At 57.9% G+C, this 461,373-nt stretch carries 405 protein-coding genes, 1 tRNA gene, 1 other RNA gene, 1 pseudogene and 1 riboswitch (2 of these 409 running past the window's edge); of the genes and pseudogenes, 255 read left to right on the top strand and 153 right to left on the bottom strand.

Features of this window, described 5'->3' with window-relative positions; genetic code table 11:
- From ABVT35_RS16540 to ABVT35_RS16475, 14 genes are all read left to right on the top strand, one after another.
- Positions 1-317, top strand: partial view of an Lpg1974 family pore-forming outer membrane protein gene (locus ABVT35_RS16540; RefSeq protein ID WP_368467685.1) — the end only. 1,513 nt of this gene lie to the left of the window's left edge; 317 of the gene's 1,830 nt are visible here — the last part of the coding sequence; its start codon lies beyond the left edge, outside the window; its stop codon occupies positions 315-317.
- 205 nt (positions 318-522) lie between these two features.
- A complete protein-coding gene (locus tag ABVT35_RS16535; protein WP_368467684.1) occupies positions 523-1,890 on the top strand; it encodes a tryptophanase in 1,368 nt (455 codons plus the stop codon).
- Positions 1,891-2,216: 326 nt separating this feature from the next.
- On the top strand, positions 2,217-3,143 hold the full coding sequence (locus tag ABVT35_RS16530) for a D-alanine--D-alanine ligase (RefSeq protein WP_368467683.1): 927 nt from the start codon (positions 2,217-2,219) through the stop codon (positions 3,141-3,143).
- A gap of 71 nt (positions 3,144-3,214) precedes the next feature.
- Positions 3,215-4,066: a cell division protein FtsQ/DivIB gene (locus ABVT35_RS16525; RefSeq protein WP_368467682.1), complete on the top strand. Its 852-nt coding sequence runs from the start codon at positions 3,215-3,217 to the stop codon at positions 4,064-4,066.
- Positions 4,063-5,394: a cell division protein FtsA gene (ftsA, locus tag ABVT35_RS16520; RefSeq protein ID WP_368467681.1), complete on the top strand. Its 1,332-nt coding sequence runs from the start codon at positions 4,063-4,065 to the stop codon at positions 5,392-5,394. Before ABVT35_RS16525 ends, ftsA begins: the two co-directional genes overlap by 4 nt.
- Before the next feature lie 55 nt (positions 5,395-5,449).
- Complete coding sequence (ftsZ, locus tag ABVT35_RS16515) at positions 5,450-7,111, top strand: cell division protein FtsZ (RefSeq protein ID WP_368467680.1); 1,662 nt, start codon at positions 5,450-5,452, stop codon at positions 7,109-7,111.
- 339 nt (positions 7,112-7,450) lie between these two features.
- Positions 7,451-8,404 (top strand): UDP-3-O-acyl-N-acetylglucosamine deacetylase, encoded by a 954-nt coding sequence (lpxC, locus tag ABVT35_RS16510; RefSeq protein WP_368467679.1) that lies wholly within the window; start codon positions 7,451-7,453, stop codon positions 8,402-8,404.
- A gap of 385 nt (positions 8,405-8,789) precedes the next feature.
- Positions 8,790-9,623, top strand: a complete 834-nt coding sequence (locus ABVT35_RS16505) for an outer membrane protein assembly factor BamD (protein WP_368467678.1) — start codon at positions 8,790-8,792, stop codon at positions 9,621-9,623.
- A gap of 126 nt (positions 9,624-9,749) precedes the next feature.
- Positions 9,750-11,417, top strand: a complete 1,668-nt coding sequence (recN, locus tag ABVT35_RS16500) for a DNA repair protein RecN (protein WP_368467677.1) — start codon at positions 9,750-9,752, stop codon at positions 11,415-11,417.
- Positions 11,418-11,670: 253 nt separating this feature from the next.
- Positions 11,671-12,315, top strand: coding sequence for a cell wall hydrolase (locus ABVT35_RS16495; protein ID WP_368467676.1), 645 nt, complete (start codon positions 11,671-11,673; stop codon positions 12,313-12,315).
- A gap of 392 nt (positions 12,316-12,707) precedes the next feature.
- Entirely contained in the window at positions 12,708-15,374 is a 2,667-nt protein-coding gene (locus ABVT35_RS16490; protein ID WP_368467675.1) for an EAL domain-containing protein, read from the top strand.
- Positions 15,375-15,499: 125 nt separating this feature from the next.
- Complete coding sequence (gene ligA / locus ABVT35_RS16485) at positions 15,500-17,641, top strand: NAD-dependent DNA ligase LigA (RefSeq protein WP_368467674.1); 2,142 nt, start codon at positions 15,500-15,502, stop codon at positions 17,639-17,641.
- 144 nt (positions 17,642-17,785) lie between these two features.
- Positions 17,786-18,514, top strand: coding sequence for an AzlC family ABC transporter permease (locus tag ABVT35_RS16480; RefSeq protein ID WP_368467673.1), 729 nt, complete (start codon positions 17,786-17,788; stop codon positions 18,512-18,514).
- A 13-nt stretch (positions 18,515-18,527) separates the two neighbouring features.
- On the top strand, positions 18,528-18,827 hold the full coding sequence (locus ABVT35_RS16475; protein ID WP_368467908.1) for an AzlD family protein: 300 nt from the start codon (positions 18,528-18,530) through the stop codon (positions 18,825-18,827).
- Here the strand turns inward: ABVT35_RS16475 and ABVT35_RS16470 are convergent, their stop codons facing one another.
- On the bottom strand, positions 18,828-20,666 hold the full coding sequence (locus tag ABVT35_RS16470; protein WP_368467672.1) for an aminopeptidase P family protein: 1,839 nt from the start codon (positions 20,664-20,666) through the stop codon (positions 18,828-18,830). It lies immediately after the preceding gene.
- A 165-nt stretch (positions 20,667-20,831) separates the two neighbouring features.
- On the opposite strand from ABVT35_RS16470, the gene ABVT35_RS16465 reads away from it, so the two are divergent.
- Positions 20,832-21,005, top strand: a complete 174-nt coding sequence (locus ABVT35_RS16465; protein ID WP_368467671.1) for a hypothetical protein — start codon at positions 20,832-20,834, stop codon at positions 21,003-21,005.
- An 84-nt stretch (positions 21,006-21,089) separates the two neighbouring features.
- On the opposite strand, the gene ABVT35_RS16460 is transcribed toward ABVT35_RS16465, so the two are convergent.
- The 6 genes from ABVT35_RS16460 to ggt form a co-directional block, all read right to left on the bottom strand.
- On the bottom strand, positions 21,090-21,965 hold the full coding sequence (locus tag ABVT35_RS16460) for a 50S ribosomal protein L11 methyltransferase (protein WP_368467670.1): 876 nt from the start codon (positions 21,963-21,965) through the stop codon (positions 21,090-21,092).
- Complete coding sequence (locus tag ABVT35_RS16455) at positions 21,966-23,795, bottom strand: cation:proton antiporter (RefSeq protein WP_368467669.1); 1,830 nt, start codon at positions 23,793-23,795, stop codon at positions 21,966-21,968.
- Positions 23,796-23,886: 91 nt separating this feature from the next.
- Positions 23,887-24,486, bottom strand: coding sequence for an SCO family protein (locus tag ABVT35_RS16450; protein WP_368467668.1), 600 nt, complete (start codon positions 24,484-24,486; stop codon positions 23,887-23,889).
- Positions 24,487-24,606: 120 nt separating this feature from the next.
- Positions 24,607-24,765: a hypothetical protein gene (locus ABVT35_RS16445; RefSeq protein ID WP_368467918.1), complete on the bottom strand. Its 159-nt coding sequence runs from the start codon at positions 24,763-24,765 to the stop codon at positions 24,607-24,609.
- A 60-nt stretch (positions 24,766-24,825) separates the two neighbouring features.
- Positions 24,826-25,728 (bottom strand): DMT family transporter, encoded by a 903-nt coding sequence (locus ABVT35_RS16440; protein WP_368467667.1) that lies wholly within the window; start codon positions 25,726-25,728, stop codon positions 24,826-24,828.
- Between the two features lie 39 nt (positions 25,729-25,767).
- Positions 25,768-27,540 (bottom strand): gamma-glutamyltransferase, encoded by a 1,773-nt coding sequence (gene ggt, locus ABVT35_RS16435; RefSeq protein ID WP_368467666.1) that lies wholly within the window; start codon positions 27,538-27,540, stop codon positions 25,768-25,770.
- A 218-nt stretch (positions 27,541-27,758) separates the two neighbouring features.
- Here ggt and ABVT35_RS16430 point away from each other — a divergent pair, with 218 nt between their 5' ends.
- Positions 27,759-28,250 carry a CreA family protein gene (locus ABVT35_RS16430; protein ID WP_368467665.1) on the top strand — a complete coding sequence of 164 codons (492 nt, stop codon included), beginning with the start codon at positions 27,759-27,761 and terminating at the stop codon, positions 28,248-28,250.
- A 4-nt stretch (positions 28,251-28,254) separates the two neighbouring features.
- Here the strand turns inward: ABVT35_RS16430 and queF are convergent, their stop codons facing one another.
- The 10 genes from queF to ABVT35_RS16380 all read right to left on the bottom strand — a co-directional run bounded on the left by queF (position 28,255) and on the right by ABVT35_RS16380 (position 37,894).
- Positions 28,255-28,722, bottom strand: coding sequence for a preQ(1) synthase (gene queF / locus ABVT35_RS16425; protein WP_368467664.1), 468 nt, complete (start codon positions 28,720-28,722; stop codon positions 28,255-28,257).
- 27 nt (positions 28,723-28,749) lie between these two features.
- Positions 28,750-29,484 (bottom strand): 7-carboxy-7-deazaguanine synthase QueE, encoded by a 735-nt coding sequence (gene queE / locus ABVT35_RS16420; RefSeq protein ID WP_368467663.1) that lies wholly within the window; start codon positions 29,482-29,484, stop codon positions 28,750-28,752.
- Complete coding sequence (queD, locus tag ABVT35_RS16415) at positions 29,481-29,837, bottom strand: 6-carboxytetrahydropterin synthase QueD (RefSeq protein ID WP_368467907.1); 357 nt, start codon at positions 29,835-29,837, stop codon at positions 29,481-29,483. The genes queE and queD overlap by 4 nt, the downstream gene beginning before the upstream one ends.
- On the bottom strand, positions 29,837-30,547 hold the full coding sequence (queC, locus tag ABVT35_RS16410) for a 7-cyano-7-deazaguanine synthase QueC (RefSeq protein ID WP_368467662.1): 711 nt from the start codon (positions 30,545-30,547) through the stop codon (positions 29,837-29,839). Before queC ends, queD begins: the two co-directional genes overlap by 1 nt.
- 186 nt (positions 30,548-30,733) lie before the next feature.
- The gene (locus ABVT35_RS16405) at positions 30,734-31,243 is read right to left on the bottom strand and encodes a DUF1097 domain-containing protein (protein WP_368467661.1); all 510 of its coding nucleotides are present in this window, start codon (positions 31,241-31,243) and stop codon (positions 30,734-30,736) included.
- 165 nt (positions 31,244-31,408) lie between these two features.
- A complete protein-coding gene (locus tag ABVT35_RS16400; RefSeq protein ID WP_368467660.1) occupies positions 31,409-32,104 on the bottom strand; it encodes a hypothetical protein in 696 nt (231 codons plus the stop codon).
- A 5-nt stretch (positions 32,105-32,109) separates the two neighbouring features.
- Entirely contained in the window at positions 32,110-32,964 is an 855-nt protein-coding gene (locus tag ABVT35_RS16395; protein WP_368467659.1) for a hypothetical protein, read from the bottom strand.
- Between the two features lie 33 nt (positions 32,965-32,997).
- Entirely contained in the window at positions 32,998-34,974 is a 1,977-nt protein-coding gene (locus ABVT35_RS16390; protein ID WP_368467658.1) for a thiamine pyrophosphate-dependent enzyme, read from the bottom strand.
- 25 nt (positions 34,975-34,999) lie between these two features.
- Complete coding sequence (locus ABVT35_RS16385; RefSeq protein ID WP_368467657.1) at positions 35,000-36,610, bottom strand: glutamate synthase-related protein; 1,611 nt, start codon at positions 36,608-36,610, stop codon at positions 35,000-35,002.
- Between the two features lie 27 nt (positions 36,611-36,637).
- Complete coding sequence (locus ABVT35_RS16380; RefSeq protein WP_368467656.1) at positions 36,638-37,894, bottom strand: cation:proton antiporter; 1,257 nt, start codon at positions 37,892-37,894, stop codon at positions 36,638-36,640.
- A 165-nt stretch (positions 37,895-38,059) separates the two neighbouring features.
- On the opposite strand from ABVT35_RS16380, the gene ABVT35_RS16375 reads away from it, so the two are divergent.
- Both ABVT35_RS16375 and ABVT35_RS16370 read left to right on the top strand, forming a co-directional pair.
- A complete protein-coding gene (locus ABVT35_RS16375; RefSeq protein ID WP_368467655.1) occupies positions 38,060-38,677 on the top strand; it encodes an RNA polymerase sigma factor in 618 nt (205 codons plus the stop codon).
- Positions 38,674-38,979: an anti-sigma factor gene (locus tag ABVT35_RS16370; RefSeq protein WP_368467654.1), complete on the top strand. Its 306-nt coding sequence runs from the start codon at positions 38,674-38,676 to the stop codon at positions 38,977-38,979. The genes ABVT35_RS16375 and ABVT35_RS16370 overlap by 4 nt, the downstream gene beginning before the upstream one ends.
- Positions 38,980-38,992: 13 nt before the next feature.
- Here ABVT35_RS16370 and ABVT35_RS16365 read toward each other — a convergent pair whose 3' ends face one another.
- The 3 genes from ABVT35_RS16365 to ABVT35_RS16355 form a co-directional block, all read right to left on the bottom strand.
- A complete protein-coding gene (locus ABVT35_RS16365; protein ID WP_368467653.1) occupies positions 38,993-39,976 on the bottom strand; it encodes an NAD-dependent epimerase/dehydratase family protein in 984 nt (327 codons plus the stop codon).
- A 141-nt stretch (positions 39,977-40,117) separates the two neighbouring features.
- A complete protein-coding gene (locus ABVT35_RS16360) occupies positions 40,118-42,097 on the bottom strand; it encodes a bifunctional 2',3'-cyclic-nucleotide 2'-phosphodiesterase/3'-nucleotidase (protein WP_368467652.1) in 1,980 nt (659 codons plus the stop codon).
- A 190-nt stretch (positions 42,098-42,287) separates the two neighbouring features.
- Positions 42,288-44,768, bottom strand: a complete 2,481-nt coding sequence (locus ABVT35_RS16355; protein ID WP_368467651.1) for an ATP-dependent helicase — start codon at positions 44,766-44,768, stop codon at positions 42,288-42,290.
- A gap of 178 nt (positions 44,769-44,946) precedes the next feature.
- On the opposite strand from ABVT35_RS16355, the gene ABVT35_RS16350 reads away from it, so the two are divergent.
- On the top strand, positions 44,947-45,402 hold the full coding sequence (locus ABVT35_RS16350; RefSeq protein ID WP_368467650.1) for a MarR family winged helix-turn-helix transcriptional regulator: 456 nt from the start codon (positions 44,947-44,949) through the stop codon (positions 45,400-45,402).
- 15 nt (positions 45,403-45,417) lie between these two features.
- Here the strand turns inward: ABVT35_RS16350 and ABVT35_RS16345 are convergent, their stop codons facing one another.
- The 4 genes from ABVT35_RS16345 to ABVT35_RS16330 form a co-directional block, all read right to left on the bottom strand.
- Entirely contained in the window at positions 45,418-46,506 is a 1,089-nt protein-coding gene (locus ABVT35_RS16345; protein ID WP_368467649.1) for a serine/threonine protein kinase, read from the bottom strand.
- Positions 46,507-46,545: 39 nt separating this feature from the next.
- Entirely contained in the window at positions 46,546-46,962 is a 417-nt protein-coding gene (locus ABVT35_RS16340; RefSeq protein ID WP_368467648.1) for a nuclear transport factor 2 family protein, read from the bottom strand.
- A gap of 107 nt (positions 46,963-47,069) precedes the next feature.
- The gene (locus ABVT35_RS16335) at positions 47,070-48,707 is read right to left on the bottom strand and encodes a chloride channel protein (RefSeq protein WP_368467647.1); all 1,638 of its coding nucleotides are present in this window, start codon (positions 48,705-48,707) and stop codon (positions 47,070-47,072) included.
- Positions 48,708-48,719: 12 nt separating this feature from the next.
- Positions 48,720-49,199: a thioesterase family protein gene (locus tag ABVT35_RS16330; RefSeq protein WP_368467646.1), complete on the bottom strand. Its 480-nt coding sequence runs from the start codon at positions 49,197-49,199 to the stop codon at positions 48,720-48,722.
- 120 nt (positions 49,200-49,319) lie between these two features.
- Here ABVT35_RS16330 and ABVT35_RS16325 point away from each other — a divergent pair, with 120 nt between their 5' ends.
- Together ABVT35_RS16325 and ABVT35_RS16320 are read left to right on the top strand one after the other, a co-directional pair.
- Positions 49,320-50,732, top strand: coding sequence for an FAD-binding oxidoreductase (locus ABVT35_RS16325; protein WP_368467645.1), 1,413 nt, complete (start codon positions 49,320-49,322; stop codon positions 50,730-50,732).
- 173 nt (positions 50,733-50,905) lie between these two features.
- Positions 50,906-54,829, top strand: a complete 3,924-nt coding sequence (locus ABVT35_RS16320) for an AsmA family protein (RefSeq protein WP_368467644.1) — start codon at positions 50,906-50,908, stop codon at positions 54,827-54,829.
- A gap of 36 nt (positions 54,830-54,865) precedes the next feature.
- On the opposite strand, the gene ABVT35_RS16315 is transcribed toward ABVT35_RS16320, so the two are convergent.
- The 4 genes from ABVT35_RS16315 to ssrA form a co-directional block, all read right to left on the bottom strand.
- Positions 54,866-55,084, bottom strand: coding sequence for a ribbon-helix-helix domain-containing protein (locus tag ABVT35_RS16315; protein WP_368467643.1), 219 nt, complete (start codon positions 55,082-55,084; stop codon positions 54,866-54,868).
- Positions 55,081-55,293, bottom strand: a complete 213-nt coding sequence (locus ABVT35_RS16310) for a DUF4169 family protein (protein ID WP_368467642.1) — start codon at positions 55,291-55,293, stop codon at positions 55,081-55,083. Before ABVT35_RS16310 ends, ABVT35_RS16315 begins: the two co-directional genes overlap by 4 nt.
- Positions 55,294-55,860, bottom strand: coding sequence for an SspB family protein (locus ABVT35_RS16305; protein ID WP_368467641.1), 567 nt, complete (start codon positions 55,858-55,860; stop codon positions 55,294-55,296).
- Between the two features lie 92 nt (positions 55,861-55,952).
- Positions 55,953-56,323: a transfer-messenger RNA gene (ssrA, locus tag ABVT35_RS16300) on the bottom strand.
- Positions 56,324-56,499: 176 nt separating this feature from the next.
- On the opposite strand from ssrA, the gene ABVT35_RS16295 reads away from it, so the two are divergent.
- The 6 genes from ABVT35_RS16295 (at position 56,500) to ABVT35_RS16270 (ending at position 61,816) form a co-directional block, all read left to right on the top strand.
- Positions 56,500-57,294, top strand: coding sequence for a thymidylate synthase (locus ABVT35_RS16295; protein WP_368467640.1), 795 nt, complete (start codon positions 56,500-56,502; stop codon positions 57,292-57,294).
- A complete protein-coding gene (locus ABVT35_RS16290) occupies positions 57,291-57,827 on the top strand; it encodes a dihydrofolate reductase (protein ID WP_368467639.1) in 537 nt (178 codons plus the stop codon). Before ABVT35_RS16295 ends, ABVT35_RS16290 begins: the two co-directional genes overlap by 4 nt.
- 217 nt (positions 57,828-58,044) lie before the next feature.
- Entirely contained in the window at positions 58,045-59,127 is a 1,083-nt protein-coding gene (hflK, locus tag ABVT35_RS16285) for an FtsH protease activity modulator HflK (protein WP_368467638.1), read from the top strand.
- Positions 59,127-60,041: a protease modulator HflC gene (gene hflC / locus ABVT35_RS16280; RefSeq protein WP_368467637.1), complete on the top strand. Its 915-nt coding sequence runs from the start codon at positions 59,127-59,129 to the stop codon at positions 60,039-60,041. The genes hflK and hflC overlap by 1 nt, the downstream gene beginning before the upstream one ends.
- A gap of 12 nt (positions 60,042-60,053) precedes the next feature.
- Positions 60,054-60,239, top strand: a complete 186-nt coding sequence (locus ABVT35_RS16275; RefSeq protein ID WP_368467636.1) for a DUF2065 domain-containing protein — start codon at positions 60,054-60,056, stop codon at positions 60,237-60,239.
- A gap of 107 nt (positions 60,240-60,346) precedes the next feature.
- On the top strand, positions 60,347-61,816 hold the full coding sequence (locus ABVT35_RS16270) for a DegQ family serine endoprotease (protein WP_368467635.1): 1,470 nt from the start codon (positions 60,347-60,349) through the stop codon (positions 61,814-61,816).
- A gap of 43 nt (positions 61,817-61,859) precedes the next feature.
- Here the strand turns inward: ABVT35_RS16270 and ABVT35_RS16265 are convergent, their stop codons facing one another.
- Together ABVT35_RS16265 and serB are read right to left on the bottom strand one after the other, a co-directional pair.
- Entirely contained in the window at positions 61,860-62,420 is a 561-nt protein-coding gene (locus tag ABVT35_RS16265; protein ID WP_368467634.1) for a GNAT family N-acetyltransferase, read from the bottom strand.
- Complete coding sequence (serB, locus tag ABVT35_RS16260; protein ID WP_368467633.1) at positions 62,417-63,313, bottom strand: phosphoserine phosphatase SerB; 897 nt, start codon at positions 63,311-63,313, stop codon at positions 62,417-62,419. The genes ABVT35_RS16265 and serB overlap by 4 nt, the downstream gene beginning before the upstream one ends.
- 24 nt (positions 63,314-63,337) lie before the next feature.
- On the opposite strand from serB, the gene miaA reads away from it, so the two are divergent.
- A complete protein-coding gene (miaA, locus tag ABVT35_RS16255; protein WP_368467632.1) occupies positions 63,338-64,207 on the top strand; it encodes a tRNA (adenosine(37)-N6)-dimethylallyltransferase MiaA in 870 nt (289 codons plus the stop codon).
- 36 nt (positions 64,208-64,243) lie between these two features.
- Here miaA and ABVT35_RS16250 read toward each other — a convergent pair whose 3' ends face one another.
- Positions 64,244-66,190 carry an ATP-binding protein gene (locus ABVT35_RS16250; protein ID WP_368467631.1) on the bottom strand — a complete coding sequence of 649 codons (1,947 nt, stop codon included), beginning with the start codon at positions 66,188-66,190 and terminating at the stop codon, positions 64,244-64,246.
- Between the two features lie 410 nt (positions 66,191-66,600).
- On the opposite strand from ABVT35_RS16250, the gene ABVT35_RS16245 reads away from it, so the two are divergent.
- The 9 genes from ABVT35_RS16245 to ABVT35_RS16205 all read left to right on the top strand — a co-directional run bounded on the left by ABVT35_RS16245 (position 66,601) and on the right by ABVT35_RS16205 (position 74,392).
- Positions 66,601-68,379, top strand: coding sequence for an acetolactate synthase 3 large subunit (locus ABVT35_RS16245; RefSeq protein ID WP_368467630.1), 1,779 nt, complete (start codon positions 66,601-66,603; stop codon positions 68,377-68,379).
- A 41-nt stretch (positions 68,380-68,420) separates the two neighbouring features.
- On the top strand, positions 68,421-69,341 hold the full coding sequence (locus ABVT35_RS16240) for a DMT family transporter (RefSeq protein WP_368467629.1): 921 nt from the start codon (positions 68,421-68,423) through the stop codon (positions 69,339-69,341).
- Positions 69,338-69,910, top strand: a complete 573-nt coding sequence (gene ilvN, locus ABVT35_RS16235) for an acetolactate synthase small subunit (RefSeq protein WP_368467628.1) — start codon at positions 69,338-69,340, stop codon at positions 69,908-69,910. The genes ABVT35_RS16240 and ilvN overlap by 4 nt, the downstream gene beginning before the upstream one ends.
- 135 nt (positions 69,911-70,045) lie before the next feature.
- Positions 70,046-70,639 (top strand): LysE family translocator, encoded by a 594-nt coding sequence (locus tag ABVT35_RS16230; protein WP_368467627.1) that lies wholly within the window; start codon positions 70,046-70,048, stop codon positions 70,637-70,639.
- A 99-nt stretch (positions 70,640-70,738) separates the two neighbouring features.
- A complete protein-coding gene (nthA, locus tag ABVT35_RS16225; protein ID WP_368467626.1) occupies positions 70,739-71,344 on the top strand; it encodes a nitrile hydratase subunit alpha in 606 nt (201 codons plus the stop codon).
- Entirely contained in the window at positions 71,341-72,000 is a 660-nt protein-coding gene (gene nthB, locus ABVT35_RS16220; protein WP_368467625.1) for a nitrile hydratase subunit beta, read from the top strand. Before nthA ends, nthB begins: the two co-directional genes overlap by 4 nt.
- A complete protein-coding gene (locus ABVT35_RS16215) occupies positions 71,987-72,352 on the top strand; it encodes a nitrile hydratase accessory protein (protein WP_368467624.1) in 366 nt (121 codons plus the stop codon). The genes nthB and ABVT35_RS16215 overlap by 14 nt, the downstream gene beginning before the upstream one ends.
- Before the next feature lie 45 nt (positions 72,353-72,397).
- Positions 72,398-73,204: an acyl-CoA thioesterase gene (locus ABVT35_RS16210; RefSeq protein WP_368467623.1), complete on the top strand. Its 807-nt coding sequence runs from the start codon at positions 72,398-72,400 to the stop codon at positions 73,202-73,204.
- A gap of 60 nt (positions 73,205-73,264) precedes the next feature.
- Positions 73,265-74,392 carry an ATP-dependent RecD-like DNA helicase gene (locus ABVT35_RS16205; protein WP_368467622.1) on the top strand — a complete coding sequence of 376 codons (1,128 nt, stop codon included), beginning with the start codon at positions 73,265-73,267 and terminating at the stop codon, positions 74,390-74,392.
- 67 nt (positions 74,393-74,459) lie between these two features.
- Here ABVT35_RS16205 and ABVT35_RS16200 read toward each other — a convergent pair whose 3' ends face one another.
- On the bottom strand, positions 74,460-74,873 hold the full coding sequence (locus tag ABVT35_RS16200) for an STAS/SEC14 domain-containing protein (protein WP_368467621.1): 414 nt from the start codon (positions 74,871-74,873) through the stop codon (positions 74,460-74,462).
- Between the two features lie 175 nt (positions 74,874-75,048).
- On the opposite strand from ABVT35_RS16200, the gene ABVT35_RS16195 reads away from it, so the two are divergent.
- The 3 genes from ABVT35_RS16195 (at position 75,049) to ilvC (ending at position 77,667) form a co-directional block, all read left to right on the top strand.
- Positions 75,049-75,813: a pyridoxine 5'-phosphate synthase gene (locus ABVT35_RS16195; protein WP_368467620.1), complete on the top strand. Its 765-nt coding sequence runs from the start codon at positions 75,049-75,051 to the stop codon at positions 75,811-75,813.
- Positions 75,814-75,923: 110 nt separating this feature from the next.
- Positions 75,924-76,604 carry a TetR/AcrR family transcriptional regulator gene (locus ABVT35_RS16190; protein ID WP_368467619.1) on the top strand — a complete coding sequence of 227 codons (681 nt, stop codon included), beginning with the start codon at positions 75,924-75,926 and terminating at the stop codon, positions 76,602-76,604.
- A gap of 43 nt (positions 76,605-76,647) precedes the next feature.
- Positions 76,648-77,667, top strand: coding sequence for a ketol-acid reductoisomerase (gene ilvC / locus ABVT35_RS16185; RefSeq protein ID WP_368467618.1), 1,020 nt, complete (start codon positions 76,648-76,650; stop codon positions 77,665-77,667).
- Between the two features lie 69 nt (positions 77,668-77,736).
- On the opposite strand, the gene ABVT35_RS16180 is transcribed toward ilvC, so the two are convergent.
- Positions 77,737-78,192, bottom strand: a complete 456-nt coding sequence (locus tag ABVT35_RS16180; RefSeq protein ID WP_368467617.1) for a BA14K family protein — start codon at positions 78,190-78,192, stop codon at positions 77,737-77,739.
- Between the two features lie 171 nt (positions 78,193-78,363).
- On the opposite strand from ABVT35_RS16180, the gene ABVT35_RS16175 reads away from it, so the two are divergent.
- From ABVT35_RS16175 to ABVT35_RS16155, 5 genes are all read left to right on the top strand, one after another.
- Entirely contained in the window at positions 78,364-78,756 is a 393-nt protein-coding gene (locus tag ABVT35_RS16175) for a hypothetical protein (protein WP_368467616.1), read from the top strand.
- Positions 78,731-79,840: an endonuclease/exonuclease/phosphatase family protein gene (locus ABVT35_RS16170; RefSeq protein WP_368467615.1), complete on the top strand. Its 1,110-nt coding sequence runs from the start codon at positions 78,731-78,733 to the stop codon at positions 79,838-79,840. Before ABVT35_RS16175 ends, ABVT35_RS16170 begins: the two co-directional genes overlap by 26 nt.
- A 138-nt stretch (positions 79,841-79,978) precedes the next feature.
- A complete protein-coding gene (locus tag ABVT35_RS16165; protein WP_368467614.1) occupies positions 79,979-80,899 on the top strand; it encodes a PhzF family phenazine biosynthesis protein in 921 nt (306 codons plus the stop codon).
- Between the two features lie 99 nt (positions 80,900-80,998).
- Positions 80,999-81,074 (top strand) — tRNA-Lys (locus ABVT35_RS16160).
- A gap of 137 nt (positions 81,075-81,211) precedes the next feature.
- Entirely contained in the window at positions 81,212-81,832 is a 621-nt protein-coding gene (locus ABVT35_RS16155; protein WP_368467613.1) for a hypothetical protein, read from the top strand.
- A gap of 68 nt (positions 81,833-81,900) precedes the next feature.
- Here ABVT35_RS16155 and ABVT35_RS16150 read toward each other — a convergent pair whose 3' ends face one another.
- Positions 81,901-83,676, bottom strand: a complete 1,776-nt coding sequence (locus tag ABVT35_RS16150; protein WP_368467612.1) for an SLC13 family permease — start codon at positions 83,674-83,676, stop codon at positions 81,901-81,903.
- 298 nt (positions 83,677-83,974) lie between these two features.
- On the opposite strand from ABVT35_RS16150, the gene ABVT35_RS16145 reads away from it, so the two are divergent.
- Both ABVT35_RS16145 and ABVT35_RS16140 read left to right on the top strand, forming a co-directional pair.
- Complete coding sequence (locus ABVT35_RS16145) at positions 83,975-85,249, top strand: outer membrane protein (protein ID WP_368467611.1); 1,275 nt, start codon at positions 83,975-83,977, stop codon at positions 85,247-85,249.
- Positions 85,250-85,289: 40 nt separating this feature from the next.
- Positions 85,290-85,712 carry a hypothetical protein gene (locus tag ABVT35_RS16140; protein WP_368467610.1) on the top strand — a complete coding sequence of 141 codons (423 nt, stop codon included), beginning with the start codon at positions 85,290-85,292 and terminating at the stop codon, positions 85,710-85,712.
- A 184-nt stretch (positions 85,713-85,896) separates the two neighbouring features.
- Here ABVT35_RS16140 and ABVT35_RS16135 read toward each other — a convergent pair whose 3' ends face one another.
- The 11 genes from ABVT35_RS16135 to ABVT35_RS16085 all read right to left on the bottom strand — a co-directional run bounded on the left by ABVT35_RS16135 (position 85,897) and on the right by ABVT35_RS16085 (position 93,567).
- Complete coding sequence (locus tag ABVT35_RS16135) at positions 85,897-86,145, bottom strand: hypothetical protein (RefSeq protein ID WP_368467609.1); 249 nt, start codon at positions 86,143-86,145, stop codon at positions 85,897-85,899.
- A 193-nt stretch (positions 86,146-86,338) separates the two neighbouring features.
- Positions 86,339-86,587, bottom strand: coding sequence for a hypothetical protein (locus ABVT35_RS16130; RefSeq protein ID WP_368467608.1), 249 nt, complete (start codon positions 86,585-86,587; stop codon positions 86,339-86,341).
- A gap of 222 nt (positions 86,588-86,809) precedes the next feature.
- Positions 86,810-87,379 (bottom strand): invasion associated locus B family protein, encoded by a 570-nt coding sequence (locus tag ABVT35_RS16125; protein ID WP_368467607.1) that lies wholly within the window; start codon positions 87,377-87,379, stop codon positions 86,810-86,812.
- Positions 87,380-87,742: 363 nt separating this feature from the next.
- Positions 87,743-88,219, bottom strand: coding sequence for an SRPBCC family protein (locus tag ABVT35_RS16120; protein WP_368467606.1), 477 nt, complete (start codon positions 88,217-88,219; stop codon positions 87,743-87,745).
- Positions 88,212-88,517 carry an ArsR/SmtB family transcription factor gene (locus ABVT35_RS16115; protein WP_368467605.1) on the bottom strand — a complete coding sequence of 102 codons (306 nt, stop codon included), beginning with the start codon at positions 88,515-88,517 and terminating at the stop codon, positions 88,212-88,214. Before ABVT35_RS16115 ends, ABVT35_RS16120 begins: the two co-directional genes overlap by 8 nt.
- Before the next feature lie 55 nt (positions 88,518-88,572).
- Positions 88,573-89,658, bottom strand: coding sequence for a hypothetical protein (locus ABVT35_RS16110; RefSeq protein WP_368467604.1), 1,086 nt, complete (start codon positions 89,656-89,658; stop codon positions 88,573-88,575).
- 25 nt (positions 89,659-89,683) lie between these two features.
- Entirely contained in the window at positions 89,684-90,292 is a 609-nt protein-coding gene (locus tag ABVT35_RS16105; RefSeq protein ID WP_368467603.1) for a helix-turn-helix domain-containing protein, read from the bottom strand.
- A 34-nt stretch (positions 90,293-90,326) separates the two neighbouring features.
- Positions 90,327-91,298 carry an isopenicillin N synthase family dioxygenase gene (locus ABVT35_RS16100; protein WP_368467602.1) on the bottom strand — a complete coding sequence of 324 codons (972 nt, stop codon included), beginning with the start codon at positions 91,296-91,298 and terminating at the stop codon, positions 90,327-90,329.
- Positions 91,299-91,359: 61 nt separating this feature from the next.
- Positions 91,360-91,947, bottom strand: a complete 588-nt coding sequence (locus tag ABVT35_RS16095; protein WP_368467601.1) for a carboxymuconolactone decarboxylase family protein — start codon at positions 91,945-91,947, stop codon at positions 91,360-91,362.
- A gap of 44 nt (positions 91,948-91,991) precedes the next feature.
- Positions 91,992-92,759 (bottom strand): amino acid ABC transporter permease, encoded by a 768-nt coding sequence (locus ABVT35_RS16090; protein WP_368467600.1) that lies wholly within the window; start codon positions 92,757-92,759, stop codon positions 91,992-91,994.
- Between the two features lie 31 nt (positions 92,760-92,790).
- Positions 92,791-93,567: an amino acid ABC transporter ATP-binding protein gene (locus tag ABVT35_RS16085; RefSeq protein WP_368467599.1), complete on the bottom strand. Its 777-nt coding sequence runs from the start codon at positions 93,565-93,567 to the stop codon at positions 92,791-92,793.
- 256 nt (positions 93,568-93,823) lie between these two features.
- Here ABVT35_RS16085 and ABVT35_RS16080 point away from each other — a divergent pair, with 256 nt between their 5' ends.
- The 3 genes from ABVT35_RS16080 (at position 93,824) to ABVT35_RS16070 (ending at position 96,055) form a co-directional block, all read left to right on the top strand.
- Positions 93,824-94,600 (top strand): transporter substrate-binding domain-containing protein, encoded by a 777-nt coding sequence (locus ABVT35_RS16080; RefSeq protein ID WP_368467598.1) that lies wholly within the window; start codon positions 93,824-93,826, stop codon positions 94,598-94,600.
- 67 nt (positions 94,601-94,667) lie between these two features.
- The gene (locus tag ABVT35_RS16075) at positions 94,668-95,324 is read left to right on the top strand and encodes a glutathione S-transferase family protein (protein WP_368467597.1); all 657 of its coding nucleotides are present in this window, start codon (positions 94,668-94,670) and stop codon (positions 95,322-95,324) included.
- Positions 95,321-96,055 carry a creatininase family protein gene (locus ABVT35_RS16070; protein ID WP_368467596.1) on the top strand — a complete coding sequence of 245 codons (735 nt, stop codon included), beginning with the start codon at positions 95,321-95,323 and terminating at the stop codon, positions 96,053-96,055. Before ABVT35_RS16075 ends, ABVT35_RS16070 begins: the two co-directional genes overlap by 4 nt.
- Here the strand turns inward: ABVT35_RS16070 and ABVT35_RS16065 are convergent.
- On the bottom strand, positions 96,052-96,900 hold the full coding sequence (locus ABVT35_RS16065; RefSeq protein ID WP_368467595.1) for a dienelactone hydrolase family protein: 849 nt from the start codon (positions 96,898-96,900) through the stop codon (positions 96,052-96,054). The genes ABVT35_RS16070 and ABVT35_RS16065 overlap by 4 nt on opposite strands.
- Before the next feature lie 84 nt (positions 96,901-96,984).
- Entirely contained in the window at positions 96,985-97,662 is a 678-nt protein-coding gene (locus ABVT35_RS16060; protein WP_368467594.1) for a dienelactone hydrolase family protein, read from the bottom strand.
- Positions 97,663-98,353: 691 nt separating this feature from the next.
- Here ABVT35_RS16060 and ABVT35_RS16055 point away from each other — a divergent pair.
- The 7 genes from ABVT35_RS16055 to ABVT35_RS16025 all read left to right on the top strand — a co-directional run bounded on the left by ABVT35_RS16055 (position 98,354) and on the right by ABVT35_RS16025 (position 106,228).
- Positions 98,354-99,949, top strand: coding sequence for an ABC transporter substrate-binding protein (locus ABVT35_RS16055; RefSeq protein ID WP_368467593.1), 1,596 nt, complete (start codon positions 98,354-98,356; stop codon positions 99,947-99,949).
- A gap of 75 nt (positions 99,950-100,024) precedes the next feature.
- A complete protein-coding gene (locus ABVT35_RS16050; protein ID WP_368467592.1) occupies positions 100,025-101,038 on the top strand; it encodes an ABC transporter permease subunit in 1,014 nt (337 codons plus the stop codon).
- Position 101,039: 1 nt separating this feature from the next.
- Positions 101,040-101,954, top strand: a complete 915-nt coding sequence (locus ABVT35_RS16045) for an ABC transporter permease subunit (protein ID WP_368467591.1) — start codon at positions 101,040-101,042, stop codon at positions 101,952-101,954.
- Position 101,955: 1 nt separating this feature from the next.
- On the top strand, positions 101,956-102,957 hold the full coding sequence (locus ABVT35_RS16040) for an ABC transporter ATP-binding protein (protein ID WP_368467590.1): 1,002 nt from the start codon (positions 101,956-101,958) through the stop codon (positions 102,955-102,957).
- Positions 102,954-103,931 carry a dipeptide ABC transporter ATP-binding protein gene (locus ABVT35_RS16035; protein WP_368467589.1) on the top strand — a complete coding sequence of 326 codons (978 nt, stop codon included), beginning with the start codon at positions 102,954-102,956 and terminating at the stop codon, positions 103,929-103,931. Before ABVT35_RS16040 ends, ABVT35_RS16035 begins: the two co-directional genes overlap by 4 nt.
- 243 nt (positions 103,932-104,174) lie before the next feature.
- On the top strand, positions 104,175-104,618 hold the full coding sequence (locus ABVT35_RS16030) for a gluconate 2-dehydrogenase subunit 3 family protein (RefSeq protein ID WP_368467588.1): 444 nt from the start codon (positions 104,175-104,177) through the stop codon (positions 104,616-104,618).
- Positions 104,619-104,644: 26 nt separating this feature from the next.
- Positions 104,645-106,228 carry a GMC family oxidoreductase gene (locus ABVT35_RS16025; protein WP_368467587.1) on the top strand — a complete coding sequence of 528 codons (1,584 nt, stop codon included), beginning with the start codon at positions 104,645-104,647 and terminating at the stop codon, positions 106,226-106,228.
- Positions 106,229-106,258: 30 nt separating this feature from the next.
- Here ABVT35_RS16025 and ABVT35_RS16020 read toward each other — a convergent pair whose 3' ends face one another.
- Positions 106,259-107,389, bottom strand: coding sequence for an enolase C-terminal domain-like protein (locus ABVT35_RS16020; protein ID WP_368467586.1), 1,131 nt, complete (start codon positions 107,387-107,389; stop codon positions 106,259-106,261).
- Positions 107,390-107,790: 401 nt separating this feature from the next.
- Here ABVT35_RS16020 and ABVT35_RS16015 point away from each other — a divergent pair, with 401 nt between their 5' ends.
- The 19 genes from ABVT35_RS16015 (at position 107,791) to ABVT35_RS15925 (ending at position 134,408) form a co-directional block, all read left to right on the top strand.
- Entirely contained in the window at positions 107,791-109,776 is a 1,986-nt protein-coding gene (locus ABVT35_RS16015) for an AMP-binding protein (RefSeq protein WP_368467585.1), read from the top strand.
- A complete protein-coding gene (locus ABVT35_RS16010) occupies positions 109,773-110,597 on the top strand; it encodes an ABC transporter ATP-binding protein (RefSeq protein ID WP_368467584.1) in 825 nt (274 codons plus the stop codon). The genes ABVT35_RS16015 and ABVT35_RS16010 overlap by 4 nt, the downstream gene beginning before the upstream one ends.
- 30 nt (positions 110,598-110,627) lie before the next feature.
- Positions 110,628-111,659 carry a branched-chain amino acid ABC transporter permease gene (locus tag ABVT35_RS16005; RefSeq protein ID WP_368467583.1) on the top strand — a complete coding sequence of 344 codons (1,032 nt, stop codon included), beginning with the start codon at positions 110,628-110,630 and terminating at the stop codon, positions 111,657-111,659.
- Positions 111,660-111,664: 5 nt separating this feature from the next.
- Positions 111,665-112,741, top strand: a complete 1,077-nt coding sequence (locus tag ABVT35_RS16000) for a branched-chain amino acid ABC transporter permease (protein WP_368467582.1) — start codon at positions 111,665-111,667, stop codon at positions 112,739-112,741.
- A 70-nt stretch (positions 112,742-112,811) separates the two neighbouring features.
- Positions 112,812-114,101: an ABC transporter substrate-binding protein gene (locus ABVT35_RS15995; protein ID WP_368467581.1), complete on the top strand. Its 1,290-nt coding sequence runs from the start codon at positions 112,812-112,814 to the stop codon at positions 114,099-114,101.
- A gap of 63 nt (positions 114,102-114,164) precedes the next feature.
- Positions 114,165-115,007, top strand: coding sequence for an ABC transporter ATP-binding protein (locus tag ABVT35_RS15990; protein WP_368467580.1), 843 nt, complete (start codon positions 114,165-114,167; stop codon positions 115,005-115,007).
- 202 nt (positions 115,008-115,209) lie between these two features.
- A complete protein-coding gene (locus ABVT35_RS15985; protein WP_368467579.1) occupies positions 115,210-115,809 on the top strand; it encodes a TetR/AcrR family transcriptional regulator in 600 nt (199 codons plus the stop codon).
- A gap of 17 nt (positions 115,810-115,826) precedes the next feature.
- Positions 115,827-116,975 (top strand): isovaleryl-CoA dehydrogenase, encoded by a 1,149-nt coding sequence (locus ABVT35_RS15980; RefSeq protein ID WP_368467905.1) that lies wholly within the window; start codon positions 115,827-115,829, stop codon positions 116,973-116,975.
- Positions 116,976-117,006: 31 nt separating this feature from the next.
- Positions 117,007-118,614 carry a carboxyl transferase domain-containing protein gene (locus ABVT35_RS15975; RefSeq protein ID WP_368467578.1) on the top strand — a complete coding sequence of 536 codons (1,608 nt, stop codon included), beginning with the start codon at positions 117,007-117,009 and terminating at the stop codon, positions 118,612-118,614.
- Positions 118,615-118,630: 16 nt separating this feature from the next.
- A complete protein-coding gene (locus ABVT35_RS15970) occupies positions 118,631-120,634 on the top strand; it encodes an acetyl-CoA carboxylase biotin carboxylase subunit (RefSeq protein ID WP_368467577.1) in 2,004 nt (667 codons plus the stop codon).
- A 661-nt stretch (positions 120,635-121,295) separates the two neighbouring features.
- A complete protein-coding gene (locus ABVT35_RS15965) occupies positions 121,296-121,853 on the top strand; it encodes a DUF924 family protein (protein WP_368467576.1) in 558 nt (185 codons plus the stop codon).
- 98 nt (positions 121,854-121,951) lie between these two features.
- Positions 121,952-124,456 carry a mechanosensitive ion channel domain-containing protein gene (locus ABVT35_RS15960; RefSeq protein WP_368467575.1) on the top strand — a complete coding sequence of 835 codons (2,505 nt, stop codon included), beginning with the start codon at positions 121,952-121,954 and terminating at the stop codon, positions 124,454-124,456.
- A 110-nt stretch (positions 124,457-124,566) separates the two neighbouring features.
- On the top strand, positions 124,567-126,030 hold the full coding sequence (locus tag ABVT35_RS15955) for a UbiA family prenyltransferase (RefSeq protein ID WP_368467574.1): 1,464 nt from the start codon (positions 124,567-124,569) through the stop codon (positions 126,028-126,030).
- Entirely contained in the window at positions 126,027-127,361 is a 1,335-nt protein-coding gene (locus tag ABVT35_RS15950) for an FAD-binding protein (RefSeq protein ID WP_368467573.1), read from the top strand. The genes ABVT35_RS15955 and ABVT35_RS15950 overlap by 4 nt, the downstream gene beginning before the upstream one ends.
- 109 nt (positions 127,362-127,470) lie before the next feature.
- The gene (locus tag ABVT35_RS15945) at positions 127,471-127,905 is read left to right on the top strand and encodes an EamA family transporter (protein WP_368467572.1); all 435 of its coding nucleotides are present in this window, start codon (positions 127,471-127,473) and stop codon (positions 127,903-127,905) included.
- Entirely contained in the window at positions 127,902-128,921 is a 1,020-nt protein-coding gene (locus ABVT35_RS15940; protein ID WP_368467571.1) for an NAD-dependent epimerase/dehydratase family protein, read from the top strand. Before ABVT35_RS15945 ends, ABVT35_RS15940 begins: the two co-directional genes overlap by 4 nt.
- 9 nt (positions 128,922-128,930) lie before the next feature.
- Entirely contained in the window at positions 128,931-130,346 is a 1,416-nt protein-coding gene (locus ABVT35_RS15935) for an aspartate aminotransferase family protein (protein ID WP_368467570.1), read from the top strand.
- Between the two features lie 41 nt (positions 130,347-130,387).
- The gene (locus ABVT35_RS15930; protein ID WP_368467569.1) at positions 130,388-131,605 is read left to right on the top strand and encodes a hypothetical protein; all 1,218 of its coding nucleotides are present in this window, start codon (positions 130,388-130,390) and stop codon (positions 131,603-131,605) included.
- A gap of 292 nt (positions 131,606-131,897) precedes the next feature.
- Complete coding sequence (locus tag ABVT35_RS15925) at positions 131,898-134,408, top strand: FAD-dependent oxidoreductase (protein ID WP_368467904.1); 2,511 nt, start codon at positions 131,898-131,900, stop codon at positions 134,406-134,408.
- Positions 134,409-134,577: 169 nt separating this feature from the next.
- Here the strand turns inward: ABVT35_RS15925 and ABVT35_RS15920 are convergent, their stop codons facing one another.
- The 3 genes from ABVT35_RS15920 to ABVT35_RS15910 form a co-directional block, all read right to left on the bottom strand.
- Positions 134,578-135,024 carry a hypothetical protein gene (locus ABVT35_RS15920; RefSeq protein ID WP_368467568.1) on the bottom strand — a complete coding sequence of 149 codons (447 nt, stop codon included), beginning with the start codon at positions 135,022-135,024 and terminating at the stop codon, positions 134,578-134,580.
- Positions 135,025-135,184: 160 nt separating this feature from the next.
- On the bottom strand, positions 135,185-136,192 hold the full coding sequence (locus tag ABVT35_RS15915; RefSeq protein WP_368467567.1) for a GlxA family transcriptional regulator: 1,008 nt from the start codon (positions 136,190-136,192) through the stop codon (positions 135,185-135,187).
- A 305-nt stretch (positions 136,193-136,497) separates the two neighbouring features.
- Complete coding sequence (locus ABVT35_RS15910) at positions 136,498-136,764, bottom strand: DUF1127 domain-containing protein (protein WP_368467566.1); 267 nt, start codon at positions 136,762-136,764, stop codon at positions 136,498-136,500.
- A gap of 154 nt (positions 136,765-136,918) precedes the next feature.
- Between ABVT35_RS15910 and ABVT35_RS15905 the strand changes: the two genes are divergently transcribed.
- Positions 136,919-137,812, top strand: coding sequence for a LysR substrate-binding domain-containing protein (locus tag ABVT35_RS15905; RefSeq protein ID WP_368467565.1), 894 nt, complete (start codon positions 136,919-136,921; stop codon positions 137,810-137,812).
- Between the two features lie 28 nt (positions 137,813-137,840).
- On the opposite strand, the gene ABVT35_RS15900 is transcribed toward ABVT35_RS15905, so the two are convergent.
- From ABVT35_RS15900 to ABVT35_RS15860, 9 genes are all read right to left on the bottom strand, one after another.
- Positions 137,841-138,782: an OmpA family protein gene (locus ABVT35_RS15900; protein WP_368467564.1), complete on the bottom strand. Its 942-nt coding sequence runs from the start codon at positions 138,780-138,782 to the stop codon at positions 137,841-137,843.
- Between the two features lie 122 nt (positions 138,783-138,904).
- Positions 138,905-140,962, bottom strand: a complete 2,058-nt coding sequence (locus ABVT35_RS15895; protein ID WP_368467563.1) for an ASKHA domain-containing protein — start codon at positions 140,960-140,962, stop codon at positions 138,905-138,907.
- A 94-nt stretch (positions 140,963-141,056) separates the two neighbouring features.
- Positions 141,057-142,010, bottom strand: coding sequence for a methyltetrahydrofolate cobalamin methyltransferase (locus ABVT35_RS15890; protein WP_368467562.1), 954 nt, complete (start codon positions 142,008-142,010; stop codon positions 141,057-141,059).
- A 23-nt stretch (positions 142,011-142,033) separates the two neighbouring features.
- Positions 142,034-142,939: a methylenetetrahydrofolate reductase gene (locus tag ABVT35_RS15885; RefSeq protein WP_368467561.1), complete on the bottom strand. Its 906-nt coding sequence runs from the start codon at positions 142,937-142,939 to the stop codon at positions 142,034-142,036.
- A complete protein-coding gene (locus tag ABVT35_RS15880; RefSeq protein WP_368467560.1) occupies positions 142,908-143,240 on the bottom strand; it encodes a virulence factor in 333 nt (110 codons plus the stop codon). Before ABVT35_RS15880 ends, ABVT35_RS15885 begins: the two co-directional genes overlap by 32 nt.
- Positions 143,241-143,429: 189 nt before the next feature.
- Entirely contained in the window at positions 143,430-144,197 is a 768-nt protein-coding gene (locus tag ABVT35_RS15875) for a formyl transferase (protein ID WP_368467559.1), read from the bottom strand.
- Positions 144,198-144,286: 89 nt separating this feature from the next.
- A complete protein-coding gene (locus ABVT35_RS15870; RefSeq protein WP_368467558.1) occupies positions 144,287-144,931 on the bottom strand; it encodes an exopolysaccharide biosynthesis protein in 645 nt (214 codons plus the stop codon).
- A gap of 217 nt (positions 144,932-145,148) precedes the next feature.
- Positions 145,149-145,760: a DUF1638 domain-containing protein gene (locus ABVT35_RS15865; protein WP_368467557.1), complete on the bottom strand. Its 612-nt coding sequence runs from the start codon at positions 145,758-145,760 to the stop codon at positions 145,149-145,151.
- A 78-nt stretch (positions 145,761-145,838) separates the two neighbouring features.
- Positions 145,839-146,540 (bottom strand): corrinoid protein, encoded by a 702-nt coding sequence (locus ABVT35_RS15860; RefSeq protein WP_368467556.1) that lies wholly within the window; start codon positions 146,538-146,540, stop codon positions 145,839-145,841.
- 364 nt (positions 146,541-146,904) lie between these two features.
- Between ABVT35_RS15860 and ABVT35_RS15855 the strand changes: the two genes are divergently transcribed.
- Both ABVT35_RS15855 and ABVT35_RS15850 read left to right on the top strand, forming a co-directional pair.
- A complete protein-coding gene (locus ABVT35_RS15855) occupies positions 146,905-148,476 on the top strand; it encodes a trimethylamine methyltransferase family protein (protein WP_368467903.1) in 1,572 nt (523 codons plus the stop codon).
- An 83-nt stretch (positions 148,477-148,559) separates the two neighbouring features.
- Positions 148,560-149,264 carry a ferredoxin gene (locus ABVT35_RS15850; RefSeq protein WP_368467555.1) on the top strand — a complete coding sequence of 235 codons (705 nt, stop codon included), beginning with the start codon at positions 148,560-148,562 and terminating at the stop codon, positions 149,262-149,264.
- A 17-nt stretch (positions 149,265-149,281) separates the two neighbouring features.
- Here the strand turns inward: ABVT35_RS15850 and bmt are convergent, their stop codons facing one another.
- Both bmt and ABVT35_RS15840 read right to left on the bottom strand, forming a co-directional pair.
- Positions 149,282-150,310 (bottom strand): betaine--homocysteine S-methyltransferase, encoded by a 1,029-nt coding sequence (bmt, locus tag ABVT35_RS15845; protein WP_368467554.1) that lies wholly within the window; start codon positions 150,308-150,310, stop codon positions 149,282-149,284.
- A 154-nt stretch (positions 150,311-150,464) separates the two neighbouring features.
- Positions 150,465-151,472: a glycine betaine ABC transporter substrate-binding protein gene (locus tag ABVT35_RS15840; protein WP_368467553.1), complete on the bottom strand. Its 1,008-nt coding sequence runs from the start codon at positions 151,470-151,472 to the stop codon at positions 150,465-150,467.
- Between the two features lie 278 nt (positions 151,473-151,750).
- On the opposite strand from ABVT35_RS15840, the gene ABVT35_RS15835 reads away from it, so the two are divergent.
- The gene (locus tag ABVT35_RS15835; protein WP_368467552.1) at positions 151,751-153,427 is read left to right on the top strand and encodes an NAD(P)H-dependent oxidoreductase subunit E; all 1,677 of its coding nucleotides are present in this window, start codon (positions 151,751-151,753) and stop codon (positions 153,425-153,427) included.
- Positions 153,428-153,574: 147 nt separating this feature from the next.
- Entirely contained in the window at positions 153,575-156,364 is a 2,790-nt protein-coding gene (fdhF, locus tag ABVT35_RS15830) for a formate dehydrogenase subunit alpha (RefSeq protein ID WP_368467551.1), read from the top strand.
- 31 nt (positions 156,365-156,395) lie between these two features.
- On the opposite strand, the gene ABVT35_RS15825 is transcribed toward fdhF, so the two are convergent.
- A complete protein-coding gene (locus tag ABVT35_RS15825) occupies positions 156,396-157,007 on the bottom strand; it encodes a DUF922 domain-containing protein (RefSeq protein ID WP_368467550.1) in 612 nt (203 codons plus the stop codon).
- 269 nt (positions 157,008-157,276) lie between these two features.
- Here ABVT35_RS15825 and ABVT35_RS15820 point away from each other — a divergent pair, with 269 nt between their 5' ends.
- The 11 genes from ABVT35_RS15820 to cobO all read left to right on the top strand — a co-directional run bounded on the left by ABVT35_RS15820 (position 157,277) and on the right by cobO (position 170,983).
- Positions 157,277-158,431, top strand: a complete 1,155-nt coding sequence (locus ABVT35_RS15820; protein WP_368467902.1) for an isobutyryl-CoA dehydrogenase — start codon at positions 157,277-157,279, stop codon at positions 158,429-158,431.
- A 31-nt stretch (positions 158,432-158,462) separates the two neighbouring features.
- On the top strand, positions 158,463-159,350 hold the full coding sequence (mmsB, locus tag ABVT35_RS15815; protein ID WP_368467549.1) for a 3-hydroxyisobutyrate dehydrogenase: 888 nt from the start codon (positions 158,463-158,465) through the stop codon (positions 159,348-159,350).
- Between the two features lie 390 nt (positions 159,351-159,740).
- Complete coding sequence (locus ABVT35_RS15810) at positions 159,741-160,895, top strand: alpha/beta hydrolase (RefSeq protein WP_368467548.1); 1,155 nt, start codon at positions 159,741-159,743, stop codon at positions 160,893-160,895.
- 97 nt (positions 160,896-160,992) lie between these two features.
- Positions 160,993-162,441 carry a cobyric acid synthase gene (locus ABVT35_RS15805; RefSeq protein ID WP_368467547.1) on the top strand — a complete coding sequence of 483 codons (1,449 nt, stop codon included), beginning with the start codon at positions 160,993-160,995 and terminating at the stop codon, positions 162,439-162,441.
- A 295-nt stretch (positions 162,442-162,736) separates the two neighbouring features.
- Positions 162,737-163,522, top strand: coding sequence for a GGDEF domain-containing protein (locus tag ABVT35_RS15800; RefSeq protein WP_368467546.1), 786 nt, complete (start codon positions 162,737-162,739; stop codon positions 163,520-163,522).
- Positions 163,523-163,632: 110 nt separating this feature from the next.
- Positions 163,633-163,980, top strand: a riboswitch (cobalamin riboswitch).
- Positions 163,981-164,027: 47 nt separating this feature from the next.
- The gene (locus ABVT35_RS15795) at positions 164,028-164,207 is read left to right on the top strand and encodes a CbtB-domain containing protein (protein ID WP_368467545.1); all 180 of its coding nucleotides are present in this window, start codon (positions 164,028-164,030) and stop codon (positions 164,205-164,207) included.
- A 14-nt stretch (positions 164,208-164,221) separates the two neighbouring features.
- The gene (locus tag ABVT35_RS15790; RefSeq protein ID WP_368467544.1) at positions 164,222-164,977 is read left to right on the top strand and encodes a CbtA family protein; all 756 of its coding nucleotides are present in this window, start codon (positions 164,222-164,224) and stop codon (positions 164,975-164,977) included.
- The gene (cobU, locus tag ABVT35_RS15785) at positions 164,977-165,501 is read left to right on the top strand and encodes a bifunctional adenosylcobinamide kinase/adenosylcobinamide-phosphate guanylyltransferase (RefSeq protein ID WP_368467543.1); all 525 of its coding nucleotides are present in this window, start codon (positions 164,977-164,979) and stop codon (positions 165,499-165,501) included. The genes ABVT35_RS15790 and cobU overlap by 1 nt, the downstream gene beginning before the upstream one ends.
- A 7-nt stretch (positions 165,502-165,508) precedes the next feature.
- Positions 165,509-166,585, top strand: coding sequence for a cobalamin biosynthesis protein CobW (gene cobW, locus ABVT35_RS15780; RefSeq protein ID WP_368467542.1), 1,077 nt, complete (start codon positions 165,509-165,511; stop codon positions 166,583-166,585).
- An 8-nt stretch (positions 166,586-166,593) separates the two neighbouring features.
- Positions 166,594-170,352, top strand: a complete 3,759-nt coding sequence (gene cobN / locus ABVT35_RS15775) for a cobaltochelatase subunit CobN (protein ID WP_368467541.1) — start codon at positions 166,594-166,596, stop codon at positions 170,350-170,352.
- Positions 170,345-170,983, top strand: coding sequence for a cob(I)yrinic acid a,c-diamide adenosyltransferase (gene cobO, locus ABVT35_RS15770; RefSeq protein ID WP_368467540.1), 639 nt, complete (start codon positions 170,345-170,347; stop codon positions 170,981-170,983). Before cobN ends, cobO begins: the two co-directional genes overlap by 8 nt.
- A gap of 72 nt (positions 170,984-171,055) precedes the next feature.
- On the opposite strand, the gene ABVT35_RS15765 is transcribed toward cobO, so the two are convergent.
- Positions 171,056-172,288, bottom strand: a complete 1,233-nt coding sequence (locus ABVT35_RS15765; RefSeq protein WP_368467539.1) for an MFS transporter — start codon at positions 172,286-172,288, stop codon at positions 171,056-171,058.
- 239 nt (positions 172,289-172,527) lie between these two features.
- On the bottom strand, positions 172,528-173,022 hold the full coding sequence (locus ABVT35_RS15760; protein ID WP_368467538.1) for a GNAT family N-acetyltransferase: 495 nt from the start codon (positions 173,020-173,022) through the stop codon (positions 172,528-172,530).
- 435 nt (positions 173,023-173,457) lie between these two features.
- Between ABVT35_RS15760 and ABVT35_RS15755 the strand changes: the two genes are divergently transcribed.
- From ABVT35_RS15755 to cobM, 7 genes are read left to right on the top strand one after another with little or no spacing between them, the layout of a single operon-like run.
- Complete coding sequence (locus ABVT35_RS15755; protein ID WP_368467537.1) at positions 173,458-173,697, top strand: DUF6732 family protein; 240 nt, start codon at positions 173,458-173,460, stop codon at positions 173,695-173,697.
- Positions 173,694-174,818: a sirohydrochlorin chelatase gene (locus tag ABVT35_RS15750; protein WP_368467536.1), complete on the top strand. Its 1,125-nt coding sequence runs from the start codon at positions 173,694-173,696 to the stop codon at positions 174,816-174,818. The genes ABVT35_RS15755 and ABVT35_RS15750 overlap by 4 nt, the downstream gene beginning before the upstream one ends.
- Positions 174,819-174,822: 4 nt before the next feature.
- On the top strand, positions 174,823-175,461 hold the full coding sequence (locus ABVT35_RS15745; RefSeq protein WP_368467535.1) for a precorrin-8X methylmutase: 639 nt from the start codon (positions 174,823-174,825) through the stop codon (positions 175,459-175,461).
- Positions 175,458-176,714, top strand: a complete 1,257-nt coding sequence (gene cbiE / locus ABVT35_RS15740; protein ID WP_368467534.1) for a precorrin-6y C5,15-methyltransferase (decarboxylating) subunit CbiE — start codon at positions 175,458-175,460, stop codon at positions 176,712-176,714. Before ABVT35_RS15745 ends, cbiE begins: the two co-directional genes overlap by 4 nt.
- Complete coding sequence (cobI, locus tag ABVT35_RS15735; RefSeq protein ID WP_368467533.1) at positions 176,711-177,487, top strand: precorrin-2 C(20)-methyltransferase; 777 nt, start codon at positions 176,711-176,713, stop codon at positions 177,485-177,487. The genes cbiE and cobI overlap by 4 nt, the downstream gene beginning before the upstream one ends.
- 1 nt (position 177,488) lies before the next feature.
- Positions 177,489-179,333 (top strand): precorrin-3B C(17)-methyltransferase, encoded by a 1,845-nt coding sequence (gene cobJ / locus ABVT35_RS15730; RefSeq protein ID WP_368467532.1) that lies wholly within the window; start codon positions 177,489-177,491, stop codon positions 179,331-179,333.
- Positions 179,330-180,112, top strand: coding sequence for a precorrin-4 C(11)-methyltransferase (cobM, locus tag ABVT35_RS15725; RefSeq protein WP_368467531.1), 783 nt, complete (start codon positions 179,330-179,332; stop codon positions 180,110-180,112). The genes cobJ and cobM overlap by 4 nt, the downstream gene beginning before the upstream one ends.
- On the opposite strand, the gene ABVT35_RS15720 is transcribed toward cobM, so the two are convergent.
- Together ABVT35_RS15720 and ABVT35_RS15715 are read right to left on the bottom strand one after the other, a co-directional pair.
- A complete protein-coding gene (locus ABVT35_RS15720; protein WP_368467530.1) occupies positions 180,109-180,849 on the bottom strand; it encodes a cobalt-precorrin-6A reductase in 741 nt (246 codons plus the stop codon). The genes cobM and ABVT35_RS15720 overlap by 4 nt on opposite strands.
- Entirely contained in the window at positions 180,833-181,936 is a 1,104-nt protein-coding gene (locus ABVT35_RS15715; RefSeq protein WP_368467900.1) for a cobalt-precorrin-5B (C(1))-methyltransferase, read from the bottom strand. The genes ABVT35_RS15720 and ABVT35_RS15715 overlap by 17 nt, the downstream gene beginning before the upstream one ends.
- Positions 181,937-181,985: 49 nt before the next feature.
- Here ABVT35_RS15715 and cobA point away from each other — a divergent pair, with 49 nt between their 5' ends.
- The 4 genes from cobA to cbiB are packed head-to-tail and all read left to right on the top strand — an operon-like array spanning position 181,986 to position 186,104.
- Complete coding sequence (cobA, locus tag ABVT35_RS15710; protein ID WP_368467529.1) at positions 181,986-182,801, top strand: uroporphyrinogen-III C-methyltransferase; 816 nt, start codon at positions 181,986-181,988, stop codon at positions 182,799-182,801.
- Positions 182,798-184,102 (top strand): cobyrinate a,c-diamide synthase, encoded by a 1,305-nt coding sequence (locus ABVT35_RS15705; RefSeq protein WP_368467528.1) that lies wholly within the window; start codon positions 182,798-182,800, stop codon positions 184,100-184,102. Before cobA ends, ABVT35_RS15705 begins: the two co-directional genes overlap by 4 nt.
- A complete protein-coding gene (gene cobD / locus ABVT35_RS15700) occupies positions 184,099-185,127 on the top strand; it encodes a threonine-phosphate decarboxylase CobD (protein WP_368467527.1) in 1,029 nt (342 codons plus the stop codon). Before ABVT35_RS15705 ends, cobD begins: the two co-directional genes overlap by 4 nt.
- An 11-nt stretch (positions 185,128-185,138) precedes the next feature.
- Positions 185,139-186,104 carry an adenosylcobinamide-phosphate synthase CbiB gene (gene cbiB, locus ABVT35_RS15695; protein WP_368467526.1) on the top strand — a complete coding sequence of 322 codons (966 nt, stop codon included), beginning with the start codon at positions 185,139-185,141 and terminating at the stop codon, positions 186,102-186,104.
- Between the two features lie 215 nt (positions 186,105-186,319).
- Here the strand turns inward: cbiB and ABVT35_RS15690 are convergent, their stop codons facing one another.
- The 6 genes from ABVT35_RS15690 to ABVT35_RS15665 are packed head-to-tail and all read right to left on the bottom strand — an operon-like array spanning position 186,320 to position 191,698.
- Positions 186,320-187,258: a lipid A biosynthesis lauroyl acyltransferase gene (locus ABVT35_RS15690; protein ID WP_368467898.1), complete on the bottom strand. Its 939-nt coding sequence runs from the start codon at positions 187,256-187,258 to the stop codon at positions 186,320-186,322.
- A complete protein-coding gene (locus tag ABVT35_RS15685; protein ID WP_368467525.1) occupies positions 187,255-188,283 on the bottom strand; it encodes a zinc-binding dehydrogenase in 1,029 nt (342 codons plus the stop codon). The genes ABVT35_RS15690 and ABVT35_RS15685 overlap by 4 nt, the downstream gene beginning before the upstream one ends.
- Before the next feature lie 57 nt (positions 188,284-188,340).
- Complete coding sequence (locus ABVT35_RS15680; RefSeq protein ID WP_368467524.1) at positions 188,341-189,624, bottom strand: beta-ketoacyl-ACP synthase; 1,284 nt, start codon at positions 189,622-189,624, stop codon at positions 188,341-188,343.
- Positions 189,625-189,645: 21 nt separating this feature from the next.
- Positions 189,646-190,845: a beta-ketoacyl-ACP synthase gene (locus ABVT35_RS15675; RefSeq protein WP_368467523.1), complete on the bottom strand. Its 1,200-nt coding sequence runs from the start codon at positions 190,843-190,845 to the stop codon at positions 189,646-189,648.
- 13 nt (positions 190,846-190,858) lie between these two features.
- Positions 190,859-191,356: a 3-hydroxyacyl-ACP dehydratase FabZ family protein gene (locus ABVT35_RS15670; RefSeq protein ID WP_368467522.1), complete on the bottom strand. Its 498-nt coding sequence runs from the start codon at positions 191,354-191,356 to the stop codon at positions 190,859-190,861.
- 57 nt (positions 191,357-191,413) lie between these two features.
- Complete coding sequence (locus ABVT35_RS15665; RefSeq protein WP_368467521.1) at positions 191,414-191,698, bottom strand: acyl carrier protein; 285 nt, start codon at positions 191,696-191,698, stop codon at positions 191,414-191,416.
- A 203-nt stretch (positions 191,699-191,901) separates the two neighbouring features.
- Here ABVT35_RS15665 and ABVT35_RS15660 point away from each other — a divergent pair, with 203 nt between their 5' ends.
- From ABVT35_RS15660 to ABVT35_RS15640, 5 genes are all read left to right on the top strand, one after another.
- On the top strand, positions 191,902-193,038 hold the full coding sequence (locus ABVT35_RS15660) for an Mrp/NBP35 family ATP-binding protein (RefSeq protein ID WP_368467520.1): 1,137 nt from the start codon (positions 191,902-191,904) through the stop codon (positions 193,036-193,038).
- A gap of 233 nt (positions 193,039-193,271) precedes the next feature.
- Complete coding sequence (locus ABVT35_RS15655; protein WP_368467519.1) at positions 193,272-194,621, top strand: NAD(P)-dependent oxidoreductase; 1,350 nt, start codon at positions 193,272-193,274, stop codon at positions 194,619-194,621.
- Between the two features lie 15 nt (positions 194,622-194,636).
- Complete coding sequence (gene preA / locus ABVT35_RS15650) at positions 194,637-195,947, top strand: NAD-dependent dihydropyrimidine dehydrogenase subunit PreA (RefSeq protein WP_368467518.1); 1,311 nt, start codon at positions 194,637-194,639, stop codon at positions 195,945-195,947.
- A 147-nt stretch (positions 195,948-196,094) separates the two neighbouring features.
- Positions 196,095-197,030: a DMT family transporter gene (locus tag ABVT35_RS15645; protein WP_368467517.1), complete on the top strand. Its 936-nt coding sequence runs from the start codon at positions 196,095-196,097 to the stop codon at positions 197,028-197,030.
- Positions 197,031-197,308: 278 nt separating this feature from the next.
- Entirely contained in the window at positions 197,309-198,790 is a 1,482-nt protein-coding gene (locus tag ABVT35_RS15640) for a DUF2272 domain-containing protein (protein ID WP_368467516.1), read from the top strand.
- 253 nt (positions 198,791-199,043) lie between these two features.
- On the opposite strand, the gene ABVT35_RS15635 is transcribed toward ABVT35_RS15640, so the two are convergent.
- From ABVT35_RS15635 to ABVT35_RS15620, 4 genes are all read right to left on the bottom strand, one after another.
- Complete coding sequence (locus ABVT35_RS15635) at positions 199,044-199,619, bottom strand: cupin domain-containing protein (RefSeq protein ID WP_368467515.1); 576 nt, start codon at positions 199,617-199,619, stop codon at positions 199,044-199,046.
- Between the two features lie 9 nt (positions 199,620-199,628).
- Positions 199,629-201,521, bottom strand: coding sequence for a TRAP transporter permease (locus ABVT35_RS15630; protein WP_368467514.1), 1,893 nt, complete (start codon positions 201,519-201,521; stop codon positions 199,629-199,631).
- 67 nt (positions 201,522-201,588) lie between these two features.
- Positions 201,589-202,515 carry a TAXI family TRAP transporter solute-binding subunit gene (locus ABVT35_RS15625; RefSeq protein WP_368467513.1) on the bottom strand — a complete coding sequence of 309 codons (927 nt, stop codon included), beginning with the start codon at positions 202,513-202,515 and terminating at the stop codon, positions 201,589-201,591.
- Positions 202,516-202,792: 277 nt separating this feature from the next.
- Entirely contained in the window at positions 202,793-203,419 is a 627-nt protein-coding gene (locus ABVT35_RS15620; protein ID WP_368467512.1) for a TetR family transcriptional regulator C-terminal domain-containing protein, read from the bottom strand.
- Between the two features lie 235 nt (positions 203,420-203,654).
- Between ABVT35_RS15620 and ABVT35_RS15615 the strand changes: the two genes are divergently transcribed.
- From ABVT35_RS15615 to ABVT35_RS15585, 7 genes are read left to right on the top strand one after another with little or no spacing between them, the layout of a single operon-like run.
- Positions 203,655-204,977, top strand: coding sequence for an aspartate aminotransferase family protein (locus ABVT35_RS15615; RefSeq protein WP_368467511.1), 1,323 nt, complete (start codon positions 203,655-203,657; stop codon positions 204,975-204,977).
- A gap of 30 nt (positions 204,978-205,007) precedes the next feature.
- Positions 205,008-206,255: a Zn-dependent hydrolase gene (locus ABVT35_RS15610; RefSeq protein WP_368467510.1), complete on the top strand. Its 1,248-nt coding sequence runs from the start codon at positions 205,008-205,010 to the stop codon at positions 206,253-206,255.
- 45 nt (positions 206,256-206,300) lie between these two features.
- Positions 206,301-207,758: a dihydropyrimidinase gene (gene hydA / locus ABVT35_RS15605; protein WP_368467509.1), complete on the top strand. Its 1,458-nt coding sequence runs from the start codon at positions 206,301-206,303 to the stop codon at positions 207,756-207,758.
- A gap of 59 nt (positions 207,759-207,817) precedes the next feature.
- Positions 207,818-208,597 carry an ABC transporter ATP-binding protein gene (locus tag ABVT35_RS15600; protein ID WP_368467508.1) on the top strand — a complete coding sequence of 260 codons (780 nt, stop codon included), beginning with the start codon at positions 207,818-207,820 and terminating at the stop codon, positions 208,595-208,597.
- 36 nt (positions 208,598-208,633) lie between these two features.
- Positions 208,634-209,530: an ABC transporter permease gene (locus ABVT35_RS15595; RefSeq protein ID WP_368467507.1), complete on the top strand. Its 897-nt coding sequence runs from the start codon at positions 208,634-208,636 to the stop codon at positions 209,528-209,530.
- Entirely contained in the window at positions 209,527-210,387 is an 861-nt protein-coding gene (locus tag ABVT35_RS15590; RefSeq protein WP_368467506.1) for an ABC transporter permease, read from the top strand. Before ABVT35_RS15595 ends, ABVT35_RS15590 begins: the two co-directional genes overlap by 4 nt.
- Positions 210,388-210,427: 40 nt before the next feature.
- Complete coding sequence (locus ABVT35_RS15585; RefSeq protein WP_368467505.1) at positions 210,428-211,411, top strand: ABC transporter substrate-binding protein; 984 nt, start codon at positions 210,428-210,430, stop codon at positions 211,409-211,411.
- Between the two features lie 54 nt (positions 211,412-211,465).
- On the opposite strand, the gene ABVT35_RS15580 is transcribed toward ABVT35_RS15585, so the two are convergent.
- A complete protein-coding gene (locus tag ABVT35_RS15580) occupies positions 211,466-213,079 on the bottom strand; it encodes a GMC family oxidoreductase (RefSeq protein WP_368467504.1) in 1,614 nt (537 codons plus the stop codon).
- Between the two features lie 284 nt (positions 213,080-213,363).
- Between ABVT35_RS15580 and ABVT35_RS15575 the strand changes: the two genes are divergently transcribed.
- Positions 213,364-215,139, top strand: coding sequence for an alkyl sulfatase dimerization domain-containing protein (locus ABVT35_RS15575; RefSeq protein WP_368467503.1), 1,776 nt, complete (start codon positions 213,364-213,366; stop codon positions 215,137-215,139).
- On the opposite strand, the gene hemN is transcribed toward ABVT35_RS15575, so the two are convergent.
- Positions 215,136-216,488: an oxygen-independent coproporphyrinogen III oxidase gene (hemN, locus tag ABVT35_RS15570; protein ID WP_368467502.1), complete on the bottom strand. Its 1,353-nt coding sequence runs from the start codon at positions 216,486-216,488 to the stop codon at positions 215,136-215,138. The genes ABVT35_RS15575 and hemN overlap by 4 nt on opposite strands.
- 298 nt (positions 216,489-216,786) lie before the next feature.
- On the opposite strand from hemN, the gene ABVT35_RS15565 reads away from it, so the two are divergent.
- On the top strand, positions 216,787-217,515 hold the full coding sequence (locus ABVT35_RS15565; protein ID WP_368467501.1) for a Crp/Fnr family transcriptional regulator: 729 nt from the start codon (positions 216,787-216,789) through the stop codon (positions 217,513-217,515).
- Positions 217,516-217,533: 18 nt separating this feature from the next.
- On the opposite strand, the gene ABVT35_RS15560 is transcribed toward ABVT35_RS15565, so the two are convergent.
- Positions 217,534-218,058 carry a hemerythrin domain-containing protein gene (locus ABVT35_RS15560; protein WP_368467500.1) on the bottom strand — a complete coding sequence of 175 codons (525 nt, stop codon included), beginning with the start codon at positions 218,056-218,058 and terminating at the stop codon, positions 217,534-217,536.
- Between the two features lie 227 nt (positions 218,059-218,285).
- Here ABVT35_RS15560 and ccoN point away from each other — a divergent pair, with 227 nt between their 5' ends.
- From ccoN to ccoS, 8 genes and pseudogenes are all read left to right on the top strand, one after another.
- A complete protein-coding gene (ccoN, locus tag ABVT35_RS15555; RefSeq protein ID WP_368467499.1) occupies positions 218,286-219,908 on the top strand; it encodes a cytochrome-c oxidase, cbb3-type subunit I in 1,623 nt (540 codons plus the stop codon).
- A gap of 11 nt (positions 219,909-219,919) precedes the next feature.
- Positions 219,920-220,651, top strand: coding sequence for a cytochrome-c oxidase, cbb3-type subunit II (ccoO, locus tag ABVT35_RS15550; protein WP_368467498.1), 732 nt, complete (start codon positions 219,920-219,922; stop codon positions 220,649-220,651).
- Positions 220,652-220,662: 11 nt separating this feature from the next.
- Positions 220,663-220,839: a cbb3-type cytochrome c oxidase subunit 3 gene (locus ABVT35_RS15545; RefSeq protein ID WP_368467497.1), complete on the top strand. Its 177-nt coding sequence runs from the start codon at positions 220,663-220,665 to the stop codon at positions 220,837-220,839.
- Between the two features lie 3 nt (positions 220,840-220,842).
- Positions 220,843-221,706, top strand: coding sequence for a cytochrome-c oxidase, cbb3-type subunit III (gene ccoP / locus ABVT35_RS15540; protein WP_368467496.1), 864 nt, complete (start codon positions 220,843-220,845; stop codon positions 221,704-221,706).
- 227 nt (positions 221,707-221,933) lie between these two features.
- Positions 221,934-223,502 carry a cytochrome c oxidase accessory protein CcoG gene (gene ccoG / locus ABVT35_RS15535; RefSeq protein ID WP_368467495.1) on the top strand — a complete coding sequence of 523 codons (1,569 nt, stop codon included), beginning with the start codon at positions 221,934-221,936 and terminating at the stop codon, positions 223,500-223,502.
- On the top strand, positions 223,502-224,002 hold the full coding sequence (locus ABVT35_RS15530; protein WP_368467494.1) for a FixH family protein: 501 nt from the start codon (positions 223,502-223,504) through the stop codon (positions 224,000-224,002). Before ccoG ends, ABVT35_RS15530 begins: the two co-directional genes overlap by 1 nt.
- On the top strand, positions 224,002-226,320 hold the full coding sequence (locus tag ABVT35_RS15525; protein ID WP_368467493.1) for a cation-translocating P-type ATPase: 2,319 nt from the start codon (positions 224,002-224,004) through the stop codon (positions 226,318-226,320). The genes ABVT35_RS15530 and ABVT35_RS15525 overlap by 1 nt, the downstream gene beginning before the upstream one ends.
- A pseudogene (gene ccoS, locus ABVT35_RS15520) lies at positions 226,317-226,454 on the top strand (cbb3-type cytochrome oxidase assembly protein CcoS); the annotation flags it as partial. The gene ABVT35_RS15525 and the pseudogene ccoS, both read left to right, overlap by 4 nt.
- Positions 226,455-226,476: 22 nt before the next feature.
- On the opposite strand, the gene ABVT35_RS15515 reads toward ccoS, so the two are convergent.
- Both ABVT35_RS15515 and speB read right to left on the bottom strand, forming a co-directional pair.
- On the bottom strand, positions 226,477-227,304 hold the full coding sequence (locus ABVT35_RS15515) for an alpha/beta hydrolase (protein ID WP_368467492.1): 828 nt from the start codon (positions 227,302-227,304) through the stop codon (positions 226,477-226,479).
- An 86-nt stretch (positions 227,305-227,390) separates the two neighbouring features.
- Entirely contained in the window at positions 227,391-228,377 is a 987-nt protein-coding gene (speB, locus tag ABVT35_RS15510; protein ID WP_368467491.1) for an agmatinase, read from the bottom strand.
- Positions 228,378-228,631: 254 nt separating this feature from the next.
- Between speB and ABVT35_RS15505 the strand changes: the two genes are divergently transcribed.
- The 4 genes from ABVT35_RS15505 (at position 228,632) to ABVT35_RS15490 (ending at position 233,307) form a co-directional block, all read left to right on the top strand.
- Positions 228,632-228,868: an Lrp/AsnC ligand binding domain-containing protein gene (locus tag ABVT35_RS15505; RefSeq protein WP_368467896.1), complete on the top strand. Its 237-nt coding sequence runs from the start codon at positions 228,632-228,634 to the stop codon at positions 228,866-228,868.
- A 21-nt stretch (positions 228,869-228,889) separates the two neighbouring features.
- The gene (locus ABVT35_RS15500) at positions 228,890-230,047 is read left to right on the top strand and encodes an NAD(P)/FAD-dependent oxidoreductase (RefSeq protein WP_368467490.1); all 1,158 of its coding nucleotides are present in this window, start codon (positions 228,890-228,892) and stop codon (positions 230,045-230,047) included.
- Between the two features lie 141 nt (positions 230,048-230,188).
- The gene (locus tag ABVT35_RS15495) at positions 230,189-230,788 is read left to right on the top strand and encodes a helix-turn-helix domain-containing protein (RefSeq protein WP_368467489.1); all 600 of its coding nucleotides are present in this window, start codon (positions 230,189-230,191) and stop codon (positions 230,786-230,788) included.
- A gap of 83 nt (positions 230,789-230,871) precedes the next feature.
- Positions 230,872-233,307, top strand: a complete 2,436-nt coding sequence (locus ABVT35_RS15490) for an FAD-dependent oxidoreductase (protein WP_368467488.1) — start codon at positions 230,872-230,874, stop codon at positions 233,305-233,307.
- Between the two features lie 75 nt (positions 233,308-233,382).
- Here ABVT35_RS15490 and ABVT35_RS15485 read toward each other — a convergent pair whose 3' ends face one another.
- The 3 genes from ABVT35_RS15485 to ABVT35_RS15475 all read right to left on the bottom strand — a co-directional run bounded on the left by ABVT35_RS15485 (position 233,383) and on the right by ABVT35_RS15475 (position 236,190).
- Positions 233,383-234,249: an ABC transporter permease gene (locus tag ABVT35_RS15485; protein WP_368467487.1), complete on the bottom strand. Its 867-nt coding sequence runs from the start codon at positions 234,247-234,249 to the stop codon at positions 233,383-233,385.
- A 19-nt stretch (positions 234,250-234,268) separates the two neighbouring features.
- The gene (locus ABVT35_RS15480; RefSeq protein WP_368467894.1) at positions 234,269-235,036 is read right to left on the bottom strand and encodes a taurine ABC transporter ATP-binding protein; all 768 of its coding nucleotides are present in this window, start codon (positions 235,034-235,036) and stop codon (positions 234,269-234,271) included.
- A 212-nt stretch (positions 235,037-235,248) separates the two neighbouring features.
- Positions 235,249-236,190, bottom strand: coding sequence for an ABC transporter substrate-binding protein (locus ABVT35_RS15475; RefSeq protein ID WP_368467486.1), 942 nt, complete (start codon positions 236,188-236,190; stop codon positions 235,249-235,251).
- A 448-nt stretch (positions 236,191-236,638) separates the two neighbouring features.
- Between ABVT35_RS15475 and ABVT35_RS15470 the strand changes: the two genes are divergently transcribed.
- Together ABVT35_RS15470 and ABVT35_RS15465 are read left to right on the top strand one after the other, a co-directional pair.
- A complete protein-coding gene (locus ABVT35_RS15470; RefSeq protein ID WP_368467485.1) occupies positions 236,639-238,204 on the top strand; it encodes a trimethylamine methyltransferase family protein in 1,566 nt (521 codons plus the stop codon).
- 84 nt (positions 238,205-238,288) lie between these two features.
- Positions 238,289-239,194 carry a DUF4396 domain-containing protein gene (locus ABVT35_RS15465; protein ID WP_368467484.1) on the top strand — a complete coding sequence of 302 codons (906 nt, stop codon included), beginning with the start codon at positions 238,289-238,291 and terminating at the stop codon, positions 239,192-239,194.
- A gap of 42 nt (positions 239,195-239,236) precedes the next feature.
- On the opposite strand, the gene xsc is transcribed toward ABVT35_RS15465, so the two are convergent.
- Entirely contained in the window at positions 239,237-241,012 is a 1,776-nt protein-coding gene (gene xsc, locus ABVT35_RS15460) for a sulfoacetaldehyde acetyltransferase (protein WP_368467483.1), read from the bottom strand.
- A gap of 152 nt (positions 241,013-241,164) precedes the next feature.
- A complete protein-coding gene (locus tag ABVT35_RS15455; protein WP_368467482.1) occupies positions 241,165-242,643 on the bottom strand; it encodes a PLP-dependent aminotransferase family protein in 1,479 nt (492 codons plus the stop codon).
- Between the two features lie 339 nt (positions 242,644-242,982).
- Here ABVT35_RS15455 and ABVT35_RS15450 point away from each other — a divergent pair, with 339 nt between their 5' ends.
- The 14 genes from ABVT35_RS15450 (at position 242,983) to ABVT35_RS15385 (ending at position 257,912) form a co-directional block, all read left to right on the top strand.
- On the top strand, positions 242,983-243,906 hold the full coding sequence (locus tag ABVT35_RS15450; protein ID WP_368467481.1) for a bifunctional enoyl-CoA hydratase/phosphate acetyltransferase: 924 nt from the start codon (positions 242,983-242,985) through the stop codon (positions 243,904-243,906).
- A gap of 182 nt (positions 243,907-244,088) precedes the next feature.
- Positions 244,089-246,560 (top strand): FAD-dependent oxidoreductase, encoded by a 2,472-nt coding sequence (locus tag ABVT35_RS15445; protein WP_368467480.1) that lies wholly within the window; start codon positions 244,089-244,091, stop codon positions 246,558-246,560.
- 116 nt (positions 246,561-246,676) lie between these two features.
- Positions 246,677-247,816: an NAD(P)/FAD-dependent oxidoreductase gene (locus ABVT35_RS15440; protein WP_368467479.1), complete on the top strand. Its 1,140-nt coding sequence runs from the start codon at positions 246,677-246,679 to the stop codon at positions 247,814-247,816.
- A 244-nt stretch (positions 247,817-248,060) separates the two neighbouring features.
- The gene (locus ABVT35_RS15435) at positions 248,061-248,822 is read left to right on the top strand and encodes an SDR family NAD(P)-dependent oxidoreductase (protein ID WP_368467478.1); all 762 of its coding nucleotides are present in this window, start codon (positions 248,061-248,063) and stop codon (positions 248,820-248,822) included.
- Positions 248,819-249,292, top strand: a complete 474-nt coding sequence (locus ABVT35_RS15430; RefSeq protein WP_368467477.1) for a MarR family winged helix-turn-helix transcriptional regulator — start codon at positions 248,819-248,821, stop codon at positions 249,290-249,292. The genes ABVT35_RS15435 and ABVT35_RS15430 overlap by 4 nt, the downstream gene beginning before the upstream one ends.
- Entirely contained in the window at positions 249,289-250,101 is an 813-nt protein-coding gene (locus tag ABVT35_RS15425) for an enoyl-CoA hydratase family protein (RefSeq protein WP_368467476.1), read from the top strand. Before ABVT35_RS15430 ends, ABVT35_RS15425 begins: the two co-directional genes overlap by 4 nt.
- Positions 250,102-250,103: 2 nt before the next feature.
- On the top strand, positions 250,104-251,267 hold the full coding sequence (locus ABVT35_RS15420) for an acyl-CoA dehydrogenase family protein (protein ID WP_368467475.1): 1,164 nt from the start codon (positions 250,104-250,106) through the stop codon (positions 251,265-251,267).
- A gap of 2 nt (positions 251,268-251,269) precedes the next feature.
- Positions 251,270-252,904: an AMP-binding protein gene (locus tag ABVT35_RS15415; protein WP_368467474.1), complete on the top strand. Its 1,635-nt coding sequence runs from the start codon at positions 251,270-251,272 to the stop codon at positions 252,902-252,904.
- A 21-nt stretch (positions 252,905-252,925) separates the two neighbouring features.
- Positions 252,926-254,065: an ABC transporter substrate-binding protein gene (locus ABVT35_RS15410; RefSeq protein WP_368467473.1), complete on the top strand. Its 1,140-nt coding sequence runs from the start codon at positions 252,926-252,928 to the stop codon at positions 254,063-254,065.
- Positions 254,066-254,139: 74 nt separating this feature from the next.
- Complete coding sequence (locus ABVT35_RS15405) at positions 254,140-255,060, top strand: branched-chain amino acid ABC transporter permease (protein WP_368467472.1); 921 nt, start codon at positions 254,140-254,142, stop codon at positions 255,058-255,060.
- Between the two features lie 7 nt (positions 255,061-255,067).
- Positions 255,068-256,048 (top strand): branched-chain amino acid ABC transporter permease, encoded by a 981-nt coding sequence (locus tag ABVT35_RS15400; protein WP_368467471.1) that lies wholly within the window; start codon positions 255,068-255,070, stop codon positions 256,046-256,048.
- Positions 256,041-256,796, top strand: a complete 756-nt coding sequence (locus tag ABVT35_RS15395; protein ID WP_368467470.1) for an ABC transporter ATP-binding protein — start codon at positions 256,041-256,043, stop codon at positions 256,794-256,796. Before ABVT35_RS15400 ends, ABVT35_RS15395 begins: the two co-directional genes overlap by 8 nt.
- Positions 256,793-257,479 carry an ABC transporter ATP-binding protein gene (locus tag ABVT35_RS15390; protein WP_368467893.1) on the top strand — a complete coding sequence of 229 codons (687 nt, stop codon included), beginning with the start codon at positions 256,793-256,795 and terminating at the stop codon, positions 257,477-257,479. The genes ABVT35_RS15395 and ABVT35_RS15390 overlap by 4 nt, the downstream gene beginning before the upstream one ends.
- Before the next feature lie 37 nt (positions 257,480-257,516).
- Positions 257,517-257,912, top strand: coding sequence for a RidA family protein (locus ABVT35_RS15385; RefSeq protein WP_368467469.1), 396 nt, complete (start codon positions 257,517-257,519; stop codon positions 257,910-257,912).
- A gap of 21 nt (positions 257,913-257,933) precedes the next feature.
- On the opposite strand, the gene ABVT35_RS15380 is transcribed toward ABVT35_RS15385, so the two are convergent.
- The 9 genes from ABVT35_RS15380 to ABVT35_RS15340 all read right to left on the bottom strand — a co-directional run bounded on the left by ABVT35_RS15380 (position 257,934) and on the right by ABVT35_RS15340 (position 270,957).
- Positions 257,934-259,082, bottom strand: coding sequence for a BMP family ABC transporter substrate-binding protein (locus ABVT35_RS15380; RefSeq protein ID WP_368467468.1), 1,149 nt, complete (start codon positions 259,080-259,082; stop codon positions 257,934-257,936).
- A 3-nt stretch (positions 259,083-259,085) separates the two neighbouring features.
- Positions 259,086-262,328 (bottom strand): multicopper oxidase domain-containing protein, encoded by a 3,243-nt coding sequence (locus ABVT35_RS15375; RefSeq protein ID WP_368467467.1) that lies wholly within the window; start codon positions 262,326-262,328, stop codon positions 259,086-259,088.
- A gap of 72 nt (positions 262,329-262,400) precedes the next feature.
- Positions 262,401-262,781 (bottom strand): hypothetical protein, encoded by a 381-nt coding sequence (locus ABVT35_RS15370; RefSeq protein ID WP_368467466.1) that lies wholly within the window; start codon positions 262,779-262,781, stop codon positions 262,401-262,403.
- A gap of 18 nt (positions 262,782-262,799) precedes the next feature.
- Positions 262,800-263,972 carry a carbohydrate porin gene (locus ABVT35_RS15365; protein WP_368467465.1) on the bottom strand — a complete coding sequence of 391 codons (1,173 nt, stop codon included), beginning with the start codon at positions 263,970-263,972 and terminating at the stop codon, positions 262,800-262,802.
- 472 nt (positions 263,973-264,444) lie between these two features.
- Entirely contained in the window at positions 264,445-265,245 is an 801-nt protein-coding gene (gene iolB / locus ABVT35_RS15360) for a 5-deoxy-glucuronate isomerase (RefSeq protein ID WP_368467464.1), read from the bottom strand.
- A 19-nt stretch (positions 265,246-265,264) separates the two neighbouring features.
- Positions 265,265-266,161: a myo-inosose-2 dehydratase gene (gene iolE / locus ABVT35_RS15355; RefSeq protein ID WP_368467463.1), complete on the bottom strand. Its 897-nt coding sequence runs from the start codon at positions 266,159-266,161 to the stop codon at positions 265,265-265,267.
- 24 nt (positions 266,162-266,185) lie between these two features.
- Positions 266,186-268,027, bottom strand: a complete 1,842-nt coding sequence (gene iolD / locus ABVT35_RS15350) for a 3D-(3,5/4)-trihydroxycyclohexane-1,2-dione acylhydrolase (decyclizing) (protein ID WP_368467462.1) — start codon at positions 268,025-268,027, stop codon at positions 266,186-266,188.
- Positions 268,028-268,049: 22 nt separating this feature from the next.
- A complete protein-coding gene (gene iolC / locus ABVT35_RS15345; protein WP_368467461.1) occupies positions 268,050-269,990 on the bottom strand; it encodes a 5-dehydro-2-deoxygluconokinase in 1,941 nt (646 codons plus the stop codon).
- A gap of 118 nt (positions 269,991-270,108) precedes the next feature.
- Entirely contained in the window at positions 270,109-270,957 is an 849-nt protein-coding gene (locus ABVT35_RS15340; protein ID WP_368467460.1) for a MurR/RpiR family transcriptional regulator, read from the bottom strand.
- Positions 270,958-271,083: 126 nt separating this feature from the next.
- Here ABVT35_RS15340 and ABVT35_RS15335 point away from each other — a divergent pair, with 126 nt between their 5' ends.
- The 6 genes from ABVT35_RS15335 (at position 271,084) to ABVT35_RS15310 (ending at position 277,781) form a co-directional block, all read left to right on the top strand.
- Positions 271,084-272,196 carry a Gfo/Idh/MocA family protein gene (locus tag ABVT35_RS15335; protein ID WP_368467459.1) on the top strand — a complete coding sequence of 371 codons (1,113 nt, stop codon included), beginning with the start codon at positions 271,084-271,086 and terminating at the stop codon, positions 272,194-272,196.
- 634 nt (positions 272,197-272,830) lie between these two features.
- Positions 272,831-273,781, top strand: coding sequence for a sugar ABC transporter substrate-binding protein (locus ABVT35_RS15330; RefSeq protein WP_368467458.1), 951 nt, complete (start codon positions 272,831-272,833; stop codon positions 273,779-273,781).
- Positions 273,782-273,949: 168 nt separating this feature from the next.
- Entirely contained in the window at positions 273,950-275,089 is a 1,140-nt protein-coding gene (locus tag ABVT35_RS15325; protein WP_368467457.1) for an ABC transporter permease, read from the top strand.
- 1 nt (position 275,090) lies between these two features.
- A complete protein-coding gene (locus ABVT35_RS15320) occupies positions 275,091-275,870 on the top strand; it encodes an ATP-binding cassette domain-containing protein (RefSeq protein ID WP_368467456.1) in 780 nt (259 codons plus the stop codon).
- Positions 275,871-275,981: 111 nt separating this feature from the next.
- A complete protein-coding gene (gene iolG / locus ABVT35_RS15315; RefSeq protein ID WP_368467455.1) occupies positions 275,982-276,974 on the top strand; it encodes an inositol 2-dehydrogenase in 993 nt (330 codons plus the stop codon).
- 87 nt (positions 276,975-277,061) lie between these two features.
- A complete protein-coding gene (locus tag ABVT35_RS15310) occupies positions 277,062-277,781 on the top strand; it encodes an aspartate/glutamate racemase family protein (RefSeq protein WP_368467454.1) in 720 nt (239 codons plus the stop codon).
- Between the two features lie 9 nt (positions 277,782-277,790).
- On the opposite strand, the gene ABVT35_RS15305 is transcribed toward ABVT35_RS15310, so the two are convergent.
- The 6 genes from ABVT35_RS15305 to ABVT35_RS15280 form a co-directional block, all read right to left on the bottom strand.
- A complete protein-coding gene (locus ABVT35_RS15305; RefSeq protein WP_368467453.1) occupies positions 277,791-278,795 on the bottom strand; it encodes an ABC transporter ATP-binding protein in 1,005 nt (334 codons plus the stop codon).
- Between the two features lie 61 nt (positions 278,796-278,856).
- The gene (locus ABVT35_RS15300) at positions 278,857-279,918 is read right to left on the bottom strand and encodes a Gfo/Idh/MocA family protein (RefSeq protein WP_368467452.1); all 1,062 of its coding nucleotides are present in this window, start codon (positions 279,916-279,918) and stop codon (positions 278,857-278,859) included.
- Positions 279,915-280,754, bottom strand: coding sequence for a carbohydrate ABC transporter permease (locus ABVT35_RS15295; RefSeq protein ID WP_368467451.1), 840 nt, complete (start codon positions 280,752-280,754; stop codon positions 279,915-279,917). Before ABVT35_RS15295 ends, ABVT35_RS15300 begins: the two co-directional genes overlap by 4 nt.
- Positions 280,755-280,762: 8 nt before the next feature.
- Complete coding sequence (locus ABVT35_RS15290; RefSeq protein ID WP_368467450.1) at positions 280,763-281,692, bottom strand: carbohydrate ABC transporter permease; 930 nt, start codon at positions 281,690-281,692, stop codon at positions 280,763-280,765.
- A gap of 63 nt (positions 281,693-281,755) precedes the next feature.
- Positions 281,756-283,015: an ABC transporter substrate-binding protein gene (locus ABVT35_RS15285; protein WP_368467449.1), complete on the bottom strand. Its 1,260-nt coding sequence runs from the start codon at positions 283,013-283,015 to the stop codon at positions 281,756-281,758.
- A gap of 25 nt (positions 283,016-283,040) precedes the next feature.
- Entirely contained in the window at positions 283,041-283,964 is a 924-nt protein-coding gene (locus ABVT35_RS15280) for an N-acetylmuramic acid 6-phosphate etherase (protein WP_368467448.1), read from the bottom strand.
- 191 nt (positions 283,965-284,155) lie between these two features.
- On the opposite strand from ABVT35_RS15280, the gene ABVT35_RS15275 reads away from it, so the two are divergent.
- From ABVT35_RS15275 to nagA, 4 genes are read left to right on the top strand one after another with little or no spacing between them, the layout of a single operon-like run.
- Entirely contained in the window at positions 284,156-285,040 is an 885-nt protein-coding gene (locus tag ABVT35_RS15275; RefSeq protein ID WP_368467447.1) for a BadF/BadG/BcrA/BcrD ATPase family protein, read from the top strand.
- Complete coding sequence (locus ABVT35_RS15270; RefSeq protein ID WP_368467446.1) at positions 285,033-285,797, top strand: GntR family transcriptional regulator; 765 nt, start codon at positions 285,033-285,035, stop codon at positions 285,795-285,797. Before ABVT35_RS15275 ends, ABVT35_RS15270 begins: the two co-directional genes overlap by 8 nt.
- A gap of 28 nt (positions 285,798-285,825) precedes the next feature.
- A complete protein-coding gene (locus tag ABVT35_RS15265) occupies positions 285,826-286,836 on the top strand; it encodes an SIS domain-containing protein (RefSeq protein ID WP_368467892.1) in 1,011 nt (336 codons plus the stop codon).
- On the top strand, positions 286,833-287,996 hold the full coding sequence (gene nagA / locus ABVT35_RS15260) for an N-acetylglucosamine-6-phosphate deacetylase (RefSeq protein ID WP_368467445.1): 1,164 nt from the start codon (positions 286,833-286,835) through the stop codon (positions 287,994-287,996). The genes ABVT35_RS15265 and nagA overlap by 4 nt, the downstream gene beginning before the upstream one ends.
- An 11-nt stretch (positions 287,997-288,007) precedes the next feature.
- Here the strand turns inward: nagA and ABVT35_RS15255 are convergent, their stop codons facing one another.
- A complete protein-coding gene (locus tag ABVT35_RS15255) occupies positions 288,008-289,651 on the bottom strand; it encodes a right-handed parallel beta-helix repeat-containing protein (RefSeq protein WP_368467444.1) in 1,644 nt (547 codons plus the stop codon).
- 172 nt (positions 289,652-289,823) lie between these two features.
- Here ABVT35_RS15255 and ABVT35_RS15250 point away from each other — a divergent pair, with 172 nt between their 5' ends.
- Entirely contained in the window at positions 289,824-290,546 is a 723-nt protein-coding gene (locus ABVT35_RS15250) for a GntR family transcriptional regulator (protein WP_368467443.1), read from the top strand.
- Positions 290,547-290,903: 357 nt separating this feature from the next.
- On the opposite strand, the gene ABVT35_RS15245 is transcribed toward ABVT35_RS15250, so the two are convergent.
- Genes ABVT35_RS15245 through ABVT35_RS15235 form a run of 3 tightly spaced genes read right to left on the bottom strand, consistent with a single transcriptional unit; the run spans position 290,904 to position 295,214 of the window.
- Positions 290,904-292,553 (bottom strand): FG-GAP repeat domain-containing protein, encoded by a 1,650-nt coding sequence (locus tag ABVT35_RS15245; RefSeq protein ID WP_368467442.1) that lies wholly within the window; start codon positions 292,551-292,553, stop codon positions 290,904-290,906.
- Entirely contained in the window at positions 292,550-293,983 is a 1,434-nt protein-coding gene (locus tag ABVT35_RS15240; RefSeq protein ID WP_368467441.1) for a di-heme oxidoredictase family protein, read from the bottom strand. Before ABVT35_RS15240 ends, ABVT35_RS15245 begins: the two co-directional genes overlap by 4 nt.
- The gene (locus tag ABVT35_RS15235) at positions 293,973-295,214 is read right to left on the bottom strand and encodes an ROK family protein (protein ID WP_368467440.1); all 1,242 of its coding nucleotides are present in this window, start codon (positions 295,212-295,214) and stop codon (positions 293,973-293,975) included. Before ABVT35_RS15235 ends, ABVT35_RS15240 begins: the two co-directional genes overlap by 11 nt.
- Before the next feature lie 278 nt (positions 295,215-295,492).
- Between ABVT35_RS15235 and xylF the strand changes: the two genes are divergently transcribed.
- From xylF to ABVT35_RS15180, 11 genes are all read left to right on the top strand, one after another.
- On the top strand, positions 295,493-296,470 hold the full coding sequence (gene xylF, locus ABVT35_RS15230) for a D-xylose ABC transporter substrate-binding protein (RefSeq protein WP_368467891.1): 978 nt from the start codon (positions 295,493-295,495) through the stop codon (positions 296,468-296,470).
- A gap of 85 nt (positions 296,471-296,555) precedes the next feature.
- Positions 296,556-297,878: a sugar ABC transporter permease gene (locus ABVT35_RS15225; RefSeq protein WP_368467439.1), complete on the top strand. Its 1,323-nt coding sequence runs from the start codon at positions 296,556-296,558 to the stop codon at positions 297,876-297,878.
- A 16-nt stretch (positions 297,879-297,894) separates the two neighbouring features.
- On the top strand, positions 297,895-298,683 hold the full coding sequence (locus ABVT35_RS15220; protein ID WP_368467438.1) for an ATP-binding cassette domain-containing protein: 789 nt from the start codon (positions 297,895-297,897) through the stop codon (positions 298,681-298,683).
- A gap of 151 nt (positions 298,684-298,834) precedes the next feature.
- On the top strand, positions 298,835-300,283 hold the full coding sequence (gene xylB / locus ABVT35_RS15215) for a xylulokinase (protein ID WP_368467437.1): 1,449 nt from the start codon (positions 298,835-298,837) through the stop codon (positions 300,281-300,283).
- A complete protein-coding gene (gene xylA / locus ABVT35_RS15210) occupies positions 300,280-301,590 on the top strand; it encodes a xylose isomerase (RefSeq protein WP_368467436.1) in 1,311 nt (436 codons plus the stop codon). Before xylB ends, xylA begins: the two co-directional genes overlap by 4 nt.
- Before the next feature lie 119 nt (positions 301,591-301,709).
- Positions 301,710-302,705, top strand: coding sequence for an N-acetyltransferase DgcN (gene dgcN, locus ABVT35_RS15205; protein WP_368467435.1), 996 nt, complete (start codon positions 301,710-301,712; stop codon positions 302,703-302,705).
- Positions 302,706-302,709: 4 nt separating this feature from the next.
- Entirely contained in the window at positions 302,710-303,693 is a 984-nt protein-coding gene (dgcA, locus tag ABVT35_RS15200; RefSeq protein WP_368467434.1) for an N-acetyl-D-Glu racemase DgcA, read from the top strand.
- 2 nt (positions 303,694-303,695) lie between these two features.
- Positions 303,696-304,550, top strand: a complete 855-nt coding sequence (locus ABVT35_RS15195) for a D-amino-acid transaminase (RefSeq protein WP_368467433.1) — start codon at positions 303,696-303,698, stop codon at positions 304,548-304,550.
- A gap of 246 nt (positions 304,551-304,796) precedes the next feature.
- On the top strand, positions 304,797-305,984 hold the full coding sequence (locus ABVT35_RS15190) for an acyl-CoA dehydrogenase (protein WP_368467890.1): 1,188 nt from the start codon (positions 304,797-304,799) through the stop codon (positions 305,982-305,984).
- 10 nt (positions 305,985-305,994) lie between these two features.
- On the top strand, positions 305,995-308,211 hold the full coding sequence (locus tag ABVT35_RS15185) for a dehydrogenase E1 component subunit alpha/beta (protein ID WP_368467432.1): 2,217 nt from the start codon (positions 305,995-305,997) through the stop codon (positions 308,209-308,211).
- Complete coding sequence (locus ABVT35_RS15180) at positions 308,208-309,245, top strand: ACP S-malonyltransferase (protein ID WP_368467431.1); 1,038 nt, start codon at positions 308,208-308,210, stop codon at positions 309,243-309,245. The genes ABVT35_RS15185 and ABVT35_RS15180 overlap by 4 nt, the downstream gene beginning before the upstream one ends.
- Here ABVT35_RS15180 and ABVT35_RS15175 read toward each other — a convergent pair.
- Entirely contained in the window at positions 309,235-309,657 is a 423-nt protein-coding gene (locus ABVT35_RS15175) for an Lrp/AsnC family transcriptional regulator (protein WP_368467430.1), read from the bottom strand. The two genes, ABVT35_RS15180 and ABVT35_RS15175, sit on opposite strands and share 11 nt — an antisense overlap.
- Positions 309,658-309,801: 144 nt before the next feature.
- Here ABVT35_RS15175 and ABVT35_RS15170 point away from each other — a divergent pair, with 144 nt between their 5' ends.
- From ABVT35_RS15170 to ABVT35_RS15155, 4 genes are all read left to right on the top strand, one after another.
- Entirely contained in the window at positions 309,802-311,301 is a 1,500-nt protein-coding gene (locus ABVT35_RS15170; protein WP_368467429.1) for an aldehyde dehydrogenase family protein, read from the top strand.
- Between the two features lie 35 nt (positions 311,302-311,336).
- On the top strand, positions 311,337-312,401 hold the full coding sequence (locus ABVT35_RS15165) for a saccharopine dehydrogenase C-terminal domain-containing protein (protein ID WP_368467428.1): 1,065 nt from the start codon (positions 311,337-311,339) through the stop codon (positions 312,399-312,401).
- A gap of 34 nt (positions 312,402-312,435) precedes the next feature.
- Positions 312,436-313,341, top strand: coding sequence for a LysR family transcriptional regulator (locus ABVT35_RS15160; RefSeq protein WP_368467427.1), 906 nt, complete (start codon positions 312,436-312,438; stop codon positions 313,339-313,341).
- A 242-nt stretch (positions 313,342-313,583) separates the two neighbouring features.
- Entirely contained in the window at positions 313,584-314,252 is a 669-nt protein-coding gene (locus ABVT35_RS15155; protein ID WP_368467426.1) for a GDSL-type esterase/lipase family protein, read from the top strand.
- Between the two features lie 34 nt (positions 314,253-314,286).
- Here the strand turns inward: ABVT35_RS15155 and ABVT35_RS15150 are convergent, their stop codons facing one another.
- The 4 genes from ABVT35_RS15150 to iolD (ABVT35_RS15135) are packed head-to-tail and all read right to left on the bottom strand — an operon-like array spanning position 314,287 to position 318,857.
- Entirely contained in the window at positions 314,287-315,114 is an 828-nt protein-coding gene (locus tag ABVT35_RS15150; protein WP_368467425.1) for a class II fructose-bisphosphate aldolase, read from the bottom strand.
- Positions 315,111-315,953, bottom strand: coding sequence for a 5-deoxy-glucuronate isomerase (locus ABVT35_RS15145; protein ID WP_368467424.1), 843 nt, complete (start codon positions 315,951-315,953; stop codon positions 315,111-315,113). Before ABVT35_RS15145 ends, ABVT35_RS15150 begins: the two co-directional genes overlap by 4 nt.
- Positions 315,934-316,938, bottom strand: coding sequence for a 5-dehydro-2-deoxygluconokinase (gene iolC, locus ABVT35_RS15140; RefSeq protein ID WP_368467423.1), 1,005 nt, complete (start codon positions 316,936-316,938; stop codon positions 315,934-315,936). Before iolC (ABVT35_RS15140) ends, ABVT35_RS15145 begins: the two co-directional genes overlap by 20 nt.
- Before the next feature lie 32 nt (positions 316,939-316,970).
- Positions 316,971-318,857 (bottom strand): 3D-(3,5/4)-trihydroxycyclohexane-1,2-dione acylhydrolase (decyclizing), encoded by a 1,887-nt coding sequence (gene iolD, locus ABVT35_RS15135; RefSeq protein WP_368467422.1) that lies wholly within the window; start codon positions 318,855-318,857, stop codon positions 316,971-316,973.
- A gap of 125 nt (positions 318,858-318,982) precedes the next feature.
- Between iolD (ABVT35_RS15135) and ABVT35_RS15130 the strand changes: the two genes are divergently transcribed.
- From ABVT35_RS15130 to ABVT35_RS15120, 3 genes are read left to right on the top strand one after another with little or no spacing between them, the layout of a single operon-like run.
- Positions 318,983-320,101, top strand: a complete 1,119-nt coding sequence (locus ABVT35_RS15130; protein ID WP_368467421.1) for a Gfo/Idh/MocA family protein — start codon at positions 318,983-318,985, stop codon at positions 320,099-320,101.
- 37 nt (positions 320,102-320,138) lie between these two features.
- Positions 320,139-321,032: a sugar phosphate isomerase/epimerase family protein gene (locus ABVT35_RS15125; protein ID WP_368467420.1), complete on the top strand. Its 894-nt coding sequence runs from the start codon at positions 320,139-320,141 to the stop codon at positions 321,030-321,032.
- 8 nt (positions 321,033-321,040) lie between these two features.
- Positions 321,041-322,201 carry a Gfo/Idh/MocA family protein gene (locus ABVT35_RS15120; RefSeq protein WP_368467419.1) on the top strand — a complete coding sequence of 387 codons (1,161 nt, stop codon included), beginning with the start codon at positions 321,041-321,043 and terminating at the stop codon, positions 322,199-322,201.
- Between the two features lie 2 nt (positions 322,202-322,203).
- Here ABVT35_RS15120 and ABVT35_RS15115 read toward each other — a convergent pair whose 3' ends face one another.
- Entirely contained in the window at positions 322,204-323,208 is a 1,005-nt protein-coding gene (locus ABVT35_RS15115) for a LacI family DNA-binding transcriptional regulator (protein WP_368467418.1), read from the bottom strand.
- 516 nt (positions 323,209-323,724) lie between these two features.
- Here ABVT35_RS15115 and ABVT35_RS15110 point away from each other — a divergent pair.
- From ABVT35_RS15110 to ABVT35_RS15070, 9 genes are all read left to right on the top strand, one after another.
- The gene (locus ABVT35_RS15110) at positions 323,725-325,638 is read left to right on the top strand and encodes a LuxR C-terminal-related transcriptional regulator (protein WP_368467417.1); all 1,914 of its coding nucleotides are present in this window, start codon (positions 323,725-323,727) and stop codon (positions 325,636-325,638) included.
- Positions 325,639-325,811: 173 nt separating this feature from the next.
- Complete coding sequence (locus tag ABVT35_RS15105) at positions 325,812-326,840, top strand: ABC transporter permease (protein WP_368467889.1); 1,029 nt, start codon at positions 325,812-325,814, stop codon at positions 326,838-326,840.
- A complete protein-coding gene (locus tag ABVT35_RS15100; RefSeq protein WP_368467416.1) occupies positions 326,840-327,715 on the top strand; it encodes an ABC transporter permease in 876 nt (291 codons plus the stop codon). Before ABVT35_RS15105 ends, ABVT35_RS15100 begins: the two co-directional genes overlap by 1 nt.
- A gap of 3 nt (positions 327,716-327,718) precedes the next feature.
- Complete coding sequence (gene nikE, locus ABVT35_RS15095; RefSeq protein WP_368467415.1) at positions 327,719-329,398, top strand: nickel ABC transporter ATP-binding protein NikE; 1,680 nt, start codon at positions 327,719-327,721, stop codon at positions 329,396-329,398.
- Between the two features lie 29 nt (positions 329,399-329,427).
- Complete coding sequence (locus tag ABVT35_RS15090) at positions 329,428-330,999, top strand: hydantoinase/oxoprolinase N-terminal domain-containing protein (RefSeq protein ID WP_368467414.1); 1,572 nt, start codon at positions 329,428-329,430, stop codon at positions 330,997-330,999.
- Complete coding sequence (locus ABVT35_RS15085; RefSeq protein ID WP_368467413.1) at positions 330,980-332,119, top strand: DUF917 domain-containing protein; 1,140 nt, start codon at positions 330,980-330,982, stop codon at positions 332,117-332,119. The genes ABVT35_RS15090 and ABVT35_RS15085 overlap by 20 nt, the downstream gene beginning before the upstream one ends.
- Positions 332,116-333,204, top strand: a complete 1,089-nt coding sequence (locus ABVT35_RS15080; protein ID WP_368467412.1) for a DUF917 domain-containing protein — start codon at positions 332,116-332,118, stop codon at positions 333,202-333,204. The genes ABVT35_RS15085 and ABVT35_RS15080 overlap by 4 nt, the downstream gene beginning before the upstream one ends.
- 52 nt (positions 333,205-333,256) lie before the next feature.
- Positions 333,257-334,834, top strand: a complete 1,578-nt coding sequence (locus tag ABVT35_RS15075) for an ABC transporter substrate-binding protein (protein ID WP_368467411.1) — start codon at positions 333,257-333,259, stop codon at positions 334,832-334,834.
- A gap of 199 nt (positions 334,835-335,033) precedes the next feature.
- On the top strand, positions 335,034-335,498 hold the full coding sequence (locus ABVT35_RS15070) for a cupin domain-containing protein (protein WP_368467410.1): 465 nt from the start codon (positions 335,034-335,036) through the stop codon (positions 335,496-335,498).
- A 63-nt stretch (positions 335,499-335,561) separates the two neighbouring features.
- On the opposite strand, the gene pcaQ is transcribed toward ABVT35_RS15070, so the two are convergent.
- On the bottom strand, positions 335,562-336,482 hold the full coding sequence (pcaQ, locus tag ABVT35_RS15065) for a pca operon transcription factor PcaQ (RefSeq protein WP_368467409.1): 921 nt from the start codon (positions 336,480-336,482) through the stop codon (positions 335,562-335,564).
- Positions 336,483-336,674: 192 nt separating this feature from the next.
- Between pcaQ and pcaC the strand changes: the two genes are divergently transcribed.
- The 6 genes from pcaC to pcaF all read left to right on the top strand — a co-directional run bounded on the left by pcaC (position 336,675) and on the right by pcaF (position 341,588).
- Positions 336,675-337,094 carry a 4-carboxymuconolactone decarboxylase gene (gene pcaC, locus ABVT35_RS15060; protein WP_368467408.1) on the top strand — a complete coding sequence of 140 codons (420 nt, stop codon included), beginning with the start codon at positions 336,675-336,677 and terminating at the stop codon, positions 337,092-337,094.
- Complete coding sequence (gene pcaH, locus ABVT35_RS15055; protein ID WP_368467407.1) at positions 337,087-337,827, top strand: protocatechuate 3,4-dioxygenase subunit beta; 741 nt, start codon at positions 337,087-337,089, stop codon at positions 337,825-337,827. Before pcaC ends, pcaH begins: the two co-directional genes overlap by 8 nt.
- 286 nt (positions 337,828-338,113) lie before the next feature.
- Positions 338,114-338,728, top strand: coding sequence for a protocatechuate 3,4-dioxygenase subunit alpha (gene pcaG / locus ABVT35_RS15050; protein WP_368467406.1), 615 nt, complete (start codon positions 338,114-338,116; stop codon positions 338,726-338,728).
- 9 nt (positions 338,729-338,737) lie between these two features.
- Entirely contained in the window at positions 338,738-339,592 is an 855-nt protein-coding gene (locus ABVT35_RS15045; RefSeq protein ID WP_368467405.1) for a CoA transferase subunit A, read from the top strand.
- Positions 339,589-340,386: a CoA-transferase subunit beta gene (locus tag ABVT35_RS15040; RefSeq protein ID WP_368467404.1), complete on the top strand. Its 798-nt coding sequence runs from the start codon at positions 339,589-339,591 to the stop codon at positions 340,384-340,386. The genes ABVT35_RS15045 and ABVT35_RS15040 overlap by 4 nt, the downstream gene beginning before the upstream one ends.
- Positions 340,386-341,588 (top strand): 3-oxoadipyl-CoA thiolase, encoded by a 1,203-nt coding sequence (gene pcaF / locus ABVT35_RS15035; protein ID WP_368467403.1) that lies wholly within the window; start codon positions 340,386-340,388, stop codon positions 341,586-341,588. Before ABVT35_RS15040 ends, pcaF begins: the two co-directional genes overlap by 1 nt.
- A 61-nt stretch (positions 341,589-341,649) precedes the next feature.
- Here pcaF and ABVT35_RS15030 read toward each other — a convergent pair whose 3' ends face one another.
- Positions 341,650-342,537 carry a hypothetical protein gene (locus ABVT35_RS15030; RefSeq protein WP_368467402.1) on the bottom strand — a complete coding sequence of 296 codons (888 nt, stop codon included), beginning with the start codon at positions 342,535-342,537 and terminating at the stop codon, positions 341,650-341,652.
- A gap of 294 nt (positions 342,538-342,831) precedes the next feature.
- On the opposite strand from ABVT35_RS15030, the gene ABVT35_RS15025 reads away from it, so the two are divergent.
- The 6 genes from ABVT35_RS15025 (at position 342,832) to ABVT35_RS15000 (ending at position 348,991) form a co-directional block, all read left to right on the top strand.
- On the top strand, positions 342,832-343,719 hold the full coding sequence (locus ABVT35_RS15025) for an ATP-binding cassette domain-containing protein (protein WP_368467401.1): 888 nt from the start codon (positions 342,832-342,834) through the stop codon (positions 343,717-343,719).
- Positions 343,712-344,539, top strand: coding sequence for a metal ABC transporter permease (locus ABVT35_RS15020; RefSeq protein ID WP_368467400.1), 828 nt, complete (start codon positions 343,712-343,714; stop codon positions 344,537-344,539). The genes ABVT35_RS15025 and ABVT35_RS15020 overlap by 8 nt, the downstream gene beginning before the upstream one ends.
- Positions 344,536-344,952 (top strand): Fur family transcriptional regulator, encoded by a 417-nt coding sequence (locus ABVT35_RS15015; protein WP_368467399.1) that lies wholly within the window; start codon positions 344,536-344,538, stop codon positions 344,950-344,952. The genes ABVT35_RS15020 and ABVT35_RS15015 overlap by 4 nt, the downstream gene beginning before the upstream one ends.
- A 144-nt stretch (positions 344,953-345,096) precedes the next feature.
- A complete protein-coding gene (gene doeA, locus ABVT35_RS15010) occupies positions 345,097-346,275 on the top strand; it encodes an ectoine hydrolase DoeA (RefSeq protein WP_368467888.1) in 1,179 nt (392 codons plus the stop codon).
- A gap of 7 nt (positions 346,276-346,282) precedes the next feature.
- Entirely contained in the window at positions 346,283-347,446 is a 1,164-nt protein-coding gene (gene argE, locus ABVT35_RS15005; protein WP_368467398.1) for an acetylornithine deacetylase, read from the top strand.
- 162 nt (positions 347,447-347,608) lie between these two features.
- On the top strand, positions 347,609-348,991 hold the full coding sequence (locus ABVT35_RS15000) for an aspartate aminotransferase family protein (RefSeq protein WP_368467397.1): 1,383 nt from the start codon (positions 347,609-347,611) through the stop codon (positions 348,989-348,991).
- A gap of 25 nt (positions 348,992-349,016) precedes the next feature.
- Here ABVT35_RS15000 and cysQ read toward each other — a convergent pair whose 3' ends face one another.
- The 4 genes from cysQ to ABVT35_RS14980 form a co-directional block, all read right to left on the bottom strand.
- Complete coding sequence (gene cysQ / locus ABVT35_RS14995) at positions 349,017-349,784, bottom strand: 3'(2'),5'-bisphosphate nucleotidase CysQ (protein ID WP_368467396.1); 768 nt, start codon at positions 349,782-349,784, stop codon at positions 349,017-349,019.
- Positions 349,785-349,937: 153 nt separating this feature from the next.
- Entirely contained in the window at positions 349,938-351,086 is a 1,149-nt protein-coding gene (locus tag ABVT35_RS14990) for an acyl-CoA dehydrogenase family protein (protein WP_368467395.1), read from the bottom strand.
- Positions 351,087-351,236: 150 nt separating this feature from the next.
- Complete coding sequence (locus tag ABVT35_RS14985; protein ID WP_368467394.1) at positions 351,237-351,890, bottom strand: response regulator; 654 nt, start codon at positions 351,888-351,890, stop codon at positions 351,237-351,239.
- 28 nt (positions 351,891-351,918) lie between these two features.
- Complete coding sequence (locus tag ABVT35_RS14980; RefSeq protein WP_368467393.1) at positions 351,919-353,280, bottom strand: cache domain-containing protein; 1,362 nt, start codon at positions 353,278-353,280, stop codon at positions 351,919-351,921.
- 216 nt (positions 353,281-353,496) lie between these two features.
- On the opposite strand from ABVT35_RS14980, the gene ABVT35_RS14975 reads away from it, so the two are divergent.
- The 4 genes from ABVT35_RS14975 to ABVT35_RS14960 all read left to right on the top strand — a co-directional run bounded on the left by ABVT35_RS14975 (position 353,497) and on the right by ABVT35_RS14960 (position 359,983).
- On the top strand, positions 353,497-354,579 hold the full coding sequence (locus ABVT35_RS14975) for a TRAP transporter substrate-binding protein (RefSeq protein WP_368467392.1): 1,083 nt from the start codon (positions 353,497-353,499) through the stop codon (positions 354,577-354,579).
- A 218-nt stretch (positions 354,580-354,797) separates the two neighbouring features.
- Complete coding sequence (locus tag ABVT35_RS14970) at positions 354,798-355,790, top strand: TRAP transporter small permease subunit (RefSeq protein WP_368467391.1); 993 nt, start codon at positions 354,798-354,800, stop codon at positions 355,788-355,790.
- A gap of 13 nt (positions 355,791-355,803) precedes the next feature.
- Positions 355,804-358,461, top strand: a complete 2,658-nt coding sequence (locus ABVT35_RS14965) for a TRAP transporter large permease subunit (protein ID WP_368467390.1) — start codon at positions 355,804-355,806, stop codon at positions 358,459-358,461.
- A 178-nt stretch (positions 358,462-358,639) separates the two neighbouring features.
- The gene (locus ABVT35_RS14960) at positions 358,640-359,983 is read left to right on the top strand and encodes an FAD-dependent oxidoreductase (protein ID WP_368467389.1); all 1,344 of its coding nucleotides are present in this window, start codon (positions 358,640-358,642) and stop codon (positions 359,981-359,983) included.
- A gap of 9 nt (positions 359,984-359,992) precedes the next feature.
- On the opposite strand, the gene ABVT35_RS14955 is transcribed toward ABVT35_RS14960, so the two are convergent.
- A complete protein-coding gene (locus ABVT35_RS14955; RefSeq protein WP_368467388.1) occupies positions 359,993-361,411 on the bottom strand; it encodes a short-chain fatty acyl-CoA regulator family protein in 1,419 nt (472 codons plus the stop codon).
- A gap of 134 nt (positions 361,412-361,545) precedes the next feature.
- On the opposite strand from ABVT35_RS14955, the gene ABVT35_RS14950 reads away from it, so the two are divergent.
- The 8 genes from ABVT35_RS14950 to otnI all read left to right on the top strand — a co-directional run bounded on the left by ABVT35_RS14950 (position 361,546) and on the right by otnI (position 373,956).
- Positions 361,546-363,078, top strand: coding sequence for an acyl-CoA carboxylase subunit beta (locus ABVT35_RS14950; RefSeq protein ID WP_368467387.1), 1,533 nt, complete (start codon positions 361,546-361,548; stop codon positions 363,076-363,078).
- 11 nt (positions 363,079-363,089) lie between these two features.
- Positions 363,090-365,093: an acetyl-CoA carboxylase biotin carboxylase subunit gene (locus ABVT35_RS14945; RefSeq protein WP_368467386.1), complete on the top strand. Its 2,004-nt coding sequence runs from the start codon at positions 363,090-363,092 to the stop codon at positions 365,091-365,093.
- Positions 365,090-366,013 carry an aldo/keto reductase family oxidoreductase gene (locus ABVT35_RS14940; protein WP_368467385.1) on the top strand — a complete coding sequence of 308 codons (924 nt, stop codon included), beginning with the start codon at positions 365,090-365,092 and terminating at the stop codon, positions 366,011-366,013. Before ABVT35_RS14945 ends, ABVT35_RS14940 begins: the two co-directional genes overlap by 4 nt.
- Positions 366,014-366,023: 10 nt before the next feature.
- Entirely contained in the window at positions 366,024-368,159 is a 2,136-nt protein-coding gene (gene scpA / locus ABVT35_RS14935; RefSeq protein WP_368467384.1) for a methylmalonyl-CoA mutase, read from the top strand.
- 86 nt (positions 368,160-368,245) lie between these two features.
- Positions 368,246-369,121, top strand: a complete 876-nt coding sequence (gene mmsB, locus ABVT35_RS14930; RefSeq protein WP_368467383.1) for a 3-hydroxyisobutyrate dehydrogenase — start codon at positions 368,246-368,248, stop codon at positions 369,119-369,121.
- A gap of 129 nt (positions 369,122-369,250) precedes the next feature.
- Positions 369,251-371,422 carry a cation:dicarboxylase symporter family transporter gene (locus tag ABVT35_RS14925; protein WP_368467382.1) on the top strand — a complete coding sequence of 724 codons (2,172 nt, stop codon included), beginning with the start codon at positions 369,251-369,253 and terminating at the stop codon, positions 371,420-371,422.
- Between the two features lie 122 nt (positions 371,423-371,544).
- The gene (locus ABVT35_RS14920; RefSeq protein ID WP_368467381.1) at positions 371,545-373,113 is read left to right on the top strand and encodes a DUF427 domain-containing protein; all 1,569 of its coding nucleotides are present in this window, start codon (positions 371,545-371,547) and stop codon (positions 373,111-373,113) included.
- A gap of 75 nt (positions 373,114-373,188) precedes the next feature.
- Positions 373,189-373,956, top strand: a complete 768-nt coding sequence (gene otnI / locus ABVT35_RS14915; protein WP_368467380.1) for a 2-oxo-tetronate isomerase — start codon at positions 373,189-373,191, stop codon at positions 373,954-373,956.
- Here otnI and ABVT35_RS14910 read toward each other — a convergent pair.
- Entirely contained in the window at positions 373,953-374,921 is a 969-nt protein-coding gene (locus ABVT35_RS14910; protein ID WP_368467379.1) for a helix-turn-helix domain-containing protein, read from the bottom strand. The two genes, otnI and ABVT35_RS14910, sit on opposite strands and share 4 nt — an antisense overlap.
- 167 nt (positions 374,922-375,088) lie before the next feature.
- Between ABVT35_RS14910 and ABVT35_RS14905 the strand changes: the two genes are divergently transcribed.
- On the top strand, positions 375,089-376,117 hold the full coding sequence (locus tag ABVT35_RS14905; RefSeq protein WP_368467378.1) for a carbon-nitrogen hydrolase family protein: 1,029 nt from the start codon (positions 375,089-375,091) through the stop codon (positions 376,115-376,117).
- The gene (locus ABVT35_RS14900; RefSeq protein ID WP_368467377.1) at positions 376,104-377,150 is read left to right on the top strand and encodes a phenylacetaldoxime dehydratase family protein; all 1,047 of its coding nucleotides are present in this window, start codon (positions 376,104-376,106) and stop codon (positions 377,148-377,150) included. The genes ABVT35_RS14905 and ABVT35_RS14900 overlap by 14 nt, the downstream gene beginning before the upstream one ends.
- 60 nt (positions 377,151-377,210) lie before the next feature.
- On the opposite strand, the gene ABVT35_RS14895 is transcribed toward ABVT35_RS14900, so the two are convergent.
- The 10 genes from ABVT35_RS14895 to ABVT35_RS14850 form a co-directional block, all read right to left on the bottom strand.
- Positions 377,211-377,684 carry a cytidine/deoxycytidylate deaminase family protein gene (locus tag ABVT35_RS14895; RefSeq protein WP_368467376.1) on the bottom strand — a complete coding sequence of 158 codons (474 nt, stop codon included), beginning with the start codon at positions 377,682-377,684 and terminating at the stop codon, positions 377,211-377,213.
- A 1-nt stretch (position 377,685) separates the two neighbouring features.
- Positions 377,686-379,122: an aldehyde dehydrogenase family protein gene (locus ABVT35_RS14890; protein WP_368467375.1), complete on the bottom strand. Its 1,437-nt coding sequence runs from the start codon at positions 379,120-379,122 to the stop codon at positions 377,686-377,688.
- 34 nt (positions 379,123-379,156) lie between these two features.
- Entirely contained in the window at positions 379,157-380,035 is an 879-nt protein-coding gene (locus ABVT35_RS14885) for a dihydrodipicolinate synthase family protein (protein ID WP_368467374.1), read from the bottom strand.
- A gap of 1 nt (position 380,036) precedes the next feature.
- Positions 380,037-380,402: a ferredoxin family protein gene (locus tag ABVT35_RS14880; protein WP_368467373.1), complete on the bottom strand. Its 366-nt coding sequence runs from the start codon at positions 380,400-380,402 to the stop codon at positions 380,037-380,039.
- A gap of 9 nt (positions 380,403-380,411) precedes the next feature.
- On the bottom strand, positions 380,412-381,188 hold the full coding sequence (locus tag ABVT35_RS14875; protein ID WP_368467372.1) for an enoyl-CoA hydratase-related protein: 777 nt from the start codon (positions 381,186-381,188) through the stop codon (positions 380,412-380,414).
- Positions 381,185-382,360, bottom strand: a complete 1,176-nt coding sequence (locus ABVT35_RS14870; protein ID WP_368467371.1) for a CaiB/BaiF CoA transferase family protein — start codon at positions 382,358-382,360, stop codon at positions 381,185-381,187. The genes ABVT35_RS14875 and ABVT35_RS14870 overlap by 4 nt, the downstream gene beginning before the upstream one ends.
- Positions 382,361-382,371: 11 nt before the next feature.
- On the bottom strand, positions 382,372-383,736 hold the full coding sequence (locus ABVT35_RS14865; protein ID WP_368467370.1) for an FAD-dependent oxidoreductase: 1,365 nt from the start codon (positions 383,734-383,736) through the stop codon (positions 382,372-382,374).
- A 112-nt stretch (positions 383,737-383,848) separates the two neighbouring features.
- A complete protein-coding gene (locus ABVT35_RS14860) occupies positions 383,849-384,691 on the bottom strand; it encodes an ABC transporter permease (protein ID WP_368467369.1) in 843 nt (280 codons plus the stop codon).
- Positions 384,685-385,488: an ABC transporter ATP-binding protein gene (locus tag ABVT35_RS14855; protein ID WP_368467368.1), complete on the bottom strand. Its 804-nt coding sequence runs from the start codon at positions 385,486-385,488 to the stop codon at positions 384,685-384,687. The genes ABVT35_RS14860 and ABVT35_RS14855 overlap by 7 nt, the downstream gene beginning before the upstream one ends.
- Positions 385,489-385,493: 5 nt before the next feature.
- A complete protein-coding gene (locus ABVT35_RS14850; protein ID WP_368467887.1) occupies positions 385,494-386,450 on the bottom strand; it encodes an ABC transporter substrate-binding protein in 957 nt (318 codons plus the stop codon).
- Between the two features lie 253 nt (positions 386,451-386,703).
- On the opposite strand from ABVT35_RS14850, the gene ABVT35_RS14845 reads away from it, so the two are divergent.
- The 7 genes from ABVT35_RS14845 (at position 386,704) to ABVT35_RS14815 (ending at position 394,357) form a co-directional block, all read left to right on the top strand.
- A complete protein-coding gene (locus tag ABVT35_RS14845) occupies positions 386,704-387,609 on the top strand; it encodes a LysR family transcriptional regulator (RefSeq protein WP_368467367.1) in 906 nt (301 codons plus the stop codon).
- Positions 387,610-387,791: 182 nt separating this feature from the next.
- Positions 387,792-389,006 carry an ROK family protein gene (locus ABVT35_RS14840; RefSeq protein WP_368467366.1) on the top strand — a complete coding sequence of 405 codons (1,215 nt, stop codon included), beginning with the start codon at positions 387,792-387,794 and terminating at the stop codon, positions 389,004-389,006.
- Complete coding sequence (locus tag ABVT35_RS14835) at positions 389,003-390,262, top strand: M20 family metallopeptidase (RefSeq protein ID WP_368467365.1); 1,260 nt, start codon at positions 389,003-389,005, stop codon at positions 390,260-390,262. Before ABVT35_RS14840 ends, ABVT35_RS14835 begins: the two co-directional genes overlap by 4 nt.
- Positions 390,263-390,295: 33 nt before the next feature.
- Entirely contained in the window at positions 390,296-391,354 is a 1,059-nt protein-coding gene (locus ABVT35_RS14830; protein ID WP_368467364.1) for a substrate-binding domain-containing protein, read from the top strand.
- Between the two features lie 73 nt (positions 391,355-391,427).
- The gene (locus ABVT35_RS14825) at positions 391,428-392,381 is read left to right on the top strand and encodes an ABC transporter permease (RefSeq protein WP_368467363.1); all 954 of its coding nucleotides are present in this window, start codon (positions 391,428-391,430) and stop codon (positions 392,379-392,381) included.
- 10 nt (positions 392,382-392,391) lie between these two features.
- Positions 392,392-393,597 carry an alanine racemase gene (locus tag ABVT35_RS14820; protein ID WP_368467362.1) on the top strand — a complete coding sequence of 402 codons (1,206 nt, stop codon included), beginning with the start codon at positions 392,392-392,394 and terminating at the stop codon, positions 393,595-393,597.
- 13 nt (positions 393,598-393,610) lie between these two features.
- Positions 393,611-394,357 carry an ATP-binding cassette domain-containing protein gene (locus ABVT35_RS14815; protein WP_368467886.1) on the top strand — a complete coding sequence of 249 codons (747 nt, stop codon included), beginning with the start codon at positions 393,611-393,613 and terminating at the stop codon, positions 394,355-394,357.
- Here the strand turns inward: ABVT35_RS14815 and ABVT35_RS14810 are convergent.
- From ABVT35_RS14810 to ABVT35_RS14795, 4 genes are all read right to left on the bottom strand, one after another.
- Positions 394,354-395,115, bottom strand: a complete 762-nt coding sequence (locus tag ABVT35_RS14810; RefSeq protein WP_368467361.1) for an ABC transporter permease — start codon at positions 395,113-395,115, stop codon at positions 394,354-394,356. The two genes, ABVT35_RS14815 and ABVT35_RS14810, sit on opposite strands and share 4 nt — an antisense overlap.
- The gene (locus tag ABVT35_RS14805) at positions 395,112-396,092 is read right to left on the bottom strand and encodes an ABC transporter ATP-binding protein (RefSeq protein WP_368467360.1); all 981 of its coding nucleotides are present in this window, start codon (positions 396,090-396,092) and stop codon (positions 395,112-395,114) included. The genes ABVT35_RS14810 and ABVT35_RS14805 overlap by 4 nt, the downstream gene beginning before the upstream one ends.
- Positions 396,093-396,368: 276 nt before the next feature.
- The gene (locus ABVT35_RS14800) at positions 396,369-397,691 is read right to left on the bottom strand and encodes a hypothetical protein (protein WP_368467359.1); all 1,323 of its coding nucleotides are present in this window, start codon (positions 397,689-397,691) and stop codon (positions 396,369-396,371) included.
- Positions 397,692-399,407, bottom strand: a complete 1,716-nt coding sequence (locus ABVT35_RS14795; RefSeq protein WP_368467358.1) for an amino acid adenylation domain-containing protein — start codon at positions 399,405-399,407, stop codon at positions 397,692-397,694.
- 187 nt (positions 399,408-399,594) lie between these two features.
- Here ABVT35_RS14795 and ABVT35_RS14790 point away from each other — a divergent pair, with 187 nt between their 5' ends.
- Positions 399,595-400,428 carry a DUF6502 family protein gene (locus ABVT35_RS14790; RefSeq protein ID WP_368467357.1) on the top strand — a complete coding sequence of 278 codons (834 nt, stop codon included), beginning with the start codon at positions 399,595-399,597 and terminating at the stop codon, positions 400,426-400,428.
- Positions 400,428-401,381 (top strand): DUF5666 domain-containing protein, encoded by a 954-nt coding sequence (locus ABVT35_RS14785; RefSeq protein ID WP_368467356.1) that lies wholly within the window; start codon positions 400,428-400,430, stop codon positions 401,379-401,381. The genes ABVT35_RS14790 and ABVT35_RS14785 overlap by 1 nt, the downstream gene beginning before the upstream one ends.
- Positions 401,382-401,521: 140 nt before the next feature.
- Here ABVT35_RS14785 and ABVT35_RS14780 read toward each other — a convergent pair whose 3' ends face one another.
- Genes ABVT35_RS14780 through ABVT35_RS14760 form a run of 5 tightly spaced genes read right to left on the bottom strand, consistent with a single transcriptional unit; the run spans position 401,522 to position 408,299 of the window.
- A complete protein-coding gene (locus ABVT35_RS14780) occupies positions 401,522-403,198 on the bottom strand; it encodes a formate--tetrahydrofolate ligase (RefSeq protein ID WP_368467355.1) in 1,677 nt (558 codons plus the stop codon).
- 42 nt (positions 403,199-403,240) lie between these two features.
- Positions 403,241-403,810 (bottom strand): sarcosine oxidase subunit gamma, encoded by a 570-nt coding sequence (locus ABVT35_RS14775; RefSeq protein ID WP_368467354.1) that lies wholly within the window; start codon positions 403,808-403,810, stop codon positions 403,241-403,243.
- Positions 403,803-406,751, bottom strand: a complete 2,949-nt coding sequence (locus tag ABVT35_RS14770; RefSeq protein WP_368467353.1) for a sarcosine oxidase subunit alpha family protein — start codon at positions 406,749-406,751, stop codon at positions 403,803-403,805. The genes ABVT35_RS14775 and ABVT35_RS14770 overlap by 8 nt, the downstream gene beginning before the upstream one ends.
- Positions 406,748-407,035, bottom strand: a complete 288-nt coding sequence (locus ABVT35_RS14765; RefSeq protein WP_368467352.1) for a sarcosine oxidase subunit delta — start codon at positions 407,033-407,035, stop codon at positions 406,748-406,750. Before ABVT35_RS14765 ends, ABVT35_RS14770 begins: the two co-directional genes overlap by 4 nt.
- A 13-nt stretch (positions 407,036-407,048) precedes the next feature.
- Positions 407,049-408,299, bottom strand: a complete 1,251-nt coding sequence (locus tag ABVT35_RS14760) for a sarcosine oxidase subunit beta family protein (RefSeq protein ID WP_368467351.1) — start codon at positions 408,297-408,299, stop codon at positions 407,049-407,051.
- An 86-nt stretch (positions 408,300-408,385) separates the two neighbouring features.
- Between ABVT35_RS14760 and ABVT35_RS14755 the strand changes: the two genes are divergently transcribed.
- A complete protein-coding gene (locus tag ABVT35_RS14755) occupies positions 408,386-409,384 on the top strand; it encodes a GlxA family transcriptional regulator (protein ID WP_368467350.1) in 999 nt (332 codons plus the stop codon).
- Between the two features lie 31 nt (positions 409,385-409,415).
- Entirely contained in the window at positions 409,416-410,135 is a 720-nt protein-coding gene (locus ABVT35_RS14750; RefSeq protein WP_368467349.1) for a type 1 glutamine amidotransferase, read from the top strand.
- Positions 410,136-410,429: 294 nt separating this feature from the next.
- Here the strand turns inward: ABVT35_RS14750 and ABVT35_RS14745 are convergent, their stop codons facing one another.
- Entirely contained in the window at positions 410,430-411,176 is a 747-nt protein-coding gene (locus ABVT35_RS14745; RefSeq protein ID WP_368467348.1) for an SDR family oxidoreductase, read from the bottom strand.
- Positions 411,177-411,266: 90 nt separating this feature from the next.
- On the bottom strand, positions 411,267-411,965 hold the full coding sequence (locus ABVT35_RS14740; protein WP_368467347.1) for a cyclic nucleotide-binding domain-containing protein: 699 nt from the start codon (positions 411,963-411,965) through the stop codon (positions 411,267-411,269).
- 224 nt (positions 411,966-412,189) lie between these two features.
- On the opposite strand from ABVT35_RS14740, the gene ABVT35_RS14735 reads away from it, so the two are divergent.
- The 11 genes from ABVT35_RS14735 to ABVT35_RS14685 all read left to right on the top strand — a co-directional run bounded on the left by ABVT35_RS14735 (position 412,190) and on the right by ABVT35_RS14685 (position 426,035).
- Positions 412,190-413,554: a nitrate/nitrite transporter gene (locus ABVT35_RS14735; protein WP_368467346.1), complete on the top strand. Its 1,365-nt coding sequence runs from the start codon at positions 412,190-412,192 to the stop codon at positions 413,552-413,554.
- Between the two features lie 106 nt (positions 413,555-413,660).
- Positions 413,661-415,268: an antiporter gene (locus tag ABVT35_RS14730; protein ID WP_368467345.1), complete on the top strand. Its 1,608-nt coding sequence runs from the start codon at positions 413,661-413,663 to the stop codon at positions 415,266-415,268.
- 64 nt (positions 415,269-415,332) lie between these two features.
- A complete protein-coding gene (locus tag ABVT35_RS14725) occupies positions 415,333-419,091 on the top strand; it encodes a nitrate reductase subunit alpha (RefSeq protein ID WP_368467344.1) in 3,759 nt (1,252 codons plus the stop codon).
- Positions 419,088-420,626 carry a nitrate reductase subunit beta gene (gene narH / locus ABVT35_RS14720; protein WP_368467343.1) on the top strand — a complete coding sequence of 513 codons (1,539 nt, stop codon included), beginning with the start codon at positions 419,088-419,090 and terminating at the stop codon, positions 420,624-420,626. Before ABVT35_RS14725 ends, narH begins: the two co-directional genes overlap by 4 nt.
- Positions 420,626-421,339, top strand: coding sequence for a nitrate reductase molybdenum cofactor assembly chaperone (gene narJ, locus ABVT35_RS14715; protein WP_368467342.1), 714 nt, complete (start codon positions 420,626-420,628; stop codon positions 421,337-421,339). Before narH ends, narJ begins: the two co-directional genes overlap by 1 nt.
- A gap of 12 nt (positions 421,340-421,351) precedes the next feature.
- Complete coding sequence (gene narI, locus ABVT35_RS14710) at positions 421,352-422,071, top strand: respiratory nitrate reductase subunit gamma (RefSeq protein ID WP_368467341.1); 720 nt, start codon at positions 421,352-421,354, stop codon at positions 422,069-422,071.
- 97 nt (positions 422,072-422,168) lie between these two features.
- On the top strand, positions 422,169-422,987 hold the full coding sequence (locus ABVT35_RS14705; RefSeq protein WP_368467884.1) for a peptidylprolyl isomerase: 819 nt from the start codon (positions 422,169-422,171) through the stop codon (positions 422,985-422,987).
- Positions 422,988-422,999: 12 nt separating this feature from the next.
- Positions 423,000-423,581: a hemerythrin domain-containing protein gene (locus ABVT35_RS14700; protein WP_368467340.1), complete on the top strand. Its 582-nt coding sequence runs from the start codon at positions 423,000-423,002 to the stop codon at positions 423,579-423,581.
- Positions 423,571-424,188 carry a carbonic anhydrase gene (locus tag ABVT35_RS14695; protein WP_368467339.1) on the top strand — a complete coding sequence of 206 codons (618 nt, stop codon included), beginning with the start codon at positions 423,571-423,573 and terminating at the stop codon, positions 424,186-424,188. Before ABVT35_RS14700 ends, ABVT35_RS14695 begins: the two co-directional genes overlap by 11 nt.
- Entirely contained in the window at positions 424,181-425,461 is a 1,281-nt protein-coding gene (gene glp, locus ABVT35_RS14690) for a gephyrin-like molybdotransferase Glp (protein ID WP_368467338.1), read from the top strand. The genes ABVT35_RS14695 and glp overlap by 8 nt, the downstream gene beginning before the upstream one ends.
- 25 nt (positions 425,462-425,486) lie before the next feature.
- A complete protein-coding gene (locus ABVT35_RS14685; RefSeq protein ID WP_368467337.1) occupies positions 425,487-426,035 on the top strand; it encodes a DUF2478 domain-containing protein in 549 nt (182 codons plus the stop codon).
- Positions 426,036-426,060: 25 nt separating this feature from the next.
- Here ABVT35_RS14685 and ABVT35_RS14680 read toward each other — a convergent pair whose 3' ends face one another.
- Both ABVT35_RS14680 and ABVT35_RS14675 read right to left on the bottom strand, forming a co-directional pair.
- Positions 426,061-426,363: a hypothetical protein gene (locus ABVT35_RS14680; RefSeq protein ID WP_368467336.1), complete on the bottom strand. Its 303-nt coding sequence runs from the start codon at positions 426,361-426,363 to the stop codon at positions 426,061-426,063.
- An 80-nt stretch (positions 426,364-426,443) separates the two neighbouring features.
- Positions 426,444-427,388 carry an AraC family transcriptional regulator gene (locus ABVT35_RS14675; RefSeq protein WP_368467335.1) on the bottom strand — a complete coding sequence of 315 codons (945 nt, stop codon included), beginning with the start codon at positions 427,386-427,388 and terminating at the stop codon, positions 426,444-426,446.
- A gap of 108 nt (positions 427,389-427,496) precedes the next feature.
- Here ABVT35_RS14675 and ABVT35_RS14670 point away from each other — a divergent pair, with 108 nt between their 5' ends.
- Positions 427,497-428,102, top strand: a complete 606-nt coding sequence (locus ABVT35_RS14670) for a LysE family translocator (RefSeq protein ID WP_368467334.1) — start codon at positions 427,497-427,499, stop codon at positions 428,100-428,102.
- A gap of 16 nt (positions 428,103-428,118) precedes the next feature.
- On the opposite strand, the gene ABVT35_RS14665 is transcribed toward ABVT35_RS14670, so the two are convergent.
- From ABVT35_RS14665 to ABVT35_RS14640, 6 genes are all read right to left on the bottom strand, one after another.
- Positions 428,119-429,054 (bottom strand): TRAP transporter substrate-binding protein, encoded by a 936-nt coding sequence (locus ABVT35_RS14665; RefSeq protein ID WP_368467333.1) that lies wholly within the window; start codon positions 429,052-429,054, stop codon positions 428,119-428,121.
- A complete protein-coding gene (locus tag ABVT35_RS14660) occupies positions 429,054-430,184 on the bottom strand; it encodes a Gfo/Idh/MocA family protein (RefSeq protein WP_368467332.1) in 1,131 nt (376 codons plus the stop codon). The genes ABVT35_RS14665 and ABVT35_RS14660 overlap by 1 nt, the downstream gene beginning before the upstream one ends.
- Positions 430,177-431,673: a tripartite tricarboxylate transporter permease gene (locus ABVT35_RS14655; protein ID WP_368467331.1), complete on the bottom strand. Its 1,497-nt coding sequence runs from the start codon at positions 431,671-431,673 to the stop codon at positions 430,177-430,179. The genes ABVT35_RS14660 and ABVT35_RS14655 overlap by 8 nt, the downstream gene beginning before the upstream one ends.
- Before the next feature lie 3 nt (positions 431,674-431,676).
- Positions 431,677-432,228 carry a tripartite tricarboxylate transporter TctB family protein gene (locus ABVT35_RS14650; protein WP_368467330.1) on the bottom strand — a complete coding sequence of 184 codons (552 nt, stop codon included), beginning with the start codon at positions 432,226-432,228 and terminating at the stop codon, positions 431,677-431,679.
- A 69-nt stretch (positions 432,229-432,297) separates the two neighbouring features.
- The gene (locus ABVT35_RS14645; RefSeq protein WP_368467329.1) at positions 432,298-433,341 is read right to left on the bottom strand and encodes a Bug family tripartite tricarboxylate transporter substrate binding protein; all 1,044 of its coding nucleotides are present in this window, start codon (positions 433,339-433,341) and stop codon (positions 432,298-432,300) included.
- 121 nt (positions 433,342-433,462) lie between these two features.
- Complete coding sequence (locus ABVT35_RS14640) at positions 433,463-434,044, bottom strand: carboxymuconolactone decarboxylase family protein (protein ID WP_368467328.1); 582 nt, start codon at positions 434,042-434,044, stop codon at positions 433,463-433,465.
- A gap of 451 nt (positions 434,045-434,495) precedes the next feature.
- Between ABVT35_RS14640 and ABVT35_RS14635 the strand changes: the two genes are divergently transcribed.
- Positions 434,496-435,554: a Gfo/Idh/MocA family protein gene (locus tag ABVT35_RS14635; RefSeq protein WP_368467327.1), complete on the top strand. Its 1,059-nt coding sequence runs from the start codon at positions 434,496-434,498 to the stop codon at positions 435,552-435,554.
- Here the strand turns inward: ABVT35_RS14635 and ABVT35_RS14630 are convergent.
- Positions 435,551-436,474 (bottom strand): LysR family transcriptional regulator, encoded by a 924-nt coding sequence (locus tag ABVT35_RS14630; protein WP_368467326.1) that lies wholly within the window; start codon positions 436,472-436,474, stop codon positions 435,551-435,553. The genes ABVT35_RS14635 and ABVT35_RS14630 overlap by 4 nt on opposite strands.
- A gap of 196 nt (positions 436,475-436,670) precedes the next feature.
- On the opposite strand from ABVT35_RS14630, the gene ABVT35_RS14625 reads away from it, so the two are divergent.
- The 6 genes from ABVT35_RS14625 to ABVT35_RS14600 all read left to right on the top strand — a co-directional run bounded on the left by ABVT35_RS14625 (position 436,671) and on the right by ABVT35_RS14600 (position 442,361).
- Complete coding sequence (locus tag ABVT35_RS14625; protein ID WP_368467325.1) at positions 436,671-437,186, top strand: tripartite tricarboxylate transporter TctB family protein; 516 nt, start codon at positions 436,671-436,673, stop codon at positions 437,184-437,186.
- 40 nt (positions 437,187-437,226) lie between these two features.
- On the top strand, positions 437,227-438,762 hold the full coding sequence (locus ABVT35_RS14620) for a tripartite tricarboxylate transporter permease (protein WP_368467324.1): 1,536 nt from the start codon (positions 437,227-437,229) through the stop codon (positions 438,760-438,762).
- Between the two features lie 46 nt (positions 438,763-438,808).
- Positions 438,809-439,768, top strand: a complete 960-nt coding sequence (locus tag ABVT35_RS14615; protein WP_368467323.1) for a Bug family tripartite tricarboxylate transporter substrate binding protein — start codon at positions 438,809-438,811, stop codon at positions 439,766-439,768.
- 66 nt (positions 439,769-439,834) lie between these two features.
- Complete coding sequence (locus ABVT35_RS14610) at positions 439,835-440,320, top strand: OsmC family protein (protein WP_368467322.1); 486 nt, start codon at positions 439,835-439,837, stop codon at positions 440,318-440,320.
- A gap of 109 nt (positions 440,321-440,429) precedes the next feature.
- A complete protein-coding gene (locus ABVT35_RS14605) occupies positions 440,430-441,326 on the top strand; it encodes an AEC family transporter (RefSeq protein WP_368467321.1) in 897 nt (298 codons plus the stop codon).
- 81 nt (positions 441,327-441,407) lie between these two features.
- Positions 441,408-442,361 (top strand): LysR family transcriptional regulator, encoded by a 954-nt coding sequence (locus tag ABVT35_RS14600; RefSeq protein ID WP_368467320.1) that lies wholly within the window; start codon positions 441,408-441,410, stop codon positions 442,359-442,361.
- Between the two features lie 2 nt (positions 442,362-442,363).
- On the opposite strand, the gene ABVT35_RS14595 is transcribed toward ABVT35_RS14600, so the two are convergent.
- On the bottom strand, positions 442,364-443,167 hold the full coding sequence (locus ABVT35_RS14595; protein ID WP_368467319.1) for an alpha/beta fold hydrolase: 804 nt from the start codon (positions 443,165-443,167) through the stop codon (positions 442,364-442,366).
- Between the two features lies 1 nt (position 443,168).
- Positions 443,169-444,275 (bottom strand): LLM class flavin-dependent oxidoreductase, encoded by a 1,107-nt coding sequence (locus ABVT35_RS14590; RefSeq protein WP_368467318.1) that lies wholly within the window; start codon positions 444,273-444,275, stop codon positions 443,169-443,171.
- 225 nt (positions 444,276-444,500) lie between these two features.
- On the opposite strand from ABVT35_RS14590, the gene ABVT35_RS14585 reads away from it, so the two are divergent.
- Positions 444,501-445,010: a flavin reductase family protein gene (locus tag ABVT35_RS14585; protein WP_368467317.1), complete on the top strand. Its 510-nt coding sequence runs from the start codon at positions 444,501-444,503 to the stop codon at positions 445,008-445,010.
- 33 nt (positions 445,011-445,043) lie between these two features.
- A complete protein-coding gene (locus tag ABVT35_RS14580) occupies positions 445,044-446,057 on the top strand; it encodes a Gfo/Idh/MocA family protein (protein ID WP_368467316.1) in 1,014 nt (337 codons plus the stop codon).
- A gap of 167 nt (positions 446,058-446,224) precedes the next feature.
- Here ABVT35_RS14580 and ABVT35_RS14575 read toward each other — a convergent pair whose 3' ends face one another.
- On the bottom strand, positions 446,225-447,172 hold the full coding sequence (locus ABVT35_RS14575) for a LysR family transcriptional regulator (protein ID WP_368467315.1): 948 nt from the start codon (positions 447,170-447,172) through the stop codon (positions 446,225-446,227).
- A 118-nt stretch (positions 447,173-447,290) separates the two neighbouring features.
- Between ABVT35_RS14575 and ABVT35_RS14570 the strand changes: the two genes are divergently transcribed.
- The 14 genes from ABVT35_RS14570 to ABVT35_RS14505 form a co-directional block, all read left to right on the top strand.
- Positions 447,291-448,328, top strand: coding sequence for a class 1 fructose-bisphosphatase (locus ABVT35_RS14570; RefSeq protein ID WP_368467314.1), 1,038 nt, complete (start codon positions 447,291-447,293; stop codon positions 448,326-448,328).
- 16 nt (positions 448,329-448,344) lie between these two features.
- Positions 448,345-449,217, top strand: a complete 873-nt coding sequence (locus ABVT35_RS14565) for a phosphoribulokinase (RefSeq protein WP_368467313.1) — start codon at positions 448,345-448,347, stop codon at positions 449,215-449,217.
- A 9-nt stretch (positions 449,218-449,226) separates the two neighbouring features.
- Positions 449,227-451,230, top strand: a complete 2,004-nt coding sequence (gene tkt / locus ABVT35_RS14560) for a transketolase (protein WP_368467312.1) — start codon at positions 449,227-449,229, stop codon at positions 451,228-451,230.
- A 15-nt stretch (positions 451,231-451,245) separates the two neighbouring features.
- Positions 451,246-452,253, top strand: coding sequence for a type I glyceraldehyde-3-phosphate dehydrogenase (gene gap / locus ABVT35_RS14555; protein ID WP_368467311.1), 1,008 nt, complete (start codon positions 451,246-451,248; stop codon positions 452,251-452,253).
- Positions 452,253-453,467, top strand: a complete 1,215-nt coding sequence (gene pgk / locus ABVT35_RS14550) for a phosphoglycerate kinase (RefSeq protein ID WP_368467310.1) — start codon at positions 452,253-452,255, stop codon at positions 453,465-453,467. The genes gap and pgk overlap by 1 nt, the downstream gene beginning before the upstream one ends.
- Positions 453,468-453,469: 2 nt before the next feature.
- Positions 453,470-454,549 (top strand): class II fructose-bisphosphate aldolase, encoded by a 1,080-nt coding sequence (gene fba / locus ABVT35_RS14545; protein ID WP_368467309.1) that lies wholly within the window; start codon positions 453,470-453,472, stop codon positions 454,547-454,549.
- A gap of 27 nt (positions 454,550-454,576) precedes the next feature.
- Entirely contained in the window at positions 454,577-456,040 is a 1,464-nt protein-coding gene (locus ABVT35_RS14540) for a form I ribulose bisphosphate carboxylase large subunit (RefSeq protein WP_368467308.1), read from the top strand.
- A 22-nt stretch (positions 456,041-456,062) separates the two neighbouring features.
- Complete coding sequence (locus ABVT35_RS14535; protein WP_368467307.1) at positions 456,063-456,452, top strand: ribulose bisphosphate carboxylase small subunit; 390 nt, start codon at positions 456,063-456,065, stop codon at positions 456,450-456,452.
- Between the two features lie 9 nt (positions 456,453-456,461).
- Positions 456,462-457,376 (top strand): CbbX protein, encoded by a 915-nt coding sequence (cbbX, locus tag ABVT35_RS14530; RefSeq protein ID WP_368467306.1) that lies wholly within the window; start codon positions 456,462-456,464, stop codon positions 457,374-457,376.
- Position 457,377: 1 nt separating this feature from the next.
- Complete coding sequence (gene rpe / locus ABVT35_RS14525) at positions 457,378-458,064, top strand: ribulose-phosphate 3-epimerase (RefSeq protein ID WP_368467305.1); 687 nt, start codon at positions 457,378-457,380, stop codon at positions 458,062-458,064.
- A gap of 19 nt (positions 458,065-458,083) precedes the next feature.
- Positions 458,084-458,812 carry a phosphoglycolate phosphatase gene (gene gph / locus ABVT35_RS14520; protein WP_368467304.1) on the top strand — a complete coding sequence of 243 codons (729 nt, stop codon included), beginning with the start codon at positions 458,084-458,086 and terminating at the stop codon, positions 458,810-458,812.
- Positions 458,813-459,538, top strand: coding sequence for an HAD-IA family hydrolase (locus tag ABVT35_RS14515; protein WP_368467303.1), 726 nt, complete (start codon positions 458,813-458,815; stop codon positions 459,536-459,538).
- A 165-nt stretch (positions 459,539-459,703) separates the two neighbouring features.
- Positions 459,704-460,756, top strand: a complete 1,053-nt coding sequence (locus ABVT35_RS14510) for a Rieske 2Fe-2S domain-containing protein (RefSeq protein ID WP_368467302.1) — start codon at positions 459,704-459,706, stop codon at positions 460,754-460,756.
- A 2-nt stretch (positions 460,757-460,758) separates the two neighbouring features.
- Positions 460,759-461,373, top strand: the 5' portion of a protein-coding gene (locus tag ABVT35_RS14505) for a hypothetical protein (protein ID WP_368467301.1). Its footprint extends 231 nt past the window's final position; the window shows 615 of its 846 coding nt (coding positions 1-615); the start codon lies at positions 460,759-460,761; its stop codon lies off the right edge, out of view.

Here is a 461,373-nt window from a genome sequence, read left to right as displayed (position 1 = left end):
CAAGCGGCGATCAGGATGCGGATGATCCACCGATCAATTCAACCGACGTTCTTTCCTGGGATGTCACACTCGAGCACCAGTTGGTGGCGCTCTCTGGGGACAACACAGCGGCGTCCGTTTTCGTTTCCTATCAGGGGCTGCAGGTCAACGAAGACAGCACGTCCGGTGGCACCGACCGTGTGACCGATCAGGGTATATATGCGGGCCTGAAATTCCGTCTGGGTGCATCTGAAACCCTGTACGAACGGGAAATGAGCACAGCACCTGGACTTCCCAACGCGCACCGCTGGCTTGGAGCCGTGCCGGCCGTCGACTAGCAATGGTGCTGATTGCGATGCTCACCCGCACGGCACGGACAGTATTTGTCCGAAGTTGACAAAGCGAAGACCGGGAAATACACAAAACCGGCAATCTTATGGGCGCTGAGCGCGGTTGGCGAATGAGCCGACAACCGCAGCGCGAGGCTCCTGATGTGATTACCGATTGCCGCATTTATTCGGGGCCTTCTCAAGGAAAGCCCTGATGAAAACGATAATCGAACCCTTCCGCATCAAATCCGTTGAACCGATCCGCAGGACCACGCGCGAGGAGCGAAAGAAGCTGCTGCGCGACGTTCATTATAATCTGTTCGGTTTGCATTCAAACGACGTATTGATCGATCTTCTAACCGACAGCGGCACCGGCGCCATGAGTGCCGAGCAATGGGCAGCAATGATGCGCGGCGACGAAAGTTATGCGGGGTCACCCTCGTTTGAACGGTTCACCGCCGCAGTTCAGAACCTGATGCCGTTTGAGCACATCATACCGGTCCATCAGGGCCGCGCCGCCGAAGCGATTCTCTTTTCGATCATGGGCGGTGAGGGGCGCAATGTTCCAAACAACACGCATTTTGACACAACGCGCGGCAATATCGAGGCCAGCGGAGCATTGGCACATGATCTGGTGATTGAAGAAGGGGCAAACCCGACGTCCTCGCATCCCTTCAAGGGAAATATGGATCTGGCGCGACTGGAATCCTACCTGGCTGAACACGGCGACAGCGTGCCTTGCGTGATGATCACCATCACCAACAATGCGGGGGGCGGACAGCCCGTGAGCCTTGAGAACATTAAGGCCGTGGCCAGGATTTCGCGTGATTTTGGCAAGCCGTTTATCATTGACGGTTGCAGGTTTGCCGAAAACGCATGGTTCATCAAGCAGCGCGAGCCTGGCCAGAGTGACCGCTCGGTTTCAGACATTGTGCGCGATTGTTTTTCCTGCGCCGACGGCATGACCATGAGCGCCAAGAAAGACGGTTTTGCCAATATCGGCGGCTGGCTTGCCCTCAATGACAAGGACCTGGCCGCGCAGGCACGCGCACGGTTGATCCAAACGGAGGGGTTTCCGACCTATGGCGGTCTCGCCGGTCGCGATCTGGATGCGATTGCGCAAGGGCTCGCCGAAATCGTGGATGAGGATTATCTGCGCTACCGGATCCGCGTCAATGAATACATTGTTGACCGCCTGGATGCTGGTGGGGTCCCGGTGGTTAAACCGGCCGGAGGGCACGCCGTGTTTGTCGATGCGCGGCAGTGGCTTTCGCATATTCCTGCGCTTGCCTATCCCGGACAGGCGCTTGCCTGCCGTCTTTACGAGATCGCCGGCATCCGCAGCTGTGAAATCGGCAGCGTGATGTTTGGACGCCATCCGGACGGGCGTGAAATTCCTGCGGCAATGGAACTGGTGCGGCTTGCCATACCCAGGCGTACCTACACCCAGTCTCACATCGATTATCTTATTGAGGCCTTCGGCCTGCTGGCCGAGGAAAGGGAAACCCTGCAGGGTTTTCGGATCTCGTGGGAGCCGAAGCTGATGCGGCATTTTTCCTGCCGCTTCGAGCCTCTGGCTTGAGTGTGGATGACCGACATTATTCGATCCTGAGAGGAGCCGGCCGGCTGGTCTCATCTCTGCCGAATTTGCGTAAAGCAACAAATTAACCGGGTCATCCCGGTGCCGTTTGATCCTGTGCGCCGGGCCAAGTGAATTTGCGGGCGGCAGAAAACTTCACCCAAAAAATGCGCCATTTGTTCCGAATACGGTTGCGAATGGCGCAACACTCTGATTCTACTGGTCTTAGAGTTTCCGTATTTTGAGTCGATTTAGCTCGTACAGGCGTCTGCGAGCGGACTCGGACTCAATCTACCGCACAGGTGGCGGAAGCGGAAAAAGGGGCAGTGATGAAATACAAACATGTAGCGGTTCTTATGGGCGGCTTTTCGTCGGAGCGGCCCGTCAGCCTGTCATCCGGAAATGCTTGTGCGGACGCTTTGGAAGAAGTCGGGTACAGGGTAACCCGTGTAGATGTCGGCCGCGATGTCGCTTCGGTCCTTGATGAGCTGAAACCGGATGTGGCCTTCAATGCCCTTCACGGCCCCTATGGTGAAGACGGGACCATCCAGGGAATCCTCGAATATCTGGAAATTCCCTACACCCATTCGGGTGTCGCAGCCTCGGCGCTTGCCATGGACAAACAGCACGCCAAGCGGATCGCCGCCTCTGTCGGTATTCCCGTTGCAGACGAACGGGTCATGCACCGGCTGGAAATCGAACTCGTGCATCCGATGGATCCGCCCTATGTGGTCAAACCGGTCTCGGAGGGCTCCAGTTTCGGTGTGCTGATCGTTCACGAAGATCATCCGCATCCGCCTCAGAGTTTAGGATCCGATGAGTGGCCCTATGGCGACCGGGTGATGGTGGAGCGATTCGTTCACGGGCGTGAACTGACCTGTGCGGTGATGGGCGACCAAGCCCTTGGCGTCACGGAAATATTCCCAATCGGCCACAGTTTCTACGATTATGAATCAAAATATATTAAAGGCGGCTCAAAACACGAGTTCCCGGCGAGAATTTTACCAAATATTTACCAAAGAATACAGAAACTGTCCCTGATGGCGCACCAAGCTCTCGGGTGTCGCGGCGTAAGCCGTTCTGACTTTCGATATGACGACCGTTTTTCCGAAGACGGTGAACTGGTCTGGTTGGAGGTAAATACGCAGCCCGGCATGACTCCGACATCTCTGGTGCCAGAACTTGCAGAACTTGCCGGGTACAGTTTTGGCGAACTGCTTACCTGGATGGTGGAGGACGCTTCTTGCATGCGTTGAAGGACAGGTGGGTAGACAATCGGCGAACCGCCGCGAACCGCTTAGACGGCGGCGCGGCGGATTTTGGTCGCGTGCTGCCTCGTGTCCTGCGCCGTCCGGCACGTTTTTTCACCGCCCTTGTTGACGGTCGCATCGTCATTCCACCTCACACCGGTACGCTGGCAGCTGCCGCATTGTTTGCCATGACCGGTCTTTACGGCGTTATTGAAGGCGGACACCTCCGGGCCCTTGCCGAGAACACCACGTCGGTCGCGGGATTTGCCATCGAACGTGTCGATGTGGCCGGCAATATTGAAACCTCTCCCATCGACGTCGTCCAGCAGCTTGGTCTGGACGGTCATACATCGCTGATCACGCTGGACCTTGGCGAGGCGCGCAATGCCATCATGGCCTTGCCATGGGTCCTTGATGCCGACATCCGCAAGATCTATCCGGATGTCATTGACGTCAAACTCGCTGAACGGCGCGCCTTCGGTATCTGGCAGCACGGCCGGGAACTGTCACTGATCGAGCGTGACGGCAACATCATAGCGCCGCTTGCGAGCGACAAGTTTACACAGCTTCCCCTCTATGTAGGATTTGGTGCGGATACCAATGCCGAAGCGCTCAACATGGTTCTGGATCAATGGCCGGAGCTCAGAGAGCGTATCCGGGCGCACATCCGCGTTGCCGACAGGCGATGGGATATCCGTCTCGACAACGGCGTAACCGTGCGCCTGCCTGAGCACAATGCTGCCGCAGCTCTGGACAAGCTAAGGCGTATGGACGACGAAAAGGAGCTTCTTGACCGCGATATCGATACGGTTGACCTGCGTCTTTCGGACCGCATCACCATCGGTCTGACCGACGGAGCAGCGGAGCGCCGGGACAATGCCATCGAAGCGCGAGAGCGCATGCTGAAGAAACGGGGGCGCAATTCATGAGCGTCTTCCGTTCGCCATCATTTACAGTTCCGCATCTAAGGGCGCTGCCTGCAAAAAGGTCGAGCGTCGTTACCGTGCTTGACATCGGTTCAACCAAAGTCGTCTGCCTGATCGGCAAGCTTGAGCCGCGTGAAGAGACACGTCTTTTGCCCGGCCGTACGCATGATGTTGAAATCATTGGTGTTGGCCATCACAAATCACGAGGCATCAAGGCAGGCGTGATTGCCGACCTCGACGCGGTGGAGAGCTCGGTGCGCATGGCCGTTCACACCGCGGAAAAGCGCGCCGGCCTGACCGTCGAGTCACTCATCGTGAATATTTCCGCCGGGCGGCTTAGGAGCGACCTCTATGCTGCCGAGATCGATCTCGGCGGTCATGAGGTTGAACGTTCGGACCTGAAGAAGGTGCTGGCTGCCGCTGCATCGCAAATTAACAATCCGGACCGTTCGATCCTTCATTCCCTGCCGACCGGATACAGCCTTGACGGAGAGCGTTCCATCCGTGACCCGCTCGGCATGTATGGCGACCACCTTGGCGTGGACATGCATGTCTTGAGCGCCGAGCAGGCACCGCTGCGCAATCTCGAACTTTGCGTCAACCGCGCCCATCTGACCGTGGAGGCAATGGTCGCGACGCCCTATGCGAGCGGACTATCCGCCCTGGTCGATGACGAGGCGGAAATCGGCTGCGCCTGTATTGATATGGGTGGCGGCACGACTTCAATTTCCGTATTTGCGGAGGGACGGATGGTTCACGCCGATGCCATCGCGCTCGGCGGCCATCATGTGACCATGGACCTTGCACGTGGACTTTCCACACGGCTGGAAGATGCCGAACGGCTCAAGGTCGTTCACGGTTCGGCCCTGCCGATGACCGGCGACGATCACGACACCGTTTCGGTTCCGCCGATCGGCGACAGCGAAAGCGAGATGCCGGTGCAGATGCCGAAGGCACTGCTCGGGCGCATTGTCAGGGCGCGCATCGAAGAAACACTGGAAATGATCCGCGATCGCATACAGCGCTCCGGATACGGGCCACTTGTCGGACGGCGCATCGTGCTGACCGGAGGGGCAAGCCAGTTGACCGGCATTGCGGATGCAGCAAGGCGCATCCTTGCCCGCAATGTGCGCATTGGCCGTCCGCTCGGTGTTGCCGGTTTGCCGGCCGCAGCCAAGGGGCCGGCATTTTCGACAGCAGTCGGGCTGATGATCTACCCGCAGATCGCAGCACTTGAGAGCCATGGTGGTGCGCGGGCTGGCCGATACCGGGCTGTGGGCGGTGGCGGCCGCTTCGCCCGTGTCGGGCAGTGGTTAAAAGAGAGTTTTTGAGTTGGATTTGGCCGGCGCGGCAGGCGGCCTAGAGTTAAAAAGGGAACGAGGTGCCATGACTATCAATCTGCAGAAGCCGGATATTACCGAGCTCAAACCGCGGATCACCGTATTCGGTGTCGGCGGCGGTGGCGGCAACGCCGTCAACAACATGATCAATGCAGGGCTGGAGGGTGTCGACTTTGTCGTCGCCAATACGGATGCCCAGGCGCTGACGATGACGCGGGCAGATCGTGTTATCCAGATGGGGGTTGCAGTAACCGAAGGCCTTGGCGCCGGTTCACAGCCGGAAGTCGGATGCGCGGCGGCACGCGAGTGCATTGACGAGATCAACGATCATCTCAATGGCACCCATATGTGCTTCGTAACCGCCGGCATGGGCGGCGGAACCGGAACCGGAGCCGCACCCGTCGTCGCACAGGCAGCGCGTGAAAAGGGCATCCTGACCGTTGGTGTCGTCACGAAGCCGTTCCACTTCGAAGGCCAGCGCCGCATGCGCATAGCTGAGGATGGCATCACCGAACTGCAAAATGCCGTCGACACGCTGATCGTCATTCCGAACCAGAACCTCTTCCGCATAGCAAATGACAAGACCACATTTGCCGATGCGTTCGGCATGGCCGACCAGGTTCTTTATTCGGGTGTCGCCTGCATCACCGACCTGATGGTCAAGGAAGGTCTCATCAATCTGGACTTTGCCGACGTACGCTCGGTCATGCGCGAAATGGGCAAAGCCATGATGGGCACGGGCGAGGCCTCCGCCGAAGGCCGCGCGATGGCCGCCGCGGAGGCAGCGATCTCCAATCCGCTGCTCGATGAAACGTCGATGCGCGGTGCACAGGGTCTGCTCATCTCGATCACCGGCGGGCGTGACATGACGCTCTTCGAGGTCGACGAAGCGGCAACCCGCATCCGTGAAGAGGTGGACACGGACGCCAATATCATCCTTGGCGCGACGTTCGATGAAGACCTTGAAGGCATCATCCGCGTTTCGGTTGTCGCAACCGGTATCGACCGCGAAAGCGCCGGCGAGGAACCGGTGGCCCCTCAAGCCACCACAACGCCGAAGCCTGCCAGCCGTCCGGCTCAACCAGCTCAGCCGGCCCAACCGGCACAGTCGGCACCTGCTGCTACCGCCGCGGCCGATCCGGTCGAAAGTACCATCCAGCTGGCTGAAGCCGAGCTAGAGCAGGAACTCAGCATTGCTGTGCCGGAACAGGCTGCCGGCGAAGCCGAGGAGTTCCAGCCTCAAAGCAAGCTGTTTGCCCAGCAGGAGCAACCCAAACCAGCCGTGCAGAGCCGTGCCACACCTCAGCCCCTGGCACCGGCGACGCCTGCCGCCGAGCCCGCACCTGCACAGGCCATGCCTGAACCGGAAGCCGCACCGCAAATGCCGCGCATCGAAGACTTTCCGCCCGTGGTGCAGGCAGAAGTCGAGCACAAGCAGCGCCCAGCTGCAGTTGGCCAGGACGAGCGTGGTCCGATGGGCCTGTTGAAGCGCATTTCGCATAGTCTTGGACGAAGGGAAGATGAGGAAGATACCGGGGCTGAAGCGCCGGCACCCTCCCAGAGGCGCCAGCTTTCGGCGGAAGCGAGCATGTATGCACCGCGCAAGGGAAGTCTCGACAATCAAGGTCGGGCACAGCCCGCAGCACCGTCGCAAAGTGAAGAAGACCAGCTCGAAATACCTGCCTTCCTCCGCCGACAGGCAATGTAAGCGGCGAGACGAGGCGACTCACTTTGGTGATTCTCCGGGGCGATTCATAACGAATTGCCCCGGTAATTGTGGATGATGTTCGGGTTTCCGTGATGTTAACGGTTCATTAACGAATATTAATCAGGTTATCTTTCTGAAAATAAACGGTTTATTGGCCGTAACAAACCGTAAAAAACCGTGATTTGGTTTGTCCCGAGTCGACACGTATCTTTCCACAGTGGGGATTTAGTCGGGACTATAGGTAATCCGAAAATACTGAAAAGATACGCGGTTTTGCAATCGCGTATGAGCCGATGGAGTTTTCGAGATGACCTTGGCTGAAGGTATCAGGCTGATTGTATGAGTATTAACTATTTTGGCTATCAGACGACGGTTCTGAACGAAGCTACGCTCTCGGGGGTGGGAGTTCATAGCGGTTCAAAAGTGTCAGTCACATTCAAGCCGGCCGAGGCCGATAGCGGCATCGTTTTTCAACGAAAACTCGAAAATGGTGAAGTGCACCACATAAGGGCGGTTGCCTCGCAGGTTGCCGCAACGGATCTGTGTACCGTGCTTGGCGATGCAGGCGGGGCAAGTGTTGCGACCGTTGAACACCTCATGGCCGCCTTCTATGCCATGGAAATCGACAATATCATTGTCGAAATCGATGGCGCGGAAGTGCCGATCATGGATGGAAGTTCAATCGTCTTCATCGAGGCCCTGGACCGTGCCGGTGTTGATATTCTCAGCTCCAAAAGACGTTATGTGCGTGTCGTCAAACCGGTTCGCATCGAAGCCGGGGCGTCATGGGCCGAATTCGTGCCCTATGAGGGAACGCGTTTCGAGATCGATATCGACTTCGACTGCAAGCTGATCGGCCGCCAGTCCTGGAAAGGCGATATTACCGCGGACACCTTCCGTAAAGAGCTCGCCCGCGCCCGTACTTTTGGGTTCATGCGCGACGTGGAGTTTCTTTGGGCTTCCGGTCACGCACTCGGTTCGTCTCTTGAAAATTCGGTTGTCATCAGCGACGACGATTCCGTCATCAACCTTGAAGGCCTTCGCTTCGAAAACGAGTTCGTTCGCCATAAGACACTGGACGCTGTGGGCGACCTTGCCCTCGCGGGTGCCAAGTTTATCGGCTGCTACCGTTCCTATCGCGGCGGGCACAAGCTCAACTCCCTTGCACTCAAGGCTCTGTTGAACGATGCCAGCGCATACGACGTCGTGGAAACCTCGCAGCCGCGCGAGACCCCACGCGGGGGAGAACTGGTCGCTGTCAGCGGACCGATGTTCGCGCCCTGGACCCAGTAAACGCCGGTCGATCCATCAATAACAGGTATATCCGTCTACTCCTGTCTGCGGGTTTATTGCGGACGGAGGATGATTTCGCCATTGGTCTGGCGAACTGCCAGCGTTCATTGACCGGGCCCATATGCCGGGAACGCGTTTGAATGCCATAAAAATGTACCAATGGATGCGCATGACATTGCGGTCATCGTGTTTTTAACGCTATGACAACTGACGCGGTTCCGCATGCGGTCCGAGGTGCCGGCAATTTTCGAAAAACCGACTGTTGCGGTGCATAAATGTGGTATTCCATCGTGTGGAAAGATCCAGGGATAACGGTTCTGGCGACACGAATTTTGGGGTATAAGCCGAAATGTTGAATAGGGGACTGGTTCCAGTGAATAGATGCATGCGTGGCCTGCTGGTGGCCGCAACAATCGGCAGCATGACCGTCCTTGGTGCCTGTCAGGGTGATTCGGATATCGACATCAACGCATTGAGTGTCGAGACCGAGCCTGCCGATGTGCTGTACAATCAGGCACTCGCCAACATCAAGGCCGGAAAACTGCCGGAAGCCTCGCGCAAGTTTGAGGCCCTCGACAAGCAGCACCCCTATTCGGAATATGCGCGCAAAGCGATGGTGATGAATTCCTTCGCCAACTACCGCATGGGACGTTATGCCGAATCGATCAATTCGGCGCGCAGATATATCAGCCTCTATCCTAATTCCGAGGATACGGCTTACGCGTACTATCTGATCGGACTTTCCTATTACAAGCAGATACCGCAGGTCACCCGCGATCAGGGAACGGCGCGGCGGGCCATCGCTGCATTTTCAGAAATCATCCAGCGCTATCCGGATTCGGAATACGTTCCGGACTCAGAGGAAAAGATCAGGTTCGCGCGCGATCAGCTCGCCGGCAAGGAAATGCAGATCGGGCGGTACTACCAGGAACGCAAGGAATATGCGGCCGCGGTCAACCGGTTCCGGACCGTTGTCGAATCCTATCCCAAAACGCGTCAGGTGGAAGAGGCGCTGGCACGGCTGGTCGAGGTTTACTACGCCATGGGACTTGCCCCTGACGCACAGGCCGCCGCCGCCGTGCTGGGACACAACTTCCCAGACAGCCAATGGTACGCCGATTCCTACAAGCTTCTGGCGTCGGGTGGTCTCGAACCACGTGAGAACAGAGGTTCCTGGATTACACGGGCCGGAGCGCGCCTGATCGGCGCCGAGAGCTGAGCGGAGCAGGATTGGTCCGAATTGACGCACCTTATGGCGGAAAATAGTTATAATTGCTCAGTCAGAAACCAATGTCGCTTTGGTCAAATGATTCGGTTTGACCTCATCCCGCTCTAAGAGAGATCCATGCTGTCACACCTGTCGATCCGAGATATCGTTCTGATCGAACGGCTTGATCTCGGATTTGAACGGGGGCTGTCGGTCCTGACCGGTGAAACCGGCGCCGGAAAATCCATTCTCCTTGACAGCCTGTCGCTGGCCCTTGGCGCCCGTGGCGATGGCGGTCTCGTACGGCAGGGGGCACAACGCGGGCAGGTGACAGCTGTATTCGATGTGCCCATGGATCACCCGGTGTGGGCGCTGTTAAGTGAAAACGGCCTTGATGATGACGGCGATCTCATCTTGCGCCGCACTCAAAGTGCCGACGGGCGCACCAAAGTCTACATCAACGACCAGCCGGCCAGTGTTTCCCTAATGCGGCAGGTGGGGCAGTTGCTTGTGGAAATCCATGGCCAACACGACGACCGCGCCCTGGTGGAGCCGGATGCGCACAGACGGCTGCTGGACGCATTTGGCGGGCTGCAACGGGACGCCGCAAATGTCGCGGGACTGTTTGCGCATTGGCGAAAAGCAAGGAAAACGGCAGCAGAACATCGTGCGCGGGTCGAAGAGGCGGCCCGCGAAGCGGATTATCTGCGGGCGTCGGTGGAAGAACTGGAGCAACTTGGCCCCGTCGATGGTGAAGAGGAAGATCTTGCCGAGCAGCGGGCGCGGATGATGAAGGCAGAAAAAATAGCCGCCGACATCAATGAGACCAACGATATACTGTCAGGCCACGCATCCCCGGTTCCCGTGCTCAGTTCGCTGCTGCGCAAGCTGGAGCGCAAATCCGAGGAGGTTCCAGGGCTGCTCGACGATATCATAGCCGCTCTCGATGCGTCGGTTCATCAATTGTCCGATGCGCAGATGGCGACGGAGGCAGCCATCCGGGAAGCCGAGTTCGATCCGCGCGAGTTGGAAGATTGCGAGGAGAGGCTGTTTGCGCTGCGAGCGGCGTCGCGAAAATACTCCGTTCCGGTTTCCGAACTGCCGGCGCTTGCCGAGCGCATGGTCGGTGCGCTTGCGGAGCTTGATGCGGGCGAGGAAAAGATGGCGGAGCTGGATGCGCTTGTGGCCGAAGCGGAAGAGGCCTATGGCACTGCGGCATGGTCCCTGTCGGAACGTCGTCACGAAACAGCGGCTGTGCTTGCGGATGCGGTGATGGCGGAATTGCCGGCCTTAAAGCTCGAACGCGCTAAATTCATCGTCAATATCGAAAGCGATGCCGAACACGGCGGGGCTGACGGCATCGACCAGGTGGCGTTTCATGTTCAAACCAATCCCGGAACGCGGCCGGGTCCCATTCTCAAAGTTGCTTCCGGCGGTGAACTGTCGCGCTTTCTGCTTGCACTCAAGGTGGCCCTTGCAGACAGGGGATCTGCGCCGACACTGGTATTCGATGAAATCGACACCGGGGTCGGTGGTGCCGTCGCCGACGCCATCGGTCAGCGGCTGAAGCGGCTTTCAGGCAACGTGCAGGTTCTTTCCGTAACCCATGCGCCTCAGGTGGCGGCACGTGCGACGACCCATATGCTCATTGCCAAGGGGGCAGGCGGAGACGAAACCGTGACGACAAGGGTCAGCACCATGGACAATGACTCGCGCAAGGAAGAGATAGCGCGCATGCTCGCCGGTGCCTCGGTAACCGAGGAGGCACGGGCCGCAGCAGGCAGGTTGCTTTCCGAAAACCCGTAATATCAGACCTGTTTGTTCCACCGCTCTCCATGTCTCAAGTGAGGCTCTGCGGACCTTAGGAATTACCACTAAAACCGGATGTTCAACATGGCTGGGCAAGCAGCCGTGACGCGTCTCAAATTGTCCGCTAAGCGCTTGAAAACGGGTCTGTTATGGCAAACAGGCGGTTAACAAATCCGGTTCAATTGCAGCGTCTCATTTTCCGGAATCTTGATTTCACTACGGCACAATAAACCCAGTTGGGAGTGCCGTTGTGTTGAGAACTATTGGTTCGATATTTGCCTTGGTATTTTTGATGTCGGCGATGTTCAGTCCGGCAAACGCTTCACCTGTGTTCGCGTTTAAGTTCTCCATGGCTACACCCAGGCTCTTGACGCTGTCTGCCAGCAATCCCTCTGACACCGAAACCGGCATTGAAAGGTTTTGCCTCGCTCTTGCCATCTACCATGAAGCGCGCGGTGAGCCCTTCGCCGGGCAATTTGCCGTTGGCATTACCATATTGAACAGGGTGCGCTCGAACGCTTACCCAAACACTGTGTGCGGGGTGGTCTATCAAAACGCCGCAAAATTGAACCGATGCCAGTTTTCCTTTGCCTGCGATCGTCTCAGCGACCTTCCGGGAAACCCGGCGGTTTTTAAGCAGTCGCTGCAAGCTGCTGAATTTACGAGCAATATCAAATCCAGCCTGGACCATGATCTCGTGGCCGGCTCGCCCTATAAAATGCTGAACGTGATGACCCACTATCATCGCTATGATGTGAGACCCGTCTGGTCGAAGAAACTCGATCGCCTGGTGCAAATTGGTGATCATGTTTTCTTCAAGAGCAACCGGGTGGTCAAAAGATACCGTCCGGCAAGCGATGCAGTTCCGGTAATATTTGCGGCCATCAGCAAATAAGACAAATCACAAAAATGTCCTGACCGATCCACGGATCAAACACCATAGCTGAACATTCGCCTGTGCCGTCAGTTCTGAACCGGATAGCTGGTCACCACACAATGGACCGGTACCCAACCAAGCCGGCGGCCCTGTACTTGCGAGGCCGTAGACGGCTGCCTGGTGGTTCAGGCGGGTTCATCCGGGCGAGACCAGCATCGAACAAATCAAACAATCGCTGAATTTGGATCGGAACCCTCCACCAGAGACGAATGGCCCGACAGTAAAAAGAGTATCGGGCAAAGCAAAACATCGACTGAGTTCGGTATTCCTGCCGGTCGCTTTATCTTAAACAATTTCATTTATCGTCGTTGTTATTGGTGTGATTGAGTATTGAGTTTTCGGGTATAGTCATGCGTATCCCATTTACAGCCAGGCGAATGTCCGTCGTATCTGCACTGAAGCCGACGCGAATTTCCACCGCGATTGCGCTTGTTGTTATTTTGGGGTGCGGATATTTCGCAGACAGGCTCTACCAGCGTGCAATCGAACATGACCGGCGCACAGAGGTGCTGGGCGATGTGAATCTCATACGGGCAAAGCTCGAGGGAAACATCAACGGCAACATCCAACTGGTTCGCGGTCTGGTTTCAACGATCGCAACCGAGCCGCACATGACACAGGACCGGTTTGCCGACCTTGTCGGATCACTTATGAAAAACCGCTCTCAATTGCGCAATATCGCCGGCGCCCCGGATCTTGTAATTTCGCTCATGTATCCCTTGGAAGGAAACGAAAGGGCGATCGGCCTCGACTACCGACGCAGCCAGTCACAACGCGACGCTGCACTGAAAGCACGTGATCTCAATGAACTGATCCTTGCCGGACCCGTCAACCTGGTACAGGGCGGTCAGGGCTTCATCGGCCGCATACCGGTTTTTGTCGACGGTGCCGATGGCACCAGGACTTTCTGGGGCATCGTGTCCGCCGTCGTGGACGTGCAAAAGCTCTACCGCGACAGCGGCCTACTGGACGAAAACCTGCCGATTGACATTGCTATCTTCGGCAAGGATGGGATGGGTCTGCAAGGCGAACGGTTTTACGGTCCCGATTACATCAGAGGGTCTGATCCGGTTGAAGTCGAAATCTCGCTGCCCTGGGGATCGTGGACGCTCATGGCCACACCAAAGGGTGGATGGGCTCCTCCGGCTGCCGAAATCTGGTGGATGCGCCTAGCTATTCTGATCGCCAGTATCCTCATTCTGGTTCCGATCCTGATCACCGGCAGGCTGATCGAGGAACGTCAGCGCCATGCCACGGAAACCCGTAAACGCGAAGTTCAGCTGATGCGTCTGTCACGACGGCTGGAGTTGGCGCTCGATGCTTCCAAAGTGGGCGTGTGGGAACTGGATCTCGTTACAAATAAACTCGTTTGGGATGCCAGGATGAACGAGCTATACGGTTACGCCGACGATGACGGCGAGCGCGTATATGAGCATTGGCGCGATGCCTTGCATCCCGATGATATAGCGAAGGCGGAGCAGGAATTTCAGCGGGCAATTGACGCCAAGGGGCGATATTTTTCAACTTTCCGCGTAAGGCATTCCGATGGTGAAATCCGCAATATACGAGCCATTGGTGCCGTCTATGAGGACGCTGAGGGCGCGTCTCGGATAGTCGGCGTCAACTGGGATGTGACCGCGGACGTTTCGCTCAACGAGGATTTGCGTCGGGCCAAACAATTGTCCGATGCCCGCAACGCCGAGTTGGAGGTGGCCAAAGCCCATATCGAATACAATTCTCTGCATGATCCGCTGACCAGCCTTCCGAACAGGCGATATCTGGACAACGAGTTGACCAGGATCGGGAACGAAAATTCCGCAAATTCAGCGTTGCTGCACATCGATCTGGATCGTTTCAAACAGATCAATGACACACACGGGCACAGCGCTGGAGACGCGGTCCTGGTTCATGCCTCCAAAGTTCTGACATCAAACATTGCGGAAAATGATTTCGTCGCCCGTATAGGCGGAGATGAGTTCGTTATCTACTGCCGTACGCCTGAAAACGAGGAATATCCGATAGAGCTGGCCGAGCGGATTATCGACGAAATGAAGATTCCCATCTCCCATGACGGACACCAGTGCCGGGTCGGGGTCAGCGTGGGTGTCGCACACAACCATGAAAACCTGTTCAGTCCGCAACAGCTCCTGATCAATGCCGATATTGCGCTGTACCGGGCCAAGAATCTCGGGCGCAACCGCTATGAAGTTTTCACGCCGCTCCTGCAGATAGAAGCAATCCGCAACAAACGGATTGCAGACGAGATACTCTATGGCATCGAGCGCAACGAGTTCATTCCCTACTTTCAGCCGCAGTTCGATGCGCAAACGCTCGATCTGGTCGGCGTGGAGGCGCTGGTACGCTGGCATCACCCGACAGAGGGTGTTCTGGCGCCGGACTATTTCATGAAAATCGCCGAAGAACTGCACGTCATATCGCAGATCGACAGGTCTGTTTTGATGCAATCGACCCGCCTATTCGAGACCTGGAAGGCTGCCGGAATGACGCTCCCGAAGGTTTCGGTCAACGTATCGTCAAAACGATTGCACGACGAGGGCTTGATTGAGGAAATCAAGGGCATCGACTTCGAACCGGGAACCGTGTCGTTCGAGCTGGTGGAATCCATATTCCTCGACGACTGCAACGACATTGTGAAACGGAACATCGATCAGATTAAGAAACTGGGTATCGATATCGAGGTCGATGATTTTGGAACCGGTCACGCCTCGATCATCAGCCTCCTGCAACTGAAACCGCGCCGGTTGAAGATCGACCGGCAATTCGTCGCTCCGATCGTCAGTTCCACCGCCCGGCAGAATCTGGTCGCCTCTATCATCGATATCGGCCGGTCCTTCAATATCGAAGTGGTTGCCGAAGGTGTCGAGACGATGGAACATTCCAGTATCCTGCGTGACCTCGGATGCGATATTCTGCAAGGCTACGCATTTGCTCCCGCCATGCCTTCGGACGATCTGATCCGGATGCTGCTCGATCAACGCTGGACCCACGCATCCTGACATTCCTCGACGATTGCGCTCCACACCGACCACGTTGATCCGAGGAAGACAGAGGTAAATTTGCCCTGTCGGCGCCGCCGCCATTGCTCTAAAACTCTGATGTTGATGATTCACGGGTAGGGCATATGTCTGGCGAAACCATTGCTGTCGAGGAACTGAGCAAAGATCAGGCCGAACAGGAACTTGCGCGGCTCGCAGCCGAAATCAGCGAGCACAACCAGCATTATCACACCGACGATGCGCCGGTTATTTCGGACGCTGATTACGATGCGTTGAAAAAACGCAATATTGCCATTGAAGAACGGTTCCCGGATCTAAAACGTGCGGATTCGCCGACGGACCGGGTTGGCGGCGAAGTGCTCGACAAGTTCGAGAAGGTCACCCACCGGGTTGCCATGCTGTCGCTGGACAATGCGTTCTCCGATGAGGATGTGCAGGATTTCGCCGACCGTGTGCGCCGGTTTCTGAAACTATCCGCAGATGCGCCGCTCGCCTTTACCGCTGAACCCAAAATCGATGGTCTGTCGCTGGCCTTGCGTTATGAAAACGGCCGGCTTGTGACCGCCGCCACACGCGGCGATGGTGCTGTCGGTGAAAATGTCACGGCCAATGCAAGGACAATCCGGGACATACCGCACAAGTTGAACGGCGACGTGCCGGATGTGATCGAGGTGCGCGGCGAGGTCTATATGACCAAAGCAGATTTTGCGGACCTCAACCGGCGCCAGGAAGCCGAAGGCAAACAGACTTATGTCAATCCGCGCAATACAGCTGCCGGTTCGCTGCGCCAGCTTGATACGTCAATAACCGCCAGCCGGCCGCTGAAGTTCTTTGCCTATGCCTGGGGCGATACCAGCGGTCTGCCGGCGGACACACAGCTTGGCGTCGTCGATTGTTTCCGCGAATGGGGCTTTCCGGTCAATCCGCTGATGAAGCGTTTCGAGACTGTGGAAGAAATGATCGAGCATTACCACGTGATTGAGGCCGAGCGCTCCGGGCTTGCCTATGACATCGACGGTGTTGTTTACAAGGTTGACGATCTGGCGCTGCAATTGCGGCTAGGCTTTGTTTCGCGCAGTCCGCGCTGGGCCATTGCCCACAAGTTTCCCGCAGAAACTGCGACAACGGTCCTGAAGGACATCGAAATCCAGGTCGGCCGCACCGGTGCGCTCAGTCCCGTGGCGCGGCTGGAGCCGGTGACGGTCGGTGGCGTCGTCGTCTCTAACGCGACGCTGCACAATGAGGATTACATTGCCGGGATCGGCAGCGATGGCGAGCCGATACGGGAGGGGCGTGATCTTCGCATTGGCGACACCGTGACGATATATCGTGCGGGCGACGTCATCCCCAAGGTGATGGATGTCGATCTTTCGCTGCGGCCCGACGACAGCGAACCTTTTGTGTTTCCCGAAACCTGCCCGGCGTGCGGCAGCCCCGCAACCCGCGAGATTAACGAAAAGACCGGTCGGGTAGACTCTGTGCGCCGCTGCACCGGCGCGCTGATCTGCCCCGCGCAAGCGGTTGAAAAGCTGATACATTTTGTATCGCGTAACGCGTTTGACATTGACGGTTTCGGTGCAAAGCAGGTCGAGGTGTTCTATCGCGACGGGTTGGTCAAGAACCCGGCGGAGATTTTTACCCTGAAGGCCCGCGACGAAGCCAGTGCGCTGCAAAAGCTGAAAAACCGTGAAGGCTGGGGAGAACAGAGCGTTGCCAATCTTTTCGAGGCCATTGACGCTCGCCGAAATGTTGACCTCCATCGCTTTATCTATGCGCTTGGCATCCGGCATGTGGGTGAGGGCAATGCCAAAATCCTTGCGCGGGTCTACCATTCGGCCCGCGCGTTTGTGACCGCCATGGAGGCCGTCGGCGAGGAACAGGGCGAGGCCTGGAACGATCTCGTCAATATTGACGGTATCGGACCGACCGTGGCCCATGCTCTGGCGGAGTTTTTTGCCGAGCCGCACAACGCAGCGATCGTCGAAGAGCTGTTGACCCACGTGCAGCCGAATGACGCCGAGCAGGTCGCCACGGATACGGCGTTTTCGGGTAAAACCATTGTCTTTACAGGGTCGCTGGAGCGCATGTCCCGCGACGAGGCCAAGGCCATGGCTGAAAGGCTCGGCGCCAAAACCGCAGGGTCCGTTTCCAAAAAGACCGACCTTGTCGTTGCCGGCCCGGGCGCCGGATCGAAGCTTCGCAAGGCAGCGGAACTTGGTATTGAAGTCATCGACGAAGACGAGTGGTTTACACGCATCGGCGAATGATCAGTATTGTTGAACGATGGATCACATTTATTTGCGTGACAGGTCAGCAATGCTGACCTAACCTGAGGCCAATTCCGTCAAACTACCAAGCTTAAGTGTGCTTTCCTCAAATTTGCCGGCCCTGCCGGTCTGAAGAGGTTTTTCATGTTTTTGAAATTCGATGCCGATTTCCGCCAGGGTCTGCGCCACTCGGTGCCGATTGTGGTTGCGGCTGCGCCGTTCGGCACCTTGTTCGGTGCGCTGGCGGTCGAAAACGGCATGGACATTTATCAAGCCGTTTTCATGAGCGCCAGCATCTATGCCGGGGCCAGTCAGATGGTCGGTATCGACCTTTTTGGCACCAATGTCGCCCCCTGGATCATCGTGCTGTCGATCTTTGCGGTCAATTTCAGGCATATCCTCTATTCGGCGACGCTGGGGCCCAAGATCGCCAATTTCTCGGCACTGCAGAAGGCCATCGCATTTTTCTTCATGGTGGACCCTCAGTTTGCCGAAGCGGAAAATCGGCATGAGAGCGGATTTCGGGTCAGTTTCAACTGGTATATGGGCGTCGCTATTCCGGTCTATTCATGCTGGGTCCTGGAAGCGGCCGTGGGTGCGTATTTCGGAAAGCTGATCAAGGATCCTTACGCGTTCGGTGTCGATTTCATGCTGCCTATCTATTTTCTGGTGCTGGTCATGGGCTTCCGCAAACGCAGGAACTGGCTGCCGGTGGTCGTGACCAGTGGTCTTGCCTCGATCCTGGCCTATTACACGGTTGGTTCTCCCTGGCATGTCAGCCTGGGTGCGCTTGCCGGTGTGTTGCTTGCCGCTTTGATTACCGGCGGCGATCCGGTTGCAGAACCTGCAGAAGCCGATCCGGAGAGAGTGTGATATGCCGTTCGATATTTCAGACATCACCTGGATCATCATTGCTGGCGCGGTTGCAACCTATGCCACCCGCATCGGCGGGCATTTGGTGCTGTCACGGTTTCAGAGAATTCCACCCCGGCTGAACGCGGCGCTCAATGCGGTACCGGCAGCCGTTCTGACGACACTGGTCGCGCCTGCCGCCGTGTCAAACGGCCCGGCGGAAGCCATCACGCTGATTATTGCCGCCGTTGTTGCGCTGCGCCTCAATCTGGTGGCCGTGCTGGTTGTCGGTGCGATCGCCATCATAGCGTTGCGCGCTGCGGGGCTTGGCTAATCAATCAGAATTGATTGGCTCCGTTGCCGTCTCCAGCCAGTCCTTGTCCTCCTGCGTGTCGAGAAGGGGCGTGAGCACCCGGCGCACCCGCTCGTGGTAGTCGTTCAACCAGCCAAGCTCCGCATCGCTCAGCAGATCTGCCACAACGAGCCGCCGGTCGATCGGGCAATGGGTCAGTGTTTCAAAACCGAGCATCGGCTTGTCGCCACCCTCTATCTGTTCGGCTTCGCTGACGACAATCAGGTTTTCGATACGAATACCAAAGGCGCCTTCGCGATAATATCCCGGCTCGTTTGAAAGGATCATTCCCGGTTTCAGTTCCTGTAGGCTTCGGCGCGAAATACCTTGCGGGCCTTCGTGTACGGAAAGGTAGGATCCAACCCCATGACCCGTTCCGTGGGCGTAGTCCGCTCCCGCATTCCAAAGGGCCGAGCGGGCGACAGCGTCGATATCGACACCGCGCGTACCTTCGGGGAAACGCTGTATTGTCAGCGCAATCATTCCCTTGAGCACCAGGGTGAAGAAGCGTTTTTCTTCCGCACCCACCGTGCCGATTGCAACTGTGCGGGTTATGTCGGTTGTCCCGTCCTGATACTGACCACCGGAATCGACAAGATAGAGTTCACCGGGCTGCAGCGGGCGATTGGTTTTCGTATTGACGCGATAGTGGATCACCGCGCCGTTGGGGCCCGCACCGGAGATGGTTTCAAAGGAAATATCCTTGAGCGGCATCTGCAGGCGTTCGCCGGTGCTGCGACGGGCATTTTCCAGCGAACGCACGGCGCTTATCTCATCGATGGTGTCGGGCTCTTGGCTATCAAGCCAGGCGAGAAAGGAGACCATAGCGGCGCCGTCGCGCAGGTGAGCCGCACGGCTGCCTTCCAATTCAGCGGAATTCTTTTGTGCCCGCGGCAAACGCGCCGGGTCGGTCTGCTCCACCAGTTTGCCGCCGTTTTCAACGATCAGATCGCCGAGGCGTGCGGGGGCAAGGTTCGGGTCGATCATGATCGATCCGGCGTCCTGGCCAAGTTCGGTCAGCGTGGTTTTGAGTTCACCGGGTTCCTTAACCGCTGCCAGGGGCTTCAAATATGCCACGGTGTCCTTGTCGAGCTTGCGTTTGTCGATAAACAGCGCGTTTTCCCCCCCAGGCGAAAGGATAGCGAAGGCCAGCGGGTGAGGGGTATGAGGCACATCGTTGCCACGCAAATTGAAAATCCAGGCGACCGATGAGGGGTCGGTGATCAGACAGGCATCAGCCTTCCTGTCCGCAATCGCAGCTTCGATCGACGCCAGCTTGTCGGCGGCTGTGCGCCCTGCAAACTGCTCGGGTTGGATGGTGACTTTGCCAAGCGGTTCCGCCGGGCGATCATCCCATACGGCATCAATCGGATTTGCATCCAGCATAACGACCTTTGCACCGATTTCCGCCGCCACTTTTTCAAGGGCACGTACATCTGAAACAGTATGCAGCCATGGATCGATCCCCAAACGCAGGCCGGCACTGCCATTGTCCTTCAGCCATTTGCGGGGCGGGTTCTTGGTCAGGTCTTCGGGAGTGAAGACGTCGAGGTCGACCTGCTGGCGAACCTGCGCGGTGTAGCGTCCGTCAACAAAAACATGGGCGCTGTCCTCAAGGACGAGCGCGATTCCGGCTGAGCCGGTAAAGCCGGTCAGCCAGGCCAGCCGTGCCTCGCTATCGGGAACATATTCGCCCTGGAAACGGTCCGAGCGCGGCACCAGAAAACCATCTATGCCCAGCGCGTTGAAACCCGAGCGCAGCTTGGTGAGCCGCTGTTTGCCTTTTTCGGCCGATGCCGTGACCTCGAAACTCTGGAACATGAAAACCTTTCTCAATCAGTTTTTTTCGCATGCGCAGCAGCCCATTTCGCATATGCAGCAAATGCAAGGCTACCATGCGTGAAACCACCTAACTGACCATGTGGTCGAGGCGTATATATAGCCGCAACAGCTCCCTGGATAACAGGTTTCAAAAGGAAGATTTCAATGTCCAATTCGTTTTTCCGCAACGCTTTCGACCGGATTGCAGCAGCCCGCGAAAAGCAGGCACGTCGCTATGTCGGCAGTGTCTTGCTGTCGCTTGACGACGAAACGTTGAAGTCTCTCGGCCACAGCCGTGAAGAACTCAGCCGGAACGCACGGTCCCCGTACCCGTTCTGAGCATAAACAATACAATCGGTTCTCGGGTTCGCGCCCGAATTTGGCGGCGTCCTTCGGGGCGCCGTTTTTGTTTTCCGGTGGTGATCAGCGGGCAAGGTGAAGCGTTACCCAGCCGTCGCGCCAAAGGGTGCGGCGATGATAAAGGCCTTGCGTGTTGTAGGCCGCGAGCACCTTCATCCTTTGTTCCGCGAGGATGCCCGACAGGATGACCTGTCCGCCGGCGGCAAGGTTGCGGCTGACGGAAGGGGCGAGTTTCATCAGCGGCCTGGCAAGAATGTTGGCGATGATGAGATCAAAGGGGCCCGAGCGGGCAAATATGTCCGAATGAAATCCGGCGGCTGTCCTCAGCGTGATTTGCGATGCGCACCGGTTGATGCGGACATTTTCCCGCGCCACTTCAACGGCCACCGGATCGATATCCGTTGCCAGGATAAAAGCCTGAGTGAGCTTTGCTGCGGCGATCGCAAGCACACCGCTGCCGGTGCCCAGATCCAGTACGCTGTGAAATGCCCGTTGCCGGGTAATCCGGTCGATCATTTCGAGACAGCCTTCGGTCGTGCCGTGATGGCCGGTGCCGAAGGCACGGCCTGCGTCAATCTCGATGGCAAGGTCTCCGCTGCGAACCTCATCGCGATCATGCGATCCGTGAACCAGAAAACGTCCGGCCCGCACCGGCTGCAAACCTTCAAGCGAGTGCGCGACCCAGTCGATTTCCGGCAGTACTTCCACATCGATTGCAACGGCCGGAAGCGCGGGCTGCAGGCATGAGGCCATTGCCGCTTTCAAACGGCCTAGCTCGTCTTCCATCGCATAAAGCGATGCCTCCCAAACGTCGTTGTCTTCGTCGATTTCCATCGTTGCGATCGGATATCCGTCATCCTCGAAACCTGCGCTGAGCAAATCGAGTGCGGTTGCGCAGTCAGACTGGCTGGCGGTGATATAGAGGCGTATCTGTTTCACTTAATTGCTTTCGTCGGGCGCGTTCGCGCGTTTGGCCGCGCGTACCTCATTTCCTGCCGGTGCATAACACAATACCCGGTCCTCTGCAGAGGGCTCTCCGGCGGCGGTGGATGCGAAGACGATCTTTCCGGAGGGCCTTATCCAAAAAAGCACAATCGCCCCGTCGCTGCGGCTTTGCAGATAGGCGTCAAAGCCGAAATCTTCCGTCAATGTCGTGACCTGGAACGTCCAGCCGGCAATCTCGTTGGCCTGAAGCTGCCAGTACGAGATATCTTCATTGGCAAGGGGCCGCCCTCCGAGGGTGAAATTCAACGCGTGGCGTTCGGATTCAGATTTTGCCGGTGCGAGCTGAAAGACGTGAGAGCGTCCGAACTCCAGCCCGAAATCCGTGCATACCAGCGCGTTGTGGGCATCGTTGTCGCCCGCCGCGATGAGGTAGGAGAAGCGGTTGAAATCAATCGCGTGGTGCGCTTCCTCTGACAGGACCTCGCCGAAATAGACCGGGACATTGGCAAGTCTTGCGTCGGATATGTGGTTCCAGTTCCGGTCGGCGATCATGACCGGGATTTCCAGTTCCGAAAGCTTGCGGGCGAGCGCCGTTGCCCAGCGCGATCCGCCAACGATCAGGACACCGGGTTTCTGAGCCGATTTCAGATCGAGCGCTGCAGCCAGGGGACCGAGGGAAAAGCCATGCAGAATGATTGTCGCGACCACGACGGAAAAGGTCACAGCAACCATTTTATTGCCGTCGGCGACGCCGATATCGACAAGAGTCGCGCCAAAAAGGCCCGAAACAGCAACCGCAACGATGCCACGGGGCGCAATCCAGCCGGTCAACAGTCTTTCCTGCCAGGTGGCGCCCGAGCCGGCTGTTGCTACAAAGATCGCCAGTGGGCGGATGACAAAGAGCAGGCTGGCCACAAAGGCGACGGTGCGCCAGTCCAACGCCTGGATATCGGCAATCGTCAGCGACGCGGTCAGGAGAATGAAGACACCCGATACGAGAAGGATGGTTATGGTTTCCTTGAACCGGCGAATTTCGGACAGGCTTGCAAGACGGGTATTTGCAAGGGCTATGCCCATCACGGTGACTGTCAGAAGGCCGGCTTCCTCGAGGGCCAGATTGGTAACCGCATAGGCCACCAACAGGACAGACAGCAGCACCGGGACTTTCAGATATTCTGCGACATGACCCCGGATAAACAGCCATTGCAGAAATTTGGCTGCTGCCCAGCCGCCGCCAAGGGCGATCAGTAGTGCCAACGGCACTCTGATCGCCAGCTCGCTTGCATGATGGCCGCCATGCAGAATGAGCACCGTTTCAAAGGAAAGCACAGCCAGCAGCGCCCCTATCGGGTCGTTGACGATGGCTTCCCAACGCAGTATCGACGCCGGCCTCGATGACAACTGCGCCTGCCTGAGGAGCGGCATGATGACGGTTGGTCCAGTGACAACGAGAATGGCACCCAGGACAATGGCCGTTGTCCAGGAAAGCCCGGCAATGGAATGTGCCGCCATCGCTGTCATCAGCCACACCAGCGGCCCGCCGAACAGGATGATGCGCCTGACGGTCGTCGAGGTTTCGCGGATTTCCTTGAAATTGAGCGTCAGCCCGCCCTCGAAAAGGATAATGGCGACTGCGAGTGAGATAAGCGGACGGTATATTTCGCCAAAGTCCTTGGCCGGGTCGAGAAACCCGGTTGCAGGGCCCGCAAGGAAGCCGGCGGCAAGAAGCAAAACGATAGCCGGCAGCCGCAGTCGCCATGCCAGCCACTGGGCGCCGATACCGGCTGCGCAGACGATGGCTATCTTCAAGGCGATGTCGTGCATGTATTGCTGTATCCGCTTGTTTGTGGGTTACAGCTTTAGACGACGTTTGCCGGTTATGGAACCGGCCCGGGAGCTTGGCTGCTCCCTTCTGTTAGCCGCTGATCAGATTTTCCAGTTTCTTGACGGCCACATCGCTGTCTTCGCCGAAAGAAATCGTTCCTTTGAACTGGCCGCCATTGTGCAGCAGGAATACCGACGCGGTGTGATCCATAACATAGTCGCCATCCGGATCGTTTGTATCGGTCGGCACTTTCTTGAAATATACGTTGAAGCCCTTGGCCATCGCCCTGATTTTCGCCGGATCGCCGGAAATCCCGGTAATGCGGTCCGAGACGTTGGAGACGTATTGTCCCAGTATGTCGTAGCTGTCACGCTCCGGATCGACGGTAACGAAATAGGCGTTCATCTTGTCGCCGTTGGGGTCAACCTTGCGCAGCCAGCCATCCAGCTCGAACAATGTCGTCGGGCAGACGTCCGGACAATGGGTGAATCCGAAGAAGAGCGCTGTCGGCTTTTCGCGGAACGCGGCTTCGGTGATGGGCGCGCCGGTCTGGTCGACCAGCTCGAACGCAACACCGTAGGGCGCGCCGGCGACTTGTGTGTCGGACCGGGACCACTCAAAAGCAAGCCAGGCAAAAGCAAGGCCCAGTATTACGATGAGAACGATCAGGACTGTTCTGATGGCGGCCATATATGTCTCCGTGTACCGTTGCGCGGTTAACGCATATCGACCGATGTTTTCTAGTACCGGTATTAGGGGAAGTCACCGGGCCAATTTGACACATGACAAAATGTGATCACCTGAGGGACGCTAGAAGCACCATGCAAGGCCGGCCGACGCATAGGTCAGAAAGATTTCGGCGCCATGATTGAGCCAGCCGGCAAAGGCCGTGCCGGTGACCAGCGCGGCGGCGAGCACGGCAATGCCGGCAATTATCATGCGGTTCCAGTTTCCTGCCGAAATGTTCATGCGCTGATTATAGTGCGCAAAATTTGTGTGTCCAAGGCAGGCGCCCGGTCGTCAGCACAGTCAGGGCAGGGATTCCGCGGCCGGCTTGCGCGGCGATTGCGCCGGCGTCATGAGAATGGCGCCGATGACGAGGAGCAGGGCGATCCATTGCCCCGGGCCGATGGCTTCGGAGAAGGCCAGCCAGCCAATGAGAAAATTGGTCGGAAGTTCGATACTGCCTGCCATGGATGTCCGCGCCGCGCCGATAACGGGTGCAAAGGTGTTGTAGAGAACCTGCGGTATCAGTGCTGTCAGCGAGGCGATGCCGATAACAAGCCACCAGCCCTCGACATTATGGGGAACGACGTGCTCAAGGTCAGACAGGGCGACCAGAGGCAGCAGTCCGACAACCGCACCCAGCGAAAAACAGGCAATTCGTGCGAATGGCGGCAGCTCCCATAGTTTGTGTGCCAGAATATTGATGAAAAGGCCGAAGGTCAGAGGCGCCGTGAGCGCCATAAAGAGAGCCGGCAGATGATCAGCCGAAAACTCGGAGGGTGACAATCCGATCATGCCTGCTGAGATTATAAAGATTGAGGCAATGACGGCGCGCCTGGATGGTTTGTCCCGGAACCAGACCCAACCGATCAACAGCGTGAATACGGGATAGGTCGTGTAGATGACGCTGACACTTGCCACGGGCGCGACCTTGAGTGCCTCGGAGTAACCTATCCATCCGAAACCCACCAGAACACCGGCCAAAATACCCCATCCGATTGTCGACTTCCTGATGTTGGCATTCAACATCGACGGGAAGAAGATCAAAACGATCACGCCATACCGGTAGAATTCGATGGCGTAAGAAGCCATTCCGGCTTCCGTAAGACTGCGTGTAAAAAAGGGCATGGTCCCGAACCCGAGACCGGCAAGAACCACAAGGAGCGTTGCTTTCGTCGTGGTGGTTTCCAACGATCCGAAACGCATGACGCCCTTCATCAAATGGATCTTTCGCAGATCGCCATATTACCTGCCAAGGACCGTTCCCTCGCGCCTCGGGTCGGCACCGCCGACAAGACCGCCATCCGAAATGATGATGGCATGCAGTCCTGAGTTCAGATCGCGGATGTTGACCTTGTAGCCAAGCCCCTCCAGTGCTCCGGACAGCATTTCGGCATCGGTGCCTTTTTCAAGGTCATAGGTTCCGAACCGGTTGACGAGATGCGGCATGTTGATGGCCGACTGCACGTCCAGCCCCCAGTCAATATGGGCGATAATGGCCTGTGCGACATAGCCGATGATGCGGCTGCCACCGGGTGAGCCGACAGCCATATAGGGTTTGCCATCCTTCATGATGATCGTCGGTGACATGGATGAACGTGGACGTTTTCCGGGTTCAACCCTGTTGGCGATCGGAACGCCGTCCCGGTGTGTCCGGAAGGAAAAATCGGTGAGTTCGTTGTTGAGTAGAAAACCGTTGGTCATCAGGCGCGAGCCGAAGCCGTTTTCGATCGTCGTTGTCATCGAGACGACATTGCCATCCGCATCGACGATGGAAAAGTGACTGGTGGAGGGAAGTTCCAGGCTTTCGTCATCGGCCAAAAGCATAGCATGGTCCCAGGGCGGTGACCCCGGCTTGACCTCGTCGGGGCTCAGAACGGCACCGGGTTCGATGAGATGCGCCCGCTCGTCGAGATAGGCCCTGTCGAGCAGCCCGCGTGTCGGCATCGGGACAAAATCGCTGTCTGCCATGTAGCGGCCGCGATCGGCAAAGGCGAGCCGCGATGCATCGCCAATCAGCCGCCATGTATCTGCGCTTCCCGGGTTTTGTTTTGACATGTCGAACGGTTCGAGAATGCCGAGGATTTGACCAACCGTAAGTGCGCCGGATGAGGGCGGCCCCATGCCGCAAACATCGTAGCCGCGATAGGCAAGGCACACGGGCGGGCGCTCTTTGATCTGGTAATTTGCAAGATCCCCAAGGGACAGAACGCCCGGGTTGCCAAGATTTCCCGTCTTGACCGTCTCAACAATTTTTTCGGCGATCGGTCCGGCATAAAATGCGTCCGCACCGTTTTCGGCGATCAGTTTCAGGGTTTTGGCATAGGCCGGGTTTTCCAGCAGATGGCCCTGCGGATGCGGGGCACCGTCATCTTTGAGAAAATGCGCCCGGGTTTCCTCGTGAAGTCCAAGCCTTTCCGCGTCGGCGCTCAACTGCATGAACAGCCGGTCTGACAGTTCAAAGCCCTTTTCGGCAAGATCGATCGCCGGTTGAACGAGTATCGCCCAGTCCAGTTTGCCGTGCGCCCTGTGGGTTTCAAAAAGAAGCTTCAGTGTCCCGGGCGTGCCGACCGAGCGTCCGCCGACCACCGCATCGAAAAATTTCAGCGGCTCGCCGTTTTCGTTGAGAAACAATGTCGGTGTTGCTGCCTTTGGGGCCGTTTCACGCCCGTCATAGGTCGTCAGACGCCCACCGGCGTTGTCGTAGTAGACGAGAAAGGCACCGCCTCCAAGGCCCGAGGATTGTGGCTCCACCAGCCCCAGAACCAGTTGCACGGCAACCATCGCATCAATGGCATTTCCGCCGGCTGCAAGAATGTCGTGACCCGCCCTGGTGGCATGCGGATTGGCTGTTACGACCATGAAGTCGCTTGCGGTGACTGCCTGCCGCTCCGAAATGCCAGTCGCGATCTCGGGCGCCACGCTGTCCGCCGCATCCTGGCCGAAAACGCTTATTGAGACGGCCATGAATGCTGCTGCAAGGCCCAGTTTTATGCCGTTTTTCAGTTCTGCCTTCATGGGAGCCTCCTGTGCCCGTTATCCCTGCGCTGAATGCCAAGATGAGAAAATATGTATCGGTGGTTGTGTACCGTCCAGCCCTTATCGGTCGTTTTGAACGTGCATGTGTTCAAAACCCGACTGACAAGCCAAGCGTGACAGCATTTTCCGCCAGGCACTCGAAACCGGGCAGGGTGCATCCCTATATGAAAGCGGCACGAGCAATTAGGGAGCATGAAATGCGGTATCTGACGATTGGCGCGATGGCGGGACTGGCCATGGCTGTATTTGGTTCCGGCGCGAGCCGGGCCGATGAGGTGGGCGAAGTCGGCGTCGACTGGCTCGGCAATGATATCATCATCGAAGCAGTGGAAGACCCGGAGGTCTCGGGCGTTACTTGCCATGTCGCCTATTTCGAGCGCGGTCTCGTCGACCGCCTGCAGAAAGGCAACTGGTTCGAAGACCCGTCCAATTCGTCGATTGCCTGCCGCCAGACCGGGCCGGTCGTTGTCGGCGATATCGAATTGGATGAGGGCGGTGAGGAGATATTCAAGCAGCGCCGTTCGATCATCTGGAAAAAGCTGGTTATCAACCGTGTCTACGACAAGAAGAATGATACGCTGATCTATCTGGCGCATTCGCGCCAGGTGCAGGATGGTTCGGCAAAGATGTCGCTTTCGACCGTCCCGCTTTACGGTCAGGATGTGACCTGGACCGAGGGCAGGCCGTAAATTTCTAACCGCGCCCGCGATAGGGCGGCACGCCCTGATCAGGCACCCAGACATCCTGCGGAATGGGGCCCGTCTGATAGAAGATGTCGATCGGTATGCCGCCGCGCGGGTACCAGTATCCGCCGATGCGGAGCCACTGCGGTTCCAGCGTCTCGATGAGCCGCTTGGCGATGGAAACGGTGCAGTCTTCATGAAAGGCGCCGTGGTTGCGGAACGATCCGAGATAGAGCTTCAGGGATTTGCTTTCCACCAGCCACTGATCCGGAACATAGTCCAGTACGAGATGTGCAAAATCCGGCTGCCCGGTGATAGGGCAAAGCGAAGTGAATTCGGGAGCTGTGAACCTGACGCAATAGGCGGTTCCGGCCTGCGGGTTCGGGACGCGTTCCAGTTCGGCCTTGTCCGGGCTTTCGGGCAGGGTGGTTGCTCCGCCAAGCTGTGTGAGATTACCGTAGATTTCCTTGTCTGCCATTTGGGCCTCCATTTCCGGCCGAAGCCGTCAAACGCCTCTCTTGTTGCCCCAAAGGACAACATGCAATTGGGGTAGGACGCGGGCGTCGAACCACTGATCGCCCGAAACTCTTGAAATAAGCCAGTCGAGCCGGTTCAACAGGCCCTCCTGGTCGACGCTCTCCTGATCGTCATCGGCAGGCGGTGGTGTGTGGTTTCCTGGCTGCAGATAGACGGACAGGTCCGGATAACGCGCTGCGACCTTTCGTGCATAGGCATAGTCGGCATCATCGAACACGACAAATTTAAGCACGGTTTCAGCGTCACCGGCAGCTACAAGGCATGCGTCCAAAGACGGCCAGTCTGTGTCCATCCCGCTTGACGGCGGTTTCGGGCTCAGGACCAACATATCAAGATGGCCGAACCAGCGTTTTGAGACACTGCCTTGCGTTTCCACCGCAAACCGATAGCCATTGCCGCGCCCAAGCCGGATCAGACCCTCAAATGGCTGGATTGCGGGATTGCCTCCCGACAGCGTAACCATCAGCGGTTTGCCACCTGAAAGTTCCATGATTTTTGACCAAATATCCTCGGTCGTCATGGGAATCCAGCTGTCGCGGTGCTCGGGGTCGACGGCATGCAGCGTATCGCACCAGCTGCACCGGTAATCACAGCCGCCAGTGCGCACGAAAACCGTAGGCAAACCGATAAGCGCACCTTCACCTTGTATGGTGGGACCGAAAATCTCGCTGACGCGGATCGTGGGGGAGAGTTGGTCGCTCACGGCCTGTACTCAGCCCAGGTTTTGGCGGTTTCGCTGACGCGCACGGCTGAGGTCTCGGGCCACAGCTCCTTACACCAGTTGTATAGATGCATGGCCAGCTGTTCAGCCGTCACCCGTTCTTCACCCAGCACATCGTTCAGATGGCGGTGATCCAGTTCGTCGTCTATGTAGTTCTTCAACGGCGCCAGTTCGCGGTAGTCCCTAACAAATCCGTATTGATTGAGCTCCTCGCCGGACAGTTCGACCACGACCGCATAGTTGTGGCCGTGAAGCCTGTTGCACGGGTGGTCCTTCGGCAGGCTCTTGAGCTGATGGGATGCGGAGAAGTGAAACTCCTTGGATATCGTGAACATCATGCACCCGCCGTAGTTTTCGCGGCTGCTACTGCAAGGGTCCAGTAGTCCGGATCTTCATAATCCGTCGGATCGTCAATTCCGGCAAGATGGAAGGCTTCGCGACGCTCCACACAGGTTGCGCAGCGCCCGCAATGAAGGTCCCCGCCCTTGTAGCATGACCATGTATCTTCAAACGGAGTCTGATAACGGGCTCCGTCCTTGACGATTTCGGATTTCGGAACATGAACGTAAGGGGCATAAAGCCGGGCACGGGCGTAGCCGTCCAAGGCATGTTTCTGCATCATATCGAAAGCATTGATGAATTCGGGGCGGCAATCGGGGTAGATGAAATGATCGCCGCCGTGCACGGCGGTCGCCACGGCATCGGCCCGCTGCGCAGCGGCAATACCGAACGCCACTGTCAGCATGATGGCGTTGCGGTTTGGCACCACGGTGACTTTCATCGTTTCTTCGGCGTAGTGCCCGTCCGGAACATCAAGGTCATCCGTCAGGGCAGAACCCGTCAGATGCCGCCCTACGCTTGTCAGATCGATGACATGGTGCCTGACGTTCAGGCGCTCGGCACAGCGGGCGGCGAAGTCCAGCTCTTTGCGGTGCTTTTGTCCGTAGTCGAAGGATACAAGACCGGTGAGCGTATTCTCGAAGGAAACCTTTTGGGCGAGCGATACGGAGTCCAATCCGCCTGAGCAGATAACTATCGTTTTCAAAATACGTGTCCTTGTTTTAACCGGGTAGGCTGCGACCGGGATCTGTCTGTTCATCCAGACGGGGCAGCGTTTAGCAGCCTTTGGCTGAAAACAGAAGCGCGTTTTGAATTCGTTTATCGGCCATGAGCCAATATTCGGGTTGCCGGACAGGACAGGCCGCCGGTTCGGCGGCCCGGTAATTCGTGATTATTCCGCGGGCTGGCTCTTTGCCGTCATGACGCCGGCCAGCTTTTCCGAGACGATGCCGAAAATGCCGCCAAGGATCAGCGAGATGATCACGCAGGCAAGCGGATTGGCAAGGCTGCCCTCGGTCAGCGACGCGCCGCTCATGAGGCCATAGCCGGCGATGGCCGCATAACCGTAGACGGAAGCCGGAATGGCGCCCAGCGGCTCGAATTTGGCCGCAAGGACAAGCACGAACGCGGTAACCGCAACAACGATCGAAGCCCACAGGACGCCAGGCATGGCAACGCTGATCTTGGTGATCGCAAGCAACGCGACGAAGCCGACAAAGGCGCCCCAGATATTGGCGGCCAGCGATTTCTTCAATCCGTCGGTGCCGCCGCCGCAATGATAAAAGCTCGCCCAGGCGATAAAACCAACCCAGATCTGGATGGCTCCGACCGTTAAAAACAAATAGGTCGCGACGCCGCCCAACAGGCCGATTGAAACGGCCAGTGCCAGTATAAGATCCATTTTTTCCTCCCACTTTGAATCATAAAGAAATCCCGGTCGCGAGCGCCCGGGAAATCCCCTGATGATCTTCAGCGGCGGGAGGATCATTGGAACCGCGCCGTTTGTAATAGTCCGACGATGTGTTTCAGTTTTGAGGCAATTGCGTGCACCGAGCCGCAATCTCATTCATTTCGGCGGTCGTGCCGGTCCATTGCCGCCGAGTTCTGCAGCAGCAATCCCGTGGGCGGTCTCGTTGCCGCAGAGGATGAGGATGTCGCCGGGCCTGATTACCGTCTGTTTGTCCGCAGCATCGGTCTTCCAGGTTCCTGCCGGACGGATAGCGAGAATGTTCTGGCCGGGCAGGTTCACGTCGCTTACGGGTCTCGATTCCGCACCGAAATATTCGTGTTCGGCGATGCTGAGTTCGCTGCCCAATTGCAGGATGCGGTGATAGCCTGTACCGCCCAGCGAGGTCGTACGCAGCAATATATGGCCGATCAATGCGCACATGCCCCGATCCAGCGTCCTGTTGGTGAGCACCAGAAAGGTTATGCCGATTGCGGCAGCCATGATAGCGGCCTGTACGGCAATGTGCTGTGTGTCCGGACCGGTTCGCACAAACGCGACGATGAAGGTCGAGGCGATTGAGATCAAACCGAGGTTCCCGAGGACCATCAGCGCGATGACAATGCGCCGCCGGATCGGATAATTGACGATCATTTCGGCTTCATGCGTGGTGAACCCTGTCCCGGTCAGGGCTGAGACACATTGAAACCGGGCGATGTTTTCAGGCAATCCCGTCAACCGCATAGCAACGGCACCAATGCGCACCAGCGAGACCGACAGGGCCAGCAATATGGCGATGGTGAGTGCGGCTGCCATCTGGTTTAAGCCCCCAACGCGTCACGCCCGACGGCAAAGGCAACGTCGATAAACGTAGCCAGGCCGTCCTCTCGATCTTCCAATGTCAGGATTTCAGAGGCGGTTGCGACCGCACCGACAAATCCCGCCGTATGCCAGTGGCCGGGTGCCGGCAGAGACGGCAGTTTCGCAGCGTCAGGATGCGGCCAGGGATTGATGTAGAAATAAGGTTCCTGATAGTTGTTGTCGCCGGGCGACATGCCGACACCAATGCCGGGTGCGGTTTCCGAGCCGCCGGCATCGAGGCCGACATAGGTTGCGATGTCGAAATGGTGCGGCCAGCAATAAACCGGACCCGGGCCGGGAGAAACGGTCTCGTTTTTTGCGGCGAAGGTCAGCAATTGCCGGCTGGCAAGATCGTACCAGCGGCCAAGTGCCAGCAGGCCGGCATCGAGCCCATCCGTTTTGAATTTGGTGATTGCGATAACGTCTTTCGGCAGCTTGAACGGATGTTTCACGCCGGATGCCGGTTTAAGGCCGTGCTCGGCCAGACCCTCATCGAGCCATGCGATGCAGTCGGTTTCGGAAACACCATCGAGTTCCAGCATCTCGACCGTCTCACCGCCGCGGACAATCCACATGGCGAGCGGAGCTAGCGTTACCCTGACAAGGACAGGTCCATTGGACGATTCAATCGGATTGGTCTGAACGCCGCCATTGGTTGCATTCCAGTGAAGGGCCGTGTGGCTGTAGTCGGGTTTGGCTTCGAGATTGGCAAGCGCCGCAAGGGCTGCGATCTGGGCGGCGTTATGCGCCATTATCCTGGCATCCGCCAAAGCGTCCGGTGCTGTTTTGCCAAGAAGTTCGCTGGCTGAGAGCATAGTCATTCTCCTTGTTGCGGCGTGTTTTGTCGTTCAAACCAGCTCGGCGTCGGTGACGATTTCGACGAGTGCCGGTCCTTTGTAATCAAGCGCCTCTGTTATGGCGGTTTCAAGGGCGTCCGTTTCCGTCACTTTCGATCCGTGCCCGCCGCACAGGCGCGCGAATGCAGCGAATGAAGGATTGGTTAGCTGGGTTTCCCAGACCGGCCAGTGTCCTGCCTGTTGTTCCTTGGAGATTTTGCCGAGCTGGCCGTTATTGAGCAGGATATGGGTGATATCCATGCCGTATTTGACGGCTGTCGTGAATTCCATGGCATATTGTCCGAAGCCGCCATCGCCGGAAATCGAGATCACCTTGCGGCCCTTGAAGGCGTCGAGATCCTGTGTCGCGGCCCAGGCACCCATCGCGGCAGGAAAGCCGAAGCCGATCGAACCGAGGTAGCCGGACATCAGCACACGCTGTCCGCAGGTTTCGAAATAGCGGCCGAAGGAATAGGTGTTGTTGCCGACATCGACGGCAATGACCGCATCCGGCGGGCAGAGCTTCGTCAGCGCGTCGAAAACAGCGAAAGAGTGGATGCCGCGCCCCCTTTCTTCGGCAAGCCGCGATTTTTTCTCTTCGCGCCAAATGGTCCAGCGTTCGGCAAGCTCAGAAACCTGGTCGTCTGCGTCCTTCGATTTTTTCACCGTTTCCATCATGATCTTGCAGAATGCACCGATCTCGCCCCAAACCGGAAGAGTGACGCGATGGAACTTGCCGAGCTGCATGCGCTCGAAATCGACCTGGATAATACGTTTCGACGGTTCGATGCCCGTGTGGTTCGAAAATGACGTTCCCAGTGTGATCAGCAGATCGGACGTTGCGACGAACCAGCTTGCGATCGGGGTTCCCGATCGGCCGAGTACGCCGGCCGCATTGGGGTGTGTGTCGGCAATCAGGCCCTTGGCCTTGAAAGTGGTGAGCACCGGCGCGCCGATTTTTTCTGCAAATGCGATGACGGCATCGCGCGCTTCGACCGCGCCATGGCCGAGAATGATGATGGGACGCTTGGCTGAGGAGATCATCTCGCTTGCCGCCTCGGCGTCCGCATCGGAAGGTTTGATGGCGTTGTCGCCGAGCCGTCCCTTTGGGCTGCGCGCCTTGGCCTTGCTCGGTTGCGTCTGTATGTCGTCCGGAAAGATGAGATGGGCGACATCACGTTCGACAATGGCGTTCTTGCAGGCCAGCGACATCAGCTCGGTGTGTTTGGAGGTGGAGAGCACAGTCTGCGAGAAACGGGAAACAGCATCGAATGCGGATTTCAGGTCAATGTCCTGGAAGGCGCCGGGCCCGAAAACCTGGGTCTGCACCTGTCCGGTCAGCGCCAGCACTGGTGCCCGATCGACCTTTGCATCCCACATGCCCGTCAACAGATTGGTCGCGCCGGGGCCCGCAATGGTGATGCAAGCCGCCGGTTGGCCGGTCAGCTTGCCATAGGCAGAAGCCGCAAATGCCGCGGCACCCTCATGGCGAATGCCGTAATAGCTGAGTTTGCCGTCCTGCGCCGCCAGCCGGATGGAATCGGCAAGGCCGAGATTAGAATGGCCGACCATGCCAAAGACGCTTCTTATGCCCCAATTGACCATGGTTTCGGTCATCGCATCGGTTACCGTGCGCTCGCGTGGTGGTTCGGGTTCCAGACCGACAAAGACCTCCTCATCGCGAACTTCCACCTCATAGAGCGTCTGACCGGTATCCTTGTGTCCGCCGGGAGGCGCGCCCGTCAATGGATTGAAATCCCAGCCGTGCCACGGGCAGCGGATCCAGCACTCGCCCTCCACGCCGCGTTCGATGGAACCTTCGCCGAGCGGGCCGCCCTGGTGTGGACAGTGATTGTCCATTGCCGCCCAGTGACCGTCGAAATGCGAAAGGCATATCGAGATATTGCGTGCGGTCACGGTCTTAACCCGGCCTTCGGGAAGGTCTTTGACATGTCCCACACGAATCCATTCCAGGTTTTCCTTGCTCATTCACTCGCTCCCTTGGTTTTCAGGATCAGGCGACGCCGCCATAGGCAACGCCCGACAGCGATGCCATGTCTTTCTTCCAGGTGGTCAGGTCGTCGATATTGAATTTTGACAGGTGATCGTGGCCGCAGGCACGCGCCATCACCTGCATCAGTTCCACCGAGGCGGCGAAGAAATTCGTCAGCCGTTCGGCGGATTTCTCGACCACGATACGACTGACAAGGTGCGGCTTTTGCGTGGCGATCCCCACCGGACAGTTGTTCGTGTGGCAGGCCCGCATGGCGATACAGCCGATGGCTTGCATCGCGGCGTTGGACAATGCGACGGCGTCCGCGCCCATTGCCAGCGCCTTGATGAAGTCGGCCGGCTTTCTGAGGCCGCCGGTGATGACGAGCGTGATATCGGAACGGCCGCTCGCATCGAGATGACGCCGTGCGCGCGCCAGCGCCGGAATGGTGGGCACGGAGATATTGTCGCGGAAGATGATCGGTGCCGCACCTGTGCCGCCGCCGCGTCCGTCGAGTATGATGTAGTCGACACCGACCGCGAGCGCCGCGTCGATATCCTTTTCAATGTGTTGGGCTGACAGCTTGTAGCCGATCGGTATGCCGCCGGTGCGGCTGCGTACTTCCTCGGCAAAGTTCCTGATTTGGCCGATTTCCGTCCAATCGGGAAATCGGGGAGGGGATATGGCCGCTTCGCCTTCCTTGAGGCCGCGAACCGTGGCGATCTTTCCCTTGACCTTGGGGCCGGGCAGATGCCCGCCGGTGCCGGTCTTGGCGCCTTGGCCACCCTTGAAATGGAAAGCCTGGACCAGATCCAGCTTTTCCCACGCAAAGCCGAACCGCCCGGAGGCGAGCTCGTAGAAATAGCGGGAGTTTTCGGCCTGCTCCTCCGGCAGCATGCCGCCTTCGCCCGAGCAGATGCCCGTTCCGGCAAGCTCTGCGCCGCGCGCCAGTGCAACCTTTGCCGGCTCCGACAGGGCGCCGAAACTCATGTCCGAAACAAAAAGCGGGATGTCGAGTTTCAGAGGCTTTTGCGCGTTCGGCCCGATTGTCACATCCGTTCCAACCGGGTCTTCATCCAGCAGCGGCATGCGGTCGAGCTGTGCGGTCAGCAGCTGGATGTCGTCCCAGCCCGGCAGTTGGGCGCGCGGCACACCCATGGCTTCGACCTGGCCGTGGTGGCCGGTCCTCTTCAGCCCCGAACGCGCATAGCCCTGGATCAACCCGTTGAGCGGTTCTTCCTCGGTGCCGTGGCCAGTGTCCGCATAGGTGCCGAGATAGGCCTTGCGGTTGAAGGGCTGTGGATTTTCCCTGGCCCAGGCGCTGATCTCGTCTTCGTCGATAAAAATCCGGCCGTCTTCAACCCAGCTGGCGAATTTCGGCAATGCCTCTTCGTGGTTATATGCCGAAACGCCGGAATCCAGCCGGTAGTCCCAGTAGTGGACACCGCAAATGAGATTCCTGCCGCGTACGAAGCCGTCAGCCATCAGCGCGCCACGATGGAGGCACCGTCCGTAAAACACCGAGATTTCGTAGTCGAAGCGGACCACGACCAGATCGACGTCGGCGACAAGCGCATGTTTTGGTTTGCGGTCTTCAAGATCCTTCAATGCCATGATTGCCAGTTTTTTCATGTCGGTTCCCCGGATTGGTTGGAATGTTCAGGTTTCCTGGTGTTGTGTCTTCAAGGGTTTGGCGGAGGCCTCAACTGGTTCCATTTCCGCGCATTCACCCATCCCGGCGACTTTTCTTGCGTACCAGCGGGCGCCGGGTGCGGCGCTCAGGCCGTGCAGCAGCGCACTTATCCAAACCGCGTTAACGGCAAGGAGCAGCACGGGCTCCGCAAACACGTGGTCGATCCGGGAGACGACCAGAAGTGCGAACAGGGCGGTTGCCAGGCCTCGAGGGCCGAACCAACCGAAGAAAAGCCGGGTGACCGGTGATGCATCCGTGCCGACAAGCGATATCCAGATGGCGAGCGGGCGGGTGATGAAGAGGCTTAACAAGATGATCGCCAGCATGGACATGTCGAGATGCCGCACGGCCTCCGGCACAAGCGCAAGGCCAAGCAGGAAGAACGCGCCCCAAGTCAGCAATTGTCCTTCACTTTCAGTAAATTCGTAGATGAACTTGCAGCGGCCCTTGACCACGTTTCCGAAACTCAGGCCGGCAACGAACGCTGCAATGAAGCCATTTCCGTCGATCAGCGTTGCGGCAAGATAGGAGCCGCCCGCCAGGGCGATTGCTCCAACCCCTTCGAACGTGTCGGATGTCGTCATGTGCCTTTTTGCCCAGAGCAGAACCGTGCCACCGACAAGCCCGGCCACGGCTCCTGCAAGCGGGCCTAGCAGAATCTGCTTTGCGCCGAAGATCAGCCAGTCCGTATTGGACCGGTCCATGGCCTCGGCGGCGAGGCTTGCAAATAGCAGCACGGCCGGCAGCGCCAGCCCGTCATTAAGGCCGCTTTCGACCGTCAGCGCCCGTCTTGGACGCTCCGGAACATCCGGATTCGAAATGACTGCCTGACCGAGCGCCGCATCCGTCGGAGCAAGAATGGCCGCAACCAATGCAACGGCGAATATCGGCCAGCCCGAAAGGAACGGATAGGCAAAGGCGGTTCCCAAAAGCAGGGAGAGCGGCAGTCCGAACACCAGCATGCGAACCGGCCAGACATGGCGCTTGCGCAAGGTTGCGAGATCAATCTGCGCTGCATCCAGAAACAACAGAACGATAAGCGCCACTTCGGCAACGATATGCAAGGTTTCCTCAGCACCTCCCGGCGACATGAAACCGGTTTCCGCCATCAGAAAACCGAAGCCGATGAACAGCATTGGTGCGGTCAGCACCGTTGTCGAAAGGCGGTTGGCAAGCATCGAAAACGCCACGGTAAACATGGCAAGAAAGAGTAAGCCCATCATATCCCATCACGCTGTTTTTGTTCTGACGCTGCCGTTTGTTCCCTGCCGGTCGTGTGGCGCGCAGCCCTTGTGACTTCTTGTCAGATGCAGGGGGCCTGACTAAGGTTACAGCGCATTGCCGGAATTTCTAAATTCGAGTGGTCATGCACCGAACAGGATGTGCGGGTGGAAGCAGACAGCAGATCACAGGCCGCCAAGCTGGACGATGATGACGCCATAGCGGGTCTGATGGCCGGTGATGCGGGCTTGACGGAGCTGTTTGTCCGTCAGCATATAGGCTGGATGCTGGCGGTTGCCTCCAGGGTCGTCCGTGACGTTCACCATGCCGAAGATGCTGTCCAGAACGCCTTCTCAAAAGTGTTTAAAAACATTGGCAGCTTTAACCGCCAGTCGGCGCTGAAGACCTGGATGCACCGCATTGTGGTCAACGAATGCCTGATGTTGATGCGTAAGGTCGAACGGGCCGAAACGGTGCCGATTGACGATCTGCTGCCGGTTTTCGACGGGAATGGGTGCCGAATCGAGGATGCATGGGCGATTATGGAAACGCCGGAATCGCTTATTCTCAAGTCGGATATCCGTGAGCGGGTGAGCGAGAAAATTGACCTTTTGCCGGACAATTACCGTATCATTCTCGTGCTTCGCGACATCGAAGAACTGACAACGCAGGAAGTGGCGGAATTACTCGATATCAGCGAGGCGAATGTCAAGGTGCGACTGCATCGCGCACGCGCCGCCCTGAAGCGGTTGCTGGAGCCTTTGGTCAGAGGGCAGGGAATATGACCGAAACCAAACCAAGATTGATGCGCCGTATTCACGGCATGATGTTCAAGCTTCCGCTGATGATCACGTGCGAGGATTTTGAGGACTTTATCCTGGCCTATCTCGAGGACGAACTGAACGCGCGGCAGAAATTCGTCTTCGAGATGCATTTGAAGCTGTGCCGCGAATGCCGGGAGTATCTTGCCGCCTACAGGATATCGCTCGAACTTGCCAAACAGAGCGGCAAGGCCGATCCGGATGCACTGCCGGCGGAGGTTCCCGAAGATCTCGTGGCGGCCGTGATGGCTGCCAGGGACTGCTAATGAGGCAAGCCGGTCAGTCGACCGGGTAGGGGCCCTCGGTAAAGGTTTCCGCGTGATAGCCTTTCAAGCCGACAGTTCGCGCCATGGGGCCGAGAACCGGCTCGTTTTGCCTTAACCGTTGGAGAAGGTGCCGGTGATCGTATTTCGGCGTCCAGCCGAGTTCCATGCGGGCCTTGTCATTCACGTAGACACGGTCGATTTGCGGGAACATCGTCCAGCCGCGCCGGCCGTATTCGGAGGCGAGATCCGGTAATTTACGCCGCAGAACCTCCGGTGCATTATTTCGCAGGTCTGAAAGATCATCGCTGGAAAACGGCGTCGTGGCGCTGATGATGTAAAGACCGAAACCGGCAGACGGCGGCCGGTTCATGGCGGCTATGTGCGCCTCGGCGGCGTCCTCGATATCGACGCGACGAAACAGAAACTCGTTGGCTTTGGCGTTCTCGTCGGCAAAAGCTTCACGGATTTCCCGGCGGTCATCCTCTTCGGGAAAGAAACGCGACGTGCGCAGCACCGCAACCCGCAAGCCGTATTTGCGGGCAAAGAGCTGGCACATATTTTCGGCCGCCAGCTTGGTGATGCCGTAGATGTTCTTCGGGCTCGGCACGACGTCTTCAGTGATCCAAGCCGCCGGTTCGCCCGGCTGCGGCACCAGCGCATTGCCGAAGACACTTGTCGTGCTGGTGAAGACCATTGACCGTATGCCGGCTTCAACGGCTTCCTCGAGGAGGTTCAGCGTTCCTGTCACATTGGTGTCGATAAATTCCTGCCGGCCATGGGTGGCGACATGCGGCTTGTGCAGCGTCGCGGCGTGAATGATCGCATCGATATCCTGTAGCGCAGACTTCACCAGTGTGCGGTCTGCAATGGTGCCGACAATATCCGTGTGGGGCGAAGCATTGATATCCATGCCGACAACTGTTTTCCCACGGTCGCGCAAGAGGCGCACGATAGCCTCTCCAAGATGTCCTGAACTGCCGGTAACGAGGATAGTCATGGTGCTAGATCACAATGAGTGGAACGATTTTACTTGCGATTGTTTTATCCAAAACGGAGTGCGCTGTCGCCGTAATCTGCCCGCAAAAAAGGCACCGCTCAAGCGAGCGATGCCTCCTGTCTTTGGCGCTGATGTCGATACTCACATCGTGATGCGGTATTTGGCGAAGCCTTCGGCACCTTCGCCGGCGGCCTCGATATTGACGTCCCGCACGTCTTTCATGAAGGCCTTGGCCTTGGGGCCGGTCTCAAAAATGGCGGTTGCCCCTTCGACCGGTTTGAAGGTCCAGTTGCTGTCGGCGGACGGGTTGATCGTGCCCTGTTCGACGATGTAGCGCACGATGACGTCGCGGTTGGTGTCGGGTGCGACGAAAATCACAACTTCGTCGCTGATGTCGGGGAAATTGCCACCGCCTCCTGCACGATAGTTGTTGGTAGCGACAACAAATTTCTGATTTGGATCAATCGCTTGTCCGTTATACTTCAAGTCAACGATGCGATTGGCATTTGCATCGAGCAGGTTGCCCTTCGGATCGTATTTGGAGGGCTGGGTCAGGTCGATCCTGTAGGTAACGCCGTCGATGACGTCGAAATTATAGGACGGGAACTCGTTGTTGATGAGTGCCTGGTCTTTCTTACCCGGCTCGATTTGGTTGAAAATACCGGCGGAACGCTCCAGCCAGTCCTTGACCTGTGCTCCGGTGATGGCGACGGCCCGCACGGTGTTCGGGTATAGGTAAAGGTCGGAGACGTTCTTAATGGCAACGTCTCCCGGTGCAACGTCGGTGTAGTAGTCCGGGCCGCCACGGCCACCGGCCTTGAACGGGGCTGCAGCCGAGAGGATCGGCAGGCCTTCCCATTCGGTGCCCCTCATCATCTGGTCGATATACCAGGTCTGCGCCTGGCTGACGATCTGAACGGACGGATCGTCGGCGACGAGGGCAAAGTAGGAATGCAGCGGAGCCGACGTCTTGCCGACGGCGCGGCGTACATAGGCGAGCGTTTCATCGTGTTCCTTCTGGACCGTTGCCAGAACATCCTCTTCGCTTTCGACCACCGGAATGACCTTGCGGCCGTCGCGTTCGAAGATGGATGGGGCAGACGTGGTAAAGCCGGTGATTTTCCAACTGTTGCCGTCGCGCTCCAGCATCAGGTCGATAATGCCGAGATGCGAGCCCCAGAAACCGCCCATTGCGGCCGGTTTTCCAAACAAGGTGCCTTTTTCGGCGTCTACGCCCGGCAGATCGGCATATTTCGGACCGGGGAACACCAAATGGTGGTGTCCGGTGAACAGCGCATCGATGCCTTCGACATCGGCCAGATGCAATGAGGCGTTTTCCATGCCGTCCGAGCGGTCGTTGGCGTCGATACCGGAATGCGAGAGCGCGATGATGATATCGGCGCCTGCTTCTTTCATTTCCGGAACCCAGGCTTTTGCCGTATCGACGATGTCACGGGCATTGGCCTTGCCTTCGAGGTGGCGCCGGTCCCAGTTCATGATCTGCGGTGGAACGAAGCCGATCAGGCCGATGCGGATCGGGTGTTCGTTGCCTGCGCCGTCCTTGACCACCTTGTCGACGATCACATAGGGCTTCAGGAATAGCTCATCGTCGCGCGGATTGGCGGCCAGCGCGCCCTTGGTGACGTTGGCGGACACGACCGGGAAGTCCGCGCCGTCGATGGTCTTCATCAGGAAGTCGAGGCCGTAATTGAATTCGTGGTTGCCGAGTGTCGAAGCATCAAATCCAAGCACGTTCATTGCCTGGATGATCGGATGCATGTCGCCTTCCTTCATGCCGCGCTCGTAGGCGATGTAATCGCCCATCGGATTGCCCTGCAGGAAGTCGCCATTGTCGACGAGCAGCGAGTTGGTTGCTTCGTCGCGGAAGCTGCGGATGAGCTTTGCGGTACGGGCAAGGCCGACGGAATCGGACGGGCGGTCGCGGTAATAGTCATAGGGAAAGACATGGACATGCAGGTCCGTCGTCTCCATCAGGCGCAGATGGGCCTGGTTGCCGGACGCAAATGCCGAATAGGGGTGGAGAAGGGCGAGCGAGCCGATGGCGGCGGTGCCGGCCAGAAAATCGCGGCGGTTGAGCTTGTTATTAAATCGAATTGTCATTTTGTTGCTCCCTTGCTGCAATCCGGAAAGGACCGCGTGGAGCGGTGGTCAGACCGGATATGCCTTGATCATTGAAATGCCGAATAGGACAGCTTAGCCCCGAGGAGAATATGCGTCCACATTCTCTGCAAAATTGTGACAGAGTTGCGCGTTCGAAAAAGATGTTGTGGATTCGATTCCGCTTTTGCGGCTATTTCTTTGTTTTTTCTACGTAATTGTCGAGGACGCGTTTCTGGCCGGCCTTGTCGAAATCGATGGTCAGCTTGTTGCCGTCGATGGAGGCGACATTGCCGTTTCCGAATTTCATGTGGAAAACGCGGTCGCCAATCGCAAAAGCCGAAGGCTCGTCCGCGACGGATCTTGCAACGAGTTCGCCTTCGATCGTGCGGTTCTTGATCGAGGTGCGGCCGGCGCCATAGCCTGAATCTGTTTCGCCATAGCCGATGCGCTCGACGGAGTGGCCGGAGCGCGAACCCCAGTTCTGGCGTGTTGCCTCATTGCGGTTGGCCTGGGCCCGCCGCCAGCCGGGCGTATTGTAGCTGCCCGAGAAGGGTTCGGCCTCATCGAAACGCGACGCGCCGTAGCCGCCGCCGACGCTTGTTGCCCCATATCCGCCATAGGATGTTTCGGGCTCGGCGACGTCGGCATGCTCGGAAGGCAACTCGTCGAGGAAACGCGATGGAATTGTCGACTGCCAAAGCCCGTGGATGCGGCGGTTTGACACGAACCAGATATGGCAGTTGATCTTGGCCCGTGTCAGTCCGACATAGGCGAGCCTGCGTTCTTCCTCAAGGCCGGAGCGCCCGCCCTCGTCGAGGGCGCGCTGGTGCGGGAAGAGACCTTCTTCCCAGCCGGGCAAAAAGACGGTTTCGAATTCCAGACCCTTGGCCGAATGCAGCGTCATGAGGGAAACCGCATCGAGATCCTCATTCTGCTCCGCATCCATGACGAGGCTGACATGTTCGAGGAAGCCGCGCATGGATTCAAATTCCTCCATGGAGCGGATCAGTTCCTTCAGATTGTCGAGCCTGCCTGGCGCATCGGCCGAACGGTCATTCTGCCACATCGCCGTATAGCCGCTTTCGTCAAGGATCTGTTCGGCAAGCTCCGTGTGCGGGGTTGTTTCGAGCAGCGAGGACCAGCGATGGAAATTTTCAACCACATCGGTCAGCGATTTGCGCGGCCGCGGCTTCATCTCCTCGGTCATGACGAGATCGGAGGCGGCCTTCAGCAGTGGAATTTCCCGGGCGCGGGCATAATCGTGCAACTGGCGGACGGCAGCTTCGCCAAGGCCGCGCTTCGGGGTGTTGACGATGCGCTCGAAGGCAAGGTCGTCTGCCGGCTGGCAGACAACGCGGAAATAGGCCATGGCGTCGCGGATTTCGAGGCGCTCGTAAAAGCGCGGCCCGCCGATAACTCGGTAATTGAGGCCGAGGGTGACGAAACGGTCTTCGAATTCGCGCATCTGGAAAGAGGCGCGTACCAGTATCGCCATATCGTTGAGCTTGTGGTCGCGCCTTTGCAACTGCTCGATTTCCTCGCCGACGGCGCGGGCTTCCTCTTCCGAATCCCAGGCCGCGTGCACCATGACCTTGTCGTGCTCGTCGTCGGCCAGCTCTGTGAACAGTGTTTTTCCGAGCCGGCCCTCATTGTGAGAAATCAAATGGGATGCGGCGCCCAGAATATGGGCGGTGGAACGGTAGTTGCGTTCCAGCCGGATAACGACCGCGCCGGGGAAATCCTTTTCGAACCGCAGGATATTGTCGACTTCGGCGCCGCGCCAGCCATAGATGGACTGGTCGTCGTCGCCGACACAGCACACATTGTGCGAGCCCTGTGCGATCAGCCGCAGCCACAGATACTGCGCGGTGTTGGTGTCCTGGTACTCGTCGACAAGGATGTAGCGGAACTTCTGGTGATACTCCTTGAGAACGTCCGGGTGGTTCTTGAAGATGCGGATCGGATGGCACAGCAGATCGCCGAAATCGCAGGCGTTGAGTGTTTTCAGCCGGTTCTGGTACGCCTCGTAGAGCTCGCGTCCCTTGCCATTGGCAAAGGACCGTGCATCGCCTTCGGGAATATCGGCCGGGCCGTGCCCCTTGTTCTTCCAGCCGTCAATCATCATGGCGAACTGACGGGCCGGCCAGCGCTTGTCGTCGAGACCTTCGGCCTGAATGAGCTGTTTCAGAAGCCTTATCTGATCGTCCGTGTCCAGAATTGAAAAATCAGACCGAAGACCGACAAGCTCGGCGTGGCGGCGCAGCAGCTTGACGCCGATGGAATGGAATGTTCCGAGCCACGGCATGCCTTCCACGGCCCCGCCGACGAGAACGCCAATGCGCTCCTTCATTTCGCGGGCCGCCTTGTTGGTGAAGGTGACGGACAGGATCTGGCTCGGATAGGCCTTGCCGGTTGCAAGGATATGAGCAATTCGGGTGGTCAGGACGCGGGTCTTGCCTGTGCCAGCACCGGCCAGCACGAGAACTGGCCCGTCGACTGTCTCGACGGCGCGGGTCTGCTCGGGGTTAAGCCCATCGAGATAAGGGGCCGGACCGCTCTGACGGTTTCTCGCCACCATGGCGCGCGCAGCGATACCGCCGGTGGCGGGCGCTGAAGGCGCCTGGGAATCGCCATCGCCAAAAAACGGTATATCTTCATCCGGATTGACCATCCCTCTCAATGTAGTGATTCGGCGGTGAAAGGCCAGCAACCATTGCGTTGCGGGCGCAGTTTTGTTCCCGAATCGTTCAGCTGCACCGGCTCGTATATCGGCGGCCATAAAATAATCATGGATGCCCATTATTCGGTCGCGGGTTAAAATACGAGCAGGTCAGACAGCAGCAATGAGCATGAAGCAGCCTTCGTCCGGTGCCGACAGCACCGTTTTTCGGTTTTTCCTTGAAATTTCTGCAATTGCTCAGGCTTCAGACAAGTTGATAGACCGCGCGCTGCCGCATGAACTCAAGCGGGCGCATTTTCTCGTCCTCGACCATCTGGCGCGAGACGAGGCCAATCCGACGCTCCTTGAACTTGCCCGTGCCATGCAGGTTACAAAGGGCGCCATCACAAACACCATGCAGCGGCTTGAGGCACGCGGCTTTGTCACCGTCGTTCCCGATGAATATGACGGCCGGTCAAAAAGGGCCAAGCTCACCGGTCTTGGTCAGATTGTCAGGGACGATGCGCTGCGGGCGGTTGCCCCGGATATTCTCGAACTTGCAAAGACCATTTCGGCACCCGACATGATCGAGGCGCTGCCGCTGTTGGAGCGGATCCGAAAATATCTTGATGTCGATATCAAATAGGACCGTGGCGGCCCGTCATTTCTCAAAGCGCGAGATGCGGCGGTCAGTCCAGTTCAGGCGGCCATCAATGATTGGCCTTACTGTGGGCGCCAGATCTGGTTCCCGGGCGATCAGGTCATCCAGTTCGGTGATCTGGTTCATGGCAATCAGCCGCAAGACATCGTCGCGGACCTCTCCGTCCGGACGCCGCGGCAGCGATGTGACCGGTTGGGCGAGATCAATCTGTGCATCCTTGTCCCGGGTGCTCACGGCATCGTTGAGTTTGGAAAGGTCCAGGGCCTCTTCCCGCGTTTCGATGAAAGCATAAATGCCGACCCCCTTTCGCGGCAGCGGATAGAGCGCCAGGGCAGCCGATATGATTGCGGGATCGGCATCAAGCGCCTTGATGATCGCCGGGCCTTCTCGGTCGATCCGGTCGCCGGTGCCTTCGCCGTCGGACCAGGAAAATATGCCGCGCGTTATCAGATTGTAGATTTTCTTGCCCGTCGCCATCCAGATGCGTGACGGCAGCGATTTGCGTGCGAGGATGCGCTTTTCCATCGGCGTCATCAGGTTGGGTGCAAAGGCACGCTTCTGCTTGATGCAGTGGCGCAGATCTTCGTAAGCCATGACGCGGAACATCCGGCCCCTGCGGCGATGGCAGGATGCAAGCTGGAAATCGATGACTGCGGCCTTTCCGTCGGAAAGCATCAGCCAGTTCTGTGGCTTGGCCAGATCGTTGTGCGTTATTCCACGCCGGCGCATGTCGCGAAGCAGGCGTCGCGCATCCTTGTACCAGTCCCCGGTTTGCGGGCGGGCAAGGTGCAGCGGCGTGCCATCTGTCCAGGAGCGGAACAGGCCATCGGCATCGACCTCGATAATGTCGGGTGTGCCTTTAATACCGGCAACGGCCCTGAGTGCCCTGATTTCACGCTTTGCCAGAAACCAGGCGAGCGGGCGTGACCAAAGCGGAGAGGCGGTTACGATGCGGCGCGCGACCCGCGTATCCGGCCGGTCGGCAAAATGGCCGGCGCGTGTTTCGGAAAAAACGTCGCGCTTGAAAACCGTATCAGAAATAAATTCCGCCATCAGACCCTCTGTTGTCCCTCTCCGGGAGCAGGGCATGCTCTAAGCGATCATCAGGGACGGCGCAACGGGTGGCGCTCAAATATTGATGAGGTGCGGTTCGTTCTCGTCGATCACCTCCTTGACGAGCGCGGTATCGACATAGGCCCTGACGCCAACAATCATGCCGCTTTCATTGAATGCGACGATCCAGCAATAAATGTTGTTGAACGGCTTGCCGCTCTTGGCAACGGAAAGGGATTCCATCTCGACGATGGCGGTCGACCCTTCCAAGTATGTGTGGGTCACTTTCAGCCGCACACCCTGTTCAAGAATCTTGTCGAGCCGGCGGAAAGTCGCATTGAGAAACTCCTCCTTCGAGGTATAGGTGCCGGCCAGCGGGTGGGTACCCATGACCGTCCATTGGACATCCTCGGCGACCCGTTGAAAGAACTCGTCCGCGTGACCGGTTTCAAGATGTGCAAAAAGGTCGATGACATCGTCGCGCGTAATCATGATTGTCCTCCGATTTTCCACGGTGGTGCCGCATGTCTGTCAATCGTGCATTCTAGCAGATAAATAGGGCGGTATCGTCCGGTTTTCCGGAGAATTAGTGCCGGAATTCAGCAGTGTTCCTCTTCCGAAGCGTCAATCAGCCGCTTGTTGAAATAGGCAAGGGCTTTGACCTGTTCGGCCCAGCCGACAATTGTCTTTCCTTCCACCTCGTCAACCACCGGAAGAAGCGGATGCCCGCCTGAATCGAAAGTCCGAAGCGCCGTATCAAGCGTGTCGGTCGGATGCAGGCAGGGCGTTCCACCGTCCGCTTCATAGGTTTCGGGCGGCTCGTCCGGATCTACCGCCGTCATGAAATCCATGACCTTCGCATTGCTGACAACCGCGCGGTGCGGGCCGGCCTGTACAAAAAGTCCGCGCATTTCCAGTTGCCAGTGGAAATAGGAGTGACCGTGGATCGCCTGATTGATGCCGTGTGCGATGGCGACCGTCAAAAGAAGGGCGATGGATAAATCGTAGCCGCCTGTCAGTTCGAATACGATCAATGTGGTCGAGATCGGGGCGCCAAGAACGGCGCCTGCGACCGCGCCCATGCCGAGAATGGAGTAGAGCGCCTGGCTTGAGGCAAGTTCCGGGAAAACACTGGCGGCCATGATCCCGTATGCTCCACCGGTCATCGCCCCCAGATAGAGCGCCGGTGAAAAAACGCCGCCGCCAAATCTCGACGCCAATGTGATGGATGTCGCAAGCGTCTTTGCGACGATCAGCACAAGCATGAGAAAGAGCGGCAGGCGACCCTGAAGGGCAAGGTCGGTCGCCTCGTAGCCGACACCCAGTATCTGCGGCAGGAAAACCCCCATGCCGCCAACAGCAACTCCGCCGAGTACCGGCCTGAACCAGAGCGGCATGGTGACCTTGCGGGCGAGATAGTCTCCCGAAAACAGCGAGAACTGGAAGGCGATCGCAACGATTGCCGCGACCAGCCCCAATAGCGCGAAGCCGGGAAACTCCCAGTAGGAAGTGACGGAATAATCGGGAATCATGAAGGCGGCGACTTCACCGAACCAGCGGCGCGATATGATCGCCGCACCGCTTGAGGCAATCACGATTGGCACGAAGGAGCGCAGTGCAAAGTGGCCCAGTATGACCTCATGGGCAAACAGGACACCGGCAATCGGTGCATTAAAGCTCGCCGATATCGCTGCTGCGACACCGGCTCCCAGCAGGGTGCGCTTCGACCATTCAGGTAAGCCGGAGCGCCGCGCCGCGTGGTTGGCGAGCGTCGCACCCAGATGAATAACAGGCCCTTCACGTCCTGCACTGGCGCCCGAGCCCAGCGAAATCACCGTAATGACAGCTGAAAGAAGCCCGTCGCGCAGCCCCAGCTTCCTGCCGGTAACGGCACGGGCCTCGATGACATCGGCGACCGACAGGGTGCGCCGCTGGGGCATCAGCTTTTCAAGCATGATGCCGACGACAAGGCCGCCCAGTACGGGAGCCAGAAATATGTAGTACCACGGCGTGTTACGCGCCGCCGTTATAACCCGCTCGGTGCTGTCCTTGAGCCATAGCAGCTGAATTACCCCGATCATCTCGCGGAACAAAATGGCCGCTGCCGTTACCGCGATGCCGACGACTAGAGACAAAATCCACAGCCGTGGCTGATGTTCTCCCAGAAAACTCCGGATATTCGGCGCAACCCACTGGCGGATCTGGGTTGGCAGGTTGCGGATGAAATCGGGTAACATGGTTGTGGCCGCTCATTTTCGTTTGATTTTGATCTGGCGACCGGCACGTTCGGGATAGGCGAGGGCAGAATGAGCGGCGCGCATTTCCTTGACATGTGTGAACATGGGTTCGGGAATGGGCGCGACCTTCGGACCCGAGGCATCTATGTGGAGGTAGAGCGTTTCAGTTGTCGCGGCGACCCATCCGTCGACGTGGGTCAGTTCGCCGTAGACATGCAGACGTTTTTCGTCATGATCCAGCAAGTGAAACGAAGCGTGGACCCTGGCTCCCTGGTGCAGTTCCCGCAGGTAGCAAACATGCGTCTCGGCGACGTAAAAACTGAGACCGCGGCTTTTGACATAGTCCTCGGTCAGACCGATCGACGCAAATGCATGATCGGCGGCGCGATCGAAGAGTACGTTGTAAAAGGCCATGTTGAGATGACCGTTATAGTCGATCCATGCCTCTTCGATTTCAGCCTCCGGCGCGACGAACGGCGCTGCCTGAATCATTCCGATCTCCCTGATTTCGGTCCACAAACTGAAAACATGACTCTTTCAATCTGCAGCCACAAGAGGCATCCTGCCTGCAAACCATGAAAGAGATCTGAATTTAAAGGGAGAACCTGGTCGATGGGTTTGTCTGATGTCGTCACCGGTCCACGCAACGAGGAGGGCATTGCCGCCGCCGTCGGTGTTTTGAAGCAGCGATTTGGCGACCGGCTGAATACCGGCCATTCCATACGCGAGCAGCACGCCCACACCACCACCTATCTGCCCTCCCAGCTTCCCGACGCGGTCGTCTATCCGGAGACCGCCGATGAGGTGCGCGATATCGTCCGTGTCTGCGCCGATCACAAGGTGCCCATCATTCCCTTTGGGGCGGGAACATCACTGGAGGGGCATATAAATGCGCCCAATGGGGGCATCTGTATCGATACCGTCGGCATGAACAGGATCCTGAAGGTCAACGCCGAAGACTTGGATTGTGTTGTTGAACCGGGGGTTACGCGGGAAGATCTGAATGTCTATCTGCGCGACACCGGGCTGTTCTTTCCCATCGATCCGGGTGCCAACGCATCCATCGGCGGCATGACCTCGACACGGGCCTCCGGAACCAATGCGGTGCGTTATGGCACGATGAAGGACAATGTGCTTTCGATGACCGTGGTTACGGCGGACGGCCGGGAAATCACGACGGGAACGCGGGCGAGGAAATCTTCGGCGGGATACGATCTTACGAGGCTGTTTGTCGGGTCGGAAGGAACGCTGGGGGTCATAACATCTGTGACGCTCCGGCTCTTTGGAATTCCTCAGTCGATCACGGCAGGGGTTTGCCCGTTTCCCACCGTCGACGATGCGGTCAACGCGGTGATTATGACCATCCAGATGGGAATTCCTATAGCGCGGATAGAGCTGCTCGATACACTCATGATGAAAGCTACAAATGCCTATGCCGGATTGAATTATCCGGAAGGTCCGGCACTGTTTGTCGAGTTTCACGGCACTGACAATTACGCAGCGGAACAGGCTGAGCTTTTCGGCGAGATCGCTGCCGAATACGGCAGTAGCGAATTTATCTGGGCAACGGAGCAGGAAGAACGCAACAAGCTGTGGAAGGCGCGCCATGACGCCTATTGGGCAGGCATGCAGCTTCGTCCGGGTGCCGAAGGCGTCGCCACGGATGTCTGCGTGCCGATCTCACGGCTTGGCGAATGCATTATGGCCACCCAGGAAGACGCCGCCGAAGCCGGCATTATAGCACCGATTGTCGGTCATGTCGGCGACGGAAATTTCCATGTCGCGCTTTTGATCGACCGAGAAAGCGAGAAGGAAATAGCAGATGCCGAGGCGTTTATTGCGCGTCTCAACGAGCGGGCGCTGTCGATGGAAGGCACCTGCACCGGCGAACACGGCGTAGGGCAGGGCAAAAAAACAGCCCTCATTCACGAACTCGACGGGTGCATTGAGCCGATGCGGCAAATCAAGCGCGCGCTCGATCCTGACAACATCATGAATCCGGGAAAAATATTTTCATTGACGTGAGGCGCGGATGCCGACCGAATTGCCGTTGTTGCCATGAATTTGTCATGACGGCGCTGAATAAGCTGTGTAGTATGATTTATGCCTTTGCGCGCGGGATCGGACGTCTTCGGTTCCGCGGCTCTATTTCGATGGGCATGTTTTGCGTATTTGAGAGGTTCTGAACGCTGGTTCGATTGTTCGTTTTCTTCGGTGGTTTGCTGGTGTTGGCGCTTTTTGCAGCGCTGATCGGACCCTATTTTATCGACTGGTCAAGCTACCGGCAGGATTTCGAACGGGAAGCGGGCAGGATCCTCGGACAGAAGGTGCAGGTGCTGGGTGAGGCGGATGCGCGCCTGCTGCCGTTCCCGTCCGTCAGCTTCGACAATGTGGTCGTTGGCGAAGGTCAGGACGGCCGGCCGATGATGACCATCGACCGGTTTTCCATGGATGCGGAACTGGCGCCGTTTCTAAGTGGTGAAATCCGAATTTTTGACATGCGGATCGACAGTCCGCGCGGGACGCTGCGTCTTTCTCCAAAGGGTGAGCTGGATTGGGCTCTGCGCAATCAGAAAACCCTGCCGGGGCAGGCACTGACTTTAGAAAATATCACCGTAACCGGTGGGCAGGCACTGATCATAGACGATCAGAACGGCCGAGAGCACCGGGTGCGGGACCTCGACATGCGCATGTCCGCCAAATCCATTGCCGGGCCATGGCACATGGAGGGGACAGTTGAGGTTGATGGCTACAAGAGCGGATTTGAGCTGACGACCGGCACGCAGCTGGAGGAAAACAGGATCCGCCTCAAGGCACGGATCATGCCGGCGGCATTGCCGGTGTCGGTCGATCTTGAAGGCAATCTGCGCATTGAAAATCTCAAACCCCAATACAAGGGGACATTTGACGTTCGCGCGCTCGACCCGGTCACGGCACCAAAGGATAACGGCGCCAAGGGCAAACGAGGCCGCCGTCCTCTCTATGCAAGGGCGATCGGCGTATTCGAACTGAACAATGAGCGCTTGCGTGTCGAAGACTACCGGCTGGAGACCGGACCACAGAGCGATCCCTATATCATATCGGGAGAGGCGACATTCGACACCGGGCGCGAGCCCGAGTTCCTGCTTGTCGCCGATGGTCAGCAGTTAAACCTGAGCCGGATGGACGGCGGCCAGAGCGATGGGGGCGACGGTGAACAGGCCACGGAGTCTTTGTCGTTGGGGCAACGCCTGGCGAGTCTGCGGAGACTGATTGCCCTTGCGCCGGTTCCGCAAATGCCGGGCCGGGTTTCGGTCGCGCTTCCGGCAGTGCTTGCCGGCGATACAACCATCCGAGATGTTTTGATGGAGGCGCAGCCTGACGGCACCGCCTGGAAAATAAGCCGCATCGAAGCCAAACTGCCGGGCAGGACGCAATTTCTTGCTGCCGGACGGCTGGGTGTCGGCGCCGGCTTCGGTTTTACCGGGGAAGTCATCGTTGCCTCCAACCAGCCATCGGGATTTGCGTCCTGGCTGACCGACAGCGTCGATCCGGCCATCCGCCGGCTTGAAGCGGCCGGTCTTTCCGCGAAGGTGGATCTGTCGTCGCAATTGCAGCGTTTTGACGAGTTGGAAATTGCCGTCGGACCAGCCGTGCTGAAAGGTCGGCTTGAGCGGGTCGTGCCGATCCAGGGGCGACCGTCACTGTCTCTCGTACTGGATGGCGACGAGGTGGACGTGGATGCGTTGCGCGCCTTCACCGGCATCGTTGTGGGCGACAATCAGGAAAGCAGGCTGGCCGGCCACGATGTCAGCGCGCGTTTGAGCGCCGAACGGTTCCGCGCATCTGGTGTCATTGCAAACAACGCGGATCTGGCGTTGCGGCTCAAGGGCGGAACGCTGGATATCGACCGGCTGACCGTTGGCGATCTTGCGGGCGCGTCGATTTCCGGTGTTGGCCGTCTCGAAAACGTGTTCACCGGGCCGGTGGGTGATATTGACCTGAGCGTCATGACAGAGAGCAGCAGCCAATTGTTTGCGCTTATGTCAAATCTCGGCGGCGCACATCCGGTGCTCGATCATTTGCACGCCAATGCCGCGCTGTTTAATGAAACGACGATCGATGTCCAGACCCAGTTTGCGCCCGGGGCCGGAGACAATACCTCGTTGTCTTCAAGGGTCAGGGGCCGCACGGGTGGCAGCCGCTTCAATATTGTATTGGAGCGCTCCGATGCATTCGCGCCGCTCGACTCAGGCCAGTTGTCGGTCACCGCCGATATTAGCAGCAATGATCCGCGCAATCTCCTTGCCCAGTTGGGTGTCGACAGCCTGCCGGGGGATCTGTCGGGTGCTGCTGCCGTTGATCTGCGGCTGGAGGGTATTCCGTCAAAGGAGCTCGGATTTTCGTTTGGCTATGATGCGCCGGACATGAGCGTGTCGGCGCGCGGCACCGGTTGGCAGGACGAAAACCGCATGCTGCAAGGCAATTTCAAGCTCAATTTGTCCTCCGACGATCTGACGCCATATCTGGCGATGAACGGCATCAATATTGTCGATCCGGGGGATTCGCTACCGGTGAGTATCGAAGCGGATGTTCGCACGGATCCTCAGACCTTCAAACTGGACAAAATGACTGGCCGGGCCGGCGATGCCGGTTTTTCCGGCGATGTGGCCCTTGCCCGCGGTACGGAAATCGTCGACATCAGCGGCACTGTCGCTCTTTCCGATGTGGACCTGGCATCGCTTGCCGAGATGATGGTCGGCCCGGGAACGGTCGTGTCCGGAACATCGGCCTGGTCTTCGGCTGAATTTCTTCCGCCGCTGCAAAGCAATCTGGAGTTTGACCTTGACGTCAAGGCGCAGGCGGCCCGGCTGCATTTCGGACCGGATACCGGTCCGTGGTCGGGCAAGCTCGTTCTGAAGGACAACGAATTGCAGTTGCGTGAGCTGTCCGCTGACTGGCTGGGTGGTGTGGTGCAGGGCGCGCTTACGCTTGCGAACCGCGATGCATCAGCGCTGCTTTCGGGCCAGTTTCAGCTCAAGGATGCCAACTTGCAGCCGGTCATGTGGAAGCGTGACGGATTTCCCATTGCAACGGGAAATTTCAATCTGTCCGCCTCCTTTGAGGGCGCCGGTAAGAGTGTCCGCGATGTGGTCGGCTCACTGTCCGGTTCCGGCATTATAGAGGTCAGCGGCCTCGAACTTGAAGGGCTGGAAAACGAGTCCCTCACGCCGCTGCTGGCGGCAGCCGATGAGGACGGATTCGAGGTCAATGGCGACAATGTGAAACAGCTTACGGAACGCATCGTTTCGAGCGGCAACTACTTTGCCGATAATGTCAGTGTGCCGTTCACAATGGCGGCCGGGACACTGCGAATGCCGAACATCGTCATGACGGATGCAGGCGCAACGGTTCGCGGTGAAGCGCGTTTCGATTTGGTAGACGAGGCGGTCAACGCGCGTTTTGATGTGGAATTCGACCCTGAAGACAACGCATTGACCGGCGCTGCTCCGGCGTTGAGTGTTGCTTTTCTCGGCCCGGTCGGCGCACCGGACCGAATGCTGGACGTCGCCGAACTTGCGAATTTCCTTTCTTTGCGCGCTTTCGAGCGGGAGCGAAGGCGCGTTGAAATACTGCAGGCCGTGGTGCTTGAAAACCAGCGCATGCGGCGCGAGGCACTGCTTGCCAAGCAACAGGCGAGATCATACAGGCAGGCTTCGCTTGAGCGCAGGCGGCTGGAAGCCGAGCGTGCGGCCAATGAACGGGAACGTGTCGAGCAGGAGCGCATCGCCAGGCTGGAAGCCGAAGCAAAGGCGAAACGCGAAGCCGAGGCGGCGATAATAAAGGCACAGGAAGAGGAAAAGGCACGGCTGCTGGATGAAGCGCAGCTTCGGGCCGCTCAGGAGTTTGCCGACAGACTTGCGCGGGGAGAGGCTGCCCCACCTTCGCTGCAGGATGATTTCATCCGTCTGCTGGAAGATGCGGTTCGGCGTGCTGGTGAACAAGCCGGCGAACCGGGCGCAAGCGCAAATTCCGCCACGCCTGAAGCCCCCCGCAGGACACCGGTCCCCCGAGAACGCGGCGCACAAAATGAGCGAAGGCTGCCGGAGCTTCAGCTAAATTTCGATACGCTCAACAACTAGAACAAATCCCGATTGGCTTGAAGCATTGCGGATTTGCTAGAGGGCCTTTCCCGACTTCAGCCAGTCAAGGACGTAGAGGCGCGACGCCGACGAGAGGTTGTCGTCAGGAATTCTGTTTTCATCAATTTCGGTGATGAGAGCAGCGAGCGGCATTTCGCGATTCGCTGCAATGGCGCGCAATGCATCCCAGAACTCATCCTCCAGCGAGAAACTGGTGCGGTGGCCGCGAATTGTTATGGAGTGCTTGCGGATCATTTTGGCGGGCGTTTGCCAGCGCCATTGTCCGGTTTTTCAAGGCGCCCTTGCTCATGCGCCCTGTCTTGCTGTTCGTTGATTTTGCGGGTCTCGGATTTTTCAGCTCTTGTACGCCCGAAAGCAATCCGGTTTCTTTCAGCGGCGGCTTCCTTTTCCTGCCGTGCCTTGCGCTTTTTGAACTGGCGCAAATTTACCAGATCCGCGCCCACTCAGTTTTTCTTTCTGAATGCGTCCAGCGAAACGACATCTGCGCCGGATTTGTCGTCTTCCTTTACATCGTCTGATTTTTCTGCGGTTTCGGCGTCATCGGCCGGCTTCTTGTCAGCGGCTGCCGGTGCACTTTCCTCGGCGTCGCCGGTTTCGTCCTCAACCGAAATATATTCGGCGATCTCGCTGGGCAGTATGTCCTCATTGTCAGCCATCATTGTATCGAATTCGAGTTCGAAATTGACCGAGGGATCATAAAATCCGCGAATGGCCGCAAAGGGTATGTGCAGTTTTTCCGGTTTGTCCGAAAAGGAAAGGCCAATTTCGAAATAGCTGTCTGTTACCTTCAGGTCCCAGAATTGATGCTGGATGACGATTGTCATCTGCTCGGCGTATTTTTCTTTCAAATAGGCCGATATGCGAACGCCGGGTGCGTTGGTCAGAAATGTAATGAAAAAGTGGTGCTCCCCCGGCAGGCTACCGGTCGCAGCTACTTCGGTCAGTACCTTGCGGATGACGCCCCGCAGCGCCTCTTGCGCCAGAATATCGTATCTAATGTGATCCTGCACTTGCCAATTCCGCCTGTTGTTCCAGTACCGTGATACACATCCTCGTATTGTCCCTCAATATTCCGGATGAAATTATCCTTCATAAAACGGAAAGTGGAGGCTTCTGTTGCCAGGTGCCTCCGAACCCCGCCTGACCGTGCGACCGGTCAGGAGTTTAATTGAAGCTGTCGCACTGCATTAAGCAGCGAGACGTGCTTCCGCATAGTTGTCGTTTGCAACTATTGAAACGGCCCGATAACGGCGGAACCATGCCGAGCAAAAAGTTGATCTTTACGCCCTCGTCGATCCTGTGTCGCCCCCATCAAAACCGGCTCTTTCCAAGCATTTGGCAATCCAGCCGGTTTTGGTGGAGGCGCCGGGTACTGCCCCCGGGTCCGATGGGTTTATTGCATCTTCCGTTTATCGCCATAGCTGCCGAAGCAGCACCCTTGATATAAGGCTTTGAGAAGGGGTTGAAAAGAGTTTGTGAACACCCGGGCCAATACCGAGTTGATTTTGGTGTCTTTTTCGTAACAGGTGCTGCAGCGGCGTTAATCATTCCCAGTGGACGGCCGGTGCCGGGCAAGCCGAATATCTTTTGCCCATTTCATCACATCTGGCTTTAGAATGTTTCGGTGCGAATCGGTCGGAGAACAGCCAATGCAGCAGTATCACCAACTTTTAAGGCGCGTGCTTGAGACCGGCGTCGACCGCGGCGACCGCACCGGCACCGGCACGCGCTCGGTATTCGGTCATCAGATGCGGTTCGATCTTGCCGAAGGGTTTCCCGTGCTGACCACCAAGAAACTGCACCTGCGCTCCATTATCATCGAGTTGCTGTGGTTCCTCAGAGGTGAAACCAATATTGCCTGGCTGAAGGAGAATGGCGTTTCTATCTGGGACGAATGGGCAGACGCGCAAGGCGAACTCGGGCCGGTTTACGGTTATCAGTGGCGCTCGTGGCCAGGGCCTGACGGCAGGACCATCGACCAGATTACCGAGGTGGTCGAGGCGATAAAAACAAATCCAACGTCCCGGCGGCTGGTCGTTTCGGCCTGGAACCCGGCATTGATTGACGAGATGGCATTGCCGCCCTGCCACTGCCTGTTTCAGTTCTATGTGGCTGAGGGTCGGTTGTCCTGTCAGCTTTATCAGCGTTCAGCGGATATCTTCCTCGGTGTCCCGTTCAATATCGCATCCTATGCGCTGCTGACCATGATGATCGCACAGGTGGCGGGTCTTGAACCGGGTGATTTCGTGCTGACGCTCGGCGATGCGCATCTTTACTCGGACCATATCGAGAAGGCCGAACTGCAACTGACCCGCGACACAAGGCCGCTGCCGGTCATGCGCATAAATCCCGACGTCAGGGACATTTATTCCTTCTCCTATGAGGATTTTTCGCTCGAGGGATACGACCCCCATCCGCATATAGCTGCGAAGGTCTCGGTATGAATGAGCCGGAAAACGCGCAAGCAACAACGATAACGATCGTCGTCGCCATGGCACGAAACGGCATTATCGGCCGGGATGGCGACATGCCGTGGCATTTATCGACGGATCTGAAGCGTTTCAAGGCGATCACTTTGGGCAAGCCGGTGGTCATGGGCCGCAAGACTTTCCAGTCGATCGGCAGACCGTTGCCTGGCCGCAAAAACATCGTTGTTACGCGCGATGCCGCTTTTTCAGCGAACGGTATAGAAACATTCGCCACGCTCGACGACGCGGTAACTTTTGCACGGACCTGCGCCATAGCGGACGGGCTGCGGGAGATATGCATCCTCGGCGGCGGCGAGATATACCGGCAGATGTTGCCGCTGGCCGATTGCTTGCATGTAACCCATGTGGATTGTGAGCCGGACGGCGATACGGTCTTTCCGGAAATCGACGAGCGTATTTGGGAAAAAGAATCGGAAGAGCTGGTGCCGGCAGGAGAAAAAGACACTGCCGCAAGCCGATATGCGGTATATCGGCGCAAAGTACGGTAATTAACCAAGCTAATGCTCCGCGCCGCGTTGAAAGCGGGTCCGGGTATACCTATAACCCCAATTATGCCAATTTGCCCGCGCAGGAATATGCCTTGACCTTCACCTGTCGCGTGCATATCGATGCACCGGAATGAGGAAACAGCAAGGATCAGCTTAGTTAATCCGGGAGCATCCCCGATTTTTCAACCAATTGAGCTGACGAACCGATGAGGAATCTATGCCCTGGAGCAACCAAAATGGTAGTGGCGGAAACAACCAGGGTCCCTGGGGGCAGGGACCGCGTGGACCGCGCCGTACAGGCGGCGGTGGAACTCCACCTGATCTGGAAGAAATAATCCGCCGGAGCCAGGACCAGCTGAAGAACGCGCTTCCGGGCGGCGGTGGCGGCAGTCCGATCTTCATCGCAGTCATTCTCATCGGCCTGTTCCTGCTCTGGCTGTTTCAGGCGATTTATACGGTTCAGCCAGACCAACGCGGCGTCGTGCTTCTCTTTGGTAAGCCGAAGAATGAAGTTTCTCAGCCGGGTCTACATTTTCTGTGGTGGCCGGTCGAAAAGGTCGAGATGGTCAGTATCGTCGAACGGCAGATCAATATCGGCGGAAGCTCGGCCAGGGGCGCTACCCAGGGCCTGATGCTCTCGGGCGATCAGAACATCGTCGATGTTCAGTTCTCGCTTCTCTATTCGATCACCAATCCGCAGAATTATCTCTTCAACGTCGAGCAGCCGGAAGACACGCTTCGCCAGGTTGCCGAGAGCGCCATGCGTGAAGTTGTCGGCCGGCGTCCCGCCCAGGACATCTTCCGCGATAATCGTCAGGCAATCGCGGACAGTGTGAAGACAACCATCCAGACCACTATGGATAATTACGGAGCCGGTATATCGGTGAACACGGTTTCGATCGAGGATGCCGCTCCGCCGCGTGAAGTTGCCGACGCCTTCGATGAAGTGCAGCGTGCCGAGCAGGACGAAGACCGCTTTGTCGAAGAAGCCAACCAGTATTCCAACCAGAAGCTCGGTCAGGCCCGTGGTGAGGCGGCTAAGATCCGCGAAGAGGCGGCAGCCTACAAGGATCGGGTTGTGAACGAAGCCGAGGGTGAAGCACAGCGCTTCATCTCCATCTATGACGAATATTCCAAGGCGCCTGACGTGACGCGCAAGCGGCTGTTCCTCGAAACGATGGAAGACGTCTTCAAGTCATCCAACAAATTTATCATTGAGCAGAACCAGGGGTCGGGGGTCGTACCCTATCTGCCGCTGACCGAACTCAACAAGACAGCCACTCAGGGAGGATCGAACTAATGGGTAATCGTCTCCCTGCCATCGTCATTGCGGCCGTTGTTATTTTGGGCCTTGCCTATTCATCGTTCTTCGTTGTTCACGCCGGCCAACAGGCTATTGTGCTGAGATTTGGTGAGATCAGGTCGGTCAAAACCGAACCGGGTCTATATTTCAAGCTGCCGTTCAGCTTTATCGAGGCTGACAATGTGCAGATGGTTCAAAAACGTGCCATCCGTTTTGACCTGGATGATATCCGCGTTCAGGTATCGGGCGGCAAGTTCTACGAAGTGGACGCATTCGTCGTCTACAAGATCACCGATGCCGAGCGCTTCAGGGAAACCGTTTCGGGCGATGTCGTGGCAGCAGAACAGCGGCTGAGAACACGTCTCGATTCAGCCTTGCGGCGGGTCTACGGTCTGCGCGGCTTTGAAGCGGCGCTCTCCGATGCGCGTAATGCCATGATGGCGGAGGTTCGCGACCAGCTTCGCCCTGACGCCGAGTCGCTTGGCCTTACCATCGAGGATGTCCGCATTCGCAGAACCGACCTGACGAAGGAAGTCTCGCAGCAGACCTACGACCGAATGAAAGCAGAGCGTCTGGCTGAAGCCGAGCTGATCCGCGCGCGCGGACGTGAAGCGGGCCAGCGGATCCGGGCTATCGCCGACAGGCAGGTTATTGAGCTGGAATCGAAAGCACGACGCGATTCGGAAATCACCAAAGGTGAAGGTGATGCCGAGCGCAACCGTATCTTTGCCGATGCCTTTTCAAAGGACGAATCGTTTTTCGACTTCTACCGGTCAATGGAAGCATACAGGCAGTCGCTGACCGATTCGGATACGACAATGGTCATCACACCGAATTCGGAATTTTTCCGGTTCTTCCAGGATGCCGCCGGTACCGTTCCGGGAGGAACGTCGGCTGTCAATCCGCAGTGAGCCTGAAGCGCCATGAGTGATTTTCTTGTGGCCATCGGTTTGTTTTTTGTGATCGAGGGGCTGGTGTACGCGCTGGCCCCTTCGTTCGTCCGCAAGATGGCCGAGGAGCTTCCACTGATTTCGGACCGGCAGATGCGGACTTTTGGATTGGGCGCCGTGTGCCTGGGCGTATTTTTTGTCTGGATGATTCGAGGCTGACCGGCCATCACGTTAATTTTGCTCAAATTTGAGTGGACGGGGCTGAAATTGAACATATCTATGCGGAACAAAGTACCGCAGGAAATTAAATCGGGAGAGAGAACGACATGGCATTGAACACAATCCTCAAGCCGTTTCGCGCCATTGCCGTCGTAACGGCATTGGGAGTTGCAACCGTTCAGTTCGGTGTTGGAGGTGTTCAGACAGCGCAGGCTGCCCAGGGGCCGGAATCGGTTGCTGATCTCGCTGAACAGTTGCTCAATTCCGTGGTCAATATCTCGACGTCGCAACGGGTCAGCAACAATCGCCGCACGCCGCGCCCGAGAATTCCCGAAGGTTCGCCTTTCCAGGATTTTTTCGATGAGTTTTTCGGTGAACGTGATGGCGAACAACAGCCGCGCTCGCGTCGCGTCAATTCGCTTGGATCCGGCTTTGTTATCGACAAGGAAGGTATCATCGTCACCAACAACCACGTGATCGCGGAAGCCGATGATATCGAGGCTATCTTTGCCGACGGTTCGAAACTTTCGGCCGAAGTGGTGGGTGCAGACCCGAAAACCGATATCGCCGTCTTGAGGGTAAAGCCAGAAGAGCCGCTGTCGGCGGTGTCGTTCGGCAATTCCAATTCGCTGCGCATCGGTGACTGGGTGATGGCGATCGGCAACCCGTTCGGCCTTGGCGGTACGGTTACGACCGGCATCGTGTCGGCCCGCGGGCGCGACATCAATTCCGGTCCATACGACAATTTCATCCAGACCGATGCGGCCATCAACCGGGGCAACTCCGGTGGTCCGCTGTTCAACCAGGAAGGCGAGGTGATTGGCGTGAATACGGCGATCATCTCTCCGACGGGCGGCTCCATCGGCATTGGCTTTGCTGTGCCCTCTGACCTTGTCCAGTCCGTCGTCGAACAGCTGATCGAGTTCGGTGAAACACGGCGCGGTTGGCTTGGTGTGCGCATTCAGCCGGTTACGGATGAAATTGCCGAAAGCCTCGACATGGAGGAGGCCAAGGGTGCACTGGTTGCCGGTATCATCAAGGGTGGACCGGTGGACAACGGCTCTGTCCTGCCGGGCGACGTGATAATCAAATTCGACGGACAAGATGTCGAAGATATGCGTGACCTGCCGCGGATTGTCGCCGAAAGCCCCGTCGGCAAGGAAGTCGAAGTGGTCGTCATCCGCAAGGGCAAGGAAGAGACGATATCGGTCACACTCGGGCGGCTTGAAGACGGAGAGCAGCTTATCGCGCAGGCTCAGCAGGTTGACGAACCTGAAACAGCAACCGTGCTGGGCATGGAAATTGCCGGGCTCGACGCTGCGCTGCGGGAAAAGTACGAAATTGCCGAGGACGTCAGTGGTGTCGTCATCGTCAAGGTCGAAGAGGAATCAGCGGCTGCCGAAAAGCGGATCGTTGCCGGTGACGTTATCGTCGAGATCGCCCAGGAGGTGGTCAATACGCCAGAGGAAGTCAAGGAACGGGTCAAGAAGCTCAAGGATGACGGGCGGCGCAACGCTCTGCTCATGATCGCCAATAAAACGGGTGAGCTGCGTTTCATCACCGTTCCGATGCGCTGACGAACAACGCGATTCAAGGAAAAAGAGCGGCATGCGGGCCTGTTCAGCCGTGCCGCTTTTTCCATTGCTTTGCCGTGATGTAATAAAGCACGTGCCGCCGCAAATGCGGATATGTATCGGGCACGTGCGGGTGATCGAAATCCCGCGCCGGGTCATGCTGCATTCCGATCCGTTCCATCACGGCCGTTGAGCGCGTGTTGTCGTGGACGGCAAAGGAAACGATTTCTTCAAGGCCGCGCTGTTCGAAACCGAGTTTGAGCAAGCCTTCAGCGGCTTCCGTCGCATAACCTTTGCGCCATTCTGTGGCGGCCAGACGCCAGCCGATTTCGACTGTTCCCTTCGATAGGTGTGGCTCCAAATCGGTCCGGGCAAGGCCTGCGAAACCGATGGGTATTCCGTCCGCTTTTCTTTCGAGGGCAAAGAACCCAAAGCCGGTCTCGTCGATCCGAGCCCTTATTTTCTGCATCATCTCACGCGACTGTTGGCGGTCGCGCCGCATCGGAAAGAACGCCATTACCGTTTCATCTGAATTGATGTGGTAAAACAACTCTTCGTCGCTGTCCCGCCAATTCCGGACAATGAGCCGATCTGTTTGCGCTATCATTCCTCGACCCTGGCAAACTCTGTTTGTTGGTAGCCCTGGATATACAACAATGCGGTCAGATCGCCGTGATCGATGCGGATTTTTGCTTCGGCTGCAACGATTGGCTTGGCATGGAGCGCGACACCGCTGCCTGCAAGGTGAAGCATTCCCAGATCGTTGGCACCGTCGCCGACAGCCATCGCCTGATCGACGGTCAGGCCGTGTCTGGCGGTCAACTCGTTCAGCGCATCGACTTTCGACTGACGTCCGAGAACCGGCTCAACGATAGCACCGTTGAGTTTTCCGTCCTGATGCTGAAGCACGTTGGCACGGTGTTCATCAAATCCAAGGACTTCCGAGATCGGTCCGGTAAAAAGAGTAAAGCCGCCGGAGACGAGAGCGGTATAGGCTCCGTTCGCTTTCATGGTGGCAAGCGCCACTTTGCCGCCTGGGGTCAGCGTTATGCGGTTTTCAAGGACCTGGTCCACAACCGCCAGGTCCAGACCCTTGAGCAATGCCACACGCTCGCTCATTGCGGATTCGAATTCTATTTCGCCATTCATTGCCCGCTTGGTGATAGCCGCCACATGATCATAAACGCCGGCCTCTGCCGCCAGTTCGTCGACACATTCCTGCCTGATCATGGTTGAATCCATATCCGCTATCAGCAGACCTTTTTTGCGGCCGGACGCCTCCTGAATGACAACATCCACCGGTGCGCCGTCCAGCGCTTCGGTGATTGCCATTTGCGCATCGTCCTGCGTCATTCCATTCTTCAGCGCCAGATCGCAGGCAATATCCTGCGCCAGCCATACCGGCTCCCCGGAGGTCACGTTCTTTGCGGCACGGCTGGCCAGTGCACGTGAAAGGACAGGGTTTGACGGATCGGTTATAAGCGTGGCAACGAGTGGCATGGAGAACCTGACTGTGGAGATGCAATGAATGCAGTCCTGATAGCCGGGCCGACGGCGAGCGGCAAGTCCTCATTGGCAATGGAAATGGCCGATGCAACCGGTGGCGTCGTGATCAATGCTGATTCCATGCAGGTCTACGACGCGCTGCGTGTTCTGACTGCGCGCCCATCCGTTCAGGATATGCAGGCAATCGATCATTTTCTGTACGGTCATGTGCCAGCCGCGCGGGCCTATTCGGTCGGCAACTGGTTCCGAGACACCGAGACTCTTTTATGTGGGCCGGAACTGCGGGGCCGAACGCCGATCTTCGTTGGTGGAACGGGTCTTTATTTCAGAGCACTGACAGGTGGTCTTTCGCAGATGCCACCGATACCCGCGGCAATAAGGCAGCACTGGCGGCGGGCATTGGAAGAGGAGGGTGTCGAGGCACTGCATGCGCAATTGCGTAATAAAGATCCGGACATGGCCGACCGGTTGAAAATCAGGGACAGCCAGAGAATTGTACGGGCCCTGGAAGTGTTCGATGCATCAGGCAGGTCGATCAGCGCATTTCAGAATGAGGCGGGAAACGCCCTCGTCGATGTCGCCAAAGCGCGAAAGGTCGTCCTGATGCCGAACCGTATGCGATTGAGGGAGCGGATCAAGGAACGGTTCGAGATGATGATGGAAACCGGCGCAGTGGAGGAGGTCGGGCACCTGCTTGCACAGAACCTGTCACCGAAGCTTCCGGCCATGAAAGCCATCGGCGTGCGGGAGATCGCCGCCTATCTTGCCGGTGAAATGACGGTTGAGCAGGTTATCGAGCGTGCCGCCATTGCGACGCGCCAATACGCCAAGCGGCAGATGACGTGGTTCAGAAACCAACTGGGCGATGACTGGGAGTTCAGAAGCTAGATGCGGCTCGAACCGCATCCAGCTCCAATTCGTGGATTACTCTGAGTCCGGCTTTTTCAGCAAGGCTTCCCTGTGGGGTGACTTTTTGAGTAGCGACTCTCGTAGATCATTGGAATGAACCGATCCGAGGCCTGTGTTTTCTCCTGGCGCAGGGGCAGGCGCCGCGGCCGGTGCTTGCGCAGGCTCAGGCGCAGGCGCAGGGCGCGGTGCGGGCGGTGGTGCTGTTGCAGCTTCAGGCATGGCCGCCGGGCCGCTGATTGCTTTTTCAAGCTCTGTGAGGTCGGCCAAATCCGGCTGCAGTGACGCTGTCTTCGGAGGCATACCGGATGTGCCCAGCGGCGCTTCGGTGTGGCGCATGCTCTTGATGATGTGCTCGATATCCGGAATACCATTATTGGTGCGCATGTCCTGCCCACTCAGCCTATGGGTTTCCGTTTTCGGAAGCAGATGCTCTGGAATGCGCTCGAAGCACATGCGCATCGGGACCGGCACAGCCTCACCAAACGCAATTGCCTCACCGTTTCCGATCGACGACAGGAAGCTGATTGTCGAACTCGATGAGTTGGAAATAGCCGAGCGAATGATTTCCTGGTCACGGTCGTTGGCCAGCCGCATGGCAAAAACCGTTGAACACTGGGACAGGATCGTCGCATCGAGTTCGCCGGGCCTTTGGGTAATCACGCCCAGGCTCACGCCGTATTTACGGCCCTCCTTGGCGATGCGGGCGACAGCCTGACGTGTCGGAAAGAAGCCAAGACTTGGGTCAGAGGGGACATACCGGTGGGCTTCTTCACAAAGCACCAGAATGCGCATCTTGCCATTGCCGCCAAGCGCAATTTCGAATGCCATCCGGCAAAGCACGGAAGCCACGGCGTTGACAACTTCCGACGGAATTCCCGAAAGCTGGAACGACGTGATCGGCTTGCCGTCGCCGGGGATGCGGAAGATATCGCTGATAACTTCGGATATGTTGTCATTGATCGTGTTCGAGGAAAACATGAAGTAGAACCGCGGATCGTTGATCACCGATGTGATCCTGACCTTGAGATTGCGAAGGTGCGGTTTTTCCTCGCGGCCGTCGAGTTGACCGATACGCTCATCTATGAGCGCCAGCAGGTCGGCAACCCTATAGGGCACTGGCGTGTCGGATGTGATCGAAGACCGGTCCATCTTGCGGACCAGTGTCTTGCCGTCGGGTGCGCCCTTGAAACTCCGCTTTGCCTCCGCAATCAGGTCCCGCAGCATATCAACTTCTTCAGGAACGGCGGGCCTGCCGCGGAAAATGACTTCCGTGAACTCCTCCAGTCGGAACAGCCAGAATGGAAGATCGAGCGTGTCGGTTTCGATCAGATGAGCACGGGATTTGAACGCCGATGCAAATTCATTATGCGGATCGAGGATCAGAACCCGCAGGTCCGGGCAGACGTCGACGATACGGTTGACCACGAGCGAAACGGCGGTTGATTTACCGACGCCGGTGGTCCCGACAATCGCAAAGTGGCGGTCGAGCAGTGCGTCCGCCGAGATACTTGCAGCTATCTCCGAATTCTGCGTCAAATGCCCAACGGTGACTGGATTTGTACCCTTGACGGCGTAGATGGCATCAAGATCCTCAGTGCGGATCTGGTGCGCAACCGCTCCAAGTGTCGGGTAGTCGGAAATACCGGCGCTGAACTTGGCCCCCAGCCCGTCTTCACGGATTTCGCCAACAAGTTCGACCTCGAAGTGCATTGTGTTGGCGGAATCCTCGTTCCAGAATTCTTCCGGGCTGTGGACGCTGTAGACAAGCGCTACAATCCGGTTGTCGCCAACCCTGATTGAAATAAGCCGGCCGACAGAGAGTGCACCGGCGATCGGATTTTCGTCGATGAGGATGCGGGCGGCGATCGTTGCTCGTGCGCCATTGCACTTAACAACGTGGCCCAAGACACGGGTCGTATAGGAAACGTCCCTTCTTTCCTCGCTGGTCGTTAGATTTGTCATGCTGCCCCGTTTCATACAGTTGAGCTTCAAAGTGCCGCGATTGATCAGTACAATTCAAGCAGGTCATACTCTGATGCTTCGAGTTTAACGAATTTGCGTTAACAACCCGTTGTCGTGACGGTGATCTGTTCCAGTGGTAAATGGGCGGTATTTGCACGGCGAAGGAATAGGTCAAAAGCGCCATTGACGCGCCGGGGCTTTGCCGCTAACGTCCCGCGCATGATCAGGAATGGACTAATTGTGGTGATTAAGCGTATGGGCAGGATGGTGTAACCATCCGGCGGCAGCCACCCATGCGCTGAACGAGGCTCCGACAGGAGCCTTTTTTTATGGCCTGATGCGGATCGGGCCTTTAAGAGGGTTTTAACCGTATTGAAGGAACGCCAAAGAAGGCGAAACGGGACAGGACAATGACGGGCAGTAAAAAAGAAATGACGGGCGCTGAGATGGTTATCCAGGCGCTGAAGGATAATGGCGTTGAAGATGTTTTCGGATATCCGGGTGGTGCCGTCCTGCCGATTTACGACGAGTTGTTTCAACAGGAAGACATTGTCCACGTGCTTGTCAGACATGAGCAGGGCGCCGGCCACGCCGCTGAGGGCTATGCACGTTCCACCGGAAAGGTCGGTGTTGCGCTGGTGACATCCGGTCCGGGCGCGACCAATGTCGTCACCGCCTTGCAGGATGCGCTGATGGATTCAATTCCGATGGTGTGCATCTCGGGCCAGGTGCCGACGCCCCTGATCGGCTCCGACGCGTTCCAGGAGTGCGACACGGTCGGCATTACGCGCCCGTGCACAAAGCATAATTGGCTGGTCCGCAACATTGATGACCTGCCGGGTATCCTGCACGAGGCGTTCCGCATTGCAAAAACCGGGCGGCCCGGGCCGGTTGTTGTCGATATTCCGAAGGACGTTCAGTTTGCGACCGGCGAATATGTCCCGCCGTCTCCGGTTACGGAACTCAAAAGCTACCAGCCGAAAATTCAGGGCGATCTGGAATCCATCCGAGCCGCCGTCAAGTTGATGAGCGAGGCCAAGAAGCCGGTCATCTATTCCGGCGGCGGGGTCGTGAATGCCGGCCCCGAGGCAAGCCATCTGCTTCGCGAACTCGTGCAACTGACCGATTTTCCGATCACCTCCACACTGATGGGGCTCGGCGCCTATCCGGCCTCGGGAAAGAACTGGCTTGGCATGCTGGGCATGCATGGAACCTACGAAGCCAACATGACAATGCATGATTGTGACGTCATGGTCTGCATTGGCGCACGGTTCGACGACCGCATCACGGGACGTCTCGACGCGTTCTCACCGAATTCGAAGAAAATCCACATCGATATCGATCCTTCGTCAATCAACAAAAATGTCCATGTCGACATTCCGATCCTCGGAGACGCCGGTCATGTGCTGGAAGATATGGTCCGCCTTTGGCGTGCCTCGTCGGCCAAAACGGAAAGCAAGGCGCTTGAAGGCTGGTGGGCGCAAATCGACAAATGGCGTGCACGCAATTCGCTTGCCTATGCGCCGAACAAAGACGTCATCATGCCACAATATGCCATGCAGCGCCTCTACGAGCTGACCAAGGACCGCGATACCTACATCACGACGGAGGTCGGGCAGCACCAGATGTGGGCAGCACAGTTCTACGGCTTTGAAGAGCCGAACCGGTGGATGACTTCCGGCGGGCTTGGCACCATGGGCTATGGCCTTCCGGCAGCGCTGGGCGTGCAGATCGCCCATCCGGACGCGTTGGTCATCGACATTGCCGGCGATGCATCCGTTCAGATGACCATCCAGGAGATGTCGTCGGCCGTCCAGCATGACGCGCCGATCAAGATCTTTATCCTAAACAATCAGTATATGGGCATGGTGCGTCAGTGGCAGCAGCTGCTGCATGGAAACCGGCTGTCTCACTCCTACACAGAGGCAATGCCGGACTTCGTAAAGCTTGCGGAAGCCTATGGCTGTGTCGGCCTGCGCACCGACAAGCCGGGCGAACTCGACGATGCCATCAACGAGATGATCTCGGTCGACAAGCCGGTGATATTCGATTGCCGGGTCGCAAATCTTGCCAACTGTTTCCCGATGATCCCATCCGGCAAGGCGCATAATGAAATGCTGCTGCCGGACGAGGCAACGGATGAAGCTGTTGCAACGGCCATCGACAAAAAAGGCAAGGCGCTGGTCTAAGTATCTGGCCGGACAAGTGAACGGGATTGGCGGAACCAACCATGCATGACGATAATCATCCAGGATGGACCGATTACGGCATGCTTTGCCTGCTCGCGGTGATCTGGGGCGGCAGCTTCATGCTGTCGCGGGTGGCTGTTTCGGAGGTTCCACCAATCACGCTGACGGCTATTCGACAGGGTATCGCTATGGTGATCTTGGCAGCTGTGACCCTGCGGACGGGACAGAGGTTGCTGGCAAGCCGGACCGATCATGTGGTCATCATCATTTCCGCATTTTTCGGGATGGCACTGCCCTTCAGCCTGATCACATGGGGCCTTGGGGAGATCACCGCGGGCCTTGCCGCGATCCTCATGGGACTGATGCCGCTGATCACGATCATCCTCGCGCATTTCTTCACCGATGACGAGAAGATGAATGTGGCAAAAATCATTGGCGTGCTGCTGGGGATTGCAGGACTTGTCGTGTTGTTCTGGCCGGACATCGTGGCCGGCACCGATGATGATATCTGGCGGCAACTGGCCGTTATGGCGGCGGGTGTTTCCTACGCCGTCAATGCGCTGATAACCAAGCGTCTGCTGCACCTGAAACCGCAACCGATGTTCGCGGTCAATATCGGTTGGTCCTTCGTCATGCTTGCGCCGGCGGCTTTCCTGTTCGAGCCGATGATAGCGCAAAATCCATCAGTGACTGTTTGGATCAGCCTGATTATTCTCGGTGTTTTTCCATCAGCCGTGGCTTCGCTGATCATGTTCCGCATCATCGCCCGTCAAGGCGCATCGTTTTTCGGGCAGATCAATCTTCTGGTTCCCGTTGCCGGGGTCCTTTGGGGCGCAATCTTTCTTGACGAACGACTTTCGCTCAATGCGTTTGTCGCCCTTGCCATCATTTTGTCGGGCGTTGCCGTCGCACGCATGCGCTCGAAGCCGAAACTCAAGTCTATCGAGGAAAACGCCTCATGAATGCTCAGCATAAACCAACAGGCTCGGCCTACTTCATCGCCAAGGAAACCGAACAGCTTGAAACCAGAACCCTGTCGGTTCTGGTGGACAACGAACCGGGTGTCCTTGCCCGCGTGATCGGTCTTTTTTCCGGCCGCGGATACAACATCGAAAGCCTGACCGTTTCGGAAACCGAGCACGAAGCACACCTTTCAAGGATTACCATCGTCACCAACGGGACGCCGCATGTGCTGGAGCAGATCAAGCACCAGCTTGAACGGATCGTGCCGGTCCACCGGGTTGTCGACCTGTCGGTCCGCGCCCATGAAAAGGGTCACGAAAAACCGCTTGAAAGGGAGCTTGCCCTGATCAAGGTGAAAGGGCAGGGCGATCACCGCGTCGAAGCATTGCGCCTGGCTGATGCCTTCCGCGCCCAGGTGATCGACGCAAACACCGAGCATTTCATTTTTGAGATTACCGGCCGGGTCTCCAAGATCGAGCAGTTCATTTCCATCATGAGACCGCTCGGCCTGATCGAAGTCTGCCGAACCGGTGTTGCCGCCCTCAATCGTGGTCCCGAGGGTATGTAAGAAGCGGCTTAATCCAACATTTTTGCGCTGCAGAACCCGACTAAACCATGCTTCCGCCGTATGGGAGCCATGCGTTTGCAGGCTTGCTGTGTTTCCTGTTTTAGGTCAGCATTGCTGACCTGTTAGGAGGCGACTATGGCAATCGACACGTTTCTGGCACTGCTGGCATTTGCGCTCGTGTCCTCGATCACTCCGGGGCCGAACAATTTCATGCTGCTGGCCTCAGGTGCCAATTTCGGTTTCGTGCGGACCATTCCACATATGTTCGGCATTGCGGCCGGATTCGCCTCTCTGCTTCTGGGGGTCGGCTTCGGTCTCGGCGCCCTCTTGCAGGCCTGGCCTGCACTTCACATTGCGCTGAAAATAGCCGGTGGCAGTTACCTTATTTATCTCGCCTGGAAAATCTCCGGAAGCCGCAGCCTCGCCGAAGATGAGGCTGTATCCCGTCCGATAACACTGCTACAGGCCGCAGCCTTTCAATGGGTCAATCCAAAGGCGTGGATGATGGCACTGACGGCTATGGTTCTTTTTACCGATCCAACGGAGCCAGGACTTTCGGTTCTGCTGGTCGCCTTGGCTTTTGTTCTTGTGAATTTTCCAAGCGTATCGGTCTGGGCAGGATTCGGCACAGTTTTGCGCAGATATTTGTCCAATTCCCAAAGGCTGAAATGGTTCAATCTAACCATGGGGCTGCTGTTGGTTGCGACACTCATACCAATGATGCTTTAGAGCGAAATGGGGTTGGAATTAAGTACTTGATGGCGGAAAATCGCGATCAATTTTGCCGCTGGCGATTTACTTGCACGTAAGTTGCGGTAAAGTTCAACCATGACCAATTCCCATGATCACGACAATCACTATGACCCGATGACAGCGCGTGTGCGCGCGCTGGAGACTATATTGAACGAAAAGGGGCTGATTGATCCGGCCGCCATCGACGTGATTGTGGACACCTACCAAAACAAGGTGGGTCCGCAAAACGGTGCGCGGGTTGTTGCAAAAGCCTGGTGTGACGAGGTTTTTGCGGACTGGCTGCGCAAGGACGCAACGGCAGCAATCGCCTCTCTCGGTTTCACCGGCCGGCAGGGCGAACACATGCGGGCCGTGTTCAATACACCGGACACACACAACATGGTCGTATGCACCCTGTGTTCCTGTTATCCGTGGAGTGTCCTCGGCCTGCCGCCGGTCTGGTACAAGTCGCCTCCATACCGATCGCGTGCGGTGATGGATCCGCGCGGCGTTCTTGAGGAATTTGGCGTAACGCTCTCTAAAGACATCAATATTCGCGTCTGGGATTCAACGGCTGAACTGCGGTATCTGGTTGTTCCGATGCGCCCAGCGGGTACAGAAGATATGAGCGAGGATGAACTCGCCGCGCTGGTAACCCGCGATTCTATGATTGGAACGGGATTGGCGGAGGCGCCACAGTGAACGGACCTCACGATCTCGGTGGCCGGATGGGATTCGGCCCGATCGATCCCGAAGCGGACGAGCCGTATTTTCATGCCGAATGGGAAAAGCGGGCACTTGGCGTGACGCTTTGTTCGGGTTCGCTTGGACTGTGGAACATCGATGAAAGCCGGCATGCGCGCGAGTGTCTGCATCCGGCGGACTACTATTCGTCGAGCTATTATGAAATCTGGATCAAGGCGCTTGAAACGCTGCTTTTGCGCCATGGATGCATGACGCTGAAAGAGCTTGAAACCGGGCATGCGCAGGCAGCATCTCAGGTCAACAAAAAACCACTGCAGGCGGGCGATGTGCCGGCCGTTTTGGCAAAGGGCGGGCCCTGCGACCGCGAAGTATCGTCAGAAGCAGAATTTGCCGTCGGTGACCGGGTTCTGGTGCGAAACATCAACCCGTCCGGCCATACGCGAATACCCGGATATGCAAAAGGCAAGACCGGCACCGTTGAGGAAGCGGCGGGTGCCTTTGTGTTTCCGGATGACAATGCCCATGGCCGCGGCGAGAACCCGCAACATCTTTATCGCGTTGTTCTTGACGGCCACGAAATCTGGGGCGAGGGCGCCGATCCATCTTTGACCGTCTCCATCGATGCCTGGGAGAGTTATCTTGAGCGCGCCTGATGATGCCGGCGGCAGGAAATCCTTGCCCTCGGAGATAGAAAATCCCTCTCCCTTTTCGGAGCCCTGGCAGGCGCAGGCTTTCGCCATGGTTGTCGGCCTTCACGAAAAAGGTCTTTTTAGCTGGGGTGAATGGGCGGCTGCCCTTTCTGCCGAGCTGAAGCGCCCGGAGGCAGCCGCGGACGGCAGTGACTATTATGAATGCTGGCTGCGTGCGCTTGAAAACCTGCTTCTCAAGAAACAGGTTGCCGAAAAACAGCAGATTGAGGCTTTGACGGCGGCCTGGTCTAGGGCTGCGCATGCGACGCCGCACGGCAAACCGATACTTCTTCAAAACGATCCTGAATCCGTCTGAAGCCGCAAACGCCTTCAGCTACCTGCATTCCGTTCAAGGACAGACATGACTTTCACGCTTGATGAAACACTTGGCCTCGAGAGCCGCGGCGACAATGTTTTTGCCAGCCATACCGACAAGAAATACTGGAACCTGATCGGCCCCTATGGCGGCTGGATAGCGGCGCTGATGCTCAAGACCGTGCTGCACGATCTGGAAGACAAGCGTTTCGAGCCGGTCGCCTTTACGGTCGATTATATGAAGGCGCCGGCAGAGGGTGAACTGATCCTCAAACGTGCCTGTGACCGCGCGGGACGGACGGCTGCTTTCTGGCGCGTCGAACTGCAAATGCCGGACGGCACGCCGTGCGCGCGCGCCGCCCTTACGCTCGCACCGCATCGCGAAACGCTTGTCTTTTCGCAAACGGATATGCCTGAGGTGCCGGATGCGGCTTCCGTTGAGCCGTTCCAGACGGATATTCTGCCGGTCAAATGGGCACATCTTTACGAATCGAGAGTGATAAAGGGACCCATTGGTGAAATAACGCCGGATGCCCATTCGCTTGTGTGGGTGCGCGATGCCGACAAACGGCCTCTCGACCACATCTCGCTCACAGCCATCAGCGACAGTCCCTTTCCGCGGCTGTTCCTGGCAACGGGCCGCCCGTCCAACATATCGACCATCACAATGACGGTCTATTTTCACGCGCCTTCATCGGAGTTGAATGAAATCGGCAGCGATTTGATTCTGGCTGATGCGCGCTGCGAACGTTCCGTCGGCGGCTTCTACGACCAGCACACCAGCTTCTATTCTCCCGGCGGAGAGCTTGTGGCGGTATCACAGCAGATGGTGTGGTATGATCGCGAGCCCTGAACAATGGGCTGATTCTTATTCCCACTTGCCCCGCAGGGGCGAATCCTGCCAGTTGAGACGATGCAGTTTTCCAGTCAACAGGACGAAGCGCTCAAGGCCGTTTCAAAATGGCTGAAGCAGGGGCAGGGCCCGCTGTTTCGCCTGTTCGGCTACGCCGGAACCGGCAAGACCACCCTTGCCCGGCATTTTGCCGAGCAAGTCGATGGCGACGTGCAGTTTGCCGCTTTCACCGGCAAGGCGGCCCAGGTGCTGCGCAGCAAGGGTGCGAGCAACGCAAAAACCATCCATTCGCTGATCTACCGCCCGCGCGGCGAGGAAACGGTTGAAGACGAGGAGACCGGCAAAACCTCGATCGCACCGATGTTTTCCATCAACAGGCAAAGTCCCATCGCAAAGGCTTCGCTGGTCATCGTCGATGAATGCTCGATGGTCGATGAGGAACTCGGGCGGGATCTGATGAGTTTCGGCACGCCGATCCTGGTGCTGGGCGATCCCGGCCAGTTGCCGCCGATATCGGGCGGCGGCTTTTTCACCGAGCACGAGCCGGACTATCTTTTGACCGATATCCACCGGCAGGCCCGCGACAATCCCATCATCGATCTTGCCATGCGCGTACGCGAGGGCATCGATATCGGCTATGGCGACTGGGGAACGGCGCGGGTCATTACCAAATCGGACGTGACGACGGAGCTGGTGCTTGAGGCAGATCAGGTGCTTCTCGGCATCAACCGGACGCGGCGGCGCTACAATCAGCGCCTGCGGGAACTGAAAGGATTCGATGCCAAGTATCCGCAATCGGGCGACAAGCTCGTGTGCCTGCGCAATGACCCGGCCAAGGGGCTTTTGAACGGGTCGCTGTGGCAGGTCATGACCGCTTCACGCGAGACGGTCAAACCGGGCATAAATCTGCTGGTAACGCCGGAAGACGACGACATGAACCGGGGCGCTGCCAAGATCAAGCTGCTGAAAGCGGCCTTCGAAGCGCCGGATGCGGAAATTCCCTGGCAGACCAAGAAACGCTATGACGATTTCGACTATGGCTATGCGCTGACTGTGCACAAGGCACAGGGTTCGCAATGGGACAATATCGTTCTTTTCGACGAGAGCTATGCGTTCCGCGATACGCGCGAGCGGTGGCTTTATACGGCGATCACCCGCGCGGCGGAGCAATTGACCATCGTTCGCTGATGCGTTGACGATAGCAAAGGAGCCGGAATTGCCTCCGGCTCCTGGTGAAATATAGCGCTGCCTGGCGTCAGGCGGCTTCCTCGTCGCTGTCGATATTGCCGTAGATCCATCTCCATGCCTCGGCCTCGTCGTCCAGTTCGAAATGCCTCACTTCCATGCGGAATAGCGGAGCAAAGAACCTGATTGCATTTGCAATCCAGGCGGGGCCGCCGACCAGGGCATAGCGCCGCATGTGTCTGATAGCATGCAGCTTGCCGGCATAGGTTATGTCGGAAAACAACGCGCTCAAATCGAAACCGTCATACCGGCCCATGCGCACGAAAAGGTTGATCTTGTCATGTTTTTCGTAGGCCTTTTCAAGGATCTGATAGGCTTCCTCGATTTCCTGTTTGGAAATGTGACCGTTGATTTCGAAAGCGTATACGTCATCGCGTTCGGTCTTGAGCTGCGTGAATGCAGGATGTCTGAGTTTGTCGGTCATAACGGACCTCCAAAGTTTCTTGATCTCATGAAAATATGTAGGTACCAGTTGCGGCCGTTGCAATCGCAACGCGCTATTGGATTGGCCGTAAATATTTAAATTGGTTCGTGATTATGAAATGGTTGCGCTCTAATTTTGCTGATGCCCCAAGGAACACCGATCGGAATGCCCTGATATGACAGATGCCGCCGCTACCAAGCTATCGGTCAATCTCAATGCCATTGCCTTGCTGCGCAACAGGCGCGACCTGCCATGGCCGAGCGTAACAGGGCTTGGCGGCCAGGCGCTTGCCGCCGGAGCGCATGGCCTGACCGTGCACCCGCGGCCCGATCAGAGGCATATCCGATTTTCAGACCTGCCTGAAATCCGGGCGCTGATCGACGACCAATTTCCCAATGCCGAATTCAATATCGAGGGCTATCCGACCGAAGCCTTTCTTCAGCTTGTCGAAGCAAACCAGCCGGAACAGGTGACGCTGGTACCGGACGATCCGGTGCAGGCGACATCCGATCATGGCTGGGACTTTCGCCGCGACCACGATCTGTTGAAGCCGATCGTCACGCGGTTGAAGAAACAGGGGATGCGGATATCGCTGTTTGCCGATGGCGACGGCGATGCCGATACCATGAAGCTGGCAGCGGAAACCGGCGCCGACCGGGTTGAGTTTTACACCGGGCCCTATGGTGGCTGTTACGACAATCCGAAGGAAGAGGCAAAGCTGCTTGCGGCTTTGGGTGCAAGCGCGGAAGCGGCCGGCGAATACGGTCTCGGGATCAATGCCGGCCACGACCTCACGGTCGAGAACCTTCCAGCGCTGAAGAAACACATTCCGGGTCTCCTGGAAGTCTCCATCGGCCACGGTCTGACAGCGGACGCGCTGCAATACGGTATGACCGAAACCGTCAAACGCTTTCTGCGTGCCTGCGGAAACAGCGTCTAAGGGCGCTCAACACCCAGCTTTTCCAATCAACTATCGCTTGACCGGCGCCGCTGCTTGTCCTATTAGATGCCGAACCGTACCGTACGGTACGATTTTAGATGAGGACACAAGTGGATCAGGCAACGCTGTCAGAGGCTGAAACGGAAGGCTTCGAGACCTTCACGCCGCGCCAGAATGCCGTACTTGAAACGGCTCTGGGGCTGCTTGTCGAAGGCGGCGACCGTGCGCTGACGACAGCGCGTATCGCCCGCGCGGCGAATTGCTCCAAGGAAAGCCTCTATAAATGGTTCGGCGACCGGGACGGGCTGCTTGCGGCTGTGGTTGCCTATCAGGCAAGCAAGGTCCGTGCGCCTGAGACAGGGCAGTTGCCGGAAACGGCAGAGGCATTCCGCGATCATCTCTTCAGTTTTGCGCATGATCTGCTGAGCGTTCTGTCAGGCGATGTTTCCCTGGCCTTGAACCGTCTTGCGATCGGGCAGGCGCGCCGGGATGAGGCGCAGCTCGGCCGCCTGGTGCTGGAGCGCGGTCGCAAGAGAATCGGGCAGCGGGCAGGGGCTCTGCTTGAGGCCGGTCGCCGCAAGGGCTTTATTGAATATGAAGATCGGAACGCCGCATTTCGAACGCTTTACGGCCTGATCATCCGGGACTTCCACGTGCGGCAGTTGCTGGGTGACGTGCTTGATCCCGAAGAGCGGGATTTTGAAGCCCAGGCAGGCTCCGCCATCGAACAGTTTTTCAGGCTTTACGGGTCGGATGCGCATTCCGAACCGAAGACAACGCAAATCCGATGACAGGATTTCAGGCAAATTCGGACACTAAGGAAAGGAAACAACCATGCGTGTTTATTATGATCGGGATGCCGATCTCAATCTTATCAAGTCGAAGAAAGTCGCCATTATCGGTTATGGCAGCCAGGGACGCGCCCACGCGCTGAACCTTAAGGATTCCGGCGCACCAAATGTCGCCATCGCGCTTCGCGAAGGTTCCGCAACCGCCAAAAAGGCCGAAGCCGACGGTTTCGAGGTCAAGTCCGTTGCCGAAGCCGCCGCATGGGCCGACCTGATGATGATGGCAACGCCCGACGAGCTGCAGGCCGATATTTACCGCGATCACATTGCAGACAACATCCGCGACGGCGCGGCCATTGCTTTTGCCCACGGCCTGAATGTGCATTTCGGCCTCATCGAGCCGAAAGCCTCCGTCGATGTTTTGATGGTCGCACCGAAAGGTCCCGGCCACACCGTGCGCGGCGAATACCAGAAGGGCGGCGGCGTACCGTGCCTGATTGCTGTTCACCAGGATGCATCCGGCAATGCCCATGATCTTGGCCTTTCCTACGCATGCGGCGTGGGTGGCGGTCGTTCCGGCATCATCGAAACCAACTTCAAGGAAGAGTGCGAAACCGACCTTTTCGGCGAACAGGTGGTTCTGTGCGGCGGTCTGGTCGAACTGATCCGTGCCGGCTTCGAGACGCTGGTCGAGGCGGGCTACGCGCCGGAAATGGCTTATTTCGAGTGTCTTCACGAGGTCAAGCTGATTGTCGACCTGATCTATGAGGGCGGCATTGCCAACATGAACTACTCGATCTCCAACACGGCCGAATGGGGCGAGTATGTTTCCGGTCCGCGCATCATCACCGACGAGACCAAGGCAGAGATGAAGCGGGTCCTCAACGACATCCAGACCGGCAAGTTCACCTCCGAATGGATGCAGGAGTACCGCGCCGGTGCAGCCCGCTTCAAGGGCATCCGCCGTAACAACGACGCACACCAGATCGAAGAGGTCGGTGAGAAACTGCGCGGCATGATGCCGTGGATCAAGTCGAATGCACTGGTCGACAAGGAACGCAACTAGTTCGTGCTTTATTGCAAATGCTGTGACAATCAAAAAGGCGGCTTTCGGGCCGCCTTTTTCCATGTTCGTTCAATAATAGGGCGACCTGCAGGCTTTGCGCGGGCCGTGATAGGGCTGGAACGTGTTGTCGTAAGCCCTGTAGGACCGGTACTTGCTGAAGCAGTAATTGTAGTGGGACCGCCTGTATGTCGTCTTGTAGCGCGGTCCCGGCCGGTAATAGGGCAGACGTCCGTAGTAGCGTCCATAATAGCTTGGCCCGTAGCGGCGTTTGGGATAGTAGCCGCGGTTGCCGTAGTAGGGACCGTTGCAATAGGCGTTGTAGCAGCGGTAGCCGTAGCCGCGATATCCTCTGTTTGAGCTGACGATCCCGCCAACGATGAGACCCGTCACGAGGCCGGCAGCAAAATTGCCGCCGCCGTGGGATTTATATCGGTATTTCTTGCCGGCATCGGCGGCCGGCGCCGACATGGCCAATACGCCAATACTAACCGCTGCGATGGCCAGACCTTTAAATATTCCAGACATGTCTGCCTCCCGGTGGTGATATTTGTTTCATTAACTATTTGTCATGAAGGGACGGGTGGCAAGGTTTGGAGCGGCTAATTGCGATCACAATCGGCTCACGACGAGCGTTATTCTTGCATTAAGCTTAATATTTTCAGCGGGTTGTTGAGGATTATTCGCGGGCGATCAAGCATGCGTGACAAGTTGCCGCCGACCCTGGAGCGTGCCCTGCTCAAATGGAATCATTTGACCGAGGCGATTTTGGTCGCTGACAAGGCGGGTTGTGCGCCGTGGTGCCAACCCACCACAAGCGCAATCCAACGCATTCAGCGGGCAAAATCGACCGGCCCATTCAATGTTGTATTTCAACATCTTCTTTCCTCTCAACGGTGGGGAAAATCGGCGCATCGGCGTCGTTGCGCCGCTTGCCCGATGCACCACATCGCGCTGTGCGACGCGCCTAGCCGAGTGAACCGATTTTCCGCCATCAAATGCTTTCATTTGAACAAGACACGCTCTAAACAAATTATTCCAACAGCCGGACTTCCAAGGGACACCCATGTCGCTGCGCATTGCCACATTTAATGTCGAGAACCTGATGAACCGGTTCGATTTTTCCGGTTATCGCAATGAGCTGCGTCAGGACCGAAGCGTAAAGCTCTACGATATCCGAACCGAGGCTGAATACCGTCAGATCGAGCAGGCGCGCGCCATCGCCCACACGGACGACACGCGGCAATTGACGGCCCTGGCCATTGCCGAAACGGGCGCCGACATATTGTGCCTGCAGGAGGTTGATAATCTGGAGGCCCTGCAGGCCTTCGAATACGGTTATCTTTTCAAGATGATAGGTCGTGGTTACCGGAACAAATACATGGTGGACGGCAATGACGGCCGCGGCATAGACGTTGCGGTCATGATGCGCGAGCACACCCGCGACGGTCAGCCGATCGAATTCCTGCGCATGAAAAGCCATGCTTCGCTGAGCTATGCGGACCTCGACTTGTTTGACAACGAAATTGCCGAGACCAATGAGCCGCAGGACCGGATTTTCCGGCGGGACTGCCTGGAAATCGATGTGAAGGTGGGCGGGCGTCCGCTGACGATGTATGTCGCCCATTTCAAATCCATGGGGCCGCCGCGTGGCGGGATGGACGGGCGGACAGCCACCATGCCGGTGCGCAGCGCAGAGGCAAGGGCGGTCCGCCGCATTATCGAAAACCGTTTCGGGAGGGAAAAAAGCGCCTCAAAACGGTGGATCATCTGCGGAGACATGAATGACTACCAGGAGCGCATCGTAATTACCGGCGACCGGTTCAACGGATTCGAATTTGAACACCGCAAGGAGGACGCCAGCGCCATCGATGTCTTTACGGCGGACGGATTTGCCGAAAATGCAGTCATGCGCCGTCCGCAGTCGGACCGATGGACACTCTTTCACACACGCGGACCGGAGGAGCGGCATCTTTGCCAGCTTGATTACCTGCTGCTTTCGCCTTCGCTGGCCAAGAACAACGCCAAAAGGGTCCCGGATATTATTCGTGGCGGACAGCCTTTCCGCACGATTTTTCCGGACGGGCAGGCTGTTGAACGCTATCCGCGGACCGGCTGGGACCGGCCCAAGGCATCAGACCACTGTCCTGTGGCGATGACACTTGATATGTTGTGATTTGCTGTTCCGCGTATCCCCGCAACGCAATATTAATTGAGGCCCTGATAAGCCGAAAAAATACAATTGTCCGATCCGAACCGGCTGTGCCATTGTGCTGTTCGGAGCTATTTCATTGGTATCAGACGGAGTGCCGAAATGCCGCGCCAATACGCTATCTACGACGTTTTTACCTCTGACCGGCTGGCTGGAAATCCGCTGGCTGTCGTTTTTGATTCTGAGGGTTTGTCGGACGAGGCGATGCAGCAGATTGCCGGTGAGTTCAACCTGTCGGAAACGGTCTTTATACTGCCATCGGACAATCCGGCCCATGGTGCGGGCCTGCGTATTTTCACGCCTGGGCGGGAGCTTCCCTTCGCCGGACACCCGACGGTCGGTGCGGCGGTGGCACTGGCGGAACAAAAGACCGGCGGTGGCGATACCGATATCGACCTGATGAGCGTGCTGGAAGAGGGCGTCGGACCGGTGCGGACGGTTGCCAAGCTGCAACGCGGCCAGGCAAGTTTCGCCGAATTCGACCTGCCGCGGCTTTCGGCGCGGATCGATGCGGAAATCAGCAAGGATATGGTGGCTGCGGCGCTTCAGATCGAACCACATGAGATCGGCTTCGAAAACCACCAGATCTCATTTTGGAATGCCGGTGTGCCGTTTGTCATGGTGCCGGTGCACGATCTTTCCGTAGCAGCCAAAACACGCTGTGATGCAGCACTGTGGGAGCAGCTGGCGCCGATGGCCGACGGACAGCTAGCCGATGCCTTTATCTACTGCCGCGGCGGTGTCGCTCACGATGCGCATTTTCACGCCCGCATGTACGCGCCGCATGTGGGCATTAATGAAGATCCAGCGACCGGTTCGGCTGCCGCCGCCTTTTCCGGTGCCATTCACCACTTCGACGAACTGCTCGACGGACATCACGCAATCCTGATTGAACAGGGCGTGGAAATGGGCCGGCCTTCGAAGATCCACCTGCACCTCGAAGTGGATGGCGGCAAGATCATCCAGGCAAGAATCGGCGGTAATGCGGTCAAGGTTGCGGAAGGTTCTCTGCTGATTGATTGACCTTGTGTCGCGGGTCATTGCGGTCCATTGCCGGAAAGTCTAAATTGGACTGGACAAGGCAGGGAAGGGCGGTTATATCCGGCCTCTCTTATTGGTTCCGGGTGTGTAGCTCAGTTGGTAGAGCAGCTGACTCTTAATCAGCGGGTCCACGGTTCGAGCCCGTGCTCACCCACCAATTTTTTCAAGCATTGTTGCCGCACACGATCGAGGCTTTATCGCCTGGACCGGCGGCCGGCTGTCCAGCACTGCGCAATGGCAACAGCAGCGCGGGATAACCGGCAAAAGTGAGCATGAATGGGAAGGGGACCGCCAATGGCCGAAGAAGAGATCGAATGGGTCGAGGAATATGCAAGAGAGCTCGTACGGGCGGGATTCAGCGACCGCGATGAAATTGTCGGCTTTATCGGCAAATACATTGAAGGTGAGGATTATGCCGACCAGGTGTCACCGGCGGAACTGGCGGACAAGGAAATCGCAGCTCTTGTGGAAGAGCAAAAAACCTGGCCTGAAGTGACCGATTTCGACCGGTTGGAACAGGTGTTTCAGGAACTTTATGAGAAAGCGATCCTGCCGCGCCACGACTTCACCTGCTGCGCGCAATGCGGTTCAGCGGAATTGATCGGAGAAATCGAGGACGAAGCCACAAAGGGCAAGGCTCCGAATGGGTATGTCTTTTACCACCAGCAAGACACGACATCTGCGCTTGAGGGAGACGGCCTTCTTTTCTTTTTCGGATCCGCTGATCTGGAAGCGTCTGAAAGCGACTATGTTGCGATCGGGCAAATTTTGGAGTCTGCGTTGCGGGAAAAAGGATTTGAGGTCACCTGGGACAATACTTCGGGAGCGCGCATCGAAATAAATATGGATTGGAAAAGGCGGTGGGGCAGCAAGTCGGAGTTTGTTCAAAAACGGCCGTTTGTGCCGCGCCACTAGCGTCCGTTCAAATATTCAACAGACCAATCTGGGAGCAGGTCAGACAGTTCTTCTCCCGCGGCACTGCCCTACAAAGGAAACACCACCAGGATCACCGGCACGGAGACGGCCACGACCAGGACTTCGAGCGGCAGGCCGGTGCGCCAGTAGTCACCGAATTTGTAGCCGCCGGGGCCCATGATCAGCGTGTTGTTCTTATGGCCGATCGGGGTGAGGAAGGCGCATGAGGCCGCGACGGCAACGGCCATCAGGAAACCGTCCGGATTGGCATTGAGCCGGGCCGCGATGTCGACGGCGATCGGCGCGCCGATGACCGCCGTTGCCGTGTTGTTCAGGACATCCGAAAGCGTCATGACGACAAGCATCAGCGCGGTCAGCACGACCCAGGAAGGCAGGCCGGCCGCCAGATCGACGATTGCGCCGGCGATCAGCTGCGTGCCGCCGGCATTTTCCAGAGCCACGCCGAGCGGGATCATACTGCCGAGAAGCACCACGACCGGCCATTCTATGTGATCGTAGACGTTGCGGATGGGAACGATATCGAGGATGACGTACAGGGCGACGACAATCGCCAAAGCCGTGGCAAGGTAAAGCAGCCCGAAGGCCGACACGGCAATCGCTGCCGCAAAGACACCGACAGCCAGCCAGGCTTTGCGGTGCTGCGTGACATTGAGGCCGCGTTCTGCCAGCGGCAGGACACCCAGCCAGCTGACCAGATCCTGCAGCCGGTCTTCGGGGCCGAGCAGCAGCAGGATGTCGCCGGCCCGCACGGTTTCGTGGCGAACGCGCTTGGCGAAGCGCTTGCCTTTCCTGGATATGCCCAAAAGCGTGACGCCGCGGCGGGCGCGCAGCCGCATGGAGATGGCGGAACGGCCGGCGATGCGCGACTCGCGCGGCACCACCACCTCCATCAATGTCAGGTCTCCGGCGGCGGCCTTCTCGCTCGGTCGTTCGCCGAGGAATTCCAGTCCGAGCGCGCCGCGAAACCGGTCGATGTCTTCCGCATTGGCCTCGACGATCAGCATGTCCTTGGGGCGCAGGATCACTGTGGAGGAAAAGCCGCCAAGTCTCTTGCCGTTTCTGATGACACCGAGAATGGCGACATCATCCTCATCGCCAACCGGATAGAGGTCGCGAACCTCCTGGCCGACCGCCTTGGATTTTTCCGGCACGACGAGCTCGGCGAGGTAGCCTTCAAGCTCCCGCAGATTTTCCGTCGGCGCCTCATCGCCGTCACCTTTTGGGATCAGGTGCCAGCCGATCAAGGCGACAAAGGCGATGCCGACAATCGCAACGGCCGCGCCTACGGGCGTAAAGTCGAACATGCCGAAAGGTGCGCCGAGCGCACGCTCGCGAAAGGAGGCGATAATGATGTTGGGCGGCGTGCCGATCAGCGTGACCATGCCACCAAGGATCGTGGCAAAAGAAAGGGGCATCAGCGTGCGGCGGGCAGGGCGTCCTGCCTTCTTGGCGGCCTGCAGATCGACCGGCATGAGAAGTGCCATCGCCGCAACATTGTTCATAAACGCCGACAGCACAGCGCCGACACCGCTCATCATGGCGATATGGCCCGCCGTGCTTCTGCCGGCATCGATCAACCTGCGGGTGATAATATCGATGGCTCCGGAATTGAGCAGTCCGCGCGAAACGACCAGAACCAGCGCGACGATGATCGTCGCCGGATGACCGAAACCGGAAAACGCCTCTTCGGTGGGAACGAGACCAAGGACCAGGGCAACCAGCAGTGCGCAGAATGCCACCAGATCGTAGCGCCAGCGACCCCAAAACAACATGGCGAATACGGCCGCGAAGAGCGCAAATAACTCAGCCTGTTCGATGCTCATTTACCGGCCCCCGAATCCCGTTGTCGCCACAAGACAATGCGTCATCGATAGCAGCTTCAGGACTGGAAACAAGCATGGGAGCATATTCGACAGCCAGCATGGCGATGTGTTGTCATTAAAACGCCTTGCGGGACGGGACGAGGGGCGGCTGGTGGCCAATGCGTGCATCCGTTCTGCATCTGCCGGATAGAATTGAGGATTTATTGCCGGCCCGATAAAGACCGGGCTTTTCACGGAAATCCAGCCGGGTTATGAGTGATTGTGGGATACATCCAAAGGTTGGGGGACATTGGCGGCGATGAAGAAGACAAATTCGGCCATCGTAATTGCCATGCTGGCTGCGACGGCTCCTGCCGGCGCAACTGAACCGTTCCGTTTGTTTTCGTCCCCGCTGACGGGCCAGACCAGCGTTTATGACTGGACCGGCTTTTACATCGGCATTGGCGGTGGCACCGGATTTCTGATCGACGAGGTCAACATTCCTGCATTCGGCGCCACGTCGATCAGCGGCGTCGGCGGGCGGGGTTATTTCGGTAAGCTGACGGTCGGATACGACCATTTGTTCTCAAATGGTGTGGTGGTCGGCGGTGCCATAAGCGGCCGGTACGGCGATGTCGATACATCGTGGTCGGTAACGGGCGTGCCGCTTACCGGAGAACTCAAGGCCGATTACGGCATCGATGTGATCGGGCGGCTGGGCTACACGATTGCGCCACGGACGCTTGCCTATGTACTGGGCGGCTATAGCTGGCAGCATTTCGAGCTCAGTTCAACAGCCCCGGCATTTTCAACCGGCTGGAATGACAGCGGGTTTGTCGTTGGAATTGGTACGGAGACGGCCTTCAGGAACAACTGGACCTGGAGTTCGGAATATCGCTATTCGCAATATTCCGGCACAAGCATTGCCGCGCTCGGCGGCGTCGGTATCGATCCGGCAACGCACATGTTTCACTCGAGCCTCAATTACCGGTTCGGGGGTGGTCCTTCCGGTATCGAACGCGCGTCGTTTGTCCACGACTGGACAGGATTCAAGGTCGGTGCAGCCGTCAGCGTGGGTGCGTCGCTCAACAAGGTGACAACGGCCGGTGGCACGATCACTTTCGACGGGCTCGCAACCGAAGGATATCTTGGCGAAATCAATATAGGTTATGACCGGGAATTCGGGGAGCGCTGGGTGGCTGGTGTTGTCCTTGCCGCCGAGTATATCGGTGCATCATCATCTGCGACGTCAGCAGGAACGACGGTCTCGGCCAAGGCGGATGATTTCGGTTTTGATGCGCTTTTGAGGATCGGGCGGAAATTCAACGACTATACGCTCGGTTATGTCATTGGCGGATATACATGGCAGAACCTGTCGGCATCAATTTCGGCCCCCGCGGCGACAACAGATGTCAGTGTCAACGCATTTTCAATCGGCACGGGAACGGAGCTGGCCCTCAGCGAAAAAACCAGTGCCTATGTCGAATACCGCTACACGATGTACGAAGATGTCAATCTTGGCGGGGTGGCAACGATCGAACCGTCAAGCCACACGGTTCGTGTCGGCGCCAAGTTCAAGCTTTACCCTGACTGAACCAGGTGAGGATGGCAGCATGGTCCCTGTGGAGACTTGAATGTGCAGAACTGGAAATTATGCCCGGGCTGTTCTGCACCCGCCAACACTCATCATGGTAATGGCGCTAGCGCTCGGTGTCTTCTCCTCTTCGGCAACATCTGCTGACCTCGAATTCCAGGTAGTGGATGGACAGGTTCTCGGCCCCAACCTTGAGTTTAGCGGTGAGGAGGTGAGTGTCGAAGTCGTAGAGAACAGCTACATTTCAGGTGAATATATGCTCGTCATTACCCTTCCGCCGGAACGTGCAGCGGAATTCGAGCGATTAACAGCAAATAATGTTGGCAAATACATTCGCCTGTCCATCGGTGGAACCGTTGTTTCGGAACCGAAGGTAGCGGAGGCGATAGCCGGCGGCGAAATTGCCGTGACGGGACCTTTTACGAAACGGCAGGCTGAGAAATTAGCAAACCAACTGCGATAGCTGTCAGTCGTTCGGAAGCGCCTGTTTCTATTCCACCATGTGCGTCTTTAGCCACAGCTGGCCCTGGCTGGTCCAATCGGTCAGGGCCTTAATTCGGGGCGCCATTTGCATGTTCTGTTCAAGAAATGACAAAGCCGGGAAACGACTAAGGCGTATCCCGGCTGTTTTGTTCCGCTTGAGGCAGCTAGCGCCAGTGACACCTGGTCGTGTAGACCTGTCCGCGCGAATTGCGGTACTGGCACCTGCCGTCGGCGGTCGTTGCCAGATAGGTGCCGAAGCCGCCGATCAGGGCGCCGACCACTGCGCCGCCTGCACTGTTTGTTGCGATTGCACCGACCGCGGCACCTACGCCCGCCCCGGAAGCCGTCTTTTCCGCAGTCGTGCAAGCCGTCAGAGTTGCGGCTGCAAGAATTGCAATTACCAATGCCTTCATCTGTAAACTCCTGTTTTGCAGTCCCCTATGGAGTCTTGCCTGTATGCGGGCGGGCACTACGTGGCGTGTAACCGGGTTGTCGAAGATATCATACAGGCATCTAAACGTCCGAAATCCTGAATTCCAGAGAAACAACCAACCTTCCATGTCGGACTATGCGTTGTTGTTTCCCGGCGATTCGTGATCCGGAATCCTATAACCAGTGGCACCTCGTTGTGTAGATCTGGCCTCTGGAATTACGGTACTGGCATTGGCCGTCGCCAGTGGTGGCAATGTAAGTGCCAAAGCCGCCAATCAGGGCACCGGCGACAGCTCCTCCAACGCTGTTCGTTGCCGCGCCGCCGATTACAGCGCCCAGACCTGCACCGGAGGCCGTCTTTTCCGCAGTCGTGCATGCCGTCAGTGTTGCGGCTGCTAGAAGTGCAATAATCAAGGCCCTCATCGATTCACTCCTGTGTTTGCCGTCCTTTGCCGTGACGCCTGGACATGGGCGGGATTTCGATCGGGTATAACCGCCCGTCTGCCAAACCACGATGATGTGTTAAGTGCAGTATCGAAACTCCCGTTCGCAAGGTCAAGTCATGAACGCCATAGATAACATGTCTGCGCAGCGCCATGATATACATTCGAATTCCAGGAAGAGTGCCGCAAAGTCGGGATGCCATCAGATTTTGTTTTTCCCGTCGCCCAGCATTCTCAGGCTGGCAGCCAGCCCGTCGACACTTATGGTGTAGGTGACAGCTTCACCGCTGGTGTTGTGGATGGTGGCGGTCGTCCGTTCGGTTTCCAATAGCGTTTCGACAAAACCCGCATTGAGGTTGGCCGCCGATTCGCAATATCCCGTCACGCATTTCGAATAGGGCAGGGTCAGGGGCTTTTGGCCGCTGGTTTCAAGAATGATGCCGCGAGCAATCTGGACGCCTGTCACGGTCTGCCAGCGAGCGCTCATATTGCCGCTATGATCAATGGCGATCTGCCAGGAAAACACAACCCTTCCTTGTTCGGCGATCTGGTGGGTAATTGTGCATTTCCGCTTCGGTGCTTTTTGATTGTCGCACTGATAGAGCCAGTTGCCGATCGGAATGCCCTTCGCCTGCGCAATGGTTCTTTCCTGACCGGCCATTTTTTCGGGGAGGCTCTCAGTGCGGAAGTTGTCTGTCCGATTGCCGAAAATGTCGACCGTCAATTCAGACGACGTCCAAAGGGACTGGATCGCGGATGGTACTTGCACCATCAGGATCTCCAGATCCTCACGGGGCAAAACAAAGGCTGCGAACGCAGATGCGAACAGCGAAAACACCAATATAAAAATAAAGAGGAAGCGCATGGTACAACTTCAAAATCTTGAAAAGTTCAAGCGAAGCGACCAACGGGGCCATTTCAAGGCATGATCGGGTAACTGAGCGCGCCGGCCCTGTGGATTGAACGGGCGTTACACAATTTGATTGTATTGGCGGCCGGCAGCGGTGCCGTGGCCGCAGATCGAGCAGCACTGCAATAAGAAATAGAGCGAACTTTCAAATCGTAATTTGACCAGCCTGAACGGGCCCGTCAGTGAGCCTTTGTCGGGATAGCCGATTGCATGTGTTCCGGAAGATCAGCCGGTTCGCGCCTTTTCCGCTTCGCAAGCGCCGCCAAAACAGACCTCGAATACTCTGACCCATCCATTGTTGTAGTGGTCGCGCGCCTCGCCGCCGCGCTCGCCGAGCGCTTCCCAATTGCGGTGTTCGAGGGTGACCTGCGTTTTGTCCGGTGCGAGCTGTTCGAAGCGAACCTCGACCTCGGTCTGGTTTTCCACCGGTTCGGCAACGTGCCAGGAAAAGCACAGGATTTTGCCGGGTTCGTAGACCTTGACCGAGCCCCAATGCAGTTCCTCTCCGTCTGGTGTCGTTTCGTAAATTCTGCCACCGACGCCTTGCTCGATGGTCACTGACTTTGCAGGCTTGCCGAGACGTCCAGCGGAAAGCGAATGTTGATCGAGCGGCCACCAGTTGGCGGTGCGTTCGGCAAAAATCGCAAACGCGGTTTGTGCGTTGCAGGGAACCAGGATCAGTTTCTTGATCGGATCAACCATTGTCTTCTCCCATATGCCGATGGACCTCTTCCGCATAGGCGGACAAGACATCGCTCCAGAATGTGTCGAGATAAGCCTTCAGTTCTGCAAGACCGTCGCGCCTGATGCCGTAATAGCGGGCCGTGCCATGCGGGCGGGCCGAAACGAGGCCGGCTTCCTGCAGTACTTTGAGATGCTGCGATACAGCCGGACGGCTGATCGGCTGCCGGCTTGCAATGTCCGAAACCGTTCGCGGACAGTCACGCAGAGATTCAAGGATACGCCGCCGGGAAGGATCGGCGAGCGCTGTCAACGCCATTTCGTAAGTCATGACTTACGGTAAGGCGCTGCTTACGGAATGTCAATGACGGCGGTCAGAGCCCGATTTCGCGCGAAGCGTGGTCGAAAAGGGCATTGAGCCCAGGCCACCGGTTGAAGACAGAAACAATGTCTTCATTCAGAGTCCGGTTGAAGCGGCCCTGATCCCAAAGAGTTTGACCGTCGACGGTCACCACCGCGTCAAACACCATCCAGCAGATTTCGCCCGGTGGGTAAGCCCCGCAGGTGTGGAAATGCAAAATGCGCGGATTGGGAAAAGCGGTGTTCGACCAGCGGTCGGGATTGTCTGAAGCAGGCACCGGATAGGCGCAGGCCGGGTGCATTCCGGAATGCCAGGAATGCACAAACATCGGTTTGATGCCGAACGTGTCGGCAACGTGCCGGTAGTGCCGTTCGACGGCCTCCACGGTATCCTGCGGTCCTTCGAAGCCGGAGATGCGGTTGCCGTCGACCAGTGCAAACACCGTTTGATCAAGACGAAGCATGGCAGGTGTGTAGGGCCGCGAGTTGGTTGGCGTCAGATATTCGGTGACAGCCACGCGCCCGGTAAACCCAGCGGTTGAGATCGGCTTGTGTATGCCCATTGGAAACCGCTTGACAGCAACATCTTCTGGTCCGGAGCCATCTGTTTGTGATTGGCCTGTAATATCAGTCCCGCTCGCGCAACCGATATGGATCATTTCGGCCGCGTCCAATGTCCGGTTGATAGCATCCTTCAATGCGAGAAACGCTTCGTAGTGAAACCGCCCGAAGGGAGACGCCAGCATTTCGGCGTCGATCGCGTAGGACATGACCGCGGGCCGGCCGGCGTGTGTTATCGAAAAGCGCCCCTGATCGCCGATACGGGCGAAAAACACCGTCTGGTCGTGCGCGGCCATGGCGGCGAGGATTTCCGGTGAAAGTTCACCGCTCTTGTCCGGTCCCTGCACCATCATCATGGTGGCCGGCATATCGAGTTTTTTCGCCTCGGCGGCGACGGCATGCGGCGCTTTAAGGTCATACCAGCCAAGGGCGGGGTCCTCATGGACGATCAAAATCGTATCGCCAGGATTGGCGCCGGCGCAGTTGATCAGAAGATTGCGGGCGCCTTCGGCAAGGTTGTCCATGGCGATATCGGTCATAAGTTCCTCGCAGGTGGCGCTTTGTCTAACGTCCGGACGCCTGGACGGACAGGTAGCGGAAAACAGGAGTAAGGACTTCCTTGATGCCGTAGCGCAGTTCGGCATCGAGGCTGAGTGAATCGCCCTCATGCAGGTGGATCTCCCGATCGCCGTATAGGTAGATTGCTTCACCTTCCAGTGCATATATGAACAGGCAGCCGTGCCCGTTATAAATGGGCGGGCGCGAATCATCCCTGCGGTCGAGCGTGATCATCAGAGCCTCGAACTCAAGGCCGGGGCGGCGATGAAATCCGAGTGCGGTAAAGTCATGGGAGTGTTTGCCGGCAACGCGCGTTGAGACGAGGCCTTGTCCGGCTTTCACATGGGTTATGTCGGCCGTTGCGGTTCCGGTTTCGCGCAGCAGGCTGACAATCGGCACTTCAAGCGCCTGTGCGAGGGATTCCAGTGTTGAAAGGGAGGGCGAGACCTGACCGTTTTCTATGCGGGAGATCATCGCCGCTGACACATTGGCCCGGGACGACAAGTCCCGGGCGGTCAGGTTGTTGGCTTCGCGAAGTGCCCGCAATGCCTTTCCGACTGCCTCGTCGACGCCGCTATCTGAAAGCGGTTTCTTGTTTACGACCTGATCTGTCATTCAGCGCCCGTCCAATCCCATTGATGCCGGCTGCCTATTTGCCATCCTTGGACCGATAGGAAAAGGCCTTGCCGAAACGCCAGACGAGGTAGTCACCGCAGGAAATGGGCTCTTCCTTCATCTCACAGTCGGGGCCGAAGATGTCGCGCGCGTCGATCATCGTCTGTGGCTCCGGGTCATAGGCCATGACAAGGGAGAGGCGTTCCTTGCCGGATTTATTGATGACCCTGTGCGGTGTCGAGCGGTATTCGCCGTTGGTCCAGCGCGAAAGTAGGTCACCGACATTGACAACGAGCGTTCCCGGGATGGGCGGTGCGGCCACCCATTCGCCATCCAGCGTTTCAACCTGAAGCCCGCCGACGGCATCCTGGCACAGCACGGTCAGGACACCGAAATCGGTATGCGGGCCGACGCCAAACTGCTCTCCGGCGGAACTTTCCTGCGGCGGATAGTACACAAATGATGCGCGGCTGAGCGGGGCGTCATTTGTCTTCAGGAATGTGTCTTCGGGCAGATCCAGACCGAGCGCAAATCCGCGCATGAGGTGATGCGCAACTTCATGCACCCGGTTGAAATATTCCATCGATACGGCCTGCATGTCAGGCATGAATTCTGGCCACCGGTTGGCGCCACGCAGACTGTGATCGTCCGGTGTTTCGCCGGCCTTGTCTTCGTAACCCCAGATAAAGCTTTCCTTTAGGTCGACCTTGTCGTCGTCCTGCATTTTTGCGCCGCCGACGGACAGAAAACCACGATGGGCACCGCTGACGGCGACCGTGCCCTTTTCTTCCGGTGTGTGCCGGAAAAACCGCATCGCGGCCGACCTGGCAGCATCAATCGTTTCTTCGGCAATGCCGTGGTTGGAAACATAAATGAAGCCGACTTCGCGGCTTGCACGGTGCAGTTCCTTGGCGACACGAACGGGATCGGACCCGTCGCGTAACGGGCCAATGTCGATCACGGGGATCAGTTCGCGTTCAACTTCTTTCAAAACCGGATCGGACATGCGCATTCCTCCATCACATTGCTTGATGCATTATACGCAATAAATTTACTGACATGCAATATCACTTTTCAGAATTCTCTCCGTAATATCCGATTACATCGCCGTCGGTCGTCACGCCCAGCCCGTTCAGGCAGCGATTGACGTAGTTGAAATAGCCGATGATCTGGTTGGCTTCGAGGATCTGTCCGTCATCGAAGCCGGCATTGCGCAGGGCCGTGACGTCGCCTTCGGCCATGTCGCCCGGGTTTCGGGTGAGTTTGCGCGCGTAGCACATCATTGCCGCATCCGGGGCCCCGAAAACCGTTTCCGGGCGGTCGGCGCGCAATGCCCGTTCGATTTCATCCGCCCGTGCTTCATCGCCGATCAGATGCCGGGCATTTGCCCAGTGGTTGGCAAAGGAGTAGGGGCAGTCGTTGAGGAGCGACACATAGGAAGAGATGGTTTCCTGCAGCCACAGGGGCAGTGTGTTGGCGTCATCATGCAAGGCAGCCCGGTAAAGGATGACGTGTCCGCGCATCGTATTGGGGCGCAAAGAGTGCACACGCATTACATTGTCGACCGTGCCGTGCGGTGTGCGCGCCATTTGCAGGGCGTCCAGAAGGTCGTCATTGGCGTCTTCGTCTGCGATCATGCTTATCCAGGCCGACATTATTTCCCCGTCTTTTTCTTTGTTTGTTTCATCCGTTGTCTTGTTCAGCCGCGCTCATCGGCGCGCATCTTGCGTTCAAGCCAGCGCACGCCGGCCGAGACGATCAGGATCAGAACCAGATATTCCAGCACCAGGATCGTGTAGATCTCCAGCGAGCGGTACTCCGTCACCACCAGTTCATTGGCTCGGCGGGTCAGTTCCTGCATGCCGATCACCGAGACCAGCGACGACATTTTCAGCATGTAGACAAGCTGGTTTCCGAGCGCCGGCAGAATGCGTTTGATTGCCTGGGGCAGGATGACGAAACGCATCGTGTCCGCGTAACTCAGCGAAATCGATTGTGCCGCCTCATATTGCCCGCGGTGGATCGACTGTATGCCGGCACGGAAAATCTCTGCCTGAAAGGCGCTGTCGGAAAGGGCGAGCGCAATCACGCCTGCCCAGAACACGCCGATCTGGATATTGCCGAGCTGCGGGAGCCCGTAATAGACCCAGAGGATCATCACCAGGATGGGGATGGCACGGATGAACTCGACATAGGACCGGTTGAAGAGCTTCAGATAGCGGTTTTCCGAAAGGCCGGGGAGTGCCACAAAAAGCCCGACGACGACGGAAATCAGTATCGCCGTTATGGAAAGAAGCAGCGTGTATTTCAGCCCGCCAAGCAGGAACAGCAGATTGCTCATTCCTGATTTGGTCGTGGGCGAGACGACATACCAGCCCCAGTTGGCGGAGCAGCCCGACAGCAAAATCACAAGCGCGGAAAGAACGAATATCTTACGGGTGATAGGTTGGTTTAAGGCCTGACGCATGATCATCCTCTGAATTTCCGGCGGGCGCTTGTCAGTGGCCCAGAATCTGTTGCAGGAACTGCTGACAACGGTCGCTTCGCGGGTTGCCGAAGAAGGTTTCGGGATCCGCCTTTTCGACAATCTCGCCGTAGTCCATGAACACCATTGTGTCGGCCACCCGACGGGCAAAGCCCATCTCGTGTGTCACGCAGATCATGGTCATTCCGCTTTGCGCGAGTTCAGTCATCACGTCGAGCACCTCGGAAATCATTTCCGGATCGAGCGCCGAGGTCGGCTCGTCAAACAGCATGATGCGCGGCTCCATGCAAAGCGACCTGGCGATAGCCACGCGCTGCTGCTGCCCGCCGGAAAGCTGTCCGGGATATTTGTCTGCCTGCTCGGGGATGTGAACGCGTTCGAGATAAAATTCAGCCCGTTCCCGCGCCTCGCTTTTCGAAATCTTGCGTGCTCTCAAGGGGCCAAGCATCAGGTTCTCGATCACCGTCAGGTGCGGGAACAGGTTGAACTGCTGAAACACCATGCCGACTTCCTGGCGAACCGTTTGAATGTTGCGTGCATCATCCGTCAGTTCGGTCCCGTCGACCACGATCTTTCCCTGCTGGTGGCTTTCCAGGTGATTGATGCAGCGGATCATTGTGGACTTGCCGGATCCGGACGGGCCGCACACGACCAGCTTTTCGCCCGCCTTAACGGTCAGATTGATGTCCTTCAGTGCCTGAAATTCGCCAAACCACTTGCAGACACCATCAAGTTCGATGATCGGTTCACCCGTGTCTGCAGCCGCAGCGGCATCGTCAACGTGCGTCACGATGGCCTTCTCCCTCATGATTGGCGACACCCGATTTTCTATTTTTGCAGGGTGCGCCTTACCGGTGTTCCTTCTATCCGCGAAAGGTGTTTTGCAGCCCGGTCGGGGATAGTGTTTCCTGTTATTCTTGTTGACTCAGATGACTATCATGGAGTTTATTGTCGTGCAATAAATTTATTGGATTGCAATTTTCCGCAATCTTCGGAACACTGGGAATAGTAAAAATACCAAGGGACACTCAAAGGGAGAAAATCAGATGAGATTTGTAAAGACTTGCATTGTGGCAGTGATGCTCGTTGCCGCTGCAACGGCTGCACAGGCGCAGTCGGCGCTGCAACAAATACTCAATGACGGCGTCTTGAAGGTCGGCACGACGGGCGACTGGAACCCGATGACAATGCGCGATCCGGCCACCAACAGCTACACGGGTTACGACATCGACGTGATGAACGAGCTTGCCAAGGACATGGGTGTCGAAGTCGAGTTCGTGCCGACCGACTGGAAGACGCTGGTCAATGGCGTCGTCTCTGGCAAGTATCACCTGACCGGATCTGCCTCGATCTCGCCCGCCAGAGCCAAGGCGGCTGGCTATTCCGACAGCTATTTCTCACTGGCGACCGTGCCGCTTGTGCTTGCCGAAAATTCAGGCAAGTTCAAGGACTGGGAAGACCTTAACAAACCTGAAGTTACCGTTGCAGCCACGCTTGGCACGACGCAGGAAAAGCAGGTCAAGCAGTTCTTCCCCAATGCCACGCATCAGATCGTCGAGGCACCGGCCCGCGACTTCCAGGAAGTTCTGTCCGGCCGCGCCGACGCTCACATCACTTCAAACGTGGAAGCCTACAAACTTGTCGCGAAGTACCCGCAGATGGCTGTTGTGACGGTTTCGGCGCCGAAAGCGCCGACACCGATCGCCATGCTGATGCCACAGGGCGATCAGGTCTGGATCAACTACGTAAACACCTGGATCAAGCTGAAGGAGGAGCGCGGCTTCTTCGACTCACTTGCCAAGAAGTGGCAACTTTCGAACTAGCCTATCGGCGCATCCGGTGCGTAGTATGGGACCGCTATAATGGCGGTCCCTTTTATGTGAGATAGCAATGATCAGGCTCTATTCCATTCCACCCAGTCTCTACAGCGCCAAGGTTCGTATCGTGCTGAGAGCCAAGCAGCTAGATTGGGAGGACGTGCCGCCGCCGGGTGGGTATGCCAGCGATCCCTACAAGGAAATAGTGCCGTCGGGAACCTTGCCCGCGATCGATCACGGCGGCTTTGTGCTGGTCGATTCCGAGGCGATCAACGAATATCTGAATGAACTGGCGCCGCAACCGAGAATGTGGCCGCAGGATATCGTCGAGCGTGCCCGGGCCAGGGCCCTGTCGCGCTTCCACGATACCAGGCTGGAGCCGGCGGTTCGCGCTCTGTTTGGCCATGTCGATCCGGCAGGGCGTAATGAACAGTTCGTCGCGGATCAGGTGAAGGTGATCTCCGACCGGTTAGGCCAGCTTGCGCGCATGGCTGATCCGGCGCCTTTTTTGACCGGCGAAACGCTGAGCCTTGCCGACTGCGGATATCCAATCACATTCACTTTCATCGAGATGCTGACGGAACCCATGGCGCTGGACATCGTGTTTCCCGAATCCATCGCGACCTATTTCAGCGCGCTGCAGCGCGAGCCAAGCGTTGCGGCCGAACTTGACAGCTACCGGCCGGCGCTTGCCGCCTGGGTGGAAGCAACGACCGGATCAAAACAATGAGGCTGAATCTCAGCACCTGGCCGGAAGTCGAAAAATACCTTGAAAACCGCGACGGTGTTATCCTGCCAACCGGTTCAACCGAGCAACACGGTCCAATCGGGCTGATCGGTACGGACAGCCTGTGCGCACTGGACATTGCCGAATGCGCAGGTGAAATTGCCGATGCGATGGTCGCGCCGGTCATCGGCTATACACCGGCGCCGTTCAATATGAGTTTTCCCGGAACGCTTTCGGTGTCGCCCGAAACGTTCGGCCGGCTGGTCGAGGAGGTCGTCGACGGGCTCATCCATCATGGATTCGGTCACATCTATATTCTCAACGGTCACGGAGCAAATCTGCAGCCGATGGGGGATGTGCTTGCATCAAAGCCGGTGGCGATCCGCCTCAGGAGCTGGTGGGATTTCGAGCCGGTGAACACGCTGCGGCGCCAATGGTATGGCGACTGGGAGGGTATGCATGCGACCCCGTCCGAAATCGCCATAACGCAAGCACGCTACCGGATAATCGCCGGCGATGATCTCGATCCGCCGGAAAAACTGACGCCGGAATTCATCAAGGCCCATGCCGGAGATCGCCACGGTCCGGCTGATGAGCACAGGTCCAGATTTCCGGATGGGCGTGTCGGATCGCATTCATCGCTTGCGACGCCTGAGCAGGGGCGGGCGCTGTTCGAAGCCGCCAGCAAGGCTGTGGCCGAAGATTATGCGGCGTTCGTCGGTAGCGATACCTAACGTCCAGACAAATGTTCAGCCAGAAAGGCCTCAATCCGGCTGACCGAATCCCGATAGGCATCGGGGTCGTATTGAAGCCAGTGCCGGCCGCCTCCCGCACCGTCAACGTAAAAACCCTCGTTGAAATCGATGTTGTCGAATCCGTGGAATGCGCCGGGATAAGTTACCAGTTCGAACAAATCGGACGATTGATTGCGCTTTGCCAGGTCGCGGCACAGATCAGGTGGCGTCCAGTCGTCGGCATCACCAATTAACACCAGTACGGGCAGGTCGAATTCGCGGTCGGAAATGCAATAGGGATAAAACGCGGCGGCGGCGCGAAAATTGTTTTGAAACCGTTCCGATATGCCCCGCCTGTTGACTGCCTCCAGCGTTGCGATTGCGCCATGCGACCAGCCAATGACGCCGATGCGCGCCGGATCAACATCGGACAGGCCACTCAGATAGGCCAGGGCACCGTAGGCGTCCAACGCCCTTTGCGCAGGTGCCGTCGGACGGTTATCGGATGTGCACACACGCACAACGCTCCTGGGGCCGAAACTGTCCAGAACCAATGTGACGTAGCCTTGTTCGTTGAGCATTGCCGCCCAGTCGAAGTGGGCCTGTAGAAGTCCGCCGCAGCCATGCATCAAGATGACGGCGGGAAACGGACCTTCACCCTTAGGTTTGCTCAAATGTCCCCAAATGGGAAAACCTTCCTCGGGAACTGCACCGCTTTCTTGCTTTGCCGCAGACGGCAGCACTGCACTATTGAAATGCACAACTTCAATTGCATTGGCGCTGCCGGACAGGCTTAGTACTGATAAGGCAGCGGCCCCAAGCAAAGTCAGGGGCAGGATTTTCATGTCGGCTCCACTTTCTCGCGCATCCTTTATATGTATCGAGCGGGAGAAGTGAAGGGTAAGCCTGCCGCACACAATTGGCGCGACCTATTGGTCGGACAGATGCAGAGCCAGGAAGGCTCTCACCCTGTTGATTGCATCCTGGTATGCCTGCGGATCGAATTTCAGCCAGTGCTGGATGCCTGACGGACCCTCAATGGCGAATCCGTCAGCAATTTCGACCATATCAAATGCGTGAAATGCGAGCGGATATGTGACAACTTCGATGGAGTCAGGTGGCCTGTTGTTTGATGCAAGTTCCCGGCAGGGGCCAGGTGGCGACCATTCGTCCACTTCTCCGACCATGATGAGCACAGGCAGATCAATTCGGCGATCCGCAACACAATAGGGGTAAAATGTGATAGCCGCGCGAAACCAGGGTTCGGTCGATTTCAGTATGCTCCCGCTGCTTATCGTTTCCAGCGTCATGGTCGCACCCTGCGACCAGCCAATTATGCCGATGCGGGCCGAGTCGACGTCCGGCAGGTTCCGAAGATAGGCAAGCGCACCGTGTGCGTCGAGTATGCGTTGGCGGTGCAATGCGGGATGCACATCGGATTTGCACAAATAGGCAATGCTTCTCGGCCGGAAGCTGTCCGGTATGAGGGTTATATAACCTTCACTATTGAGAATTGCGGCCCAGCGGAAATGTGATTGTTGAATGCCGCCGCATCCGTGCATCAAGATGACGGCAGGGAAGGGGCCTTCACCCTTGGGCTTGCTCAAATGCCCCCAGATCGGCAAACCGTCTTGGGTTTTACTGCTGGATTCAGGTGCCGCCTGCGGCGGCGGCACGCTTTTAAAATTAACAACTTCGATGCCGATGGCTAAACTGCTGAGGCTCTGCACTGCTAGGACAGTTGAAACGCCCAGCAACAAGGACAGTCTTGTCACCCTGATTCCGTTTCTGTTTTGACTGTCTGCCCCCGTTGTATATGTGGCAGTGTTTTCGCATTCTTTCCAGCCCTATCTGCGATAAATCAATTGTTGTACCGAAATTTTGCAACCAAGATTTTGGGTTCCACCCGATATTCCGGAGCGTTCCAGCTGGAATTTTGACCTGGTTGGACACCTGATTGTCGCGTTTCAAGTCGGTCCGGTTTGCAATTTCAGGTAGCAAAACAATGGAGCGGAAATTGTGCGGCGATTTGTGCGCATGCCGGAACTTGTTGAATTGATTACAGTTTGTATGCAAATAGCGCGCAATTTCTTGTGGTAAATATTTTTGGAATTTTTTCAACATGATGCCCCGAACCATGAAGGTTCTGATTCGGGTGACGGGGTGCAAAATACAGCGTTGCTGAATCATGAATTCTGACTGTTTTCATTTGTCAGCAAAGGTGTTTATATGGCGCGGCTCCGGGTCACAGGCCGGAGCCTTTGCAATTTTGGGAGGAGCATAAGAGGAAAAATGAAAATGCGATCCACCAAACTATTTCTGTCGGCCTTCGTGGTTTCGACAATGATCACTGCAGGCGCCAACGCAACGACTTTTGTCTATTGCTCGGAAGGATCACCGGAGGGGTTCGATTCCGCGCTCTACACTGCCGGAACAACATTCGACGCTTCGTCGCGAAATATCTACAACCGGCTCGTCGAGTTTGAACCAGGTACCACAAAAATCATTCCGGGACTGGCCGAAAGCTGGTCTGTTTCAGACGATGGTCTGGAATACACATTCAACCTTCGTGAAGGCGTTAAGTTCCACACGACGGACTATTTTACGCCGAGCCGTACTCTCAACGCCGACGATGTCGTGTTCTCGTTCAAGCGTCAGCTCGACAAGGAACATCCCTGGCATCAATACACAGCCGGAACCGCGTGGGAGTACTTCAACGGCATGTCCATGCCGGACCTTCTTAAAGACGTGGTCAAGGTGAACGACAACACGGTCAAATTCGTTCTGAATCGGCAGGAAGCACCAATGATCGCCAATCTGGGCATGGATTTTGCCTCGATTCTTTCCAAGGAATATGCCGATCAGCTTGAAGCTGCCGGCAATAAGGAAGACCTGAACCAGAAGCCGGTCGGTACCGGTCCATTCAAGTTCCAGGACTACCAGAAAGATGCCGTCATCCGCTATCAGGCCCATGAGCCCTATTGGCGCGGCAAGGCAGCCATCGACAATCTGATTTTTGCGATCACGCCCGATGCATCTGTCCGTCACCAGCGGCTTGCCGCCGGCGAATGTCAGCTCAATCCTTATCCGAATCCGGCCGATCTTGACGCGATCCGCGCGGACGCCAATCTCAAGCTGCCTGAGCAGGAAGGCCTGAACGTCGGGTATCTTGCCTACAACACGCAGCTTGCGCCGTTCGACAACCCGAAGGTCCGCAAGGCGCTCAACATGGCGATCAACAAGCAGGCCATTTTGGATGCAGTGTTCCAGGGAGCCGGCAAGGCTGCCAAGAACCCGATCCCGCCGACAATCTGGTCCTACAATGACGCTATCACGGACGATCCCTACGATCCCGCAGCAGCAAAGAAAATGCTCGCAGATGAAGGTGTCACCGGCCTGAAGATGAAGATCTGGGCAATGCCCGTTCAGCGTCCGTACAACCCGAATGCGCGCCGCATGGCCGAACTCATCCAGGCGGACTTCAAGGAAGTCGGCGTCGACGTTGAAATCGTCTCCTACGAGTGGGGTGAATACCTCAAGCGTTCAAGGGAAGTCGAGCGTGATGGCGCAGTTCTTCTCGGCTGGACCGGTGACAATGGCGACCCGGACAATTTCCTCGCCGTTCTGCTCGGTTGCGACGCTGTTGGCGGCTCCAACCGTGCGCAGTGGTGCAACGATGAATTCGAGGCCCTGATCCAGAAGGCCAAGGTTGTTTCGGACCCGGCAGAGCGCACCAAGCTCTACGAAGAGGCGCAGGAAGTCTTCAAACGTGAAGCACCCTGGGCAACGATTGCTCACTCCGTGGTCTTCAAAGCCATGAACAACAATGTCGAAGGCTTCAAGATCGATCCGTTCGGCGGACACGCTTTCTATGGCGTCGACCTGAAGCAGTAAGACAAAACAAAATGCACTATCTTGACCACCGGCGCCCCTGAGTGCCGGTGGTCATTGTATATGCAGAGATAGATCATGTTCTTTTATTTTCTCAGGCGTTTCGGGGTTCTGGTTCCAACCTTTTTTGGTGTCACCATCGCTTCATTCGCCTTCATTCGCCTGCTGCCCGGCGATCCGGTCCTGCTGATGGCCGGCGAACGCGGACTGACCCCGGAACGGCACGCCGAACTGCTCAAGCAATTCGGTTTCGACCGTCCCCTGTGGCAACAGTATCTCGACTATTTCTTTGGCATTTTCCAAGGCGATCTCGGCAATTCCCTGGTGACCAAGAAGCCGGTTCTTGAAGAGTTCTTCACCCTGTTTCCCGCGACACTGGAACTGTCCTTATGCGCCATCGTCTTTGCCATGGTGTTTGGTATTACGGCGGGTGTCGTTGCGGCGGTGAAACGCGGCTCCTGGTTTGATCAGTCGATAATGGGAACAGCGCTGGTGGGCTATTCCATGCCGATCTTCTGGTGGGGTCTGCTGCTGATCATTCTGTTTTCCGGCATATTGAAATGGACGCCGGTATCGGGGCGCATTTCACTGATCTATTTTTTTCCGCAGGTCACCGGCTTTATGCTGATCGACAGTCTCTTATCGGGGCAGAAAGGCGCCTTCACCTCGGCTGTCTCGCATCTCATTTTGCCGACAATCGTTCTGGGAACCATACCGCTGGCGGTCATCGCGAGACAAACGCGCTCGGCGATGCTGGAAGTGCTTGGCGAGGATTATGTGCGCACGGCCCGGGCGAAGGGACTGGCACCCAGCCGTGTCGTAGGTCTCCACGCGCTTCGCAATGCGCTGATTCCGGTAATCACGACGATCGGGCTTCAGGTCGGCGTTCTGCTTGGCGGCGCAATTCTCACGGAAACCATCTTTTCCTGGCCGGGGGTCGGCAAGTGGATGGTCGATTCCATATTCCGACGGGACTATCCGTCGGTGCAGGGGGGGCTCCTGCTCATCGCAGTGATCGTCATGATCGTCAATCTTATCGTTGATCTGCTGTACGGGCTGGTCAATCCGAAAATCCGGCATACGGGAGGCTGACATGACCGACACAGTTGCCACCGCTCCCGACATGGATACGCGCAAAACAGGGCGTCTTGCGCTGCTTTCTGAATTCTGGAGCTATTTCAGCGAAAACCGCGGCGCCGTTGTCGGCCTCTGGTTCTTCGTTTTCATTTGCCTTATCGCCATCTTTGCCGGCGTCATCGCCCCGCACAGCCCGACCGAACAATTCCGCGATGCGCTTCTCGTGCCGCCGGTCTGGCAGGAGGGCGGTAGCTGGGATTATATCCTGGGCACTGATCCGGTCGGACGCGATATGCTGTCGCGCCTCATATACGGCAGCCGCTTCTCACTGTTTATCGGCATCATCGTTGTATCCCTGGCTCTTGCTGTTGGCATCGCGGTCGGCCTCTTCGCCGGGTTCATGGGCGGCAGGGCCGATACGATCATCATGCGGATAATGGATATCATCCTGTCCTTCCCGAGCCTTCTTCTGGCATTGGCGCTGGTGGCCATTTTGGGACCAAGTCTTATCAACGCCATGATCGCCATCGCGATCGTTCAGCAACCGCATTATGTGCGCCTGACACGTGCGGCGGTGCTGACCGAGCGAAGCAAGGATTATGTGACCGCCGCCAAGGTTGCCGGTGTTCGGCCGCTACGGCTGATGTTCCACACGATCCTGCCTAATTGCCTTGCACCGCTGATCGTCCAGGCGGCGCTGTCGTTTTCGACCGCCATCCTCGATGCCGCGGCGCTCGGCTTCCTCGGCATGGGCGCCCAGCCACCGACACCCGAATGGGGCACAATGCTTGCCGAGGCACGCGAATTCATTCTTCGTGCCTGGTGGGTCGTCACTTTGCCGGGCATTGCAATCCTCATGACGGTTCTGGCCATCAATCTGATGGGCGACGGTCTGCGCGATGCGCTCGACCCGAAACTGAGGAGGACGTGACTTGACTTTGTTGGATATACAAAACCTGACGGTTGAGTTTGCGACCGCGCATGGCCGTTTCCGGGCTGTTGACAATGTCTCCATGCAGGTCGATCCGGGTGAGGTACTGGCTGTCGTCGGCGAATCCGGCTCGGGCAAATCGGTTGCCATGCTTGCCGTCATGGGGTTGCTTCCGTGGACCGCGACCGTGACAGCCAACCGGATGGATGTCGAAGGACGCAGTCTGATCGGCATGTCCGCGCGGGATCGCCGCAAGATCATCGGCAAGGACATTTCGATGATATTCCAGGAACCGATGTCCAGCCTCAATCCCTGCTTCACCGTGGGCTTCCAGTTAATGGAGGCGCTGAAGGCGCATCTCGACCTCAGTCGTGCGGAACGCAAGGAACGGCTCGTTGAATTGTTGCGCCTAGTGGGCATACCTGCGCCGGAAAAGCGGCTTTCGTCGTTTCCGCATCAACTGTCGGGCGGCATGAGCCAGCGGGTGATGATTGCAATGGCGATCGCCTGCAATCCGAAACTGCTGATTGCGGACGAGCCGACAACAGCGCTCGACGTGACCATTCAGGCACAGATTCTCGATCTTCTGTTGAAACTGCAGGAGGATACGGGGATGGCGCTGGTGCTGATTACCCACGATATGGGTGTTGTCGCCGAAACGGCGCAGCGCGTTTCCGTGCAATATGCGGGCCAGAAGGTGGAGGAGCAGGACGTCAAAGGTCTGTTTGCCGACCCGCATCACCCCTATACGCAGGCGCTTTTGTCAGCGTTGCCCGAACGCGCAACGACCCGCGAACTGGCGTCTATACCCGGCGTGGTACCGGGGCAGTTCGACAGGCCGAAAGGCTGCCTGTTCTCACCGCGCTGCGCCTATGCAACCGCGAACTGCAGACTGCAACAGCCGGTGCGTGCTTCCAGCGAACTGGGGCAGGTGCTTTGCCACTATCCGGTCGTCAACGGGAAGCCGCAGGGGCTGCCCGATATCGAGGAGGTGCCGGCATGAACGGACAAACGGTTTTGACGGCGGAAGACCTGACCCGCCACTACGCGGTTTCGCGTGGTGCATTCCAGGGTGACGCAACGCTGCAGGCTCTTGCCGGCGCGAGCTTTACCCTGCAGCGCGGAAAGACGCTGGCCGTCGTCGGGGAGAGCGGTTGCGGCAAGTCGACCCTGGCGCGTCTGGTGACAATGATCGAGCCGCCAACATCCGGTGCACTGCAGATTGGCGATGACGATATTGCGAGCGCAAGCTCGGAGCGATTGCGAACCCTGCGTCCAAAGGTGCAGATTGTGTTCCAGAACCCTTACGGCTCACTCAATCCGCGCCAGCGGATCGGTGCTGCATTAGAGGAGCCGCTGCTCGTCAACACGTCTATGAGCAAGACCGAGCGTCGGGAAAAAGCGCTGGAAATGATCGAGAACGTCGGTTTGCGTCCGGAGCACTACGACCGCTATCCGCACATGTTTTCGGGCGGACAGCGACAACGCATCGCCATTGCCCGCGCGCTGATGCTCGATCCGGACATTCTGGTGCTCGACGAGCCGGTTTCGGCGCTCGACCTTTCCATTCAGGCGCAGGTGCTCAACCTGCTTACCGAATTGCAGCAGCGTCTTGATCTTGCTTATTTGTTTATCAGCCACGATCTGTCCGTGGTTCGGCATATCGCCGACGATGTGATGGTGATGTATCTCGGCAGGCCGGTGGAACAGGGGCCTGCAAAGGCGGTCTTTGCGAACCCGCGTCACCCCTATACCAAGGCGCTGTTATCGGCGACACCCGTGGCAGATCCCACCCGGGTCAGCGAGCGGATCGTCCTCAAAGGTGAGTTGCCGTCGCCGATCGATCCGCCGCGGGGGTGCCCGTTCAATCCGCGTTGCCCGCTGGTGCAGGACCGGTGCCGCACGACGCGACCGGAACTGGAGCCGATATCGAATGTCAGTGTCGCCTGTCACGTTGTTGTAGACGAAGCAGGTTAGCCGGTTTCTGCGGCTCCGGTCTGAAAACTCTTTGTGTGACACGTGCCGCGTCAGAATCTACAATGTGGCGCGCTGGACGCTTGTTTTTGCGACGGTCGGCGTTTGATCTACCGAGGTCACGGAGAAGCCATGCAAAAAATCGGCCGGAGGCGATTTGTTGGTGGAGTGATGAGCGCAGCTGCCATTGCAGGAACTGCGGCACAAACAATGCCATCGTCTGCGCAGACCAGCGGGAGTGGTGATATGTCCATGCAGGTTTTCAGCAAGGAACAGGCCGATACCTATGCTGCCTGGTGCGATATTCTGGTCGCCGGCGCCGCCAGGGCCGGCGTTGCGCATTTCGTCGATCAGAATATTGCCGGCCCCTATGACCGCGCTTTGCTCTTTCTTCGGTTTTCCGAAGCCGGGCCGTTGGCAGACTACTATCTTGGCGGACTGAGTGGGATCGACACAGAGAGCAATCACCGTTTCGGCGTGCCGTTTCTCCAGCTTTCACAGGCGGAACGACAGGTGATCGTTGAGGCCGCCATCGCGTCGAAATCCCAGGCCTGGAAGCGGCCGGACCCGTCTTTCTTCTACCTCGTATCCCGCAACGATGCGGTGGATGTCGTCTACGGCACCGAGGCCGGATTCAAGGCCCTCGATACTCCTTACATGGCGCATATTTTGCCCGAAAAGCCCTGGTAGGAACCGGACCGGATAAGAGCGCTGCCATGGTGATGCAAAAGCATGAAAAGACGGAAATCGTCATCGTCGGCTCGGGGATCGCCGGCAGCACGATGGCGGCGGAACTTGCCGAGGCGGGGTTTGAGGTCCTGGTTCTCGAGGGCGGACCCAAAAGGTCCCTCGAGGACATGGTCAGTTCGCAGATATGGTCGCGGCGGCTGAGATGGGGCGGCCCACCGGCTCTCGGTGAAGGCGATCTCGTTAACGGCCTTTATTTCGGCATGGGCTGGGGTACCGGCGGCGCCGGTCTCCACTGGTACGGCAATTGGTACCGTCTTCATGAAGCGGATTTCAAATCCCATTCGCTTTACGGAAAGGGCCTCGATTGGCCGCTCGACTATGAGGATCTCAGGCACTACTACGACAGGGCGCAAATCTATTTCGGCATAGCCGGCGATCTGGAACAGGATGTCTGGTCTCCACAGGCCGATCCTTACCCCATGCCTCCTCTGCCGATATCTAGGCAGGCACGAGCGATCATGAAAGGTTTCGATGCCGCCGGAATACCGGTTCGGCCGAACTCTGTTGCCATCAACAGCCGGGATTATAAGGGCAGGACGGCATGCCTTCTGGACGGCTGGTGCGATGCCGGCTGCCCGATCGGAGCGCTTGCCAACCCGCTGGTGCTGCAATGGCCGAAGGCACTGGGGGCCGGCGCGCAATTGGTGAACGACGCCTACGTTACCAAAATCACGACCGACGAACGCGGCAGACGGGCGACCGGTGTCGAATATGTCGACACAAGCGGTACGCTTCACACACAGCCGGCGGATATCGTCATTGTGGCGGCGCATACCGTTGCCAATAACCGGCTTCTCCTGCTCTCGGTCAGCAGCGCGCATGTGAAAGGCCTTGCAAACAGCAGCGGCATGCTCGGCCGTCATTTCATGTCGCATCCTAGCCTCACAGTTTACGCACTGTTCGAGGAGGAAACCGAGCCCTATCGCGGCATTGCCGGCGGCAACCTTTTTTCGCAGGAAGGCTACGACAACAAGATACCTGCCAGCGGCGCTTTCGGCAGCCGGACCTGGATTTGCGGCCAGGCTGCCAAGCCAAATGATCTTCTTGGCATTGCCATGTCCAGACCCGACCTTTACGGGCAGGAGCTCGATGCTTTCATGCGCAAGGCCAGCAGGCATTTCGGCAATATGGTGGCTGTCTGCGAGGAAACGCCTCAAGCTGAAAACCGGGTAATTCTGGACAGCAGCAGAAAGGACCGGTTTGGTCATCCTGTTGCAAAAGTCATGAACACAATGCCGGTGGAAAACGGGCATCGGCTTGAACTGGCGCGCGCCGAGGGCGAGAAGATCTTCAAGGCGGCCGGAACGAGCGACGTGTGGTCCGGACCGCTTGCGCCAATGCACGTCATCGGCGGAACGGTGATGGGAGACGACCCGGCCAGGTCGGTGACGAATTCCTACGGCCAGACCCACGATGTCGAGAACCTCTTTATCGCCGGTGCCAGCCTCTTTCCCACCTGCGGCGCGGTTAATCCGACCGCGACATTGGCGGCGCTTGTGCTGCGAACCGCAGACTATATTCGCGATAACCGGTCCGCACTGATGCAGTAACGCGCAGAGCCTTGCCGAGAATTCAACGAATTACGCGGGTGCGGACAGGGTTTCGACGGTGTATTTGGCCAGCTTGTCCTGGTCGATCTCGATGCCAAGGCCGGGCTCGTCCGGAATATGAACCGCACCGTTTCTGATCGGGAACGGCTCAGCCAATATGTCGTCCTTGGCATAGTAGGACGGCATGTAGAATTCGCAGCCGAGATCGATTTCGCCGAGAGCCGACACAAGATGCGCGCCGGCAAGATGGGCAAGGCCCGTCTCGAACATGCAGCCGCCATAGACGCCGACACCTGCAGCCTTTGCGATGGCTGCAATCTCCTGTGCCCTGACGATGCCGCCGCTTTTCATCACCTTCAGCGAAAATATGTCTGCAAGCTTCATCTTGGTGGCAATCAGCGCCTCGCGCGGATTGAAGACCGACTCGTCGGCCATGATAGGGGTGTCGATCGCGGCGCTGATCGCAGCCATGGCCTCCAGGTTGTTGCGCGGCGTAGGCTGTTCGATAAAACCAAGTTTGAAAGTCTCCATGTCTCGCAGTGTGCGGATTGCGTCGGTGGCTTTCAGGCCCTGATTGTAGTCGATACGCAGATCGAGGCTGTCACCATAGGTATCGCGGATCTTCTCAAGGCGCATGATATCGAACGGGTGGTCGTGAAACCCGGTCTTGAGCTTGAAGATGCGCACGCCGGAACCGTAAAGATGGGCGATGATTTCCATGTCTTCCTCAAAGACCGGATTTGCCACCGTGAAGCTGACCGGCACGCTGTCGCGCTGCCGCCCGCCTATGAGTTGGCCGACTGACAGTCCAAGTGTCTTGCCCACCACATCGAGGAGTGCCATCTCAAGCGCCGCCTTTGCTTCGCTGCAATGAACCAGTGCACGGTCCGCCATGGTCAGAAGCTGTTCTCGACGCAACGCGTTGGCGCCGACAATGAATGGGCGTAAATGCGTGTTGAGGGCAGCAGCGTTTGCTTCCGTCGTGCCGGTAAAGACGGGCCAGGGTGATGCTTCGCCCCATCCGGTGTGCCCGCTATCGGCTTTCAGTTCGAGAACAACGCTGTTGATGGCGCTGACGTCGCCGCTGCCGTGGGAGTGTGTGGCCTGGACCGGAACCTTGATGATATGGACCCGCATATCCGAGATGGTAATGTGGCGCATCTTTCATTCCTGATTTTTGTGAGCGTGCCGGAAATGTCTGAACTTTGAATATAGTTGCCGCCTTCTTTGACAAAGTCGAGCGGGAACGGATGTTGAAAACCCGATGTGAACGAAAAAAAGATAATGTCGGCCGTATTGGTCCTACTGGAAATTGATTTGTCGAGCGATTGAAAAGGGTTGGCTGAATTGGAATATTGTTTCGCTAAGGCCTGCCCGAGCGCAATAAACCGTTTGAAATATGCCGCAATTTGAACGAGTTCGACTAAAGTAGCTTGCGCGCAGCCGAATCTTTTGATTAAAAGAACAGACGTTCATTTCTTAATCGAACGAAAAAATGAAAAAGCGCGTGCGCTTTACCGGCGGATTGAGGATCTGCCGGGCTTGGGAGGAGAATCTGGGGAATGCCATCGACGGGCAGCAATGCCGGCCGTAAGCCGGTGACTTTTCCGCAATACCTGCTGTTGAATGCCAGCCGCTTTGCCGATCGCACGGCAACGCGCCACAAGGACCTTGGCATTTGGCAAAGCTGGACCTGGAAACAGCAATTCGAAGAAATTCGGGCGTTTTCGATCGGCCTGCAGGAAATTGGCGTGGGCGAGGGCGACAAGATCGCCATTGTCGGCACGAACCGTCCGCGACTTTACTGGACATTTTGCGCTGTGCAGGCGCTCAAGGCCATTCCCGTTCCGGTCTATGCGGACGCGGTGGCAGAGGAGATGGCTTATGTCCTGAACCATGCCGGGGTGCGCCTTGCGGTTGTTCAGGACCAGGAGCAGGTCGACAAGATCCTCTCATTTTCGGATGAGATACCAGCGCTAAAGGATGTGATCTATGACGAGCCGCGCGGGCTGCGCGACTACGACCATACGCATCTTCGCGAATTCGCGAGCGTTCAGGAACTGGGCCGCGAGGCCATGGCCGCCGATTCCGGCCGGGCAAAGGCCTGGGAAGACGCAATCAACGCATCCGACGGCGAAGAAGTATCGGTGTTTCTTTACACATCGGGTACGACAGGCCGGTCGAAGGGTGTGGTTCTCAAAGCAAAGACTTCGGTCAAGGCAGCCTGCGATACGGCCGAGTTCGATCACCTGACCGAAAATGACAATGTGCTTGCCTATCTGCCGCTTGCATGGGCCGGCGATCATTATCTGAACTATGCGCAAGGCTATGTTTCGGCACTGTGCATGGCGTGTCCGGAAAGTCCCGAAACGGTTGCGCATGATCTGCGCGAGATCGGCCCGACTTTCTATTTCGCACCGCCACGTGTTTTCGAGCAGCTTTTGACCAATGTGATGATCCGCATGGAAGACGCCAGCGTGATCAAAAAGAAGATTTTCCATCATTACCTGGCTGTCGCGAACAAGTGGGGCGAGGCCATTCTCGAAGGGCGCTCGGTGCCGTTTGGAGCGCGGCTGTCCTACTGGCTGGGCAATATCCTTGTATACGGGCCTTTGAAGAACACGCTCGGATTTTCCAATATCCGTACCGCGTATACGGCAGGTGAGGCGATCGGACCGGATCTCTTCTCGTTCTTCCGCGCACTCGGCATCAATCTGAAACAGCTCTACGGCCAGACCGAGGCATTCCTCTACGTGACTGCGCAGAAAGACGGCGAAATTCATGCGGACACGGTCGGCAAGGCCGTTCCGGACGTGGAAATCCGGATTTCGGACGACGGCGAAGTGCTGTTCAAATCGCCGGGCATGTTCGTTGAATATTATGCGGACGAGGAAAAGACCAAGGAAACATTCACGGAAGACGGATTTATTAAAACAGGCGATGCCGGCATCTTCGACAGCCGCGGCGATCTGAAAATCATCGACCGCGCCAAGGATGTAGGCAAGCTTCGTGACGGATCGCTGTTTGCGCCGAAATATATCGAAAACAAGCTCAAATTCTTCCCCAACATCAAGGAGGTCGTCGCTTTTGGCGACGGGCGCGATTTCTGCTCCGTGTTCCTGAACATTGACCTTGCAGCAGTGGGTAACTGGGCAGAACGCAACAACATCTCCTACGCGTCCTACCAGGAGCTTGCCGGTCTTCCGCAGGTATACGAGATGATGCGCGAGCATGTCGATCAGGTGAACCGGGATCTTGCCGGCGAGGAGCTGATGGCCGGATCGCAGATCGCGCGGTTCTTGGTCCTTCACAAGGAGCTGGATGCGGACGACGGCGAATTGACGAGGACGCAGAAAGTCCGGCGCGGATTTATCGGCGATCGCTATGCGCCGCTGATCGAGGCTCTTTATGACGGGTCCAGCGAAAAATACGTCGATACGGAAGTTACCTTTGAAGACGGACGCAAGGGCAGCATTTCGGCCACGGTGAAAATCATGGACATGAAGACGAATCCACCGACCGGTGCGACGAAGGAGGCTGCCGAATGAACCAGCATATCGACCCGGGCAGCCTTCGTGCCGATGACGGCATAGAAAGAGGCGGCATGCTCCTGCATGTCGACAATATTTCGCTCTCCTTCGGTGGCGTTAAGGCCATTTCAGATATTTCCTTTGACGTTAAGAAAGGCGAGATCCGGGCCATTATCGGTCCCAACGGCGCCGGAAAGACGTCGATGCTCAATGTTATCAACGGCTTTTATCATCCGCAGGAAGGCACGATTACCTTCCGCGGCGAAAAGCGCCGCCGGATGCGCCCGCACCATGCGGCAAGCCAGGGCATCGCCCGCACCTTTCAGAACATCGCGCTGTTCAAGGGCATGTCGACACTCGACAACATCATGACCGGCCGCATGACCCTGATGCGCAGCAATATTCTGTCGCAGGCAATGTGGTTCGGTCCGGCGCAGAAAGAGGAACTCGCCCATCGCGAGACGGTGGAAAAGATCATCGACTTCCTCGAGATCGAGCATATCCGCAAGACACCGGTCGGCCGGCTTCCATACGGGCTGCAAAAGCGCGTTGAACTCGGCCGAGCCCTGGCTGCCGATCCGGCGCTGCTTTTGCTCGACGAGCCGATGGCCGGCATGAATCTGGAAGAAAAGGAAGACATGAGCCGCTTCGTGCTCGACGTCAATCAGCAGTTCGGCACGACGATTGCGCTTATCGAGCACGACATGGGGGTTGTCATGGACCTGTCCGACCGGGTCGTGGTTCTCGATTACGGCCGCAAGATCGGCGATGGAACTCCCGACGAAGTGCGCAACAATCAGGATGTGATCGACGCCTATCTGGGGGTCAGCCATGATTAATGTTTGCACAAGACAGGCAGTAGCCGGTGCATGTCACCAGCAGCAAATGGGGGACATGGCGTGAGTCCTGATTTTCTGAATTTTATTGAAACCGTCCTGAACGGCTTGATGACCGGGGTCATGTATTCCCTTGTCGCGCTCGGCTTCGTGCTGATCTTCAAGGCCTCCGGCATCTTCAACTTTGCCCAGGGCGTGATGGCGCTTTTTGCGGCGCTGACCCTTGTGGGCCTGCAGACCGGTCAGGTCCCGTTTGCGCATCTGATCAACGCCATGCTCGGGACGGATGTGCACCATTGGGGACCGGGGCTGCCGACTATACTGGCAATTCTATTGACCATGGTGGTGATGATTATTCTGGCATTCATCATCGAAAAGGTGGTTCTCAAACACTTGGTGAACCAGGAGCCGATCATCCTGTTCATGGCGACGATCGGCCTTGCCTATTTCCTGGAAGGTTTCGGCGATCTGATGTGGGGCGCCGACGTCAAGGCGCTCGATGTCGGTCTTCCGACGGGAGGATCCTTCTGGTGGGAGGATGTGACGCGCGGATGGGCGCCGGAAGGGGCCGACTATTTCGGCATGTATATCGATACGCTTGATGTGTCGGCGGCCATCATCGCGATCATTCTGGTGATCGCGTTGACGATCTTCTCGCAATATACGGCGACCGGCCGTGCACTGCGCGCTGTTGCTGATGACCATCAGGCAGCCCTGTCGGTCGGCATTTCGCTGCGTGGCATCTGGGTGATCGTCTGGTCCATTTCAGGTTTCGTGGCGCTCGTTGCGGGGATCATGTGGGGGGCAAAATCCGGCGTCCAGTTCTCGCTGTCGCTGATTGCGCTCAAAGCCCTTCCCGTTCTGATCCTGGGTGGGTTCACCTCCATTCCAGGGGCCATTGTCGGCGGTTTGATCATCGGTGTCGGAGAAAAACTCGCCGAAGCCTATGTCGGACCGCTGGTCGGCGGAGCCGTCGAAAACTGGTTCGCCTACATGGTCGCACTCGCCTTCCTGCTGTTCCGGCCGCAGGGTCTTTACGGTGAAAAAATCATCGAGAGGATTTGATTGATATGTTGTATCGCGAAACCGGCGATTTCAGTTCTACCTACGCTGCCGATCAGCAGACCTTTCCGATCAAATCCGAGCGGTATCTGTTCTGGGCAGCCATGGCTTTTGCCTTCCTGGTCGTTCCATTTTTCATCAACGACTACTGGGAAAAATCGGTGCTTGTGCCGCTGCTTGTGTGGTCGATGGCCGCGCTCGGTCTCAACATCCTGACGGGATATTGCGGTCAGGTGAGCCTCGGCACAGGCGGCTTCATGGCCGTCGGCGCCTATGCCTGCTACAAGTTGATGACAGGATTTCCTGACCTCAATATCTTCTTCGTGATCATTTTGTCGGGCGGTGTGACGGCCTTTGTCGGCATGCTCTTCGGTCTGCCTTCGCTTCGCATCAAGGGCTTTTACCTCGCCGTTGCGACGCTGGCCGCGCAGTTCTTCCTTGTCTGGCTGTTCAACAAGGTGCCGTGGTTCTACAACTATTCGGCTTCCGGCCAGATCACCGCGCCTGAGCGCACGATCTTCGGCATCGCCGTTACCGGTGCGAGCGCTCCGCCCTGGGCAACCTATTTGTTCTGCCTGGCAATGGTCTTCATTTTCGCCTGGATTGCGCGCAATCTGACGCGTGGCCAGATCGGCCGCTCGTGGATGGCGATCCGCGATATGGACATTGCCGCCGAAATTATCGGCGTTCAGCCGATGAAAGCGAAAATTTCCGCCTTTGCGGTCAGCTCCTTTTATATCGGCGCTGCCGGCGCGCTTTATTTCTCTGTCTGGCTTGGTGCGGCAGAGCCGACCGAAGCCTTCGGCATCGACAAGTCTTTCCTTGTGCTGTTCATGGTCATCATCGGGGGGCTGGGCTCCATTCTCGGGTCCTTCCTCGGAGCTGCATTCCTTACCCTGATGCCGGTACTGCTCAAGAACGTGATGGTTGGCGGCTTCGGCTGGCCGACCGATCTTGCCGCCCATATCGAAATAATGCTGGTGGGCGGTCTCATCGTCTTTTTCCTAATTGTCGAACCGCACGGGCTGGCTCAGCTCTGGCGATTGGCGAAGGAAAAATTACGCCTTTGGCCCTTCCCATACTAGGAAGTGTCAACGGCTATTGGACCCCATATGGGGTTGTGTAGCGTGTCTGTTTTACCCAGGGAGGAAAGACATGAAACTGAACAAACTGGCAATTGTGACCGCCATGGCTGCAATGGTTGGAGGCACCCCGGCGTTGGCCGATCTGGTGTTTCCTTCTCTGAGCTACCGAACCGGTCCATACGCTGCGGGCGGCATTCCGTTTGCAGACGGTTACGCGGACTACTTCACGCTCCTCAACGAGCGTGATGGCGGGATCAACGGTGTCAAGGTCAATGTCCTTGAGTGTGAAACCGGCTACAACACGCAAAAGGGTGTTGAGTGCTACGAATCCACCAAAGGTGAGGGCGCACTGGTTTACCAGCCGCTTTCGACGGGTATTACATACCAGCTGATTCCAAAAGCCACTGCCGACGATATTCCGGTTCACTCCATGGGATACGGCCGGACCTCTGCTGCTAACGGCAAAATCTTCAGCCATGTCTTCAACTATCCCGGCACCTACTGGGATGCTGCCTCGATCATCATCAACCACATCCTCGACGAGAATGGCGGCGACGTAAAAGGCAAGAAGATCGCGCTGGTCTACCATAACTCCGCCTATGGCAAGGAGCCGATCCGCACGCTCGAAGAACTGGCCAAGAAACACGGTTATGAGCTGACCCTCATTCCCGTCGATCATCCCGGCCAGGAGCAGAAGTCGCAGTGGCTGCAGATTCGCCGTGAGCGTCCCGATTATGTCCTGATGTGGGGCTGGGGCGTGATGAACCAGGTCGCCATCAAGGAAGCAGCAAATATCCGCTTCCCGATGGACAAGTTCATCGGCGTGTGGTGGTCCGCGTCTGAAAACGACGTTCTGCCTGCCGGCGAGGGTGCAAACGGCTACAAGGCTGTGACCTTCCACGGTGTGGGCGACGACTTCCCGGTCTTTGACGACATCAAGAAGTACGTTGTCGATACCGGCAAGGCAGCCGGTGCAGGAGACCAGATCGGTACGGTTCTTTATAACCGTGGCCTTTATGCCGCCATGCTGGCCGCAGAAGCCGCGCGCACGGCACAGGCCATGCACAACACCAAGGACCTGACGCCTGCACAGATGCGTGACGGCATGGAAGCGTTGAAGATCGACGCCGCACGCCTCGACGCACTTGGCCTTCCGGGCTTCGGGCCGGAAATCAATGTCACTTGTGAAAATCACGGCGGACCTGGTCTCGGTGCGATCCAGCAGTGGAATGCCGGTGAAGGCAAGTGGACCCTGATCAACGATTTCGGTCCGGCCGACCGTGCCATCATCGATCCGCTGATCATGGAAGATTCCAAAGCATTTGCCGCAGAAAACAACATTCCGGAACGCTGCAACTAATGTAGCCCCGGCCGCGCCGTCAGGCGCGGCCGCCCGTTATCTTAAGAACAGGATAAACGCGCCATGAGCATCGCGGAAACAACCGAACAGCAGTCACCCGCGGAGGATACGATCCTCTCGGTGAACAATATCGAGGTGATCTACAATCACGTGATCCTTGTGCTCAAGGGCGTTTCGCTGACCGTGCCGCGCGGTGGGATCGTGGCCATTTTGGGCGCTAACGGCGCCGGCAAGACGACGACGCTCAAGGCTGTCTCAAACCTGTTGCATGCCGAGCGTGGCGAAGTCACCAAAGGCTCCATTGTTTTCGAAGGCAAGCAGATCGAGGCACTCACGCCAAACGATCTGGTGCGCCAGGGGTGCATTCAGGTCATGGAGGGACGCCACTGTTTCGGCCACCTGACGATCCAGGAAAACCTGCTTACCGGCGCATTTACCCGTCGCGACGGCAATGCCGCGATCAAGCGCGACCTTGAAATGGTCTATGATTATTTTCCGCGCCTGCGCGAGCGACGGTCCAGCCAGGCCGGCTATACGTCAGGCGGCGAGCAGCAGATGACGGCGATCGGCCGCGCTCTGATGTCCAAGCCCAAGATGATCCTGCTTGACGAGCCGTCCATGGGACTGGCGCCGCAATTGCAGGAAGAGATATTTGAAATTGTCCGCAAGCTGAACGAGCAGGAGGGCGTTTCCTTCCTGCTGGCCGAGCAGAACACCAACATCGCGCTTCGATACGCGACCTACGGATATATTCTCGAATCCGGCCGCATTGTTCTGGACGGCGAGGCTTCGGAACTTCGCGAAAACGAGGATGTAAAGGAATTCTACCTCGGTGTCGGGGGAGAAGGCCGCAAATCGTTTCGTGATGTGAAACACTACAAGCGCCGCAAGCGCTGGCTTGCCTGACGCCTGGCAAACAGGAGTAGGGCGTTGAGGGATGACGTTCCGGATGAGACCGCGACAAAGGCGGTTTACTTGACGGGCAATGAAGACCTTGTTAATTAAACAAACGTTCATTTCTTTAATGGCTAGCGGATTTAACTGAATTCGTCTTGCAGGCGCCAAAAACAAGGGGGCAGTCCGGTCAACCGGATTCGCAGGTAACAGGATGGCACGCAAGGTAGGATCAATCGGTGCGGAGACAGCGGACAGGGTGCGGCTGGCCGCCTTGTCGCTATTTGCCCGCTACGGCTACGCCGCGGTCTCGATGCGGCAGATCGGACGTGAGATCGGGCTGCAGGCAGGCGCCATCTACAATCACTTCCCGACCAAACAGCACCTGTTGAGGGGGCTTCTCGTCGAGCACATGGAGCGGTTGTTGAACGCCTGGGACGGCGAAAGAGACGATAGCCTGCCACCGCGCGAGGCGCTCGTCGCCTTTGTGCGTTTCCATATCCGGTATCACGTCAGGTGCGGCGAAGAAGTCTTCATCTCCTACATGGAACTGCGAAATCTCGAGGAACAGAATTTTGTCGAGGTCGAGGAACTGCGCCGCAGCTACGAGCTCAGCCTGCGCAGGATCCTGGAAGCGGGAAGAAAAGACGGCGTGTTTTCCATAAGCGATCCCCAGGTTGCCGCCATGGCCATCATCGCGATGCTGATCGGTATTACCAACTGGTACAGGCCGGACGGGCGGCTTTCGCTGGAGCAAATTGAAGAACTTTATGTCGGCATGATTGCGGGTGCCGTCGGTATGAAGGAGAACTGAACGTGTTTACCACGGGCATGAATTTTGGGCTCGGCGACGAGATCGAGCAACTGCGTGACACGGTACATCGTTTTGCGCAGGAAAAGATCGCTCCGCTTGCAGGCGAGATCGACGAGACCAACCAGTTTCCTATGCATCTTTGGCAGGAGATGGGTGCGCTCGGCCTTCTCGGCATGACGGCAGATCCCGATCACGGCGGTACCGGCTTCGGCTATCTGGCGCATACTGTGGCAATGGAGGAAATTTCGCGGGCATCGGCTTCGGTCGGGCTTTCCTACGGTGCGCACTCCAATTTGTGTGTCAATCAGATCAACCGTTGGGGTACGCCCGAGCAGAAGGAAAAATACCTTCCGAACCTGTGCTCGGGTGAAAATGTCGGCGCTTTGGCGATGTCGGAGCCCGGGTCCGGATCCGATGTGGTGTCGATGAAATTGCGTGCCGAAAAACGTAATGACAGGTTCGTGCTCAACGGAAACAAGATGTGGATCACCAACGGCCCGGACGCAGACACGCTGGTGGTCTATGCCAAGACCGACATGGATGCCGGTCCCAAAGGCATCACCGCTTTCCTGATCGAAAAGGACATGGCGGGTTTTTCGACAGCACAGAAACTCGACAAACTGGGAATGCGGGGCTCCAACACGTGCGAACTTGTGTTTGAGGATTGCGAGGTCCCATACGAAAACGTGCTGGGCGAAGAAGGGCAGGGCGTCCGCATTCTGATGTCCGGCCTCGACTATGAACGTGTTGTGCTGGCCGGCGGCCCGGTCGGGATCATGGCTGCGGCCCTGGATATCGTCGTTCCCTATGTGCACGAGCGCAAGCAGTTCGATACGCCGATCGGAGAATTCCAGCTCATGCAGGGCAAGCTTGCCGATATGTATACGACCATGAATGCCTGCAGGGCTTACGTCTATTCCGTCGCGGCCGCGTGCGACCGCGGGGAGACCACACGCAAGGATGCCGCCGGATGTATTTTATATGCGGCCGAAAAGGCGACGCAGGTGGCACTTGAATCAATCCAGGCCCTGGGCGGCAACGGCTACATCAATGAGTATTCAACCGGCCGTTTGTTGCGCGACGCCAAGCTTTACGAGATCGGCGCCGGAACATCGGAGATCCGGCGCATGCTCATCGGCCGGGAAATGTTCGCCGAAACGGCATAGGTTTCATCAGCGCCACAAGATCGGAGACTTCATGGCCGTCCTTTCATCACAGATCGCACCGTTGTCGCAATCGTTCAAAGCAAACAGCGAACACATGCGCGGTCTGCTGGAGCAGATGCGCGGGGCTGCGGCGACCGTCGAAAAGGGTGGCAGCGAACAGGCGCGTGAAAGGCATCTGTCACGCGGCAAATTGCTGCCGCGCGAGCGCGTCAGACGTTTGCTCGACAAGAATTCTCCGTTTCTGGAAATCGGACAGTTTGCTGCCCACGGCATGTATGGCGGGGACATTTCAAGTGCCGGTCTTATTACCGGTATCGGACGCGTCGAAGGCCGGGACGTGATGATCGTCTGCAACGATGCCACGGTCAAAGGCGGCACCTACTACCCGATTACGGTCAAGAAGCATTTGCGGGCACAGGAGGTTGCTCAGCAAAATGGCCTGCCGTGCGTATACCTCGTCGACAGCGGTGGTGCCAATCTTCCCAACCAGGACGAGGTTTTCCCGGACCGGGAGCATTTCGGACGGATATTTTATAATCAGGCCAATATGTCGTCGATGGGCCTTTCGCAGATCGCCGTGGTCATGGGGTCGTGCACGGCCGGAGGCGCCTATGTGCCGGCAATGTCCGATGAGACGATCATTGTGCGCGAACAGGGCACGATATTTCTCGCCGGCCCGCCTCTGGTTAAAGCCGCCACAGGGGAAATCGTCAGCGCTGAGGATCTCGGCGGCGGCGATGTCCACACACGCCTCTCGGGTGTTGCCGACCACCTGGCCAATGACGATGCGCATGCCATTGCCCTTGCGCGGCGGGCCGTTGCCAATCTCAACCTGAAACGGGAGGTGCACGCGGACATTCAGACGCCGGAAGATCCGCTTTTCGATCCATCCGAAATCCTCGGCATCGTACCGCCGGACCTGAGGACACCCTATGACATCAGGGAAGTGATTGCCCGGTTGGTCGACGGCTCGCGTTTCGACGAATTCAAGGCCCGTTACGGAACGACGCTGATCTGCGGTTTTGCCCATGTGCACGGCATGCCGGTCGGCATCATCGCCAACAACGGCGTGCTGTTTTCCGAAAGCGCGGTCAAGGGCGCGCATTTTGTCGAGCTGTGTTCGCAACGCAGAATCCCGCTGGTGTTCCTGCAGAACATCACCGGTTTCATGGTCGGCCAGAAATACGAGGCGGGCGGCATCGCCAAGGACGGCGCAAAGCTGGTCACGGCTGTTGCCACAACGTCTGTGCCGAAAATCACTGTGCTGGTCGGCGGATCGTTCGGCGCCGGCAATTACGGCATGTGCGGCCGCGCCTACAGCCCGCGCTTTTTATGGACGTGGCCCAATAGCCGCATTTCCGTGATGGGTGGTGAACAGGCAGCCGGTGTGCTTGCAACGGTCAAGCGCGACGGCATTGAACGTAAGGGCGGTACTTGGAGCGCTGACGAGGAGGCGGAGTTCAAGCGGCCCGTCATCGAGCAGTTCGAGGCGCAGGGCCATCCGCTTTACGCATCGGCCCGCCTCTGGGACGACGGCATCATCGATCCGTGCAAGACACGGGACGTGCTGGCGCTGTCGCTATCGGTTTCCCTGAACAAACCGGTCGGTGAGACGCAGTTCGGCCTGTTCCGGATGTAGGCGAGGGATTGGCGCGATGTTCAAAAAAATTCTGATTGCAAACCGTGGCGAAATCGCCTGCAGGGTCATCGAGACTGCCCGCCGTCTTGGCGTTTCAACCGTTGCCGTCTTTTCAGACGCTGATCGCAACGCCCGGCATGTTGAGATGGCCGATGAGGCCGTTTACATCGGCGGCTCGCCGGTCGCTGAAAGCTATTTGAAAGGCGACCGTCTGATCGAGGCAGCGCTTGCGACGGGCGCAGAAGCTGTTCATCCGGGATACGGTTTCCTGTCGGAAAATCCGGAATTCGTGGAAGCGGTGGAAGCAGCCGGGCTGACCTTCATCGGACCCTCCGCGAGCGCCATTCGCGCCATGGGGTTGAAGGATGCGGCCAAGGCGCTGATGCAGAAAGCCGATGTCCCGGTCGTGCCTGGTTATCACGGTGAGGCGCAGGAGGTCGTGGTGCTGGCCGGCAAGGCCAATGAAATCGGCTTTCCGGTGCTGATCAAGGCGCGCGCCGGTGGCGGCGGCAAGGGCATGCGCCTTGTAGAAAATCCAAAGGACTTCGGCGAAGCCCTGTCGGCGGCAAAACGCGAAGGCAAAGCCTCCTTCGGCGACGGGCGCGTGCTTGTTGAAAAATTCATTGCATCGCCACGCCATATCGAAATCCAGGTTTTTGGCGACGGCTTCGGTAATGTCGTTCATCTTTTCGAGCGCGATTGCTCGTTGCAGCGGCGGCATCAGAAGGTGATCGAGGAAGCACCGGCGCCCGGCATGACCGAGGAAATGCGTCAGGCGATGGGCGAGGCAGCGGTCAAGGCCGCCAAGGCCATTGGCTATAGCGGCGCCGGCACTGTCGAATTTATCGTCGACGGAACGGAAGGCCTGCGGCCGGACCGGTTCTATTTCATGGAAATGAACACCCGGCTGCAGGTCGAGCATCCGGTAACCGAAATGATCACCGGGCTTGACCTGGTCGAGTGGCAGCTTCGCGTTGCTTCGGGTGAACCCTTGCCGATGGAGCAGGACGCGTTGAGCATAAACGGCTGGGCCTTTGAGTCCCGCGTCTACGCCGAGGATGCGCAAAAGGGGTTCCTGCCGGCGACCGGCACGCTCACCCATCTGCAGTTTCCCGAAGATCTGGCGCGCATCGATTCCGGTGTTCGCCAGGGCGATACCATCACGCCGTTTTATGACCCGATGATCGCCAAGCTGGTCGTTCACGGTCCGGACAGAGCGACCGCGCTCAGCCGTATGGAAACCGCGCTGCAGCAGACCGAGGCAGTGGGGACAACAACAAATATTGCGTTTCTGGCGGCCTTGTGCGCACACAAGGAGTTTGTCGAGGGCGGCGTTGATACCGGGCTGATTGATCGTGAACTGGAGCGGCTGAACACCGAGGGGCCGGTGCCGGACAGGATCGTGGCGCTTGCGGCAATTGCCAGCCTCAACCCGGAACCCGCGCAAAATTGCGCCGATCCCTTCGAATCATTCGGGCTGTGGTCGCACTGGATCGCACCCAAGCGGGTCGTACACCTTGTTCATGGCGAGGAAGAGCACGAACTGGCCGTTTCCAGAGTTGATGCAAGGCGGTGGCACATTTCGGCCTATCAGGATGGCGAAAACGAAATTGCACCGATTGAGTTGGAGTTGATTTCCAATGATGGCGGTGTCATGCGCTATGATTTTGACGGAACGATTTCAAGCGTTCGCCATTTGCACAGCTCGGACAGTGTGACGATTATCGGCAGTGGCAGGACTTACGAGTTTCTTCTGCCGGATGTATCGGTTGGCGAAGAGGATGCCGGCGTTGCAGAGGATCGGCTTCTCGCACCCATGCCCGGTGTCGTTAAACAGATCAACGCGAAAGCCGGACAAGCCGTCGAACAGGGCGAACCGCTTATCATCATGGAAGCCATGAAGATGGAACTGACCTTGTCCGCGCCGCGTAAGGGCATTGTTGCCGATGTCACGGTTCAGGAAGGCGATCAGGTTGCGGATGGCGACCTTCTCCTCGATCTCGAACCGACCGACGAATGATGCGAAGTCTTGTCGCCAGAACGGCGTTGCGTATTTACTCAACATCCGGTTGCTGAGCCCTGGCGTTCTTCTGGTGCCTAAGTCCCTCAAATACGGCAGCAATTAGGCAGATCGCGCTTACAATCCAGACGGATCGTGACTGGCTGTGTCGCCTTTATCGGCAGTGAAAAACATATTGAAATGTGAAGATACCCACATGTAGAAGTTGCTGCAGGTTGCAAATTGGTAAGTTTTGCGTAAGCTTTATATTATATCGTTTGTATACAGAATTCTATTTCCTCCCTAGACTTGGGCTGCTTTAATAGCAGCCTTCTTTTTTGACGGTTTTTCAAAGAGTTATACGAGACTAATATTGAATCTGGCTTTGGATTCGATGCGGCGTGGCCATGCGGTGATTCGTTTTCATACGCTTCTTGGCAGGAATTTGGCGCTGTGAGTCACTTATTTTTACAAGCAGTGTGAAAAAATTGCTGCTACTCCTGTTAGAAATCGCCAGCTGTTTGTCGGCTTCAACCTATACGCGGGGGAGATCTCCGTTCGCGGATTTCGCAAGTGACAACCCTTGATGAAAAAGACAGATTGCCTAAGTGAGATTCCAATAGAAAAACCGCACTCGACAAGCGCCAAGAAGGTGCCGCTCGCGGAAAACCTGGGGAACCAAATGAGCACGATGGAAATCGCGAAGCCCGATGCGGTTATTTCCTTCTGGTTTGACGAATTGACACAGGAAGACTGGTTCACCAAGAGCGATGCGCTGGATCGCGATATTGCCGGCCGCTTTGGAGCCACCCATCTGGCATTGGCCGGAGGCGTGCCGCAGGAATGGTGGGCTTCGGCGGAGGCGGTGCTGGCGCTGATCATCGTTTTCGATCAGTTTCCGCGAAACATTTATCGAGGCACACCGCTGGCCTTTGCGACTGATTGCCTTGCGTTGAAGGAAGCCAAAGGCGCGATCGACGCAGGTCTCGACCAACTGGTCGATCCGGTACGCAGGCAGTTTTTCTATATGCCGTTCGAGCACTCCGAAGCTTTGGAGGACCAGGACCGAAGCGTGGACCTGTTCATCGCACTGGAGAACGAGGAACTTCTGCGTTATGCGCATGCGCACCGGGACCTGATCGTCAAATTTGGCCGCTTCCCGCATCGAAATTCCATATTGGGCCGCGACAATACATCCGAGGAAACGGCCTACCTTTCCCAGCCAGGATCCGGATTTTAGAGCTGCGGTACGCATGCCGCGCATACAATCCCTGTGGATTTGCGGCATCCGCAATACTGCTATTGAAGCGGTTTCATCGTATACCGGATTGAGAATCGATGCGGGGACATTCGGTGACGTCGCTCCTGACACGCTTTTTTGTAGTTTGCACGCTGTTCCTCGGCCTGCTGCTGGTCCCGGGCGGCGGCACCCTTGCGCAATCACAGACCGGTACGGATTCAAGTTCCCACAGTTCCCAAGATATAAAATCCGCGCGCAAGGAAATTGACAGCGCGAATACCGAGTTGCAGGACTACCGCAACAAGGACGAAGCAGCGCTGAACGATGATCTGCGCCTATTGAACCTGCAGCAAAGCCTGGAAGACATCGCCACCTCGATGGAACAGATCTACAACGATCTGCAGCCGCGTCTTGAAAGTTTAAAGGCGCGCGAAACGGAACTCGGAGAACCGCCCGGCGAGGGCGCGCCGGAAGAGCCCCAGTCCCTGAAGGATGAACGGGCGAAACTTGCTGCTGACCGGGCCCAGGTCAATACGGAAATCGGAGAGGTTCAGACCGTTGCAGATCAGGCCAGAAAACTGGTCGAGGAAGTAGCAGCCCTGCGAAGAACGCTGTTCCGGCAAACGTTGCTTGGCCGGTCAGACCTTTCGAAGGAGAATTTCGACGCTGTCGGTACGGCGCTGAACAAAGAGGTCAGTGAGCTTCTGACGCGGATTTCCAGTTGGTTTTCGTTTACCTGGTCATTTGAACGGCGGGCGTTTTTGTCCGCTTTGTCTTTGACGCTGCTGTTCGGCCTGCTTTTCGTTTACGGCGAGTACAGGCTGTTTTCGCGCTTTGCCCAGCATGACAGGAACGAAATAAACCCCTCAGCCTTCAGCAAACACACATTTGCCTTCTGGTCCACATTGCTTCCAACCGTTGGTCTGGCGATCTTCTGCAGCCTTGCAACGTTTTTCCTGAATAATTTTAATGTCTTGCGCGGCGATATTGCGCAGCTGCTGACGTCATTTTTCCAGTTCGTCGTCGTGTTGTTCTTTATCTGCCGGCTGGCGGGCACAGTCCTTGCTCCGTTGCATCCGCACTGGCGGCTGGTGAACGTATCGGACCGGGGTGCCCGTACATTGTGGTGGCTGATCGCGGCCATGACCTTCGTCAACGCGTTTGATTATCTTGCAGGAAGCGTCTCGGACGTGCTGCAGTCGCCGGTCATCCTGACTCTGGCGCGCAGTCTTGTTGCTGCGGTCATCATCGGCGTCATACTCGTCGTACTTTCGCGTATCCGGCCGATGCGGACCGAGGAGGGCGACCGCGGTGCCTGGCCACGCAGCATTTCAATTCCGCTCTTTGTTCTGGGCGTCGCGCTCATCGTCATGCCGTTCTTCGGTTATGTTGGTCTGGCGCGTTTCGTTGCCACCCAGGTCATTGTTCTGGGTGCTCTCGTCGTCACGATGTATCTCGGGTTCCTGTCGGCACGGGCTGTGTCGGAACCCGAAGACTTCAAGTCTTCAGCCCTTGGGCGGATGTTGACCAACCGGTTCGGTCTGGGACCGATTGCAGTGGAGCAGATCGGCCTCCTGTGCGGATTGCTGATCTATGCATTCGTAATCCTTTTCGGCGTGCCGATTATCTTCCTGGTCTGGGGCTACCATATCCGCGATATCCAGGGATGGGTAGCCGACAGCTTCAGTCAGATCACCATCGGCAGCGTCACCATTTCGCTTTCCGGGATTCTTGTCGGACTGCTGGTTTTTGCGATCGGCTATTTTATCAGCCGGTGGTTCCAGAGATGGCTGGACGAGAATGTCATGAGGCGCAGCCGCATGGAAGACGGCCTGCGCAATTCGGTACGCACCGGTGTCGGCTACCTCGGTATCGCGCTAGCCGCGATTATCGGCCTCTCCGTTGCCGGCTTGAACCTCTCCAATGTTGCGCTGGTTGCCGGGGCGCTGTCCGTCGGTATCGGCTTCGGACTGCAAAACATCGTCAACAATTTCGTTTCCGGACTGATCCTTCTGGTGGAACGGCCTTTCAAGGTCGGCGACTGGGTGGTTACAAGTTCAACTCAGGGCTATGTGCGTCACATTTCAGTGCGGGCGACCGAGATAGAAACCTTCCAGCGCCAGTCGGTCATTGTTCCGAATTCCGAATTTATCAACACGCCGGTCGGAAACTGGACGCACCGCAACCGGTTGGGAAGATCTGAAATCGCCGTCGGCGTTTCCTACGATTCCGATCCGCGCCGTGTGATTGCGTTGCTCGAAGAGATCGCGGCGACAAATGACCTGGTGCTGCGCAATCCGGCGCCGTTTGTAGTGTTCACCGGCTTCGGCGATTCCTCGCTCGACTTCGAGCTGCGATGTTACCTGAGCGACGTGCTGTCGGGGCTATCGGTGGCCACTGATCTGCGAACCAAGATCTTCGAGAGGTTCAAGGAAGAAGGCATCGAAATTCCGTTCCCGCAGAGGGACGTGAATATCAAGATGCTGCAGTCGCCGGACAATGTTGAGGCGGAAGCCGCCAAGGCGCGCCTTCAGGCCGAAGCCAGCAAGGAATCGGCTCCCGAGCCGCAACTGCCGCCCAACAGGGTCGATCCCGACGAGTAGCGTAGCGTCAGGAAATCATTAACCAAATTTGTCGATTCGACGCCTGAACCGCCTTGGCCGGTGTGCGTATTCACCTGTTTTGAACGTTGTTCCTCCATGGTCCCGGCATTATGGACCAGATAGTCAATCAAAAGAGCGATCGTTCCGCTGAGCAAGAGGTGCCGTTGTGCGTCGATCTTGACGGTACGCTGCTGTCGACCGACACGCTGTGGGAAAGCCTTGTGCGCCTGCTGCTGCAGAACCCGTTGATGGTGTTTTACGCAGTGATCTGGATAGTTCGCGGCAAGGCAGCGTTGAAGAACGAGGTAGCGGCGCGGACCAACCGGGATTCCGCCACCTGGCCCTACCGGCCGGAAGTTATCGCGCTGCTGGAACGGGAAAAAGCTAGTGGGCGCAGGATCGTTCTTGCGACCGGCGCACCCGAGAAAGTCGCCAAGGGGGTTGCCGATCACCTCGGACTGTTTGACGAGGTCCTGCACACGACAGCCGAACAAAACCTCACCGCTGGGCGCAAGAAGCGAGCATTGGTTGAGAAGTTCGGCGAAAACGGATTCGACTATGTGGGCGACAGCAGCGATGATATTCCTGTGTTCGAGGCGGCGCGCAAAGCTGTCGTCGTAGCGCCTGATCGTGCGGCCCAGCGTTGGCAAATGAACCACGCCAGCGATCTTCTCGTTGAGCGGGCGGTCAATCTCAAATTGGTGTTGAAGGCGATCCGCGTTCATCAGTGGCTGAAGAATTCGCTGCTGGCGGTGCCTCTGGTGCTACACCATGAAATCCTGAATGTCAGCCTTGTGCTTGACGTGATCATCGCCTTTTTCTCGTTCTCATTCGCCGCGTCGTTTGTCTACCTGCTGAACGATCTCGCCGACCTTGAAAATGACCGGCTACATCACAAGAAGCGCGAACGTCCGCTTGCAAGCGGGCGGCTGGCGATTCCGACAGGCATTCGGCTCGGCTGTGTGCTGCTGGCGGCGTCGCTCGCGTTGTCGCTTTTCCTGCCACTCGTCTTTTTTGGCGTTTTGCTGATCTATATCGCCACGACAACGGCCTATTCGTTCATTCTGAAGCGCAAACTCCTGGTCGATGTGTTCACGCTGGCGGGTCTGTTTACGCTGCGTATCATCGCCGGCGGTGCCGCCATCCAGTCAGATCTTTCTTTCTGGCTCCTGGCCTTTTCGATCTTCTTCTTCCTGTCGTTAGCGCTGGTGAAGCGCTATGTGGAACTTTCGGAGCTTACCAGCGACCAGGGATCCAAGGAGCTCGGGCGCGGCTACTACGCTGTTGATTTTGAAATGATCGGGCAGGCGGGAATTTCGTCGGCATTCGGTGCGGCGCTTGTTCTTGCACTCTATGTGAATAGCGACGAAGTTCAGAATATGTATGAAATGCCGCTGTTCCTGTGGCCGCTTTGCCCGCTGATCCTCTACATGCTTCTCCGTATCTGGATGCTCGCCCGGCGCAAGCAGATGCATGACGACCCGGTGGTCTTCATCATCAGTGACTGGCGCAGCCAACTGGTCACTGTTGTCGGTGCCGTGCTGGTGCTGTTGGCGGCGCTCAATCCGTTATGAGCTACGATAGCTGGGGCAGGAACGTTCGCGCCCGACGCAAGGCGCGTGAAGTCAGCGGTCTGACTGCGCAAACACTCAGGGATGGAGTGTCCTGGCTGCCCTACGGCAATGGCCGGTCCTACGGAGACAGTTGCCACAACAGCCCGGGCTGCCTGATCGACAGCCGGGCGGCCAATCGCATTCTCTCCTTTGATGAAAACAGTGGGGAGCTGATCTGCGAGGCCGGTGTTCTGTTGAGCGATGTGCTCGACTATGCCATTCCGCGCGGGTTTTTCCTTCCCGTTACGCCCGGGACCAGGTTCGTCACCGTAGGCGGAGCCATCGCCAATGACGTTCATGGCAAGAACCATCACGTGCGCGGCACATTCGGTTCTCACGTGTCAGGCTTCAATCTCCTGCGCAGCGATGGCCGGTCGCTTGAATGCTCTGCCGACATAAACAGCGATTTGTTTGCCGCAACGATCGGTGGGATGGGGCTGACCGGACTGATCACACGCGCCGCGATCAGGCTCATGAAAGTCGGATCAGCGGATATTCAACAGCGCACGCTGCGTTTCGACCGTATCGACGACTACTTTGAACGTTGCGCCGAATTCGATAATGCACATGAATATGCCGTCGCATGGATCGACCAGCTTGCGAAGGGAAGGAAATTCGGACGCGGACTGTTGCTCGGCGGCGATCACATGGAAGATGGCGCGCCCATGAAGGCGGGCACCAAACAGGTTTTAAGCGTTCCTTTCACGTCTCCGGTTAATCTGTTGAATAATTTGACATTAAAACTATTCAACGAGGCCTTTTTTCGTAAGGAGAAAGCCGGCGAGCATGTACGCAATGTATCGTGGCAGAGTTATTTCTATCCGCTGGATGCAATCGGGCACTGGAACCGGCTTTATGGTCCGCGCGGTCTATTCCAGCATCAAAGCGTCTATCCCGAACTGACCGGCTACGACACGACAGTCAAGTTGATGGAATGTGCCCAGACGCACGGTCATGCGTCATTCCTGACTGTGCTCAAACGGTTTGGAACGATCAAATCTCCGGGTGTTTTTTCGTTTCCGAGACCGGGATTCACGCTCACTCTTGATTTTGCAAATCAGGGAGAGCGAACACTGCGGCTGCTCGATGCGCTGGATGACATTGTTGTTGCGGCCGGCGGCGCGGTAAATCCCTACAAGGACGCGCGCATGAGAGCGGCAACGTTTGAAGCGTCGTTTCCGAACTGGCGGGCACTGGAAGAAAAGCGCGATCCGGTCATGATGTCGGATTTCTGGAGCCGCACCGCAATGACATTTGCCGGCGCGCAGATGGGACACGCAGCGAGCTTTTAGTCTCTGCACCAACGGCTTTTTACACAAAACCGCAACACTCTCTTTACCCTTTCAATTCACGAAATCTAGGGGATTTTCCGGTACCAAAAGGGCGAAGTGGGGAGCCATAATGAACTACATCCCGTTTATATTGTTTACGGTGCTGACGAACGCCGCGGCGCAGCTGATGCTCAAACAGGGCATGCTCAGCCTCGGACCGCTGGAGTTTGCCGGCGAGAACATCATTTTGAAAATCCTGCAGATCGTTTTCCATCCATGGGTGTTCGCGGGGCTGGTGACGTTTGTCATATCAATGGCATCGCATCTTTACGTTCTGTCGAAGGTGGAGCTTTCCTTCGCCTATCCGTTCCTCAGCCTGGCCTATGTGGCCGTGGCCGTGTTTGCCTATGTGATTTTCAAGGAAGACCTCAATGCCTGGCGCATTGGCGGTATCGCGTTCATCTGCGTCGGAACGGTGCTGATCGCACAGTCCGGCAAAAATGATCCGCGTGAAATCGCATCAAACAGTCCCGAAGCAACAACAATCAGCGAGCTTGACACATGAAGCATGTAATTTTTGGAGGCGACGGGTTTGTCGGCCGTCATCTGGCGGCAAGACTCGTCAAGGACGGCGAAGAGGTTGTGGTCTGCGATATCGCCAAGGACAGCCTGCCTCATTATGCTAACTGCCGGTTCATCAAGCTCGATGTGACCGACAAGGGACAGTTCTCCCAGGTCGATATCGATGCCGACGACATGGTCTATAACCTGTCGGCCAAAATGCTGTCACCATTGCAGATCCGCGCCAAGCGCCATGAATTTTTTTGGCCGGTCAACTATTACGGCACTGAAAACATTATCGAGAAAATGGCCGCAAGTGATGCCAGCAAGCTGGTGCACTACACCACGGACATGGTCTACGGTCATACCTTCACCTATCCGCAAACCGAGGAACACCCCGCCAATCCACTGGGCGAATACGGCCTTTCAAAGTGGAAGACGGAAGGGCTCGCAGCAGAGTGGCGTGAGAAGGGCATGCGCATTTCGCTGTTTCGACCGCGCCTGATCATCGGGCCGGGACGGCTTGGCATCCTGTCGAAGCTTTTCAAGCTGGTCGATTACAATCTGCCGGTGCCGATGATCGGATCGGGGCGCAACCCCTACCAGTTCATCTCGGTGTTCGATTGCGCCGAAGCCGCGCGCTTGGCGTGGAAATCGGGTGTTCCAAACGAAGCTTATAATCTTGGTTCGGACAACCCACCGCCGGTGCGCAAGCTGCTCGGCGACCTCATCAAGCATGCCGGATCGAAATCCTTCCTGCTGCCGACACCCGGCTGGGCCGTCAAGCGCACTCTGGATCTCTTCGATCTCATCAATCTGCCGATCATGGATCCGGAACAGTATCTCATTGCCGACGAGATGTGCATTCTCGACTGCACCAAGGCCAAGCAGCAGCTGGGCTGGACTGCGGATTACCGCGACGAAGACATGCTGATTTCGGCCTATGACGAGTACCGCGGCAATCTGAGCGCCGGCCATAGCACGCCGTCGGCGACCTCCAAACCCAGCGCCACAGCCTGAGGCAGGACCATGAACATCGCACCGCAAATCACCAAACCGCACCTTCTGAGCGTCGAAGACGCCAAGGCACTCGATCTGCCTCGGATGACCGAGTATTTCAAGGAGCACCTTAATCCCGGTCAGCTGCACTTCATGAAGCTGTTGGGTTTCAACAAGGTCAAGATCGAGCGTGCCGAAGGCATGTATTACATTGACCAGAACGGCCGCAAAATCCTGGACTTCTTCGGTGGTTTCGGTTCGCTTGCCTTCGGGCACAACCATCCGAAGATCCTGGAAGCGCGGATTGCATTTCAGAACGAGCATCGCCACGAAATCGCGATGGCGTTTCTTTCGCAATACGCCGCGGCGCTTGCCAAGAACCTTGCCGAGATATCGCCGGGCGATCTCGATATGGTGTTTTTAGGGTCTTCCGGCTCTGAGGCTATGGAAGCGGCCGTCAAGGTTGCCGAAAGGGCGGCCGGTCCCGAACGCAGCAAGATCGTCTATGCCGAGAATTCTTTCCACGGCAAGACCAAGGGCGTTCTTTCACTGACGGATTCACCGCTCTATCGCGGCCAGTTCCGGCTGGTGGACGAGACGGTGCGCGTGCCGTTTGGCGATATCGACGCCATCCGCAATGCATTCGAAGCCGATCCTGAAATCGGCGTGCTCGTTCTGGAAACCATCCAGGGCGGCGGCGGCATCATTTCCGCACCGGCTGAGTTCTGGCAGGAAGTGCGGGCTCTCTGCGACAAGCACGAAGTGCTGTGGGTCGCCGATGAGGTTCAGTGCGGCATGGGCCGTTCCGGCCGCTTTTATGCATTCGAGCATGCGGGCGTCGTTCCGGACGTTACGGCACTGGCTAAATCGCTCGGCGCCGGCAAATGCGCCATGGCGGCGATGATTGCCCGTCGGGAAGTCTATATGAAGGCCTATGGCAAGCCGAATACGGCGCTGATCCACGGACCGGCGACGTTCGGCGGCATTGGCGAAGCCTGTATTACGGCCATTGAGGGTCTCAACCTTCTTTATGACGAGAACCTGATCGCCAATTCGGCGGCCCAGGGCGCCTATCTGCTCGACAGGCTCAACGCTCTCAAGGAAAAATATCCGAAGATCATCAAGGATGTCCGTGGGCAGGGGCTCATGATCGGCTTGGAGTTCCAGGACTTCAGCCAGACGCTTCCCGCCATGCTGCGCCCAATGGTCGCGATGCTGGACGACAAGCTGAAGGGCTCGCTTTCCGGCTTCATCGGTGCGTTGCTGCTGCGAGATTACGACACGCTGGTGGCCTTTACCGAATACAACCGCAATGTCATCCGTCTCGAGCCGCCGCTTATATGCGAGCACGAGCATGTCGATGCGTTCGTTGACGCGCTGGACGACCTGCTCGGTCGCGGCATTGTCGGCATCGTCAAGGATTTCGTTGCAAGCCAGGTCAAGTAGCTTCGGTCCGGACGGGGCTGTGATGATGAAGGGCGGAACGCATGCAAAATGCTGACATCAAATGGGCAGACGGGAGCGAGGAAAATACGCGCTCTGAACCGGCGTCCGGCTTTATAGGGCGCATAGGCGGCTCGCTCGAGCAACTGGTGACCCCGGGTTTCGTTCGGGTGGTAGCTCCGGTCCTGTTTGCACTTGTCATCATTGCAGTTGCGGTTGGCGCTCTCGTCAAGCCGGAGCACAACTGGGATATGGCGCCCTACATTGCCGTCGCAATGGAGAACGAGATCGCTGACCCCGAAGCCCTGCACGCGCGTGTCTGGGGCATCATGGAAACGGCGGCAAGCCCCGCGCAGTTCCATACGCTGACGATGGGCAATGCCTATAATATGGCGCAATATGAGAATGCCGCGTTCTTCAACTCACAGCTCGGCATGTACCGGGTGAAATACGGCTATATCGAATATCTGCGTCTACTGGGACCGATCGTCGGCTATGTCGAGGCGACACAGATCATAAATGCCGTATGCGTCCTCGTTATCGGGCTGGTGCTCCTTCTCTGGCTGCGCCGCTACAATGCCATCGAAGGCACATTGATCCTCGCGCCATTCATGCTGGCGACCGGTTTTTTGACCATGGGGCAATTGGCCAATCCGGACCTGATGACCTTCGCGGCATTCCTTGTCGCAGTGTATCTTCTTCGCACAGGACAGGACTGGTGGGCCGTTCCGGTCATGCTGATCGCCTTCGCAATCAGGCCTGACGGCATCATCTTCATCTTTGCGCTTCTGCTTGCAACACTGATGATTGGCGGCAGGAAGCTGCCCATGCTGTCGGCATTCGCACTGGCGCTTGTCGGCTATTTCCTCATCACCCGCAATTCCGGTCACCCCGGCTGGTGGCCGCATTTCGTGTTCTCCAATGTCGAACTGCAGAACGACATGAACAGCTTTGATCCGGCATTCAGTATTGAAACCTATATCAAGGCGCTGGTGCGGGGTGTGAGCGTGGCCATTCGCTACAATGTCTGGTTGGCGATCAGCGCGATCCTGCTGCTTTGCTGGGTGGTTCTACGCAGGACCGGCAAAGAGCCTGTCGGTGTAGCGGCGACACTTCTCCTCGCGCAAGTCCTTTGCGTGGCAGGCAAGTTTGCCTCGTTCCCGTTGCCGGACGACCGGGTGTATTTTCTCTACGTGCTTTTGACCGCCGTTCTGCTCATTGAAAGCTGGAAGCCTCGCTTCGATCTTGCCCGTCTTCGCTGATTGCCTGAAGCGCTGCAAAGCGGTTTAAGACAAAAAATCAATTGCAATTGATTGCGGTGCTTGTCGTCGCCCGTTTTTTGCATGTCGCAAACAGGCGATACGCGACAGGTGGCGAGGTTCATATTTGCCCCAAGGTTTAACGGGACTTCGCATGGGTGCGGTTTATCCCGGAGCTTTTGGCTTATAATACGCAAGGTGAATGCCGACCCGCTATGCCATCATCGGATTGGGTGACGCATTTGCAATGCTGAGGAACGGATCCGCAATGCGGGTCGCGGAAAGGGCAAAGAAGATGAAAAGCAGCGCGCGTGCAGTTGTAATCGGCGGGGGCGTTGTCGGCGTCTCGACGCTCTATCACCTGGCCAGGAAGGGCTGGGACGACGTCATTCTCATTGAACGCAAGGAATTGACTTCCGGCTCCACCTGGCACGCGGCCGGCCTGCTGCCGCTTTTCAACATGAGCTATTCGGTCGGGCAGATCCACAAATACTCCGTCCGCTTCTATCAGGAACTGGCCGAGGAAACCGGCATGGACACCGGCTTTCGCAAGGTGACCAATGTTCGCCTTGCCCGCACGCAGGATCGGCTCGACGAATATGAGTATTATATGGGTGTCGCCGAGACGATCGGTATCGATGTCGAGCGGATGACGCCCGAAGAGATCAAGGAAAAGTGGCCCTATGTGAATACGGACGGTCTGCTTGGCGCGATCAGCCACCCGGAAGACGGTTACATCCAGCCGGCGGACCTGACCCAGGCGCTGGCGAAAGGCGCGCGCGACCGCGGTGCCACGATCTACCGCAACACGACCGTCGCGGGCATTGAACAGCTCGAGGACGGGCAGTGGCTGATCAAAACCGATAAGGGCGATGTCACCTGCGAGCACGTGATCTCCTGCAGCGGCAATTTTGCGCGCAAGACCGGCGCCATGGTGGGGCTGGATGTCCCGGTCATCCCGGTCGAGCATCAGTACATCGTTACAGAAGCGCATCCGGAAATTCAGAAATTCCGTGCCGAGGGCGGCGCCGAGCTTTGCGTGCTGCGTGAATCCGATTCCTCCTGGTACATGCGCGAGGAAGCCGGCGGCCTGCTGCTTGGGCCATACGAGAAAGGCGCACCATGCTGTTATGTGGATGGGCCGTCGGACGAATCCGAATACGAGCTTTTCCAGGAAGACCTGGAACGGCTGATGCCGCATATCGAAACGGCCATCGAGCGCGTGCCCTATTTCGGCGAAGCGGGTATCAAGAAGGTCTATAACGGCGCCATCGCCAATACGCCGGACGGTTCGCCCATTATCGGACCGGCTCCCGGCAAAAAGAACTTCTGGCTCAACGAAGGCCATTCCTTCGGTGTGACGGCCGCCGGCGGTGCCGGTTGGCAGCTTGCCGAGTGGATCGTTGATGGTGAGCCGACCATCGACATGATGGGTGTCGATCCGCGCCGCTTCGGTCCCTATGCGACCGAAGGCTACCTGAAAGAAAAGAACGAGGAGACCTACGCCAATGTCTTTACCGTTCACTATCCGGACGAGGAACGGCAGGCGGCGCGCCCGCTGAAGCGCACACCTTGTTATGACCGCATGAAGGATCTCGGTGCCGTCTTCGGCTCGGTCTATGGCTGGGAACGGCCCAACTGGTTTGCGCCGGAAGGCTACGGCATCGACGTCGACAGCATCGAAAAGCCGGATGTGTGGACCAACCACAACCACCCGGAACCCGATGCGGACAACAAGGTCAAGGAAATCTGGTCGTTCCGCCGTTCCAACTATTTCGAGCATGTCGGCAGCGAGGTCAAAAATGTGCACGAGAATGTCGGCCTGCTCGACATGTCGGCCTTTGCCAAGATGGAAGTCAGCGGGCCGGGAGCGCGTGAATGGCTCGATTCGATCCTTGCCAACTCGATCCCAAAAAAGCGCGGGCGCATCGCACTGGCTCATCTGTTGACCCAGAATGGCGGCGTGCGTTCCGAATTCACCGTCTACGAGTGGGCGCCCGGCCGTTTTTATCTGGTTTCCGCCGGTGCATTCGAGGCGCATGACCACGACTATCTGCGCAAATTGGCGCCTACCGACGGTTCCGTGCGGCTTAACGCGATAACCGAGCGGATGGGCGTGCTGGTTCTTGCCGGTCCGCGAGCGCGGGACGTGCTTCAGAAACTGACAAGAACCAGCCTGGAAAATGCCGATTTCCCGTGGCTTTCAGGAAAGCAGATCAATGTCGGTCCGGCGAGCGCCCATGCGCTGCGCGTCAACTTTGTCGGTGAGCTTGGCTGGGAGCTGCATCATCCGATGGAGCAGCAGAACACCATCTTCGACCTGGTCATGGAAGCCGGCGCGGAATTCGGTATCAAACCGTTCGGCATCCGGGCAATGACGGCGATGGCAGTCGAAAAATCCTACCGCCTGATCCCGCGCGAATTGTCGATCGAATACAATGCATTCGAATCTGGCCTCGACCGTTTCGTCAAACCCAACAAGGGTGACTTTATCGGCCGTGATGCGGTGGTGAGGGCACGTGAGGAAGGGCTGAAGTGGAACTTCGTGACGCTTGAAGTGCACGATGTTACCGATGCCGATGCGCGTGGAAGTGAAGCCATCTACCAGAACGGAGAGCTCATCGGACGTGCGACGCACGGCAGCTATGGGTACCGGCTGGGCAAGTCGCTGGCACTGGCGATGGTGCGTCCGGACCTCAGCGCGGCCGGGACGGAGCTGCAGATCAAGATCCTGGGCAATCTCCACAGGGCGACCGTGATCGATGAAAGCCCGTTTGATGTCGATAACGAAGCGCTTCGCGCGTAGGCGGTTCATCCGATACAAATGAATAAGGCGGCTCCTCGAGCCGCCTTTTTTGTGAGGTTGCTACAGATATTCGAGCCGGGCAGCCTGCGGTATGGGCCTTTAACTCCGATAAACCGGACCTGATATTGAGTAAGCCACTGAACTCAATGGCCTTTACGGCGCGGGTATTTTATTTTGACGCATGGATCTCGCATTTGCCCGAATAGGCGCTGGACCATTTTCGGGTTCCATTTTGACATTGTTTCAGTGCGGCAGCTTCGGCCTGCTCGACTGTCCTTGCATTCAAGGCAGCTCCGCAGATTACAATCTTTTCGTTGTAGGCCGCAGCGGTCAGATCGGTTGAGGCATAGGCGGAATGACCGCTTGCCGCGACATAGTCGCTGACCGCCTTGTTACAACCCCCATAAGATACAGCGCGTGAAACCGGCAGGGCGCGTTTAACATTGCCTTTCCAGCCGGCCAGTGAATCGCCGGCGGGTGGTGGTGATGACGTTGTGCAGGCAGCCAGAAGCACAACCAAACTACAACTGAAAATTAATTTGAGGCGAGACACAATGTACTCCCAAAAGTGGCGCCGAGTGGTATCCGACGATGTGATGAAAACAGACCAAGTCACTGGAGAACTTGTATTCTCTCAGCATTCGTACATCTACTTAGAGTTGAATATATGGTCTAGAGGTGCGCCCGGTAATCCACAGATGCCGGACAAACGTTGCGGCCTGCAGCAAGAAGAAATGCGCCGGCTGCATGTTATACAGCCAGGAACCTCAATTGAATCAGGCAGCCGATGTCAGCAATTGCTTGCGATCGGCGCGTTCCTGCTGCGGCGAGCGGCCGTAGAGTTCGCGATAGCATTTGGAAAAATGCGATGCCGAGACAAAACCGCAGGCGACTGCCACTTCGACCACAGGCATGGAGGACTGGATCAGCAAGTGCCGGGCCCGGTCGAGTCTAATTTCCAGATAGTAGCGGGCAGGGGAGCGGCCCATTTCCTGGCGGAACAGGCGCTCGATCTGGCGGCGTGAAAGACCGGCATATTCGGCGATCTCGAGCAGCGATAGCGGCTCGGAGAGGTTGCCTTCCATCAATTCGATGATCGACAGGACTTTGGAGTTCTGCACGCCGAGGCGCGCGCGAAGCGGCAGGCGCTGGCGGTCATGCGGATTGCGGACGCGGTCGGTCAAGGCCTGCTCGCACACGCGGTTGACGAGATTGTCGTCGTGGTCCTCGCCAATAAGGTTCAGCATCATGTCGAGCGATGCCGTTCCGCCGGCGCAGGTGTAGACATTTTCATCCGTCTCATAGAGATCGGCATAGACCTCGGCGAGTGGAAACTTTTCGGAAAAACCCGGAAGATCCTCCCAGTGTATGGCGCAGCGCCGGCCCGACAGAAGGCCCGCTGCTGCAAGAACATAGGCGCCCGTACACAGGCCGCCGACGGAAATGTTGCGGTTGTGCACCTCCCGCAGCCAGGCGTGCACAGATTTCTGCGCGTAGTCCTGAACATTGACGCCGGAGCAGACAAAAACCATTGACGGGCGCTTTTCGCCCGACAGGTTCCGGCGCTCCTCGTCGAGCGATGTCGTTGCTGAAACCTCAATGCCGTTGGATGCGACAACAGGCTGGGCATCGAAGGACGAAACGCGCCATTTGTATGCTTCGTATCCGAGCATCCTGTTGGCAAGCCGCAACGGTTCGATCGCAGTCGCAAATGCAATAAGTGAAAAATCCGGCACCAGATAAAAAACGAAGGATCGCTTTACGGTCGGCGCGTTGTCAGCCATCGCCATCAATCCCTGAACATCGTGGCGGCTAACCTCTCGGAGCCGGAAATTCGGCACGTATTCGTCCGGTCGCCACTGCAGTTTCGACGTATAACCCTATTGGCGGAATGGCTCCGAATTTCCAAAAATCTGTTCAGAAACGTCTCTCCACCCGTTGTGCAATATCGCTATTGCGCAGCGACCTTTACACAGTCCGTCTTCACTGTGAAGTGAAAATTTCGGGCCCTGAGAGGAATTTTATGCGCTAGTGCGCACCTGCCGTTGCAGCTGGAAATACCGGCGCACCTAAGGCACGCCGGTCCTGTTTAAAAGTCATCGCGCATGCACGGATTTTGCTCTTCATAGCGCCCCGGCCAGCCGATGTCGCGCAGCATATGATCATCGAGTTTGGCTATCTCATTCTTTGCTTCGCGATACAGTTTTTTGCATTTTCTGCGCTCGTTCCAACGCACGACCGCGCGTGCTGTACGGTTCACAGTGTCCGTCAATACCGTGCTGACGGCTACGCCACGGCTTGCTTCCATGACAAGACCGAAAACGGGCGAATTATAAGAATTCTGGTTGTTCAACATTGTCAGGCTCCTTCATGATTGCCGGCTTTCCGCTGTTGGAAATTCGCCGGTGTCAAAAAAGGTCGCGACCCTTGATCTTGACTATGGGGCTATTGTCTGGTTCAATCAAATGAAAAGAAATCATTGTTTCATTCAGAAAAATTGAACGATAACCATGAACGCTCCACTTAATCACCCGGTACCGCTTCTCGAACTCGATATTCTGCGCACCTTTGTCGCTATTGCAGACACGGGCAGCTTCACGGCAGCTGCATCGATCGTGTTCCGTACGCCCTCTGCGGTGTCGATGCAGATCAAGAAACTTGAAGAAATGCTGGGGCGCCCGGTCTTTGCGCGCGACGCACGCTCGGTGTCGCTGACCAATGACGGTGTGGTGCTGCTTGGATATGCAAGACGCCTTTTGTCGCTCAACCGGGAGGCTGTATCTGAATTCATATCGCCGGACATATCCGGCGTCGTGCGGCTGGGTGCCCCTGATGACGTTGGTGAACGGGTCCTGCCGAGCGTTCTCAAGCGCTTTGCCAAGACGCATCCCTCGATTGCGGTCGATGTGGTGATCGACATGAGTTCGAATCTGATCAAGCGTCTTGATGAACGGCGGCTCGACATTACGCTTTTGACCTGCACGACAAACAATGTGCCGCCGGGCGGCGAGGTGCTGCTGACGGAGCAGCTCGTATGGGCGGGTGCGAAAGGCGGCAGTGCGCATTTATGCTCGCCGCTTCCTGTATCCATGTGGGAAGAAGGCTGCGCCTGGCGGGCAGGGGCCGTGGACGAACTCGATGCACGCGGCATCTCGTACCGGATTGCCTATATGAGTGCCCATACGGCCGGCCAGAGGGCGGCCATCATGTCCGACCTTGCCGTTGCGCCGCTGCCCAAGTCCTTTGTCGGTGACGATCTCGTGGTGCTCGGTGAAGAGGACGGCCTGCCGCCTATCGGCACCTATTCACTTGGCATGCTCGTCCGGCCGGATGCCGAAGCGCCCGTATGTGCCGCGGCCGATCATATAAGGGCGACTTTCGAAGTGTTGAACGAGGCGGCGTAGGCAGCCAGTCTGCAGAATTGATGTGCTTTTATCGCGGGATCATTTCAACCCTGCGGTTCTTGGCGCGTCCGTCCTCCGTGTCATTTGGTGCGACGGGTGCGAGAAATCCCGCGCCGGCAGCGACCATGCGATCCTTGCCGATTCCGTATGATGCGGCCAACGCGTCGACCACGGACTGGGCGCGGCGGTGGGAAAGGTCGAGATTGTATTTCATGTCGCCCTGATTGTCGGTATGGCCGACAATAACGACCGAGAGTTCGGGTGCGCCTTTCAGGAACATCGCCATCTGCTCCAGCGTTGGGGCGGATTCCGGTTTGATGTCCGCCTTGTCGGTGTCGAAATAAATGCCGTAGAGCGCAACGCTTCCCTTTTCCGCGAACGCGTCCTGCATGGCCTTGGCGTCGACCATCTGGAAGGCAAGCTTGTCGACCACGACAACCGTCACCTGGGTGCGGATTTTCTTGTGCGTGTCGGCGCTTATGACGACTGAAGCATAGACCTCGCCCTCATCGTTCGTGCGCTTTGCGCCGAGATAACGGAAATTGAACGGGTCAACGATCATTTTCGGTAGGGGAAATGTGTCGAGCGCGTAGGCCAGATTGCCGCCGCCGCACTCCTTGGTCTTGCATTCAAAGACGATTTCAAAACCCTTTTCCTTCAACCCCAGTTCAAAGTTTCGCGCGACTTCAGCAAGTGACTTGTCGGCGTCCAGCGTATAGGCGATGCGGGTGACCGCGCCTTCAAGCGGTTTGAGATTGTCAGGGTTTCGTTGCGTAGCCGGCTCGTCGACAAAATTGTATTCGTCGAACTCGCGGACGTCATAGGCAACGATGAACGAGCCGTCGAACCGGCCGACAAGCGGATGATCAGCGCTGCCGGCAATGTCCTCGGCAATGGACGCGGATGACAGGATTGTCGCGAACGCTGTCAGCGCGGCCAGACGGCTTATTCTGCGGAATGCAATTCCCATAGCTTTGCTCCGTAGCGGCTGTCTTTCGATCCATCGATCTTATGGCATCGCAGCCGGGAGCGCATAGGTGCCGGACAACGCCAGCTTGGAATTTGCACGGACAGTGTTGCCGGATTGTTTGTCTAGTCGCGCCGGCGACGGCCCTCGCGGCGGCGACGGCCGCCAGGTGCGCCCTCTGCAGCGACGGCCGGTTCGGCTTTTTCCGGTAGCTTGACCGCTTCGGCGAGCTTCGGGAAGGGGTCGATCTTGTTGGGCAGCGCCATGGCGTAGACAAAATGCTCCTGGAATTTCGGCTCCAGTGCGGTTTCGATCTTTTCGATCTCGGTCACGGTCTTTTCGATCTCGCGGCGATAATCGCGGTTGAGAAGCGCCATGCGGGCGCCGGTTCCAGCGGCGTTGCCAACTGCCTTGACCTTGTCGAGCCGGCAATCGGGAATGAGGCCGAGCACCATGGCGTATTTGGGATCGATGAAAGAGCCGAATGCGCCGGCAAGGCCGATGCGGTCGACATGATCAATGCCCTGCTTGTCCATCAGCAGCTTGATGCCCGCATAGAGCGCCGCTTTTGCGAGCTGAATGGCGCGCACGTCGTTCTGGGTGATGGTGAGCGGCGTTTCACCGTCCCACAGAACATATGAGAAGGTACGGCCGTCCTTGATGATGCGTTCGGATTTTTCCGCAAGATCGCCATTAACGACACCGTCTTCGGTGATGATGCCGGCAAGGTACATTTCGGCGATCACTTCGATAATGCCGGAACCACACACGCCGGTTACTCCGGTCTTTCCGGCCAGGGCTGCAAAACCCGGTTCATCCGACCAGGCGTCGATGCCGATCACACGCACGCGCGGCTCGAGCGTTTCCGGATCAATGCGCACCCGCTCGATGGCGCCCGGCGCGGCGCGCTGGCCACAGGAGATTTCCGCGCCTTCGAAGGCAGGACCGGTCGGCGAGGAAGCTGCGACGACCCGGTTCTTGTTGCCAAGAACGATTTCGGCATTGGTGCCGACATCGACCAGCAGCATCATCTCGTCCTGACGATGCGGGCCTTCGCTTAACGTGGCGGCGGCGGCGTCGGCACCGACATGACCGGCTATGCAGGGCAGCATGTAGACGCGCGTGCCGTCATTGAGCGCGAGATTAAGTTCGGAAGCCCAGCTATGGACAGCGCCGGATACGGCAAGCGCAAAGGGCGCGCCGCCAAGTTCAGTCGGATCGATCCCCAGAAACAGGTGATGCATGATCGGATTGCCGACGAACACGGCGTCGAGAATGTCGGTCGGATCGACGCCCGATTCGGCACAGACCTCTTCAATCAGGCCGTTGAGCGCAATGTGAACCGCCTTGGTCATGGCTTCGCAGCCATCGGGGTTCATCATCACATAGGAGACGCGGCTCATCAGATCCTCGCCGAAGCGGATCTGCGGATTGGAAGCACCGGCCGAAGCGATGGTCAATCCCGACAACAGCGATGACAGGTGCATGGCAATCGTCGTCGAGCCTATGTCGCAGGCGATGCCATAGGCCTCGTTCTTGAGGCCCGGATAAAGCGCGATCAGGGAGGGGCGGGCGGTATCCATGTCTTTATGGATTGCAGCGGTAACCGACCAATTGCCGCTGCGCAGGATTTTCTGCACCTGCGGCAGCACATGCTGGTCGACGATGATGTCGGTAAAGCCCCAGTCGCGCTCGAGCGCCTGTTTGAGACGGTCGAGATCGCCAAGCGGCTTGTGCATGTCAGGCTCTTCGACCTCGACATAGCACATCTGAATCGCCGGGTTCCTGTCGATCAGCCGCGTATCGGCTGCTTTCCTGACAATCTGTGCATTGACCTGCACATCCTGCGGCACATCGACGACGAGATCGCCCTCTATGGTGGCCGAGCAGGAGAGGCGGCGGCCGTCTTTCAGGTCGCGCTTGTCGGCGTAACGCTTTTCCTTGGCGCCGAACGCTGAAATATGGCTGTTTGCGGAGGTGATGCCGTGTTTGGCGAAATTGCCTTCCTGCACCTCGATCTGGCAGCGGCCGCAAATACCGCGTCCGCCGCAAACACTCTCGACATAGACGCCGAGTTGACGCGCGGCTTCAAGGACATGCGTGCCCTTCTTGAAGCGTCCGCGCCGGCCGGAAGGCATGAACAGAACCAAAGGGTCTTTTTCACCTGAAACCTTTTGGTCCATCTTCAGCTTCCTTCCTGATCCGCACGAATCAACGCCTTGACGTTGCAGCAGGATCGTTGCCGGGACAAGCCCGGCAACATGTTCAGTCCGGCTTTTAGGCGCGTGCCCGGCGTCCGCCGCGGCGACGGCCGCCTCCGGCCGCGGCAGCAACGGCGGCGTCGGGTGATGCAGGCGTTGCGCCGTTGAGCGGTGTGTGGTCGCGGTAGGTCATGATCCAGTTCTGGCAGTTCGGATCCGTCGCATTCAGTACATTGGCGCCATGAACCATTTCCATTTCCTGCGGACGGCAGGGGTTCATGATCGCAGACGTCATGCCCGATGCGATGACCATCGGAATGAATGCTGCGTTGATGGCATGGCGGTGCGGCAGGCCGAAGGAGATGTTGGACAGACCGCAGGTGGTGTTGACGCCGAGTTCATCGCGCAGACGGCGCACCAGCTTGAAGACCTGCTGACCTGCCGTGCCCATGGCGCCGATCGGCATGACCAGCGGATCGACGACAATGTCTTCGGCCTTGATGCCGTAATCGGCGGCATGCTCGACAATCTTCTTGGCGACGGCAAAGCGCACATCCGGATCTTCGGAGATGCCCGTTTCGTCGTTGGAAATAGCAACAACCGGTACGTCGTATTTCTTGATCAGCGGCAGGATCGCCTCGAGCTTTTCCGTTTCGCCGGTTACCGAATTGACCAGCGGACGGCCTTTGGCGATCTTGAGTCCGGCTTCAATGGCGCCGGTAACGGAGGAATCGATCGAAAGCGGCACGTCGACGAGGCTCTGGACGATCTCCAGGGTCTTGACCATAAGTGCAGGTTCGGTGGCGTTCGGATCGACCGCGGTTACGCCGGCATTGACGTCGAGCATTGTGGCGCCGGCGGCGACCTGTGCAAGCGCGTCGGATTTGACGGTCTCAAAATTGCCTTCCTGCATCTCCGCAGCCAGTTTCTTGCGTCCGGTCGGGTTGATGCGTTCGCCGATAACGCAGAATGGCTGGTCGAAACCGATGACGATTTCCTTGGTCGCTGATGCGACAATTGTGCGGGCCATGGGGCAGTCCTTGGTTATGGGCCTCAGTTCTGGGCAGTTGTCGTAGAAGGATATAAAGATGTCTTTATATCCCATGAGCCACGATTTTCAAGCCATTCGGACGTTTTCTTCAATCCGCCGAAGGCAAAGACGTGAATTTGGCGGATCGGAGTCTCTGTGTTGTTGAGCACGTGCTGCTCTATCGGACCCACGACGGTTTCAGGCGAATGCGATGTTGCAAGCGTCGTCAATGACAATGCGTTCTTCTTCAGGAAGTTCATCGAATTGCCGACGCCACACATGGCCGCAAATTTGATCAGTGTGGTGATCTTTGCCGGTCCCGCGACACCGAGATGAACAGGCAGGTCGATGCCGTTTTCCCTCAGGCTGTCGGCCCAGGCAATGAATTTCTGTGCATCGAAGCCGAACTGCGTGACGATGCGAAGCTGGGCATCGCTGCGCTCAGCAAACGATTTTTTGAGACGAAGGGCCTGCAGGGCGACTTCTTCAGAGAAATCCGGGCTGCCTTCGGGATGACCGGCAACGCCGATCCTGTCGATGCCGTATTTGTCGAAATAGCCGGTTTCGAGCACTTCCATAGTGGATGAGAAGTCGCCAGCCTGGCGCTCAAGACCGCCGCCGATGACGAGGACGTTGCGGACACCTGCTTCTTCGCTCATGCGCTTGATGCGGTCTTCAAGAGCGGAACGCGTTGTCAGGCGGCGTGATGCGAAATGCGGCACCGGTTCATAGCCGAGGTCACGCACGCGGCCCGCTGCTTTGACCAGCATATCGGTCGTGTCCGTGCCGATATCGGTGATATAGACACTCGTGCCCTGCGGAAAGAGACCCGGCAGGTCGGTTGATTCAACCGCCTGGCGCGGAGCCACTTCAATTGACGCGGCAATCTTGTCCGGTCTATGCGACTTCATTTCCACCACTGTCGTCATTCTTTCCTGCTCTTCCTCCCGATTTGACCAAGTCAATCAGGCGCTCCTTGGTAAAGCTGTCTTCCAGAAGGGCTGCGGCCTTGTCCGCTTCCGCCTCCAGATCGTCGGAAACCGGTTCGGGAGTACCGCGCCGCCATTCGGCCAGATACTCGTCCGTTTCATGAGCACCGGAACGCATAGCACACATGTCGATGGCTTCGGTAAAGCGCAGCGACAATTCGCGTTTGGCACTTTTGCGGCCTTTCTTGACGATGACCTGAGCGGGTATGTCCCGCCAGTAAACGGTAATCAGATCAGCCATTGTTGGTCTCCTTGACGCGTAAAATGGTTATAAACCGTTCGCCTGGCTTGCTGTGCGACGACGTGCAACACGCTCAAAAACGACGTGCGGGTCAAGAATCAATATAAGGCGCTGCTTTCAGGTGCAAAAGCCGGCATACGAAACTGTCCAAAACAACGTATACGCCAGACAGCCGGATGGGTCGGGAATCTACCAGATTCCGCGGGTTGCGCCATTCCAGACATAGGACCAGATCGGCGGGTGAAACCACTGTTTCGACGGCAAATCACTGCTTATGGGCGTTGTTTTGCCTTCCAGCACGTCCATGACGGCAGATATGCATATTTCACGCGAATGGGCGGCCTGAAGCATGGCGTAGGTCGCGATCGAATCCTTCGGTGAGGGTTTCATGCGCGCCTGTTTGAGAATTGCGCCGGTATCGACCCCTTCATCGACGAGATGGACCGTTGTGCCGAAATTTTCCACATCATTGTTGATGCGTGCCCAATATCCGCCGAGCATGCCCCTGTATTTGGGGTTTATGCCGGCGTGATAGTTGATGACCGGAGCCTCGATGGCTTCCAGGGTTTTGCGGTGAAGCATGCGGCAACCGGCCAGAAATACGACATCTGGCTTTTCACCGGCGATGGCAGCGATGCAGTCCGGACTGTTCGCGGATTCGACTGTAATGATCTTCTGGTCCTGGGCGGGAACGACCTTTAGGCCGAATTCCCCGATAATTTCATTTTCGCGCTGCTGTGCGACCTTTTTTGAAAGGCGCGACACCATCATGGTCGCAAATTGTCCGGCGGTGCTCAGATAACCGACCTTTGCCGCCCGGCGTTTGAGGAAGTGCGCTTTCGATTCAGGCTGCTCATGAATCACGGTAACGGGCCCGAATTTCTCAGCCAGTGCATTGATTACAGCCCAGGGATAGGGACCGCCTGCCGTGATTGCCACGATTTTGTGTTTTTCCATCAACGCGCCTCAACCAGGGTTGCCGCCAAGCTGCGTGGACAGACCCTAAGCGCATTTGGAAAAGATAAAATTAATGATCCGTACGGTGACTAGACCACCGAATTAAACAGGGCGGTGGTCAGGAAAATCGCCAGAGCAAATATCAGGGCTGCGACAATGCCGATGATGGATCCGATCGCAAGACAGTTGCCATCCTGCTCGGTGCTGGCAAGGCCGATCGTTGCAATCGCAAAGGCGGGAAGCCAGTTTCCAAGCGGAATGGGAACGACAACGATAATGGCAAGAAACAGTGTGTAGATGCCAAAAAGCCGTTCGAACAAGGGATTTGAGAGCGGCCAATTGCGCGGACGAACCCAGGCCTCCATCCATTTCAGCCAGGGAACGGAGCGTTTTATTATTTTCTGGAGCGTCTTTTTTTCCAGTGCGTAGTTGGCAAGCGGCTTCGGAAGCCAGATTTTGTGCCGGCCGGCTACGATCTGCCATGCCACAAATATCAATGGCAGGCCGAGGACCAGCGTTGCGCCCGGCGGCAGCGGGATAAGATTGGGAATTGAAAAAACCAGCAGGAAGGCACCAAATGATCGTTCATCCAGTGCTTCAGCTATTTCCCGCAACGTTGTGCGATCCCCTGCGTTTTCGGAAAGCTCTTTGAGCAATTCCGAGAGGCTTTCGGGGTGTTTGTCCTGTTTGGCCGAAATACCCGGAACAACGCTATTTGCAGAAGTCTCGCTCAAAATCGTCTCTCTTCCGCTGCAACCCGAACGGTGTGTTTCTTACAATTCCGGTAGCATCGAATTATCGAAGAAATAAGTCGGCCCCGCCCTCAAAGGCACAAATTGCACCTCGTTCCGGGCAACACATGTGGGACTTTTACGCTTCTTTGGCAAGGGGCGATTTCAAGGAAGTTCCGCTGCCTTGCGCCGGCCGGTTCACCGGCAGGGGCAGACTGAATCAGGCAGTCACAAGCGCCGACTTCAAATCGCCGTATCCGGTGAAGCGGTATTCATATTCGAGCCCCAGGATTTCGGCTGCTTTTTGCGCCTTTTCCTGCAGTTCGGGATCTTCCTTCTGGGACAGATAGATCAGCTTGCGGTAATTGCCGAAATACATATCGCGCAGTTCTGGGTGTTTTTTCAGGCCCAGCGGCTCAATGATGAAGGCCTCGAACTGTCGGGCAAGAAAATCGGTCAGAAAGAAGGCGTCGACATCCTCATCCCATTCGGAAAATGTGTCGTTGCCTGCGAAGAATGAATAGCAGTGCGGCCCGGCAATGCGCTCGACGCCCTCTTCCTCGCAGACCCTGTCCAGCAAGCCACCAGTGCCGCAATCCGCATAGGCGACATAAATTCTATCAAAACCTTCGTCGCGGGCCTCTTTTATGGCGGTCCTGACCCCCGGGGCTATACGATCCGGATAAAGGTGCCATTGTGCGGGAAGGCATGTCAGATCGATGTGGGCAAGTCCATTTGCTTCGCACACGGCCAGAATCTCGCGCGCAATCGCACCGCATCCGATGACCCGGACGGGCGATACATCTGATTTGTTGTCGGCGCTCTCGCTCATGGCTTTGCATCATACCCCATTATGCAAAAAGGCGGCCAGTGGGCCGCCTTGTGATCTGGTAACGCCTGGAAGCAGCCCCTATCCGGCGTTTGCAAGTGAATTGTGCTTGCGTGCCATGAATTCCTTTGCCGTTTCAACAGCGACCGCAGCGTCACGACAATAGGCATCCGCTCCAACGGCCATGCCGAATTCCTCATTGAGCGGCGCTCCGCCGACCAGCACGACATAATCGTCGCGCATGCCCTTTTCCTTCATCGTATCGATGACAACTTTCATATAGGGCATTGTCGTCGTCAAAAGGGCAGACATGCCGATAATATCCGGCTGATGCTCTTCGATGGCTTCGAGATAGTTCTCAACCGGATTGTTGATGCCGATATCAACAACATCGAATCCGGCGCCTTCCATCATCATGCCAACGAGATTCTTGCCGATGTCGTGAATGTCGCCCTTGACCGTGCCGATCACCATTTTGCCGAGCTTTGGCGCGCCGGTTTCCGCGAGCAGCGGACGCAAGATAGACATGCCGGCCTTCATGGCGTTGGCAGACAGGAGAACTTCCGGCACAAAGAGGATGCCGTCGCGGAAGTCCTCGCCAACGATGCGCATGCCCTCGACGAGTGCCTTTGTAAGGACATCGTAAGGCGCCCATCCGCGTTCCAGCAGAATGTTGGTTCCTTCTTCGATTTCCTCTTTCAGGCCGTCATAGAGGTCATCATGCATCTGCTGTACGAGTTCATCGTCAGACAGTTCGGATAAAATGATTTCGTCGTCGGACATCGGCATTTCCTCGATGCTAGCGATTGCGTCGCTCTTGAACCACGTAAGTGCTTATCTTGACAAGTGTTATGCTGGAAAGATTCCGATTGCGACTTCTCAAAAACGACGCGTGTCGCAATGAAAAGCGACGGGCGGATTTGAGAGGCGCTGATTGCCGCCATCAAAAGCGTTCATTTGAACGTTACATGCTCATGTGCGGCGCCTGTCGCCATAGCGTCACGGCTTGGCGCTTAGAGAAAGGCAGCAGCCGGTTGGTGGATTAGCATGGAATGCAGTTGTTCAATTGGGCTTTGAGCTGGAGCGGACGCGAATTGGATGTTTCAATTTGACCGTCGCCGATCAGGCCGCACGAGAGGTAACCGTAATGGAAGCTGAAAAATCAAGAACCGACCGCGGCGCAGGTCGGCGTGGCAGGGGTGGATCGGGTGGCGCCGCAGCGCGCAGAGCGTCGCGAACCGGCGGCGGACCCGGTGAGAAACAATTCTATATCAAGCGAAAGATCCGTGAATACGAGGTGCTGGACGAAGAGGGCCTGGCGCTGATTGAGGCCAATGCGGAAACAGTGCTGGAAGAAGTCGGCATCGAGTTTCGCGACGATGTCGAGGCGCTTGACATGTGGCGTGAAGCCGGGGCCGAGGTCAAAGGCGAGCGGGTTCATTTTCCAAAGGGTTTGTGCCGGTCGCTGCTGAAGACGGCACCGCCGGTGTTTACGCAGCAGGCACGCAATCCGGAGCGCTCCGTGCAGATCGGCGGCAAGGCAACCGTCTTTGCACCCGTATACGGCCCGCCCTTCGTGCGGGATCTTAATGGCGAGCGGCGCTACGCGACAATCCAGGACTTCGAAAATTTCGTCAAGCTCGCCTATATGGCACCGTCGATGCACCATTCCGGCGGCACCGTATGCGAGCCTGTGGATATTCCGGTCAACAAGCGTCACCTTGATATGGTCTATTCCCATATGCGTCTCTCAGACAAACCGTTCATGGGATCGGTGACGGCACCGGAGCGCGCGCAGGATACCGTTGACATGTGCAAGATCCTCTTCGGTGAGGACTATGTCGATCAGAACTGCGTTGTCATAAACCTGATCAATGCCAACTCACCAATGGTGTTTGACGATACCATGCTTGGTGCGGCCAAGATCTATGCGCGCAACAACCAGGCCTGTATCGTTTCGCCCTTTATCCTTGCTGGTGCGATGAGCCCGGTTACGGTTACCGGAACGCTTACGCAGATCCTCGCCGAGGTGCTTGCCGGCGCTTCCTTCACGCAGCTTGTCCGTCCAGGTGCGCCGGTGCTGTTCGGCACTTTCGCCGCATCGATTTCGATGCAATCGGGTGCGCCGACATTCGGAACGCCCGAACCGTCGCTCGTATCTTATGGCGCGGCGCAACTGGCGCGACGGCTGGGTCTGCCTTTCCGCACGGGCGGATCGCTCTGCGGTTCGAAGGTGCCGGACGCCCAGGCGGCGCATGAAAGCGGCGCGACCTTGAACATGACCCTGCTCGCAGGCACCAACTTTGCGCTCCATTCCGCCGGCTGGCTGGAAGGCGGCCTGGTCTCATCCTATGAGAAATTCATGATCGACCAGGATCAGCTCGGAATGATGCAGAAATTTGCCGAAGGCGTCGATCTTTCGGAAAATGCCCAGGCCCTGGACGCCATTCGCGAAGTTGGTCCGGGCAGCCACTATCTTGGGTGTAATCACACTCAGGCAAACTTCCAGACTGCCTTTTACCGCTCGCCGCTCGCCGACAACAATTCATTCGAGCAGTGGCAGATGGAGGGTGAAAAGCGGATCGAGGCGCGTGCCAACGAGCTTTGCCGCAACTGGCTTGACAGCTATCAGGCACCGGCGCTTGACGAAGGCATCAATGACGGTCTTCGTGATTTCATCCGTCAGAAAAAAGAGGCGATGCCCGACGCCTTTACATGAAAGAAGCCCGCGGACGGCCGGGCTAAAGTGGCCGATCTGATCCACAAGGACGTCTGGCGTTCCGCTTTTCGGGATGAAGAGCCGTGAGCAACGGCAATGAGGGCAGGGCGCCGGACGAGGTCTATGGTCTTCTGGACCAGGCCCTTAAGCGTCACGGGTTGATGGCCCGTGGCGGGCTTTACCTGGATAGTGATGCCGATCTCGCCGCGCGTGAATATGGCTTTAAGACAGTGGTGCTTGCCGGACATGCCGGCTCATCATTTTGGCCGGAATTCGAGCGCTTCGACAAAGACTATGATGGACCGGATCCGCTCGACGCGTGGTCAAAAACCATCGCAGAGCAAATTGCATCGGAGTTTGCCTGCAAGGCCCTCTACCCGTTCGAGAAACCCTGGTGGCCGTTTCAAAGCTGGATTGGCAGGACGGAGGGGCTGAAGCCTTCGCCGCTCGCCATTTTGATCCATCCGCAATACGGGCTGTGGCATGGCTACAGGGCAGCATTTGCATTTCAGGAAGCAATCGCCATTCCTGCACCGCAATCGCTCATGCATGCCTGTGACGATTGCGCAGACAAACCGTGCCTTTCCGCTTGTCCTGCCGAGGCGGTCACCCAACATGAATTTCGCCTGAAGCAATGTCGCGGGCACCTTACGGGTGAGGAGGGGCACAACGGCTGCTTGGTTGCCGGATGTCTGGCGCGAAATGCCTGCCCGGTGGGCAGCAATTATCGCTATTGTGACGCGCAGTTGCGCTTTCACATGAATGCACTGGAGTTGCCGGGTATCTGATCCCGAAATTTACGGAATCAGGCCCTTCTGCGGCCACGGCGCTCGCGCTTCGGTGCCGCCTCGCTGACATCGGCCGTCTTGTTGCGCATCGGACCGATTTTTTCGATAATTTCATCTACCGTTGGCCGGTGTGCCTTCTGATGCGTGTCGATGGCATCGCGCATGGCGCGCAAATGATCGCACGAGGTTCCACAGCAGCCACCGATAATCTGTGCTCCCGCATCAACCGCAAGACGTGCGTATTCAGCCATCAGGGGTGGGGTGCCGGAATAGTGAATTTCGGACCCGTGAAATTCGGGTATTCCGCAATTGCCCTTGACGATGATCGTTCCTTGCGGGTTTGCATCACTCATTTCGAGCAATGAGGCCAGAATGTCCGATGCGCCGACGCCGCAATTGGCGCCAACCGCGATCGGTGAACCGGCAATATCGTCGGTGACCTGGTGAATGTCCTTCGGATGCAGGCCCATCATGGTCTTTCCGGCGGTGTCGAACGAGCCGGTATAGGTGAAGGGCATTCCGCAATTGACGGCGGCTTCGGCAGCGGCGCGAATTTCTTCCGGAGCCGACATCGTTTCGATCCATGCGATTTCGGCGCCGCCGGCCTTCAGGCCCTTGATCTGCTCTTCAAAGGCGGCAACCGCGTCTTCGTAGGAAAGCGCTCCAAGCGGAATCAGCAGTTCGCCCGTCGGACCGACGGAACCTGCAACGATGATGCGCCGGTTGGCTTTGCCGGCGACATCCCTGGCGATTTCGGCTGCGCGCTTGTTGAGCTCATACACGCGATCTTCGGCGTGATGCAGTTTGAGGCGGTGACGCGTTCCGCCAAAACTGTTGGTCAAGATGATGTCTGCACCCGCATCGACGAAGTCCTGATGCAATTTGACGATCTTTTCCGGCGCTGTCTCGTTCCAAAGCTCCGGCGCTTCTCCGGCTTCCAGGCCCAGCGCGAACAGGTTTGTTCCGGTTGCGCCGTCGGCCAGCAGAACGCCTTTTTCGGCGATCAGTTCGGAGAGCGGATTTGTCGATCCGTTGGAAGAGGACATGGGAGTTTCCCTGTAATGACTGAATTGCGTAACGATATAAATATATCTTTATATCATGGCAATGATGAAAACGCATGCCATTTCGAACGGCACGTGGCAATTGCTCCAACGGAAACCTGAATTATAAAAGTTTGTGCCGTAAAACCGGGTGGAATCAAGAGTTTGCGAGATAGTTCTTAACTTTGACGGCCGCTTCCGGCGTGACCCACTTTTCCCAGATATCCTGATGGTTTTCGAGAAAGTAACGGGCGCCTTCTTCGCTTGTCGCATCGTTATCGACCATCCAGGCAAGCATGCTGTTGACCGTTATGTTGCCCCAGCCGCGGTTGGCCAGATAGTTATAGGCATTGCGACCGCGCTTTTGAAATGCGTCCGTGACGACGGTGTAGACCTCGGATTTGGGCCAAGCATTGGGCTTGGGGTGTTCGCAGTCGGGTTTCGACGTGCACCTGATCCATTCATCCTTGTCGTGCGGCACGCCGAAGCTCAGGCGAACCATGTTGTATTTTCCGAGCGTGGCGGTCGGTGCCCAATAATATCCGAGCCAGCCCTTGTTGTTTTCAAAGGCCTTTGACACCGAATCGTTGAGTTCGGCACTCGAATTGGTCCCAACGAGCGCAAATCCCTTTTTCTCGGCATCGAATGCCCTGAACAAATTGCTTGTTGAAATCCGGCAATTCCAACCGGACGGGCAATTGTAAATGGCGCCTTTTTCGCTGTCAGATGGATTGGGGAAAAGTTCCGGATGGGCGAGGGCATCGCTGACGGTCTTAATGTCCGGATAGGCTTCGGCAATATAGTTGGGAATCCACCAGCCTTCTACTCCGCCATCGGTCAGAGATTTTGCCGCGATGTGAAGCCGACCCTCCTTTACGGCAGCATCCACATCGGCGCGGAACGCGTTGATCCAAAGTTCCGGCGCAACATCCGGTTTGCCCTCCTTGTTCATGGTTGCGAAGGTCGTCATCGTGCCACCCGGCACCAGCGTGACGTCACAATCGTAACCATTTCCGAGGATGATTGAGTCGATATGTGCAAGCAGATCGGCCGATTGCCAGCCCATTTCCGCGATGGATACATTGCCGCATTCCGAAGCGGATGCCGCGCCGGCCATGAATAGGGTCCCTGCGGCAAACAGTGACGAAGCGATCAGCTTCTTCATCGAAATTACTCTCCTCAACACACACAGCGCAGTACTTGTTGCGATCTGCAATATCAACTGTAAGCCAACAGTTTGCCCATTTGAAGATGGTGCACGCGCATTGATACCGTCTCTGGCGGTCTGCGCCAAAAAGCCGAGCCGGGCCGGTTCAGGGCGGGAAAATAGGCTCATGCGACGCATGTTTGCCGCTTTCGGGCTGGCATTAAGCATCCAATGCAGTCTATATCCATTTTAAAAAGCGGGGCGATTACGTCCTGGAGTCACAGAAGGACACCGGTATGAATCAGCATGTCACGGCAAAGCGCCGGGATCGTGGGCCGAAAGGGCGGTCACTAGACGACGCGGCGCTTGTGGAAGTGCGCGGCCTTTTAGAGGGGCTGGAACTGCGTCGCGACCTGCTGATCGAATTCCTGCACAAAATTCAGGACACATACGGATGCCTGTCGGCGGCCCATATCCGTGCGCTGGCTGAACTGATGGCATTGCCGCAGGCTGAAATTTACGAAGTTGCTTCTTTCTACGATCACTTTGACGTCGTGCGCGAAGGCGAGAGTGTCCCCGCACCTTTGACAATCCGGGTGTGCGATTCCATATCCTGCATGATGGCCGGTTCGGAGGCGCTCATTTCGGCCCTGGAAAATGGTGCGGATCCTTCCCTGATGCGGGTTGTTCGTGCACCATGCATGGGGCGCTGCGATACAGCGCCTGCTGCGCGCGTTGGCGACCGTGAGGTGGACGATGCGACGTCCGACGGGATCCTGAAGCTCGCGAGCGAAGGCGGGTTCGACGCCGTCGTGCCCGAATATGTCAATCTCTATGCCTATCAGGAATATGGCGGCTACGGGCTTTACGAGAAGGTGCGCTCAGGCGAGATAACGACCGAGGCGCTTCTGGAGGCGCTGTCGGATGCCGGATTGCGCGGACTTGGAGGCGCCGGCTTCCCGGCTGGAAAGAAGTGGGGCTTTGTGCGTTCCTACAAGGGGCCGCGCCTGATGACGATCAATGGCGACGAGGGCGAACCGGGCACATTCAAGGACCGGTATCTTCTCGAAAGCGACCCGCACCGCACCCTTGAAGGAGCGCTGATTGCGGCCCATGCGGTCGAAGCCGAACGCATTTATTTTTACATGCGCGACGAGTATCCGGCGGTTCTGGAAATCCTGCGGGCCGAAATTGAGGCCCTGGAATCGGCTGAACTTATTGAGCCCGGCTACATCGAACTGCGCCGGGGTGCAGGCGCCTATATCTGCGGCGAAGAAAGCGCGATGATCGAGAGCATTGAGGGCAAGCGCGGTCTGCCACGCCATCGTCCGCCCTATATTGCCGAAGTCGGCCTGTTCGGAAAGCCGACACTGAACCACAATGTCGAAACGCTGTGGTGGATCCGCGATATTGTCGAAAACGGCGCACAGTGGTTTGCGGATCAGGGCAAGCCGGGCCATCCGGGGCCGCGATCCTGGTCGGTATCCGGCCGCGTCAAGGAGCCGGGCGTGAAGTTGGCTCCGGCCGGTATAACCATTCGCGAACTGATCGACGATTACTGCGGCGGTATGGAAGACGGCCATACATTCAAGGCATACCTGCCGGGCGGAGCCTCCGGCGGAATTCTGCCTGCGCATCTGGACCAGGTTCCGCTGGATTTTGGTGGTGAACTGGCTGATCTTGGCGCATTTGTCGGCTCCCATGCCGTGGTGGTACTCTCCGACAAGGACAGCGTGAAAGAAGCGACTCTCAATCTGCTGAGGTTTTTCATGCACGAGAGTTGCGGACAATGCACGCCCTGCCGCGGGGGAACCGAAAAGATGGTTGCCCTCCTGGAGCGCGATGGTCCTCTGGACGAAGAGGCGATACGCGATCTGGAAGCGGTCATGCGCGATGCATCGATCTGCGGCCTTGGACAGGCTGCGCCCAATCCGGTCAATCACCTGCTGACCTATTTCAAGGATGAGCTGTGATTCCGAAGGGCAAACGTTGCACGCGGCGCCGTCGGTGCGCGGCAGACAGCGGCTTGTCGAATGTTCCAACCGGGACAAATAGAGGAGTTGTCCGGGTTTGTTTTCAATAGAGCTGAAGGGCTCGATGATTGCTGGGGTTGCATATAGATGACTGACATTACTTTCAGCCTTGACGGTAAAACCGTAACGGCTTTGGAGGAGGAGAGTATTTGGGATGTGGCAAAGCGTGAAGGCACGCGCATTCCGCATCTGTGCCACCTCGACAAACCGGGATACCGCGCTGACGGCAATTGCCGCGCCTGCATGGTGGATGTTGAGGGTGAGCGTACGCTTGCAGCATCGTGCGTGCGCAAACCGACCGAAGGCATGGTCGTGCGCACCGACACGGAACGCGCCGAAAAATCGCGCGAGATGGTTTTTGAACTGCTCGCCAGCGACATGCGCCCGCAGGACGACAGCCCGGATAACCAGTCGGCATTTTGGGAATGGGCCGGCACAATGGGAATTTCCGGATCGGAGCGTTTCCCGTCAAAATTTGAAGATGGCGGTATCGACAAGGGCTTTGACGTCACCAATCCGGCGATTGCCGTCAATCTGGACGCCTGCATAACCTGCGGTGCCTGTGTTCGTGCCTGCCGGGAAGTTCAGGTGAACGATGTTATCGGCATGGCAGGACGCGGCAACCACTCTGTGCCTGTATTCGACATTCACGATCCCATGGGGCTGTCCACATGCGTGAGCTGCGGCGAATGCGTCCAAGCCTGCCCCACGGGTGCGCTTTTCGAAAAATCGCTGATGGATGAAAGCAACACCAAACGTGAGGTTCAGTCCTTTGACCGGATCGTCGACAGCGTGTGCCCGTTTTGCGGTGTGGGTTGTCAAACGAGCGTTGCGGTCAAGGACAACAAGATCGTTCAGGTCGACGGACGCAACGGTCCGGCCAACGAAAACCGCCTGTGTGTCAAGGGCCGGTTCGGTTTTGACTATGTCAACTCACCGGAGCGGCTGACAAAACCGCTCATCCGCCGTGACGATGCGCCCAAGGCCGGTGATATCGACATGCGCGGCGTCGATCCGCTGACCGTCTTCCGCGAAGCCTCTTGGGAAGAGGCGATGGAAAGGGCTGCATCAGGCCTCAAGACAATTCTCGACCGTGATGGTGGCAAGGCGCTGGCCGGCTTCGGTTCGGCCAAAGGCTCGAACGAGGAAGCTTATCTGTTCCAGAAGCTGATCCGTGAAGGTTTTGGAACGAACAATGTCGACCATTGCACGCGGCTTTGCCATGCGTCATCTGTCGCCGCGCTGATCGAAGGCGTCGGCTCGGGCGCGGTTTCCGCGCCGTTTACCGACGCCATGAAGTCAGATTGCATCATCGTCATCGGTGCGCGCCCAGCGCAGAACCATCCCGTGGCCGCGACTTATTTCAAACAGGCCGTCAAACAGGGCAAGCAGCTGATCGTCATGGATCCGCGGCGCCAGGGACTGATGCGCTATGCCACCCATCCGTTGCAGTTCAAGCCGGGCAGTGACGTTGCGATGCTCAATGCAATCCTCAACGTGATCGTCACGGAAAACCTCTATGATCAGCAGTATATCCAGGCCAATGTTTCCGGCTTCGAAGCGCTGAAGGAAAAGGTCAAGGATTTCACTCCGGAAGAAATGGCCGAGGTCTGCGGTGTCGACGCCGAAATGCTGCGCACGGTTGCGCGCGTTTACGCCAAGTCCGAGCGTTCCATCATCTTCTGGGGCATGGGCGTATCGCAGCATACGCACGGCACTGACAACGCACGCTGCCTGATCGCCATGGCGCTGACCACCGGTCAGGTGGGCCGCGAAGGGACGGGACTGCACCCGCTACGCGGCCAGAACAATGTGCAGGGCGCATCTGACGCCGGCCTCATCCCGATGTTTTTCCCGGATTACCGGTCCGTAGAAAATCCTGACATCAGGGGCGGCTTTGAAGATCTTTGGGGCCGATCGCTCGATCCGGTCAAGGGCTTGACGGTCGTTGAGATTGTCGATGCCATACATGATGACGTGATCAAGGGCATGTACATTATGGGTGAAAACCCGGCCATGTCCGATCCTGATCAGATCCATGCCCGTGCCGCGCTGGCGAAACTGGAGCATCTCGTCGTTCAGGATATCTTTCTGACCGAGACGGCGTGGCATGCCGATGTGATCTTCCCGGCATCGGCTCATGCGGAAAAACTTGGAACATTCACCAACACCAACCGGCAGGTTCAAATCGGCCGGCCGGCTATTGATCCGCCAGGCGAAGCGCGCCAGGACTGGGAGTTGATCGTCGACTTGGCGAATGGTGTCGGGCTGGACTGGGACTACCCGCTGCTTTCCGATGTTTACGAGGAAATGGCATCGGTCATGCCGTCGCTGACAAACATTTCGTGGGAACGGATCGAGCGGGAGGATGCGGTTACCTATCCGGCCGATGCACCGGATAAACCGGGTAACGAGGTCATCTTTGTTCACGGCTTCCCGACCCCGGATGGCCGCGGCAAAATCGTGCCGGCAGACCTTTTGCCGCCTGACGAGGTGCCGGACGAACAGTTCCCGCTGGTGCTGACCACCGGTCGCCTGCTTGAGCATTGGCACACCGGTGCCATGACACGCCGTTCCGTTGTTCTCGATGAGCTCGAGCCTCAGGGAATTGCGGCAATGAATCCGTATGAAATCGAGCGTCAGGGCCTGGAGCCGGGGCAAATGGTTGCGGTGGAGACCCGAAGGGGAACGGTGGAAGCTGTGCTTCGGTCCGACCGGGAGGTTGCCGACGGAATGATCTTCATGCCGTTCTGCTTCAACGAAAGCCCGGCCAACCGGTTGACCAATCCGCAGCTCGATCCCTATGGGAAAATTCCGGAATTCAAATATTGCGCGGCAAAAATCGAGGCTTTGTCCTCGGTCGAAGCTGCCGAATAAACACCGGATACAGGTTGGGGAGGATGGTGGGTTAACCCGCCAGCCCAAGGGAACGCAGCCGTCTTTCGATGGCTGTGCGCTCGGCGGCATCAAAACCGCGTTGTTCGTTGTTGTGTTTCTCGAACATTGACTTGAACAGCGCCCTGGCCTTGACCATCAGTTGACGGCAGCTCTCCTGCGGGGGAACCTTTGTCAGCGCCTCTTCGATCTTCCTGGCATGTTTTTGCGAAATTTCAACATGTTGCTGCTCATGCCAAACCACATGTTCGCTTAGTCTCTCGAATGCGGATCGGGTTTTGCCGTCAGCCTTGTTCAATTCAGACCACCGCGGCAACGTGACCTTCAGGTCCAGCCCGACCTCCGCATGTTCAATTCTGCACTTTCCGTTCTCGCGCCGCGTTCTCACCTTCGGCGTCATGCGGGTTTCGGTGGTGCCGATGGCGTGGCCGTTTTGCGGGCCGCGTCGGGCTATCTGTTCGTTTATCTGCTCAACTGTAGTGCCCGGAACCTTGTAATAAACCGTGGTCAGGCCGGAATTTGAGGTGGTGCAGGCTGTCAGCGTAAAAAGCCCCAAAACCGCCGCAAGCATCCCCCTTGCACCGGAAGCGCAGAGAACGGCATTTTGCATTTGGTTCTGACGCATGGAACAAGCACCCTCCCGATGTCATGTTCGGTTACCCTTGCTGCAAGTTTGCGGAAAAATCATGTCGGGTACAATATGCCAAATGCGGAAATTAGTCGCGAAATACGACTTATGATCAATTTTGGCGCTGTGGCCTTTACCAAACCGCGCAAAAATGGTTCATGGAAATGAACGGTCGTTTGTTTGATTTTGGCGACCCGAAAGCGGAGGCAACCGATAGAATCGGGAGTGGTTGCCCGGTAGCTTCAGGGAGAATTGTGATGGATGGGATAGTCGATGCTCAGCAGGAACGTTTTGGTCTGACGGAAGAACAGCGGGCGATACAGGAGATGGTGAGCGCTTTCGCGGCTGACCGGGTTGCTCCGAATGCAATCGAATGGGACCAGAAGAAACACTTTCCGGTGGATGTCATACGAGAAACGGCGCCGCTTGGCCTCGGCGGCATCTACGTCGGTGACGACGTCGGCGGATCCGCCCTTGGCCGCCTCGATGCCGTGGTGATTTTTGAAGCGCTGGCGCAGGCCTGCCCGGCATTTTCCAGTTTCATCTCCATCCACAACATGGCCGCCTGGATGATCGATGAATTCGGGTCGCAAGAATTGCGCGAGCGGTTTCTGCCCGGCATCACCTCGATGGAGCAGATAGCCAGCTACTGCCTGACGGAACCCGGCTCGGGATCGGACGCCGTGGCGCTCAAGACACGGGCCGTGCGTGATGGTGACAGCTATGTGGTAAACGGCTCGAAACAGTTCATTTCGGGCGCTGGAATGAACGACATCTATGTCACGATGGTCAGGACAGGCGAGGAGGGGGCCTCCGGCGTATCAGCGCTTGTTATTCCAAAGGATACGCCCGGCATTTCATTTGGCGCGCAGGAAGCCAAGATGGGCTGGCACATTCAGCCCACCGCCCAGGTGAATTTCGACAATTGCCGTGTGCCTGCCGAAAACTGCATCAATCATGAAGGCATGGGCTTCAAGATAGCAATGGCGGGCCTCGACGGTGGCCGTCTTAACATTGCAGCGTGCTCCTTGGGTGGTGCGCAATCTGCTTTCGACAAGGCTGTTGCCTATACATCCGAACGCAAGGCCTTCGGCAAGACGATCAATCAGTTCCAGGGTCTGCAGTTCAAGATGGCCGATATGGCAACGGAACTGGAGGCTTCGCGACTGCTTCTATACGCCGCCGCCAACAAGCTGGATCAGAAGGCCTTTGACGCAAGCAAATGGTCGGCCATGGCTAAACGCTATGTGACCGATGCCGGTTTCGATATTGCCAATGATGCGCTGCAGCTGTTTGGCGGCTACGGCTATCTTGCCGACTATGGCGTTGAAAAGCTGGTCCGCGATTTGCGTGTGCACCAGATTCTTGAAGGAACCAACGAGATCATGCGGGTCATCATCGCCCGCAATCTGACGCAATAGGCGACTGAGCGTCACGGGACGGGAGTTATTCATGACAAACATTGCGTTTATCGGTCTTGGTAATATGGGCAACCCGATGGCCGCCAATCTGGTCAAGGCCGGCCTCAAGGTTACCGGTTTCGATCTCGTGGAAGCCAACCTGGATCAGGCGAGGTCCAATGGGCTCGGTATCTCCGATTCGGCTGCTGATGCTGTTCGCAATGCCAAGGTGGTTATTACCATGCTGCCCGCGGGCAGGCATGTTCTTGCAGTCTATGACGACGTTTTGGGGGCGGCGGAACCCGGAACGCTTTTCATCGATTCTTCCACTATCGATGTGGACAGCGCACGGCGCGCGCATGAAATGGCTGCCGAAAAGGGCATGCTGTCCATCGATGCCCCGGTATCGGGTGGTGTTGGCGGCGCTGAAGCCGGCACGCTGACGTTCATGGCGGGTGGTTCGTCCGAAGCCTTTGCCTTGGCTGAGCCGATCCTCGACCCGATGGCCGGACGTATCGTGCATTGCGGTGACGACGGCGCCGGACAGGCGGCCAAGATCTGCAACAACATGATCCTTGGAATTTCGATGATCGGCGTCGGAGAGGCGTTTGTGCTGGCCGAGAAGCTGGGCCTGTCGCACCAGGCGTTGTTTGACGTTGCATCGACATCGTCGGGCCAATGCTGGTCGATCAACACTTACTGTCCGGTTCCGGGGCCGGTCCCGACTTCGCCGGCAAACAACGACTATAAGCCGGGTTTTGCCGCGGCGCTGATGCTGAAGGACCTGAAACTTGCACAGGAAGCGGCGCAGAGTGCCGGTGCCGTCACCCCGCTTGGCGCCAGCGCAATGCAGCTTTATGCGCTCTTCAATGCGGTGGGTGAAGAAAACACCGATTTTTCGGGCATCATCAATTTCCTGCGCGGGCAGGTAAAAGACTGAAATAAAAGTGCAGAATTTAGGTTTGATTAAGGTCTCACTAACTGTCCGGTAACACTATTCCCCTAGAACGGAAGGGCGGCGGGAATACCGCCGTCCGCTCCGGATCAGGTACTGCGTACCGGGGTGCCAGCGATCTTCGCGCGTATTGGCGAAGCGGTCATGAGTATGATGGCCACACCGCGCCCAGGGTCTCCTGTCGCGCGGTTGTCGCGTAACAGGCGATACCTGTTTTCACACTCAACTGTAGTCTAACAGTCTGCCCGGCGGTTGGCCTTGCCGGCTGACAAACAGTTCCTTTCCAAACATTACAAAATATTATTACTCGCGGCGGTTTGATTACTTTAGGTTCGATTGCTGGGGGCGAGAATAGTCTGTACGCGAGGGGATTACGTGACAGGATCATTCTCGACCGGCTCGAACCGCCGGCACATTGCTATATTGAAAACCATTTCAACAGTTGGTGTTGTTTTTGCGCTGACGGCATGCTCGACGTCGAAATGGGACGTTCCCTTGGTTCCTGCCGACACTGTGGTCGCAGATATTGAACGTGTTTTCGTTGCCACAATGCGCGCACCGACGGGCAAAGACGACATGCGTTTTTCCGGAGAAAGGAGCGAGCGGCTGAATTTTTCCGAAATCGCCGTTTCTGTTCCCAAGGACAGGAAAGTCGGGAAGATCGTAGGTCCGGAGGAAAAACCTGATCCGTCGAAGGAATTTGCAGCGGTGCAAATCAAATCGGTCGACGATGAGACTGCCTTCGTCGAAGCGATAAATGCAGAGATGGCTGGTCGCCCACAGGAAGAGCGTGTCGCCTTCGTCTTTGTGCATGGTTACAACACGAAGTTTGGTGAAAGCGTTTACCGGCATGCGCAATTGCGCCGGGATTACAATGTTCGAGCCTTGCCCGTCAGCTATTCCTGGCCCTCGGCCGGCAAGCTTGAGGGTTATCTCTATGATCGTGACAGCGTTCAGTTTGCCCGTGACGGATTGCTTCAGACGCTTGAGTTGTTAAGGCGGTCACGCGCCAGAAAGACCTTTGTCGTAGCGCACTCCATGGGCTCCCTGCTGGTCATGGAAACCCTTAGACAGGCCAGCCTGAGCGGTAATCAGAGATTATTGCGATCGGTCAACGCCGTGGTTCTGGCAGCGCCTGACATTGATGAGCAGGTGTTCGTGAAACAGGTGGAAATGATCAAACCGTTGCCTCGTCCTTTCGTTATGTTTGTCTCGTCAAAGGACCAGGCCCTTCAGGCTTCGCGAATTGCCAGGCGGGGAAATCCGCGGGTGGGCGAGGGCAAGGATATTGCGACATGGCAGTCGCTTGGCATCACCGTCGTCGATCTTTCCGGAATTACAGATGGTGGATTGATGAAACATGGCGTTTTCGCGAGTTCACCGTCACTGATAAGGGTCATTCAGGATGAGGGGTTGAACTTTGCGATGCTGGGGCAGAAAACCGCAGCAGAAGAGGTTGAGAGGCAGCCCGGGCGGCGTGAGCGTACAAGATTTGCCGATAATGTCGTCCACTTTCCTACTGACGAATAGGCCCACGGAGCGGCGCACGCTATCGCTTCGGTGTTAAGCCTCATACAGGCAGATTTATTGGCTTTGCAGCACCGGTTTACAGTGATAGCAATCGGCCATGACAAAGGCGATCATGCTTCAGGGTACCGGGTCGGATGTCGGCAAGACCGTGCTGGTGGCCGGGCTTTGCCGGCTGGCCGCCAATCGCGGCCTGAAGGTGCGCCCGTTCAAACCGCAGAACATGTCGAACAATGCGGCTGTTGCGGATGATGGCGGTGAAATAGGCAGGGCGCAGTGGCTTCAGGCTATGGCCTGCCGTGTTGAACCCTCTGTTCATATGAACCCGGTTCTGCTCAAGCCGCAATCCAATTCCGGATCGCAGATCGTGGTTCAGGGCAAGGTTTGGGGTCAGGCCGGCGGGCGCGATTATCAGGGTCTGAAAAGCAAGCTTCTGTCAGCGGTGATGGAAAGCTGGCAAACGGTCAACGGCGATGCCGATTTGGTCATCGTAGAGGGGGCCGGCTCGCCTGCGGAAATCAACTTGCGCGCCAATGACATTGCCAATATGGGCTTTGCGACGGCGGCTAATGTGCCGGTTGTTCTCGTGGGTGATATCGACCGCGGCGGCGTCATCGCCTCGCTGGTAGGCACGCATAAGATCCTGCCGAAGGAAGACCGGCAAATGATTGTCGGCTATCTTATCAACAAGTTTCGTGGCGATGTATCGCTTTTTGACGACGGTATCGCGCAGATCGAGCGCTTCACCGGTTGGCCTTGCTTCGGTGTCATCCCGTGGCTCGCCGACGCCGGCCGGTTGCCGGCGGAGGATTCCGTTGTGCTTGAGCGTATGGCGCGCGGCGAAGGCAAGGCGCTGAAGGTGGCCGTTCCCGTTCTCGACCGCATTGCCAACTTCGACGACCTTGATCCTCTTGCAGCGGAAAAGGACGTGGAAATCGTCATGGTGCGTCCGGGTGACAGGCTTCCGCAGGATGCCGGTCTGGTCGTCGTTCCGGGGTCAAAATCCACCATCTCAGATCTTGTCGCGTTCAGGCAGCAGGGCTGGGACCGGGAATTGGAACAGCATGTTCGCCGAGGTGGCCGCGTTATCGGCATATGTGGCGGCTTTCAGATGCTCGGTAGCAAGGTCAGCGATCCGGACGCCATCGAAGGTGATGTGACCGAAATCGACGGCCTGGGGTTGCTGGACGTCGAAACAATCATGGAACCGGCGAAGACCGTGCGCAATTCCAAGGCATGGAGCGTGCCTTACGACGTTGCGCTGTCCGGCTACGAAATTCATCTCGGGCGCACACAAGGGCCAGATTGCGCCCGGCCGTTCTGCAGGATCAACGATCATGCCGATGGGGCAATGTCCAAGGATGGCCGTGTGGCAGGTACTTATCTCCACGGATTGTTCGAAGACGACGCGTTTCGCCGGCTTTATCTGTCCGACCTTGGTGTTAGCGGCGGCGACGTCAACTACCGCGCTGAAGTGGACAGCGCACTCGACCGGATCGCGGCACAGTTGGATGGTCTGATAAGTCCTGATTTCCCCGGATTCGGCTAATTTTCCGGGCCTGTCATTAACTCGCCGCTAACCGTGTTTCCTAAACTGGTGTTGGTGTTTTCACGCTAATGTGTAGGTAGTTTATTCGGCCAAAATGAAATTGGCCAAATCCATGCTTACTTAAAGCCTGGATCGCCTGAACCGTGTAAACGGCAGCAGGCAGGCGAATGAATATTGCTCTGCCCTTGGGCCGGGTTTCGCTGATGCACAGGTGTGGATGCGCGATTCCGACCATAGGCAGCTACGGTGCCGATGTTCCGGCATTGTTTTGGCAACGCTTGTGTAGGAGGCCGCGGTGATATACCCGGATTTGACGTTTTCCGGCGTCTTAAAAAGCAGAATGCGCCCGATCGTTGCGCGATCGCTGCTGCTGTTTGTGGCTATTATCCTGTTCTCCCAGGGCGTGAATGCCTATTTCAATGCCGATCTGACGGGTGCGGAACGCATAGCCAATATCATTTTGTGCCTGAAGATTACGTCGATCGTCGCCGTGCCGTTCATACTCTACGTGGTCCTGCTTCAGGCGCGTGCGGATGTGGCGGCAGATTATTTCCGGCTTCTATCCCGGACCGACCATCTTACCGGTCTGCTCAACAGACGTGCGTTCCTCGATTTGCTGAAAAGCAGAAAAAACCGCGAAGACAAGCAGCAAAGAGACAGCAGTGCGCTTCTTGTCATCGACCTTGATCATTTCAAGCAGGTCAACGACAAGTATGGGCATGATGCCGGGGACGCCATATTGCAGCAGGTTGCCGATCTTTTCCGCATCAATCTGCGTGCCGACGATGTTGTTGCGCGCTTTGGCGGCGAGGAGTTCGCGGTGGCGCTCAATCGAGGCACCGCGCGTGAAACGTGGCAAGTCGCTCAGCGGCTGCGTCATGCGGTCGAACGCAACGTCTTTCTCTTCGGTACACATGAAATCAGGCTGACGATCAGCATAGGTCTTGTCAGGTACTGCAATGGCCAGAAACTCGAAACCGCTTTGCGCCAGGCCGATCTGCTCACCTACAAGTCGAAAAAGGACGGTCGCAACCGGATCAGTTTCCCGCAAGAGCAGTTCAATTTGCCGACGGCCGCATAATCTCCATCACCATCCAATCGGTCCATGCAGGCAGCCGCCACGACCCGGGCGTTCGTTTTGGAAACGTCATGTGACGCTTTCACGATTGACAGCGCCTTGCGTCAGGGCCTATCAATCAGGCTACGAATGGTCCGACCAAGGCAAAGCCTTTAGGATCAAATGGGAATGCGACGGGTGGACCCAAATCGGGCGCTTTAATCGCAGCCGACCCCGCGACTGTAGAGCGGATAGGCGACCCCAACCGCCGGACTGCGAGCTTTCGTTCAAAAGAAGAAAGCGTGGCTCCGGTGGAAAGCCACTGAAGTGGCGGTGCAATGAACCGGGCTGGACGCCTCTAGAAATCTGCGAATCGTCCGCCTTTGTACCGCAACACTTTGGGAAGGTGAGGGGAAGTCGGACGGGCCGTCAGGCCGGTCGATCCGCGAGCCAGGAAACCTGCCATTCGTAAAGGGCGATTATGCCCGCACTGCAATGGGATGTTCCCGGGCCAGACACGGAGGTTGCTATGGCTGTACAATCACTTTCTTCTGCCGTTTCACTGAGCGGCACGCAACGCATGACGATCGCGCTTTCGGCGCTGTTGCTCGGCGTATTTCTCGTCTATGGAGCCGGGCTGGCCAATTCGGCCGTGCTGCACGACACTGCGCACGATACCCGTCACTCCTATGGCTTTCCCTGCCACTAGGGAATTGAAGCGACATGATTATCCGTTTTTTGCTTGCCGCGATCGTGGCAGGCCTGCTTTCCGGTGTGCTGATGACAGGCGCGCAGGAGCTCAAAGTCACACCGCTTATCCTGCACGCGGAACAATATGAAAACACCGGCGGCGAAACCGAGCACAGCACGGTCGCGCCGCTACCGGGGTTTTATTTGCTGGCGGAGCAGTTCAGCCCTGTAGCGGCAGCATACGCTCACGGAGATGAGGCGCATGGCGACGAAGGGGAGACCGGCGGGATTCTGTTCGGCCTCGACCGGTTCGGCGGCACGCTGATGGCCAATCTGGTTACCGGGGCAGGCTTCGGCCTGATTCTTCTGGCGGCCAGCCTCTTGACCGGTATGGAAATCACCTTGCGGAACGGCGTTCTTTGGGGCGCGGCCGGATGGCTTGCATTCCAGTTCTTCCCGGCAATCGGTCTGCCGCCCGAACTGCCCGGATTTCCGGCAGCAGACCTATTGGAGCGTCAAAGCTGGTGGCTGGCGACCGTGGTCCTGTCAGCGATTGGTCTCTATTTCCTGGTGCTGCGCGATGCTGCCTGGGCAAAGGCTCTGGGTGTCGTCCTGCTGGCCGCGCCGCATCTTTACGGCGCTCCGCAGCCGACCGACATCACAAGTGATGTTCCGGCATTGCTCGGTGCGGAATTTGCCGTAGCGGCCTTGGCGACGACGGCCTTCTTCTGGGTTGTTCTCGGGATGTTGCTTGGCGGCGCGATGGAACGGTACGGGCGCACGCAGTAATGAGCCTCAATCGCTCCGGCACGACGTTTGTCCTCGGCGGTGCCCGCTCGGGTAAATCGGCTCATGCGGAGCGGTTGATCATCGATTCCGGCCTGGAGGCTGTCTATGTCGCCACGGGCCGGTCATTCGATCAGGAAATGGACGAACGTATCCGGCAACACAAACAGCGCCGCGGCGGTTCATGGCGGACCATCGAAGAGCCGCTGGCGCTTGTCGATGTGTTGCAGGAACAGTCCGGAGAAGATCGGGCCGTTTTGGTGGATTGCCTGACGCTTTGGGTTACGAACCTGATGATGGAAGAACGGGATGTAGATGCGGAGGCATTGCAACTGGCCGATTGCCTTGGCGGTCTTGGTGGTGCGATCGTCTTGGTTTCAAACGAGGTGGGCCTTGGCATCGTGCCGGAAAACAGGATGGCGCGCGAATTTCGTGATCATGCCGGAAGGCTGCATCAGATGATCGCTGAAAAGGCGGATGAAGTTTACCTTATAGCGGCCGGATTGCCGCTGAAAATGAAGGGTTGAGAATACCATGCAGGGACAGAAAATTCCCGCGACGGTCATCACCGGTTTCCTGGGAGCCGGAAAAACCACAATGATCCGCAACCTCCTGAGCGAGGCGGCCGGGCGAAAAATTGCGCTCATCGTCAATGAGTTTGGCGATCTCGGCGTCGATGGCGAGGTGCTGAAGGGCTGCGGCGCGGAAAACTGCACCGAGGACGATATTGTCGAGCTGACAAATGGCTGCATTTGCTGCACCGTTGCCGATGATTTCATTCCGACGATGGAAAAACTGCTGGAACGCGACGAGCGTCCCGATCACATCGTTATCGAAACCTCGGGCCTGGCATTGCCACAGCCGCTCGTTGCCGCCTTCAATTGGCCGGGCATCAAGACCCAAGTCACCGTTGACGGTGTGATCACGGTTGTCGACAGCGCGGCCGTTGCCGGTGGCCGGTTTGCGGACGATCACGACAGGCTGGACGCACAGCGGAAGGCTGACGATGCGCTCGATCATGAAAGTCCTCTGGAAGAGCTGTTCGAAGATCAGCTGACCGCCGCCGACCTCATCATTCTCAACAAGGCTGATCTAGTCGATGCGGAAGGACTTGAGGCCGTGCGGGCGGATGTGACCGGCCGGTCGCGACGCAGTCCTGCCGTGGTGACATCGCACCAGGGGCAGGTGCCGTCAAAGGTGCTGCTGGGTCTCGGCATGGAAACGGAAAACGACATCAATAACCGCAAGTCCCATCACGAGATTGAACACGAAGCCGCCCATGAGGCCGGCGAAGACCATCATCACGATCACGATGAATTCGAGAGCTTTGTCGTCGAGACCGGCGAGATTGCCGATCAGGATTCCTTTATCGAGTCTCTCAAGAGCATCATTGCTGGCCATGATATCCTGCGTCTGAAGGGTTTTGCGCATATTCCCGGTAAGCCGATGCGTCTTGTGGTGCAAGGGGTTGGCGCGCGGATAGACAGCTATTTCGATCGCCCATGGTCACCGGGTGAACAGCCCGGAACGCGGCTTGTCGTTATCGGTCTGCATGACATCGACCAGGCAGAAATTGCCGAGGCGATCCGTCAGGCCGCTCAAAAAGGCTAACCGAAACCATGCATCTGCTTCTTGCCCAGAAAGGATCGATAGCGGACGGTGACGAAGCCGTTGATCTTGGGCAGACGCCAGGGGATGTGCTGTTCCTGACTGCGGCCGACACGGAACTTGCAAGCCTTGCAACGGCGCGTTCTGCCCTGGGTGAAACCGCACCCGATTTGCGCCTCGCCAACCTGATGGAGCTTCGCCACCCGATGTCGGTCGACACCTATGTCGAGCGGACTGCCGGCAAGGCGAAGCTGATTATCGTGCGGGCGCTTGGCGGTGCGAGTTACTTTTCCTATGCGCTGGAGGCATTGCATGGCGCTGCAGTGAGCAACAGCATGGCGATGGCGGTGCTGCCGGGGGACGACAAGCCGGACCCCGGTCTTGCGCAGTTCTGCACATTGCCGGGCGAGGATGTTCAGGCACTGTGGCAATATCTGATCGAGGGCGGGGCGCAAAACGCTGTTTCGTTCCTGCAATATTGCTCGGCATTGCTGGGCAAGGCCGAAAAGCCGCAGGAGGCTGCGCCGCTTTTGAAATCGGGCCTTTGGTGGCCCGGCCATGTCAATCCGTCGCTGCATGATGTGGTTGCGAAAGACAATGCCCAACCGGTGGTTCCCATCTGTTTTTACCGTGCCCTGGTGCAAAGCGGGCAGACGCAGCCGGTCGAGGCGCTGATCGACGCCCTGCGGGGTGAGGGCGTCCAGCCGCTGCCGATCTTTGTGTCCAGCCTAAAAGACCCCGTTTCCGTCGCAACGGTCGAAGCGCTGTTTGCCGATTGCCCTCCGGATGTGGTCATCAATGCGACCGGATTTGCGGTTTCGTCACCGGGCGGCGAACGCAAGACAACAGTGCTGGAATCGACCGGCGCCGTGGTGCTGCAGGCGATTTTTTCAGGCTCCACCTTTGATGCCTGGCAAAGCTCACCGCAAGGCCTGACAGCGCGCGATCTTGCCATGAATGTGGCGCTTCCCGAGGTTGATGGCCGCGTGTTGAGCCGTGCGGTCTCTTTCAAATCGGCGGCTTTTTACGATGAGGCGGTCGAGGCCAACATCGTTACACATGAACCACAACGGGGCCGGGTGGCGTTTACGGCGCGACTTGCCGCCCGATGGGCGAATCTGAGGCGCAGCCGGCCGGACGAACGCCGCGTTGCGCTGATCATGGCGAATTATCCGAACCGTGACGGGCGGCTCGGCAATGGCGTCGGTCTCGACACGCCCGCGGGCACAATCGAGGTGCTGCGCGCCATGGGCGAGGCCGGATATACGGTTGAGAACGCGCCTGTAGACAGCGACGCGCTGATGCGCCATCTGATGGCCGGGCCGACCAATGCCGCGGTCGATGCGCGCGAAATCCGGGAAACGATTGCCCTTGCGGACTATCGCGCTTTTTTCGACGGGCTACCGGGTGCAATTCGCAAAGCGGTTCTAGAGCGCTGGGGTGAGCCGGAAAGCGATCCCTATTTTCTTGAGGCTTCGGGCAGCTTTGCCCTTCCTTTGAGTCGCTTCGGCAAAGTAATGGTCGGCATTCAGCCAGCGCGCGGATACAACATCGATCCCAAGCAGAGCTACCATTGTCCGGACCTTGTGCCGCCACACGGATATTTCGCCTTCTACGCTTTCCTGAGAGAGCAATTTGGCGCCGATGCGATCGTCCACATGGGCAAGCACGGCAATCTCGAATGGCTGCCCGGCAAAGCGCTGGCTCTGTCTGAAACCTGTTATCCCGAAGCGCTGCTCGGCCCGGTGCCGCATCTCTACCCGTTCATTGTCAATGATCCGGGCGAGGGCACGCAGGCCAAGCGGCGCACGGCCGCCGTCATCATCGACCATCTGACACCGCCGCTGACACGGGCCGAAAGCTATGGCCCGTTGAAGGATCTCGAAGCGCTGGTTGATGAATATTACGAGGCGGCGGGTGGTGACCCACGGCGGCTGCGTCTCCTGAAAGGGCAGATCCTCGATCTCATCCGCGACATCGGTCTCGATATGGATGCCGGCATTTCATCCGGCGACAGCGACGATGCGGCGCTTGAAAAGCTCGATGCCTATCTTTGCGATCTGAAGGAAATGCAGATACGTGACGGGTTGCACATATTCGGCAGGTCACCGGAAGGCATTTTGCTGGACGATCTTGTCTGTGCGCTTGCCCGTGTTCCGAGGGGGGCAGGCGAGGGGGCGGATGTCAGTCTGCAGCGCGCGATTGCGTTGGATCTGGAGCTTGGCTTTGATCCGCTTGATTGCGAGATGGCGAAATCCTGGACGGGACCGAGGCCGGACGTGCTGAGTGCGCTGTCAACCGATCCGTGGCGCACGGCGGGCGATGCGGTGGAACGCGTGGAACTTGCGGCCCAGCAGCTTGTTTCCGGTGCGCTGCAGTGCCCCGATGGCTGGGCCAATACGACCGCGGTGCTTGCCGGTATCGAAAAATCTCTGAAGCCTATCGTTCAACAATGCGGAAATGCCGAAATCGATGGGCTCATCGCCGGGCTCTGCGGCCGCTTCGTCGAACCCGGCCCGTCCGGCGCACCGACACGGGGCCGCGCCGATGTGCTTCCGACCGGGCGCAATTTCTATTCGGTTGACAGCCGCAGTGTACCGACGCCGGCGGCCTGGGAGCTTGGCAGGAAATCGGCGGAAATGCTGATTGCGCGCTATACGCAGGACAATGGCGAATGGCCGACGTCGTTTGGCCTCACCGCCTGGGGCACGTCCAACATGCGCACGGGCGGCGATGACATCGCCCAGGCGCTGGCGCTGATCGGCGCGAAGCCTGTATGGGACAATGCCTCGCGCCGCGTCATCGGTTACGAGATCGTTCCGCTTGCACTGCTGAACCGGCCCCGCGTCGATGTTACCTTGCGCATATCGGGCTTTTTCCGTGATGCGTTTCCGGACCAGATTGCACTCTTCGACAAGGCGATCCGTGCTATCGGCGCCTTGGATGAAGACGCAGCAGACAATCCTATTGCGCAACGCATGCGCACGGAGCGGCGGTCCCTGGTCGATGCAGGTGTCGATGAGAACGAGGCAGCCGAGAGAGCCGGATACCGTGTCTTCGGTTCGAAGCCGGGAGCCTATGGCGCAGGGCTGCAGGCGCTGATTGACGAGAAGGGCTGGGATACAAAGCAGGATCTAGCCGAGGCCTATCTCGTTTGGGGCGGTTATGCCTACGGGGCCAAGACGCAGGGCAAGGCCGAGCGCGGTCTTTTCGAAAAGCGGCTGCAATCGGTCGAGGCGGTTGTCCAGAATCAGGACAACCGCGAACACGATCTTCTCGATAGCGACGATTATTATCAGTTCGAAGGCGGCATGACGGCGGCGGTCGAAACGCTTTCCGGCGCGCGCCCAACGATCTATCACAATGACCATTCACGGCCGGAAAAGCCGATCATCCGCACCCTGGACGAGGAAATCGCCCGTGTGGTGCGCGGCCGCGTGGTCAATCCCAAATGGATCAACGGTGTCATGCGGCACGGATATAAGGGGGCATTCGAGATCGCCGCGACCGTGGACTATCTCTTCGCCTTTTCGGCGACGACCGGCGCGGTGCGTGACCATCACTTTGAGGCCGTGTACCAGGCCTTTATCATGGATGATGACGTGCGCGCTTTCATCGAAGAACACAACCAGCCGGCGCTGCGCGAAATTGCCGGGCGGCTGGATGAGGCGATTACCCGCGGACTGTGGACACCGCGATCAAATTCGGCGCAGTTTGACCTGCGTGCCCTTGGCGACAACAAAATGGAAAGGCTCTCCGGACATGGCTGAAAAATCTGAAAAGCTGAAAAACCTCTCGGAAGAGGAACTGAATGCGCGCCATGCGGAAAAGATGAAGAAGAAGAAGGCCGCACGCGACAAGATCATCGCCACCAAAACTGTCGAAAAGGGTTTGACGATCGTCCACACCGGCAAGGGCAAAGGCAAATCCACCGCCGCATTCGGCATGATTTTTCGCGCTATCGGCAACGACATGAAAGTCGGCGTCGTCCAGTTCGTGAAGGGCAAATGGGGCACCGGCGAGCGCAAGGTTCTCGATGCCTTTCCCGATCAGGTGACGCTGGCGACGATGGGCGAGGGTTTTACCTGGGAGACACAGGACCGCCAGCGCGACATCGATGCGGCGCGCCAGGCCTGGGAGCGGGCGAAGGAGATGATCCTCGACGACGAGCACGACCTGGTGCTGTGCGACGAGCTCAATATCGTACTGCGTTACGATTACCTTCCGATCGACGAGATCATCGAGACGCTGAGACAGAAACCGGAAATGAAGCATGTCATCATCACTGGCCGCAACGCCAAGGACGAACTGATTGAATTTGCCGATCTGGTCACCGAAATGGAGATGATCAAGCATCCTTTCCGTTCCGGCGTGAAGGCGCAGGTCGGAATCGAGTTTTAAGGGCGAGTTTTTCTAGCGCTGAAAGACCGTTGCCGTTGCGATGCATGTCTGACGTTCGGACATTGCAGACATTCAGGCCTTGGTTGAGGCAAGGGCTTTTCCGAGTTTTGTCGCCAGCATCAGGATTGCGGCCGCGCAGAGCGCAACAACTGAAGCGAATTGCACCACGGTCCGAAAATCAAAGGCCTGAGCGATGAAGCCGACCGCAGGTCCCGCGAGGACGCTGCTGATCATGAGAGTGTTCCAATAGATCGCCGTGGCACGTGCCGGGCGGTCTGGAGCAAAGGATTGAACGTAGCTGATGCCAAGGCTTGCGTAGAGCCCATAGTAAAGGCCTTCGAGGGCTGCTCCGCCCAGCATCTGTGGGTAGTTTTGCACTGATGCCAATATCTGGATCGTGACAACGGCTAACAGTGTGGTCACCAACAGGGAGTTTCTCATTCCGAATTTCGCGATCAGGAAAGGGGTGGCAAAGATAGCGAACACTTCAACGAAGGTCTTGACGCTAAATGCTGTACCGGGCGCATAGCCCGGTAGTCCGACTTCCTGAACGTAAAACAACGGCAGGGCCGAAAACGTCAGTGAATGCGCTGAAGATAGGCAAAATACGAAGGCCGCTGCTATCCACAATGCGTGGTTTGTTGCAGCAACTGATCCGGTCTGGTTTGCAGAGGGCTTGGGTTGAGTGGTTATGTCGCGTGGCAAGACCAGCCACCAAAGCCCCAACCACAGGACGGCACCGCCAATGCCAAGCACAAAGACCGCGGCTTCATTGATCTGATCTGCCACGACAAAAGCGACTGCTGGTCCCAGCATCCAGGCCGTTGACGTCGTTGCTCGCATGTAGGCGTTAAACCGCTTTCGGTCGACTTCATGTCGTTCGGCCAGACTGCCGCCCAGGCTAAACATGGTTGAGACGGCGCTCGAGCTGACGCCGAAACCCAGGACGCCCATAATCAACACCGCGCAAAGGTAAGGAAAAACGGCAAGCGTCGCGGTCGCCAGCAAATAGCCTGCAGCCGCGATACCGACCAGAGGAAAAACACGGTGTCCTGCGTCGATGCGGCGTGCGAAGTCGCGGTTGACGATGATAGTCAGGCTTACGACAAGAAACGAGTAAACACTGATCAGCCACGGTTGCTGCCCCAGGCCTTCAACCAGGAAATAGCCCATATACGGCACTATCATTGCTGCACAAACGGTCCCGCAAAACAGCAAGAGCAGGAATGGGCTGAGGTCGATCAGTTTGCGTCGAGCCATGTTGAAAACAGAGATTAAAACTGACGGGATGTTCGCATCATTCACATGGCATAGTTGCAACCCGAAGTCGACTCCGGGCCCGAAGTCGACGTGCTACCTTCCCTGATCGGACTGGAGGCCCGGTCAGTCCGGATTTGGCGCGGTGTCGCGTATGACGTCAATTCCGCTGGGTTTGTGTTTGACGTCATCAGGTGCACTGCCCACAACAGTTGCAACGTGAGACGGCGCCCGATTATAGCGGGCTGAGAGAAATTCCGGATACACTACGACAAGCATCAAGATCGTCAAAAATGACGGTAAACCATGTGTGGTCCTTGCTCCACCAACTCTATTGTTTGCTCGTATTTGGCGCCAAGCTTCACAGCCAGTTTTTGAGAAGGATTATTGGAAGGGTCTATGTAACTTACCAGCGACGGTGACTTGAGCGTTTCGCGTGCATACCTGATGCACTCCCCGGCCGCCTCTTCCGCAAAACCTTGCCGTTGCCGCCGATCATCAATCCAATAGCCCAATTCCAATTCGGGCCAATCCGGAGATCTCCAAAGTCCAACACATCCAACAAATGTTCCGCTGCCGATTTCTTCGACAGCCCAGTATCCAAAACCGTTCAAATGCCAGTGCCCAACCTGCAGAGCCATGTGCCGCCATGCGTCATCGGCATTCTTCATTCCGCCGAAATACCGGCATCTGTCCTGATCTGAGAAGAAACGAATATAAGGCTCGATGTCTTCTGATCTCCATTGTCTCAGAAGAAGTCGATCAGTTCGCAATTCCTGCATCTAGACCCTCCTCACAGCCGCGTCCCGAGCATTGTCTGGAATAAAGTAAGCGGACCTATCTGACGGGTCCGAATTGATTGTTAGCGCACGATCGGCCTGGTTTCCATTGGTATCATTGCCTCTTCTGTTTCTCGAAGAGATTCTGATTCAGATGGAAATCATGGCATGTCCTGAACCGTTCCGGGATCGGGTCAGTCCGGATTTGGCGCTGTGTCGCGTATGACGTCGATTCCGCCGCGTTTGTGTTTGACGCCATCAGGCACATTGCCTACAACAATTGCAGCGTGAGACGGCGCCCGATTATAGCGGGCTGAGAGAAATTCCGGTGCGACCGACCCAATCAGGGGGTTCAATTCCGGAGCTGTCCAGACCGGTACGGAGGACATTGTCCGCCGCGGCGTTTCGTGCATGACAAATGCCAGCGGGGTACCTCAGATGACACGCAGCTTCTGTGTTTTGACAGCATTTCTTTGTTCCGCGTCCGCGGCGCATGCGCATGGCGGCCATGTCGGCGAACTGGCAGGCCACGCCCATTGGGTCGGCATCGCCGCAACACTTGGCGCAGCTGCGCTTGCGGCGCTCGCAGCAAAGGCCGGCAAGCGCAAGGACAAGGCAGACGACGAACAGTCTGCTGATGCCGAATCGGAAGAGCAGGCAGAAGGCGCGGCAGCATGAGCACCCAGGAAAATACCGGCATCATGGTGTGCGGTCACGGCAGCCGCAACCAGAATGCTGCGCGCGAATTCGCCAAAGTGGCTGAAGGACTGAAGAAGCGTTATCCCGAAACACCGGTCGAATACGGCTATCTGGAGTTCTGCAACCCGGTGATCCATTCCGGCCTCGACAAGCTGCGCGATCAGGGCGTGACCCGTGTTCTGGCCGTTCCCGGAATGCTCTTTGCCGCCGGTCACGCCAAGAACGACATTCCAACGGTTCTCAATACCTATCAGGTGCAAAATCCCGGCATGGCAATCGAATACGGCCGAGAACTGGGCGTGGATCTCAAAATGATCCGCGCGGCCGGCGCGCGCATTCAGGAGGCGCTCGATCAGGCCAACGCGGAAAACGGCGAGGTGCCGCTGCACGAAACGCTGCTGATGGTTGTCGGCCGCGGGGCCTCCGACCCGGACGCCAACTCCAATGTTTCCAAGGTCACACGCATGCTTTGGGAAGGCATGGGCTTCGGCTGGGCCGAAACCTGCTACTCCGGCGTTACCTTTCCGCTTGTTGAGCCGGGCCTGCGCCATGCGGCAAAGCTCGGCTACCGCCGCATCGTTGTCTTTCCGTATTTCCTCTTCACCGGCGTGCTCGTCAAGCGAATCTACAGCTACACCGATCAGGTGGCGGAGGAATTCCCGGACATCGAATTCATCAAGGCCGGGTATCTGAACGACCACGATCTCGTGCTCGACACGTTCGAGGACCGGGTGGAGGAAACGCGGGCAGGGCAGGCGCTGATGAACTGCCAGATGTGCAAATACCGCGAGCAGGTGCTCGGTTTCGAAGCCGAAGTGGGCCTTGCCCAGGAAAGCCATCACCATCATGTCGAAGGCATCGGTGGCGGGCTTGAGAATTGCCCGTGCGAGGGCGATTGCGATGCCTCCTGCCGGGACGAGGCCTTCTGCAAGGAACACGGTCTGCCGTGGACGCCGCTGCACGATCACAGCCATGACCATGGGCATGATCACGATCATCATGGCCACCACCATGACCACGATCACGCACACGATCATCACCATCATCCCTATCCCCATGCGGATCATCCGCACGGGCCGGTGTCGATGAAGAAGCCGTGATCTTATGGCTGCCGCGCCGGACTATATCCGCGACCCAGCGGAGATCTATCGACAGAGTTACGCGACGATCAGGCGTGAAGCAGATTTATCGCTGTTTTCCAATGGTTTGGAAGAAGTCGCTATCAGGTTGATTCATGCCTGCGGCATGGTCGATATCGTCGATGATCTTGTCATTTCCGCCGATGCCGTAGACGCCGGGAGGGCAGCGATCGGCAGCAAGCGCCCCATTGTCTGCGATGTCGAAATGGTTCGAAACGGCATCATCCGGCGGCTGTTGCCGAAAGACCTGCCGGTGAAATGCGGCGTATCGGACGAAGCAACGGCGACACTCGCAAAACAGCTTGGAACAACCCGTTCGGCAGCGGCGTTCGAGACCCTCGCGGGCGATATTGCCGGCGGCATTGTGGTCGTCGGCAATGCACCGACGGCGCTTTTCCATCTGCTGGAAATGATCGACAGGGGGCTTGCCCCGCCGGCGCTGATCATCGGCATTCCTGTCGGTTTCGTCGGCGCGGTCGAATCGAAGGATGCGCTGATCGAAGACCCGCGCGGTGTGCCGTTTGTCGCCGTTCGCGGACGCCGCGGCGGCAGTGCCATGGCGGCATCAGTGGTCAACGCCATTGCCGGAGGGCTCGGCGCATGAGCGGCAACAAAGCCTGGCTGACGGTTCTCGGTATCGGTGATGACGGCATCAATTCGCTGACGCCGCCAGCGCTGACGCTTGCCAAGACGGCGAAAACGCTGGTTGCCCCACAGCGCGTTCTCGACAGTCTCGATCTTGCCGCCCTCGGTCTTGAAAACAGTGAAATCGTGCCCTGGACCATGGGCGTCGGCCCGACGCTCGAATTCCTCAAAGAGCGGCGCGGCACGCCCGTCACGATCCTTGCGACCGGCGACCCAATGCATTTCGGCATCGGTGCGACGATGCGGCGGATGATCGATGCTGATGAAATGCTGGTCATTCCGTCGCCCTCGGGCTTTTCGCTCGCTGCCGCACGTATGGGCTGGGCACTTCAGGATATTGCCTGCATATCGCTGCACGGGCGGGCCGTTGCCGGCCTGCAGCCGCACATCCTGCCGGATAATCGCATTCTGTCTTTGACATCGGTGGGGCGGACAATCCACGAGGTGGCCGAAATCCTCGTCGCACGCGGCTATGGCGGCTCGAAGCTGACCGTGCTTGAACATATGGGCGGTAAGGCCGAACGTGTTGTCGAAGCAACTGCTGATGACGTTGGCGCATTTGATCCCGACAAGCCGCGCTTTGCCGATTTCAATGTGTTGGCGATCGAGTGTGTTGCGGGCGAGGGCGTGCGGATCCACGCGCCGGTTCCCGGATTGCCGGACGATGCCTTTGCCCATGACGGCCAACTCACCAAGCGAGAGGTGCGGGCCATTACGCTCGCGGCCCTGCAGCCCTGCCCGCAGGCGCTTTTGTGGGATGTCGGCGCCGGCTGCGGCTCTATTTCAATAGAGTGGATGCGCGCTGCGCGTGGTGCAAAGGCCGTTGCCATTGAAACGCGGACCGACCGGCAGGCGATGATTGCCGAAAATGCTGTCCTGCTTGGTACGCCCCGCCTGAAGATCATCGACGGCAAGGCACCGGAAGCTCTTTCGGATCTCGATGCACCGGATGCCGTCTTCATTGGCGGCGGTCTTGGCGAAGACGGGGTGTTCGAAACCTGCTGGAAGGCCTTGAAGCCAGGCGGACGCCTTGTCGCCAATGCGGTGACGTTGGAAAACGAAGTGCGGCTGTCGCAGCTCCATTCGGAACATGGTGGCGAGCTGATGCGTCTGTCCGTTTCACGGGCCGAGCCGGTGGGAAGATTTCACGGCTGGAAACCGTTCATGCCGGTGACGCAGTGGAGCATTCAAAAACCATGGAGGCAGCCATGACCGGTACGCTTTACGGCCTTGGCGTCGGGCCCGGCGATCCCGAACTGATGACGCTGAAAGCCCACCGGCTATTACAGTCCTGTCCTGTGGTTGCCTACCCGGCTCCCGACACGGGCCCGAGCTTTGCTCGCAGCATTGCCGCGCAATATCCGGGCGAGGGCAAGGTCGAATATCCGATTGTCGTGCCGATGCGGGTGGAGCGCTTTCCGGCGCAATCCGTCTACGACGCGGCCTCGCAGGACATCGCCCGATTCCTTGAACAGGGCCTGGATGTGGCGGTGCTTTGCGAAGGCGATCCGTTTTTCTATGGCTCCTTCATGTATCTGTATGAGCGGCTCGCCGGGCAGTTCCCTTGCGAGATCGTTCCGGGCGTTTCCTCGATGATGGCGGGCGCAGCGGCGCTCAAGCGGCCCCTCGCGGCACGCAATGATGTTCTGACCGTCATTCCGGGGCCGTTGGCGGACCAGGAAATCGCCCGGAAGCTGGAGGGGGCGGATGCCGTTGCGATCATCAAGATCGGCCGCCATTTCGCCCGTATCAAGGCGCTGCTCGAACGCCACGGCCTCGTGGAGAACTCCGGTTATCTGGAGCGTATTTCGCTGGAAGAGGAGCGAATTCTTCCGCTTGCCGATGCCGATGGCAGCGCGCCCTATTTTTCGATGATCCTCGTCTATAAGGGCTCGGAAAACTGGGTTGCGGGCCTGCCGGTCGAAAAGCGTGGCGAAGAAACCGAGGACGAACCCTCAATCATGCCGCATGGACAAGGTGTCTGAGATGAAACCTGCAATCATCGTATTGAACGAAGCGGCACTTCCCGTTGCCAAAAGAATCGCCGGCATTGTCGGCGGTGAGATTCATGGCGCCGCTTCGCGGGTGAACAAAGCCGACATCCGGTTCGACAGCGTTTCAGCGCACGTCGCCGGCCTCTTCAAAACCGGCTGTCCGATCATCGGCCTGATGGCAAGCGGTGCCCTGATCCGCCTGCTTGCGCCACATCTGACGGACAAATATTCAGAGCCGCCGGTGCTTGCCGTGTCCGAAGACGGAAAAAGCGTCGTGCCGCTGCTTGGCGGCCATCACGGCGCCAACGACCTTGCTCGCGATATCGCAGCGGCACTGGTTACCCATGCGTCAATAACCACGGCCGGGGATCTGCGCTTCGGTATTGCCCTCGACGCACCGCCGGAAGGCTATTGCCTCGTCAATCCGGATACAGCGAAAGCAGTCATGGCCGAGCTGGTGGCCGGTGGAAAAGCTGCACTTTCCGGTTCTGCCGAGTGGATTTCCCAATCGAACCTGCCGATTGCCGATGATGGTGCCGTCAGGCTTGTGGTGACGGATTGCGCAGTTGAGCCGGGTAACCTTGAGCTTGTCTATGCGCCGAAAACACTGTGTCTGGGGCTTGGCTGTGAGCGCGGTACCGAGCCGCGTGAGGCGATTGACCTTGCCGAGCGGACGTTTGCAGAGACCGGCCTTTCACCCATGGCACTGGCGGGTGTGTTTTCAATCGACCTCAAGGCGGACGAGACGGCGGTCCACGCCGTTGCAGACCATTTCGGCGTGCCGGCGCGCTTCTTCGATGCGGCGACGCTGGAAGCGGAGGCGGACCGACTTGAAAACCCCTCCGACATCGTCTTTGCGGAAGTCGGTTGTCATGGTGTTGCGGAAGGCGCGGCACTGGCGGCGGCGGGCAGGGATGGAGCGCTTGCTGTCGCCAAGCGCAAATCGCCACGTGCCACCTGCGCTATCGGACGTGCAAGCCACCCTGTCGATGGAGCCGCTCTCGGCAGTGCGCGCGGAACGCTTTACATTGTCGGCATCGGTCCCGGCAGCGAAAAGTGGCGTTCTCCAGAAGTTTCCGAGATGGTATCCCGGTCGACGGACCTTGTCGGCTATTCGCTCTATCTCGATCTTCTCGGAAGGCTTGCTGAAGGAAAAACCCGCCATGATTTCGACCTCGGCAAGGAGGAGGCGCGGGTTCACCGTGCCATGGAGCTCGCCGGCGATGGGCGGACCGTTTCGCTCGTTTGCTCGGGCGATGCGGGTATCTACGCGATGGCCACACTCGCATTCGAACTTCTCGACAGGGCCCGCCCCAAAGACGCTGATGAGCGGGGCCTGAGCGGTGCGGGCCGGCGCATCGAGATTGCCGTCTCTCCGGGCATCTCGGCATTGCAGGCAGCGGCTGCCCGCATCGGCGCGCCGCTGGGCCATGACTTCTGCACCATCTCCCTGTCGGACCTCCTGACACCCTGGCCGGATATTCAGCGGCGCGTTACAGCGGCGGGTGAGGGTGACTTCGTCATCGCCTTTTATAATCCGGTCTCCAAACGCCGGCGCACCCAGCTTGCCTATGCACGGGACGAACTCTTGAAGCACCGTCCATCTGACACACCTGTTGTGCTTGCTACCAACCTCGGACGCGAAGGCGAGACGGTGCGGGTCGTACCGCTTGGCGAATTGCAGGTCGACGATGTCGATATGCTGACCGTCGTCATCGTCGGCTCATCCCAGAGCAGGACTGTTGAGACGGGCGACGGCAGAACCTGGGTCTATACGCCGCGCGGCTATGCGGCCAAATCGGATACTGTCATTGACGGGAAGGAAGCAGCGGAATGACCGTTTTTTTCATTGGTGCCGGTCCGGGTGCTCCCGACCTCATCACCGTGCGCGGCCTGCGGCTGGTCGAAACTTGCCCGGTCTGCCTTTATGCCGGCTCGCTTGTGCCGCAGGAGATCGTAGCGGCAGCGCCCCAAGATGCGCTGGTGATGGATACAGCGCCGATGCATCTCGATCTCATCATTGCCGAGATCGAAAAGGCACATGCGGAAGGCAAGGATGTCGCACGCGTCCATTCCGGCGATCCGTCGATCTATGGAGCGGTTGCCGAACAGATGCGCCGCCTCGATACGCTTGGAATAGATTATGATGTGGTGCCGGGCGTACCTGCGTTTGCCGGTGTCGCGGCCAAGTTGAAGACCGAGCTGACACTGCCGGAAATCGCTCAGACCATCATTATCACGCGCACCGGCATGAAAGCGTCGTCCATGCCGAAAGGCGAGCAGCTTGAAGTGCTCGGGCAGTCGGGTGCGACACTCGCCATTCACCTGTCCATCCGCAATCTCGACTATGTTCGCGAATCCCTGACACCCTATTACGGTGAGGATTGTCCGGTGGTGATCGCCTATCGGGCGACATGGCCGGACGAGCTCTATATCCGCACGACGCTGGCCGAAATGAAGCAGGAGGTGCGCAAGGCCAAGCTGACGCGCACGGCGCTGATCATGGTCGGACCGGTGTTAGGCGAGGTGCAGTTTCGCGATTCGGCGCTCTATGACGCTGATTTCGCCCATGTATTGCGCAATGCGGGAAAGAAAAAGAACCGCGCGGAGGTTTAGGTGATCGCTGCGAGCAGGTCATTGACGGTCGAAAAGGAACGGTCTGCCGTTATTGCGGGCCGCTCGATCATGATGACCGGAATGGACAGATCGCGCGCCGCCACAATTTTTGCGTATGAACCGTCGCCGCCTGAATTTCGGCAGACAATACGGGTGATTGCGTGGAAGCGCAGGAGCGCCGCCTCACGATCAGGGCTGTCGAGCGGTTTGCCGATGACAAGCTCGAATGAAGCAAACGGCAGCGGTGTCTGTGGAAGATCCACCATGCGCACGACAAAAAAGACGTCTTCGCGCTCGGCAAATGCATCGATATATTGCCGCCCGAGAGCCAGAAAGACGCGGGCCGATTGCGGGATTGCTCTACAGGCCTCATCCAGCGAGGCAACGCTTTGCCAATCGTCACCGGTTTCCGGATTCCACGCGGGACGTTGCAGTCGAAGCAATGGAACATCGGCAAGTTCGGCTGCGGCGGCTGCATTCGCCGATATTGTTTCGGCAAATGGATGCGTCGCGTCGACAATCAGATCGAAGCCTTCATCGCGCAGATATGCAGCCAGGCCGTCAGGGCCGCCGAAGCCGCCAATGCGGGTTTCGCTGGCGGGCAATTCGGGATCGCGTGTGCGGCCGGCAAGTGACGTCACGATGCGGATTTTGTCATGTGCGGAAAGACGTTCCGCCAGCTCCGCGGCCTCCCTCGTGCCGCCGAGTATGAGCAAGGATCTAGGGGTGCCGGGCAAGGATATTTCCTTTCCGATCGGTCACGATGATATCGATGGAGACATCAGCGCCACGCAGCGTATCGACGGCCGTTTCGCAGGCCTTTTTTGCAATGGCCGGCGCGAGGGAAATGTCGTTTTCAGCAGTTATTTCAAGAACTTCAAGTGCCGTGTTCGCCGCCAGAATCCGTTGTTCCAGAGGCTTGTTCATCTGTTCCGGCGGCACCAGTCCGGCGAGGAACTCCATGTCGACCTGACTGCGGCTCGAATGAAGATCCATTGCGCCCTGCGCCAGCTTGGCGAGCTTGGCGAAGCCACCGGCTATCGTCAGTTTTTCGACCGGATGCCTGCGCAGATATTTCAAAAGCCCGCCGGCAAAATCACCCATGTCGAGAAGGGCAATCTCGGGAAGATTGTAGATTGCCTGGGCGGCTGCCTCGGACGTCGATCCGGTCGCTCCCATGACATGGGTAAGCCCTGCCGCGCGCGCCACATCGATGCCGCGGTGGATCGAGTGGATCCAAGCGGCACAAGAGAAGGGCTGTACAATTCCGGTGGTGCCGAGGATGGAAAGCCCGCCGACAATGCCAAGCCGCGGGTTCCAGGTTTTGGCGGCAAGATCTTCGCCGCCCGGCACGGAAATGGTGATTTCGATATCGGCTGGCAGTTCGAACTCTGCACAGATTTCCGTGACGACGTCCTGCATCATGGAGCGCGGCACGGGATTGATGGCTGGTTCACCCACGCCGACGGGAAGGCCGGCGAGCGTGACGGTTCCAACGCCACTGCCGGCGGAAAAATGCACGCCGGAGCCGGGTGGCAGGGGTCTGACTGTGGAAATGACAGTGGCACCGTGGGTGACATCCGGATCGTCACCGGCATCCTTGACGATACCTGCAGAAGCATAACCGTCCCCGAGCGTCTCGAACGCCAGCGGAAAGGCCGGTTGCTGACCCTTGGGAAGCGTGATTGTCACCGGATCCGGGAACTCGCCGGTGATCAGCGCGGTGAGCGCTGCCCTCGTCGCAGCGGTGGCACAGGCGCCGGTCGTCCAGCCCCTGCGCAGGGGAGCGGGTTCCGGCTTGGTTTCGGTGCGCGTCTCATTCATCCTGCGGTTATAGGCGAGGGACGGTTCGAGCGGAAGGTGGAGTTGCGGCATGGCTGATGCGCTTTTCGACGGGCTGGCCGACATGGAACCGGGAACCGTCTGGCTGGTGGGCGCGGGACCGGGCGATCCGGGCCTTTTGACGCTTCATGCTGCCAACGCCATCCGTCAGGCGGATGTGATTGTTTATGACGCGCTGGTCAACGCGGGTTGCCTGAAACTGGCCAGATCAGACGCGGTGCTGGAATATGCCGGAAAACGGGGCGGCAAACCTTCCGCGAAACAGCGCGATATTTCGCTCAGGCTGGTCGATCTGGCAAGGGACGGCAAAAGAGTTCTGCGGCTGAAAGGCGGAGACCCCTTCGTTTTCGGACGCGGCGGTGAAGAAGCACTGACGCTCACAGAGCACAATGTCCCCTTTCGCGTGGTGCCTGGAATAACTGCGGGTATTGGCGGGCTCGCCTATGCCGGAATTCCTGTAACGCACCGTGAGGTCAATCACAGTGTCACATTCCTGACCGGTCACGATTCGAACGGTATCGTTCCTGACAGAATTGATTGGCACAGCGTTGCGAACGGTTCACCGGTCATTGTCATGTACATGGCAATGAAACATATAGCTTTAATAACAGAACAACTCATAGATGCCGGCAGAAAGCCGGACGAACCCATGGCGGTCGTGTGCAATGCCACGACCGAGCAACAGCAGGTTCTTGAAACGACGCTGGAATGGGCCGAACGGGACCTGGTCGTCGCCGGACTGTCGCCACCGGCGATCGTCGTTGTCGGCGAAGTCGTATCGCTGAGACGCACACTCGACTGGCTGAATACAAATGAGATCAATCCTCTGAGGGACGTTGCAGAATGAGCGGATTGCTGATCGCATCGCCAATGTCAGGATCGGGCAAGACAACCGTCACCCTGGGGCTCCTGCGTGCGCTCAGCAAACGCGGGATTGATCTTGCGCCCGGCAAGGCCGGCCCGGATTACATCGATCCGGCATTTCACACGGCGGCAAGCGCGAAAGCCTGTCTCAATTTCGATCCGTGGGGCATGCGCCGCGAGCTTCTGCTCGCCAATGCGGGGCTTGCCGGCGGCGGAGGGCGGCTCCTGGTGGTTGAAGCCATGATGGGTCTTTTCGATGCCGCCGCGGATGGAACGGGAGCGGCTGCCGATATTGCGGACCTGTTGAAGCTGCCGGTCGTCTTTGTCGTCAACTGCGCAAAGATGTCCCATTCCGTCGCAGCCCTTGTACGCGGCTTCAGCCACTACAATCCCAACGTGATGATTGCCGGCGTCGTCTTGAACAATGTCGGCAGCGCAAGGCATGAAGCCATGCTGCGCGATGCGCTGGATGGTATCGGCATGGATGTGTTTGGCGTGATCCGCCGTGATGAAAATCTCGTCCTTCCGGAGCGCCATCTCGGTCTCGTGCAGGCGGAGGAGCATCAAAGCCTGGAGGCATTCATATCGCGCGCGGCCGAGCAGGTCGAACAGGGATGCGATCTCGACAGGATTGTCGACGCCTCAGGCCTGCTCGGCGCAGCCGATACCGTATCGAATATCGAACGCCTTCCGCCGCCGGGTCAGCGTATCTGTGTCGCCCGCGATCTGGCGTTTTCGTTCTGCTATGAGCATATGCTGCTCGGCTGGCGCAGGCGCGGCGCGGAAATTTCATTTTTTTCGCCGCTTGCTGATGAGGGGCCGGCAAAGGACTGCGATGCGGTCTACCTACCGGGAGGCTATCCGGAGCTTCATGCCGAAGTGCTTTCTCAGGCGGCAAAGTTCCGCTCCGCCATGAACGAGGCCGCGGATCGCAAGGTTTGGATCTACGGCGAGTGCGGCGGTTACATGGTGCTGGGTAACGCATTGACCGACAAGGATGGAAAGAGCCACCCCATGCTTGGCCTGCTGCCGCACGGGACAAGCTTTGCCGAACGAAAACTGCATCTCGGATATCGGCGGGTGCGTGCCGCAAACGCGTTTTTCTGGAGCCGGCCCATGACGGCGCACGAATTCCACTACGCTTCAATTGTCGAAGAAGGAAAGGCAGACCGTTTGTTCGAGGTGACGGACGCCATAGGCAATGACCTTGGCGGGGCAGGTCTTCAACGCGGATCCGTCGGCGGATCATTCATGCATATTATCGACATGGCAGAGGGTGCATGAACGACGCGGTGATAAATACGCAAGTCGAACATGGCGGAGCACTCGCGAAGGCCTGTGCCGAGTTTGGCGGAGAGCCCGGTGAGTGGCTCGATCTTTCGACGGGCATAAATCCCAATCCGGTACCGTTGCCGAATATCGATCGAACCGTATGGGCCCGCCTGCCGGACGAAGACCTGTTCGAACGGGCAAGCAAAGCGGCCGCGGACTGCTACGGAACGGCATCGGGTGTTCGGCCGCTTGCGGTCGCCGGAACGCAGAGTGTCATACAGCTTTTGCCGGGGATATTCGGTGGCAATGTCGCCATATTCGGACCAACGTATGAAGAATACCGGTCGCGCTTTCAAATGGCGGGACGATCGGTCGATCTGATTTCCGATGTGGATGAAATTTCAGGAGATCACCGGCTGGTCATACTGATCAATCCAAACAATCCGGACGGCCGCATTGTGCCGCGCGAGGCGATAGCCGCACTCGCAGAGCGGCTTGCGGACCGGGATGCGTATCTTGTCGTGGATGAGGCCTTTGCCGATCTTCATCCGGAGGAGAGCGTAGCCGGTCTTGCCGGAGAAATCGGCAATCTCGTAGTCTTTCGCTCCTTCGGCAAGTTCTTCGGCCTTGCGGGGTTGCGGCTCGGATTTGTCCTCGCCGCACCGGCAATAATCCGGAAGATGCGTGAAGGGCAGGGACCGTGGGCCGTCTCCGGCCCGGCGCTGGCACTCGCACATGCGATTTTAACAAACGGGCGCCTTTGCGGCCGTACCAAGGAGCAGATCGTTCAGCGCCGGTCGGCGTTGGGTAGCGTACTGTCTGAGGCGGGACTGTCGATCACCGGCGGAACGCAGCTCTTCGCGCTGGTCGAGGATGATCGGGCCATACAGTTGCATCGGCAATTGTGTGAGCGGCACATACTGACCCGCAAATTCGGCTACGAACCGCGCTGGCTGCGCATTGGGCTTTGCGCGGATGAAAACGGCGACAGGCGTTTGAGCAACGCGCTTGCCGAAATCATGCCGTCACTGAGGTAAGCCGGTTGGAGATGCATCTGGCAATATTGGTGTTAGCCCTTCTTGCCGACCGGTTCATCGGTGATCCGGACTGGCTATGGGAGAAGATATCGCATCCCGTTGTGATCTTCGGCGCAGCGATTTCCGCCGCGGACAGGATAGGCAACAAGGAGACGAACAGCGATTCAATTCGCCGGCGTAATGGATTGATTTCCATAATTTTATTACTGTTCCTTGCTGTCGTGGCCGGGGTGATGCTTGCCAGGCTGTTTGCCGTGTTGGGGGTTGTCGGGTTCTTCCTGGAGGTCGGCGTTGTTGCGGTGTTTCTTGCCCAGAAGAGCCTCGCCGATCACGTGACAAATGTCGCGTCCGGTCTGCGCGAGGGTGGGCTTGCCGGCGGAAGGGAGGCTGTTTCGCTGATTGTCGGTCGTGATCCCGGGAGCCTCGATGAGGCGGGCATATGCCGGGCGGCGATCGAGAGCCTTGCTGAGAACTTTTCCGACGGGGTCGTCGCGCCGGCGTTCTGGTATGCGCTCTTCGGCCTACCGGGGATATTTGCCTACAAGATGCTCAACACGGCCGATTCCATGATTGCTCACAAGAATTCCCGCTATCTGCACTTCGGCTGGGCGGCTGCGAATCTGGATGATCTTGCGAATTGGCCGGCGTCGCGTCTGTCCGCCCTGCTGATTGTGATAGCGGCTACATTCAAAACCGGTTGGCGGGCTGCCACCCGTGCATTCAACGTCGTGTTGCGGGATGCCGCGCTTCACCGTTCACCCAACGCCGGATGGCCGGAGGGCGCCATGGCCGGCGCGCTCGGTCTGGCGCTCGCCGGTGAGCGGGTCTATGGCGGCGTTGCCGTGCGCGAGCCGTTGCTGAATGCCGCCGGGAAGCGTGAGGTCAATGCGGCAGATGTCGAGGCTGCTGTTGGTCTTTTCCATGGGGCCTGCACGGGACTTGTCGTATTGTTTGCAGCATTTTTTGTATTATTTTGATTGTGCCATCGCCCTATATTCATTCGGCTTTCCAGGTATCACCGATCGCGCAAATACAACAACGCGCCGATGCCGCGTGCGATCTTTTTCCGCGGTGGTTACGCGGTTCACGGCATCTATGACATAGAAAGCACGGGACGTCCGGCCCCCCACAGCTACATCAGGTTCAGCGCGAAGGTTACAAGAATACGCGGATCGTAATTCGCAAACAGTGCTCAAAGCGTGTGCTTGATGTTCCAGCGGTCGTGGAACCACTGCCACTGGCCGGGGTATTCGCGCACCCAGCTTTCAACCTTGTCGTTGAGCAGTTGCGCCGTGGCTGCGACATCAATATGCCCGCGTCCATTGCGCGGAAGCTCGACCGCCGGCTCGATTTCAAGGCGGAAGCGGCCGTTGGGCAGCCTGACCGAGCGTGCCGGATAGACTTCGCATTCGTAGTTGCGTGCAAGTTTGACCAGCAAGGGGTTGGTCTGGACGTCCATATCGAAGAACTTCGTCTTTGAGCCCTTGCCGAATTTCTGGTCGACCAGCAGGCCGACACCTTTGCCGGATTCCAGAACACCGGCAAGGCTCCAGGACGCACCCACCTGAGAGGGAACCAGGTGACCCATATGGGTGCGCCGCGCCGACAGAAGACGCTTGGCGATATAGGGATTGTTCGGCGGGCGGAACAACGCCGTTACATTCAACCCGTATTTCGCGGCGACGATCGGCAGCAGCTCGAAATTGCCGGTATGGGCGGTAAAGACGATAAACGGGCGGGGATTGTCACGCAGATCGAGAAAGCGTTCGATACCGTCGACCTCGATCATCCCGCCATCGCCGTTTGCAAGGTCGTAGTCGATCAGCTCTTCAACAAAAATATACTCGGCCATCAGACTGGCCATATTGCCCCACATGTCGAGAGCGATCTTTTCGCGTTCCTCTTCTGATTTTTCCGGAAAGGCACGCTGGAGATTGTGTAGAACCAGGCGATGTCGGGCGGTTTTCGGTCCGATCCTGTAGGCCATTTTTTCAGTGAAGCGGATTGCTTTTCGCGCAGGCACAAGCTTGAGCAGAGCCAGAACGGCAAAGATCGACTGGGCGATGAGCCAGTCCTTCGCCTTTCGCAGTTTCAGAACAATGCGCGTTATGAACAGCTTCAAGCGGGTCAGCCCATATTCAGGATGATTTTCCCGAAGACCTTGCGGCCTTCCATGCGCTTGAGCGCGGTATCGATGTCATCCAGCTCGACCTGCGTATCGATAACCGGATGAACCAACCCGCGTGCCATCTTCTGCATGGCGTCAGCCATATTTTCCATGCGGCAGCCAAAGGAGCCGATCAGGCGCAGTTGCTGCTGGAAGAGCTGCATGAGGTTCATCTGCGTTGAAACGCCCGAGGTTGATCCGCAAGTCACCAGCCTGCCGCCACGCTTCATGCACAACATGGAGCCGGCCCACGTGTCGGCGCCGACATGCTCGAAGACGACATCAACACCCTTCTTCTTCGTCAGCTTCCTGACGACACCCTCGAACCGGTCTTCGCGATAGTTGATGACATGATCCGCGCCGAGGGCCTTGGCTTTTTCTATCTTGTCGTTCGATCCGACCGTCGTAATGACGGTGCATCCGTGTTTCTTGGCAAGCTGAATGGCTGCAGTTCCGATGCCCGATCCGCCCGCCTGAACGAGGATCGTTTCACCGGGTTCCAGCCGGGCATTGTCGAACAGCATGTGCTCGACGGTTCCGAACGTGACGGGAGCGAGTGCAGCGCCAATTGCGTCCACGCCAGGAGGAGCAGGCACCAGCAGCCTTGCAGGCAGGTTGATCTTTTCCTGCGCAAAGCCGTCAAGATGGAAGCCATGGACCCCGGAGACGTGTTCGCAAAGATTATCGCGGCCTTCGCGGCACGGGCGGCAAAGCCCGCAGGTTTGCGCACCGTAGACCGAAACCAGCTGGCCCGGCAGTACGTTGGAAACGCCGGGGCCTATGGCTTCGACTTCACCCGATGCTTCTGCGCCGATGACCAGCGGCAGTTTGCGTTTTGCAAAGGCCATGCCGCGCCAGCCCCATACATCGATATGGTTCAATGCCACTGCCTTTACCCGCAGCGTCACCTCTCCGGCTGAGGGGGCGGGGGGCGGTGCAATATCCGCCAACTCCAGCTTACGGTCTTCAATGAGCTGCAATGCGCGCATGATCGTGCGATGTCCTTGCTGTTCGCAGAGATAGGTGTCGTTAGTGATGAGAGCCGTTTAGGCCGGTTCTGCCGTCATGACAAGGCATGCGTTCTGACCGCCGAAGCCGAAAGAGTTGGACAAAACCGACGTCACGCTGTGATTACGCTTCACATTTGGAACGACATCGAGCTCGATCGAGGGGTCGGGATTTTCGTAATTGATGGTTGGCGGCAGGGTGCCGGTGCTGATGGTCAACAGCGAGAAAATAGCCTCGACTGCTCCGGCTGCCGTCAGTGTGTGGCCAATCATCGACTTGTTGGACGAAACCGGAATGCCCGCAAGGTGGTCGCCGAAAACGGTTGAAAGTGACAGATACTCCATCTTGTCGTTTTCCGGCGTCGAGGTGCCATGGGCGTTGATGTAGCCGATGCCCGACGCATCAAGGCCTGCATCATCGAGCGCCGCCTGGATGGTGGCAATCGCCGGTCCGCCATCAGGCGACGAGCGCGTGCGGTGGAAATGGTCCGCCTTTTCGCCGTAACCCTTGAGGATACCGAGAACCCTGGCGCCGCGTGCGAGGGCACTTTCCAGCGATTCCAGGACCAATGCAGCGCCGCCTTCGGCGATAACGAATCCGTCGCGATCCTTGGTGAAGGGTTTGGATGCCTTTTCCGGCGGATCATTCTGGGTTGACAGTGCCGACAGAAGCGAGAAGCGAATCAGTGCCTCTGCATTGACGGACCCATCCGTCGCAACGGTCAACGCGCGGTCTGTGCGGCCCTGGCGGATGGCATCGACGCCAAGTTGAATAGCGGTCGCTCCCGACGCGCATGCGGTCGAGAGCGTCACCGGCAAACCCCGGGTTCCGAAGTTGTCGGCCAGGCGTTCCGCCACGCCGCCAAAAAGCGCCGAGCGTGTGAATTCCTCATGGCGTCTTTTGCGCATGACTTCCAGGAAGCCGTCATAGACGTTTTCCTGGTCACCGGTAAAACCGGCTTCGTCGGCCAGAGAAAAGCGGTCCGACCATTCGCACTCGACGGGCGGTGCGGCAACAAAAAGCGGTCCGTTGAAGTCCCCGTCAATGGCTGCTTCAGCGATGGCTTCGCGGGTCGCCGCATTTGCAAGCGCGAAGGAAAGTTCGCTCGACACGTTCGGCGCATCCATAAAGTCGACCGTGCCGCAAATGCGGGTCGACAGGCCGTCTGTCGGAAAGCGCTTGATGGCATGGATTCCGGACGTGCCGTCGGTCAGGGCCTGCCAGTTGTCTTCCTTGCCCTGTCCGAGCGAGGTGACGATGCCCATTCCGGTCACTGCGATCAACGGGCGGCCGAGGTGGTCTTTGTATGCGCTGCTTGTCATGTCGATCTCCCGCTCCGGATTTCATTCACCCTTGAGCGCGGCAATGCCTTCGCCGTGCACAAACCCCACGGCTGTCACCAGTGCACCCGATGCGGCGGTTTCCAAATTGTTTTCCTGATCACTGTCAAATCTGGGAGGTCTGGCGCCAGAATTCAATGCCAGTGCGGCAAGTGCAACGCCGATCAGGAACTGCGCTTCCATGGAGTGACCGGTCAGGCCGCTATATCCACGAAGTGCGGCAGTTGGCCATTTTTTCTCGATGATGCCGCGTTCGCGGTCGCGCAGGTCGTATGCGCCCGATGCGCCGGATAGCACAAGCAGCTCAGAACTGTCGGATACGCCGGACCGGTCCGCCAATTCTTCGAGCCGCTTTTCAAGGCCGCCATCCGCCCTTGGGCCGCGGTCGCCATCGACCGATGATACCGTTGCGTAAATCGGTGCGTTGCGCGCCTCTGCGTGCCGGCGCGATTCCAGCACCAGAAAAGCAGAAGCCGAGCCGGTTATGATGCCGCCGCCTGAGTTGTTGCGTGACCACAAGGGCTGCCAGTCGCCCTGCGCGAGAGACTGCACGCCCTCGTAGAGGATGTGCATGTCCGGACGTTCCGCGTTGTAGGCGCCGCCGACCAGCACATGGGTGGCCTGACCGGCCCTGATACGCTCAAACGCGGTCGTCATGGCCGAAATGCCGGCACTTTCCTCGCCCATGAATGTCTTGGAAGAGCCGGTAACCTTGTGGACAATCGATATATTGCCGGCAAGCAGGTTGGAAAGCTGGGCAAGAAACAGGGTCGGGCGCAGTTCCGTCGTCAGCTTCTCATTGAGCAGCAGGTCGCGGTCGTTGCGCGTTACCGCCTCGTTGACAATGAGCGTATCGACCGAAATGTCGCGCTCGCCGCCGCCGGCAGCGACGATCATATCCATGGTCGAGCAGGCTTCCGCGTCTTCCTTCAAGCCGGCGTCGTCGAGCGCCAGCCCGGCGGTGAAGACGCCGAGGCGCTGCCAGTTTTCCATCTGCCGCTGATCGCCACGCCGCTGTATCTGCGAAGACCAGTCGATTTCCGGCATCGGGTGCACGGGGTAGGGGGCAAACCGCTCCGTATCGACGACGGGATTCGGCGACTCGTTGCCATTCAGCAATGCTTCGTGCGTTTCGCGACCGACTCCGTGGCAGCTGACAATGCCTATGCCGGTTACTACGACGTCATTCGGATTCTTGCTCATGCTCTACAAATCCTTATGCATCGGCATTTTCGGACAAGGCGTCCATCAACCCGACTTCACTGGCTCGCGCTTTGATGAGATCCGCCAACCCGCTCGTATCCGGTTCGGTTGCCGCATCGAATCCGACGGTGCGGAACTTGAGCTGCCCGTCGCAGATTTTCCTGCCGCCGCGCCTGATACGTGCTTTGGTGACCGCAAATCCCGAGCCGTCGTGTTCCAGGTCGACCTCGATGTCAAGAACGGCCCCGGGCTCGACAAATGTGCGCAGTTTGGCGCCGTCCACGGACATGAGGAACGGCATTGCCGCAAAGTTGTTGCCGGCCAAAAGCAGAAAGCCGCTGGCCTGGGCCATCGTTTCGATCAGCAATACACCCGGTACCAGTGGCAATCCGGGAAAATGACCCTCGAAAACAGGGCTTTTGTCAGGGACCGTGGATGTGGCGGCAAGCTTGCCCGCGCCAAGATCGATGCTCTTCACGCGGTCGATCATCTGAAAATATTCAAGGAGCATCAGAGCGCATCTTGTTCATACAGGATCATATGATGACAGCCGGTCCCGACAGGTGCATCAGGCTTTTTCCGCCCGCAGCTCGTCGATTTTCGAACACAGGTTCTTGAGCACGAAATACTCTTCGGTCGCGACCTTGCCGTCATTGACTTCCTGTGTCCACTGTTCAAGCGGAATCTTGATGCCGAATTCCTTGTCGATAGCGAAGACAATGTCGAGGAAATCGAGGCTGTCGATTCCCAGATCGTCGATTGTATGACTCTCGGGCGTGATGGTTTCCCGATCGATTTCGCTCGTTTCGGCGATAATGTCGGCAACTTTGTCGAATGTGGCAGACACGCTCATATCCTTGTGTTCATCTCATTTGCGGTGAGCTATAGAAAAATCCGCTGCAAAAGCCAATGGTCTGTATACGGTTTCACAGCCGAATACCACGGCTGAATTGTGATTGTGGTATTACAGCCGCAGATAGTGTGACACTTCATCCATTGTAAGGGGTGACATTGTGCTCTATTTGCGGGTGAGCTTTTGCCCGGGAATAATCAGATATGACGAATGTCACCAAAGAACAGGTACTCAAGCAACTTGAAACGGTCAGCCACCCTGCTGTCGGTGGAGATGTGGTCAGCAAGGGACTGATATCGGACATCTTCATAGCCGACGGCAAGGTGTTTTTTTCGCTCACGGTGCCGGCGGATCTGGCGGAAAAACTGGAGCCGTTGCGCCTCGCCGCCGAAAATGCCGTGAAATCGATTGCCGGCGTCAAGGGCGCCATGGTGGCTCTGACCGCCGAAAGAAAACCGGGTTCGAGCGCGCCTCCGCCGGGAAGTGCCCCGCAGCGGGCCGCTCCACCCCAGCAGCAGACACCGGCCAAGGCGGGCGTTCCGGGTGTCGGCGCCATCATCGCCGTCGCCTCAGGAAAGGGCGGTGTCGGCAAATCGACAACAAGCGTCAACCTTGCCCTCGGTCTGCAGGCAATCGGCCTTAAGGTCGGAATTCTCGATGCCGATATTTACGGCCCGTCAATTCCGCGCCTGTTGAATGTCAGCGGCCAGCCGGAGCAGGTGGAAGGCCGTATGCTCAAGCCGAAGGAGGCCTACGGCCTGAAGGTGATGTCGATGGGATTCCTCGTTTCAGAGGAAACGCCCATGATATGGCGCGGACCGATGGTGGTTTCGGCTTTGACGCAAATGCTGCGTGAGGTCGACTGGGGCGCTTTGGACGTCATTGTGGTCGATATGCCGCCAGGAACCGGTGACGCACAGCTGACAATGGCGCAAAAGGTTCCGCTCGCCGGTGCTGTTGTCGTTTCCACCCCTCAGGACCTTGCACTCATCGATGCGCGCAAGGGTTTGAACATGTTTAAAAAGGTCGATGTTCCGCTTCTCGGCCTGATTGAGAATATGAGCTATTTCCAGTGTCCGTCCTGCGGCGAGCGGTCCGATATTTTCGGCCACGGGGGTGCACGTGATGAAGCGAACCGCATCGGCGTCCCATTTCTCGGGGAAGTGCCGCTCCATATGGATATCCGTGAGAACTCGGATGCCGGAACACCCGTCGTGGTGTCGAAGCCCGATGGGCCGCATGCGCAGATTTTTGCCGATATTGCCGTAAAGGTCCGCGACCAGATCATGGAAAGCCGGCAAGCTCAGGAAAATGCGGCACCGCGTATCGTATTCGAATAGTACATTAGATAATAAAGCTAAATAACTGAATCAGGCGATGTTTTCGGAGTTACCGAGCATCGCCTTTTTTGCGTCTTCGGGTTTCCTGTCTCAAAAATTCAAAATTGACCATATGATAAAAAATTTGACCTTGTGAGAAAATCAGGTCATTCTGTCATCAATCAAAGGGAGAACATCCGCCAATGGGAGGCCGCACTGGTGTCCCGGCGGAAAAGACGAGGAAGGAGGAGCGAATGGCGACCGAAGCAAAGCGTGACGTCACCGGCGGACGGCTCGAGCAGTCCGAATATGCGGAGAATTTTACGGACTATCATCCGCCACTGAACGGGCACGAGGCGGCTGTCGAAGCGGACCGCTGTTATTTCTGCTATGACGCACCGTGCATGACGGCCTGTCCGACAAGCATCGATGTCCCCCTTTTCATCAGACAGATTGCTGCCAATAACCCCAAGGGTGCAGCCAGGACGATCTTTGAGCAGAATATTCTCGGTGGCATGTGCGCCCGGGTCTGCCCCACCGAAACATTGTGCGAGGAAGCCTGTGTCCGCGAAGCGGCAGAAGGTAAGCCGGTCAAGATCGGCCAGCTCCAGCGTTTTGCCACCGACACCTTGATGAATAGCGGCGGCGATCATCCATTTGAACGGGCGGAACCCACCGGCAGGAAGATTGCCGTTGTCGGCGCCGGGCCTGCCGGTCTTTCCTGTGCGCACCGGCTTGCCCTGCACGGACACGACGTAACGGTGTTCGAGGCGCGCGAGAAGGGTGGTGGGCTCAGCGAATACGGGATTGCCGCCTACAAATCCGTCAATGATTTCGCACAGAAGGAACTGCAGTTCATTCTCGATATCGGTGGTATCAAGATCGAAACCGGCAAGAAGCTCGGAACGGATATCAGCGTTGAGGCACTTGCAGAGCAATATGACGCCGTTTTTCTCGGTATCGGACTTGCAAATGTCAACGCACTCGGTATCGACGGCGAGGACGCCGACGGATGCGAGGATGCGGTCGATTACATCGCTCAACTGCGGCAGGCATCGGATCTTTCCAAGCTGCAAGTCGGACGAAGCGTCGTTGTCATTGGCGGCGGCATGACTGCCATCGACGTGGCCACGCAGACCAAGCTTCTTGGTGCCGAAGAGGTGACCATCGCCTATCGCCGCGGGCAGGACGCCATGAACGCCAGTGAATACGAGCAGGAGCTCGCGCAGACCAATGGCGTGACGATCCGGCACTGGCTTCAGCCCAAATCGCTGGTTCTGCATGATGACGGGTCTGTTGCCGGGATCGAACTCGAATATACCAGTCAGAGCAACGGCACGCTGTCGGGAACCGGCAAGACGGTGACCCTTGCCGCCGATCAGGTTTTCAAGGCTATTGGCCAGAGATTTGACGACGATCCACTGGCCGGCAGCGGGCTGGAGCTTGATCGCGGTCGCATAAGGACGGACGACAACCGCAAGACCAATCTGAACAATGTATGGGCTGGCGGCGATTGCGTCAGAAGCGGCGAGGATCTGACGGTCGTTTCCGTGGAGGACGGAAAGATCGCTGCAGAATCCATTCACGCAACCCTATCAGCGTAGGCTCGGGAGGGCATTATGGCAGATATTTCAACAAACTTTCTGGGCATCAACTCACCCAATCCGTTCTGGCTCGCATCCGCGCCGCCGACCGACAAGGCTTACAACGTTGAGCGTGCCTTCGAGGCGGGCTGGGGCGGTGTCGTGTGGAAGACGCTGGGCGAAGCCGGACCGCCGGTCGTCAACGTCAACGGACCGCGCTACGGCGCAATCCACGGTCCGGACCGCAGGCTGCTGGGGCTTAACAATATCGAGCTGATCACCGACCGCGACCTTGAGATCAATCTCAAGGAGATCATGGAGGTCAAGAAACGCTGGCCTGACAGGGCAATGATCGTTTCCCTGATGGTTCCCTGCGAAGAAGCATCCTGGAAAGCCATTCTGGAAAGGGTCAACGACACCGGCGCGGACGGCATCGAGCTGAATTTCGGCTGTCCGCATGGCATGAGCGAGCGCGGCATGGGCGCTGCAGTCGGTCAGGTGCCGGAATACATTGAAATGGTGACGCGCTGGTGCAAGGAATACAGCAACCTTCCGGTGATTGTGAAGCTCACACCGAACATTACCGATGTCCGTTATCCGGCAAGAGCTGCCAAGGCGGGCGGTGCGGACGCCGTTTCCCTGATCAACACCATCAATTCCATTGTTTCGGTCGATCTGGATAATTTTGCGCCGGTGCCGACCATCGACGGCAAAGGGTCGCACGGCGGTTACTGCGGACCGGCGGTCAAGCCGATCGCCATGCATATGGTGGCCGAGATTGCGCGTGATGCCTCAACAAAGGGCCTGCCGATTTCCGGTATCGGTGGAATCAACACATGGCGTGATGCCGCCGAATTCATCGCTCTTGGCTGCGGAACGGTGCAGGTCTGCACGGCGGCCATGACCTACGGCTTTAAGATCGTCGAAGAAATGGCCGAAGGCCTTTCCGACTGGATGGACGAAAACGGCTACCGGTCGGTTGCCGAGTTCCAGGGCATGGCCGTGCCGAATGTCTCGGACTGGCAGCATCTCAATCTGAACTATGTGACCAAGGCCCGCATCGATCAGGACGCCTGCATCAAATGCGGACGGTGCCACATCGCCTGTGAGGACACCTCCCACCAGGCGATCACCAACATGGTCGATGGCGAACGCATGTTCGAGGTGATCGACGAGGAATGCGTTGGCTGCAATCTGTGCGTCAACGTCTGTCCGGTGGAAAACTGCATCACCATGGAACAGATTGCCGGCGTCGATCCGCGTACCAAGGAGCCGATCGATCCGGATTATGCCAACTGGACGACACATCCGAACAACCCGATGGCATCGAAAGAAGCTGCTGAATAGGCTTTCGGGAACAACTTGCGCACCGCCCGGGTCAGAATTGTCTGGTCCGGGCGGTTTGGTCATTGTAGGGATATGCCGGACTTTCAAGCGCGATGCGGAACCCGGCAGGCTCAATCCGTGCGGCACCTTATATCGAAGGAACCCGGAATGAGTGAACGCAGCGAAGCATCGTTTCTGTCGGCAGGGGAACTTGCCAGCGGGCGGGAAAAGCTCCACGGGCACTTATCCATGGTGCTCTTCGCAGCACTGATTTCAGGGTCGTTTTCGCTCGGTTCCATGGCGGCGCCATATCTGGGCGCCACGGCACTCAATGTGGTTCGGTTTTTCTTTGCCACGCTGGTGATGGGGGTCGCAGCCTTCGCCATTTACCGCAGGCTGCCACTGCCGGAGACCGCGCCATGGCGCTTTGGCATATTGGGCTTGCTGATGGCGGGGTATTTCATCGCCATGTTCACGGCCCTCAAGATTACCGATCCGGTTTCGACCGGAGCGGTTTTTACCCTCATTCCTCTCATGAGCGCCGCCTTTGGGTTCATGTTCCTGCGCCAGACCGTCCGGCCAATCGTCATACTGAGCCTGCTGATTGCAGGTTGCGGGTCCGTCTGGGTCATTTTTCGCGGTAACATAGATGCCATCTTGTCATTCGACATCGGGACGGGCGAGACGATCTTCTTTTTTGGCTGTATCTGTCATGCCGCCTATGCGCCGCTGGTCAAGAAATTCAACAGGCGCGAACCGGTGGTCCTGACCACCTATTGGACAACGATCGCCACGTTCCTTGCAGTTGCGGTTGTCGGTGCGGGTGAGGTTGTTTCAACCGACTGGCTGTCGTTGCCCGGTATCGTCTGGATAGCCATCGGCTACCTCGCGGTCGTCACATCGGCCGGCACGTTCTTTCTGGTCCAATACGCCTCCATGCGCCTGCCGGCCTCGAAAGTCCTGTCCTACGGCTACATGATCCCGGTCTTCATCATTTTCTATGAGGGATTGCTCGGGCATGGCTGGGCAAGTCTCGCGGTCTTTGCCGGCGCTATCGTGACGGTGCTCGGGCTGGTGGTGGTCGCACTCGCGCCGGATCTTTAGGATTATCACCTGCGCGCATTCATGCCAGGTGCGGATCGCAATGAGCTGTGAGGCGCCAGTAAAACGAGCCCAATTTGCCAATGCCGGAAGGGCTGGTCCGTGGTCCATTGTCCGATTGCCGCAGATAACCAATTAATTCATGCGCTGGCCATGCTTGATCGGATTTGCGGACCGAGCCGCGGTTTCTGCCCAAGTTACGATAATATCCGGGCATAAAAATATTTCCCATCCACGAAGCAGATACAGCCTTGAGCTTATTGTTTATGGGAGTATTGGCTATGCGCGCATTGGACACCTGGAGAGATACGACACCGCATATCGATTGTTTCAAATCCGAAGGCATTGGGGCGGTGGGGCGATACTATTCGAAAAACACCTGGAAAACCTTGAAGAAGCCGGAAGCCGATGCGCTGTCGAAAAACGGCATCAAAATCTGGGTTGTCTATCAGGACGCGCAGGACGCCTATCAGCACTTCAGCAAATCAAAAGGCGTGAAGGCGGCCGGGCGAGCTCTGGAATATGCGCGGGATGTCATCGGTCAGCCTACCGGTTCGGGAATATATTTTGCGGTCGATTTTGACGCGAGCGACAATGAAATAGATGGCGCAATCAAGCGGTATTTTGTTGGCGTAAACGACGTTTTCGCAGATGCAGGACGGCCGTACCGGATCGGCGTTTACGGAAATGGCGCTTGCTGTCAGAGACTGCTCGATCTCGGGTTGGTGGAGCTTACATGGCTCAATATGTCGACGGGTCACAATGGCCATGACAAATTCTATAAATCCAAGCAATGGTCGCTGAGGCAGCGGACACCGAAATCCGTGTGCACGATTTCGGTCGATCCGAATGAGCTTTCCGAAAGCGGCGATTTCGGTGGATTCCTGACAAATGCATACACAGGCGAAACGGGCACCGGAGGCGACCCCGGTGATGTCGGCTGCGATGAGGACACGCAGACCGCCTATGTGAATACGGAGGGTCTCAATTTCCGTAAAAAGCCCAACGGTGCGATCATACGCGCCCTGACGATCGGCGAAAAAGTGACGGTTGTCGAGGATGCAAATGTGCCGGGCTGGCAGAAGGTAAGGATCGGCGGCAATACCGGCTACGTATTTGCCGCCTATCTGCGCGACCCAGCGGCACATGAAGCCGAGACTCTCGTGGCCAATACGATCGCCGAATGGGTGCGTTTTCAAAAGGGGACCGCCAATGAAAAATCTCACCCCTATTACGAATATGTCGGCGAGATGTGGAAGAGCATCGGTTTGAACTACGATGGTCGAAGCGTCTATCCCGACGGTAGGGACGTGCCGTGGTCGGCGGCATTCATCTCCTTTGTTGTCCGCAAATCCGGAGACGCCTACCGAAAATTCAGATTTGCCGCGGGCCATTCCAAGTTTGCCCACGACGCGATTCAGGCGCGAATTCTCGGTCATACCAACCGTCCGTTCTGGGGCTACCGGATTACGGAAAAGAAGCCGAAAATCGGCGATATCATCCACAGGAACAGGGGCGGCAATTCCTATTCCTACGACTACGCGGAAGACCACTCCAGTTTCAACAGCCACTCCGACATCGTTGTGGAAGTCCGCAAGCGAACGGTCCGCGTCATAGGCGGCAATGTCGGAGATACAGTATCCATCCGCAGAAATACACGATCGGGAAACGATCTGCAGGAATATTCGCTGAGTTCAGATGGCTATATCGAAGCCGGACAGAATGTCATTTCCCTGCTGAAAAACCGAGCCCATAAGGTCTAGAGCGTGTCTTGTTTAAATAGATGCATTTGCCACTACCCTCGAGAGGGTTATGTTGTTGAAATGCGGTGGTGAGCGGGCCGGGCGATTTTGCCCGCTGACTGCGTTGGCTTGCACTTGTGGTTGGGTGGCACCACGGCGCGCAATCCGCCTTGTCAGCGACCAAAATCGCCTCGGTCAAATGATTCTATTTAAGCAAGACACGCTCTGAGGCGTTTCGCCGGAACATTTGAGGCCTAATCCGTTTTATCAGCGCTCAACGTACCGGAATGCCTCTGGCGGCGTCAGGCTCCGCATCACGCTGCGTAACGCCGTCGACGAGGACGAATGCAATGATGCAGGATTCCGTGCCGCGGTTGGCCCAGGCGTGGTTGGTGCCCCGCTGCACGACAATGTCCCCGGCCTGCAGATGCACTTCGCTGTCATCGAGAAGCATGTCGATCTCGCCTTTCAGGATGATCGCGTAGTCGACGGAATCGGTGCGGTGCATGTAAGGGTGGCGCGCGCCCTCGACGACATTGGCAGCAGCGCCCATTTCGGCAAAGGCCGCCTTGCCGTCAATGTTTGCCATGACTTCAGGATCTTCCGGTCCGAACTCGACGCAACGGAAGACGGAACCGCCCTTCGGTGGGTGGAGGACGAAATCGCCCTCGCAGGTCTCTTCCGCCGCGTCATATTCGGCCGGCGTGCCGTCGGATATCCAGAAATTGGTCAGCGTCACGCCGGGGCGGTTTGGCCGCTGCAGAAGATGCGTTGCGTCCTGGTCCGAGACGACGACCGCGACACCGTTTTCGTCATGCCCGGTTACAACGCGTCTGAATGTTTTTGCCATTTTGGTTCCTCAGATTTGCTGGCTGGTCGGTGGGCGGAAGCGGTCCGTGCCGATGAGCACTGCGAGAAGGCCAATGCCGACCATTGCCGTCACGAGACCCTGGAACAGGAGCAGGGCACCGGCAACGAGGGCGACGATCCGCTGCGGCCAGGAAAGCGGCCGTGTGAAGCAGCCGACAATAGCCGTTGCGATTGCGAATGTGCCGGCGGCGGCTGTCACAACCGCGAGAATATTCTCGGTTGCAGTTCCCTGAAGCAGCAGCCCCGGGCCGAAGCAGAAAGCGAAGGGCAGGAGATAGCTGGTCAGACCGAAACTGGCGGCAGTCCAGCCGACCTTGTTGATGTCGGAGCCTGCAATGCCTGCGGCCACATAGGCGGCAAGCGCAACGGGTGGTGTGATCGTTGAAATGCAGCCGTAATAGAAGACGAAAAAATGCGCGGTCAGCATGGGCATGCCGAGCTTGACGAGGGCAGGGGCGACCACAGTTGCAAGGATCAGATAGGCCGCCGTTGTCGGAAGCCCCATGCCGAGAATGATGGCGGCAACCATTGTCAAAAGCAGTGCCAGCCACAGCGTTCCGCCGGAAGCGAGGTCAATAAGGATGGCGATTTTCGGCCCGAGGCCGCTGATGGCAAGCGTTCCTGAAATGATGCCGGCAGCCGCGCAAGCCGCCGTTATCGGCGCCACATTCTTTGCACCATCGGCTATGCCACCGGCAAGCCGGCGGACGAATGTAAAGTTGAAATCCCGCGTCCACAACAGTTCGCTTGCGACCAGGAAAATGATCGCCCAGAACGAAGCCTTGAATGGCGAATAGCCCGTGAGCATGAGGCCCAACAGCAAGGCGAAGGTGGCGATGAAGCGTGATCCGCCAAGAACGACCTGCCAGGTGGAGCGGGTGTCACCGCTCTCTTCAGCCGCCGCCTTGATATCGCTTTTGACGGCCTGCAGGTGGACAATGAAAAAGATCGAGCCAAAGAACAGCAGGGCCGGCAAGAGCCCGACGCCCATGACCTCGACATAGGGAACGCCGACGATTTCGGCCATGAGGAAAGCCGCAGCCCCCATGACGGGAGGCATCATCTGGCCGCCGGTGGACACGACCGCCTCGATGGCGCCGGCCTGGTGCGGTGCGTAGCCCTCGCGTTTCATCATCGGGATGGTCAGCGTGCCGGTCACCGCGACATTGCCTGCCGCAGATCCTGAGATCATGCCGATGAGAGTTGAAAACAGGACTGCCGTTTTGGCACCCGCCGCGCGTGTTCCACGGGTGAGGCGGCGGGACAGTTCGAAAAAGAAATCGCCGGCGCCGAATTTGGATAACAGCGAACCGAATATGGTGAAAATGATGATGTAGGTGGCGGCCACACCGACCGGAATTCCATAGACACCTTGTGTATCGGTGGTCAGGAAAATCACGATGCGTTCAAAACTGTAGCCGCGGCTGTTGAGAAGGCCGGGCAGATAGGGGCTGACGAAGGGATATAGAAAAAACACCAGTGTAATTGCGGCGAGGATGGCGCCGACACCGCGGCGTGCTGCCTCGAAGACGAGAATGACAATTATCGCGCCGGCATAGAAGTCACCGGGTTCGGTGAGCCCGCCACTGAAGGCGATCGCCTTCCAGCGGGAAAGGAGCCAAACGCTTGCGCCGATCACCGCCACAATCAGGGCGGCTGACAGCAGTCGGTCGGACGAACGCCCGGCGGAGGATTTAACAAACGGACGGGTAAGAAAAAGCAGACTGAATGCGAGCATCAGGTGGGTCAGGCGCATTTCCATGGTGGAGATGGCAACAAAACCCGAGACCAGCACCAGATGATAAAGGCCAAGACACAGCGCCAGCGCGCCAATGAGCGTGTTGGTTGTCAGATGCTGACGCAGGTCATGTTTCAGGGTCATTCCGGCGGCTCATGGTTTCTATGCGATGGCGCGGTGAATGCCGCGCCATCGCCTCATTGCAGATATGCTATTTGTTGAAATAGCGGGCCGCACCGTCGTGCAGCGGAATGGCCAGGTTCTTCGAATCTTCCGGATTGATCTGGCGAGCATTGGCATTTTCCGCCTTGAACTCATCGAGATGATCAAACACGGACGATGCGATGGCATGGACCTTGTCGGCATCCATGTCGGACGGCACGATCAGCATGTTGTTGACACCAATCACGGTTCCCGGCGCATCCGTGCTGTAGACGTCTGCAGGTATTTCCACGGCCTTGAAGGCTCCGTTCTTGCCGAGCGCCTCGTCCAGCTTTCCGGGCGAGAACTCGATAAAGCGCAGCTTGTTGCTGGCGCCGGCCTGCATCACTGCTGAGGCCGGATAGCCCGACAGCGCAAATGCCGCGTCGACATTACCATCCGACAGCTGGCTGAAGCCGTCCGAGTAGGACAGGAAACTAGGCGTGAAATCATCCAGCGTCATGCCGTGCAGCGGGAGCAGGAAGTTCATGAAGCCGAGCGTTCCTCCGCCCGCAGGGCCCACGGCTACGCGTTTTCCCTTGATGTCCTCGAAACTCTTGATATCCGAACCATCGAGCACGATCATGTGCAGGACGCTCGGATGCAGCGCTGCTACGGCTTTGACGTCGATAGCGCCGTTCTTGTAGGGGCCTTTCCCCTTCGTTGCCAAAACCGCCAGATTGTTGTTGGTAATGGCGATATCTACCTCACCGCTGCCAACAAGCCGCGGGTTCTGAACGGAGCCGCCCGTGACCACAGGAACCATGGTCATGTCGTTACCGGCATATTTGTTGACCAGGTTCGATATCCCCTGGCCGATCGGATAGAACGCGCCGCCCAGGCTCGCGGTTCCAATGCGCAATTCCTCAGCGGAGGCCGCAACGGTGCCGGCAAAAAATGCAGCGGCCATACAGATAGAAACAATGGATTTTGGCATGAAATTTCCTCCCAAGATCACCCTGACGCATTCCAATATATATATTTTATGTAGAATTGCGAGAAAAAATCGATAAAAAATTCACGAACGTGTTATCACTAATTGGAAATTGTGAGGCCGGCTGCGTGCGTTGGGCGGCTCGATCAGCCTAAAATGTTTGTTGTTGACACGCAGACATGGCAGCGAAAAAACGCGGATCGCGTAGAATCCAACGCATGAAGTGACCGGGAAATTCGTGGGTAGTGAGGCGGAGAAGTGACGCGCCAGGCGACATGCCCTAGCGCGGTTTAACGCCGTTCAGCAGGATCGTCAAAATCGCGTTTGCCGCGTCATCGAAAAAACTCGCCTGTGTCGTTTGCTCCGGCATGACGGCACGCACCTGCACATCGAAATCGGCATAGTGCTGAGTGGTTGCCCAGATCATGAAAATCAGATGATAGGGATCGACCGGAGCAAGCCGCCCCTCGGCAATCCACTCGCTGATGACGTTGGCCTTTTCATCTACGAGACGCTTGAGATTTGATTTCAGAAAATCCTGGATCGCAGGTGCGCCGTGCAAAATCTCATTGGCAAAAAGCCTTGAGCTTTCAGGCCTTAATGCGGACAACTTCATTTTGAGAACTGTGTATTTTCTCAGCTCCTCAATGGGATCGCCCGCCGGATCGATATCGCGGAATGGCGTAAGCCAGTCCTCCAGCGTATTCTCCAGAACCGTGACGTAAATGTCTTCCTTGCGCGGGAAATAGTAGAGCAGATTGGGCTTCGACATGCCGGCTTTTTCGGCGATCTGATCTATGGTCGATCCGCGAAACCCGTAAGTGGAAAATACCTCCAGGGCGGCCTCCAGAATGATGCCGCGATTAATTCCCTGAATGCGTGTCCGCTTATTATTGGAGCTTGCCATAAATCAGTTGTTTCGTTTTCTTGCGCAGCCTTGGCGCCGCTCATTTGGGTGATAAGGGATGCAACAGCTTTGTCCTGTGCGCAAGCCCCTTATATTTCCCATAATAGCTCTTGACCGTCTCCAGTTGCTCTTCTAGCCTACATTTTGACCATTCAGTCAAGTTTTTCAAATTTGCTGTCAATGGCAGCGATGAGCAAGCAGGCAATTTTGCCCGCCACGTTGGGAGGCGTTGGTTATGAATGCTCCGGTGACGACGAACAATCTTGATGCCTTCTGGATGCCGTTCACGGCCAACCGACAGTTCAAGAAGAATCCGCGCATGTTTGTCGGTGCCGACCGCATGCATTACACGACCGCCGAGGGCAACAAAGTTCTCGACGGCACCGCGGGGCTCTGGTGTGTGAATGCCGGTCACAACCGGCCGAAGATCGTCGAGGCGATCCAGAAGCAGGCTGCTGAACTCGATTATGCGCCCGCTTTTCAAATGGGGCATCCGAAGGCGTTTGAACTTGCCTCCAAGCTTGTCCAACTGACGCCGAGCGGGCTCGACCACGTCATGTTCACCAATTCAGGATCCGAATCGGTCGAGACGGCGCTCAAGACCGCGCTTGCCTATCATCGCGTCAAGGGTGACGGCTCGAGGTTCCGGCTTATCGGACGCGAGCGCGGCTACCATGGTGTCAATTTCGGTGGCATTTCCGTTGGCGGGATTGTTCCGAACCGCAAGATGTTCGGCACATTGCTGACCGGCGTGGATCATCTGCGCCACACGCACGACCTTGAAAAGAACGCTTTTACCAGGCTGCAGCCGGAGTACGGCGCCGAACTTGCCGATGACCTCGAGCGTATCATCGCTCTGCACGACGCTTCCACTATCGCAGCGGTGATCGTTGAGCCGGTGGCCGGCTCGACGGGCGTATTGCTGCCTCCCAAGGGCTATCTCGAGAAGCTGCGGCAGATTTGCGACCAGCATGGCATCCTGTTGATCTTCGATGAGGTCATCACCGGCTTCGGCCGTCTCGGAACGCCTTTTGCGCCGGACTATTTCGGCGTCGTTCCCGATATCATCGTGACGGCGAAGGGTCTGACCAACGGGGTCATCCCCATGGGCGCCGTATTCGTGAAGAAGGAAATCCACGACGCCTTCATGAACGGCCCGGAGCACATGATCGAGTTCTTCCACGGCTACACCTATTCGGGCAATCCGATGGCATCGGCCGCCGGGCTCGCAACACTCGAAACCTACAAGGAAGACGGGCTTTTGACCCGCGGCGCGGAGCTCGCGCCCTACTGGGAAGAGGCGTTGCATTCGCTCAAGGGCCTTCCGCATGTCATCGATATCCGCAATATCGGCCTGATCGGTGCCATCGAACTGGAACCGATAGCAGGCGAGCCAACGCGCCGTGCGTTCTCCGCATTCCTTGACGCCTACAACAAAGGGCTTCTGATCCGCACGACCGGCGACATTATCGCGCTGTCACCGCCGCTCATCATCGAAAAGAGCGAGATCGACTTCATTGTCGATACGCTCGGCGGCGTTTTGAAGTCGCTCAACTGAGATAATCATGCATAACCGAGGAGAACACCGATGACGCTAACTGGAAACATGAGGATCAACGGTGATCGCCTGTGGGATACCCTCATGGAAATGGCCAAGATCGGTCCGGGTGTCAGAGGCGGCAACAATCGGCAAACGCTTACCGACGAGGACGGTGAGGGCAGGGCGCTCTTCCAGAAATGGTGCGAAGACGCCGGCATGACCATGGGCGTCGACCAGATGGGCAACATGTTTTTCCGCCGCGAGGGAACGGATCCCGATGCTCTGCCGGTCTATGTCGGAAGTCATCTCGACACCCAGCCGACCGGCGGTAAATATGACGGTGTTCTTGGCGTTTTGGGTGGTCTCGAAATCGTTCGGACACTCAACGATCTTAACGTCAGGACCAAGCACCCCATCGTCGTTACCAACTGGACCAACGAAGAGGGCACGCGCTTTGCCCCGGCAATGCTTGCCTCCGGCGTTTTTGCCGGAATGCACGAGCAGGACTGGGCTTACGGGCGCGAGGATGCGGAAGGCAAAAAGTTCGGCGACGAACTGGTACGCATCGGCTGGCGCGGCGACGAAGAGGTCGGTGCGCGCGATATGCATGCTTTTTTTGAACTGCACATCGAGCAAGGGCCGATCCTCGAGGCTGAAGACAAGGATATCGGCGTCGTCACCCACGGGCAGGGGCTTTGGTGGCTGCAGATAACGCTGACCGGTAAGGAAAGCCATACCGGATCAACACCCATGCCGATGCGCAGGAACGCCGGTCTTGGCATGGCCCGTATCACCGAACTGGTGCACGAAATCGCCATGAGCCATCAGCCTGAAGCGGTCGGCGCGATCGGCCACTGCGATGTCTATCCGAATTCCCGCAACGTCATTCCGGGAAAAGTGGTCTTCACCGTCGATTTCCGCTCGCCGCACCAGGATGTTCTTGATGGCATGAAGGCGCGGCTGGAAGCCGAGGGACCGAAGATTGCCAAGGATCTGGGGCTTGAATTCGAGATCGAGGAAGCCGGTCATTTCGATCCGGTGACCTTTGACGAAAACTGCGTGACTGCCGTGCGTAACGCTGCTGAGCGGCTAGGATACTCGCACCGCAATCTGGTTTCCGGCGCCGGCCACGATGCCTGCTGGATCAACCGCGTGGCTCCGACGGCCATGGTGATGTGTCCGTGTGTGGACGGGCTCAGCCATAATGAGGATGAGGATATTTCGCCCGAATGGGCAAGAGCGGGAGCCGATGTGCTGTTTCATGCCGTGGTCGAAACCGCGCAAATTGTAGAATAGGGTGGTTGGAGCACACTTCGCTCCAGGAAAGTTTGGGAGGAAAAAATGGGAAGCACGGTCATCAAGGGCGGGACCATTGTCACCGCCGACCTGACCTATGCGGCGGATGTCAGGGTTGAAAACGGCGTCATTACCGAAATCGGGCCAAACCTGACGGGCGACACATTGCTGGACGCGACCGGCTGTTATGTCATGCCGGGCGGTATCGATCCGCATACCCATCTGGAAATGCCTTTTATGGGCACCTATTCCACAGATGATTTCGAAAGCGGAACACGTGCCGCGCTTGCCGGCGGCACAACAATGGTGGTGGATTTCGCACTGCCGTCGCCCGGACAGTCGCTGCTTGAAGCGCTGCAGATGTGGGACAACAAATCCACCCGGGCCAATTGCGACTATTCCTTCCACATGGCCATCACCTGGTGGGGCGAACAGGTCTTCAACGAGATGGAACAGGTGGTCCGCGACCGCGGTATCAACACCTTCAAGCATTTCATGGCCTATAAGGGTGCGCTTATGGTCGATGACGACGAGATGTTTTCGTCGTTCAAGCGCTGTGCGGAACTCGGTGCGCTGCCACTGGTACACGCAGAAAACGGAGATGTCGTCGCACAGCTTCAGGCGCAGCTTCTTGCCGAAGGCAACAACGGTCCGGAGGCCCACGCATATTCGCGCCCTGCCAAGGTAGAGGGTGAGGCAACCAACCGGGCGATCATGATTGCCGATACGGCCGGCGTGCCGCTCTATGTCGTGCACACATCATCCGAACAGGCACATGAAGCCATCCGCCGCGCGCGCCAGAACGGCATGCGGGTCTATGGCGAGCCGCTGATCCAGCATCTGACGCTCGACGACAGCGAATACAAGCATCACGACTGGGATCACGCAGCACGGCGGGTCATGTCACCGCCGTTCCGGGACAAGAAGCATCAGGATTCGCTATGGCACGGGCTTGCCGCCGGTTCGCTGCAGGTGGTTGCGACAGACCATTGCGCGTTCACCACAGAGCAAAAGCGCTACGGTGCCGGCGATTTCACGAAGATCCCGAACGGCACGGGTGGCCTTGAAGACCGCATGCCGATGCTGTGGACCTATGGCGTCAATACCGGCCGGCTGACGATGAACGAATTTGTCGCGGTTACCTCGACGAATATTGCCAAGATACTGAACATCTATCCGAAAAAGGGCGCCATACTTGTCGGCGCGGACGCCGATATCGTGGTCTGGGATCCGAAGCTAGAAAAGACCATCACCGCGGACAGCCAGCAGTCAGCCATCGACTACAACGTGTTCGAAGGCAAGCACGTCAGCGGCTTGCCGCGCTTTACCCTTACCCGTGGCCTCGTCTCCGTCGAGGACGGTGAGATCAAGGCGCAGGAAGGTCATGGCGAATTTGTCGCCCGCGAGCCGTTCCACGCGGTCAACACGGCGCTTTCCACTTGGAAAGACGTCACCGCGCCAAGGAAGGTGCAGCGTACCGGAATCCCGGCCAGCGGGGTGTAATTGATGGCTTCTGCTTGCATCTTTGTAAAACCGGCTGACTTCAGCGCGGGTATGGCTGCATGAGCGTGGTAATCGATGCCAAGGAACTGGACCTGACATTCCAGACCAATGACGGCCCTGTCCACGCGCTGTCCGACATCAACCTGCAGATCGAGAGCGGCGAATTCGTTTCGTTCATCGGTCCGTCAGGATGCGGCAAGACCACGCTCCTGCGGGTCATTGCCGATCTTGAGAAACCGACGGGAGGATTGATATCCGTCAATGGCGTAACACCCGAGGAGGCACGCCTGGCACGTGCCTATGGCTATGTCTTCCAGGCAGCAGCGCTTTATCCCTGGCGCACCATCGGCGGCAATATCTCGCTGCCGCTGGAGGTTATGGGATTTGGCAAGTCCGAGCGGGCGGAGCGGATCGAAAAGAACCTTGATCTCGTCAACCTCACCGGATTTGACAAGAAATTCCCCTGGCAGCTTTCCGGCGGTATGCAGCAGAGGGCCTCGATTGCCCGTGCGCTTTCCTTCGATCCCGACATGCTTTTGATGGATGAGCCTTTCGGCGCGCTGGACGAGATCGTCCGCGACCACCTCAACGAACAATTGCTGAAGCTGTGGGCGCAGACACAAAAAACGGTCGTCTTTGTTACACACTCCATTCCGGAGGCGGTTTTCCTGTCGACAAAAATCGTGGTGATGAGCCCGAGACCTGGGCGCATTCACGAGATCATCGATTGCGATCTCGGCGATGACAGATCGCTCGATATTCGCGAATCGGCGAAATTCCTGGAGATCGCGCATCTGGTGCGCGAGGGGTTGCGGCTGGGACATTCCTATGATGATTGATTGCGCTGCATATTCTGAGGGAAGGAGGGCGCCGGAATGAAGGAGAGAACGGGAATATCCAGTTTTCTGTTCGACCGTTTTCTGCCGATAGGTTCGGTAGTCGTCGTCATCCTGGCGGCATGGTATGCCTTTGCCGTGTTCATGAACGCCCAATTCGAGCTGGACCAGGCGGCGCGTGCGAACACGGAGATCTCTGCGACGCAGCTTGTCAAAAACACAATGGCACAGGAGCGACCGGTTCTGCCTGCGCCGCATCAGGTGGCAAATGAGATATGGAAGACGACGGCACTCAAGAAGATCACTTCAAAACGCAGTCTCGTCTATCACAGCTGGGTCACCATTTCATCGACCTTGCTCGGCTTCGTCATGGGAACCGGCCTCGGAATACTTCTTGCCGTGCTGATCGTGCATTCCAACGTGCTCGACAAGAGCCTGATGCCGTGGATCATTACCAGCCAGACGATCCCGATCCTTGCCGTGGCGCCGATGATCATCGTGGTGCTGAATGCCGTCGGAATCTCCGGCCTGCTTCCGAAATCGCTGATTTCGGCCTATCTGTCGTTCTTTCCGGTCGCCGTCGGTATGGTCAAAGGCCTGCGCTCGCCCGACCTGATGCATCTTGATCTGATGCGCACCTATAATGCCAGCAGGTCGCAGATCTTCTGGAAACTTCGCTGGCCCTCAGCAGTCCCGTTCCTGTTTACTTCCATGAAAGTCGCTGTCGCGATCTCGCTTGTCGGAGCGATCGTCGGCGAATTGCCGACGGGGGCTGTCGCAGGTCTCGGCGCACGGCTTCTGACCGGTTCCTATTATGGCCAGACCATCCAGATCTGGTCGGCACTGATCGCAGCCGCGGCACTTGCCGCGGTTCTGGTCATGCTGGTTGACCTTGCATCGCGCATCGTTTCGGGCCGCATGGGGATGGTGCGATGAACTCAGGCATTTTGATATTTGCGCTGGTTTTTTGGGCGGTCGCATGGTTTGCCAATAGCTGGCTGGTCCGCCTGCGGCCATCGGGTGCACCCGCAACGCAAACGGTCAATCTGCTCATACCGGCGATTTTCGGCGTAACACTGATCGTGCTTTGGGAAGCCATAACCGTTGGGTTCAACATTCCGAGTGTGCTGTTGCCCTCGCCATCCATGATATGGGCGCGCATTACGTCTTCTGTCGATATATTGTGGGCCGATTTCTATCAGACCTACATGAAGGCGGTTCTGGCCGGTTACGCGATGGGCTGCGCATCCGGTTTCGTCACCGCCGTTATTGTCGACCGGGTGCCTTTCCTGCGCAAAGGTCTGCTGCCGATCGGCAATCTTGTTGCCGCGCTGCCGATTGTGGGCATCGCGCCAATCATGGTCATGTGGTTTGGCTTTGACTGGCACTCCAAGGCGGCTGTCGTTGTCGTCATGACGTTCTTCCCGATGCTCGTCAACACGGTTGCAGGGCTTGCTGCAAGCGGCGCCATGGAGCGCGACCTGATGCGAACCTATGCGTCGAGCTACTGGCAGACGCTTTTGAAGCTCAGGCTTCCAGCCGCCATGCCATTCATCTTCAACGCGCTCAAAATCAATTCAACTTTGGCCCTCATCGGAGCAATCGTTGCCGAATTTTTCGGAACACCGATTGTCGGAATGGGCTTTAGGATTTCAACCGAGGTCGGTCGTATGAACATCGACATGGTCTGGGCTGAAATTTTTGTCGCGGCACTTGCAGGTTCGCTGTCCTACGGACTTCTGGCCTTGCTGGAACGTGCCGTTACATTCTGGCATCCGTCATACAGGCGATGAGAAAAAACAAGACGGAGCCCTAACCAGAGGAGTAACTGAAATGAAGAAAATGTTGGCTTTAACCCTCGGCCTTGCGATGGGCTTGACTTCGGGTGCCGCCATTGCAGCCGACAAGCTGGTCCTGCAGCTCAAATGGGTGACGCAGGCGCAGTTTGCCGGCTACTACGTGGCCAAGGACAAGGGCTTTTACGATGCCGTCGACCTTGACGTCGAGATCAAGCCCGGCGGTCCGGATATCGCACCTGCCCAGGTGATTGCCGGCGGTGGCGCGGATGTCGTCATCGACTGGATGCCGTCCGCTCTCGCTTCGCGTGAGAAGGGCGTTCCGCTGGTCAATATCGCCCAGCCCTTCAAGCGCTCGGGCATGATGCTGACCTGCCTGAAGGAGAGCGGCATCAAGTCGCCGGAAGATTTCCGTGGCCGCACGCTCGGGGTCTGGTTCTTCGGCAATGAATATCCGTTCCTTTCCTGGATGAGCCAGCTCGGCATTCCAACCGATGGTTCGGACAATGGTGTTACCGTCCTCAAACAGGGCTTCAATGTCGATCCGCTCTTGCAGAAGCAGGCCGACTGCATCTCCACAATGACCTATAACGAATATTGGCAGGTCATTGACGCGGGCATTGCCGCGGATGATCTGATCACCTTCCAGTATGAGGATCAGGGCGTCGCAACCTTGGAAGACGGCCTTTATGTGATGGAAGCCGATCTGGACGATCCCAAGAAGGTCGACATGTTCCAGCGCTTCGTGAAGGCCTCCATGCAGGGCTGGAAATATGCCGAGGAGCATCCGGACGAAGCAGCGGAAATCGTGCTCGAGAACGATGCGACCGGCGCGCAGACGGAAAAACACCAGAAGCGCATGATGGGTGAGATCAACAAGCTGACCGCCGGTTCCGACGGTTCTCTTGATGTTGCCGACTACGACCGCACGGTCAAGTCGCTGCTCTCGGGTGGGTCCGATCCGGTGATCTCGAAAGAACCGCAGGGTGCGCATACCGACAAGATCACCAAGGGTATGTAATCCGGCCGGATTGGCTTTTGCAGCAATAAACAAGGGGCCGTTTGGCCCCTTTTTTTACGCTGCGTTGTCGGCTTGAATCATGTCGGCGGCCTTTTCGGCGATCATAATGGTCGGCGCATTGGTGTTGCCGCCGATCAGGGTCGGCATGACCGATGCATCGACCACCCGCAATCCCTCCATTCCCCTGACCTTGAGGCGTGGGTCGACGACCGCCATATCATCCGTCCCCATCTTGCAGGTGCCGACCGGGTGATAGACCGTGTCCGCGCGCTGCCGGATTTCCTCGCGCAATTCATCGTCGCTGAGCCCGGTATAGGGGTAGACGTCCTTCTTCCGGTAGGGTTCAAACGCCGGAGCTTCAAGTATTTGCCGGGTCATTTTCAGGCCGGCCAGCAGCGTGTCCTCGTCGCGGCTGTCGGAGAGGAATTTCGGGTCGATGCGCGGCTGTTTCATCGGATTCGCGTCAAGCAGGCCGACCTCGCCGCGCGAGTGCGGGCGCAGGATACACACATGGCAGGAATAGCCATGGCCGACATGCATGATCCGGTTATGGTCGTCGACAATGCCGATGACGAAATGCAGCTGTATGTCCGGTCGCTCCAATGTCGAATTGGTCTTCAGGAACGCGCCCGCCTCGGCGATCGGCGAGGCCATCATGCCGTTGCCGGTCCTGTACCACTCGATGGCGGCGGCGATCTGCTTGTCGAGGCGCTTGGGCGTGATGCCAAGCACATCCGACGATCGGGTCTTGCTGGCGAAAATGTAGTCGAGATGATCCTGCAGGTTCTGTCCGACGCCGGGAAGCTCATGCACGGTTTTTATGCCGTGGCTTTTAAGCTCATCTGCAGGGCCAACACCGGACAATTGCAGCAGTTGCGGTGAATTGAATGCGCCGCCGCAAAGAACAACTTCGCGTTTCGCCCGGATCTCATGTTCTTTTCGGCGAACTCTATAGGCAACGCCGACGGCCCGTTTGCCGTCGAAAACGACCCGTGTCACATGGGCGTTGGTGATGATGGTCAGATTGGACCGGTTTTCGTTGGGGTGGATGTAGGCTGCTGCGGCCGAGCAGCGCTCGCCGTTCTTTTCTCCGCCGTGATACTGGGTCACCTGATACAGCCCGGCACCTTCCTGCTCGCTGCCATTGAAGTCATCAGTGACTGAGTGCTGGCATTGCTGCGATGCCTCGATGAAAGCCTGGCTGATCGGTCGCGGCGAGCGCTGGTTTGAAACCTGCAGCGGGCCGCCCGTGCCGTGCAACTCATCACCGCCGCGCTCATTATGTTCGGCCTTGCGGAAATAGGGGAGGACCTCATCAAACGACCAGCCGTCACAGCCCAGATTTGCCCAGTCGTCATAGTCGGAACGGTGACCGCGTATGTAGAGCATGGCATTGATGGCACTGGAGCCGCCAAGGGACTTCCCGCGCGGCTGGTAGCCGCAACGCCCGTTGAGACCCGGCTGTGGCGTTGTCTCGAACGCCCAGTTGTTGATCTTCAGCGGCCAGCCCGAGAGCATGGCGGCGGTTCCGACGGGCAATCGGATCAATAGCCCCTTGCCGTCGCCGCCGGCCTCGAGAAGACAGACCGATTTATCCGGATCTTCGCTCAGCCGTGCGGCCAGAACGGAGCCTGCAGATCCTCCGCCCACGATGATATAGTCGTACATGCGTGCATTCCTCCCGGTGTGAAATTGCCTGGCGGCACACCCATATCCGCCGGCTCAATCAAGACATTTACATTTAACACAATTCAATCTAATAAAAACAGAATGATCGGTCTTTTATCATCTGGCGATGTTGAAAGCGGCGGGTATTTTCAACGCAACGGCCGTTATTTCTTCAATGTTTCAGGATTTTTGAGTTTTGCCGGTCGCACGGGCTGCATGAAACAGCGTGAGCGACGTGTATTGCGGCAATGCCCGTGGGGCGGTTTACAGGAGGTTGAACCAATATGGCGCGTTTTTTCTGGGGATTGGTGTGCGGAATCCTCGCGGCGGTCGTGGTTGCCGCCGGCGGTCTCTATTTTCTGCTGAACCCGCCCGCTGCAAACAAGGGGCAGGCGAGGACCTTCGCACCTGTTTCGGCAAGCGGTGCGAATGCGAGCCTGGAAGACCATACGAAGATCTTCGCGAAAAGCTTCGAGGAGGTGATACCGGGCGTTCACCTTGCAATCGGCTATGGCCTTGCCAATGTCATCATTATCGATGCGCCGGACGGGCTGATCATGATCGATACGCTGGAAAGCATGGAGGCGGCGGAGGGCCTCCTTCCCGATATTCGCGCGTTGCGCCGCAAGACGGGCAAGGACATTTCCGACATTGTCTATACGCACAACCATGCCGACCACGTCTTCGGCGCCGGCGTCTTTACCGCTGACCAGGAGGCGCCTGTCCGCATTTGGGCACACGAAGACACCGAGGCCCGCGTGCACGAAGTGGTCAATGTTCTGCGGCCGATCATCTACGAGCGCTCCATGCGCCAGTTCGGCACCTTCCTTTCAGACGAGGAACTTGAGAACGCCGGAATAGGACCCTTCCTGGTTGCCAGCGAGGCCACAAGGATCGACTTCGAGGCCACGACAAATCCGATCAGCGAGAATGAGGTCAGTCTTCGGATTGCCGGCGAGAACGTCATCATCAAGGAGGCGATCGGCGAAACACCCGATCAGTTGATGATTTACCTGCCGGATCGCAAACTGCTTTTACCGGCTGACAATTACTACCATGCGTTTCCCAATCTCTATGCCATACGCGGAACGCCCTACAGGGATGTGCTCGAGTGGTCGAAGAGCATCGACCGCATGATCGAACTGGATGCGGAGGTGATGATCCCGCAACACTCGCGTCCCGTCATCGGCGACGACGAAATCCGGAAACGTCTGACCGACTATCGCGACGCCATCCAGTTCGTGCATGACCAGACGATCCGCCGCATCAATAAGGGCATGACACCGGACGAGATCGTGGCGGATCTGAAACTGCCGCCGCATCTGGCGAACGCCCCGCATCTGCAGCCGTTTTACGGCCGTGTCGACTGGGCCACGCGCGCCGTGTTTTCAGGCTATCTCGGCTGGTTCTCCGGCGATCCGAAAGACCTTCTTCCGCTTGCCGACGGACGCGAAGCGGAGCTGATCGTCGAACTTGCTGGTGGGGTCGACAACGTGAAGAAGCAGATAGAATTGGCGATGGAGCGCGGGGAACCGGAATGGGCGCTTGTGCTTGCCTCCCACCTGCAGAACACGGGAGACACGGAAGCCGCCGACATGCGCGCTGAGGCACTGACAGCGCTCGGGGAACGGGAGATATCGGCAACGGGACGCAATTACTTCCTGACCTCAGCCGCGGAGGCGCGCGGCTTCGAGATCCCGCATATCAAGACCTGGATGACTCCTCAGGAAAACCTCACGGGCTTTCCGGTCAGACCGTATCTCGAATTTCTGCAGGTCTCGCTGAAAGCGGAAGAGACGCTCGACATTGAAATTGCCTATTGTTTCGCGTTCAGCGAGCCCGAGGAAGACTATACCGTCCGCATCAGGCGCGGTGTTGCCCTGCTGACCGAGGGTCTGGACGGAGACTGTGCCGGCACGGTTTCCATGCCCGGGGCCACATTCAAGGCGCTCGGCGCCAAACACACCAATCCTGCGGCTGCGCTTGCTTCAGGCGACATGGTGGTCGACGGCGGCCTGAACGGCTTTATCGCGTTTATGGACTACTTTGAAACGCCTTAAACGGAGACGGAATGACGGGCGGTGCCTTTTTGCAGATAGCGGTCGAATTCGGCCGCGATCGTGCGGACATAGGGCCGCCCGCTTTCGGTGATCTGAAAGGTTCCGCCGCTCCTGACGAACAGCCCGTTGTCATCCGCGTTGGCAAGCGCTTCCGCCTCCTCGATTACAGTGACGGCGAGTTGGCCGAAGCGTTCCACTAGTTCGGCGGATGAGAACCGGAAATCGCACATCAGCCGCTCAATGAGCCAGCCGCGCATGTGATCGTCGTCCGACAATTCAAGACCGCGGACGGTCGCGAGCCCGCCCTCGGTGTCGACACGCCGCTGGTAGTCGTGCGTCGAAGGAGTATTTTGCACATAACCCTGCGGCATTCGGCCAATTGACGATGCACCCATGCCAATGAGCGCATCGGCATTGTCCGTCGTATAGCCCTGGAAGTTCCGGTTCAGGTCGCCGTTCCTGTCGGCGCGGCTCAATTTGTCGTGCTGAAGGGCAAAGTGATCCATGCCGATACGGTGGTATCCGTTGGCGGTAAGCAACTCGGCAGCATGGTTTGCCTGTTTGAAACGCTCAGCGACGCCGGGCAGGGCCGCCTCGTCGATCATCTTCTGATGTTTCTTGATCCACGGCACGTGTGCGTAACCGAACAGGGCGATGCGGTCGGGTTCAAGCGATATGATCTTGGCGACGGTATCCTCGATCGTTTCGAGGGTTTGATACGGCAGGCCGTAAAGCATGTCGAGATTGACCGAGCCGACGCCACGTTTTCGCATGGCTTCAACAACTTCTCGGGTCTGATCGAAGGTTTGCGGCCGGTTTATGGATTGCTGGACCTTCGGATCGAAATCCTGAACGCCGAGGCTGGCGCGGGTGACCCCAAAGGCCGCCATTGCATCGTATTTTTCCTCATCGAGATCGTTCGGATCCATTTCGATGCTGATTTCGGCGTCATCAGCGAGATTGAAATGCTCTCTTATTGTCTTTCCGAGTGTCGCAAAATCAGCAGGTGACAGCATCGTAGGCGAACCGCCGCCAAGATGAAGGGCGGTGACCGTCGAATCATGTCCCGCGAGCGCGCCCACCGTTGCGATTTCTCTGTAAAGCGATTCGAGATAACGCTCGATCGGCTTATATTGCTGTGTTTGTTTGGTCGTGCAGCCGCAGAACCAGCAAAGGCGGTCGCAAAAGGGGATATGAAAATAGAGCGACAGGGCACTGCCCGCGGGAAGCGACTGCAGCCAATTGCGGTATTGGTCGGCTTCTATTCCCTGATGAAAATGCGGTGCGGTCGGATAACTCGTATAGCGCGGTGTTGGTTTTTCGAGCTTTTCAGCCAGAATTGTCTGCATTTCTGCGGCTCCGATAAAGGCGCACCCGGCAATTTGGAAAAACCGGCGTGATGCCCTGAACAAGACGTACCGGTCCGTGTAACGCATGCGTTTTGATGTGGAATTGATCCTGGTCAATGGCGAGGCGATTTGCAGCGACCGGAGCCCGCGCGGGTAGAAGGGCAAATCTCTCAACGATTTGAAGGATTTCCACCTTTTTTGGTGATACAGTACTTTTGGCCTAAGACAATAGGTCGCATTCCGGCAAGAAGTGTATAAGTTAAAGGCATAACCGGCAGGCAAATAAACCGGAACCAATATGACCGAAAACCGCAGGGATATTCACAATTCTGAGATGCCCGCATTGTGCCAGGCTTGCGAAGCCCGGCACCATGGGCTTTGCGGTTCCCTGACGCCGAGTGAACTCAAGAGCCTCAATGCCATCGCAAGCCGCAAGGAGGTCAAGCCGGGCACCGCCCTGGTGGCCGACAGTGAGCCGGTGACTCACTATTCAAATATCCTGTCAGGCGTGGTCAAACTGACAAAAATCCTTGCTGACGGACGTCAGCAGATTGTCGGGCTTCAGTTTGCTCCGGATTTTCTCGGCCGGCCATTCAAGGCGTCCAGCGATACTAATGCCGAATCGGCAACGACGGTGCGGCTCTGTACCTTTCCGCGCAATGCTGTCGAGCGCATGATCGAGGGCAGTTCATCGCTGGAACACAGGCTCTTGCAGCAGACGCTCAACGAGCTCGATGAAGCACGAGGCTGGATGGTCACACTCGGCCGCAAGACAGCAGCCGAAAAAGTGGCAAGCTTCCTCTACCTGATTGCAACCCACATCGATCCGACGACCGATGAATCCGATGGCATTACTTTCGATCTGCCGTTGACCCGGGCCGATATCGCCGACTTTTTAGGCCTGACGATCGAAACCGTCAGCCGTCAGATGACAAAATTGCGCAAAGACGGTGTCATCGAGATTGTGAATAACAGGCATGTGACTGTACCGGATCTCGAACGGCTTGCTCACCGGGCAAGTGTCTGATGCAGGTGCCTTACTGAACTATCCCGTTACCAGTCCGTGTTGGCCATCAGTGGCGGCCTGCCGCAGCAGGCGTACGAGATGCTCGTGTTCGAAAGCGATGTGGCGGCGCATGGCTTCAAAGAAACCGCGCAGCATATAGCCCATTGCCTCGGGGTTTCGCGGCGCTTTTCCGGTTCCAAGCTCGTGCAGGGCATCGGCCAGTTCTTCTGCAAAACACTCGTCCTCACAGTGCTCGTATTTCAGCCGCGTGATGGTTGATTCGATGGCCGGGCTCGTTCCCAGACGCTCGACCGCCAGAGGATACAGGATATCCTCTTCAAACTGGTGTATATTGCGGATGAGCGGAAGCAGATTGCTGCCGAGTTTGCTGCAAGTCTCCCGGTTGATCTGGCCGGGAATGGAATCGGCGATCTGCTCGAGCATGTCGCATAAGGTCAGTTGAGTGAGGTGGGCTTTTTCAAGCGCGATTAGCGGGTCGCCATCCGGAGAACTAAAAAACCTTGCGGATTCATTTATTAAATCCAGGGCCGCCGGCTGATGCATTACACCCTCCCAGATATTGCTATCGCCTCATGCGTCTGGCGGAATTCTTTATAGGTCGCTATCAATAAACAGGTATCCAGCATAGCAAATAGAAGTGCGTCAAATGGTCAAGTGACGCATTGATCGAGATCAATGAATATACATGCACATTTTGGAATAAGACGAGCAAGGTTGACGGGGCGCTGCGTCCTGCCGACAGAATTCTGCTGCCTAGTTGGGGGTAATCAATGAAATTTGGTGTCGAAACCGTTGCGGTCGGGATCGGAGCCTTTTTGGCTCTTCTCGGTGCAGCTTTTGCACGGGACAGTCTATTCGAAGCCCATATGTGGGTGTTGTTTTTCGTTTTGCTGGTCTCGGTCGTGTTTTTGCTTCGCAATGCATCATTCAAAACGGCGAGTGCCGCTGCGACGCAGCCCGATTCCTCCGGCTATTTTGACGAAGTCGTCAAATACGGGGCCATCGCCACGTTGTTCTGGGGCATAGTCGGCTTTCTGGTCGGCGTGGTTGCGGCAGCGCAGCTGGCGTTTCCGGATCTCAATATCGAGCCCTGGTTCAATTTCGGCCGCGTTCGGCCGTTGCACACATCGGCGGTGATTTTCGCTTTCGGCGGCAACGCGCTGCTGGCGACATCCTTCTATGTCGTCCAGCGCACGACCCGCGCACGGCTGTGGGGCGGCAATGCTGCCTGGTTCGTCTTCTGGGGCTACCAGCTTTTCATCGTCATGGCGGCAACCGGCTATCTCCTGGGAATCACCCAGAGCCGTGAATACGCCGAGCCGGAATGGTATGTCGATCTGTGGCTCACCGTTGTCTGGGTGGTCTATCTTCTGGTTTTCCTGGGCACCCTGATCAAGCGCAAAGAGCCGCATATCTATGTGGCGAACTGGTTCTATCTCGCTTTCATTGTGACGATTGCGATGCTGCATGTCGTCAACAACCTTGCCGTGCCGGTCAGTTTCCTGGGGGCAAAGAGCTATTCGGCCTTTGCAGGCGTACAGGATGCTCTCACACAGTGGTGGTACGGCCATAACGCCGTCGGCTTCTTCCTGACGGCGGGCTTCCTTGGAATGATGTACTACTTCATTCCCAAGCAGGTCGGACGCCCGGTCTATTCTTATCGGCTCTCCATCATCCACTTCTGGTCGCTGATCTTCCTTTATATCTGGGCCGGTCCGCACCACCTGCACTATACCGCACTGCCCGACTGGGCGCAGACGCTGGGCATGGTGTTCTCGATCATGCTGTGGATGCCCAGTTGGGGCGGCATGATCAACGGCCTGATGACGCTTTCGGGCGCATGGGACAAGATCCGAACCGATCCGATTGTGCGCATGATGGTCATCTCCGTGGCGTTCTACGGCATGTCCACCTTCGAGGGGCCGGTGATGTCCATCAAGGCGGTCAACAGCCTCAGCCACTACACAGACTGGACCATCGGACACGTCCACTCCGGCGCCCTCGGCTGGGTCGGCATGATCTCCTTCGGAGCCATCTACTATCTCGTGCCGAAACTGTGGCACCGTCAGCGGCTCTATTCACTGCGGCTCGTCAACTGGCACTTCTGGCTGGCCACGCTCGGCATCGTTGTCTATGCCGCCGTGATGTGGGTTGCCGGTATCCAGCAGGGCCTGATGTGGCGTGAATATGACGATCAGGGCTTCCTGGTCTTCTCCTTCGCCGAAACGGTCGCCGCAATGAAACCCTATTACATTCTGCGTACGATCGGCGGCCTGATGTATCTCGCCGGTGGTCTCGTAATGGGCTTCAACATTGTCATGACAATCCTCGGACGCGAACGGGAGGAGGCACCCATACCGGGCGCTGAACCCGCGATGCAGCCGGCCGAATAGGAGACAGAACAATGGCAATGATCGATAGGCATCAAATCCTTGAAAAGAACGCGACCTTGCTTCTGGTGTGCTCCCTGCTGGTTGTCAGCATCGGCGGCATCGTCGAAATCGCGCCTCTTTTCTACCTGGAAAACACGATCGAAAAGGTCAAGGGCATGCGGCCCTACTCGCCGCTGGAGCTCGCCGGCCGCAACATCTATATCCGTGAAGGGTGTTACACCTGTCACAGCCAGATGATCCGGCCATTCCGGGATGAGGTGGAACGCTACGGGCCATACTCACTGGCGGCGGAGTCGATGTACGACCATCCGTTCCAGTGGGGTTCGAAACGAACCGGGCCCGACCTGGCGCGTGTCGGTGCACGCTATTCGAACGAGTGGCATGTCCAGCACCTCATCGAGCCGCGCTCGGTGGTGCCGGAATCCGTCATGCCCAGCTATGCGTTCCTGCTGGATCGCCCGCTGGAATTCGACAATATCGGCCTCGACCTGAAGGCAAACGCCGCCGTTGGCGTTCCCTACGACGAGGCGATGATCGAAAACGCCAAGGCCGACCTCATGGCCCAGGCTGATCCCGATGCCGATACCTCGGGTGTTGAAGAGCGATATCCCAAAGCCGTGCTCGGCGACTTTGACGGCGATCCGTCGAAGCTATCCGAAATGGACGCTCTGGTCGCCTATCTGCAGATGCTCGGAACGCTGGTCGACTTTTCCAGCTACGATCCGACATCGGCTTATCGATAGGGGAGTTGGTCATGGATTATCAGACCCTGCGAACGTTTGCAGACAGCTGGGGTCTGCTCTTCATGGTGATCGTCTTCGTGGCGGTGGTGGTCTACACGTTTCGGCCCGGCAGCAAGAAGGAAGCCGACAAGATCGCCCAGATACCGCTGAAGGACGATGATGATCCGAACGGGGATGACAAGGAATAAGAAATGTCTGAAAAGCAAATTGACGAAATCAGCGGTGTAGAGACCACCGGGCACGAGTGGGACGGCATCAAGGAACTCAATACGCCGATGCCGCGCTGGTGGGTGATTACATTCTATCTCACCATCATCTGGGCCGTTGGTTACATGATCGCTTATCCCGCGATACCGCTGATCAACACCGCGACAACAGGTTTGCTCGGCTATTCCAGCCGGGCGGAAGTCGCCAACGAAATGGCGGCAGCCGAAGCCGAGCAGTCGCAATATGTTGACCGCATTGCGGAGATGCCCGTCGAGGAAATCTCGAGCCATCCGGACCTGCTTCAGTTTGCCGTTGCCGGCGGGTCGGCTGCCTTCAAGGTCAACTGCGTGCAGTGTCACGGTTCGGGAGCGCAGGGCGCGCCCGGCTATCCGAACCTCAATGACGACAGCTGGCTGTGGGGCGGTGACATCAACGCCATCTATCAGACAATTGCCCACGGTGTTCGGTTTGATGGTGACGACGACACGCGCTTCTCGGATATGCCAGCCTTCAGCGATCTTCTGGAACCGGAGGAAATCCGTCAGGTTGCGGCCTATGTCTACGGTCTGACGGGTGATCCGTCCGATCCGGCCCTGGTCGAACCCGGTGCGGTTATATACGAGGAAAACTGTGCGTCCTGCCATGGTGACGATGCCAAGGGCGATATCGAATTCGGCGCGCCGAACCTTGCCGATGCTATTTGGTTCTACGGCGATACCGAAAACGAGATCGCTGCACAGATCGCCAATCCGAAGCACGGTGTCATGCCTGCTTGGGCCCAGCGTCTGGGTGATCCAGTGATCAAGCAGCTCGCCGTCTTCGTCCACTCTCTTGGCGGCGGCCAGTAGGCCCAGTAAATTGTGGCTGCGGCGATTTATCTCGCCTGCGGAAATGTCCGAAAACAGGGATTTCCTGCAGGTAAATCGCCGCGCTGCTTCGTTCGGTCGCATGAGGGCCGGATCAATAAAGCGGTGGTTTGTTGTAGGCCGGGACCGGTCTTCCATACGGCACACAGAATGCCGGTAACGACAGGCCAGGGCAGCGTGTCAACCAACCGCAACCAAAGATGAAAACCATGACGGATACCACCTCTCAGAAAACTGATGTCGAGCAATTTGACGCCCAGGCGGTGAACGCGGCCTGGGCACGCAAACCGCTCTATGAAGCGCGCAAGAAGATCTTTCCCAAGCGCGCGAGCGGTCAGTTCCGCCGGTTCAAGTGGCTGATCATGCTGGTGACGCTGGGCATCTATTACCTGACGCCGTGGCTGCGCTGGGACCGTGGGCCGTTCGCCCCCGATCAGGCTGTTCTGGTGGATCTGGCAAACAGGCGTTTCTATTTCTTCTGGATCGAAATCTGGCCGCAGGAGTTCTTTTACGTTGCCGGGCTTCTCGTCATGGCAGGCTTCGGGCTGTTTCTTGTTACTTCGGCGGTGGGGCGCGCGTGGTGCGGCTACACATGTCCGCAGACCGTTTGGGTGGATCTGTTCCTGGTGGTGGAACGCGCCATCGAGGGCGAGCGCAACCAGCGCATGAAGCTGGATGCGGCGCCGTGGTCGCTGGACAAGATCGCAAAGCGTGTTTCCAAACATGTAATCTGGCTGCTGATCGCTGTCGCGACAGGCGGTGCCTGGATCTTCTATTTTGCCGATGCGCCGACGCTTCTTGTCAATGCGGTGACCGGAAAGGCGGCATCCGTTGCCTACGGGACCGTCGCCGTGCTTACCGCCACGACCTATGTCTTCGGCGGGCTGATGCGTGAACAGGTCTGCACCTATATGTGCCCGTGGCCGCGCATTCAGGCGGCGATGCTCGACGAACAATCGCTCGTGGTCACCTATAATGACTGGCGCGGCGAGCCGCGCTCGCGCCATGCCAAGAAGGCCAAGGCAGAAGGCAAGGTCGTCGGCGATTGCGTCGATTGCAATGCCTGTGTCGTTGTCTGCCCGATGGGGATCGACATCCGTGACGGCCAACAGCTCGAATGCATCACCTGTGCGCTGTGTATTGATGCCTGTGACGGCGTCATGGACAAGCTGGGACGCCCGCGCGGGCTGATTTCCTATGCAACGCTGGATGAATATTCGGGCAATATGGCCCTGGCGACAGCAGGCGGGACAACCGGCATTAACCCGGACCTCGTGCGCAACATGGACGGCTCGTTCAGCGACAAGGTCCGTCACTTCGACTGGCGCATTATTTTTCGCTTCCGCACCATGCTTTATTTCACCATCTGGGCCCTGGTCGGTATCGGGCTTCTGGTGGCGCTGGGTGCGCGCGACCGGCTGGAAGTCAATGTTCTGCGTGACCGCAATCCACAGTATGTGACGCTTTCCGACGGCTCGATCCGCAACGGGTATACGGTCAAGTTGCTCAACATGATCCCTGAGCCGCGTGTCATATTCCTGTCCATGGAAGGGCTGCCCGGTGCGACCATGTCGATTACCGGGATCGATCAGCCGGAAGGGCGCTCCTTCGCTATTCCCGTCGATCCTGATAAGCTGCGTACCATAAAGGTCTATATCCGCCAGCCGCTTGAAAATGTCGAACCGGGAAAGGCGCAATTCCGGCTGATCGCGGCGGACAAAGGAAGTAACGAGTCGGATGTCTACATAGCGACATTCGACGCTCCGGAGAAGAAGTGATGCGTGTACTTCGCCCATTCCTGAGCGGTCCGTTTACCGGCTGGCACATGCTGGGTGTCATGGTACTGTTTTTCGGAACCGTGATCGCCGTCAATATGACCATGGCCTATTTTGCAGGGTCGAGCTGGAGCGGGCTGATCGTCAAAAACACCTATGTGGCCAGCCAGAAATTCGACGATGAGGTCATCGAGACCGAAAGGATGAAGGCCAAGGGCTGGGCATCACAACTGGATGTCGGCGGCGATGCGGTTGTCTATTCCCTCAAAAATGCGCTTGGCAAACCCATTGTGGCCGACGAGGTCCTGGCTGCATTCAACCGCCCGGTTGGTGAGGATCAGGACAGGGTCTTGAGCCTTGAGGCGCGGGCCGATGGAAGCTACGCATCAGCTCACGACCTCGCCGCCGGACAATGGCTGGTTAAGGTCACGGCAACGCGCGGCGGCGAACTGGTCTATCGCGACGTGCAGCGCATAATTATCGGGACGGCCGGGAGTGAGTGATGAGCTGCTGCGCGCCTGGAACCGAATCCGCTATTGAACTGGATAAAGCCCGGCATGCCGGGCCGTCTGGCGAAGAGCTCATGCTTGCCAGTACAGACCTTGGCAACGGTCTTCGGCAGACGGATCTGAGTTTGCCGGGCGTTCACTGCGGCGGCTGCATCAACACCGTTGAAAAGGGGCTCGGTGCCCTCGCATTCGTCCGCAAGGCCCGGGTCAACCTGTCGACCAAGCGCGTCAGCATCGTCTGGTCGGATGAAGGCGAGCCGGCTGATATCATCGCAACGCTTCACAAGCTCGGATATGAGGCGCATCTGTTTGACTATGCCGGCGAGAAAGAGGACAAAACCCTTTCCGTCATGCTGCGCTCGCTCGCGGTTGCCGGGTTTGCCGCCGCCAATATCATGCTGCTTTCGGTGTCGGTCTGGTCCGGGGCGGAAGCTGCGACACGGGACCTTTTCCACTGGATCTCGGCAATGATCGCAATACCGGCGCTCGCCTATTCGGGCCGGATATTCTTCCACTCGGCCTTTAATGCCCTCAGGCACGGCCGGCTGAACATGGATGTGCCGATATCGCTGGCGGTGATCCTTGCGTTCGCCATGAGCCTCTATGAGACCATGAACTCCGGTGAGCACGCCTATTTCGACGCCTCCGTGACGCTACTGTTCTTCCTGCTCATAGGCCGCACGCTCGATCATGTCATGCGCGAGAAGGCGCGCTCGGCCGTCAAGGGGCTTGCCCGGCTGTCGCCGCGTGGGGCTATGACGCTCAAGCCGGACGGATCACGCGAGTTTCTTGCCGTCGACGATATCAGAACCGGCATGACGATCCTGCTTGCCGCCGGCGACCGGATACCTGTCGATGCACGGGTCACCGGCGGCACGAGCGATCTCGACTGCTCCCTGGTCAATGGCGAGAGCGCACCGCAGACCGTTTCGGAAGGCAGCGTCATAAGGGCCGGAACGCTGAACCTGACAGGGCCTTTGACAATCGAAGCGCTGGCACCTGCCAGTCAGTCGTTCCTGGCAGAGATGATGCAGCTTATGGAGCGTGCGGAAAGCGGCAAGGCCGGTTACCGTCGCATTGCCGACAGGGCGGCCGAGCTTTATGCGCCCTTTGTGCATCTGGTGGCACTGTTTTCGTTCATCGGATGGATGATCGTATCGGGCGACTGGCATCATTCGCTCTATATCGCCATTGCCGTTCTGATCATTACCTGTCCTTGTGCGCTGGCGCTGGCGGTTCCGGTCGTGCAGGTGGTTGCCGCGGGCCGGTTGTTTGAAAACGGGATTATGGTCAAAGACGGCGCCGCCATGGAACGGCTGGCCGAGACCGATGCGGTTGTTTTCGACAAGACCGGTACACTGACGCTTGGCCATCCACGCCTCATCAATGCGGACGAAATCAGGCCGGACGACCTCAAGATCGCGGCACAGCTTGGCGCCCATTCACGTCACCCGCTGTCGCGTGCGCTGGCAGGTGCCGTGAGCGGCGCAGCGAACGGCGAGGACCCATTTGATGCATTCAAGGAGTATCCGGGCGCGGGACTCGAGGCTGCGCGCGACGGTGTGACCTACAGGCTGGGCCGCGCAGATTGGGCGCTGAAAAATGCCAGCCAAACCCTTGGGCCGGATGCAAATACGGACAAGGGTCAGGCGGTGCTGAGCGCCGATGGATGTTTTCGTGCGGCTTTTGTATTTGAGGATCGTTTGCGAAGCGAGGCCGCGGCCACGGTTGCGGCGCTGAAAAACAGCGGCTATCCGATCGAAATCATCTCGGGCGACCGGGCGGGTGTGGTCCGCCGCCTGGCGGAAACGCTCGGAATTTCATCTTTCAGGAGCGGCGTGTTGCCGGGCGAAAAGGCCAAATATGTGACCGGTCTGGGTGCCGGAGGCAAAAAGGTGCTGATGGTTGGCGATGGTCTCAACGATGCGCCGGCGCTTGTAAGTGCCCATGTATCGATGGCGCCTGCAACCGCTGCGGATGTTGGCCGCAATGCGGCTGACTTCGTCTTCCTGCATGAAAGCCTGTCTGCCGTAACGAGCGCCATTTCCATCTCCAAAAAGGCCGGCCAGCTTATCCGCCAGAATTTCGGGCTGGCGATTGTCTACAACATGATTGCTATTCCCTCCGCGATCCTCGGATATGCAACGCCGCTTGTTGCCGCGCTCGCCATGTCGTCCTCGTCGCTCGTTGTTGTCCTGAACGCGTTGCGGCTGCGGATAGGGGCCCGAAAGGACGCAGCGCAAATCCGCAGCGTCGAGGAAGCGCCTGCTACGCCGGACTATGACATCAGGACAGTGGAGCAGGGGCGTTGAACACGCTGGTCTACCTGATACCGGTTGCTCTGTTTCTCGGCGCGCTCGGGCTTGTCGCGTTTCTCTGGTCGATCCGCAGCGGCCAGTATGACGATCTGGACGGCGCGGCGCACCGCATCCTCGATGACAGTGACGAACCGCTGCCCGACGAACCGGCTACGCACAAAGTGCGCAGGTCAGGGGATGATCGGCCTCCTGGAGCCCCTCTACCACATTGAAGTGATGGCGGTCCGGTTCCTCGACGGCAACCGTTGCGGCCCCGAGCCCTTTCCATATGCTCGCAAGCAGGGCGTTCTGGCGCACGAATTCGGCGCGTTCGGCTCCCCCGACCCAGCAAATCAACCGCGTGTCACCTACCGGTTCGAGCAGGGCGGGGCTTTCGGTCAGTGCCTCCATGCGGTCGATATTCAGCGTGTCGTTCATTTCGGTCCGCATGATCGGACGCAGATCATGGACGCCGCTTATCGATATCGTACGTCCAATGCGTTCAACGATATCAGTTGTGAGCGGGGTATTGCGGCACACCATGCGGGTGACCAGGTGGCCGCCTGCGGAGTGTCCGGTAAGCCGGATGGAGCCGCCGACCATGGCCGCCGCCGTGGTCACGGCCTGAGCAACCTCTTCGGTTATGCCGGAAATCCGGATATCGGGGCAAAGCGTGTAGGAGGGTACCGCGACGCTATATCCATGGTCCAATGGTCCGTTTGCCATATGCGACCAGGAGGATTTGTCGAAAGCCTTCCAGAACCCGCCATGGACATAGACGACGAGGCCTCTAGGTTCGCCTTCCGGGTGGAAGAGGTCAAACGCGTTGCGTTCGCCGGGTCCGTATTCGAGATCAAGTTCGGCGCGGCCGTCGGCGCTCATTTCGTGGCGAAACTGTTTTGCCTGCGCTGCCCATTTTGCCGGATAGTCGGCGCCGCCGGGGATGTGTATCCCGTTTGCGTAGGCATCGTCCCAGTCGGTTATCTGATGCATCAACATAAGCTGTTCCACCTCCCACTCTGTGGGGCACTGTGTCCTGAAATGTTCGGGAGGTGCAAGCCCCGCGGGCACAGGTCCGGCGTTTGTCAGCCGGATTCCTGCGTTTTCCGGCTGTTAACCGCGCGTGCCATGACACACAGGATCTCAAATGCGATCGAAATTCCAACCCAGGCCGTGGCGCCCGATGGATCAAAAGGCGGTGAAACCTCCACAACATCCGCGCCGATGATGTTGACGCCATCGAGAAGCCGCACGCAGCGCTGTGCCGTCAAAGTATCCGGTCCACCGATTTCGGGCGTTCCGGTGCCGGGCGCAAAGGCCGGATCGATGAAGTCGATATCGAAGCTGATATAGGTTTCTTTCTTGCCGACGATCCCGCGCGCCTCCTCCATGACGTCAGCAACGCCGCGATCCATCAGTTCCTCGATGCGGATGAAGCGTACGCCCTGTTCTTCACCCCATTCAATATCTTCGAAATCATAGGCCGTGCCGCGAATACCGATTTGAACGGTACGTTTCGGATCGAGCAGGCCGGCTTCGATGGCACGGCGGAACGGGGTGCCGTGCGTGAGTTTAAAATCGCCGAAATAGCTGTCCATCAGGTCCGTATGGGCGTCGAAATGGATCATGCCGACCGGGTTGCCGGTGCCGACAAGACCCTTGAGCACCGGATAGGACAGGAAATGGTCGCCGCCCAGCGACAATGGCGTGATGCGGTTGGCATGCAGTTTTTCATAAAACGCGACAACGCGGTCGAACGTATCGTCAAGGCTTACCGGATTGGGGCCGACATCGCCCAGGTCGGCGCAGTTCGTCAGCTCAAACGGGTTGACGCGGCTGACAGGGTGACAGGCGCGGATCATGGTTGACAGGTCACGCAGTTGACGCGGGCCGTGGCGGGCGCCCGGGCGATTTGTCGTTCCGCCATCCCACGGAATTCCGGTCAGGCCGATATCGACATCGCCGATACGGCTGTCATCCAGCCCCACATGCGGCAGGCGCATAAAAGTCGGGACCCCGGCGAAGCGGGGAAGGTCGAAGCCCGATACGGGCTGGAAAAACGGATCTGACATTGTTTGACCTTGATGTTCGGGTTTGACCTTGATGTTCGGGCGATTGATCGCGGCTACAATGATTTAAATCGGGGGCCGTGTCAGCACCGGATTTTCCTTCGATGCACCTGCCGCTGCAACACAGTGTTTGCCTGCTGCTGCGAAGAGTGTAATAGATTTGCCAAACGGCTTGCGGCTGCGGCGTCATTCAGCGGGTTGCGGGCCATGCGACACCACGGCTTCCACGGGGAGGCCGGCAAATGACAGGAGCCGCAATGACGTGCGTGTTTGTTCAGCTTCAGTGCAAGCCCGGTCAGGCCTATACGGTCGCCGACAAGATCTATGACCGGGAGATCGTCTCCGAACTCTATTCAACCTCGGGCGAATTCGACCTGATGATGAAAATTTATGTGCCGAAAGGCGAAGACGTCGGCAAATATATTCACGACAACGTTCTGAATATTCCGGGCATTGCCCGCTCGCTGACGACCATGACTTTCACCGCATTCTAGGCAATTCAGGCAGGTAGGCGTATGTCGAACGAACCTTTTGTTATCATCGGCGCGGGACAGTGCGGGATCAAGGCAGCAGAAACACTACGACAACAGGGCTATGAGGGCGGCCTTGTCCTGATAGGCGACGAACCGCATGCTCCCTACCAACGGCCACCCCTTTCGAAGGCTTTTCTCAAAGGGGAAATCGGAATCGAGCGCCTGATGCTCAAGGGCGATGATTTCTTTGACAAATTCAACGTCGATTCACACCAGTCATGCCATGTAAGCAGCATCGATCCTGCCGCCAAACGGGTCAAACTGACCGGCGGATCGGATATCGCCTATTCGAAGCTTCTTCTTGCAACGGGCACGCGCTCGCGCCGTATTCCCGTGCCGGGGCTGGAGCTGGATGGCGTTCACTACATGCGCACGATTGCGGACGTTGAAGCGATTTCAGCGGCCTTAAAGCCCGGCGTGAGGATAGTCATTGTCGGCGGTGGTTATATTGGACTTGAGGTGGCTTCCGCATTGCGTCATTTCGACTACGAAGTCACCGTCATCGAGGGGATGGAGCGGGTGCTGCAGCGCGTCGTCTGTCAGCAATTGTCCGACTATTTCCATCGCATCCACACAGAGCGGGGCGTGACCATTCACACCAATGCGCGGTTCGAGGGGATTGAGGGCAATGGGCGTGTGGAACGTGTGCGGCTGGCCGGCGGCGAAGCAATCGAAGCGGATATTGTGCTTATGTCTGTCGGCGCGGAACCGGTCTGCGAACTGGCCGCGGAGGCAGGTCTGAAGATCAATAACGGTATTGAGGCAGACCACAGCTGCCGGACCTCCGATCCAAATATCTATGCCGCAGGAGACTGTGCCAGTTTTTTCTCGGACCGCTACCAGCGGCATATCCGGCTCGAGAGCGTCCAGAATGCCATCGATCAGGGAAAACACGCGGCTGGCGCCATGCTGGGCGCTGAGGATGTTTATGATCCCGTGCCGTGGTTCTGGTCCGATCAATACGACATCAAACTTCAGATTGCAGGACTGTCTCAGGGTTACGACCGCATTGAAACTGAGGGCGATGAGGCGGAAAACGCCTTTGCAATCCGGTACTTTGCCGGTGACCGGCTGATTTGCGTCGATGCCGTCAATATGCCCCGCGCTCATATGATGGCCCGCCGCGAGCTTGCCACGTAGGACTGCGCACAGGCTGATGCCGGGGAGCCGTTTCACGGCTTCGTGAAAAAAACAGTTGATTTTTCATTGCCGTTGATGGAAGCTCCGTTCCGGACGTCGCCGGCAGTGCCGGTGTGCGTCGGTCACAGTTTGGATGGTGCAATGACATCTGGCGACAGCGCGCAGGCGGACAAGCCCAACACCAGCAATGTTTCTGCCGATATCGGCCGCGATATTCGCGCTATTCGGCAGTCGAAGGGCATGACGCTGACGGAAATGGCCGACAAGCTTGGCCGTTCGATCGGTTATCTCAGTCAGGTCGAGCGTGGTATCTCGGCGCTTTCGACCGAAGAGTTGCGGCAGGTGGCGCAATTGTTCGATGTACCGGTGAGCTGGTTCCTGGTTCTTTCGGATGTATCGGAATCGGAACGCGGTCTCATTACCCGCTCGGGGCTGCGGCGCATGAGCGGCGACAGCGAAGGCGGGCTTGCCGAAGAGCTGCTCTCTCCCGATCTCAGCGGGTCCTACGAAGTCATTCGAAGCGTCTTTGCGCCGGGTGCCAGGCTGGAAAAACCGACCCTGCGCATGACTGAGGAGACCGCCTACATGGTTTCGGGCAAGCTCGATATCCGCATTGGCGATCGCTTCTTTACCGTTCAGGCAGGCGACTGCTTTCGTTTCAAGGAAGAACCGTTCTACTGGGAGAACAACTCCAGTGAACCGGCGGTCGCAATCTGGGTTGTTTCTCCGCCCATTTATTAGAGCTTGTTGAGATTCAGTAGCTTACCTCCGTGCGCGAAACCTGAACCTCAACAAACTCTAACTCTGTTGCCAGGGAGAAAAACATGGCTGAGCTCGCTTCTCACGCACGCGTGGTCATCATCGGCGGTGGCGCCGTCGGTGCCAGTTGTCTCTACCATCTTGCCATAGCCGGCGTTACCGATGTCGTGCTCATCGAAAAGAACGAGTTGACGTCAGGATCCACCTGGCATGCGGCTGGAAACACGCCGAACTTTTCGGGCAACCTCAACCTGATGAAGCTGCAGAACTACGGTTCGCGGCTCTATAACCGGCTCGGCGAGGAGGTGGACTATCCGATCAACCGCCACATGACGGGCGCGGTTCGCCTTGCCCACTCCAAGGAGCGCATGCAGGAATTCGAGCATGTGGCGGCGATGGCCAATGCTGCGGGCATGGAAATGGAAGTCCTTTCGGCTCAGGAGTTGAAGGGCAAATACTATCCGTGGCTCGAAACACATGATCTTGCGGGCGGTGCCTGGGACCCGGAAGATGGCGACATCGATCCGTCGCAGCTCACGCAGGCCTTTGCCAAGGGCGCCCGGGACAGGGGTGCGAAAGTTGCCCGCTTCACGAAAGTGACGGGCCTCAGCCAGCGTGCCGACGGCACCTGGGACGTTCAGACCGACAAGGGCAGAATCAATGCAGAGACTGTGGTCAACGCGGCTGGCTACTACGCAGACGAGATCGGCCGCATGGTCGGGCGCGATGTACCGATGGTGACGATGTCACACCAGTATCTGGTGACCGAAGCCATCGACGATCTTCAGGCACGAGACACAAGCATTCCGCTGCTGCGTGATCCCGACGACAGCTACTATCTGCGCCAGGAGGGCAACGGCCTCATCCTCGGCCCCTATGAGTGGCAGGCGACGCCGCACTGGCTGAAAGAGGGAACGCCCGAGGACTTTGCCTTCCAGCTCTATCCGGACGATCTCGAGCGGCTCGAGTGGTATATCAATTCCGCCTGTGAGCGTGTTCCGATGCTGGCGACCGGCGGTGTCCAGAAGGTCATCAACGGACCGATCCCGTACGCGCCTGACGGATTGCCGCTTGTCGGGCCGGCGCCGGGGCTGACCAATTTCCTCGAAGCCTGCGTCTTTACCTTCGGCATCTGCCAGGCGGGCGGGGCCGGCAAGGTCATTGCCGAGTACATTACCGAGGGCGAAACCGAGCTTGATCTTTGGATGATGGATCCGCGTCGTTTTACCGATTACGCGACCAAGACCTATGCGACGGTTAAGGCGATCGAGGTCTATCAGAATGAATATGCCATGCACCTGCCGCACCGGCCGTGGCCGGCGGGCCGCCCGGCGAAGACGTCGCCGCTCTACGACACGCTCGCCGAACGCGGCGCGCAATTCGGCAGTTTCGGCGGATGGGAGCGCCCGCTGTGGTTTGCCCGCGAAGGCGACAAGCCCGAACCGGACATGACCTATGGCCGTCCGCACTTTGACGACGCCATTGCTTCAGAGGTGCGGACCGTTGCAGAAAACGCGGGCATTCTGGATCTCACCGGCTTTACCCGCTTTGAACTTTCAGGCGAGGGCGCAGCCGACTGGCTTGACGGCATGATTACCGGCGCGCTTCCAAGGCTGGGACGGGTGTCGCTTGCCTATTTCTGCAGTGAAAGCGGCCGGGTGATTACCGAACTTACCGTAACGAGGCTTGAAGAAAACCGCTTCTGGCTGATCGGTCCTGCTGCCGGATACTGGCACGACCGCGACTGGCTGAAACAGCACATGCCCGATGACGGTTCACTTGTGCTGGAGGACATTACCGCGCGTTTCGGCACGCTGGTGCTCGCCGGACCCAAATCGCGCGACATCCTTGCCGCAATTGCCGACGAAGACATCTCCAATGGGGCGTTGCCCTGGCTCTGTGCAGCGCCGATTACAATCGGCATGGCGCGTGGTCTTGTGTTGCGGGTCAATTATGTCGGTGAACTCGGCTACGAGCTGCACATGCCGCTGGAGACGATGTCGGCGGTTCACGCGCAGTTGCTTGCAGCCGGCGAAGAACATGGCATCGGCCATTTCGGCATGTATGCGATGGATTCGATGCGGCTCGAAAAGGGTTACCGCGGCTGGAAACAGGATCTTTCGTCGGAATACACACCGCTTACTTCCGGCGTCGACCGTTTCGTGAAGCTCAACAAGGCACAGTTTATCGGCCGCGAGGCGCTATTGAAGCAAAGTCAGGAGGGCGTTGCCCAGCGTTTCGTTGCCATGGAATTGGAGCCGGGCGACGGAACGGAAGCACCCTATGGCAGTCCGGTATTTGTTGGCGACGCACGCGTCGGTCTGATCACATCAGGTGGCTTTGGACACCGGACCGGAAAGTCCATTGCGCTTGGCTATGTCGATACGGCGCACACGGGCGAGGGGACTGAGCTGCTGATCGACATCTATGGTGAAAGGCGCAAGGCAACGGTCGTGCCCGAGGTTATCTACGATCCGCAGAACGAGCGGTTGCGGGCATAGGCCCGGCATCTGGAATAAAAAAAGCCGCGGTCGTAGTGACCGCGGCTTTTTTGTCTGGCGTATGCGCCCGGACCTTCAGCCCTTGCCCTTCCAGGGGATGAGCCACTTTTCCAGGTAGCGCATGAGTATTTCGATCACGTAGCCGATGATCCCGATGATGATGATGCCGATCACCACCGTATCGGTCTGCAGGAAGTTCTTGGCGATCATGATCATCGAGCCGACACCCTGGTCGGCAGCAACGAGCTCGGCAGCGACAACCGTTCCCCAGCAAACGCCCATCGAGGTGCGCAGCCCGGTGAAGATTTCCGGCAATGCGTTGGGCAAAATGACATGGCGAAGGATCTGCATCTTGGAAGCGCCCAGCGAATAGGCTGCGTGGACTTTCGAAATGCGGACACTCGAAACGCCGGACCGTGCGGCGATCGTCATGATGAAGAGCGAAGCAAGAAACAGCAGGAATATTTTCGCTGTTTCGTCGATGCCGAACCACAGGATGATCAGCGGGATCAGTGCCAGTGGCGGGATCGGTCGCATGAATTCGACAATCGGATCGAACAGACCGCGAGCCGTTGACGACAGGCCCATGGCGAAGCCGAGCGGAATGCCGACCAGCGCACCGCACAGAACACCGGTCAGAACGCGAAACACGCTGATTCCGACATGCTGCCAGAGCGGTATGTTGCGAAAGCCTTCGGTGACCAGAAGTCCGATGCGGTCGATGGTTCCGCCGATGGTCGGCCAGTAGAATGGCTCGATGATTCCCATGCGTGACGACAGGACCCAGAGCATTGCCAGGCCGCAGACGATCAGGATGCTGTAAAAGCGGCCGGAGTTGACGGCGCTGGCATCGCCGAACTTGACGGTTTTTTGCCGGGTGAAGGTGTTGTCCGCAAGGCCGAGCCAGATGGCCGCTTCAGAAGGTTCTCTTTTATCTGCCATTTTCCTTCTCCAATCCCCGCTAACCCGTTTGGCCCATGATTTCCTCTTCCATTTCCCAGATCATGGAGAGGATCTCTTCGCGCTTTTCGACAAAGTCGGCACCTGCCTTGATGTCGCGCGGGCTTTTGGTCATGCCTTCATCGGCAAAGGGAAGTTCGTATATCCGTTCGATGCGTCCGGGCCTCGGGGCCATGACGATCAGCTTTTCGCCGAGAAAGAGGGCTTCTTCGACAGAGTGGGTGATCAGGATGATGGTCTTGCCCGTTTCCTTCCATAGCTTGAGCACCAGGCCCTGCATCTTTTCACGGGTCAGCGCATCGAGGGCGCCGAGCGGTTCGTCCATTAGAATAACGTCCGGATCGTTGCAAAGGCACCTTGCAAGCGCGACGCGCTGCTGCATGCCGCCAGAAAGCTGATAGACGGGCTTTTCACCGAAATCCTTCAGGCCAACGATCTGCAGCAGGTGTTCGACCTTTTCGCGTGTTTCCACGCGGGGTTTTCCCGCCATGTTCGGTCCGAAGGCGACGTTCTGCTCAACGGTCAGCCATTCGAACAGGGCGCCCTGCTGGAAGACCATCCCGCGTTCGGAACCCGGCCCCGTGACCGTGTGGTGGTTCAAACGCACCTCGCCGGCTGTCGGCGCCAGGAACCCTGCAACGATGTTCAGCAGCGTGGTCTTGCCGCACCCGGACGGTCCGAGAACCGAGACAAGCTCTCCTTCCGCAATATCGAGGCTTACGTTGTTAAGAGCATGGACCTGTCCGCCACCGGGAAGCGTGAAGACCATGGAAACATTGTCAATTGCTATGCCGGTCAAGTTCTCTCTCCATGTTGGAATTGGATGAGGCTAGAGCGAGTCGAGGTTAATTTGGATCATTTGATCGAGGCGACACAGGCTACTGGCCAGGCGAGTGGACCAATCATCCACCATCGAACGCTTTAATTCAGCCTCTCTGCGTTCGGACAGGCGACGCGGGCGCCGCCTGTCCGACTGAAGCACTATTTCAGATAGTTGGGATCGATGAACTGTGTGTAGTCGTCGAGTGCCGCGTCCATACCGCCGGCTTCGACCATCACGTCAGCAACGCCCTTCGTCATTTCCTGAACGCCGCCGCCAAGCCAGTTGGCGCCCATTTGATCGGCAGCGCTCGGGAAGCCGAAATTCGCCATGTAGTCTTTGGTTGCGGCTTCATCCATGCCGGCAGCCTTGGCGATGATCGGGTAGGCAGCGTCGGGATTGGTCTTGTAGGCTTCGTTGGCCGCTTCGGTTACCGCCATGAACTTTTCGACCAGGTCCGGATGCTCCTTGGAGAACTCCTCGGTTACGGTCACAACATCGAATGTGTTGATACCGACGGCTTCCTGTTCGGCGCCGGTCATAAGCGGCTTACCGAACTCTCTCATGCGGTTGAGTGCGCCGCCAAAACCGCAGGCCATCACGACGTCACCACGGGCAAGCGCAACAGCGCCGTCCGGCGGGTTCATCTGGACGAGGTTGACCTTGCTTGCGTCAACGCCCAGATGATCCATGGTGCGAAGGAATTTGTAGTGTGTGACATTGCCGATCGGCGTTGCGATTTTCTTGCCTTCGAGGTCTTTTGCGTTGTCCTTGGTGATGCCGGCATCATCGCGGACAATGCAGTTGTCGTTTTCGGCGTAGGTGACTGCAATGCCGATAACCTTGAGCGGCGCGCCGGTGCTGACGCCGACGACAAACGGGACGAATCCCTGGCTGTATGCGATCTGGACGTCACCGGAAACCATGGCCTGGGTCATTTCGTTGCCATTGCCGAATGCACGCCAGTTGACCTTGACGCCCAGTTCCTTGTCGTAGGTTTCTTCCATCTGGGCCACCTGGTTGGCGGTCGGCCATTCGAGGAAGTAGGCGACGGTGATTTCGTCGAGAGCCAGTGCGCCCTGAATGCCACCTAGAGTGGACATAACCACTCCCGTGGCCAGAGCAGTCAGTTTAGTTTTCACGGACATGGATCATTCCCCTTATTCGCACATGATACTGCAGTGTGCCGGATTGACCGGCTCTTTAGATTCAATCGGGAGATTGGGGCGAAAATCTAGTCACGATCAGTTGTTGCCGTTGTGCTGAAAAACAGCGCAACCTCCAAGGCAACTCCTCAATCCTCCCGATGCTATTAGGCAATTAATGGTGTGGCCAAAGGTAGTGCCAGCCATGACTCCTACTTAGTGCCAACGGGCAATATTGAGTAAATTATGCTTGTTTCTCAATGATTTCGTGAAAAATGGTCACTCATTTTCACGAAACTGGTCCCATCGGCCTCCAAAATAACTCATAAAAACTGGTTCTATCCGCCCTTGGAAAACGCGTGATAGCGTCCGATTTCAATAATATCGGGTGGAGGAAAATACGCCGATGTCGAGACTGTTGGACGAGGTGGAGGTGCCAGGCGTGGAACGGAACAGACGCCGCTCAGGCGGTCGGGATGCACGGCGTGCGATGCGCGCTGCGCCATTGGAAAAATCAGCCCGGCCGGTGCGGCCGGGAATGCCCTCGGGCAACTATCGCCCACTGTCGGAAAACGACATGGAACGCATCCATGAAGCAGCCCTGACAATTCTTGAAAATGTCGGCATGGGGCAGGCTATCGACAGCTGCATTGAAGTCTGCACGGCGGCGGGTGCTGTCTACGGCGAGGACGGCAGGTTGCGGTTCCCGCGCGAACTGGTCATGGATACGGTGCGCAATGCGGCCCGTAACGTGACGATTCACGGCCAGGATCCCACACATGACATGCAACTGTCCGGCCAGAACGTGCACTTCGGCACGGCAGGTGCGGCTGTTCACATCGTTGACGTGGAAAAACGCGAATACCGGGAATCCCTTCTCAAGGATCTCTACGATGCAGCGCGCATTGTCGAGACCCTCGATAATGTTCATTTCTTCCAAAGGCCGCTGGTCGCAAGGGATATTCCGGATCCGGCTGAACTCGATATCAACACGCTGTACGCAAGCGTGTCTGGAACCACCAAGCATGTCGGCACCAGTTTTACAGTCGCCGAGAGCGTCAAGCCGTGTCTTGAGTTGCTGCACATGATTGCCGGCAGCGAGGAGGCATTCCGCGCCCGCCCGTTTGTATCCAACTCCAACTGTTTTGTGGTGCCGCCGCTCAAATTCGCCGAAGATGCCTGCCGTGTGCTTGAAGAGTGCGTGCGTGGCGGCATGCCGGTGCTGCTGCTGTCGGCCGGGCAGGCCGGTGCAACGGCGCCTGCCGCCATTGCCGGGGCCGTCGTGCAGGCGGTGGCGGAAGTGCTGGCCGGGCTCGTCTATGTCAATGCGATCTCAAAGGGGCATCCGGCAATCTTCGGAACCTGGCCATTCGTTTCGGACCTGCGCACCGGGGCAATGTCGGGCGGTTCCGGCGAGCAGGCGCTGCTTTCTGCGGCCTGCGCGCAGATGTCCCACTTCTATGATCTGCCGGGTGGTGCGGCCGCCGGTATTGCCGATTCGAAAATGCCGGACGTGCAGGCGGGCTACGAGAAGGGCATAACCAATGTCATGGCCGGCCTTTCCGGGCTCAATATGGTCTACGAATCGGCAGGCATGCACGCATCGCTTCTTGGATTTTCACTGGAAAGCCTGATCATCGACAATGATATGCTTGGCCAGTGTTTGCGCTGCGTACGCGGTGTGGAGGTCAATGACGAGACCCTGTCGCTCGCGTCCATCGAGGATGTGTGCACCAACGGTCCGGGCCACTATCTCGGTCATGAGCAGACGCTGGCTCTCATGGAAACCGAATATATTTATCCGGTCATTGGCGACAGGACGAGCCCCAAGGAGTGGGTTGAAAAAGGACGGCCCGACATTATCGAAACGGCAATTGCCGAGAAGAACCGCATTCTATCGTCCAAGGCTCCGGGACATATCTCAGCCGAGCTCGATGCCGCCGTCCGCAAGCGGTTCGATATCAAACTATAGGAGCCCGGCATCCCATCAAAGTTGCAATCCCCGTCGGCAGCCTGCATGTTCTGATTGAAACGAGGCTGCTGCGGGGATTTTTTCATGCTGGATGGCGCGATGCTGATTTGGTTCGTATTGACGGGCTGCAGCCTTGCCTTTGCCGTGTGGGATTCAATTTCAAACGGCGTGACCAGCTGGGTTCAGCGAGCCGCCTGGATCCTCGTTACCGCCTATACGGGCCCCGTCGGGCTGTTCTTCTATTTGCTCACCTGCCGAAGGCCATTTGTCGGCGGCCATGACCGTTTTACCTCGACCACCTGGAAACAGGCGGTCAACAGCGAAATGCACTGCCTCGCCGGTGATGCGACCGGCATCATTCTGGCGGCGATCGTCGTTTCATCGCTTGGTCTTACCAATGGCTGGGACGCGACGATCGAGTATATTGCCGGATTCATCTGCGGATTGTTTATTTTCCAGGCGCTGATGATGCTTGGAATGTACCAGGGCAACTACCTGCTTGCCGTGCGCAAAACATTCTTTGCCGAAACGGTATCGATGAATTTCGTCATGGCGGGGATGATCCCCACAATGGTTGTGCTTGCCTATCACTGGCCGGGCTCGGAAATACCGACAAATCCGTCCTTCTGGTTTCGCATGAGCCTTGCGAGCCTTGTCGGCGGTTTTCTTGCTTATCCGATCAACTACTGGCTGGTCTCGCGTCATCTCAAACACGGTTGCATGACTTTACCGAATGCGGACGGGCCGGCTGAAGGGATGGGGCACCGGTCGCCTGAACCGGCAATGGTTGCGTCGGGGATGGCAAAGCACCCGCATGATGGTGGCGAGGCGCATCTTCACAGGAAGCAAACGGATGACCATGAAGGTCACGGATCCATGGAGATGACTTCTTTGAGCCTGCCGGTTGCAACGGCCTGGGTGGTGTTTTCCTTCGCGGTGCTTCTCGCCGCACTGATCGGGACTGACTTTTTCGTTCCAATCAGGTTCTAACGAAAACGGCCCGCCACCAGGGCAGGCCGCATTGTCGTCGAATCAGGCGCCCGGCTGGGGGCGCATGTCTTCCGGGTTGATGCCGGCGACTTCGACCGGCTTTTTCATGGCGTCGCGGCGGAAGGGCTCGCCAAGTTCCTTGTTGAGGATGACCTCGATGAAGGTGGTGACCCCATCCTTCTGGGCTCTGCAGGCTTCTTCGAGCGCAACCGTCAGGTCATTTTGAGTGGTGACGGCCACACCTTTCAGGCCGCAGCCCTCGGCAATCTTGGCATAGCTGAGATGCGGGTCGAGCTCGGTGCCGACGAAATTGTTGTCGAACCACAAGGTGGTGTTGCGCTTTTCAGCGCCCCACTGATAGTTGCGGAAGACAACCATAGTGATGGCCGGCCATTCCTCGCGTCCGCACGATGTCATCTCATTCATGGAAATGCCGAAAGCACCGTCGCCGGCAAAACCCACCACAGGCGTGTCCGGGCAGCCTATCTTGGCGCCGAGGATCGCCGGGAAGCCGTACCCGCAAGGGCCGAAGAGACCGGGAGCCAGATATTTGCGGCCTTTTTCGAAGGTCGGATAGGCATTGCCGATGGCGCAGTTGTTGCCGATGTCGGAGGAAATGATGGCTTCCTTCGGAAGGCCCGCCTGAATGGCGCGCCATGCCATACGCGGCGACATGCGCTCGGGCTGGTCTGCACGTGCATCCTGGTTCCAGCTGGTGCCGGGATCGTCGTCCTCATGGTCCATGCTGCTGAGTGTCTGCAGCCACGCCGATTTCGTCTGATGGACCAGCGCCTTGCGCTCAGCGCGGCCGTCATCGCCGGCAGAAGGCGACAGTTTGGCGAGAATCTGCCGGGCAACCTGCTTGGCGTCGCCGCAAATGCCGACTGTGACCTTCTTGGTTAAACCGATACGGTCCGAGTTGATGTCGACCTGAATGATGTGCGCATCCTTCGGCCAGTAGTCGATGCCGTAGCCGGGCAGGGTCGAGAACGGATTGAGCCTGGTGCCGAGCGCCAGAACGACATCGGCCTTGGCAATCAGTTCCATGGCGGCTTTCGAGCCGTTATAGCCGAGCGGGCCGCAGGCGAGCGGATGGCTGCCCGGAAAGCTGTCATTGTGCTGGTAGCCGCTGGCGACCGGTGCGTCGAGACGTTCTGCCAGTGCCTGGCACTCAGGGATCGCGCCGCCGATGACAACACCGGCACCGGATAAAATGACCGGGAACTTTGCGTTGGAAAGAAGCGAAGCCGCCCGATCAATGGCATCCGAACCGCCGGCCGGACGCTCGAGGCGCACGATCTGGGGCAGTTCGATGTCCACGACCTGGGTCCAGAAGTCGCGCGGCACATTGATCTGCGCGGGAGCGGAGCCGCGGATGGCCTTTTCGATGACGCGGTTGAGCACTTCGGCCATGCGGGAGGCGTCGCGCACTTCTTCCTGGTAGCAGACCATGTCGCGGAAAAGCGCCATCTGCTCGACTTCCTGGAAACCGCCCTGGCCGATTGTCTTGTTGGCTGCCTGCGGGGTGACCAGCAGCATCGGCGTGTGGTTCCAGTAGGCGGTCTTGATCGGTGTGACGAAGTTGGTAATGCCGGGACCGTTCTGGGCGACGGCCATGGCCATCTTTCCGGTGGCGCGGGTATAGCCGTCGCAGATGATGCCGGCGTTGGTTTCATGGGCGCAATCCCAGAATGTGATGCCCGCCTTGGGGAAAAGGTCGGAGATCGGCATCATGGCCGAGCCAATGATCCCGAAGGCATGTTCAATGCCGTGCATCTGCAGAACCTTCACGAAGGCTTCTTCGGTGGTCATCTTCATCGCGGCGCTTCCTCTCAAATTACAAAATTGGTGCCACCGTGCCTGCGCATGGCGGTCTACTCGGTGCTTGATAGGGGCAAACTGGCACCATGGCGTAGAACCAGTTCAGACCAAAAGTTTGAACCAGCACATTTGTTGGCTCAATTTGTTGGCTAGCCGTTGGCCATGGCGCGTACGATACCGGCAAGCCGTTCGATCCCGGGCTCGATGCGTTCTTCGGCTATGGAGGAGAAGCCGAGACGGAAATAGTTACGATGATTTTCGGGATCGGAGAAATAGATGTCGCCGGGTTCTATGACAATGCCTTCCTCCAACGCCCGGCTAGCAAGCAGTGTGCAGTCCAGCCATTCAGGGCCCTTGACCCAGTAGGATGTGCCGCCAAAGCCGGGCGCCTCCGCCCACCCGGGAAAGTGCTTTTCCAGCGCTTTGCCCATGGTGATCCAGCGGTTGCGATAGCTGCGATGCAGGCGGCCGATTAGCGTGTCGTGGTGGCCAAGGGCAAGAAACAGCGCGACGACGCCCTGATTGTTGCCTGGAGGATGGCGCAGCATGAGCCGGCGAAGGGCGCGGGCTTCGCGAATGAGCGCAGCAGGCGCAACCATGAAGCCCATGCGCAGGCCCGGCATCAGCGATTTAGAGAGACTTCCGACATAAAGGACGCGCTGGCCATGGTCGAGCGACTTGAGAGCCGGTGTCGGTTCGCCCTCGTAATTGGTCTCGAATTCGTAGTCGTCCTCGATGATCAGGCTGTTGTTGTTTCCGGCCCAGTCAAGCAGCGCCTTGCGCCGCTCCATGCTCATGGTGGCATTGGTCGGGTACTGGTGGCTCGGGGTGACGAACACCAGTTCGGAGCCCATCAGTTCCGGGCCGAGCGTTATACCTTCGGCGTCCACGGGCACGTGCCGGATATTGTCGGTTCGCAGCTGAAAGATATTGCGGATGTCCGGGTAGCCAGGATCCTCGATGGCAACGGTCGTGCCGCGCTTCACGAGAAGGCTTGAAAGAAGGTAAAGCGCGTTCTGGGCGCCCAAAGTGACGAGGATCTCGTCGGGGTTTGCCAGAATACCGCGTCGGGTGAGGATGCGCTGGCGGATCTGCTCGATGAGGATCCGGTCATCTTCGGCAAAGTGATCGTTGGTCCAGGCGTCCAGCCATTTACGGCCCATGGACTGGCGCATGCAGTCGCGCCAGGCGGCGATGGGAAACAGAGCCGCGTCAGCCTGTCCGTAGATGAAAGGATAGGGGTAGTCGTGCCAGTTAACAGGCTTTTCAATATTGGTCTGTCCGCTCGGCTGAACCCGGAACCGGCCATCCCAATCGGGTTCCGGCTCTTCCGGAAGGTTCGTCTTCGGCGGCGACACGCCGGCCATCGTTCCGTCGTGGATATCCGGCGACACATAAAAGCCCGACCGCTCGCGGGCCACCAGATAGCCGTCCGACGCAAGTGCCTGATAGGCGAGCATGACCGTGTTGCGTGAAACCTTCAGCCGTTTTGCCATCGCACGGGTGGAGGGGATCGGCGCGCCGACCGGCAACTGCCCGGACAGCATGGCTGAGACCAGCATCTCCCTGATCTGCGTCTGCAGCGTGGTCATTTCCATTCGTTCGACGTGGAAAAGAGAATTTCGCATGGCCTTAAGAGCGTTCCTGAAGTGTCACAGATTATGGTTCGTCGATCGACGCCATCTGGCCCTATTATGAGGCCAAACCTGCATCCCAAATCAAGGCCTGGCTCAAAAAAACATCCAGATTGGTCATGTACCGGCAGAATTACCGGTGCAAATTTGGCAGACGGTTTCGACCCGTCACGCACGATTTACCGATAATCTGTTGTTTTTTCTAATCTATATGCGGTGCGGACCTGATGCAGGTTGCGGGCGAAATGCCAACGGGACGACAGGCAAGCCAACCAGAATTGGCACGTCCTGGAACCAAATTGGTATCAGGTTTCATCCAGGGATGTTGATTGCATGATCAGTGAAGAGCCGGTTGAACTCCCCAAAGCACTGATGCGGCGGGCAAGCGGAGGCACAGCCGTCGGGGCCGTTGTGGTGGGTGCGGACCGGCATGTCGTGATGCAGAGCGTCCGGGATGCGGCCGAAGCCGGGCTGATCGATCCGATCCTGGTTGGCGGGCAGGATACCATTCGCGGCATTTGCGAAGATATCGGTTTTTCTCTGAATAATGTCGAAATTCTGGAAGCATCCGGTGATGACGAACTGGCAAAAACAGCAGCCCAGCGTGCCGCATCCGACGATGTCGGGATGGTGATTAAGGGGCATGTTCATACCGATGCATTTATGGGCGCGCTTCTGACCAGGGAAGCAGGCATTCGCCAGCCTGGCAGCCGTATGACGCATTGCTTTCACATGACGGTTCCGGGCCACGAACACCCTCTGATCATAACGGACGGTGCGGTCAATGTGGCCCCCGACATCAAAACCAAGCAGGCCGCAATCATCAATGCCGTGGCGCTTGCGCATGCGATCGAGATCGAGCACCCGAAAGTTGCGATCCTTTCGGCGACGGAATCGCCATTGCCGCAAATGCCGTCCAGCATGGACGCGGCCGAGCTGACCGAGTGGGCGAAGGACGCGGTGCCTGAAGCCCATGTCTTCGGCCCGCTTGCCTTTGACAATGCAGTTTCCGCCGCCGCCGCGCATCTGAAGGAAATTGACAGCCCCGTCGCGGGAGATGCCGATATTCTGCTGGTGCCGAATATCGAGGCTGGCAATGCGCTCTTCAAGATGATGGTTTATTTTAGCTCCGCCTGCGCTGCCGGCGTTGTGCTGGGCGGACGTCTGCCGATCGTGCTGACAAGCCGGGCCGATCCGCCGGAGGCAAGGCTGGCGTCCATCGCGCTGGCAAAATTGTGTGTAAGCTGTTCACGTTAGCCTCCCGGAATAATCCAGCCATTTCCGAAAGATATGCTTCCGATTCACGGTGCCCTTGGGTGTCGCTGTCTGAGGAATCTGCCGAAATTCGTCATTATGGGCTGGACGAATTCGCCGTTTCGTGAAAATATTGACGAAAATTTCACGAACGCAAGTTCGGCCTTTGCAGCAGGGAGTATGTCATGGCTGAATTTCCCAAACACACACGGGTTCTGATCATCGGCGGCGGCGTCGTCGGCTGTTCCGTTGCCTATCATCTGGCGCATCTTGGCTGGAGCGATGTCGTTCTTGTAGAACGCAAGCAACTGACGAGCGGCACGACCTGGCATGCAGCCGGGTTGATTGCGCAGTTGCGTGCCACGATGAACATGACGCGGCTCGCCAAATACAGCCAGGAGCTCTATGGCGGCCTTGAAGCCGAAACCGGCATTGCCACCGGTTTCAAGCGCAACGGATCGCTGGCCGTGGCGCTGAGCGAACACCGCATGGAAGAATTCCTGCGCAACGCCTCCATGGCCAAGACCCACGGTGTGGACGTCGAGGTGATTACCGCCAAGGACTGCCACGACATGTACCCCTACCTCAACACGGATGGAGTGGTCGGCGGACTGCACATTCCGCTTGACGGGCAGGGCGATCCGGCGAACATCGCCATGGCACTGTCACGCGGTGCCCGCCAGAAGGGCGTGAAGGTGTTTGAAAACACCAAGGTTGAAGCCATCCATGTCAAGGACGGACGCGCAACCGGCGCCCGCACCGACAAGGGCGAAATCACCGCCGATATCGTTGTCAACTGCGCCGGCATGTGGGGCCATGAAGTCGGCCGTATGGCCGGTGTCAACGTGCCGCTTCACGCCTGCGAGCATTTCTATATTCTCACCGAGGCTGTCCCGGACCTGCCGGGGAACCTTCCGGTTTTGCGCGTGCCGGACGAGTGCGCCTACTACAAGGAAGATGCGGGCAAGATCCTGCTCGGCGCGTTTGAGCCGGTTTCCAAACCGTGGGGCATGGACGGGATTTCGGAGGATTTCTGCTTCGACGAACTGCCCGAGGATTTCGACCACTTCCAGCCGATATTGGAAAAGGCGGTCGAGCGCCTTCCGCTGCTCGAAAGTGCCGGTATCCACACCTTCTTCAACGGACCGGAAAGTTTCACACCGGATGACCGGTACCTGCTCGGCCCGTCACCGGAGGTTGAAAATTTCTTTGTTGCCGCCGGCTTCAACTCGGTTGGCATCCAGTCGGCCGGCGGCGCCGGCAAGGCGCTTGCGGAATGGATTGTTGAAGGCGAGCCTCCGTTCGATCTTTGGGATGTCGATATTCGCCGAATGGAACCCTTTCAAGGCAACCGCACCTATCTGAAGAACCGTGTAACTGAAACGCTGGGCCTGCTTTACGCCGACCACTTTCCCTATCGCCAGTATGAGACGGCACGTAACGTCCGCCATACGCCTTTCCACGAGAAAATGGCTGAACGCGGCGCCTGTTTTGGCGAAACGGCAGGCTGGGAGCGGCCGCACTGGTTCGTGCCCGCAGACGATCTCGCCAAGGGCGTGAAGCCTGAATATGAATATAGCTGGAAACGGCAGAACTGGTTCGATTATGCGGCCGGCGAACACCGCGCTGTGCGTGAGAGCGCGGCTGCGTTCGATCTTTCGGCATTCGGCAAATTCCACGTCGAAGGGCCTGATGCAGTGGATGTGCTGCAGCGAATCTGCAGCAATGATGTCGATGTAGAACCCGGCCGCATTGTCTATACGCAGTGGCTGAACGAGCGTGGCGGCATCGAAGCGGACCTTACGGTCACGCGCCTTTCCGCCGACAGGTTCATGGTGATAACCGGTGCAGCCGTTGCCAACCGCGACTTCACATGGCTGAAACGGCATATCCCCGACGAAGCGCGCTGCATTGCCGTCGATGTGACCGCATCGGAGGCTGTACTTGGAATTATGGGCCCCAATGCGCGCAAGATTTTGGAAAAGGTGACACCAGCAGACCTTTCCAATGAAGCCTTTCCGTTCGGTTCGGTGCAGACCATAGAGCTTGGCATGGCGACGGTACGGGCGCACCGCATCACCTATGTCGGCGAGCTCGGCTGGGAGCTTTACATCTCCTCCGACATGGCGCGGCACGTCTTCGACACAATCCTGGAGGCTGGCGAAGGCGAAGGACTCAGGCTCGCAGGCATGCATGTGCTCGACAGCTGCCGCATGGAAAAGGCCTATCGTCATTTCGGTCATGACATAACCGACGAGGACCACGTCCTGGAGGCGGGTCTTGGCTTTGCGGTCAAGGTCGACAAACCTGACGGCAGGTTTGGCCCGTTCGTTGGCCGTGAGGCCGTTGTCAGCCGCAAGCAGTCGGGCCTTGAAAAACGCCTGGTGCAGTTCAGACTGACCGACCCCGAACCGCTGCTTTTCCACGCGGAGCCGATCATTCGCGACGGAGAGGTCGCAGGATATCTGACGTCCGGCAATTACGGGCATTACCTCGGCGGCGCCATTGGCCTTGGCTATGTACCGGTTCGCGATGGCGAGACGGCCTCGGACATGCTTGCGTCAAAGTATGAAATCGAGGTTGCCGGCGAGCGCTTCGAGGCAGTGGCGAGCCTGAGGCCGCTCTATGATCCCAAGAGCGAAAGGATCAAGCAGTAGGAATGCAGAACCGGGGAAATTGAGCCTTTGATTTCCGCAATTCCCGATTAAACTGCCGGTTGTTTACTGGGGCGGAACCGCATTTTGCGGTGCGTCCCGCAGCAACGGAGCCGGCCTTGAGCGAACAATCCAGCCGTCACTACGATATCGTTGTCATTGGCGCCGGGATGGCCGGCGCTTCGGTTGCCTATGAGTTGGCCGCCGATTACAGGGTTGCCGTTCTCGAAATGGAGGGTCACCCCGGCTATCACACGACGGGGCGTTCGGCTGCCGTTTTTTCCGAAACATATGGTCCGGCGCCGATACGCGCGTTGACCAGCCAGTCACGGGCGTTTTACGAAAATCCGCCGGAGATATTCGGCCGCGAACCGCTTCTGTCGCCCCGCGGCGCCCTGTTCATCGCGCGCAAGGATCAAGGCGAGAGCCTTGATGAGCTGAGTGAAAATCTGTCGGGCCAACCGGGTGTCAGGCCGGTCGGTTCGGACGAAATTCAGCGCCTGTCACCGCTTTTGCATCCCGGATATGCCGAAAGAGGCCTGCTTGAAGAAGATGCGCGCGACATTGACGTGAATGCGCTTCATCAGGGCTATTTACGCGGCTTCAAAAAACGAGACGGGGACGTTGTCGTCAATGCCGAGGTGATGTCCTTAGTGCAGGACGGCGGCCAATGGAAATTTTCAAGCCGAAGCGGTGAGTTCTCAGCGCCTGTCATGATCAATGCAGCCGGCGCCTGGGCTGACGAGATTGCGATGAAGGCGGGCGTTAATACCGTGGGACTAGTGCCGAAAAGGCGCACTGCCATGATCGTCAGGGCGCCTGATGGCGAAAATCCGGATGCCTGGCCTGTCACAGTCGATGTCGACGAACAATTTTATATGAAGCCTGACGCCGGCAGGCTGCTGATCTCACCGGCGGATGAAACGCCTTCGGCGCCATGCGATGCGCAGCCTGAGGAAATGGACATCGCGATCTGCATCGACCGTATCCAGCAGGCCTTTGCGCTGGATGTGCGGCGGGTCGAAAACAGTTGGGCGGGTTTGCGGAGTTTCGTGGAAGATCATGCGCCGGTTTGTGGTTTCGATCCGCAGGCAGATGGTTTCTTCTGGCTCGCCGGGCAGGGGGGCTACGGTATCCAGTCAGCGCCGGGCCTATCGCAACTTGCCGCACGGCTGGTTGCCGGCAAACCTATGCCTGATGGCCTCGAGGCGCGCGGGTTCAAACTATCGGACGTTTCGCCGGATCGATTTAGACGTTAGTCGGTGCCAACCGATAACGGGTACCCTCTTACCTAAAAATTTTAAGCTTGAAATACTTTGAAAAGAGTGGCAACCTTCCCCTGAAGAAAACGCCAAGATGCCTATCCGGGTGTCAATGGCGGAGTTTAAACAGGGAAGTGCCGATGCAATTTGCATCCCTTGGAGGAGGGCCGGTCCCTTTCCTGTCCTGCGGTACCGGTCGGCTTGCTTAGCCGAACGAAGCGCACAGGTGAGGATAGTGCCAATGGCCGAACTGAGCGGCAAACATGCGGTGGTGACCGGAGGCGGATCTGGTGTCGGGGCATCAATCGCACAGGCGCTTGCAGAAGCGGGTGCAACCGTAACAGTCTCCGGCCGGCGGCGGGATGTTCTCGATGACGTTGCCAAAACTTCAGACCGCATATCCGCCATGACCTGCGACGTAACCGATCCCGACAGCGTAGCCTCTCTGTTTTCATCCGTATGTGCTGCCCATGGCGGCGTCGATATTGTGATCGCCAATGCCGGAGCGGCGGAATCTGTGCCGTTCTCAAAGCAGGACATTGACGGCTGGCGCAAGGCGATCGACGTCAATCTCACCGGTGCATTCCTGACCATGCAGGCTGGTCTTTCGGCCATGGCCGGCAAGGACTGGGGCCGTATCATCACGATCGCTTCCGTGGCGGGCTTGAGGGGATATCCGTATGTGGCTGCCTATTGTGCCGCCAAGCACGGTGTTGTCGGATTGACCAAATCAGTGGCGATGGAGGTCGCAAAGACCGGCATTACGGTCAATGCCGTTTGTCCGGGATACACACAGACACCCATGCTGGAACGGACCCTGGACAACATCATGGAAAAGACGGGAATGTCGCGTGAGGACGCTGCAAAGGCTCTTTTGAGGCAGAATCCGACCGGCCAGTTTGTGCAGCCGGAAGAGGTTGCACAAACGGTTCAGTGGCTGTGCGGGCCAAATTCGGCGTCGATCACCGGACAGGCCCTTTCCGTTTCGGGAGGTGAAGTATGAGTTTGGTGGACGAAACCGGCGTCACGGATGAACGCGACAAGCAGCGCCTGCGTATCTGGTTGCGGCTTTTGAAAATTTCGCGGCAGATGGAGGCCGAGATCCGCGAACGTCTCAGGGTCGAATTTGCGACGACGCTGCCGCGGTTTGATGTGCTTGCCGCACTTTACCGCGAAAAAGACGGAATGAAGATGAGTGCGCTTTCAGCGGCGCTCATGGTTTCCAACGGCAATGTGACGGGCATTGTCGAGCGCCTGGTAACGGACGGTATGGTGGTTCGTGTGCCGGTGAGCGGAGACCGGCGGGCAATGATCGTACAGCTGACCGATAAGGGACGGGAAGATTTCGCGCATATGGCAAAGGTCCATGAAAGCTGGATTGCATCCATGCTGGATATGCTGAGCGACCAGGATGCCGACGTGCTGGTGGATCTTCTCGATAATATGCAGATCAAGGGAGCGAAAACGCAATGAGCAGCATGGCCAATCTGGAACCGAAGCATTTCAACTGGCGCATGGATGGCCGTGTTGTAGTCATTACGCTCGACCGCCCCGAACGCAAAAACCCGCTGACCTTCGAGAGCTATGCGGAATTGCGCGACACATTTCGCGACCTTGTCTATGTGGATGATGTCGACGCCGTTGTTTTTGCCTCCAATGGCGGCAATTTCTGTTCGGGCGGCGATGTGCACGACATTATCGGCCCGCTGCTCGACCGGGACATGAAGGGGCTTCTTGAGTTCACCCGTATGACAGGAGACCTCGTCAAGGCGATGATCGGCTGCGGCAAGCCCGTCATTGCAGCCGTCGACGGGGTATGCGTCGGTGCCGGTGCCATTGTTGCAATGGCGTCCGACATCCGTTTTGGCACGCCGGAAGCAAAGACCGCGTTTCTTTTCACCCGCGTAGGGCTTGCGGCCTGCGACATGGGCGCTTGCGCGATCCTGCCGCGCATCATCGGCCAGGGGCGCGCCAATGAGCTGCTTTATACCGGCCGTGCCATGTCCGGCGAAGAGGCCGAGCGCTGGGGCTTTTTCAATCGGCTGGTCGGCGCCGAAGAGCTTGAGAGCGAGGCGATTGCCTTTGCCACGCGTCTCGCCGACGGCCCGAATTTCGGTCACATGATGACAAAGACCATGCTCAAGCAGGAATGGGCGATGTCCATTGACGAAGCGATCGAAGCAGAGGCGCAGGCGCAAGCAATCTGCATGCAGACCCGTGATTTCGGCCGCGCCTACGATGCGTTCGTTGCCAAGCAGAAGCCCGTTTTCGAAGGGAACTGATCATGGCGGACCGCAGCTTTTTGAATTGGCCGTTTTTCGACGACGGACACCGGGAATATTACCAACAGTTCGACGCCTGGGTGAAAAGCAACCTCGTCGATATCGATCATGATGACATTGATGCGAGCTGCCGTCGCATTGCCACGCTTCTCGGCGAAGCCGGGTGGCTGGAAGCCTCGGCCATCGATCCTCACAATGCAGGATCGACGCTCGATGTGCGCACCTTGTGCCTGACGCGTGAAATTCTTGCCCGCCACGACGGGCTTGCCGATTTTGCCTTTGCCATGCAGGGCCTCGGCACCGGCGCGATTTCATTCTTCGGCACGCCGGACCAGCAGGCAGACTGGCTGACCCGGACACGACGCGGCGAGGCGTTGTCAGCCTTTGCGCTATCGGAGCCACGCTCGGGTTCGGACGTTGCCAATATGGAAATGACGGCCACGCGCGATGGCGGCGATTTTGTGCTCAATGGCGAAAAGACCTGGATATCCAATGGCGGTATCGCCGACGTCTATACGGTCTTCGCCCGCACCGGCGAGGCGCCGGGTGCAAAGGGCATCACCGCATTTATCGTTCCGGCCGATACACCGGGGCTCAATATTGCAGAACGCATTAATGTCATCGCTCCGCACCCGCTTGCGCGGCTATCCTTTGAAGATTGCCGGATCCCCGAAAGTGCGATGATCGGCGAGCCGGGCAATGGTTTCCGCATCGCCATGTCGGTGCTGGACGTTTTCCGCTCGACGGTTGGCGCAGCAGCCCTCGGCTTTGCCCGGCGCGCGCTGGACGAAACGATCAATCGCGCGGCGAACCGCGAATTGTTCGGTGCGCCGCTGGCCGACCTGCAGATGGTCCAGGGACACATTGCCGATATGGCGCTTGATGTGGATGCTGCCGCGCTGCTGATCTACCGGGCAGCCTGGACCAAGGATATGGGCGCCGCGCGGGTGACGCGCGAGGCAGCGATGGCGAAGCTCTATGCCACCGACAAGGCACAGGAGGTTATCGACAAGGCGGTCCAGATCCATGGCGGCGACGGTGTGCGCAGCGGCCACATCGTTGAAAGCCTATACCGCGACATCCGCGCGTTGCGGATCTATGAAGGCGCCTCCGACGTTCAAAAAATAGTCATTGCGCGACAAGCGCTCGCATCTGCTGGAGCATAACAATGACACAACAACAATTGGGCCCATCTGCCCATACGGATACTTTCACAAGGGATAATCTGCCGCCCATGGACAGCTGGCCGGAGCTGGATATCTCCGGCTACGACTATCCCGAACGGCTCAATGCAGCGGTCGAACTGACCGATGCTATGGTCGAAAAGGGGTTTGCCGATCACACGGCGCTCATCGGCAATGGACGTCGGCGCACCTACAAGGAGCTTTCCGACTGGACCAACCGGATCGCCCATGCGCTGGTCGAGGATTACGGCGTCAAGCCGGGCAACCGTATCCTGATCCGCTCGGCCAACAATCCGGCGATGGTTGCCTGCTGGCTGGCGGCGACAAAGGCCGGCGCGGTGGTGGTAAACACCATGCCGATGCTGCGTGCGGCAGAGCTATCGAAGATCGTCGACAAGGCCGAAATTTCGCTGGCGCTGTGCGACACGCGGCTGATGGATGAACTTACCCATTGCGCCAAGAGCAGTAAATTCCTGAAAAAGGTGATTGGTTTTGACGGCACCGCCAACCACGACGCCGAACTTGACCGAATTGCGCTCAACAAGCCGGTGCCGTTCGAGGCTGTTGAAACCGGTCGTGACGATGTTGCCCTGCTTGGTTTTACCTCCGGAACGACCGGAGAGCCGAAAGCGACCATGCATTTCCATCGCGACCTGCTGGTGATTGCGGACGGCTATGCGCAAGAGGTGCTGGGCGTGACGCCGGATGACGTTTTTGTCGGCTCTCCGCCGCTCGCCTTTACCTTCGGTCTCGGCGGGCTGGCGATTTTCCCGCTGCGCTTCGGTGCGGCAGCAACGCTGCTGGAAAGCGCTACGCCGCCCAACATGATCGAGATTATCCAGACTTATGGGGCAACCATCTGCTTTACGGCACCGACCGCTTACCGGGCGATGCTGGCAGCGATGGAGGAGGGGGCCGATCTTTCGTCCCTGCGCGTTGCGGTTTCTGCGGGTGAAACTCTGCCGCCGCCGGTTTATGAATCCTGGCGGGAAAAGACCGGCAAGCCGATCCTCGACGGCATCGGCGCAACGGAGCTGCTGCACATATTTATTTCCAACCGGCTTGGCCATTCAAAGCCTGGAGCAACGGGAACACCGGTGACCGGCTATGAGGCCAAGGTTGTGGATGCGGAGATGGAGGAAATGCCGCGCGGCGAGCCGGGACGGCTTGCGGTGCGCGGTCCGACGGGCTGCCGATATCTCAGTGACGAACAGCGACAGCACGACTATGTGCGCAGCGGCTGGAATGTCACGGGCGATGCCTTCATGCAGGACGAGGACGACGTTTTCCATTTCCTTGCACGCGCCGACGATATGATCATATCCTCCGGCTACAATATCGCCGGACCGGAGGTCGAAGCTGCGCTTCTGGCACATGAAGATGTCGCCGAGTGCGGTGTAATCGGGGTTCCGGACGAGGAGCGGGGACAGATTGTGGAAGCGCACATCGTGCTTGGTGAGGGCGTTCCATCCGATGCGGAAACGGTCAAGCGTCTTCAGGACCACGTCAAGGCGACGATCGCGCCTTACAAATATCCAAGATCCATCAAATTCATCGAAAGCCTGCCCAAGACGCAGACGGGCAAGGTCCAGCGTTATCGATTAAAAGAGCAAAACTGAGTTTTCTGGGAGGAGTAACCAATGAAAAAACTGATTGCAGCTAGCCTGATGGGACTTGCGCTGAGCGCAAGCGGTGCGGCTCTGGCCGAACCGGTCAAGGTCGGAATGATCACGACGCTTTCGGGCGGCGGTTCCGGTCTTGGTGTCGATGTGCGCGACGGGTTCATGCTGGCGGCCAAGATGGCCGGCAACAAGGATCTGGAAGTGATCGTCGAGGACGACGCGCGCAAACCCGATCTCGCGGTGCAGATCGCCGACAAGATGATCCAGAAGGAAAAGGTCGATGTGCTGACCGGGATCATCTGGTCCAACCTTGCCATGGCTGTCGTTCCCAGCGCGGTGGGGCAGGGCGTCTTTTACCTGTCGCCCAATGCGGGCCCGTCTATGCTTGCCGGAAAGGGCTGCCACGAGAACTATTTCAACGTTGCCTGGCAGAACGACAACCTGCACGAAGCGATGGGCGGCCATGCCAATGGCGCAGGTTTCAAGAACACCTTCATTCTGGCGCCCAACTACCCGGCGGGCAAGGACGCCCTGACCGGCTTCAAGCGCTTCTATGAAGGCAATGTCGCGGGCGAACTCTATACCAAACTGGGCCAGACGGACTACGCCGCCGAAATTGCGCAGATCCGCGCATCGGGCGCCGACAGCGTCTTCTTCTTCCTGCCCGGCGGCATGGGTATCGCCTTCATGAAGCAATACGCACAGTCCGGTGTCGACATTCCGGTTATGGGACCTGCCTTTTCGTTCGACCAGGGAATTTTGAAAGCCGTCGGCGATGCGGCGCTCGGCGTCAAGAACTCCTCGCAGTGGTCGAAAGACATCGACAATCCGGCCAACAAGGCCTTTGTCGAAGCCTTCCAGGCGGAGTATGGCCGCCTGCCGTCGCTCTACGCGAGCCAGGGATTTGATACGGCCAACCTGATACTGTCGGCCATGAAAAAGGCCGATGTGAAAGATGCCGACGCATTCCGTGCGGCTCTCAAGGAAGCAGACTTTGACAGCGTGCGCGGCGACTTTAAGTTCGACAGCAACCAGCATCCGATCCAGGACATCTATGTCCGCGAAGTGATCAAGGAAGGTGACGTGCTGACGAACAAGATCATCGGCGTTGGCCTGGAGGACCGCTCCAGCGCCTATGTCGACGACTGCAAACTCTAGGCACGAACAGTTGGCGGAGGCTTCGGCCTCCGCCTTCCGTTTCGATTTTCATTCCAACCCAGGTTGAGTGATAGATGACACTTGCCCTTTTTACAGAGCAACTGCTCAACGGCGTCCAGTTCGGGGTGATGCTGTTTCTGATGGCCGCCGGCCTGACGCTGGTGTTCGGCGTCATGGGGCTGATCAACCTGGCACATGGCTCGCTCTACATGATCGGCGCGTTTTTATGCGCGACGGTCGCGGTTGCCACCGGGTCGTTCTGGCTCGGGCTTGTGGCAAGCCTGGCAGGGGCTGCGGCAGCGGGTGCGGTGATGGAGATTGCCGTCATCCGCCGCCTTTACGACCGCGACCATCTCGATCAGGTGCTGGCGACGTTCGCGCTGATCCTGATCTTCTCGGAGGGCACGCGCTGGATCTTCGGCTCGTTTCCGCTCTATCTCGATATACCGAAAGCACTTCAGGGCGCTGTGGAGCTGCCGGGCGGTGCCGAATATCCGCTCTACAGACTTTCAATCATTGTCGTCGGCCTGCTGATCGCCTTTGGACTTTACCTGCTGATTTCGCGGACCCGGCTCGGCATGCGCATTCGGGCGGGCGAATCCGACCGTGAGATGATCGGCGCGCTCGGGGTTGATATCCGCACGCTCTATACGGTGGTTTTTGCTCTTGGAGCGGCACTTGCCGGGCTCGCTGGTGCGCTGGTTGGGGCCATCCAGTCGGTGCAAGTGGGGATGGGCGAACCGGTGCTGATCCTCGCATTCGTGGTGATCGTCATTGGCGGCATCGGTTCGGTAAAGGGCGCTTTGATCGGCGCGATCCTGGTCGGCGTGGTCGACACGATGGGGCGCATCCTGCTGCCCCAGTTCTTCGCCCTGTTCATGGAAACCTCGCAGGCCACATCCGTCGGCTCGGCGCTTGCCTCCATGGCGATCTACATTCTGATGGCGGTCATCCTGGCGGTTAAGCCGCAGGGCCTGTTCGCGGCGAGCACGTGAGGGCCGGATGAAGCGCGAAACAATCATAAACTGGATTCTTGCCCTCGGCCTTCTCGCGGTGCCGTTTGCGGCATTGTCATTCGACGAGCCGTTCTACATCACGCTGGCAACGCGTGTTGCGATCCTGGCGCTTGCGGGCGTGGGGCTTAACATCGCTCTTGGCCTCGGCGGAATGGTGTCCTTCGGGCATGCGGCCTTTTTCGGCATCGGCGGTTACGCGGCGGGTATCCTTGCGACCCACGCCTTCAATCAGGAACCGCTGATGACATGGCCGCTGGAAATCGCCGGAAGCAACAGCATGCTGGTAATCTGGCTGGTGGCGATCGTCATGTGCGCCATTGTGGCAACCGTGATCGGCATGATCACGCTCCGAACCTCCGGCGTTTACTTCATTATGATCACACTCGCCTTTGCGCAGATGATCTACTATTTCGCCATTTCCTGGCCCTCCTATGGTGGTGAGGACGGGTTGTCGATCTATGTGCGCGACGGTTTTCCGGGGCTCAACACGCTCGATCCGATGCATTTCTTCATGATCTGTTATGTAGTGCTGATGGTCTGCCTGTTGTTTTCGGCCCTGCTACGCGATTCCCGCTTCGGCGCGGCGCTTCAGGTGGCGCGGCAGAACGAAGTGCGTCTGGCATCCACCGGCATTGCACCCTTCAATATCAGGCTCGTCGCCTTTGTGATTTCTGCCTCGATGACCGGGCTTGCCGGTGCGCTCTTTGCCGATCTTAACCGCTTCGTCAGCCCGTCGATGCTGTCCTGGCAGGTCTCCGGCGAAATTATGATCTTCGTCATTTTGGGCGGGGTGGGGCGCCTGTTCGGACCACTGGCGGGTGCCGCGCTCTTCATTGTGATGGAGTTTTATCTGGGTGGCGTCACCGAGCACTGGCAGCTCTTCCTCGGACTGATCCTTTTGTGCGTCGTGCTCTTTGTGCGCGGCGGCGTTGTGGGCATTCTTGCCGGGAGGCAGAGCCATGGCTGACCTTCAAACAGTGCTCGAACTTAACGACCTCAGAAAGACATTCGGCGCGCTGAAGGCTACCGACGGTGTTTCTCTTGATGTTCGCGCGGGCGAAATCCATGCGTTGATCGGGCCGAACGGCGCCGGCAAGTCGACGCTTATCCACCAGGTCGCAGGATCGCTGGCGCCAGATGCCGGGCATGTCCGGTTTCTGGGCGAAGAGATCAATGCGCTCACTGTCGCGCAGCGGGTGAGACGGGGTCTGGGACGCACGTTCCAGGTCTCATCCATCGCGCCTGAATTTTCCGCATTGCGCAATGTCATGCTCAGCGTTCAAAGCACGCAAGGGTCCAGTTTTCGCTTCTTCAAGCCGGTCATGCGCGACCGTTCCCTCATCGAGTCAGCGATGGAAAAGCTTGAACTGGTCGGCCTTGCCAAGCGCGCCGACATTGTTGCCGCTGAGCTTTCCCATGGTGAGCGCCGCCAGCTGGAAATGGCCATGGCCCTTGCGCTCAAACCGAAATTGCTGCTGCTCGACGAGCCGATGGCCGGCATGGGGCCGGAAGGATCCAAACGGTTGACCGGATTTCTCGACACGCTGCGCCACGAAGTGCCGATCCTGCTCGTCGAACACGATATGGAGGCGGTGTTTTCGCTCGCAGACCGCATCTCCGTACTTGTTTATGGCCGAGTCATCGCAAGCGGCACGGTCTCGGAGATCCGTGCCAACAGGGATGTGCGCGAAGCCTATCTCGGGGAGGAGGACTGATGCTGCTGCAGATCGATAAGCTGCAATCCTTCTACGGCCGCTCCCAGGCGTTGTTTGGTGTTGATTTTTCCATGGACGAGGGCGAGGTCGTGGCGCTGATGGGCCGCAACGGAATGGGCAAGACGACCACAATCCGCTCGCTATGCCGTGTATTGCCATATCGCGATGGCTCGATCCGTTTCGGTGGCAGCGATCTTGCCGGCATGCGGCCGCATAAGGTGGCGCGGCTCGGCATCGGACTGGTGCCTGAGGGGCGGCGGTGTTTTCCCAATCTGTCGGTGCACGAAAATCTGGTCGTTGCCGCGCGTTCCGGCGCGTGGACCCTCGAAAGGGTCAACCGGCTGTTTCCGCGCCTCAAGGAACGCCAGCAGCAATCGGCGAGCACGCTTTCGGGCGGTGAACAACAGATGCTGGCGATTGGCCGTGCGCTGATGACCAATCCGCGGCTTCTCATCCTCGATGAGGCAACGGAAGGGCTGGCCCCGGTCATCCGTCAGGAAATCTGGTCCGCGGTTCGCGAGCTGAAGGGCGAGGGGCAGTCGATCCTGATCGTCGACAAGACGCTGAAGGAACTGATGAAGGTTGCCGACCGCTGCACGATCCTGGAACGCGGCAAAAGTGTCTGGGACGGGACACCCTCGGCACTCACCGACGATATTCAGGACCGGTATCTCGGGGTCTGACCGCAAGGAGAAACACGTTGAAGAAAGAAGATGCGCTATGAAGTTCCTGGAACCGGAGGGCTGGAAGCCCGCAAAAGGCTATGCGAACGGCATTCAGGCAAGCGGCGACATTGTCGTTACCGGCGGTCTGGTCGGCTGGAGCAAGGACCAGGTCTGGGAGACGGACGATTTCGTCGGCCAGTGCGAGCAGACATTTGCCAATATCGTCGCGGTTCTCAATGAGGCGGGCGCCGGCCCTGAGCACATTGTGCGCATGACCTGGTATGTCACGGACAAAAAGGAATATCTCGCCCGGCCGAAAGAGCTGGGTGAAGCCTACCGCCGCGTATTCGGGCGGCATTTTCCAGCCATGGCCGTTGTCCAGGTGACGGCACTCATCGAGGACCGCGCCAAGGTCGAGATCGAGGCGACCGCCGTCATTCCGCGCGATTGAGCGGGACATAGCGCAGCGGGGTCAGGTTATTGAACCGATGACGCCTTCAACCAGGTAATCGGTGTTCAAAACCTCCTGTGCATAAGGTCCATACGTCGTCCCGGCCGGCACAACGATCCTGCCCCTGTTGTCTTTGATCGGGCCGACAAGAATTGCTTTTCCGTTTTTCATAGCCTGAATTGCGTTTTGTGCCGCGTTGATCGCCTGAGGTGTCGCGCCTGCGCCGAATGGGCTCGACGTGACGTAGTCCCTGTCGTAACCACCAGATACGAAATCCGGCAGTGGTCTGTCTTCCTCCCGCATCTTCACAAACATCGCGAACATCGGGAACCAATTGTGTTCGGCCCCGGTGATATATCCGTTTGGTGCGAGTGGTTCCTGGTTGAAGGCATGGCCGCAAACCATGGCACCGCGGTCTGCCGCCGTTTTGATGATCGTTTCGGGACTGTCGGTGGTGCAGGTAATGACGTCGCAGCCATCATCCACGAGTGCGTTCGTAATTTCCGAATCGCGTGGCGTCGTCGTCCACTGACGGGTAAACATAACCTTAACCACGGCATCGGGATTGGTCTGGCGAACGCCGATCAGGAACGAATTGATGTTGGCCAGCACAGCGCCCTCCGGCTTCCCGGCCACAAAGCCCAGCTTGTTGGTGCCGGTGCACAGGCCGGCGGCCACTCCGTTAACGTAGTGGCCCTGATTGATTAGGCTGTATTGACTGCCGAAATTCACCGGGCCGGCCGTCTTTGCGTCCGTGGTGACGTTGCGGAAGAACACATCCGGATATTTTCCGGCCAATGCGGCGATGTCCGGATCGTCTCCGAAGGATGTCGATATGACAAGATTCGCCCCTTCCTCAATCAACGCCTCAATCACCCGGTTATACCTGGCATTCCACGATTTGGTGAATTCGCCTTCCTCCGGAAGGGCCGGTTTTTGGACCACTTTGACATGTGCTGCAGACTTCAACACATCCGCCGCCAACGACTGTGCCTGGTTCCATCCCCAGTCATAACGATGCCCGATATAGACCATGCCGACCGTCAAGGACGAAGCACTTGCGGGGCGTGTTGCCACGAGTCCGTTAGCGAGGCTGGTCGCACCAAGCGTGGCGCTCCCTTTCAGGAGGTCGCGCCTGGTCAGGCTGGTTCCGGTTATACGGACCGCCATCTCTCAGTCCCCTCCGAGAATATGCGGCACCGAGCCCGATTTCGAAGACACCTCTCCGAGTTCGACAGCCTTCAGCTTTGCCGCCTTGGCGTTTGGCCTGACCACATCGTATTTGCGGATCTTTGCGGTCTTGCCCCCCGGCAGGACTCCGCTGACGAGGAGGTCGGCGCCTGTCGTCGTGCTGGTCGTTGCCACATGAACGCCGGAAGCGCCGTCAAAAGGCATGAAACTCAATTCGGTTATGTAGGAAGGCAATTCCCCGTGCTCCACCGGGCCTTTCAGGTACAGAGCAGGGCCCCCCTGAAGTGCGGAGCCGGTGGAATAGACCTTGACCCTGCCGGGCGCCGTCAACTGGCCGACGACGATACGCTCGGCGCCGCCCTCCGATCCGTAGAGCCAGCCGGTGGCCAGAGAAACACCGTCGCGGTAATCGCTGCCGAACGGTTCGAATTCCGCGATCATGGATGGCTTGCCATCGCTGCTGGTGCACAAGTCCAGCGGTACATTGGACCCGGCGACCCGCAGGCCTGTCGGCTTCATCAGCCAGTAATCGAAAACGCGAACCTTTGCCGGACTGCCCGGCCCCGGAGCGGTGACGATGCTATTGCGGCCGGACGTGAAGCTGACGAAACCTGTGGCAACGCTCACGCCGTTCTGATCGTCGTCATATGGGCTGAAAGACGAATAGAGGGTGGTGGCTTCGCCGGTGGCCGCTGATTGCTTGTAGGCAAACACCTTGACTTCGCTCGGGATGCCGGGACCGGACCCGACGATGACGTTGTCCGATGTACTGCCGTCGATCTGCGCGGCAGCAACGCTGATGCCGCCTTGGGCGTCGGACGGGAATGCCTCAAACCGCGTCAGTTCCGTCTCGAATGCCGCAGTGCCCCCGGCAGCCTTGCCGGAATATACGACGACTTCCGGAGCGTTATCCTTTCCGGCGCCAACAACCAGATCGTAAATGCCGTCGCCGTTGATATCGCCCATGGTCACGCTCGGAACGCCCTCATAGTCTGCAAATGGCGTGACGGTCGCAACGAGACGGTCCCCGTTGCCGTCGTAGATCTCAACTTGTGCCGCCTTGCCGGATGATCCGGGGACAGAGACCGCGTAGGTGGAGACAGCCGGAATGATGTTCACCATCATCATGAGGCCGTTATCCTCATGGTTCAGGCGATGGCAGTGCATGACAAAAAGACCGATATAATCTTTGAACCGCGTGCGAATGGACAGTTCGGCCGGTTGCGCGATGTCTTCGCTCGGATCGGCGATTTGCGATGGCTGCGGCAGGTTGGCCGTATCCGATCCCCACATGTCCGGACCTGTTCTGATACCGGTAACGGGATTGAAATAGCTGGTGACCTGAAAGTCGTTGACGTGGACGTGGATCGGATGGCCATCATTGTTGTAGTTGTAGAATTTCCACTCTTCGACGGAATTGAGCCGCGGCTGGAGCAGTGGGGCATTGGGAAACCCGATGCCGTTGAAAGCGTAGACAAAGGCCTTCGGGTCATCCTTGTTCGCAAGTTCGTTGATGAACCCGCCGGTGACGTCCAGTTTCCGCGTGAAGTCCGGCGTGACCTTGGAGATGTCTTCAAAACCGGTGTTGGCGTTCAACTCCTGTCCCTCGACAAAAGCGGTTGTCACCCCCTGACCGTTGGAAGGGACAGCCCTTGCCAGAACCTGGGTCGGGAACAGGAAGAATCCGTCATCGTAGCTCACGACGGAAGGCAGGACCGTCACGCTGCCGGTCCTGGCCGGAGGATTGTCGGTGCCGTCGTTGGTGTAGAGAATGCCTTTCTCGCCAAATGCCCGCGCACCGTCACCGATTGACGGCATTTCCAGGATCAGGTCTCCGGTTTTCGGTATCGTTACCGCTATCGCGTAGCGGGTTGCCGGTGGAATGAGCAACCGTGTCCCGTTGTTGGTGACCGGATAGTGAACGGCGGGACTTGGATTCCCGTCTTCTCCGAGGATGGCGATCTTGGGGTGCTTGCCGGTCTCGGTTTCGGTGAGTTGCACATTCATGTAGGCCATGTCGGAGATATTCGACAGCACCCAGATCTCAGTTTGCCCGGCCTTGCTGTTGATGACCGGCTGGAACTGACCGTTGACGGTAAACTGTATGTCGCGCTGGTAGTCAGGCATGTCCGGATCGGCGGGCACGTTGTATCCGGAACCGTCCGGTTTTTCCGTGAACGTCTGGAGATTGCTCGGCATGAACTGAAGCCGTCCGCGGTTGTTGTAAAGCCCAAGTGGACCGGCATACCAGACCGTCAGGTTTTCTGTGCCCTTTTTGGAGTCGGTAAAATTGACTGGCGCCAACAGCGGGCGATAGGTACCCTTGGCCAGTTCGTCGTCCTTCGGCGGTTTCAGGGTACTGACATATTGCGGCCAGTTGGGGTTGCGGAGCTCGGCGAGTCCGCCCTTACGATCAAACACATAATTGTACTGCAGCACCATGTTGCGGACCGGAATATCGTTTTCCGCCACGAGCGGAATGTTGCCGTCGAGACGTCCGATCTGAAGCATGCCGGCCAGACCATAATAAACCTGCGGTGCCGTGAGTCCATGCAGATGCGGGTGATACCAGTAGGCTCCCTGCGGATGATCCTCGCGGATGTCGTAGACATAGGTGTTGGACAAGCCGGCGCCGATATGCAGCATGACGTTGTCGGAATTGCCTTTGGGGCTGATACGCACGCCGTGTGTGTGAAGATTGATGGGCGCCTGCGTCAGTTGAGGCGGATACAGCGGGACTTGTTCATCTTTTGCGCTGAAAGCGGGATCGTAATAGTCGCGGATTGTCAGGTCCGCGAGTGAATTTTCCAGATGGACGATCAGCTTGTCGCCAGGATCAACTTTCAGTGTCGGGGCGGGATACTGGTTGTCTCCGGAGGTTTGCCCGTCCGACGCTGTGCCCTGGATCACATCGTAAGCATAAACCATGAAGTTCCGGACCGGCGTTGGCACCGTATCGAGTCTTGCTTCTCCCTGATGTGCAGTTAGCCGGATCTCAAGAACACCGTCCTTACTTTCAATGACCACAGGCTCCCTGTACTCGGACCGCACGGATGGATCGATGACGGCGTTCGCGGCTTCGTCAGCCGCCTCTGCCTGGTAGATCAACCCAAACCGCATGGCGGCGAGAACCCCCACCGACAAGAATAGTAGCCCGGCAACCGTTGCAAGAAAGAGTGTGCTCCTCAAGCTGGTTCTGGCGGGTGTGTGCAGCTCATTGTCCATATTTCCAGTCCTCCAGTGTTCCATCGCACCGTGTATCTGTCGGTTCCGCAAAATGTCAGCCAGCCGCCCCGCCTATTTCAGCGGGCGGCAATTTATTGCGATCGTTTTCATGGTGCGGCCAGCCTTGCCGTCACAACCCAGCCGATATTCCGCGCCGAAAGGCGGGTCCAGATAATATTCGAAATCATCGGGATCATCGTGCTCGATGATCCGGTACAACTTATAGGGCCCGCTGTCGCAGATCACCTCTTGGCTGTCGACAAACAGCGAGGCCGGCAGGACAAGTATGTGCTCGACATCAGGTTTTGCCGCACAGAACCTGTCGTTGAGTTCCTGGTGATCCTTGGCCTGTATGATCAGTGCTTCAGAGCCCGCGGCGGACGTGTCCGACAGGGCAGGGGCTGTGCTCGTCAAACAGGACGCGAATGCAATTGCAACGACAGCACGATACATCGGATTTTGCTCCTTCTTTCAAAATGTCGCACCGATCGCGAAGCCGAGAACGAGTGCGTTGTCTGTGTTTGAATAGCCATCCGGATTGATGACGTACTGAATGTCAGGCTGGATGTAGAGCACCGGCAGGAGTTGAGCGCGGTAGTTGAACTCCAGAACGGTTTCGGCGCTTTGATCGGGAAGACTGTCGCTAAACACACCTGTGGCGGCAACAAAGGATACCGCGTCGTGGGGCCGGGTCGAGAGCGGGCCGACATAGGTCAGTCCGCCGGCAGCCATGAACTCAATCTGATTGACGTCCGGCGGGGCGTAGCTCAGTGCCAGCCATGCCCACAGCCCGTTGGAGTAATCGTCGTTCTCGCTATAGAGCATTTGTTCGCCCATGGCATAAACGCCCCAGGTGTTGCGGCGATCCGTGCCGGACATCAGATCTGTCATCCGCTCGGTGTCATAGTAGCCGCCGAACTTGTAAGTGCCGGGCAGCCCCGGCCGGCCGGCTCTTTTGCCGACATTGAAACCCGTCTCACCGATCGACAGAACTCCGGCTCCATCGGGTGATCCGAACTCGATGCCGTGTTCGTCCGGATTGCCGAGATCGGGATAGACCAGATAGGCCCCGGCCTGTGCATACCAGGACTGTCCGGGCTTGACCTTCAACCGGGCGCCCCAGGAGGCGTTGGGATAGGTCGGAAAGTTGATGCTGGAAGCGCCTGCCAGCGGGTTGCCACAAATGTCCTGGTTGAGTGATGAGCAGGCCTGGGAAAGGAACGCGAAGTCGTCACCGGCAAGAATCCGGCCCCCGACGACCTCGGTCGTGTCGTCGAAAATCTGCGCACCGAGAGCCAGGTGCACCAGGCTCGGATGCGGGGCCGGTGCATCCGACGAAGACAATTGAACCGGATACAGATTGCCGACATAGTTTGGGCTCAGGCCCGTATTTCCTGTCTGCAGATTTGTCGATGTGATGAAGTAGACTCTCTGGTCGATATCCAGCATGCGCTGGAAATCGACAAACGTCGCGACGGTCCAGTCGCCGATCCAGCTTGCCCCGCCTTCGGTCCTGCCTCCAACCGGATTGGTTGCAAACTGCCCGAGATAGGATACGGAAACGGAAACCCCGTTGAGTTCGAGCCGGTCTCTGATGCCGCCCCAGCTTCCCAGGATGTTGGATGCCTGCGGATTGCCCGACATCCATCCCCAATCCTGTCCCGGTGTCCAGGCCGGTGGATGCAGCCAGGGGGTTGCCGTTTCAGGGCCCGCTGTGTCCCATTTATCGGACTTGAAGAGATCCGATCGGATCCATGGGTTTATGTCGGCTTCGGCGGGCGTGAGGAGAAGTATTGCGCAAAGGAATACCGCTGCTGAGTTAGCGCAATAGTTGCCGGCAGCATGCAACGTCAGTGTCCCCGCTCAAAATGTCGCCCGACAATTATTCACGTACAACCTGGAGTGTAAACTTAAAGAACCTTAATGTTCGTAAACAGCTGACATCAGATTCGAGTAAAACAGTTGCTGTTCATCGCCCGCAAAGCCGTGACCCATCCGGCTGCAGTCGTCGAATCGTCAAATATTATCCGAGCAGATACTGCAATAGTCCACCCTCAAAAATAGAACGGTGGATCGTCAAGGTGCGGTCCACTGCAGCGGAGGAGGAACCGTTCTGTTATCCCGCGTTGATCAACCACTCATGTTCGGCGGCGTTGTGGAATTTCCAGGTCCGTTTAGGACCGGCCATGACGTTCAGATAGTAGAGGTCATACCCGTGGCAGGCGGCACAGGGGTGATAGCCCTTTGGAACCAGTGTAACGTCGCCATCTTCCACTGCCATGGACTCGTCCAGTGAACGGTCGTCCGTATAGACGCGTTGGAAGCCGAAACCCTGCGGCGGGTTGAGGCGGTGATAATAGGTCTCCTCAAGCTGCGATTCATGCGGGAGATTGTCCTGGTCGTGCTTGTGGGGTGGATACGAGGAGGTGTGTCCGCCGGGTGTGATCACCTCGACAACCAGCAGCGACTGGGCAGGCTGATCTTCCGGCAGAATGTTTGTTACGTAGCGCGTATTCGTCCCGGTGCCGCGTGTTTCCTTGCTGAGGTCGGCGGGTGAGATGACGCGGGCAGGTAAGTCCCCAACATTGTCGGGCGCCGAACAGACGGCCAGTTCAAGGTCGGTTTCCGCCGTGACGCTCCACGTGGACCCGCCCGGTACGTAGACAGCGGCCGGAAAGCCATCGAAGGGTGACATGCGCTCGCCAAGGACGCCGAAATCCTCCCTATTTGCAGAGGCCGATCCCTTGCCGCTCACATAGACCAGACAGACCTCCCGGTCGCCCGTTTCCTCGCCGACTGTTTCACCCGGCCGCAGGCGGTGCAGGTCAAAGCCGACATAGTCCCAGCCGGCGTTCTGCGGGGTTACATTGGTGACACGGCCGTGGCCGTCCTTCGGTTTTACCAGCAATGACGACATGTAAATTCCTTTTCCTCGCCTAGGCGTCCAGCCCGGTGGCTTTGGCCATTCTTTTCAGGGCCTTCAGGCCCATTTTCTGGTAGTAAAACGGATCCCGCACGGCTGAATCCTGCTCGGCCTCGATCACCAGCCATCCATTATAGCCGTGTTCCGCGGCCACTTTGAGGACCGGCTCGAATGCGACTGAGCCTTCCGGATCGCCCGGTACTGTGAAGACACCGCGCCGGACAGCTTCAAGGAAGCTCAGGTCTTCGTCTTCGACCTGTTTCATGATGGCGCCGCGGACATTCTTTGCGTGGAAATGGCGGACGCGGCCGAAGTGTTTTTGTGCCACTTCAAGCGGGTCGACGCCGGCAAAACAGGCATGGCCTGTGTCAAACAGAAGCTTTGTTGCAGGGCCCGTCTCGCGCATCAGCCGGTCGATTTCTTCCATGTTCTGAATAACCGTGCCCATGTGATGGTGATAGACGAGATCGACTCCCTGGTCTGCGCAATACTGCGCCAATGCCTCGAGCATCGAGGTAAAGCGTTCCCATTCCGCCTCATCCATGACCGGACGCTGCGACACGGGCGTGCCGTCAGCACCGTGAATGGCGTTCGAGGTTTCGCAGACGATGCACACCTGACAATCATGCGCCTTGAGCAGATCGAGGCGTTTCTGCAGCGCCGCCTTTTCGGCATCGATGTCATTGACCAGAATGTTCAGCGAATGCCAGCCGGAGATAAACTTTAGACCATGCGGCTCCAAAGCCGCCCGCAGTGCTTCCGGGTCGTCGGGCATTCTGTGGCCTTTTTCAATGCCGTCGAAGCCGATCCTTCCGGCATCGGAAAGACATTGTTCGAGGCTGATATGGGCGCCGATTGTGCGGTCGTCATCATTGGTCCAGGCAATCGGGTTGGTTCCGTATCTGATCATGCTTCTTATCTCTTTAAACGGCATTCAATTCTGCTGTTTGCGCGCGGTCTCATATTCGGATCGCGCTGCGCGCACTTCCTGGCGGGTGCTGACTTGGGGCACCGCGACATCCCACCAGTGACCGCCGGCCTCGGTCGAAATGAGCGGGTCGGTATCGATGACGATCACGGTGGTCCGTTCATTGCCCTGAGCCTCTGCGAGGGCGCTTTCCAGATCGGCCAGTGACGTGACTTTCTGGGCGATCGCGCCCAGGCTTTCGGCATGCGCCCGGAATTCGATATCGGGCAGAACGTCGTGTTTCGCGTCCTTCAACAGATTGTTGAAGTTGGCGCCGCCGGTGCCCATCTGCAGGCGGTTGATGCAGCCGAATCCGCGATTGTCGAGTACAACGATTGTGATCTTCTGACCGAGCATCACCGAGGTTGCGATTTCGGAATTCAGCATCAGATAGGAGCCGTCTCCGACCATGACCACGACGTCATCATCGGGTTTTGCCAGTTTGACGCCAAGGCCGCCGGCTATCTCGTAACCCATGCAGGAAAAGCCATATTCCATATGGTAGGAACCGGGCCGGTCTGCCTGCCACAGCTTGTGCAATTCGCCCGGAAGCCCGCCCGCCGCACAAACGATTGTGGTGTTTTCTGTGGCTGAACGCTGCACGGCACCAATCACCTGCGCATCGGATGGAAGATCAGCATTTGACGGTGCGGTAACCGCCTGCGCGTCTTTCATCCATGCGGCCTTTGCAGCGGCGAAGGAAGCGGTGTAGCCTTCACCTGTCTTCCAGCCGCCGAGATTTTCCGAAAGGCACTCAAGTCCGACCGCCGCGTCGCAGACCAAAGGAACTGCATCGTGTTTGCCGGCATCGAACGGCTGGACATTGAGGCCGACGATCCGCATGTCCGGATTCTTGAACAGGGCCCATGATCCGGTGGTGAAATCCTGCAGGCGCGTGCCGACGGCAAAAACCACATCGGCGTCTTCGGCAATGACATTTGCCGCTGAGGTTCCGGTCACGCCGATGGAACCGAGGCAAAGCGTATGGTCGTCGGGCAGGACCGATTTTCCGGCCTGGGTCATGACGACCGGCACTTTGTGCTTTTCGGCGAAGTCTCGAAGCGTTTCGCAGGCCTCGGAGTAAAGCACACCGCCGCCGGCGACGATAACCGGTTTTTCAGCCTGGCCGAGGATTTCGGCGGCCTGTTCCAGTTCGCGCCGGTCGGGGTGTGCCCGCCTTGGGAGCCAGATTTTTTCTTCAAAGAAGCTGAGCGGATAATCAAATGCCTCGGCCTGAACGTCCTGGCACAGGCTCAGCGTGACCGGGCCGCAATCGGCGGGATCGGTCAGCACCTGCATTGCCCGTTTCAGGGCCGGAATGATTTGTTCGGGCCGTGTGATGCGGTCGAAATAGCGCGATACCGGCCGCAGGCAGTCATTTGCCGAGACTGTTCCGTCGCCAAAATCCTCGACCTGCTGCAGAACCGGATCGGGAGCGCGATTGGCAAAGACGTCTCCCGGCAGAAGCAGCACCGGCAGGCGATTGACGTGTGCTACACCTGCCGCGGTCACCATGTTGAGTGCGCCGGGACCGATGGAGGTTGTGCACGCCATCATGCGCCGGCGGTTGCTCGCCTTTGCATAGGCAATGGCCGCATGTGCCATGCCCTGTTCATTGTGGGCGCGGTAGGTCGGCAGATCGTCGCGGTGCTGGTAGAGCGCTTCGCCGAGGCCGGCGACGTTTCCATGGCCGAAAATCGCCCAGACACCGCCAAACACAGGCACAATCTCGTTGTCCAATTCGGTTTTCTGACTGGCCAGATATCTTGCGACGGCCTGCGCCATGGTCAGTCTGACGGTCGCGCTCATGGTGTTTCTCCGAATATCGCGTTCAGCTTGATTTTGTATCGCGGCATTTGAGCCAAAGTGTGCAAAGCCTGTCAAAGCGGCCGGCCATATCTTCAATCGCCTCTTCGTCGCTCATTTCGCCGGCGAGCCATGCACGCGCCGCATCGGCGAAGATCGTGCGGCCCACCGCGAACCCTTTTACGGAATCAACGTTCGCACAGGCCCGGAATGTTTTTTCCAGTTCGGCAACCGGTGCATCAAGCCCGAGAACCACGATGCCGCGGCACCAAGGGTCGTGCCGCTTGATGGCCGCTTCGGTGTTGGCCCAGGCTTTCGGGGAACCCTGCGGTTCGAGTTTCCACCAGTCGGGCTTGATGCCGAGTTTGTAAATCTCGTCCAGAGCGCGTGCAATTGTTCCGTCGTCGAGCTTGCCGTTTTTTCCCGCGATGATTTCGATCAGCAACTCGCGGCCGACCTTGCGCGCCGCCTGATAAAGTGCAAGCAGCTTGTCCTGCTGCTGCTGCTTCAGATCGGCGTCGTCATCGGGATGGTAGAAACACAGCGCCTTGATGCAGTGATCGAGCGGCCATTCCTGCAGTTGCGATCCGATATCCTGACTGAATTCGAAACGCAGCGGCCTTGACCCGGGAAGTTCCACCGGTCTGCCCAGCCAGGAGAAATCGTGTTTGGCGGCGTCGAAGAGGGCGTCCCTTCCAAAACGCTCGTCAAGCAGCATGCCATAACCTTCGCGCCCGTCGGCAACCTTGGCAGCGGCCGCCACGGCCAGCCGTTTGAACTCTGATATGCGGTCCTGGGAGACGTTCAGGGTGTCAGTCATGTCCGTTAATTGCGAGCGATGATCAATTGCCAGCGCCATCAGAAGCGGTATGTCCTTGCTGCGGGTTGTCGCCCAGTGAATGTGATTGATGTTCTCGTCCTTGCGCAATGCGCGGTGAGGCGAACCTTCGGAAAGGAATGTGTTGAGTTCTTTCCAGGTGGGGATTTCGGGTGAACACAAAAGACGCGAAACGGCAAAGGCTCCGCAGGCATTCGCCCATGTCGCACTGGTGCTGTGGTCCTCGCCGCGAAGCCACCCGCGCAGGAAGCCGGACATGAAGCTGTCGCCGGCTCCCAGTACATTATAGACCTCTATAGGAAAGCCCTTGCCGACGATGCCGCCTTCGAGATCGTCCGGAATGTCGCCATCATAGACGATGCATCCCATCGGGCCGCGTTTGAGAACGATCGTCGCTTCGGAACAGCTCCGGATCGTTTTCAGTGCGTCATGAAGCGTGTTTTCACCCGATGCGATCAGGACTTCTTCTTCCGTTCCGACGATCAGGTCGCATTCGGGCAGGACCAGCTTGAGCTTTTCGGAAACCGCACTTGAGGCAATATAGCGCTCTTCACCGGCGGCGTGGCCGGCAAGGCCCCACAGATTGGGCCGATAGTCGATGTCGAGAATGACCTTAGCGCCATTTTCCCGTGCTAGCCGCATTGCCTTCTTCTGTGCGGCAGCCGGACCCGGCTTGGAAAAATGCGTGCCCGACACCAGTACAGACCGCGACGAGACAATGAAATCGGGGTCGATGTCATCTTCGCAAAGCGCCATGTCGGCACAGTTTTCGCGGTAGAAAATCAGCGGGAAAGTCGCATCATTTTGAACCGAAAGGAGAACCAGCGCCGTCAACCTTTCAGGATCCGTTACGATGCCTTTGTCATCGACACCCTCGCGGACCATCTGTTCGCGTATGAAGTGTCCCATCTGTTCATCGCCGACGCGGGTTATGAGAGCCGATCTGAGGCCGAGACGAGCGGTGCCGATGGCTATGTTGGACGGGCAACCGCCCACGGATTTTGCGAAAGAGGCCACATCCTCAAGCCGCGATCCGATTTGTTGTCCGTAAAGGTCGACCGAAGATCGCCCGATTGTGATCACGTCCAAAGGCCGCGATCCGCCATCATTTGAAGCTTGTGCAGCCATCTTTGCGTCTCCGAAGGGAATGGATTCCGTGTGCACTCAAACCCGGTGCGCTTCTCAATGAAACATTAATTCCAAAATTATGTCAATTCAGAATAAAAATTCTGTTTGCGATTTTGAGCTAATATTCCAGCCCCAAACGCTGCCGGGCATCGGCGATGGCAACCGGAAGTGTCATGCACAGAGCCATGCTGGCCGAAAGCGACCGGAAACCGGCATAATCCGCTTCAGCGATCTCAAGCCACTCGGTTGAGCATGCGGCGAGGGGGGAAAAAGCCGAATCCGTGATTGCCACGACCGGTACGCCGGCGTCGGCCATGGTCTGGGCCTGATTGATGCTGTCGGCGGCGTATGGGGAAAAACTGATGGCCAGCGCCGCATCTCCCTTGCGGGCCATGCCTGAGATTTCCGGGTCGATGCCATTGGGCGAGGCGATCAGCCGATTTCTGATCCGCAATTTTCCGAAGGCATAGGCCATGTGCGCAATCAGTGGATACGAACGGCGCTTTGCCACAAGATAAATCGTGTCGGCACGGGCGAGTATGTTTACGGCCCGGGATAGGGTTCCGGGGTCGATCGAAGCCGAGAAATCCTGCAGGGAACGCTGGGCTGCGGACAGGAAGCCGTCCAGGAGTGCCGCTTCTTCGGCCTGATCCTCGCCAATGGTCTTGAGGGCCTTTAGCCGGTCCTCATAACTCGTGGTGCGGTCGCGCAGACGTTCCTGGAAGACTTTCTGAAGGTCGGAGAAGCCTTCATAACCAAGCTGGTGGGCAAACCGGACCAGCGTCGACGGCTGGACATCCGCAGCATTTGCGATGCTTGCAGCGGTGCCAAACGCTATTTCATCGGGATGGTCCAGTGCATATTTGGCGACTTGTGCCAGGCGTCTTGGCAGAGCGCCGCGCCGCTCGATTATCAGGCTGCGAAGGGATTCAAAATCCCTGGGTGCGAGTGTCGATCCGTCAGTCACCAATATGCCGCCTCCATGAAACGTTCTTGACCCAATGTGGCACAAATGAAATAAATATTCCACAATGGAAATGATCATTTCGCGCAGAATAGATCATCAACCCCACTCGATTTTCTGGAGAATTCAATGGAATCGGTAGGCGTGGGCCTGATTGGTACAGGTTATATGGGCAAGTGTCATGCATTGGCGTGGAACTGCGTTAATCCGGTCTTCGGCGACTGCCCGCAGGTCAAGCTCGTGCACTTGGCGGATATTACCGAGGCGCAGGCGAGGGACAAGGCACGGGAACTCGGGTTTGCCGACAGCACGGCCGATTGGCGCGCGGTTATCGAAAACCCGCAAGTGGATGTCGTGTCCGTTACCACACCGAACAGTTTTCATCCGGAAATGGCGATTGCGGCCTTAAAGGCCGGCAAACATGTCTGGTGCGAAAAGCCGATGGCGCCGGATATCAAGGACGCCGAACGCATGCGTGACGCTGCACGCGGCAGCGGGCGGGTTGCCATTCTTGGATACAACTACATACAGAATCCGATCATACGGCATATGGGTTCGCTGCTCGACGGCGGCGAAATCGGCGAGGTCTTTCACATTCGCCTGGAGATGGACGAGGACTTCATGGCCGATCCCGATGCCCTTTTCTATTGGAAGAGCGAGGCATCTGCCGGATATGGCGCAATCGATGATTTTGCCGTTCATCCGCTGTCGCTTGTCCACAAGCTCCTTGGTCCGGTTTCCTCGGTTATGGCGGACATGGCCATGCCTTATCCGGACAGGCCGCTTGCCGACGGTGGCCGGCGCAAAGTCGAGACCTATGATATTGCCAGCGCGCTCATCCGGCTGGAAAACGGCGCTTCGGGAACCTTGTGCGTCAGCCGCACCGCATGGGGACGCAAGGGTAGGGTGGCGATCCAGATATTCGGATCAAGAGGCTCGATCATTTTCGATCAGGAGCGGATGAACGAGCTCCGCCTATACCGAAACGACGGTCCTTCAGCCAACCAGGGCTTTGCCACCATATTGGCTTCACCGGACCATTCACCCTATGAACGGTTCCTGCCTGCACCCGGCCACGGGCTGGGTTTCAACGACATGAAAACCATCGAATGCAGGCAATTGCTGGCGGCGATGCAAGACGAAAACGCGCACGTAATCGATTTTGAGGAAGGGCTGATCATCGAGCGGACGGTTCATGCCATGGCGCAGTCATATCATGCGCGCGGTTGGGTCGACGTATAGTCTGGTTATGCCCCTCCGGTAGATCTTGCGATTGGGTGCGCAATATCATGTGTTCACCGGTTTCGGCTTTGAAGAAGTCTGCATGTGGTGTCGAGGAAGGGGTGTCCCGTGTCCTGCGGTCGCTTGAAAAATGTGTGCGGTTGCAATTATTGCAGGCCGAATATTCGGCCCTTTTTATTATAACAAGATGAAATTCAGGTAGAGTTTACGTCAATATCGCGACTTGTGCTCTGATAACAGGCAAATTTTTGCAACCGGTTGCAAAATTGAATGACATTGCTTACAGTGCACGAATAGAAGTTATTTTTGCGATGGCATCTCAGCTCCGTGCACGCAGCCGCCAAACACTGTTTTGGCGTCCGATGTGCGAGCCGGAGATGATCGCACAGTAGGGAGGAACCAGGATATCCAACATAAGCGCGGGTTGGACAATGGTGTTCATTGAGGCGCTTTTTGCTTGACCGTATAGTGAATTAATGGAATAAATATTCCGCCAAATGGATTTTTCGGTGATTATATTCCGTGATCCGGATTGTGAGATCGAATCCCATTGGCAGAAGTTTCGCGCCGTTTGATCAAAATCGGCGTCCGGAGAAAGTTGGTGCGACCGGACACCTTGGTGGAGGATTACAAAATGAAGAAGCTATTGCGCGGCCTGGCCGCGAGTGTTTTTGCCGTGGGTACGCTATTCGGGGCTGTGAGCGCGGCTCAGGCCGACGGCGAACGCATCGTGCTGATCAGCCATGCGCCGGATTCGGATTCCTGGTGGAATACGATCAAGAACGGCCTTGCCCTTGCCGGTGAGCAGGTCGGTGCCGATGTTGAATACCGCAACCCGCCAACAGGCGATATCGCCGATATGGCACGCATTATCGAGCAGGCTGCCGCTTCCAATCCGGACGGCATCATCACCACGCTTGCTGATCCGGACGTGCTGAGCGGCCCGATCCAGAACGCTGTCGCCAAGGGAATTCCCGTAATCATCATCAACTCGGGCACACCTGAACAGGCCGCCGAAGTCGGTGCACTCATGTATATCGGGCAGCCCGAATACGATGCCGGTCTGGCAGCCGGTCAACGCGCGAAGCGTGACGGTATTGGCACGTTCCTGTGTGTGAACCATGTGGTATCCAATCCTGTGGTCGGTGAGCGTTGCCGCGGTTTTGCCGATGGACTCGGCGTGGAGCTCGGTGATTCCATGATCGATTCCGGTCAGGACCCAGCGGAAATCAAAAACCGGGTGAAGGCTTATCTTGCGTCCAATCCGAACACAGATGCTGTCCTGACGCTTGGACCGACTTCGGCTGATCCGACGATCGAAGCGCTGAAAGAAAACGGCATGGCCGGAAACATCTATTTCGGCACGTTTGATCTGGGCACCGAAATCGTCAAGGGCATCAAGGACGGTACCATCCAATGGGGCATCGACCAGCAGCCCTTCCTGCAGGCCTATCTGCCGGTGATCGTGATTGCCAACTACAAGCGCTATGGTGTTTTGCCAGGCAACAATATCAACTCCGGGCCGGGCTTCATAACCAAAGACGCTCTTGCCAAGGTTGAAGAGCACGCAGGCGAATATCGCTAATCCAAGATTTGTGTGGCCGCGGTGTTGCCGCGGCCGCCGATGTAACGGGGCGCGCAGAGAATTCTGCGCCACAATACCCGACCGAGTGGCCGGTGGAGCGCCACCGTTGTCCGATCCATCTTATAGAATTGACCCACCCGGCTGACCGGGTGCGGAGTGGAGGCTGAAATGTCCGAAGCCGATACGAAAGCGGCGTCGCCGCAGGAGGAGGCGCCAGACGAGCGCATCCGGGAAGTATCGTCCCTACGCAAGGCGCTGGTGCGCCCAGAGCTTGGCTCGATTTGCGGCGTCATCCTGGTATTTGTCTTTTTCTTTCTGATCGCCCGCGATTCGGGAATGTTCTCGCCGGAAGGCATTCAGAACTGGAGCGTCGTTTCAGCGCAATTCGCGATCATTGCGGTGGGTGCCTGTCTCCTGATGATCGCCGGCGAATTCGATCTTTCGGTCGGTTCGATGATAGGGTTTTCGGGCATCGTAATCGCATTGATCTCGGTGACCCTCGGTTATCCAATGTGGATTGCGATCATCGCCGCTTTCGCCATTTCCATAGGAATAGGCTGGTTGAACGGTTTTCTTGTCATTCGGACAGGATTGCCGTCCTTTATCGTGACGCTTGCGTTCCTCTATATTCTGCGTGGCCTCACGATCTTCCTGGCTATCAGCACGACCAATAAAACGATTATCGGCGGAGTGCGTGACGCTGCTGAAGGCGACTGGCTGGCAGCCTTGTTCGGTGGGAAAATCCTCACCGGCTTCTTCAACTGGCTGGCCAGTCAGGGTTTGATTGATACATTCGTTGCGGGTAACCGTGCCGGAGAGCCTGTGGTTGACGGTGTTCCGATGCTTGTAGTCTGGGCGCTTGGCCTCATTGTATTTGGACATATCCTTTTGACCCGAACCCGGTTTGGCAACTGGATATTTGCAGCTGGCGGCGACGCCCAGGCTGCCCGTTACACCGGTGTTCCGGTGAACCGCGTGAAGATCCTGATGTTCATGTTTACCGCATTCTGCGCGACGGTGTTTGCAACCTGTCAGGTGATCGAATTCGGATCTGCGGCGGCCGACCGCGGTGTTTTGAAGGAATTCGAAGCGATCATCTCGGTGGTTATCGGCGGGGCACTGCTGACCGGCGGTTACGGTTCGGTAATCGGCGCCGCGCTCGGGGCACTGATCTTCGGTGTCGTTCAACAGGGCCTGTTCTTTGCAGGCGTGGAAAGTTCGCTGTTCCGCGTGTTCCTGGGTGTCATCCTGCTGCTCGCGGTGATCCTGAACACCTATATCCGCCGCAGCATTACAGGGGAGCGCTGATATGAGCACGCCACTGATTGAATTGAAAAATATCGAGAAGCATTTCGGATCGGTGATCGCGCTGAACGGCGTTTCCGTCAGCGTCAACGAAGGCGAATGCCACTGCCTTCTCGGCGATAACGGCGCCGGCAAGTCCACCTTCATCAAGACGATGGCCGGTGTGCATCAGCCGACCCATGGCGAGATCTTCATGGACGGTAAGCATGTCGTATTCAACACCGCTCGTGACGCCATCGAAGCCGGCATTGCAACAGTCTATCAGGACCTTGCGATGATCCCGCTTATGTCGGTGACGCGGAACTTCTGGATGGGGCGTGAACCGCGTAAGCGGGTCGGCCCCATGAAGTTCATCGATTTCGATCTGGCCAATAAGGTTACGATGGAGGAGATGGCGCGCATGGGGATTCACCTGCGCGAGCCGAACCAGGCGGTGGGGACGCTGTCTGGTGGCGAACGGCAGACCGTAGCAATCGCCCGTTCGGTTTATTTCGGTGCGAAGGTTCTGATCCTCGATGAGCCAACCTCGGCACTCGGCGTGCGCCAGACGTCCAATGTGCTGGCGACCATCGACAAGGTGCGCAAGAAAGGCATCGGCGTTGTCTTCATCTCGCACAATGTGCGTCATGCGATGGCCGTCGGCGACAGGTTTACGGTCCTGAACCGCGGCCAGACACTTGGCACCGCAAAGCGGGGCGAGATTGAAGCCGAAGAACTCCAGGACCTGATGGCCGGCGGCAAGGAACTTGCCCAACTTGAAGGTTCGCTTGGAGGAACGGTTTAGCAAAATTCCGGCCGGGCAATCAGCCCGGCCGGACAGAATATTTGTGTTGAGCCGTGTGGCCGGCAACTGCTAACGGTTCAGCTCAATTATTCATCAAAGGCAGGACATATCATGAGTGTTTGTTTCGCGTTGCTCGGAGCAGGGCGCATAGGCAAGGTGCATGCAAAGGCCATTACCGGAAACAACGATGCAAAACTTGTGGCGGTAATGGATGCGTTTGAACAGGCGGCGAGTGAGCTCGCGGCGGCCTATGACTGCGAAGTGCGCACGCTCGATGAGATCGAGGCAGCAAGCGATGTTGACGCAGTCGTCATCTGTACGCCGACCGACACGCATGCGGACCTGATCGAACGGTTCGCACGCGCCGGAAAGGCAATCTTCTGTGAAAAGCCCGTTGATCTGAGCATCGACCGGGTTCGCGAATGCCTGGATACAGTGCGTGAAACGGGCGCAAAACTGATGGTCGGCTTCAACCGCCGCTTCGATCCGTCCTTCCAGGCCGTTCGGGCCGCCATCGATGAAGGCAGGATCGGCGATGTGGAACAGGTCGTGCTTACCTCGCGGGACCCCGGACCGCCGCCGGCGGAATATATCATCAAATCGGGCGGAATATTCCGGGACATGACGATCCATGATTTCGACATGGCCCGTTTTCTTCTCGGCGAAGAGATCATTTCAGTAACAGCAACGGCTTCCGTACTGGTGGATAAGGAAATTGGCGAACTCGGCGACTTCGACACAGCCAGTATTCTCCTGGTTACAGCCAGCGGCAGGCAGTGCGTGATTACGAATTCGCGCCGCGCGACCTATGGCTACGACCAGCGGATCGAAATCCACGGCTCGAAAGGAATGCTGGCGGCTGAAAACCAGCGGCCGTTGATGATCGAAATCGCCAACGAGCAGGGCTACCAGAGACCGCCGCTGCACGACTTTTTCATGACCCGCTACGTTGAGGCCTACGCGGCAGAAATCACTTCGTTCATAGCCGCCCTGCGTGACGGCGCCGAGATTACCCCTACGGGCGAGGATGGGCTCAAGGCGCTCATTCTGGCCGATGCGGCGCTGAAATCGGCGACCGAAAAACGGATTGTCGAAATCGGTTAGAGCACCACACCGCCTCTGCCACTTGCAACCGGCATCGCTTTGGGTGTTTGATTTCACCCGCGCCTCAAGCGAAACCGGGAGGCTTTTATGATTGTTGGTGGCGGCAAATCCGTATACGGCGCGTCTATCGGCATATTGATGCTGGAGGCGCAGTTTCCGCGCATACCCGGAGATATGGGCAATGCGGCGACCTGGCCGTTTCCCGTCCATTACAAGGTTGTTAGAGGCGCGTCTCCGGAGCGCGTCGTCCTGCACAATGCCGAAGGGCTGCTTGATCCGTTTATCGACGCCGCTGAGGAGCTTGTTTCCGACGGTTGTGACGGATTGACCACCAATTGCGGTTTCCTTTCGCTCTTTCAGGATGAGCTTACGGAAGCCGTGGGCGTGCCGGTCGCCGCCTCGTCGCTGATGCAGGCGCCGATGATCGAGGCCATGTTGCCGCCGGACAGGCGTGTGGGCATCGTTACCATATCGGCCAGCTCGCTCAGCGATGCGCATCTGCAGGCAGCGGGCGTCGATCTTGATACCCCGATCGTCGGTACCGATGCGGGCGAGGAGTTCACCCGTGTGATTCTCGGCAACGAACCGGAGCTTGACGTTGACGCGGCGCGCAGAGACCTCGTCAACGCCAGCAGCGAACTGATATCAAGCCACGAGGACGTCGGTGCCATTTTGCTCGAGTGCACCAATATGATGCCCTATGCGGCGGACATAGCGCGTGCGACGGTGCGCCCGGTCTTCACGATGGAGAGTTTTGTCACCTGGTTTCAAGGAGCGCTCGTTCCCAGGCGCTACCGGCTGGACTAGTCCTGTCCGCTAGGCCGCGATTGCGCGGCCGTCTGCGTCGAAACTGAACATGCTTGCCGGGTCCGGCGTTGCAAACAGTTTGTCATCGGCGTCGAATTCGTGCTGTCCGAAGAGGCGCACGGTAAGCAGGCCGGCTTTTTCAGTATCCATATACAGGATCGTATCGGCGCCCAGATGTTCGGCATGCAGGACCTTTCCGGCCCATTCACCCTCATTGCGATCGACCGATATGTGCTCAGGCCTGATGCCGACGGTCGCGGCGCCATTTTTTTCAAGCTTTCCGGCATCTATGAAATTCATCTGCGGCGAGCCAATGAAACCGGCGACAAACAGATTGGCGGGATTGTTGTAAAGCTCCATGGGCGAGCCGATCTGCTCGACAACCCCGCCGTTGAGAACGACGATCTTGTCGGCCAGCGTCATGGCCTCGACCTGATCGTGCGTGACATAGATCATCGTCGCCTTGAGATCGTGGTGCAGGCGGGCGATTTCGAGACGTGTGTTGACGCGAAGGGCCGCATCGAGGTTGGAGAGAGGCTCGTCAAACAGGAAGAGTTCCGGGTCGCGCACAACGGCGCGGCCGATCGCCACGCGCTGGCGCTGGCCGCCGGAGAGTTCAGCCGGAAAGCGGTCCAGATATTCCTCCAGCGACAACATTTTCGAAGCCGCATCGACACGGGCTGCAACCTGGTCTGCGGGCTGACCGGCCTGTTTGATGCCGAGCGCCATGTTGTTGCGCACCGTCAGGTGCGGATAGAGCGCATAGGTCTGGAATACCATGGCGATACCGCGTTTTGACGGCGGCAGATGACCGACCGGCTTGCCGTCGATGCTCACGGTTCCGCTTGTCGCGTCCTCGAGGCCGGCGATCACACGCAGCAATGTGGATTTGCCGCAACCGGATGGGCCGACAAAAATGACGAACTCGCCATCCTTTACTTCAAGGTCGATGCCTTTCAGGACCTCGACGGAACCGAAGGACTTGCGGATATTTTCAAGAACGAGCGAGCCCAAAACCTAGACCCTTTCCTGTTGTTGCTGCCCAAGACGGGCACAAATTTGTTAGCGGCCTGTATCAGACGAGCCTGACAGGCTGTCCCGTGCGAACGCTTTCATCCGCCGCCAGGCAGACATTCAGCGACTGAATGGCATCTTCCATGTGGCGCGACAGATCCAGATCCTCGCGCATAGCCTTCAGGAAAAAGGCCTGTTCCAGATCGCACAGCTTCTGGTGATCCGGTTCGCCCTCCATCGAGACAAGTTCATCGGCGTGAACGAAGTCGCCGTCTTCACCTGTTTCGGACCGGTGAATCTTGATTCTCTGCGTTTTTGTGTGTGTGTCGATGTCGTCGGATTTCGCATGCTCGTCCATGACGATCGATACGCTGCCATTCGGTGACATCACATCCTTCACAAAGAAGGCCGTTTCCGAAATCATCGGCCCCCAGCCGGCCTCGTACCAGCCGATGGATCCATCATCGAACAGCACCTGAAGGTGACCGTAATTGTACATCCCGCTGTCGATTTCATCGGACAGGCGGGCTCCCATGCCGCGCACCTCGACAGGTTTGGAATCGACGATCTGGCACATCACGTCGACATAGTGCACGCCGCAATCGACGATGGGCGATGTGGATTGCATCAGCTGTTTATGGGTCCGCCACGTCGCGCCGCTCGACTGCTGGTTCAGGTTCATCCGGAAGACGTAAGGGCCGCCAAGATCACGTGCAGCCTTGATGAGGTGCACCCAGGAGGGGTGATGGCGCAATATGTAGCCGACAACCAGTTTGCGGCCGTTGGCCTTTGCACAGTCCACCACCTTGCGTGCGTCCTCCACAGTCGTTGCCAGCGGTTTTTCGACAAACACATGGCAGCCTCTCTCCAGCGCCTTAATGGCAAAGCCCGCATGGCTGTCGGAGTAGGTGTTGATGGAGACGGCGTCGGGCGCAAGTTCGTCGAGGGCGCCTTCGAAGGATGGATGGATCCGGTAGCCGGCAAGGTCGTCAGGCAGTGGAACAGCCGAGCGGTTGACGAGGCCAGCGATCTCAAATCCCGCATTGTGATGATAGGCGAGGGCGTGGCTGCGGCCCATATTGCCGAGCCCGGCAACCATGATGCGCACGCGATGGTCGGTCATTTGACTGCTCCTGCTGTAATGCCGCGAATGAGCTGACGCGAGAAGATCACATAAAGAACGAGGACCGGCAGTATCGCCAACGACAGGGCCGAAAGAACCGCGTTCCAATTGGTAACGAACTGGCCGATGAAGACCTGCGCGCCGAGGGTGATGGTCTTGGTTTCTTCGGCCGGCGCGAGGATCAGCGGAAACCACAAATCGTTCCAGATGGGGATCATCGTGAACACGGCGACGGTTGCCATCGCCGGACGAACAAGCGGCAGGACGAGGCGAATGAAGATCCTGTATTCCGACAGGCCGTCGATGCGGCCGGCGTCCTTCAGGTCGGCGGAAAGCTGACGCATGAATTCCGACAGAATGAAGATCGCCAGCGGCAGGCCCTGCGCGGTGTAAACGAGGATCAGCGCGGTGAGGGTGTTGACCAGCCCGCTTGCCACCATCAGCTTGAGGATTGCCACGGTGCCGAGACGGATCGGAATCATGATGCCGAGGGCGAGATAGAGCCCCATCAGCATATTGCCGCGGAAACGGTATTCCGACAGTGCGAAGGCGGCCATGGCACCAAACAGTAACACGAGAGTCAGCGATATGACGGTGACGATCAGGCTGTTTTGAAAATAGAGGATGAAATCACCCTGTGCGAGAACGGTCTCATAGCCGATGAGGCTGAACGAACTGTCGTCCGGCAAGGACAGAGGTGATCGGAAGATCGCCTTGCGGGACTTGAACGAGTTGATGATGATGACCACCACCGGAAACAGGGCGATGACGGTGTAGCCTGCCAGTATGGCGTGGGCTGCGAAGGACCGGGTGATTGAGGATGTCGCTTTTGCCATGACCGGCCTCAAAACTGGTAGCGGCGGAGCCGCGTCTGGATGCCGAAGAGGTAGAGCGAAACCCCGGCAAGAATGATCAGGAACATGACCGAAGCGATGGTCGAGCCCATATTCGGATCGCCGATCTGCAGCTGGAAACCGAAGAAGGTGCGATAGAGGAATGTTCCCAGAATATCGGTTGCGTAGTCAGGGCCCGCCAAAGCGCCTTGTGTCGTGTATATCAGGTCGAAAGCGTTGAAATTGCCGACAAAAGTCAAAATCGAGATGATGCCGATCGAAGGCAGGATAAGCGGAAGCTTGATCTTCCAGAACTGATTCATGCCGGTAATGCCGTCACATTCGGCCGCCTCGAGCACCTCGTCGGGAATGGATAGCAGCGCCGCATAGATCAGCATCATCGGAATGCCGATGAACTGCCATACCGAAATCAGGCTGAGCGTTGTCAGAGCATACTCGGTCTTGCCAAGCCAGGGTGCAAACAGGCTCTTGAGGCCGACGGCGCTCATGATGTCGGGCGCGATGCCCCAGAGTGGGCTGAGGATGAGTTTCCAGGCGAAACCGACAATGACGAATGAAAGGATCGTCGGCACGAAAATCGCCGTGCGGTAAAAGACCGAGAAGCGGAGCTTGGGGCTTGAAAGCAGCGCGGCAAACAGAATGCCGAGCGGGTTCTGCACCACCATGTGAACGATGAAGAACCAGGTGTTGTTGCCGAGGGCGTTCCAAAAGGACTCAGACCAGCGCGGATCGCCGAGCAGGACGCGGAAATTGTCGAAGCCGACAAAGATCTGCTGCTGATCCACTTCGCGAAACAGCGACAGCTGAAGTGTGCCGAAGAGCGGCAGGATCATGATCGCCGTATAGATGAGCACGGCAGGCGCGAGAAAGACCGCGATGTGCCAGCGCACCGGTTTTTTCTTCTGGTCTGATGTGCTCATGATTGTCCCCGGACGCCCCTTGCAAACCGGGCCGGCGATCCTGCCGGCCCGGTTCATTTGCGCTTACTTGTGCATTTCGTTCCAGCTGGAAAGGCCGTCCTGCAGGCGCTTGGCCGCATCTTCAGGCGTCTCCGTGCCGCGGATGACGTTGGCCGAAGCGTTCCAGGTCTCGTTTTCCAGGTTCGGCGTACCGCGCGACAGGATCTGATAGGTCGAGCGGATTGTCGAGTTGCACTTTTCACGCCAGGACACGAACTCCTGCGCCAGCGGGTCGTCCAGCTTTACCGGTTCGTTGGAAAGCGGGAAGAAGCCGGGCAGGGCGTTGGCGTAGAGTGCGGCGAATTCCGGCGAAGCGACCCAGTTCAGGAAAGCCTTTGCGGCATCCGGATTTGGCGTCTTTGGGTTCATGCCGATAGCGATATCCGTATGGTCGGAAATGTAGCAATCGTCGCCGTCATTTGGTACCGGAGGAGAAAAGGCGCCCATCTTGAAATCAGCCAGATTGTTGAAGCCGGAAATCTCCCATGAACCTGCCGGATAGACGGCTGCCCGTCCAAGCGTGAACATGTTCTGGCTGTCGGGATAGGTCTGTGCCTCAAAGCCGTCGCCCAGATAGTCCTTCCACTTCGCAAGTGTCTGATAGGGCTTGACCCAGACGTCGTCGGTCAGCTTCTGCTCGCCCTTGATAAGCGCGTTTCTGCCTTCCTCACCCTTCCAGTAGTTGGGGCCGATGTTCTGGTAACCCATCGTTGCGGCTTCCCACTGGTCATTGGTGCCCATGGCCATCGGGATGTAGTTGCCGTCTTCCTTGATCTTGTCGAGAGCGGCAAACAGTTCCGCTTCTGTCTTCGGCACGGAAAGGCCGAGTTCGTCGAAGGCGTCCTTGTTGTAGATGAATCCGTGAATCACGGAGGCCATCGGAACGCAGAACGGCGTTGATCCGTCGTCGGTGATCCAGGCCGATTTGGCAACGCTGCCAAAGTTCTTCATGCCTTCAAGATCGGTCAACGGTGCGAGATGCCCTGAGTCGTAAAGTGCCAGGGACGCGTCGAAGGGTCGGCAGGTGATAAGATCACCAGCGGAGCCGGCTTCCAGCTTGGAGTTGAGAACGGCGTTGTACTCTGCCGGCGCGGAGGGTGTGAATTTGACCTTGATGCCCGGATGTTTCGCCTCGAATGCCGGTATCAGCTTCGACTGCCATATTTCCAGGTCGTCGTTGCGCCAGCTCTCGATCGTCAATTCGGCGTCCTGGGCATTTGCAATGCCCGCACTGCCTAGTAGCGTTGACGCCAATAGCAGTCCTGTCAGTGATTTGCTCGTCATTGTTTTCTCCCAGATAGTGCGCCGTTCAGGCGCGTTGCTGTTCAGAGCCGAAACCCTGATTAAGTGCGGCCATTGCTGACCGTACATTCCCGTTGTTGGATTCAAGCAGCCTTTGCGCGGCGTCAGGATCGGCGGCGCCGGAGGCGAGCAGGATGGCAGCCTTGACCGACCCGCCCGCCTGGTCAAGGCATGCCAGCGCCGTGTCCTCGCTGCATTTTGCGAGTACGGCGATTATGTTTGCTGCGCGCGACCGCAGCTTTGCATTGTCAACAATCAGATTGACCATGTGGCCATCGACAACATGGCCAAGGTCAATGGCCATGAGGGTCGATATGAGGTTGAGCGCGATCTTTTGTGCCGTCCCGGCTCCCATGCGCGTCGAACCGGCGATCAGTTCCGCGGGTGTCGGCAGGAATATGGCCGTATCTGCAGCTACGAGCAGAGGCGAGCCACTGTTGTTGGCTATTGCGACAGTCGCAGCTCCGATCTCAACGGCCTTCTGTAGAGCGGCCACTGCGTAGGGGGTGGATCCACTTGCCGAAACCGCTATCAGACAATCGCTGTCGGTCAGCCTGCATTCCATGATGTCGTCGATGGCCAGCCCGGCATCGTCTTCCGGGCCGCCCCGAAAAGTGTCGAGCCATGGCGGCCCGCCGGCAAAGAGCACCCTGATCTGATCGCGATCGATCCCGAAGGTTCCCGGAAGCTCGAGGGCGTCCGACAATGCCATCAGTCCGGAACTGCCGGCTGCCGCATATATGAGCCGTCCGCCCGCGCGAATGGTTGCGGCTGCTGTTTTGGACGCTTTGATAATGGCATCGGATGCAGAGTGGACGCATGCCGCCGCATCCGTCTGACCTTCCATGAGGGCAGACAGTATCCTGGCCGGTTCTTCCAGATCCAGGCCGAGCGCGTGTTCGTGCATGCTTTCCGTTGTGGTTTTTTGCATCCGTACCTCCCACGCCAATAATGCCAAAAAAATACCAATTGTCCAGCGAGTGAGGAAAAAAATTAACGAATTCTGAAAGCGTCAATTGTTTTTCGCCAAAATTACAATGATTTACAGTGTTGATGAATTTTTTTCCAGATACCCCTTGGTTAATGGTATTTTATTGGTATTATATGGGCAGGGAGATTTCGATGACCGAGTTTTTCATCGGTATTGATGGCGGCGGAACGAGCTGTCGGGCTGCTTTAGCCAGTGCGGACGGCACCGTCCTTGGCCGGGGCGGGAGCGGTGCGGCCAACATTTTGACCGACCTTGATGGTGGCGTGCGCCATATTGTCGAGGCGGCGCGTGCTGCGTGCGTCGATGCGGGCGTCGGTAACGATGCGCTTTCGTCCTGCAATGTTCTGCTCGGTTTAGCCGGCGCCAATGTGGAGGCGACTGTCGGCGCGGTCATGGGCCGGCTTCCGTTCAGGCGCTGTGCCGTAGAGAGCGATGCCCTGATCGCCGTCCATGGTGCTTTGGGCGATCAAGACGGGGCCGTCGCCATTCTTGGAACCGGATCGGTGTTTGCCACGAAGACCGGCGGTGTGGTTCGAACGATCGGCGGCTGGGGCTTTGTCGTCGGCGACCAGGGCAGCGGGGCGGTCCTCGGACGGTCGTTGATGCAGGAGGCGCTGCTTGCCTATGACGGGGTTCGACCTGGCACGGCGGCTACCGATCTTGTCCTGCGCGATTTCGACAATGACCCGCAAAAACTTGTGGCATTTGCCCATGGTTCGCTGCCCGGGGCCTTCGCCCGCTATGCACCGGCAGTCTTCCGGCTCGCGGGCGAGGGGGATGCGGTTGCGATCCGGCTCGTAGAATCTGCAGCACGGCAAATCGATGAATCCCTCGATACCGTGTTGCAGGGGCCGAACCCGAAGCTGTGCCTGTTGGGCGGTCTTGGCGCCCTTTATGAGACGTGGCTGAAGCCAGAACACCGGGAATGCGTGGTGCCGCCTGAAGGTGATGCGCTTGAGGGTGCGTCACGTTTGGCGCTGATGCGGTTCGCGGCGGGTGGTGACGCCAATGAGTAATCGCTTCCAGACCATATTTGCAGGCGAGAACGTGCTGGCTGAGGGCAGCGGGCCCCTCTATCTCAAGCTTCGGAACCGGGTGGAGCAGGCAATCAGCGACGGTTTGCTGAATGATGGCGATGCACTGCCATCCGAGCGCGACATCGCCGACCTTGCGGACGTTTCACGCGTTACCGTTCGAAAAGCGGTTCAGGATCTCGTCAAGGACGGCATTCTGACCCAACGCCACGGGTCCGGCACATTCGTTTCCAAACCCGTTGCCCGGGTTGAGCAGCCATTGTCGCGGCTGACATCGTTTACTGAAGATATGTCTCGCCGTGGCTGGAATGCCCGGTCCGAATGGCTCACACGCGGCGTGTTCGTGCCATCTCCGGAAGAAATGGTGACCCTCGGGCTTGCCCCCGGCGATGAGGTGGTTCGCATCGACCGATTGCGCATTGCCGACGAAATGCCGCTGGCGATAGAACGGGCGTCGATCTCGACACAGATGCTGCCCAGCGCCGATGAGGTCGAAACATCGCTCTATGCCGCACTGGACGTTTACGGTTTTCGGCCGGTTCGTGCCCTGCAACGTATTTCAGCGACCAATCTGCGGGCTGAGGATGCGCAGCTGCTCGGTCTTGAGCCGGGCGATGCCGGCCTGCGGATCGAACGGATTTCCTATCTTGAATCGGGCCGGGTGGTAGAATTCACCCGCTCGCTTTATCGCGGCGATGCCTATGATTTTGTCGCCGAACTGACCATTGGAAAGAACTGAATCTTTTGAGGACGTGCCCGTGACGAATATGCGTGATGAAATCGAGGAGATACCGAAGGCTGCGGAGCGGTTATTGAAGGGATTGTCTCCGGCACTTGCCGATATTGGCAAGGCACTTCGCGCACATAATCCGGGTTTCGTGGTGACGGTGGCGCGCGGATCCTCCGATCATGCCGCAGCATTCCTGAAATATGCCATCGAACTCGAGGCCGGTTTGCCGGTTGCTTCTGTCGGGCCATCCATTGCCTCTATTTACGGCGCGCGGCTGACGGTCGAAAACGCATTGTGCCTTTCGATTTCGCAATCCGGGCGCAGTCCCGATATCGTCGCCATGCAAAAAGCCGCGGGTGAGGGCGGTGCGCTCACTCTCTCTTTAACCAACAGCGCCAATTCACCGCTGGCGGAGCAAAGCGATCTGGCAATTGATATCAGCGCCGGCGCGGAGCTTGGCGTTGCCGCGACCAAGACCTACGTCAATTCAGTTGTGGCAGGTTTGATGGTTCTGGCGGCGTGGAAGGAAGACGAAGCGCTGAAAAAGGCGCTTGACCGTTTGCCCGAACAGCTGGAAAAAGCCGTTGCAATCGACTGGTCGGGGCTCGGACCTGATGTGGAACAGGGCGGATCACTTTACATACTCGGACGGGGACCGACCCTTGCGATTGCCCACGAAACCGCGCTGAAGTTCAAGGAGACCTGCAACCTCCACGCGGAGGCCTACAGCGCCGCGGAGGTGCTGCATGGCCCCGTGTCCCTTGTCGGCAGCGGCTTTCCTGTGCTTGGACTTGCCGCGCGCGACAAAGCGGAAGCCTCCATCGTCGAAACCGCGGATAAGCTTGCCGGCGACGGCGCTGCGGTTCACATCACATCCGCCAAGGCTCAAAAGGCGCATTCTCTTTCCTTTGTGGATACGGGCCATCCTTTGACGGATGCCCTTGCGCTTGTTGTTCCGTTCTATGGTTTTGTGGAAGAGCTGGCCCGCAAGCGCGGGCTTGATCCCGACAAGCCGGAAAAACTGAAAAAGGTGACCGAAACCCTATGACTGGCGAGGCGGCAACAAGCGCTCCGAGAATCTTTGACGGATCGGACTGGCACAGCGGCAGCGCGGTCATTCATCGCGATGGCGCTGTGATTGGCCTGGCGCCGGCATCCGATCTGCCGGATGATCTGCCGGTTACCAGCCTCGATCATGGCATGCTCGTGCCGGGATTTGTCGACCTGCAGGTCAATGGCGGCGGCGGCGTTCTGCTGAATGAAATGCCGAGCGTGGAAGCTATCGAGACAATCTGTGCGGCGCACAGCCGGTTCGGCACAACGGCCCTGCTGCCGACACTGATAACGGATACGCGGCAAAGAACCGAGCAGGCCATCGCGGCAGCGACCGAGGCGTTGAACCGGCGGGTGCCCGGATGCCTTGGCTTGCATCTTGAAGGACCGCATCTTTCACAGGCGCGGCGCGGTGCACACGACCCGGACCTCGTGCGCCCCGCGACGGATGAGGACATAGAGCGGCTCGTTGCTGCCGGAAATACGATCGACAATCTGCTTGTTACTGTTGCGTCAGAAGCCGTGTCTAACGATCAGATTGAAACCCTTTCGCACGCGGGCATCAAAATAAGCCTGGGGCACAGCGATGCCTCGTGCGAAACCGCGGTTGCGGCTATCCTGTCGGGTGCCTCACTGGTTACGCATCTGTTTAATGCAATGAGCCCGCTCGGCCACCGGGAGCCCGGTATGGTCGGCGCAGCATTGTCGCAGCCGGGTGTTTCAGCCGGTCTGATTGCCGACGGCATTCATGTGGATCCCGCATCCATGGGGATTGCCATTCGTGGAAAGAAGGGGCCGGGCAGGATTTTCCTGGTAACCGATGCCATGTCCACGATCGGCAGCGAGCAGACATCCTTCACGCTCAATGGCCGTACCGTCTATCGGTCCGAGGGCCGGCTGACGCTGGAGGACGGCACGCTGGCGGGTGCCGATATCGACATGATCGCGTCGGTTCGGGTCCTCGTGGAAAGCCTTGGACTGGAACTGGACGAGGCACTGCGCATGGCATCGCTTTATCCGGCCGAGGCCCTCGGCGTTGGTGCCGAATACGGTCGCCTCGGGGATGGCAGCCGTGCCGACTTTGTCCATCTGTCCGATGATCTATCGGTGGAACAGGTCTGGATCGGTGGCGGCAGCGTATTTCAGGCGGGGTGAGGGGGGGTGCTCTAGAACAGAAGCAAAGACTGCTTTTGTTCGACCTCTTCTTCCTTTTCTGACGGGGCTTGCGTATCGGGAATGCTTTTTGCCTCCGGCAGAAATCCGAACATTTCATCAATGTTGCAATAGGCGTCGGTTGCCTGATACGCGCCGACATTCAGTCCGGACGGAATTTCGAAACTCGTGCCGTCAGGAAGTTCGATCGTCATGGCAATCGAACTTGCGTAGGCGGCCGCGTCCGGACCAACCGTGAGATCAGTCTGCTCGGATTCCGGATGTGCAAATCCAGGTGGGCCTGCTTTTGAAGCCAGCCCGAGCGGAAAGCCCATTTTGCGGAAATTATCCGGGAAATTGCTGTCTTCGGAAATATCGCCGTCAAAGACGATGTCGTAGGCGCATTCATCCCATTGCCGGGTAAAATGTGCGTTGAGATCATCCGCCCCGCCGGGTTTGGATCCTGGTCTTGACGGTTCGGCAAGCCCGTCAGTCTTGCCGAACATCCCGGCGTTGTCAGGTCGGCCAAATCCAATGGCATTGTTGAAGTGGCGCAGATTCTTTAGCGCGCCTTTTGGGAAAATGCCTTTTCCCTTCCGGTAGTACCAGGAATTAAGGAAGACGTGGATTGCGCCTTCGTTCTGGTGGCTGCCTCCGAGCTTGAAGTGCGAGCATTTGGTGCGTTCGGGTTCAGGGGTATCAAGGCCGGGCTGGTTGTTGACCCAGCCATAATTGCCGTAGATGTAAAACCAGCCGGCACGCTGCAGTTCAAGCGAGAACGGACAGTAGCAATCGGCAAAAATATTATGCCTGATAACCCAGTTCCAGGCATAGTCCTCCGGTTCAATCGCGTTGTCGCGAATACGCGTGAAGATATTGTTTTCAATCAGAATATTGGCCGAGGCACGTCGACCGCCATTGAACTTCAGCTGGCTCGGATCGACGCCTGGTGCGAGCTGATCGAGGCGATTGAAGAAGTGGATGCCGTTGAAGGCGTCCGATATCCGGTTGTTGCGGATGACGACATTGCCCGCGACATCCCAGGCACGAAAGAAATCTCCGTCATAGGCCCGATAGTCGTTTTTCGGATCGACCCGTTCACCGCCGGAATTCTCCCTCGAGCCGTGGATCGCCGTCCAGGGAATGCTGTTCCACATATTGTTGTCGGCGCTGACATCCTGCTTCCAGTCGCAGTTGACAACCAGAAGATCACGCGTTGTCGATCCGTTGGCACCGATGGCAATTGTCCCTTCACGGATGGTCAGCCCGTCAAGGGTCATATGCTGACATTCCTCGAGATAGACGGCGGTTGGCCAGCAACGGCGGAAATTCAGGGCACAAAGGACAATGTGCCTGCAATGGATGAACGACAGCACGGCCTCGTCGGCGGTCTGGCCGATGCTCGGATAATAGCCGGCGGCCTGACGACGCATTGCGATGAGGTTTGCACGCCTGGTGTACTTCTTTAGCGAAAGCCCGCTGGTGAATACGGCGCCTTTTTCCGCTTCGATGGTGATCGGTTCGTCGGCTGTGCCGGCAATGCCTGTCAAGACAAGCGGTTTTTTATATATGCCTTCTTTCAGCACCAGCCGGTCACCGGCGCGTAATTTGCGGCAGCGTTTGGCGACGTTGGATGGATTTGCACTCAAAATCCCCATGCGTACAGCCTGTTTCCGATCAATTCCGATCCAAACCAGCACTGTTGCACCGCCGATTTGGTTTGACAAGCAATTCACCCGCGGCAGCGTTCGGCCCGATCGTTTCAATGCCGCTTCACTTGAATGAAAAATCACGACTGCTTAAAAGCGTCTTCAGTGATGAGGAAAAACAATGGCGGACGGTCTTGTGGTAGTTGAGGACGAGTTGAATATGGACAGGCGCCGGGGGTTTGGTGCACTTACCGTATTTGAGAGGCTGCGGGATGAGATCCTGTCGCTCGAGCTTGAACCCGGACAGCTGATCGACGAGGCGAGCCTTGCAAAACGCTTCGACGTATCACGGTCGCCGATACGAGAGGCGCTTGTCCGGCTTGGCTCCGAGCGACTGGTCAAGACGCTGCCCAACAAAGGCACAATCGTAGCGCCGCTCAACCTGGAGGAATTTCCGGCCTACGTGGACGCGCTGGACCTGATTCAGCGTGTGGTTACCCGGCTTGCGGCCCAGAACCGGACCGAGGCCGACCTTGTCAAGATCAAGACCCTGCAGGACCGATTTGTGGAAAGCCTTTCCAGAAACGATGCGCTGGCAATGATCCACAGCAACCGAGAGTTCCACGCCGCAATTGGCGATGCCGGGGGCAATCGGATATTCGCCGATACCTATCGGCGGATCCTCGATGAGGGCCGGCGTACGCTGCGGCTGTATTTCAGGTCATATGACGACACATTGCCACCCGAACTGGGGCAGGCGCACGTCAAGATCATCGCGGCAATCGAAAACCGGCAACCTGACCTGGCCGAAAAACTGGCACATGAGCATGCCGAACAGGTTCACCGTCGTTTTGTCGACTATATCAGCCAGCGTTCCGTCCCGAAGTTTCGTCTGAAATACTGAATGGTAATTTTCGTTTGGGCGCATTCCAGACAGAGCCGGGCGGCAGATTTTCGTTCCGTCTAAGGGATTGTTGTGCCGAGCGACCCGGCCGATTGTCGGTGCCGGTCCAGCAACAAAAAAAGGTTGCATGGGTTCAAATATGAAATTTATTCGGGTTTGAAGCCCGTTCTCCTGTGAGTTTGTCGTTTTTTGATTAAAATTTGTCGTGAAGTGACGTATATTTACCAAGTGTACACCGGAAAAGTGTACAAGTTGTATTTCGGTGGCCGGGTGGTGAGTATCTCCACAAGGCAACCAAATCTAGGGGTGGCCTGACGCGCCTGGCCACCCCTTTTTCATGTCCGCATTTAGGTTGATTCAGGGGTACCAGTATCTCGCGTCGCTTTCACCGCGGCGGATGATAACGAAATTATTTGCAAATACGCGAAAGGCGGGACTCCATTCTCCATCCGGCCATTTAACCCGGATCTGAGCCCGTTCCGCAACGCCCGTGCCGACATGAATGAAGCCGGAATGACCGGATGCGTGACCGCCACCTGACTGGATCTTTCGCAGTCTGGTTTCGTTTCCGGACTTGACCAGAATGGTCGCGCCGACAGCGTTGGTATTCGCACCGTCCTGCTGCAGTTCGATCTGAAGCCAGTTGCCCATCGGCCGGGTGCCCCAATCGGTTTTGCCGCCGCGATTGCGGAACACGCTCACAGGGGCCTCGCGGTTGACCACTATGAGGTCCAGATTGCCGTCGAGGTCGAAATCGGCAATGACCGCGCCGCGCCCGCGACGGTCGAGATCGATGCCTGAAATATGCCCGGCTTCGAAAAATGTCCCGTCATGCTGCCCGAGAAGAAGGTTGTCGGGATCGAAATCCGCAAAGTCCGGCATTTTTTCAACGTTGCCCTTGGCAATGAAGAGATCGAGCAGACCGTCATTGTTGAAATCGGCGAATTCGGAATGCCAGCCTGTGGAAGGCTTCAGGTCGCTGCCGGTATAGGGTCGGTGAGCGGTTGCCTTGCGTTCAAATGCGATGTCGCGGTAAACGGGCCGCCCTTCCTCGGCTTCGGCGTCGAGTGTCTGAAGCTTTGTATCTCCCATGGAGGTCAGGGCATATTCGGGATACCCGTCCGCATCGATATCGCCTTCGGCTATTCCCATTCCCCAGATGTTGACCCTTTTCCAGCCGTCCGCACGCCGGTAGAGGCGGGGTGCCTTGCCGGGATCGACCCGCCACATCTGCTCTTCGCCGTCACGGTAGTAGTGGCGGTCGTTGGTAATGCGCAGGGACGGTGTGCCGGAGCGGTTCCAGTCGGTGAATATCATCGAAAGGGCGCAATATCCGGGTGTGAGTTGTTCGGCTTCTGCATAGTTCGGCCGATCGCCCTTTGCCGGGCGCAAGAAAACATTGTCGTGGCAGGTTCCCCAGGGCGAACCTGGCGCTGAACGGTCTACATAGTTGCCGAATGCAAGGGTGGGGAAGGGCGTGTCCTTTTCGAATGTGGCGGCAAAGGCCGTCGTCCATGCCCGTCCGCCGTCGAATGCGAATTCGCGGTTGGCGCTTTTGAAGCTGCAATCGGGGCCGCCCTTCAGGATCACATTGCGGCCAACTCTGAGCAGCACGACATCGCGATGGCCGTCATTGTCGATGTCGACCGGATAAAGCCCGGTAACGTTTTGGAGGTCGGATTTTGATACATCCAGTTTCCCGGGTTCAAAACGAAGTCCGTCGGCTTCGCTGCTCCGATTGACAAAAAGCTGTGTCTCGCCCGTTCCGCCGGCAAGCATCAAATCGGGAAACCTGTCGCCATTGCAGTCAAACGAAGCCGCGCCGCCGCCGACAAAATACTCCCACGGTCCGCGGTAGCTGTGCTCGATACCGGCGGCGACTGCCTGTTCCTGGAGCACCGGAATGTCGGTTTCGGGCGCGGTCGGTTGCGTGGTCTGCGCTTCCGTGACTGCGACGGTAACGAACGTTGCGGCGCCCGCTGCCAGCATGAAAATGGATTTCATCATGGTTCAATCACCAATGTTTTCAAGAACGCGATCAGCGCGGTACGGTCGTTCTTACCAAGCGCCACATATTGATCGCGGCTTTGCCGCGCGTTGCCGCCGTGTACGCGGATCACTTCATCGAGCGTCGTCAGATCGCCCCTGTGCCCATAGGGAGCGGTAGAGGCGATGCCCCACAACTCGCTGGTCATGAACACATCGCGATCTACAAACCGTTGGCCAAGCAGTTCGTTTCCGAGAGCTGAAATCTGCTGATCGGCTATTTTGTGCCGTTTCAAATCGCCAAACAGCGGCACCAGAATTGCGCCGTTTTCGTCCCGTGGGAGCGTCTTTGCCCAGTCGGTCAGAGCAAGATCATATACCGCGTCATATTGGCCTTCGGCCCGCCGCAATGTCCCTGCGGCATCAAAAGGACCAGGGTCGGCGAAGGTCAGGCTGTTGAGGGGCAGCGACTGGCGGTGGCACGATCCGCATCCGATTTCAGCAAAAACCGACGATCCCTTCCGGGCCAGTTGTCGCCAATCCTGTGATTCAGGTGTCCTTTGCACCGGCGGCTTGCGGGTTGCCTGCCACGCCACCAGGGCCGAGACGTCCCCCGCCGACAACTCGTTTGCAACGCCGTCCTCGTCGAAATCATCCTCGCCGGTCCAGCGTGCGCCAAATCGCTCCGCCGCCTGCATGCCGTGATGATGGTTGAGCGCATTGACCGTGAACTGGCGAAGTGAACCGATCACGCCTTTCTGGCTGAACGGCCGGATCACGAGATCGGTATCGACCCCGTCAATTGCCGACAGATCGACAATGCCGTCGGGTCCGGCGGTTATTTCGCCGAAATCGACGCCCTTCGTATTCAGCCGGACTTTCACGGGCGTTCCCGACGAGCGCGCGGACCGGAGCGCATTTCGGCGCTGATTCTGAAGATCGGCGGTCATCTCGCGGGCCAGCAGTTCGACGAGGCCGGCGCCCATCACATGATTGGTGTTGCGCTCGTTTGAAAACTGCGGATCGGATGTGTCGAAATCGGCATTGGTGAAGCCCTCTGATACAAAAACATTGGCGACAAAATCGCCGGCGCCACCGACAATTGGATCATTGTGGCAGGATGAACAGGCGTTTGAATCCGTGCCCGGAAGCCGTTGAAATGATTGCTGAAGCGGCCTCTTGCGCTTGGTCGGTATGATGGCTTGTGTTGCCATTGGCCGACCGACACCGTCGACGGTGGTGAATTTGGCTGTGAACAGGGCTTCCCCTTGTTTCATCAGGGTATGCAGTTGTGTTTTGGATAGGGTGCCGCGCAGTTCGTTCTGATCGACATGGCTGCCCACAGCGCTTTCCGACCAGGGCTTCGGGGCGGCGCTCTCCTGCGCGGTGGCTGTTGTGGCGGCTGTACCGGCACATAACAATACCGCTGCAATCAGTGTCCTATACAACATTGTCTTCTGCCTTTGTTGCCTGTTCCGTCGCCTGAGCGAACAATTCGTCGAGTTCGAGCAACGCGGTTATGGTGCATCCTTCCACGATCAGAGGGTTTTCGTCGGGAAAACAGTGAATCTCGATGGCTTCGCCCAGAACGTCCAGTTTGGTTGCCGCAATGGCTTCGCGAAGCGGCTTTTCGATGAATTCGAAGGCTTCAGTACCGTTGCCGACAAAAGCGACGGGGAAGGAGTCCACAAGCGCATACATGTCCGCCAAACCCGTGCCCAGGGCCTGCCCGGCCTCGGCATAGGCATTCAAAGCGTCTTCGTTTCCGGCAATGGCAGCTTCGTGGACTGCGTTCATTTCCAAATGACCAATATCGTTCCTGGGCGTTGCCGTTTCGCCCGAGGCCTGTGCCCGGCGGTAAATGGCATAATCTCCCGCATAGGCCTCGATACAGCCGCGCCGGCCGCAACGGCAAAGCGCCCCGTTCGGAATATGCGAGATGTGACCGAATTCGGTTCCCGATGACCGGATGCCGCTGACGAGTTCGCCGTTGAGCATCAGGCCCATGCCGATGCCGTGGGACAACAGAACCGCCGCGTAATTCCGGTTGAACCGTTCAGGCGCGCTCCAGTGCAGTGCTCGTGCTATCATGCTGCAATCGTTGGACAGTTTTACATGGGCTCCGAATTCCCGCTCAAGCTCGGCCTTGAAGGCGAGGTCGCGGTGCTGCGTGATCGGCGACCACAGCATCGACGTGCCGCCAACGTCGGTGGCACCTTGAACCCCAAGCCTGATGCGTTTGAGTTTTCCGGTGCCAGATGAAATCTGTGCCAGCGCCTGGCGCGTCGTATCGATGAGGACGTCGAAGAATTCCTGCGGCGATGCTCGGCGTGCGCGAAAATCGCGGCCGATTTGCGCAACGCTCTTGCCGGAATAGTCGGAAATCGTCACGGATACGCGGTCAAGCTGCAGGACAGCTGATCCTACCAGCGCCGCATCCGGGTTCAGCGCCAGTCTTACCTGGGGGCGGCCACGGCCGAGGTTGGCCGGGCCTTCGCCTCCGGAAATCACGATAATCGCTTCGTCGAGCAGTTCGGACGTTATGGCGGAAACGGTCGACGGGCTCAGCCCGGTTTTTGCACAAATCCCCGTTCTTGACATCGGAGCATCGCGGCGCAGAACCGCCAGTATCCGACTGCGGTTGCGCTTGCGCACATCGTCTGATCGTCCCAGTTCAACCACCGGCTTGTTTTCCTTCCAAATTCGGAGCTCGAATGCTGCAATGCAAAATAAATGCTGCAATACAACAACTTAACTTCCTGCAATTTTCAAGTTGACACAGCTTGACGATTAAGTCACTATTTTTTTCGAGCCTCGAATTAAATGGCTCGTGTGTAAGCGAGACCTGCCGTTCCGAATGACCGGATCGGTGGTCCACTCACCGGGAGGTAATGAACATGAGAATTCTTAAGGCTGCACTTTTGGGTGCGGTATTCGCGGTTTCGGCTGCCGGTTCAGCAATGGCCGACGGCAAAACCATTGGCGTTTCCTGGTCGAACTTCCAGGAAGAGCGTTGGAAAACCGATGAAGCGGCGATGAAAAAAGCTATTGAAGCCGCCGGCAACAAGTACATTTCCGCCGATGCGCAGTCATCTGCATCCAAGCAACTGACAGATGTCGAGTCGCTGATCTCGCAAGGGGCTGACGCTCTGATCATCCTGGCTCAGGATGCCGGTGCAATCGGCCCTGCGGTTGAAAAGGCTTCTGCTGAAGGCATTCCGGTTGTCGGTTACGATCGTCTCATCGAAAATCCGGAAGCTTTCTACATCACCTTCGACAACAAGGAAGTCGGCCGCATGCAGGCCCGTGCTGTCTTTGCTGCAAAGCCGGAAGGCAATTACGCGTTCATCAAGGGCTCGTCTGCGGATCCGAACGCCGATTTTCTGTTTTCGGGGCAGATGGAAGTGCTGAAGGAAGCCTTGGATTCCGGCAAGGTCAAAAATGTCGGAGAGGCCTATACCGACGGCTGGAAGCCTGAAAACGCTCAGAAGAACATGGAGCAGATCCTGACGGCCAACGACAACAAGGTCGATGCTGTGGTTGCATCCAATGATGGCACCGCGGGTGGTGTTGTCGCCGCGCTCTCTGCGCAGGGCTTGGACGGCAGTGTTCCGGTTTCCGGCCAGGATGGTGACCATGCAGCACTCAACCGCGTAGCTCTCGGTACACAGACGGTTTCGGTGTGGAAGGATGCACGCGAGCTTGGCAAGAATGCTGCTGTTGTCGCATCCGTGCTGGCGGACGGGACCGCAATGGCTGATGTTCCAGGAGCCGTCAAATGGTCCGGCGGACCTGGCGGCATCGAAATGAACGCCATATTTCTTGCGCCTGTCCCGATCACGCAGGACAAACTCGACCTCGTGATCGACGCTGGCTGGGTTGCCAAGGATGTTGTTTGCCAGGGTGTTGCTGCCGGTTCCGTTGCTGCCTGCAACTAACTGGTACAATCGCCTTAGATCTGAACGCCGCGATCCTAGCCGGTCGCGGCGTTTTCACAATAAACAGCCAGGAGGGGGAGCCGCAATGACAGACAGCACGGAACCTCAAACCACACAGGCCACCGACAGGGCCCGCGCATCGGAGTTGTCCGTCGTTGCCCGGTTTATCAGGGCGACCGAACTCGACACACGCATGCTTGGCATGATTGGCGCGTTACTGCTGATCTGGATTTTATTTGATATTTTTTCTGGCGGTCTGTTTCTGACGCCTCGAAACCTATGGAACCTGTCGGTACAGACTGCCTCCGTCGCCGTCATGGCAACAGGCATGGTGCTGGTCATTGTGACCCGGAACATCGATTTGTCGGTCGGCTCGATACTGGGTTTTGTCGGCATGATCATGGCCGTCACTCAGGCCGAAATTCTGCCCGGCCTCATCGGCTTCGACAATCCCTTTACGTGGATCATCGCGTTGATCGTCGGCATTGCGGTTGGTGCCGCTATCGGTGGGCTGCATGGCTACATCATCGCTTATCTCGGCGTGCCAGCCTTTATCGTCACTCTCGGTGGCCTGCTTGTCTGGCGTGGCGCCGCATGGTGGGTCACATCCGGGCGTACAGTCGCACCGATGGATTCCACTTTCCGTCTGATGGGCGGCGGCCCGGCCGGATCGATCGGCGAGATCGCCAGCTGGATTGTTGGCCTTATTGTGTGCGTGGCGCTTGTCGCGATGATCTTCAATTCGCGCCGACAGCGCAAACGCTTCCAGTTTCCCCTGCGTCCCGTCTGGGCTGAGGTTTTTCTGGGAACTCTCGGCTGCGTTCTGGTTCTTGGCGCGGTGCTTATCGCCAACATCTACTATTGGCCGATCGGCATTATCCGCAAGCAGATCAAGGCGGGCCTGTTGGAAGGCGTCGAAACCGAGATTTTCATCGGTCATGGCGTTGCCATCCCCGTACTTGTCGCAATCTGCGTTGCCATTGTGATGACATTTCTTGCGACCCGAACGCGGTTCGGGCGTTATGTGTTCGCGCTTGGCGGCAATCCGGAAGCCACCGATCTTGCCGGTATCAACACCCGCTGGGTGACCATGAAAATCTTCATCATCATGGGAATTCTCTGCGCCATCGCCGCGGCCATTTCAACAGCCCGCCTGAATGCAGCAACGAATGCGCAAGGAACGCTTGACGAGCTGCTGACCATTGCTGCCGCGGTTATCGGCGGCACGTCGCTCGCCGGTGGTGTCGGCACGATAGCCGGTGCGATGATCGGGGCACTGGTTATGCAGTCGCTACAGTCCGGAATGGTGCTGATGGGGCTCGACACGCCGTTGCAGAACATTGTTGTCGGAATCGTTCTGGTGATCGCGGTCTGGCTCGATTCGCTCTATCGCAGAGCTCAACACTAACGCGAGGGATAAAGAGATGAATACCAATACAGCAACTCAGTCCCTTGTCGATATGCGTGACGTATCGATTTCCTTTGGCGGCATCCACGCCGTTGATCACGCATCGGTCGATTTGTTCCCCGGCGAGGTGGTGGCCTTGCTGGGACACAATGGGGCAGGCAAATCGACGCTGATCAAGATCCTGTCGGGTGCCTACCAGCGCGATGGCGGAGAAATCCACATCGACGGTCAGCCGGCAACGATCAACAACCCGCGTGACGCCAAAGGCTACGGGATCGAGACGATCTATCAGACGCTTGCACTTGCGGATAATGTCGATACCGCCGCCAATCTTTATCTCGGGCGTGAACTTCTGACGCCCTGGGGAACGCTTGATGACGTGGCTATGGAAGCCAAGGCCCGGGAAGTCATGGGCCGGCTCAATCCGCGGTTCCAGCGCTTCAAGGAACCGGTCAAGGCTTTGTCGGGCGGGCAGCGGCAGTCGGTCGCCATTGCCCGGGCCATCCTGTTCAATGCCCGCATCCTGATCATGGACGAGCCGACTGCGGCCCTTGGCCCTGAGGAAACGGCGCAGGTTTCGGAGTTGATCCTGCAGCTCAAGTCAGAAGGCATTGGCATTTTTCTGATCAGCCACGATATTGCGGATGTGTTCGATCTTGCTGACCGGGTGGCGGTGATGAAAAACGGCCAGGTCGTCGGTTATGCTAAGACCGAGGACGTCGATAAGGATGAAGTGCTTGGGATGATCATTCTCGGCAAGTGCCCGCCCGGAGCAATACCGGGACCGGGTGCGCTTTCGTCCTGACACTGAAATTGCGCTCCGGTCTGGCCGGAGCGTGATGCGAGACCGCGGGTTGCGGCCGGAGTGGCACCTGTCTGGTGCTTTGCGAAGATGTATTCAGGGCGCGGGACCGGCGTTCGCTTTGCCGAACAGGTGCCGCGACGTTGGAGGTTGAATGTATCTGGGAATTGATCTCGGCACATCGGGTGTCAAGGCGCTCATCATTGACGATGACCAGTCGATCGTAGCGTCAGCCGTTGCCGATCTTGCTGTGTCGCGACCGGCCGCCGGCTGGTCGGAGCAGGATCCGGCAGACTGGATCACTGCGACGAAATCCGCCATCGGCAAACTCCGTGCCAAAAAGCCGGCGGAGCTTGCAGACGTCAAAGGCATTGGCCTTTCCGGTCAGATGCACGGTGCCACCTTGCTTGACCGTGCGGATCGCGTATTGCGCCCCTGCATTTTGTGGAACGACACCCGCGCCCATGCGGAGGCGGCTGCTCTGGACGCCGATCCGCGCTTTCGGGCGCTATCGGGCAATATCGTCTTTCCCGGTTTTACAGCGCCCAAGCTTGTCTGGGTGAAAGATAACGAACCCGACATCTTTTCGAAAACTGCCAAGGTGTTGTTGCCGAAGGACTACCTGCGGCTCTGGCTGACCGGTGAATTTGTATCCGAGATGTCGGACGCGTCGGGCACAAGCTGGCTTGATGTCGGTGAACGCTCTTGGTCGTCGGAGCTGCTGGCGGCATCGGACATGGAACCGCGGCAAATGCCGCGGCTAGTCGAGGGATCGCAAGTGAGCGGTGGGTTGCGGGCCACACTGGCGAACGAATTGGGCATGGAGCCCGGTACCGTTGTCGCCGGCGGGGCAGGAGACAATGCGGCGACTGCCATCGGCATGGGAACGGTTGGCGAAGGGGCGGCCTTTGTTTCGCTCGGGACCTCCGGCGTGCTGTTTGCGGCCAACAATGCCTATCGCCCGAACCCCGAAAGCGCGGTGCACACATTTTGTCACGCGGTTCCCGATAGCTGGCACCAGATGGGCGTCATTCTTTCCGCCACCGACACCCTCAACTGGTTTGCAGTCATTACCAGTCAATCGGCAGCAGCGTTGACGGCGGAACTCGGCGATGCGCTGCATGCGCCACAGGGGGTGTTCCTTCCGTATCTCTCCGGCGAGCGGACGCCCCACAATGATGCAGGAATCCGCGGCGTTTTGACCGGCATTTCACACACCACCGACCGTGCCGCGATTACCGCATCGATATTGCAGGGGATCGCCTTTGCCTTCCGCGACAGTCTGGAAGCGCTTGGCGCTGCGGGAACAAGCGTTGACCGTCTTCTTGCCAGCGGCGGGGGATCACGCTCTGTCTACTGGCTGCGGGCCATCGCGACGGCACTGAACAAGCCGGTGGACATCCCCGCGGCAGGTGATGTGGGCGCTGCGTTCGGGGCGGCGCGGCTTGGCATGCTTGCAGCAGGCGAGGCATCCCTTTCAGCCTGCACGCCTCCCGACATCGATCAGACAATCGAGCCCGACGTTGAATTGCGTTCGGCTTTTGAAGACGCCTATCAACTGTACCGGAAAACCTATCCGGCCATTCGGAGTACCATGTCATGAGTACCGGTTTTTTTGGATCAATCGAGAAGATCTCCTACGAAGGGTCGGACAGCCGTAACCCTTTGGCCTACCGTCACTACAATGCTGACGAGGAGGTGCTCGGCAAGCGGATGGAAGACCATCTTCGCTTTGCTGTTTGCTACTGGCACAATTTCTGCTGGCCGGGGCTGGATCCCTTTGGCGGACAGACCTTCGACCGCCCATGGTTCGGCGATACAATGGATGCAGCCTATTTGAAAGCCGATGTCGCCTTCGAGATGTTCTCGCTTCTGGGCGTCCCCTATTACTGCTTCCACGATGCGGATGTGCGTCCTGAAGGGGCGAACTTTGCCGAGAATACGAAGAACCTCAACGCGATTGTCGAATATTTTGAGCGCAAACAGGCAGACACCGGCCTGAAACTCCTGTGGGGAACGGCGAACCTCTTTTCCAACAGCCGCTATATGGCCGGTGCCGCCACCAATCCGGACCCGGATGTGTTTGCCTTCGGCGCTGCGACGGTCAAGACCTGCATCGATGCGACCCACCGGCTCGGCGGCGAAAACTATGTGCTGTGGGGCGGACGCGAGGGCTATGAGACACTGCTCAACACCGACATGGGCCGCGAGCTCGATCAGCTAGGGCGGTTTTTGAACCTTGTTGTCGAATACAAGCACAAGATCGGCTTTGAGGGTACGATCCTGATCGAGCCGAAGCCGCAGGAGCCGACAAAGCACCAGTACGATTTCGACGTTGCGACGGTCTATGGTTTCCTCAAGCGCTACGGGCTGGAAAACGAAGTGCGGGTCAATATCGAACAGGGCCATGCAATCCTTGCCGGCCATTCATTTGAACATGAACTAGCGACAGCCCAGGCGCTCGGTATTTTCGGCTCCATCGACATGAACCGCAACGACTACCAGTCGGGCTGGGATACGGATCAGTTCCCGAACAATGTGCCGGAAATGGCGCTTGCCTATTACCACATCCTGAAGGGCGGCGGTTTTGCCTCGGGTGGCACGAATTTCGACGCCAAGTTGCGGCGCCAATCACTGGAGCCCGACGATCTGCTTCTGGCGCATATTGGCGGCATGGATTGCTGTGCGCGGGGACTGAAAGCGGCCGCCGCCATGATCGAGGACGGCATTCTGCCGGGCTTTGTAGAAGAGCGCTATGCGGGGTGGCAAAGCGCTGATGCGCAGAAGATGCTCGCAGGCGAACAGAGCCTCGAGGACATCGCAAATCGCGTCGAGGCAAACGATATCAATCCGAAACCGAATTCGGGCCGGCAGGAATATCTGGAGAACATCGTCAACAGATATGTCTGAGAAGGTCCGTTTGTAGCGGATGGGTCGGTCCATAGTTTATTTGTTATTGGCGCTGGCATTTCGGTCGCGAACAATTCATAAATTCGCTTTGCCCATTCGTGTGACAAGCGGAGCCGAACTTGATTCAAACGCCCTATCTTCTGTTTCTTGGTGATGCGCCGGATGCCCTTGCGGCGAAGGTTGCTCAGGGTATTAAAGACTGGCGGCCGGAACTTGCCGTTGGTCAGCTGCGCCTTCCGGGCTGCAATGCCGATATGGATATTGATGACCTGACGATCGATGAGGCCGTTGCAAGGGGAGCGAAAACCCTGGTGATCGGCGTTGCCAATCGCGGCGGGGTTATTTCCGGCAGTTGGCTCGATGTGCTGAAACAAGCGCTTTCGGCCGGCATGGATCTGGCCTCCGGTCTGCACAATCATCTGGGCGACGAGCCGGCGCTCGTCGAACTTGCCGCGCAACATGGCCGCAAACTGCACGATGTGCGCATTCCAAGCGTCGACTATCCGATCGCCAACGGCAAGAAGCGCAGCGGCAAACGTTGCCTTGCCGTCGGCAGCGACTGCTCCATCGGCAAAATGTATACGGCGCTTTGCATTGAGCGTGAAATGCGCCAGCGCGGCATGAAGGCGAGTTTCAGGGCAACCGGTCAGACCGGCATCCTGATCACCGGCGCGGGTGTGCCGCTCGATGCGGTGGTCGCCGATTTCATGGCCGGAGCGGTCGAATATCTGACGCCCGACAATGATGACGATCACTGGGATCTCATCGAGGGGCAGGGCAGTATCTTCCACCCGTCCTATTCGGGCGTGTCGATGGCGCTTATCCATGGCGGACAGCCGGATGCGCTGATCCTGTGCGACGAGCCGAACCGGCCGCACATGCGCGGCCTGCCGGATTACCACGCCCAGAGCCTCGAATTGCTGCGCGACACGGTGCTGTTGCTTGGCCGCATCGTCAATCCGGACTGCGAGGTGACGGGCATTGCGCTCAATACCTCGGCGATGGGTGAGGACGAAGCGTCGGACTATGTGGCGAAGGTGGAAAAACGCATGGGGCTTCCGACCGTCGATCCGTACCGGCACGGGGCGGCACGTCTGGTTGATGCGCTCGGATGACGCCATGGCTCTTTCGCTGACGGTTTCAGAAACGGTCTTTCCACTGGCCGAAGTCTTTACGATTTCACGCGGCTCGCGCACCGAGGCGCGAACCGTCACCGTCACGCTGCGGGACGGAGATCACGCCGGGTATGGCGAGAGCGTTCCCTATGCGCGCTATGACGAGACTGTCGAAGGTGTCATCGAAGAGATTTCCTCCTTGCGGGATGATCTTGCTGCCGGAATGAGCCGGCAGGAACTGCAATACCGGCTCCCGGGCGGTGCGGCGCGCAATGCGATCGACTGCGCCATGTGGGACCTTGAGGCAAAGCGTGCCGGAAAACGAGCTTACGCGCTGGCCGGTCTGCCCGAACCGCTACCGGTGCAAACGGCATTCACCCTGTCCCTTGAGGAGCCGGAGGTGATGCAAAAAAAGGCGCAGCGCAATGCGCAGCGGCCGCTCCTGAAAATCAAGCTTGGCGGCGAAGGGGATCTTGCCCGTCTGGAGGCGGTACGCGCCGGTGCGCCGGATGCGGCCATCATCGTCGATGCCAATGAGGGTTGGACGCCGCAGATCTACAGCGAGCTCGCTCCCGAGTTAATCAGGCTCGGTGTCAAAATGGTGGAGCAGCCGCTTCCCGCAGGCCAGGATGAAGCGCTTTCCGAAATGGACCGAACGCTGCCGGTTTGCGCCGATGAAAGTTGTCATGACCGGGCGTCGCTGCCTGACATGATTGGCAAATACGACATGATCAACATCAAGCTCGACAAGACGGGCGGCCTGACGGAAGCTCTAGCGCTGAAGCGGGACGCGGTTGAAGCCGGAATGGGGATCATGGTCGGATGCATGGTGGCTTCATCGCTGGCCATGGCGCCGGCGGTGCTTGTCGCTCAGGGTGCTGATATTGTCGATCTGGACGGGCCGCTGCTGCTTGCCAAGGATCGGCCCAATCCTTTGTTATATGACGCCTTGGGCGTTCATCCTTCCAAACGTGAACTTTGGGGCTGAAAATGCGGACAGTATATGTAAACGGCGAATTTATTCCCGAAGATGAAGCGAAGATTTCGATTTTTGACCGCGGCTTTCTGTTTGCCGACGGCGTTTATGAAGTCACCTCCGTTCTGGAGGGCAAGCTGGTCGATTTTCAGGGACATTGCGGCCGCCTGCGCCGCTCGCTCGGCGAACTCAACATGGCGCTCGGTGCGACGGACGACGAACTGCTCGATATCCACCGGCAGTTGGTTGCGCAAAACAATCTGGAAGAAGGTCTCATATATCTCCAGGTTACGCGCGGTGCCGCCGACCGCGACTTTGTCTTTCCACCCGACGATACGCCTGCCACACTCGTCCTCTTCACCCAGGTCAAAGGCCTGATCGACAGCGCGCTTGCAAACCGGGGTCAGAAAATTTTCACGGTCGAGGATCAGCGCTGGTCGCGATGTGACATCAAGACGGTTCAGCTTCTCTTTCCGTCGCTGGCGAAAATGGAAGCCCGTTCGAGGGGCGGTGACGATGCCTGGCTGGTTCGCGATGGCCTGGTGACCGAGGGCTCATCCAACAATGCCTATATCGTTCTTGAGGACGGCACGATCGTTACCCGCGACCTGTCGAATTTCATTCTTCATGGCATTACGCGCCGGGCGGTGCTGGAATGTGCCCGAAACCTGCAGATGAAAGTAGTGGAGCGGCCGTTCACGGTCGAAGAGGCCATGGGCGCGGTCGAAGCCTTTTCAACCTCGGCGTCCGGCTTCGTCTGTCCGGTAATCGAAATCGATGGAACCCGTATCGGCACCGGCGAACCAGGGCCAACTGCGCAGAAACTGCGCGAGGTCTATATTGCAGAAATGCGCAAGGCCGCCATCTGAAATTGCATAGTTCATTCTGAATTGGAATGAACTTATTGCAAAATCTCGATTTACGAGCCGGAAATTTTGGCGCATTTTGCTGGAAATTTTAAGCAATCATGAAATTTTGAAATATCATGATCGTGCTTAAACAGGCATGCGGATAGTGTATCGTTGGCGGTCAAGGCAAGCAGGGTCTGGCGGCCGGCGTGCTGCGTCGAGATCAGGGAGAGCAATCAAATGACAGCGAACCTCAAGCCCAAGGAAATGCCGTCTCTTTCCTCGTTTGACTGGGAGGACCCGTTTCGTCTGGACGATCAGCTCAACGAAGACGAACGCATGATCCGGGACGCGGCGCGCGCCTACGCGCAGGAAAAACTGCAGCCGCGCGTCATCGAAGCCTACCGCGACGAAATCACTGATCCGGGCATCTTCCGCGAAATGGGCGAAATGGGCCTGTTGGGCACAACGATCCCGGAGGCCTATGGCGGTGTCGGCGCAGGTTATGTCACCTATGGTCTCGTTGCGCGCGAAGTGGAACGCGTAGATTCCGGCTACCGCTCGATGATGTCCGTTCAATCCTCCCTAGTCATGTATCCGATCTACGCCTATGGCTCGGAAGAACAGCGGCAGAAATACCTGCCGGGTCTTGCGAGCGGCGAACTGATCGGCTGTTTCGGCCTGACCGAGCCCGATGCCGGCAGCGATCCGGGCGGCATGAAGACACGGGCAGAAAAGGTCCAGGGCGGCTACCGGTTGTCAGGCACCAAAATGTGGATTTCAAACGCGCCGATCGCCGATGTCTTTGTCGTCTGGGCAAAGTCCGAGGCCCATGACGGCAAGATCCGTGGTTTCGTGCTTGAAAAGGGTGCTGAGGGGCTTTCGGCGCCGAAAATCGGCGGCAAGCTGTCGCTGCGCGCGTCCATAACCGGAGAGATTGTTCTCGATGGCGTTGAAGTCGCCGATGATGCGCTGCTGCCGAATGTCGAAGGTCTCAAAGGCCCGTTCGGCTGTCTCAACCGCGCCCGCTATGGCATTTCGTGGGGGGCGATGGGCGCAGCGGAATTCTGCTGGCATGCTGCGCGGCAATACGGTCTCGACCGCAAACAGTTCAACCGGCCGCTTGCGCAAACCCAGCTATTCCAGAAGAAACTTGCCGACATGCAGACTGAAATCGCGCTCGGCCTTCAGGGCTCCTTGCGCGTCGGCCGCTTGATGGATGAGGCCAATGCCGCGCCCGAGATGATTTCCATCGTCAAGCGCAACAATTGCGGCAAGGCGCTCGATATCGCCAGAATGGCCCGTGACATGCATGGCGGCAACGGCATTTCGGAAGAGTTCCAGGTCATGCGCCACATGTGTAACCTGGAAACGGTCAATACCTATGAGGGCGCGCATGACGTGCACGCGCTGATCCTCGGCCGGGCCCTGACCGGACTGCAAGCCTTTTTCTGACAGGTGAACAATGGATCGCGCGGAGATCGTCCACGAGAATTTCCTGAAACGGGTTTCGGCGGCTGATTTCCCGCACCCGACCGGCGGAAAAAGTCCGCAGGATGCCGGACTGAAACCGGAGCAGCTCGTCGAAATATTCCGCAGCCAGGTGCTGTCGCGCCAGCTCGACCGGACATCGCGCAAGCTGCAGGCGCGCGGTGAGGGGTTCTACACCATCGGCTCGTCCGGTCACGAGGGCAATGCTGCCGTCGCGGCTGCTCTGCGCCCCGGCGACATGGCCTTCCTGCACTACCGCGATGCGGCCTTCCAGATCCAGCGCTCGACACAGGTTCCGGGGCAAACGCCGGCCTGGGACATACTCGTGAGTTTCGTTGCATCGAGCGACGATCCGATTTCGGGCGGGCGGCACAAGATGCTTGGCTCCAAGGCACTGTCGATCCCGCCTCAGACCTCCACCATTGCCAGCCATCTGCCGAAAGCCGTGGGTGCTGCCTATTCAATCGGTCTTGCCAAGCGCTTGAGGCCGGAGCACCGGCAACTGGCCGACGATGCCATCATCCATTGCAGTTTCGGCGATGCCTCTGCCAATCATTCAACATCGCAAGGTGCGTTCAATACGGCCTGCTGGACTGCCTATCAGGGTATTCCGCTGCCGTTGTTGTTTGTCTGCGAGGACAACGGCATCGGCATTTCGACGAAAACTCCCGGCGGCTGGATCGAAGCGACCATGTCGCAGCGGCCGGCGCTTAGATATTTCCGCAGCTCGGGGCTTGATATGGTTGAGGCCTATGATGTTGCGCGGCAGGCGGCCGACTATGTCCGGCGGCGTCGAAAACCCGCCTTCCTTCACATGGGGACTGTGCGGCTTTACGGCCATGCCGGCTCCGACATGCAGACGGCCTATATGAAGAAGGGCGAGGTGGAAGCTGATGAGGCCAACGATCCGCTGCTACACTCGGCCCGCATCCTGACGGAAAATGGCGTGCTCGACCGTGAAGAGGTTCTGGCGATCTACAATGAGACGGAAGAACGTTGCACGCGCATCGGCGAAGCCGTTACCAAACGCCCGAAGCTGACGACGTCGAAGCAAGTCATGGCGAGCCTCGTTCCGCCAAGGCGGGATTGGAAGCCGGGCAATGGTCCGTCAACTGAGCAGAGAATGAAGACATTCGGCTCGGATGCGAAGACGCTGGAAAGCCCGCAGCATATGGCACGGCTATTGAACTGGACGCTGACCGACCTGATGATGGAGCACGACGAAATCGTGCTTGCCGGTGAGGATATCGGCCCCAAGGGCGGTGTCTACAACGTTACCTCAAAGCTGCATGCGCGTTTCGGTGCGAACCGGGTCATCAACACGCTGCTCGACGAGCAGTCGATCCTTGGACTAGCCATCGGTCTTGCCCACAACGGATTTGTGCCGATCCCTGAAATCCAGTTCCTCGCCTATCTTCACAATGCCGAAGACCAGCTACGCGGCGAAGCGGCGACGCTGAGTTTCTTTTCCAACGGCCAGTTCACCAATCCGATGGTCATCCGCATTGCCGGCCTCGGCTATCAGAAGGGCTTTGGCGGACATTTCCACAACGACAACAGCCTGGCGGTCCTGCGTGATATTCCGGGCATTATCGTTGCCTGTCCGTCGAACGGAGCGGACGGGGTGCACATGCTGCGCGAATGCGTGCGGCTGGCACGCGAGGAGCAGCGGGTGGTCGTCTTCGTCGAACCGATCGCGCTTTACATGACGCGCGACCTACACGGCGAAAAGGACGGGCTCTGGACATCCGTCTACGAGCCGCCGGGCACCGGCAAACCGGTTCGTCTTGGCGATATCGGCCAGCATGGCAAGGGAACCGACCTTGCCATCGTCACATACGGCAACGGCTATTATCTTTCGCGGCAGGCTGAAAAAATCCTGTCGGAGGAGCACGGCCTTAATCTCAGGATTATCGATCTGCGCTGGCTGGCACCGCTCAGCGAAGAGGCGATTCTCGACGCGGTCGAAGCCTGCGGCAACGTGCTTGTTGTCGATGAATGCCGGGTGACCGGTTCGCAGTCCGAGGCGCTGATGGCGCTTCTTGCCGAACGGGCCGGCAAAGACAAGAACATTGCCCGTATCGCGGCGGATGACAGTTTCATACCGCTTGGCCGTGCGGCAACGGTTACGCTCCCAAGCCGCGACAGTATCGTCGAGGCGGCGCTTGCATTGGCGGGGAAGGCGAAATGAAAAAAACCGCCGTCGTCATCTGCCCGGGCCGGGGAACCTACAACAAGCCGGAACTTGGCTATCTCAAGCGCCATCACGCGCACCGAACCGATCTTGTTGCCATGTTGGATGAGTATCGCGTGGAGCGCGGACAGACAACGATCAGCGCGCTCGACGGCGCGGAGCGCTATTCGATCAGCACCTACTCGCGTGGCGACAACGCGTCGCCTTTGATTTTCGGCTGCGCCTATGCGGATTTTCTTTCCATAAACCGTGACAGCATCGATGTGGTTGCGGTGACCGGCAATTCGATGGGCTGGTACATTGCGCTTGCCTGCGCCGGCGCGCTATCGGCGGAAAACGGCATGCACGTCGTCAACACGATGGGCAACTTAATGCAGGATAGCCTTATCGGCGGCCAGACGGTCTATCCGTTTGTCGACGACAATTGGCGCGCGGTTCCGGGACGTCGCAAGGAGCTGCTGGCGCTCGTCGCTCAGATCGACGGACAGGCCAAGTGCAGCCTTCATGTTTCCATTGAGTTGGGCGGCATGTTTGTCTTTGCCGGCAATGATGCCGGGCTTGAAGCACTTGAAGCGGAGCTTCCGCGCATCAACGACCGCTTTCCGATGCGGCTTGCCAATCATGCAGCCTTCCACACGCCGCTGCAGGCGCCGATTGCTCAAAGGGGCAGGGAAGCTCTGCCTCAAACCCTGTTCCAGCAGCCGGACATCCCCCTGGTGGATGGCCGCGGCAACGTCTGGTACCCGAATGCGACCGATCAGTCCGCGCTTTGGGACTACACGCTGGGCCATCAGGTAACACACACCTATGATTTCACACGTGCCGTTCAGGCGTCGGTGAAGGAATTCGCGCCCGATTATCTGATCGTTCCTGGGCCCGGCAACACGCTTGGCGGGGCAGTTGCGCAATCGCTCATTGCCTTCGACTGGGACGGGCTTGCGAACAAGGCCGACTTTATTGCGCGGCAGGCACAGGCGCCGCTGGTGGTGTCAATGGGACTGGATGAACAAAGGGCGCTGGTTAGCGGCTGACCTTGGCAAGACGCAGGCTGCTGACGGTCTCGGCAACATCGGGAACCCGCCTGATATCGTCGAGGATTTCGTCCAGCTTTTTCAATGAATAGGTGCGGATCTCAACAATCATGTCGAAACTGCCGCTGAGCGAATGGATATCGCCCGTGCCTTTGATCTTGCGTAGCGCCGCGACCGTCGGTCGGGTATCATTGGCGACGAGCTTCAGAAGGCAGAAGGCGCTGATGGTATTTTCCTCTTCATCAGGTCCAAGCTCCACCGTGAATTTGGCGATCGTGCCGCGATCCACCATGCGGGCGACCCGGTTCTGCACAGTGGCGCGGGAAACGCCAAGTTCAACCGCCAGATCCGATACGGATCGCCTTCCGTCTTCCATGAGAATCTGCAGCAGGTTCCGGTCTGTATCGTCCATGGGATTCACCATTTTGTATAACGCAATTTACAAAATGACAGATATCAACCGATTTGGCAAAAGGATGTTACTTTTTGCTGACATGCTTTTGTTGTCTAATGGGCACAGGCCGTGCCGTCATGTTCATGCCGAGGAGATTTTGCCATGACATTCGATGCTATTTTGACCGCTTCCGGTTTTGCCAAGGGCGAGTTTGAGGGTGGCGCGCTTGATGTCCACACGCCGGTCGACGGAAGTCGTATTGCATCGCTGAAAACTCATTCAGAGAGCGATGTTCAGGATATGATCGCAAAGAGCAAGAAAGCGTTTGAAGCCTGGCGCAAAGTGCCGGCTCCAAGGCGCGGCGAACTGGTGCGGCTTCTCGGCGAAGAGCTGCGGGCGGAAAAGGAAAATCTCGGCCGGCTGGTGACGCTTGAATGCGGCAAGATCTATCAGGAAGGTCTCGGCGAAGTCCAGGAAATGATTGATATCTGTGATTTCGCAGTCGGTCTTTCAAGGCAGCTTTACGGCCTGACCATAGCGTCCGAACGCCCCGGCCACGCGATGCGCGAAACCTGGCATCCGATGGGTGTCTGCGGCGTCATCTCGGCCTTCAACTTCCCCGTTGCCGTATGGAGCTGGAACACGGCAATTGCGCTTGTATGCGGTAATCCGGTTGTGTGGAAGCCATCTGAAAAATCGCCTCTGACGGCGCTTTCGTGCCAGAAGATCTTTGAACGCGCCGTTGCCCGCTTCGGCGATGCGCCGGAAAACCTGCTGCAGGTGCTGGTCGGCGAACGCGAGGTGGGCGAGGCGCTGGTCGCTTCCCGCGACGTGGCCATCGTGTCGGCGACCGGGTCCACCCGTATGGGTCATGCCGTCGGCGTGAAAGTGGCAGAACGCTTCGGCCGCTCCATTCTCGAACTTGGCGGCAACAACGCCATGATCGTGTCCGGCAGCGCCGATCTGGAAATGGCGGTGCGTGCCATTGTCTTTTCCGCAGTCGGCACGGCGGGTCAGCGCTGTACAAGCCTGCGCCGCCTGATCGTTCACGAAAGCGTCTACGATGCGCTTGTTCCGCGGCTGAAGGACGCCTATTCAGGCCTTCCAATCGGGAACCCCCTGGAAGACGGTGTGCTGGTCGGCCCACTGATCGATACGGACGCTCGTAAGGCCATGCAGTCGGCGCTCGACAAGGCGCAGACCGAGGGCGGCACCGTCCATGGCGGCGAGGCGGCGCTTTCCGCCGAATACCCTGATGGTGCCTATGTGAATCCCGCAATCGTCGAAATGCCGGGCCAGAGCGACATCGTCAGGCACGAGACCTTCGCACCGATCCTCTATGTCATGAAATACAAGGAGCTCGGCGAGGCCATCGCGCTGCAGAACGAGGTGCCGCAGGGACTCAGCTCCTGCATCTTCACCACCGATGTGCGCGAGGCCGAGGAATTTATTTCCGATGTCGGCTCAGACTGCGGCATTGCCAACGTCAATATCGGACCGTCAGGTGCCGAGATCGGCGGCGCGTTCGGCGGCGAAAAGGAAACCGGCGGCGGCCGTGAATCAGGCTCCGACGCCTGGAAGGCCTATATGCGCCGGCAGACCAACACAGTGAACTATTCCCGTGAACTGCCGCTGGCACAGGGTATCAAGTTCGACATCTGATTATCCAACCGCGCCCGCGAGGGGCGTTCCAGAGGGTGACAATGAAAAAAATTGCTGTTCTTGGGCTCGGCAAGGTCGGTGACCTTGCCGCCTTGCTTCTTCACGAGTCCGGCTTCGAGGTGACAGGCTTTGATGTCAGGATACCACGCAGGGAAAAAGCCTATGCGGTCGAGAATATCGATGTGACGGACAAGGATGCGCTGCATGGCAAATTTGCCGGGTTCGATGCGGTTCTTTCCTGCCTGCCGTATCATCTCAATATCGAAGTCGCCAATGCGGCATACGCCGCCGGCATCCATTATTTCGACCTGACGGAAGACGTGCCCACCACGAAGCACATTATCGAACTTTCGAAGACATCAAAGGGGCTGATGGCGCCGCAATGCGGGCTGGCTCCGGGATTTGTCGGCATTGTCGGCGCTTCGCAGATCGGCCAGTTCGACAAGTGCCGCTCCGTGCGCATGCGTGTCGGCGCGCTGCCGCAAAACCCGACCGGGCTGATGGGCTATTCGTTCAACTGGTCACCGGCGGGCGTTGTCAACGAATATCTTAATGATTGCGAGGTCATCGAAGACGGTGAGCGCAAATGGGTCTCGCCGATGGAATGGCACGAAATGCTTTACATCGACGGGGTCAAGCTCGAGGCGTTTACCACCTCAGGCGGCCTCGGCACCATGTGTGACACCTATCTCGGTGTCGTTGACAATATCGACTACAAGACCATGCGTTATCCCGGCCACATGGCGCTGATGAATTTTTTCTTCCACGAGCTTTTGATGCGCGAGCGGCGCGAGCTTGCCGGGGAAATCCTGATCAATGCCAAGCCACCGGTCGACAATGATGTGGTTTACGTCCATGTGGCAGCGGAAGGCGAAATCGAAGGCCGGTTGTCACGCAAGGAATTCGTGCGCGGTTACCGCCCGATCGAGATCGCCGGCGAGGACCGCACGGCGATTGCCTGGACCACTTCGGCATCCGTTGTAGCGGTGATCGAAATGGTTCGTGACGGGGTTTTGCCGCCGACCGGATTTTTGAAGCAGGAAGATATTCCGCTCGAAGCGTTTTTGCGCACGCGCACTGGTGCATTCTATACGCAATAATGCAAAATGAGCTGGAAACACCCGCTCTAACCGCATGTTGCAGGATTTGGCCCGCAGACTTCCGCAAACAAGCCTTCTCGAAACCTTTGAAGCCGCCGCTCGGCGGGGCAGCTTTACGCTGGCCGCCGCCGATCTCAACATGACGCAAGGCGCCGTCAGCCGGCAGATCAGGGCGCTGGAAGAACAGCTCGGCACCGAGTTATTCGTCCGCGAGCGCCAGCGCATTTCGCTGTCGCCGGCGGGCGCGACCTATCTTGAAGAAATTTCCCGCGCACTGTCGATTATCCGCATGGCCTCGACCGCGCTGCAGGTCAATCCGGACGGTGGGGTTCTTAATCTCGGGATCGTACCGACATTCGGGACCCGGTGGCTCGCGCCGCGACTGCCGGAATTCTTCAAGGAAAACCCCGGAATCACCGTCAATCTGACGACCAAATTACGTCCCTTCGACTTCGGCAGCGAGCCCCTGGATGCGGCGATCCACTTCGGCGCGGACGAATGGCCGGAGACCGAGCATCTGTATCTTGCGGATGAAACCGTGGTGCTGGCCTGTTCGCCCGCCCTGCTGCCTGAACTCAAGATCGAAACCGTGGAGGATGTGGCGCGCGGGCCGCTTCTGCATCTTGCCACGCGCCCACAGGCCTGGACGCGCTGGTTCGAAATGAACGGCCTTCACACCGATGTCCAGCCCGGAACGACTTTCGATCAGTTCGCGACAATGGCACAGGCCGCCGCGCATGGGCTCGGACTTGCGCTGTTGCCTGAATTCCTGATCGAAGACGAACTGCGCAGCGGCAAACTTGTCGCGGCCTGGGACAAGGCCAACAAGAGCCTCGGCAGCTACGCGCTCATCTGGCCGAAGGCGCGCCGCAACCACCCGCCGCTCGTGCGTTTCAGGCAGTGGATCGAAGGGGCCATTTCGGATGGGATGGAGGGGTGACCGTGAGGATCGAACAGGCAGGACGTGGGTTATGGTAACGTTCGATACAGACTTTTATGAAATCGTGCACACATCATGGTGTGGCGGCGAACGGTAAGAATTGGTACGCCTGTACTGTCATCAACCGCGGCGTCTGTTCTGGCGAAGAAAGCGGGTTGACGCCCAACAAGCAGCGTGCAGTGGCGGCGCGTGTATGTGGTGGCCGGTAGCGGCTAATGAGCTCAACAGAGAGGATGTCGGTCATGCGAGATCTGCGCATTTGTTTCCTGGGCGACAGTTACGTCAACGGGACCGGGGATGAGCAATGTCTGGGCTGGATCGGACGCTTGTGCAAACGACGTTTTACCCGGCAGTTTCGACTTACCTTCTACGATCTGGGTATTCGCGGTGAAACCACCGATGAGATCCGCGACCGCTGGAAGCATGAATGCCAGTCGCGCCTTCTGGAGGGAGCCGACAACCGTGTCGTGCTTCAGTTTGGAATGAATGACGTGGCCGAGATCGTGGGCTCGGGACGGCGGGTTGAAGAAGATGAATCGGTCAAGAATGCGGAATCGATAGCACGCGAAGTCGCCGGTTTGTATCCGACCCTGTGGGTTGGCCTGCCTCCTGCGAATTTGGCTTGCTCTCCCATGCATCCCAGCGAGGGAATGGTGATTGAATTCTCTCAGGAGACTGCCATGGCGCTCAACCAACGCTTTATCGCGTTGGCTGCGAAGCTTGGAATACCTTATCTAGATATTCAAACCCCGCTCCTGGCCAATCATGCTTACATGCACAGCCTCACTCGCGGCGATCAGATGCATTGCGACGGGTCCGGCTATGAAATCATTGCCGACGTCGTCGACAATTGGGACGCATGGTCGAACTGGTTTCAGGAGCCACAGCCGGAAACATCGACGCAAACATAAATCGTGACGGGTCGTTGCAATCGGGCCGAAATCCCTAAGCTGCGAGCCCGGAAATAACCTTCACCGCCTCCTGCCTGATGGCTGGAATGACGGGTTTCAGCAGCTCGATCCGGTCGAACGAGGCCGGATTATCTGCGAGCGACCGGCGCAGCGCCGCGCCGAAGGCCTGACGCAGTTCGGTGCCGATGTTGAATTTCGATATGCGGCTTGTGGCTGCCAGCTCACGCCTTGTTTCCGCGGGGATACCGCTGCCACCGTGCAGCACCAGCGGCAGCGTGGTCGCTGCTTCGATTTCGCGCAGCCGCTGCATGTCGATGCGGGCATCGGCGTCAGTTTGCAGATGCACATTGCCGATTGAGATCGCCATGGCGTCGGCGCCGCTTTCACGATCGAAGAGGGCGGCTTCCTCCACGCTTGTCATGGCGGAGGATTTGCCTTCCGCATAGCCGACAAAGCCGACTTCGCCTTCCACCGATACGCCGGCGCGCTTTGCCTCCCGGCAAATCTGCGCGGTCAGCGCGACATTTTCTTCGATGGGAAGCTCTGAACCGTCGAACATGACCGAGGTGAAACCGCTATCGATGCCCGTGCGGCATTCCTCAGCACTGCGGGCGTGGTCGATATGGCAAACCACCGGAACCGATGCCTGTTCGGCCAACTGGCGGAACATCGCGCCAAGCACCGGAACCGGGGTGTGCATCCTGCAGCCCGGTCCGGCCTGCAAGATGATGGGAAAACCTGTCTCTTCGGCGGCCTCGACATAGGCAAGAGCGTCTTCCCAGCCGAGGACAACGAGGCCTGCAATTGCGTAACCTTCCGACGCTGCCGGTTGCAGCACATCACGCAGCGTCGCCAGCGTCATTTGAACTTCGCGATCATGTCTTTGATGCCGGGGATCGTTTCGATCTGCCAGGCATGATCGGGCTGGAAATACTGCACCAGAGATCGCTGCGTGAGGCCTCCTAAAATGGTGAAATAATACATCTCGTAGCCTGGGGCGACGACGCAGGGGTGATAACCCTTTTCCAGAATGATCGTTGAGCCGTCGACGATATGATAGGCGTCGCCCACCTTGCCGTCCTCGCGCTGCACGAGCTGCATTCCAAAGCCTTTGGAGGGGCGGAAGCGGAAATTGTAGGTCTCGTCGTGGCGCGACTCCTCGGGAATCCGGTCGGTGTCGTGCTTGTGCGGAGGAAAGCCCGACCAGCCGCCCTGACCGACGGTGAATAATTCGGACACAAGCAGGCGTCCGACCCGGTCATGGTACTTGGTGCCGAGAATGTGTTTGATCTTGCGATGGGTCTTGGTGTCGTCCGATCCGTATTGCACGAAGTCGATTTCGTCGCGACGAACCTCAAAGGGTTCGAGGGTCTTGTCGTAACGCGCGCCGGCGATGAAAACTTCGGCGTTCTCGCTCGTTGCAACGATCAGCGCCCTGGTTCCGCTCGGCACGTAAACGCCTTCCGGTTCGCCGTCCCAGACATCGGCCGTTCGGTTTCCGATGGCGTTGAACGACATGCCTTCCACTGCGACATCCACCGTTCCGGTGGCCGGAACGACGCAGGTTTCATAGCCAGGAACCGCGTATTCGAATGCCTGTCCCTTTGTCAGCGTTACGATGTTGAAGTAGTTCAGCGGCACGCGGGTATCGTCCGCGTCGATGATGGCCTCGTTGGCGTTATCAAAAGGCGGTATGTGCATTGTCCGCCTCCTTTCCTTGGTTCAAACCTTCATGGGTGTTCAAAAATTCCTCCAACTGCCGCGCATCCGGCATTGCGGGTGCGCAGCCAACCTTCGAGACGACAATTGCGGCAGCGGCCGATCCTCGTTTGATGCTTTCTTCAAGTGAATTGCCGGTCGCCATCGCGCTGATGAAATTGCCGAGAAAAGCATCGCCCGAGCCCGTGGGCTTCAGTGCTTCGACCTTGAAAATGCCCGTTTCGATGGCGTTTTCACCTTCGAACGTGACGGAGCCCATTTCGCCCATTTTGTAGACGACAAGCGCGCCACTCTCTCTCGCCAGCTTCTCCGCCAGTTTTCGGCCGGACGCAACGTCTCCGGCCAGTGTCGCAAACTCCTCGTCATTGCCGACAAGAACATCGGACATCTCAGCCGCCCGCAAACAGATCGCTCCGGCATCGGCCTGGCTCGGCCAGGAGTAGGGCCGGTAGTCAAGATCCAGGATGATGGGCAGGCCTGCATTTCGCGCTGCTTCGAAAGCCTTGAACGTCGCCGAACGGGACGGTTCGGCCGCAAAACACGTGCCCGTTGCGATCAGCGCGCCATAGTCCCGGTAATTGATTTGCGCGACGTCGTTGTCGGTGATTTCAAAGTCGGCCGCGCCGTTTCTATAGATAACCGACTGGCAGTTTTCCCTGCGGGTTTCAACGACGGCGAGCGATGTTCGGTTTTGCCCCGTTATGGTGCGCACACCGGTCGCATCGATGTTGTAATGGGCAAGTTGGTTGAACACGAAGCGGCCCACGGCATCATCGGAAACAGCAGTCACGAGTGCAGCGTCTCCACCCTGGCGGGTGATCGCCACGGCGATATTGGCCGACGATCCGCCGAGTGTGGCGGAGAAAGCCGAAGCATTTTCGGTCTCCGCGCCGGGCGGATCCGCATAGAGATCCATACCTGCTCGACCGAGTATGACAAATCGGTTTTTCTGCAAAGAATCCAGCATGCTAGAGATGTTTCCGGTCAATCTGATTCATCCTAAAGCCCGATGCGCTGTTCTTTGCGCTGCTCGTCCAGATCCTTCCGTGCGGCACGGACATCGGGATTGTCCGAAACTTCCGGAATACCGACTTCCCACCAGGTATGACCTTCGCCCGTCCAGCCCTCGAAGGCGTCCGTTTTGAGCGATATGACATAGGTGCGATCCGAAGCGCGGGCGCGGGCAAATGCCTGCTCAAGCCCGGTAATGGAATCGACCGTTTCGGCATTGGCGCCCATGGCGCGCGCGTGCGCCTCGAAGTCAACCGCGAAGGGTTCGACAGCGAGATTACAGTCCTTGATGAGGTTGTTATAGGAGACGTTTCCGGTGTTGTTCTGCAGCTTGTTGATGACGGCGAAGCCGCCATTGTCGCAGACGATGATAATCAGCTTTTTACCCGTCAGGACGGAAGAATAGATGTCCGAATTCAGCATCAGATAAGAGCCATCGCCGGTAAAGACGATTGTTTCCTTGTCGGGTGCCGTTTCGGCCTGACCCATGCGCGCGCCCCAGCCGCCGGCAATTTCATATCCCATGCAGGAAAAGCCGAACTCGACATCGACTGAGCCGACGGAAAGTGTCCGCCAATTGGCTGTCACCTCTGCCGGAAGACCGCCCGCAGCGGCCACCACGCGGTCTTCGGGATCGCAAACCCTGTTGATGGCACCGATCACCTGTGCATAGGACATCGGCCTGTTGGTGCCTTCGGCACTGACCGTACTGATATTGGCATCGAGGTACGCATCCCACTCCTTGCGTTCCTTTACCGCCCGGTTATGCCAGCTTTCGGGCGTCGAATAGCCTTCGGTCCGGGCGCTTAGCGCATTGAGCGCCAGTTTTGCGTCGCCAACGACGGGCATGGAACTGTGCTTGCCGGCATCATGGCGCGCGGCATTGATGCTGATGATCTTTGCGTCCTTTGCAAAGGCCGACCAGGAACCCGTGGTGAAATCCTGCAGCCGGGTGCCGACGGCGATGATCACATCGGCCTCTTTGGCGAGCGCATTGGCTGAATTGGAGCCCGTTACGCCAACCGGACCGCAATTGAGCGGGTGTTCGTAGACAAGGTTGGCTCGGCCGGCAATGGTCTCGATGACGGGAATGCCGTGCTTCTCGGCAAAGCCGGTCAACTCGTTTACCGCTCCGGAATATTGTACGCCGCCGCCGGCGACGATAACCGGGCGCTCGGCGGTCTGGATCAGACTGGCGGCATCGGCAACTTCACGCTCATCGGGCGTCTGACGACGGATGCGGTGGGTCTTTTCCTCGAAAAAGGCAAGGGGGTAATCGAAGGCCCAGCCCTGTACGTCTTGCGGCAGTCCGAGGAATACCGGACCGCAATCGGCAGGATCGAGCATCGTGTCTATGGCGCGCGGAAGTGACTGGATGAGCTGCGCCGGATGAATGATGCGGTCCCAGTAGCGTGTCACGGATTTGAAGGCGTCATTGACCGAGATTGTCGGGTCGCCGAAATGCTCGACCTGCTGAAGCACCGGGTCGGGCAGGCGGGTCGCAAAGGCGTCGCCGCACAAAAGGAGAAGCGGCAGGCGGTTGGTGTGGGCTATGCCCGCCGATGTCAGCATGTTGGTCGTGCCGGGACCAGCCGAAGAGGTCGCGAACATGAACCGCCGGCGCAGTTTCTGCTTGGCATAACCAACGGCGGCCATTGCCATGGACTGCTCATTCTGGCCGCGCCAAAGGGGCAGTTCATCGCGGTGCTGCTCAAGGGCCTCGCCCAGACAGGTAACGTTGCCATGGCCGAATATGCCGAAGCCACCACCGCACAGGCGCACGCGTTCACCATCGATCTCTATGAACTGGGCTGCCAGGTGCCGTACCAGGGCCTGCGCCATGGTCAGTCGAATAGTTGTTGAATTGCCCGACATCAGTCCTCCATCGGCACATTTGCGGTATTGTCTTGTTGGATGCGCGAACTTCGCTTGACGACAGAGCCTAAATCGAGTTTATGTTTTTTGCAACCGGTTGCAAAAATTTTGCTTGGAGTGGCCTCATGACGGAAATCGGCATTGGAATTATCGGTGGTGGCTATATGGGCAAGGTCCATTCAGTTGCCATGAATTCGGTGGGCGCCGTGTTTGAGACGAATCTGAGGCCCCGCTGTGAAATGATCTGCACGACAACCCCGGAAGGGGCTGCGCAAAAGGCGCGCCTTTTTGGCTTCAACCGCTCAACTCACGACTGGCGCGAGCTGGTCGCGGACCCAAAGGTCGAGGCTATTGTTATCGCTTCACCGCAGGATACCCATCGCGACATTGCACTGGCGGCCATCGAACTTGGAAAGCCTGTCATGTGTGAAAAGCCTATGGGCATGGGGCTGGAGGATGTGCGGGTCATGACCGAGGCAGCCGAAAAGGCTGGCGTTGTGAACATGGCGGCGTTTAACTACATCCGCACGCCCGCTTCGCAGCTGGCGCGCGAGATCATCGAATCGGGTGAAATAGGTGAGATGACCTATTTTCGCGGTGAGCATACCGAGGATTTTTTCGCAGATCCGCAACAGCCAGCCACCTGGCGCTCGCATGGTCGGTCCAACGGCAACATGGGTGATTTGGCCCCGCACATCGTGAATGCTGCTCTTGCACTTGCCGGGCCGATAAGATCGCTTGTTGCGGATATTGAGACCGTGCACAAGACGCGTCCGGGTGAAAACGGCGATCCCGTCGAAGTCACCAATGACGACCAGAGTCAGTTTCTGTGCCGGTTCGAAAGCGGCGCCATGGGACAGCTTTATATCAGCCGCGTCGCGACCGGGCGCAAGATGGGTTACATCTATGAAGTCTTTGGCACAAAAGGCTCCTTACGCTTTGACCAGGAAGACCAGAACGCGCTTTGGCTCTACAAGGGGGATTCGGCCAGGGGCAGGGAAGGCTTCACAAAAATCCTCACCGGTCCCGAGCATCCAAACTACCTGCCATTTTGTCTGGGACCGGGCCATGGCACCGGATATCAGGATCAGATCATCATCGAGGCTCATGATTTCCTGAAAGCCATTGAAGGGGGGCAGTCGCTCTGGCCGACATTCAGGGACGGACTGATGGTCAGCGAAATACTGGAGGCAGCCTGGCTGTCGCAGGATGAGCGGCGCTGGGTGAGCATCGACGAGATCTGAACGAGAAACTCTCAAGCAACAACAACCGAGATAAAAGATGACAATAAAACTGGGAAATGCACCCTGCAGCTGGGGTGTGGAGTTTGCCGATGATCCGCGCAATCCGGATTGGCGGACGGTGCTCGACGAGTGCAAATCGGCAGGTTTTCACGGCATTGAGCTCGGACCGGTCGGTTTCATGCCGGAAGACCCGTCGGTTCTGGGAGATGCGCTCGCCGAAAGGGATCTCGAACTCATCGGTGGGGTGGTGTTTCGCCCGTTTCACGATCCGGAAAAATGGGACGACGTGCTCGATGGGTCCGTGCGCACCTGCAAGGCTTTAAAGGCGCATGGCGCGCGGCATCTGGTGCTGATCGATTCCATTTCGCCGCGGCGTGCACCGACGGCTGGACAACCCGGTGAGGCTGAACAGATGACCACCGACGAGTGGTCGGTCTATGTCCAGCGCATTCGGCATATCGCGGCGATGGGAACGGAGGAGTACGGGCTGACGGTCGCCATTCATCCCCATGCCGGCGGATTTTGTGATTTCAAATCCGAGGTCGAACGGTTGCTTTCCGAGATCGATTCATCGATCCTGAAACTGTGTCTCGACACGGGGCATTCGCACTATGCGGGCTTTGATCCTGTCGCCTTCATGGAAACTTATATGGATCGTATTTCCTATATGCATTTCAAGGATATAGACCCGAAAGTGAAGGCCGATGTCATCACCAACAGAACCGATTTTTACGAGGCTTGCGGCCAGGGCATATTCTGCAATCTCGGCGATGGCGAAACCGAGTTTCCGGCCGTCCGCAAAAAGCTGATCGATGCTGGTTTTGATGGTTGGTGCACAGTCGAACAGGACTGCGATCCGACCGGCGGAACATCGCCGATCAGTGACGCGCGGGCAAACCGCTCCTATCTTGAATCCATTGGCTTTAATTGAGGCAGACAATGACCAAACTCAACTGGGGAATAATCGGCGGCGGCGAAGGCAGCCAGATCGGACCGGCACACAGGATCAGCGCCAGTCTCGACGGGCATTTTCATCTGGCAGCCGGTGCGCTCGACATCGATATGGAAAAGGGCAGGGCCTTTGCCCGCAAGCTCGGCATTGCCGACGACCGCGCCTATGGCGACTGGCGTGCAATGCTTGACGGCGAATCCGGGCGAGATGACCGTATCGATCTCGTGACAGTGGCAACGCCCAACGCGACCCACTACGGGATTACCAAGGCATTTCTCGAAAACGGTTTCCATGTTCTGTGTGAAAAACCCATGACTATGACCGTCGAGGAGGCAGAAGAAATCGTGGCTGTGGCGGAAACATCCGGCCGCATCTGCGCCGTTAATTACGGCTATTCGGGTTATTCGATGGTGCGCCACATGCGGGCGATGATCGCCCGGCGTGATCTCGGCGAGGTGCGGCTGATCAAGGCCGAGTTCGCGCATGGCTTTCATGCCGATGCAGCGGACGCCGACAATCCACGTGTGCGGTGGCGCTACGATCCGAAACAGATCGGACCTTCGGCGCAGTTTTCCGATTGCGGTATCCACGCGCTGCACATGGCGAGTTTTGTTGCCGGGCAGGAGGCTAAAACCCTCTCAGCGGATTTTGTGTCCTGCATTCCTTCGCGTGTTCTTGAAGACGACGCCATGGTCAATTTCCGCATGGATGGCGGTGCGGTCCTGCGGCTTTGGACGAGTTCCGTTGCCGTTGGCCGCATGCACGGTCTGACGTTGCAGGTGTTCGGAGAAAAGGGCGGGCTGCGCTGGGAACAGGAACATCCAAACCAGCTTTACTGGACGCAGGTTGGCGGCAGGACGGAAATCATCGAGCGCGGTGCACCCGACCTGTCACCGGAAGCGGACAGGGCGTCACGGGTGACCATCGGCCATGCCGAAGGCATGCCGCTCGCATTCGCCAATATTTACGCCGACCTTGCTGAAGTCATAGCAGCAGAGAAGGAAGGCAGGGAGCCGGATCCTGCAGCAACCCTGTTTCCGACCGCAAAGGATGGCCTGCGTTCGATGGCGGCAATCAGGGCGGCCGTTGAATCGGCGCAAAAGGACGGAGCGTGGACCGATGCACGTCCCGTTTCCATGCGCGGCTGATTTCAGGATTTTGGCAAAGGTTTCAGCGTGCTTCGTTCGACAATGGAGCACGCGAAAAGCCGTGTCTCGCTGCTGCGGTCCGGATCGCCCACCATGGCAACCACAAGTTCGACCGAACTCAGGATTATGTCGCGGATAGGCTGGTGGATGGTTGTCAGGTCATAGGCCGACCAGCCGGCCATATTCATGTCGTTGAAGCCCAGGAACCCGATATCCTCGGGGATTTTAAGGCCCTTTCCGCGGGCGGCGTCCATTGCGCCCATGCAGATGAGGTCGTCGCCGCAGAAAAGCGCCTCCACCTGCTTTTCGGCGAGCAGTTCCGACATTGCCTCGCGCCCGGCGGAATAGGAATAGTTGCGCGCAAAGCGGATATCGGTTGGCTCAAGGCCAAGCTTTCCAAGCTGTGTGACAAAGCCCTCAAGGCGGTCCTGCGTGGATGTTGCCGATCGCGGCCCACCAAGCAGCGCGATATTGCGGTAGCCGCGCTCCACCAGCGTGTTTGCGGCCATCTCGCCGCATTTTTTATTGTCGATCCCGACCACATGGACGCCGGATCCCGCATCGACCTTGCCAAAGGCATGAATGACTGGAACGCCGGCTTTTCGGAAGGCGTTCGGAAAGCTCGGCGGCAGGGTGGATGTGGCAATGATAATGCCGTCAACGCGGTATTGCCGCAGCATATGGAGCGATTTTTCCGGATCCGTCTCCGTGCTCAGATTGACGAGCAGTGGCCGAAAGCCCCTTTTTTGCAGGCCCTGGGTAAAGAGATCGAACACCTCGAGGAAGACCGGGTTGCGGAAATTATTGGCGACAAGGCCAATAAGCTTGGTGCGGTTGGTGGCCAGACTGCGGGCGATCAGGCTTGGCTGATAGCCTAGTTCCTCGGCGGCCAGTTCAACCTTGCGGCGCGTCTTTGCTGAAACGCTGGCGCCTTCCGTGAACGTGCGGGAAACTGCTGATCGGGAAACACCGGCGCGTGTCGCCACTTCCTTCAAGGTTACCGTCAATGCGCTTCCTATACCTCGTGTTTCAATTCGTCATACCGTCCCATTGGCGCCAGCGGCAATAGTTGGCTTCGGGATTTTCACACGCAATTCGCCATAAATGGCGGTTTTGGAGCCGTTTGCCGGGCACTGTAGGGGAAGGTGCCATTTTTTGCAACCGGTTGCAATGTGTGAGTCGTTGATGAAACGCTGCAGGTCGGCTGGTGCATACCGGCTGCAATTGTGTGGCTGCCGCCGTGCTTCGTGATGTTGGTTACGACAATCTGAGATGCGACCGGCGCGCCGCTTGATTTGCCACAGCATCGCCTCCGTTTTCCCGCGCCGGTGGGACCCGAACCTGTTTTTGCGGGTCAGGCTGATGCCGAAAAATCGCATCTTTTTAAGCGCATGAAACCCTGACTATACAAATCAATTCAGCAGTAGACGGTACGCCGCTGTCGGTGTTGCTCTTGCGCTTCGGATTTTTCTGCATTCAGATAATGGCGATATTCAACTCTTCGAAAGTGCCGGGTGCCGGTCATGGATTCGACTGCCAGGGATGTAGCGCAGGATCTTATTTTGCAGCTTGACGAGGAGGAAAGGGCGGTTTTGTCCGTTCTGGCCGCGGCGTCCGATGGCGCGTGCCTTGGCAATAACTCGACGGCCCTCGGCCTTGTTGAAAAACTCCCCGCCTGTCTTTGCCTGCAACGTGAAACGGGGCGGTTCAGGTTCCGTACCGACCAGCTTCGCAAGGCAGTCGGCGCTGCTCTTGCCGGCAGCAAAGGTGACAATGAGCGCGAGCGGGCCCTATCGCTTTATGCTGACGGGAAAGCCGTTGCCGCGATAGAACTGGCGCAGGCCTCCGGAGACTATGCCCAGGCGCTGGAATGGTTTCGCGAACAGGGCAATCAGTTTTTCATGCACTTGCATGGGCTCGATGCCTGTTTCCGCATCATTTCGAATTTTCCTAGGGAAATGCAGGAGAGCAACGCAAGCCTGGTTGTCGGGCTCGCCATGCATGCGCTGAAATCGGGCAGCATCAACCGCGCCAGGCACATCATCAAGGAACATTACGGCGCCGAAGCACTCGATCTCGAGCGGGTGGTGAGCAACCCGGAGCTCTACTCACGCGACTTCCGAATGTTCCGGCTGGTGATGTCGATTTACGAGGATTATGCCATCGGTAATACGGTGCGCGATCATATGTTCGAGCTGCTCGGCGAACTGGATCTGGATGACCATCTCAATCGCGGCGGCATCTACAACACCATGCTGGAGGTTTGCATCCAGCGTCAGCAGATGGATGCCGCCGAGGAAATGGCCAACCGTGCATGCCATCATTATCAGGCCGCCAATGTGCATCTTCTGGTGTTCTATATCGAACTCCACCGTGCCGTGTTTTCACTGGTACGCGGCGTTTTGCCGGAAGTGGAAAGGGCGGTGGCGGCAGCCGGCGAATCCCTCTCGAAGGTCACATTCGACAGTCCTACGGATCACCGGCTTCTGGGCCTTCTCAAGGCTGTGCTTGCCTATGAAAAGGGTGATGCCGAACAGCTTGTGCGCTACCTCAACGAGGAATTTGACAAATTCGCCTATGGTGAGCTCTGGCCCACGATCACGGAACTGGCGCTCTATTACGGAAGCCTAGCCATCAGCGGCGAGCTTGGAGTTGCGGCGGCGCGCGCCTTTCTCGACAAGTGGCGTATCCAGGAGTGGCGTTCCCGGCGTTTCAACTTCGTCATAACAATCCGCCAGGTCGATATTCTGCAAAACCACAATCGCTGGCAGGAGGCCGCCGACCTCCTGACAAGTGTTCAGTCGCGTATTAATCTGACCTGGGTGGAAAGCGCCGAAGAGGCACTCGGTCTCCTGGACGATACGCGGGAAACTGCTATCGCCTTTGCCTGGATGCGGCACCTGATCCGCCATGCGCCCAACAATCCCATGCGGTTGCGCCAGGTCGAACATTTTCAGGGCAATCCGCACATAAACGACCGTCAGCGCAGCACGTTGACGCTTTGGGTTGCCTATCTTGCCCGGTCCCAGCGGGACCTGACCCGGGCAAGGGTGCAGTTCACCAAGGTTCTGGAAAGTGCGGCCAGAATGGGTGTCCTGACACATCTGATCGGTGAAAAGTCCATCCTGGACAAGCTGATCGAGGATAAGAGGATCAGCCAGTTCGTCAGGGCAACACCCGGCGCAGTCGATATTCTGCGCCGTCTCGACAGTTTCCATGCCGGAGCCCGGCAACGCTCGGTTCCCGGTCTGACGCGGCAGGAGTTGCGGGTGCTGATGCTCGTTTCGGAGGGCGCGTCAAACAAGTTCGTAGCACGGCAATTGAGACTGTCGGAAGTAACGGTAAAATTTCACCTCGGAAACATCTACAGGAAGATGGGCTGCACAAAACGCGCCGAGGCGATCGCGGCAGCGCGTGCGTTGAACTGGGTGGCATGAGCCGTTTCGGCAGGCTTGCATTTCGAACAAAACCTATACCGATTTTTAAAAAACCTATACTTTTTGAAGATTGTGGCTGATCGCCTGTCGCATCAGTCTTTGCTCCGGAACACAAAGTGGCCGGTGCACAAAAGCAAAAAAGCAGGCACCTGCCGAAACCAACCGGGCAGGAAATGCAGACAAACCCCTTCAATCTGATGCTGAGACGGCTCATCGGCTTTGCCGGTGTCATGTTCGTTCTCTCGGCCATGATCTTTATCCTGGCGCGCATCGTTCCGGGCGATCCTGCCCGCATTTCGCTTGGCCCGAGTGCCTCCCAGCAGCAGGTCGAGGCGATGCGTCAGGAAATGGGGCTGGATGCGCCGCTTGTGCAACAATATGCCGATTATGTCTGGCGCGGCGTGCAGGGCGATTTTGGCAAATCGCTGATATCAGGGCGCCATGTCAGCGATGAAATACTGACACTTCTTCCCGCGACTCTGGAGCTTGTCATCGTGACGGTGCTTTTGATCGTCGCGGTGTCGATCCCGCTCGGCGTCCTGACAGCACGGTACCGCAACAGCTGGATCGATAATATCGGCCGGTTCTTTTCTATCGTCGGAGTGACGATGCCGAGCTTTCTGTTTGCCATCCTGCTTCAGCTTCTTGCAGCGAATTTCCTTACCGATTGGCCCGTGCTCGGGCGCATCAACTATACGCTTGAACTGCCTGACGGGCCGACAGGAATGCTGCTCATCGATTCTGTCATTCACGGCGACTGGCAGGTCTTTGGCAGCGCGCTGCGGCATATCCTGTTTCCTTCGCTGGCGCTCGCCATGGCCGGGATCGGGCAGATAACGCGCATCACCCGTTCGGCGATGATCGAACATCAGCGGCGCGATCATGTGCTGACGCTGAAATCCTTTGGCGTGCCGGACCGGGTGATCGTCTTTCGCTATCTATTGAAGCTCTCGTCCATCGCACCGCTGACAATCATGGGGCTCGAATTCGCCTCATTGATCGGAAACGCCTTTGTCGTCGAGCTTGTCTTTTCCTGGGGCGGATTTGCTTCCTATGGACTGGAAGCCATCCTGCAAAAGGACCTCAACGCGGTCATGGCTGTGGTGCTGGTCTCCGGTTTCTTCTTCGTCGTCGCCAATCTGCTCATCGATATCGTCCTGATGGTGATTGATCCGCGCCTGCGCTTCAAGGAGGCGAACTGATGTCGATTACCTCCAACAATGAACCGCAGGTGCTCTCGGCCCGCTACATGGCCTGGTACAGGTTTTCGCGCAATCCATCGGCGGTCGCGGGCGGTCTGATCGTCATCTCGGTGATCTTCGTTGCGATCTTCGCACCGCTTCTCGCGCCCTATCCTGACGATGTCGGCGCGGCTGTGAATTTCCGCATCCGCCACATGGCGCCCGACGGGGAGCACTGGATGGGCACGGACAAGGTGGGAAGGGATATTCTCACGCGTGTCATTTTCGGCTTTCGCATCTCTCTGCTGCTCGTTGTCGGTGTTCTCGGATTTGCCGTGCCCATCGGAACGGCGCTTGGCATGCTTGCCGGCTACTTCAGCGGAATGACGGAAAAGGTCATTACCGGATTCACCAACGTGATGCTGGCAATTCCTCCGCTGATCATGGCGCTGGCAATCGGCAATGTGCTTGAGCCCAATCTTGTCAATGCGATGCTCGCCATTACGCTGTTGTGGTGGACCTGGCACGCACGGCTTATCTACCGGGTCTCAAAATCAATCGCCACGGAAGATTTTGTCGAGGCGGCGCGGCTCGCTGGCGCAAGCCACTGGCACGTTCTGACACGCGAAATTCTGCCGAACTGCGTTTCGGTCATTTCGGTCAAAACGACGCTCGATGCGGCCTTTGTCATTCTTTTTGGCGCGACGCTTTCCTTCCTCGGTCTTGGCGTCAAACCGCCGACACCGGACCTTGGCTCAATGGTTGCCGACGGGCGTCAGTTCCTGCCTGAAATGTGGTGGGAGGTGTTGGGTCCGGGATTCGCCATCTTCTACGCCACGCTCGGCTTCAACCTGCTTGGCGACGGCCTTCGCGACATGTTCGATGTGGAGGTTTGAGCGTTGAGCAGTCTTCTTGAAATTCAGGATCTGAACGTCTCCTTCCGCAATTACGGCATACAGAGCAATGTCCTGAAGGATGTCGAATTGCGGATTCCCGAAGGCGGACGTGTTGCACTGATTGGCGAGACGGGTTCCGGCAAGTCGGTCACCAGCAAGACAATTCTGGGAACATTGCCCGAAAATGCCATCGTCGAAAGCGGCAGCATCCGCTTCGAAGGCGAGGACGTGCTTGCCCTCTCGCAGGGAAAACGCGAGGCAATGAAGGGCACCGCCTTTTCGATCATCATGCAGGACCCGCTCAGCTCGTTTAACCCGGTATTCCGTATCGGCCGGCATCTTGATGATGTTCTGCGCTTTGCGGACAGGCGGCTTGGGGAAAGTTCCAGTGTTGCGGACCGGCGGCGGCGCATAGACAGGGTTTTGCGGCAGGTACAGCTGTCCGACACGGACCGGGTCTTCAACGCCTATCCGTCGCAGCTTTCTGGCGGCATGCGCCAGCGGGTGCTGATCGGGCTTGCGCTCCTGCATCAGCCGCGGCTGTTGATCGCGGATGAACCGGGCACGGCGCTGGATGTGACGACACAGGACGAGATCATGAAGCTGATCAACCGCCTGGTTTCAGAAAACGGCCTGTCGTTGCTGATGATAACCCACAATCTCGGCGTCGTGCGCAAGATGGCCGACGACATTTATGTCATGCGCCACGGGGAGATCGTGGAACACGGATCGCTGACGACGCTCTTCAAGACGCCGCAGCAAGCCTATACGCGCGAGCTGATCGCCGCCATTCCCCCGCTTTACGGTCCTGGCGTGGAAGACCAGGAACCGGTCGAGACGGAGCCGATCATCTCGCTTTCGAATGTCTCGAAATCCTTCCAGGAAAAGCTACTTTTCGGGCGCGGACGTTCCCATCTCGCCGTCAAGGATGTGTCGCTGTCGGTCGGCAGGGGAGAGATATTCGGCCTTGCCGGGGAGTCCGGGTCAGGAAAGACCACGGTTGCCCGAATGATCATGGGACTGATCCGCGCGACGAGCGGCAAGATCGCCGTCGATGGCGATGCGGTTGGCGAGAAAGGGCAGGGACCGGATTTTCGCCGCCTCATTCAGATCGTCTATCAGAATCCCGGAACGTCGCTCAATCCGAAGCGCACCGTCGGCCAGACATTGTCTGTGCCGCTTCGATTTGCCGGCCTCAGCGGAAGCGAGGTTGAAAAGCGCATTCATGAGTTGCTCGCCCATGTGGAACTTGCGCCTCATTACATCTCCAAATATCCGCACGAGCTTTCCGGCGGGCAGAAGCAGCGCGTGGCGATTGCCCGTGCACTTGCCGCCGATCCGAAAATCATCGTTCTCGACGAGCCGACATCGGCGCTGGACGTTTCCGTGCAGAAGAACGTTATCGATCTGTTGCAGCGGCTGCGCGACGAACTCGGCCTGACGTTCCTGTTCATCTCGCATGATCTTTCGCTGATGCGCAATTTCTGCAGCCGGATCGCCATCATGCTGCGGGGCGAACTGGTCGAGACCGGTGAGCCGCGTGCCGTCTTCGCCGATCCCAAACACCCCTATACGCGTGCACTGATCGCCGCCGTTCCGGTGATGAGCGACGAGGAAGACCGCCTGAAACCCAAGACAAGTCTGGAAGAACAGCGCCGGTATCTCGCCGATACCGTGGCTTGACCGCAAACAAAGAAAATAAGGAGAGTATCGTGTATCGACTAGGAATTGATGTTGGCGGAACCAACACGGATGCGGTCATCATGCAGGGCCGCGACGTGCTGGCCGGCTTCAAGGCCTCGACAACGCAGGATGTGACAACCGGTGTCATCGAGGCTCTCGAGGGTGCAATCGGCAAGGCCGGCGTCGATCGCGCGCAAATCGACAAGGTGATGATCGGCACGACGCATTTCACCAATGCGGTGATCGAGCGCAAGCATATCAATCCTGTAGCCGCGATCAGGCTTGGGTTGCCGGCAACGGCGTGCCTGCCGCCGATGGTCGACTGGCCGTCGGAGCTGCGCTCTGCGGCCGGGGACAATGGTTACCTTGTGCGCGGCGGCTACGAATTCGACGGACGCGAGATCGCGCCGCTCGATGAAGAGGAACTGGACCGCATCTGCGACGATATCACTGTCCGCAAGATCCAGGTTGCATCCGTCAGCTCGGTCTTCAGCCCGATCAATCAGGAGATGGAAAAGGTCGCGCGTGAGCACCTGCTGCGCAAATGCCCCGACCTTTCCGTGGTGCTCTCAAGCGATATCGGCCGCATCGGGCTGCTCGAACGCGAAAGCGCGGCGATCATGAATGCGAGCCTGCTTTCGCTCAGCGAACGCACGGTTGATGCTTTTGCCAACGCGCTCCAGTCCGCCGGCCTGAAATGCGCATTCTTCATAACCCAGAATGACGGCACGCTGATGGGTGCCGAGATGGTCAAGCGTTTTCCTGTGCTGACCTTCGCATCAGGGCCGACAAACTCGATGCGCGGTGCTGCATTCCTGACCGGGGAGCGCAACGGCATCGTTGTCGATATCGGCGGCACAACGACCGACGTCGGTGCACTGCAGCACGGATTTCCGCGACAGGCCGCAACCGTTGTCGATATCGGTGGCGTGCGCACCAATTTCCGCATGCCCGATGTGTTCTCCGTCGGCCTTGGCGGCGGTTCTCTCGTCAGGAGAAACGACAGCGGCGAGGTAACCGTCGGTCCGCAGTCCGTCGGTTTCCGCATCACCAGCGAAGCCCGCGTCTTTGGCGGTGATACGCTGACCGCAACCGATATTGCCGTTGCCAGGGGCGAGGCGGATATTGGCGATGCTTCAAGGGTTGCCGATCTTGACCGTGACACCGTTGACAGGGCGCGCGATGCCATAACCACGCTCCTGCAACGCGCTGTTGAACGCAGCCGTATTTCTCCTGAACCGATCCCGGTTATTGCGGTCGGCGGCGGTTCTATCCTGATGCCGGACAAGCTGGCCGATCTTGATGTTGTGCGGCCGGAGAACTTCGCCGTTGCAAATGCGGTGGGCGCGGCCATTGCCCAGATAAGCGGTGAGGTGGACCGCATCTATTCCCTCGAAAACGGGCTGACGCGCGACGAATGCCTCAAACAGGCCGAAGACGAAGCCACGCAAAAGGCAGTTTCCTCCGGTGCGTCTCCTGAAACCATCGAGACCATTGAGCGCGAGGACGTGCCGCTGGCTTACCTGCCGGGCAATGCAACGCGCATCCATGTCAAGGTCGTTGGAGAAATGGGGGGAGCGAATGCTGTCGAGGCACCCTGATCTCATTTCCATCGGCGAAGACGATATCGAGGCGCTCGAAGTCGGTGCCGCCATCCTCGGCACCGGCGGCGGTGGCAACCCCTATGTCGGCAAGCTGCGGGCGCTGCAGGTTCTGCGCGAAGGCCGCAAGATGCGTATCCTGCCGCTTCAGTCCCTGCCGGACGATGCCAAGGTTGTCTCGGTCGGTGGCATCGGCGCGCCGCTCATATCGCATGAACGCATCAAGGAAGGGCGTGAGGGGCTGCGTTGCATCCGTGCCCTGGAAGAACGCCTCGGTTTCAAGATCGATGCCATCGCCTGCGAGGAAATCGGCGGCCAGAACGCGATGGAACCGCTGATTGTCGCCGCGTTGGCAGATCTTCCGGTGGTCGATTGCGACGGCATGGGGCGGGCGTTCCCCGAAATGCAGATGACCACCTATTCGATCTATGGCCACCGCAGCACGCCGAGTGTCATGTGCGACCTGCACGGCAATGTCGTTATCTTCGATCATGCCGCATCGGAGCTGTGGCATGAACGCCTTGCCCGGGCCTGTGTGATCGCACAGGGCGGCGCATCGACGCTGGCAAGCGCACCCATGCCCGGTGTCTTTGTCAAACGTTTCGCCATTCCCGATTCCTACACAAAAGCGATCTCGCTCGGGCGGACGGTTCGCGAGGCGCAGAGCCAAAACAGGGATCCGGTCGAGGCAATCTGTGCGTTCGAAGACGGGCTGCAGGTATTCACCGGCAAGATCAGCGATGTCAAACGCGAACTGAAGGGCGGCTTTGTGACGGGTGAAGCCCGGATCGACGGGTTTGACGCGCATGACGGCGACGAAGCGACAATACTGATCCAGAACGAGAACCTGGTGTTTTCCCGCAATGGCCGCACGGAAGTCATCGTGCCGGATCTCATCGTCATTCTGGATATCGACACGGGCGAAGCGATTACCACGGAATTGCTGCGTTATGGCCAGCGGATCAGCGTGCTGGCGCTGCCGTGCCATCCGCTTCTGCGCACGCCGGAAGCTCTCAAGGTCGTGGGGCCGCCCGGATTCGGGCTCGGTCACTTGAATTATCTGCCTCTTGAAGAGGCGAACGCGCTGCAAACAGGCGCGAGGAAAGGTGCACAGCAATGAGTTCCTACACGATTACCGGAGATGAGATGGAAGCAATCGCCACAGGCGGCGCATTCCTTGGCACAGGCGGCGGGGGTGATCCCTATATCGGTAAACTGATGGCCCAGTCGGCGATCGAGGAGCACGGGCCGGTCAAGGTCATTTCACCCGAGGATGTGCCGGATGACTGGCTTTGTGTGCCGGTGTGCATGATGGGCGCGCCGACCGTTATGGTGGAAAAACTGCCGAGCGGCGATGAAGCGGGCCGGGCACTCGAACAGCTCGAAGCCTATCTCGGCCGCAAGGCAGATGCACTCATCTGTATCGAGGCGGGCGGGCTCAATTCGACGATCCCCTTTGCGGTGGCGGCGGCAACAGGTCTGCCGCTTATCGACGGCGACGGTATGGGCCGCGCCTTTCCAGAACTGCAGATGGTGAGCTTTACCATGCAGGGCGTTGATGCAACGCCCATGGTGATTACCGATGAGAAAGGCAACAGCTCGGTCATCAAGGCGATATCCAATCTGTGGACGGAAAGACTGGCGCGCTCGCAGACGATCCAGATGGGTGGTGCGGCGCTTGTAGCGCTCTATCCGATGAGCGGTTCTGATGTCAAAAAAGGCATTCTTCGCAATACTTTATCGCTCATTCTTGAGATTGGCAGGATTATCACCGGCGAGCGTGCCGGAAACCGCAATCCTGCGGAGGCGCTCATAGAGAGGCTGAACGGCAAGAGGCTGCTGACGGGACGTGTCGTTGATATCGAACGCAAGACCGAGGGCGGATTTGCGCGCGGCCAGGCAACGCTGAAAGGCATGGATGAGGATGAGGGCGCCACTTTCAAGGTGAATTTCCAGAATGAGTTCCTTATTGCTCTCAACGACCGGGAGCAGACGCTGGCGGTTACGCCCGATCTGATCTGCGCGGTCGATGCCGATGGCGGACTGCCGGTGACCACCGAGCAACTGCGCTACGGCCTTGCCGTCACCATGATCGGCCTGCCTTGCGATGCACAATGGCGGACCGAGGCCGGGATCGAGCTCGTGGGGCCCGGATATTTCGGCTACCCGCAGGCCTATACGCCGCTCGAAGAACTGCCCCTTTGAAAATCAGCAACGTGAATTCCAGCAAGTACAAACGGAAAGTGGAGGAAGTGAAATGAGAAAATTCAAAATGGGACTGGCGTTCGCCGCCGCTCTGGCGGCCTCGACGGCGATCAGCACGCCGTCAACAGCCGATGACAAGGTAACGCTCGTCGTCAATACGGTGCAGATTTTCGGCACGATCGATCCTGCGAAGATCAATGACTACACCGAATATATGGCGGCGGTGAACCTTTATGACGGCCTGACAACGGTCAACAGCGCCGGGCAGGTGGTGCCGCAGCTTGCCGAAAGCTGGTCGGTTTCCGGTGATGACACCAAGTACACGTTCAAGCTGAAACAGGGCGCAACATTCCAGGACGGCAGCCCGGTAGAGGCAAAGGATGTCGTTTTTTCCATGAAGCGGATGCTGTCGATCAACAAAGGTCCGTCGTATCTCTTTGCTGACCTCATCAAGCCAGACAATGTCAAAGAGGTCGACGCACAGACGGTCGAAATAACGCTTAACCGTGTCTATTCGCCGTTTTTGTCCAACACGCCGCTCATCCTGGTGGTCAATTCCGATCTTGTGACCGAGCAAAATGACGGCGAATGGGGCGAAACCTACCTTGCCGACAATTCCGCCGGTGCCGGGCCTTACCGGCTCGACGGCTGGACACGCGGCGCGCAGATGATGATGAGCCGCTACGACAACTACCATGCGGGCTGGCCCAACCAGAAGCCGATCGACAATCTGCGATTTGTCGTCACCCGAGATGAAGCGACGATCAAGGCGCTTGCCACCAAGGGCGAGCTTGGTATGTCCTCGCAATATCAAAGCAGCGAGACCTATGACGCTGTCGCCAAGTTGCCGGACTACAAGATCATCGCGGCCGATACGGCCACGGGCTTTTATCTCAAGCTGAACAACCAGGTTCCGCCGACCGACGATGTACACGTGCGGCGGGCGATTGCCTACGCGATGGACTACGATACGATCCGTGAGGTGATCTTCCCGGGCGGCCAGTTGAACGGCCCATTGGCGCCGGTTTTTGCCGATGCTTATCTCGATAGTCTGCCGGCGCCGGAATACAATCTGGAAAAGGCCAAGGAAGAGTTGGCCAAATCCAAATATGCCGGCAATGGGCCGATCAAGATCTCGCACGGCTATGTGGCCAAAACCGCGTTCGAAGAAGAGATCGGCCTGCTGTTCAAATCGGCGCTTGAATCCATCGGTTTCGAGGTGGATCTTCAGCCCGAACCCTGGAACCGCATAACGGAGCTGGCCGCGACGGTCGAGACGACGCCCAATGCCACACAGGTATTTTACGGGCCGACCTATCCGTCGCCGGATTCGGTCTTCTATGTCCAGTACCATTCCAACGCCAAGGGCACCTGGGCCTCAATGGAATGGGTGATGAGCGACGAAATCGACGCCTTGATCGACGAATCGCGCAGCACCACCGATCCGGCCAAGCAGAACGAGCTCTACAAGACCATTCAGCAAAAGCTCCACGAAATGCAGTCGGATGTGTTCCTGCTCACACAGAAGAAGCGCTTTGCCGCCAACAAGTGCCTGCAGGGCTATGCCTGGGTGCCGATGCAGAGCTGGGACACCGATTTTTCCCGCTACTGGTGGAGCTGCGACCAATAAGCTGCTGATTCACTCCCAAGAAGAGGCTAACTTGCCCCCGGTCTGCGACCGGGGGTTTTTTGTTGGGGGTGTTGAATTATGAGTGAGTTCGGGATCCACAATTCAGGCGGAGTGCAACGCCCGCTTCGAGCCCAAAGTGACTGGCCTTTCAACTATCGCTAGATTGTATTCAACAATTCTATGTGGAGTGCACGGAACTTTGCCAAAGATTGAAGTTAACCAATGGTTGGAACACGACGGCGGCCCAAATCGAATTTTTAAGCAGGACAATGGCCCCTACGCAGAAATCCCCCTTGGTGAGGGGGTGGGGCTATCTCAGTTCGGCGTACACTTGGAACGCCTTCCTCCAGGCTCACGGTCATCTCATCGCCACTGGCATGAGACCGAAGATGAGTTCGTCTATGTGATCTCGGGGGAACTTGTCTTGATTGAGGATAAGGAAACTCTGCTCCAAGCAGGCGATGCTGCAGGTTGGAAGGCAGGTCAACCGACAGCTCACTGCCTTGAGAACCGTTCGGCCACCGAAGCCGTGATGCTGGTCGTTGGAACACGGTCGGATGAAGGCGTCGTCCATTATCCCGACCATGATGTGATCTTCCGCCGAAGCAAAAACGGAAGCAGGTTCACACGCTCAGATGGATCGCCAATCGACCTCGAAACTTGAACGACTGCTTTAAGTGATGGATTCAATTGATCGCCGCTACACACAAATTTAGTGCACTGAATCCTACTTGGTTTCGGTGACGATCTTTCGGATGATATCGGCGAAATAGGATGCGGCCGGGGTGAGGGCTGTGTTTGCGCGGGTGCTGAGTCCGACCGAGCCCATGGTCGAATCCGTGTCGACCGGAAGCGTTACGAATTTTCCGCTGTCGATTTCAGCGGATACAACGCCGCGCGATATGATCCAGATCGCCTGATAGTGCTCCACGAAGGTGCGCCCGAAGGCATCTGACACGGTCTCGATGACCTGTTCGGGTTCGGTGATTCCCTGTTCGATGAACAGTCGGTCGACAAAGGGCCGGATGATCGACTGCCGGGTGGGAACCAGAACCGGGTAACTGTTGAGCGCGTCAACGGCAAACTGCTTGCGCCTTGCCAGCGGGTGGTCGGCGCGAACGGCAAAGATCACGTTGTCGCGGAACAGCGGCTCGAAGTTGAGGCCCTGCATGGTTTCGGGCGCCGGCAGCCGTCCCATGACGAGATCGAGTTCACCGTTGCGCAACTGGTCGAGCAGTGCGCGATTTTCGCCGGTGATGACCTTCAGGCGGTTTCGCATGCCTGATTTCAGAAACTTCGAAACGGCCTCCGGAACAATCGTCGCGGAAACCGTCGGCAGTGCGCCGAGCCGTATCTTCGGACCGTCGGCGACACTGAGCTCAGCGAGTGCATTGATGCCGTTTCTTGCCGATGCAAGACTGCTGCCGGCATGACGAAGGAATACCTCGCCGTGATGCGAAATGCGGATGCCGCGTCCCTCACGTTCGACAAGCGGACGACCGCAAATATCCTCCAGCTCCCGTATCGTCCGCGTGACCGCAGGCTGGGTGAGATGAAGGTTTTCAGCCGCCCGGCTGACACTTTTCTGGCGGGCGACCTCGACAAAGGTTTCAAGATGCCGAAGTTTGATCCTGCGCAGTGAACTCATATCAGTTTCGCTATTTTTTTCGTTTGATTATTCATTATTCATTCCTTTTGAAACATGTAAATATGTATTCAAGAGGAATTATCGACTGCATTTTTCGCATGGTGTCCGTCAATCCGGCATGGTTTCCTTTGCCGGAGGGCCTGAAAATCGCGAATTGATTTTTCCGGAAGCGAACTCTGGAATGGAGCGGCCATGTCAAAGGACAAGCCAATGTCCGACAAATATGCGACCGGTATGGAAACGCGGCGCCGCGTGCTTGGCGAAGCATATGTCGATCGTGCGGAGCAACGAAGGTCGACATTCGATGATCCCTTTCAGAACCTCATCGTCGAATCTGCCTGGGGGCATGTCTGGTCTCGGCCGCAGTGGACGCCGCGTGAACGATCCATGGTTACGATTGCCCTGCTTGCCGCCCTTGGCCACGATGAAGAAGTCGCCATGCATGTGCGCGCCTGCGCCAATACGGGAGCGACGCCCGAAGATATCCGCGAAGCGCTGCTGCATGTTGCCATCTATGCCGGAGTGCCGGCCGCGAACCGGGCGATCAAAATCGCAAAACGGACCTTTGATGAAATGGAAGCAGAAGCAGGCGGGGAGACTGACAATGCGTAATACCACACCCGAAACGGGCGCATTTTTTGTGCGCGACCGCGCCTGGCACCCGAAGGCATACACGCCCGACTACAAGACCAGCGTGGCCAGATCGCCGCAACGGGCGCTGTTGTCGCTGGAAAACACAATCAGCGAGATTACCGGTCCGGTTTTCGGCCCTGACCTGTTAGGCGAACTCGACAACGATCTTATCCACAATTTCGCCAAGCCGGGTGAGAGCGCCATAGGCGAGCGGATCATCGTTCACGGCAAAGTCCTCGACGAGCGCGGCAGGGGCGTTTCCGGTGCCCTGCTGGAATTCTGGCAGGCCAATGCCGCCGGGCGTTACCGCCACAAAAAAGAAGGCTACATGGCTCCGCTCGATCCGAATTTCGGCGGCTGCGGGCGGACCATTACAGACGATGAAGGCTATTACGCGTTCAGAACTGTAAAGCCCGGGCCATATCCCTGGCCGAACGGTATCAATGACTGGCGCCCGTCTCACATCCATTTTTCGATTTTCGGGCACGGCTTTGCCCAGCGGCTGATCACGCAGATGTATTTCGAGGGCGACCCGCTCATTCCACTGTGCCCGATCGTGCGCACGATTTCCGATCAGGCTGCCATCGACCAGCTCGTTGCGCCGCTCGATATGGCAAGCACCATCCCCATGGATGCGCGCGCCTACAAATTCGACATCGTATTGCGCGGACGACGCTCGACGATGTTCGAAAACCGCATGGAGGGCAACTAGAGCAAACCCGGGTTAGCTTGAATCATTTGATGGCGGAAAATCGGTCCACTCGGCAAGGCGCGTGGGGCATCGGGCAAGTGGCGCAACGACGCCGATGGGCCGATTTTCCCCACCCTGGAAAGGAAAGAAAATGTTGATAATCAATAGTGAATGGGCCGGGCGATTTTGCCCCCTGACGTCGTTGGCCCGCGCTTGTGGTGGGTTGGCACCACGGCGCGCAATCCGCCTCGTCAGCGACCAAAATCGCCTCGGTCAAATGTTTCAATCTAACCCGGATTTGCTCTAGATGGTTCAGCCGCTCAACAGGTTCAAGGAAAGCCCTTCCCAGACCGCCGGTCCCTATGTCCATATCGGCCTGGCGCCGAATGCTACCGACATATCCGGTATCTATGAAGAGGATCTTGGCGCTGCCATGGTCAACGACAAGACAAAGGGCGAGAGGATTACGATCACCGGGCAGGTCATCGACGGAACCGGAACGCCCCTCAAGGACGCATTGCTGGAAATCTGGCAGGCGGACGGTGCAGGCCTTTATAACAGCCCGTCTGAAATGCGCGGAACGGCGGATCCCAATTTCACGGGCTGGGGACGCCAGCCCTCGGACATGGAAACGGGCGTCTACCGTTTCGACACGATCAAGCCGGGGCGGGTTCCCTTTGTCGACGGACGGTTGCAGGCGCCGCATGTCAGTTTCTGGATCGTGGCGCGCGGCATCAATCTCGGCCTTCACACGCGCATGTATTTTGCCGATGAAAAGACGGCGAACGACGAAGACCCGGTGCTTGCACGCGTCGAGCACAGGAACCGCGTGCCGACGCTGCTCGCTGAACGCGATGGTGATGGCTATCGCTTTGACATTCACCTTCAGGGTGAAAACGAAACAATATTCTTCGATATCTGAGTAGGACAAATGGCAAAGTTTATGTCCCTTCCGGACGCCGTCCGTGAGAACCTGAATGACGGCGATACGGTTGCCTTTGAAGGCTTCACGCATCTCATTCCACACGCTGCCGCCCATGAGGCGGTCAGGCAGGGGTGCAAGGACCTGACGGTCATCCGCATGACGCCGGACGTGATCTACGACCAGCTCATCGGCATGGGCATGGTCAAGAAAATGATCTTCTCCTATGCGGGCAATCCGGGTGTCGGCCTTTTGCGCCGGATGCGCGACGCGGTTGAAAAGGGCTGGCCGCATAAACTGGAACTGGAAGAACACAGCCATGCTGCGATGGCCAATGCCTATGAGGCCGGTGCGGCCGGTCTGCCATGTGCCGTGCTGCGCGGTTATCGCGGTGTCGATTACGCTGCTGTCAACAGCAACATCAAATCGGTGACCTGTCCATTTACCGGCGAGGTGCTGGCCGCCGTTCCGTCGGTACGGCCGGATGTGACTTTCATTCATGCCCAGAAGGCAGACCGGAAGGGAAACGTGCTGATCGAAGGGATTCTCGGCGTGCAGAAGGAGGCTGTGCTGGCGGCTAAAAGGTCTGTCGTGACCGTCGAAGAAATCGTCGACGATCTTGAGACCCATCCGAATGCCTGCCTGCTGCCGGACTGGACAGTTACAGCAATATGCGAAGTACCGGGTGGTGCCCATCCTTCCTATGCGCACGGCTATTACACCCGCGACAATGCCAACTATATCGCCTGGGACAAGATTGCGTCTGATCGCGAGACATTTCTCGCCTGGATGGAAGAACATGTAATCAACGCCACACCGGCCGATTTTGCGGTGCGGGTGCAAAGATTGAGGACAGCGGCATGAGTGCGCCTGAGTTTACACCCGATGAAATGATGACCATCGCCGCATCGAGAGCACTGAAGAATGACGATGTGTGCTTCGTCGGCATCGGCGCGCCATCGGCCGCCTGCAATATTGCAAGACTCACCCATGCGCCGGACATCACCCTGATTTACGAGAGCGGCACGATCGGCACGGCGCCGGACGTATTGCCGCTGTCAATCGGCGACGGCGAGTTGTGCGACACTGCCGTATCGACCGTCTCCGTGCCGGAGATGTTCCGTTACTGGCTGCAGGGCGGGCGCATCACGGTTGGTTTTCTGGGTGCGGCCCAGCTTGACCGGTTCGGCAATATCAATACGACGGTCATTGGCGATTACGCCGCTCCGAAAACCCGGTTACCGGGCGGTGGCGGCGCACCGGAAATCGCAGCTTCGTGCGGCGAAGTTTTCATCACGATGAAGCAGTCCCTGCGCGGCATGGTCGAAAAGATTGATTTCTTCACATCGTTCGGTCACGGCGAGGGGGGCGACCACCGCAAGCGTCTGGGTATCGAAACACAAGGGCCGACCATGCTGATCACTGATCTTGCAATCTGGCGGCCGGACCCGCAAACCAAGGAGTTCACAGTTGTTTCACTGCATCCGGGCGTAACGCGCGAGGATGTCCAGGCAACATGCGGATGGACGGTCAGGTTCGCAGACAATATAGAAGAGACGCCGCCGCCGGCGGATCTCGAGCTTAAAACGCTCCGCGATCTGAAAGCGCGCACCAAGGCAGCCCATCAGGGACCATCGGATACAGGAAAGGCCGCATAATGTCTGGAGCATTTATCTGCGATTATATTCGCACACCGATCGGGCGGTTCGCGGGAAGCCTCTCGGCAGTGCGCGCGGATGATCTCGGTGCTGTGCCCTTGAGGCAACTTGCAGCCCGCAATCCCGGCCTCGATCTGGAGGCAATCGATGAGGTGTTTTACGGCTGTGCAAACCAGGCCGGCGAGGACAACCGCAATGTCGGTCGCATGAGTGTCCTTCTGGCCGATTACCCCGTGTCCGTACCCGCCAACACAATCAACCGGCTTTGCGGCTCCGGCATGGACGCAACCATTGCCGCCGCTCGTGCCATCAAGGCCGGCGAGGCCGATCTGATTATCGCGGGTGGCGTGGAATCCATGTCGCGTGCGCCCTTTGTCATGCCGAAATCCGACACGGCCTTTTCGCGGCGTGCCGAAATCTACGATACGACCATTGGCTGGCGATTCGTGAACCCGCTTTTGAAAAAGCAGTACGGTGTCGATTCCATGCCAGAAACCGGTGAGAACGTTGCCGAGGATTTTGAGATTTCGCGCGGCGATCAGGATGCCTTTGCGCTTCGTTCGCAGCAAAAAGCGGCGGCCGCACAGGCGAACGGACGTCTGGCCAAAGAAATCACCGCGGTCACGATCCCGCAGCGAAAAGGCGAGCCCGTTGTCGTCGATCGTGACGAACACCCACGGGAAACATCGCTGGAAAAGCTTGGCGGATTGCCGACTCCATTCCGTCAAAACGGAACAGTCACAGCCGGAAACGCTTCGGGCGTCAATGATGGCGCTGCCGCGCTGATCGTGGCTTCAGAGGCCGCCATTGAAAAATACGGATTGAGACCCCTTGCCCGCATCATGGGCGGTGCGACTGCGGGCGTGCCGCCGCGCATTATGGGCATTGGCCCGGCGCCGGCTTCCAAGAAGCTGGTGACGCGTCTGGGCATTTCGATTTCCGATTTTGATGTCATCGAGCTCAATGAGGCTTTCGCCAGCCAGGGCATTGCGGTGCTGCGCGACCTCGGCGTTGCCGAGGACGCCGATTTCGTCAACCCGAATGGCGGCGCAATTGCACTTGGCCATCCGCTTGGCATGTCGGGGGCCAGGATAACCGGCACAGCGGCGCTTGAGCTTGCAGAGCGTGGTGCCAACCGTGCACTGGCGACGATGTGCATCGGTGTCGGTCAGGGAATCGCAATTGCGCTGGAGCGGGTTTAGCACTAAGTGCTGAAACAAGGGCCGGATAGCGGTTAGTTGGCCCTTGTTTTCCAGTTTTGTATCAGCCGTTTGAGAACCGGTCTCTGCCGGGTGGCGGGTTGCCGCCGCTGTGGATTTCGATCTGTTCGAAAAGCAGCACCAGCCGCTCCTGCCAGGAGGGTATCTCCCGGGTCGCAGCCAGTCCGACCCGCTCGGTTCCAAGGCCAAACCCGAAATTTGCGGTTTCGTCGATGGAAGTCTCGCCGATCTCGGTCCAGCCTTTCTGCGGTGGATAGGCGGTCAATTCCGGTGGCGCGCCTGTGCCGGTCCAGTAGTAAATTCCGGCCGTGGCGAATGCCAGAGCATCGCGATTGCCTGGAAAGCGGAAATAGCCGGAACCGTCTCCCATTACCAAGGCTTCTTCGCTGTCGCGAATATGTACCTGCCGGTTCGGGTCGAAACCGTATTCCTCCAGGACAGGGAAGTAAAGCTCGAATTCCGGTACGGTTACGAAGGCAAAGTACTGGCTGTTCAATCCAACGTTGTTCGTCAGATAGTCGAGTACCTGCGCGAGCGTGTCGGCGGGTTTCAGACCGAGGGGCGTCATGCAGTAGAAGATGTGAAACAGCGGCAGGACATCCAACTGACCCTTCTTTTGGATGTCCTCGATCCGCGCGCAGGGCTGAATTGCCATCTGGCCGGGTTTGTTGTCGATTCCGGTTTCGTCATAACGAAGACCGCCGTTAAAGCTCTCGTCGCCGGTCACGATCGGCACATGGTCAACCAGCTCATAGCCCTTGCCGGAGAAGTAATCGATCATCGCTTCGTGCAGCACATGGGTCGGTAAATCCAGCGAGTCGCCGGTTCTGCGGGCATATCCAGACGCCTTTGCGAGCGCGTTGCCTGGCAGCATGGAGGCTGCAGCCAGAGCGGCTCCGCCTTTCAGTATATTACGTCTTTGTTGTCCCAAATCCGGTCTCCTTCATCCAAAATGAATTCCGCTTCGACGTGTGATATTTGCGACAGCTTCCCGTCCGGGACCAGCCTTATCAAGCATCTGAAAGCGGTGTCTAGATGAAAGGTTGGCGCAATTCGATCTTGAGCCAGGACTGAACCCGAACTCAATGACGCGGCGGGCGCTGGGGGCGCGGTCGCTGGTGCCCTTGGATAAATATCTCGGTTAGGACAAACATCCGGAATCTCGCTATTGTTATAGAATAACATTTATTGTGTTACGCTATAACATATGCCATACAGGCCGCCAATGATTTCAGCAGGATATGAAGATGTGTTGAAAGCTTCAGATGCGCTTGTAACACTTGAAAATGCCGGCTTCGAGAGGTCCGGGAAATGGCTGGTTCGCGGTGTGGACCTGACAGTGCGCCGGGGTGAGATCGTGACGCTGATAGGCCCCAACGGCTCGGGCAAATCAACGACCGCGAAACTCGCGCTCGGCATCCATCGGACAACCGAGGGGACAGCGAAGCGTTCTGCCGGTCTCAAGGTCGGCTATGTGCCGCAGAAAGTGTCTGTCGACTGGACTTTGCCGCTCAGCCTCAAACGCTTTATGCGGCTGACGAAACGTCTTGAATCGCAACAGATAGAAGAGGCGCTGGAAGCAACGGGCATCGCGCATCTGGCCGACGCTGAAGTGCGTACGCTATCGGGTGGCGAATTTCAGCGGGCAATGCTGGCGCGTGCGATTGCGGTGAAACCGGACTTCATGGTTCTGGACGAGCCGGTGCAGGGTGTCGATTTTTCAGGCGAAATTGCTCTTTATGAACTGATTTCGCGAATTCGCGACGATCTCGGCTGCGGCATTTTGCTGATTTCACATGATCTGCACGTGGTGATGGCCGCAACCGATCAGGTGATCTGCCTGAACGGGCATATTTGCTGCAAGGGCTCGCCCGATATGGTGGCCGAAAGTGCTGAATACCGGCAGCTGTTTGGCGATCGGGCAACGGCGGCGCTGGCGATCTACCGGCACCACCACGACCATACGCACCTGCCGGACGGCCGGGTACGCCACCTCGACGGAACCATTACCGATCACTGCCATCCCGACGATGGCCATCATGATCATCATCCCGGCAAGGGCCATCATCAACATCCGCATAAGGGTGGTAACGGGGAGGGCGGGCGTGCTTGACGATTTTTTCTCAAGAGCAATAGTCGCCGGTATCGGCGTCGCAATCGTTGCTGCTCCGCTCGGGTGTTTCGTCGTTTGGCGGCGGCTTGCCTATTTCGGTGATACGCTTTCACACGCCGCATTGTTGGGGGTGGCGCTGGCGTTTCTGCTGGAACTCAATATCACCCTCGCGGTTTTCGTTGTCTGTGCTGGTGTTGCCTTGGCGCTGGTTTTCCTGCAGCGCCGCGCGACGCTTTCATCGGATTCGCTGTTGGGACTGCTTGCCCATTCCTCCCTTGCGCTCGGACTTGTCGTCCTGGCGTTTATGACCTGGGTCCGCATGGATCTGATGGGTTTTTTGTTCGGTGATATTCTTGCCGTTTCGAAAACGGATATCGCTATCATCTATATCGGCGGCGGCTGCGTTCTCGCAGTGCTTGCGATGATCTGGAACCCGCTTTTTGCCGCCACAGTGAACAGGGAACTTGCAGAAGCGGAAGGCATGCGGCCGTGGCGGACGAACCTGATCTTCATGCTGCTTATGGCAACCGTCATCGCGATTTCCATGAAGATTGTCGGCGTGCTTTTGATAACGGCGCTGCTAATCATACCGGCTGCCGCGGCCAGACGGTTTTCCAGCGGCCCGGAGCAGATGGCGGTCATCGCTGTCGTCATCGGCGTCGCGGCTGTCGTTTCGGGGCTGTTTGGTTCCCTGAACTGGGATACACCGTCGGGACCATCGATCGTGGTCGCAGCGCTGGTGATTTTCCTCATCAGCCTTTCACCCATCGCAGGTCTCATTGTTCGCGCCAACCGTTCAGCTCAGGGAGAAAAACCGTGACGACCCAACATAATCCCGCATCGCCTGAACTGACTAAAAACCAGGGTCTTGTCTATGACGCGCTTTCCTCCGCCAAAGGCCCGCTCAGTGCCTATGCAATACTGGATGGTCTGCGCGATCATGGAATTCGGGCGCCTTTGCAGGTGTACCGTGCTCTCGACAAACTGCTGGAACTCGGGCTCGTCCATCGGCTTGAAAGCCTGAATTCATTCGTCGCCTGCCAGCATCCGGAATGCGAATCGCGTGACACGATGGTGTTCGCAATCTGCATGAAATGCGAAAAGGTCTCCGAACTTGCGGATGACCGCCTCGAGGCGCAACTCAAATCGCTGGCTTTAAAGGACGGTTTTTCGATGAATGCAGCGACGATCGAACTGCGCGGCGTTTGTAAGGAATGCGCTTCAGTCTCTTGAACGTGTAGGTTTACGACTCCGTTTACCGTTTGTTAGAGCCGTGAATAGTCGTTGACCGGTCCGGTGTTCCGGTGTCATCTGTGATGGCCTGCCCTTGGGGACGGGGAGAAACAGCGGGGCAATCAGATGATCGAAACATCGTCAATACCATCCCATCTGAACTTTTCGATTGAGGAATATGAAAAACGTCTTGCCGGTACACGAAAGGCGATGGAGGAAGCCGGTCTCGACTGTCTGATCATCAGCGATCCGTCCAATATGCACTGGCTGACCGGCTATGACGGTTGGTCGTTTTATGTCCATCAGTGCGTACTGGTGCTGCCGGAAGGCGAACCGGTGTGGTTTGGGCGCGGACAGGACGCCAACGGCGCGCGCCGCACCTGCTACACCACCCATGACAATATTATCGGCTACCCCGATCACTATGTTCAGTCAGATGAGCGCCATCCGATGGACCTCCTGTCCACCATTTTGGAGGAAAGGGGGCAGGGCGGCAGCGTCATCGGCGTAGAGATGGACAACTACTACTTTTCCGCAGCAGCATATGCCTCGCTGATGCGCAACCTGCCAAATGCGGTTTTCAAGGACTGCAAGGGACTGGTGAACTGGCAACGGGCAGTGAAGTCGCCGCGGGAAATCGACTATATGCGCAAGGCCGGCCGTATCGTCGAAGCGATGCATCAGCGAATTCGCGAAACCGTGCGCCCGGGTTTGAGGAAAAACGAACTCGTTGCCGAGATCTACGATGCCGGGCTGCGCGGCGTAGGCGGGATCGGCGGCGACTATCCGGCCATTGTTCCGCTGCTTCCATCCGGTGCAGATGCTTCTGCACCGCACCTGACCTGGGACGATAAACCCATGAAAAGCGGTGAGGGGACCTTCTTCGAGATCGCCGGCTGTTACAAACGCTACCACTGCCCGCTGTCACGCACCGTATTTCTCGGCGCGCCAAATCAAACATTTCTTGATGCGGAAAAAGCCGTTCTTGAAGGCATGGACGCCGGGCTTGAAAAGGCAAAGGCCGGCAATCTGTGCGAGGATATCGCGAACGCCTTTTTTACGGTGTTGAAGAAATACGGCATCGTCAAGGATAACCGTACCGGCTATTCGATCGGGCTTTCCTACCCGCCGGACTGGGGCGAACGCACCATGAGCCTGCGGGCTGGGGACCGGACGGAACTTAAGGCAGGAATGACCTTTCACTTCATGACCGGACTGTGGCTTGAGGACTACGGGCTGGAACTGACTGAGAGCATAGTCATCGGCGATGATGGACCGGACCTGCTTTCGAACGTGCCGCGCAAACTCTTTGTGCAGCCTTGAGGACGCCATGCACGATCAACTGAGCGCGGCAAAGGAAATTCTTTCCCGGCTGGTGGCTTTCGAGAGTGTCTCGGGGCGACCGAACCTTGAGATGATCGACTACATACGCAGCTATCTGGACGGCTTCGGCATCGCATCCTCGATCAGTCACGACGATACGGGCAAACGGGCAAACCTTTATGCCACGGTCGGCCCGGCCGTCGACGGCGGTGTGGTTCTGAACGGACATACCGACGTCGTTCCCGTTACCGGCCAAAACTGGACCAGCGACCCATTTGCGCTCGCCGAACGAAATGGCCGGTTATATGGGCGCGGTGCCGTCGACATGAAGGGATTCCTGGCTTGCATGCTGGCTATGGTTCCGGTGTTCAAGGCTCAGGATTTGAATCAGCCAATTCATATATCATTTTGTTTTGACGAAGAAATCGGCGGATTCGGTGCGCCGATACTGGTCGACGATATTGAGTCGAAGCCGATGCGGCCGCGCGCTGCAATCATCGGAGAGCCAACATCGATGAAGCTTATCACCGGGCACAAGGCCGGTCTGGAATTGCGCACGGAAATTACCGGGCTTGAGGCTCATGCCTCGAACCCCACAAAAGGCTCAAATGCCGTGGAGACAGCCGCGCTTTACATCGCCAGGATCCTCGAAACCGGCAGGCGCATGGCGGCAAATCCGGTTGTGAATTCTCCGTTCGATCCACCCTTTTGCACGGTCAATGTCGGCAGGATCGAGGGTGGTGCGGCGCGCAACATTACAGCAGGATCCTGCAGCTTCGATTGGGAGATTCGACCGGTGCCGGGCGAGGACCCTCACGCCATTTTGGCCGAGATTACTTCCTATGCGGACGCGGCTCTGCTGCCGTCCATGCAAAAGACGGCTCCACATGCCCGGATTTTGACCATTGTAGAAGCCGAGGTTCCGGCGCTCAATGCGGATGAAAATTCGGATGCGGTTAGCCTGATCCGCGAACTGACCGGCTTGAATTCCGGCAGTGTCGTGGCATTCGGAACGGATGGCGGACATTTTGAAAGAGCCGGCATTTCGACCGTGGTTTTTGGACCGGGGAGTATCGATCAAGCCCACAAGCCGGACGAATATGTCGAGATATCGCAGATCGAGCAGTGTCTGAGCTTCATGCACAAGCTTGCTCTACATCAGACCCGGTGATCGCGGTCCGATCCGCGGGTCGCGCGCAGATCTTATGTGCGGCGGCAGATGAATATTCTGTCCAAGGGCCGCCAATCCGGTATCCGTTCTTTTTCAATGGCCTTCTATGGATGCACCTTCTTTGAAGGATGTGGCATCCTCAACGCAACAATGAGGACCGATATGCTGACCAACGACAAACTGTCCGAATGGGACCGCGAGAATTTCTTCCATCCTTCGACGCATCTTGCCCAGCACGCGCGCGGAGAGGCGGCAAGCCGCATCGTTACGGGAGGCAAGGGCGTTTATATCGAAGACCGCGACGGCAATTCGATCCTGGATGCCTTTGCGGGGCTTTACTGCGTGAATGTCGGCTACGGGCGCACCGAAATTGCCGACGCGATTGCCGAACAGGCGAAGGAACTCGCCTACTATCACGCCTATGTCGGCCATGGCACGGAAACATCCATCACGCTTGCCAAAATGATCCTTGACCGCGCACCCGACAATATGTCGAAGGTCTATTTCGGCCTTGGCGGCTCGGACGCGAACGAAACCAACATCAAGCTTGTCTGGTACTACAACAACATCCTTGGCCGGCCCGAAAAGAAGAAGATCATTTCGCGCTGGCGCGGTTATCACGGTTCGGGGCTTGTCACCGGATCCCTGACGGGCCTGGAACTGTTTCACAAGAAATTCGACCTGCCGCTTGACCGGATTATCCATACCGAAGCGCCCTTTTATTTCCGCCGGTCCGACCTTGAGATGAGCGATGAGCAGTTTGTGGCGCACTGCGTCGCAGAGCTTGAGGCTCTGATCGAACGGGAAGGCGCGGACACGATTGCGGCCTTTATCGGCGAGCCCGTGCTTGGAACCGGCGGCATTGTACCGCCACCTGCCGGATACTGGGCCGCAATCCAGCCGATTCTTAAAAAGCACGATATCCTGCTTATCGCAGACGAGGTGGTGACGGGCTTCGGCCGGCTCGGATCGATGATGGGCAGCGACCACTATGGCATCGAGGCGGATTTCATAACGATTGCAAAAGGGCTTACCTCGGCCTATGCGCCGCTCTCCGGATCGATTGTTTCGGATCGGGTCTGGAAAGTGCTGGAGCAGGGTACTGACGAATACGGCCCCATCGGTCATGGCTGGACCTATTCGGCCCATCCGATCGGCGCTGCCGCAGGCGTTGCAAACCTGAATCTGATCGATACGCTCGGTCTTGTTGCGAATGCCGGGGAGGTCGGTACCTATTTACGTCAGGGCCTTAGCGAGGCGCTTTCCGATATTTCCATTGTCGGGGACGTTCGTGGCGAAGGTATGCTGGCCGCCGTCGAATTTGTCCGCGACCGCGATGGACGCGTCTTCTTCGATGCCGCCGACAAGGTCGGGCCCCAGGTGGCCGCGGCGCTATTCGAGCGCAGCAAGGTTATCGGCCGGGCCATGCCGCAGGGCGATATTCTCGGTTTTGCGCCGCCTTTGTGCCTGACACGCGAAGAAGCCGATATAGTCGTAGATGCGGCGAGGGATGCGGTACAGACAGTGGCGGCCAAGGTCAGATAACCTGACGCTGCACTGAAACCGGTATTCAGTTGTCCTGATGGGCTGTGGCAATGAACGGCCCATTGCGGAAACCGGGCTTGCCGTATGTAAACGCTTCATTTTCAGGCGTCGTGACAAAACCGCCGGCGGCCAGCAGGACTGCGTGACCGGCTGCGGTGTCCCATTCCATCGTCGGGCCGAAACGCGGATAGATATCGGCTTCGCCGCAGGCCACAAGGCAGAACTTCAGGGAAGATCCGATGGAGACCGTTTGCTCGATATTGTGGTCTTTCAACCATTGATCTGTTTGCTCGTCGCGATGGGAGCGGCTTGCAACGGCGACCGGTCCGGACTGCGGGACCTTACGGACTGATGCCGGTTTGCGTTCTCCATTTCTGGTTTCCGACGCGCCTTGACCAACGGTTCCGGCAAACAGCCGGTCGAGCGCAGGCGCATACACGACACCAAGCACCGGCGATCCGTTTTCGATGAGTGCTATATTGACGGTGAAGGAGCCTTTGCCGTCGTGGCGCAGAAACTCCTTGGTGCCGTCCAGCGGATCGACAAGGAAGAACCGCGCGGGCGCTTTGAGGCGATGGCTTTCTTCGCTTTCCTCCGAAACAATCGGTATATCGGGGGCGCAAATGCGCAAGCCTGCAAGGATGATTTCCTCAGCCGCCTTGTCCGCCTTGGTGACCGGCGATCCGTCGGATTTGATCTTTGCCTCGGGTGGTTCGTTGTAAACGCGCATGACGGCGTCGCCGGCCGCTAATGCAATCCTGGCCAATTGTTTGGTAAGCGCTGTGTAATTCATCTGTTCTGCTGCAATTCATGGGACAGGCTGCAGAAACGGTGCGTCAATACACACGACTCGCCGGCAGCACCTGCATGATTGCAGTTGACAGACATTTGGTGTCGATGTCGATGAAAAGTTGACCTGACAGTTGTCCGTTCCACCGGACAATGTCTACTCAGCGACGCCCATCTGCCTGATCGCCAGGTCCTTCATGATCTCTTCCGAGCCGCCGCCGATGGCCATGACCTTAACCTCACGATAGACCCGCTCCACCGGATTGCCGCGAAGATAGCCGGCGCCGCCGAATATCTGCATGGCTTCCGAGGCGCAATATTCGAGCATTTTTGTGGACAGGAACTTCGCCTTGCTGATTTCCGCGACCGGGGTCGGGCCCTCATTCGCCAGCCAGCAAATCTGATTGAGGTAGGCTTCGACCGAATCGATGCGGGCCGACATGTCGGCGATCTTGTGGGCGATCACCTGGTGCTCGATGAGCCTTTTTCCGAAAGTCTTGCGTTCATTGGCATAGGCAATCGATTCCGTGAGGCACAGCTTGGCCATGCCGAGGCTTTGCGCAATAAGCGCCAGCCGCTCATAGTTGAAATTGTTCATGATAGCGATGAAGCCGCGATTTTCGGGGCCCATCAGGCTGTCGGCGGGCAGGCGGCATTCGTCGAAAAAAAGGGTTGCCTGATCCGAACACCACCATCCCATTTTCCGTTCCAGCGCCGTGCGGGTGAAACCGGGCGCATCGGCTTCCACAAAAAACAATGAGATTCCAGCCAATCCCGGCCCGCCGGTGCGCGCTCCAATGACGAAATAGCGGCTGGTCATGCCGCCTGTGATGAAGGTCTTGGAGCCGTTGAGTACCCACTCATTGCCGTCGCGCTTCGCCGTCGTTTGCAGATTGGCGACATCGGAACCGCCCGACGGCTCTGTAATTCCGAGGGATGAGCCGACGTCTCCGGAGAGAATCTGAGGCAGGACGTTCCGCTTGAGTTCTTCTGATCCCAAAGCCGCGATTGGACCGGTGGAAATGTTTCGTGCGCCGAGGGCTGCCGCGATGCCCGTTGCACCGCATTTACCCAGCTCCTCGGCAGCAGCTGCGCGCATGAAACAGTCGTCGAAACCAAGCCCGCCATAGGCTTCGTCTATGCCAAATCCGTAGAGACCCAGCGAACCAGCCTTTTGATGCAGCTCCCACGGAATCGCGCCGGCTTCATCCCATTCGTCGGCAAAGGGTCGGATGTCGTTGGCAACGAATTTCGAAAAACTCTCCCGAAATGCACGGTGTTCGTTTGTTTCGAACGGATTTTTCATGGCTGTATTCCTGCTCCTGGTTACCGGACCTGTCACGGCAGCGGCAAGTTCGGGCGCAGTGTACACGCAGGTGGATTTAAAACAAGACGAACGTTCTGTCTGTAATGGAGCGGCTTACCCGGGCACAGCGCTTCTGCAATGGGAAACAGTCTAAAGTCCCAGTTTGTTGGCTATCTTTGAAAGCGCGACCGCATTTCCACCGCCGGTTTTTTCGCGAATGGAAAGCCGGTGGCTTTCAACCGTGCGTACGCTGATATGGAGTTGTTCGGCAATCTGCCTGTTGGTCAGCCCCTTTGAGACGGCGGAAAGAACCTGCTTTTCGCGGTCGGTCAGGCCGAAATCATTAGCCGGAACCAGCCTTTCAGACGATCTGCCGGCAAGCGATGCCGCTGCCTGGGGCCCGAGATAGGTTGCGCCCTGCGAGACGGCGCGGATGGCGTTTATCATCTCGGCCTTGGAAACATCCTTGAGCACAAACCCGTTGGCGCCGATACGCAGCGCTTCCTGCACATATTCCTCATTGTCATAGATGGAAAGGAACAGGATTTTGGTTTCCGGTCGTGTTCTCTTGATCTCCTGAGCTGCCTCAAGGCCGTTCATTTCCGGCATGGAGATATCGAGAAGCACGAGGTCGGGCTTCAACGTCTGGCACAGCTCCACCGCCTGGTGGCCATTGCTGCCTTCCCCGACGATGTCGACAAAATCCTCATCTGCCAGCCGCGAGCGTATGCCCTCACGCAGCAGATCATGGTCGTCGACGATGACAAGACGAATCCGTTTGCCGTCTGTTCGTGCAGACTGCATTCGTTCCCCTTTTATTATTATCTGGTACTCATTTTTTCTGTTTTACTATCGGCAAAGTCACCTTGATTGCAAGCCCGCCGGACCGGGCTTTTGAAAAGCGTATCGTGCCGTCAAACGTGTCGATGCGTTCCTGCATATTTCTTATTCCCAGACCGCCGCCCTTGTTTCGCCGCTCGGCTCCGCGCGCCATGCCGACGCCGTCATCTTCGAGATGCAGAACAATCTTGTTGCCGCTACGGCAGAGCCTGATTTTAACGTTACGCGCCCCGGAATGCCGCGCAACATTGGTCAACGCCTCCTGTATGACGCGGTAAAGTGCCGTTTTGGCCTCATCGGGGAGCGTATCCTTGAGCGGTTCGGCCTCGACTTCGACCGCGATATCGCTTTGCCGTGAAAACTCGCTTCCCAGGCTCTTGAGCGCCGCGGCCAGCCCCATGTCGTCGAGGACCGAGGGGCGAAGGGCCATCGAAATGCGCCGCACCTCGGAAATGGCGTTGTCGAGCGCATTCATCGACTTTTCGATCGGCTCGGCTATGTCGTTTTTTCTGCGCGAACCGTTGAGCGCGCTTTCAAGGCCGTAGCGCGCCGAAACCAGCAACTGGCTGATGCTGTCGTGCAGTTCTCTTGAAACGCGCTTGCGCTCCTCTTCCTGAAAATCGACCTGACGGGCCGACAGTTCCTTCAGCCGGGCATCGGCAAAACGCTGTTCGGAAAGGCGCGCGGCCGCGATGGTTGTGGCCGTCAGCAGCACGGCGCCGAACATGAGGACAAATAGCACGAGACGCGTCTCGCGGACATTGCTTTGAAGCTCCCCTTGCACGGTCGCAACCTGGCGTGACACCTCGTCGAGATAGATGCCCGTTCCAAGCATCCAGTTCCATTTGTCCAGATACACCGAGTATCCGAGCTTTTTGACGTATTCGCCCGTCGAAGGCTTCTTCCAGATGAACGGGTAGAACTCGCCGCCCTGCTTGGCGCGGTCGATCAGGTCTTTTACAACGTGTTTGCCGTCCTCGTCCTCCAGCCCGATCCAGTTGCTGCCGATGAGGTAAGTCAGGCGCGGATTGACGATGTTGGTGCCATCCCCGTCATAGATGAAGAAATAGCTGTCCTCGCCGAAGGTCATTTTGCGGACAATCTCGGTGACCTGCCTCTGTGCCTGGCGTTTTGTTTTCAGTTTGGATGCGTAGATCGGGGTCAGCGCATTGCGCGCAAGCATCACATAGTTTTTCAGTTCGGTGTGTTTGAGGTCCAGATACAGGTCCTCGACTGTTTGCCCCTGAGAGCGCGACAGGCGCGTAGACTGAAAGTCGATGACGAAGATCATCGCTGCCGATATGAGAATCACCGGAAGCAGGGTGATTAAGAACAGTTTGGTCTTGAATTTCATGCGCACAAATCCGCGTTCGATCAGCCATATGCAAACGGCAGAGCCGGAAAAATGGCATATACGTACCCCGAATGCACGTGTGCGGTGGCCATCTCAGTAGTACTGCTGATAAAACTGGTATTTGCACGAATTGTGAAACTGTTGTCAAATGCTATGCAGGCCCGGCAACAGGTGGATAAATATCCGTTGCTACAGGCCTTTTTTGGGAGGATTTTAATGGAACGTCGTAAATTTCTGAAAGGTGCTGCGATTGCCGGCGCTGCTTCAACGCTCGCTGCACCTGCACTTGCACAGGGCAAAAAAGAGATGGTTATCGTGTCCACATGGCCACGTGACTTTCCCGGGCTTGGACTGCCGGCCCAGCGCCTGGCAGCCCGCATTGGCGAACTTACGGATGGTCGCCTCGACGTGCAGTATTTTGCTGCAGGGGAACGCGTCGGCGCCTTCGATTCGTTTGATGAAGTCGCCTCGGGTAACGCCCAGGCTTATATTGCCGCAGACTACTACTGGAAAGGCAAGCACCCCGGTTGGGCGCCTTTTACAGCCATTCCGTTTGGAATGACCTACACCGAGATCGACGCCTGGATCAAATATGGCGGCGGTCAGGAACTGTGGGATGAACTTGCAGACCAGTTCGGCCTCAAGAACCTTGCATGCGGCAACACCGGCGTGCAGATGGGCGGATGGTTCAACAAGGAAATCGAGAGCGCTGACGACCTGAAAGGTCTGAAGATGCGTATTCCTGGTCTTGGCGGCGACGTCATGGCCAAACTCGGTGCTTCTCCGGTCTCGCTGCCTGGCGGCCAGATCTATGAGAACCTTGTATCGGGCGCGATCGACGCAACCGAGTGGGTTGGTCCTTACAACGACTACTTCATGAAGTTTTATGAAGCAGCGAAATACTACTACTGGCCGGGTATGCATGAGCCGGGTGCTCAGATCGCCTTCGGCATGAACAAAGGCTGGTGGGAAGGCCTGACCAAAAACGAGCAGGCTATCATCCAGGCAGCGTGTAACGAAGAAAATGCACGCACCATGGCTGAAACCAACGCCTTCAACGGTGAGTATCTGAACCGTCTGATCAATGATCACGGCGTTCAGCTGCGCGAATTCAACGATGACGTCTATGACGCCTTCGGTGAAGCTGCCGCTGAGGTTATCGAGGAAGCGCGCGAGTTCGACGCTCTTTCCACGAAGATCTACGACGCCGTGCTTGAAAAACGCGCCGAACTCGGTGCCTGGACTGAGCTGTCCGATACGGCCTATGTCCAAAAACGTAACGCTGTGATCAATCAATAATAACAAGATCACGAGGCGCGAAGCTCGCGGGACGGGGCCAGCCCCGTCTCGCATTTGGAGGAAGCTTCGTCAGGGCATTCCAGAAGCACACTTGAGGAGCGATGCGGGGCAACGCCCATTTGCCCGCATGATCAAGCCGGCTGTAGAATCGGTTGTTCCGTGATATTGCTTGGCAGATTCATGCCCTGACCTGAGAATACCCAGCTGGGGGAACAACAATGGCGGAATCGCCAACGGCCCAAACGCAGCCGACCACATCTTTTTCAAAGTTTGTGCGATTTTTCGGCTGGTCGGTGCTGACCATTATGGTCGTGTTTTTAGTCAACAATTTCCTGTCGCACGGAGCTGGTTTTCCGGGTGCCGCCGCACCCTTGAGCGGCAATTCCGGATTTGGCGGATTTGTGCAGCTGGTGCTTTACCCGCTGGCAGTTGTCGCCTCGCTTGCCTTTGTGCTGAGGACCGGATCGACCACGCTGCGGACAGACGGCAAACGCATTGCCGCTATCAACACGTTCGTCATCAGGGCGGCCTTCTGGTGTGTCCTGATCGTCGGTGTTGGCGATGTGATCATTTCATTCATGCGCGTTGAAGGCATGCTTGAGGGATTGTTCGGCGAAGAGCTGACCAGCCAGCTTGGCCGATCGCAGTTTCGCGGCATGTACTTCCACATGCCGCTCATGGTTGTCGGCATATTGCTTGCCTGCTTCACCAGGACGCTTGGGTTTCACTGGTTGGCATTGTTGATTGTGATTGCCGAACTCGGCATTGTCTTCCTGCGGTTTATTTTTTCCTATGAGCAGGCGTTCATGTCGGACCTGGTGCGTTTTTGGTATGGCGCGCTGTTCCTGTTTGCCAGCGCTTATACGCTTCAGGAGGAGGGGCATGTGCGGGTTGACGTGTTTTATGCCGCCTTCACGGACAAGACGAAAGCGGTGGTCAACGCCGTCGGCACGCTTTTGATGGGCATCGTGTTCTGCTGGACAATCCTGATCGTCGGCATGGGGCAGAAGACTTCGATCATCAACAGCCCGGTGCTCAATTTTGAAGTCACCCAGGCCGGCTTCGGCATGTATGTGAAATACATGATGGCCGGTTTCCTGGCCATATTCGCCATTTCAATGATGATTCAATTTGTTAGCTACCTGCTGGAGGCCATAGCCGATTATCGCGGCGAGCCCGGGCACGTGGACCACGAGCCGATTGTGCAGTAGGGGCCGCTAGATCATGGAACTTTATTTTCTCGCCCTTCTGGTCCTGCTGATGGCGCTTGCGCTCGGGTCCGGATATCCGGTCGCCTTCGCACTCCCGGGATCGTCCATCGTCACCATTCTTCTCGCTGCGATCCTTGGCTATATTTTCGTTGGCGACACGGATGTCTTTTTTGCGCAGGGCGGTCCATCGCAATGGCTGAGCGCTGGCGTGACCAACCTTCGAGGGGTCTACTGGGAACCCGAGCGAGACACGCTGATCGCCATTCCGTTGTTCATCTTCATGGGGATCATGCTGCAGCGCTCGAAGATCGCTGAAGACCTGCTGATCACCATGGCGCAGCTCTTTGGTCCGATCCCCGGCGGACTTGGCATTTCGGTTGTCTTTGTGGGCGCATTGCTGGCTGCAACGACGGGGATTGTCGGTGCGACGGTCGTCGCCATGGGGCTGATTTCCTTACCCGCCATGCTGCGTAACAACTATTCGCAGCAGCTAGCGACCGGTACCATTGCGGCCTCCGGCACGCTCGGGCAGATCATTCCGCCGTCTATCGTGCTGATCATTCTGGCCGACCAGCTCACCAGCGCTGCAGACCAGGCAGGAACGGCCCGCAAGACGCTGTTTAAGGATTCCACCGGCGAACTGACAATGCCCAGCATATTTGATGTCGGATCGACCAGCGCGGGCGAAATGTTCCTCGGAGCCATAGTACCGGGCCTCGTGCTCGTCGGCCTCTATATGGTCTATATCCTGGTCTTTGCGGCAATCCGTCCTAAATCGGCACCGCCGGTTCATTATGAAGGCAAATTCGACACACGCTTCCTCGGGAAGGTTGTGTTGTCGCTGTTCCCGCCGCTGATTCTGATCTTTCTGGTCCTGGGCTCGATTATCGCGGGCATCGCGACAGTCAACCAGGCTGGTGCGATCGGAGCGGGCGGTGCACTCATCATGGCCGGCTACCGGCTGAGGGACGGGCACAAAAACGCCTACTATCCGGCAATCCTTGCAATCGTGTCGCTGGTCGCGCTGGCGTTCATCCTGACGACCTTCAACACGAATATCAAAAACATAAAGACAAGCGCCGATGTGACCGGTGTCACACTCGCCGTGCTCGCGGTCGTCGGTCTGATTGTTGCGCTTGCGTGGAGCGGATGGCGCTCGTTCAAGATCGAAAACACGCTTCAGGGCGTGATGATCGAAACGGCCAAGACCACCTCGCTTGTGTTCATCATTCTTCTGGGTGCGGCAATTCTGACGGCGGCATTCAGGGCCTTTGGCGGCGAGCATCTGGTGAAGGAATTCCTCAACGGCATTGCCGGTGGTTTCTGGACCAAGTTCGTCATCGTCATGGCGGTGATCTTTGTGCTCGGCTTTTTCCTTGATTTCATCGAGATTGCCGTTGTCGTGGTTCCGATCGTGGCGCCGATCCTGCTGGCCGACCCGTCGGCAAACGTAACGGCCGTATGGCTCGGTGTGATGATCGGCCTCAACATACAGACATCATTCCTGACGCCACCATTCGGATTTGCGCTGTTCTATTTGCGCGGGGTTGCTCCAGCGGCGGTCAAGACGCTGCAGATATACAAGGGTGTCATACCGTTTATCTGCATTCAGCTCATTGCGCTTGTCATCGTGGGCATGGTGCCGCAGCTGGTGAACTACCTGCCCAACCGGGTGGCGCTTCTGTCTGAAACGGCACCGCCGCCGCGAAATCCGCGCCTGACCTATTGTGTCGAGAAATTCATCAGCGAGGAACTTGCCGGCACGCGCGGCCAGTTGCTTGGTGAAGTCGAAAAGGTAAGCCAGCTCGACTACAGCATCCTGCCGAGCAAGCTTGCCAAATCGGTCACCGGCAGCTTTGGCAATGTGGAAAAAGCCATCAAGCTGCTGGACGATTCCGATGCCGCGGCCACCGCAATCGAAGAGGCGTCCGCCGACTACCAGCCTACGCACAGGAAAGTCCGGAACATACAACGCGAAATTCGTGGACTTGATGACCGGATTGAGGATCTGGAAGTGCTGATAGAGCGGTTGCGTGATCCGTCGCAAGAGGCGCAGAAGGAACGTCTCGAGGGACGCATGGCAAGACTGCAGGCGGACCGAGAGGCGCTAGCCGCGACCATTCCGGGTGACTGGCAGGAAACCTATGGCGAGTTTGATGCCCTGATCGAGGCTGAAAACGACCTGCGCCGACAGTATCGCCAGACCGCGGATAAAGCTTATGAGCCAGCCGCGGCACTGGTTGCCAGCCTCAATGCATTCGATGCATTCAAGGCGCTCGGTCCGGAACTCGAGGCGATCAGTGGTGATGTTGAAAACAATGAGCCGGCAGACATGACGGAACCGCTCAGTACCCTGTCGAAGAAATTCGGTGAGATCGAAGGTGCGTCTGATATCAAATCGGACCTGTCAAAGGCCCGCCGCGCTCTTCGCTCCAAAACACCGAGCAAGGAGAAAGCCCTGGCTGAAATCGAAAAGGCGATTGAGGAGTACAAGGAACAGCTGATCTGGCGTGAAAAGGCGGACACAGCGCTTAAGCCGGGCCTGACAGCCTATGTGGACGTGCTCAAACCGACCATCGGCATCCGCCAGCAACGCCGCCTCACACGTGAACAGGCACTGTATGTTGCGGGCTGTACTTCAGATCACAGGGATATTTCCCTGAAGTTCTAGATTTGGTGATCGGAAAGTCCTGGCGAAATCTCTCGCTACAACATGAAAATCCGGCTGCGGTTACGTTGATTAAGCGTGACCGCAGCCTCAACTTTTAGGCAGAATGCAGGGCTGCATATTGCCTTAGGTTGCAGCGTATGCGGTAATGGTAACCACCACTTGTGCAAAGGGTATTGCCATGTCCGTGTCCCATGATGTCGTGATTGTCGGAAGCGGCCCGCTCGGGATGGCGGCGGCACGGCGACTGGCGGAAAGGGGCGCAAGCGTCCTTGTGCTGGAACAGGGAGCCGCTATTGCGGATCCGCCGGGTTCGCATTTACGCAACAGCGAACAATTTCTAAAGCAGCCCGACACCTATCTTCCGGCCGCCACCGCCCATCTGGAGTTTATTGACGATACCGTTGACCAGGACGCTTTGCCGGGCGCCGCTGTTACGCGTGCCATCGGCGGGCAGGGCGTGATCTGGACCAATCTGTGCCCGCGCGGCGACGCCCTGTGGGATGCAATGACCGATAAGAAGTGGTCGGAGCGGTACCGGTTGGCTGAGCGCTATCTCGAAGTGCAATCTGACCGCCTGGACCGTTCGGTCCGCCAGCAGAAAATTGGTGCAGTGCTCAACGACTATGCCGGCCCGTCCGGACGCAGGGCAACAGCGTTGCCGGTGGCCGGCCGTTTCCGGGACGACGGCTTGCTGCATTACACGGGTTCGTTTGACATTCTGAATGCGGGTAATGGCGTTTCGGACCGGGTGACCATCGATCATGGGCGGGTTGAGCGGATTGTTACCGACGGTCATGTTGTTCGCCGACTGGAGACCGAAACCGGCCCGGTCGAGGCAGACACATATGTGATCGCGGGTGGGGCGATTTCGACGCCGCAGCTATTGTATCATTCCGGTATTCGTCCAAAAGCACTGGGCCGTTATCTGTCCTACCACCCGCTGGCGGTTTGCCAGATCGTCGTGGCACCTGAATTCTGTTCCGATGCCGGTGTCGCCGATGTCGATCCGCGCCTGCAGATCCGCCCTGGCGGGCGTGCGGAATGGTATACGCTTGTCCTGCACGATGTTTCACCTTTCACACCTGAAGGCGAGGATGCCGAGATTGCGTCGAACAGGCTGGTCGAAATTCAATCCATATGCCCGGTCGACAATGAGGAACACAAACGCGCCGTCTTCCACGAAGATGGACGCGTGACGTTCGACGTTCCCCTGTCAGATGCTGATCTCGGCCGCATGACGGGAGCGGAAAAGGAAGCGCGTGAAATCGCCAGTCTGATTGGTCGCCTGCGGGAGGGTTGCGATCCGGCGTGGATGCCTTTCGGGTTTGCGCACATGACCGGTACAACCCGGATGTCGGCGCTGGACAACGGCACCGGCGTTGCGGACTACAATGGCTGCGTATGGGGCTACGACAATCTTTATCTCGCCACCAACGGACTGATACCGACGAGAATGGCTGTCAATCCGACCCTGACCGGCGTCAGCCTTGCCATTCATGTGGCTGATCACATTGCCGTATAGAAGCTCACTTCAGTCAAAGGAATAGGGGATCGTGTCGCGGCTGTTGGGGTCGACCGACAGCTTTCGCTTCAGCGGCGGTACTGCCCGCTGATGACAGTCCGATCGCTCGCAGATGCGGCAGGATATGCCGATCGGTTCAAAGGCCGTGTCGCTGGCAAGGTCAAGGTCGTCCGCGTAGATGAGGGCGCCGGCATGTTTGATTTCGCAACCGAATGCGAGCGCGTAGCGCTGGACCGGATCGCGGAAACCACCGCTTGGTTTTGTCACCGCGGTTGCGAGGCACAGATAGCGCACGCCGTCGGGCGTCTCTGCAAGTTGCCTTAGTATGCGGGACGATGTGGCAAAGGCGTTATGAACGTTCCATAGCGGGCAGGCAGAGCCGAAGCGTGCAAATTGCAGTTTCGTTGCGCTGTGTCGCTTGGTGATATTGCCGGCCTGATCCACCCGGGCAAAGAAAAACGGAATGCCCTTGTTTCCGGGTCGCTGCAGGGTTGAGAGACGGTGCGCGACCTGCTCGATACTGGCACCGAACCGGTCTGCCAGAAGTTCCAGGTCGTGCCGGACTTCGCCTGCCGCGGCGAGAAATTCGCCATAGGGCAGGAGTGCGCTTCCAGCGAAATAGTTGGCAAGTCCGATCCGGCAGACCGCCGCTGCGTCCTGCGAGTGGAAGTTTGCCTTGTCGATGATTGCGGTCATGGTGTCGGCATGTTCCAAAAGGCCGATCTGGTGCGCCAGTTGGAACGCGTGGGTCGAAGGCGTCGCCTTGGGATTGACCGACAGGACGCGCGCGACAGGATCGTAGCGCCTGATGGCGTCAGCCTCTGTCGCGGCACCGCCGATGGCAACGCGCACTCGGTGATTGCGCTCGAGGTGGTCGGCCAGCGTTCGGACCCTGTTGCGGGTTGCGCCTTTTAGTCCGCCGGCAAGCTGTTCTGCCGCGATATCAAGCTCATGGACGTAATTGTCGAGATAGTGGAAGAAGTCGCGGACCTCCTCATATGGCGTAGGCTCATTCAGGCCGCCGGAGCGTTCCAGCGTATCGTCGAGTTCAGCCAATTGCTCACCGGCGCGCCGCAATGCCTGGTGCATTGCCAAAAATGCACGTGCTACTGTGGGCGTGTTCTGTGTGACCAGTTTCAGGTCCTGGGCGGACGGCTGCTGGCCCTTGAAAAGCGGGTCGGCGATGGCCTCGGCCATGTCCGCAAGCAGACGGTCGCTGTCATTTTCGGAAAGGCTGGCAATGTCGACCGAGAAGTTTTCAGCGAGCGCCAGCAGCACGGGCGCCGTGACGTGACGCTGGTTGTTTTCGATCTGGTTGAGATAACTCGTTGAAATGCCGAGCTGTTTGGCGAAATCCGCCTGAGTAAGACCGGTTTCTTGACGGATGCGGCGGATGTTGAGACCGATAAATAGTTTTCTGGCACGCATTTTTACAACTTTGCAAATTATAGTTTGCAAAATTAGCTATATCAACTTTGTTGCTATTTCAACCCTTTTGTCGCAACCGGCTGCACTGTAAACCAGAAGGAATCCAAAATCCTGCGGTCCCGGGGAGCGGCAAAATGCTTGAGGTTATCGAACAACTGGAAGAAAAACGCCGCGAGGCGCATCTGGGCGGTGGCCAGCGCCGCATCGACGCACAGCACGCTAAAGGCAAGCTAACGGCGCGGGAGCGGCTGGAAGTCCTCCTCGATGAAGGATCGTTCGAAGAATACGACATGTACAAGGCGCATCGATGCGCCGATTTCGGCATGCAGGACCAGCAGATTGCCGGTGACGGTGTGGTGACCGGCTGGGGAACCATCAACGGCCGTCCGACCTATGTCTTCAGCCAGGATTTCACCGTTTTCGGCGGTTCGCTTTCGGAAACCCATGCGGAAAAGATCTGCAAGGTCATGGATCTCGCCGTGCAGAACGGCGTGCCGCTGATCGGCCTCAACGATTCCGGCGGCGCGCGCATACAGGAGGGCGTTGCCTCGCTCGGCGGCTATGCCGAGGTTTTCTGGCGCAATGTTCAGGCATCCGGTGTCATTCCGCAGATTTCGGTCATCATGGGCCCGTGCGCCGGCGGCGCCGTCTATTCTCCCGCAATGACGGATTTCATCTTCATGGTGAAGGATACGAGCTACATGTTCGTGACCGGTCCGGATGTGGTGAAGACTGTCACCAACGAGATCGTCACTGCCGAGGAGCTTGGCGGAGCATCGACACACACGAAAAAGTCATCCGTCGCCGACGGGGCGTTTGAAAACGACGTGGAGGCGCTGTTGGAAGTGCGCCGGATGTTCGACTTCCTGCCGCTCTCGAACCGCAAGAAGCCGCCGGTCAGGCAAACGCCTGACCCCTACGACCGTGTCGAAATGAGCCTCGATACGCTGGTGCCGGACAATGCAAACAAGCCGTACGATATGCACGAGGTGATCGTGAAGGTTGCCGATGAGGGCGAGTTCTTCGAGATACAGAGGGATTTCGCCGGCAACATCCTTTGCGGCTTCATCCGCCTGAACGGTTCGACCATTGGCGTTGTAGCCAATCAGCCGATGGTGCTTGCCGGTTGCCTTGATATCGACAGTGCCAAGAAGGCGGGCCGGTTCGTGCGGTATTGCGACGCCTTCAACATTCCGATCCTCACCCTTGTCGATGTGCCGGGCTTCCTGCCGGGCACCGCGCAGGAATATGGCGGCATCATCAAGCACGGCGCCAAGCTGCTTTTCGCCTATGCGGAAGCAACCGTGCCGAAAGTTACGGTCATTACCCGCAAGGCCTATGGTGGCGCCTATGATGTGATGGCCTCGAAGCACATTCGCGCCGACGTCAACTACGCGTGGCCAACGGCTGAAATCGCAGTGATGGGCGCAAAGGGTGCGACCGAAATCCTTTATCGTTCGGAACTCGGCGATCCGGACAAGATCGCGCAGCGCACGAAGGATTACGAAGACCGGTTTGCCAATCCGTTCGTCGCAGCACAACGCGGCTTTATCGATGAGGTGATCATGCCGCATTCGACCCGCCGCCGCATCGGAAGGGCCTTTGAGCTGCTGAAGACCAAACAGGTCGAGGGTCCAGCCAAGAAACACGATAACATTCCGCTTTAGAGGTCAGGTTGATGTTCAAGAAAATACTCGTCGCCAATCGTGGCGAAATCTCCTGCCGGGTCTTCAAGACCGCAAAACGGATGGGCATTGGCACGGTCGCGGTCTATTCAGAGGCCGACCGCAATGCACTTCACGTCGATATGGCCGATGAAGCCGTTTTCATCGGTGCAGCCCCGGCTGCGGAGAGTTATCTTGTCATCGACAAGATCATCGATGCCTGCAAGCAGACCGGAGCCGAAGCGGTACATCCGGGATATGGCTTTTTGTCTGAGCGCGCTGAATTCGCCGAACGGCTTGCCGCCGAAGGCATCGCTTTCATCGGACCGCCGAAAGGTGCGATCGAGGCGATGGGCGACAAGATCACCTCGAAAAAAATCGCTGCCGATGCGGACGTTTCGACCGTTCCTGGTGTTATGGGACTGATTGAAGACGCGGAGCATGCCGTCAAGATCGCCTCCGGCATCGGCTATCCGGTGATGATCAAGGCGAGTGCCGGCGGCGGCGGCAAAGGCATGCGCATCGCCTGGAACGATGCGGAAGCGCGCGAAGGTTTCGAGCGCTCCAAATCCGAAGCTGCCTCAAGCTTTGGCGATGACCGGATCTTTATCGAAAAATTCGTTACCGAGCCGCGCCATATCGAAATCCAGGTGCTGGCGGATACAAAAGGCAATTGCATTTATCTGGGCGAGCGTGAGTGTTCCATCCAGCGCCGCAATCAGAAGGTGATCGAAGAAGCGCCGTCTCCATTCCTTGATGCCGAGACCCGGAAGGCAATGGGCGAACAGGCCGTGGCGCTTGCCAAAGCAGTCGACTATGCCAGCGCAGGAACGGTTGAGTTTATCGTCGACAAGGAGCGCAATTTCTATTTCCTGGAAATGAATACGCGGCTTCAGGTGGAGCATCCCGTCACCGAACTGATTACCGGCGTGGATCTTGTCGAGCAGATGATCCGTGTTGCCGCCGGCGAAGAACTTGCCATCAGCCAGGAAGACGTCAAACTCAATGGATGGGCGGTCGAAAGCCGGCTCTACGCGGAAGATCCCTATCGCAACTTCCTGCCGTCGATCGGCCGATTGACGCGCTACCGCCCGCCACAGGAAGGCGAGGGCAGCGATGGCCATATCGTGCGTAACGATACCGGCGTCTTCGAGGGCGGCGAGATATCGATGTTCTATGATCCGATGATCGCAAAACTCTGCACCTGGGCGGAAGACCGCAACACCGCGGTCGAAAAGATGTCCGACGCGCTGGATCATTTCGAGGTGGAAGGGATCGGTCACAATATTCCGTTCCTGTCGGCGGTTATGGATCATGACCGCTTCCGGTCGGGCAACATCACCACGGCGTTCATTGCGGAGGAGTATCCGGACGGTTTTCACGGTGTCGAAGTCGATTGCCAGATGAGCAAGGACCTTTCGGCTGTTGCCGTGGTGCTTGATGCGATCGAGCGCGAACGTGGCGCCAGTGCGAGTAAAGACCGGTTCGAAAACGGGGCTGCAAACTCGGGTAAGACCGTGCGCCTGGATCGCGAAAACACACGCGCCATTCTGGAGCGTGACGGCGCCGAATATGTTGTCACGATCGGTGAGGGATCGCCGCAGCGCCTGTTGACTGACTGGCAGCCCGGCGACACGCTTGCGAAGGTGTCAATTGACGGACTGCCGACAGCCTTCAAGGTCGATCCTGTGCCGGGCGGTTACCGTCTCCGGCATCGTGGTGTCGATCAGAAAGTTCAGGTTCTTTCCAACCGTGTTGCGGAACTGGCTGCCCTTATGCCGGAAAAACTGCCGCCCGACACTTCCAACATGCTGCTTTGCCCGATGCCGGGACTGGTTGTGGCGCTGCATGTCGAAGAAGGCGCGCAGGTGCAGGAAGGCCAGGCGCTGGCGATTGTCGAAGCCATGAAGATGGAAAACGTACTGCGGGCGGAACGGTCCGCGAAGGTGGCAAAAATCCCGGTTGGCGTGGGTGACAGTCTTGCAGTCGACGAAGTGATTATGGAGTTCGAGGCGTGACACCGGACCAAAGTCCCCTGGCAATTGACAGGCAGGACACATTTCTGGGGCGTGAAATCGGACGCCTTTCTTACGGGTGCTGGCGATTGCCGGGCGCGCCGCAGGCAGAGGTTGCCGCAAAGATCGATGCCGCGCTCGAAATCGGCGCCAATCTGATCGACACGGCGGCGGTATACGGCTTCGGAGGCGACGGATTCGGTGCTGCCGAGGCAATGCTCGGAAAACTGATTGCCGAACGTCAGTCGCTGAGAGATGACATCGTTCTGGTTACCAAGGGCGGCATCACTCCGCCATTGCCCTACAATTCATCAGCAGAGCATCTGATTGCTTCTTGCGAAGCCTCACTCCAGCGGCTGAACTGCGATCATGTCGATCTGTTTCTCGTTCATCGCCCGGACAACCTGACCGGTCATGCTGCGGTGGCTGAGGCGCTTGGCGAGCTGGTGCGGAGTGGTAAAGCGCGTGCAGTCGGCGTTTCCAACTACACACTTGAGCAGACCCGCGCGCTCCAGCACTTTCTCGATGAGCCTATTGTTGCAACGCAGCCGGAAATCTCCGCATGGTGTACGGAAACACTGTTTAACGGAGTCCTGGATCACGCACAGAGTGCGTCCATGTTGCCAATGGCCTGGTCGCCTCTCGCAGGAGGATCGCTGGCAACGGGCATTGCGCCTGGAGGATCGCCCGATCGCTTCCCGGATCTGATTGCCGTGATCGATCGCATTGCGGGCGACAACAATTCGACAAGGGACTGCGTTGCCCTTGCCTGGCTGCTTGCTCATCCGGCCGGCATCGTCCCCATTTTGGGCACCCAGTCGCCGGAGCGGATCCGGGCGGCTGCCGGCGCCTTCGACATCAATATGAACCGCCGCGACTGGTACGACATTCTCGAAGCCAGCCTCGGCGAGCGGATGCCATGAGGAATTGACCATGACCAATACAAACCGTGACTGGATTGACCTCGCGACAAAAGAGCTGAAGGGAAAGGACCCTTCCACGCTCAACTGGGAGACGCCCGAAGGCATCACCATCAAGCCGCTCTACGGCGCGGATGATCTTCCGGCGTCCGCTACTCAGGAACTGCCGGGATTTGCGCCATTCACCCGTGGCATTAAAGCAACCATGTATGCCGGACGCCCCTGGACGATCCGCCAATATGCAGGCTTTTCGACGGCCGAGGAATCCAACGCGTTCTACCGCAAGAACCTTGCCGGCGGTCAAAAGGGCCTCTCGGTCGCCTTCGATCTGGCCACCCACCGCGGATATGATTCCGACCATCCGCGCGTCGTCGGCGATGTCGGCAAGGCCGGTGTGGCAATCGATTCCGTTGAGGACATGAAAATCCTTTTTGACGGCATTCCGCTTGATCAAATGTCGGTGTCGATGACGATGAACGGCGCGGTCATTCCGGTTCTGGCGATGTTTATTGTGGCGGGCGAGGAGCAGGGCGTTGACCGCTCGCTATTGTCCGGCACGATCCAGAACGATATCCTCAAAGAGTTCATGGTGCGCAACACCTATATTTATCCGCCGGAATCGTCGATGCGCATCGTTGCCGACATTATCGACTATACGGCGCGCGAGATGCCGAAGTTCAACTCGATTTCGATCTCCGGCTATCACATGCAGGAAGCCGGTTCGACATTGGCGCAGGAGCTCGCCTATACGCTCGCCGACGGCATGGAATATGTGCGCGCTGCCATGAGCAAAGGGCTCGATGTCGACGCCTTTGCCGGCCGGCTGTCCTTCTTCTTCTGTATAGGCATGAACTTCTTCATGGAAGCTGCAAAACTGCGTGCGGCGCGCCAGATCTGGGCGAAGATCATGACGGATTTCGGCGCCAAGTCCGAACGCTCCAAAATGCTGCGCACGCATTGCCAGACATCCGGCGTTTCGCTGACGGAGCAGGACCCGTACAACAACGTCGTACGCACTGCGTTCGAGGCGATGGCTGCAGCCCTTGGTGGCACCCAGTCGCTGCATACTAACTCGTTTGACGAGGCAATCGCCCTGCCGACGGAGTTCTCGGCGCGCATTGCCCGAAATACGCAGCTCATTTTGCAGCATGAAACAGGCGTTACCAACGTCGTCGATCCGCTGGGCGGTTCCTACTATGTCGAGGCGCTGACAAAAGAGCTGGTCGACGAAGCCTGGCGGATGATCGAGGAGGTCGAAAGCCTTGGCGGAATGACCAAGGCGGTGGAACAGGGACTTCCAAAGATGCGGATCGAAGAGGCCGCCGCCCGGCGCCAGGCCCGTGTCGACAAGGGCGAGGATGTCATTGTTGGCGTCAATCGCTTCCGCCTGGAAGACGAGCCGAAGGTCGATATCCTGGAGATCGACAACGCAAAAGTCCGCGACGCACAGGTTGCCAGACTGCACAAGATTCGCGACACGCGCGACAGGGCGGCTTGCGATGCGGCGCTGCAGGCGCTGGAGGATGTGGCTGCGTCCGGCGGCGGCAACCTGTTGGAAGCCGCAGTCGAAGCCGCGCGGGCCCGCGCCAGTCTTGGTGAGATTTCCGATGCGATGGAGCGCGCTTTCAATCGCCACAAAGCGACCACACGGGTTATCTCCGGCATCTATGGCGACGCCTACAAGGACGATGCGCAATATCAGCTGATCCAGAAAAAGATTGCCGAGTATCAAAAGGAACGTCAGCGCGAGCCGCGTATTCTCGTCGCCAAGATGGGACAGGACGGCCACGATCGTGGTGCGAAAGTAATTGCCACCGCCTTTGCCGATATGGGCTTCGATGTCGAATTGTCCGACATGTTCGAAACCCCGCCGGAAGTCGCATCAAAGGCCATTGCAAGCGATGTTGATGTCATCGGTGTTTCATCGCTTGCCGCCGGCCACCGCACGCTGGTGCCCGACCTGATCCGTGAGCTCAAGGCCTCGGGCCGCGACGACATAATCGTCATATGCGGCGGGGTCATTCCGGAACAGGATTACGAATTCCTGCAGGAATCCGGCGTTACGGCGATATTCGGGCCCGGATCAAATGTCCTGGACGCGGCGAATGTCGTCCTCGCGGAGGTCGCCGGGATGCGTCGGAACCGCTAACCGGACATTTCAACAAACTTTATCGATAGATCCCATCCGGGCATGCCGGATGGGGAGAGGCCATTGCGGCCAATGGGAGGGATATTATGGAAATCGGATTTATCGGGCTCGGTAATATGGGTGCGCCGATGGCTCAGAACCTGTCAAAGGCGGGGCATCGCGTCGCCGGCTTTGATGTTGCAGGCGTTACCGTTGAGGGCGTGGAGACTGTCGGGTCGGCCGGTGAAGCGGCAGGCGGTCGCGATGCGGTCATCACAATGCTGCCGAACGGTGCGATCCTGCGGTCTGTCTTTGAGGAAATCGTGCGTAACGGAAAAAAGGGCGCCGTCTTCATTGACTGTTCGACGGTCGATGTCGAAAGCGCGCGTGCCGCGCATGAACTTGCCGAAAAAACAGGGCTTCTGTCTGTCGATGCACCGGTATCGGGCGGCATCGGCGGCGCGGCTGGCGGTACGTTGACTTTCATGGCGGGCGGGTCACAGGAAAGCTTCGATGCCGCCAGCCCGCTTTTCGACATCATGGGGCAAAAAGCCGTTCATTGCGGTGGTCCGGGCGCCGGACAGGCGGCCAAGATCTGCAACAATATGATTCTCGGTATCTCCATGATCGGTGTATGCGAGGCCTTTGCGCTCGGCGACAAGCTCGAACTTGACAGGCAAAAGCTGTTTGACGTGGTCTCAACGTCATCGGGTTCATGCTGGTCGGTCAATACCTACTGTCCGGCGCCGGGTGTAGGACCCAGCAGTCCGGCCGACAACGAATACAAACCCGGTTTTGCGGCAGAGTTGATGCTGAAGGATCTGCTATTGAGCCAGCAGGCCGCCGGCGCCGTTGATGCCGCGACGCCTTTGGGTGCCCTTGCAAGCGCTCTTTACCAGTCTTTTGTGAATGACGGTGGAAAGGGCCGGGATTTTTCCGCCATGTTGCCGCACCTTGCAGAAAAGGGGCATGGAAGCGGATAGGGGAGGCAACCGTCAATATTGTAACGATGAGATAAAGCAGTACCGCGACCCTATTCTGATTTGCTGTTTCCACTATTATCGGTGCGACTCGCTCCATGGCGACGGTAAACGGAACGGGAGAAAGTAAATTTGCTGAGCAAACGTCTGCCCCTGTTTGTACTGTTCGGTGGTGTGGCAGGTGTCCTAATCGGCCTGTTCAGCCCGTTGCTGACGGCAGTAATCGCGCCAGTGGGCAACATCTACATCCGGCTTATGGAAGTCGTGGTTCTCCCCTATCTCATCTCCTCTCTGGTGCTCGGCCTTGGGCAGCTTGCTCCGCAGAACGCCATTAAGCTGTTTAAAAAGAGCTGGGCCAGCTACCTTACCCTCTGGGCAACCACCTTCATTGTCTTGCTGGTCGCGGCCTCGACCGTTCCGCTTGTTGAGCGGGCGGCCGTCGTCAATTTCTCCGATACGCTGGCAACAAGCGCCGGACCCAATTCGTCGCTGATCGACCTGCTTGTTCCGGACAATTTTTTCCAGGCGCTGACTAACAATTACATACCTTCCATCGTCCTCATCGGGCTTATATTCGGAATAGCCGTTCAGCAAAGCGAAAAGCCGGCCGAACTTCTGGCCATGCTTTCGGCAATTCGTGTTGCCTGTATCAGAATCTGGGGCTGGATCGTCTTTCTGGCGCCGGTAGGCGTTTGCGCCCTGTTCGCAGATACCATCGGTTCTATGGATCCCGACGGGTATGCCGCCATGACGATCTATATCGTTGTCGTTATGCTGTCGGCACTGGTGCTGGGGCTGTGGATCCTGCCGATGATGCTCACAGCCTTCTTGCCCATGCGTTATTGGGAGATCATGTCGGAGTTGAAGGAGGCATTCCTGATTTCGATCGTGACGTCGCTGTCGGTCGCTTCCCTGCCGATGATTCAGTCTGCGGCGCAGAGAATTGCCAGGAAACACTGTGCAAACGAAAACGAAAGCGAGCAAAGGGAAATCATCCAGACGACACTGTCGATCAGCTATCCGCTGGCACAGATCGGCAACTTCTTCATTCTGGCGTTTTTGCTTTATGCCTCGTTCTACTTTTTCATTCCCTTGAGCGGATTGCAGCTTCTTGAGCTGCCCTTCGTGACGCTGATGTCCGGCATCGGCTCACCGACATCCTCCATTGGTGCTGTCAGCTTTATGGCAAGCTGGCTCAACATGCCCAGCGAAACGACAAATCTCTATGTCGAGACGATGGCGATAACCCGATATGCCCAGGTTCTGGCATCTGTGGCCGGATTTGCGTTTATCACTTTTCTTGTGACATTCACTTTTTATGGTCGCATCCGGTTTGATATCAAACGGTTTGCTTTAACCGTGGCCGTGGCGGTTGTTTGCCTGTCGGGAATCTGGTCGCTTGGGCGCTGGGGCGGCACACACATTCAGCTGCATTCCGAGACAAACTATCTGGCAATGGGGCTACCCGATGAATTGCAGGCGCTTGGTGATCAGAACCTGGTGTCAAGGCTTGGCCCATTACCGTCCGCTACAGCGAATGCCGCTACTGCGGCTTCCGGAAAAGGGGATGACGGACGAGTCGATGTGCTGGGCCTTATTCAAACCAAATCTGTCTTGCGGGTCGGTATAAACCCGAATGTCATGCCGTTTACTTACGAAAACAATGACGGGCGCCTTGTCGGCTACGATGTCGAGATGATGTACCGTTTTGCGCAAAGCATGAATGTCGAACTCGCCTTCATTCCCTATTCCTGGCAAACGCTGACTAAAGACCTGGCCGACTACAAATTCGATATCGCAATCGGCGGCATTTATATTACCAACTACCGGCTGGAGAACGTTACCGTCAGCAACCCGTATTATGAGAACCCGCTGGCGCTGATCGTGCGGACCGATCAGATCGATGATTTCTCCTCGCGCAGCAAGATCAACGCGATCGAAAACCTGACGATCGCGGTTTTCGACGATCCGGTGCTGGTTCCGCAAGCCAAGCGCAGCTTTCCCTCTGCAAAAATCAAGGTTGTCAAAAATTATGACGGTCTTGCCGAATTGCAGGATGTGGATGCAGCCATCTGGACGCTCGAACAGGCAAGGGCGTGGGCAATCTCACATGAAGGCTTTTCCACTGCAGTGCCGCGCGATACCGCAAGCCGCTTTCTTTTCGGCTACCTGATGCCGCCCAATTCACCGAGCCTGTCGGACTATTTGAATTACTGGATGGGGCTGCAGAAGGACAATGGGGTTCTGGCAGATATGGCAAAGCGCTGGATTGACCCTGCGGCAACGGATGTGTCCGGAATTTAATAACACGAACCGGAACGGTCCAAGGCTGTATCTGACGGGCCGTAAACGGGCGATGCGTCCGGATTTGCAGCTTCTTGCGCATTGCTATTGGATTTTTTTCAAAACGCGACCATCTTAATGGAATGAATATTCGTCCTGACAAACAGTCCATGGGCTACCGGCTCGAAGTGGTGCCGCTTTCCGGCGAAACCGTTGCGCGGCACGGCGATACGGTTATCGCCTCCAGCAATGCTGCAAAAATCATGCATGAGACCAGGTTGCCGTCGGTGGTCTATTTCCCACAGGAAGACGTCACCGCCACCTTGCTTGCAACGACCGGCCACCGGACGTTCTGCCCGTTCAAGGGCACAGCAACCTATTGGGATGTCCAGGTGGGTGACGAGGTATTTGCCAACGGTGCCTGGACCTACAAAAATGCAATTCCCGAGGCAAAGGATGTCGAGGGTTATGTCGGCTTCATGTCGAATGTATTGAGCGCCGTTGATCTTGCCGACGGTGAGGCGAAGGCCGAAGACCACGGCAACATATCCGGCCCGACGATCGATTGGATCATGCGCGAAGCCTGGCTGTGCCCCACTCCTGAGGAACTGACCGAGGCAATAGCACGCAAATTCAATGAAGATGGCATCGCCATTTCCAGAATGAGCGTGATGATCTGGTCGCTGCACCCGATGATAGCCGGAAAAAACTACGTCTGGTCAAAGAAGGACGGAGTAAAGACCTACACGCCGTCATACGACATTCTTGATCACCCGGCCTTCGTGAACAGCCCAATTCGTCATGTCACCAATGGCCTCGGCGGTGTGCGGCAGAACCTGCTTGCCGAGAAAGCCGAATTCAGTTTCCCGATCATGGATGATCTGAAGGCGGAGGGCGCCACCGACTATGTGGCAATGCCATTGTGGTTTTCAAACGGCCAGATCAACGTCCTGACGCTCACATGCGATCATCCGAACGGCTTTACCACGGCCAATCTAGGACTTGTGTTTGAATGCTCGTCTGTGATCAGCCGGCTCTACGAGGTCTTCAACCTGCGCGAAAATGCCTCTTCGTTGCTGGAGACTTATCTCGGCAAACGCACCGGTGCGCGTGTGCTCGGTGGTGAAATCCGCAGGGGTGACGGCGATCAGATCGATGCCGCCATCTTGTTTTGCGACCTGCGCGGCTCGACAAGACTTGAAGAGGAAATGGGCCGTGATGATTATCTTGTTCTTCTAAACAAGTTTTTCGACACGACGGCCCGGATTATCAACGAACATGGCGGCGAGGTATTGAAATTCATCGGAGACGCCGTGCTGGCGATCTTTCCGACCGGTGACGACCCGTCACATGCCTGCCAGCAGGCGCTCGCGTCTGCGCTTGAAATCGATCGCGAGATCAACAATGGCGCCGGCGAAGAAACAGGTGCCGATTTCGGCTGTGTATCCGGCCTTGCCTTCGGGAATGTCACCTACGGCAATGTCGGTTCGGAGGAGCGACTCGATTTCACCGTCATTGGATCGGCGGCAAATGTGGCAGCAAGACTGGGCGACCTAGGCAAGCAGCTCGGCCATTCCATTGTGACGACGGGCACTCTTGCCAAAGGTGACGATGGTTCCATGCGTTCACTCGGAGAGTTTGATCTTCACAACGTATCGGCAGCGATCGAGGCGTTCGCTCCCGTTGCAGATGTTCATGCCGGAATAAAATAGCACATTGCAATTTTTCGGGACAATTCCGTCGGTGCCGCTAAAAGGAATATCAGTCCAGTTATTCCGGTGATCCGTATGCCCCGATTTTCCGCCAACATTTCGATGATGTTTACCGAACATGACTTCCTTGACCGTTTCAGCGCTGCGCGGGATGCGGGTTTTGAGGCGGTGGAGTTCCTTTTTCCCTATGACCATTCAGCTGAGGAGATTGGTGACGCCATCAGGCGCAACGGGCTCGACGTCAGCGTCTTCAATCTGTCGCCGGGCGATTGGGATGCCGGCGACCGGGGACTTGCCTGCATAGCGGGGCGAGAGGCAGAATTTCGCGCGTCGATTGATAAAGCACTTCCCTATACTGCAGAAGCCGGTGCGAAACGGCTACACGTCATGGCCGGTATCCGCGGTGATGCAAGCCGTGAACGGGCGTTATCCTGTTTCATGGAGAACCTGCGCTACGCCTCGGGCAAATTCGGTGAAGCGGGTCTCGATGCGCTGATCGAGCCAATCAATTCGCGGGACATGCCCGGTTACTTGCTGTCTTCTACCGATCTGGCAGCAGACATTTTGAAGGAGATCAACCTGCCGAATGTCGGACTGCAGTTTGACATCTATCATCACCAGATCACCCATGGTGATGTGGTGCGCAGTCTGGAGAAATATATGCCGCTCATCAGGCATATACAGATTGCCGGCGTGCCGCATCGAAGGGAGCCCGACGAGGGCGAGTTGAATTATGCTCATGTCTTCGAGCAGCTTGACGCCTTGGGTTATGAGGGCTGGGTCGGATGCGAATACAGGCCGAAGGCTGGAACAGTCGAAGGGCTTGGCTGGATGCGGCGCTAGTGCGGCAGGTGTGCCCCGCTGGCCTGCAGCATGCGGTATTCGGTTGGCGAAACACCGAAATGGGCTCGAAACAGTTTTGAAAAATGCTGGAAATTGTTGAAGCCCCATTTCATGGCAATTTCACTGATGGACTGACCGGTAAAACGCGGATCTGAAAAATCCTGTGCGGTGCGGTCGAGCCGGGCCTTGCGAATAAAGCCCGCGACAGAGGAGCCTTCCTTGGCGAAAAGTTCGTTCAGGCGTCTGACCGACATGCCGACCGCGACCGCAACTGCGTTCCTGTCGAGATGCGGGTCGGCGAGATTGGCGTGAATGAAGGTCCGTGCGCGAAGCATGATATGCTGCTCCGGCAGGGACATCTCGACACCGCCGTCATCGAGTGAGGCAAGACCGGTGGCAATCAGATCGATGAGAACATCCTGAACCAGGCTTTGAACACGATCGCCGCCGTCTGAGATGAGGCGCGAGAAGCTGACGATGTTGTCACTGACTAGCCGGCCGATATCGCTGGCACCGCGGATGCGTTTCCCGGTCAGAAGATCGGCATTTGGCAGCCTTTCCAGAAGACGGGTTTTGGGGAGTTGCACCACCATCTGATGGAAGTCATCTGTCAGCGTCAGCTGGTACGGGTCGGTGCTGCTGTAGAGGGCCAGATCACCCGGTTCCAGCCGTGCGATGTTGCCGTGCTGCGCGACGAAAGACACCTCGTTCATCTGCAGGCTGAGCAGGAAATACTCATCCGTCGACCGTGCTATATCGCGTTTTCGCCGGTGAACTTCGTGCGCAGTTCCATAAACATTCGAGATCGATAAATTGGGGTAGTGCTCAACGTCGATCCCGCCGTGAAAATGCTCTAGGTCGCCGCCCTCGCAGCCCAGTTGAACATAGGCTTCGCACACCGCCTCGCGCCAGTACGCGAAGCGATTTTGCCTTGCAACATCGCTCGTATCGTAGAGTCTCGACAACGCCCGTTCTCCTCCCGGTCAAGCGTCCGGATGCTCCTTTTGGGGGCGATTATAGACGGATTTCCGCTCAAAATGACAAGTTTTTCCGCCCAAGCGCCAAAGCGGACGGGCTGCCGGACGTGGATACTTGATGGCAGTTGCAAAAGGATAAAGAGGGAGGAGTACCCATGTCGCAACCGTTCAAAGTGGCAGCCGTGCAGGCTGCGCCGGCTTTTCTTGATCTCGACAAATCCGTCGAAAAGGCGATTGCGCTGATCGATGAAGCGGGCTCGAAAGGCGTCAAGCTGATCGCGTTCCCGGAGACCTGGATTCCGGGCTATCCCTGGTGGATATGGCTTGGCGCGCCAGCCTGGGGCATGCAGTTTGTCGGGCAATATTTCGACAACGCCATTGAGGCCGACAGTCCGCAGGACGAGGCGCTTCGCGAGGCTGCTCGCCGCAATGCCATGCACGTTATCGTCGGAGTCTCCGAGCGGGCAGGCGGCAGCCTCTATATGGGGCAATGGCATTATGGCCCCGGTGGGGAGATTGTCGCGCGCCGCCGCAAGCTGAAGCCGACCCATGTCGAGCGCACCGTGTTCGGTGAGGGGGACGGCAGCGATATCAGTGTTCATCAGACCGATATCGGCCGTGTCGGCTCGCTGTGCTGCTGGGAGCATCTGCAGCCGCTCACCAAATATGCCATGTATTCACAGAACGAGCAGATACACATCGCGTCATGGCCGAGCTTCAGCCTCTATAAGGGAGCGGCCTATGCTCTCGGCGCCGAGCTCAACACGTCGGCAAGCCAGATGTATGCCGCTGAAGGGCAATGTTTCGTCATCGCATCCTGCGCCACCGTTTCCGAAGAAATGTGCGAACTGCTTTGCGACACGCCGGACAAGCAGCAGTTCCTGCAACCGGGCGGCGGTTTCGCCCGTATCTTCGCGCCAGACGGGTCTCCGGTTGGCGAGCCGCTTGGCGAGCACGAGGAAGGCCTGCTGATTGCTGAAATCGATCTTGGAGCGATCGCCTTTGCCAAGGCTGCCGCCGATCCGATCGGCCATTATTCGCGGCCCGATGTGTTGCGCCTGATGTTCAACAAGCGCGCCAATCCGGCCGTTATGCCGTTTGACGAGGGTGTCAAACTGGCGAACGAGGCGGATGAAGTGGCAGGGGCGGCAGATGCCGAGGAGGTTTCCGATGCAGCCGAATAACTCCCGGGAAGGCCGTGAGACCCGGCAGTATCCGTTGAGGATGCCGCCGGGCTGGAACCCGCCGGTTCCGGCCTGGGTCTCGGTATTCGACAGGAATGTCCGGTCCGTTTCAATGTGCGTCATCGGCTGCCAGCATCAACCGGACAGCGATGTTTCAGGTTTCCTGCGTGACCTGAAAACTGTCGGGGCAGGGGCTGACATTGCAGATTTCGCAACATGTACCGATCGCGACGGACTGCATCAGTCCGTTGGCATTCTGTACTGGTGCGACCCGATAGAGGCGGCGCGCTGGCTGGACTGTGATGCATATGAGGCATTCTGGGAAAAGCATACATCACCTGCGGTTGGTTATGGCGTATTCCGGGAGATGATGAATATTCCCCTGGAACGCTCCGAAACCCTGTTTTCAGGTCCTGAGCACAATCATGGTATGAGCCAGGCCCGCACATCTATTGAGGGGCCTGTCGACAGGCACATGTACTGGGGCGGCATGCGCGATCGCATCCCGTATTCGGCAAACGATGCTCTTGATGCAGGCGGCCCGCTGCGTATCGTCGAAAGCGGCGAAAACCGGGTTGTTGTCGAGGCGCATGAGAATTTGTGCGTCATCCGCTCCGGGCAGGACTGGAGCCATACGACAGGAGTTCAGCGCGAAGAGTATCTCGAACAGATCGAGCCGGTCTTAAGGGCCGGAATGGATTTTCTTCGCGACAAGGGCGAAGAAGTCGACTGTTATACCTGCCGCTACATGCGCCAGCTGGACGGGGCGTTCGCGCCGGACGAACGCAGCTTTGGTCTTGCCTATTTCCGGACGATGAAGGATCTGGAGGACTGGGCTGAACACCACCCGACCCATCTAGCGATCTTCAACCGGTTTCTGGAAATCGCGCCGAAATACGGACCGGGCCTGCAGCTTCGGCTTTGGCACGAAGTGTCCGTGCTGCCAGCAGGAAATCAACTTGCAGAATATGTAAATTGCCGGCCCGGTACCGGATTGCTCGCTGGCGTGACCATGCAGATGAACACAGCCTGAGACGCCTCTCCGGTCATTCAGCAGACAGTCCCGTGAAACGGCGCACGGGGCTGTTGCCTTTCATCTGCCATTTTGCTCCGGGTGCGTCACCAGCTCTATTCCGGCTTCACCGAGCAATATCTCCGAAACATCGAAACTGTGATCCAGCGCGCCGTCATGGGCAGGCTTTTCGGGGCAGATCACCCGTTTGATGCCGCTTTGAATGATCGCACGGGCGCAGTCTGAACAAGGAAACCGGTTTATGTAGATCGTGCAGCCGTCAAGCGCCGTTCCCATGCGGGCCGCATTGTAGATGGCGTTGCGCTCGGCGTGCTCGAACCAGAAGAACTTCTCGCCCGATTTTCGGTCGAAACGGCTGTCGTCATCGGATTTCACGCCGCGCGGCAGGCCGTTATAGCCGGTGGAGCGGATTTCCAGACCGGGGCCGACGATGACTGCGCCAACGGAGAAATCGCGGTCCTCGGTCCAGGACGCGATGTGATCGGCGAGTTCGAGGAACCGCCGATCCCACTTTTCCTTTTTGGCGTCCGACATATCAGCCTGCGTAGACGTAGGACGTCTTGACGGTCGTATAGAACTCGACCGCATAGCGGCCCTGTTCGCGTGCGCCGAAGGACGAGCCTTTGCGCCCGCCGAACGGCACGTGGTAGTCGACGCCGGCCGTCGGCAGGTTGACCATGACCATGCCGGCGGCGGCCTGGCGCTTGAATTCGCGGGCGTGTTTCAGGCTTTGCGTGCAGATGCCGGCCGAAAGGCCGAAATCGGTGTCATTCGCCACTGCAACGGCTTCATCGAAATCCGCCACTTTGAGGACCGACCCGCAGGGACCGAAGATTTCCTCTCGGTTGATGCGCATATCGTTGCTGGTGCCGAGGAACAGGGCAGGAGCCTGATAAAAGCCGTTGGCATCGAGTTCCAGCCGTTCCCCGCCGATGACTTCGGCGGCTTCCGTGCGGGCGAGATCGACATATTCGAGATTCGAGTTGAGCTGCTTGGCATCGACGACCGGGCCGATCTGCGTCGCCGAGTCCAGCGCATTGCCGACTTTCAGCGCCTGCATGGCTTTCGTCATTTCGTCGACAAAGGCATCGTGGATACCGGCTTCGACGATCAGCCGCGAAGAGGCGGTGCAGCGCTGGCCGGTGGAAAAGAACGTACCGTTGACACAAGCCGGAACAGCGACAGAGAGATCCGCGTCGTTAAGCACCACCATCGGGTTCTTGCCGCCCATTTCAAGCTGCACCTTCTTGCGCAGCCTGCCGCAGGTCTCGGCGATATGATGACCGGTTGCTACCGATCCGGTGAAGGAAATGGCGTTGATGTCCGGGTGTGTCACCAGGGCTTCGCCGACGACGGAACCGCGCCCCATGACGAGATTGAAAACACCCGGCGGGCAGCCGCATTCATGCAGTATTTCGGCAATGACATGGGCGCAGCCTGGGGTGAGGTCGGCCGGCTTGATGATCACGCAGTTTCCGTAGGCGAGTGCCGGTGCGATCTTCCAGGCCGGAATGGCGATCGGGAAGTTCCACGGCGTGATCAGCCCGACGATGCCGACCGGTTCGCGTGTGACTTCGACATCGATGCCGGGACGAACGGAGGACTGCAGGTCGCCAACCTGACGCAGGGCTTCACCAGCGAAGAACTTGAAGACCTGCGATGCGCGCATGGTTTCGCCGATGCCTTCGGCCAGCGTCTTGCCTTCTTCGCGCGAGAGCAGCCGGCCGATCTCGTCCTTTCGTGCAGCAATGGTGTTGCCGACGGCGTCGAGCAGGTCATGACGGGCCTGTGGGGTGGCGTCCCTCCAAGCGGGAAACGCCCCATTGGCGGCTTCAACGGCGGCTTCGACGCTCGATGCATCACCATAGGAATAGGAGCCGATTACATCCGAAATATCCGACGGATTGATGTTGTCCTGGTAGTTACCGAAACTGACCCATTCGGCGCCGATCAGGTTGTCGTGCTTAGTCATTTTGACCCTCTATTTTGAAATCCGATGAAGACTGTCACACCGTCGCAAGGTTCTCAATTGCCTGCGACAGAACAGTGTGTTGCGTATCGTCAAGTTCGCAAAACGGCGGCAGAACACGCTGCCAATCGGGATTTCCCGTACGTTGCGAAACCAGAAATTTGACGGATGGGATGAGCGGTTGCGCCGATATGGCGTTTCGGATCGCCGATATGGTAGCGACCAGCTTGGGTTCGGGATTGTCGCGTCCTGACCATAGTTCTGCACAGAGCGATGCCGTTTCGTTGACGGTCGCCGAAATGCAGCCGGCAAAACCGCTTTGTGCGGCTTCTCCAAGGGCGACTTCAGAACTCGGGAATACTTCCAGCTTCGGCATAAGCGACGTCAGCTCGCGGCAATAGGGCAGGTCTCCTGAAGAATCCTTGATGCCGCAAAAACGTTCCGGCCATCTTTTGTGCAGCTCCTCGATCACTGCAATGGGGATCGTCAGCCCGGTCATTTGCGGGAAATTGTAGAAATAGATCGAAATCGGCCGGGCACCGAGCGCCTTGTGCAGCCGCGTGTACCAGTCGATCAGCCCGTCATTGGAAACGGGTTTGTAGTAGTAGGGCGGCAGGACCAGCGCGACGCGATAGCCGAGATCATCGGCAAAGGCTGTCAGATCGATCGTTTCGCCGAGCGACGGCGTTCCGGTGCCAACCATCAGACGCGCGCGGTCGATATCGCTTGCGGCCCAGGCCATGACGGATTTCCTTGAATGCGCCTGAAACGAGTTCGCTTCGCCGGTCGATCCAAGGATGTTAAGGCCGTCGCAGCCATTTTCCAGAGCCCAGCGGCAGTGCGACAAGAACAGGTCTCGTATAGGCTCGCCGCCTTGTGTGACGGGTGTCGGAACCGCGGATACTACGCCATACATTTCAGCTTGCGTCCTTGTTCTGGTGATATGCCGGGGCCAGTTTGTTGGGCGGAGCAGCGGCCACCAGCGGGTGGTCTTTGTCTGCCGGATCGGTTGAGTCCCAACCGCCCGGATTTCCAAGTCCGTTCACCGGGTCATCGAAAAACTCCCGATTGATACGCACAAACACTTCCTCTTCAGCCGTAACCTCGTCATCGTAGCGGATGGCATCGACAGGACAAATGCTTTCGCACAGACCGCACTCGATGCACTCGATCGGGTGAATGTAGAACATGCGCGCACCTTCGTAGATGCAGTCTACCGGACACACGGTGGTGCAATCGCCGTCCTTGATGTCGATACACTCGCTTTTGATGATCAAGGCCATGATACCAGCCTAGCGGCCTTTCCACTGCGGCGGGCGCTTTTCACGAAATGCCGCCACGCCCTCCTCGCTGTCTTCGCTGTTTAGCGCGTCAATCAACTCCGGCAGCCTCTGGGCGTAGGCCTCATGCGGTGCAAGATGGGAGGTTTTTTTGATGGTCGCCTTGATGGCGGCAATGGAGAGCGGTGCGCAGGCAATGATATCGGCAACCCAGCGGTCGACCTCTTCGTCCAGCTCTTCGGCAGGCACAACCGCGTTCAGCAGCCCATAGGAAGCGGCCTCGCTTGCCGGCATCAGACGGCCCGTCATCATCAAGCCGGTTGCGATCTTTTGCGGGATCATCCGCTGCAGCATGATCATGCCGCCATCGAGTGGCACACGGCCGACCTTTGCCTCAGGCAGTCCGAAACGGGCGGTGTCCGCGGCAATGACGATATCGCAGCCAAGGACCATCTCGAGGCCGCCACCGAGGGCAAGACCGTTGACGCGTGCGACCACCGGAACCTTCAGGCTTTGGCGCATGGCTATGCCGCCGAAGCAGTTGGGGCTGCGGGAAGCCCAGTAATCAAGGCCCGATTTACCTGCGTCCGATTTCAGATCGGCGCCCGCGCAAAAAGCGCGATCACCGCTGCCGGTGAGCACCACACAACGGATGGTGTTGTCGGCCTCGATTTCTGTCCAGATCCGCTCCAGCTCTGCCTCGGTTGCTGCATCGACCGCGTTCATGCGGTCGGGCCGGTCAATCGTGACCCGGGCGACGCCATCCGTGCAGTGGAAATCGACGCTCATATCGCTACCTTGTCTTCTTTCGCAGCGGCCAGTCCCAATTCCTCCAGGACTTCGTCGGTATGCTCACCCAGCTTCGGCGGTGCGTGGCGCACCTTGAGCGGGGCATCTCCGAGATGAACCGGCGAGCCCACCAGCGTCATCTGTCCCAGGACAGGATGGTCAATATCGACCAGCATGTCGTTCATCGCCGTCTGGGGATCATCAAGGGCATCGCCCAACGGGCGGACGGGCGCGCACAGAAGATCTTGTTCTTCAAGGCGCCCAAGCCAGTGTTCTGTTGTGTTTGTGGCGAAGTTCTTGCGGAACAGCTCCTGCAGGAACGGCTTGTTCTTGCGCTGTGAGGCAAGGTCCGGATATTGCGGAGAGACATCGTCGATGTCGAGCGCGTTGCAGATGTCGCGTAGCGGATTGGCCTTGAAAGCGCCGACCAGAACCAGTGCGCCGTCGGTGGTGTCGAACACGCCGGTGAGCGGCATGGCGGCCCAGTTGAGCACCTCGCGGTGTTTGCTCCATTGTGCCGCTTCCTGCATCTGCATGGCGATCATGGAATCATAGAGCGATACGCCGACCTTCTGGCCGACACCGGTCTTTTCGCGCATGAGCAGCGCTGCAAGAACACCCTGAACAAGATGCATTCCGGCGGTGTAATCACACAGCGTCGTCGGATAGATCGAGCGCGGGATAGACGGATCCGAGGTTTTTTCCATGACGCCGCTCATTGCCTGCGCCAAAACGTCCTGCCCGCCCTTGTGGGCGTAGGGACCCTTTTCGCCAAAGCCCGTACCGGACGCGCAGATAATGCGCGGATTGACCTTTTTCAGATCCTCATAGCCGAAGCCGAGCCGGTCCATGACGCCGGCGCGGAAGTTGTCGACGACGACGTCGCAAACCTTCACGAGATCGTAGATGGTCTGTTTTCCGGCATCCGACTTGGTGTCGACCTCGACCGAGCGCTTGTTGCGGTTGAGCGAGGAAAACACCGCATTGTTCATGGCGGCTTCCGAGGTTTCGCCAAAGAAATTGCGTGACAGGTCACCAGCGCCAGGGCGCTCGACCTTGATGACGTCGGCGCCAAAGTCGGCGAGCATCTGCGTTGCACACGGGCCAAGCATCACCTGGGTGAAATCCAGGATCCGCACACCGTCGAGGGGCATTGTGTTCGGCTCAGTCATTCTCATTATCCTCACACGGTAACCGGGTCTTCAACGAGCGCATTGGCCGACGGGATGTCGCCGGGATCGGCGCCTTGCGCGCGCATCTGCTTCTGAATCAGCTTCGCATCGACGTCGCGAAGCGCCTTGTTGCCGCTCAGCGCCAGAGAGACGGCAACGCCCGCGGCTTCGCCTTGCGACATGCAGGGCGGAATTTCGCGGGAGAGCTTCTGGGCGTCGCTGTCGACTGAATAATGCCGGCCGGCGACAATCAGATTGTCGATCCCTTTTGGAAGCAGTGCCCGGTAGGGCGTGTAGTAGTCGCGACCGCGGCATACGCTGTCAGCAAAGTGCCGGCGGCTGGCGACGTCTTTCTTGGTGACCACATATTCGCCCTGCAGCAGGCGGGTCTGGCGAATGCCGAGCTGTTCGGCAGCGCCCAGCATTTTCGCATTTTCGAATCCAGGAATGTTTTCGCGGGCAAAATGCAACAGCTTCATCATCCGCTCTCGGCCCTCGATTTCAGCGCCCAGCATATCTTCAGGGGACAGGCCGTCATAGCCCGGCATATGTGGGCAGTTGCACCAGACGACGCCCGGCAGAGGCGTCTTCAGCCACCACATGCCCCAGGCTCCGCCAATGCGCCTGCGCGCTTCGCGGTCGAGCTTCTTGTAGGCTTCCGGTTCGCTGTATTCGAAGGCTTCCGCCTTGTCGGTGTCGACGTCCATCAGCCGGAATACGGTGGTGACGATGTACTGGCCGTTGATGAAGGATGCGCCCGAAGAGGCAGCGACATCGAGATCACCGGAAGCGTCGATCACCATACCGGCCTTGATCGCCTGACGCCCGAGTTTCGTCTGGACGATGACGCCCGTTACACGTCCATCTTCGACCATTGCCTCGGAGAACCAGCTGTGGAGGCGAAGATTGACGCCGGCTTCCCGGACCAGATCAAGACTGACGCGTTTCCAGCAATCCGGATCGAAAGCGACAGCGTGGATGATCGGCTGGGGCACGCCCGTCTTGTGAAAGTCGATGCAGCCCCAGCGCGACCATTTCTGCCACATCTCCCAGTTGGTCAGGCAGTCTTCCCGCGGCGGGTAGACCGCGCCGTCCTGTTTTTCCATGCGGTCGACGAATTCGTTGACGATGCCGGTGGTGACGATCTCGTTACCCTCGTTGACCATGTCATCGAGGACGAGAACCATGCCTCCGGACGCCATGCCGCCGAGGTGGTGGTAGCGCTCGACGAGTGTGACCGAGCAGCCGTTGCGCGCTGCCGACACGGCCGCAGTCAGACCCGCCGGTCCGGCGCCGATGACGACGACGTCCGAATTGGCAACAACCGGTATCTGCTGACTTGATGACAGGACGTGTTCTTTTGTCTGTTCAGCCATTTTATCTTGCTCCTTGGGGCGCAACAGACCTGCCGGATGGTATGCCGGTTGCGGTTAAACTCTAATGTTTCAGCGGCTTAAGGGCGTGCGATGAATTTGGTTCAAGCGTTCCCTATGTGTGCCAACGAACGATCATGCGTTCTGCTATCGACACGCTCGCGAACAACACGACGGACAGGCCGGATGACATGAACACGGTTGCGTAAAGCAGCGCCGAGCGGAAATTGAACGTAGAGTCGATAATCAGGGCGCCAAGTCCGACATCCGCGCCGACCCATTCTCCGACAATCGCACCGATCACGCAGGTCGTTGCTGCGATCTTGAGAGCCGAAAACAGGAACGGCAGTGAGGAGGGCAGGCGGATCTTCCAGAAAATCTCCGATTTCGACGCCGACAGGATCCGAGCCAGTTCGAGCGCTTGCGGGCTGACCGACTGCAGGCCGCGCACCATGTTGACAAGCGTCGGGAAGAAACAGATCAGCGCCGCGATCACAACCTTTGCCGTAAGGCCCGCGCCGAAGATCAGCACCAGGATCGGCGCAATCGCCAGGATCGGGATGGTGTTTATGAAAACGGCGATCGGGAAGAACGCCTTTTCGACAGTCTTCGAGTGCACAAAGGCAACTGCAATCAGCACCGCGGCAAGGTTTCCGGTAATGAAACCGAGCACGGCTTCAAACAGGGTCGGCCAGAAATTCGTCAACAGCAGTGGAAACTGCTTGATGAATGCCCCTGCGACATCACTGGGAGCGGGCGCGATATAGGTCGGCACGCCGAAGAGGCGAACGCCCAGTTGCCAGGCAAGCAGCAGGCAGATCAGTGTTCCGATGGGTATGGCAATGGATTCGATCTTGCGCCGCCGTTCGAATTTGCGTTCTTCGATGAGCGCCAGTTCTGACGGGTCGTCCTTTTCCAGGTCGCCCGGATTGGCTTTGTCCACCATGGTCATCAGCACGCCTCCAGAAGTTCGCGCAGATAGGCTGCGTGGCGGGTAAATTCGGGTGTGTCCCGCAGCTTGATTTCGCGTGGATAGGGCAGGTCGATCTCAACCACTTCCTTCAATCTTCCGGGATGAGCCTGCAGCATCAGTACCTTCTGGCCGAGGAACACGGCTTCCGGAATGGAATGAGTGACGAACAGGATTGTCACACCGGTTTCCTGCCAGATCTTGAGCAGTTGCAAATTGAGATGGTCGCGTGTCATTTCGTCGAGCGCACCGAACGGCTCGTCCATGAGAAGGAGTTTCGGCTTGCAGACCAGAGCACGGGCGATGGCCACCCGCTGCCGCATGCCACCGGACAATTCGTGGGGCAGTGCATCTTCGCGTCCGGACAGACCGACGAGGTCGAGCAATTCAGACGGGCTCTTGTCGCTTGTCGGGATTTTCACCCCGCGCTTGCGGCCGATTTCCAAGGGTAGCTGGACATTTTGCAGTGCCGTGCGCCAGGGCAACAGCGTTGCGTCCTGGAAGACGAAGGCAAATTCGCGCGCAAGCCGCGCTTCTTCGGTCGATTTGCCGAATATGTTGACTTCTCCTGAGGCGGCGGGGATCAGGTCCGACACAAGCCGCAGCATGGTCGACTTCCCGCAGCCGGAGGGTCCTAGAATGGTGTAAAAAGCGCCGTCCTCGACATCGAGGCTGAGATTCTCGATCGCGGTAAATGCACCGAAACGGACATAGGCGTTCTTCAGGGATGCGGCAACCGGAGATGATCCGGTTGCCGCTTCGAGGATGGTGTTGCCATCGGACATTGGTTTTATCCGTATTTGGGCCGGTCAGCGGCTGTGGCTTCCAGAACCGAAAGGGTCATCATGTCGTCGACCTTCGGCGGCTCGCCTTCGAATTGGCCAAGTGCGGCATAGGCGTCGATCTGGGCCTGCCAGTTCTCGCGGTTCATCGCGCCCCAGCCGTTCTTGGCTGTGTTGGCGTTGAACGAATACCCATCGACGAGCGGAACGGCTTTCAGTTCGCTAGCCAGATCGAGGTTCGGATAACGCTCGACCAGGAACTCGCATGCCTGCTCCTGATTGTTATGAACCCAGCCCCAACCCTTGGCGCTGACACGGATCATGGCGTCGACCTTGTCACGGTGTTCGGCGAGCGTCTGGTCGGTCACATAGTATGGATTGGCGTAGAGCTGGATGCCGGCATCCCAAAGGCTCAGATCGACACGCTGGTCGCCAAGAACCGAAAGAGCGTTGACGTTTGTTGTCCAGCCGGTGACCACATCGGCCTGGCCGGTCATCAGCACGGACATATCGCTGCCGCTGACGATGACTTCCAGGTCGTCTTCGTTGATGTCGTTTGCGGCCAGAAGCGCACGCAGCAGAATGCGGGCCGTGCCGTTGGTCGCGACCTTCTTGCCAACCAGATCCTTTGGCTCGTTGACCGGATTCGACTTCAACGAAAAATAGGTGAAGGGGTGCTGCTGGTAGCCGGCAGCAATGCACTTGATCGGAATGCCTGCGGCCCGCGCCAGCATCAGCGACGGACTGGAGGAAATCGAGCCGAGATTGGCGCGGCCGGAGGCGACGGAGGCGACACCGTCAATATTCGGACCACCCGGAACGATTTCCAGGCTGAGGCCTTCTTCCTTGTAATAGCCGAGCTTGTCGGCGGCGACTTCACCCAATATTCCGTTCGAGGCGAGCCAGCCAAGCTGCATCGTTACCTTGAACTCATCGGCCGCGGCGGCCTTGTCTATGTGCACCATCGTTCCGGTGAATGCCGCGCCGGCGGCAACGCCCATTCCTTTAAGGAGCGTGCGTCTCTGGATGTTGTGATTGGCCTTGAATGACATTGATTCCTCCCAATTGTGGGCGCTTTCAGCGAAGTGTCGTCCCCGCGTCCGGCGGGAAGCTGCGCTTTAAGCCCATCTTGACTTTAATCGAGAATTGGGTGAGGCAAGAAGAAGCGAAATTAGCCAACAGTGGTGCAAAAACTGCACTGCCTAGTCGGAGGCCGTTATGCATACCGTGTTTCTGCGTTACCTGGACGAGGTTGCGCGCCAGGGATCGATCCGCAAGGCGGCGAACCTGCTCAACGTTTCGTCCACCTCCGTGAACCGCAAGATAATCAATATCGAGGAAACTCTGGGCATCAGGCTTTTTGACCGCTCGCCCGAAGGGGTGGAGATAACGCCTGCCGGCAAAATCGTGCTCGAGCATTGCCGCAAGACGCTTTACGACTTCGACCGGATCAAGACTATCATTGACGATATCAGGGATCTGAGAACCGGGCATCTGAAGATCAAGACACTGGATTCCGTCACATTCGGCGTGCTGCCGCATGTGCTGGAGGAATATGGCGACAAATATCCCGGTATTTCGCTGTCAGTCACCACCGATCAGCCCGATGAAATCGTCAGTTCGGTGATTTCGGGCGACATTGATATCGGCATCAGCTTCACCAATGATATTCACCCTGACGTGCGTGTCTTTTCCGAAAAGGCAACGCCATTCGGCCTGATCATGCGGCCTGACCATCCTCTGGCTGAAAGGGACAGCGTCACCGTCGACGATGTGGAAGGCTACCCGCTTGTCAGAACAATCGACGCGAGGGCAGGGCACTCGCTTCTCGATCAGGAAATGGCATCGCTTTCGGTGCATCTTTCGACGCATATCTTCACGAATGCACTGGTCATTGCAAAACAGGCGATCCTGTCCAATCAGGTCGTCGGCATCTACACCAAGATGGGTTTCATGCGCGAGATCGAACGCGGTGAGCTCAAATTCGTCAAGCTGGCCCACAAGGCGCTGAGTGAATACAAGGTCGGTCTTGTCGTTTCGGCGGCGACGGCCATCGATCCGATCAAGCACCTGTTTCTGGGTGTCGTTGAGCGGCAGTTCAAGAAACTGAACTTTGATAAATGAATATAACACACTGAAAATAATGTATAAATCTTAACTACACGGAAGTTCTTTCGCCTGGTTTTAGGCATGATCTTTGCTGGTAAATCCACAAGACCCAACCCAGTCACGCGTTGAATTATTTGACTCACGAACGAAGGAAGCGTAATTAGTTCGGTAAGGGAACGAACTAAAAGGAAGTCACATTGAGCGACGCTTCGCGCATTTCACGGCAACTCTCGCTTTGCGCGGTCATGGAGACGATCGTGCATTTCGGCCCGATTTCACGGGCAAGCGTTGCGAAACAGACCGGCCTTTCGAAACAGACCATTTCCGAAATCGCCCGCCTTCTGGAAAACGGCGGCTGGATCCGTGAAACCGGCCGCACCAGCGGCCATGTCGGGCGTACGGCCGTAACCTACGAGATTGTGCCGGATGCCGCCTGTATTGCCGCTGTCGATCTCGGCGGCACCAAGGTGCGTGCCGCGATTGCCGACCTTTCCTGCAATGTCCTGGCCGAACTTGTCGAGCTCACCGACAGGCGCGGCGGAGTTCATGTCGTGCGCCAGATAACCCGTATGTGCAGGGAGGTGGCGCAACACAACAGTATCGACTTTGAGAAGGTCCGGCTCGCGGTTGTCGGTGTTCCCGGTGTTCCAGATCCGAAGACCGGGCGTGTGCTGATGGCACCGAATATCGCAGATATCGATACGCTCGATGTGGCTGCGATGCTGAAGCAGGAGCTTGGCCGCGATGTCTTTGTTGAAAACGACGTCAACCTTGCGGTGCTCGGCGAACACTGGATCGGGACCGGCGCGGGTGTTGACGACCTCGCTTACATTGCGCTGGGAACCGGTATTGGCGCGGGCATAATGGTGGGTGGTGATCTGGTTCGCGGCAGCGCGCATGCGGCAGGTGAACTCGGCTTCCTGCCGTTTGGCGCCGATCCGTTCGAGCCGGAATCGCAGCGCATCGGTGCGCTTGAACGGGTCACGGCCACCAATGGCATTAAAGCGCGCTACAGCCAGCTCTCGGGCAATGAATGCGATGTGCCCGGTATATTCGATGCGGCGTCGGCAGGCGATGAAGCTGCGCTGAAGGTCATTGATGAGACGGCACGTTTTGTCGCGCGCGCGGTGGCTGCCATTTGCGCGGTAACAGGTCCCGGCAAGATTGTTCTCGGCGGCTCCATCGGCAGTCGTGAAGAGCTCGTCCACCGCGTGCGCGATCTTGCCACGCAATGCTTCCCGCGGAAGATCGATATCGGTGTATCGGCGCTTGGCACGCAGGCGGCTATTGCCGGTGCTGCAGCGGTCGGTCTCAGCCATTTGCATGCAACCCTTTTTTCCGGCGGCGTTCCGGGCGCGGAAATTGCCCTGCCTCCGCCTGATGTTGTCAAATTCAGCGGAGCCATCGCATGACGTTCTCCGCGCCATTATCGGATCAACTCAGGAAACACGTCAGCCGTGACGATGTCCTTGCGCTATTGAAAGGCGCGGTGGCGCGGCAGAGCATTACCGGAAACGAAGTGAATTTCGTCGATTACCTGCAAGGCCAGATGGCCGGTTTGCGGCTTGACCCGGTGCGTGCGGACTTTTTGCCCGGCCGGCCGAATATCTGGGGCGAGCGCAAGGGCGCGGGCAATGGCAACCGGCTGTTGTTCATCGGCCATACCGATACCGTCCATGTCCGTGGCTGGGAGGAACACTGGGCCGGGACGGAACGGCAAGACCCGTTTGGCGGCGCCGTCATCGACGGTGAAATCTGGGGACGCGGCACCGGCGACCTGAAAGCCGGTATCTGCAGCGCGCTTGCCGCACTTCAACTCATTGACAATGCAGGCCTGAAGTTGAAGGGCGATGTTGCGTTTGCATTTGTCGGTGATGAGGAAAGCGGCGAACCCGGAACGGGCGTCAGCGCCGGAATCAAGGATTTCACAGGCCGCGTCCTGGCCGGTGAAATCGAAAAGTCGGATTTTGCAATCTACGTGGAGCCGACCCGGCTTGCTGTCTTTCCCGCCCAGATGGGGTTCTTCATTGCAGAGGTGAAGATCACCGGAAAATCGGCCTATTTCGGTGTGCCTGAGCAGGGCGTGGATGCGCTCAAGGCTTCGCATTCGGTGCTCTCGGCCATCTGGGCGCATTCGGCGGCTATTGCTGCGCGCGCCGAGCACGATCTTGTCGGGCGGGCATTTGCCCTCGTTACCGAAATCAATGGCGGCGGCTATATCGCCGTTCCGGGTGAATGCAGACTATCGTTGATCCGCAAGCTTCTTCCGCAGGAGAACCTGGATGATGCGGTGGCGGAACTCGAAGCTGCGATTCACGGCGCCGGCGTCGAAGACGGCATCACGATCGAAATTGCCTATCCGGCCGGACGTGACCATGAATTTGGCGGTTCGCCTGCCGAAGTCGCCGCCGATTTGCAGCCGATCACAAATCTGACAGAGGCGCTCGAACACGCCATGCCGGGCCGCGGGCAGATCGAGGGCGCGCCATACTGGTCCGAAGCGCCTTTCCTGATCCACCAAATCGGATGTCCGGCTGTCTATTGCGCGCCGGGGGATATCACCAACTGCCATACGCTCGAAGAGCGCGTGGATATTGAAGAATACGTGGCGGGGATTGTCGCTTTCGCCACGTTTATTGCCAGCTATTGCGGTGTCGTTGAGGAATGACGCACCGCTGCTTCAGCAAGGGAGGAACCTGCTATGAAAATAACAAACCTGATTGCGACAGCATCGATCGCAGCGCTGCTGTTTGGCGGTATGGCCGCCGCTCAGACCGTCGGTCCGCAAGGGGAAACGGCTACGCCGTCATCATCCGTAAAGGTAGGTGACGACAAGGTCGCGGCCCTCAAGGACGGAAACTATCGTGCAGCCCTCTTGTGGCACGATCAATCAGACTTCGTGAATGCCGTTACGGCCGGTGCAACGGACGAGTTCAACCGTCTCGGTATTGAAGTCGTGGCAACAACGAGTGCCGGTTTCGATGCAGCCAAACAGCGCAGTGATATCGAGACGGCTCTTGCCAAGAAGCCGAACATCATCCTTTCCCTGCCGCTCGATCCGGTAACCTCGGCGGCGGCATTCAAGGAAGCCAAGGCGGAAGGCGTGAAGCTCGTCTTCCTGTCGAACCTGCCTCAGGATTATCAGCATCCGGCGGACTATGCGGCGATTGTCACCGATGACCTCTTCCAGATGGGAAAACAGGCTGCCGATGCACTGGCCGAAGGCATGGGCGGCAAGGGAACCGTTGGCTGGATATTCCACGACGCCAACTATTACGTGACCAACCAGCGCGACAATGCCTTCAAAACGACCATCGAAAAAGACTATCCGGACATCGAGATTGTCGCCGAGCAGGGCATCAGCGATCCGGCGCGAGCAGAGGATATCGCCAACGCGATGCTGCTGAAAAACCCGGATATCGGCGGCATTTATGTCACTTGGGCAGGCCCGGCCGAGGGTGTTCTTGCGGCACTGCGTGCCAATGGAAACAAGACCACCAAGATCGTCACGCTCGATCTTTCCGAGCCGATTGCGCTTGATATGGTCAAAGGTGGTAACGTGACGGCCATCGTTGCCGATGAAGCCTATGAGCTCGGTCGGGCCATGGCCGCGGCCGGCGCGCGGGCGCTGGTGGGTGAAGAAACGCCGCCCTTCGTGGTTGCGCCGGCGGTTACGGTGAAATCCGGCAATGTCGGAGAGGGCTGGCAGCAGTCGCTGCACCGAGACGCGCCAGACAGCGTCATGAAGGCAGGCAAGTAACCATCTATCTTACCCGGCCGGTGTCAAAACCGGCCGGATGCCAAAGCAATCATTTGCCGGGGAGCCAGTGGCCATGGATTGGCTGAAGTCCGCAAGACAGAAATTCGATCTGCAGCAATATGTTGTTTATCTAGGATTTCTGGCCATATTCCTGTTCTTCGCGGTCACGCTCAGCGATGACGGCTTTCTGACCACCCGTAACCTTTCGAATATCGTCTTGCAGACGGCGCCGGCGACGATCATGGCGATTGGGTTCGTGTTTGTTCTGTCCGCCGGTGAAATCGACCTTTCCTTCGGTTCTATCGTTGCAGTTTCAGCACTATCGGGCGCTGTGGTCATGCAGGATTATCCGATGGTGGCCGGTATTGCAGCGGGGCTGGGAGCCGGGCTTGTTATCGGCTGGTTCAATGGCGTCATGGTCGCCTATCTCCGGCTGCCGTCCTTTCTGGTGACGCTCGCGACACTCGGGCTGTTTGCCGGGCTGGCGCGTTCGATGACTGACCTGCGCTCCATTCCGGTGGTCAATGACGCTTTTACCGGTTTTTTCGGCTCCGGCTCGCTGTTCGGCATTCCATCGTTGATCCTGTGGACCGTCGGCGCGGTTATCGTCGGCCACATCGTTTATCGCGAAAGCCGCTTCGGCGCGCATGTTATTGCCACCGGCGACAATGCGAGCGCGGCGCAGGTGTCCGGCATCAAAGTGCCGCGCATCCGGCTCGCTGTGATGATGATCAGCGGCGGCTGCGCGGGATTGGCCGGGCTGCTTTATGCGGGCAGGCTGCAGGCCGCACGCTATACGCTGGGCGAGAGCGATCTGATGACGGTGATCGCCGCGGTGATCGTTGGCGGTACGGCGCTCAACGGCGGCAAGGGCTCGATCATCGGCGCACTGGTTGGATCGCTGTTGATGGGCATGCTCAACAACGGGCTCATCCTCATGGGCCTTTCGGTTTCTGATCAGATGATCGTGCGCGGCCTGATCATATTGATCGCGGTCGCGATTTCGCTGCGCGACACCAGCCGCTAGGGAGGTTTTGATGTTTCTGGACGTATTGAGGCGGCGAAACCCGCAATTCATCGAAGCCGCAATCGCCCTTCACCAGCAAGGCCGCATTCCGACCAACGCCTATGTACTGGATCTTGATGCGGTCGAGGAAAATGCCCGTCTGTTCGGGGCCGAGGCGGACAGGCGTGGCCTGAAGGTCTTTGCCATGACCAAGCAGGTCGGCCGCAACAGCGGCTTTTGCAAGGCAATCATGCGCGGCGGCATCGACCGGGCGGTGGCCGTCGATATGGCCTGCGCGGTTTCTTGCGCACGGGCAGGCATGACGGTTGGTCATCTCGGCCACCTCGTTCAGGTGCCGCGCTTTGAGGCCGCCTCGGCTGCCCGGAATATCAATCCGGACTACTGGACAGTGTTCAGCAAAACCAAGGCACTGGAAGCGGCGCAGGCCTCTGAACAGGCGGGGCAGCGGCAGGATCTCATGGCCCGCATTCAGACTGAGGGCGATATCTTCTATCGCGGGCACGAGGGCGGATTTCCGGCAGACGATATTGTTGCTATCGCCGATATGATGGATAGCCTCGCAGGTGGCCGTTTTGCCGGCATCACAACTTTTCCTGCACTGCTTTTCGACAACGAGACGGGTAAGGTCGCACCGACGCCGAACCTCGCGACGCTTTCGAAGGCGGCGGAAAAACTCGCCGCCGCCGGGCGCTCCGGTATCGAGATCAACGCGCCGGGCACAACATCATCCGTGGTTTTGGATGCGCTGGCGGAAGCGGGAGCAACGCAGTGTGAGCCCGGGAACGGATTGCATGGCACGACGCCGCTGCATGCGCTTGAAGACCTGCCGGAGCGTCCGGCCGTACTTTACTTGAGCGAGGTATCGCACCTCCACGGCGGGAAGGCCTATTGTTTCGGCGGTGGTCTCTATATCGATCCCGTGTTTCCCGATTACAACGTGAAGGCCATTGTCGCTGCGGAGCCAACGGCCGCGTCGTCGGCGCTGGCAAGTGTCGAAATTCCGCCGCCATCGGCGATCGATTATTACGGCATGATCGACACATCCGGCCCGGTCAAACCGGAGGCGGGCGACACGGTTGTTTTCGGTTTCCGCGGCCAGGCCTTTGTCACGCGGGCATTCACGGTCGGAATTGCAGGTGTATCGACCGGGGAGCCGAAGGTCGTCTCCATCGAGAATATCTTCGGGGTCCGCGAGAACTGGCCGGAAATGGAGTAATGGCGTGAGCGACATGCAAACCAACGCTCCGGCAGCGGTGCTTGAGCTGAAGAACATCCACAAAGCGTTTGGTGGCGTTGTTGCCGTCGAGGATTTTTCACTCGATCTTCATGCCGGTGAAATCGTCGCGCTTGTCGGCGACAACGGCGCCGGAAAGTCGACACTGGTCAAGATGATTTCAGGCGTTCATACGCCATCGTCCGGCACCATCAGCCTCGATGGCGAGGCGGTCGCCTTTGCCGATGCAAGCGTTGCGCGGGCGCATGGGATTGAAGTCGTCTATCAGGACCTGGCGCTGGCGGACCAGCAGCCGGTCTACATGAACATGTTTCTTGGCCGAGAAACGGTGCGGGGGCCGCTGAACCTTCTCGACCGAAAGACGATGATGCGGGAGACGCAGACACTGGTCGATGAATTGGATGTGCGCATACCATCAGCCAAGGCTATTATCCGCGACCTTTCCGGCGGCCAGCGGCAGGGCGTCGCGATCGCCCGGGCGACGCACTGGGCCAGGAAGCTGATCCTGCTCGACGAGCCGACCGCCGCCCTTGGCGTTGCGGAGACGGCACGCGTCGAAGAGATCGTAAAGACGCTGCGCGAGCGAAACATCGCCATTTTGATCATCAGCCACAGCCTCGATCAGGTGTTCCGGCTTTCGGACCGGATATGCGTCCTGAGGCGCGGTGTTCAGATCGGTGTGCGCGAAACAGCAAAGACCGACAAGAACGAGATCGTGTCGATGATCACGGGCGTGGGCTAGTTACGGATTCTGTATCCGGTCTTAAAGATCCACATTATCGTGCCGAGACAGATCGCCAGGAACAGGGTGACCATGGCAAGGCTGAGGCTGACGCTGACATCACCTTCGCTGAAGAAGCTCCAGCGGAACCCCGAAATCAGATAAACGACCGGGTTGAACAGCGTCACTTTCTGCCAGATCGGCGGCAGCATGGATATCGAATAGAAGCTGCCTCCCAGAAACACCAGCGGCGTGATCACCAGCAGGGGCACCAGCTGCAGCTGCTCGAAATTCTTTGCCCAGATGCCGATGATGAAACCGAACAGGGCAAAGGACAGGCAGGTGAGAACCAGGAAACCGAGCATCCAGACCGGGTGGTCGATCCTGAGCGGCACGAACAGATGGGCCGTTGCCAGAATAATCAGGCCGATCAGGAAGGATTTGGTGGCCGCGGCACCGACATATCCGGTCACGATCTCGAGGCTTGAGATGGGCGCCGACAATATTTCCTGGATGGTGCCGATGAAGCGCGGGAAGTAGATGCCGAAGGAGGCGTTCGACACACTCTGGGTCAGTACCGTCAGCATGATCAGGCCGGGCACGATGAAAGTGCCGTAACTGACGCCCTCAACCTCCGCAAAACGTGAACCGATGGCTGCGCCGAAGACGACGAAATAGAGCGACGTCGACAAAACGGGCGAGACGACACTTTGCAAAAGAGTGCGGAATGTACGCGACATTTCAAAGACATATATCGCTTTTACGGCATGGAAATTCATGTCTGGGCCTTGATCAGGTCAACAAATATTTCTTCTAGGGAACTCTGGTGGGTCTGCACGTCACACAGCACCAGACCGGCGGATTTCAGATCGCTGAAGAGGGACGTAATTCCCGTACGGCCGCCTGACGGATCATAGGTGTAGATCAGCGCGTTGCCGCTGTTGTCGATCTCAAGCTCGTAATGCGACAGACCGTCCGGGATGCTTGTCAATTCGTCCTGCAGCTCGATCCTGATCTGTTTCGTGCCCATGCGCTGCATCAGCGTGGTCTTGTCTTCAACCAGCAGCAATCTGCCCTTGTCGATAACACCGACGCGGTCCGCAATCGCTTCGGCTTCTTCGATGTAGTGGGTCGTCAGGATGATGGTGACGCCATCTGCCTGCAGTGCGCGGACGATTTCCCACATGTCTTTGCGCAGCTCGACGTCGACGCCGGCCGTCGGCTCGTCCAGAAACAGGACGCGCGGCTCGTGTGAAAGCGCCTTGGCGATCAGCACACGGCGTTTCATACCACCGGAAAGGGTGACAATCTGGTCGTTTCGCTTGTCCCAGAGAGACAGGCGGCGCAGAACCTTTTCGATATATGCGGCATCTTTCGGTTTGCCGAACAGGCCGCGCGAAAAATTCACCGTATTGCTCACCGTTTCAAACGGCTCCAGGTTGATCTCCTGTGGCACGAGGCCGATCAGGCTACGGCTTTGGCGATAATCCCTGCTGACGTCATAGCCATCGACCGTCACCGTTCCGCCGCTTGATTTAACGATGCCGCAGATAATGGAAATCAGCGTGGTCTTTCCGGCGCCGTTCGGCCCGAGCAGCGCGAGGATTTCGCCTTTTTCAATGTCGAGTGAAACCGCTTCGAGGGCCCGGAAACCGCCGGTGTAGGTCTTCGAGACTTCCGTGATCGAACAAATTGTTTCTCCGCCGGCCTGCTGCTGTGCCTGTGCAGCGTCCTTTTGGAGTTGGATGGTGTTCATTTGCAATGACGCCCCGATTTCGAGTCCGGTCGAACTCTATTTCATATTGCTTCGTTTTCAACCTCGGTCGACAGCGCGGCAGAGTTTCACCACCGGAACAACGGAAATTGCCTTTACAAAGGAACGAGTACGAAAACCGTATATATGCAAGATGATGGGGATTGCGACTGCGGAAGCTGAAATTCGCTGATTATCCGGTCAAAGGGTTATGCTAGGCAGAGCCGGGTCGTTACGACCCGGCCCAGATTAGTGGTGGCCATTTCGTCACCCGCCGACCTAGCTGTCCCAGATTGCGCCGTAGGCGGGGACACCAAGGCTTTCCAGATCGTGTACGACACGGCGCGTCAGCTTCTGGTTGGAAATGCAGATGACGGCCTCAGCGTCAAAGTCCTGGACCGCCTGCATGGCCAGTTGCGACAGGTTGGGCTTGCCCTTTTCGTCCGTATCCCAAATCAGGGCGTCGGGGCTGGCCTCAAGGATTTCATTCACCAGCGCATCACCATAGGTCTTGCGCGGCGAGCGCGTCGACCAGATCAGCCGGATCGGCACGTCCTTGGCAAGAAGATGCGGCATGACCGGTCCGATGCCGCTGCCGGTGGCGATATAGACGACCTTCTTGAACAAGACCTCGATACGGGCAACGCCGGACGTCGTGATGCCCTTGACCCAGACATGCGAGGGCGGATTGTCGATGAGCGAACCCGTCCAATCACCGGCACGCGAAACGATCAGCCGATAGCCGTCTTCTCCAGGCGCGGGAATATTGGCGAATGCGTGCCATTCGAGCAGCGGGCTGAGACTGATCGAATTGGACGAGCCGGGAAAGGGCGTATCACCGTAATTGAAGCGAAGCACGACCGCATGGTTCGACGGTTTGACGATTTCAACCGGCACTTTTTTCAAAGTCATCCAGGGAAGGGCGATCGAAATGGTGATGAGGCACAGCATCCAGATGGCCGGCGATCCGATGAATGTGCCGCCGGTGTCGTCAATTACTGACACGGTCTGGGCCCAGAAGAGCGCCAGAACAGTCCAGCCGGCAAAACGGTGAACCCGTTCGAACAGGTCATGGAACCGGGCGCGGAACGAACTCACCGCGGTAGCGATCATAAGCGCCAGCAGCAACAGCATCACTGCCGTTACGCCTATGGTTCGCGGCGAAATGCCGTCGAGCCCCAACAAATGGTTCCACACCAAACCGGCGAGCAGCAGCAGGAACCACGCCGAACCTGCTACATTGCCGCCGATATGCAGCCCGCCGAAATGGAACACCTTGCCCGCGCCCCATCGTATCCAAAGCGGCCAACTGGTCGGAATGCGGGTTGCCAGCCAGAAAAGCAAATTGACAACGCGCTGCTGGCGGATGAGGATCGCCAGCGAAAAATTGACCAGCGCCAGATTGGAAATCCGGTCAAGAGCGAACCCGTTTCCGTCCCACCAGATATTGTTCTGGACGCCCCAATAAAGGGCGGCGACATTGACGCCGAGGACCAGCAGGACCAGGCGCTGGTACTCCATGATCGCCGGATGCCGGGTGATGCGCCGCCAGCCCGGACGTGGGGCTGTCAGGTCGAACTGTCTAACCGATTGCATGGACATTTAGGCAACCCTCACGCCGGTTTTATTGTGATGGTCCACGGCCAGTTTCATCAGCAGTCGCTTGTCGAGCTTGCCGCGCGGGGTGCGTGGCAGTTCATCCATTGCGATGGTGAAGACCGGAACGCAGTAGTAGGGCAGTTTTGCCGCGACGGTTTGCTCGGCCTTTGCGATGTCGACATTCGCCGGGCTGACAAAGGAGACGAGATTGCGGTTGTCGTATTTGAGCGTAACGGCCTGTTCACACCCCTCGACCGTTTCAAGTACCGAAGAGACGGCGTCGAGCTCGACACGAAAACCGCGGATCTTTACCTGATCGTCGACGCGGCCGAAATGCTCGAGCTCACCGCTTTTGGTCCAGCGGCCAAGGTCCCTCGTCCGGAACATCATGCGCCTGCCGCCGAGGAAGGGATCGGGACGGTAGCGGTCATCGCTCAGCTTTCTGTTAGCGAGATAACCGGCGGTCACACAATCGCCGCCAGCCCACATTTCGCCGATGTCGCCGATCTTGCAGGGGCGCATATTCTCATCGAGAACGTAGACCGTGTTGTTGGGTGTCGGGCGGCCGATCGAGAGAACCGGTTTCATAGGATAGTGGGGCTCGGCGGTGTTGATGATGGTCGTTTCCGTCGGACCGCAGGAATTATAGAAACGGCAGAAGGACGACCAGGTGTCGGCGAGCGGCCGGGGGCATGGTTCGCCCGCAACCGCTGCAACCTTGACGTTGCGGCAACGTGATGCGTCAAGCGAACAAAGGATGGACGGTGTCGCGATCACTACATCCGCCTGCTCAGCAACTTCCTGGATATTCTTGCCGCGAATGACGAGTGTGCCGCCATTGGAAAGGCAGCCGAGAATCTCCCAGGCAGCCATGTCGAACGCAATAGACAGCAGTTGGGCGACCTTCATTCCCGGCCGAATGCCGAGATCGCCCGGGGATGTCTGAAGTATGTTGCACAGGTTGCGATGCGTAACCTGAACGCCGTTTGGAACGCCCGTGGTTCCGGAAGTGAAAAGGATAAGGCAGCGGTCCTGCGGCTGGGCGGGTTCTGTCAGGATGGACGCCGCCATGTCCGCGTTTACCGGCTCGGCCATGATTTCGTCGATTGCCAGGCAAGCGCGTTTGTCATCCGCCGGAATTTGCTCCCGCAGCGCAGAAAGCGTCAGTGTGACTTTGGCTCCGGTTACACCGGCAATGTGTTCGAGCGTTTCGCTCGGTGCGACACCGACGTGCTGGGGAATATAGGCCGCGCCGGTCTTGAGGGTCGCAATGATGCCAACGACCATTTCGATGGAGCGCTGAAGATAAAGAGCAACCGCGTCGCCGCGTCCAACGCCATGGCTGAGAAGAATACGGGCAAGACGATTTGATTGCGCCTCAAGTTCGCCGTAGGTGAGACTTGAACCGAGATGTTCGATCGCAACAGCATCCGGTTGCTCGGCGGCATACCGTTCGAAACCGGAATGGATCGTATCGTGGCGGGGCCGCACGAGCGGCCCGTGGCCGAAAATCTCGAAGAGGCTCTGATCTTCTTGCGAAAGGTGAGAAAACTCCTTCCTGTTGAACCGGCTGGACTGCCACAGTGCTGCGCGCACAGGCTGCCGGGGCTCCCTCATTTGTGGGTCGCCAACCAGTTCATTGCTAAGCAGGCTTTCAATTTTCAGTGCAGATTCGTGATCGGCTGCGAATGAATCCGCAGCGCGTGACATCCTGTTCATGACAATAATACTCCCAGTAAAGCTCTCGACACGAGACGTCAGGCAGGCTATTGGGAAAATTTCCCAATATTAAGTCACGCTCCTTCAAATTATATTACGGGAACGTGATCCGATGAGAGCAGGGGCGAATGACGGCTTGCCGAAGGTGCCGGAAACTGGCAGTGAGGCGTGAGCTTAGGAGACAAGGGTGCGCGAAAACCGCACAGAACAGTTCCAGCGGGCACTCTCGCGCATGTTGCGCCCCATCGCCAGGGCGATGATTGCGCACGGAGTGACATTGTCCGCTGCCACAGAGGCCCTCAAGCGTGCGCTGTTTGATGCCGCGGTGGACCTGTCCGCCGAAGATCCGAAGCTCACCGACAGCCGCATCAGCCTTCTGACCGGGCTTCACCGCAAGGATGTGCGCCGGCTGCGCGAGGAAAGCGAGCCGCCTGTCCGGCGCTCGCTTGTCAATGCCTGCACCCTGGTGATCGGCTACTGGGCGACCGCCAAGAGATTCACCGACAAGAACGGCGCACCCAGGCCATTGCCGCGGGCGGGCCGCAGAGGCAAGCCCGGTTTCGACGATCTGGTGCGTGATGCCCGTATAGACCTTCCGGCGGCCACCGTCCTTGACGCTCTCCTCAAAGAGGGGGCCGTTACCGTGAAGGAACCTGAAACCGTACACCTGGTTCAGGACGCTTTCATCGCAGATCCCGATTCCGAGGCAATGATAGCGGCCTATGAGAAGAACCTGCTGGCGCATTTGCAGGCAGCGACGGACAACCTGCTCGCGACTGACGGGGAAGACCGCAATTTCGAGCGTGCGGCTCATTTCAGCCATTTGTCAGATGAATCGGTGGCGGAACTGGTCCGCCTGGCGCGCGAGCGCAGCGAAGAAGTGCTCAAGGAACTGAACCGCCACGCCATGGCTCTTCAGCAACGGGATGCAAAAAAATCTAACCAGCAAGGCAGATTTTCATTAGGCGCCTACATTTTTGGCAAAAACAATGCGCAAAAATCTCGCAAGGGTGAGGATTGATGCTTAAGACGACGCGGTTTCTGACGTGCCTAATGACATTGTTTGTGCTTGCGACCTGTGCGCTTGCCGCCGAAAACAAACCCCAAGAAGACCGTGAAGGCGGGATCGTCGGTACAGGCATTGTTGGTACGATCACCGAGCTGGGCAGTATCTATGTGAACGGGCAGCACGTCATTTTCCCGGCGGACATGATTGTTGCATCCCCGCTTGGCATAAAGCCCGCTGCCGCACTTGGCGTCGGGGAAACGGTCGTTGTTGAAGCGACCTTTGCCGATGGCAGCTGGAATGCCGATTACATCAGCCAGTATTTACCGGTCATCGGGCCCGTGTCGGCTGCCGGCGCGGATGGATTTTCCGTTCTTGGATCAGAAATCCTCATCGACAGCGATACCGCGTTTGACGGTGTGGCCGATGCCGCTGCACTGGGGCAGGGCGACTGGGTGGCCATCAACGGCCTGTGGCGGGGCAATACTGTTGTCGCATCTCTGGTTATAAAAATCGATCGGCAGGACGAGGCGGTCATAGTCGGCAGTTACCGCTCCGACGGGACGCAAGGGCCTGCCTATGTCGGTGGGACACAGATCATCGGAATGACACCCCGTCATGCACAACCGGACGACGTGCTGACGGTGCGCGGCGTGCCGGCCCAGAACGGAATCGAGGCGCTAAACGTTGCCCTGGGGCTGTTCACAAGACCGGTCGCTGACATCTTGATGGAAGGCTATCTGTCACAGCCCGGGCCACAGGGGCTCTACACCATCTACGGCTCCGGCGTCATTGCCTATGCGGGCGATGAGCCGATGGCGGTGTTTTCAGGACGCGGCCTTTATTGTGCGCAATCAGTCGAGCGCCAGCCGATCGTGCCTTTAGCGGAGCTGCCTGAGGATGAACAGGACAGGATGCAGCTGCTTGAAAGCCTCGGCCGTGAGGCGGCTGAGCGTTGCGGCGGGTAGAGGCCGTTTGCGAGATGAAATTAGGGTTCAGTCCGGTTGGGTGAAGCCTCGGAAGTTTCACGTACTTTGTGGGCAATGCTGAAATGAAATAGGGGACACTATGGCCCCCTGAATACTGTGGCTGTTTGTGGGTTTGCTTCCTAGAACAGGCCCTCGATCTGACCTTCCTCATTCAGCCTGATCGCCTCGGCTGATGGAACACGTGGCAGGCCAGGCATCGTCATGATCTGACCGCAGATTACGACGATGAAGCCTGCGCCGGCTGAAAGCCGTACTTCTCTTATCGGCACGCTGTGACCGGTGGGTGCCCCGCGCAGGTTCGGATCGGTGGAAAAAGAATATTGCGTTTTGGCCATGCAAACGGGCAGGTGGCCGAAGCCGGCCTCTTCCCACTGGCGGAGCTGATCGCGGATTTTCTTGTCCGCCAACACCTCGTCGGCGCGGTAGATGCGCTTGGCAATGGTCTCGATCTTCTCGAACAGCGGCATTTCATCGGGGTAGAGCGTCGAGAACTGGGCCATGCCGCTGTCAGCTATTTCGGCGATGCGGGTGGCGAGTTCATTAATGCCTTCCGATCCTTCGGCCCAGTGCTTGCACAAAATAGCCTCGGAGCCGAGACTCGAAACATATTCCTGTACGGCCGCGACTTCCGCGTCCGTGTCGGTGACGAAGTGGTTGATGGCAACGACGGCAGGCACGCCGAAGGATTTGACGTTTTCGATATGACGTCCGAGGTTTGCACAGCCGCGTTCGACGGCTTCGATATTCTCCGTGCCCAGGTCTTCCTTCTTTACGCCGCCATTCATTTTCATGGCGCGCACAGTGGCGACGATTACAACCGCGTCCGGTGCGATGCCGGCCTTGCGGCACTTGATGTCCATGAACTTCTCGGCTCCGAGATCGGCACCGAAACCGGCTTCCGTCACCACATAGTCAGCGACCTTGAGCGCTGTCTTCGTGGCAACGACCGAGTTGCAGCCATGGGCGATATTGGCAAACGGGCCACCGTGAACAAAGGCGGGGTTGTTTTCCAGCGTCTGCACGAGGTTCGGCTGCATGGCGTCCTTCAGGAGCACGGCCATGGCGCCGTCGGCCTTGATATCGCGGCAATAAACCGGGGTTTTGTCGCGGCGATAGGCGACAATGATGTCGCCGAGGCGTTTTTCAAGGTCCTCGAGGTCGTTGGCAAGGCAAAGGATTGCCATGACTTCGGAAGCAACGGTGATGTCAAATCCGGCTTCACGCGGGAAGCCGTTGGTGACACCGCCAAGCGAAGAGACAATTTCGCGCAGCGCGCGGTCGTTCATGTCCATGACCCGGCGCCATTCGACCCGGCGCGTGTCGATATCGAGCGCGTTGCCCCAATAGATGTGGTTGTCGATCATTGCAGACAGAAGATTGTGGGCCGATGTGATGGCGTGGAAGTCGCCGGTAAAATGGAGGTTCATATCCTCCATCGGCACGACCTGCGCATAGCCGCCGCCGGCCGCGCCGCCCTTCATGCCGAAACATGGGCCGAGTGAGGCTTCGCGGATGCAGATCGCAGCCTTTTTGCCGATGGCATTAAGCCCGTCGCCAAGGCCGACGGTTGTCGTCGTCTTGCCTTCGCCGGCGGGCGTCGGATTGATGGCGGTGACGAGGACCAGCTTGCCGTCCTGCTTGTCCTTCTGGGCAGCGATGAACTCGGCGGACACCTTTGCCTTGTCATGTCCGTAGGGCAACAGATGCTCGCTCGGAATATCAAGCTTTGCGCCGATCTCCTGGATAGGTTTCTTGTTTGCTTCGCGTGCGATTTCGATATCAGATTTGTAGGCCATTTGATTGTCTCCGGTCCGGCCGATTATCGCCGGACTGTATTGTTATTGGACGTTGTTTACCGATGTCAGAACGGCGTGCAGAAATGATTTAGCCGAGGACCGTGCGGATATAAGCACAAATGTGTCCTCTCCAGTACGCGTGATGATTGTTCCAAGATGTTCCATGACAGTACGGGTCACTGCGCCAATGGGAAAGGCATCCGCATGGATATCGATCGGACAGATGCGCTCGAGCGCAGTGCGTGCGGCCGTTCCCGATAGCTGTATGAATACCCAGCTGTCTGACTGATCGGTATAGTAGCCGTTCTCGCCGAGCTTTTTTGATACAAATTCCACGGCACGGTCGCCGTCATGGGCGAACATCGCAAACATCTGTCCCGGCTGCAGGCCAAGAAAACGTGTGTCATCGACGCCGGAAACAGTCGAAGTGCCGACTCGGGGCAGTTCAGCCTTGTAGGCGCTTGCCATGGCGCCCTCCAGCTGCGTTTCACCGCCCAGCGGCGTTGCTATCGAGACAAGCGCCAGGCCGGTGACTTCCCTGATTTCCAGATTGCCGAAATCCTGATGGAAATTGTCAAGCGGCGAACGGGCTTTAAGTGTAGCTTCAGACACGCAAACGCTCCCCTTCCGGATCAATGAAATGCGGCGAAACGATCTCGACGTCGGTATTGCTACCGCGCAGGGGATCAGCCGCCTGGACAACTTCACCCGTGCGCTCGTGGCCACGCTTGATAAAGCCGAGGCCTATGGAATGGCCGAGCGACGGCGAATAGGCGACGGATGTCATCCATCCTTCGTCGTTTTCGGTCGTTGCAGCTTTGCCTTTGCTCACGAAGTGCGCACCGGCTTTCAATTCGTCCCCGCGGTTGGCGGGTACAAAGCCTACAAGCGTCAATCCGTCTTCACGATTAAGGTCAGGACGTTCCGATAAGGTGTTGCCAATGGAGTCTTTTTTCTTCGAAACCATGCGCCCCATGCCGAGGTCCTGAGCGGTTGTCTGACCGGTGAGTTCGTTGCCGGCGGCATGTCCCTTTTCGATGCGCAGCACGCCAAGCGCCTCAGTCCCGTAGGCTACGGCGCCGAATTCCTCTCCGGCTTTCATCAGCGCCTTGATCATGGCGTCGCCGTAGCGCGTTGGAACCGCTATCTCATAGGCCAGTTCGCCCGAAAACGAGATGCGGAAGAGCCGTCCGGGCGTTCCTCCGCAAACGGTGATCTCGCCGCAACCCATAAAGGGGAAAGCTTCGTTGGAAATGTCGAATTCCGGATCGATCACCTTGCGCAGCAGATCGCGAGCCTTCGGGCCGGCGACGGCATACTGAGCCCATTGCTCGGTCGCTGAAATGAGATGTACGTCCATGCCCGGCCACAGGCATTGCCGGCAGAACTCGAGATGACGGAAAACGCCAACCGCGTTGGCCGTTGTGGTGGTCATCACGAAATGGGTCTCGGAAAGACGGGCGGTGGTTCCGTCATCCATGGCAACGCCGTCTTCGCGCAGCATCAGCCCGTAACGGGTCTTGCCCACGGCCAGTTTGGCAAATCCGTTTGCATAGGCACGGTTCAGGAATTCAGCTGCGTCGCGGCCCTGAATGTCGATTTTGCCGAGTGTCGTCACATCGCAAATTCCGACGGTGCTGCGAACCTGAAGCGCTTCGCGGTCAACGCTTTGGCGCCAGTGGGTTTCGCCGGATTGAGGGAACCACTGGGCGCGCAGCCACTGGCCGGTTTCAACGAAGGTTGCGCCCTGTTCCTCTGCCCATTGGTGGCTGGGCGTCAGCCTTGTCGGGCGAAAGTCCTTGCCGCGCGCCCGACCGGCAAAAGCGCCGATGGGCACAGGCGAATAGGGCGGGCGGAAGATGGTCGTTCCGGTCTCGGGAATGGACTTTCCGGTGCATTCGGCCATGACCGCAAGCCCGAGCATGTTGGCGGTTTTGCCCTGATCGGTTGCCATGCCGAGTGTCGTGTAGCGTTTGAGATGCTCGACCGAGCGGTATCCTTCCTTGTGGGAGAGCTTCACGTCCTTGGCGGTCACATCGTTCTGCTGATCGATCCAGGCGCGGGCCTTGCTTTGACCGACATGCCAGAAAGCGGTGATTTCCGCCGCTTCGTCTTCAGCCTTGGGAGGTGCTGTCTCTGACGGTTTGAATCCCAGATCACCGGCAATGGAACCGGCTCTTTCGTGTCCTTCCTTGAACGCTGCGGAAAGGGTCATGGCTCCATTGGCGGCACCGGCTACGCTCATTCCCGCGGGCAGGTCATTGCCCGGAACGAACGCGGCTATATCTTCGCGCCATTCGGGCCGTCCGCGCTGATGGCAGGTCAGGTGCACATTCGGATTCCAGCCGCCCGCCACAGCCAGGCAGTCGCAGTCAATGGTCTGTCCGTTTGTTAGCGTGACGGCGCTTATGCCGTGGCGGCCCTTCGTGTCGGCAACGGCACTGCCCATGGCGACCAGCGCGCCCGCTGGTGCCTCAAGCGGGGGCCTGTCGCGCGTATCGATGACGGCGCTGATATCGATGCCCCGGGAAGCAAGGTCCGTGGCGGTGCGCCAGCCGTCGTCATTGTTGGTGAAGATGGCAACGCGCTTTCCGGGTGTTGCCGCCCAGCGGTTGGCATAGGCGCGGACGCTGCCTGCCATCATGACGCCCGGCCGGTCGTTATTGCCGAATGCGATGGAGCGCTCGGTCGAACCGGCACACAGTATGGCGGCCTTTGAATAAATGCGCCACAGCACCTGCCGGGGCCGTCCGCCACTGTCGCTCAGGTGATCGGTCTTGCGTTCGAGCGCACCATAAACGCCGTGATCGTAAGCGCCATAAACAGTGGTGCGCGTAAGGAGGCGGACATTTTCCATCGAAGAAAGTTCGGAGACCGTACCTGCTGCCCAATCGGCGCCGTTTGCGCCGCCGACTTCAAGCGTTTCGGCATTGAGCCTGCCGCCGAGGCGGAAATCCTCGTCCGCCAGAATGACGCGAGCGCCAGAGCGTGCCGCCGTCAATGCAGCGGCAAGACCGGCAGGCCCTGCGCCAATGATGAGCACGTCACAGTGCAGGAACCCCTTGTCGTAGACATCGGGGTCGGCTTTTCCCGACAATCTTCCGAGGCCTGCGGACGAGCGGATAATCGGCTCGTACAGCTTTTCCCAGAAAGCTTTCGGCCACATGAACGTCTTGTAGTAGAAGCCCGCCGACAGAAATGGCGAGAACAGGTCATTCACGGCCAGAAGGTCGTATTTCAGCGGTCCGCGATGGTTCTGGCTGGTGGCGCAAAGACCATCGAAAAGTTCAGCAACCGTTGCCCTCGTATTCGGCTCCTGGAACGTGCCGCGGCGCAGTTGCACCAGCGCGTTCGGCTCCTCAGAACCGGCAGAAAATATGCCACGGGGGCGATGGTATTTGAATGAGCGCCCGACCAGCTTCACGCCGTTGGCAATAAGTGCGGAAGCCAATGTATCGCCCGCATGGCCGTCGAGCCGTTGATCGTTGAAGAAAAATGAGAGGGTTTTCGCACGGTCGATCACGCCGCCCTTGATACGATTGGACTGGGTCATTTGCTGCGTCCCCGCTCTTTGGCCACATCACGGGCAAGCTCGACCTTCGAAATTTCATGGGTCAGCGTATTGCGGGTCACCACCAGCCAGGACCGGTCACCCTGTTCATGAAACCACAATTCGCTGTGTTCACCGGCCGGATTGTCACGCAGATAAAGGTAGTCGTGGAATTCCTGAGCTGCATTCTCGCCTTGCCAGTCTGGCCGGTCGATGAGCGATGCGTCCCCGAGATAAACGAATTCGCTGGCATCGCGCGGGCCAAGCAGAGGGTGGTTGATAATCATCGCGGCCGCTCCCTCAGTGCAGATTCGGTTGGGCGCCCATGCCCTTTTCGTCAATCATGTGACCGGACATGAACCGGTCGAGGCGGAATTCAGTGGCGGTCGCATGCGGCTCGCCCTTGGCAAGCAGATGCGCATAGCAGTAGCCGGAGGCCGGCGTTGCCTTGAAGCCGCCGTAACACCAGCCGCCATTAAAGAACAGCCCGCCGATATGGGTGCTATCGATAAATGGCGATCCGTCCATCGACATGTCCATGACGCCGCCCCACATGCGCAGCAGCCGGGCACGGCCGATCATCGGCATGATCGCCATACCGCCCTCGCAAACGTCCTCGACAACGGGCAGGTTGCCGCGCTGCGCGTAGGTGTTGTAGCCGTCGATGTCGCCCCCGAAGACAAGACCGCCCTTGTCGGACTGGGAAACATAAAAATGACCGGCACCGAATGTGATGACACCCGGGATGATCGGTTTGAGGCCTTCGGAGACAAAGGCCTGCAGGACATGGCTTTCAATCGGCAGACGCATGCCGGCCTTTTCCATGACACGGCCCGATGAGCCGGCGACACAGACGGCGGTCTTTCCGGCAAGGATTGTTCCGCGCGAAGTCTCAACGCCCTTGCAGGCGCCGTTTTCCATGACAAACCCGGTGACTTCACAGTTCTGGATGATGTCGACTCCGCGCATATCAGCGCCGCGCGCGTAGCCCCAGGCGACAGCATCATGACGGACAGTGCCGCCGCGTGGCTGCCAAAGGCCGCCTTTTATTGGAAAACGGGCATTGTCGAAGTCGAGGAAAGGGCAGTGTTTTTCAATGCCCTGCCGGTCTAGAAGCACCGCATCGGCTCCGGCCATCCGCATGGCGTTGCCGCGGCGGGCAAATGCATCGCGCTGTGGATCTGAGTGGAAGAGATTGATGATGCCACGCTGGGAGACCATGGCGTTGTAGTTGAAATCCTGCTCCAGGTTCTCCCACAGCTTCATTGAAAACTCATAGAACGGCTCATTGCCGGGAAGCATGTAGTTGGAACGGATGATCGTCGTGTTGCGGCCGACATTGCCGGAGCCGATCCAGCCCTTTTCCAAAACGGCGATGTTCGTCAGGCCGAATTCCTTGGCCAGATAATAAGCGGTCGCCAGCCCGTGGCCGCCTCCGCCAACAATTACGATGTCATAGGATTTCTTCGGCTCAGGCTCGCGCCAGACCGGTTTCCAGCCTCGGTTTCCCGTCAGCCCTTCCCAGATAACTTTGAAGCCGGAATAACGCATTCCGTTATCTCCTCCCGATCGCCAGCCGCATCATCCGCCTCCCTGACGCCGTTGACTTTCGTTAAATAGTCGGCTTTTTACAAGAAATGGACATTGCAAATTCAACGACCAGACCATTCCGTGTTGGCTTCCTGCTGATCGACGGCTTTGCGCTATTGTCCTATTCGGCGGCTATCGAGCCGCTGCGGGCGGCCAATCTCCTTGCCGGAAGGAAGCTCTACGAGATTGAGCAATTGCCGGTTCTGGGCGGCCAGTCGGTCAGTTCCAGCGGTGCGATCATCAAGGCATCGGCGCATTTGGGCGAACGCGTTGATTTCGACCTGATCCTGGTGGTTGCCGGCGGCGATCCGGCCAGGTTTTCAGACGAGCGCATATATCAATGGCTGCGGCACCTGGCGCGTCGAGGAGTTCGCATGGGTGGCGTTTCGGGTGGGCCGGTTATTCTTGCGCAGTCCGGTATCATGGCCGGGCGCCGCATGACGGTTCACTGGGAGCATGCGCCCGCACTCGCCGAATTTGCGCCGGCTCTGATTTTGGAGCGGACCATCTATGTCATCGACCGGGACCGGTTGACATGCGCCGGTGGAACGGCGGCGCTCGACATGATGCACGCGCTGATCACCGGTCACCACGGTGCGGATTTTGCGCGGCGTGTCAGCGACTGGTTCGTTCACACCGAGATTCGACCGGCGGGCGGACCGCAAAGGGCGGGGCCGGTCGAACGTTACGGTACGGCAAGCACACCGGTTCTCAGGGCCATCGAGCTGATGGAAAATCACATCGCCGATCCGCTGGAGCTGGGACAGCTTGCGGACCTTACCGGGTTAGGTGCGCGGCAGCTCAATCGTCTGTTCAAGGACAAGCTTGGTCGCAGCACAATGGGCTTTTACCGCGATCTCAGGCTCGACAAGGCGGACAATCTGCTTTCGCAATCGACATTGAATATCACCGAGATCGCACTTGCCGCCGGCTTTGCCAATTCCGCCCATTTTTCGCATTCTTACCGGCAGAAATTCGGCCGGTCGCCATCTGCGCGCCGGGGGCAGTTTGCAAGAAGCGACTTGCCAGAGCGGCATCGGGTCTGATTATCTTTGACCGATTTGAAAGGAGCAGGTGATGGACATTCTCGTTCTTCAGCATGAACGCATCGAACACCCAGGTTCGTTTCGCGCCTTCCTGGAAGAGGACGGACATAGCTGGGTTCCGGTTCACCTCAACGAAGGCGAGGAACTGCCGCCGATCGACGGATTCGATGCGCTTTGGGTGATGGGCGGCCCGATGGATGTGTGGGAAGAAGACGAGCATCCGTGGCTGAAACCTGAAAAGGCGTTTATCCGCGATGCGGTGGCAGAACGCGGTTTGCCGTTTTTGGGGTTGTGTCTGGGGCATCAGCTTCTGGCCGAAGCGCTTGGAGGGACATGCGGAAGAGCCGAAAAGTCGGAAGTGGGCGTGCTTGACGTGCAACTGACCGAGGAAGGCGCGACGGGAATTTTCTTTGACGATCTGCCGGAGGTTTTTCCTTGCCTGCAGTGGCATGGCGCAGAGGTGAAAACCCTTCCCGAAGGCGCGAAGTGCCTGGCAACGTCACCGGATTGCACGATACAGGCAATCAGATGGGGACCTCGGGCCCATTCCGTTCAGTTCCATCTTGAGGTCGAACCCGACACGGTCGAAAACTGGGCCGCGATTCCGGCCTATGCCGACGCGCTGAAACACAACCTCGGCGAAACTGGCGCTGCTGATCTGAAGGCTGCCTGCGAAAATCAGATGAGCGCGTTCGCCGGCATGGCCGAGCGGGTCTATATCAACTGGATGCAGACAGCGGCAAAGGTCTAGACCGCTTTTCGGTCAGATTGAAGCATTTGATGGCGGAAAATTGGCCCATCGGCTAGGCGCGTCGTGCGGCGCGATGCAGAGCATCGGGCAAGCGGCGCAACGACGTCCGATAGGCTGATTTTCCCCACCTTGAAGAGACGAAGCGGCTGGAAACTAGGTTGCATGGGCCGGGCGATTTTGCCCGCTGGCGTCGTTGGCCTGCGCTTGTGGTGGAGTGGCACCACGTCGCGCAACCCGTCTAGCCAGAGACCAAAATCGCCTCGGTCAAATGCTTCAATCTGACCGAAAAGCGGTCTAGCCACGGCCGATATAGGGCATGGACGAAGCCATGACCGTCATGAACTGGACATTGGCTTCCAGTGGCAGGCCGGCCATGTGCAGCACTGAAGAGGCAACATCGCGGACATCCATGGTTGCCTCGGCACGAACGGACCCGTCAGCCTGAGGAACGCCAACGGTCATCGGCTTGGCCATGTCGGTCAGTGCGTTGCCGATATCAATCTGACCGCAGGTTATGTTGAATGGCCGGCCATCGAGTGACAGGGTGCGCGTCAGGCCTGTAACAGCGTGTTTTGTCGACGTGTAGGGCGCTGAACCCGGGCGTGGCACATGGGCCGAAACGGAGCCGTTGTTGATGATGCGTCCTCCCTGGGGCGACTGCGCGCGCATGAGGCGAAACGCCTGGCGGGCACACAGGAACGCACCGGTCAAATTGACCTGAACAGTTTCCAGCCAGTCCTCGACGGGGATCTCGTCGATCGTTCGCGCCGGCTTGCTGAGGCCGGCATTGTTGAACAGGACATCAAGACGTCCCCATTCGGAATGAGCCCTGCCGAATGCGGCCTCCACCTGTTGAGGATCGGTGACGTCGCAGGGCAGGGGCAGGGCGCCGGGATGGCCGTTTGCCACAGCCTCCAGCGGAGCTATGCGACGGCCGACCAGCCCAACCCTGTAACCGCTCTCGAGAAAGAGCTCTGCACAGCTTCGTCCGATACCCGAACCCGCACCCGTGATGATGATCGACTTGCCGGTTTCACTCATTTTGGCTGGTCCTTTCGGAATTTCTGCTGTTACAAACGGCATCAACATCTGGCTTGCCGGTGCCGGATGTCGATTTAAGCGCGAGGTGTCTCAGGTCGTGCGGTCGTCGATGAGCGGATTGGGCTTGGCCAATGTGGTCAATGATTCAAGATCAGTGAGGCTGATCTTATTGCCGCGAACAACGACACCGTAGGGCTTCAGCGTATTGAAGGCACGCGAAAGGTTTTCGGGTGTCATGCCAAGAAGTGAAGCCAGTGTGCGCTTGTCGTGTGGCAGTTCCAGTATACCTGTGTCACCCTGGTCCAGATTATAGCGCAGCAGCCGGTTGGCCAGTCGCTCGACCGCAGAGCGCAGCTTCAGATCCTTGTGCTCCTTGACGACGCCGCGATAGCAGCTTGCCAGCTCCACGACGATCGCGCGTGCGAATGCCTCGTCGCGCTGAAACACGTCGCGAATATTCTGCGACGGCACCATCAACACCTTGGACCGCTTGCAGGTGCGCGCCGACATCAGATAAACCGCATCCTTCAATACGGCTGCCAGGATAAAGGTTCCGACGGGACGCACCATGCCCATGGTCGATTCACGCCCGTTGGTGCGCGCAATCAGTTCCACGCACCCTTCAATCACGATGTAAAGGAAGTCCGCCGGGTCCCCCTCGGTGATCAGTTCGAGCTGCGCCGGGAATGTTTGCAGATACGCCGCTTGCATAAGCGTATCGAAATTCGAGTCGCTCATGCTCTCAAAGAGTTCCAGCGAACGAACCTGCGGCATGTCAGATGGACGCAAGAGGCAAGTCCTTAATATTTGTCAAGATTACGTTTGACGTAATTAGCAGCCCGGTCGGTGAACTGCAATCGGCATGTTTGATGTCATGCAAAAGGGCACTTGTTTCTGCGTTCGGCGTGCAGTGCTGTTGATTTAGATCAATTCCAAAAAAGATGCTTGGAACGATGGTGTCGGCCATATCCACCAGGGGCGGGCGGACCGCCCCGCATCATGAGGGCCGAACCATGCACTCGCTGCAAGATGTCAGCCGCTCAGACCAGTACCGAGCACTTGGACTGAGCACATTTGCATTCACCGTTTGCTTTGCCGTGTGGACCATTTTTTCCATTATCGGTGTCAAGATCAAAGGCGAGCTTGGCTTGTCGGACACGCAGTTCGGCCTGCTGGTGGCGACGCCGGTTCTGACCGGTTCGGTAAGCCGGATTTTCCTCGGCGTTTGGACGGAGCAGTTCGGCGGGCGCATCATGTTCCCGCTGCAGATGATCATCACTGCAGTCTGCGTGTGGCTGCTCACCTCCGTTCAGACCTACGAGATCTTTCTGGTAGCGGCGCTCGGCCTCGGCCTTGCCGGCGGCTCCTTCATCGTTGGTGTCGCCTATGTCTCGCAGTGGTTCGAAAAGGAAAATCAGGGCACTGCCCTTGGTATATTCGGTGCCGGTAACGTCGGTGCAGCCGTTACCAACTTCGCCGCTCCGTTCCTCGTCGTCGCTGTCGGCTGGGAAGGCACGGCGCGGGTTTACGCCGTCGTCCTGGCGATCACCGCTGTCCTGTTCTACCTGCTTTCCAAGGACGACCCGGCGCAAGCGGAGCGCAAGAAGACAGGCGCAAAGCCGGTTTCTGCCGCCGAGCAACTGGCGCCGCTGAAAAATATGCAGGTCTGGCGCTTCGCCACCTACTACTTCTTCGTCTTCGGCGCCTTTGTTGCGCTGGCGTCTTTCCTGCCGCGTTACTATGTCGGCGCATACGGTCTTGAACTGACGACCGCCGGTGTCTTCGCTGGCCTCTACTCCTTACCTGGGTCTGTCTTTCGTGCGCTGGGGGGCTGGATGTCCGACAAATGGGGCGCGCGCTTTGTCATGTACCTGACCTTCATCGTCTCGCTGGTGTGCCTGTTCATCATGAGCTATCCGCAGACAAGCTACGTGGTCCAGGGGATCGAGGGCGAAATCACCTTCAACTTCGGCATCGGCGTATCGGCCTTCGTTTTCATGACCATCATCCTCGGTTTCGTCATGAGCCTGGGCAAGGCCGCTGTCTACAAACACATCCCGGTCTACTACCCCCATCACGTCGGTGCCGTCGGCGGTCTGGTCGGCATGATCGGCGGACTTGGCGGGTTTTTCCTGCCGATCGCCTTCGGGATTTTGCTGGACTACACCGGCGTGTGGACAGCGCCTTACATGCTGATGTTCGTGCTGGTCGCGGTTTCCACCGTCTGGATGCATGTCGCGATCCGCAGGATGGAAAGACGCCGCCACCCGGCTTTGGAAGAGGAAACATTCCTGTCGGATGTCCCCGACCAGCCGCTCGAAAAGCCCGAAGCCAGCGAGAGCGAACGGCAAGCGGGCGGTGCGGCAACCACAGCCTGATCAGAAAGCGGGAAGGGCGCATGAGCGCCCTTCCGTCGATGCCCGGATGGTCGGGCTGACAAACAACCCGGCGCAGCCAAGCGTCAGCGTTTAACAGGAGAGTGACGTGGGACAAGACCTTCGTAACTGGAACCCGGAAGATGAGAAATTCTGGGAGAGCGATGGAAAGACTATCGCCAACAGAAACCTTTGGATTTCCATTCCAAGCCTTTTATGCGGTTTTGCCGTCTGGCTCTATTGGGGCATCATCACGGTACAGATGCTAAATCTGGGCTTCCCGTTCGAAAAATCCGAACTCTTCACGCTTGCTGCAATCGCGGGTCTGACCGGTGCCACTTTGCGTATTCCCAGCACCTTCTTCATCCGCATCGCCGGCGGGCGCAATACGATCTTCTTTACAACGGCACTGCTGATGATCCCTGCAGCCGGCACGGGCCTTGCCCTGTCCGATCCGAACACGCCGCTGTGGCAGTTCCAGATCCTGGCCTTCCTGTCGGGCATCGGCGGCGGCAACTTCGCCTCGTCCATGTCCAATATCAGCTTCTTTTTCCCCAAGCGCATGCAAGGCTATTCGCTGGGCATGAACGCAGGTCTCGGCAACTTCGGTGTGACCACCATGCAGATCCTGGTGCCCCTGGTCATGACCATGGGCATATTCGGCGGCGATGCGCTGATCCTGCAAAACACGTCCGGCACGCTGATCGGCAAGATCCCCGCCGGTTCCGAAACCTATATCCAGAATGCCGGTTTCGTTTGGCTCGTGTTCCTCATCCCGCTGGCCTTTGCAGGCTGGTTCGGAATGAACAATATTCGTGACGAACACGTTTCCCCGAACATCGGCAACCCGATAAGCACATTTGTCGTCATCACTTTCATGCTGCTGATCGGCCTGTTCACCGCGGCCTGTGGACTGTGGCTGATGCTGCCGCCCAATGTCGGCGGTTCCGGCTTCGATGTCTCCAAATGGATAGTGCTGCCGCTGGTTATCGCTGCGACGGTTCTGCTGCTGAGAATGATACCGGGCCAGGTCGGCAAGAACCTGGAACACCAGTACCGGATCTTCGGCAACAAGCACACCTGGGCCATGACCATCATCTACACGATGACCTTCGGATCCTTCATCGGCTATTCCGCCGCCTTTGCACTGGCCATCAAGGTTATCTTCGGCTTCCAGCACGTCCTTGTCGACGGCGTCATGACCCATGACACGGTCAATCCGAACGGCCCGAGTGCCCTCATGTATGCGTGGATGGGACCCTTTATCGGAGCCTTGATCCGCCCGATCGGCGGCATGATCTCCGACAAGATGGGCGGCGCGAAGGTGACCCAGATCATTTCGGTTGTCATGGTCGCCAGCGCACTTGGCGTTGCCTACTTCATGCAGCAGGCCTACGCGTCTGCCACACCGGAACAGTATTTTGTACCGTTCCTCATCCTGTTCCTCGTCCTCTTCACAGCAACCGGCATCGGTAACGGATCGACGTTCCGGACCATCGCCGTGGTGTTTGACAAGGAACAGGCCGGTCCCGTGCTCGGCTGGACATCTGCCGTAGCCGCCTATGGCGCCTTCATCATCCCGAAGGTTCTGGGCGAGCAGATCAAGCTGGCGACGCCGGAACTGGCCCTCTACGGTTTTGCGGCCTTCTACATGGTCTGCATCATCATCAACTGGTGGTTCTACCTGCGCAAGAACGCCTACGTGAAGAACCCATAAGACCGCAAAGCGATAACAGGCGGGTGCTTTGAGTGCCCGCCGACACTGAAACCGGAGAAACCCAATGAGCCATCTCCTTGACCGCCTGAACTTCCTGACCCCATCCAAAACGGGGACCTTTTCCGAAGGACATGGCGTTACAACAAATGAATCCCGGGACTGGGAGGACAGTTACCGCAAACGCTGGCAGCACGACAAAATCGTCCGCTCCACACATGGCGCAAACTGCACCGGATCCTGCTCTTGGAAGATCTACGTCAAAGGCGGCATCGTCACCTGGGAAACCCAGCAGACTGATTATCCGCGCACGCGGCCCGACCTGCCGAACCATGAACCGCGCGGCTGTTCGCGCGGCGCCAGCTACAGCTGGTACATGTATTCGGCCAACCGGGTGAAATATCCGCTGATCCGTTCGCGGCTCCTGCGCCTGTGGCGCAGGGAACGCGCGCTCAAGACACCCATCGGCGCATGGACAGCGATCCAGGACGATCCGGCAAAGCGCGCCGACTACGTTAAAATGCGCGGCCTTGGCGGCTTTGTTCGTGCCACCTGGGACGAGGTCAACGAAATCATAGCTGCCGCAAACGCCTACACGGCCAAAAAATGGGGACCGGACAGGGTGATCGGATTTTCACCGATCCCGGCAATGTCGATGATCTCCTATGCGGCCGGCTCTCGCTATCTGTCGCTGCTTGGCGGCGTGTGCATGTCCTTCTACGACTGGTATTGCGATCTTCCGCCATCTTCTCCCATGACCTGGGGGGAGCAGACGGACGTTCCGGAATCAGCTGACTGGTACAATGCCGGCTTCCTGATGCTGTGGGGCTCGAACGTGCCGCAGACCCGCACGCCGGACGCGCACTTCTACACGGAAGTCCGCTACAAGGGCGCAAAATCCGTCGTCGTCTCGCCGGACTATTCGGAAGCTGCAAAATTCTCCGATATGTGGCTGCACCCCAAACAGGGTACCGATGCGGCGCTCGCGATGGCCATGGGCCATGTCATCCTGCGCGAATTCCACCTCGACCGGCAGGCGGAATATTTCGAGGATTATTGCCGCCGCTACACCGACATGCCCATGCTGGTGCGTCTGGTGAAGAAAGACGGCAATTATGTACCTGACCGCCTCGTGCGCGCATCCGATTTCAAGGACGGCCTCGACGAGGAGAACAATCCTGAATGGAAGACCGTCGCCTTTGACGAAAAGACGAAGGAACCGGTCACGCCGCAGGGCTCCATCGGCTTCCGCTGGGGTGAAGAAGGTCAGTGGAACCTTGAAGCCAAGGACGGAAAGGGCAGGGATGTCGAGCTCGGCATGAGCCTTATCCTCGACACTGACCACGACGAAGTCGCAAACGTCGCTTTCCCGTATTTCGGCAATCGCGAACACGACCACTTCGAAGGGACCGATCACGAGAGCGTTCTGATCCGTTCGGTTCCGGCAAGAAAGCTGAAGCTGACCGAAGGCGAAACGCTTGTCGCGACCGTCTTTGACCTGTTCGTTGCCAACTATGGTCTCGACCGCGGTCTCGAAGACAGCAACTCGGCGAAGTCGTTTGATGACGATCTGCCCTATACACCCGCCTGGGCCGAAAAGATCACCGGCGTTTCCCGCGATCAGATCATCACGGTCGCACGGGAATTCGCCAAGAACGCCGAAAAGACCAATGGCCGTTCCATGGTCATCCTCGGTGCCGGTCTCAACCACTGGTACCACATGGACATGAACTATCGCGGGATCATCAACCTGTTGGTGATGTGCGGCTGTATCGGACAGTCGGGCGGTGGCTGGAGCCACTATGTGGGCCAGGAAAAACTGCGCCCGCAGACCGGCTGGCAACCGCTTGCCTTCGGCCTCGACTGGGGCCGTCCGCCGCGGCACATGAACTCGACCTCGTTCTTCTATGCGCATACTGACCAGTGGCGCTACGAAACGCTGAAAGTGGACGAGATCCTGTCGCCGACGGCACCGGAGGGTCCGTGGGACGGCACGCTGATCGACTACAATATCCGCGCCGAGCGCATGGGCTGGCTGCCGTCGGCACCGCAGCTCAAGACCAACCCGCTTGAGGTTGCAAAGGCTGCCGATGCCGCCAAGAAGGAGCCGAAGGACTATGTTGCCGAGCAACTGAAATCCGGCGATCTTCATATGTCCTGCGAAGACCCGGACAACGAGGCCAACTGGCCCCGCAACCTGTTCGTGTGGCGTTCCAACCTGCTTGGATCTTCGGGCAAGGGGCATGAGTATTTCCTCAAGCACCTGCTTGGCACAAACCATGGCGTCATGGGCAAGGATCTCGGCGAGGAAGGCCGCGAGCGGGCGCAGGAAGCCGTTTGGCACGACGATGCGCCGGAAGGAAAGCTCGATCTTCTTGTCACGCTCGACTTCCGCATGTCGACGACATGCGTCTACTCCGACATCGTGCTGCCGACAGCCACCTGGTATGAGAAAAACGATCTCAATACCTCCGACATGCACCCCTTCATCCACCCGCTAACCAGCGCCGCTGATCCGGCGTGGGATGCGCGCAGCGATTGGGAAATCTTCAAGGGCATCGCCCAGAAGTTTTCCGAGGTCGCTCCGGAAATTCTCGGGGTGGAAAAGGACGTGGTGCTTGTTCCGATCCTGCACGACACGCCGGGCGAACTTGCCCAGCCGGTCGATGTGAAGGACTGGAAGAAGGGTGAAACCGAACCGGTTCCAGGCAAGACCATGCCGGCCGTGGCGGTTGTCGAACGCGACTATCCGAACCTCTACAAACGCTTCACCGCGCTTGGCCCGCTGATGGACAAGCTCGGCAATGGCGGTAAGGGGATCACCTGGAACACCGAGCATGAGGTCGATCTGCTCGGCCGCCTCAACGGTGTCGTCACCGACGAAGGTGTGACAAAGGGACGGCCGAAGATCGAAACCGATATCGACGCGACCGAGGTCATCCTGTCGCTTGCGCCGGAAACCAACGGCGAAGTGGCGGTCAAGGCCTGGGCGGCACTGTCGAAGAATACCGGACGCGATCATACGCATCTCGCCATTCCGAAGGAGGATGAGAAGATCCGGTTCCGAGACGTTGTTTCGCAGCCGAGAAAGATCATCTCTTCACCGACCTGGTCCGGGCTTGAATCGGAAAAGGTCTGCTACAATGCCGGCTACACAAACGTTCACGAGCTGATCCCGTGGCGCACCATTACCGGGCGCCAGCAGCTCTATCAGGATCATTTGTGGATGCGGGCATTCGGCGAGGCGTTCTGTCTCTATCGTCCGCCGATCGATACCAAGACGATCAATCCGGTCATTGAATCCAAATCCAATGGCAAGCCGCAGGTGGTTCTGAACTTCATCACACCGCACCAGAAGTGGGGCATTCACTCCACCTATTCGGACAATCTGATGATGCTGACGCTGAACCGTGGCGGACCGGTCGTGTGGATTTCCGAAGTGGACGCGGCCAAGGCGGATGTCGTCGACAATGACTGGGTCGAGGTCTTCAACGTCAACGGCGCGATCGTCGCCAGGGCGGTTGTCTCGCAGCGCATGAAGGAAGGAACCATCTTCATGTATCACGCTCAGGAAAAGATCGTGAATACACCCGGTTCCCAACTGACCCAGCAACGCGGCGGCATTCACAACTCCGTCACGCGGGCGATTACCAAACCGACCCACATGATCGGCGGTTATGCCCAGCAGTCCTACGGCTTCAACTACTACGGAACCGTGGGCTCAAACCGCGACGAGTTCGTCGTGGTTCACAAACTGGACAAAGTCGATTGGATGGAAGGTCCCAATGACCAGCCCGTCTACCAGAACCCGGAGGCAGCAGAATGAAAATTCGTGCGCAAATCGGCATGGTGCTGAACCTCGATAAATGCATCGGGTGCCACACCTGCTCAGTCACCTGTAAGAACGTCTGGACGAACCGCGAGGGCGTCGAATACGCCTGGTTCAACAATGTCGAGACAAAGCCCGGCGTCGGCTATCCCAAGGAATGGGAGAACCAGAAGAAGTGGAACGGCGGCTGGGTTCGCAAGTCCAACGGCAAGATCGAGCCGAAGATGGGCGCCAAGTGGCGCATCCTCGCCAAGATCTTCGCCAACCCGGACCTTCCGGAAATCGATGACTACTACGAGCCGTTCGATTTCGACTACGGCCATCTGCAGACCGCCGGCGAGAGCCAGACCACACCGACGGCGCGTCCGCGCTCGATGGTCACCGGCGAACGCATGGAGAAAATCGACTGGGGCCCGAACTGGGAAGAAATTCTCGGCGGCGAGTTTTCCAAGCGGTCGAAGGACTACAATTTCGAGGGCGTCGAAAAGGAAATCTACGGCGAATTCGAAAACACCTTCATGATGTATCTGCCGCGGCTGTGCGAGCACTGCCTCAACCCGACCTGCGTCGCGGCCTGTCCGTCCGGCGCGATCTACAAGCGCGAGGATGACGGCATCGTCCTGATCGACCAGGAAAAATGCCGTGGCTGGCGCATGTGCGTATCGGGCTGTCCCTACAAGAAGATCTACTACAACTGGTCTTCGGGCAAATCCGAAAAATGCGTCTTTTGCTATCCGCGCATTGAAGCCGGTCAGCCGACGGTCTGCTCGGAAACCTGCGTCGGCCGCATCCGCTATCTCGGTGTCGTCCTTTATGATGCCGACCAGATATCCGAAGCTGCCTCGACCTCGGATGAGAGGGATCTCTACGAAGAACAGTTGAAGGTCTTCCTCGATCCGAACGACCCGAAAGTCATCGAGCAGGCAAGGAAGGACGGTGTTCCCGACGACTGGCTTGAGGCGGCGAAGAATTCGCCGGTCTACAAGATGGCGATGGACTGGAAGGTGGCCTTCCCGCTGCATCCTGAGTACCGCACTTTGCCAATGGTCTGGTACATCCCGCCGCTCTCTCCGCTTCAGGCAGCTGCCGAAGCCGGCAAGATCGGACTGGATGGCGATATGCCGGATGTCCGCTCGCTGCGGATCCCGGTTCGCTACCTGGCCAATCTTCTGACAGCCGGCAAGGAGGCACCGGTTATCTCGGGTCTCGAACGCATGCTTGCGATGCGCGCCTATATGCGGGCCAAGACCATCGACGGTGTCATCGACGAAGTCGTTGCTGAAAAGGTCGGCATGACCGGGCAGATGATCGAGGAGATGTATCACGTCATGGCGATCGCCAATTACGAGGATCGCTTTGTCATTCCGACAACGCACCGCGAAATCAGCGAAGACGCCTATGATGTGCGCGGTTCCTGCGGCTTCTCTTTCGGCAATGGCTGTTCGGGTGGAACGTCCGATACCGACCTCTTCGGTGCCCGGAAGACCAGAACCACCCACGCGCCCACGGATCCATTCAAGGAGCAGGTCTGATGAACACGACTTTGAAAGTAATCTCGCTGCTCCTGTCCTACCCGACACAGGAGCTTCAGGATGGAGTTCCCGAACTGAATGCCGCCGTCGACGCGGACAGCGGCATTGGAGAGCGTGAGGCCCTGCTCATCAAGAAACTGGCAGACGACATAGCGTCGCTCGACCTCTACGAGGCCCAGGAGCGTTATGTCTATCTATTCGACCGTACGCGTACCCTGTCGCTGCATCTGTTCGAGCATGTCCATGGCGAAAGCCGCGACCGCGGCAGCGCCATGGTCGACCTTTTGGAAATGTACGGGAATGCCGGCTTCGATATCGATGCCAAGGAACTGCCGGACTATCTTCCGTTGTTCCTCGAATTCCTTTCGACCAAACCGGAAGGCGAGGCAGGCGAACTGCTGGGGCAGACGGCACATATCCTGACGGCGCTCCGGGAGCGCCTGAAAAAGCGCAAATCGATCTATGCCAATGCATTCGGTGCTCTTGAGGTTATAGCCAAGGGAAAGCCGGACCGGGCGCTTTTGAAGGACCTCCTGGATGAGCCGCTGGACGATCCGGATGACCTGGAAGCGCTCGACCGTGTCTGGGAGGAGGAAGTTGTCACCTTCGGTGGCAATTCCGGCGAGAACGCCTGTGGCCCGGACCGTCTGCGCACGCAAATGCGTGCTGCGCAGCGCAAGGCTCCCGATCCCTCACATCAAACCACCGCCTAGGAGGACAGGACCATGTCCGGTTATCTCAATACGCTTTTCTTCGGGATCTATCCCTACATCGCGCTGGTGGTGCTTATTGTCGGCACCATCGTGCGCTACGACCGTGAACCCTATACCTGGCGGTCCGGTTCGAGCCAGCTTTTGCGCCGCAAACAGCTGGTCTGGGGCTCCGTGCTTTTCCATGTCGGAGTGCTGGTGATCTTCTTCGGACACCTGATCGGGCTTTTGACGCCGATCGCCATCTTCGATGCTCTCGGTATCAGCCACACCGCCAAGCAGTTGCTGGCAATCATTGCCGGCGGCGTTGCCGGTGTGATGGCGATTGTCGGTGCGACGATGCTTGTGCACCGGCGCCTGTTTGATGCCCGTGTGCGCGCCACATCCAGCAACTCGGATACGGCGATCATCATCCTGCTGTGGATCCAGCTTGCACTGGGGCTGGCAACCATTCCGATCTCCCTTCAGCATCTCGACGGCCACGAGATGGTCCGCTTCATGACCTGGGCGCAAGGGATCTTCACCTTCAACATGGATGCCTCATCCTACGTTGCCGATGCATCGCCGATCTTCAAGGCGCATCTGTTCCTGGGGCTGACGATCCTTCTGCTGTTCCCGTTCACCCGCCTTGTCCACATGCTGAGCGCACCCGTGCGCTATCTGTGGCGGCCCGGCTACCAGGTTGTGCGCGAGCGCAACCGCCGTGCGCAGGCGAACCGGATCGCTGCGGAGTGATCTGATGGCGACCATATACAAGAACCCGTCACTCGGACCGGCTGCGAATGCCTGGCAGCCGGAGGGCTACACCACCTACCAGGAGCCGGATACGAAGATTCCGCCCAAGGCCAAGCCGGTTACCAGGGAAATCAGCGTCAATGGCGTTGCGATTTCTGAAGAAGAGCTGCTTGCCGAGGCGCAGAACCACCCGGCCGAAAACCCGGGCGGTGCCCTGGCGGAGGCTGCGCGGGCGCTGGTGGTGCGTGAGCTCCTGTGGCAGGAAGCCCAACGTCTGGACCTTGCCGTCGAACCCGAGAGCGATACCGACGGGCGGCTGGAGACGGAACGGGATGCAGCGATCCGCGCGCTGATTGACAGGGAGGTCGATGTGCCTTCAGCGGGTGAGGCGGAATGCCGGCGATATTACGATCAGCACCCCGGGCGGCTTTCCTCGGAGCCGCTGATCGAAGCGCGTCACATTCTTCTTGCGGCGGCGCCTGATGACAAAACCGCCAGAAAAAAGATGAAGGCGGTGGCGCAAAAGCTGAGCGACCATCTTGCCGGGCACCCGGAAGAATTTTCGGTTCTTGCCAAGGAACACTCGGCCTGTTCGTCCCGTGAGCATGGCGGCAATCTGGGCCAACTGACCCGGGGAAGCACCGTGCCTGAATTCGAACGTGCCATGGAAGCGATGCGGGAAGGCGAGATTTCGCCGGTTCCGGTGGAAAGCCGGTTCGGTTTTCACATCATCGCACTCGATCGAAAGGTGCCCGGTGAACGATTGCCTTTCGACCTGGTGCAGGAGCGCATAGCCGTGTGGCTGGAGGCTGCGGCCTGGTCCAAGGCCGTATCGCAGTACATCGCGGTTCTGGCGGGAGCGGCGGATATCAAGGGCATCAGCCTGAACACAGGCGAGGGGCCCCTGGTGCAATAAAAGGATGCGGCGATGAACAGGCTTGAAGAAGTCAGGGCCATGACCATAAAGGCGCTGGAAACGGCGCCGCCGGTCTCGCAACTGTTGTCGCCGCTCGAATACATCCTTTCGGATCATTTCCGGCAACGGGCGCTGTGCCACGCCCTCGATGACCTTGCCGACAGCGATACGTTTGACAGGGAACTGGCCGCTGCGGCGCTGGGCTTCCTGCAGACCGAATTCAGTCCGCATGTGATCGACGAGGAAGAGGATCTGTTTCCGTTGCTTCGCCGACGCGCCCAGCCGGAGGACGACATCGAGGAGGTTCTCGGCGAACTGAGCCTCGAACACGCCACGGACAGGGATGACGCGGATCGTCTCATAGAAGAACTGACCAGGGCAGTTGAAACAGGCGGGGACGGATTTCCGTCATCTGAACTTGCCGAAATCCTACACCGCTTTGCCGCCAATGAGCGGCGCCATCTTATGGTCGAAAACGCCATCGTCATGCCGCTTGCAAGGGTGCGGCTGACCGCCGATGATCAGCGCAATCTTGGCCGCCGGATGGCGGCGCGGCGTGGTGTCGATTATCCGGAGAAACTGAATGCTGACTGATCTGCTTGACCACAATATCCGCTGGGCGACCAACAAACGGCGCGATGATCCCGACTATTTCAGCCGGCTCTCGGCGCTGCAGCGCCCGGACTATCTCTGGATCGGCTGTTCCGACAGCCGTGTCCCGGCCAATGTCATCACCGGTCTTGAGCCGGGTGAGGTCTTTGTCCACCGCAATGTTGCAAATCTGGTGCATCGCGGCGACCTCAACCTGCTGTCGGTTCTCGAATTTGCCGTCGACACACTCGAAATCAAGCACATTATCGTCTGCGGACATTATGGTTGCGGTGGCGTGCGTGCTGCGATGGACGGGCATCGGCACGGCATTATCGATCACTGGCTGCAGCCGATCCGCGATACGGCGGACAGCCGCGCGGAGGAACTCGAGAAAATCGGCGATCCCGACACCAGGCTCAACCGGTTGTGCGAGATGAGTATTGCCGCCCAGGTGGAAGGACTGTCACGCACCCCGATTATCCAGTCGGCGTGGAAACGCGGAAGGGAACTGGCGATCCACGGCTGGGTGTACGGTTTGAACGACGGTTTGCTGCGCGATCTGGAATGCGGTTGCGGCGGGCATGGCCACCAAGGAAGCGGACATGCTTGATACCGTCAACAAATCCGCATGCGGATGCGATAGCCCGGACGGTGCGCAGGATCTGCTGCCGGTTGATGAAGCCATCGCACTTGCACGCGGCATGGCCACTCCGATCCGCGAAACCGAGTCGGTTGCCCTGCGATTGGCAAAGGGTCGGTATCTGGCTTTCGATCTGATGGCGCCGAGAGCGATGCCCTTCTTCGACAATTCGGCGATGGATGGTTATGCGGTGCGCATTAGCGAGCTCGACGGATCCGGCCCGTGGGAACTGAATGTCGCCGATACGGTTGCCGCCGGTACTGACGCGATTGAAGCAGAATATCCGGCCGGCTCCGCCGTGCGGATTTTTACCGGTGCACCGGTTCCGCAAGGATTCAATGCGGTCATAAAGCGCGAATTGTGCAATGAGGCGGAAACGGGAGTCGGCTTTTCCGAGTTGCCGTCCGTCGGCGACAATATTCGCCGCGCTGGTGAAGACCTCGCAATGGGAACGGTTCTCGTCAAAGCGGGCACCAAGCTTGCGCCCCGCCATATCGGCCTTCTGGCTGCCAATGGCTATTCGGCGGTCAGCGTGTCGCGCAGGGTGCGGGTCGGGGTGTTTTCGACGGGCAGCGAGGTGGTTTCGGGCGGCAGCGAGCGTGATGCACACCGCATATTCGACAGCAACCGACCGATGCTCCTTGCGCTTGCAGAGGAGGCCGGTGCTGAGGCGACCGATCTTGGCATAGTGCCGGACGATCTTGAGGAAATGGCGGCGCATCTGTCATCGCTTTCAGGCCGTTTCGACCTGCTTATTTCGTCTGGTGCCGTATCAGTCGGCGATCGCGATCTTGTACGCCCGGCCTTTGAAATGGCCGGTGGCAGCGTTCACAACTGGCGGGTGGCGATCAAGCCGGGGAAGCCGGCCCTTTTCGGCACGCTTGGCGACAAGCTCTATATGGGACTGCCGGGAAATCCGCTTGCCGTGTTTGTCGGCTTTCACCTTTTCGCCAAACTGCAGATTGAAGCGCTTTCGGGCGCCAAGCCCGCAGCGGAGCAGAAATTTCAGGTCCGGTCCGGCTTTGAAAAAAGCCGCCATGCGGGCCGGACGGAATATATGCCGGTTCGCGTTCTTGAGGTTGGCGTCGATGGTTTGCCGGTGGTCGAACAGGTGGGCAATGGTGGTTCGGGGTCTTTATATCCGTTGTGCTGCGCCGACGGGTTCGCCATCCTTCCGGCTGCGTGCAATCGGGTGAAATCCGGTGACAAATTTGCATATCTTCCTCTAAACGGGCAGATATAAGGGTCGCGAGACGACGGAGTTTTGTATGAGCGTGAATTCTGCATATCCCCTTGCTGCCATCCATTTTGGCAAGGACATGTTTGTAGACGGTGTCTTGATCGAGACGGTGCAGGCGCTTCAGGCCGAAGGGTTCCGGATTGGCGGCTTCGTGCAGCGCGAGACGCCTGATCCAAAGAGCTGCTGCGCGATCACTCATGTGGAAGACGTCATGACCGGCAAACGGCACCGCATTTCGCAGGCGCTGGGTGCAGGATCGAAAGGCTGCCGGCTCGATCCTCAGGCGCTGGCCGCCATTTCCGGCGGACTTCTCGAATTGCTGGAAGAGGGTGTCGACCTGATCGTTCTCAACCGTTTTGGCAAAGGCGAATCCGACGGGCAGGGTCTTCGCGCCGTTATCGAAAAGGCACTCGATCTCGGCGTTCCGGTCCTGACCGCAGTCCGCGATACTTATGCGCCCGCATGGGAAGAGTTTTCAGGCGAGTTTGCCGCCACGCTGCCGATGGATGCGACAGCGGTCATCGAATGGGGCAGGGCGGCGATGCTGGAAGCGCGAGAGGGCTGCGACGCAGCCTGAATGCAAATTGCACGGTGACCCGAAACTACCTCCTGCGCAAAACCACGGTCATGTGCCAGATCTCGAAGGCGCATTTATCGAGAGATTTTCTGTAGAGACCGTCCAGGCGATGGAAAAATTCGTCGGCCAGACGGTCCGCTTCCTCCGCGCTCTTTGCTGAAGGTTCGAACAGCTGCGTGAGCAGGGTCGAGTCGGCAAAGGCGCGGATATAGCCAGTATAAAGCCTTGTATATTCCGTCGGGTCGCCGATCGCGTCTTCAAACAGGTCTGCAGCGTGGAGCGGTGCCGGCTCAACCTTGAGGGTGTCGATCTCGAACGCTTTTGACAACTCAGCGTCCTGCTCGAGCGGTTTTCGTGTCCGGTTGTTATTTCCAATCGAGTCCTTTGGAAGGACACGGGATGAGCGGTTTACAGTGGTGTAACGCTCCGGTCTTCCGGAGAACGTCTGAAACTGCCGGGGCCGACGCCAAACATCAATTTAAACCGCCGCGAAAATGATGGCACGGATTTGTATCCGCATCGCTGGGCGATTTCGGCCATGTCCAGACCGGTGTTGGCGAGAAGCGCCCGTGCTTTTATCAGCCGCCATGTCGTCAGATAATCAATTGGTGGAGATCCAACAATATCGGTGAAAAGATGGGCAAAACGACCGCGCGACATGCCTGCCACACGGGCGAGGCCGCTGACGGTCCAGGCCCGGTGCGGTTCGCTGTGCATGGCATTGAGTGCGCGCGAAAGGCGGGCATCGGCAAGGGCTGCCATGAAACCGGCGTCCGCACGGCCTGTCTTCGGCGTCAATCGTCGGACCGACTGTATCAAGACGATTTCCAGCAGCCGGCTGAGGATACCGGACATGCCTTGGGCACCGAGATTGCCTTCAAGGGACATCAAGCGAAGCGTAGTTGCCGCCCAGGGTTCGGCACCGAGATCAGCGGCGCGGATCAGAACCAGCGGCGGCAGGCTCGTCAGAACCGGATGATCGATGTCCTCGTCGAACCTGCAATACCCGCAAATCAGCCGGGTCGAACCACTTCCTGTGCCATGGGGCAGCACGCCATTGGCTAGTGCGCCCATGATATCGGGTAGCGGCACGGGATGCGTGTGCGGTGTCTTAGAGAGGATCTGTTCCATGCCATAAGGCACGATCGCCAGATCACCTTCCGTCAATCTGGCCGGATCGGTGCCGGGTACCCGGATCCAGCAGTCGCCGCCCTGTACGAGATGAAAGCGGATACGGCGACGCTCGGGTGGAATCTCTACAGCAAACTCACCGCGAAAATCCGTCTTGAAATAAATGTCTGAGGTAAGCCTCAGTGTCTCGAACACTTCCGAAAGGATATCAGTATTTTTCATTCCTGCTCGCATGCGGGACGATTGGATAAAAAAAAGAGCTGATTAGACAGTGATAAAGTTTCGATCGTGGGTCAAGGTTGGGGGCAACAACCACGTGGAGACCCGATCATGTCATTGGAGATGGCAGTAGCTCTTGTCGGATTTGCCTTTGTAATGTCTATCTCGCCAGGCCCGTCCAATTTCCTGCTGCTCGCATCGGGCGTGAATTTCGGATTTATGCGTTCGGTTCCACTTGTATTCGGCATCTGTGCCGGGTTTTTGACAATGGTTTTTTGCGTCGGCGTTGGTCTGGGGCAGGTGCTGAAGACTGTGCCCGGACTCTATACGGCACTGAAATTTGCATGTGCGGCCTATGTTTTGTGGCTTGCTTGGAAGGTGGCGCGCAGCCGCGCCATCGGACCGGCCAACGAAGAGGCCATTGAAAAGCCGATCACCTTTTTGCAGGCGGCGCTGTTTCAGCTCGTCAACCCCAAGGCATGGGCGGTCGCTTTGGTCGTGACCGTGTCCTATACGGATCAGCAAAATTACATACCCAGCCTGTTGGCGATGATCGTGCTGTTTGCCGTCATCAACCTGCCTTCCATCAGCGTCTGGGCATTATCCGGTGTCGCACTCGGTCGGCTTTTGGGCGAGGGCAACCGGATTGCGGTGTTCAATATTGCGATGGCGCTGTTGCTGGTCGGCTCAATGGCGGTGGTGCTGTTTCGGGCCTGAGTGCGTGAGCGGAAAATCAGCCGCTTGCCAGATCCTCGTCGAAGAGCGTGATCAGCCGGGCGTCAAACCCGGCCCGCGTTGTTGCGACTTCACGGCTTGTCGCATCGACAAAGACCTTTCTTTGCGCATCACTCAGTTCCTGAATTTCGATCCCTTCAGCCACCAGCCGTTCGGTGCACAATATGTCGTCCTCATCGGCAAATCCACGCTGGGCAAGTGTCGCCTGCCGAAGTGCGCGCTGAACGCCCTCCTTGAAATCCGCGGGCCAGGAGCCGACCGCCTGCTTGTTGAAAAGCACCATGGCAACGCCGATCAGATGGCGGGTGAGGGTGATGTGCTTATGGTGATTGTGCAGGCCAAAATTGTAGATGTTGGTCAGCGGGTTTTCCTGCGCGTCGACAGTGCCGTCGGCACATGCGGAGGGCAGATCGCGCACGTCGATCGTAATCGGCTCGAAACCGAGTGCCCGGAAGACCCGCTGGTGATTGTCATTGGCGAGCGTGCGGATCTTCAGTCCCTGGCAGTCATCAGGGCTCAAAATGGGGCCTTTGCCATTTGATATGTGGCGGAAGCCATTGTCCCAGAAATCGAGAACCGCATAGCCCGTCTTCTTCTCCATCAGACCGCTCAGTTCACGGCCGAGCGCACCGTCGAGAACCGAATAGGCCCGGTTGCGATCCGGAACAATGAAATGCTGGTCGAAAATGCCGAGTTCCGGCACTCGTGAGGCTAGGTAGCTGGAGGAGAAGTAGCAGGCGTCAAGGGTGCCGGATTCCACCATCGAAAGCAGGTCCGAGGCTTTATGGCCACGTTCGACGATGTTGCTGTCGAAGGTGAAGTCGACGGCATTTCCCAATGTTTCCGACAGCGCCTTGCCGAAGACGTGGCCGGCGCGGCTATGAACGGATGCCGGGCCCTGATATCCACCGAATTTCAGGCTGATCGGCGCCATCAAACGAGTTCCCGCATGAGCTCATCCGGATCGGCGGGCAGTTCCACTGGCGCACCGCGTTTTGCCGAAAGATCCATGGCCATTGTCAAAAGCAGGTTGCGGTGTCCGTCGCCGGCGGTTGCATGGGGCGTGCGCTGGCCGGTGTAGATGCGCTGATACCAGGCGTTGGTTTCTTCGCGCATCGGTCCCCAGAGCTGGTTATCGTGAAGATCGCCCGGCGGATAGCTCGTCAGGAAATCGACGTGGCGCGGCGCGCCGGGATCAAATCCTTCCGGCGCGTATCCGGCACCTTGCGCGACTTCTGTCGCCAGCACGACGTCGCGATGGGTGTCTTCGATATCAATGACTCCCTTTGTGCCGACGATACCGATCTCGATGCCGTAGACGGCGCCGGGCCATACCACCGGTAGAGCCCAGGAGATGTTCATGCTCCAGATGGTGCCGTCATCCATGGTGAAGATGCCGAAGGTTGAATCCTTCGTGCCCCATTTGCCGAGCGCAGTGTCACAGGACTGGGCAAAAACGGAGACGGGTGTCTTTCCTTCCATCAGCCACATACACATGTCGAGGCTGTGGGTTCCGGAGACGACCATCGGCGTCAGATTGGCGCGGTCCTGGGTGCGGCTGACCGTAGCGATCGGAACCATACGGTTCATGAAAGCACGTGTGACCACGGAGGTCACATCACCGATCTGGCCGGTTACAAGCCGTTCCTTGACCGCCAGAAAACGGCGGCGGAAGCGCTGGGTGTAACCGACCACGGCATCAACGCCGGAGGTCTCGATCGCATCGAGAATTGTCTGCGACTGGCGGGCATCCGTTGCCAGCGGCTTTTCAATGAAGAGATCGAGGCCGCGTTCAACGGCTGCCAGGGTCGGGTCGGTGTGGAAGTTCTCATCCGTTGCGATGATCGCCGCGGTGACCTCCGGACGCGCAAGCAGTTCGCGGTAATCGGTGGTGAAAAAATCAGCGTTGACGTCGTCTCTCAGCTTCTCGCCGATATCGGATTTTATGTCACACAGGCCGATCCATCCGACACCGGGATAGGCGCGGGCCAGAACTGCGCGAATGCGTCCGATTGTACCGCAGCCGATGATTGCAAGGCCGATTTCTTTTTTGTTTTCAGTCACTAACACCTCCAACTGAATTCCTGTTGCGCCGCGCGCGGATGAAACCTTCGGCAAAGATCACTGCCAGGGCGATAAGCAAAAACGTGCCGAAATATTGCGAAAGAACGAAACCGAACGATTTGTCCTCGAAAAGCAGCATCGCACGGCGCAAATTTTCGTCCGCGAGCGGCCCGAGGATGACGCCCAGAACCACCGGTGCGGTCGGAAAGCGGAATGTGTGCAGAATATAGCCGGCAATGCCTGCAGCAAACATGACCCAGACGTCGAACATGCTCAGCCGCACCGCGTAGGCGCCGATGACGCAGATCGGGATGATCAGCGGTAACAGCAGGCCGCGCGGCAGGCTGAAGAGCTTGACGCAGGGTTTGATGAGCGCAATGGCCGCGCCGTACATCAGGATGTTGGCGACGACGAGCGCGGCATAGATGAAGTAGATCAGGCCCGGATGGTCGATCTCGATGGTCGGGCCGACGACGATGTTCTTCAGTGTAAGCGCCGCAAGAAGTGCCGCCGCTGCTGCATTGCCGGGGATGCCGAGCGCCAGGAGCGGCAGCATCGAGCCGCCGATATTGGCGTTGTTGGCGACCTCGGCGCTGACGATGGCCTCGTAGCTGCCCTTGCCCCATTTTGCCCGCTCTTCCGGTTTTGCCCGCCGGCGGCCGATGTCATAGGACAGGAATGACGCGACATTGGCACCCGCACCCGGAATGGCGCCGATAATGGTGCCGATGATGCCCGAACGCACAGCCGTTCTCGAATAGCGGGCGAGCATGTTGAAGGACGGAATAACACGGCCGACTTCTGCCGGAATGGAATAGTGCTCGCGCTGCGGCAGAACTCGCAGCACTTCGGCCAGGCCGAACAGGCCGATGAGCACGGCGACATAGTTGATGCCGTCCATCAGCTCCAGTGTTCCGAATGTAAAGCGCGGAACGCCGTGGATCGGATCAATGCCGACAAAGGCGACGAGTAGGCCGATCCAGCCGGCGATCCATCCCTTCAGTGGCAGGCTTCCGGCGGACATCGACCCGCTGACGGTTATGCCGATGACGGCCAGCAGGAACATTTCCCAGGAGCGGAAATGCAGTGCGAAGGCGAGGATCAGCGGAATGAAACCGACGAGCAGGACAATGCCAACCCAGTTGCCGATGAATGACGCGCCGATGGCCATCCCCAAAGCCCTGCCGCCTTCACCGCGACGGGCAAGCTGGTGGCCCTCGATCATCGTCGGCACCGCGTCCGGCGTGCCTGGAATATTGATGAGTACCGCCGATATGGCGCCTCCGAACACGCTGCCGGTATAAACGCCGAGCATGAAGGAAATCGCCGTGTTCTGATCCATGCTGGCCGACAGGCCGATGAGCAGCGCCATGGCCATCGTTGTCGACAGGCCGGGCAGGGCACCCCAGACAATGCCGAGGGAAACGCCCGACAGCGTGACGAAGAGAATGTAAGGCGTGAGCGCCTGAATTATGGAATCCAGCATCATCGCTCAGACCGATCCCGGTAGTGGAATGACAAAAACATAGCGGAAGGCTCCGGCAAGAAGCGTAATCCACACCACTGATACGGTCAGGCACATCCATATGGCCTTGCCCCAGAAGACAGCGAGAATGAATGTAAGGAACAGGATGGTGAGAACCTCGAAGGCGCCGTAGCTCAGTTCCATTCCGGCCAAGACAGCGGAATATTCAAACTTCAAAAACTGCAGGCAAAGCAGATAGGCGCCAATAAAGCCGGCGAGGAGGATGGTGCGCAAATGTTCCGGCTTTTCCTTCTCATCCGCACCCGCGCTATCGCCGGTTGCCCGCCTCCGGATCGCCATATATCCGAGAATGAGCGCCATGACGCACAGGCTGCCCGCTGTCAGAAATGGCAAAAGCCCCGGTGTTGTCGACAATGTACCCGGATTGCTGAGTTGAACGCTTTCGATCATTACCCACAGCGACAGAGCCACAAGAAAGGCGGCGGCGATCATGTCCTGTATAGGCGTTGCAAAACCTGCGTTTTCGTCTTCACCCGAAAACTTGTTTTCGTTAGTCATGTTAAATAAGCCCTGTTGCCGCAATCATTATAGGCGGAGAAAAGGGGGGCGCTCCCTTCTCCGGCCCAATCAGATGCGTGGCTTGTAGCCCTGCGGCGGCCACCAGGTTTCGAAGTCGGCGGGCTTGGGCAGCCCCAGCTCTTCGGCAGTTACAACATCGGCTCCGATCTGGTCGGAGAATTTGTTGAACGTATCGACAGTGACGACTTCGAGCAGAGCTGCACGTTTGTCCGCAGCCTCGCCGGTTCTTATGTCGGTCTGGAAGAACTTGCTCTTCACCATGTCCTGGAAGCCGTCCGAGTTCACGGCTTCGATGAAGGCGTCGTTGACCATTTCCAAAACGTCGGTCGGTGTGTCGCGCTTCATGATGAAGTTGTAAGTGCCGCCGATCGGCAGGAACGGTTTGATGGACGGCACCAGACCGCCGATTGACGGCATGACCTTGCCATCGTCAAGCGTGATGTCGTTGGCCGATGTCTGCTGCAGGCAGCGCAGCTTTCCGGCTCTGACGAGGTCGACATGCTCGTGGACACCGCCGCCGGCAATGTCGACTTCACCCTGAAGTCCCGCCAGCGTAGCGGCCTTGCCGCCCTTGTAAGGAACATATTTCAGGCTGACGTCGGCAAAGGATCCGACGATCAGGGCAAGCTCATGCCACAGGCCACCGGTACCCGATGTCGATATGGTGATCTTGCCGGGGTCGGCCTTGGCAGCCGCCACGACATCATCGAATGTCTTGAACGGAGAATCCACAGGCACCGACCAGCTTGCATTGGCGGTGGCAGCCTGGAAAAACACCCATTCTTCCCATGGCACAAAATCAACATGCCCCATGACACGAACGAACTTGTTGTAATTGGCTCCGCCAAGGACGGTGTAGCCATCGGATGCCTGCCCGTGCACATACTGGGTTGCAACGCCGCCAACCGCGCCGGGCTTGTTGATGACATTGATCTTCCAGTTGCGCGAGTTGCCCATTTCTTCTGCGAGCTTGCGCATAATGGTGTCGGTTCCGCCGCCGGCGCCGTACATGACAACGAGTGTTATGGCACGTTCCGGATAGCCGGCTGCCCGTGCCTGGTCGGCGGGTATGGTAATGGACAAGGCTGCCATTGATGCGGCCGATCCGGCTAGAAAAGTTCTCCGGTCGATTGCCGATAAAGTATTCCCTCTTGGTTTTGTTTTTGCCATTTTTTCCTCCACTAAAATTGCCGGGCGTGTCGCCCGGAATGGCTTATTGGTTCTTCGCTCCTTCATATGATTTGCTTGCAAGGAATTCGGTGACTGCGGGCTCGATATCGGTCGCCATCAGGGCGTTCCAGCGGTTGTTAAAGCCGAATAGCGCGATAACGGCGCCGATTTCGATGATCTGTTCCTCGGAGAAATGACGGCGCAGCTCGGTCATATCCTCAGCGGTCGCGTAGGCGGGGCACTGGCCGCCGGTGACGGCAATACGCAGCGCCGCGCGTTCTGCGTCGGTAAAAACCGGACTGGTTTCGAATTCCCATATCACCGACAGTTTTTCGTCCGGAACGCCATTGTCGGCACCGTTTTTGAATGTGTGCGCGGAGCAGTAATTGCATCCGTTGGCGCGGCTTGTGACATGGGCCACCATCCAGCGCAGCGCCGGATCGACCGTGCCGTCGGGGTTGCGCACGACCGCACGGATCAGTCCGAGAACCGCGCGGGCAATTTCCGGGCGTCTTGCCAGCATGAGCATTGAGTTTGCAACAAATCCGGTCGCCGATGCCAATTGTTCAATGTCGGCCTTGGCCTCGTCCGTTTCCTCGATACTCAACGGCTCGACATGCGACATTCCTGTCCCTCCCAGGTAATATTTTCGTTCCCGACAGAATAATTGGCGGGTTTTTGGGGGGCGTTATTTTTGTTTGAAATGCACCTGCGATTGTCAGGATTATTCCCGGCTTATTGCGCCGACCATTCACCGACCCGTCTTTGAGGATACGGGTTCAGCAGATTGATTTCGACGGCAAATGTCGTGTTTGTAATCATATGTCCCAATGGGGCATATCAGAAAACCTGATTGCCAAACCCAGTTGTGAACACCAAACGGGCAAGTTAGATTCCGGGTTACCTCCAGCGCCCCAACAATTTGCCTTTGCATGACCTTGCAATCGCGAAGCTATTCGTTTTTCGCATAGACTTAGCTTAAATTCGCATTTTTGTTGCCGTCTGCATGCGGCTAGCCTGTGGGTCAACCATTCACATCACACGGCTTATTCTTCTTGTGCGGAAGGCGATTATTCATGAGGCAGATCAATGTGGGCGTTGTCGGAACGGGCTGGTGCGGCGGAATTCGTGCGGAGGCCTGTTGTGCCAATCCGCTTGTCGCTGACCTTCACATCGCCGAGATCAACGAGGAGCGCCTGCGTGAGGTGCAGGCATCTTCGCGTGCGGCAAGTGCAACAACAGACTATCAAAGGCTGATCGACAACCCAGACATCGACGCAATCATCATCTCCGCAACCCCCGAGACGACGCATTATCCCATGGCCAAGGCGTCGATTGTCGCCGGCAAACACGTGTTTTTAGAAAAGCCGATCGCGATAACGCTGGCCGAGGCCGACGAATTGGTCGCGCTTGCCCGCCAGCACGGCGTGAAGTTCACCATCGGTTATTCCCAGCGCTTCAATCCGAAGTATGCCTATATCAAGAAATCGCTCGAGGACGGGACGCTTGGCGAGCCGGTCAGCGCCCTGATCAGCCGTCACATTACCCGCAGCCTCGGCAAGAAGATATCCGGGCGCGTAAAGCTGTCGCCGGCGGCCATGGAGGCCACACACGATCTCGATTTTGTTCTGTGGTGTCTGGAGCCGGCAAAGCCTGTGCGCGTGTACGCCCAGACGGTTTACAAGACCATGAAGGAGATCAATGGCGCACCGGACTGCACCTGGATTATCGTGACCATGGACAGCGGCGTGTCCTTCACCATCGGCGCCGGCTGGATCCTGCCGCTCGGATACCCGAACTACTCGGCAACAACGCTTGAAATGGTTGGCACCAAGGGCGCTCTGCTGATCGATGACACGCACCGCGATGTTGTGCTCAATACCGTGGACAACGGCATTCAGTTCCCGATGTCCTCAATGCCGGGCGAGCCCGTCAATCATGTCTTTGCCGGGCCGATGGCGAATGAAACGCATCATTTCATTGAGGCTGTTGCGCTCGACAAACCGGTGCTGGTGACGCCGGAACAGGCGCGCAAGGTCATGGAGGTCTACGTTGCGGCGGATCTATCGGCCGAGCGCAATGAGCCGGTTTCCCTGCCGCTTAACGATGCAGACATAACATCGCTGGCGAGTTAACCGGCTGGGCTTTGATCCTGATCATGCGGGATAAACTGGCTGGTTCCCGAAAAACAGATCCGCATATTCTTTGAGAGCTGATCGGCGACGCGCAAACGGCGTGCGCCCTGCGCATAAATCAGCCCGTAGCTGATGTCGATCTCGGGTTCGAAGGGCCGGATTTCAAGCTGTTCGCGAAAATGGTCGGCGACAAAGGGATGGACGACTGCGACGCCCAGGCCGATCTTCACCAGATTTCCAAGGAGAATGGTCGACTGCGCCTCGATGGCGGAGGGGCATTTGATCTTCAGCTTGCTGAACAGCTCTTCCGTCCGGTAGCGCATGACGGTGTCCGCCGAAAGCGAAACCAGGTTCTCGCCGTCAAGATCCTCGGCGTTGATTACGTCCTTTACGGAAAGCCGGTGGCCTCTGGGCATGATCAGCACTGAACGCACTGTACAAAGCGGTTCGACAGTCAGCCCCTGCTGCACGATCGGAAGCGTCGCGAGACCGATGTCGTATTTTCTCTCGGCGACGGCCTGCTGCAGGTCGCTGCGGTTCTTCAGGTCCACAATAATGTTGAGGTTCTTGTATTCCTCGCGCAGCATTTTCAACGGTTGAGGCAGCATGCATGTGCCGATTGCAGGCATGGCCACGACGCGCAATGTTCCGGTTCCATGCGCGCGAATATTGGAGGCTGTTTCCTGGATCTGGTCGACCTGCGTCAGAATATCTTCTGCGATTCCGAAGAACTCGCGACCCTCCGGTGTAATCGACAGCCTGCCGCGGTGACGATCAAAGAGCACGAAACCAAGCGTGTCCTCCAACTGGCTTATCAGGCGGCTGATTGCCGACTGGCTGATCCCCATCACCTCGGCGGCCTGAGTGGTCGTGCCGGTGGCGATCAGGGCACGCATTGCCTCCAGTTGCCGTAGTTTCATGATTTACTCTCCGCGGTCGAAATGGTCTTCGTTTATCGCAAGAGGCTAGAACCAAACAGGGGTTAACTATTCCAATTTGTCATAGAAGTAAACCTATAATGCATTTCGATTTCCCGGCCGGAGGCACTACACTCCATAAAAAACATGAGGGAGGCACAATGAGGCTCGGAGCAACAGGCACGAGGCGAAGAAGCTGATGCAAAGGCGTCTGGAGGTAGCCGTTGCCGGATCGCTTCTCGTTCTTGCGGTCACGTTCGCTGTTTTCATCGACCTGATGGTCGCCAAGCCGAAAACGCTATTCGGCCGGTCGCTGAGCGCCATTGAGCCGACATCCTTTCCGTTGATCTCGATGGGCATGATGATCCTGTTGTGCGGGCTGTTCTTCTACGGCGTCTACCGGAGATCAGGTTCAGCGGAAGAGGCCGCTGACGAAAGCCTTACAGGGCAGACCAACTGGCTCAATATTGGGGCGTTTTTTCTCGTCCTGCTTCTTTATGCGCTGATCTTCTATCCGCTCGGATTCATAACGTCCTCCTTCATTGCAATGGTGCTTCTGTCGCTCGTTGCTGGAAGCAGGAACATTATTCAAATCGTTGTTTTTTCTTTTGTTCTTCCGCTCGCATTCTATCTTCTTGCGACCAGGGTCCTGCTCGTTTCACTGCCGGAACTGAGCGGCCTGGAATTTCTTATTGCCAAAATATTGGGGAGCTGAACGCAGATCATGTGCATCCGAATGACAGTACAGGCCTTTGATGTTTGAGCAGTTCGCAACCGGCTTTTTCATGGCCTTCCGCGTCGACACGTTCGCGATGATGGCAGCAGGCCTTTTTTTCGGCATGTTGGTCGGGTCGCTTCCGGGGTTCACGACACTCATGGCCATGGCAATCTTGTTGCCGGTGTCGTTTTTCCTAGACCCGATCGTGGGCATCCCGTTTCTGCTCGGCATCTACAAGGGCGGTATTTTCGGCGGCAGCGTGCCGGCGATCCTTGTGTCGATGCCGGGGACCGGCGCCGCTGTGGCAACAACGGCGGATGGCTATGCTCTGACAAAGAAGGGCAAGTCGCGCAAGGCGCTGGATATTGCGTTGTTTTCGTCGATTTTCGGCGATTTCACCTCCGATATTCTGACCATCCTGATGATTTTTCCGATCGCCCTGCTGGTTATGCAGTTCGGCCCGCCGGAACTTGCCGCGATCCTGTTCCTGAGCCTGATCGTCATCGCGGTGACGGCCGGCAGCAGTCCGGTCAAAAGCCTGATGATGATGACTGCCGGGCTCTGGCTGTCCTTTGTCGGGACGGACCCTGTCGGCGGCGTCGAACGGTTTACCTTCGGCAGTTTCGACCTGCGCGGAGGTGTGCCGCTTCTGCCGATGCTGATCGGTCTTTTCGCATTGCCCGAGATCGCCGCCGTGCTTGGCCGCAAGGTGGATATGGCACAGACGGCCAGGATCGTCGGCGAGCGCCTGCGGCTTGCCGAACTCAAACGTTGTTTCCGCACGATCTGCCGCTCAACGGTGATCGGTACGGCCATCGGCATCGTTCCGGGCCTCGGTCAGGTGGTCGCGGCGATGCTTGGATATACAGCAGCGAAAAATGCGTCTGACCATCCGGAGACCTTCGGCAAAGGGGAAATCGAAGGCGTCGCTGCCGCCGAAGCTGCCAACAACGCGGTCAATGGGCCGACGCTGGTGCCGCTTCTGACGCTCGGCATTCCGGGGGACAACGTGACTGCTATCCTGCTTGGCGCATTCGTGGCGCAGGGCCTCAGACCCGGCCCGCAACTCTTCGAGGAGCAGGGGGCAACGGTTTTTGCCATTTTGACGGCGATGGTCTTTGCCAATCTCCTATTTATCGTCATCGGATATCTTTCGATCCCGTTTTTTGCGCGTATCGTGACCATCAAGAATTCGATGCTTATCCCCGCCGTCATCTTGTTCGCCTTTGCCGGATCCTACGTGTTCCGTTCGGATCCGGTCGATCTGCTCATGCTCATCGGTTTCGGTGCCTTCGGCATCATCGCGAGGATGGCCCGTTTTGAGGTCATGCCTATGGTGATGGGATTCATACTCGGCGGTCCGCTCGAATATGCCTTTGGCCAGACCATGGCCATGTCCGGCGGCGATTTGATCGGTTTCGCATTTACTCAGCGGCCAAGCATGCTGGCCATCATCATCCTGACACCGCTGATCGGCTTCTACCTCTGGCGTCGCATGGCCAACCTGTCGCGGCCAAAAAAAGCGCGGCAGCCGGAGAAGGTTGGAAGGGCAGAAGAAGGAACTCTCAAGTAACGCGATATTGCGTGTCAAAAATGATCACAAGGATCGGGAGGATACTATGATCAGACGTCATTTACTGAAATTCGCCGCTGCTGCGATGATGCTTGGAGGCTTGCTGTCGCCGGCTACCGCCGAATATCCGGAAAAACCGGTTACGCTTGTCATTCCGCTGGGCGCGGGCGGCTCGCACGACCTTAATGCACGGGTGATTTCGAGCATCATTCCGGCCTATCTGAACCAGGCGATGATCGTTCGCCTGACACCGGGCGCCGGTGGGCAGAAGGGTACACAGGAAGCAGCCAGTTCGGCAGCCGACGGCTACACGCTGCTCTTTACCCACAACTATATCGACATGCTGCAGCAGCATGTCGAAAACCTGCCTTACAACCCGAACGAGGATTTCGTGTCCATCGCCCGGGTCAACTATGCGCCGATCGGTATCGTGGTGCGGGGCGACAGCCCCTTCAAGACCTTCGACGACGTTGTTGAATACGCCAAGGCCAATCCAGGCAAACTGAAAATGGCGCATTCGGGCAACTGGGGCGCGCTGTTCGTGCCGGCTGCACAGATCATGAAGGCCAAGGGCATCAGCTTTAACATGATCCCCTACAAGGGCGGCGGGCCTGCCATGCAGGCGTTGCTCAAGGGCGATGCTGAAATCACCATGGGCTTCCCGGCCACCTTGAGCAGCCTGCTCGATACTGGTCAGGTCCGGCTTCTGGCAACTGCCGGAACGGAGCGCATGGTCGATGATGTGCCGACTTTTGAAGAGATCGGTATCGAGGGCGATGCCGGCTTCATGCACCGCGTGGTTCTTGCACCGGCCGGCACGCCGCCGGAGGTGGTCGACACACTGCGCAATGCATTCAAAGCCCTTCAGGAGGACAAGACCTATGTCCGTCTGATGGGGCGTCTCGGTGAAAACCGCGACTTCATGGATGGCCCGGATTACCAGAAGATGCGGGAAGCCCAGGCCAATGACTACAAGGCGCTGGTGGATGACATAACCTCGAACTGACCACCAGATGCCAACCGTCGTTGTGCCGGCTTCGGCCGGCACACCGCAATCGGGAAATCGCACACTATGAAGATCAAAGAAAAGCCGATCTGGAACTTCAAGACCAAGGCAGCCGCACAGTCCTCGACGCGCAGTGTTGCTTCGTCACGCACATTCGACACGATCATTGATGAGCCCATCGAGCGCGGCGGAACCAATGAAGGGCCCATGCCGGTGGAACTGGTTATGGCCGGGCTTGCGGGGTGCACGCATGTGATCGCCAACAAGCTGGCCGCACATCACGGAACGTCCTTTGATGCGATGGATATCGATATCCTGACAACAATGGACAGCCGAGGCACACGGCTGATCGAGCCGATCGACATTCCCTTCCCGAAGGTGACAATCAACATCGCTGTTGAAACCAGCGGACCGGAAGAGGCGATTAACCGGGTCATGATGGATCTGCGCCACCATTGCGCGGTGTCCAAAATGTTGCAGCAATCGGGTACCGAGGTCGTTGAAAAATGGACGGTCAACGGAATTGCGCAGCCGGTGTTTGAAATGAGCTGATGCCGCACCTATCGTCGCCCCGAGGTTGGTGATGACAACGTTCTGATTCCACCGGTTAGACGGGTGTTTTCCTCGGACCGCCCGGCAAGCTGCACAGCAAGGCGGGTATATGTACGGTCAGATTTTGAATGTGGTTGGTCCGATATTCGTCATGACTTTTGTCGGATATGTTCTCGGCCGTTCAAAACTGCAGATCGATACAGCCACGATCAGTTCACTTGTATTGCTTGTGGCTACGCCCTGCCTGATATTCTCGACGCTGACATCGCTCGACATCGATGGCGCAACCGTCCTCAAAATGGCGATTGCCGCCGTCCTGTGCGTGTCGACCGCCGCGCTCTTCGGACTGGCCGTTCTGAAAATAGCCGGCATGTCCTACCGGACGTTTCTGCCGAGCCTGATCATGCCCAATTCCGGCAACATAGGCCTGCCGCTGGTGCTGCTGGCTTTTGGGGAAACCGGTCTTGCGCTGGGGGTTTCGTATTTTTTTGTTATCGCGCTTTTGCAGTACACCGTCGGGGCGGCCATTTCATCGGGGTTTTACCGGGTGCGCGATCTCATGCACCAGCCGCTGGTCTATTCGATCATTCTGGTCGGTGTGGTGGTCGGTACCGGAATAAAAGTACCGGTGATTGCTGCAACGACAACCGATTTGCTGGGCGGCATGATGATACCAGCGATGCTGATATTGCTCGGCACATCGCTTGCGCGCCTGTCGGTTTCGGACCTGAAGCCGGCGATCGTCATTGCAATCGCGCGCCTCGGTATTGGTCTGCCGACCAGTCTCATCGTGATCGCGGCGCTGTCGCTGACCGGCATCGAGGCCGGAACGGTGTTTCTGCTGGCGACGATGCCGACGGCGATCGTCAATTATGTGTTTGCCGAGCGCTACCGGGCGGATGCGCGCCAGGTTGCCGGTGCCGTTGTCGTGTCGACGCTTCTGACCTTCATTATGCTGCCGGCGATATTGTGGTCAGCCTATGCGGTGTCGGGACAGATGCCTTGAATTCCGCGTTGCGGGCGATCGGAGGGTGTTGTAAAAGATATCAGTAATAATGATAACTATCAGGGATAGCTATACGGTCACATGATTTATGTGAATCTTCGCCAATTGCGGTTTCTGGTCGCAATCCATGAGGAGCGTTCCTTTACTGCGGCTGCCCGGCGCGTCAATGCAACGCAATCGGGTCTCAGCATGCAGATCAAGGAACTCGAGGAGCGCCTTGGCCTGCGATTGTTCGACCGGTCATCAACGGGTGTGACGCCAACGACGGCGGGCGACCGCCTCTACGAGCGTGCTACGCGGATCCTTCGCGAAGTCAGCGCCATCGACAATGATGTGCAGACCTTGTCAGGGCAGGTCGCCGGACGCGTCCAGGTCGGCATGATGCCGACATTCGCACGCTCCGTTCTTGCGCCGGTTCTGGAGCGCTTCGCAAGGCACTATCCACACGTGGAAATCAAGGTTACCGAAGCCTACAGCGCCGTTTTGTGCGAAGAGGTGACAAACGGTAATATGGATATGGCGATCGTGCCGTCCGGCAAGATGGTTCCGGGTATCAAGGCCGAGCACCTCGCCACCGATGTCGAGGTGTTCGTGACGTCCGCCAACACCAAGCGCAAGCATCTCGAACCGGTTGACCTTTCCAAATGCAAGCCGCTCAAACTGGCGCTGCCGGGGCCCAGCAATGCACGGCGCGAAAAGATCGATACCTATCTCGAGACCTATCAGGTGCCGATCGAATCCATCATGGAGCTCGATACGATGATGGCGACGCTCGACCTGGTGTCACGCAGCGAATGGACCACGATCCTGCCCGGGTGCCTTTGTCTGCCGGATATCGACCAGCCGCGCAGGAAACTCCATCCGATTATCAATCCGCCGCTTGTTGTCGACTATGTCTTCATCGAACCTGCCTCGCAGGCCAAGACCCAGGCGGCCGAGCTCTTTTCCGAAGAGATCATCAAGGAAATCCGCCAGACCTGTTCCTTCTGCCGAAGCAATCTCGGCGTGGCGGACGCAAAAGCCGGCAAGGACTGATATCAACGACCTTGCAACCAGTTCGTGACGATCTCATTGAAGACATCCGGGCGTTCCATATTGGACAGATGCGCCGCTCCCGGAATGACGGCGAAATCCGCCCCTGGCGTTGCTTCTGCCATCCCTTGCATAACCGCCTGCGGCGCTGCAGGGTCGCGTTCGCCGACAACATAAAGGGCAGGGATGGCAATCTGCGGCAATCGCGGCAGATAATCGAGCCCCATCAGGGCTGATGCGCAGCCGGCATAGCCTTCAACATCAGTGCGACGGATCATGTCACCGGTTGCCTCGAGTGTTTGCCGGTTTGCCGGATTTTCGTGGAATTCCTCGCTGAACCAGCGTTCCAATGTCGGTCCGACCAGTGCACCCATGCCGTTTTCCCGGGCATTGGCGATCATTGCCGGCCACATCTGACGATAGATATCCGGTGCATCGGCCCTTCCGTCGCAGCAGATGATCCGCTCGATGCGGTCGGAATGATCGAGTGCCAGTCCGAGCGATGTCATTCCACCAAGCGACAGACCCATGAAAGTGGCAGTCTCGATGTCGAGCGCATCCATCAGCCCGATAACATCACTGACAAGGTGGCCGAATTCATAAGGGCCGGCGGGCGCGGTGCTCGTGCCATGGCCGCGTGTGTCGTATCGCAGGACCTGATGGGTGCGGGCGAGGGCATCGAGCTGCGGTTCCCACATGCGATGATCGGTGGCCAGTGAATTTGAAAGAATGAGCCACGGCTTATCGGGTTCCCCGTCAATGCGGCAGGTCAGGGCGACGCCGTTGAGAACAATTTTATCTACAGACATTTTATTCAGCCACGGCTGCCGGGGACTTGACCGCATCGTTGATGGCCGGCATGACCTTTTCGGCCATCAGCACCATCGAACGTTTTCCGAGATCCTTGTCGGCCCAGTCGTGGCCTGCATAGACAAGATGGCCGAAGTCCCCGACGGTTTCACGAAATGCCAGTATCTTGTCGGTGACGCTTTCCGGCGTGCCGTAGATGATCAGCTGGTCGCAGACATTTTCAAGCGTGACCTGATCATCATCCATATTCTGGTCCTCCTTGAAGAGGTTCAGACGGCCTCCGCGCCTCATCTTGGTGACGATGGAGCGGTAGTAGGACACATACGGCCCGTTGGGATCGGTGGCATAGCGCCGGGCGGTCTCTTCGTCATCGGCGACGAATATGCTCTTGGCGATGCGCCAGTTGCCCGAATCTGCGGGGCGTTTGCCCAGATCGCAGCCCTCGACATATTTGGGCCAGTGGCTTGCCACCCATTTAGGCAGAAGGAAGTTCGCCGAAATCGGCTCCCAGCCACGCGCCGCCATGGCCGTAACACCCTTCGAGAAAGGCGCCACCACTGTTCCGACGATTAAGGGATGCGGATCCTGATAGGGTTTGATGACCGTTCCCTGGCCGATTTCCGGCATCATCGTTTTCGCGGTAGTTATGTTCCAGTAATCGCCCTCGAGATCGTAAGGCGCATCGCCCGCCCAGATATCCAGGATCATGTTGATGCACTCGACGAACATGGCGTTGCGGTCGTTTTCAAGATTGCCGAAGGCCTCGGCGTCGGACATCAACCCACCCGGGCTGATGCCGAAATTGAACCGTCCCTCAAGCATGTGGTCGAGCATTGCAATCTGACCGGCGACGGCAGCCGGATGGCTGTTCGGCAGGTTGACGGTACCGGTGCCGAGGGTGATGTTTTTGGTCTCATAGGCAAGGCTTGCCAGGAATGCGACGCAGGAGGTTATGTTCTCCGCAAGATCCGTTGTGTGTTCACCGACATATCCTTCGGCAAAGCCCAGCTTGTCAGCCAGCAGAAAGGCTTCCCGGTCTTCACGCAATGACTGTGAAATAGGCTTGCCGACGGGGTGGATCGGCATGGTGAAAAACGAGATATCCATTGTGCATCCCAATATTTTTCTGGTTGATAGGAATTGCACCGAGCATATTGATCTTACGCGCCAACGCGTAATGATTTTGGCTTATTGGCGTGTTCAGGTGTCCTGATGGCCTGTATTCAGAAGTCCTGATGGCCGGCATAATGCAAAATAATTTGTTTGCTTTACCAGGCGCCCATATTGTTGGGCCAATCCGCAATCCAGAAACAACAAACCGGCGGCAAATAAATGAGAGATACGATCCCGAATGCAGTGCAGATAGACCGCAACATGTTGCGCGATGCACTAGGCCATTTTGCGACGGGCGTTGCCGTCGTTACCACGGTTGGAGACGCAGGCGCGCCGGTTGGATTGACGATCAATTCGTTCAATTCGGTATCGCTTGCACCGCCGCTGATATTGTGGAGCCTGGCACGCAACGCACCGAGCTTCGACGCTTTCCGCAGATACAGCAGTTTTGCCATCAACATTCTGGCGAAAGACCAGCGCGAACTGTGCATGCAGTTTGCCCGGCCCGCGGACAACAAATTCCAAAACGTGGCTTTTCGACCCGGGTTTGAGAATGTGCCGCTCATCAATGGCGTTCATGCGCAGCTCGAATGCAGGACATACAGGCGCTATGATGGCGGTGACCACGAAATCTATCTCGGCGAGGTTGTCGGCATTTCGACCTTCGAGAAGCAGCCGCTGGTGTTCCACCGGGGCCAGTTTACCCATCTATCCGATGCGGCAGCCTGAGCGCGCAACAATTACAACAAACGGGGAGAGCTGATGCGGAGTGAGAATTCCGACAGGATCAATGTCGCAATTGCCGGCTATGGCTGGTGGGGCCAGCATATGGTCCGGCGTCTTGCCGAAAATGAACTCATTTGCCCGGTTCTCGTCATCGATCCTTCTGAAGAGCGGCGCAGTTTGGCCGGTGAACATGGCGTGCGTACGGTGGCTGCATTTGAAGACGCGCTGAGCGATGCCGACATTGACGCGATCATTTTGACGACGCCCAACACGATGCATGAGGAGCAGGTGGTTGCCTCGGCGGCTTCCGGGAAACATGTTTTCTGCGAAAAACCCCTGGGTCTCACCGGGCAAAGCGCCCGCCGGTCGGTTGCCGCCTGCGAAGCAGCGGGCGTTGTTCTTGGAATAGGCCACGAACGCCGTTTCGAGCCGGCGCTGCAGCGGGTCCGCAAACTGGTCGAGGACGGCGCACTCGGCACGATCATGCATGCCGAGGCGGCGTTCAGCCACGACAAGCTGATCAATGTTCCCGCCGGCGACTGGCGGACTTCAAAGGCGGTGTCGCCTGCGGCCGGCATGACCGCGATGGGCATTCACCTGAGCGATCTCTACATTTCGCTGTTTGGCCGGGTGCGCACGGTGCAGGCATTGACCGCCGACCGTATTCTCGGCTGGGAGACCGGCGACGTGGTGACGGTACAGCTCGGTTTCGAAGCCGGCATGACCGCAAGCCTGAGCGCCGTTCTGGCCACACCGCATTTCATTCGCTTTCATGTTTTCGGATCGGATCAGTGGGTTGAGGTGCGAAACGATACCCATCCCGATACGCCGGGCGGCATTGCCGAACTCATTCTGGCGCGCACCGGTGCGCCGATGAAAACCGAGCGGTTTGAGTGGACCGATACGGTTGTTGCCAATCTCGAAGCGTTTGCCGCAGCGATCCGCGGTACCGCGGACTATCCCTACACAGCAGAAGAGATGGTGCACAATATTGAAGTGCTGGAAGCCATCGCCAAGTCGGCGGAGGAGGGCGAAACGGTACATCTATAGGCTCTTTTCATCTTAGCCGGAACCACGGCCTTGCTCCCTGACGGGGTGGTGCCGGCACAAGGATCGGGAAGGGGCTGCGCCGCCATCGGCGGCGAGAGGGCCGGTTGACGGATTATGGGCGCGGGCGGGCTGCGGATCCGGACCGGCTCTTGCTTTTTTGTTTGTTGTTACCGGTTCGTCAAAGCGGTTTCGGCCGGGTAGGTTCTGGGTATGACGGGTAGGTATCGCGGACCCTGTCTGGTCAGGAATTCCTGAAATATACCCATCGCCGGCGATTGCGCGCGGTCGGCGCGCGATACGGAAAACCACTGCCGGCGGATCGGCAGACCAACCACATCGAGAATGACCAGCCTTTCCAATTGCAACTCCTGCTCGATGGTGTGCGCGGATATGAAGCCGACGCCAAGGCCCGCCATGACGGCCTGTTTGATGGTTTCGTTCGATCCCATTTCGGTGCCGAGATTATCGAGCTTCGAAGGCACGTCGGCAAAGAAGATTTCCAACGAGATTCGCGTACCCGATCCGGGTTCCCGAACGAGGAACTCCTCGGTGGCGATTTGCGATTTACTGATTTCACGCCGCCTTGCAAGATGGTGATCTGAGGGGGCGATAATAACCAGCGGATGATCGCCGAATACGGATGCGTTCACCTTAAGGTCGGCGGGTGGGCGGCCCATCAGCGCAATGTCGATGCTTTGCTCGCGCAACGCTCCGATGGTTTCGGCGCGGTTGCCGACAAACAGTTCGATCTGGATTGTGGGATGGCGGTTCTTGAATGCGGCTATCAGCCGTGGCGCGAAATATTTGGCCGTAGAGACCGCTCCCAGTCTGAGCGTTCCGTGCCGTCCGCCCTTGAAAGCCGTGATCTCTTCATCGAGCGTGCGCAGCCGCTCATAAACCGAGTGTGCTGCGTCAAGAACCCTGCGCCCTGCGGCAGTCGGACGCATCCCCGCCGGTGTGCGGTCGAACAGCGGCAGACCGATTTCGTCCTCCAGCTGTTTCAATTGCAGCGTAATGGCTGGGCCGGTCAGGCCTAACTCCTTGGCTGCACTCGATATTTTTTGCGATTTCTCAATGGCGATGAGGGAACGCAATTGTCGGATAGTGATGTTCATAACACAGCTAAGTTAGATTATTTTACTCACTTAATAAAGAAAATAAATTTTACTAACAATAGCGATTCCTCAATATTCCGGCGCATCAGCCGTCTGCTGCTGATCGGGAGGAACGACAATGCAGTCTGCAACGCTTGACGCTTATCTGAATACCTATACCGGTTCGAACGATCCGGTGCGGCAGCAGATTGCAAACACAATTCGCGCCTTCGCCGGTGCGGCCGTTCAGATTCGCAAATCGGTCAACGAAGGCGCTCTCGGCGCCGCATTTGCTGGAAGCCGGTCTACCTCCAATGCCGACGGCGACGCGCAAAAGGAACTTGATGTTCACGCCGATAACCGCTTCCTCGACGCGGCGCGGCAGGCGGGCATTGCCTATTATGCGTCCGAGGAACTTCCCGGGCCTGTCACCATCAATACACAATCGGATATCGCGGTTGCCATCGACCCGCTAGACGGCTCCTCGAACATCGACACCAACGTCTCGATCGGCACAATATTTTCGATCCTGCCTTGCGGGGAAGGACCCGGAGCAACCTTCGCGCAGACCGGCGAAAGCCAGCTTGCAGCAGGCTTTTTCATCTATGGCCCGCAGTTGGCACTGGTGCTGACGACAGGTTCAGGCACGCGCATTTATGTGTTTTCGGGCCGCCTCGGAACATTCGTTGAAGCATATGAATCCATCGCGATTCCAAGGACGGCGCGGGAATTCGCAATCAACGCGTCAAACTACCGGCACTGGGATGAAGCGGTACGGCTTTACATCGACGACTGCCTTGCGGGATCGGAAGGACCGCGCGCCGAGGATTTCAATATGCGCTGGATCGCTTCGCTCGTTGCCGATACGTACCGCATCCTCATTCGCGGTGGCGTCTTTCTCTATCCGGGTGACGGTCGCAGGGGCTATGCGAACGGCCGCCTGCGGCTTGTCTATGAAGCCAACCCGATTGCCATGCTCATTGAACAGGCCGGCGGTGCCGCGACGGACGGGCTGACGCGCATCCTCGAACTCACGCCGCGCGACGTGCATCAGCGCACGCCCCTGGTCTTCGGTTCCTACAAGGAGGTTGCAACGATCGGACGCTATCACAGCGACCCGTCATCCATCGCGGACCGCCACCCGCTGTTTACCAATCGCGGCCTGTTCAGGGCCTGACGGAGAACTCCAGCCGATGTCACACAAACATCCCATCATCGCGATCACCGGATCCTCGGGCGCTGGAACGACCACCGTCAAGGACACGTTTGAGAAGATCTTCAAACGCGAAGGCATGACCGCGGCCTTTATCGAGGGCGACGCCTTTCACCGCTATGACCGTGAAGGCATGCGGGCCAAGGTCAAGCAGGAAGAGGAAGACGGCAATGTAAATTTTTCCCATTTCAGCCCGGAGGCAAACGAGCTGGAGATTCTCGAATCCGTGTTCGAGGAGTACGGGCGAAAGGGGACCGGCAAGACGCGCCGCTATGTCCACGACGACGCGGAAGCCGAGCTTTACGGCTCTCCGCCCGGAACATTCACCGAATGGGAAAACCTGCCGGAAAGCGATCTTCTGTTTTATGAAGGCCTGCATGGGTGTGTGAAGACGGGCGATGTTGATCTTCCGCGCCACATCGATCTGAAAATCGGTGTTGTGCCGGTCATCAACCTGGAATGGATACAAAAGACCCATCGCGACAAGTCGCTGCGCGGTTATTCCACCGAGGCGGTGACCGAGACGATTCTGCGGCGCATGCCCGATTATGCCCGCTATATCTGCCCGCAGTTTTCCGAGACAAACATCAACTTCCAGCGCGTGCCGACGGTCGACACGTCCAACCCGTTTACGGCGCGCTGGATCCCAACGCCGGCCGAATCCATGCTTGTGATCCGCTTTGCCAATCCGCGCGGTATCGATTTTCCCTACCTGCTTTCGATGCTCGACGGCAGTTTCATGTCGCGCGCCAATTCCATCGTTTGTTCCGGCGAGAAGCTTGATCTCGCCATGCAGCTGATTTTCACGCCGCTCATCCACAAGCTAATCGACCTGAAACGCCGCGCGTCCTGAGGAGAAGTCATGAATATCCAGAGCAAGGAAATATCGAGCGCCGCGGCAAACGAGCAGGACATGGCGCATGCCATTCGCGCTCTCGCGATGGATGCGGTTCAAAAGGCCAATTCCGGCCATCCCGGCATGCCGATGGGAATGGCCGACGCGGCAACCGTCCTTTTTAACCGGTTCATCAATATCGACCCGCAAAATCCCCAATGGCCCGACCGCGACCGGTTCGTGCTCTCGGCAGGTCACGGTTCGATGCTGCAATATGCGCTTCACCATCTGCTTGGCTACGACGATATGCCGATGGGGGAACTGCGGCGTTTTCGCCAGCTTGGCAGCCGCACCGCAGGACATCCCGAATTCGGTCATGCGAAAGGCATTGAGACGACGACCGGGCCTCTGGGCCAGGGCATTGCAACGGCTGTCGGAATGGCGCTCGGCGAACGTATGATGGCGGCGCGTTTCGGTGAAGCGCTTGTCGATCACTACACCTATGTGATTGCCGGCGACGGCTGCCTGCAGGAGGGGATCAGTCACGAGGCCATCGATCTTGCCGGTCATCTGAAATTGTCGCGGCTGATCGTTCTTTGGGACGACAACCGCATCTCCATTGACGGCTCGACCTCCCTGTCGACCTCGACGGACCAGCCGGCACGTTTTCTGGCGGCCGGCTGGGACGTCATATCCGTCGATGGTCATGACTTGAATGAAATTGCCGAAGCCATTGAAAAGGCGCGCAAATCGGAAAAACCCTCCCTGATTGCATGCCGCACGCTTATCGGCAAGGGTGCGCCGAACCTGGAAGGGTCTGAAAAGACCCACGGCGCGCCCCTCGGCCATGATGAAATCGCCGCCGTCCGCAACAATATCAGCTGGCCGCATGAGCCCTTTGAAATTCCCGGCAATGTCCTCGAGGGCTGGCGCGCTATTGCGGCACGCGGTGAAGAAAACCGTACAGCCTGGCGGGATCGGTTGTCGTCCAGCCCGCATCGCGAATCCTTCGAAGAAGCAGTTGCCGGTGAAGTTGATGGGCGTTTGGAACAAGCGTTGTGCGATTTCCGCAAATGCCATGTCGAAAAGGCCTCAAAGGTGGCGACGCGCAAGGCCTCTGAAATGGCTCTCGAGGTGATCAATTCCATATGCGGTCTGACTGTTGGCGGTTCTGCGGACCTCACCCATTCGAATTTGACGATCACAAAGGATCTGACGCCGGTCGGACCCGACGGTTTTGAAGGCCGGTACATACATTACGGCATTCGCGAACACGGCATGGCCGCCGCGATGAACGGGCTGGCGTTGCATGGCGGTTTCATCCCCTATGGCGGCACGTTCTTGTGTTTTGCCGATTATGCGCGCGGCGCGATGCGCCTGTCGGCGCTGATGGGTCAGCGGGTCATTTATGTCATGACGCACGATTCCATCGGGCTTGGCGAAGACGGCCCGACCCACCAGCCGATAGAACATCTGGCCATGCTGCGGGCGACACCGAACATCAATGTGTTCCGCCCCGCCGATATCATCGAAACCGCCGAAGCCTGGGAGGTTGCGCTCTCTTCGAAAGACAGGCCGAGCGTGCTGGTGCTTTCGCGGCAGGGACTGCCCATGCTGCGTGACGCCCATACGGATGAGAACCTTTCAAAGCGGGGCGCCTATGTGCTGCACGAGCCCTATGGCAAGCGCGATATCACGCTGATAGCCACGGGTTCGGAACTGGAAATCGCAAAGGCCGCAGCCGGTGAATTGCTGGCCGAGCACAGCATTCGCGCGGCCGTCGTTTCAATGCCCTGCTGGGAGCTGTTCGAAGAACAGGATGAGGCCTACCGCGAAGAAGTCCTTGGCGCCGCGCCGCGGATCGGTATCGAGGCGGCAAGCCGTCTTGGATGGGACCGCTGGATCGGCGAGCGGGGCGCCTTCATCGGCATGAATTCCTTCGGTGCCAGCGCACCGGCGGCAGAGCTCTACGACCATTTCGGAATTACCGCCGAGCGTGTCGCGAACCTTGCCCTCGACCTCACTCGATAAGCGGAGAAGACAAAAGTGAACCAGCCCGTCAAAGTCGCCATCAATGGTTTCGGCCGCATCGGCCGCAATGTCCTGCGCGCTATCATCGAATCCGGCAGAACCGATATCGAGGTCGTTGCCATCAATGATCTCGGACCGGTGGAAACCAATGCGCACCTGATGCGTTATGATTCCGTCCACGGCCGCTTTCCCGGCACGGTGACGGTTGAGGGCGAGACGATTGATGTGGGCAGGGGACCCATCAAGGTCACCGCTATCCGCGACCCGAAGGAACTTCCCTGGGGTGATGTAGACGTCGCACTGGAGTGCACAGGCATCTTCACCTCGCGCGAACAGGCAGCACAGCATCTGGAAAACGGCTCCAGCCGCGTGCTTGTTTCAGCTCCGGCTTCGGGAGCAGACAAAACCATTGTCTACGGCGTGAACCATGGTGCGCTGACGCCGGACGATCACGTTGTTTCCAACGCGTCGTGCACGACCAATTGCCTGTCGCCGGTTGCTTACGTAATCAACCAGGCCGTCGGCATCGATCGCGGTTTCATGACCACCATCCACTCCTACACGGGTGATCAGCCGACGCTCGATACCATGCACAAGGACCTCTATCGCGCCCGCGCGGCGGCTTCGTCGATGATCCCCACATCGACCGGCGCGGCCAAGGCCGTCGGTCTCGTCCTGCCGGAACTCAACGGCAAGCTGGACGGCGTTGCCATTCGCGTTCCGACACCGAATGTCTCGGTTGTCGATCTTACTTTCATCGCCTCGCGGCAGACCACGGTGATTGAAATCAACGCCGCCATCCAGGAAGCCGCCAACGGAGAGCTCAAGGGCATCCTCGGTTTTACGGACGAGCCGCTTGTTTCGATGGATTTCAACCACGATCCGCATTCTTCCGTCTTCCACATGGATCAGACCAAGGTGATGGAAGGCACCATGTGCCGCATCCTTTCCTGGTATGACAATGAGTGGGGCTTTTCCAACCGCATGGCCGATACGGCCGTTGCCATGGGAAGGCTCATCTGATGGCGCGTCATTTACCCGATATCAGACAGGCGGACGTTGCCGGCAAGACGGTGCTGATCCGCGCTGATCTCAATGTGCCCATGAAAGGCGGCGTCATTACCGACGCCACACGGATCGAGCGGTTCGTGCCGACCGTCCGCGACATTGTGGACCGGGGCGGCAAAGCGGTCATCATGACCCATCTTGGACGACCGAATGCCGAACCGAACCCGCTCTATTCAACACGGCCGATTGCAGCCGCTCTTGGCAGCGCTCTCGGTTGTGATGTGAAATTCGTTTCCGATTGCGTTGGAGGCATTGCGGAACGCGGGACGGGCAATCTGCCTGCCGGGAGCATCGTGCTTCTTGAGAACCTGCGCTTCCACAGTGGCGAGACCGATAACAGCCGCAACTTTGCCTTCCGTCTGTCGGTCAATGGCGACATTTACGTCAATGACGCCTTCTCCTGCGCCCACCGTGCCCATGCATCGACCCATGCCATTGCTTCAATAATGCCGGCATTTGCGGGGCCGTCGCTGCTATCCGAAGTCGATGCGCTGGAAACAGCGCTGGAAAACCCGGAGCGACCTGTCGCCGCGCTTGTCGGCGGGGCCAAGGTTTCGACCAAGATCGATGTTCTGCAGCATCTCGTGTCGAAGGTCGATCACCTGATTGTCGGCGGCGGCATGGCAAATACTTTTTTGGCCGCACTCGGCCGCAACGTCGGAACGTCGCTTTGTGAACGCGATGCCATTGGCAAAGCTCTCGAGATTCTCGGAAAGGCCGAGGTTTCCGGATGTGAGATGATCCTGCCTGATGATGTTGTCGTTGCCGGTGCGTTCGAAGCGAACGCTCCCTCCAAGACTGTTCTGGTGGACAATATTCCGGCTGACATGATGGCGCTCGACGCCGGTGAGAAGAGCTGTGACCGGATCGCGAAAACCCTGAAGGGCTGCAAAACCCTTTTGTGGAACGGGCCGCTCGGCGCTTTCGAGATCCCGCCCTTTGATGCTGCTACCAGAGCTACGGCGCGAACAGCCGCAGAGCTGACTGAAGGCGGCAGCCTGGTAACCGTCGCCGGCGGCGGCGACACGGTTGCCGCGCTTAATGCCGCCGGCGTTGCCGATCGTTTTACTTACGTGTCGACCGCCGGCGGAGCCTTCCTGGAATGGCTCGAAGGCAAGGACCTGCCCGGCATCGAAATTCTCAAAGAAAAAACCCTGGAGGAGGCTTGACCATGGCCCGCATCACACTTCGTCAACTGTTGGACCATGCCGCCGAACATTCCTACGGCGTGCCGGCTTTCAACATCAATAATATGGAGCAGGGCCTGGCGATCATGGAGGCCGCACGCGCTTGCGACGCGCCAGTGATCATACAGGCGTCGCGCGGTGCGCGCTCCTACGCCCATGACATCATGCTTGCGCGCATGATCGACGCACTCGTGGAGATCTATCCGGAAATACCCGTCTGTATGCACCAGGACCACGGCAACAATGAAGCCACCTGCATGACCGCCATCCGCCACGGCTTTACATCCGTGATGATGGACGGCTCGCTCGAGGCCGATGCCAAGACACCTGCGTCTTACGAATACAATGTCGAGATCACCGAGCGGGTTGCCCGTATGGCCCATTGGGTCGGGGCATCGGTCGAAGGTGAGCTTGGTGTGCTTGGATCGCTCGAAACCGGCGAATCCGAAGCAGAGGACGGTCACGGGGCGGAAGGCAAGCTATCCCACGATCAACTCCTGACCGATCCCGATCAGGCGGTTGATTTTGTCCTGCGAACCAAAGTGGACGCGCTGGCAATCGCCTGCGGTACGTCGCACGGCGCCTACAAATTTTCCCGCAAGCCGGACGGCGACATTCTCGCTATGAAGGTGATCGAGGAAATCCACCAGAAGCTGCCCAATACGCATCTGGTCATGCACGGATCGTCTTCCGTGCCGCAGGAACTGCAGGACATCATCAATGCGTTTGGCGGTGAGATGCCGCAGACCTTCGGTGTGCCTGTCGAAGAAATCGTGCGTGGTATCAAGCACGGCGTGCGCAAGGTCAATATCGACACGGATTGCCGCATGGCAATGACCGGGCAGTTCCGGAAAATCGCTCAGGAAAAACCCTCCGAATTCGACCCGCGCAAATTCCTGAAGCCGGCAATGGACGCCATGCGCGATCTTTGCCGTGACCGTTTCGAAGCCTTCGGCACCGCCGGCAACGCTTCGAAGATCAGGGTCGTTCCGCTGGACGAGATGGCAAAGCGCTACACAGAGGGCGCTCTCGATCCCGCACTTTCACCGGCCAAAGCCGCTTAAATCCTCCGAGTTGGAAAGGATACTTTCATGAACACCGACGCCAAGACAGAGATCAAGGGCAAGGAACGCTACAAGGCCGGCGTCCTCAAGTATGCCCAAATGGGCTATTGGGACGGCGACTACGAGCCCAAGGACACAGACGTCATTGCGCTATTTCGCATCACACCGCAGGAGGGCGTGGACCCGATCGAAGCGGCTGCCGCTGTTGCCGGCGAAAGTTCCACCGCGACCTGGACCGTGGTCTGGACCGACCGGCTGACGGCCTGCGATTCCTACCGCGCCAAGGCCTACCGCGTTGAACCGGTTCCAGGTCAGGAAGGGCAGTATTTTTGCTATGTCGCCTACGATCTGATCCTCTTCGAGGAGGGGTCTATCGCCAACCTGACGGCATCGATCATCGGCAACGTCTTTTCCTTCAAGCCGCTGATGGCGGCACGACTGGAAGATATGCGCTTTCCGATTTCCTACGTCAAAACCTTCAAGGGGCCGCCGACCGGCATCGTCGTCGAACGCGAGCGTCTCGACAAGTTCGGCAAACCGCTGCTTGGCGCGACCACCAAGCCGAAGCTCGGTCTTTCCGGCAAGAACTACGGCCGCGTTGTCTATGAAGGCCTGAAGGGTGGCCTCGATTTCATGAAGGACGACGAGAACATCAACTCGCAACCATTCATGCACTGGCGCGACCGGTTCCTATATTGCATGGAGGCAGTGAACCTGGCATCGGCGCAGACCGGTGAGGTCAAGGGTCACTATCTCAACATCACAGCCGGCACGATGGAGGAAATGTACCGCCGGGCGGAGTTCGCCAAGGAGCTTGGATCCGTCATCGTCATGGTCGATCTCATCATCGGCTGGACGGCTACACAGTCCATTTCGGAATGGTGCCGCCAGAACGATATGATCTTGCACATGCACCGTGCCGGCCACGGCACCTATACGCGCCAGAAGAACCACGGCATCTCGTTCCGTGTGATCGCCAAATGGCTGCGGCTTGCCGGTGTCGACCATCTTCACTGCGGTACTGCCGTCGGTAAGCTGGAAGGCGATCCGCTGACGGTACAGGGCTACTACAATGCCTGCCGGGAAACGCACAATGAGGTCGATCTGCCGCGTGGCCTGTTCTTCGATCAGGATTGGGGAGACCTGAACAAGGTCATGCCCGTCGCGTCCGGCGGTATTCACGCCGGTCAGATGCATCAGCTTATCGACCTCTTCGGCGACGATGTGGTGCTGCAGTTCGGCGGCGGAACGATCGGCCACCCAATGGGTATCCAGGCGGGTGCGACGGCCAACCGCGTTGCGCTCGAAGCCATGGTCCTTGCCCGCAACGAGGGCCGCGACATCAAGAACGAAGGTCCGGAAATCCTGCGCGAGGCCGCCAAGTGGTGCAAGCCGCTGGAAGCCGCGCTCGATACCTGGGGCAACATTACCTTCAACTACACATCCACCGACACGTCGGACTTCGTTCCGACCCCGGCCGTATCCATGTGACCGGCAGAAAAGGAGACTGATCATGCGTATCACACAAGGATGTTTTTCGTTTCTTCCGGATCTCGATGACGAGCAGATCAATGCCCAGGTTGAGTATTGCCTGGAGCAGGAATGGGCCATTGGTATCGAATATACGGACGATCCGCATCCCCGGAACAATTACTGGGAAATGTGGGGCCATCCGATGTTCGACCTGCGCGATGCCAAGGGCGTGATGATGGAGCTGGAGGAATGCCGCGCGGCGAAGCCGGATCACTACATCCGCATCAACGCGTTCGACAATACACGCGGCTGGGAAACGGTGCGCATGTCGTTCATCGTCAACCGTCCGGCGGTGGAGCCGAAGCTCGATCTGGCCCGTTTTGACCGTCACGGCCGGACCCAGACATATGGGCTCAGGGCGGGACGTTAGGAGGTACCGATGGGTGAACCTGCAGAAAGCCTGCCGCAGACCATTGACTTGGGCGAAGAATACAGGACCTCGGGCGTTGCCGAGGTCCTGGACGAACTCGACCGTGAACTTGTGGGGCTGAAGCCCGTCAAGCAGCGCATCAGAGAGATCGCAGCGCTGCTGATCGTTGAGCGGGCCAGGAAAGCCATGGGGCTCAGCCACGAAACGCCGACCTTGCATATGAACTTCACCGGCAATCCCGGCACGGGCAAGACGACTGTGGCACTGCGGATGGCCAATATCCTGCATCGCCTCGGCTATGTTCGAAAGGGTCATCTCGTGTCGGTGACGCGCGACGATCTGGTCGGTCAGTATATCGGCCACACCGCACCGAAGACGAAAGAGATCCTCAAGCGGGCGATGGGCGGGGTCTTGTTCATCGACGAGGCCTATTACCTCTACCGTCCCGACAACGAGCGGGACTACGGTCAGGAAGCCATCGAAATTCTGCTGCAGGTGATGGAAAACAACCGCGAGGATCTGGTCGTGATCCTGGCCGGCTATTCGGACCGAATGGACAAATTCTTCGAGAGCAATCCGGGCTTTCGCTCCCGCATAGCCCACCATCTGGACTTTCCCGACTACAGCGAAGACGAGCTGCTGCAGATCTCGGAAGGCATGCTCGCCGGCCAGAACTACCATTTCGATGACGAGGCACGCGAACTGATGGCGCGATACATCGAACTGCGTCGACAGCAGCCGCATTTTGCCAATGCCCGTTCTATCCGCAATGCCCTCGACCGGGCGCGCCTGCGCCAGGCCAACAGGCTGTTTTCCGGCGCAACAGGTCCGGTGACGGCGGAAGATCTTTCGACAATCGGCGCGGATGACATCAAGCTCAGCCGGGTCTTCACGATGGGCGTTCCCGACAGCTCGGAGGAATAATATGACCACTGGTACGATCATCGCGCCATCTGTACTTTCCGCCGATTTCTCCCGCCTTGGCGATGAAATCGAGGCCGTGGTGCGCGCCGGTGCGGACTGGATCCATCTCGATGTGATGGACGGGCATTTCGTGCCCAACATCACCTTTGGGCCGCCGGTCATAAAAGCGGTGCGCGATCGTACCGACAAAGTGTTTGACTGCCATCTGATGATCGAACCGTGCGATCCCTATCTTGCTGCCTTTGCGGATGCCGGCTGTGACATCATCACCGTTCATGCGGAAGCGACCAGACATCTCGATCGTTCGCTGCAGGCAATCCGTGATCTCGGCAAGAAAGCAGGGGTCTCGCTCAATCCATCGACACCGGAAAGTGTCATCGAATATGTCCTCGACCGGCTCGACCTTGTCCTGTTGATGACGGTCAATCCGGGCTTTGGCGGACAGGCCTTTATACCGTCGGTCGTCGAGAAGGTGGCACGGGTCAAAGCTCTTGTCGGAGACCGGCCGATCGATATCGAAATCGACGGTGGCGTTACACCGCAAACAGCGCCGCTGGTCTCTGCCACCGGCGCCAATGTACTCGTCGCCGGTTCCGCCGTTTTCAAGGGCGGTTCTGAAGAGAACTACAGGGAAAACATCCAGGCGATCCGCAACGCCTCTGACGGGGCAATCAGAAACGCAGCCTGACAATCACAAGGAGCGAACCATGTTGACGAAACCTGGTCGCGCGCCTTCCGGCGTGCCAGTAGCCAAATCCCCTTTGTGGCCGCAAGCGGTCCTTTTTGACCTTGATGGCACGCTGGTCGACTCCGTGCCCGACCTGACCGCATCCGTGAACCGGCTGCTTGAATTCAACGGACTTGGCCGGCTCGATGTCGACGACGTGCGGCCGATGATCGGCAATGGGGTCAAGAAGCTCGTGCAGCGCGCGTTCGCTGCTCATTCTGTCGAGCTTGAGGGCGACAGGCTCACCTTCACCACCGACCGGATGATGGGGATTTACCGCGAGCACCTGACAGACAACACGACGCTGATGACCGGCGCATATGAAGCCATTGCAGCATTGGATCAGTCCGGGGTCCGCATTGCGGTTGTCACCAACAAGCCGGAGAGCCTTTCCCGACGCATCCTTGAACATTTCGGTCTTGCCGAATTCGTCGGTTCGGTGATTGGCGGCGATACGGGACCGGCGCGCAAGCCCGCACCCGATATGCTGTTGCAGGCGCTGGCGGAGTTTGGAGTGAGCGCGCAGGATGCATTGCTGGTCGGCGACAGCCCGGCCGACATCAATGCTGCAAAAGCCGTCCCAATGGCTTCAATTGCCGTTCGTGGCGGATATACGACCCAACCGGTTGAGAATTTGGGAGCCGACCAGGTGATCGACAGTCTTGCGTGGTTGTCCCGGGCGATCCAGACCCTCAGGGAGACGGATTAAGTGACGGCCCGTGCCCTGATATTTGATGTTGACGGCACATTGGCCGAAACCGAAGACCTGCACCGCCTGGCGTTCAACAAGGCTTTCGAAGAGGCGGGAATTGACTGGGTCTGGAGCCGGGATCTCTACGCCAGATTGTTGCGGGTTACCGGCGGCAAGGAAAGAATCCGCTCCTATGCGGAGGAGACCACGACGGCAAATATCGATGCGCCGGCCCTTCACGCGCGAAAAACGGAAATCTACAACGGCTTTATGGTGCCGGGCGCGCTGCAACTTCGTCCCGGTGTCGAGCGGCTCATCCGCTATGCGAAAGACGAGGGATTGGAGCTTGCAATCGCAACCACCACCAGCCGTGCAAATATTGTAAGCCTGTTTGCCGCGACCATGGGCGCCGATGTGTTGCGCTGGTTCCGCTCGATCCGCTCCGGTGAGGATGTGCAAAACAAGAAGCCGGATCCGGAGGTTTTTCAAAAAGTGCTGGAAGACCTGGATCTGCCCGCTGCCGACTGCCTGGTCTTCGAAGATTCCGAAAACGGTTTGCGCGCGTCAAAGGCGTTGTCTTTGCCGACGGTCGTTACGCCGAGCATTTATACCTGGGACAATGATTTTTCAGACGCGGACCTCATCATCCGGACCATTGATGAGCCGTTTTCCATGCGTGAACTGATGCCGGAAAAGCCCGTCTCGGATATTCCGGAAAATATGCGCAAACTGCTGTTCGTCTAAACAGTCTAGTGTTCAAGATATTGAACATGAGGTCCAATTAGTCTCTCTATCTTGGACGAATGCGAAGCGATACCCTCCCGATAAAACAATCACAAACGCGTCGAATTCTGGATACTCGACCATCAGGAAAGGCCGCGCTGATGAGGGCGGCTCGGGAGGACAATAATGAACATACACAGGCCGCTGGTCGAAGATCAGAGTTATCTTCGGCATTTCTGGCATCCGGTCTGCACGCTGGACGAGTTGAAACAGTCAAACCCCGACGGCGTTGGCCCCATCGGAGCTGTTTTACTGGACGAGCCATTGGTTATTGCCAGGCTTGATGGCGAAGTCGTTGCCATGCGAGACCGCTGCGCGCACCGTTTTGCCAAGCTGTCAGCCGGAAAAATCATCGGGTCGCGTATTCAGTGCCCATATCATGGCTGGGAGTATGGCGCGAGCGGCAAGTGTGAACTTATCCCGGCCTGCCCGAACGACCCGATCCCGAAAAAGGCGATGACGCCTGGTTATGATTGCCGGGTGAAGTACGACATTGTCTGGGTGCGTCTCGATAGTTCATGGGACCTGACGGAGGTTCCCTATTGCAGCGCCTGGGACAATCCGGAGTTCGAACGGGTGATCGTTGCTCAGCCCTATGACTGGGATTCGTCTTCCGAGCGGCGCTGGGAGAACTTCACAGACTTTTCCCATTTTGCATACGTGCATCCCGGAACGCTCTACGATCCGGCCTATTCGGAGCCGGCAATCGTCCCGATCGACCGGGTCGGCGGCGAAATGCAATTCTTCATGGAACCAGGCAAGGACATGCTTGATACACTGCCGCCGGAAAGCCCGTTGGGTAGCTGGACTTACCGCGCCGCAATGCCGTTTTCGATCAATCTTGATATCCGGCTCTACAAGACCGGCAAGCCGTTCCTGCTTTGGACGACATCGAGCCCGGTTTCGCATGACAGGTGCCGTAATTTCATGATTATCGCCCACACCGATGCCGAGCTTCCAGACGAAGAACCGTTAAACTTCCAGAAGATTGTACTGGCGGAAGACCAGCCGGTCATCGAAACCCAGCCTGGCGGGCTCTCCCTTGAGGAGGTGTCGCTGCCGACGGATAAGGTGTCGAACCAGTACCGCAAATGGCTTCGCGAACTCGCCAATGCCGCCTCAAACGGAAAAGAGGCGTTCGAGCATGCCCTGCTGACGGATATCGTCGAAAGCAGATAGTCATGAAAGCGAATGAGGATAAGGCCGTCTGGAACGCCTGGTATCCGCTTGGCGTACCGCAGGAAATAAGGCGGCGTAACATGTTGCGGACCTGGCTTCTGGACAATGAAATCGATCTGGAAATTCACAGGACCTGGATTTCAGTGGCCTGCGGAGGCCGGCCGCTGCCTGTCTGTGAGAGGCTGGGCTACATCTGGACGACGCTGGGCGAGCCGGACCGGTTGCCGCAATCGCTGATCGAGTACTACGAGGTGGACCGGCTGGCGATGAACATCTGGTCGACACCGCTGAAATGCTCCGGGCTGCGCATCGTCGATAACGTCATTGACAATGCTCATTTTCCTTTTGTCCATCCCGGCATCCTGGGTGATGAGGAGCATCTCGACCTGCCGCCCTATGTCAACGAAGTGGATGCGGACGGAACGCTGTGGTCGTGTTCCCATCAGGCCTGGCTGCCGATCACCAACTCTGTCGCGGAATACACCTACCGCATTTCGGACCCCTATTCGGTAATCCTCTTTATCCACCGGCCGTGCGTACCTGGCGAGGTGCAGCGTTACGATTATCTAGGCATCTTTGCCCAGCCCGTGACCGAGGAACATTTCATTGCCCACAAG

The sequence above is a fragment of the Hoeflea sp. TYP-13 genome (genome assembly GCF_040932035.1).
Classification (GTDB): Bacteria; Pseudomonadota; Alphaproteobacteria; order Rhizobiales; family Rhizobiaceae; genus Hoeflea_A.
This window is presented reverse-complemented; position numbering and strand designations above follow the sequence as displayed.

What these genes read in the sequence shown, in the direction of transcription:
- ABVT35_RS16535 (WP_368467684.1), top strand. Translation starts at nt 523, where the DNA reads ATGAAAACGATAATCGAACCCTTCCGCATCAAATCCGTTGAACCGATC.
- ABVT35_RS16530 (WP_368467683.1), top strand. Translation starts at nt 2,217, where the DNA reads ATGAAATACAAACATGTAGCGGTTCTTATGGGCGGCTTTTCGTCGGAG.
- ftsA (WP_368467681.1), top strand. Translation starts at nt 4,063, where the DNA reads ATGAGCGTCTTCCGTTCGCCATCATTTACAGTTCCGCATCTAAGGGCG.
- ftsZ (WP_368467680.1), top strand. Translation starts at nt 5,450, where the DNA reads ATGACTATCAATCTGCAGAAGCCGGATATTACCGAGCTCAAACCGCGG.
- lpxC (WP_368467679.1), top strand. Translation starts at nt 7,451, where the DNA reads ATGAGTATTAACTATTTTGGCTATCAGACGACGGTTCTGAACGAAGCT.
- ABVT35_RS16505 (WP_368467678.1), top strand. Translation starts at nt 8,790, where the DNA reads ATGCGTGGCCTGCTGGTGGCCGCAACAATCGGCAGCATGACCGTCCTT.
- recN (WP_368467677.1), top strand. Translation starts at nt 9,750, where the DNA reads ATGCTGTCACACCTGTCGATCCGAGATATCGTTCTGATCGAACGGCTT.
- ABVT35_RS16490 (WP_368467675.1), top strand. Translation starts at nt 12,708, where the DNA reads ATGCGTATCCCATTTACAGCCAGGCGAATGTCCGTCGTATCTGCACTG.
- ligA (WP_368467674.1), top strand. Translation starts at nt 15,500, where the DNA reads ATGTCTGGCGAAACCATTGCTGTCGAGGAACTGAGCAAAGATCAGGCC.
- ABVT35_RS16480 (WP_368467673.1), top strand. Translation starts at nt 17,786, where the DNA reads ATGTTTTTGAAATTCGATGCCGATTTCCGCCAGGGTCTGCGCCACTCG.
- ABVT35_RS16470 (WP_368467672.1), bottom strand. Translation starts at nt 20,666, where the DNA reads ATGTTCCAGAGTTTCGAGGTCACGGCATCGGCCGAAAAAGGCAAACAG.
- ABVT35_RS16465 (WP_368467671.1), top strand. Translation starts at nt 20,832, where the DNA reads ATGTCCAATTCGTTTTTCCGCAACGCTTTCGACCGGATTGCAGCAGCC.
- ABVT35_RS16455 (WP_368467669.1), bottom strand. Translation starts at nt 23,795, where the DNA reads ATGCACGACATCGCCTTGAAGATAGCCATCGTCTGCGCAGCCGGTATC.
- ABVT35_RS16450 (WP_368467668.1), bottom strand. Translation starts at nt 24,486, where the DNA reads ATGGCCGCCATCAGAACAGTCCTGATCGTTCTCATCGTAATACTGGGC.
- ABVT35_RS16445 (WP_368467918.1), bottom strand. Translation starts at nt 24,765, where the DNA reads ATGAACATTTCGGCAGGAAACTGGAACCGCATGATAATTGCCGGCATT.
- ABVT35_RS16440 (WP_368467667.1), bottom strand. Translation starts at nt 25,728, where the DNA reads ATGCGTTTCGGATCGTTGGAAACCACCACGACGAAAGCAACGCTCCTT.
- ggt (WP_368467666.1), bottom strand. Translation starts at nt 27,540, where the DNA reads ATGAAGGCAGAACTGAAAAACGGCATAAAACTGGGCCTTGCAGCAGCA.
- ABVT35_RS16430 (WP_368467665.1), top strand. Translation starts at nt 27,759, where the DNA reads ATGCGGTATCTGACGATTGGCGCGATGGCGGGACTGGCCATGGCTGTA.
- queF (WP_368467664.1), bottom strand. Translation starts at nt 28,722, where the DNA reads ATGGCAGACAAGGAAATCTACGGTAATCTCACACAGCTTGGCGGAGCA.
- queD (WP_368467907.1), bottom strand. Translation starts at nt 29,837, where the DNA reads ATGTTCACGATATCCAAGGAGTTTCACTTCTCCGCATCCCATCAGCTC.
- ABVT35_RS16405 (WP_368467661.1), bottom strand. Translation starts at nt 31,243, where the DNA reads ATGGATCTTATACTGGCACTGGCCGTTTCAATCGGCCTGTTGGGCGGC.
- ABVT35_RS16400 (WP_368467660.1), bottom strand. Translation starts at nt 32,104, where the DNA reads ATGGCAGCCGCACTCACCATCGCCATATTGCTGGCCCTGTCGGTCTCG.
- ABVT35_RS16395 (WP_368467659.1), bottom strand. Translation starts at nt 32,964, where the DNA reads ATGCTCTCAGCCAGCGAACTTCTTGGCAAAACAGCACCGGACGCTTTG.
- ABVT35_RS16390 (WP_368467658.1), bottom strand. Translation starts at nt 34,974, where the DNA reads ATGAGCAAGGAAAACCTGGAATGGATTCGTGTGGGACATGTCAAAGAC.
- ABVT35_RS16385 (WP_368467657.1), bottom strand. Translation starts at nt 36,610, where the DNA reads ATGAAAAAACTGGCAATCATGGCATTGAAGGATCTTGAAGACCGCAAA.
- ABVT35_RS16380 (WP_368467656.1), bottom strand. Translation starts at nt 37,894, where the DNA reads ATGATGGGCTTACTCTTTCTTGCCATGTTTACCGTGGCGTTTTCGATG.
- ABVT35_RS16370 (WP_368467654.1), top strand. Translation starts at nt 38,674, where the DNA reads ATGACCGAAACCAAACCAAGATTGATGCGCCGTATTCACGGCATGATG.
- ABVT35_RS16365 (WP_368467653.1), bottom strand. Translation starts at nt 39,976, where the DNA reads ATGACTATCCTCGTTACCGGCAGTTCAGGACATCTTGGAGAGGCTATC.
- ABVT35_RS16360 (WP_368467652.1), bottom strand. Translation starts at nt 42,097, where the DNA reads ATGACAATTCGATTTAATAACAAGCTCAACCGCCGCGATTTTCTGGCC.
- ABVT35_RS16355 (WP_368467651.1), bottom strand. Translation starts at nt 44,768, where the DNA reads ATGGTCAATCCGGATGAAGATATACCGTTTTTTGGCGATGGCGATTCC.
- ABVT35_RS16350 (WP_368467650.1), top strand. Translation starts at nt 44,947, where the DNA reads ATGAAGCAGCCTTCGTCCGGTGCCGACAGCACCGTTTTTCGGTTTTTC.
- ABVT35_RS16345 (WP_368467649.1), bottom strand. Translation starts at nt 46,506, where the DNA reads ATGCCCTGCTCCCGGAGAGGGACAACAGAGGGTCTGATGGCGGAATTT.
- ABVT35_RS16340 (WP_368467648.1), bottom strand. Translation starts at nt 46,962, where the DNA reads ATGATTACGCGCGACGATGTCATCGACCTTTTTGCACATCTTGAAACC.
- ABVT35_RS16335 (WP_368467647.1), bottom strand. Translation starts at nt 48,707, where the DNA reads ATGTTACCCGATTTCATCCGCAACCTGCCAACCCAGATCCGCCAGTGG.
- ABVT35_RS16330 (WP_368467646.1), bottom strand. Translation starts at nt 49,199, where the DNA reads ATGATTCAGGCAGCGCCGTTCGTCGCGCCGGAGGCTGAAATCGAAGAG.
- ABVT35_RS16325 (WP_368467645.1), top strand. Translation starts at nt 49,320, where the DNA reads ATGGGTTTGTCTGATGTCGTCACCGGTCCACGCAACGAGGAGGGCATT.
- ABVT35_RS16315 (WP_368467643.1), bottom strand. Translation starts at nt 55,084, where the DNA reads ATGATCCGCAAGCACTCCATAACAATTCGCGGCCACCGCACCAGTTTC.
- ABVT35_RS16295 (WP_368467640.1), top strand. Translation starts at nt 56,500, where the DNA reads ATGCAGCAGTATCACCAACTTTTAAGGCGCGTGCTTGAGACCGGCGTC.
- ABVT35_RS16290 (WP_368467639.1), top strand. Translation starts at nt 57,291, where the DNA reads ATGAATGAGCCGGAAAACGCGCAAGCAACAACGATAACGATCGTCGTC.
- hflK (WP_368467638.1), top strand. Translation starts at nt 58,045, where the DNA reads ATGCCCTGGAGCAACCAAAATGGTAGTGGCGGAAACAACCAGGGTCCC.
- hflC (WP_368467637.1), top strand. Translation starts at nt 59,127, where the DNA reads ATGGGTAATCGTCTCCCTGCCATCGTCATTGCGGCCGTTGTTATTTTG.
- ABVT35_RS16275 (WP_368467636.1), top strand. Translation starts at nt 60,054, where the DNA reads ATGAGTGATTTTCTTGTGGCCATCGGTTTGTTTTTTGTGATCGAGGGG.
- ABVT35_RS16270 (WP_368467635.1), top strand. Translation starts at nt 60,347, where the DNA reads ATGGCATTGAACACAATCCTCAAGCCGTTTCGCGCCATTGCCGTCGTA.
- ABVT35_RS16265 (WP_368467634.1), bottom strand. Translation starts at nt 62,420, where the DNA reads ATGATAGCGCAAACAGATCGGCTCATTGTCCGGAATTGGCGGGACAGC.
- serB (WP_368467633.1), bottom strand. Translation starts at nt 63,313, where the DNA reads ATGCCACTCGTTGCCACGCTTATAACCGATCCGTCAAACCCTGTCCTT.
- miaA (WP_368467632.1), top strand. Translation starts at nt 63,338, where the DNA reads ATGAATGCAGTCCTGATAGCCGGGCCGACGGCGAGCGGCAAGTCCTCA.
- ABVT35_RS16250 (WP_368467631.1), bottom strand. Translation starts at nt 66,190, where the DNA reads ATGACAAATCTAACGACCAGCGAGGAAAGAAGGGACGTTTCCTATACG.
- ABVT35_RS16245 (WP_368467630.1), top strand. Translation starts at nt 66,601, where the DNA reads ATGACGGGCAGTAAAAAAGAAATGACGGGCGCTGAGATGGTTATCCAG.
- ABVT35_RS16240 (WP_368467629.1), top strand. Translation starts at nt 68,421, where the DNA reads ATGCATGACGATAATCATCCAGGATGGACCGATTACGGCATGCTTTGC.
- ilvN (WP_368467628.1), top strand. Translation starts at nt 69,338, where the DNA reads ATGAATGCTCAGCATAAACCAACAGGCTCGGCCTACTTCATCGCCAAG.
- ABVT35_RS16230 (WP_368467627.1), top strand. Translation starts at nt 70,046, where the DNA reads ATGGCAATCGACACGTTTCTGGCACTGCTGGCATTTGCGCTCGTGTCC.
- nthA (WP_368467626.1), top strand. Translation starts at nt 70,739, where the DNA reads ATGACCAATTCCCATGATCACGACAATCACTATGACCCGATGACAGCG.
- ABVT35_RS16210 (WP_368467623.1), top strand. Translation starts at nt 72,398, where the DNA reads ATGACTTTCACGCTTGATGAAACACTTGGCCTCGAGAGCCGCGGCGAC.
- ABVT35_RS16205 (WP_368467622.1), top strand. Translation starts at nt 73,265, where the DNA reads ATGCAGTTTTCCAGTCAACAGGACGAAGCGCTCAAGGCCGTTTCAAAA.
- ABVT35_RS16200 (WP_368467621.1), bottom strand. Translation starts at nt 74,873, where the DNA reads ATGACCGACAAACTCAGACATCCTGCATTCACGCAGCTCAAGACCGAA.
- ABVT35_RS16195 (WP_368467620.1), top strand. Translation starts at nt 75,049, where the DNA reads ATGACAGATGCCGCCGCTACCAAGCTATCGGTCAATCTCAATGCCATT.
- ilvC (WP_368467618.1), top strand. Translation starts at nt 76,648, where the DNA reads ATGCGTGTTTATTATGATCGGGATGCCGATCTCAATCTTATCAAGTCG.
- ABVT35_RS16180 (WP_368467617.1), bottom strand. Translation starts at nt 78,192, where the DNA reads ATGTCTGGAATATTTAAAGGTCTGGCCATCGCAGCGGTTAGTATTGGC.
- ABVT35_RS16175 (WP_368467616.1), top strand. Translation starts at nt 78,364, where the DNA reads ATGCGTGACAAGTTGCCGCCGACCCTGGAGCGTGCCCTGCTCAAATGG.
- ABVT35_RS16170 (WP_368467615.1), top strand. Translation starts at nt 78,731, where the DNA reads ATGTCGCTGCGCATTGCCACATTTAATGTCGAGAACCTGATGAACCGG.
- ABVT35_RS16165 (WP_368467614.1), top strand. Translation starts at nt 79,979, where the DNA reads ATGCCGCGCCAATACGCTATCTACGACGTTTTTACCTCTGACCGGCTG.
- ABVT35_RS16155 (WP_368467613.1), top strand. Translation starts at nt 81,212, where the DNA reads ATGGCCGAAGAAGAGATCGAATGGGTCGAGGAATATGCAAGAGAGCTC.
- ABVT35_RS16150 (WP_368467612.1), bottom strand. Translation starts at nt 83,676, where the DNA reads ATGAGCATCGAACAGGCTGAGTTATTTGCGCTCTTCGCGGCCGTATTC.
- ABVT35_RS16145 (WP_368467611.1), top strand. Translation starts at nt 83,975, where the DNA reads ATGAAGAAGACAAATTCGGCCATCGTAATTGCCATGCTGGCTGCGACG.
- ABVT35_RS16140 (WP_368467610.1), top strand. Translation starts at nt 85,290, where the DNA reads ATGTGCAGAACTGGAAATTATGCCCGGGCTGTTCTGCACCCGCCAACA.
- ABVT35_RS16135 (WP_368467609.1), bottom strand. Translation starts at nt 86,145, where the DNA reads ATGAAGGCATTGGTAATTGCAATTCTTGCAGCCGCAACTCTGACGGCT.
- ABVT35_RS16130 (WP_368467608.1), bottom strand. Translation starts at nt 86,587, where the DNA reads ATGAGGGCCTTGATTATTGCACTTCTAGCAGCCGCAACACTGACGGCA.
- ABVT35_RS16125 (WP_368467607.1), bottom strand. Translation starts at nt 87,379, where the DNA reads ATGGTGCAAGTACCATCCGCGATCCAGTCCCTTTGGACGTCGTCTGAA.
- ABVT35_RS16120 (WP_368467606.1), bottom strand. Translation starts at nt 88,219, where the DNA reads ATGGTTGATCCGATCAAGAAACTGATCCTGGTTCCCTGCAACGCACAA.
- ABVT35_RS16115 (WP_368467605.1), bottom strand. Translation starts at nt 88,517, where the DNA reads ATGGCGTTGACAGCGCTCGCCGATCCTTCCCGGCGGCGTATCCTTGAA.
- ABVT35_RS16110 (WP_368467604.1), bottom strand. Translation starts at nt 89,658, where the DNA reads ATGACCGATATCGCCATGGACAACCTTGCCGAAGGCGCCCGCAATCTT.
- ABVT35_RS16105 (WP_368467603.1), bottom strand. Translation starts at nt 90,292, where the DNA reads ATGACAGATCAGGTCGTAAACAAGAAACCGCTTTCAGATAGCGGCGTC.
- ABVT35_RS16100 (WP_368467602.1), bottom strand. Translation starts at nt 91,298, where the DNA reads ATGTCCGATCCGGTTTTGAAAGAAGTTGAACGCGAACTGATCCCCGTG.
- ABVT35_RS16095 (WP_368467601.1), bottom strand. Translation starts at nt 91,947, where the DNA reads ATGTCGGCCTGGATAAGCATGATCGCAGACGAAGACGCCAATGACGAC.
- ABVT35_RS16090 (WP_368467600.1), bottom strand. Translation starts at nt 92,759, where the DNA reads ATGCGTCAGGCCTTAAACCAACCTATCACCCGTAAGATATTCGTTCTT.
- ABVT35_RS16080 (WP_368467598.1), top strand. Translation starts at nt 93,824, where the DNA reads ATGAGATTTGTAAAGACTTGCATTGTGGCAGTGATGCTCGTTGCCGCT.
- ABVT35_RS16075 (WP_368467597.1), top strand. Translation starts at nt 94,668, where the DNA reads ATGATCAGGCTCTATTCCATTCCACCCAGTCTCTACAGCGCCAAGGTT.
- ABVT35_RS16070 (WP_368467596.1), top strand. Translation starts at nt 95,321, where the DNA reads ATGAGGCTGAATCTCAGCACCTGGCCGGAAGTCGAAAAATACCTTGAA.
- ABVT35_RS16065 (WP_368467595.1), bottom strand. Translation starts at nt 96,900, where the DNA reads ATGAAAATCCTGCCCCTGACTTTGCTTGGGGCCGCTGCCTTATCAGTA.
- ABVT35_RS16055 (WP_368467593.1), top strand. Translation starts at nt 98,354, where the DNA reads ATGCGATCCACCAAACTATTTCTGTCGGCCTTCGTGGTTTCGACAATG.
- ABVT35_RS16050 (WP_368467592.1), top strand. Translation starts at nt 100,025, where the DNA reads ATGTTCTTTTATTTTCTCAGGCGTTTCGGGGTTCTGGTTCCAACCTTT.
- ABVT35_RS16045 (WP_368467591.1), top strand. Translation starts at nt 101,040, where the DNA reads ATGACCGACACAGTTGCCACCGCTCCCGACATGGATACGCGCAAAACA.
- ABVT35_RS16035 (WP_368467589.1), top strand. Translation starts at nt 102,954, where the DNA reads ATGAACGGACAAACGGTTTTGACGGCGGAAGACCTGACCCGCCACTAC.
- ABVT35_RS16030 (WP_368467588.1), top strand. Translation starts at nt 104,175, where the DNA reads ATGTCCATGCAGGTTTTCAGCAAGGAACAGGCCGATACCTATGCTGCC.
- ABVT35_RS16025 (WP_368467587.1), top strand. Translation starts at nt 104,645, where the DNA reads ATGGTGATGCAAAAGCATGAAAAGACGGAAATCGTCATCGTCGGCTCG.
- ABVT35_RS16020 (WP_368467586.1), bottom strand. Translation starts at nt 107,389, where the DNA reads ATGCGCCACATTACCATCTCGGATATGCGGGTCCATATCATCAAGGTT.
- ABVT35_RS16015 (WP_368467585.1), top strand. Translation starts at nt 107,791, where the DNA reads ATGCCATCGACGGGCAGCAATGCCGGCCGTAAGCCGGTGACTTTTCCG.
- ABVT35_RS16010 (WP_368467584.1), top strand. Translation starts at nt 109,773, where the DNA reads ATGAACCAGCATATCGACCCGGGCAGCCTTCGTGCCGATGACGGCATA.
- ABVT35_RS16005 (WP_368467583.1), top strand. Translation starts at nt 110,628, where the DNA reads ATGTCACCAGCAGCAAATGGGGGACATGGCGTGAGTCCTGATTTTCTG.
- ABVT35_RS16000 (WP_368467582.1), top strand. Translation starts at nt 111,665, where the DNA reads ATGTTGTATCGCGAAACCGGCGATTTCAGTTCTACCTACGCTGCCGAT.
- ABVT35_RS15995 (WP_368467581.1), top strand. Translation starts at nt 112,812, where the DNA reads ATGAAACTGAACAAACTGGCAATTGTGACCGCCATGGCTGCAATGGTT.
- ABVT35_RS15990 (WP_368467580.1), top strand. Translation starts at nt 114,165, where the DNA reads ATGAGCATCGCGGAAACAACCGAACAGCAGTCACCCGCGGAGGATACG.
- ABVT35_RS15985 (WP_368467579.1), top strand. Translation starts at nt 115,210, where the DNA reads ATGGCACGCAAGGTAGGATCAATCGGTGCGGAGACAGCGGACAGGGTG.
- ABVT35_RS15980 (WP_368467905.1), top strand. Translation starts at nt 115,827, where the DNA reads ATGAATTTTGGGCTCGGCGACGAGATCGAGCAACTGCGTGACACGGTA.
- ABVT35_RS15975 (WP_368467578.1), top strand. Translation starts at nt 117,007, where the DNA reads ATGGCCGTCCTTTCATCACAGATCGCACCGTTGTCGCAATCGTTCAAA.
- ABVT35_RS15970 (WP_368467577.1), top strand. Translation starts at nt 118,631, where the DNA reads ATGTTCAAAAAAATTCTGATTGCAAACCGTGGCGAAATCGCCTGCAGG.
- ABVT35_RS15965 (WP_368467576.1), top strand. Translation starts at nt 121,296, where the DNA reads ATGAGCACGATGGAAATCGCGAAGCCCGATGCGGTTATTTCCTTCTGG.
- ABVT35_RS15960 (WP_368467575.1), top strand. Translation starts at nt 121,952, where the DNA reads ATGCGGGGACATTCGGTGACGTCGCTCCTGACACGCTTTTTTGTAGTT.
- ABVT35_RS15955 (WP_368467574.1), top strand. Translation starts at nt 124,567, where the DNA reads ATGGACCAGATAGTCAATCAAAAGAGCGATCGTTCCGCTGAGCAAGAG.
- ABVT35_RS15950 (WP_368467573.1), top strand. Translation starts at nt 126,027, where the DNA reads ATGAGCTACGATAGCTGGGGCAGGAACGTTCGCGCCCGACGCAAGGCG.
- ABVT35_RS15945 (WP_368467572.1), top strand. Translation starts at nt 127,471, where the DNA reads ATGAACTACATCCCGTTTATATTGTTTACGGTGCTGACGAACGCCGCG.
- ABVT35_RS15940 (WP_368467571.1), top strand. Translation starts at nt 127,902, where the DNA reads ATGAAGCATGTAATTTTTGGAGGCGACGGGTTTGTCGGCCGTCATCTG.
- ABVT35_RS15935 (WP_368467570.1), top strand. Translation starts at nt 128,931, where the DNA reads ATGAACATCGCACCGCAAATCACCAAACCGCACCTTCTGAGCGTCGAA.
- ABVT35_RS15930 (WP_368467569.1), top strand. Translation starts at nt 130,388, where the DNA reads ATGCAAAATGCTGACATCAAATGGGCAGACGGGAGCGAGGAAAATACG.
- ABVT35_RS15925 (WP_368467904.1), top strand. Translation starts at nt 131,898, where the DNA reads ATGAAAAGCAGCGCGCGTGCAGTTGTAATCGGCGGGGGCGTTGTCGGC.
- ABVT35_RS15915 (WP_368467567.1), bottom strand. Translation starts at nt 136,192, where the DNA reads ATGGCTGACAACGCGCCGACCGTAAAGCGATCCTTCGTTTTTTATCTG.
- ABVT35_RS15910 (WP_368467566.1), bottom strand. Translation starts at nt 136,764, where the DNA reads ATGTTGAACAACCAGAATTCTTATAATTCGCCCGTTTTCGGTCTTGTC.
- ABVT35_RS15905 (WP_368467565.1), top strand. Translation starts at nt 136,919, where the DNA reads ATGAACGCTCCACTTAATCACCCGGTACCGCTTCTCGAACTCGATATT.
- ABVT35_RS15900 (WP_368467564.1), bottom strand. Translation starts at nt 138,782, where the DNA reads ATGGGAATTGCATTCCGCAGAATAAGCCGTCTGGCCGCGCTGACAGCG.
- ABVT35_RS15895 (WP_368467563.1), bottom strand. Translation starts at nt 140,962, where the DNA reads ATGGACCAAAAGGTTTCAGGTGAAAAAGACCCTTTGGTTCTGTTCATG.
- ABVT35_RS15890 (WP_368467562.1), bottom strand. Translation starts at nt 142,010, where the DNA reads ATGGCCCGCACAATTGTCGCATCAGCGACCAAGGAAATCGTCATCGGT.
- ABVT35_RS15885 (WP_368467561.1), bottom strand. Translation starts at nt 142,939, where the DNA reads ATGACGACAGTGGTGGAAATGAAGTCGCATAGACCGGACAAGATTGCC.
- ABVT35_RS15880 (WP_368467560.1), bottom strand. Translation starts at nt 143,240, where the DNA reads ATGGCTGATCTGATTACCGTTTACTGGCGGGACATACCCGCTCAGGTC.
- ABVT35_RS15875 (WP_368467559.1), bottom strand. Translation starts at nt 144,197, where the DNA reads ATGGAAAAACACAAAATCGTGGCAATCACGGCAGGCGGTCCCTATCCC.
- ABVT35_RS15865 (WP_368467557.1), bottom strand. Translation starts at nt 145,760, where the DNA reads ATGAGCGAGAGCGCCGACAACAAATCAGATGTATCGCCCGTCCGGGTC.
- ABVT35_RS15860 (WP_368467556.1), bottom strand. Translation starts at nt 146,540, where the DNA reads ATGTCCGACGACGAAATCATTTTATCCGAACTGTCTGACGATGAACTC.
- ABVT35_RS15855 (WP_368467903.1), top strand. Translation starts at nt 146,905, where the DNA reads ATGGAAGCTGAAAAATCAAGAACCGACCGCGGCGCAGGTCGGCGTGGC.
- bmt (WP_368467554.1), bottom strand. Translation starts at nt 150,310, where the DNA reads ATGTCCTCTTCCAACGGATCGACAAATCCGCTCTCCGAACTGATCGCC.
- ABVT35_RS15840 (WP_368467553.1), bottom strand. Translation starts at nt 151,472, where the DNA reads ATGAAGAAGCTGATCGCTTCGTCACTGTTTGCCGCAGGGACCCTATTC.
- ABVT35_RS15835 (WP_368467552.1), top strand. Translation starts at nt 151,751, where the DNA reads ATGAATCAGCATGTCACGGCAAAGCGCCGGGATCGTGGGCCGAAAGGG.
- fdhF (WP_368467551.1), top strand. Translation starts at nt 153,575, where the DNA reads ATGACTGACATTACTTTCAGCCTTGACGGTAAAACCGTAACGGCTTTG.
- ABVT35_RS15825 (WP_368467550.1), bottom strand. Translation starts at nt 157,007, where the DNA reads ATGCGTCAGAACCAAATGCAAAATGCCGTTCTCTGCGCTTCCGGTGCA.
- mmsB (WP_368467549.1), top strand. Translation starts at nt 158,463, where the DNA reads ATGACAAACATTGCGTTTATCGGTCTTGGTAATATGGGCAACCCGATG.
- ABVT35_RS15805 (WP_368467547.1), top strand. Translation starts at nt 160,993, where the DNA reads ATGACAAAGGCGATCATGCTTCAGGGTACCGGGTCGGATGTCGGCAAG.
- ABVT35_RS15795 (WP_368467545.1), top strand. Translation starts at nt 164,028, where the DNA reads ATGGCTGTACAATCACTTTCTTCTGCCGTTTCACTGAGCGGCACGCAA.
- ABVT35_RS15790 (WP_368467544.1), top strand. Translation starts at nt 164,222, where the DNA reads ATGATTATCCGTTTTTTGCTTGCCGCGATCGTGGCAGGCCTGCTTTCC.
- cobU (WP_368467543.1), top strand. Translation starts at nt 164,977, where the DNA reads ATGAGCCTCAATCGCTCCGGCACGACGTTTGTCCTCGGCGGTGCCCGC.
- cobW (WP_368467542.1), top strand. Translation starts at nt 165,509, where the DNA reads ATGCAGGGACAGAAAATTCCCGCGACGGTCATCACCGGTTTCCTGGGA.
- cobN (WP_368467541.1), top strand. Translation starts at nt 166,594, where the DNA reads ATGCATCTGCTTCTTGCCCAGAAAGGATCGATAGCGGACGGTGACGAA.
- cobO (WP_368467540.1), top strand. Translation starts at nt 170,345, where the DNA reads ATGGCTGAAAAATCTGAAAAGCTGAAAAACCTCTCGGAAGAGGAACTG.
- ABVT35_RS15760 (WP_368467538.1), bottom strand. Translation starts at nt 173,022, where the DNA reads ATGCAGGAATTGCGAACTGATCGACTTCTTCTGAGACAATGGAGATCA.
- ABVT35_RS15755 (WP_368467537.1), top strand. Translation starts at nt 173,458, where the DNA reads ATGACACGCAGCTTCTGTGTTTTGACAGCATTTCTTTGTTCCGCGTCC.
- ABVT35_RS15750 (WP_368467536.1), top strand. Translation starts at nt 173,694, where the DNA reads ATGAGCACCCAGGAAAATACCGGCATCATGGTGTGCGGTCACGGCAGC.
- ABVT35_RS15745 (WP_368467535.1), top strand. Translation starts at nt 174,823, where the DNA reads ATGGCTGCCGCGCCGGACTATATCCGCGACCCAGCGGAGATCTATCGA.
- cbiE (WP_368467534.1), top strand. Translation starts at nt 175,458, where the DNA reads ATGAGCGGCAACAAAGCCTGGCTGACGGTTCTCGGTATCGGTGATGAC.
- cobI (WP_368467533.1), top strand. Translation starts at nt 176,711, where the DNA reads ATGACCGGTACGCTTTACGGCCTTGGCGTCGGGCCCGGCGATCCCGAA.
- cobJ (WP_368467532.1), top strand. Translation starts at nt 177,489, where the DNA reads ATGAAACCTGCAATCATCGTATTGAACGAAGCGGCACTTCCCGTTGCC.
- cobM (WP_368467531.1), top strand. Translation starts at nt 179,330, where the DNA reads ATGACCGTTTTTTTCATTGGTGCCGGTCCGGGTGCTCCCGACCTCATC.
- ABVT35_RS15715 (WP_368467900.1), bottom strand. Translation starts at nt 181,936, where the DNA reads ATGAATGAGACGCGCACCGAAACCAAGCCGGAACCCGCTCCCCTGCGC.
- cobA (WP_368467529.1), top strand. Translation starts at nt 181,986, where the DNA reads ATGGCTGATGCGCTTTTCGACGGGCTGGCCGACATGGAACCGGGAACC.
- ABVT35_RS15705 (WP_368467528.1), top strand. Translation starts at nt 182,798, where the DNA reads ATGAGCGGATTGCTGATCGCATCGCCAATGTCAGGATCGGGCAAGACA.
- cobD (WP_368467527.1), top strand. Translation starts at nt 184,099, where the DNA reads ATGAACGACGCGGTGATAAATACGCAAGTCGAACATGGCGGAGCACTC.
- cbiB (WP_368467526.1), top strand. Translation starts at nt 185,139, where the DNA reads ATGCATCTGGCAATATTGGTGTTAGCCCTTCTTGCCGACCGGTTCATC.
- ABVT35_RS15685 (WP_368467525.1), bottom strand. Translation starts at nt 188,283, where the DNA reads ATGCGCGCATTGCAGCTCATTGAAGACCGTAAGCTGGAGTTGGCGGAT.
- ABVT35_RS15680 (WP_368467524.1), bottom strand. Translation starts at nt 189,624, where the DNA reads ATGACAAGCAGCGCATACAAAGACCACCTCGGCCGCCCGTTGATCGCA.
- ABVT35_RS15675 (WP_368467523.1), bottom strand. Translation starts at nt 190,845, where the DNA reads ATGAGCAAGAATCCGAATGACGTCGTAGTAACCGGCATAGGCATTGTC.
- ABVT35_RS15670 (WP_368467522.1), bottom strand. Translation starts at nt 191,356, where the DNA reads ATGCTCCTTGAATATTTTCAGATGATCGACCGCGTGAAGAGCATCGAT.
- ABVT35_RS15665 (WP_368467521.1), bottom strand. Translation starts at nt 191,698, where the DNA reads ATGAGCGTGTCTGCCACATTCGACAAAGTTGCCGACATTATCGCCGAA.
- ABVT35_RS15660 (WP_368467520.1), top strand. Translation starts at nt 191,902, where the DNA reads ATGACGAATGTCACCAAAGAACAGGTACTCAAGCAACTTGAAACGGTC.
- ABVT35_RS15655 (WP_368467519.1), top strand. Translation starts at nt 193,272, where the DNA reads ATGGCGACCGAAGCAAAGCGTGACGTCACCGGCGGACGGCTCGAGCAG.
- preA (WP_368467518.1), top strand. Translation starts at nt 194,637, where the DNA reads ATGGCAGATATTTCAACAAACTTTCTGGGCATCAACTCACCCAATCCG.
- ABVT35_RS15645 (WP_368467517.1), top strand. Translation starts at nt 196,095, where the DNA reads ATGAGTGAACGCAGCGAAGCATCGTTTCTGTCGGCAGGGGAACTTGCC.
- ABVT35_RS15640 (WP_368467516.1), top strand. Translation starts at nt 197,309, where the DNA reads ATGCGCGCATTGGACACCTGGAGAGATACGACACCGCATATCGATTGT.
- ABVT35_RS15635 (WP_368467515.1), bottom strand. Translation starts at nt 199,619, where the DNA reads ATGGCAAAAACATTCAGACGCGTTGTAACCGGGCATGACGAAAACGGT.
- ABVT35_RS15630 (WP_368467514.1), bottom strand. Translation starts at nt 201,521, where the DNA reads ATGACCCTGAAACATGACCTGCGTCAGCATCTGACAACCAACACGCTC.
- ABVT35_RS15625 (WP_368467513.1), bottom strand. Translation starts at nt 202,515, where the DNA reads ATGCCAAAATCCATTGTTTCTATCTGTATGGCCGCTGCATTTTTTGCC.
- ABVT35_RS15620 (WP_368467512.1), bottom strand. Translation starts at nt 203,419, where the DNA reads ATGGCAAGCTCCAATAATAAGCGGACACGCATTCAGGGAATTAATCGC.
- ABVT35_RS15615 (WP_368467511.1), top strand. Translation starts at nt 203,655, where the DNA reads ATGAATGCTCCGGTGACGACGAACAATCTTGATGCCTTCTGGATGCCG.
- ABVT35_RS15610 (WP_368467510.1), top strand. Translation starts at nt 205,008, where the DNA reads ATGACGCTAACTGGAAACATGAGGATCAACGGTGATCGCCTGTGGGAT.
- hydA (WP_368467509.1), top strand. Translation starts at nt 206,301, where the DNA reads ATGGGAAGCACGGTCATCAAGGGCGGGACCATTGTCACCGCCGACCTG.
- ABVT35_RS15600 (WP_368467508.1), top strand. Translation starts at nt 207,818, where the DNA reads ATGAGCGTGGTAATCGATGCCAAGGAACTGGACCTGACATTCCAGACC.
- ABVT35_RS15595 (WP_368467507.1), top strand. Translation starts at nt 208,634, where the DNA reads ATGAAGGAGAGAACGGGAATATCCAGTTTTCTGTTCGACCGTTTTCTG.
- ABVT35_RS15590 (WP_368467506.1), top strand. Translation starts at nt 209,527, where the DNA reads ATGAACTCAGGCATTTTGATATTTGCGCTGGTTTTTTGGGCGGTCGCA.
- ABVT35_RS15585 (WP_368467505.1), top strand. Translation starts at nt 210,428, where the DNA reads ATGAAGAAAATGTTGGCTTTAACCCTCGGCCTTGCGATGGGCTTGACT.
- ABVT35_RS15580 (WP_368467504.1), bottom strand. Translation starts at nt 213,079, where the DNA reads ATGTACGACTATATCATCGTGGGCGGAGGATCTGCAGGCTCCGTTCTG.
- ABVT35_RS15575 (WP_368467503.1), top strand. Translation starts at nt 213,364, where the DNA reads ATGGCGCGTTTTTTCTGGGGATTGGTGTGCGGAATCCTCGCGGCGGTC.
- hemN (WP_368467502.1), bottom strand. Translation starts at nt 216,488, where the DNA reads ATGCAGACAATTCTGGCTGAAAAGCTCGAAAAACCAACACCGCGCTAT.
- ABVT35_RS15565 (WP_368467501.1), top strand. Translation starts at nt 216,787, where the DNA reads ATGACCGAAAACCGCAGGGATATTCACAATTCTGAGATGCCCGCATTG.
- ABVT35_RS15560 (WP_368467500.1), bottom strand. Translation starts at nt 218,058, where the DNA reads ATGCATCAGCCGGCGGCCCTGGATTTAATAAATGAATCCGCAAGGTTT.
- ccoN (WP_368467499.1), top strand. Translation starts at nt 218,286, where the DNA reads ATGAAATTTGGTGTCGAAACCGTTGCGGTCGGGATCGGAGCCTTTTTG.
- ccoO (WP_368467498.1), top strand. Translation starts at nt 219,920, where the DNA reads ATGGCAATGATCGATAGGCATCAAATCCTTGAAAAGAACGCGACCTTG.
- ABVT35_RS15545 (WP_368467497.1), top strand. Translation starts at nt 220,663, where the DNA reads ATGGATTATCAGACCCTGCGAACGTTTGCAGACAGCTGGGGTCTGCTC.
- ccoP (WP_368467496.1), top strand. Translation starts at nt 220,843, where the DNA reads ATGTCTGAAAAGCAAATTGACGAAATCAGCGGTGTAGAGACCACCGGG.
- ccoG (WP_368467495.1), top strand. Translation starts at nt 221,934, where the DNA reads ATGACGGATACCACCTCTCAGAAAACTGATGTCGAGCAATTTGACGCC.
- ABVT35_RS15530 (WP_368467494.1), top strand. Translation starts at nt 223,502, where the DNA reads ATGCGTGTACTTCGCCCATTCCTGAGCGGTCCGTTTACCGGCTGGCAC.
- ABVT35_RS15525 (WP_368467493.1), top strand. Translation starts at nt 224,002, where the DNA reads ATGAGCTGCTGCGCGCCTGGAACCGAATCCGCTATTGAACTGGATAAA.
- ABVT35_RS15515 (WP_368467492.1), bottom strand. Translation starts at nt 227,304, where the DNA reads ATGTTGATGCATCAGATAACCGACTGGGACGATGCCTACGCAAACGGG.
- speB (WP_368467491.1), bottom strand. Translation starts at nt 228,377, where the DNA reads ATGTCAGATCCGTTTTTCCAGCCCGTATCGGGCTTCGACCTTCCCCGC.
- ABVT35_RS15505 (WP_368467896.1), top strand. Translation starts at nt 228,632, where the DNA reads ATGACGTGCGTGTTTGTTCAGCTTCAGTGCAAGCCCGGTCAGGCCTAT.
- ABVT35_RS15500 (WP_368467490.1), top strand. Translation starts at nt 228,890, where the DNA reads ATGTCGAACGAACCTTTTGTTATCATCGGCGCGGGACAGTGCGGGATC.
- ABVT35_RS15495 (WP_368467489.1), top strand. Translation starts at nt 230,189, where the DNA reads ATGACATCTGGCGACAGCGCGCAGGCGGACAAGCCCAACACCAGCAAT.
- ABVT35_RS15490 (WP_368467488.1), top strand. Translation starts at nt 230,872, where the DNA reads ATGGCTGAGCTCGCTTCTCACGCACGCGTGGTCATCATCGGCGGTGGC.
- ABVT35_RS15485 (WP_368467487.1), bottom strand. Translation starts at nt 234,249, where the DNA reads ATGGCAGATAAAAGAGAACCTTCTGAAGCGGCCATCTGGCTCGGCCTT.
- ABVT35_RS15480 (WP_368467894.1), bottom strand. Translation starts at nt 235,036, where the DNA reads ATGGTCTTCACGCTTCCCGGTGGCGGACAGGTCCATGCTCTTAACAAC.
- ABVT35_RS15475 (WP_368467486.1), bottom strand. Translation starts at nt 236,190, where the DNA reads ATGTCCACTCTAGGTGGCATTCAGGGCGCACTGGCTCTCGACGAAATC.
- ABVT35_RS15470 (WP_368467485.1), top strand. Translation starts at nt 236,639, where the DNA reads ATGTCGAGACTGTTGGACGAGGTGGAGGTGCCAGGCGTGGAACGGAAC.
- ABVT35_RS15465 (WP_368467484.1), top strand. Translation starts at nt 238,289, where the DNA reads ATGCTGGATGGCGCGATGCTGATTTGGTTCGTATTGACGGGCTGCAGC.
- xsc (WP_368467483.1), bottom strand. Translation starts at nt 241,012, where the DNA reads ATGAAGATGACCACCGAAGAAGCCTTCGTGAAGGTTCTGCAGATGCAC.
- ABVT35_RS15455 (WP_368467482.1), bottom strand. Translation starts at nt 242,643, where the DNA reads ATGCGAAATTCTCTTTTCCACGTCGAACGAATGGAAATGACCACGCTG.
- ABVT35_RS15450 (WP_368467481.1), top strand. Translation starts at nt 242,983, where the DNA reads ATGATCAGTGAAGAGCCGGTTGAACTCCCCAAAGCACTGATGCGGCGG.
- ABVT35_RS15445 (WP_368467480.1), top strand. Translation starts at nt 244,089, where the DNA reads ATGGCTGAATTTCCCAAACACACACGGGTTCTGATCATCGGCGGCGGC.
- ABVT35_RS15435 (WP_368467478.1), top strand. Translation starts at nt 248,061, where the DNA reads ATGGCCGAACTGAGCGGCAAACATGCGGTGGTGACCGGAGGCGGATCT.
- ABVT35_RS15430 (WP_368467477.1), top strand. Translation starts at nt 248,819, where the DNA reads ATGAGTTTGGTGGACGAAACCGGCGTCACGGATGAACGCGACAAGCAG.
- ABVT35_RS15425 (WP_368467476.1), top strand. Translation starts at nt 249,289, where the DNA reads ATGAGCAGCATGGCCAATCTGGAACCGAAGCATTTCAACTGGCGCATG.
- ABVT35_RS15420 (WP_368467475.1), top strand. Translation starts at nt 250,104, where the DNA reads ATGGCGGACCGCAGCTTTTTGAATTGGCCGTTTTTCGACGACGGACAC.
- ABVT35_RS15415 (WP_368467474.1), top strand. Translation starts at nt 251,270, where the DNA reads ATGACACAACAACAATTGGGCCCATCTGCCCATACGGATACTTTCACA.
- ABVT35_RS15410 (WP_368467473.1), top strand. Translation starts at nt 252,926, where the DNA reads ATGAAAAAACTGATTGCAGCTAGCCTGATGGGACTTGCGCTGAGCGCA.
- ABVT35_RS15405 (WP_368467472.1), top strand. Translation starts at nt 254,140, where the DNA reads ATGACACTTGCCCTTTTTACAGAGCAACTGCTCAACGGCGTCCAGTTC.
- ABVT35_RS15400 (WP_368467471.1), top strand. Translation starts at nt 255,068, where the DNA reads ATGAAGCGCGAAACAATCATAAACTGGATTCTTGCCCTCGGCCTTCTC.
- ABVT35_RS15395 (WP_368467470.1), top strand. Translation starts at nt 256,041, where the DNA reads ATGGCTGACCTTCAAACAGTGCTCGAACTTAACGACCTCAGAAAGACA.
- ABVT35_RS15385 (WP_368467469.1), top strand. Translation starts at nt 257,517, where the DNA reads ATGAAGTTCCTGGAACCGGAGGGCTGGAAGCCCGCAAAAGGCTATGCG.
- ABVT35_RS15380 (WP_368467468.1), bottom strand. Translation starts at nt 259,082, where the DNA reads ATGGCGGTCCGTATAACCGGAACCAGCCTGACCAGGCGCGACCTCCTG.
- ABVT35_RS15375 (WP_368467467.1), bottom strand. Translation starts at nt 262,328, where the DNA reads ATGGACAATGAGCTGCACACACCCGCCAGAACCAGCTTGAGGAGCACA.
- ABVT35_RS15370 (WP_368467466.1), bottom strand. Translation starts at nt 262,781, where the DNA reads ATGTATCGTGCTGTCGTTGCAATTGCATTCGCGTCCTGTTTGACGAGC.
- ABVT35_RS15365 (WP_368467465.1), bottom strand. Translation starts at nt 263,972, where the DNA reads ATGTCGGGCAATCCGCAGGCATCCAACATCCTGGGAAGCTGGGGCGGC.
- iolB (WP_368467464.1), bottom strand. Translation starts at nt 265,245, where the DNA reads ATGTCGTCATTGCTGGTAAAACCGAAGGACGGCCACGGCCGTGTCACC.
- iolE (WP_368467463.1), bottom strand. Translation starts at nt 266,161, where the DNA reads ATGATCAGATACGGAACCAACCCGATTGCCTGGACCAATGATGACGAC.
- iolD (WP_368467462.1), bottom strand. Translation starts at nt 268,027, where the DNA reads ATGAGCGCGACCGTCAGACTGACCATGGCGCAGGCCGTCGCAAGATAT.
- iolC (WP_368467461.1), bottom strand. Translation starts at nt 269,990, where the DNA reads ATGGCTGCACAAGCTTCAAATGATGGCGGATCGCGGCCTTTGGACGTG.
- ABVT35_RS15335 (WP_368467459.1), top strand. Translation starts at nt 271,084, where the DNA reads ATGGAATCGGTAGGCGTGGGCCTGATTGGTACAGGTTATATGGGCAAG.
- ABVT35_RS15330 (WP_368467458.1), top strand. Translation starts at nt 272,831, where the DNA reads ATGAAGAAGCTATTGCGCGGCCTGGCCGCGAGTGTTTTTGCCGTGGGT.
- ABVT35_RS15325 (WP_368467457.1), top strand. Translation starts at nt 273,950, where the DNA reads ATGTCCGAAGCCGATACGAAAGCGGCGTCGCCGCAGGAGGAGGCGCCA.
- ABVT35_RS15320 (WP_368467456.1), top strand. Translation starts at nt 275,091, where the DNA reads ATGAGCACGCCACTGATTGAATTGAAAAATATCGAGAAGCATTTCGGA.
- iolG (WP_368467455.1), top strand. Translation starts at nt 275,982, where the DNA reads ATGAGTGTTTGTTTCGCGTTGCTCGGAGCAGGGCGCATAGGCAAGGTG.
- ABVT35_RS15310 (WP_368467454.1), top strand. Translation starts at nt 277,062, where the DNA reads ATGATTGTTGGTGGCGGCAAATCCGTATACGGCGCGTCTATCGGCATA.
- ABVT35_RS15300 (WP_368467452.1), bottom strand. Translation starts at nt 279,918, where the DNA reads ATGACCGACCATCGCGTGCGCATCATGGTTGCCGGGCTCGGCAATATG.
- ABVT35_RS15295 (WP_368467451.1), bottom strand. Translation starts at nt 280,754, where the DNA reads ATGGCAAAAGCGACATCCTCAATCACCCGGTCCTTCGCAGCCCACGCC.
- ABVT35_RS15290 (WP_368467450.1), bottom strand. Translation starts at nt 281,692, where the DNA reads ATGAGCACATCAGACCAGAAGAAAAAACCGGTGCGCTGGCACATCGCG.
- ABVT35_RS15285 (WP_368467449.1), bottom strand. Translation starts at nt 283,015, where the DNA reads ATGACGAGCAAATCACTGACAGGACTGCTATTGGCGTCAACGCTACTA.
- ABVT35_RS15280 (WP_368467448.1), bottom strand. Translation starts at nt 283,964, where the DNA reads ATGCAAAAAACCACAACGGAAAGCATGCACGAACACGCGCTCGGCCTG.
- ABVT35_RS15275 (WP_368467447.1), top strand. Translation starts at nt 284,156, where the DNA reads ATGACCGAGTTTTTCATCGGTATTGATGGCGGCGGAACGAGCTGTCGG.
- ABVT35_RS15270 (WP_368467446.1), top strand. Translation starts at nt 285,033, where the DNA reads ATGAGTAATCGCTTCCAGACCATATTTGCAGGCGAGAACGTGCTGGCT.
- ABVT35_RS15265 (WP_368467892.1), top strand. Translation starts at nt 285,826, where the DNA reads ATGCGTGATGAAATCGAGGAGATACCGAAGGCTGCGGAGCGGTTATTG.
- nagA (WP_368467445.1), top strand. Translation starts at nt 286,833, where the DNA reads ATGACTGGCGAGGCGGCAACAAGCGCTCCGAGAATCTTTGACGGATCG.
- ABVT35_RS15255 (WP_368467444.1), bottom strand. Translation starts at nt 289,651, where the DNA reads ATGGGGATTTTGAGTGCAAATCCATCCAACGTCGCCAAACGCTGCCGC.
- ABVT35_RS15250 (WP_368467443.1), top strand. Translation starts at nt 289,824, where the DNA reads ATGGCGGACGGTCTTGTGGTAGTTGAGGACGAGTTGAATATGGACAGG.
- ABVT35_RS15245 (WP_368467442.1), bottom strand. Translation starts at nt 292,553, where the DNA reads ATGATGAAATCCATTTTCATGCTGGCAGCGGGCGCCGCAACGTTCGTT.
- ABVT35_RS15240 (WP_368467441.1), bottom strand. Translation starts at nt 293,983, where the DNA reads ATGTTGTATAGGACACTGATTGCAGCGGTATTGTTATGTGCCGGTACA.
- xylF (WP_368467891.1), top strand. Translation starts at nt 295,493, where the DNA reads ATGGCCGACGGCAAAACCATTGGCGTTTCCTGGTCGAACTTCCAGGAA.
- ABVT35_RS15225 (WP_368467439.1), top strand. Translation starts at nt 296,556, where the DNA reads ATGACAGACAGCACGGAACCTCAAACCACACAGGCCACCGACAGGGCC.
- ABVT35_RS15220 (WP_368467438.1), top strand. Translation starts at nt 297,895, where the DNA reads ATGAATACCAATACAGCAACTCAGTCCCTTGTCGATATGCGTGACGTA.
- xylB (WP_368467437.1), top strand. Translation starts at nt 298,835, where the DNA reads ATGTATCTGGGAATTGATCTCGGCACATCGGGTGTCAAGGCGCTCATC.
- xylA (WP_368467436.1), top strand. Translation starts at nt 300,280, where the DNA reads ATGAGTACCGGTTTTTTTGGATCAATCGAGAAGATCTCCTACGAAGGG.
- dgcA (WP_368467434.1), top strand. Translation starts at nt 302,710, where the DNA reads ATGGCTCTTTCGCTGACGGTTTCAGAAACGGTCTTTCCACTGGCCGAA.
- ABVT35_RS15195 (WP_368467433.1), top strand. Translation starts at nt 303,696, where the DNA reads ATGCGGACAGTATATGTAAACGGCGAATTTATTCCCGAAGATGAAGCG.
- ABVT35_RS15190 (WP_368467890.1), top strand. Translation starts at nt 304,797, where the DNA reads ATGCCGTCTCTTTCCTCGTTTGACTGGGAGGACCCGTTTCGTCTGGAC.
- ABVT35_RS15185 (WP_368467432.1), top strand. Translation starts at nt 305,995, where the DNA reads ATGGATCGCGCGGAGATCGTCCACGAGAATTTCCTGAAACGGGTTTCG.
- ABVT35_RS15180 (WP_368467431.1), top strand. Translation starts at nt 308,208, where the DNA reads ATGAAAAAAACCGCCGTCGTCATCTGCCCGGGCCGGGGAACCTACAAC.
- ABVT35_RS15175 (WP_368467430.1), bottom strand. Translation starts at nt 309,657, where the DNA reads ATGGACGATACAGACCGGAACCTGCTGCAGATTCTCATGGAAGACGGA.
- ABVT35_RS15170 (WP_368467429.1), top strand. Translation starts at nt 309,802, where the DNA reads ATGACATTCGATGCTATTTTGACCGCTTCCGGTTTTGCCAAGGGCGAG.
- ABVT35_RS15160 (WP_368467427.1), top strand. Translation starts at nt 312,436, where the DNA reads ATGTTGCAGGATTTGGCCCGCAGACTTCCGCAAACAAGCCTTCTCGAA.
- ABVT35_RS15155 (WP_368467426.1), top strand. Translation starts at nt 313,584, where the DNA reads ATGCGAGATCTGCGCATTTGTTTCCTGGGCGACAGTTACGTCAACGGG.
- ABVT35_RS15150 (WP_368467425.1), bottom strand. Translation starts at nt 315,114, where the DNA reads ATGACGCTGGCGACGCTGCGTGATGTGCTGCAACCGGCAGCGTCGGAA.
- ABVT35_RS15145 (WP_368467424.1), bottom strand. Translation starts at nt 315,953, where the DNA reads ATGCACATACCGCCTTTTGATAACGCCAACGAGGCCATCATCGACGCG.
- iolC (WP_368467423.1), bottom strand. Translation starts at nt 316,938, where the DNA reads ATGCTGGATTCTTTGCAGAAAAACCGATTTGTCATACTCGGTCGAGCA.
- iolD (WP_368467422.1), bottom strand. Translation starts at nt 318,857, where the DNA reads ATGTCGGGCAATTCAACAACTATTCGACTGACCATGGCGCAGGCCCTG.
- ABVT35_RS15130 (WP_368467421.1), top strand. Translation starts at nt 318,983, where the DNA reads ATGACGGAAATCGGCATTGGAATTATCGGTGGTGGCTATATGGGCAAG.
- ABVT35_RS15125 (WP_368467420.1), top strand. Translation starts at nt 320,139, where the DNA reads ATGACAATAAAACTGGGAAATGCACCCTGCAGCTGGGGTGTGGAGTTT.
- ABVT35_RS15120 (WP_368467419.1), top strand. Translation starts at nt 321,041, where the DNA reads ATGACCAAACTCAACTGGGGAATAATCGGCGGCGGCGAAGGCAGCCAG.
- ABVT35_RS15110 (WP_368467417.1), top strand. Translation starts at nt 323,725, where the DNA reads ATGGATTCGACTGCCAGGGATGTAGCGCAGGATCTTATTTTGCAGCTT.
- ABVT35_RS15105 (WP_368467889.1), top strand. Translation starts at nt 325,812, where the DNA reads ATGCAGACAAACCCCTTCAATCTGATGCTGAGACGGCTCATCGGCTTT.
- ABVT35_RS15100 (WP_368467416.1), top strand. Translation starts at nt 326,840, where the DNA reads ATGTCGATTACCTCCAACAATGAACCGCAGGTGCTCTCGGCCCGCTAC.
- ABVT35_RS15085 (WP_368467413.1), top strand. Translation starts at nt 330,980, where the DNA reads ATGCTGTCGAGGCACCCTGATCTCATTTCCATCGGCGAAGACGATATC.
- ABVT35_RS15080 (WP_368467412.1), top strand. Translation starts at nt 332,116, where the DNA reads ATGAGTTCCTACACGATTACCGGAGATGAGATGGAAGCAATCGCCACA.
- ABVT35_RS15075 (WP_368467411.1), top strand. Translation starts at nt 333,257, where the DNA reads ATGAGAAAATTCAAAATGGGACTGGCGTTCGCCGCCGCTCTGGCGGCC.
- pcaQ (WP_368467409.1), bottom strand. Translation starts at nt 336,482, where the DNA reads ATGAGTTCACTGCGCAGGATCAAACTTCGGCATCTTGAAACCTTTGTC.
- pcaC (WP_368467408.1), top strand. Translation starts at nt 336,675, where the DNA reads ATGTCAAAGGACAAGCCAATGTCCGACAAATATGCGACCGGTATGGAA.
- pcaH (WP_368467407.1), top strand. Translation starts at nt 337,087, where the DNA reads ATGCGTAATACCACACCCGAAACGGGCGCATTTTTTGTGCGCGACCGC.
- pcaG (WP_368467406.1), top strand. Translation starts at nt 338,114, where the DNA reads ATGGTTCAGCCGCTCAACAGGTTCAAGGAAAGCCCTTCCCAGACCGCC.
- ABVT35_RS15045 (WP_368467405.1), top strand. Translation starts at nt 338,738, where the DNA reads ATGGCAAAGTTTATGTCCCTTCCGGACGCCGTCCGTGAGAACCTGAAT.
- ABVT35_RS15040 (WP_368467404.1), top strand. Translation starts at nt 339,589, where the DNA reads ATGAGTGCGCCTGAGTTTACACCCGATGAAATGATGACCATCGCCGCA.
- pcaF (WP_368467403.1), top strand. Translation starts at nt 340,386, where the DNA reads ATGTCTGGAGCATTTATCTGCGATTATATTCGCACACCGATCGGGCGG.
- ABVT35_RS15025 (WP_368467401.1), top strand. Translation starts at nt 342,832, where the DNA reads ATGATTTCAGCAGGATATGAAGATGTGTTGAAAGCTTCAGATGCGCTT.
- argE (WP_368467398.1), top strand. Translation starts at nt 346,283, where the DNA reads ATGCACGATCAACTGAGCGCGGCAAAGGAAATTCTTTCCCGGCTGGTG.
- ABVT35_RS15000 (WP_368467397.1), top strand. Translation starts at nt 347,609, where the DNA reads ATGCTGACCAACGACAAACTGTCCGAATGGGACCGCGAGAATTTCTTC.
- cysQ (WP_368467396.1), bottom strand. Translation starts at nt 349,784, where the DNA reads ATGAATTACACAGCGCTTACCAAACAATTGGCCAGGATTGCATTAGCG.
- ABVT35_RS14990 (WP_368467395.1), bottom strand. Translation starts at nt 351,086, where the DNA reads ATGAAAAATCCGTTCGAAACAAACGAACACCGTGCATTTCGGGAGAGT.
- ABVT35_RS14985 (WP_368467394.1), bottom strand. Translation starts at nt 351,890, where the DNA reads ATGCAGTCTGCACGAACAGACGGCAAACGGATTCGTCTTGTCATCGTC.
- ABVT35_RS14980 (WP_368467393.1), bottom strand. Translation starts at nt 353,280, where the DNA reads ATGAAATTCAAGACCAAACTGTTCTTAATCACCCTGCTTCCGGTGATT.
- ABVT35_RS14975 (WP_368467392.1), top strand. Translation starts at nt 353,497, where the DNA reads ATGGAACGTCGTAAATTTCTGAAAGGTGCTGCGATTGCCGGCGCTGCT.
- ABVT35_RS14970 (WP_368467391.1), top strand. Translation starts at nt 354,798, where the DNA reads ATGGCGGAATCGCCAACGGCCCAAACGCAGCCGACCACATCTTTTTCA.
- ABVT35_RS14965 (WP_368467390.1), top strand. Translation starts at nt 355,804, where the DNA reads ATGGAACTTTATTTTCTCGCCCTTCTGGTCCTGCTGATGGCGCTTGCG.
- ABVT35_RS14960 (WP_368467389.1), top strand. Translation starts at nt 358,640, where the DNA reads ATGTCCGTGTCCCATGATGTCGTGATTGTCGGAAGCGGCCCGCTCGGG.
- ABVT35_RS14955 (WP_368467388.1), bottom strand. Translation starts at nt 361,411, where the DNA reads ATGCGTGCCAGAAAACTATTTATCGGTCTCAACATCCGCCGCATCCGT.
- ABVT35_RS14950 (WP_368467387.1), top strand. Translation starts at nt 361,546, where the DNA reads ATGCTTGAGGTTATCGAACAACTGGAAGAAAAACGCCGCGAGGCGCAT.
- ABVT35_RS14945 (WP_368467386.1), top strand. Translation starts at nt 363,090, where the DNA reads ATGTTCAAGAAAATACTCGTCGCCAATCGTGGCGAAATCTCCTGCCGG.
- scpA (WP_368467384.1), top strand. Translation starts at nt 366,024, where the DNA reads ATGACCAATACAAACCGTGACTGGATTGACCTCGCGACAAAAGAGCTG.
- mmsB (WP_368467383.1), top strand. Translation starts at nt 368,246, where the DNA reads ATGGAAATCGGATTTATCGGGCTCGGTAATATGGGTGCGCCGATGGCT.
- ABVT35_RS14920 (WP_368467381.1), top strand. Translation starts at nt 371,545, where the DNA reads ATGAATATTCGTCCTGACAAACAGTCCATGGGCTACCGGCTCGAAGTG.
- otnI (WP_368467380.1), top strand. Translation starts at nt 373,189, where the DNA reads ATGCCCCGATTTTCCGCCAACATTTCGATGATGTTTACCGAACATGAC.
- ABVT35_RS14905 (WP_368467378.1), top strand. Translation starts at nt 375,089, where the DNA reads ATGTCGCAACCGTTCAAAGTGGCAGCCGTGCAGGCTGCGCCGGCTTTT.
- ABVT35_RS14900 (WP_368467377.1), top strand. Translation starts at nt 376,104, where the DNA reads ATGCAGCCGAATAACTCCCGGGAAGGCCGTGAGACCCGGCAGTATCCG.
- ABVT35_RS14895 (WP_368467376.1), bottom strand. Translation starts at nt 377,684, where the DNA reads ATGTCGGACGCCAAAAAGGAAAAGTGGGATCGGCGGTTCCTCGAACTC.
- ABVT35_RS14890 (WP_368467375.1), bottom strand. Translation starts at nt 379,122, where the DNA reads ATGACTAAGCACGACAACCTGATCGGCGCCGAATGGGTCAGTTTCGGT.
- ABVT35_RS14885 (WP_368467374.1), bottom strand. Translation starts at nt 380,035, where the DNA reads ATGTATGGCGTAGTATCCGCGGTTCCGACACCCGTCACACAAGGCGGC.
- ABVT35_RS14880 (WP_368467373.1), bottom strand. Translation starts at nt 380,402, where the DNA reads ATGGCCTTGATCATCAAAAGCGAGTGTATCGACATCAAGGACGGCGAT.
- ABVT35_RS14875 (WP_368467372.1), bottom strand. Translation starts at nt 381,188, where the DNA reads ATGAGCGTCGATTTCCACTGCACGGATGGCGTCGCCCGGGTCACGATT.
- ABVT35_RS14870 (WP_368467371.1), bottom strand. Translation starts at nt 382,360, where the DNA reads ATGACTGAGCCGAACACAATGCCCCTCGACGGTGTGCGGATCCTGGAT.
- ABVT35_RS14865 (WP_368467370.1), bottom strand. Translation starts at nt 383,736, where the DNA reads ATGGCTGAACAGACAAAAGAACACGTCCTGTCATCAAGTCAGCAGATA.
- ABVT35_RS14855 (WP_368467368.1), bottom strand. Translation starts at nt 385,488, where the DNA reads ATGTCCGATGGCAACACCATCCTCGAAGCGGCAACCGGATCATCTCCG.
- ABVT35_RS14850 (WP_368467887.1), bottom strand. Translation starts at nt 386,450, where the DNA reads ATGGTGCACATAGACAAGGCCGCCGCGGCCGATGAGTTCAAGGTAACG.
- ABVT35_RS14845 (WP_368467367.1), top strand. Translation starts at nt 386,704, where the DNA reads ATGCATACCGTGTTTCTGCGTTACCTGGACGAGGTTGCGCGCCAGGGA.
- ABVT35_RS14835 (WP_368467365.1), top strand. Translation starts at nt 389,003, where the DNA reads ATGACGTTCTCCGCGCCATTATCGGATCAACTCAGGAAACACGTCAGC.
- ABVT35_RS14830 (WP_368467364.1), top strand. Translation starts at nt 390,296, where the DNA reads ATGAAAATAACAAACCTGATTGCGACAGCATCGATCGCAGCGCTGCTG.
- ABVT35_RS14825 (WP_368467363.1), top strand. Translation starts at nt 391,428, where the DNA reads ATGGATTGGCTGAAGTCCGCAAGACAGAAATTCGATCTGCAGCAATAT.
- ABVT35_RS14820 (WP_368467362.1), top strand. Translation starts at nt 392,392, where the DNA reads ATGTTTCTGGACGTATTGAGGCGGCGAAACCCGCAATTCATCGAAGCC.
- ABVT35_RS14815 (WP_368467886.1), top strand. Translation starts at nt 393,611, where the DNA reads ATGCAAACCAACGCTCCGGCAGCGGTGCTTGAGCTGAAGAACATCCAC.
- ABVT35_RS14810 (WP_368467361.1), bottom strand. Translation starts at nt 395,115, where the DNA reads ATGAATTTCCATGCCGTAAAAGCGATATATGTCTTTGAAATGTCGCGT.
- ABVT35_RS14805 (WP_368467360.1), bottom strand. Translation starts at nt 396,092, where the DNA reads ATGAACACCATCCAACTCCAAAAGGACGCTGCACAGGCACAGCAGCAG.
- ABVT35_RS14800 (WP_368467359.1), bottom strand. Translation starts at nt 397,691, where the DNA reads ATGTCCATGCAATCGGTTAGACAGTTCGACCTGACAGCCCCACGTCCG.
- ABVT35_RS14795 (WP_368467358.1), bottom strand. Translation starts at nt 399,407, where the DNA reads ATGAACAGGATGTCACGCGCTGCGGATTCATTCGCAGCCGATCACGAA.
- ABVT35_RS14785 (WP_368467356.1), top strand. Translation starts at nt 400,428, where the DNA reads ATGCTTAAGACGACGCGGTTTCTGACGTGCCTAATGACATTGTTTGTG.
- ABVT35_RS14780 (WP_368467355.1), bottom strand. Translation starts at nt 403,198, where the DNA reads ATGGCCTACAAATCTGATATCGAAATCGCACGCGAAGCAAACAAGAAA.
- ABVT35_RS14770 (WP_368467353.1), bottom strand. Translation starts at nt 406,751, where the DNA reads ATGACCCAGTCCAATCGTATCAAGGGCGGCGTGATCGACCGTGCGAAA.
- ABVT35_RS14765 (WP_368467352.1), bottom strand. Translation starts at nt 407,035, where the DNA reads ATGATTATCAACCACCCTCTGCTTGGCCCGCGCGATGCCAGCGAATTC.
- ABVT35_RS14760 (WP_368467351.1), bottom strand. Translation starts at nt 408,299, where the DNA reads ATGCGTTATTCCGGCTTCAAAGTTATCTGGGAAGGGCTGACGGGAAAC.
- ABVT35_RS14755 (WP_368467350.1), top strand. Translation starts at nt 408,386, where the DNA reads ATGGACATTGCAAATTCAACGACCAGACCATTCCGTGTTGGCTTCCTG.
- ABVT35_RS14750 (WP_368467349.1), top strand. Translation starts at nt 409,416, where the DNA reads ATGGACATTCTCGTTCTTCAGCATGAACGCATCGAACACCCAGGTTCG.
- ABVT35_RS14745 (WP_368467348.1), bottom strand. Translation starts at nt 411,176, where the DNA reads ATGAGTGAAACCGGCAAGTCGATCATCATCACGGGTGCGGGTTCGGGT.
- ABVT35_RS14735 (WP_368467346.1), top strand. Translation starts at nt 412,190, where the DNA reads ATGCACTCGCTGCAAGATGTCAGCCGCTCAGACCAGTACCGAGCACTT.
- ABVT35_RS14725 (WP_368467344.1), top strand. Translation starts at nt 415,333, where the DNA reads ATGAGCCATCTCCTTGACCGCCTGAACTTCCTGACCCCATCCAAAACG.
- narH (WP_368467343.1), top strand. Translation starts at nt 419,088, where the DNA reads ATGAAAATTCGTGCGCAAATCGGCATGGTGCTGAACCTCGATAAATGC.
- narJ (WP_368467342.1), top strand. Translation starts at nt 420,626, where the DNA reads ATGAACACGACTTTGAAAGTAATCTCGCTGCTCCTGTCCTACCCGACA.
- narI (WP_368467341.1), top strand. Translation starts at nt 421,352, where the DNA reads ATGTCCGGTTATCTCAATACGCTTTTCTTCGGGATCTATCCCTACATC.
- ABVT35_RS14700 (WP_368467340.1), top strand. Translation starts at nt 423,000, where the DNA reads ATGAACAGGCTTGAAGAAGTCAGGGCCATGACCATAAAGGCGCTGGAA.
- ABVT35_RS14695 (WP_368467339.1), top strand. Translation starts at nt 423,571, where the DNA reads ATGCTGACTGATCTGCTTGACCACAATATCCGCTGGGCGACCAACAAA.
- glp (WP_368467338.1), top strand. Translation starts at nt 424,181, where the DNA reads ATGCTTGATACCGTCAACAAATCCGCATGCGGATGCGATAGCCCGGAC.
- ABVT35_RS14685 (WP_368467337.1), top strand. Translation starts at nt 425,487, where the DNA reads ATGAGCGTGAATTCTGCATATCCCCTTGCTGCCATCCATTTTGGCAAG.
- ABVT35_RS14675 (WP_368467335.1), bottom strand. Translation starts at nt 427,388, where the DNA reads ATGAAAAATACTGATATCCTTTCGGAAGTGTTCGAGACACTGAGGCTT.
- ABVT35_RS14670 (WP_368467334.1), top strand. Translation starts at nt 427,497, where the DNA reads ATGTCATTGGAGATGGCAGTAGCTCTTGTCGGATTTGCCTTTGTAATG.
- ABVT35_RS14665 (WP_368467333.1), bottom strand. Translation starts at nt 429,054, where the DNA reads ATGGCGCCGATCAGCCTGAAATTCGGTGGATATCAGGGCCCGGCATCC.
- ABVT35_RS14655 (WP_368467331.1), bottom strand. Translation starts at nt 431,673, where the DNA reads ATGATGCTGGATTCCATAATTCAGGCGCTCACGCCTTACATTCTCTTC.
- ABVT35_RS14650 (WP_368467330.1), bottom strand. Translation starts at nt 432,228, where the DNA reads ATGACTAACGAAAACAAGTTTTCGGGTGAAGACGAAAACGCAGGTTTT.
- ABVT35_RS14645 (WP_368467329.1), bottom strand. Translation starts at nt 433,341, where the DNA reads ATGGCAGCCTTGTCCATTACCATACCCGCCGACCAGGCACGGGCAGCC.
- ABVT35_RS14640 (WP_368467328.1), bottom strand. Translation starts at nt 434,044, where the DNA reads ATGTCGCATGTCGAGCCGTTGAGTATCGAGGAAACGGACGAGGCCAAG.
- ABVT35_RS14635 (WP_368467327.1), top strand. Translation starts at nt 434,496, where the DNA reads ATGAGGCAGATCAATGTGGGCGTTGTCGGAACGGGCTGGTGCGGCGGA.
- ABVT35_RS14630 (WP_368467326.1), bottom strand. Translation starts at nt 436,474, where the DNA reads ATGAAACTACGGCAACTGGAGGCAATGCGTGCCCTGATCGCCACCGGC.
- ABVT35_RS14625 (WP_368467325.1), top strand. Translation starts at nt 436,671, where the DNA reads ATGCAAAGGCGTCTGGAGGTAGCCGTTGCCGGATCGCTTCTCGTTCTT.
- ABVT35_RS14620 (WP_368467324.1), top strand. Translation starts at nt 437,227, where the DNA reads ATGTTTGAGCAGTTCGCAACCGGCTTTTTCATGGCCTTCCGCGTCGAC.
- ABVT35_RS14615 (WP_368467323.1), top strand. Translation starts at nt 438,809, where the DNA reads ATGATCAGACGTCATTTACTGAAATTCGCCGCTGCTGCGATGATGCTT.
- ABVT35_RS14610 (WP_368467322.1), top strand. Translation starts at nt 439,835, where the DNA reads ATGAAGATCAAAGAAAAGCCGATCTGGAACTTCAAGACCAAGGCAGCC.
- ABVT35_RS14605 (WP_368467321.1), top strand. Translation starts at nt 440,430, where the DNA reads ATGTACGGTCAGATTTTGAATGTGGTTGGTCCGATATTCGTCATGACT.
- ABVT35_RS14600 (WP_368467320.1), top strand. Translation starts at nt 441,408, where the DNA reads ATGATTTATGTGAATCTTCGCCAATTGCGGTTTCTGGTCGCAATCCAT.
- ABVT35_RS14595 (WP_368467319.1), bottom strand. Translation starts at nt 443,167, where the DNA reads ATGTCTGTAGATAAAATTGTTCTCAACGGCGTCGCCCTGACCTGCCGC.
- ABVT35_RS14590 (WP_368467318.1), bottom strand. Translation starts at nt 444,275, where the DNA reads ATGGATATCTCGTTTTTCACCATGCCGATCCACCCCGTCGGCAAGCCT.
- ABVT35_RS14585 (WP_368467317.1), top strand. Translation starts at nt 444,501, where the DNA reads ATGAGAGATACGATCCCGAATGCAGTGCAGATAGACCGCAACATGTTG.
- ABVT35_RS14580 (WP_368467316.1), top strand. Translation starts at nt 445,044, where the DNA reads ATGCGGAGTGAGAATTCCGACAGGATCAATGTCGCAATTGCCGGCTAT.
- ABVT35_RS14575 (WP_368467315.1), bottom strand. Translation starts at nt 447,172, where the DNA reads ATGAACATCACTATCCGACAATTGCGTTCCCTCATCGCCATTGAGAAA.
- ABVT35_RS14570 (WP_368467314.1), top strand. Translation starts at nt 447,291, where the DNA reads ATGCAGTCTGCAACGCTTGACGCTTATCTGAATACCTATACCGGTTCG.
- ABVT35_RS14565 (WP_368467313.1), top strand. Translation starts at nt 448,345, where the DNA reads ATGTCACACAAACATCCCATCATCGCGATCACCGGATCCTCGGGCGCT.
- tkt (WP_368467312.1), top strand. Translation starts at nt 449,227, where the DNA reads ATGAATATCCAGAGCAAGGAAATATCGAGCGCCGCGGCAAACGAGCAG.
- pgk (WP_368467310.1), top strand. Translation starts at nt 452,253, where the DNA reads ATGGCGCGTCATTTACCCGATATCAGACAGGCGGACGTTGCCGGCAAG.
- fba (WP_368467309.1), top strand. Translation starts at nt 453,470, where the DNA reads ATGGCCCGCATCACACTTCGTCAACTGTTGGACCATGCCGCCGAACAT.
- ABVT35_RS14540 (WP_368467308.1), top strand. Translation starts at nt 454,577, where the DNA reads ATGAACACCGACGCCAAGACAGAGATCAAGGGCAAGGAACGCTACAAG.
- ABVT35_RS14535 (WP_368467307.1), top strand. Translation starts at nt 456,063, where the DNA reads ATGCGTATCACACAAGGATGTTTTTCGTTTCTTCCGGATCTCGATGAC.
- cbbX (WP_368467306.1), top strand. Translation starts at nt 456,462, where the DNA reads ATGGGTGAACCTGCAGAAAGCCTGCCGCAGACCATTGACTTGGGCGAA.
- rpe (WP_368467305.1), top strand. Translation starts at nt 457,378, where the DNA reads ATGACCACTGGTACGATCATCGCGCCATCTGTACTTTCCGCCGATTTC.
- gph (WP_368467304.1), top strand. Translation starts at nt 458,084, where the DNA reads ATGTTGACGAAACCTGGTCGCGCGCCTTCCGGCGTGCCAGTAGCCAAA.
- ABVT35_RS14510 (WP_368467302.1), top strand. Translation starts at nt 459,704, where the DNA reads ATGAACATACACAGGCCGCTGGTCGAAGATCAGAGTTATCTTCGGCAT.